The 454,813-nt window shown below is 68.8% G+C and carries 430 protein-coding genes, 4 tRNA genes, 3 pseudogenes and 3 riboswitches (1 of these 440 cut by a window edge); of the genes and pseudogenes, 200 read left to right on the plus strand and 237 right to left on the minus strand.

The features are described 5' to 3' along the window. The 3 genes from trxA (AB0B64_RS09395) to AB0B64_RS09405 all read left to right on the plus strand — a co-directional run. Positions 1-273: thioredoxin (gene trxA, locus AB0B64_RS09395; RefSeq protein WP_358176013.1), on the plus strand; the 273-nt coding region annotated here is incomplete at its 5' end. After that, positions 270-1,925 (plus strand): FAD-dependent oxidoreductase, encoded by a 1,656-nt coding sequence (locus AB0B64_RS09400; protein ID WP_358176016.1) that lies wholly within the window; start codon positions 270-272, stop codon positions 1,923-1,925. The genes trxA (AB0B64_RS09395) and AB0B64_RS09400, both read left to right, overlap by 4 nt. A gap of 5 nt (positions 1,926-1,930) precedes the next feature. Next, positions 1,931-2,380, plus strand: coding sequence for a DUF1931 family protein (locus AB0B64_RS09405; RefSeq protein WP_357939083.1), 450 nt, complete (start codon positions 1,931-1,933; stop codon positions 2,378-2,380). 101 nt (positions 2,381-2,481) lie between these two features. Here the strand turns inward: AB0B64_RS09405 and AB0B64_RS09410 are convergent, their stop codons facing one another. Next, a complete protein-coding gene (locus AB0B64_RS09410) occupies positions 2,482-3,984 on the minus strand; it encodes an alpha/beta hydrolase (RefSeq protein WP_358176019.1) in 1,503 nt (500 codons plus the stop codon). 154 nt (positions 3,985-4,138) lie between these two features. After that, positions 4,139-5,572, minus strand: a complete 1,434-nt coding sequence (locus tag AB0B64_RS09415) for an ATP-binding protein (RefSeq protein WP_358176022.1) — start codon at positions 5,570-5,572, stop codon at positions 4,139-4,141. A 137-nt stretch (positions 5,573-5,709) separates the two neighbouring features. On the opposite strand from AB0B64_RS09415, the gene AB0B64_RS09420 reads away from it, so the two are divergent. Together AB0B64_RS09420 and AB0B64_RS09425 are read left to right on the plus strand one after the other, a co-directional pair. Beyond that, positions 5,710-6,009 carry a DUF6247 family protein gene (locus AB0B64_RS09420; protein ID WP_357939077.1) on the plus strand — a complete coding sequence of 100 codons (300 nt, stop codon included), beginning with the start codon at positions 5,710-5,712 and terminating at the stop codon, positions 6,007-6,009. Further along, positions 6,006-6,263 carry a hypothetical protein gene (locus AB0B64_RS09425; RefSeq protein ID WP_357652685.1) on the plus strand — a complete coding sequence of 86 codons (258 nt, stop codon included), beginning with the start codon at positions 6,006-6,008 and terminating at the stop codon, positions 6,261-6,263. The genes AB0B64_RS09420 and AB0B64_RS09425 overlap by 4 nt, the downstream gene beginning before the upstream one ends. A gap of 335 nt (positions 6,264-6,598) precedes the next feature. Here AB0B64_RS09425 and AB0B64_RS09430 read toward each other — a convergent pair whose 3' ends face one another. Both AB0B64_RS09430 and AB0B64_RS09435 read right to left on the minus strand, forming a co-directional pair. Then, on the minus strand, positions 6,599-7,066 hold the full coding sequence (locus AB0B64_RS09430; RefSeq protein WP_357939075.1) for an NUDIX domain-containing protein: 468 nt from the start codon (positions 7,064-7,066) through the stop codon (positions 6,599-6,601). 12 nt (positions 7,067-7,078) lie between these two features. Next, positions 7,079-7,795: an XRE family transcriptional regulator gene (locus AB0B64_RS09435; protein ID WP_357939073.1), complete on the minus strand. Its 717-nt coding sequence runs from the start codon at positions 7,793-7,795 to the stop codon at positions 7,079-7,081. 199 nt (positions 7,796-7,994) lie between these two features. Here AB0B64_RS09435 and AB0B64_RS09440 point away from each other — a divergent pair, with 199 nt between their 5' ends. The 4 genes from AB0B64_RS09440 (at position 7,995) to AB0B64_RS09455 (ending at position 9,540) form a co-directional block, all read left to right on the plus strand. Beyond that, positions 7,995-8,402: a hypothetical protein gene (locus AB0B64_RS09440; protein ID WP_358176025.1), complete on the plus strand. Its 408-nt coding sequence runs from the start codon at positions 7,995-7,997 to the stop codon at positions 8,400-8,402. Between the two features lie 208 nt (positions 8,403-8,610). Next, the gene (locus AB0B64_RS09445) at positions 8,611-8,916 is read left to right on the plus strand and encodes a DUF6247 family protein (RefSeq protein ID WP_357939066.1); all 306 of its coding nucleotides are present in this window, start codon (positions 8,611-8,613) and stop codon (positions 8,914-8,916) included. A gap of 38 nt (positions 8,917-8,954) precedes the next feature. After that, positions 8,955-9,158, plus strand: coding sequence for a hypothetical protein (locus tag AB0B64_RS09450; RefSeq protein WP_225299885.1), 204 nt, complete (start codon positions 8,955-8,957; stop codon positions 9,156-9,158). Between the two features lie 109 nt (positions 9,159-9,267). Beyond that, the gene (locus AB0B64_RS09455; protein ID WP_358176028.1) at positions 9,268-9,540 is read left to right on the plus strand and encodes a transposase; all 273 of its coding nucleotides are present in this window, start codon (positions 9,268-9,270) and stop codon (positions 9,538-9,540) included. 120 nt (positions 9,541-9,660) lie between these two features. Here the strand turns inward: AB0B64_RS09455 and AB0B64_RS09460 are convergent, their stop codons facing one another. Continuing rightward, complete coding sequence (locus AB0B64_RS09460; RefSeq protein WP_357939062.1) at positions 9,661-10,848, minus strand: HAMP domain-containing sensor histidine kinase; 1,188 nt, start codon at positions 10,846-10,848, stop codon at positions 9,661-9,663. Continuing rightward, on the minus strand, positions 10,845-11,501 hold the full coding sequence (locus tag AB0B64_RS09465; protein ID WP_357939754.1) for a response regulator transcription factor: 657 nt from the start codon (positions 11,499-11,501) through the stop codon (positions 10,845-10,847). Before AB0B64_RS09465 ends, AB0B64_RS09460 begins: the two co-directional genes overlap by 4 nt. 152 nt (positions 11,502-11,653) lie before the next feature. Between AB0B64_RS09465 and AB0B64_RS09470 the strand changes: the two genes are divergently transcribed. Genes AB0B64_RS09470 through AB0B64_RS09485 form a run of 4 tightly spaced genes read left to right on the plus strand, consistent with a single transcriptional unit; the run spans position 11,654 to position 15,241 of the window. Then, positions 11,654-12,181: a hypothetical protein gene (locus AB0B64_RS09470; RefSeq protein ID WP_358176031.1), complete on the plus strand. Its 528-nt coding sequence runs from the start codon at positions 11,654-11,656 to the stop codon at positions 12,179-12,181. Then, on the plus strand, positions 12,181-13,308 hold the full coding sequence (locus AB0B64_RS09475; protein WP_358176034.1) for a peptidoglycan-binding protein: 1,128 nt from the start codon (positions 12,181-12,183) through the stop codon (positions 13,306-13,308). Before AB0B64_RS09470 ends, AB0B64_RS09475 begins: the two co-directional genes overlap by 1 nt. Before the next feature lie 26 nt (positions 13,309-13,334). Beyond that, the gene (locus tag AB0B64_RS09480) at positions 13,335-14,015 is read left to right on the plus strand and encodes an ABC transporter ATP-binding protein (protein WP_358176036.1); all 681 of its coding nucleotides are present in this window, start codon (positions 13,335-13,337) and stop codon (positions 14,013-14,015) included. Then, positions 14,015-15,241, plus strand: a complete 1,227-nt coding sequence (locus AB0B64_RS09485; protein ID WP_358176039.1) for an ABC transporter permease — start codon at positions 14,015-14,017, stop codon at positions 15,239-15,241. Before AB0B64_RS09480 ends, AB0B64_RS09485 begins: the two co-directional genes overlap by 1 nt. A gap of 128 nt (positions 15,242-15,369) precedes the next feature. Here AB0B64_RS09485 and AB0B64_RS09490 read toward each other — a convergent pair whose 3' ends face one another. Further along, the gene (locus AB0B64_RS09490; RefSeq protein ID WP_358176041.1) at positions 15,370-16,023 is read right to left on the minus strand and encodes a TetR family transcriptional regulator; all 654 of its coding nucleotides are present in this window, start codon (positions 16,021-16,023) and stop codon (positions 15,370-15,372) included. 122 nt (positions 16,024-16,145) lie between these two features. Between AB0B64_RS09490 and AB0B64_RS09495 the strand changes: the two genes are divergently transcribed. From AB0B64_RS09495 to AB0B64_RS09505, 3 genes are read left to right on the plus strand one after another with little or no spacing between them, the layout of a single operon-like run. After that, positions 16,146-16,610, plus strand: coding sequence for a 2Fe-2S iron-sulfur cluster-binding protein (locus tag AB0B64_RS09495; RefSeq protein WP_358176897.1), 465 nt, complete (start codon positions 16,146-16,148; stop codon positions 16,608-16,610). Further along, entirely contained in the window at positions 16,607-17,593 is a 987-nt protein-coding gene (locus tag AB0B64_RS09500) for a xanthine dehydrogenase family protein subunit M (RefSeq protein WP_358176043.1), read from the plus strand. Before AB0B64_RS09495 ends, AB0B64_RS09500 begins: the two co-directional genes overlap by 4 nt. Continuing rightward, positions 17,590-19,887 (plus strand): xanthine dehydrogenase family protein molybdopterin-binding subunit, encoded by a 2,298-nt coding sequence (locus AB0B64_RS09505; protein WP_358176046.1) that lies wholly within the window; start codon positions 17,590-17,592, stop codon positions 19,885-19,887. Before AB0B64_RS09500 ends, AB0B64_RS09505 begins: the two co-directional genes overlap by 4 nt. Before the next feature lie 94 nt (positions 19,888-19,981). Here AB0B64_RS09505 and AB0B64_RS09510 read toward each other — a convergent pair whose 3' ends face one another. From AB0B64_RS09510 to AB0B64_RS09520, 3 genes are read right to left on the minus strand one after another with little or no spacing between them, the layout of a single operon-like run. After that, complete coding sequence (locus tag AB0B64_RS09510; RefSeq protein WP_357939046.1) at positions 19,982-20,815, minus strand: carbohydrate ABC transporter permease; 834 nt, start codon at positions 20,813-20,815, stop codon at positions 19,982-19,984. Beyond that, positions 20,812-21,735, minus strand: a complete 924-nt coding sequence (locus tag AB0B64_RS09515; protein ID WP_358176049.1) for a sugar ABC transporter permease — start codon at positions 21,733-21,735, stop codon at positions 20,812-20,814. The genes AB0B64_RS09510 and AB0B64_RS09515 overlap by 4 nt, the downstream gene beginning before the upstream one ends. Next, entirely contained in the window at positions 21,732-23,063 is a 1,332-nt protein-coding gene (locus AB0B64_RS09520) for an extracellular solute-binding protein (RefSeq protein ID WP_357939042.1), read from the minus strand. Before AB0B64_RS09520 ends, AB0B64_RS09515 begins: the two co-directional genes overlap by 4 nt. Before the next feature lie 117 nt (positions 23,064-23,180). On the opposite strand from AB0B64_RS09520, the gene AB0B64_RS09525 reads away from it, so the two are divergent. Beyond that, positions 23,181-24,671 carry an alpha-N-arabinofuranosidase gene (locus tag AB0B64_RS09525; RefSeq protein ID WP_358176052.1) on the plus strand — a complete coding sequence of 497 codons (1,491 nt, stop codon included), beginning with the start codon at positions 23,181-23,183 and terminating at the stop codon, positions 24,669-24,671. 14 nt (positions 24,672-24,685) lie between these two features. Here the strand turns inward: AB0B64_RS09525 and AB0B64_RS09530 are convergent, their stop codons facing one another. Then, positions 24,686-25,717: a LacI family DNA-binding transcriptional regulator gene (locus tag AB0B64_RS09530; RefSeq protein WP_357657101.1), complete on the minus strand. Its 1,032-nt coding sequence runs from the start codon at positions 25,715-25,717 to the stop codon at positions 24,686-24,688. Between the two features lie 182 nt (positions 25,718-25,899). On the opposite strand from AB0B64_RS09530, the gene AB0B64_RS09535 reads away from it, so the two are divergent. The 4 genes from AB0B64_RS09535 (at position 25,900) to AB0B64_RS09550 (ending at position 30,464) form a co-directional block, all read left to right on the plus strand. Continuing rightward, positions 25,900-26,832 (plus strand): alcohol dehydrogenase catalytic domain-containing protein, encoded by a 933-nt coding sequence (locus AB0B64_RS09535; protein WP_358176055.1) that lies wholly within the window; start codon positions 25,900-25,902, stop codon positions 26,830-26,832. A gap of 227 nt (positions 26,833-27,059) precedes the next feature. Beyond that, positions 27,060-28,556, plus strand: coding sequence for a sugar ABC transporter ATP-binding protein (locus tag AB0B64_RS09540; RefSeq protein ID WP_358176058.1), 1,497 nt, complete (start codon positions 27,060-27,062; stop codon positions 28,554-28,556). Further along, positions 28,546-29,496: an ABC transporter permease gene (locus tag AB0B64_RS09545; protein WP_357939034.1), complete on the plus strand. Its 951-nt coding sequence runs from the start codon at positions 28,546-28,548 to the stop codon at positions 29,494-29,496. Before AB0B64_RS09540 ends, AB0B64_RS09545 begins: the two co-directional genes overlap by 11 nt. A 14-nt stretch (positions 29,497-29,510) precedes the next feature. Then, complete coding sequence (locus tag AB0B64_RS09550) at positions 29,511-30,464, plus strand: substrate-binding domain-containing protein (protein WP_357939032.1); 954 nt, start codon at positions 29,511-29,513, stop codon at positions 30,462-30,464. A gap of 15 nt (positions 30,465-30,479) precedes the next feature. Here the strand turns inward: AB0B64_RS09550 and AB0B64_RS09555 are convergent, their stop codons facing one another. Both AB0B64_RS09555 and AB0B64_RS09560 read right to left on the minus strand, forming a co-directional pair. Continuing rightward, positions 30,480-31,670 carry a hypothetical protein gene (locus AB0B64_RS09555; RefSeq protein WP_358176061.1) on the minus strand — a complete coding sequence of 397 codons (1,191 nt, stop codon included), beginning with the start codon at positions 31,668-31,670 and terminating at the stop codon, positions 30,480-30,482. Next, complete coding sequence (locus AB0B64_RS09560) at positions 31,667-32,176, minus strand: SigE family RNA polymerase sigma factor (RefSeq protein ID WP_357939028.1); 510 nt, start codon at positions 32,174-32,176, stop codon at positions 31,667-31,669. The genes AB0B64_RS09555 and AB0B64_RS09560 overlap by 4 nt, the downstream gene beginning before the upstream one ends. 173 nt (positions 32,177-32,349) lie before the next feature. On the opposite strand from AB0B64_RS09560, the gene AB0B64_RS09565 reads away from it, so the two are divergent. Further along, positions 32,350-33,369 carry a LacI family DNA-binding transcriptional regulator gene (locus AB0B64_RS09565; RefSeq protein WP_357939026.1) on the plus strand — a complete coding sequence of 340 codons (1,020 nt, stop codon included), beginning with the start codon at positions 32,350-32,352 and terminating at the stop codon, positions 33,367-33,369. Between the two features lies 1 nt (position 33,370). Here AB0B64_RS09565 and AB0B64_RS09570 read toward each other — a convergent pair whose 3' ends face one another. Continuing rightward, positions 33,371-33,802 carry a nuclear transport factor 2 family protein gene (locus AB0B64_RS09570; protein ID WP_357939024.1) on the minus strand — a complete coding sequence of 144 codons (432 nt, stop codon included), beginning with the start codon at positions 33,800-33,802 and terminating at the stop codon, positions 33,371-33,373. A gap of 41 nt (positions 33,803-33,843) precedes the next feature. Then, positions 33,844-34,230 carry a hypothetical protein gene (locus AB0B64_RS09575; RefSeq protein ID WP_358176064.1) on the minus strand — a complete coding sequence of 129 codons (387 nt, stop codon included), beginning with the start codon at positions 34,228-34,230 and terminating at the stop codon, positions 33,844-33,846. A 98-nt stretch (positions 34,231-34,328) separates the two neighbouring features. On the opposite strand from AB0B64_RS09575, the gene AB0B64_RS09580 reads away from it, so the two are divergent. After that, complete coding sequence (locus AB0B64_RS09580) at positions 34,329-35,291, plus strand: GlxA family transcriptional regulator (protein ID WP_357939020.1); 963 nt, start codon at positions 34,329-34,331, stop codon at positions 35,289-35,291. A gap of 6 nt (positions 35,292-35,297) precedes the next feature. Here AB0B64_RS09580 and AB0B64_RS09585 read toward each other — a convergent pair whose 3' ends face one another. Next, positions 35,298-35,951: a hypothetical protein gene (locus tag AB0B64_RS09585; protein WP_357939018.1), complete on the minus strand. Its 654-nt coding sequence runs from the start codon at positions 35,949-35,951 to the stop codon at positions 35,298-35,300. 265 nt (positions 35,952-36,216) lie between these two features. On the opposite strand from AB0B64_RS09585, the gene AB0B64_RS09590 reads away from it, so the two are divergent. Both AB0B64_RS09590 and AB0B64_RS09595 read left to right on the plus strand, forming a co-directional pair. Then, a complete protein-coding gene (locus tag AB0B64_RS09590; protein WP_357939016.1) occupies positions 36,217-36,942 on the plus strand; it encodes a ThuA domain-containing protein in 726 nt (241 codons plus the stop codon). Between the two features lie 7 nt (positions 36,943-36,949). Continuing rightward, positions 36,950-37,990, plus strand: a complete 1,041-nt coding sequence (locus AB0B64_RS09595) for a Gfo/Idh/MocA family oxidoreductase (RefSeq protein ID WP_357939014.1) — start codon at positions 36,950-36,952, stop codon at positions 37,988-37,990. A 12-nt stretch (positions 37,991-38,002) separates the two neighbouring features. Here the strand turns inward: AB0B64_RS09595 and AB0B64_RS09600 are convergent, their stop codons facing one another. Further along, positions 38,003-39,736: an IucA/IucC family protein gene (locus tag AB0B64_RS09600; RefSeq protein ID WP_357939012.1), complete on the minus strand. Its 1,734-nt coding sequence runs from the start codon at positions 39,734-39,736 to the stop codon at positions 38,003-38,005. Positions 39,737-39,789: 53 nt separating this feature from the next. Between AB0B64_RS09600 and AB0B64_RS09605 the strand changes: the two genes are divergently transcribed. From AB0B64_RS09605 to AB0B64_RS09635, 7 genes are all read left to right on the plus strand, one after another. Continuing rightward, the gene (locus AB0B64_RS09605) at positions 39,790-41,445 is read left to right on the plus strand and encodes an IucA/IucC family protein (RefSeq protein WP_358176067.1); all 1,656 of its coding nucleotides are present in this window, start codon (positions 39,790-39,792) and stop codon (positions 41,443-41,445) included. Between the two features lie 163 nt (positions 41,446-41,608). Next, complete coding sequence (locus tag AB0B64_RS09610; RefSeq protein ID WP_357939008.1) at positions 41,609-41,740, plus strand: lasso RiPP family leader peptide-containing protein; 132 nt, start codon at positions 41,609-41,611, stop codon at positions 41,738-41,740. A gap of 15 nt (positions 41,741-41,755) precedes the next feature. Continuing rightward, positions 41,756-43,588, plus strand: coding sequence for an asparagine synthase-related protein (locus tag AB0B64_RS09615; RefSeq protein ID WP_357939006.1), 1,833 nt, complete (start codon positions 41,756-41,758; stop codon positions 43,586-43,588). Beyond that, entirely contained in the window at positions 43,588-43,848 is a 261-nt protein-coding gene (locus AB0B64_RS09620) for a lasso peptide biosynthesis PqqD family chaperone (RefSeq protein WP_357939004.1), read from the plus strand. Before AB0B64_RS09615 ends, AB0B64_RS09620 begins: the two co-directional genes overlap by 1 nt. After that, on the plus strand, positions 43,845-44,270 hold the full coding sequence (locus AB0B64_RS09625) for a lasso peptide biosynthesis B2 protein (protein ID WP_358176070.1): 426 nt from the start codon (positions 43,845-43,847) through the stop codon (positions 44,268-44,270). The genes AB0B64_RS09620 and AB0B64_RS09625 overlap by 4 nt, the downstream gene beginning before the upstream one ends. Continuing rightward, on the plus strand, positions 44,267-45,214 hold the full coding sequence (locus AB0B64_RS09630) for an ABC transporter ATP-binding protein (protein ID WP_357939000.1): 948 nt from the start codon (positions 44,267-44,269) through the stop codon (positions 45,212-45,214). The genes AB0B64_RS09625 and AB0B64_RS09630 overlap by 4 nt, the downstream gene beginning before the upstream one ends. Then, the gene (locus AB0B64_RS09635) at positions 45,211-46,029 is read left to right on the plus strand and encodes an ABC transporter permease (protein ID WP_358176073.1); all 819 of its coding nucleotides are present in this window, start codon (positions 45,211-45,213) and stop codon (positions 46,027-46,029) included. Before AB0B64_RS09630 ends, AB0B64_RS09635 begins: the two co-directional genes overlap by 4 nt. Positions 46,030-46,110: 81 nt before the next feature. Here AB0B64_RS09635 and AB0B64_RS09640 read toward each other — a convergent pair whose 3' ends face one another. The 4 genes from AB0B64_RS09640 to AB0B64_RS09655 form a co-directional block, all read right to left on the minus strand. Then, positions 46,111-46,797, minus strand: a complete 687-nt coding sequence (locus tag AB0B64_RS09640) for a hypothetical protein (protein ID WP_358176076.1) — start codon at positions 46,795-46,797, stop codon at positions 46,111-46,113. A 74-nt stretch (positions 46,798-46,871) separates the two neighbouring features. Continuing rightward, entirely contained in the window at positions 46,872-48,017 is a 1,146-nt protein-coding gene (locus AB0B64_RS09645) for an esterase-like activity of phytase family protein (protein WP_358176078.1), read from the minus strand. Positions 48,018-48,126: 109 nt separating this feature from the next. After that, positions 48,127-48,891: an SDR family oxidoreductase gene (locus AB0B64_RS09650; protein ID WP_357938992.1), complete on the minus strand. Its 765-nt coding sequence runs from the start codon at positions 48,889-48,891 to the stop codon at positions 48,127-48,129. Positions 48,892-49,083: 192 nt separating this feature from the next. Further along, on the minus strand, positions 49,084-50,061 hold the full coding sequence (locus tag AB0B64_RS09655) for an endo alpha-1,4 polygalactosaminidase (protein ID WP_358176081.1): 978 nt from the start codon (positions 50,059-50,061) through the stop codon (positions 49,084-49,086). Positions 50,062-50,308: 247 nt separating this feature from the next. Here AB0B64_RS09655 and AB0B64_RS09660 point away from each other — a divergent pair, with 247 nt between their 5' ends. From AB0B64_RS09660 to AB0B64_RS09675, 4 genes are read left to right on the plus strand one after another with little or no spacing between them, the layout of a single operon-like run. After that, positions 50,309-51,598 carry an alpha-glucosidase/alpha-galactosidase gene (locus AB0B64_RS09660; RefSeq protein ID WP_358176084.1) on the plus strand — a complete coding sequence of 430 codons (1,290 nt, stop codon included), beginning with the start codon at positions 50,309-50,311 and terminating at the stop codon, positions 51,596-51,598. Further along, complete coding sequence (locus tag AB0B64_RS09665) at positions 51,595-52,881, plus strand: ABC transporter substrate-binding protein (protein ID WP_357938986.1); 1,287 nt, start codon at positions 51,595-51,597, stop codon at positions 52,879-52,881. Before AB0B64_RS09660 ends, AB0B64_RS09665 begins: the two co-directional genes overlap by 4 nt. Next, positions 52,878-53,810, plus strand: a complete 933-nt coding sequence (locus tag AB0B64_RS09670) for a sugar ABC transporter permease (RefSeq protein ID WP_358176087.1) — start codon at positions 52,878-52,880, stop codon at positions 53,808-53,810. Before AB0B64_RS09665 ends, AB0B64_RS09670 begins: the two co-directional genes overlap by 4 nt. Positions 53,811-53,821: 11 nt before the next feature. Next, positions 53,822-54,640, plus strand: coding sequence for a carbohydrate ABC transporter permease (locus AB0B64_RS09675; protein ID WP_358176090.1), 819 nt, complete (start codon positions 53,822-53,824; stop codon positions 54,638-54,640). A gap of 24 nt (positions 54,641-54,664) precedes the next feature. On the opposite strand, the gene AB0B64_RS09680 is transcribed toward AB0B64_RS09675, so the two are convergent. Next, entirely contained in the window at positions 54,665-55,507 is an 843-nt protein-coding gene (locus AB0B64_RS09680) for an SMP-30/gluconolactonase/LRE family protein (RefSeq protein ID WP_357938980.1), read from the minus strand. A gap of 129 nt (positions 55,508-55,636) precedes the next feature. Continuing rightward, the gene (locus AB0B64_RS09685; RefSeq protein ID WP_357938978.1) at positions 55,637-56,395 is read right to left on the minus strand and encodes an IclR family transcriptional regulator; all 759 of its coding nucleotides are present in this window, start codon (positions 56,393-56,395) and stop codon (positions 55,637-55,639) included. Positions 56,396-56,537: 142 nt separating this feature from the next. Here AB0B64_RS09685 and AB0B64_RS09690 point away from each other — a divergent pair, with 142 nt between their 5' ends. Then, positions 56,538-57,386 carry an alpha/beta hydrolase gene (locus AB0B64_RS09690; RefSeq protein WP_358176093.1) on the plus strand — a complete coding sequence of 283 codons (849 nt, stop codon included), beginning with the start codon at positions 56,538-56,540 and terminating at the stop codon, positions 57,384-57,386. On the opposite strand, the gene AB0B64_RS09695 is transcribed toward AB0B64_RS09690, so the two are convergent. Continuing rightward, on the minus strand, positions 57,379-58,476 hold the full coding sequence (locus AB0B64_RS09695) for a sialidase family protein (protein WP_358176096.1): 1,098 nt from the start codon (positions 58,474-58,476) through the stop codon (positions 57,379-57,381). The two genes, AB0B64_RS09690 and AB0B64_RS09695, sit on opposite strands and share 8 nt — an antisense overlap. A gap of 187 nt (positions 58,477-58,663) precedes the next feature. On the opposite strand from AB0B64_RS09695, the gene AB0B64_RS09700 reads away from it, so the two are divergent. Both AB0B64_RS09700 and AB0B64_RS09705 read left to right on the plus strand, forming a co-directional pair. Next, complete coding sequence (locus tag AB0B64_RS09700; protein ID WP_358176099.1) at positions 58,664-59,494, plus strand: sulfotransferase; 831 nt, start codon at positions 58,664-58,666, stop codon at positions 59,492-59,494. After that, positions 59,491-60,663: a glycosyltransferase family 4 protein gene (locus AB0B64_RS09705; RefSeq protein WP_358176102.1), complete on the plus strand. Its 1,173-nt coding sequence runs from the start codon at positions 59,491-59,493 to the stop codon at positions 60,661-60,663. Before AB0B64_RS09700 ends, AB0B64_RS09705 begins: the two co-directional genes overlap by 4 nt. On the opposite strand, the gene AB0B64_RS09710 is transcribed toward AB0B64_RS09705, so the two are convergent. From AB0B64_RS09710 to AB0B64_RS09720, 3 genes are all read right to left on the minus strand, one after another. Further along, positions 60,660-61,064 (minus strand): DUF1992 domain-containing protein, encoded by a 405-nt coding sequence (locus tag AB0B64_RS09710; protein ID WP_358176105.1) that lies wholly within the window; start codon positions 61,062-61,064, stop codon positions 60,660-60,662. The two genes, AB0B64_RS09705 and AB0B64_RS09710, sit on opposite strands and share 4 nt — an antisense overlap. Positions 61,065-61,079: 15 nt before the next feature. Beyond that, positions 61,080-61,961, minus strand: coding sequence for a dihydropteroate synthase (gene folP, locus AB0B64_RS09715; RefSeq protein ID WP_358176108.1), 882 nt, complete (start codon positions 61,959-61,961; stop codon positions 61,080-61,082). 243 nt (positions 61,962-62,204) lie between these two features. Next, the gene (locus AB0B64_RS09720) at positions 62,205-62,822 is read right to left on the minus strand and encodes a TetR/AcrR family transcriptional regulator (RefSeq protein ID WP_357938963.1); all 618 of its coding nucleotides are present in this window, start codon (positions 62,820-62,822) and stop codon (positions 62,205-62,207) included. 61 nt (positions 62,823-62,883) lie between these two features. On the opposite strand from AB0B64_RS09720, the gene AB0B64_RS09725 reads away from it, so the two are divergent. The 4 genes from AB0B64_RS09725 (at position 62,884) to AB0B64_RS09740 (ending at position 68,716) form a co-directional block, all read left to right on the plus strand. Beyond that, positions 62,884-65,037: a transglycosylase domain-containing protein gene (locus tag AB0B64_RS09725; protein ID WP_358176111.1), complete on the plus strand. Its 2,154-nt coding sequence runs from the start codon at positions 62,884-62,886 to the stop codon at positions 65,035-65,037. 175 nt (positions 65,038-65,212) lie between these two features. Beyond that, a complete protein-coding gene (locus AB0B64_RS09730; RefSeq protein ID WP_357938959.1) occupies positions 65,213-66,184 on the plus strand; it encodes a LacI family DNA-binding transcriptional regulator in 972 nt (323 codons plus the stop codon). After that, on the plus strand, positions 66,171-67,628 hold the full coding sequence (locus tag AB0B64_RS09735) for a protein kinase (protein WP_357938957.1): 1,458 nt from the start codon (positions 66,171-66,173) through the stop codon (positions 67,626-67,628). Before AB0B64_RS09730 ends, AB0B64_RS09735 begins: the two co-directional genes overlap by 14 nt. Positions 67,629-67,759: 131 nt before the next feature. Then, the gene (locus AB0B64_RS09740) at positions 67,760-68,716 is read left to right on the plus strand and encodes a Dyp-type peroxidase (protein ID WP_357938955.1); all 957 of its coding nucleotides are present in this window, start codon (positions 67,760-67,762) and stop codon (positions 68,714-68,716) included. Between the two features lie 49 nt (positions 68,717-68,765). Here the strand turns inward: AB0B64_RS09740 and AB0B64_RS09745 are convergent, their stop codons facing one another. The 11 genes from AB0B64_RS09745 to AB0B64_RS09795 all read right to left on the minus strand — a co-directional run bounded on the left by AB0B64_RS09745 (position 68,766) and on the right by AB0B64_RS09795 (position 81,103). Continuing rightward, on the minus strand, positions 68,766-70,052 hold the full coding sequence (locus AB0B64_RS09745) for an amidohydrolase (protein ID WP_357938953.1): 1,287 nt from the start codon (positions 70,050-70,052) through the stop codon (positions 68,766-68,768). Further along, positions 70,049-71,146 (minus strand): tartrate dehydrogenase, encoded by a 1,098-nt coding sequence (locus tag AB0B64_RS09750; RefSeq protein WP_357938951.1) that lies wholly within the window; start codon positions 71,144-71,146, stop codon positions 70,049-70,051. Before AB0B64_RS09750 ends, AB0B64_RS09745 begins: the two co-directional genes overlap by 4 nt. Continuing rightward, positions 71,143-72,672 carry an ABC transporter substrate-binding protein gene (locus AB0B64_RS09755; RefSeq protein ID WP_357938949.1) on the minus strand — a complete coding sequence of 510 codons (1,530 nt, stop codon included), beginning with the start codon at positions 72,670-72,672 and terminating at the stop codon, positions 71,143-71,145. Before AB0B64_RS09755 ends, AB0B64_RS09750 begins: the two co-directional genes overlap by 4 nt. Positions 72,673-72,799: 127 nt before the next feature. Continuing rightward, complete coding sequence (locus tag AB0B64_RS09760; RefSeq protein ID WP_358176114.1) at positions 72,800-74,287, minus strand: aldehyde dehydrogenase family protein; 1,488 nt, start codon at positions 74,285-74,287, stop codon at positions 72,800-72,802. Continuing rightward, positions 74,284-75,300: an ABC transporter ATP-binding protein gene (locus tag AB0B64_RS09765; RefSeq protein ID WP_358176117.1), complete on the minus strand. Its 1,017-nt coding sequence runs from the start codon at positions 75,298-75,300 to the stop codon at positions 74,284-74,286. The genes AB0B64_RS09760 and AB0B64_RS09765 overlap by 4 nt, the downstream gene beginning before the upstream one ends. After that, on the minus strand, positions 75,297-76,301 hold the full coding sequence (locus AB0B64_RS09770; protein WP_357938943.1) for an ABC transporter ATP-binding protein: 1,005 nt from the start codon (positions 76,299-76,301) through the stop codon (positions 75,297-75,299). Before AB0B64_RS09770 ends, AB0B64_RS09765 begins: the two co-directional genes overlap by 4 nt. Beyond that, positions 76,298-77,113 carry a GntR family transcriptional regulator gene (locus tag AB0B64_RS09775; RefSeq protein ID WP_358176120.1) on the minus strand — a complete coding sequence of 272 codons (816 nt, stop codon included), beginning with the start codon at positions 77,111-77,113 and terminating at the stop codon, positions 76,298-76,300. The genes AB0B64_RS09770 and AB0B64_RS09775 overlap by 4 nt, the downstream gene beginning before the upstream one ends. Before the next feature lie 113 nt (positions 77,114-77,226). Further along, positions 77,227-78,147 carry an ABC transporter permease gene (locus tag AB0B64_RS09780; protein WP_357938939.1) on the minus strand — a complete coding sequence of 307 codons (921 nt, stop codon included), beginning with the start codon at positions 78,145-78,147 and terminating at the stop codon, positions 77,227-77,229. Further along, positions 78,134-79,069, minus strand: a complete 936-nt coding sequence (locus AB0B64_RS09785) for an ABC transporter permease (protein ID WP_357938937.1) — start codon at positions 79,067-79,069, stop codon at positions 78,134-78,136. Before AB0B64_RS09785 ends, AB0B64_RS09780 begins: the two co-directional genes overlap by 14 nt. A gap of 47 nt (positions 79,070-79,116) precedes the next feature. After that, positions 79,117-80,391 (minus strand): FAD-binding oxidoreductase, encoded by a 1,275-nt coding sequence (locus AB0B64_RS09790; protein WP_358176123.1) that lies wholly within the window; start codon positions 80,389-80,391, stop codon positions 79,117-79,119. Between the two features lie 37 nt (positions 80,392-80,428). Further along, positions 80,429-81,103 carry a haloacid dehalogenase type II gene (locus tag AB0B64_RS09795; RefSeq protein WP_357938933.1) on the minus strand — a complete coding sequence of 225 codons (675 nt, stop codon included), beginning with the start codon at positions 81,101-81,103 and terminating at the stop codon, positions 80,429-80,431. A 455-nt stretch (positions 81,104-81,558) separates the two neighbouring features. Between AB0B64_RS09795 and AB0B64_RS09800 the strand changes: the two genes are divergently transcribed. Genes AB0B64_RS09800 through solA form a run of 6 tightly spaced genes read left to right on the plus strand, consistent with a single transcriptional unit; the run spans position 81,559 to position 87,870 of the window. Then, positions 81,559-82,851, plus strand: coding sequence for a cation diffusion facilitator family transporter (locus AB0B64_RS09800; protein ID WP_358176126.1), 1,293 nt, complete (start codon positions 81,559-81,561; stop codon positions 82,849-82,851). A 5-nt stretch (positions 82,852-82,856) separates the two neighbouring features. Continuing rightward, positions 82,857-83,399, plus strand: coding sequence for a GNAT family N-acetyltransferase (locus tag AB0B64_RS09805; RefSeq protein ID WP_357938929.1), 543 nt, complete (start codon positions 82,857-82,859; stop codon positions 83,397-83,399). A gap of 54 nt (positions 83,400-83,453) precedes the next feature. Then, positions 83,454-83,867 carry a hypothetical protein gene (locus tag AB0B64_RS09810; RefSeq protein WP_357938927.1) on the plus strand — a complete coding sequence of 138 codons (414 nt, stop codon included), beginning with the start codon at positions 83,454-83,456 and terminating at the stop codon, positions 83,865-83,867. Positions 83,868-83,925: 58 nt separating this feature from the next. Next, positions 83,926-85,188 (plus strand): aspartate aminotransferase family protein, encoded by a 1,263-nt coding sequence (locus tag AB0B64_RS09815; RefSeq protein WP_357938925.1) that lies wholly within the window; start codon positions 83,926-83,928, stop codon positions 85,186-85,188. After that, complete coding sequence (locus AB0B64_RS09820; protein ID WP_357938923.1) at positions 85,130-86,683, plus strand: NAD-dependent succinate-semialdehyde dehydrogenase; 1,554 nt, start codon at positions 85,130-85,132, stop codon at positions 86,681-86,683. Before AB0B64_RS09815 ends, AB0B64_RS09820 begins: the two co-directional genes overlap by 59 nt. Beyond that, positions 86,680-87,870, plus strand: a complete 1,191-nt coding sequence (gene solA, locus AB0B64_RS09825; RefSeq protein WP_357938921.1) for an N-methyl-L-tryptophan oxidase — start codon at positions 86,680-86,682, stop codon at positions 87,868-87,870. Before AB0B64_RS09820 ends, solA begins: the two co-directional genes overlap by 4 nt. Before the next feature lie 103 nt (positions 87,871-87,973). Here solA and AB0B64_RS09830 read toward each other — a convergent pair whose 3' ends face one another. Then, positions 87,974-89,359 (minus strand): cellulose binding domain-containing protein, encoded by a 1,386-nt coding sequence (locus AB0B64_RS09830; protein WP_357938918.1) that lies wholly within the window; start codon positions 89,357-89,359, stop codon positions 87,974-87,976. A gap of 259 nt (positions 89,360-89,618) precedes the next feature. Here AB0B64_RS09830 and AB0B64_RS09835 point away from each other — a divergent pair, with 259 nt between their 5' ends. Both AB0B64_RS09835 and AB0B64_RS09840 read left to right on the plus strand, forming a co-directional pair. Further along, on the plus strand, positions 89,619-90,680 hold the full coding sequence (locus AB0B64_RS09835) for a lytic polysaccharide monooxygenase (protein WP_357938916.1): 1,062 nt from the start codon (positions 89,619-89,621) through the stop codon (positions 90,678-90,680). 21 nt (positions 90,681-90,701) lie between these two features. Next, complete coding sequence (locus AB0B64_RS09840; protein WP_357938914.1) at positions 90,702-91,226, plus strand: hypothetical protein; 525 nt, start codon at positions 90,702-90,704, stop codon at positions 91,224-91,226. 313 nt (positions 91,227-91,539) lie between these two features. Here AB0B64_RS09840 and AB0B64_RS09845 read toward each other — a convergent pair whose 3' ends face one another. After that, on the minus strand, positions 91,540-93,120 hold the full coding sequence (locus tag AB0B64_RS09845; protein WP_358176129.1) for a cellulase family glycosylhydrolase: 1,581 nt from the start codon (positions 93,118-93,120) through the stop codon (positions 91,540-91,542). Positions 93,121-93,195: 75 nt separating this feature from the next. Further along, a complete protein-coding gene (locus tag AB0B64_RS09850) occupies positions 93,196-96,123 on the minus strand; it encodes a glycoside hydrolase family 48 protein (RefSeq protein WP_358176132.1) in 2,928 nt (975 codons plus the stop codon). Between the two features lie 272 nt (positions 96,124-96,395). Between AB0B64_RS09850 and AB0B64_RS09855 the strand changes: the two genes are divergently transcribed. Then, positions 96,396-98,744 (plus strand): glycoside hydrolase family 6 protein, encoded by a 2,349-nt coding sequence (locus tag AB0B64_RS09855; protein WP_357938908.1) that lies wholly within the window; start codon positions 96,396-96,398, stop codon positions 98,742-98,744. A 245-nt stretch (positions 98,745-98,989) separates the two neighbouring features. On the opposite strand, the gene AB0B64_RS09860 is transcribed toward AB0B64_RS09855, so the two are convergent. Further along, positions 98,990-99,619: a PRC-barrel domain-containing protein gene (locus AB0B64_RS09860; RefSeq protein WP_357939749.1), complete on the minus strand. Its 630-nt coding sequence runs from the start codon at positions 99,617-99,619 to the stop codon at positions 98,990-98,992. A gap of 306 nt (positions 99,620-99,925) precedes the next feature. On the opposite strand from AB0B64_RS09860, the gene AB0B64_RS09865 reads away from it, so the two are divergent. Continuing rightward, positions 99,926-100,330 carry an STAS domain-containing protein gene (locus AB0B64_RS09865; protein ID WP_357938906.1) on the plus strand — a complete coding sequence of 135 codons (405 nt, stop codon included), beginning with the start codon at positions 99,926-99,928 and terminating at the stop codon, positions 100,328-100,330. Between the two features lie 4 nt (positions 100,331-100,334). On the opposite strand, the gene AB0B64_RS09870 is transcribed toward AB0B64_RS09865, so the two are convergent. Then, complete coding sequence (locus AB0B64_RS09870) at positions 100,335-101,162, minus strand: hypothetical protein (RefSeq protein ID WP_357938904.1); 828 nt, start codon at positions 101,160-101,162, stop codon at positions 100,335-100,337. A 141-nt stretch (positions 101,163-101,303) separates the two neighbouring features. Beyond that, positions 101,304-101,783 carry an ATP-binding protein gene (locus AB0B64_RS09875; protein WP_358176135.1) on the minus strand — a complete coding sequence of 160 codons (480 nt, stop codon included), beginning with the start codon at positions 101,781-101,783 and terminating at the stop codon, positions 101,304-101,306. A 301-nt stretch (positions 101,784-102,084) separates the two neighbouring features. Here AB0B64_RS09875 and AB0B64_RS09880 point away from each other — a divergent pair, with 301 nt between their 5' ends. Genes AB0B64_RS09880 through AB0B64_RS09900 form a run of 5 tightly spaced genes read left to right on the plus strand, consistent with a single transcriptional unit; the run spans position 102,085 to position 109,125 of the window. Beyond that, entirely contained in the window at positions 102,085-103,134 is a 1,050-nt protein-coding gene (locus tag AB0B64_RS09880) for a polyprenyl synthetase family protein (RefSeq protein ID WP_357938900.1), read from the plus strand. An 11-nt stretch (positions 103,135-103,145) separates the two neighbouring features. Then, complete coding sequence (locus AB0B64_RS09885; RefSeq protein WP_357938898.1) at positions 103,146-104,087, plus strand: 4-hydroxy-3-methylbut-2-enyl diphosphate reductase; 942 nt, start codon at positions 103,146-103,148, stop codon at positions 104,085-104,087. Positions 104,088-104,115: 28 nt separating this feature from the next. Continuing rightward, the gene (locus tag AB0B64_RS09890; protein WP_357938896.1) at positions 104,116-105,513 is read left to right on the plus strand and encodes a family 2B encapsulin nanocompartment shell protein; all 1,398 of its coding nucleotides are present in this window, start codon (positions 104,116-104,118) and stop codon (positions 105,511-105,513) included. A gap of 43 nt (positions 105,514-105,556) precedes the next feature. Beyond that, complete coding sequence (locus AB0B64_RS09895) at positions 105,557-106,939, plus strand: family 2B encapsulin nanocompartment shell protein (protein ID WP_357938894.1); 1,383 nt, start codon at positions 105,557-105,559, stop codon at positions 106,937-106,939. Further along, positions 106,939-109,125, plus strand: a complete 2,187-nt coding sequence (locus tag AB0B64_RS09900; RefSeq protein WP_358176138.1) for a terpene synthase family protein — start codon at positions 106,939-106,941, stop codon at positions 109,123-109,125. Before AB0B64_RS09895 ends, AB0B64_RS09900 begins: the two co-directional genes overlap by 1 nt. 49 nt (positions 109,126-109,174) lie before the next feature. Here AB0B64_RS09900 and AB0B64_RS09905 read toward each other — a convergent pair whose 3' ends face one another. Further along, positions 109,175-109,510, minus strand: a complete 336-nt coding sequence (locus tag AB0B64_RS09905; RefSeq protein WP_357938890.1) for an STAS domain-containing protein — start codon at positions 109,508-109,510, stop codon at positions 109,175-109,177. 572 nt (positions 109,511-110,082) lie between these two features. Here AB0B64_RS09905 and AB0B64_RS09910 point away from each other — a divergent pair. Then, positions 110,083-111,048 (plus strand): NlpC/P60 family protein, encoded by a 966-nt coding sequence (locus AB0B64_RS09910; RefSeq protein ID WP_358176141.1) that lies wholly within the window; start codon positions 110,083-110,085, stop codon positions 111,046-111,048. Positions 111,049-111,278: 230 nt separating this feature from the next. Here the strand turns inward: AB0B64_RS09910 and AB0B64_RS09915 are convergent, their stop codons facing one another. Next, positions 111,279-111,515 carry a hypothetical protein gene (locus AB0B64_RS09915; protein WP_358176144.1) on the minus strand — a complete coding sequence of 79 codons (237 nt, stop codon included), beginning with the start codon at positions 111,513-111,515 and terminating at the stop codon, positions 111,279-111,281. Positions 111,516-111,918: 403 nt separating this feature from the next. On the opposite strand from AB0B64_RS09915, the gene AB0B64_RS09920 reads away from it, so the two are divergent. The 4 genes from AB0B64_RS09920 (at position 111,919) to AB0B64_RS09935 (ending at position 115,077) form a co-directional block, all read left to right on the plus strand. Continuing rightward, entirely contained in the window at positions 111,919-112,407 is a 489-nt protein-coding gene (locus AB0B64_RS09920) for a hypothetical protein (RefSeq protein WP_358176147.1), read from the plus strand. Between the two features lie 111 nt (positions 112,408-112,518). Beyond that, positions 112,519-113,088, plus strand: a complete 570-nt coding sequence (locus tag AB0B64_RS09925) for a class I SAM-dependent methyltransferase (protein WP_357938882.1) — start codon at positions 112,519-112,521, stop codon at positions 113,086-113,088. 133 nt (positions 113,089-113,221) lie between these two features. After that, complete coding sequence (locus tag AB0B64_RS09930; protein ID WP_358176150.1) at positions 113,222-114,562, plus strand: NERD domain-containing protein kinase family protein; 1,341 nt, start codon at positions 113,222-113,224, stop codon at positions 114,560-114,562. Continuing rightward, positions 114,559-115,077: a GNAT family protein gene (locus tag AB0B64_RS09935; RefSeq protein WP_357938878.1), complete on the plus strand. Its 519-nt coding sequence runs from the start codon at positions 114,559-114,561 to the stop codon at positions 115,075-115,077. Before AB0B64_RS09930 ends, AB0B64_RS09935 begins: the two co-directional genes overlap by 4 nt. On the opposite strand, the gene AB0B64_RS09940 is transcribed toward AB0B64_RS09935, so the two are convergent. After that, a complete protein-coding gene (locus tag AB0B64_RS09940; protein WP_358176153.1) occupies positions 115,074-117,713 on the minus strand; it encodes a BTAD domain-containing putative transcriptional regulator in 2,640 nt (879 codons plus the stop codon). The genes AB0B64_RS09935 and AB0B64_RS09940 overlap by 4 nt on opposite strands. Before the next feature lie 99 nt (positions 117,714-117,812). Between AB0B64_RS09940 and AB0B64_RS09945 the strand changes: the two genes are divergently transcribed. Then, complete coding sequence (locus tag AB0B64_RS09945) at positions 117,813-117,950, plus strand: hypothetical protein (RefSeq protein ID WP_357938874.1); 138 nt, start codon at positions 117,813-117,815, stop codon at positions 117,948-117,950. A 32-nt stretch (positions 117,951-117,982) separates the two neighbouring features. Next, positions 117,983-119,407 carry an N-acetylmuramoyl-L-alanine amidase gene (locus tag AB0B64_RS09950; RefSeq protein WP_357938872.1) on the plus strand — a complete coding sequence of 475 codons (1,425 nt, stop codon included), beginning with the start codon at positions 117,983-117,985 and terminating at the stop codon, positions 119,405-119,407. 55 nt (positions 119,408-119,462) lie between these two features. On the opposite strand, the gene AB0B64_RS09955 is transcribed toward AB0B64_RS09950, so the two are convergent. Then, entirely contained in the window at positions 119,463-120,263 is an 801-nt protein-coding gene (locus tag AB0B64_RS09955) for an FKBP-type peptidyl-prolyl cis-trans isomerase (RefSeq protein WP_358176156.1), read from the minus strand. Between the two features lie 103 nt (positions 120,264-120,366). On the opposite strand from AB0B64_RS09955, the gene AB0B64_RS09960 reads away from it, so the two are divergent. Together AB0B64_RS09960 and AB0B64_RS09965 are read left to right on the plus strand one after the other, a co-directional pair. Further along, positions 120,367-121,410 (plus strand): DUF2293 domain-containing protein, encoded by a 1,044-nt coding sequence (locus AB0B64_RS09960; RefSeq protein ID WP_357938868.1) that lies wholly within the window; start codon positions 120,367-120,369, stop codon positions 121,408-121,410. A gap of 11 nt (positions 121,411-121,421) precedes the next feature. Next, complete coding sequence (locus AB0B64_RS09965; protein WP_358176159.1) at positions 121,422-121,796, plus strand: MmcQ/YjbR family DNA-binding protein; 375 nt, start codon at positions 121,422-121,424, stop codon at positions 121,794-121,796. A 15-nt stretch (positions 121,797-121,811) separates the two neighbouring features. On the opposite strand, the gene AB0B64_RS09970 is transcribed toward AB0B64_RS09965, so the two are convergent. From AB0B64_RS09970 to AB0B64_RS09985, 4 genes are all read right to left on the minus strand, one after another. Beyond that, the gene (locus AB0B64_RS09970) at positions 121,812-122,990 is read right to left on the minus strand and encodes a serine hydrolase domain-containing protein (RefSeq protein ID WP_358176162.1); all 1,179 of its coding nucleotides are present in this window, start codon (positions 122,988-122,990) and stop codon (positions 121,812-121,814) included. Between the two features lie 161 nt (positions 122,991-123,151). Next, positions 123,152-124,345: a kynureninase gene (gene kynU / locus AB0B64_RS09975; RefSeq protein ID WP_358176165.1), complete on the minus strand. Its 1,194-nt coding sequence runs from the start codon at positions 124,343-124,345 to the stop codon at positions 123,152-123,154. A gap of 4 nt (positions 124,346-124,349) precedes the next feature. Next, entirely contained in the window at positions 124,350-125,462 is a 1,113-nt protein-coding gene (locus AB0B64_RS09980) for an ABC transporter substrate-binding protein (protein ID WP_358176167.1), read from the minus strand. 70 nt (positions 125,463-125,532) lie between these two features. Beyond that, positions 125,533-126,330 (minus strand): fumarylacetoacetate hydrolase family protein, encoded by a 798-nt coding sequence (locus tag AB0B64_RS09985; protein ID WP_357938858.1) that lies wholly within the window; start codon positions 126,328-126,330, stop codon positions 125,533-125,535. Between the two features lie 143 nt (positions 126,331-126,473). Here AB0B64_RS09985 and AB0B64_RS09990 point away from each other — a divergent pair, with 143 nt between their 5' ends. The 4 genes from AB0B64_RS09990 (at position 126,474) to AB0B64_RS10005 (ending at position 129,041) form a co-directional block, all read left to right on the plus strand. Beyond that, positions 126,474-127,181 (plus strand): dienelactone hydrolase family protein, encoded by a 708-nt coding sequence (locus AB0B64_RS09990; RefSeq protein WP_357938856.1) that lies wholly within the window; start codon positions 126,474-126,476, stop codon positions 127,179-127,181. A gap of 179 nt (positions 127,182-127,360) precedes the next feature. Then, entirely contained in the window at positions 127,361-127,780 is a 420-nt protein-coding gene (locus AB0B64_RS09995; RefSeq protein WP_358176170.1) for a VanZ family protein, read from the plus strand. A 150-nt stretch (positions 127,781-127,930) separates the two neighbouring features. Beyond that, positions 127,931-128,683 (plus strand): GntR family transcriptional regulator, encoded by a 753-nt coding sequence (locus tag AB0B64_RS10000; RefSeq protein ID WP_225293238.1) that lies wholly within the window; start codon positions 127,931-127,933, stop codon positions 128,681-128,683. Between the two features lie 118 nt (positions 128,684-128,801). Beyond that, positions 128,802-129,041 (plus strand): hypothetical protein, encoded by a 240-nt coding sequence (locus AB0B64_RS10005; protein WP_357938852.1) that lies wholly within the window; start codon positions 128,802-128,804, stop codon positions 129,039-129,041. Between the two features lie 363 nt (positions 129,042-129,404). Here the strand turns inward: AB0B64_RS10005 and AB0B64_RS10010 are convergent, their stop codons facing one another. Further along, positions 129,405-130,478, minus strand: coding sequence for an ATP synthase F0 subunit B (locus AB0B64_RS10010; protein WP_357938850.1), 1,074 nt, complete (start codon positions 130,476-130,478; stop codon positions 129,405-129,407). Between the two features lie 147 nt (positions 130,479-130,625). On the opposite strand from AB0B64_RS10010, the gene AB0B64_RS10015 reads away from it, so the two are divergent. Further along, entirely contained in the window at positions 130,626-131,147 is a 522-nt protein-coding gene (locus AB0B64_RS10015) for a gamma carbonic anhydrase family protein (protein ID WP_357938848.1), read from the plus strand. Here the strand turns inward: AB0B64_RS10015 and AB0B64_RS10020 are convergent. Beyond that, positions 131,119-132,021: a hypothetical protein gene (locus tag AB0B64_RS10020; protein WP_357938846.1), complete on the minus strand. Its 903-nt coding sequence runs from the start codon at positions 132,019-132,021 to the stop codon at positions 131,119-131,121. The two genes, AB0B64_RS10015 and AB0B64_RS10020, sit on opposite strands and share 29 nt — an antisense overlap. Before the next feature lie 62 nt (positions 132,022-132,083). Here AB0B64_RS10020 and AB0B64_RS10025 point away from each other — a divergent pair, with 62 nt between their 5' ends. After that, positions 132,084-133,697: a hypothetical protein gene (locus tag AB0B64_RS10025; RefSeq protein ID WP_358176173.1), complete on the plus strand. Its 1,614-nt coding sequence runs from the start codon at positions 132,084-132,086 to the stop codon at positions 133,695-133,697. 484 nt (positions 133,698-134,181) lie between these two features. On the opposite strand, the gene AB0B64_RS10030 is transcribed toward AB0B64_RS10025, so the two are convergent. From AB0B64_RS10030 to AB0B64_RS10060, 7 genes are all read right to left on the minus strand, one after another. Further along, positions 134,182-134,463 (minus strand): metal-sensitive transcriptional regulator, encoded by a 282-nt coding sequence (locus tag AB0B64_RS10030; RefSeq protein WP_080044376.1) that lies wholly within the window; start codon positions 134,461-134,463, stop codon positions 134,182-134,184. Positions 134,464-134,492: 29 nt separating this feature from the next. Then, positions 134,493-135,563: a glycosyltransferase gene (locus tag AB0B64_RS10035; RefSeq protein ID WP_357938842.1), complete on the minus strand. Its 1,071-nt coding sequence runs from the start codon at positions 135,561-135,563 to the stop codon at positions 134,493-134,495. Beyond that, positions 135,560-136,357, minus strand: a complete 798-nt coding sequence (locus AB0B64_RS10040) for a hypothetical protein (protein ID WP_358176176.1) — start codon at positions 136,355-136,357, stop codon at positions 135,560-135,562. The genes AB0B64_RS10035 and AB0B64_RS10040 overlap by 4 nt, the downstream gene beginning before the upstream one ends. Positions 136,358-136,505: 148 nt before the next feature. Then, positions 136,506-138,605 carry a (Fe-S)-binding protein gene (locus AB0B64_RS10045; protein ID WP_357938838.1) on the minus strand — a complete coding sequence of 700 codons (2,100 nt, stop codon included), beginning with the start codon at positions 138,603-138,605 and terminating at the stop codon, positions 136,506-136,508. A gap of 115 nt (positions 138,606-138,720) precedes the next feature. Then, the gene (locus AB0B64_RS10050; RefSeq protein WP_357938836.1) at positions 138,721-139,311 is read right to left on the minus strand and encodes a TetR family transcriptional regulator; all 591 of its coding nucleotides are present in this window, start codon (positions 139,309-139,311) and stop codon (positions 138,721-138,723) included. Then, positions 139,308-140,057 carry a class I SAM-dependent methyltransferase gene (locus AB0B64_RS10055; RefSeq protein WP_357938834.1) on the minus strand — a complete coding sequence of 250 codons (750 nt, stop codon included), beginning with the start codon at positions 140,055-140,057 and terminating at the stop codon, positions 139,308-139,310. Before AB0B64_RS10055 ends, AB0B64_RS10050 begins: the two co-directional genes overlap by 4 nt. Positions 140,058-140,068: 11 nt before the next feature. Continuing rightward, positions 140,069-140,878: a sugar phosphate isomerase/epimerase gene (locus AB0B64_RS10060; protein WP_357938832.1), complete on the minus strand. Its 810-nt coding sequence runs from the start codon at positions 140,876-140,878 to the stop codon at positions 140,069-140,071. A 55-nt stretch (positions 140,879-140,933) separates the two neighbouring features. On the opposite strand from AB0B64_RS10060, the gene AB0B64_RS10065 reads away from it, so the two are divergent. From AB0B64_RS10065 to disA, 5 genes are all read left to right on the plus strand, one after another. Next, the gene (locus AB0B64_RS10065) at positions 140,934-141,632 is read left to right on the plus strand and encodes a class I SAM-dependent methyltransferase (protein WP_358176179.1); all 699 of its coding nucleotides are present in this window, start codon (positions 140,934-140,936) and stop codon (positions 141,630-141,632) included. Positions 141,633-141,814: 182 nt separating this feature from the next. Next, on the plus strand, positions 141,815-142,189 hold the full coding sequence (locus AB0B64_RS10070) for a MerR family transcriptional regulator (protein WP_357938828.1): 375 nt from the start codon (positions 141,815-141,817) through the stop codon (positions 142,187-142,189). Next, the gene (gene trxA / locus AB0B64_RS10075) at positions 142,186-142,491 is read left to right on the plus strand and encodes a thioredoxin (RefSeq protein WP_357938826.1); all 306 of its coding nucleotides are present in this window, start codon (positions 142,186-142,188) and stop codon (positions 142,489-142,491) included. The genes AB0B64_RS10070 and trxA (AB0B64_RS10075) overlap by 4 nt, the downstream gene beginning before the upstream one ends. Before the next feature lie 118 nt (positions 142,492-142,609). Further along, on the plus strand, positions 142,610-144,028 hold the full coding sequence (gene radA / locus AB0B64_RS10080; protein WP_358176182.1) for a DNA repair protein RadA: 1,419 nt from the start codon (positions 142,610-142,612) through the stop codon (positions 144,026-144,028). 40 nt (positions 144,029-144,068) lie between these two features. Further along, positions 144,069-145,151: a DNA integrity scanning diadenylate cyclase DisA gene (disA, locus tag AB0B64_RS10085; protein ID WP_357938822.1), complete on the plus strand. Its 1,083-nt coding sequence runs from the start codon at positions 144,069-144,071 to the stop codon at positions 145,149-145,151. A 27-nt stretch (positions 145,152-145,178) separates the two neighbouring features. On the opposite strand, the gene AB0B64_RS10090 is transcribed toward disA, so the two are convergent. Next, positions 145,179-145,868 (minus strand): hypothetical protein, encoded by a 690-nt coding sequence (locus AB0B64_RS10090; RefSeq protein WP_357938820.1) that lies wholly within the window; start codon positions 145,866-145,868, stop codon positions 145,179-145,181. Between the two features lie 78 nt (positions 145,869-145,946). Between AB0B64_RS10090 and AB0B64_RS10095 the strand changes: the two genes are divergently transcribed. Further along, positions 145,947-146,822: an A/G-specific adenine glycosylase gene (locus tag AB0B64_RS10095; protein ID WP_357938818.1), complete on the plus strand. Its 876-nt coding sequence runs from the start codon at positions 145,947-145,949 to the stop codon at positions 146,820-146,822. Between the two features lie 60 nt (positions 146,823-146,882). Here AB0B64_RS10095 and AB0B64_RS10100 read toward each other — a convergent pair whose 3' ends face one another. The 5 genes and pseudogenes from AB0B64_RS10100 to AB0B64_RS10120 form a co-directional block, all read right to left on the minus strand. After that, positions 146,883-147,821 (minus strand): TIM barrel protein, encoded by a 939-nt coding sequence (locus tag AB0B64_RS10100; RefSeq protein WP_357938816.1) that lies wholly within the window; start codon positions 147,819-147,821, stop codon positions 146,883-146,885. A 316-nt stretch (positions 147,822-148,137) separates the two neighbouring features. Further along, positions 148,138-150,645 carry an ATP-dependent Clp protease ATP-binding subunit gene (locus AB0B64_RS10105; protein WP_357938814.1) on the minus strand — a complete coding sequence of 836 codons (2,508 nt, stop codon included), beginning with the start codon at positions 150,643-150,645 and terminating at the stop codon, positions 148,138-148,140. A 754-nt stretch (positions 150,646-151,399) separates the two neighbouring features. After that, positions 151,400-151,732, minus strand: a complete 333-nt coding sequence (locus AB0B64_RS10110; protein ID WP_357653944.1) for an Lsr2 family protein — start codon at positions 151,730-151,732, stop codon at positions 151,400-151,402. A gap of 510 nt (positions 151,733-152,242) precedes the next feature. Continuing rightward, a complete protein-coding gene (locus tag AB0B64_RS10115) occupies positions 152,243-152,731 on the minus strand; it encodes an RDD family protein (protein WP_357938812.1) in 489 nt (162 codons plus the stop codon). A 108-nt stretch (positions 152,732-152,839) separates the two neighbouring features. Then, positions 152,840-153,319: pseudogene (locus AB0B64_RS10120) on the minus strand (RDD family protein); the annotation flags it as partial. 36 nt (positions 153,320-153,355) lie between these two features. On the opposite strand from AB0B64_RS10120, the gene AB0B64_RS10125 reads away from it, so the two are divergent. Beyond that, positions 153,356-154,240, plus strand: coding sequence for a hypothetical protein (locus AB0B64_RS10125; protein ID WP_357939766.1), 885 nt, complete (start codon positions 153,356-153,358; stop codon positions 154,238-154,240). A 22-nt stretch (positions 154,241-154,262) separates the two neighbouring features. Here AB0B64_RS10125 and AB0B64_RS10130 read toward each other — a convergent pair whose 3' ends face one another. Next, the gene (locus tag AB0B64_RS10130; RefSeq protein ID WP_357653942.1) at positions 154,263-154,820 is read right to left on the minus strand and encodes an amino-acid N-acetyltransferase; all 558 of its coding nucleotides are present in this window, start codon (positions 154,818-154,820) and stop codon (positions 154,263-154,265) included. Between the two features lie 288 nt (positions 154,821-155,108). Next, positions 155,109-155,269, plus strand: a riboswitch (cyclic di-AMP (ydaO/yuaA leader). A gap of 5 nt (positions 155,270-155,274) precedes the next feature. Here AB0B64_RS10130 and AB0B64_RS10135 point away from each other — a divergent pair. Continuing rightward, positions 155,275-156,318: a C40 family peptidase gene (locus AB0B64_RS10135; RefSeq protein WP_358176185.1), complete on the plus strand. Its 1,044-nt coding sequence runs from the start codon at positions 155,275-155,277 to the stop codon at positions 156,316-156,318. 63 nt (positions 156,319-156,381) lie between these two features. On the opposite strand, the gene AB0B64_RS10140 is transcribed toward AB0B64_RS10135, so the two are convergent. Then, positions 156,382-156,594 carry a LuxR C-terminal-related transcriptional regulator gene (locus AB0B64_RS10140; protein ID WP_357653940.1) on the minus strand — a complete coding sequence of 71 codons (213 nt, stop codon included), beginning with the start codon at positions 156,592-156,594 and terminating at the stop codon, positions 156,382-156,384. Between the two features lie 577 nt (positions 156,595-157,171). Beyond that, positions 157,172-158,653, minus strand: a complete 1,482-nt coding sequence (gene lysX, locus AB0B64_RS10145) for a bifunctional lysylphosphatidylglycerol synthetase/lysine--tRNA ligase LysX (RefSeq protein ID WP_357938808.1) — start codon at positions 158,651-158,653, stop codon at positions 157,172-157,174. A gap of 147 nt (positions 158,654-158,800) precedes the next feature. Between lysX and AB0B64_RS10150 the strand changes: the two genes are divergently transcribed. Further along, the gene (locus tag AB0B64_RS10150; RefSeq protein ID WP_357938806.1) at positions 158,801-159,271 is read left to right on the plus strand and encodes a hypothetical protein; all 471 of its coding nucleotides are present in this window, start codon (positions 158,801-158,803) and stop codon (positions 159,269-159,271) included. Positions 159,272-159,335: 64 nt separating this feature from the next. Here AB0B64_RS10150 and AB0B64_RS10155 read toward each other — a convergent pair whose 3' ends face one another. The 4 genes from AB0B64_RS10155 to AB0B64_RS10170 all read right to left on the minus strand — a co-directional run bounded on the left by AB0B64_RS10155 (position 159,336) and on the right by AB0B64_RS10170 (position 164,478). Further along, a complete protein-coding gene (locus tag AB0B64_RS10155; RefSeq protein WP_357938804.1) occupies positions 159,336-160,118 on the minus strand; it encodes a type III pantothenate kinase in 783 nt (260 codons plus the stop codon). A 3-nt stretch (positions 160,119-160,121) separates the two neighbouring features. Beyond that, positions 160,122-162,644: an L-aspartate oxidase gene (locus tag AB0B64_RS10160; protein ID WP_358176188.1), complete on the minus strand. Its 2,523-nt coding sequence runs from the start codon at positions 162,642-162,644 to the stop codon at positions 160,122-160,124. Positions 162,645-162,760: 116 nt separating this feature from the next. Beyond that, on the minus strand, positions 162,761-163,597 hold the full coding sequence (gene panC / locus AB0B64_RS10165) for a pantoate--beta-alanine ligase (protein ID WP_357938800.1): 837 nt from the start codon (positions 163,595-163,597) through the stop codon (positions 162,761-162,763). Continuing rightward, positions 163,588-164,478: a DUF2520 domain-containing protein gene (locus AB0B64_RS10170; protein ID WP_357938799.1), complete on the minus strand. Its 891-nt coding sequence runs from the start codon at positions 164,476-164,478 to the stop codon at positions 163,588-163,590. Before AB0B64_RS10170 ends, panC begins: the two co-directional genes overlap by 10 nt. Before the next feature lie 246 nt (positions 164,479-164,724). Between AB0B64_RS10170 and AB0B64_RS10175 the strand changes: the two genes are divergently transcribed. Continuing rightward, positions 164,725-165,693 carry an SAM-dependent methyltransferase gene (locus AB0B64_RS10175; protein WP_358176191.1) on the plus strand — a complete coding sequence of 323 codons (969 nt, stop codon included), beginning with the start codon at positions 164,725-164,727 and terminating at the stop codon, positions 165,691-165,693. Positions 165,694-165,790: 97 nt separating this feature from the next. Here the strand turns inward: AB0B64_RS10175 and AB0B64_RS10180 are convergent, their stop codons facing one another. Continuing rightward, positions 165,791-166,981: a cytochrome P450 gene (locus AB0B64_RS10180; RefSeq protein WP_358176194.1), complete on the minus strand. Its 1,191-nt coding sequence runs from the start codon at positions 166,979-166,981 to the stop codon at positions 165,791-165,793. A gap of 9 nt (positions 166,982-166,990) precedes the next feature. Further along, positions 166,991-167,716 carry a TerC family protein gene (locus tag AB0B64_RS10185; protein ID WP_357938793.1) on the minus strand — a complete coding sequence of 242 codons (726 nt, stop codon included), beginning with the start codon at positions 167,714-167,716 and terminating at the stop codon, positions 166,991-166,993. A gap of 102 nt (positions 167,717-167,818) precedes the next feature. After that, a riboswitch (SAM riboswitch) is annotated at positions 167,819-167,934 on the plus strand. Between the two features lie 69 nt (positions 167,935-168,003). On the opposite strand from AB0B64_RS10185, the gene AB0B64_RS10190 reads away from it, so the two are divergent. Beyond that, a complete protein-coding gene (locus AB0B64_RS10190; protein ID WP_358176900.1) occupies positions 168,004-169,263 on the plus strand; it encodes an aminotransferase class V-fold PLP-dependent enzyme in 1,260 nt (419 codons plus the stop codon). A gap of 82 nt (positions 169,264-169,345) precedes the next feature. Here the strand turns inward: AB0B64_RS10190 and AB0B64_RS10195 are convergent, their stop codons facing one another. Beyond that, positions 169,346-169,945: a DoxX family protein gene (locus AB0B64_RS10195; protein ID WP_358176197.1), complete on the minus strand. Its 600-nt coding sequence runs from the start codon at positions 169,943-169,945 to the stop codon at positions 169,346-169,348. A 120-nt stretch (positions 169,946-170,065) separates the two neighbouring features. Between AB0B64_RS10195 and AB0B64_RS10200 the strand changes: the two genes are divergently transcribed. After that, on the plus strand, positions 170,066-171,211 hold the full coding sequence (locus AB0B64_RS10200; protein WP_357938789.1) for an NADH-quinone oxidoreductase subunit D: 1,146 nt from the start codon (positions 170,066-170,068) through the stop codon (positions 171,209-171,211). After that, positions 171,208-172,314 carry an acyltransferase gene (locus tag AB0B64_RS10205; protein ID WP_358176200.1) on the plus strand — a complete coding sequence of 369 codons (1,107 nt, stop codon included), beginning with the start codon at positions 171,208-171,210 and terminating at the stop codon, positions 172,312-172,314. The genes AB0B64_RS10200 and AB0B64_RS10205 overlap by 4 nt, the downstream gene beginning before the upstream one ends. 54 nt (positions 172,315-172,368) lie before the next feature. Here the strand turns inward: AB0B64_RS10205 and AB0B64_RS10210 are convergent, their stop codons facing one another. The 11 genes from AB0B64_RS10210 to dacB all read right to left on the minus strand — a co-directional run bounded on the left by AB0B64_RS10210 (position 172,369) and on the right by dacB (position 182,068). Beyond that, complete coding sequence (locus tag AB0B64_RS10210) at positions 172,369-172,824, minus strand: DUF3180 domain-containing protein (protein ID WP_357938786.1); 456 nt, start codon at positions 172,822-172,824, stop codon at positions 172,369-172,371. Continuing rightward, positions 172,821-173,324: a 2-amino-4-hydroxy-6-hydroxymethyldihydropteridine diphosphokinase gene (folK, locus tag AB0B64_RS10215; protein WP_357938784.1), complete on the minus strand. Its 504-nt coding sequence runs from the start codon at positions 173,322-173,324 to the stop codon at positions 172,821-172,823. The genes AB0B64_RS10210 and folK overlap by 4 nt, the downstream gene beginning before the upstream one ends. A 51-nt stretch (positions 173,325-173,375) precedes the next feature. Then, on the minus strand, positions 173,376-173,741 hold the full coding sequence (gene folB, locus AB0B64_RS10220; RefSeq protein ID WP_357938782.1) for a dihydroneopterin aldolase: 366 nt from the start codon (positions 173,739-173,741) through the stop codon (positions 173,376-173,378). Continuing rightward, the gene (locus AB0B64_RS10225; protein WP_214641971.1) at positions 173,731-174,174 is read right to left on the minus strand and encodes a nuclear transport factor 2 family protein; all 444 of its coding nucleotides are present in this window, start codon (positions 174,172-174,174) and stop codon (positions 173,731-173,733) included. The genes folB and AB0B64_RS10225 overlap by 11 nt, the downstream gene beginning before the upstream one ends. Next, on the minus strand, positions 174,171-174,977 hold the full coding sequence (gene folP / locus AB0B64_RS10230) for a dihydropteroate synthase (protein ID WP_357939745.1): 807 nt from the start codon (positions 174,975-174,977) through the stop codon (positions 174,171-174,173). The genes AB0B64_RS10225 and folP (AB0B64_RS10230) overlap by 4 nt, the downstream gene beginning before the upstream one ends. Positions 174,978-175,164: 187 nt before the next feature. Then, complete coding sequence (gene folE, locus AB0B64_RS10235; RefSeq protein ID WP_357938780.1) at positions 175,165-175,743, minus strand: GTP cyclohydrolase I FolE; 579 nt, start codon at positions 175,741-175,743, stop codon at positions 175,165-175,167. Continuing rightward, positions 175,740-177,737, minus strand: a complete 1,998-nt coding sequence (ftsH, locus tag AB0B64_RS10240; RefSeq protein WP_357938778.1) for an ATP-dependent zinc metalloprotease FtsH — start codon at positions 177,735-177,737, stop codon at positions 175,740-175,742. Before ftsH ends, folE begins: the two co-directional genes overlap by 4 nt. Before the next feature lie 225 nt (positions 177,738-177,962). Next, positions 177,963-178,514: a hypoxanthine phosphoribosyltransferase gene (gene hpt / locus AB0B64_RS10245; protein ID WP_225293318.1), complete on the minus strand. Its 552-nt coding sequence runs from the start codon at positions 178,512-178,514 to the stop codon at positions 177,963-177,965. A gap of 10 nt (positions 178,515-178,524) precedes the next feature. After that, positions 178,525-179,517, minus strand: coding sequence for a tRNA lysidine(34) synthetase TilS (gene tilS / locus AB0B64_RS10250; protein ID WP_358176203.1), 993 nt, complete (start codon positions 179,515-179,517; stop codon positions 178,525-178,527). Positions 179,518-179,523: 6 nt separating this feature from the next. After that, positions 179,524-180,600, minus strand: a complete 1,077-nt coding sequence (locus AB0B64_RS10255) for a zinc-dependent metalloprotease (protein ID WP_357938774.1) — start codon at positions 180,598-180,600, stop codon at positions 179,524-179,526. Positions 180,601-180,646: 46 nt separating this feature from the next. Continuing rightward, on the minus strand, positions 180,647-182,068 hold the full coding sequence (gene dacB / locus AB0B64_RS10260; protein ID WP_357938772.1) for a D-alanyl-D-alanine carboxypeptidase/D-alanyl-D-alanine-endopeptidase: 1,422 nt from the start codon (positions 182,066-182,068) through the stop codon (positions 180,647-180,649). Between the two features lie 72 nt (positions 182,069-182,140). On the opposite strand from dacB, the gene AB0B64_RS10265 reads away from it, so the two are divergent. Then, positions 182,141-182,632, plus strand: a complete 492-nt coding sequence (locus AB0B64_RS10265) for an inorganic diphosphatase (protein ID WP_225293326.1) — start codon at positions 182,141-182,143, stop codon at positions 182,630-182,632. Between the two features lie 5 nt (positions 182,633-182,637). Here the strand turns inward: AB0B64_RS10265 and AB0B64_RS10270 are convergent, their stop codons facing one another. The 5 genes from AB0B64_RS10270 to AB0B64_RS10290 all read right to left on the minus strand — a co-directional run bounded on the left by AB0B64_RS10270 (position 182,638) and on the right by AB0B64_RS10290 (position 188,608). Continuing rightward, a complete protein-coding gene (locus AB0B64_RS10270) occupies positions 182,638-183,759 on the minus strand; it encodes an NlpC/P60 family protein (protein WP_357938770.1) in 1,122 nt (373 codons plus the stop codon). Between the two features lie 57 nt (positions 183,760-183,816). Further along, the gene (locus AB0B64_RS10275) at positions 183,817-184,485 is read right to left on the minus strand and encodes a hypothetical protein (protein ID WP_357938768.1); all 669 of its coding nucleotides are present in this window, start codon (positions 184,483-184,485) and stop codon (positions 183,817-183,819) included. 9 nt (positions 184,486-184,494) lie between these two features. Then, positions 184,495-185,943, minus strand: a complete 1,449-nt coding sequence (locus AB0B64_RS10280; protein ID WP_358176206.1) for a hypothetical protein — start codon at positions 185,941-185,943, stop codon at positions 184,495-184,497. 168 nt (positions 185,944-186,111) lie between these two features. After that, positions 186,112-186,912: a hypothetical protein gene (locus AB0B64_RS10285; protein ID WP_358176209.1), complete on the minus strand. Its 801-nt coding sequence runs from the start codon at positions 186,910-186,912 to the stop codon at positions 186,112-186,114. A gap of 85 nt (positions 186,913-186,997) precedes the next feature. Continuing rightward, entirely contained in the window at positions 186,998-188,608 is a 1,611-nt protein-coding gene (locus AB0B64_RS10290; protein WP_357938762.1) for an ATP-binding cassette domain-containing protein, read from the minus strand. Between the two features lie 175 nt (positions 188,609-188,783). Here AB0B64_RS10290 and AB0B64_RS10295 point away from each other — a divergent pair, with 175 nt between their 5' ends. Next, positions 188,784-189,377 (plus strand): hypothetical protein, encoded by a 594-nt coding sequence (locus tag AB0B64_RS10295; RefSeq protein ID WP_358176212.1) that lies wholly within the window; start codon positions 188,784-188,786, stop codon positions 189,375-189,377. Next, positions 189,374-189,796 carry a hypothetical protein gene (locus AB0B64_RS10300; protein ID WP_358176215.1) on the plus strand — a complete coding sequence of 141 codons (423 nt, stop codon included), beginning with the start codon at positions 189,374-189,376 and terminating at the stop codon, positions 189,794-189,796. The genes AB0B64_RS10295 and AB0B64_RS10300 overlap by 4 nt, the downstream gene beginning before the upstream one ends. A gap of 105 nt (positions 189,797-189,901) precedes the next feature. Here AB0B64_RS10300 and AB0B64_RS10305 read toward each other — a convergent pair whose 3' ends face one another. Continuing rightward, positions 189,902-191,440: a serine/threonine-protein kinase gene (locus AB0B64_RS10305; RefSeq protein ID WP_358176218.1), complete on the minus strand. Its 1,539-nt coding sequence runs from the start codon at positions 191,438-191,440 to the stop codon at positions 189,902-189,904. Positions 191,441-191,614: 174 nt separating this feature from the next. Here AB0B64_RS10305 and AB0B64_RS10310 point away from each other — a divergent pair, with 174 nt between their 5' ends. Genes AB0B64_RS10310 through AB0B64_RS10320 form a run of 3 tightly spaced genes read left to right on the plus strand, consistent with a single transcriptional unit; the run spans position 191,615 to position 194,567 of the window. Further along, positions 191,615-192,784 carry a DUF4185 domain-containing protein gene (locus tag AB0B64_RS10310; RefSeq protein WP_358176221.1) on the plus strand — a complete coding sequence of 390 codons (1,170 nt, stop codon included), beginning with the start codon at positions 191,615-191,617 and terminating at the stop codon, positions 192,782-192,784. Continuing rightward, positions 192,781-193,794, plus strand: coding sequence for a DUF4432 family protein (locus AB0B64_RS10315; protein ID WP_358176224.1), 1,014 nt, complete (start codon positions 192,781-192,783; stop codon positions 193,792-193,794). The genes AB0B64_RS10310 and AB0B64_RS10315 overlap by 4 nt, the downstream gene beginning before the upstream one ends. Further along, positions 193,791-194,567, plus strand: coding sequence for an SDR family oxidoreductase (locus AB0B64_RS10320; protein WP_358176227.1), 777 nt, complete (start codon positions 193,791-193,793; stop codon positions 194,565-194,567). Before AB0B64_RS10315 ends, AB0B64_RS10320 begins: the two co-directional genes overlap by 4 nt. On the opposite strand, the gene AB0B64_RS10325 is transcribed toward AB0B64_RS10320, so the two are convergent. The 4 genes from AB0B64_RS10325 to AB0B64_RS10340 are packed head-to-tail and all read right to left on the minus strand — an operon-like array spanning position 194,564 to position 197,172. Continuing rightward, positions 194,564-194,947, minus strand: coding sequence for a DUF6069 family protein (locus AB0B64_RS10325; RefSeq protein ID WP_358176230.1), 384 nt, complete (start codon positions 194,945-194,947; stop codon positions 194,564-194,566). The genes AB0B64_RS10320 and AB0B64_RS10325 overlap by 4 nt on opposite strands. Positions 194,948-194,970: 23 nt before the next feature. Further along, complete coding sequence (locus AB0B64_RS10330; protein ID WP_358176233.1) at positions 194,971-195,645, minus strand: VC0807 family protein; 675 nt, start codon at positions 195,643-195,645, stop codon at positions 194,971-194,973. Beyond that, positions 195,642-196,253: a TetR/AcrR family transcriptional regulator gene (locus AB0B64_RS10335; RefSeq protein WP_357938745.1), complete on the minus strand. Its 612-nt coding sequence runs from the start codon at positions 196,251-196,253 to the stop codon at positions 195,642-195,644. The genes AB0B64_RS10330 and AB0B64_RS10335 overlap by 4 nt, the downstream gene beginning before the upstream one ends. Before the next feature lie 55 nt (positions 196,254-196,308). Beyond that, on the minus strand, positions 196,309-197,172 hold the full coding sequence (locus tag AB0B64_RS10340) for an oxidoreductase (protein WP_357938743.1): 864 nt from the start codon (positions 197,170-197,172) through the stop codon (positions 196,309-196,311). 110 nt (positions 197,173-197,282) lie between these two features. Between AB0B64_RS10340 and AB0B64_RS10345 the strand changes: the two genes are divergently transcribed. Then, the gene (locus AB0B64_RS10345; RefSeq protein WP_357938741.1) at positions 197,283-197,888 is read left to right on the plus strand and encodes a TetR family transcriptional regulator; all 606 of its coding nucleotides are present in this window, start codon (positions 197,283-197,285) and stop codon (positions 197,886-197,888) included. A 3-nt stretch (positions 197,889-197,891) separates the two neighbouring features. On the opposite strand, the gene AB0B64_RS10350 is transcribed toward AB0B64_RS10345, so the two are convergent. From AB0B64_RS10350 to AB0B64_RS10395, 10 genes are all read right to left on the minus strand, one after another. Then, entirely contained in the window at positions 197,892-198,839 is a 948-nt protein-coding gene (locus tag AB0B64_RS10350) for a hypothetical protein (RefSeq protein ID WP_358176236.1), read from the minus strand. Between the two features lie 171 nt (positions 198,840-199,010). Beyond that, positions 199,011-200,243 (minus strand): enolase C-terminal domain-like protein, encoded by a 1,233-nt coding sequence (locus AB0B64_RS10355; protein ID WP_357938737.1) that lies wholly within the window; start codon positions 200,241-200,243, stop codon positions 199,011-199,013. After that, positions 200,240-203,287: a hypothetical protein gene (locus AB0B64_RS10360; protein WP_357938736.1), complete on the minus strand. Its 3,048-nt coding sequence runs from the start codon at positions 203,285-203,287 to the stop codon at positions 200,240-200,242. Before AB0B64_RS10360 ends, AB0B64_RS10355 begins: the two co-directional genes overlap by 4 nt. Continuing rightward, complete coding sequence (locus AB0B64_RS10365) at positions 203,287-204,096, minus strand: carbohydrate ABC transporter permease (protein ID WP_357938734.1); 810 nt, start codon at positions 204,094-204,096, stop codon at positions 203,287-203,289. Before AB0B64_RS10365 ends, AB0B64_RS10360 begins: the two co-directional genes overlap by 1 nt. Continuing rightward, a complete protein-coding gene (locus tag AB0B64_RS10370) occupies positions 204,093-204,920 on the minus strand; it encodes a sugar ABC transporter permease (protein ID WP_358176239.1) in 828 nt (275 codons plus the stop codon). The genes AB0B64_RS10365 and AB0B64_RS10370 overlap by 4 nt, the downstream gene beginning before the upstream one ends. 14 nt (positions 204,921-204,934) lie before the next feature. After that, positions 204,935-206,182 carry an extracellular solute-binding protein gene (locus AB0B64_RS10375; protein ID WP_358176242.1) on the minus strand — a complete coding sequence of 416 codons (1,248 nt, stop codon included), beginning with the start codon at positions 206,180-206,182 and terminating at the stop codon, positions 204,935-204,937. A 17-nt stretch (positions 206,183-206,199) separates the two neighbouring features. Further along, positions 206,200-206,901, minus strand: coding sequence for an FCD domain-containing protein (locus AB0B64_RS10380; RefSeq protein ID WP_357938728.1), 702 nt, complete (start codon positions 206,899-206,901; stop codon positions 206,200-206,202). A gap of 125 nt (positions 206,902-207,026) precedes the next feature. Further along, on the minus strand, positions 207,027-208,034 hold the full coding sequence (locus AB0B64_RS10385; protein ID WP_358176245.1) for a T3SS effector HopA1 family protein: 1,008 nt from the start codon (positions 208,032-208,034) through the stop codon (positions 207,027-207,029). Between the two features lie 16 nt (positions 208,035-208,050). Then, on the minus strand, positions 208,051-209,034 hold the full coding sequence (locus AB0B64_RS10390) for a T3SS effector HopA1 family protein (RefSeq protein ID WP_358176248.1): 984 nt from the start codon (positions 209,032-209,034) through the stop codon (positions 208,051-208,053). An 11-nt stretch (positions 209,035-209,045) separates the two neighbouring features. After that, the gene (locus AB0B64_RS10395) at positions 209,046-222,053 is read right to left on the minus strand and encodes a hemopexin repeat-containing protein (RefSeq protein ID WP_358176251.1); all 13,008 of its coding nucleotides are present in this window, start codon (positions 222,051-222,053) and stop codon (positions 209,046-209,048) included. Between the two features lie 131 nt (positions 222,054-222,184). On the opposite strand from AB0B64_RS10395, the gene AB0B64_RS10400 reads away from it, so the two are divergent. The 4 genes from AB0B64_RS10400 to AB0B64_RS10415 all read left to right on the plus strand — a co-directional run bounded on the left by AB0B64_RS10400 (position 222,185) and on the right by AB0B64_RS10415 (position 225,932). Further along, positions 222,185-223,168 (plus strand): LLM class flavin-dependent oxidoreductase, encoded by a 984-nt coding sequence (locus AB0B64_RS10400; protein WP_358176255.1) that lies wholly within the window; start codon positions 222,185-222,187, stop codon positions 223,166-223,168. A gap of 229 nt (positions 223,169-223,397) precedes the next feature. Further along, positions 223,398-224,324, plus strand: a complete 927-nt coding sequence (locus tag AB0B64_RS10405) for an ATP-binding cassette domain-containing protein (protein WP_357938719.1) — start codon at positions 223,398-223,400, stop codon at positions 224,322-224,324. Then, a complete protein-coding gene (locus AB0B64_RS10410) occupies positions 224,321-225,139 on the plus strand; it encodes an ABC-2 family transporter protein (RefSeq protein WP_358176258.1) in 819 nt (272 codons plus the stop codon). The genes AB0B64_RS10405 and AB0B64_RS10410 overlap by 4 nt, the downstream gene beginning before the upstream one ends. Continuing rightward, on the plus strand, positions 225,132-225,932 hold the full coding sequence (locus AB0B64_RS10415; RefSeq protein ID WP_358176261.1) for an ABC-2 family transporter protein: 801 nt from the start codon (positions 225,132-225,134) through the stop codon (positions 225,930-225,932). Before AB0B64_RS10410 ends, AB0B64_RS10415 begins: the two co-directional genes overlap by 8 nt. A 12-nt stretch (positions 225,933-225,944) precedes the next feature. Here AB0B64_RS10415 and AB0B64_RS10420 read toward each other — a convergent pair whose 3' ends face one another. After that, positions 225,945-226,724, minus strand: coding sequence for a DeoR/GlpR family DNA-binding transcription regulator (locus tag AB0B64_RS10420; RefSeq protein ID WP_357938713.1), 780 nt, complete (start codon positions 226,722-226,724; stop codon positions 225,945-225,947). 463 nt (positions 226,725-227,187) lie between these two features. On the opposite strand from AB0B64_RS10420, the gene AB0B64_RS10425 reads away from it, so the two are divergent. The 4 genes from AB0B64_RS10425 to AB0B64_RS10440 all read left to right on the plus strand — a co-directional run bounded on the left by AB0B64_RS10425 (position 227,188) and on the right by AB0B64_RS10440 (position 230,096). Continuing rightward, on the plus strand, positions 227,188-228,186 hold the full coding sequence (locus AB0B64_RS10425; protein WP_358176264.1) for a tagatose 1,6-diphosphate aldolase: 999 nt from the start codon (positions 227,188-227,190) through the stop codon (positions 228,184-228,186). A gap of 15 nt (positions 228,187-228,201) precedes the next feature. Continuing rightward, the gene (locus AB0B64_RS10430; protein WP_358176267.1) at positions 228,202-229,239 is read left to right on the plus strand and encodes a class I mannose-6-phosphate isomerase; all 1,038 of its coding nucleotides are present in this window, start codon (positions 228,202-228,204) and stop codon (positions 229,237-229,239) included. Positions 229,240-229,344: 105 nt separating this feature from the next. Beyond that, positions 229,345-229,470: a hypothetical protein gene (locus AB0B64_RS10435; RefSeq protein WP_357938707.1), complete on the plus strand. Its 126-nt coding sequence runs from the start codon at positions 229,345-229,347 to the stop codon at positions 229,468-229,470. Positions 229,471-229,775: 305 nt separating this feature from the next. Next, entirely contained in the window at positions 229,776-230,096 is a 321-nt protein-coding gene (locus AB0B64_RS10440) for a hypothetical protein (protein WP_358176270.1), read from the plus strand. A 19-nt stretch (positions 230,097-230,115) separates the two neighbouring features. Here AB0B64_RS10440 and AB0B64_RS10445 read toward each other — a convergent pair whose 3' ends face one another. After that, positions 230,116-231,156 (minus strand): NAD(P)-dependent alcohol dehydrogenase, encoded by a 1,041-nt coding sequence (locus tag AB0B64_RS10445; protein ID WP_357938703.1) that lies wholly within the window; start codon positions 231,154-231,156, stop codon positions 230,116-230,118. 101 nt (positions 231,157-231,257) lie between these two features. On the opposite strand from AB0B64_RS10445, the gene AB0B64_RS10450 reads away from it, so the two are divergent. Beyond that, entirely contained in the window at positions 231,258-231,890 is a 633-nt protein-coding gene (locus AB0B64_RS10450; RefSeq protein WP_358176273.1) for a TetR family transcriptional regulator, read from the plus strand. A gap of 92 nt (positions 231,891-231,982) precedes the next feature. Here AB0B64_RS10450 and AB0B64_RS10455 read toward each other — a convergent pair. The 3 genes from AB0B64_RS10455 to AB0B64_RS10465 form a co-directional block, all read right to left on the minus strand. Continuing rightward, positions 231,983-232,119 (minus strand) — tRNA-OTHER (locus AB0B64_RS10455). Between the two features lie 108 nt (positions 232,120-232,227). Next, complete coding sequence (locus AB0B64_RS10460) at positions 232,228-232,959, minus strand: hypothetical protein (RefSeq protein WP_357938699.1); 732 nt, start codon at positions 232,957-232,959, stop codon at positions 232,228-232,230. A 156-nt stretch (positions 232,960-233,115) separates the two neighbouring features. Further along, positions 233,116-233,916: an SDR family oxidoreductase gene (locus AB0B64_RS10465; protein ID WP_358176276.1), complete on the minus strand. Its 801-nt coding sequence runs from the start codon at positions 233,914-233,916 to the stop codon at positions 233,116-233,118. A gap of 51 nt (positions 233,917-233,967) precedes the next feature. Here AB0B64_RS10465 and AB0B64_RS10470 point away from each other — a divergent pair, with 51 nt between their 5' ends. Further along, positions 233,968-234,558 carry a TetR family transcriptional regulator gene (locus AB0B64_RS10470; protein ID WP_357938695.1) on the plus strand — a complete coding sequence of 197 codons (591 nt, stop codon included), beginning with the start codon at positions 233,968-233,970 and terminating at the stop codon, positions 234,556-234,558. Positions 234,559-234,639: 81 nt separating this feature from the next. Beyond that, positions 234,640-235,104, plus strand: a complete 465-nt coding sequence (locus tag AB0B64_RS10475; RefSeq protein WP_357938693.1) for a hypothetical protein — start codon at positions 234,640-234,642, stop codon at positions 235,102-235,104. A gap of 497 nt (positions 235,105-235,601) precedes the next feature. On the opposite strand, the gene AB0B64_RS10480 is transcribed toward AB0B64_RS10475, so the two are convergent. From AB0B64_RS10480 to topA, 11 genes are all read right to left on the minus strand, one after another. After that, positions 235,602-236,255 carry a 4a-hydroxytetrahydrobiopterin dehydratase gene (locus AB0B64_RS10480; RefSeq protein ID WP_358176279.1) on the minus strand — a complete coding sequence of 218 codons (654 nt, stop codon included), beginning with the start codon at positions 236,253-236,255 and terminating at the stop codon, positions 235,602-235,604. A 495-nt stretch (positions 236,256-236,750) separates the two neighbouring features. Then, a tRNA-Thr gene (locus AB0B64_RS10485) sits at positions 236,751-236,824 on the minus strand. A 55-nt stretch (positions 236,825-236,879) separates the two neighbouring features. Further along, the gene (locus tag AB0B64_RS10490) at positions 236,880-238,331 is read right to left on the minus strand and encodes an alpha/beta hydrolase (protein WP_357938689.1); all 1,452 of its coding nucleotides are present in this window, start codon (positions 238,329-238,331) and stop codon (positions 236,880-236,882) included. A gap of 258 nt (positions 238,332-238,589) precedes the next feature. After that, positions 238,590-239,435, minus strand: a complete 846-nt coding sequence (gene ricT, locus AB0B64_RS10495; protein ID WP_357939743.1) for a regulatory iron-sulfur-containing complex subunit RicT — start codon at positions 239,433-239,435, stop codon at positions 238,590-238,592. A 105-nt stretch (positions 239,436-239,540) separates the two neighbouring features. Beyond that, entirely contained in the window at positions 239,541-240,596 is a 1,056-nt protein-coding gene (locus AB0B64_RS10500) for a permease-like cell division protein FtsX (protein ID WP_358176282.1), read from the minus strand. Then, complete coding sequence (locus tag AB0B64_RS10505) at positions 240,593-241,120, minus strand: SigE family RNA polymerase sigma factor (protein WP_358176285.1); 528 nt, start codon at positions 241,118-241,120, stop codon at positions 240,593-240,595. The genes AB0B64_RS10500 and AB0B64_RS10505 overlap by 4 nt, the downstream gene beginning before the upstream one ends. 291 nt (positions 241,121-241,411) lie before the next feature. Further along, positions 241,412-242,590, minus strand: a complete 1,179-nt coding sequence (locus tag AB0B64_RS10510; RefSeq protein WP_357938683.1) for a DNA polymerase III subunit delta' — start codon at positions 242,588-242,590, stop codon at positions 241,412-241,414. 9 nt (positions 242,591-242,599) lie between these two features. Continuing rightward, on the minus strand, positions 242,600-244,642 hold the full coding sequence (gene tmk / locus AB0B64_RS10515; protein ID WP_357938681.1) for a dTMP kinase: 2,043 nt from the start codon (positions 244,640-244,642) through the stop codon (positions 242,600-242,602). 161 nt (positions 244,643-244,803) lie between these two features. After that, positions 244,804-245,397: a helix-turn-helix transcriptional regulator gene (locus AB0B64_RS10520; protein ID WP_358176288.1), complete on the minus strand. Its 594-nt coding sequence runs from the start codon at positions 245,395-245,397 to the stop codon at positions 244,804-244,806. Between the two features lie 176 nt (positions 245,398-245,573). Then, a complete protein-coding gene (locus AB0B64_RS10525; protein ID WP_358176291.1) occupies positions 245,574-246,815 on the minus strand; it encodes a metallophosphoesterase in 1,242 nt (413 codons plus the stop codon). Between the two features lie 13 nt (positions 246,816-246,828). Further along, on the minus strand, positions 246,829-249,516 hold the full coding sequence (topA, locus tag AB0B64_RS10530) for a type I DNA topoisomerase (protein WP_358176293.1): 2,688 nt from the start codon (positions 249,514-249,516) through the stop codon (positions 246,829-246,831). A gap of 191 nt (positions 249,517-249,707) precedes the next feature. Between topA and AB0B64_RS10535 the strand changes: the two genes are divergently transcribed. After that, complete coding sequence (locus AB0B64_RS10535) at positions 249,708-249,893, plus strand: DUF5703 family protein (RefSeq protein ID WP_357938673.1); 186 nt, start codon at positions 249,708-249,710, stop codon at positions 249,891-249,893. Between the two features lie 98 nt (positions 249,894-249,991). Here AB0B64_RS10535 and AB0B64_RS10540 read toward each other — a convergent pair whose 3' ends face one another. From AB0B64_RS10540 to AB0B64_RS10550, 3 genes are all read right to left on the minus strand, one after another. Beyond that, on the minus strand, positions 249,992-251,968 hold the full coding sequence (locus tag AB0B64_RS10540; protein WP_358176296.1) for a chaplin family protein: 1,977 nt from the start codon (positions 251,966-251,968) through the stop codon (positions 249,992-249,994). 194 nt (positions 251,969-252,162) lie between these two features. Further along, positions 252,163-252,840 carry a hypothetical protein gene (locus AB0B64_RS10545; RefSeq protein WP_358176903.1) on the minus strand — a complete coding sequence of 226 codons (678 nt, stop codon included), beginning with the start codon at positions 252,838-252,840 and terminating at the stop codon, positions 252,163-252,165. Positions 252,841-252,963: 123 nt separating this feature from the next. Beyond that, positions 252,964-254,235, minus strand: coding sequence for a M20/M25/M40 family metallo-hydrolase (locus AB0B64_RS10550; RefSeq protein WP_358176299.1), 1,272 nt, complete (start codon positions 254,233-254,235; stop codon positions 252,964-252,966). 130 nt (positions 254,236-254,365) lie between these two features. Between AB0B64_RS10550 and AB0B64_RS10555 the strand changes: the two genes are divergently transcribed. Beyond that, a tRNA-Leu gene (locus tag AB0B64_RS10555) sits at positions 254,366-254,451 on the plus strand. Positions 254,452-254,456: 5 nt separating this feature from the next. On the opposite strand, the gene AB0B64_RS10560 is transcribed toward AB0B64_RS10555, so the two are convergent. After that, complete coding sequence (locus AB0B64_RS10560; protein ID WP_358176302.1) at positions 254,457-255,827, minus strand: recombinase family protein; 1,371 nt, start codon at positions 255,825-255,827, stop codon at positions 254,457-254,459. A gap of 257 nt (positions 255,828-256,084) precedes the next feature. On the opposite strand from AB0B64_RS10560, the gene AB0B64_RS10565 reads away from it, so the two are divergent. Together AB0B64_RS10565 and AB0B64_RS10570 are read left to right on the plus strand one after the other, a co-directional pair. Beyond that, positions 256,085-257,365, plus strand: coding sequence for a hypothetical protein (locus AB0B64_RS10565; RefSeq protein WP_358176304.1), 1,281 nt, complete (start codon positions 256,085-256,087; stop codon positions 257,363-257,365). After that, positions 257,362-258,525, plus strand: a complete 1,164-nt coding sequence (locus AB0B64_RS10570) for a hypothetical protein (protein WP_358176307.1) — start codon at positions 257,362-257,364, stop codon at positions 258,523-258,525. Before AB0B64_RS10565 ends, AB0B64_RS10570 begins: the two co-directional genes overlap by 4 nt. 144 nt (positions 258,526-258,669) lie before the next feature. Here the strand turns inward: AB0B64_RS10570 and AB0B64_RS10575 are convergent, their stop codons facing one another. The 17 genes and pseudogenes from AB0B64_RS10575 to AB0B64_RS10655 form a co-directional block, all read right to left on the minus strand. Continuing rightward, positions 258,670-259,110 (minus strand): transposase, encoded by a 441-nt coding sequence (locus AB0B64_RS10575; protein ID WP_358176310.1) that lies wholly within the window; start codon positions 259,108-259,110, stop codon positions 258,670-258,672. A gap of 183 nt (positions 259,111-259,293) precedes the next feature. Continuing rightward, positions 259,294-259,554: a hypothetical protein gene (locus AB0B64_RS10580; protein ID WP_358176313.1), complete on the minus strand. Its 261-nt coding sequence runs from the start codon at positions 259,552-259,554 to the stop codon at positions 259,294-259,296. Positions 259,555-259,786: 232 nt separating this feature from the next. Next, positions 259,787-260,566 carry an isoprenyl transferase gene (locus AB0B64_RS10585; protein WP_358176316.1) on the minus strand — a complete coding sequence of 260 codons (780 nt, stop codon included), beginning with the start codon at positions 260,564-260,566 and terminating at the stop codon, positions 259,787-259,789. A gap of 1,031 nt (positions 260,567-261,597) precedes the next feature. Beyond that, on the minus strand, positions 261,598-262,758 hold the full coding sequence (locus AB0B64_RS10590; protein ID WP_358176319.1) for a nucleotidyltransferase family protein: 1,161 nt from the start codon (positions 262,756-262,758) through the stop codon (positions 261,598-261,600). A 400-nt stretch (positions 262,759-263,158) separates the two neighbouring features. After that, entirely contained in the window at positions 263,159-264,682 is a 1,524-nt protein-coding gene (locus tag AB0B64_RS10595) for an AMP-binding protein (protein WP_358176322.1), read from the minus strand. A gap of 37 nt (positions 264,683-264,719) precedes the next feature. Further along, positions 264,720-265,895 carry an acyl-CoA dehydrogenase family protein gene (locus AB0B64_RS10600; protein WP_358176325.1) on the minus strand — a complete coding sequence of 392 codons (1,176 nt, stop codon included), beginning with the start codon at positions 265,893-265,895 and terminating at the stop codon, positions 264,720-264,722. Further along, positions 265,870-266,331, minus strand: a pseudogene (locus tag AB0B64_RS10605) (flavin reductase family protein); the annotation flags it as partial. The gene AB0B64_RS10600 and the pseudogene AB0B64_RS10605, both read right to left, overlap by 26 nt. A gap of 127 nt (positions 266,332-266,458) precedes the next feature. Continuing rightward, on the minus strand, positions 266,459-267,592 hold the full coding sequence (locus tag AB0B64_RS10610; protein WP_358176328.1) for a C39 family peptidase: 1,134 nt from the start codon (positions 267,590-267,592) through the stop codon (positions 266,459-266,461). A 27-nt stretch (positions 267,593-267,619) separates the two neighbouring features. Continuing rightward, positions 267,620-269,521 (minus strand): condensation domain-containing protein, encoded by a 1,902-nt coding sequence (locus AB0B64_RS10615; protein ID WP_358176331.1) that lies wholly within the window; start codon positions 269,519-269,521, stop codon positions 267,620-267,622. Next, entirely contained in the window at positions 269,518-270,291 is a 774-nt protein-coding gene (locus AB0B64_RS10620) for a polyphenol oxidase family protein (protein ID WP_358176334.1), read from the minus strand. The genes AB0B64_RS10615 and AB0B64_RS10620 overlap by 4 nt, the downstream gene beginning before the upstream one ends. Beyond that, positions 270,284-271,480 carry a MurT ligase domain-containing protein gene (locus AB0B64_RS10625; protein ID WP_358176337.1) on the minus strand — a complete coding sequence of 399 codons (1,197 nt, stop codon included), beginning with the start codon at positions 271,478-271,480 and terminating at the stop codon, positions 270,284-270,286. The genes AB0B64_RS10620 and AB0B64_RS10625 overlap by 8 nt, the downstream gene beginning before the upstream one ends. Before the next feature lie 78 nt (positions 271,481-271,558). After that, positions 271,559-272,455, minus strand: a complete 897-nt coding sequence (locus AB0B64_RS10630) for a phytanoyl-CoA dioxygenase family protein (RefSeq protein WP_358176340.1) — start codon at positions 272,453-272,455, stop codon at positions 271,559-271,561. Position 272,456: 1 nt separating this feature from the next. Beyond that, a complete protein-coding gene (locus tag AB0B64_RS10635; RefSeq protein WP_358176343.1) occupies positions 272,457-274,046 on the minus strand; it encodes an amino acid adenylation domain-containing protein in 1,590 nt (529 codons plus the stop codon). Then, complete coding sequence (locus AB0B64_RS10640; RefSeq protein WP_358176346.1) at positions 274,033-274,815, minus strand: ABC transporter permease; 783 nt, start codon at positions 274,813-274,815, stop codon at positions 274,033-274,035. Before AB0B64_RS10640 ends, AB0B64_RS10635 begins: the two co-directional genes overlap by 14 nt. 24 nt (positions 274,816-274,839) lie before the next feature. Beyond that, entirely contained in the window at positions 274,840-275,595 is a 756-nt protein-coding gene (locus AB0B64_RS10645; protein ID WP_358176349.1) for an ABC transporter permease, read from the minus strand. Positions 275,596-275,621: 26 nt separating this feature from the next. After that, positions 275,622-276,530 (minus strand): ABC transporter ATP-binding protein, encoded by a 909-nt coding sequence (locus tag AB0B64_RS10650; protein ID WP_358176352.1) that lies wholly within the window; start codon positions 276,528-276,530, stop codon positions 275,622-275,624. Between the two features lie 392 nt (positions 276,531-276,922). Then, the gene (locus AB0B64_RS10655; protein WP_358176354.1) at positions 276,923-277,174 is read right to left on the minus strand and encodes an acyl carrier protein; all 252 of its coding nucleotides are present in this window, start codon (positions 277,172-277,174) and stop codon (positions 276,923-276,925) included. A 2,056-nt stretch (positions 277,175-279,230) separates the two neighbouring features. Between AB0B64_RS10655 and AB0B64_RS10660 the strand changes: the two genes are divergently transcribed. The 10 genes from AB0B64_RS10660 (at position 279,231) to AB0B64_RS10705 (ending at position 286,874) form a co-directional block, all read left to right on the plus strand. Continuing rightward, a complete protein-coding gene (locus AB0B64_RS10660; RefSeq protein WP_358176357.1) occupies positions 279,231-279,941 on the plus strand; it encodes a hypothetical protein in 711 nt (236 codons plus the stop codon). Continuing rightward, positions 279,934-280,542, plus strand: coding sequence for a hypothetical protein (locus AB0B64_RS10665; protein ID WP_358176359.1), 609 nt, complete (start codon positions 279,934-279,936; stop codon positions 280,540-280,542). Before AB0B64_RS10660 ends, AB0B64_RS10665 begins: the two co-directional genes overlap by 8 nt. 1 nt (position 280,543) lies before the next feature. Further along, entirely contained in the window at positions 280,544-281,212 is a 669-nt protein-coding gene (locus tag AB0B64_RS10670) for a hypothetical protein (protein WP_358176361.1), read from the plus strand. A 48-nt stretch (positions 281,213-281,260) separates the two neighbouring features. Further along, a complete protein-coding gene (locus AB0B64_RS10675) occupies positions 281,261-281,944 on the plus strand; it encodes a hypothetical protein (RefSeq protein ID WP_358176364.1) in 684 nt (227 codons plus the stop codon). Continuing rightward, entirely contained in the window at positions 281,944-283,020 is a 1,077-nt protein-coding gene (locus AB0B64_RS10680; RefSeq protein ID WP_358176367.1) for a polyprenyl synthetase family protein, read from the plus strand. Before AB0B64_RS10675 ends, AB0B64_RS10680 begins: the two co-directional genes overlap by 1 nt. A 20-nt stretch (positions 283,021-283,040) precedes the next feature. Next, positions 283,041-283,790 carry a polyprenyl diphosphate synthase gene (gene uppS / locus AB0B64_RS10685; protein ID WP_358176370.1) on the plus strand — a complete coding sequence of 250 codons (750 nt, stop codon included), beginning with the start codon at positions 283,041-283,043 and terminating at the stop codon, positions 283,788-283,790. Between the two features lie 63 nt (positions 283,791-283,853). Next, positions 283,854-284,429, plus strand: coding sequence for an isopentenyl-diphosphate Delta-isomerase (gene idi / locus AB0B64_RS10690; protein WP_358176373.1), 576 nt, complete (start codon positions 283,854-283,856; stop codon positions 284,427-284,429). 44 nt (positions 284,430-284,473) lie between these two features. Then, a complete protein-coding gene (locus AB0B64_RS10695) occupies positions 284,474-285,202 on the plus strand; it encodes an SDR family oxidoreductase (protein ID WP_358176376.1) in 729 nt (242 codons plus the stop codon). Then, entirely contained in the window at positions 285,199-286,098 is a 900-nt protein-coding gene (locus AB0B64_RS10700; protein WP_358176379.1) for a hypothetical protein, read from the plus strand. The genes AB0B64_RS10695 and AB0B64_RS10700 overlap by 4 nt, the downstream gene beginning before the upstream one ends. Beyond that, positions 286,098-286,874 carry an undecaprenyl diphosphate synthase family protein gene (locus AB0B64_RS10705; RefSeq protein WP_358176905.1) on the plus strand — a complete coding sequence of 259 codons (777 nt, stop codon included), beginning with the start codon at positions 286,098-286,100 and terminating at the stop codon, positions 286,872-286,874. The genes AB0B64_RS10700 and AB0B64_RS10705 overlap by 1 nt, the downstream gene beginning before the upstream one ends. Before the next feature lie 145 nt (positions 286,875-287,019). Here the strand turns inward: AB0B64_RS10705 and AB0B64_RS10710 are convergent, their stop codons facing one another. Further along, positions 287,020-287,259 (minus strand): transposase, encoded by a 240-nt coding sequence (locus AB0B64_RS10710; RefSeq protein ID WP_358176382.1) that lies wholly within the window; start codon positions 287,257-287,259, stop codon positions 287,020-287,022. Between the two features lie 191 nt (positions 287,260-287,450). Further along, a complete protein-coding gene (locus tag AB0B64_RS10715; RefSeq protein ID WP_358176385.1) occupies positions 287,451-288,137 on the minus strand; it encodes a DUF2637 domain-containing protein in 687 nt (228 codons plus the stop codon). Positions 288,138-288,615: 478 nt separating this feature from the next. Between AB0B64_RS10715 and AB0B64_RS10720 the strand changes: the two genes are divergently transcribed. The 6 genes from AB0B64_RS10720 to AB0B64_RS10745 all read left to right on the plus strand — a co-directional run bounded on the left by AB0B64_RS10720 (position 288,616) and on the right by AB0B64_RS10745 (position 295,675). Beyond that, entirely contained in the window at positions 288,616-289,053 is a 438-nt protein-coding gene (locus AB0B64_RS10720) for a hypothetical protein (RefSeq protein ID WP_358176388.1), read from the plus strand. Positions 289,054-289,263: 210 nt separating this feature from the next. Continuing rightward, positions 289,264-290,568, plus strand: coding sequence for a molybdopterin-dependent oxidoreductase (locus tag AB0B64_RS10725; RefSeq protein ID WP_358176390.1), 1,305 nt, complete (start codon positions 289,264-289,266; stop codon positions 290,566-290,568). Between the two features lie 8 nt (positions 290,569-290,576). Further along, positions 290,577-291,125, plus strand: coding sequence for a hypothetical protein (locus AB0B64_RS10730; protein WP_358176393.1), 549 nt, complete (start codon positions 290,577-290,579; stop codon positions 291,123-291,125). A 7-nt stretch (positions 291,126-291,132) separates the two neighbouring features. Next, complete coding sequence (locus AB0B64_RS10735; protein WP_358176396.1) at positions 291,133-292,953, plus strand: glycoside hydrolase family 15 protein; 1,821 nt, start codon at positions 291,133-291,135, stop codon at positions 292,951-292,953. A gap of 242 nt (positions 292,954-293,195) precedes the next feature. Next, positions 293,196-294,089, plus strand: coding sequence for an ABC transporter ATP-binding protein (locus AB0B64_RS10740; RefSeq protein ID WP_358176399.1), 894 nt, complete (start codon positions 293,196-293,198; stop codon positions 294,087-294,089). Further along, positions 294,086-295,675 (plus strand): ABC transporter permease, encoded by a 1,590-nt coding sequence (locus AB0B64_RS10745; RefSeq protein ID WP_358176402.1) that lies wholly within the window; start codon positions 294,086-294,088, stop codon positions 295,673-295,675. The genes AB0B64_RS10740 and AB0B64_RS10745 overlap by 4 nt, the downstream gene beginning before the upstream one ends. 80 nt (positions 295,676-295,755) lie before the next feature. On the opposite strand, the gene AB0B64_RS10750 is transcribed toward AB0B64_RS10745, so the two are convergent. Continuing rightward, entirely contained in the window at positions 295,756-297,246 is a 1,491-nt protein-coding gene (locus tag AB0B64_RS10750) for an aromatic amino acid ammonia-lyase (protein WP_358176405.1), read from the minus strand. A gap of 62 nt (positions 297,247-297,308) precedes the next feature. On the opposite strand from AB0B64_RS10750, the gene AB0B64_RS10755 reads away from it, so the two are divergent. The 4 genes from AB0B64_RS10755 (at position 297,309) to AB0B64_RS10770 (ending at position 303,084) form a co-directional block, all read left to right on the plus strand. After that, on the plus strand, positions 297,309-298,862 hold the full coding sequence (locus tag AB0B64_RS10755; RefSeq protein WP_358176408.1) for an NAD(P)-binding domain-containing protein: 1,554 nt from the start codon (positions 297,309-297,311) through the stop codon (positions 298,860-298,862). Further along, a complete protein-coding gene (locus tag AB0B64_RS10760; RefSeq protein ID WP_358176411.1) occupies positions 298,846-300,345 on the plus strand; it encodes a fatty acid--CoA ligase family protein in 1,500 nt (499 codons plus the stop codon). The genes AB0B64_RS10755 and AB0B64_RS10760 overlap by 17 nt, the downstream gene beginning before the upstream one ends. A gap of 1 nt (position 300,346) precedes the next feature. After that, complete coding sequence (locus AB0B64_RS10765) at positions 300,347-301,969, plus strand: MFS transporter (RefSeq protein WP_358176414.1); 1,623 nt, start codon at positions 300,347-300,349, stop codon at positions 301,967-301,969. A gap of 359 nt (positions 301,970-302,328) precedes the next feature. After that, complete coding sequence (locus AB0B64_RS10770) at positions 302,329-303,084, plus strand: DinB family protein (RefSeq protein ID WP_358176416.1); 756 nt, start codon at positions 302,329-302,331, stop codon at positions 303,082-303,084. Between the two features lie 208 nt (positions 303,085-303,292). Here the strand turns inward: AB0B64_RS10770 and AB0B64_RS10775 are convergent, their stop codons facing one another. After that, positions 303,293-303,889, minus strand: a complete 597-nt coding sequence (locus AB0B64_RS10775) for a TetR/AcrR family transcriptional regulator (protein WP_358176419.1) — start codon at positions 303,887-303,889, stop codon at positions 303,293-303,295. A 91-nt stretch (positions 303,890-303,980) separates the two neighbouring features. On the opposite strand from AB0B64_RS10775, the gene AB0B64_RS10780 reads away from it, so the two are divergent. Further along, complete coding sequence (locus AB0B64_RS10780; RefSeq protein WP_357938619.1) at positions 303,981-304,415, plus strand: nuclear transport factor 2 family protein; 435 nt, start codon at positions 303,981-303,983, stop codon at positions 304,413-304,415. Positions 304,416-305,124: 709 nt separating this feature from the next. Here the strand turns inward: AB0B64_RS10780 and AB0B64_RS10785 are convergent. Beyond that, on the minus strand, positions 305,125-305,622 hold the full coding sequence (locus AB0B64_RS10785; RefSeq protein WP_358176421.1) for a ricin-type beta-trefoil lectin domain protein: 498 nt from the start codon (positions 305,620-305,622) through the stop codon (positions 305,125-305,127). Positions 305,623-305,847: 225 nt separating this feature from the next. Between AB0B64_RS10785 and AB0B64_RS10790 the strand changes: the two genes are divergently transcribed. Further along, entirely contained in the window at positions 305,848-307,038 is a 1,191-nt protein-coding gene (locus tag AB0B64_RS10790; RefSeq protein ID WP_358176424.1) for an ankyrin repeat domain-containing protein, read from the plus strand. 672 nt (positions 307,039-307,710) lie between these two features. Here the strand turns inward: AB0B64_RS10790 and AB0B64_RS10795 are convergent. Further along, on the minus strand, positions 307,711-308,766 hold the full coding sequence (locus tag AB0B64_RS10795) for a DUF6461 domain-containing protein (RefSeq protein ID WP_358176427.1): 1,056 nt from the start codon (positions 308,764-308,766) through the stop codon (positions 307,711-307,713). 610 nt (positions 308,767-309,376) lie between these two features. On the opposite strand from AB0B64_RS10795, the gene AB0B64_RS10800 reads away from it, so the two are divergent. From AB0B64_RS10800 to AB0B64_RS10810, 3 genes are all read left to right on the plus strand, one after another. Further along, positions 309,377-310,126, plus strand: coding sequence for an SDR family oxidoreductase (locus tag AB0B64_RS10800; RefSeq protein WP_358176908.1), 750 nt, complete (start codon positions 309,377-309,379; stop codon positions 310,124-310,126). Between the two features lie 192 nt (positions 310,127-310,318). Beyond that, positions 310,319-310,753, plus strand: coding sequence for an Rrf2 family transcriptional regulator (locus AB0B64_RS10805; RefSeq protein ID WP_358176430.1), 435 nt, complete (start codon positions 310,319-310,321; stop codon positions 310,751-310,753). Between the two features lie 2 nt (positions 310,754-310,755). Continuing rightward, a complete protein-coding gene (locus AB0B64_RS10810) occupies positions 310,756-310,983 on the plus strand; it encodes a nuclear transport factor 2 family protein (RefSeq protein WP_358176911.1) in 228 nt (75 codons plus the stop codon). Positions 310,984-311,262: 279 nt separating this feature from the next. On the opposite strand, the gene AB0B64_RS10815 is transcribed toward AB0B64_RS10810, so the two are convergent. The 7 genes from AB0B64_RS10815 to AB0B64_RS10845 all read right to left on the minus strand — a co-directional run bounded on the left by AB0B64_RS10815 (position 311,263) and on the right by AB0B64_RS10845 (position 317,405). Further along, the gene (locus AB0B64_RS10815; RefSeq protein WP_358176433.1) at positions 311,263-312,231 is read right to left on the minus strand and encodes a C-terminal binding protein; all 969 of its coding nucleotides are present in this window, start codon (positions 312,229-312,231) and stop codon (positions 311,263-311,265) included. Between the two features lie 17 nt (positions 312,232-312,248). Then, positions 312,249-312,908, minus strand: coding sequence for a hypothetical protein (locus tag AB0B64_RS10820; RefSeq protein ID WP_357938603.1), 660 nt, complete (start codon positions 312,906-312,908; stop codon positions 312,249-312,251). A 50-nt stretch (positions 312,909-312,958) separates the two neighbouring features. After that, positions 312,959-313,651, minus strand: coding sequence for an HAD family hydrolase (locus tag AB0B64_RS10825; protein WP_358176436.1), 693 nt, complete (start codon positions 313,649-313,651; stop codon positions 312,959-312,961). A gap of 79 nt (positions 313,652-313,730) precedes the next feature. After that, positions 313,731-314,534, minus strand: coding sequence for an amino acid ABC transporter ATP-binding protein (locus AB0B64_RS10830; RefSeq protein WP_358176439.1), 804 nt, complete (start codon positions 314,532-314,534; stop codon positions 313,731-313,733). 27 nt (positions 314,535-314,561) lie between these two features. Continuing rightward, positions 314,562-315,311: an amino acid ABC transporter permease gene (locus AB0B64_RS10835; RefSeq protein WP_358176442.1), complete on the minus strand. Its 750-nt coding sequence runs from the start codon at positions 315,309-315,311 to the stop codon at positions 314,562-314,564. Positions 315,312-315,340: 29 nt separating this feature from the next. Next, positions 315,341-316,258, minus strand: a complete 918-nt coding sequence (locus tag AB0B64_RS10840) for a transporter substrate-binding domain-containing protein (RefSeq protein WP_357938595.1) — start codon at positions 316,256-316,258, stop codon at positions 315,341-315,343. 100 nt (positions 316,259-316,358) lie between these two features. Further along, a complete protein-coding gene (locus tag AB0B64_RS10845; RefSeq protein ID WP_357938593.1) occupies positions 316,359-317,405 on the minus strand; it encodes a LacI family DNA-binding transcriptional regulator in 1,047 nt (348 codons plus the stop codon). A gap of 281 nt (positions 317,406-317,686) precedes the next feature. On the opposite strand from AB0B64_RS10845, the gene AB0B64_RS10850 reads away from it, so the two are divergent. The 4 genes from AB0B64_RS10850 (at position 317,687) to AB0B64_RS10865 (ending at position 320,621) form a co-directional block, all read left to right on the plus strand. Beyond that, on the plus strand, positions 317,687-318,073 hold the full coding sequence (locus AB0B64_RS10850; RefSeq protein ID WP_358176445.1) for a metalloregulator ArsR/SmtB family transcription factor: 387 nt from the start codon (positions 317,687-317,689) through the stop codon (positions 318,071-318,073). Then, entirely contained in the window at positions 318,070-318,822 is a 753-nt protein-coding gene (locus AB0B64_RS10855; protein WP_357938589.1) for a cation transporter, read from the plus strand. Before AB0B64_RS10850 ends, AB0B64_RS10855 begins: the two co-directional genes overlap by 4 nt. Then, positions 318,819-319,169: a DUF3703 domain-containing protein gene (locus tag AB0B64_RS10860; RefSeq protein ID WP_358176447.1), complete on the plus strand. Its 351-nt coding sequence runs from the start codon at positions 318,819-318,821 to the stop codon at positions 319,167-319,169. Before AB0B64_RS10855 ends, AB0B64_RS10860 begins: the two co-directional genes overlap by 4 nt. Before the next feature lie 417 nt (positions 319,170-319,586). Next, positions 319,587-320,621: a cation diffusion facilitator family transporter gene (locus AB0B64_RS10865; RefSeq protein WP_358176450.1), complete on the plus strand. Its 1,035-nt coding sequence runs from the start codon at positions 319,587-319,589 to the stop codon at positions 320,619-320,621. A gap of 70 nt (positions 320,622-320,691) precedes the next feature. Here the strand turns inward: AB0B64_RS10865 and AB0B64_RS10870 are convergent, their stop codons facing one another. The 6 genes from AB0B64_RS10870 to AB0B64_RS10895 form a co-directional block, all read right to left on the minus strand. After that, positions 320,692-321,111, minus strand: a complete 420-nt coding sequence (locus AB0B64_RS10870) for a hypothetical protein (protein ID WP_358176453.1) — start codon at positions 321,109-321,111, stop codon at positions 320,692-320,694. Positions 321,112-321,221: 110 nt separating this feature from the next. After that, on the minus strand, positions 321,222-321,836 hold the full coding sequence (locus tag AB0B64_RS10875; protein ID WP_357938581.1) for a vitamin K epoxide reductase family protein: 615 nt from the start codon (positions 321,834-321,836) through the stop codon (positions 321,222-321,224). Beyond that, positions 321,833-322,510, minus strand: a complete 678-nt coding sequence (locus AB0B64_RS10880; RefSeq protein ID WP_358176456.1) for a DsbA family protein — start codon at positions 322,508-322,510, stop codon at positions 321,833-321,835. Before AB0B64_RS10880 ends, AB0B64_RS10875 begins: the two co-directional genes overlap by 4 nt. Next, positions 322,507-322,683: a hypothetical protein gene (locus tag AB0B64_RS10885; protein WP_358176459.1), complete on the minus strand. Its 177-nt coding sequence runs from the start codon at positions 322,681-322,683 to the stop codon at positions 322,507-322,509. Before AB0B64_RS10885 ends, AB0B64_RS10880 begins: the two co-directional genes overlap by 4 nt. A gap of 83 nt (positions 322,684-322,766) precedes the next feature. Then, positions 322,767-323,699, minus strand: a complete 933-nt coding sequence (locus tag AB0B64_RS10890; RefSeq protein WP_358176462.1) for a M56 family metallopeptidase — start codon at positions 323,697-323,699, stop codon at positions 322,767-322,769. Beyond that, complete coding sequence (locus AB0B64_RS10895; RefSeq protein ID WP_358176464.1) at positions 323,696-324,058, minus strand: BlaI/MecI/CopY family transcriptional regulator; 363 nt, start codon at positions 324,056-324,058, stop codon at positions 323,696-323,698. The genes AB0B64_RS10890 and AB0B64_RS10895 overlap by 4 nt, the downstream gene beginning before the upstream one ends. Before the next feature lie 162 nt (positions 324,059-324,220). Here AB0B64_RS10895 and AB0B64_RS10900 point away from each other — a divergent pair, with 162 nt between their 5' ends. From AB0B64_RS10900 to AB0B64_RS10910, 3 genes are all read left to right on the plus strand, one after another. Then, positions 324,221-324,601, plus strand: a complete 381-nt coding sequence (locus AB0B64_RS10900; RefSeq protein WP_357938571.1) for a metalloregulator ArsR/SmtB family transcription factor — start codon at positions 324,221-324,223, stop codon at positions 324,599-324,601. Further along, positions 324,601-325,500: a cation diffusion facilitator family transporter gene (locus AB0B64_RS10905; RefSeq protein ID WP_357938569.1), complete on the plus strand. Its 900-nt coding sequence runs from the start codon at positions 324,601-324,603 to the stop codon at positions 325,498-325,500. Before AB0B64_RS10900 ends, AB0B64_RS10905 begins: the two co-directional genes overlap by 1 nt. A 199-nt stretch (positions 325,501-325,699) precedes the next feature. Beyond that, the gene (locus tag AB0B64_RS10910; RefSeq protein WP_358176467.1) at positions 325,700-327,244 is read left to right on the plus strand and encodes a CARDB domain-containing protein; all 1,545 of its coding nucleotides are present in this window, start codon (positions 325,700-325,702) and stop codon (positions 327,242-327,244) included. 245 nt (positions 327,245-327,489) lie between these two features. Here AB0B64_RS10910 and AB0B64_RS10915 read toward each other — a convergent pair. Continuing rightward, a pseudogene (locus AB0B64_RS10915) lies at positions 327,490-327,840 on the minus strand (permease); the annotation flags it as partial. Positions 327,841-328,129: 289 nt separating this feature from the next. Here AB0B64_RS10915 and AB0B64_RS10920 point away from each other — a divergent pair. The 3 genes from AB0B64_RS10920 (at position 328,130) to AB0B64_RS10930 (ending at position 330,389) form a co-directional block, all read left to right on the plus strand. Continuing rightward, positions 328,130-328,618: a hypothetical protein gene (locus AB0B64_RS10920; protein WP_357938566.1), complete on the plus strand. Its 489-nt coding sequence runs from the start codon at positions 328,130-328,132 to the stop codon at positions 328,616-328,618. A gap of 118 nt (positions 328,619-328,736) precedes the next feature. After that, positions 328,737-329,309: a helix-turn-helix domain-containing protein gene (locus tag AB0B64_RS10925; protein WP_358176470.1), complete on the plus strand. Its 573-nt coding sequence runs from the start codon at positions 328,737-328,739 to the stop codon at positions 329,307-329,309. 57 nt (positions 329,310-329,366) lie between these two features. After that, positions 329,367-330,389: a hypothetical protein gene (locus tag AB0B64_RS10930; RefSeq protein ID WP_357938562.1), complete on the plus strand. Its 1,023-nt coding sequence runs from the start codon at positions 329,367-329,369 to the stop codon at positions 330,387-330,389. A 58-nt stretch (positions 330,390-330,447) separates the two neighbouring features. Here the strand turns inward: AB0B64_RS10930 and AB0B64_RS10935 are convergent, their stop codons facing one another. Together AB0B64_RS10935 and AB0B64_RS10940 are read right to left on the minus strand one after the other, a co-directional pair. Next, the gene (locus tag AB0B64_RS10935) at positions 330,448-330,816 is read right to left on the minus strand and encodes a YbaB/EbfC family nucleoid-associated protein (protein ID WP_358176473.1); all 369 of its coding nucleotides are present in this window, start codon (positions 330,814-330,816) and stop codon (positions 330,448-330,450) included. Positions 330,817-330,835: 19 nt separating this feature from the next. After that, positions 330,836-331,225, minus strand: a complete 390-nt coding sequence (locus tag AB0B64_RS10940) for a YbaB/EbfC family nucleoid-associated protein (RefSeq protein WP_357938558.1) — start codon at positions 331,223-331,225, stop codon at positions 330,836-330,838. Between the two features lie 239 nt (positions 331,226-331,464). Here AB0B64_RS10940 and AB0B64_RS10945 point away from each other — a divergent pair, with 239 nt between their 5' ends. The 3 genes from AB0B64_RS10945 to AB0B64_RS10955 are packed head-to-tail and all read left to right on the plus strand — an operon-like array spanning position 331,465 to position 333,536. Continuing rightward, entirely contained in the window at positions 331,465-331,776 is a 312-nt protein-coding gene (locus tag AB0B64_RS10945) for a hypothetical protein (protein WP_357938556.1), read from the plus strand. After that, entirely contained in the window at positions 331,773-332,852 is a 1,080-nt protein-coding gene (locus AB0B64_RS10950) for a hypothetical protein (RefSeq protein WP_357938554.1), read from the plus strand. Before AB0B64_RS10945 ends, AB0B64_RS10950 begins: the two co-directional genes overlap by 4 nt. Positions 332,853-332,855: 3 nt before the next feature. Beyond that, entirely contained in the window at positions 332,856-333,536 is a 681-nt protein-coding gene (locus AB0B64_RS10955; protein WP_357938552.1) for a hypothetical protein, read from the plus strand. Between the two features lie 81 nt (positions 333,537-333,617). On the opposite strand, the gene AB0B64_RS10960 is transcribed toward AB0B64_RS10955, so the two are convergent. Together AB0B64_RS10960 and AB0B64_RS10965 are read right to left on the minus strand one after the other, a co-directional pair. Next, positions 333,618-335,045, minus strand: a complete 1,428-nt coding sequence (locus tag AB0B64_RS10960) for an MFS transporter (protein ID WP_357938550.1) — start codon at positions 335,043-335,045, stop codon at positions 333,618-333,620. Positions 335,046-335,154: 109 nt separating this feature from the next. Further along, entirely contained in the window at positions 335,155-335,751 is a 597-nt protein-coding gene (locus AB0B64_RS10965; protein ID WP_357938548.1) for a TetR/AcrR family transcriptional regulator, read from the minus strand. Positions 335,752-335,796: 45 nt separating this feature from the next. On the opposite strand from AB0B64_RS10965, the gene AB0B64_RS10970 reads away from it, so the two are divergent. Beyond that, positions 335,797-336,030 carry a hypothetical protein gene (locus AB0B64_RS10970; protein WP_358176475.1) on the plus strand — a complete coding sequence of 78 codons (234 nt, stop codon included), beginning with the start codon at positions 335,797-335,799 and terminating at the stop codon, positions 336,028-336,030. Positions 336,031-336,090: 60 nt separating this feature from the next. On the opposite strand, the gene AB0B64_RS10975 is transcribed toward AB0B64_RS10970, so the two are convergent. Next, complete coding sequence (locus tag AB0B64_RS10975; protein WP_357938544.1) at positions 336,091-336,669, minus strand: TetR/AcrR family transcriptional regulator; 579 nt, start codon at positions 336,667-336,669, stop codon at positions 336,091-336,093. Between the two features lie 112 nt (positions 336,670-336,781). Between AB0B64_RS10975 and AB0B64_RS10980 the strand changes: the two genes are divergently transcribed. Then, positions 336,782-337,264 (plus strand): DUF4396 domain-containing protein, encoded by a 483-nt coding sequence (locus tag AB0B64_RS10980; RefSeq protein WP_357938542.1) that lies wholly within the window; start codon positions 336,782-336,784, stop codon positions 337,262-337,264. Between the two features lie 40 nt (positions 337,265-337,304). Here the strand turns inward: AB0B64_RS10980 and AB0B64_RS10985 are convergent, their stop codons facing one another. The 5 genes from AB0B64_RS10985 to AB0B64_RS11005 all read right to left on the minus strand — a co-directional run bounded on the left by AB0B64_RS10985 (position 337,305) and on the right by AB0B64_RS11005 (position 344,267). Beyond that, positions 337,305-339,515 carry a heavy metal translocating P-type ATPase gene (locus AB0B64_RS10985; protein ID WP_358176478.1) on the minus strand — a complete coding sequence of 737 codons (2,211 nt, stop codon included), beginning with the start codon at positions 339,513-339,515 and terminating at the stop codon, positions 337,305-337,307. Positions 339,516-339,531: 16 nt separating this feature from the next. Continuing rightward, the gene (locus AB0B64_RS10990; RefSeq protein ID WP_358176481.1) at positions 339,532-340,458 is read right to left on the minus strand and encodes a hypothetical protein; all 927 of its coding nucleotides are present in this window, start codon (positions 340,456-340,458) and stop codon (positions 339,532-339,534) included. Between the two features lie 79 nt (positions 340,459-340,537). Further along, on the minus strand, positions 340,538-342,823 hold the full coding sequence (locus AB0B64_RS10995) for a xanthine dehydrogenase family protein molybdopterin-binding subunit (protein ID WP_358176484.1): 2,286 nt from the start codon (positions 342,821-342,823) through the stop codon (positions 340,538-340,540). Next, positions 342,820-343,779 carry a xanthine dehydrogenase family protein subunit M gene (locus AB0B64_RS11000; protein WP_357938534.1) on the minus strand — a complete coding sequence of 320 codons (960 nt, stop codon included), beginning with the start codon at positions 343,777-343,779 and terminating at the stop codon, positions 342,820-342,822. The genes AB0B64_RS10995 and AB0B64_RS11000 overlap by 4 nt, the downstream gene beginning before the upstream one ends. Continuing rightward, positions 343,776-344,267, minus strand: a complete 492-nt coding sequence (locus AB0B64_RS11005) for a 2Fe-2S iron-sulfur cluster-binding protein (protein WP_358176487.1) — start codon at positions 344,265-344,267, stop codon at positions 343,776-343,778. Before AB0B64_RS11005 ends, AB0B64_RS11000 begins: the two co-directional genes overlap by 4 nt. Positions 344,268-344,423: 156 nt before the next feature. Here AB0B64_RS11005 and cseB point away from each other — a divergent pair, with 156 nt between their 5' ends. Together cseB and AB0B64_RS11015 are read left to right on the plus strand one after the other, a co-directional pair. Further along, positions 344,424-345,122 (plus strand): two-component system response regulator CseB, encoded by a 699-nt coding sequence (gene cseB / locus AB0B64_RS11010; protein WP_358176490.1) that lies wholly within the window; start codon positions 344,424-344,426, stop codon positions 345,120-345,122. Position 345,123: 1 nt separating this feature from the next. Further along, a complete protein-coding gene (locus AB0B64_RS11015) occupies positions 345,124-346,353 on the plus strand; it encodes a HAMP domain-containing sensor histidine kinase (protein ID WP_358176493.1) in 1,230 nt (409 codons plus the stop codon). 29 nt (positions 346,354-346,382) lie between these two features. On the opposite strand, the gene AB0B64_RS11020 is transcribed toward AB0B64_RS11015, so the two are convergent. Further along, positions 346,383-346,736: a DoxX family protein gene (locus AB0B64_RS11020; RefSeq protein ID WP_357938526.1), complete on the minus strand. Its 354-nt coding sequence runs from the start codon at positions 346,734-346,736 to the stop codon at positions 346,383-346,385. Positions 346,737-346,936: 200 nt separating this feature from the next. Here AB0B64_RS11020 and sigJ point away from each other — a divergent pair, with 200 nt between their 5' ends. Further along, entirely contained in the window at positions 346,937-347,848 is a 912-nt protein-coding gene (sigJ, locus tag AB0B64_RS11025; RefSeq protein ID WP_358176496.1) for an RNA polymerase sigma factor SigJ, read from the plus strand. Between the two features lie 32 nt (positions 347,849-347,880). Next, positions 347,881-348,114 (plus strand): hypothetical protein, encoded by a 234-nt coding sequence (locus AB0B64_RS11030; RefSeq protein WP_358176499.1) that lies wholly within the window; start codon positions 347,881-347,883, stop codon positions 348,112-348,114. Positions 348,115-348,187: 73 nt separating this feature from the next. Here AB0B64_RS11030 and AB0B64_RS11035 read toward each other — a convergent pair whose 3' ends face one another. Beyond that, positions 348,188-348,808 carry a hypothetical protein gene (locus AB0B64_RS11035; RefSeq protein ID WP_358176501.1) on the minus strand — a complete coding sequence of 207 codons (621 nt, stop codon included), beginning with the start codon at positions 348,806-348,808 and terminating at the stop codon, positions 348,188-348,190. Positions 348,809-348,995: 187 nt separating this feature from the next. Further along, positions 348,996-351,827, minus strand: coding sequence for an AAA family ATPase (locus AB0B64_RS11040; RefSeq protein ID WP_358176504.1), 2,832 nt, complete (start codon positions 351,825-351,827; stop codon positions 348,996-348,998). 293 nt (positions 351,828-352,120) lie between these two features. On the opposite strand from AB0B64_RS11040, the gene AB0B64_RS11045 reads away from it, so the two are divergent. Next, positions 352,121-353,173, plus strand: a complete 1,053-nt coding sequence (locus AB0B64_RS11045) for a hypothetical protein (RefSeq protein WP_358176507.1) — start codon at positions 352,121-352,123, stop codon at positions 353,171-353,173. A gap of 9 nt (positions 353,174-353,182) precedes the next feature. Here AB0B64_RS11045 and AB0B64_RS11050 read toward each other — a convergent pair whose 3' ends face one another. Next, complete coding sequence (locus AB0B64_RS11050; protein WP_358176510.1) at positions 353,183-353,749, minus strand: nucleoside deaminase; 567 nt, start codon at positions 353,747-353,749, stop codon at positions 353,183-353,185. 110 nt (positions 353,750-353,859) lie between these two features. On the opposite strand from AB0B64_RS11050, the gene AB0B64_RS11055 reads away from it, so the two are divergent. Both AB0B64_RS11055 and AB0B64_RS11060 read left to right on the plus strand, forming a co-directional pair. Next, entirely contained in the window at positions 353,860-354,828 is a 969-nt protein-coding gene (locus AB0B64_RS11055; RefSeq protein WP_358176513.1) for an antibiotic biosynthesis monooxygenase, read from the plus strand. 124 nt (positions 354,829-354,952) lie between these two features. Then, positions 354,953-355,753 carry an IclR family transcriptional regulator C-terminal domain-containing protein gene (locus AB0B64_RS11060; protein WP_357938510.1) on the plus strand — a complete coding sequence of 267 codons (801 nt, stop codon included), beginning with the start codon at positions 354,953-354,955 and terminating at the stop codon, positions 355,751-355,753. A 13-nt stretch (positions 355,754-355,766) separates the two neighbouring features. Here AB0B64_RS11060 and AB0B64_RS11065 read toward each other — a convergent pair whose 3' ends face one another. Genes AB0B64_RS11065 through AB0B64_RS11080 form a run of 4 tightly spaced genes read right to left on the minus strand, consistent with a single transcriptional unit; the run spans position 355,767 to position 358,927 of the window. Continuing rightward, positions 355,767-356,126, minus strand: coding sequence for a hypothetical protein (locus AB0B64_RS11065; protein WP_357938508.1), 360 nt, complete (start codon positions 356,124-356,126; stop codon positions 355,767-355,769). Next, positions 356,123-356,986 carry an extradiol ring-cleavage dioxygenase gene (locus AB0B64_RS11070; RefSeq protein WP_358176516.1) on the minus strand — a complete coding sequence of 288 codons (864 nt, stop codon included), beginning with the start codon at positions 356,984-356,986 and terminating at the stop codon, positions 356,123-356,125. Before AB0B64_RS11070 ends, AB0B64_RS11065 begins: the two co-directional genes overlap by 4 nt. After that, the gene (locus AB0B64_RS11075; RefSeq protein WP_358176519.1) at positions 356,979-357,803 is read right to left on the minus strand and encodes a citryl-CoA lyase; all 825 of its coding nucleotides are present in this window, start codon (positions 357,801-357,803) and stop codon (positions 356,979-356,981) included. The genes AB0B64_RS11070 and AB0B64_RS11075 overlap by 8 nt, the downstream gene beginning before the upstream one ends. Continuing rightward, positions 357,788-358,927, minus strand: a complete 1,140-nt coding sequence (locus AB0B64_RS11080; protein WP_357938502.1) for a CoA transferase — start codon at positions 358,925-358,927, stop codon at positions 357,788-357,790. Before AB0B64_RS11080 ends, AB0B64_RS11075 begins: the two co-directional genes overlap by 16 nt. 157 nt (positions 358,928-359,084) lie before the next feature. Between AB0B64_RS11080 and AB0B64_RS11085 the strand changes: the two genes are divergently transcribed. From AB0B64_RS11085 to AB0B64_RS11115, 7 genes are all read left to right on the plus strand, one after another. After that, positions 359,085-360,521: an amidohydrolase family protein gene (locus tag AB0B64_RS11085; protein WP_358176522.1), complete on the plus strand. Its 1,437-nt coding sequence runs from the start codon at positions 359,085-359,087 to the stop codon at positions 360,519-360,521. A 198-nt stretch (positions 360,522-360,719) separates the two neighbouring features. Continuing rightward, positions 360,720-360,878 carry a hypothetical protein gene (locus AB0B64_RS11090; protein WP_357938498.1) on the plus strand — a complete coding sequence of 53 codons (159 nt, stop codon included), beginning with the start codon at positions 360,720-360,722 and terminating at the stop codon, positions 360,876-360,878. Between the two features lie 20 nt (positions 360,879-360,898). Next, on the plus strand, positions 360,899-362,962 hold the full coding sequence (locus tag AB0B64_RS11095) for a radical SAM protein (protein WP_358176524.1): 2,064 nt from the start codon (positions 360,899-360,901) through the stop codon (positions 362,960-362,962). After that, positions 362,959-363,957, plus strand: a complete 999-nt coding sequence (locus AB0B64_RS11100; RefSeq protein WP_357938494.1) for a DUF692 family multinuclear iron-containing protein — start codon at positions 362,959-362,961, stop codon at positions 363,955-363,957. The genes AB0B64_RS11095 and AB0B64_RS11100 overlap by 4 nt, the downstream gene beginning before the upstream one ends. Then, complete coding sequence (locus AB0B64_RS11105) at positions 363,957-364,721, plus strand: hypothetical protein (protein ID WP_357938492.1); 765 nt, start codon at positions 363,957-363,959, stop codon at positions 364,719-364,721. The genes AB0B64_RS11100 and AB0B64_RS11105 overlap by 1 nt, the downstream gene beginning before the upstream one ends. A gap of 39 nt (positions 364,722-364,760) precedes the next feature. Then, the gene (locus tag AB0B64_RS11110) at positions 364,761-366,695 is read left to right on the plus strand and encodes a RiPP maturation radical SAM C-methyltransferase (protein ID WP_358176527.1); all 1,935 of its coding nucleotides are present in this window, start codon (positions 364,761-364,763) and stop codon (positions 366,693-366,695) included. Then, positions 366,692-367,348 carry a DUF5825 family protein gene (locus tag AB0B64_RS11115; protein WP_358176530.1) on the plus strand — a complete coding sequence of 219 codons (657 nt, stop codon included), beginning with the start codon at positions 366,692-366,694 and terminating at the stop codon, positions 367,346-367,348. Before AB0B64_RS11110 ends, AB0B64_RS11115 begins: the two co-directional genes overlap by 4 nt. Before the next feature lie 28 nt (positions 367,349-367,376). Here the strand turns inward: AB0B64_RS11115 and AB0B64_RS11120 are convergent, their stop codons facing one another. Further along, a complete protein-coding gene (locus tag AB0B64_RS11120) occupies positions 367,377-368,162 on the minus strand; it encodes a Stf0 family sulfotransferase (protein ID WP_358176533.1) in 786 nt (261 codons plus the stop codon). A gap of 153 nt (positions 368,163-368,315) precedes the next feature. After that, on the minus strand, positions 368,316-372,017 hold the full coding sequence (locus tag AB0B64_RS11125) for a thiopeptide-type bacteriocin biosynthesis protein (protein ID WP_358176535.1): 3,702 nt from the start codon (positions 372,015-372,017) through the stop codon (positions 368,316-368,318). Positions 372,018-372,673: 656 nt separating this feature from the next. Here AB0B64_RS11125 and AB0B64_RS11130 point away from each other — a divergent pair. Next, a complete protein-coding gene (locus AB0B64_RS11130; RefSeq protein WP_358176538.1) occupies positions 372,674-373,027 on the plus strand; it encodes a helix-turn-helix domain-containing protein in 354 nt (117 codons plus the stop codon). 45 nt (positions 373,028-373,072) lie between these two features. Here AB0B64_RS11130 and AB0B64_RS11135 read toward each other — a convergent pair whose 3' ends face one another. Next, positions 373,073-373,699, minus strand: coding sequence for a TetR/AcrR family transcriptional regulator (locus AB0B64_RS11135; protein ID WP_358176541.1), 627 nt, complete (start codon positions 373,697-373,699; stop codon positions 373,073-373,075). Positions 373,700-373,783: 84 nt separating this feature from the next. On the opposite strand from AB0B64_RS11135, the gene AB0B64_RS11140 reads away from it, so the two are divergent. From AB0B64_RS11140 to hypF, 7 genes are all read left to right on the plus strand, one after another. Then, complete coding sequence (locus AB0B64_RS11140) at positions 373,784-374,758, plus strand: aldo/keto reductase (RefSeq protein WP_357938482.1); 975 nt, start codon at positions 373,784-373,786, stop codon at positions 374,756-374,758. 76 nt (positions 374,759-374,834) lie between these two features. Then, positions 374,835-376,214 (plus strand): cytochrome ubiquinol oxidase subunit I, encoded by a 1,380-nt coding sequence (locus tag AB0B64_RS11145; RefSeq protein ID WP_358176544.1) that lies wholly within the window; start codon positions 374,835-374,837, stop codon positions 376,212-376,214. A 12-nt stretch (positions 376,215-376,226) separates the two neighbouring features. Continuing rightward, positions 376,227-377,210 (plus strand): cytochrome d ubiquinol oxidase subunit II, encoded by a 984-nt coding sequence (cydB, locus tag AB0B64_RS11150; RefSeq protein ID WP_357938478.1) that lies wholly within the window; start codon positions 376,227-376,229, stop codon positions 377,208-377,210. Between the two features lie 140 nt (positions 377,211-377,350). Then, a complete protein-coding gene (locus AB0B64_RS11155) occupies positions 377,351-377,932 on the plus strand; it encodes an SIS domain-containing protein (protein ID WP_357938476.1) in 582 nt (193 codons plus the stop codon). Positions 377,933-378,093: 161 nt separating this feature from the next. Beyond that, positions 378,094-378,297, plus strand: coding sequence for a HypC/HybG/HupF family hydrogenase formation chaperone (locus AB0B64_RS11160; protein WP_357938474.1), 204 nt, complete (start codon positions 378,094-378,096; stop codon positions 378,295-378,297). Between the two features lie 65 nt (positions 378,298-378,362). Next, positions 378,363-379,007, plus strand: a complete 645-nt coding sequence (locus tag AB0B64_RS11165) for an SIS domain-containing protein (protein ID WP_357938472.1) — start codon at positions 378,363-378,365, stop codon at positions 379,005-379,007. Positions 379,008-379,022: 15 nt separating this feature from the next. Beyond that, on the plus strand, positions 379,023-381,404 hold the full coding sequence (gene hypF / locus AB0B64_RS11170) for a carbamoyltransferase HypF (RefSeq protein ID WP_358176547.1): 2,382 nt from the start codon (positions 379,023-379,025) through the stop codon (positions 381,402-381,404). A gap of 15 nt (positions 381,405-381,419) precedes the next feature. Here the strand turns inward: hypF and hypE are convergent, their stop codons facing one another. From hypE to AB0B64_RS11230, 12 genes are all read right to left on the minus strand, one after another. Then, positions 381,420-382,493, minus strand: a complete 1,074-nt coding sequence (gene hypE, locus AB0B64_RS11175) for a hydrogenase expression/formation protein HypE (RefSeq protein WP_357938468.1) — start codon at positions 382,491-382,493, stop codon at positions 381,420-381,422. Continuing rightward, positions 382,490-383,617 carry a hydrogenase formation protein HypD gene (gene hypD, locus AB0B64_RS11180; RefSeq protein WP_357938466.1) on the minus strand — a complete coding sequence of 376 codons (1,128 nt, stop codon included), beginning with the start codon at positions 383,615-383,617 and terminating at the stop codon, positions 382,490-382,492. The genes hypE and hypD overlap by 4 nt, the downstream gene beginning before the upstream one ends. 21 nt (positions 383,618-383,638) lie before the next feature. Continuing rightward, complete coding sequence (locus AB0B64_RS11185; RefSeq protein WP_357938464.1) at positions 383,639-383,911, minus strand: HypC/HybG/HupF family hydrogenase formation chaperone; 273 nt, start codon at positions 383,909-383,911, stop codon at positions 383,639-383,641. Further along, positions 383,889-384,251, minus strand: a complete 363-nt coding sequence (locus AB0B64_RS11190; RefSeq protein ID WP_357938462.1) for a hydrogenase maturation nickel metallochaperone HypA — start codon at positions 384,249-384,251, stop codon at positions 383,889-383,891. The genes AB0B64_RS11185 and AB0B64_RS11190 overlap by 23 nt, the downstream gene beginning before the upstream one ends. 166 nt (positions 384,252-384,417) lie before the next feature. Further along, positions 384,418-385,200 (minus strand): hydrogenase maturation protease, encoded by a 783-nt coding sequence (locus AB0B64_RS11195; RefSeq protein WP_357938460.1) that lies wholly within the window; start codon positions 385,198-385,200, stop codon positions 384,418-384,420. After that, positions 385,184-386,212, minus strand: a complete 1,029-nt coding sequence (locus AB0B64_RS11200) for a hypothetical protein (protein ID WP_358176550.1) — start codon at positions 386,210-386,212, stop codon at positions 385,184-385,186. Before AB0B64_RS11200 ends, AB0B64_RS11195 begins: the two co-directional genes overlap by 17 nt. A 3-nt stretch (positions 386,213-386,215) precedes the next feature. After that, a complete protein-coding gene (locus AB0B64_RS11205) occupies positions 386,216-386,911 on the minus strand; it encodes a DUF6084 family protein (RefSeq protein WP_358176553.1) in 696 nt (231 codons plus the stop codon). Beyond that, positions 386,908-387,120 (minus strand): hypothetical protein, encoded by a 213-nt coding sequence (locus tag AB0B64_RS11210; protein ID WP_358176556.1) that lies wholly within the window; start codon positions 387,118-387,120, stop codon positions 386,908-386,910. Before AB0B64_RS11210 ends, AB0B64_RS11205 begins: the two co-directional genes overlap by 4 nt. Then, entirely contained in the window at positions 387,117-387,812 is a 696-nt protein-coding gene (locus AB0B64_RS11215) for a DUF5947 family protein (protein ID WP_357938452.1), read from the minus strand. The genes AB0B64_RS11210 and AB0B64_RS11215 overlap by 4 nt, the downstream gene beginning before the upstream one ends. 11 nt (positions 387,813-387,823) lie before the next feature. After that, the gene (locus tag AB0B64_RS11220) at positions 387,824-388,339 is read right to left on the minus strand and encodes a NifU family protein (RefSeq protein WP_357938450.1); all 516 of its coding nucleotides are present in this window, start codon (positions 388,337-388,339) and stop codon (positions 387,824-387,826) included. 9 nt (positions 388,340-388,348) lie between these two features. Beyond that, a complete protein-coding gene (locus tag AB0B64_RS11225; RefSeq protein WP_358176559.1) occupies positions 388,349-390,142 on the minus strand; it encodes a nickel-dependent hydrogenase large subunit in 1,794 nt (597 codons plus the stop codon). A gap of 18 nt (positions 390,143-390,160) precedes the next feature. Next, positions 390,161-391,201 (minus strand): hydrogenase expression protein HypE, encoded by a 1,041-nt coding sequence (locus AB0B64_RS11230; protein ID WP_357938447.1) that lies wholly within the window; start codon positions 391,199-391,201, stop codon positions 390,161-390,163. 282 nt (positions 391,202-391,483) lie between these two features. Between AB0B64_RS11230 and AB0B64_RS11235 the strand changes: the two genes are divergently transcribed. Further along, on the plus strand, positions 391,484-392,389 hold the full coding sequence (locus AB0B64_RS11235; protein ID WP_357938445.1) for a hypothetical protein: 906 nt from the start codon (positions 391,484-391,486) through the stop codon (positions 392,387-392,389). Between the two features lie 40 nt (positions 392,390-392,429). On the opposite strand, the gene AB0B64_RS11240 is transcribed toward AB0B64_RS11235, so the two are convergent. Together AB0B64_RS11240 and AB0B64_RS11245 are read right to left on the minus strand one after the other, a co-directional pair. Further along, entirely contained in the window at positions 392,430-393,392 is a 963-nt protein-coding gene (locus AB0B64_RS11240) for a sulfotransferase (protein ID WP_358176562.1), read from the minus strand. 104 nt (positions 393,393-393,496) lie between these two features. Continuing rightward, positions 393,497-394,471, minus strand: a complete 975-nt coding sequence (locus tag AB0B64_RS11245; protein ID WP_358176565.1) for a Gfo/Idh/MocA family oxidoreductase — start codon at positions 394,469-394,471, stop codon at positions 393,497-393,499. A 128-nt stretch (positions 394,472-394,599) separates the two neighbouring features. On the opposite strand from AB0B64_RS11245, the gene AB0B64_RS11250 reads away from it, so the two are divergent. Then, positions 394,600-395,217, plus strand: coding sequence for a helix-turn-helix domain-containing protein (locus AB0B64_RS11250; RefSeq protein ID WP_357938440.1), 618 nt, complete (start codon positions 394,600-394,602; stop codon positions 395,215-395,217). 146 nt (positions 395,218-395,363) lie between these two features. Here the strand turns inward: AB0B64_RS11250 and AB0B64_RS11255 are convergent, their stop codons facing one another. Beyond that, positions 395,364-395,690, minus strand: coding sequence for a hypothetical protein (locus tag AB0B64_RS11255; RefSeq protein WP_358176568.1), 327 nt, complete (start codon positions 395,688-395,690; stop codon positions 395,364-395,366). 664 nt (positions 395,691-396,354) lie between these two features. Here AB0B64_RS11255 and AB0B64_RS11260 point away from each other — a divergent pair. Further along, entirely contained in the window at positions 396,355-397,920 is a 1,566-nt protein-coding gene (locus AB0B64_RS11260) for a hypothetical protein (protein ID WP_358176571.1), read from the plus strand. On the opposite strand, the gene AB0B64_RS11265 is transcribed toward AB0B64_RS11260, so the two are convergent. Then, on the minus strand, positions 397,917-399,998 hold the full coding sequence (locus AB0B64_RS11265; protein WP_358176574.1) for a tetratricopeptide repeat protein: 2,082 nt from the start codon (positions 399,996-399,998) through the stop codon (positions 397,917-397,919). The genes AB0B64_RS11260 and AB0B64_RS11265 overlap by 4 nt on opposite strands. A 138-nt stretch (positions 399,999-400,136) precedes the next feature. Here AB0B64_RS11265 and AB0B64_RS11270 point away from each other — a divergent pair, with 138 nt between their 5' ends. Continuing rightward, positions 400,137-400,505: a hypothetical protein gene (locus tag AB0B64_RS11270; protein WP_357938432.1), complete on the plus strand. Its 369-nt coding sequence runs from the start codon at positions 400,137-400,139 to the stop codon at positions 400,503-400,505. A gap of 154 nt (positions 400,506-400,659) precedes the next feature. Beyond that, on the plus strand, positions 400,660-402,474 hold the full coding sequence (gene asnB / locus AB0B64_RS11275; RefSeq protein ID WP_358176577.1) for an asparagine synthase (glutamine-hydrolyzing): 1,815 nt from the start codon (positions 400,660-400,662) through the stop codon (positions 402,472-402,474). Between the two features lie 12 nt (positions 402,475-402,486). Here the strand turns inward: asnB and AB0B64_RS11280 are convergent, their stop codons facing one another. The 11 genes from AB0B64_RS11280 to AB0B64_RS11330 all read right to left on the minus strand — a co-directional run bounded on the left by AB0B64_RS11280 (position 402,487) and on the right by AB0B64_RS11330 (position 412,500). Next, positions 402,487-404,721: a polysaccharide lyase 8 family protein gene (locus AB0B64_RS11280; RefSeq protein WP_358176580.1), complete on the minus strand. Its 2,235-nt coding sequence runs from the start codon at positions 404,719-404,721 to the stop codon at positions 402,487-402,489. A 7-nt stretch (positions 404,722-404,728) separates the two neighbouring features. Continuing rightward, a complete protein-coding gene (locus tag AB0B64_RS11285; protein WP_358176583.1) occupies positions 404,729-405,232 on the minus strand; it encodes a hypothetical protein in 504 nt (167 codons plus the stop codon). A 495-nt stretch (positions 405,233-405,727) separates the two neighbouring features. Beyond that, a complete protein-coding gene (locus tag AB0B64_RS11290; protein WP_358176585.1) occupies positions 405,728-406,465 on the minus strand; it encodes a YcnI family protein in 738 nt (245 codons plus the stop codon). A 67-nt stretch (positions 406,466-406,532) separates the two neighbouring features. Next, positions 406,533-407,111 (minus strand): MFS transporter, encoded by a 579-nt coding sequence (locus AB0B64_RS11295; protein ID WP_358176588.1) that lies wholly within the window; start codon positions 407,109-407,111, stop codon positions 406,533-406,535. A gap of 2 nt (positions 407,112-407,113) precedes the next feature. Beyond that, positions 407,114-407,635, minus strand: a complete 522-nt coding sequence (locus AB0B64_RS11300; protein ID WP_357938421.1) for a DUF305 domain-containing protein — start codon at positions 407,633-407,635, stop codon at positions 407,114-407,116. A gap of 238 nt (positions 407,636-407,873) precedes the next feature. Further along, positions 407,874-408,698 (minus strand): anti-sigma factor, encoded by an 825-nt coding sequence (locus tag AB0B64_RS11305; RefSeq protein WP_357938419.1) that lies wholly within the window; start codon positions 408,696-408,698, stop codon positions 407,874-407,876. Next, positions 408,695-409,222, minus strand: coding sequence for an ECF RNA polymerase sigma factor SigK (gene sigK, locus AB0B64_RS11310; RefSeq protein ID WP_357938417.1), 528 nt, complete (start codon positions 409,220-409,222; stop codon positions 408,695-408,697). The genes AB0B64_RS11305 and sigK overlap by 4 nt, the downstream gene beginning before the upstream one ends. 411 nt (positions 409,223-409,633) lie before the next feature. Further along, positions 409,634-410,449 carry an SAM-dependent methyltransferase gene (locus AB0B64_RS11315; RefSeq protein WP_357938415.1) on the minus strand — a complete coding sequence of 272 codons (816 nt, stop codon included), beginning with the start codon at positions 410,447-410,449 and terminating at the stop codon, positions 409,634-409,636. Between the two features lie 121 nt (positions 410,450-410,570). Then, a complete protein-coding gene (locus AB0B64_RS11320; protein ID WP_357938413.1) occupies positions 410,571-411,011 on the minus strand; it encodes a PaaI family thioesterase in 441 nt (146 codons plus the stop codon). Between the two features lie 422 nt (positions 411,012-411,433). Next, complete coding sequence (locus tag AB0B64_RS11325; RefSeq protein ID WP_357938411.1) at positions 411,434-412,156, minus strand: glycosyltransferase family 2 protein; 723 nt, start codon at positions 412,154-412,156, stop codon at positions 411,434-411,436. After that, positions 412,153-412,500: an STAS domain-containing protein gene (locus tag AB0B64_RS11330; RefSeq protein WP_214635395.1), complete on the minus strand. Its 348-nt coding sequence runs from the start codon at positions 412,498-412,500 to the stop codon at positions 412,153-412,155. Before AB0B64_RS11330 ends, AB0B64_RS11325 begins: the two co-directional genes overlap by 4 nt. A gap of 223 nt (positions 412,501-412,723) precedes the next feature. Between AB0B64_RS11330 and AB0B64_RS11335 the strand changes: the two genes are divergently transcribed. Next, a complete protein-coding gene (locus AB0B64_RS11335; protein ID WP_357938409.1) occupies positions 412,724-413,125 on the plus strand; it encodes a hypothetical protein in 402 nt (133 codons plus the stop codon). A gap of 22 nt (positions 413,126-413,147) precedes the next feature. On the opposite strand, the gene AB0B64_RS11340 is transcribed toward AB0B64_RS11335, so the two are convergent. Both AB0B64_RS11340 and AB0B64_RS11345 read right to left on the minus strand, forming a co-directional pair. Beyond that, a complete protein-coding gene (locus tag AB0B64_RS11340) occupies positions 413,148-414,260 on the minus strand; it encodes a HAMP domain-containing sensor histidine kinase (protein ID WP_357938407.1) in 1,113 nt (370 codons plus the stop codon). After that, positions 414,257-414,994, minus strand: coding sequence for a response regulator transcription factor (locus AB0B64_RS11345; protein ID WP_357938405.1), 738 nt, complete (start codon positions 414,992-414,994; stop codon positions 414,257-414,259). Before AB0B64_RS11345 ends, AB0B64_RS11340 begins: the two co-directional genes overlap by 4 nt. Before the next feature lie 94 nt (positions 414,995-415,088). Here AB0B64_RS11345 and AB0B64_RS11350 point away from each other — a divergent pair, with 94 nt between their 5' ends. The 3 genes from AB0B64_RS11350 to AB0B64_RS11360 are packed head-to-tail and all read left to right on the plus strand — an operon-like array spanning position 415,089 to position 416,186. Next, a complete protein-coding gene (locus AB0B64_RS11350; RefSeq protein ID WP_357938403.1) occupies positions 415,089-415,262 on the plus strand; it encodes a hypothetical protein in 174 nt (57 codons plus the stop codon). Then, complete coding sequence (locus tag AB0B64_RS11355; protein WP_357938401.1) at positions 415,259-415,480, plus strand: DUF6412 domain-containing protein; 222 nt, start codon at positions 415,259-415,261, stop codon at positions 415,478-415,480. The genes AB0B64_RS11350 and AB0B64_RS11355 overlap by 4 nt, the downstream gene beginning before the upstream one ends. A gap of 52 nt (positions 415,481-415,532) precedes the next feature. Continuing rightward, a complete protein-coding gene (locus tag AB0B64_RS11360; protein WP_357938399.1) occupies positions 415,533-416,186 on the plus strand; it encodes a YidC/Oxa1 family membrane protein insertase in 654 nt (217 codons plus the stop codon). Positions 416,187-416,189: 3 nt separating this feature from the next. On the opposite strand, the gene AB0B64_RS11365 is transcribed toward AB0B64_RS11360, so the two are convergent. Beyond that, entirely contained in the window at positions 416,190-416,621 is a 432-nt protein-coding gene (locus AB0B64_RS11365; protein ID WP_357938397.1) for an ATP-binding protein, read from the minus strand. Positions 416,622-416,763: 142 nt separating this feature from the next. After that, positions 416,764-418,632 carry a PAS domain S-box protein gene (locus AB0B64_RS11370; protein ID WP_357938395.1) on the minus strand — a complete coding sequence of 623 codons (1,869 nt, stop codon included), beginning with the start codon at positions 418,630-418,632 and terminating at the stop codon, positions 416,764-416,766. Positions 418,633-418,728: 96 nt separating this feature from the next. On the opposite strand from AB0B64_RS11370, the gene AB0B64_RS11375 reads away from it, so the two are divergent. Then, positions 418,729-419,295, plus strand: coding sequence for a methylated-DNA--[protein]-cysteine S-methyltransferase (locus tag AB0B64_RS11375; protein WP_357938393.1), 567 nt, complete (start codon positions 418,729-418,731; stop codon positions 419,293-419,295). 9 nt (positions 419,296-419,304) lie between these two features. Here AB0B64_RS11375 and AB0B64_RS11380 read toward each other — a convergent pair whose 3' ends face one another. From AB0B64_RS11380 to AB0B64_RS11390, 3 genes are all read right to left on the minus strand, one after another. Then, positions 419,305-420,648 carry a cytosine permease gene (locus tag AB0B64_RS11380; protein WP_357938391.1) on the minus strand — a complete coding sequence of 448 codons (1,344 nt, stop codon included), beginning with the start codon at positions 420,646-420,648 and terminating at the stop codon, positions 419,305-419,307. Beyond that, positions 420,639-420,751, minus strand: a riboswitch (TPP riboswitch). It overlaps the preceding gene by 10 nt. 25 nt (positions 420,752-420,776) lie before the next feature. Further along, a complete protein-coding gene (locus AB0B64_RS11385; protein WP_357938389.1) occupies positions 420,777-421,100 on the minus strand; it encodes a rhodanese-like domain-containing protein in 324 nt (107 codons plus the stop codon). Continuing rightward, a complete protein-coding gene (locus AB0B64_RS11390) occupies positions 421,097-421,531 on the minus strand; it encodes a helix-turn-helix domain-containing protein (RefSeq protein WP_357938387.1) in 435 nt (144 codons plus the stop codon). The genes AB0B64_RS11385 and AB0B64_RS11390 overlap by 4 nt, the downstream gene beginning before the upstream one ends. Before the next feature lie 75 nt (positions 421,532-421,606). Here AB0B64_RS11390 and AB0B64_RS11395 point away from each other — a divergent pair, with 75 nt between their 5' ends. Continuing rightward, the gene (locus AB0B64_RS11395; RefSeq protein ID WP_358176591.1) at positions 421,607-423,037 is read left to right on the plus strand and encodes an MFS transporter; all 1,431 of its coding nucleotides are present in this window, start codon (positions 421,607-421,609) and stop codon (positions 423,035-423,037) included. Positions 423,038-423,054: 17 nt separating this feature from the next. Here the strand turns inward: AB0B64_RS11395 and AB0B64_RS11400 are convergent, their stop codons facing one another. Then, entirely contained in the window at positions 423,055-423,933 is an 879-nt protein-coding gene (locus tag AB0B64_RS11400) for a DNA-formamidopyrimidine glycosylase family protein (RefSeq protein WP_358176594.1), read from the minus strand. A 43-nt stretch (positions 423,934-423,976) separates the two neighbouring features. Next, a complete protein-coding gene (locus AB0B64_RS11405; RefSeq protein ID WP_357938381.1) occupies positions 423,977-424,582 on the minus strand; it encodes a transcriptional regulator in 606 nt (201 codons plus the stop codon). A 23-nt stretch (positions 424,583-424,605) separates the two neighbouring features. On the opposite strand from AB0B64_RS11405, the gene AB0B64_RS11410 reads away from it, so the two are divergent. Further along, complete coding sequence (locus AB0B64_RS11410; protein WP_357938379.1) at positions 424,606-425,271, plus strand: GPP34 family phosphoprotein; 666 nt, start codon at positions 424,606-424,608, stop codon at positions 425,269-425,271. Positions 425,272-425,374: 103 nt separating this feature from the next. On the opposite strand, the gene AB0B64_RS11415 is transcribed toward AB0B64_RS11410, so the two are convergent. Continuing rightward, positions 425,375-426,388, minus strand: coding sequence for an LCP family protein (locus AB0B64_RS11415; RefSeq protein ID WP_358176596.1), 1,014 nt, complete (start codon positions 426,386-426,388; stop codon positions 425,375-425,377). Positions 426,389-426,882: 494 nt separating this feature from the next. On the opposite strand from AB0B64_RS11415, the gene AB0B64_RS11420 reads away from it, so the two are divergent. Together AB0B64_RS11420 and AB0B64_RS11425 are read left to right on the plus strand one after the other, a co-directional pair. Further along, positions 426,883-428,229: a hemolysin family protein gene (locus AB0B64_RS11420; protein ID WP_357938375.1), complete on the plus strand. Its 1,347-nt coding sequence runs from the start codon at positions 426,883-426,885 to the stop codon at positions 428,227-428,229. After that, a complete protein-coding gene (locus AB0B64_RS11425; protein ID WP_357938373.1) occupies positions 428,226-429,242 on the plus strand; it encodes a hemolysin family protein in 1,017 nt (338 codons plus the stop codon). The genes AB0B64_RS11420 and AB0B64_RS11425 overlap by 4 nt, the downstream gene beginning before the upstream one ends. Positions 429,243-429,720: 478 nt before the next feature. Here the strand turns inward: AB0B64_RS11425 and AB0B64_RS11430 are convergent. After that, positions 429,721-429,803 (minus strand) — tRNA-Leu (locus tag AB0B64_RS11430). Between the two features lie 199 nt (positions 429,804-430,002). Between AB0B64_RS11430 and AB0B64_RS11435 the strand changes: the two genes are divergently transcribed. The 7 genes from AB0B64_RS11435 to pknB all read left to right on the plus strand — a co-directional run bounded on the left by AB0B64_RS11435 (position 430,003) and on the right by pknB (position 438,841). Beyond that, complete coding sequence (locus tag AB0B64_RS11435) at positions 430,003-430,743, plus strand: DUF3662 and FHA domain-containing protein (RefSeq protein ID WP_214635378.1); 741 nt, start codon at positions 430,003-430,005, stop codon at positions 430,741-430,743. 17 nt (positions 430,744-430,760) lie between these two features. After that, a complete protein-coding gene (locus tag AB0B64_RS11440) occupies positions 430,761-431,231 on the plus strand; it encodes an FHA domain-containing protein (protein WP_214635377.1) in 471 nt (156 codons plus the stop codon). Next, positions 431,228-432,529: a Stp1/IreP family PP2C-type Ser/Thr phosphatase gene (locus AB0B64_RS11445; protein ID WP_358176599.1), complete on the plus strand. Its 1,302-nt coding sequence runs from the start codon at positions 431,228-431,230 to the stop codon at positions 432,527-432,529. Before AB0B64_RS11440 ends, AB0B64_RS11445 begins: the two co-directional genes overlap by 4 nt. Further along, a complete protein-coding gene (locus AB0B64_RS11450; protein WP_358176602.1) occupies positions 432,530-433,948 on the plus strand; it encodes an FtsW/RodA/SpoVE family cell cycle protein in 1,419 nt (472 codons plus the stop codon). Next, complete coding sequence (locus AB0B64_RS11455; protein ID WP_358176605.1) at positions 433,945-435,408, plus strand: penicillin-binding protein 2; 1,464 nt, start codon at positions 433,945-433,947, stop codon at positions 435,406-435,408. The genes AB0B64_RS11450 and AB0B64_RS11455 overlap by 4 nt, the downstream gene beginning before the upstream one ends. 21 nt (positions 435,409-435,429) lie before the next feature. Beyond that, positions 435,430-436,899 (plus strand): serine/threonine-protein kinase, encoded by a 1,470-nt coding sequence (locus AB0B64_RS11460; RefSeq protein WP_358176608.1) that lies wholly within the window; start codon positions 435,430-435,432, stop codon positions 436,897-436,899. Between the two features lie 82 nt (positions 436,900-436,981). Continuing rightward, entirely contained in the window at positions 436,982-438,841 is a 1,860-nt protein-coding gene (gene pknB, locus AB0B64_RS11465) for a Stk1 family PASTA domain-containing Ser/Thr kinase (RefSeq protein WP_357938363.1), read from the plus strand. A gap of 205 nt (positions 438,842-439,046) precedes the next feature. On the opposite strand, the gene AB0B64_RS11470 is transcribed toward pknB, so the two are convergent. The 3 genes from AB0B64_RS11470 to AB0B64_RS11480 are packed head-to-tail and all read right to left on the minus strand — an operon-like array spanning position 439,047 to position 440,399. Next, positions 439,047-439,619: a gamma-glutamyl-gamma-aminobutyrate hydrolase family protein gene (locus tag AB0B64_RS11470; RefSeq protein WP_357938361.1), complete on the minus strand. Its 573-nt coding sequence runs from the start codon at positions 439,617-439,619 to the stop codon at positions 439,047-439,049. Next, positions 439,616-439,774 (minus strand): hypothetical protein, encoded by a 159-nt coding sequence (locus tag AB0B64_RS11475; RefSeq protein ID WP_358176611.1) that lies wholly within the window; start codon positions 439,772-439,774, stop codon positions 439,616-439,618. Before AB0B64_RS11475 ends, AB0B64_RS11470 begins: the two co-directional genes overlap by 4 nt. Position 439,775: 1 nt before the next feature. Beyond that, a complete protein-coding gene (locus AB0B64_RS11480; RefSeq protein WP_357938357.1) occupies positions 439,776-440,399 on the minus strand; it encodes a class E sortase in 624 nt (207 codons plus the stop codon). 159 nt (positions 440,400-440,558) lie between these two features. Here AB0B64_RS11480 and AB0B64_RS11485 point away from each other — a divergent pair, with 159 nt between their 5' ends. After that, positions 440,559-440,804, plus strand: a complete 246-nt coding sequence (locus tag AB0B64_RS11485) for a cell division protein CrgA (protein WP_357938355.1) — start codon at positions 440,559-440,561, stop codon at positions 440,802-440,804. Between the two features lie 33 nt (positions 440,805-440,837). On the opposite strand, the gene AB0B64_RS11490 is transcribed toward AB0B64_RS11485, so the two are convergent. Both AB0B64_RS11490 and AB0B64_RS11495 read right to left on the minus strand, forming a co-directional pair. Beyond that, on the minus strand, positions 440,838-441,707 hold the full coding sequence (locus tag AB0B64_RS11490; RefSeq protein ID WP_358176614.1) for a rhomboid family intramembrane serine protease: 870 nt from the start codon (positions 441,705-441,707) through the stop codon (positions 440,838-440,840). Positions 441,708-441,855: 148 nt separating this feature from the next. Next, the gene (locus AB0B64_RS11495) at positions 441,856-442,392 is read right to left on the minus strand and encodes a peptidylprolyl isomerase (protein WP_358176617.1); all 537 of its coding nucleotides are present in this window, start codon (positions 442,390-442,392) and stop codon (positions 441,856-441,858) included. A 157-nt stretch (positions 442,393-442,549) separates the two neighbouring features. Between AB0B64_RS11495 and AB0B64_RS11500 the strand changes: the two genes are divergently transcribed. Both AB0B64_RS11500 and AB0B64_RS11505 read left to right on the plus strand, forming a co-directional pair. After that, on the plus strand, positions 442,550-443,092 hold the full coding sequence (locus tag AB0B64_RS11500; RefSeq protein WP_358176620.1) for a YtxH domain-containing protein: 543 nt from the start codon (positions 442,550-442,552) through the stop codon (positions 443,090-443,092). Positions 443,093-443,196: 104 nt separating this feature from the next. After that, on the plus strand, positions 443,197-444,273 hold the full coding sequence (locus AB0B64_RS11505; RefSeq protein ID WP_358176623.1) for a hypothetical protein: 1,077 nt from the start codon (positions 443,197-443,199) through the stop codon (positions 444,271-444,273). A 99-nt stretch (positions 444,274-444,372) separates the two neighbouring features. Here the strand turns inward: AB0B64_RS11505 and AB0B64_RS11510 are convergent, their stop codons facing one another. Next, complete coding sequence (locus tag AB0B64_RS11510) at positions 444,373-444,813, minus strand: hypothetical protein (RefSeq protein WP_357938345.1); 441 nt, start codon at positions 444,811-444,813, stop codon at positions 444,373-444,375. Between the two features lie 123 nt (positions 444,814-444,936). Between AB0B64_RS11510 and AB0B64_RS11515 the strand changes: the two genes are divergently transcribed. Genes AB0B64_RS11515 through AB0B64_RS11525 form a run of 3 tightly spaced genes read left to right on the plus strand, consistent with a single transcriptional unit; the run spans position 444,937 to position 447,546 of the window. Further along, positions 444,937-445,608 (plus strand): response regulator transcription factor, encoded by a 672-nt coding sequence (locus AB0B64_RS11515; protein WP_357938343.1) that lies wholly within the window; start codon positions 444,937-444,939, stop codon positions 445,606-445,608. Continuing rightward, the gene (locus tag AB0B64_RS11520) at positions 445,605-447,119 is read left to right on the plus strand and encodes an ATP-binding protein (RefSeq protein WP_357938341.1); all 1,515 of its coding nucleotides are present in this window, start codon (positions 445,605-445,607) and stop codon (positions 447,117-447,119) included. The genes AB0B64_RS11515 and AB0B64_RS11520 overlap by 4 nt, the downstream gene beginning before the upstream one ends. 37 nt (positions 447,120-447,156) lie before the next feature. Then, positions 447,157-447,546, plus strand: coding sequence for a Rieske (2Fe-2S) protein (locus AB0B64_RS11525; RefSeq protein WP_358176626.1), 390 nt, complete (start codon positions 447,157-447,159; stop codon positions 447,544-447,546). A gap of 102 nt (positions 447,547-447,648) precedes the next feature. On the opposite strand, the gene AB0B64_RS11530 is transcribed toward AB0B64_RS11525, so the two are convergent. From AB0B64_RS11530 to AB0B64_RS11545, 4 genes are all read right to left on the minus strand, one after another. Continuing rightward, complete coding sequence (locus tag AB0B64_RS11530; protein ID WP_357938338.1) at positions 447,649-448,041, minus strand: hypothetical protein; 393 nt, start codon at positions 448,039-448,041, stop codon at positions 447,649-447,651. Beyond that, entirely contained in the window at positions 448,038-448,415 is a 378-nt protein-coding gene (locus tag AB0B64_RS11535) for an SgcJ/EcaC family oxidoreductase (protein WP_357938336.1), read from the minus strand. The genes AB0B64_RS11530 and AB0B64_RS11535 overlap by 4 nt, the downstream gene beginning before the upstream one ends. Before the next feature lie 111 nt (positions 448,416-448,526). Next, complete coding sequence (locus AB0B64_RS11540; protein WP_357938334.1) at positions 448,527-449,126, minus strand: PadR family transcriptional regulator; 600 nt, start codon at positions 449,124-449,126, stop codon at positions 448,527-448,529. 72 nt (positions 449,127-449,198) lie between these two features. Beyond that, the gene (locus tag AB0B64_RS11545) at positions 449,199-450,005 is read right to left on the minus strand and encodes an MBL fold metallo-hydrolase (RefSeq protein WP_357938332.1); all 807 of its coding nucleotides are present in this window, start codon (positions 450,003-450,005) and stop codon (positions 449,199-449,201) included. A 360-nt stretch (positions 450,006-450,365) separates the two neighbouring features. On the opposite strand from AB0B64_RS11545, the gene AB0B64_RS11550 reads away from it, so the two are divergent. Continuing rightward, positions 450,366-451,211, plus strand: coding sequence for a glycerophosphodiester phosphodiesterase family protein (locus tag AB0B64_RS11550; protein WP_358176629.1), 846 nt, complete (start codon positions 450,366-450,368; stop codon positions 451,209-451,211). Positions 451,212-451,291: 80 nt separating this feature from the next. Here the strand turns inward: AB0B64_RS11550 and AB0B64_RS11555 are convergent, their stop codons facing one another. Together AB0B64_RS11555 and AB0B64_RS11560 are read right to left on the minus strand one after the other, a co-directional pair. Further along, positions 451,292-452,293, minus strand: coding sequence for a lysophospholipid acyltransferase family protein (locus AB0B64_RS11555; protein ID WP_358176632.1), 1,002 nt, complete (start codon positions 452,291-452,293; stop codon positions 451,292-451,294). Next, on the minus strand, positions 452,290-453,018 hold the full coding sequence (locus AB0B64_RS11560) for a GNAT family N-acyltransferase (protein WP_358176635.1): 729 nt from the start codon (positions 453,016-453,018) through the stop codon (positions 452,290-452,292). The genes AB0B64_RS11555 and AB0B64_RS11560 overlap by 4 nt, the downstream gene beginning before the upstream one ends. Before the next feature lie 272 nt (positions 453,019-453,290). Between AB0B64_RS11560 and AB0B64_RS11565 the strand changes: the two genes are divergently transcribed. Next, positions 453,291-453,545, plus strand: a complete 255-nt coding sequence (locus AB0B64_RS11565; RefSeq protein WP_357938325.1) for a hypothetical protein — start codon at positions 453,291-453,293, stop codon at positions 453,543-453,545. Positions 453,546-453,567: 22 nt separating this feature from the next. Here AB0B64_RS11565 and AB0B64_RS11570 read toward each other — a convergent pair whose 3' ends face one another. Beyond that, positions 453,568-454,425: a DUF72 domain-containing protein gene (locus AB0B64_RS11570; protein ID WP_358176638.1), complete on the minus strand. Its 858-nt coding sequence runs from the start codon at positions 454,423-454,425 to the stop codon at positions 453,568-453,570. 275 nt (positions 454,426-454,700) lie between these two features. Here AB0B64_RS11570 and AB0B64_RS11575 point away from each other — a divergent pair, with 275 nt between their 5' ends. Further along, positions 454,701-454,813, plus strand: partial view of a M23 family metallopeptidase gene (locus AB0B64_RS11575; protein ID WP_357938322.1) — the 5' end (the start) only. The gene runs 787 nt beyond the window's last position; the window shows 113 of its 900 coding nt (coding positions 1-113); its start codon is at positions 454,701-454,703; the stop codon falls past the right edge of the window.

Genomic DNA, 454,813 nt, shown 5'->3' on the forward strand with positions numbered 1-454,813 from the left:
CCGGTCATCGTCGACTTCTGGGCGGACTGGTGCGGGCCGTGCCGGATGGTCACGCCCGCACTCGAACAGATCTCCCAGGACCTGGCCGGCCGCGTCAAACTCGTCAAAGTCGACGTGGACCGGTCGCCCCGCCTGTCCGAGCGCTTCACGATCAAGCACATTCCGATGCTCATGATGATGGTCCGCGGCGAGGTCGTCGCCCAGCGGGCGGGGGCCTCGCCCGCCCACGAGCTGCGCCGATGGGTCGAGGACGCGGTCAGGACGCGCACATGACGCCGGTCCCCGAGACGCCGGATCTATACGGCGCCTTCCCCCGGCTGAGCGAGGCGCAGCTCGCCGAGCTCTCGCCCCACGGCGAGCGCCGGGCCGTCTCGCTCGGCGACGTCCTGTTCAGGGAGGGGGAGCCCACCACGGAGTTCATCGTCGTGCTGAGCGGCAAGGTGGCCATGGTCGAGGGGCACGGCTCCGGCCCGGACGAGAAGACGATCGCCGTCCAAGGCCCGGGCCGCTTCCTCGGCGAGCTCAGCCTGCTCACCGGCCAGGCGGCATTCCTGACCGCCGTCGTCCAGGAGCCAGGCGAGGTGCTGGCCGTCCCGGCCGAGGAGGTGCGCGCGCTCGTGGCGCACGACCAGGCGCTCGGCGACCTCATCCTGCGGGCCTACCTGACCCGGCGGTCCCTGCTGATCGGGCTGGGCACCGGCTTCCGCATCATCGGCTCCCGCTATTCGGCGGACTGCAAGCGGCTGCGCGAGTTCGCCGCCCGCAACAGGGTGCCGCACCGGTGGATCGACCTGGAGGAAGACGAGGAGGCGAACGCGCTGCTGCGCGAGCTACGCATCCCGGCCGCGGACACCCCAGTGGTGATCTGGCGCGGCGACAAGGTCCTGCGCAGCCCGACCGTCGCCGAGCTGGCGAAGGCGATCGGCCTGCCCGCCCCGGTGCCCGGCGACGGCGTCTGCGACCTGGTCATCGTGGGCGCCGGCCCGGCCGGTCTGGCCGCCGCCGTGTACGGGGCCTCGGAAGGGCTGACGACCGTCGTACTCGACGCCGTGGCCACGGGCGGGCAGGCCAGCACCTCCTCCCGCATCGAGAACTACCTCGGCTTCCCCTCCGGCATCTCGGGCGCCGAGCTCGCCGAGCGCGCCGTCATCCAGGCGCGGAAGTTCGGCGCGGCGCTGACCGTCCCGGCCGAGGCGACCGGCCTGCAGCCGGACGACTGCTTCTACAGCGTCCTCGTCGAGGACGGCAACACCATCAAGGGCCACGCCGTGATCATCGCCACCGGCGCCCGCTACCGGAAGCTCGACGTCCCCGAGCTGGAGAAGTACGAGGGATCCGGCGTCTACTACGCGGCGACGCCCTTCGAGCTGCGCATGTGCAGCGACTCGCCGGTGGTCATCGTCGGAGGCGGCAACTCCGCCGGTCAGGCGGCACTCTACCTGGCCAGGAACGCCTCGTCGGTGCGGGTGCTCGTACGCGGCGACGACGTGCGCGCCAGCATGTCCCACTACCTCGCCGACGAGCTCGACCGCACGCCCGGCATCGAGATCATGCTCAACACCGAGGTACGCCAGCTCATCGGCGACGGCACGCTGACCGGCGTCCGCGTCCACAACCGGCGCACGGGGAAGTCCCTGGAGATCGCCACCAGGGCGATGTTCGTCTTCATCGGCGCCGACCCACACACCAAGTGGCTGGAGGGCGCCGTGCCGCTCGACGACCGCGGCTTCGTCATCACGGGACAGCGCACCACCTGGAACGCACTGCTTCCCCTGGAGACCGACCACCTGGGCGTCTTCGCCGTGGGCGACGTCCGCAGCGGATCGGTCAAGCGGGTCGCCTCCGCGGTAGGGGAGGGCGCCATGGCCGTACGCCTGGTGTACGAACGGTTCACCACCACAGAAAATCGACAGAGGAGACGGTGATCCACATGCCGGTCATGGCACACTCCAGGTTCGAGCGCTTCTTCCGCGCCGCCGCAGGACTCAACGTGGACAAGAACGACCTCAAGCGCTTCAACGACTTCGTCAATAGCAAGCTGTACGACATGCTCGTCGTCGCCGAAGCCGCGGCCAAGGAGAACAGGCGCGACATCATCCAGCCATGGGACCTGCCCATCACCAAGGGCCTGCAGGAGAACATGCACGGCTTCCGCGACCTCGACGAGGAGCTGGAGCTGACGCCGATTTTGGAGCAGCTCACCGCGCTGCCGCCGCTCGACCTGTCGCTCAGCGTGGACGCCGAGGCCCGGCTGCCGGCCGTGGCGGGCGGGCTGTCCATGGCGCTCGCCCAGGCGTTCAAGATCGTCGAACCCGATCTCAAGAACCCCTCCAGCGAGCACTGGGAGCGCATGACCCGGCTGTTCGGCCTGCTCCTGTGAGCGTGACGCGGCAGGGCGAGCGACCACCGGGGACCCTACCGATCTTCAGCAGCCGGCGATGGTCGAGGGCGGCGTGGCCGTGCGCGACGGCGAGGCCCTTGCTACTCGACCAGGAACTGCTGTACACCTGATGGCGATCGGTTCAGCCCGACGGCGGGCGGGGGGATCGCGGGGCAGCGGCTTCCCGCGGCGGTGGGCACGGTCAGCGAGATCAGGTAGCGGTCCATCGCGCCTGTGACGCAGTCGCTACGGCCATAGACGCCGTGCCCCCAGCCCTCGTAGGTGAGCAGCGCCGCCTCGCGCCCTATCTGGCCCGCCACACCGGCCGCCCACAGGTAGCTGGTGGCGGGATCGTAGAGCGCGTTGGCCACCAGGATGGGCGGTGTGCCGTCAACGTTCAAGCGGTGTTGAGGGTTAGGGATCGGCGTGGGCCAGTCCAGGCATGCGGCGATCGCGTACAACGCGGCGGGGTTGTAACGCATGTCCGGCGCAAGGGCGCGCTGGCGATCCAGGCGCGCGGCGTACTCGCGGTAGTCACGGACGGGAAAGGAGAAGTCCTGGCAGAAGACCGCCCGCGGGAACGGCGACAGCTCCTCGGCCTGGCTTGCCTCGCCCGACGGCGTCTTCGCCGCAGCCGCGGTGTCCGTGGCCAGCAGGGACTCGGCCAGTTCCGTCCAGTACGGCCCGTAGAAGGCGCCGAAGGCCTGGTCGATCAAATCCCAGCTGGTGAGTGGAATATCCGGCTGTCCTGGCTGGTGTAGTTCGCCGCGGTCGGCGCGGGCCAGGAGTTTCGCCCAGAAGGCGCGCACGTCCTTGCCGTGCAGCGGGCACGTCGCGTTCTTGGCGCACCAGTCGGCGAACTCGTCGAAGGCGCTCTCCGCGTTGATGGCGGCGGTGTCGAGGTAGGCGCCGGTGCCCAGGCTGTGGTCGAAGTTGCTGTCGAGGACCAGTGCCCGCACTCTGCCGGGATATCGCTCGGCGTACTGCTGGCCGATCAGCGTTCCGTACGAGACCCCGTAGAACGTCACCCGCTCCTCATCCAGCGCGGCGCGGATGGCCTCCAGATCACGCACCACGCTCACCGTGCTGACATGGTCGAACAGCGGCCCGGTCCTGGCCTCGCAGTCCTCGCGGAGCCGCTTGTTGTAGGCGATGCGGGCCTCGAAGTCGGCCTGGCTCCTCATGAGAGTGTCCGGCATCGCGCGCAGCAGGGCGCTGGAGCACACGACGGGATGGCTGCGTCCCACCCCGCGCGGGTCGAAACCGACGATGTCAAAGCTTTTCGTGAGCTCGGCGCTCAGGAAACGATCCGAGAAGAGGGCGAAATCCACGCCCGAGACGCCCGGGCCACCGGGGTTGACCACCAGCGAGCCGATCCGCTTCGTGGCGTCGGTGGCCTTGCGCCTGGCCAATGCCAGGTCAATGGTGCCGCTCCCGGGCGTGGCCCAGTCGATGGGCACGGTCAGGGTGCCGCACTCGGCGGTGGCGTCCTGATCGCACGGCTGCCAATCGATCCCCGATGTCCGCGCGGCGGCCGGCGCGGTGGGCATCAGGAGGACCGCGAGCAAGGTCAGTGCGAGAGCCGGCAGGAGTGATCTTCGCATAGCGTCCCGTCGTCGAAGGGTTTCTGACCGACGACTGTGATCGATTCGCCATAACCAGGGCGTAACCACCTGGCTTCTATCGGCGAATCCGTACGCTGACCTGCGCGTTAGAGGCTAAAGCGCCGCACAGGACACGACCGTTGCAAGCTGGCGATCAACCGTAGAGGTCGTCAAGTGTGATCAGGCGCACGTCGCTCCCTGGTTCGGCGCCGAGGTCCCGGGTGAACCCGGCGCCCGAATAACACGTGAGCACCGTGTCGCGGGTGTCGTACCCCTTTGCCGTGAGCAGATCGCGCGCGCGCCGGAGCCGGGCCACATGCTCGGCTCCCATGACCATGTCCCACTTGACCTCGCCCAGTGAGAGAACCCGTCGCGGGCGTCCGTGATCCGCGGGCGCCAGAACAGCGACATCGACCTGGATCTGCGTGCGATTGGCGGGATCGGGTACGACTCCACTCCCCACCTCACCGGCCGCGGTATCGGCATGCAGGGCGTACTCGCGGCAGAGCATCTCGACATGGGGGCCGACGACCTGCGACAGGAAGCGTGCCCTGCTGCCCCGCCACACCGTCGCCGCGTCCCCGCGCTCCAACCGCGCCCACTCCCTGACCATGATCGCCTGATAGAACGTGATGAGCGGTTCGGCCACCCGGTAGTAGCTGCGGTTCGGCCGGAAGAGATCGCGCTCTTTGACCAGGAGATGGCTGTCTTCCAGGACGCGGAGCGGATGCGCGATCTCGTTGGACTTCCGCCCCACGTAGCCGGCGATTCCCCCTGACGTCGTGTTGCCGTCGGCGACGGCGGCAAGGACGGAGTGGTAGAGCGACGGGTCGCGGATCTCCGTCTCTTCCGCCAACAGGTAGCGGGCCTCCCTGAACAACGGGACCTCGGCGTTCAACACGGATCTGATCACCCAGTCGTCGAAATCCGCCGGCCCAGCCGGGACATCACCACGGACGAACTCCTTCCGGTAGGCCGGTGTCCCACCCACCACCGCGTGTACCTGGGCCGCCAGACGCGGGTCGCTGATCCCCCAAAAGCGGGCGGCCTGGCGGTAGTCGAAGGGCCTGATGACCATTTCCAGTCCCGCGCGTCCGCGTAGCGGAGCCGTACCGGACAACAAACCGCCCATCACCGACATCGCTGAACCGCAGAGCAGCACCCTGGCCGTGCTGGCGGCTCCGGAGCCGCCAGGACCCAACTCCCGCTGGATGATCGAGGGAAGCTCTGGGGATGCCTTGACAAGATACGGAAACTCATCAAAAACGACAGGCACCGCCCGATCGCGCACGACCCCGAAGAGGTAGGGGATGGCGTCGATCCAATCGCGGAAGGCCGGAACAGGCGCGCCGGTGAATCTGATCAGTTCGTCCGCGAAGAGGCGCAACGCCACCGCCTCCGTCACCTCGAGCGCGGGGAAGTAGATGCCGCCCATGCTGCTCGCCAAGGCCTGCAGGAGATAACTCTTCCCTTGGCGGCGGCGGCCGCTCACCACACCGAGCCGAGCTCCCGGGCCCGCTTCCGAAGCGAACGAGACCAGGCCCGCCCACTCTCGCTCACGGCCGAACACATGCTGAGGCTTCCGCATGAGTCGAAGTATAGTTGACCGAACTATAGTTGACTCAACCGTACTTCACAAAAGCTACAGCGACAGGCGCGACTGGGGGTGACTGAGCGAGAGCATGATGGGCGCGCTTTCATGCTCGGGAAGATAGGTTGGTCGGTATGACCGCTCAGCCTGTGGAGCCCGTTGCGCGTCGTGATCCAGGTGAGGATCCGGCCGCGATCTTCGAGGCGCTTCCGCCGTCGCACCGTGCCCTGTTCCGGGCGGAGTACGACGAGGCTTTGGAGGCCGCGCACGACTTGGCCCGCTTCAAGCAGGTGCAGACGCTGTTGCGTCAGTGGCGCCTGCGTGCGATCGCCTACGCCCGTCCGGGCTACGAGGAAGCCGTCCAGGACGCTCTCCAGAACCGTACAGAGATGTTCACGCGCTACACCCCGCCGGAGTGGGAAGGCCGGGTGTGAGCTACAAGTTCGACGGTTTCCACGGACGCGCCCTCTACGAGCTGAACGGTCTTCCCGAGGAGGTCCGTGACGGCCCGCTGCTGGAGCGTCTTCTTGAACTCCTCCGCGATCCGTGGGACGCGGTCGCGGAGCGTCCTGGTCAGTCCGCGGTGAGGCACGCCTTCTTCGGAGATAACGGCCAAGGCATGATGACGTTCATCCTCGATGAGGAGACCCGGGCCTTGCGCATCATCGACCTCCTCTGGGCCGGCTGACCTCGCTGGAGCCGAAGTTGATCTGTTCGCTTTGGATGCTCGTGGACGTCCTTGATCCTGCTCGTCATCAAGGGCTCATCAGCGCCATGTCGGTTCCTTGAGAGTCTCTCTATATCGGTTATAGCTATTAGCTTCTTTCGCCGACGCGCTCGGTCGCGCGGGCAGGCCGTACGAGCTGCATGTCTTTCCCGAGGGCAAGCACAGGCTCGGGCTCGCCCAGAGCGACCTGGCCGCGTCCACCTGGCCAAGCCTCTGCGCCACCTGGCTCGCCGACCAGGGCTTCGGACCGCGCCCCTAACGTCGTACGGGACACGACCGTTCCGAGCTGGCTTAGCTCAATCGACGTGGGAATGCCTCTGCTCCAGGTAGTCGTTGAGCTGCCGCCACTGAGTCGGATGAATGTCCAGCATGCGCAACTCGCCCGGCTCGACCCACCGCACGTCGCTCGCCTCATCATTGGCCTCGGGCCGGCCGCCGACCGGACGGGCGATCAGCATGACCTCGTACTCCTGGCGGACCTCCCCATCCGTGTAGGCCACGATGTGGCCGGGGTCGGAGTAGATTCCGAGGATGCCGACCGGCTCGACACGAACGCCGGTCTCCTCCTCGGTCTCCCGCACGGCGCACTGCGAGGGCGTCTCGCCGATCTCCATCTTGCCCATCGGCAACGCCCACTGACCGGTGTCCCGCCGGCACTGCATGAGGATGCGGCCCGCGTCGTCCACAGTGACCGTCCCGCAGGCCGGCACCAGGCTGTTCGCCTTCGGGGCGTTCGGGTCGTTCCAGTACTCGACTCGTCCCATGTGGGATGCCTTTCAGATCTCCGCGCCGGACCACGGAACGGCTCCGGCCCAGACTCGCTCGAACGATGACATGTAGTGGTCGGCTATCGTCCCGCCGTCGAGGCGGCGGAAGTGAAAGGTCGGGTTTGCCGACGCCGGTTCGCCGTACGCGTGCGGGTTGACCAGGATGTCATCGTCGTAGCGGAACAGCGAGGCATACAGTGTCGTGGAGTGAAGCCGTATCTCGCAGCCATCCAGGTCGGGCAGCGCCCGGTAGTACGTCAGGGATGAGCGGATCTTGGCGGCCAGCGTTCCGCCGAGTCCTTCCTCGCGATCTCGCGTCTCCACAGACTGTGCGCTGGGGTCGCCGAAGCACAACCTGACGGCAACACCACACCGCGCGATCTCAATCAGCAATCGGGCGATCTTGGGTTGTGTCTGAGCGTAGAACGTCCCTGAGAAGACCAGGACGTCCACCCGCTCCTGAGCGTCGGTGAGGAGCCGTAGCCACAGCTCACGAGGCACGCTGGCGCGGTCGGGGAAGACCTCTACGAGTTCCGACCGGTTCGCCCTGCCCCGGCGCGCCTCGCTGCTTTCCAGCACGTCAGGCCACAGGTACGTCTCGTCAGCGGTCAGCAGTTTCGCCGCCGCCCACCTGTGCCGACGGTGTGGAACCCGGCCTGTGTTGATCCAGCGTTCGACCGTCTTGGGTTCGACGCCACACGTCTCGGCCAGGCCCTCCAGGGCCACCCCGTGGCGAAGCATTGCTGTGCGTAGCCGCTCGTTCACGCATTCCATTGGACGCGAACGTCCGGGACGTTTCAAGGCCGTCTTGGGACGTTTCTCGGTGGCTCAACACGTCCCGACAACGGGCTGCGGCGAAGTTCAAAGGTCCCGTCGGCCTGGCTTCACTTGGCGTACTGGCACCGAAGTCACTGGAGGTAGGTGGATGTACCCACAGCACGCGCGGCCCGGCCCTGAGGTCATTACGTCGCTGGACGCGGCTGAGCAGTTGCAGCGGGAGTTAATCCACCTGAACGTCCCTGGCGACGTACACGACGGCTACGGGATCGCGCTCGTCTCCGTGTGGGTCGGGCTCGTCGTCTGGTGTCACCATGACGGGTTCTGGTGGCGTACGGGCTGGGAGCCGAACCGGAAGCGCGCCTTGCAGCAAGTGCTCAGCAGGTTCCCCGGATGGCAGATCATCGGCATGGCCGACGGCTGGGTCGCGATCCGCGAAAACCTCGTGCCCAGAGACAGCGGGCTGTCGAATGTCCGTTGCGGGGCGACCTTGGAGGAACTGACCGGAAACCTTCAGGCCGAGAGCAGGCTCCAGAGTCGCGTCAAGCTGCAGTAAGCCGGTGATTCGATGGCAACCCGACCTCCGGAGCGCAAGGCCTGGCTATGGGGGCACAGTCCTCACGGAAGGCGGCGGTGGCGGAATGAGCTTGCTCCTCATGAATCCCGGGAGCTGATCGACAAGGCGTCTGCCCCCTGTAGTGGAGTGACCTCTCAGATGGTGCGGATTCTGGGGCGCGAGGGGAGCCGACGGGTAACGTGGGGGGATGAGCGCGCAGCCTGTCCATGATCCTCGGTACGACCCGGAAGCGATTCTTCGGGCGCTGCCGGAGAAGTGGCGTCCGGTGTTCCTGGCCCAGTATCACGAGGCGTGGGAGGCAGCTCGTGAGCCGGGTGAATACCATCGCCTGCCCGAGGTCCTCAACCTGTGGTGGCTGAACTCGATCGCCTTCTCCGATCCCACCTACGATCAGCGTGCTGAGGAGGCGGCCCGGGGCGCAGGCGAGGTCATGGCGTTTGAGGAGGCGATTCCCGACTGGGAAGAGCGCCTGGCTCGGGCGCGGCGTACGTGAGCTTTCGCCCGGTTCTGTCTTCTTCGGCGGTGGCGAGGATGAAGGACTTCCCCGATGCTGCCCTGACGGCTCTGGTTGAGCGGACGGCCGATCTGCTGGAGGAGCCGTGGGATGCGCAGGTGCTGTATCCCGGACGTACGGATTACCGGCAGGCCACCTTTGGTGATTACGGCCTGCTTCACTTCCACGTCGATGAAAAAGCTGAGCTGATCACCATCTACGAGTTGGTCTGGGCTGGTTGATCAGCTGGATTGCCGGGCGACAAAGTGAGTGACGGCAGCAACCGTGAGATGCCCAGCAGATTCCGGACAGTCGGCTACAAGCTGACAGAAGTCTGGAAGAGGTGGGTACGTGACGAGGCGTCGTAGGCAGTTCTCGCCGGAGTTCAAGGAAGAAGCCATTCGCATGGTGCTGGAGGGTGAGCGGACGGTCGCGTCGATGGCGGCCGTGGTGAGCATGCGCCGACTCAACGAGTTGGAGGAGGCGGGGGCCGATCTGCGTGATTTGGCGCTTGTACTTGCCCGGTCGGTCACGGATACGGGAGAGCGAGTCTCGCTCGATGAGGTAATCGCCGCTTTCGGGCATACTCGCGAGTCGCTGGCCGCCCTCCCGGACGACGAGTGATGTGACAGGTGTCCGACGTCGTCTTCACGTCGCCGGCGGTCGATGATCTCCGGCGCATCGGCCCAGATGCGTGGAGCATTGCCTACTGCTCCGGGCAGTGCCCAGTGAGCGGGCACGGGTCTAGTGGTGGGCCGGGCTCTGGCGTGGCAGGGTGGCCGTCACGATCAGGCCGCCGCCTTCGCGGGGACGGGCCGAGACCTCGCCGCCGTGCGCGAGCGCGATCGAGCGCACGATGGACAACCCCAGCCCCGCGCTCTTGGCCGTGACCACGCGTTCGGGGCCGAGCCGGCGGAAGGGCTTGAACAGCGTCGGGATCTCGTACGGCGGCACGGCGGGCCCGGTGTTGCTGACCTCCACCTCGACGCGCCCGTCATACGCGATGCGGCTGGCGGCCCGCACCCAGCCGGTGCCGTCGTCGATGTTGTGCCGGATCCCGTTCTCGACCAGGTTGTGCACCAGCCGTTCGAGTAGGAGCGCGTCCCCGCTGGTCGGCGCGGGGCCGGCCGCCTCGTGCAGGGTGATCTTCGACTCCGTGGCCTCGGCGGTGGCCTGCGCGATCACGTGGCTCACCACGTCGGCCAGATCCACGGGTGACCGATCGCCGATCTCGTGCTCGGCGCGGGCCAGGAGCAGCAGCCCGGAGATGAGCCGCTCATGCCTGGCGTTGATCTCCAGCAGGCTCTCGCCGAGCTGCTTGACGTCGGCCGAGGCCGTACGGCGGTGCATGGCCAGCTCCACCAGCGCGCGGTTCAGCGTCAGCGGGGTGCGCAGCTCGTGCGAGGCGTTGGCGACGAACCTGCGCTGCCCGTCGAAGGAGTGGTCGAGCCGTTCGACCATGGTGTCGAAGGTGTCGGCCAGCTCCTTCACCTCGTCGGCCGGGCCGTTCAGCGCGATCCGCTCGTGCAGGCCGCGCTCGGCGACCGGCGCGGCCGCGATCCGCCGCGCGGTCTCGGTCACCTGGCGGAGCGGCGTGAGCACCCGTCCGGCGACCAGCCACCCCACACCCGAGGCCGCGCCGCCGACCACGACCAGCGCGATCGCGCCCTGGGTGAGCAGCGAGGTGGTCGCGGCGCCGCGTAGCAGGCTCTGCTGCTGCTTCATCCAGTTCATGGCCTTGTCGCCGTCCAGCGAGCCCGTGTTGGTGTCCAGCGAGCCGGGACCTCCGCCTCTGACGATGATGGATACCGTCTTTTGCTCGAGCTGCTGGTTGAACAGCAAGTACGTGACGCCGAGCAGCGTCAGTCCCGCGACGAAGAACAGCGTGCTGTACACAAGGGTGAGCCTGCTGCGGAGCGTGGGAGTGGTCATGGAATCTGGTACCCCACTCCCGACACGGTCTCCACGACCGGCGGCTCGCCGAGCTTGCGGCGCAGCTTGAGGATGGTCAGGCGGACCGCGCTGGTGAACGGGTCGGCGTGCTCGTCCCACGCCTTCTCCAGCAGGTGTTCGGCGGGCACCACGGCCCCGTCGGCGAGCAGCAGCTCGGCCAGCACGGCGAACTCCTTCTTCGACAGCGGCACGTACCTGCCGTTCCTGAACACCTCCCGGCGAGCGGGATCGAGGGTGATCCCCGCGCGCCGCAGCACCGGCGGCGCGGCCGGACGCGAGCGCCGCCCGAGCGCCAGGACGCGGGCCGCGAGCTCGGGGAACGCGAACGGCTTGGCCAGGTAGTCGTCGGCGCCGAGGGAGAGCCCGGTCACCCGGTCGCCGATCTCGGCGGCGGCGGTGAGCATCAGCACCCGCGCGGTCGACGCGGACTCCACCAGCTCCCGGCAGACGTCGTCACCATGGACGAGCGGCAGATCACGGTCCAGGACGACCACGTCGTAGTCGTTGACCGCGATGCGCTCCAACGCCGCCTCCCCGTCGTGCGCGGTGTCGACCGCGTGCGTCTCCTCGCGCAGCCACTCGGCTATCGCGTCGGCGAGCATGCGCTCGTCCTCGACCACCAGCACCCGCATCGCGCCCTCGTCCCCTTCGGTCATGTACTGGGGCGATCGTGCCGGTTGCGCTGTTTGTTCGGCGTTAGCACCCATGGAAACGCCGGGGAAACGGCGTGCGCTGTTGGCTTCCGTCTCGTACAGCCGATCTGCCAAAGCAGAAAGAGAAGACCATGAGACGACGAGGCATCCTGGCCGCGATCCCGCTCGCACTGACGCTGGCCCTGGCGGGCTGCGGCGCGAACGACCCGGCGGGCTCCGACGTGGCATCGGTGAGCAGCGGCAAACCTGCCGCCGCCCCCAGCGCCTCGGCCAGCGTGGACCGGGCGGGGATGGGGCTCAAGTTCGCCCAGTGCATGCGCGAGAACGGCGTCCCCATGGACGACCCCGAGCCCGGCAAGGGAGTCCTGCTCAAGATGGACAAGAGCATCTCCCCGGAGACGGCGCGGAAGGCGCAGGAGGCCTGCAAGGAGTACGCGCCGAACGGCAGTGGCCCGGGCGGGAAGGTGGACCCCAAGATGGCCGAGCAGATGCGCAAGTTCTCCCAATGCATGCGGGACAACGGCGTCGAGGCCTTCCCCGACCCTGACGGCGGCGCGCTGCGCATGACCGGTGAGGCCGGCGACGACCCGGACTTCAAGGCCGCGCAGGAGAAGTGCTCGAAGGAGTTCCTGCCCCAGATGGGCCAGGGCGGCTCCTGATGTCCACAGCCACCCTCGACGACAAGGCGGCGGCGGGCGGGGATCGCCCGCGCCGCCGCCGCGGGCGCGGCAGGCGGGTCGCGGGCCTGCTCCTCGCGCTCGCCGTCATCGGTACGGCCGGCGCGGCCGTGAACGGCATGGGCCTCCTGGGCGGCGACCGGGCGGCGGGCAAGACGGCCGGCGCCCTGCCGCCCGCCACCACCACGGTGACCAGGCAGACGCTGCTCGACACGCGAGAGGCCGACGGCGACCTCGGTTACGGACCGACCACCACGGCGGTGAGCAGGAAGCCGGGCACGGTCACCTGGCTGCCGGACAGCGGTGACACGGTCGGCAGGGGCAAGTCCCTGTACCGGCTCGACGCCAAGCCGGTGGTGCTGATGTACGGCACCACGCCCGCCTACCGCGACCTGCGGATCGGCACCGAGGGCAAGGACGTCGAGCAGCTCGAACGCAACCTCAAGGCCCTCGGCTACGACGGCTTCACCGTCGACGACGAGTACACCGACTCCACGGCCGACGCGGTCAGAGAATGGCAGGAGGACCGCAACCTCGACGAGACCGGCGTCGTCGAGCTCGGCCGGGTCGTCTTCGCCGCCGGCAAGGTACGCGTGGACAGCCTGGAGGCCCAGGCCGGCCAGCCCACCGCGCCGGGCCAGAAGGTGCTCTCCTACACCGGCACCGACAAGGTGATCACCGTCAAGCTGGAGACGGAGGACCAGCGGGTGGCGAAGAAGGGCGCCAAGGCATCGGTCACGCTGCCCGACGGCAAGACCGTGTCCGGCAAGGTCACCGAGGTCGCCACCGTCATCGAACCGGGCGACGGGCAGGGCGCGGAGCCCGAGACGCGGGTGGAGGCGCTGGTCTCCCTCGGTAAGCAGCGGGCCGCCAAGGGACTCGACCAGGCCGCGGTGGACGTGACCTTCACGGCGTCGAAGCGCAAGAACGTGCTGACCGTGCCGATCGCCGCGCTCGTGGCGCTCCAGGAAGGCGGGTACGGCGTGGAGGTCGTCGAAGGCGGCAAGTCCCGATATGTCGGTGTGAAGACAGGTCTGTTCTCTGGCGGCCGGGTCGAGATCTCCGGCGACGGCCTCACCGAGGGCATGAGCGTCGGGATGCCCCGATGATGGCCTTTTCACCGACCTCATTTCCGATGATCTCCCTGACTGACGTCACCCGCTCCTATCCCGGCGGCGTCACCGCGCTGGACAAGGTGTCCCTGGAGATCGAGCGCGGCGAGCTCGTCGCGATCGTCGGCGCGTCGGGCTCGGGCAAGTCGACGATGCTCAACGTCGTCGGCACCCTCGACCGCCCGTCCTCGGGAACCGTCCGCATCGACGGCTACGACGTGGCGAAACTGTCGGACGGCCGGCTCTCCGCACTGCGGGCCACCCGCATCGGCTTCGTCTTCCAGCACTTCCACCTCGCCGCCAAGGTCCCGGCGATCGACAACGTGGCCGACGGCCTCGTCTACACCGGCATCGGGCGCGCCGAGCGACGGCGGCGGGCCGCGACCGCGCTGGAGCGGGTCGGGCTCGGTCACCGCCTCGATCACGAGCCGCACGAGCTGTCCGGCGGCGAGCGGCAGCGCGTGGCCATCGCCAGGGCCGTGGCGGGTGATCCCCCGCTCCTCCTGGCCGACGAGCCGACCGGCGCCCTGGACTCCGTCTCGGGCGCCGGGGTGATGGACCTGCTGCACGACCTGAACGCGGCCGGCACCACCATCGTGATCATCACGCACGACCGGGAGATCGCCGCGAGCCTGCCCCGGCAGGTACGGATGCGCGACGGCCAGATCGTCGCCGACTCCGCGGCCGAAGAGAGAGTGGCCTGATGGCGGCCGTCGTCGAGCACGCGGGACTGCCGAAGCTCACCCCGGCCAGGATGCGCTCGGGCGATGTGCTGCGGGTCGGCGCCGTCGGCCTGCGGACCCGCCCGCTGCGGGCCTTCCTGTCCGCGCTCGGCATCGCCATCGGCATCGCGGCCATGATCGGCGTGGTCGGCATCTCATCCTCGTCGGGAGCCGAACTCGACCGCACGCTCTCGGCTCTCGGCACCAACCTACTCACCGTCTCCTCCGGGCAGACGCTGATGGGCGAGCCGGCCAAGATGCCGGTCGAGGCGGAGGCGATGATCGAGCGGATCGGGCCGGTCCAGGCCGTCTCGGCGGCCGGGAAGGTCAGCGCGGCCAAGGTCTACCGGTCGGAGGAGGTGCCCAAGGCGCAGACCAACGGCATCAACACCTACGCCGCCCGGCTCGACCTGCCGGCCACGGTGGGCGCGACGCTGCGCAGCGGCACCTGGCTCAACGCGGCCACCCAGCGCTACCCGGCCGCGGTGCTCGGGTCGAGCGCGGCCCAGCGGCTCGGCGTGGGCGCGGCGGGGCCGGACACGCAGGTGGTCGTGGGCGGCAAGCGGTTCACGGTCGTCGGCGTACTCGACCCGGTGCCGCTCGCCGACGAGCTGGACACCGCGGTGCTGGTCGGCTGGCCCGTCGCGGAGGCGGAGCTGGACTTCGACGGGTACCCGACGACCCTCTACACCCGCGCGGAGGAGTCGAAGCTGGAGAACGTACGCTCGGTGCTGGCGGGCACGGCCAATCCAGAGGCGCCCAACGAGGTCGACGTCTCGCGGCCGTCCGACGCGCTGGCCGCCAAGCAGGCGACCAGCCAGGCGTTCACCGGGCTGCTGCTGGGCGTCGGCGCGGTGGCGCTGCTGGTCGGTGGGGTCGGGGTGGCCAACACCATGGTCATCTCGGTGCTCGAACGGCGCTCCGAGATCGGCCTGCGCCGCTCGCTCGGCGCGACGCGCGGGCAGATCCGTACGCAGTTCCTCGCCGAGTCGCTGCTGCTCTCGGCGCTCGGCGGGGCGGGCGGGGTGCTCCTCGGCACCGGCGTCACCATGGGGTACGCGCTGTACCAGGGGTGGCCCGCGGTGATCCCCGCGTGGGCGACGGCCGGCGGGCTCGCGGCCACCCTGGCCATCGGCGCCGTCGCCGGACTGTACCCGGCGATCCGCGCCTCCCGCCTCTCCCCGACCGAGGCACTCGCCACACCCTGACCTGCCCACCCTGACCCGCGCCGCCCTGACCCGCCCAGCACCGCCAACCAGACGGCGGCCCGCTCGGCGCGGTCAACCCGGCGCGGTCAACCCGGCGCGGTCAACCCGGCGGGTCAGCGCTGTGCGGGTCAGCGCTGTGCGGGCAGTCCGGCAGCGAGGGCGGCGAGCATGCGCTTCATCGTCGGCTGGAACGGCAGGCAGCGGGCGGCGATGTCGGGGTCCTGGGCGTAGAGCTCACGCAGGGCGGGCGGCGGGTTCGACATCGGGAAGAGCGTGCCCGCCAGCGCGGCGGCCGCCCCGGCCAGCTCGACCCCCTCACCGGTGGTCAGGCCGGGGTAGGCCAGAGCGACGCGCGCTCCCAGGTCGTCGATCGCGCTGTGCACGGCCCGCTTGAAGGCACGAGCCGCCGGGACCGAGATGTTGTGCTCCAACGTGATCGAGACGTGGCCCAGCAGGTCGCAGAAGAGCGTTCGCTCGGCCAGCGTGTCGGTCAGCGCGGCAACCACGTCGTCCGGACCGGCGGCCGTGGCGAGCCGGGCGGCGACCTCGTCCGCCCAGCCGATCCACTCCTCGACGGTGAGTTCGAGGTAGATCTCCTCCCGGGTCCCGAAATATCGCACCACGTTGGACTTCGCCAGTCCGACCGCCGCCGCGACCCCGCCCAAGCTGACGTTGCGAACCCCTGATTCAGTGGCAAGCCGACGAGCGGCGGCGAGGATCTCCTCGCGCCGCTGCTGCTTGTGCTCCGGGCGCCTGGCCCGGAGAAACGCCGATCGCGTCATGGTTGAGCCAAGCATACGAGCAAGATAAGGAAACGTCGTCCTCTTGTTAAGATTACACCGTCCTGTTAACGTCGCCCTCAACTGACGCGCATCATTCGGAGGGCAATGTGGTCACGCTGCGGATGCGGGTGAACGGCGTAACCCGTTCGCTCGAGCTCGAACCATGGGTCAGCCTGCTCGACGCGCTACGCGAGCACCTCGGCCTGACCGGCACGAAGAAGGGCTGCGACCAGGGCGCCTGCGGCGCCTGCACGGTGCTGGTCGACGGCGAGCGGATCAACTCCTGCCTGGCCCTCGCGGTGCAGTACGAGGACCGCGACATCACCACCATCGAGGGGATCACGCACCCGATCCAGCGGGCGTTCATCGAGCACGACGGCTTCCAGTGCGGTTACTGCACCTCCGGCCAGATCTGCTCGGCGATCGGCATGCTGGCCGAGCACGGGGCGGGGATGCCCAGCGCGGTCACCGAGCCCGGCGCCACCGGGCTGTCGGAGGCCGAGATCAGGGAGCGCATGAGCGGCAACCTGTGCCGCTGCGGCGCGTACAACGGGATCGTCGACGCCATCAAGGAGGTCGCACGATGAAGCCGTTCGCGTACGTCAGCGCGCCCGACGTGGCGACGGCCGTCCGCGCGATCGCGACGGAGCCCAACGCGAAGTTCCTCGGCGGCGGGACGAACCTCGTCGACCTGATGCGCGAGGACATCGAGCGGCCCGACACGGTGGTCGACATTACCCGGCTGCCGCTGACCGAGATCGAGGAGCTGCCCGGCGGCGGCGTGCGCGTCGGGGCGCTGGTGCGCAACAGCCACCTGGCCGCCCACCGGCTGATCAGGACCCGCTATCCGCTGCTGTCGCAGGCGCTGCTCGCGGGCGCGTCGGCGCAGCTGCGCAACATGGCCACGGTGGGCGGCAACCTGCTGCAGCGCACCCGCTGCCCCTACTTCTACGACGGCGCGTCGGCCTGCAACAAGCGCGTGCCCGGCAGCGGCTGCGACGCGATCGGCGGCTTCAACCGCAACCACGCGATCCTCGGCACGAGCGACGACTGCATCGCCACGCACCCCTCGGACATGTGCGTCGCGCTCGCCGCGCTCGACGCCACTGTGGAGGTGGAGAGCGTACGCGGCCTGCGTCGCGTGCCGATGGCCGACTTCCACCGGCTGCCCGGCGGCACGCCGCACCTGGAGACGGCGCTGGAGCCCGACGAGCTGATCACCGCGGTCGAGGTGCCGGCGCTGACGGCGCCCTCCTGCTATCGCAAGGTGCGCGACCGGGCCTCGTACGCGTTCGCCCTGGTGTCGGTCGCCGCGGCGCTGGAGGTCACGGACGGGGTCGTGTCGGAGGTACGGCTGGCGCTCGGCGGCGTGGCGGCCAAGCCGTGGCGGGCCCACCAGGCCGAGGCGGCCCTGCTCGGCGCCCCGGCCACGGAGGAGTCGTTCCGCCGGGCGGCCGAGGCGGAGCTGGAGCCGGCGGTCGGCCGGCCGGACAACACCTTCAAGATCGAGCTGGCCCAACGGACGATCGTGGCGACGCTGCGGCGGCTCAGCGACGGGAGCCTGGCATGACCACCACCACCGAGAAGCAGAGCCCGCCGCGCGAGCGGGCCGTGGGCCGGGGCATCGACCGGGTCGACGGCCCGGAGAAGACGACGGGCAAGGCCCGGTTCGCGGCCGAGTTCCCGTACCCGGACCTCGCCTACGCCGCCCTGGTGCACGCGACGGTCGCCCGCGGCCGGATCACCGGCATCGACGTCAAGGCGGCCGAGGCGGTGACGGGCGTCCTGTCGGTGCTCACCCATCTGAACGCGCCCGTGCTGAAGCCGGCGCCCGCGCGGAGCATGCTCGACCTGAGCACGATGGTCTCCGGCACCTCGGTCAATTACCTCAACACCGACGAGGTGCATTGGGACGGCCAGCCGGTGGCGGTCGTCGTCGCGGAGAGCCTGGAGGCGGCGCGGCACGGCGCGAGCCTGGTCGAGGTGACCTACCAGGAGTTCCCGGCCGTGGTGGACTTCGCCGCGGAGGAGGCGAACGCCAAGCCGCAGCCGAACAGCATCATGGGGCCGGGCAGCGCCAAGAAGGGTGACGCGGAGGCGGCCCTGGCGGTGGCGCCGGTCTCGGTGGACCTGCGCTTCACCACCCCGCCCCACAACCACAACGCGATCGAGCCGCACGCGACCACCGCCGTGTGGGACGGCGACCGGCTGACCGTGCACGAGGGCAGCCAGGCCATCTCCTGGATGCGCAAGCACCTCGCGGTCAGGTTCGGCATCCCCGAGCGGAATGTACGCATGACCTCCCCGTACGTCGGCGGCGGCTTCGGCGGCAAGGGCTCGATCTGGCCGGGCACGATCCTGACCGCGCTGGCCGCCCGGGCGACCGGCAGAGCGGTGCGGATGATGCTGACCAGGGAGGGCGTCTACCGCACGGTCGGCGGGCGCACGCCCTCGACCCAGCGCGTCGCGCTCGGCGCCGGCCAGGACGGCAGGCTGACCGCGCTGATCCACACCAGCGTCACCAGGACCGGAAAGGCGGGCGGCAATTCCGAGTCGGTGACCGAGGCGTCCCATCATCTCTACGACGCCGAGAACATCCTCGTTCAGCAGAAACTCGTCGAGATGGACCTGCTCCCCAACACGTTCATGCGCGCGCCCGGCGTGTCCATCGGCACGTTCGCGCTGGAGGCGGCGATCGACGAGCTGGCCGGCGAGCTCGGCGTCGACCCGATCGAGCTGCGGATGCGCAACGAGCCGGAGCGCAACCCGCTCGACGGCAAGCGCTTCGCGCACCGGAAGCTGCGTGAGGCGTACGCGCTGGGCGCCGAGCGGTTCGGCTGGGCCGAGCGCACGCCGGAGCCCGGCTCGATGCGCGACGGCAGGTGGCTCGTCGGCATGGGGGTGGCCACGGCCTACCACTCGTCGGTGCAGTTCACGGCCAACGTCACCGTGCGGCTCTCGGCCGATGGCACGGTCGTGGTGCGCTGCGGCTTCCACGAGATGGGCATGGGCGGCGCGACAGTGCAGGCGCAGATCGCCGCCGACGAGCTGGGCGTGCCGTTCGAGGCGGTCCGGGTGGAGTACGGCGACTCCGACCTGCCGACCGGGCCCATGGCGGGCGGCTCCGCGCAGACCGCGAGCGTCGCGGCCAGCCTGCTGTCGGCCTGCGAGAAGCTGAAGGGGTCGGTGCTGGCTCTGGCCCGGCGCTCCGGCGACTCGCCGTTGCGCGGACAGCGGCTGGCCGCGGTCGAGGCCAGGGACGGCGGGCTCTACCGGCGCGACCGGCCGGACGCCGGCGAGAGCTACGAGGCCATCCTGTCCAGGGCGGGCCGGCCGTCCGTCGAGGCGGCGATCGGCTCCGAATCGGGCCTCGGCGCGCTGGCCGGGCAGGTCAGGTTCATGGCGAAGTTCGTCAACGACCGGCGGCGCTGGGTCAAGGCCGCGAGCGGCGCCCAGTTCTGCGAGGTACGCGTCGATCCGGACACCGGCGAGGTACGGCTGTCACGCTGGCTCGGCGTGTTCGACGTGGGCCGGGTGATCAACGCGAAGACGGCGGCCAGCCAGCTCCGTGGCGGCATCGTGATGGGGATCGGCATGGCGCTGTCGGAGGAGACGCTCGTCGACCCGCGCAACGGGCGCGTCATGAACCCGGGACTGGGCGACTACCACATCCCGGTGCACGCCGACGTCCCGCCGATCGACATCCTCTATCTGGACGAGCCGGACCCGACCATGCCCCTGGGCCTGATCGGCATCGGCGAGGTGAGCATCACGGGCGTCGCCGGGGCCATCGCCAGCGCCGTCCACCACGCCACCGGCAAGCGCGTCCGCGACCTGCCGATCACGCTCGACAAGCTGCTCTGATCAATACCCCCTCCGGGGGAGCGGAAGAAACCGGTACGTCGCGGCTGAGGTCCCTCCGGGAGCGGAAGAAGCTGCCCCGGAGGGATACCCGGTGTCACTGACCGGCCAGGCCGGTGTGGGCGACTCCTCGGATGATCTGGCGCTGGAAGAGGACGAAGACCACCAGCAGCGGCAGCCCGGCCAACACCACGCTGGCCATGATCTGCGCGTACCGGAGCCCGAACGTGCCCTGCACCACGTTGGCCAAGCCGACCGGGAGCGTCATCGTGTTGGGGTCCGTCGAGACCAAGAACGGCCAGAGGAAGTTGTTCCACGTCGTGATGAACGTGAAGATCGACACGGCCGCGAGCACCGGGCGCGACAGCGGCAGGACGATCGTGAAGAACACCCGCCAGCGCCCGGCCCCGTCCACGAAGGCCGCCTGCTCCAGCTCCAGCGGCACGTCCTGGAAGAACTTGTAGAGGATGTACACGATCAGCGGCGCCGCCACCTGCGGCAGGATGATCGACCACCAGGTGTCGACCAGCCCGAGCGAGACCATCTCGGCGAACAGCGGCGCCATGAGCACCTGCGGCGGCACCATGATCCCGGCCAGGATGACCGCCAGGAGCACCCGCTGGCCGCGGAACTGCGTGCGCGCGAACCCGTACGCGGCCATCGCCGAGAACAGCACGGTCATGAAGGTGACGACGACCGCGGTGACCGTCGAGTTGATCGCCCACTTGACGATGCCGCCGGTCGCCAGCACCAGCCGGTAGGCGTCCAGGGTGAGCTCGCTGCCGAACCACTGGAGCGGCAGCTTGGTGGTCTCGCTCTCGGGCTTCAGCGAGGTGGCGACGGCCCAGGCGAGGGGCGCGAGCCAGACGATGGCGAGCGCCGCCGCGACGACCAGCAGGATGATCTGGGAGGGGCTGAACCGCTTGGTCATGACAGGGCCTCCTCGCGCTTGCGGAGCAGCCGGAGCTGCCCCAGCGACACGATGACGATCAGGACGAAGAGGATGTAGGTGATGGCCGACGCGTAGCCGATGCGGTAGCCGGAGAAGCCGACCTCGTAGGCGTACTCGATGATCGGCCGGGTGGCCTCCTCGGGGCCGCCGTTCGTCATCAGGTAGATCTGGTCGAAGACCTTCAGTGACGCGAGGAGCTGCAGGATCACGATGAGCCCGGTCGTCCGGCCGAGCAGCGGCAGCGTGATCGAGCGCAGCTTGGTCCACGCCGTCGCGCCGTCGATCGCGGCGGCGTCGTACAGGTGCTGGGGGATCGACTGCAGGGCGGCGAGGTAGAGCAGGAAGTTGAAGCCGACCGTCCACCAGACGGTGGTCAGCACCATCGACCACATCGCCACGCCCGGGTCGCCCAGCCAGAGGACGTCGGTGCCCAGAGTGCCGTTGAGCAGGCCGTACTCGGGCGGATAGATCATCTGCAGCCAGAGCACCGCGACCACGGCCGACGGCAGCAGGAACGGCCCGAAGAACGACAGCCGCCACAGCCACTGCAGGAAGCGCAGGTTGTGCACCAGCAGGGCGAATCCCAGGCCGAGCAGCACCAGCGGGATCGTGCTCAGCACGGTGAACACCACGGTGTTCCACAGTGAGTGCCACATTCTGGGGTCGCCGAACGCCTCGGCGTAGTTGGCGAACCCGACGAATTCGTTGTTGCCGCCCGCGATGTTGACGCTCGACAGGCTCATGCGGAGGCCGAGCACGGTCGGCCACACCAGGAAGGCGGCATAGATCACCAGGAAGGGCGCGACGAACAGCAGTCCGTGCTGGGTCCAGCGGCGCCGTACCTGGACGTGGGCGACGGGAGTGGTGGTGACGGGAGCGGCGGCAGTGGCGGCCATCATCCCTCCTTGGCGGGGAAGGGGTTCGGGGCTGACATGAGCCGGCGCAGCGCCTGCTTGGCCGTCTCCAGGCCCTGCTCGGGCGTCCGCGCCCCGCTGATGACCGGCGAGAACGCGCCGCCGAACTCGATCCACAGCCGCGACGCGGACCCGGCGAACCACACCTTCGGGTCCAGGGCGACCTCGGTGATCACTGAGCGGTACTCCGACTGCGGCTGCAGCGCCAGGTAGGCGGGCTCCTCAAGCGCGGGCAGGTAGGCGGGCACGTGCCCGGCCACCGCCCAGTCGGCACTGTGCTTGACCAGGTAGGCGATGAACCGGTAGGTCGCCGCCTCGGTCTCCGGGTCCCGGTTGCGCTGGTGCGGCAGCACGAACGAGTGGCAGTCGGCCTGGGCCGCGCCGCTGCCGAAGACACTGGGGAAGCGGGCCATGCTGAACGGCGTCTTGCGTTCCTTGAGCCCGGTCGTCTCCCAGTCGCCGTTCCATAGGAAGGCCGCCAGGCCGTTGGTGAAGGCGGCCACGGACGCGCCGTAGTCGGTCTTGGGGTTGCAGAGCCCCTCCTGGCCGAGTTGGCGCATGAACCGCAGCGCGGTCAGTGCCTTGGTGTCGTCGAGGGTGATCCGGGTGCCGTCGTCCGACACCAGCGTGCCGCCGCTCTGCGCGTACAGCGACTCCCACACCCGCCACGGGCCCACCGTGCCGAGGCCGAGCGCGTCGAAGACCAGCGGCGGCTTGCCGCCGAGCGCGTCCTTGGCCTTGCGCAGCATGGCCAGCAGTTCGTCGGTCCCGGTGGTCGGCTTCAGCTTGCCGTCGTCGCCGAGCAGGCCGGCCCGGCGGGAGAGGTCGGTGTTGTAGTACTGGACCATGGGATGGGCGTCGAACGGCACAGCGTACAGCTCGCCGTTGACGTGGGCGCGTTCCCAGATGGGCGGGCTGAAGTCGGCGGCCCGCAGGCCGTTCTTGGCGAGCAGGTCGACGTTGATCGGGTCGAGTATCCGGCCGGCGCCGATCCCGGACAGGCGGGCCAGGTGGAACGTGGCCAGGTCGGGCGAGCGCCCGCCCGCTCCGGCCATCGCGACCTTCGTGTAGTACGGCTCGCCCCACGCGAGCACGTTCTCCTCGACGAAGACGTCGGGGTTGGCCTTGGCGAACGCGCCGACCATCCGGTTCATGATGATGCCGTCGCTCGCGCCGAGGAAGTGCCAGTAGCGGACCCGCCGCTGGGCCGAGCCCAGGCCGACGGGGATCGCACAGCCGGCCGCGCCGGCACCGAGAAGAGCGAGGCCGCCACCGAGGAGGTGGCGGCGGGAGACGGACGAGGGACCTTCCATGAGCGGCCTCTTTTCGGGTTACCCGAGTGTTTGCGGTAACACGTGAGCTGTCAAGAGCCTTGACCAGGTCTATGAGAGCGCTAACAATCTAGGCATCACTTCCGAGGAGTCTGCACAGTGCACGAAGCACATCTCACGATCGACCCCGCCTTCCGCGTGGCCCCGGTACGCCGCCGCACCTTCGGCACGTTCGTCGAGCACCTGGGCCGGTGCGTCTACACCGGCATCTACGAGCCGGGCCACCCGACGGCCGACGAGGACGGCTTCCGCCGGGACGTGCTCGACCTGACCCGCGAGCTGGGCGTGTCCACGGTCCGCTATCCGGGCGGCAACTTCGTCTCCGGCTACCGCTGGGAGGACGGCATCGGGCCGGTCGCCGAGCGGCCCCGGCGGCTGGACCTGGCCTGGCACAGCACCGAGACCAACGAGGTCGGGGTGGATGAGTTCGTCCGCTGGTGCCGCAAGGCCGGGGTGGAGCCGATGATGGCGCTCAACCTCGGCACGCGCGGCATCGCCGAGGCCCTTGACCTGCTCGAATACTGCAACCACCCGTCCGGCACCACACTGTCGGACCTGCGGATCGCCAACGGCGCCAAGGAGCCGCACGGCATCCGGATGTGGTGCCTGGGCAACGAGATGGACGGCACGTGGCAGACCGGCCACAAGACCGCCCGCGAGTACGGCCGGCTGGCCGCCGAGACCGCCCGCGCCATGCGCATGGTGGACGGCGATCTGGAGCTGGTCGCCTGCGGCAGCTCGGCCTCGTCGATGCCGACCTTCGGCGCGTGGGAGGCCACGGTGCTGGAGGAGACCTATGACGTGGTCGACTACGTCTCCTGCCACGCCTACTACGAGGAGAAGGACGGCGATCTGGCGAGCTTCCTGGCCTGCTCGACCGACATGGAGTACTTCATCCAGTCGGTCGTGTCCACGGCCGACAGCGTCGGAGCCCGGCTGAAGTCGCGCAAGAAGATCAACCTCTCGTTCGACGAGTGGAACGTCTGGTACCTGTCCCGCTTCCAGGCCGCCGAGCCGCCACGGGACTGGCCGGTCGCGCCGCCGCTGCTGGAGGACCACTACCACCTGGCGGACGCGGTGGCCTTCGGCGGCCTGCTGATCACCCTGCTGCGCAACAGCGACCGGGTGACCTCCGCCTCGCTGGCCCAGCTGGTCAACGTGATCGCGCCGATCATGACCTCGCCCGGCGGATCGGCGTGGAAGCAGACCACCTTCCACCCCTTCGCGCAGGCGTCCCGCCTGGCCGCCGGCGACGTGCTCCGCGTCGAGGCGACCTCTCCGAGCCACGACACCAAGGAGTACGGCGAGGTGCCGCTGCTGCACGCCGTCGCCACGCACTCCGGCGACGAGACCGTGATCTTCGCCGTCAACCGCTCGACCGACGAGCCGCTCTCCCTGGAGATCGACGCGCGGTCGCTGGGCGACGTCCGCGTCGTCGAGGCCACCACGCTGTCGGGCCCCGACGTCTACGCGCGCAACACGGCCGAGGCGCCGGACACGGTCGCCCCTCGGACCAACCCGGACGTCCAGCACGATCCCCTGCGCGTGCTGCTGCCCCCTGTCTCCTGGAACGTGATCCGCCTCGGCTGATCACTCTTGGCTGATCACCTCGTACGGCTGGCGCCCGTGCTCTCCCTGACCACGAGCTCGGGCTCCACCAGCCGCTGGGTTTCCCGCTTCGTGCCGGCCATCTGGTCGAGCAGCAGGTGGAAGGCGTTGCGACCGACCTCGCCGAAGTCCTGCCGGACCGTGGTCAGCGGAGGCCAGAAGTAGGCCGCTTCGGGGATGTCGTCGAAGCCGACCACGCTCACCTCCTCCGGCACCCGACGCCCGGCCTCGCGCATCGCCCTGAGGACGCCCAGCGCCATCTGGTCGTTGCCGGCGAAGACGGCCGTGACCGAGGGGTCGGCGGCCAGCCGCCTGCCGTGCTGGTAGCCCGAGCGGGAGCTCCAGTCGCCGCGTAACAGCTCGGGCACCGGCCGGCCCTCGGCCTCCAGGGCTCCTCGCCAGCCCTCGATCCGGCCGCTGGCGTCGATCCAGTCGACCGGCCCGCTCAGGTGCCAGACGGTCTCGTGGCCGAGACTCAGCAGGTGGCGGGTCGCCCGCGCGGCGCCCGCCCGCTGGTCGACCATGACCACCGGCACCGGGACCTCCTTGCCCGCGTCGACGGCGACCACCGGCAGATCGGGCGGCAGGTAGCGCAGCCCGTCGACCGCCGACTCGTGGGGCGCGACGATGACCACGCCGTCGACGGACTGGGACCGGAGGCGGTGCACGCCCTCCTCGATCGACTTGCGGTTGAGCAGGCTCAGGCTGGCGATGCTCACGGTGTAGCCGCTCAGCCGGGCCGCCTGCTCGATGCAGTAGAGGGTCGAGGCCGGGCCGTACAGGGTGGTATCGATGCTGACCACGCCGAGCACGCCGGAGCGGCCCGTGACCAGCTGGCGCGCAGCCGAGTTGGGCCAGTAGTCCAGCTCGCGCACGGCGGCCAGCACGCGCTCCCTGGTCTCGGCGCGGACCCGGTCGGGCGCGTTGAGCACCCGCGAGACCGTCATCGCCGAGACGCCGGCCAGCGCGGCCACATCGCCGAGCACGGCGGGCCTGGTGCGCGGTTTGCCGTCCGATCCCCCAGCCATGCGGATCACCACCTCCGCGATAACGCTAACAGGCAGGTCGCGCAGGTGTGGATCGCTGACCGCAGTGTGGACACGCGAACGGGCACTTGACACCTCCTTCCCGGCAATGGTCTGCTAGCGCTGATTCGGAATGGCATTCCGTAATACGGAATAGACGAAATACGGAAAAGAGAGGGGTGCGCGTGAAGGCCCTGGTGTTCACCGGTCCGAGCGTCGTGGAGCTGCGCGAGGTGCCCGAGCCCGTGGTCGGCGCCGGCGAGGTGCTCGTCCACGTGGCCGCGTCCGGCATCTGCGGCAGCGAGTTGCACGGCGTCAGGACACCGGGCTTCCGGGTGCCGCCCCTCATCATGGGACACGAGTTCACCGGCCACACCGACGACGGACAGGCCGTCATCGTCAACCCCATCCTGGCCTGCGGCACCTGCGACCTGTGCGCCCAAGGGCAGCCCAACATCTGCCGGAACCGGAAGATCCTCGGCATTCACCGGCCCGGCGGCTTCGCCGAACGCGTCGCCGTACCCACCGCCGCCGTCATCCCCCTGCCTGACGGCGTCGGCCGCACCGCCGCCGCCCTCGTCGAGCCCGCCGCCAACGCCGTGCACGCCTGGCGCCTGGCCGGCCACCCCGCCGGAGCCCGCGTCGGCGTCATCGGCGCCGGCGCCATCGGGCTCACCTGCCTCCACACCGCCCTCGCCGGCAAGGCCGCGTCCGTCCATGTCGCCGACCGCGCACCCGAACGCCTGGCCATCGCCGCCCGGCTCGGCGCCACCACCGGCCCCGAGCTGACCGGCGAGTACGACGTCATTTTCGACGCCGTCGGCGCCGCCGCCACGCACGAGCAGTCCCTCACCCACCTGCGCCCCGGCGGCGTGACGGTATGGCTCGGCCTGGCCGCCGACGACCCCGGCTTCGACGCCACCGACCTCGTACGCACCGAGAAACGCGTCCTCGGCTCCTTCGCCTACGGCAACGGCGACTTCACCGCCGCCATCGACCTGGTCGGCGGATGGGACCTCAGCTGGACCGACACCTACCCCCTCGACCAGGGCGCCGACATCTTCACCACTCTGATGAACGGCCACACCACCCCGGTCAAGGCCCTCCTGATCCCCTGAGAGGTGGCAACCATGTGCCCAGCCGACCCGCCGTTGTCCCGCTACCCGCCGGTGTCCCGGCTCCGGGTCGCGGTCCACGGCATGGTCAACCTCGACGGCCGCGCGTCGGCTCGTACCGAGGCTGACATGAGCGGCCACCGTGCCAGACGGGTACTTTCCTCGTAAAAACCTGCCTTTTACCTGCGCGTTCGCGGAATGGTCGGCGCGGTGGCGGACACCATCGTGGAGTGGAGCTTCTCAGGGCCGAGGGCCTGCGTAAACGCTTCCCGGGTGTGCTGGCGCTCGACGGCGTCGACCTGACCGTACGCGCCGGTGAGGTGCACGTCCTGCTGGGTGAGAACGGCGCGGGCAAGAGCACGCTCATCAAGATGCTCTCCGGCGCCTACCACCCGGACGAGGGCCGCGTGCTGCTCGACGGGCGAGTCGTGCACATCCGTACGGCCGGCGACGCGCAACGGCTCGGCATCGCCACCATCTACCAGGAGTTCAACCTGGTCCCCGAGCTCAGCGTGGCCGAGAACCTGTCGCTGGGCCGGCCACCGCGCAGTTTCGGCTTCGTCGACACCAAGAAGATGCACGAGCGGGCCGTGGAGCTGCTGGCGCGGGTGGGCGTGGACGTCGATCCGCGTACGCCGGTCGCCCGGCTGGGCATCGCGCGCATGCAGATGGTGGAGATCGCCAAGGCGCTCGCCCTGGACGCCCGCGTCCTGATCATGGACGAGCCGACGGCGGTGCTCACCACCGGCGAGGTCGAGAAGCTGTTCTCGATCGTCCGCCGGCTCCGTGAGGACGGGGTGGCGATCGTGTTCATCACCCACCACCTGGAGGAGATCGCCGAGATCGGCGACCGCGTGACCGTGCTGCGCGACGGCCGATCGGTCGGCGAGGTGCCCGCAGACACGCCCCAGGACGAGCTGGTCCGCCTCATGGTGGGCCGGCCGATCGACCAGCAGTTCCCGCGCCGGCGCGGCCAGGCGGGCGAGCCGCTGCTCAAGGTCACCGGGCTCGGCCGCAAGGGCGTCTTCGAGGACGTCTCCTTCGAGGTGCGCGCGGGTGAGGTGGTCGGTCTGGCCGGGCTGGTGGGCGCCGGCCGTACCGAGGTGGCCAGGGCGGTGTTCGGCGCCGACCGCTACGACACCGGCGAGGTCACCGTGCGCGGCCGGCGGCCCGCGCCGGGGGACGTGGTCGCGGCCATGGAGGCCGGCCTGGGGCTGGTCCCCGAGGATCGGAAGGGCCAAGGGCTGGTCCTGGGCGCGGACATCGGCGAGAACCTGGGGCTGGTCACCATGCGCGAGGCCACCCGCGCCGGATTCGTCGACCGCGGCGGGCAGCGCCGGGCCGCCGCGGAGGTCGCGGAACAGCTCGGCATCCGGATGACCGGCCTGGCCCAGGAGGTACGCACGCTCTCTGGCGGCAACCAGCAGAAGGTCGTCATCGGCAAGTGGCTGGAGGCCGACGCGGGGGTGCTGATCCTCGACGAGCCGACCCGCGGCATCGACGTGGGCGCGAAGGTGGAGATCTACCAGCTGATCAACCAGCTCACCGCGTCGGGGCACGCGGTGCTCATGATCTCCAGCGACCTGCCCGAGGTGCTCGGGATGAGCGACCGGATCCTGGTGATGGCGCGCGGGCGGCTGGTCGGCGAGCTGTCCGCGGCCGAGGCCACCCAGGACGGCGTGATGGCGCTGGCGGTCGCCGAGGTGGCGGGTCCCCGTGGTCAGTAACGTCTTCCTCCGGCGGTCCTGGCTGGCCGAGAACGGCGCGCTCGTGGCGCTGGTCGTGCTGGTCGTGGCGCTGTCGCTGCTGTCGTCCGACTTCCTCAGCGTGACGAACCTGCTCAACGTGGGCGTACAGGCGGCCGTCACCGCGATCCTCGCCTTCGGCGGGACGTTCGTCATCGTCACCGGCGGCATCGACCTGTCGGTGGGGTCCGTCGCCGCGCTCTCCGCGATCGTCCTGGCGTGGACGGCCACCGTCCCCGGCCTGCCCTGGCCGCTGGCCACCGTGGTCTCCCTGGTGGTCGGCGTCGCGTGCGGCCTGGTCAACGCCGCTCTCATCGCGTACGGCAAGCTGCCGCCGTTCATCGCCACGCTGGCCATGCTCGGCATCGCCCGCGGCCTGGCCCTGGTCATCTCCCAGGGCAGCCCCATCCCGATGCCGGACGCGGTCTCCCACCTGGGCGACACCATCGGCGGCTACCTACCGGTCCCCGTCCTCGTGATGCTGGTCATGGGCGCCCTCGCGGCCGTGATACTCAACCGCACCTATGTGGGCCGCGCGATGTACGCCATCGGCGGAAACGAGGAGGCCGCCCGGCTGTCGGGCATCAAGGTCTCCCGGCAGAAGCTCATCACGTACGCGCTGTCCGGCGCATTCGCGGCGGTCGCCGGGATCGTCCTGGCCAGCCGACTTGCCTCGGCCCAGCCGCAGGCCGCCGCCGGCTACGAGCTCGACGCCATCGCGGCCGTGGTCATCGGCGGCGCCAGCCTGTCCGGCGGCAAGGGCCGGGCGCTCGGCACGTTCGTCGGCGCGCTCATCCTGGCCGTCCTGCGCAACGGCCTGAACCTGCTCTCCGTCTCGGCCTTCTGGCAGCAGGTCGTGATCGGCGTGGTCATCGCGCTCGCGGTCCTCGTCGACACCCTGCGGCGCAGGGGGATGTCATAGGAAAGGGATAGATCATGCGGATTCCCGCGCTCGTCATAGCCGGCGCCGCTCTCGCGCTCGGCCTCACCGCCTGTGGCTCCGCCGGCCCGTCAGGCTCGAACAGCTCCGCCTCACCGGGCGGAGCCAACGTCAAGATCGGCATGACCGTGTCGACGCTGAACAACCCGTACTTCGTCCAGCTCCGCGACGGCGCGCAGGCCGAGGCCCAGAGAGTCGGCGCCACGCTCACCGTCACCGACGCCCAGAACGACGCCTCCCAGCAGGTCAACCAGGTCCAGAACTTCGCCAGCCAGGCCATGAAGGCGATCATCCTGAACCCGGTCGACTCCGACGCGGCGGCGCCCGCGGCGAAGGCGGCGCAACGCGCCAACATCCCGGTCATCGCGGCCGACCGCGGCGTCAACGGCGCCGAGGTGACGCAGACCGTAGCCTCCGACAACGTGACGGGCGGCAAACTGGCCGCCCAGGAACTGGCCGAGCTGCTCGGCCACAAGGGCCAGGTCGTCGTGCTGCAGGGCGTGGCCGGGACCTCGGCCGCGCGCGACCGCGGGCAGGGCTTCACCGAGGGGATCAAGGCGTTCCCGAACATCAAGGTCGTGGCCCAGCAGCCGGCCGACTTCGACCGGACCAAGGGCCTCGACGTCATGACGAACCTGCTCCAGTCGAACCCCGGCATCAACGGCGTGTTCGCCGAGAACGACGAGATGGCGCTGGGCGCGATCAAGGCCCTCGGCGCCAAGGCGGGCAAGGAGGTCAAGGTCGTCGGCTTCGACGGCACCCCCGACGGCCTGAAGGCGGTCAAGGCGGGCACGATGAACGCCAGCGTCGCCCAGCAGCCCGCGCTGCTCGGCCAGCAGGCGGTGGCCGCCGCGGTCAAGGCCGCCAAGGGCGAGAAGATCGAAAAGACCGTGGCCGTGCCGGTGAAGGTCGCGACCACGGAGAACGTCGACGAGTTCAAGATCGACTGACCGGCGTCCAGATGGCTAGTTTCTGGGCGTGAGGACCCAGTTCCAGGGGTCGTTGTTCCTGTCATGGCTACCGGTGAGCCGGGTCACCCGGGAGCCGTCGACGCTGACCAGCACCAGACCGTTGTCGAACTCGTTCCCGCACTTCCTCGCGCAACCGAGCGCGACCACGTTGTCGTTGTCGGCCCAGGCGAGCAGCTGGAGCACCTTCTGTTCGCCGACGACCGCTCCGGACTGGTCGGTGATGCGGGTCGGCAGGCCGTTGGGGCCGAGAACCAGTTTGCCGTTGGGCGAGACCTTCGACCAGCCCGTGTAATCGACGTACCGATCGGCCGGCGCCTCCCGCCGCTCGCCGTCGAGGTCGAGCCAGAGCTTGTCCGGCATGGTGTCGGTGGGCTCCCAGAGCATCGACCCGTCCAGGCTCCAGCCGAGGTCCTGGCGCGCGCCAATGTTGCCCGGAGACGCGTTGTCATCCAACGGCTCGCGCGCGTGGTAGTCGGCCTTACCCGTGGCGACGTCGATGACGTAATAGCCGATCCGCGTGGACTTGGGCATCGTCATCGTCCTGGCGTCCTTCCCAAAGACCTGCCACCGCTCCGGGTACTCGGAGTAGGCCGTGGCCAGGACCTTGGTGCCGTCGGGCGACCAGACCACGGACCCGACGGCGTGCTCCAGCCCGATCCAGGCCTTTACCTGCCGGGTGTTCATGTCGAGGATGCCCACCTGCTTGCCGATCAGGTCGCCTCCGACCACCGCGGCGAGCTGGAGTCCCGGCGCCACGTCCACCCAGGCCCAGGGGGTCTGCTCATAGGTGTCATCGCGCGGGTCGTAGAGCGACCAGACGCGCCGGTCCCGTACCCAGTTGCCCTCCAGCTTCTCGGTCTTGGTGACGTAGTACGCGGACAAGGCCACGTTCCCGGCCGCGACCAGCTTCCGCGGCGGCGCGTTCTCCTCGTCGCCGCGTACGTCGGTCGAGGTCACCGTCGGCCTGACCGGGACACTCACGCCGTCGGTCGCCGGGCGCACGGTCGTGTTGTCGCCCCGCAGGCCGAAGGCGAACACGGCGACGGCCACCGCCAGCCCGACCGCCAGCACCGTCGCGCCGATGGGCAGCCAGGCGCGCCTCCGTAGCGCCCGGTCCGCCAGGACGTGCGGGACCCGCGCCTCCGAGGCCCACTCCTCCAGGGTGTCGCGAAGCAGTCGGCTCATGTCGCGGCCTCCAGTTCCATGGCCAGCTCGGGGGCGATCAGCCGGAGCCGGGCAAGTGATCGGTGCGTGGTGCTTCTGACCGTGCCGACCGAGCACCCCAGCTCGCGGGCGACCTGGTGGTCGGGCAGGTCCTCGAAGTAGCGGAGCACGAGTATCGTGCGCTGCTTCGGGGTGAGCTTGGCCAGAGCGCCGCGCAGCACCATGCGCAGCTCGCTCTGGTGCGTGCGGTCCGCTCCCGGCAGGTCTGGCGGGGCCGCCTGGACGATCTCGCCGCGCCGGTTGGCCGCGCGCCACCAGCTCACCTGCTGGCGGTACATGATCTGCCTGGCGTACGCCTCGGGCGCCTCGACCCGCTGCCATTTCGCCGCCAGCTTCGTCAGTGCGGTCTGGACCAAGTCCTCGGCGCCGTGCTGGTCACCACCGGTGAGCAGGAAGCCGAGCCGCATCAGGGCGGGAGAGCGCGCAGAGACGAACTCGCGGAAGCCTTGCTCGTCCGCAGCGTCCACGATCACCTCCAAAGGGTTGATATCAGCCCTCAGACGCCGGGGAGCCTGCCGCGCTATGCCTCTGCCGAGTAACTATTTCTGACTGAACCGGATAAGCGTTTTTGACGGGGCCACTGACAATTGGAGTAGGTGACCTAGAGTTTGGGAAGATAACCGGTTCACAGGAGGGTTTCGTGAAGAGACCGACGATCGCCGACATCGCCAGCCGGGCGGGAGTCTCCAAGGTGGCGGTCTCCTACGCGCTCAACGGTCAGCCGGGGGTGTCGGAGGCCACCCGGGCGAGGATCGTCGCCATCGCCGAGGAGATCGGCTGGCGGCCCAACAGCGCCGCCCGCGCGCTGAACGGCGCCAGGGCCCACACCGTGGGGCTCGCGCTGTGCCGTCCCGCGCGCTTCCTGGGCGTCGAGCCGTTCTTCATGGAGCTCATCAGCGGCATCGAGGGCGAGCTCGCGGACCACTCGTACGCCCTGATGCTCCAGGTGGTCGCCGACCATGAGCAGGAGATAGAGGTCTACCGGCGCTGGTGGGGCGAGAGCCGCACGGACGGCGCCTTCCTCGTCGACCTGCGTTATTCCGACGCCCGGGTGCCCGCCATGGAGCAGCTGGGCATGCCGGTCGTGGTGATCGGCCATCCCGCCGAGTCGGGCCCGCTGCCGGCGGTCTGGTCCGACGATGGCGAGGCGATCCGCGAGACCATCGCCTATCTCGTCGCGCTCGGGCACCGCCGCATCGCCCGCGTCGCCGGACTGTCTGACCTGGTCCACACGGCCGTACGCGATCGGGCATTCGCGGAGTCGTGCGCGGGCGCGGCCGAGCACGTGACGGTGCACACCGACTACACGGGCGAGGAGGGCGCCAGGGCGACCAGGCGGCTGCTCAGCTCGGCGGCGCGGCCCACCGCGATCGTCTACGACAACGACATCATGGCGGTGGCGGGCCTGTCGGTCGCCCAGGAGATGCGGCTCGACGTGCCGCGTGACCTGTCGATCGTCGCCTGGGACGACTCCCCGCTCGCGCAGGTGGTCCGCCCGCCGCTCACCGCGCTGACCCGGGACATCCCGGCGTACGGAGCGCACGCCGCCCAGCGGCTGCTGGCCCTGATCGCGGGCGAGACCGTCCCCCCGTTCGAGGACCAGGCGGCCAGGCTGACTCCGCGCGGCAGCACCGGCGCCGTGCTGATCGACCAGCGTTGACTCATTGGATGGTGCGCCAGGACTGCTCCTCGACGAGTTCGCGGCTCCGCCAGCCGTCGGCGGTGCGCAGCATCCGATGGTGATACCAGCCCCCGCCCTGGATCAGCCCCTTGCTGTCGGCGGAGACCAGTTCGCGCGAGGGAGCGAGAGTGTCGGCGAACGCCGCGCTCACGCGGGCCTCGCCGGCCTCGAAGGCGATCCTCGTGGCGCCGATCAGGTGCAGCCGTCCGGGCCAGTTGGCCAGGACGTCGGCGAGCCAGATCTTGGCCTCGGCCCGCGTGCCGCGGATGCCGCCCGCCGTCTGGTAGTCGATCACCGCGTCAGGGGTGAACACCTCGTCGAGCAGGTCCCAGTCCCCCGAGTCGATGGCGTAGGCGTAGCGGGCCAGCACCTCGGCGATCTGGAGGCGGTCGGCGATCTCGCGGTCGTCCATACGGCGATCCAACCAAACGCTTGCTACAAATGCCAGCCGGTTCAGTGCGCGTGGGCGTACTCGTCGCGCCGGCGCAGCATCACCAGCAGCATGAGCGGGAACATCGCCACGTGCGCGGCCATCATCAGCCCCATCCCGTCGACGACCCCCAGCCACAGCAGCGGGAACAGCGCCACGACCGGCACGAACATGGCGGCGCACATCTCCAGCGTGCCGGCCCACCCGTGACCCCGGAAGCGCATCCAGACGGCCATGCCGACGGACATGTCGAACGCCATGAGCAGGTAGGCCAGCTCGGGATCCCGGTCGTACGACAGCCCGAGCCCGACGGCGTCGAACAGGAAGCCGAGCACGAACATCCCGACGAACATCGCGATGACCATCTCCACGTAATGCCAGGCGAATCGGCCCCATGATCTCTGTGTCATGCGCCGACTGTCCCACCCCGCGTCTCCCCGCCAAAAGGCGGGCAAATCGACAGGTCCGGAAACTTGGGGTCCCGGTCCTTCCGACGTAGGGTCTGGCCATGACCGTACGGCGGATCATCGTCATCGGATACGCGGCGGCGGAGCTGCTCGACATCGCCTGCATCACCAGCTCCCTGGTGACGGCCAACCACCACGCCCGCCGCCCCCTGTACGAAGTGCGGCTCGCCACCCTCGGCGGCAACCCCATCACCTGTGGCACCGGACTGACGCTGCAGGCCCAGGAAGTCCTCGAACGCGTCACCGGCCCCCTTGACACGGTCGTCGTCGTCGGCGGCATCGGCCACCAGGAGGCGGCGGAGAACCGGCCGATCCTGTCGCACCTGCGACGCCTCGCCCGCGAGAGCCGCCGCGTCGCGTCGGTGTGCACGGGAGCCGGCATCCTGGCCGCGACGGGCCTGCTGGACGGCCGGCGCGTGACCACGCACTGGGAGTGGGCGCGCGACCTCGCGGTCCGGCACCCCTCGGTGACCTTCGACCCCGACCCCATCTTCATCCGCGACGGCAACGTCATCACGGCGGCCGGCGTCACCAGCGCTCTCGACCTCACGCTGGCCTTCATCGAGGACGACCACGGCGCTGACCTGGCCAGGAAGGTCGCCCGCACCCTGGTGACCTACCTGCAACGGCCCGGCAACCAGGCGCAGATGAGCATCTTCACCGGCGCGCCGGCGGGCGAGGACAAGCTGGTCAGGCAGGTGACCGAGTACGTCACCAGCCACCTGGCCGCCGACCTGACCACCGCCACGCTGGCGGCCGAGGCCGGGGTGAGCGAGCGGCACCTGACCCGGCTGTTCATCAAGGACCTGGGCCAGACGCCCGGCCGGTTCGTCCGGCAGGCCCGTACGGAGGCGGCCGCCCACCTGCTGGCCTCGACCACCCTGCCCATGGCCGGCGTGGCGGCCCGCTGCGGCTTCGGCACGGCCGAGACGCTGCGGCAGGCGTTCGTGGACCGCTACGGGATCCCGCCGTCGCGCTACCGGCTGACGCAGCGATCGGCGTGAGTACTCCTACTCATCTGCCTTGAACGTGAAGCTGGTCGGCGGGCTGAAGGACGGGTCCGGCACGCCGTACACGAGCGAGATCTGCTCGTGCGCCTTGATCACGATGCTCGCCGGGTCGCCGGTGAACGGCTTGCCGTCGACCTGAGTGGTGAGCACCTTGCCGTTGCCGGTCCGCAGCGCGCCGATCTGGTTCGCCGAGAGGGTGACGCCCCACTGCTTGAAGATCTGGCCGAGGGTGTAGACCTCGCCCTTGGCGCGGGACTCGACGTGGATCACGCCGCGGCCGTCATGGGTGTGTACGGGGGTCATGTCCTCCCCCTCGATCCCGATGTTGGCCGGGACCGCCACCTCCCTGCCGTCCACGAAGAGGCTCAGATGGGCGTGGTAGTGCTCGGCGGTGCCCATCGGCCCGGCGGTGAGACCGGCGGCCTTCATCCCGGGGGCCGGGTCGTCCGGGATGGACCAGGGCGGCGTCCCGCCGTACGGCTGGGCGGGCTTGGCCGAGACGGTCTGGAAGATGCCGTACCCGGCCGCGGCCAGGGCGACCAGCGCGACGGCCGAGCCGATCCCCGCGGTCACCCACCTGCGGCGGCCCGGCTCTTCGATGACCGGCGGCTCGGCGGGGCGTTGCTGGGATTCCGGCGTCTCAATCGTGGACATGGGCGCTCCTGGGCAACATGCGGCTTTGCGACCTTCAGCTCATCATCCGCGAAAGAGGATCAGCGCAGATGACCCCGCCACCGGCCGGATGTGGCCGTGCTTTACGGCCAGCGGAGTCACCTGGCCGTTGAATCGCCACGAAAGGCACATCGGGGTCATCCTCTCCCCCGAAACCGGCTTCAACGCCCCCGATAGCGGCGAGAACCATCCAACAAAGGGTCCACGACGTTCAGAGGGCCGCAGGGCCCCTCGGGGAGGCACACGGATGCCGATCAAGGTCACCGTCTGGAGCGAGAACTACCACGAGCCACGCGAGGAGGACGTACGCCTGCGCTACCCGGAGGGCATTCACGGCGCGATCGCCGCCGGCCTGACCGAGCGGCTCGGCGACCGCGTACAGGTGCGCACCGCGATCCTGGAGGAACCGGAGCACGGGCTGTCGGAGAAGGTTCTCGCCGAGACCGACGTGCTCACCTGGTGGGGGCACATGGCCCACGAGGAGGTGTCCGACGAGGTCGTGGAGCGGGTGCATCAGCGCGTGCTCGGCGGGATGGGCCTGCTGGTGCTGCACTCGGGCCACTACTCGAAGATCTTCCGCAAACTGATGGGCACCACCTGCTCGCTCACCTGGCGCGACGCGGCCGAGCGCGAGCTGGTCTGGACAGTCGCCCCCGGCCACCCCATCGCCGAGGGCGTACCGCGGCCGCTGGTCATCGGTGAGCAGGAGACGTACGGCGAGCCGTTCGGCATCCCGGAGCCCGACGAGCTGGTCTTCGTCAGCAATTTCAGCGGCGGCGAGGTCTTCCGCAGCGGCTGCTGCTACCGCCGGGGCCTGGGCCGGGTCTTCTACTTCAGCCCCGGCGACCAGGGGCACCCGGTCTACCACCACCCCGACGTACGGCGCGTGCTGGCCAACGCGGTGCTGTGGGCCGCCCCCGCGTCCGGCGTCGGCGACCCTCTGCGGAACGCCCACACCCCCATCACCTGGTAGGAGCCGCATGACCTTCATAACCCTCGATGAGGACCGTCCGCTGCGGGCCGTGGTCGTCGGCGCCGGGTACATCGGCGGCCAATGGGCACCCGAACTGCTCGCCCATCCCGGCACCGAACTGGTCGGCTGGGTGGACGTGGCCGAGGAGCGCGCCCGCGCCTCCGCCGCCGCCCTGGGCCTGGACGGGCTGCCCGTCAGCGCCTCCCTCACCGCCGTGCTCGACGGCGAGGAGCCCGACTTCATCGTCAACTGCACCGTCCCCGGGGCTCATCGCGAGGTCACCGTCACCGCCCTGGAGCGCGGCGTGTCGGTGCTCAGCGAGAAGCCCATGTCGATCACGCTCGACGAGGCACGGAGCATGGTGAGTGCGGCGGACCGGGCGCGGCGGCTGTTCGCGGTCAACCAGAACCGCCGCTTCCTGCCGAACCTGGTGGCCTTCCGCAGGACGGTGGCCGAGCTCGGGCCGCTCGGGCTGCTGACCTCGGAGTTCTTCATGCCGTACAAGGGGCCGCCGTTCCTGGACACGCTGGAGCACCCGCTGTTACAGGACATGGCGATCCACCTGTTCGACGCGGCCCGCGCGGTGTCGGGGGCCGATCCGGTCAGCGTCTACTGCGAGTCGTTCCGGCCGGCGTGGACCTGGTATCCCGGTGCCTGCTCCGCCACGGCGATCTTCGAGATGACCGGCGGGCTCCGCTACACCTTCACGGGGAGCTGGTCCGCGCCCGGCCAGGCGACGTCCTGGACCGGCAGCTGGCGGGCCGCCGGCACGCACGGCACGGCGCGCTGGGACGGCGAACGGCGGCCGACGGTGGAAGGGGCCAATGGGCACAAGGTACGCAGACATCCACCCGAACCGGATCGGTACCCGGGGCGGGCCCGGTTCAGCGGGCTGGCGGAAGGGCTGGAGGAGTTCCTGGCCGGGCTGCGTACTGGGCGGCCGCCGCAAGGTGAGTGCCACGACAACATCCGAAGCCTGGCCATGGTGACGGCCGCCCTGGAGTCGGCCCGCACGGGGGCCCGGGTGCCGGTGGGCTTCGACGTCTGAGGGGCGCGTGGGTCAGGTCCGCGACAGCGGGTTGGGCAGCCGGGCCCAGCGGTCGCCGGTGGGGCCGCCTTCGAACTGCATCACCGTGTGCGCCTTGACAGGGAGCTCCGGGCCGAACAGCGCTGCCCGGTCAGCACGGGTGTCGGCGGTGGCGGGCAGGTCGTCGAACACCTGACCGGCCACCGCCGCCACCACCGCCCACAGCCGCTCCTCCGCCTCCCGGTCGCCCTGCCCGAGAGCCGAGACGAGACTGCTGAAGGTGGTGCCGACGAGCGAGCCGAACAGCTTGGCGTGCAGCTCGTCCGGATCGTCGGTGATGAGGCGAGCGCTGAGCGGGGGCGGCGTAAGGCCGTTGCGGCGCAGGCGCGCGGGGCTGACCCGTATGTCGGCCAGGTCCCGGTAGACCAGGCGGATCGGGCGACCGTGACGGTCCAGGACGACCAGGAGGTTCTGCCCATGCGCCTCCAGCGTCACGCCGTACGCCAGCAGCCCCAGCGCCGCCTCCAACGCCTGCCGCGCGAACTCCCCCAGCCACTCCACGGCCGCACCCAGGCGTGGACCGCCGGACGGAGACTGGACGACGCCGTGGATCAAGGGCGGGCCGCCGGACGTGGGCCGGACGATGAGGGCCGCCACGGGAAGCACCGTCTCGCCCGCGCCCGCGTACTCAGTCGGCGACTCACGCACCAGGACCGCCAGGTCGGCACTGGGCTCGCCATCCACCACCGCGCAGGCGGCGGCCAGGTTGCGGGTGATCCGCAGCGGCCCGCCCAGCCGCCGGGCCAGATGCACCAGCATGGCCGAGAGCGGCGCGCTGTCACGGATCGAGCCCGGCGAGATGTCCCGTACGTTGGACGTCAGCCGCGTGGAGAACGCCGTCTTGAAATGCGGCCCGCCGCCGACGGGCGCGAGCGTACGTACGCAGATCAGCGGCCGGGCCGCTATCCCGCCGGCCACGAAAGGCCGGAACCCCAGCTCCGGCAGCACATGCCTGCTCTGCCACGGATGGGCGGGCAGCAGCAGCCGGTCACCGTCGCGCAGCCAGTCGGGCCAGGCCCCGATGACCACGCACCGCGACGCCGGCACCGCCACCAGATCCAGATCGACGATGGGCCGGTGCTCGGGCATGTACGCCAGTTGCTCCGCCAGCGACACCCCGGGCCGGTTACGACAGGACGGATGGTACGGATGCCCGTCCACCACACTCTGCTCGAACCACTCCAGCGACCCCTCCTCCGCCCCGGTCCCCAGCCCCAGCCTGGCTCCGGCACGCGCGAGCGCCAGGGAGGCGACGCTGCGGTCCAGATCGGCGCCGAAGCGCTCCGATCCCGGCAGCCCGAGCGCGGCCAGCAGTTCGCCCGGCCGCGGGTAAGCCTGCCCGTCCAGCAGCACCGCCGAGTCCTCCCCCGCCCCCAGGTCGTACGCCATACGGCTGGGCCCGGTGAGCAGACGCCCATCGGCCAACCGGACCCGCCCGGCCGCGCTCTCACGCCAGGCTCCGCCATCGTGCCTGGCCACGCCGTCCTGCCTGACCGCGCCCTCGCGCCCGTCTGGGCCCTCCCGCCCGGCCAACCCGGGCACCGGCTCGTACAGCAGCCCCCGCCAGAGCAGGCCCAGGATGGTGGTCCGTGCCCCCGGCAGCGCCTCGGCGTAGGCGGCGGCCAGACCGGGACGGACCTGTGCCAGCTTTGCGGCAAATTCCGCTTCTGCCCGACCTTGAGGGGGATCCTCCAATTCAATACTCATAACGGGTAGTTACCCCGTGTATGACCACCGATACGAGTGGTGAGGGATCCGCGATGGCGCACCATCCCGAGGGGCCGGACCCGGCACAGGTGACCGTCGCCGACGCTCTCACGATGACGGCTCTCCTCAACTGCCTGGTCCGCGAAGTGGTCAGCCCCGAGTGCGGCCAGAACGACGGCCACCGGACCTACCGTCTGCCCACGACCGGACACCTGCTGCGCGTGCGCGCCGGACGCTACCCCGGCCACCCCGCCCTGTACACGCCCGGTGGCTGGCTCCCCCTGTCCCTGGACCGCCTGGTGGCGCTGACCGCCGAGGAGCTGACCGCGTACACCGGCGTGTCCAACGACACCCTCGCGGGCGAGATCCGCCACAGCAGGGACGTCGTCGCCACTCTGCTGTCCACCCGGCGCACCCCCACGTCGAACACCCGACCGTTCATCGAGCCCACCGAGCTGTTCCTGCGGTCCGAGCAGGCCCTGGTCGCCGGGCACCGCTACCACCCGGCTCCCAAGGCCCGTGGCGGCCTCGGTCCGGACGCCTGGCTCCCCTACGCGCCCGAGGCCCGCGCCCGCTTCCCGCTGATCCTGCTCGGGCTGGCGCCCGAGATCGTGCTGGAGGAGGGCGACGCCACCGCGCTGGACGTCCTTGGACCGCAGCCGCCCGATGGCGGCCTCCTGCTGCCCGCCCATCCCTGGCAACTGGAGCTGCTGGGCGGCCACGCCGCCCTGCGGGACGGGCGGCTGCAGAACCTGGGCGAGACCGCCGCCGTTCGGGACGGCCGACTGCGCTATCTCGGCGAAACCACCGCCATGGCCGTGCCCACCTCTTCGCTGCGCACCGTGTACCTGCCCGACGTGGACCTGTTCTGCAAGTTCAGTCTCGACGTCCGGATCACGAACGACGTCCGCCGCCTCTGGGCCCGCGACCTGCGCCAACTCACCTCGGTCGACCGCCGGCTGCGGGAGGTCTTCGACGACCTGCCCGCCCACCTGCCGAGACCGTCCGTACTCTCCGACCGGGGCTACCGCACCGTGGACCTCGGCGATGGCGACGGCGGCGAGGCGCTGGCGGTGGTCGTGCGCGACGGCCTGGGGGCGCACCTGCGGCCCGGCCTGACGGCGCTGCTGGCGGCGGGGGTCAGCGAGGGCTTTCCCGGCAACCCGCTCGACGGCCTCGACGAGGACCGGGCGCTCGCCTGGTGGCAGGGCTACCTGGAGCACGTCGTACCACCGGTCCTGCACGCGTACCTGCGTCACGGTGTGGTCCTGGAGTGCCACCTGCAGAACGTACTGATCGGCGTGGACGCCACCGGCGCCCCGGCGCAGGTGATCTTCCGTGACCACGAGGGTGTCAAGCTGGTCGCTGACCGGCACCCGGACACGACACCGGGCGTCAGCGCGGCCTACGGCTGGGAGCGGCTGGTCTACTGCCTGGTGACCAACAATCTCTGGGAGATCGTCGGCGCGATCGAGGAGCGTCACCCGGGCCTCGGCGGCGAGCTGTGGGCGCGGGCCAGAGATCTGCTCGCTGGGTACGCGGCGGACCACCTAGAGGTCCGCACCCTGCTGGCCGCCGGCCACGTGCCCGCCAAGGCCAACCTGCTGCTGCGCTGGCTCGGCGCCGACGGCGGCGAGATGCGCTGCGTGCCCGTCCCCAACCCGCTGCTCGCCCGTCCCCAACCCCCGCTGCGTGCCCGTCCCTACTGACCCCTCTGCGTGCCCGTCCCCAGCCATCTGGGGGCCAGTAGCCGGTCAGCACAGAAACCGTGACCATGGTCATCGCTATTAGTAACCGAATAGCTACTGTCAGTGACAGTGCCAGGTAGATAGACATGGGCGTGACCGACATCATCTCTGAAAGGAGAAGGTCATGTACACACCAGCCGCGTACGAGCCGCCGGCCCTGGCCGAAGTCGGCGATTTCGCCGACCTGACGCGTGGTTTCCCGTCAGGCTTCGTCCTTGATTGGGCCCCCCAGCCGTTCCAGTGGTTCTCCGGCTGACGGGCGGGAGCATCGGTGCTAGGTGAGATGTGGTTCGCCGTCCTCCCCGACGGTGAAGCCGGTCTTGCCGCGGCAGGCGTGCTGCTTCCTGGAGCCAGTCAGGTGATCGACCACGCCTCCGGGCGGCCGTGGTTGATCGGGGACTGGCCCGGCCACCAGATCCGTCTGGCGGCGGCGGGAGCGGCACGGGTGGCGGTGATCGGGCGCTGCCCGGTCACCGCCACTGACCTGGCCCTGCGGCTGGCCCGGATACCCGACGTCGAGCGGATCGAGCAGGTCGTCGCGGGGCTGACGGGCAGCTTCCACCTGGTCGCCTCGATCGACGGCAGGGTCGCGGTGCGGGGCACCGCCTCGGCCGTCCGCCGCGTGTTCCATGCCCGCGTACGCGGTGTGACCGTGGCCGCCAGCCGTTCCGACGTGCTCGCGTGGGCGACCGGCGGGCGGATCGACGAGCGGGTGCTGGCCACGCGGCTGCTGCCGAGCGGGGTGGTCGGCCCGTTGCAGGACCTCGGTGTGTGGCGCGACGTCAGCTGCCTGCCGCCCGACCGTACGCTGCTGATCGAGCCCACCGGCATGACCGGCATCCGCACCTGGTGGCACCCACCCGAACCGGCCCTGCCCCTGGCTGAGGGGGCGACGGCGCTCCGCGAGGCGCTGACCGGCGCCGTGGACGCGTGCACCGCCGACGGCGGCACCATCAGCGCCGACCTGTCCGGCGGCATCGACTCCACCAGCCTCTGCTTCCTGGCCGCCCGCGGCCGGGCAAGCCTGATCACCGTGCACTGCGAGGGCATGGACCCCGGCAACGACGACCCGGCCTGGGCTTTCCGCGCGGCCACCGGCCTGCCGGATGCGACGCACCACGTCATCGGCAGCGACGAGCTCCCGCTGTGGTTCGCCGGGCTGACCGAGCCCCAGCCGTCGATGGAGGAACCCTCCGGCTGGGTACGCGACGCGGCACGGCTGGCCGACCTGGCCTGGCGGCTGAGCACCGCCGGTTCCCGGCTGCACCTGATGGGGGTCGGCGGCGACGAGCTGTTCTCGGCACTTCCGCCCTATCTTCACGACCTGGTCAGAGACCGGCCGTTCACGGCGCCCGCGCACCTGCGCGCCCGCCGGGCCCGCTGGCGCAGCTCCTGGTGGCGGATGCTGCGGGCGCTGGCCGACCGCACCGACCACCCGGCCTGGCTGGAGCGCTGCGTCACCGACTTGAGCACCACGCCCGCGGCCGCGGACCCCTACTCGATGGCCTGGGGACCGCCGCTGCGCATGCCGCCCTGGGCCACCGCCTGCGCCGTGCACGCGGCCCGCGACGTACTGGCCGGAATCGCCGCCGCGCGCCCGGCGCCGCTGTCGCCGCTACGCGCCCAGCACCAGACCCTGCTCTACGCGCGCACCGGCGGGGCCGGGCTGCGCCAGATCGACCAGGCCACCTCCCGCCTGGGTCTCCCGTACGCCGCGCCGTACCTGGACGACGCCGTGATCGAGGCCGCCCTGTCGGTACGCCCGGAGGAGCGCGCCGGCCTCGGCCGTTACAAGCCGCTGCTGGCGGCCTCGATGGACGGCGTCGTGCCGGCCGAGATGCTCGAGCGCTCGACCAAGGGCGAGTACGGCGCCGACTTCTACGCCGGCTGGCGGCGCCATCGTGACAGCGTGCTGGAGCTGTTCGAGGCGTCGGAGCTCGGCCGGCTCGGGCTGATCGACACCGGCGCCCTGCGTGCCGCCCTGCTCGGCGTGCACCCGCGGCCGCACGTCATGGAACCCCTGTCGCAGACGCTCGCCTGCGAGATATGGCTGCGCTCACTGACCCCACACCGGATGCCGGCCATGACCACGGGAGACTCCTGATGCCCTTCAGCCTGCGCGGCGGCGTGTCCGCCGCGCACTCCATCGACGGCATGGTGCTGCTCGACGAGCACACCGGCCGCTACTGGCAGCTCAACGCCACCGCCACGCTGGTCCTGCGCGCCCTGCTCTGCGGCGCCTCTCCGGGCGAGGTGTCCAAGAGGCTGACCGGCAACCACCCGGGGCTGTCCGTCGAGCAGGCGGACCGCGACGTCGCCGACCTGCTGGCGGCCCTGCGCCGAGCCGGACTGGTGATGCCGTGAGCCACCCGATGACCTCCGAGTCACGCGCTCGGGTTTCGCCGGCCAGGACATCGGCGGCGCTCCTTGCCGTCGCCGCGGCCCGGCCACTGGCCGGGCTCAGGCCGTACCGCATCCGGCGCGTCCTGGGGGTGATCCGGCGCGGCGCCGTCGCCGCCACCGCCGCGCAGGCCCTGGCCGCCAGGGACGACGTGGTCGCCGTGAGCGCGCGCTGCGCCGGGCCCGCCTGCCTGCAGCGCTCGCTGGCGACGGCCATCCTGTGCCGGCTCCGGGGCACCTGGCCCACCTGGTGCGCGGGGGTGCGCGTGGAGCCGTTCCGCGCGCACGCCTGGGTACAGGTGAACGGGCAGCCCGTCGGCGAGCCCTACCCGGCCGGCTACTACCGGCCGATCATGACCGTCGCGGCCCCCCCGACCGCCCCATGAGGCCGGGGGCGATCCACACCCGCTCGCTGCGCAAGTCCTACCAGGGCATGCGCGCTGTGTGCGGGATCAGCCTGAACGTCGAGGCCGGGGAGATGTTCGGCTTCCTCGGGCCCAACGGGGCCGGCAAGTCCACCATGATCTCGATGCTGTCGACGCTGCTGCGGCCCAGCGGCGGCCGGGCCCTCGTCGCGGGCATAGACGTGCGCGACGACCCGAAGGAAGTACGCCGGCGCATCGGGCTGGTCTTCCAGGAGCCGACCGTCGACGCCGACCTGACCGTCCGCGAGAACCTCGCCTTCCACGCCACCCTCTACGGCCTGGGCAAGCACGACGCGCGCCGCCGCGTGGCCGAGGCCGCGGACCTCGTGGGCCTGACCGGCCGCGGCGACACGCTGGTACGCACCCTGTCCGACAGCATGAGACGCCTGCTGGAGATCGCCCGCGGGCTGCTGCACGAGCCGGGGGTGCTGTTCCTCGACGAACCCACGGTCGGCCTGGACCCGCAGGCCCGCGCGGAGATCTGGGAGCACCTGCGCGAGCTGCGCCATCGCCGGGCCATCACCGTGTTCCTGACCACCCACCACCTGGAGGAGGCCGAATACTGCGACCACATCGCCATGGTCGACCGGGGCCGGGTGGTCGCCGACGACTCACCGGCCGCACTGAAGCGACTGATCGGCACCGACCGCATCCATCTGCGCACCGGCGACGACCAGGCCGCGGCCGCCACGCTGTCCGACTATCTGGGCCTGTCCAGCGCGTGGGGACCTGACGGCCTGTACGTCCAGGTGACCGACGCGGCCACCGCCATCCCCTGGGTGTGCACCGTGCTGCGGGTGCCCGTCCACTCGATCGAGGTACGCCGTCCCAGCCTCGACGAGGTGTTCCTGCGCTACACCGGCCGGACCTTGGACGGCGCGGCACGTCCGGGGGTGTGGCCGTGACCGTGGACGCCCGTCCCTCCCTCTGGTCACGTCTCCTGCGCCGGCTCTGGTGGGAGACGCGGGCCGCCCACGTGGTTTGGCAGCGCGAACTGCTCCACTATGTCCGCAACCCCGCCCGTCTGATCATGACCCTGGTCCAGCCGGTCGTGTACCTGCTGGTCCTCGGCACCGGGCTCGGCGCCATGCTCCCGGGCGGTGACGGCTATCTCACCTACCTGTTTCCCGGCGTACTGCTGATGACCGTCCAGGCGCCCGCCATCGCCATCGGCGCCTCCGTCGCGGTCGACCGCGAGGCGGGCTTCCTCAGGGAGATGCTGGTCGCGCCCGTCCATCGGGTGAGCCTGCTGGCGGGCCGGTGCGCGGGCGCCGCCACGGTGGCCACCTGTCAGGGCGTGTTCGTCCTGGGTCTGGCGGGGGTGGCGCACATCCCGTACGCGCCTGAGCTGATGCTCGCCCTGGTCGCCGAGATGGCGCTGATCGCGTTCGCCATGACCGCGTTCGTCGCTCTGCTGGCCGTGGTCATCTCCCCGACACCGTCCTTCCACGCGGCACTGGGGTGCGTGCTGACGCCGCTGGTGTTCCTGTCGGGCGCGCTGTTCCCGATCGCGGGCCTGCCGGGCTGGTTGACCGCTCTCATGATGGCCAACCCGCTCACTTACGTGATCGACCTGCTCCGGCGGACCATCGCCCCCTACCTCGCGCGGCCGGAGCCCGCCGCCGTCCACTCACCCGTCCTCATGGAGCTCGCCGTCACCGCCGGGGTCGGCCTGCTCTCCCTCCTCCTGGCCGCCCGCCGCCTCTCCCGCCCGCACTGAGGCCGTCCAGAGACCCCAGCCCGACGGACCGTCTTCCTCCCCTCCCCGAAAGGGGGTCCCTCCAGAGAGACATTGCGGTCCCTACACCAGGCCGACCATGAACCCCTCGTCGCGGATCCCCAGGTAGGCCGCGGGACGATATTGCCGCATCGCCCGCTCGATGACCGGAATGTACTTGGGGTTGGAGCCAAGGGGCAGCCGGTAACCGTTCTTGACCGTGTGGAACTCCCACAGGTGCTCCAGTTCCGGGTGGCGAGCGCGAAACCCGGGGTCGGCCGGGAAGAGATCCAGGCGCACCATCACCTTGCGCATGATGTAGTCGGCGAGCTTGACCCGGCGCTGCTGGGTGCGCGAGATGCCCACCCCCGACAGCTCGGCCCACGGCGCCGACCACGGCCTGCCCTGGGGATCGTCCCAGCGCACGCCATAACCGTCGAAGACCAGCCGGCGAGGGCGGCTGAGCTTGCGCCACGTGATGATCGGGAGGGCCCCGATGGCCAGGAACAGCAGCCCGAACAGCACGGCGACGACAGTGGTCCCGGTGCCGCCCCTGACCTGGCCGGTGAGCGACGACACGATCGTGATGAGCCCGATGACCCCGGCCACGGAGCCGCCGATCAACGCCTTCGTCTTGGCGTCCCCGCCGACGTCGATCACCACGGGAGGCGGGGCGAAGGCGGGGGGTTGCTGCTGCGGGGGATACGGGGCGTTGAACTGCTGCTGGTGGTGGGGTGGATACGGTGGCTGTTGCGGCGGCCGGTACGTCATGAAAAGTCAGGCTAGTTCGGGCGACCAGACCCTCCGCGACGCTTCACCGTTTTGCGAAGCGAGTTCGAGCAGGTTCAGCAGCTCCGGGTGGCGAACGCCAGGAACTGCGTCGTCTCCTCGGCGGAGAAGTTGTCGTCGGACCCGATCACCAGCGTGCACTCGCCCGTGCGCAGCCGTGGTCCCCAGGCGAGGCTCTCCAGGTTCTGTACCGGCGTCCGGATGTCATCGAGGTCGGTGACCAGGCGCTTGGAGACCGCCCGGTAGGGCCCGCCGGTCGTCAGGCTGTTCCTGGCCAGCACGTTCGTGGCTCCACGCAGGTCGATCTCGTACAGCTTCACCCGGTAACCGACGCCTTCGAGCCAGGTGCGTTCCAGAGCCAGGAACCGGTGCTCGTCGATCGCCAGGAGCTCCGAGACCCCGCTGTCGGACTGCCCGGTCGGCGGGACAGGAGCGGTGGGCAGGGGGTCGACAGGGTAGACGTACTGGGCGCTGGGCTTGCTCCTGAAGCGGCTCCATACGGTGAGGCGGGCCGCCGCGCCGTGCTCGACGGTCGGCGGCTCCCCGTCCTCGAAACGCGGGCCTTCGGTGGCGGTCGTGATCGTGCGCGAGGTGATGGCCAGGCCCTCGATGCCGAAGTTGCGCCTGGGCCCGGTGTCCGTGCCGGTCATGCGCAGGTTGGCGGGCATCGACAGCTCGCCGATCTGCTGTCCCTGGACGTCGGCCCGGTGGACGTACAGGCCGGACGGCGGGATGTCCGGGTGCCCCGCGTCCGGACGGTCACCTTCGTCACCCCACAGCAGCCGGTCGGTCCACCGGTCGTAGCGGATGGTCTCCGGATCGGCGGACCCGGGCTCGCCGTACGGCGGGTAGGTGCTCCCGTCGGGGCGCAGGAAGGTGTTGACACCGGTGAGGTGCACGCCGGTGAACGCGCCGGTCCTCCAGTCGAAGGCGAGTCGCCCGGTGTAGAAGCGGGCCGGGCCGTAGCGCCCGCGGTCGTCGGAGATGAGGTACCAGGTGCCGGTGAGCGGGTCGCGATCGAGTCCGGACAGGCCACCGACCGTGGTGCCGGCGTAGGACATCTTGTACGGCAGCCGCTGTTCGCCGAGGAAACGGGTGATCTCGACGGGCTGCGGTGAGGCACTCGCCGCCGTGGCTGCGGGCACGGCGGCGAGGCCGATCGTGACCGCGACGGCCGCGGCGATGCCCACTATTCTCCGCATTCATCTCTCCCCGCTCGGCGACACCGGCGGGGATATGAGATCGCGAATTCATCGGAAAGTCCACACGAATTATTAACGGCGATTCAGCCGCGATCAGCGAGAAAAGTGCTCACATGATGGCGAGTTGCCCGCCGTCGATGACCAGCTCGGTGCCGTGGATGAAGGCCGCGTCGTCCGAGGCCAGGAAGGCGTATCCGGCCGCGACCTCCTCGGCCAGCCCGGCCCGGCCGAGCGGGATGTGGTCACGCTCGTACGCCGATACGAAATCGTCCGCCAGCCCGGCTGAGATGGTGGAATTCAATGGAGTCTTGATATATCCGGGACAAAGGGAATTGACGCGAATGCCGTGCTTTCCAAGCTCCACGGCCATGGTCTTGGAGAGCAGCAGCACGCCACCCTTGGAGGCGTTGTAATGCGCGTAGTCGGCCTCGCCGCCGAGCCCGTTCGTGGACGACATGTTGAGGATCACTCCGCCGGCGCCGCGCGCCACCAGATGCCTGGCCACGGCCTGGGCGACCAGGAACATCCCCCGCAGGTTCACCGACACGATCCGGTCCCAGTGGTCGGGCGTGATCTCCAGGAAGGGCTCGCGCCAGGCGATGCCCGCGTTGTTGATCAGGACGTCGATCCCGCCCAGTGTCGCGATCGCGCCGTCCACCAGCCGGGCGACGTCGCCCTCCGAGCTGATGTCGCCCGCCAGCCCGTGCACCTCGCCCAGCGGAGCCAGCTCGGTCACCGCCTGGTCCACCTCGGCTTCGTCGAGGCCGCCGAGGACGACCCGGGCGCCCTCCTCCAGGAACCGGCGCGCGGTGGCGGCGCCGATGCCGCTGCTGCCACCACTGATCAGCACCCGCTTCCCTGCCAGTCCACGCATGAGGCCCTCCACTGTCGCGACTCGGCTCCGAACGTAGCATTGGTTCCGCTATGCGCACGAGCATTCTGCTATTCGGAAAGGTCCGCAGGTTCCACGAGCCCCTGGCGCCTGCTCATGAACCGCAGGTAGCCCGGAACAGCGTTCTGTTTCACGGAAAGGTGGCCCCACCCCCGACGGGGCCACCTCGCCCGGCTACCTACAGGGCTTGTAGGGCAGATCCTTGAGGGAGTAGTCGGTCGCCTTCTTGATGGCGTTGACGTTGAGCGTGGCCGCCTTGCTGCAGAAGCCGGACGGCGAGGTCAGATACTCCACCTGGAACACCGGCTTGCCCGCCCGGATGAACGGCGTCAGCTCCCCGCACTCGTCGAACTCGAAGCACTGCTCGTTGACCGCGTAGTCGAAGTCGCCCACCAGGTCGGACACCTGGGAGAGGTCGTTCTTCAGCGCCACCGACAGGCCCTTGGCGTGACCCAGGGCGGCCAGGGCCCGGTTGAAGATGAGCTGGGTGGCCGGGGTGACCGTCCAGCCGGTGACCGACTTGCCCTCCTCGTGCGCGTTCACCACGTCGAACTCGACGCCGTCGAACCCGGCCTGGGCGCACTTGTCGACCCGGGCCGCCATCATCGTCAGCAGGAAGTTCCGCTGGCCCTTGTCGTTGTTGATGTTGGCCCAGCGCTCGTTCGGGAACTCCTCGCTGAACGGCTTGCCCAGCAGGGAATTGCCGTGGCTGTTGTCCCAGTCGACGAACGTCTGGTAGTCGGGCCGGTACTCCTCGATCGAGCCGGCGTCGACGTAGCAGATCGCCTTGGCACCCTTCGCGTGGATGGCCGAGACGGCGGCGGTGTTGAGCGTGGTGTTGTTGCCCACCACATCGGCGTCCGCGTAGAGGTCGATGTCGAACACCGTCGGCTTCACGCAGGCGCCCCCGGTCTGCGGGACCTGGCAGATGTCGACGTTGACGCCGCCGGTGGCGGGGTAGGCGGAGTTGCCCTGGAGCTGGTACTGCCAGCGGCTCTGCAGCGGGGGCTTCCAGATCGCCGCACGAGCGTCGGCGGTGGAAGTGGTCGTGGCGGCGGCGGCCGATTCGGCTGCGCCGAGGACCGCCACCGGCGCGATGACCAGCGCCGCGGCCACGGCGGACCGGGTGAAGAACGATCGGAGGTTGACCATACTCACACCTTCTATTCCGAATGATGGAATGCTATTCCGGCCTCAAGGAAATAGGGCAAGATCATACGTTGTCAATCTTGTCTCGATGTCGAGAATTCCTCACAAAAGGCGTGCAACGCCCACCAGGCGGTTCTCCCCAGAGCTTTCCGCATAACGGAATGCTAGTCTGCATCGTGGATGGATGGCTATACTCGCCGCACGCAGCGGGCCCTCACGCCCGCCGTGGTCCGTGGAGGGAAAGAGCCCGATGGCACGCATCGTCTTCATCGGCGCCGGCAGCGTCGAATTCACCAAAAACGTCCTCTCCGACATCCTGACCTTCCCCGAGCTGGGGGACTCGACCTTGGTCCTCCATGACATCAACCCCGAGCGGCTCGCCACCGCGGCGGCCATGGCCGAGTGGATGGTCGCCGCGCTCGGCCTCGGCGCCAAGGTGGAGGCCCATCTCGACCGCCGCGCCGCCGTGGACGGCGCCGACTACGTCATCAACGAGATCGCGGTCGGCGGGCACGCCGCGACCCGCGTCGACTTCGAGATCCCGCGCCGCTACGGCCTGCGCCAGACGATCGCCGACACCCTCGGCATCGGCGGCATCTTCCGCGCGCTCCGTACGATCCCGGTGATGGTCGGGCTGGGGAACGACCTGGCCGAGCTGGCGCCGGACGCACTGCTGCTCAACTACACCAACCCGATGGCGATGATCCCCCGGGCCGTCTACCAGGGCACCCCCTTCAAGCGGGTCGTCGGGCTCTGCCACTCGGTGCGCGACACGCAGGCGCGCCTCGCCTCGCTCGTGGGCGTACCCGAGGACGAGGTCTCCTTCGTCACGGCCGGGGCCAACCACCAGGCGTTCGTGCTGCGGTTCGAGCACGGTGGCCAGGACCTGTACCCGGCGCTCGACGACGTGATCGCCCGGGATCCCGACCTGCGCAGGACCGTGCGGGTGGAGATGTACCGCCGCTTCGGCTACTTCCCCACCGAGTCGAGCGAGCACGGCTCGGAATACCTGCCCTGGTTCCTGCACCACGACGACCAGGTGGCGCACTTCCGCATCCCGGTGGACATCTACCTGCGCTGGTCGGAGGAGAACCTCGACACCTACGCGGAGACCAAGCGGCGCCTGGCGGCCGGCGAGGGCGTGGAGATCGAGCCCGCGATGGAGCTGGCCTCCGAGGTCATCCACTCGATCGAGACCGGCACCCGCAGGGTGGTCCACGGCAACGTACGCAACGACGGGCTGATCGGTAACCTGCCGCCCGACGCCTGCGTCGAGGTGCCCTGCCTGGTCGACCGGTCGGGGATGCGCCCGACCCGGATCGGCGACCTGCCGCCCCAGCTCGCCGCGCTGAACCAGACGTTCCTGAACGTCGGCGACCTGACGGTACGGGCGGCGCTCGAAGGCCGCCGCGACCACGTCTACCACGCGGCCATGCTCGACCCGAACGCCGCCGCCACGCTCACCCTCCAGCAGATCCACGACCTCGTGGACGAGATGATCGCCGCCCACGGCGACCTCCTTCCCGAGGGCGTCCGATGAGGCGCGCCCTGGCCACCGTCACGGGCATCGCCCTGCTCGCCACCGGCTGCGGCTCGGCGGCCGGGAGTGAGCAGGCGGGCGGCCCGGTGCGGATCACCGTCTGGGACGGCCAGTCGGACGCCGCCGCCAAATCGATCGCGAAGCTGGTGGCCCAGTTCAACCAAGCCCATCCGGACATCAAGGTGAGCCTCGAGTCCGGGGCCGCGACCGCCGACGGCATGCTGCCCAAGCTCACCGCCGCGCTCACCTCCGACGCCTATCCCGACATCGCCTATCTCTACGGGTCCTGGGCGCCCAACCTGGCCAGGAACCCGAAGACGGCCGACCTCACGCAGTACGCGAAGGATCCGGCCGTCGGCTGGGCGGACTTCTGGGCCAGCGAGCGGGAGGCGGCCACCGTCGAGGGCAAGGTCATCGGCTTCCCGGCGGTGGTCGACAACATGGTGGTCCTGTACAACAAGAAGCTGCTGGCCAAGGCGGGAATCGAGGCCCCGAAGCCCGACTGGACCTGGGACGACTTCCGGGCGATCGCCAAGAAGACCACCGACGCCGGGTCCGGCACCTTCGGCACCACCTGGGCGATCAGCGGTGGCGAAGAGGCCGTCTGGGGTCTGTGGCCGCTGGTCTGGCAGGCGGGCGGCGACGTGCTCTCCCCCGATCGCAAGAAGGCCGTCTTCAACTCCGCCGCCGGGCAGCAGGCGCTCGGCCTGCTGCGTGGCATGGCCATCGACGACAAGTCGCTCTACCTGGACTCCAGCCCGGCCGAGAAGGGCCAGAAGCTTTTCGAATCGGGCCGGCTCGGCATGTTCCTGGCCGGGCCGTGGGTACTGCCCGACCTGCAGGCCGCCAAGGTCGACTACGGCGTCGCCCAGCTCCCCGGTACGAACGGCAACCACGAGACGGTCTCCGGACCCGACAACTGGGTGGTGTTCAAGCACGACGACCGGCGGGTCAAGGCCGCCGCCACGTTCCTGACCTGGCTGACCGCGGCCGAACAGCAGCTGGAGTGGATGAAGGACACCGGCTCGCTGCCCATCCGCGAGTCGATCACCAAGCTGCCCGGCTACCAGGACTACCTCACGAAATATCCAGGCATCGAGGTGATCTCCACCAACCTGACCAACGCCAAGCGGGTCAGGCCGCCGACGACCCGATATCCGCGGGTGTCGGCGTTCGTGGCCGAGGCCATCGCGCAGACCCTGCTCGGCAAGGCCGATCCCAAGACGGCCCTGGACGAGGCGGCCGCCAAGGCCGACGCGGCGCTCGCCGTACCAGGATCGTGAACAGCACCGCGCCGGCCCTGGACCGGGCCGCCGTCGGCCACCGGCAGCCACGCGACCGCCGCAGACTCGCCGAGAACGTCGCCGGCTGGACCTTCGCCGGCCCCGCCTCGCTGATCATCCTCGGCTTCTCGCTGGTCCCGATGGTGTGGGCGCTCGCGCTGTCCTTCACCGACTCCGACCTGCAGACGCCGGGGCGGAACGTGGGGCTGGCCAACTACCGGGCGCTGCTGGAGGACCCCGTCTTCTTCCAGGCGCTGCGCAACACCGGGCTGCTCGTCGTGCTCTACATCCCGGCGTCGCTGATCGCGGGCCTGCTCGTGGCGGTGCTGCTGAACAGGAAGGTACGCGGGATCGGGTTCTACCGGACCTGCTTCCTGGTGCCCTACATCGCCTCGGCGACCTCGGCCGGGCTGCTGATGGGCTACATCTTCGACCGGGACTTCGGGCTGATGAACGGGCTGTTCGTCAAGCTCGGGCTGCCGGTGCAGGGGTTGCTGAGCAGCCCTTCGCAGGCCATGTTCGTGCTCACCCTGATCTTCTTCTGGACCCGGTTCGGGTTCGCGGTGGTGATCTATCTGGCCGCGATCCAGGAGATCAACAAGGAGATCCTGGAGGCCGCCTCGATCGACGGGGCGGGCCGGTGGACCACGTTCCGGCACATCATCGTGCCGTCCGTACGGCCGATGACGCTCTTCCTCACGGTCTGGGGCGTGATCGACGCGCTGCAGTTCTTCGACCTGGTCATGACCACGACCAAGGGCGGCCCGGCCAACGCGACCGTGACGATCGTCTACTACATCTGGCAGCTCGCCTTCAACTACTTCACGGCCGGCTACGGCGCGGCCGTGGCGTACGTCCTGTTCGTCGGCACCCTTGTGCTGATCATCGGCGGCTTCCTGATCGCGCGCAGGAAGGGAGCTTTGGCGTGAAGAGGCATGGCGTGAAGAGGTTCCGCCTGCCCAGCAAGTGGCATCTGGTGCTGCTGCCGATGTCGGTGGTGACCGTGCTGCCGTTCGTCTGGATGATCCTCAGCTCGGTGATGACCCAGGGCGAGCTCAACCGGTTCCCGCCGCCGTTCTGGCCGGAGGGCATCGACCTGGGCGGCTACCGTACGGTGCTCAACGGCTCGAACTTCCCCCGCTGGTTCCTCAACAGCGTGATCGTGTCCGGCGCCATCGTGCTGGCCCAGCTGGCGCTCTGCAGCCTGGCGGGCTACGCGTTCGCCAGGATCAGGTTCACCGGCTCCAGGATCACGCTGGTCCTGGTCATCGCCACCGCGCTGATCCCCTTCCAGCTCACGGTGATCCCGACCTTCCTGATCTTCAACAAGGTCGGGCTGACCGACACGCTCGGCGCGCTCATCGTGCCGCAGCTCAGCTCGGCGGTCGGCATCTTCCTGATGACCTCGTTCTTCCAGTCCTTCCCGAGGGAGCTGGAGGAGGCCGCGCGGATCGACGGCTGCTCGCGGTACGGGGTGTTCTTCAAGGTGGTGCTACCGGTGGCGCGGCCCGCGCTGGCCGCGCTGGCGGTCATCACGTTCATCACCGCCTGGAACGACCTGTTCTGGCCGGTGGTGGCGATCAACTCGGACGCCAACTACACCGTGCAGGTGGGGTTGACGTCGTTCCAGGGCCAGCACCGGGCCGACTGGCCGGCGATCATGGCGGGCACGGTGCTGACGACGCTGCCGGTGCTGGGCGTGTTCCTGTTCGGCCAGCGCCGGTTCGTCCAGGCGCTGACCGGCGCGGTCAAGGGCTGATCGGGGCGGGGGCTGAGGTCACGGTCACGGGTTCAGGTCGCGGTAGGGGTTGGCGGGCAGGCCGGTGAACGAGGTGCGCCGCCGCCACAGCTCGCCGCCGGTCCGGCCGTCCCAGGCGGTGGTGACGTACAGGATGTCGAGGTCGGGGCCGCCGAAGGCGCAGCTCGTCACGTTGGTGGCGGGCACCTCCACCGTCAGGTCGGGCTGCCCGTCCGGCCGCAGCCGGACCACCTTCCCGCCGCCCCACAGCGCCACCCACACATGCCCCGACGCGTCTACCGTGAGGCCGTCGGGGCTCGGGAGCACGGCGAACAACCGGCGATCCGCGACCTGACCGGTCGCCGGGTCGTAGTCGAAGACGTCGACCCGGTCCGTGAGCGTGTCCACGTAGTAGAGCAGCCGCTCGTCGGGGCTCCACCCGATGCCGTTGGAGATCGTGACGCCGTCGAGGATCCGCTCGACACGGCGGTCGGGGTCGAGGCGATAGAGCGAGCCCGCGCCAGGAGTGTCGTCCTGCGCCATGGTCCCGGCGAAGAACCGGCCCGCGCGATCGCATGCGCCGTCGTTCATCCGGTTTCCGGGTGGTTCGGCCGCCGTCACGGGCGCGACGACGGTCAGCTCTCCATCGATCAGCTCTCCATCGTGTACGGCGAAACCGTCCCTGACGGCGAGCGCCAGCCCGCCGGACGCACGCGGAACCGCCACGCCCACAGGCTGCCCCACGTCGATCGACTCGTGCGAGCCGTCGGCGGGGTCGAGCCGGTGCACCAGGCCCGCGGGGATGTCCACCCAGAGCAGCGTCCCCGTCCGCTCGTCCCAGCACGGCCCCTCACCCAGCCGCGCGTGCGGTACGGGTACGACCTCCATCGTCACTCCCCTTGTTCCGTATGTCAGAACGTCATTCCAGTTAGAGTGCCAGGAGATCACCCGGAAGATCGCACTGTCAACCGATCAGCCCTGCCGCCGCGACCGCCCACCGCAGATCGTGGCCGCTGGTCAGCCCTGCTCCGCGACCGCCCGCCGCAGGGTGTGGCCCACCTCTTCCATCCGGGCCGGTGACATCCTGTCCTTGATCGCGGTCACGCTCACCGCGGCGACGGGAGCCGTCCGCCCCAGGAAGACCGGGGCGGACACGCAGCGCACGCCGGGTTCGTTCTCCTCCATGTCGAGCGCGTAGCCGCGCTGCCGGACCTGGTCCAGGTGGGTGGCCAGCTTGGCCGGGTTCGTGATCGTGTTGCGGGTCCTGGTCGCGAGCGGGCCGTAGCGGTCGGCCCATGCCTTGATCGCCTCGTCGGTCGGGTAGGTCCACGCCAGCAGCGCCTTGCCCACGCCCGTGCAGTGGGCCGCGTTGCGCCCGCCGACCACGGAGGTCATCGTGATGGACCGCACCGCCTCGACCTTGTCCAGGTAGACGACCTCGCCGCCGTCCAGCATGGCCATGTGCACGGTCTCGGCGAACTCCTCGCTCAGCCGCAGCAGCAACGGGCGCACCAGCGTGCGCAGGTCCATGGTTTCGTAGAATCTGAAGGCCGTGGCGAGCATCTCGGTGCCGAGGAAGTAGGGCCCGCTGGGTTCGGGCTGCGCGGCGAAACCGCGATGCTTGAGCGCGCCGAGCAGCCGGTGGAGCGAGCTCTTGGGCAGGCCGAGCCGGGTGGCCAGCTCGTCGAGTGTCACCCCTCGGCTGTGCTTGCCGATCTCCTGCAGGATCAGCAGGGCGCGGTCGACGCTGCCCACCGGCGACTGGGCCTCGGCCATGGATTCTCCTAGCGTATTCCGAATAATGGAATGCTATCGCGTATTGCGGAAACTTGGCTAGTCGCCACCCTCAACTCTTTACGGCATAAGCTATTGTGTGGATGATTGGTTTACAGCGTATGGAGTTAGAAGGAGATCCTTGATGACCGAGGCCAAACTGCACGACGGAAGCACGATCCACCTGGAGGTGCACGGCCGGGGCCCGACAGTGCTGCTGCCGGTCAACCCGGTGCCGATCGACGGCACCAAGGCCGACGACATGCGTAAATGGGGCGTCGACCCGGCGCTCGGCCGCAACCTCATCGACGGGCTGTCGGACGCGTTCAGGGTCGTCGCCTTCGACTACGAGGGCCACGTCCTGGCCACCCCCAAGCCGGACACGCTGACCCCGGCCAACATCGCCGCCGACCTGCTCGCCGTCGCCGACGCAGTGGACGCCGACCGGTTCGCCTACTACGGCTACTCGTGGCTCGCGCTCAGTGGGTTGCAGCTGGCGATCAGGACCGACCGGCTGTCGGCGCTCGTCATGGGCGGCTACCCGCCGCTCGACGGACCGTACGCGGAGATGCTCAGCGTGACCATGACCACCTACGAGATGTCCGGCCAGGACCCCGCCCCGAAGAAGGAGGCGGAGCCCAAGGCCGAGAACGAGTACGACTGGGACTCCGCGGAGGTCACCATGACGGAGGCCCAGACCAGGCAGTTCGTCACGCTCTACGAGGGTCTGCAGGATTTCGACGACCGGGCGGCGCAGGCGAGCCTGAGCTGCCCGCGCCTGTGCTTCGCGGGCTCGGCCGACAAGATCGAGTACGGCGAGCGGTGGGGCGGTGTGGACGTGGACATCGCCGGGCCGATGGTCAACCGGCGCGCCGAGCTCGAAGCGCTCGGCTGGGAGGTGCGCGTGCTCGACGGCCTCGACCACATACGGGCGATGCAGGTGGCCAATGTCCTGCCGATCCTGCGGCCCTGGCTGGAGAGCCGGATCAGGTGAGCTCGGCGATGGGGACGCGGCGGAAGGCGATGGTCGAGTAGGCGCTGGTGTCACCCGTCTCGTACAGCAGCCCGACCGTGTCCGCGTCCACCCTGACCAGGTCCGAGTACGCCGCGGGCAGGCCCGACACCGTGTGCACGGGCCGCCACGTGACGCCGCCGTCCGCGCTGGCCCGTACCGTCATCACCGCCCTGGCGTCCGGCGCCCCCGGGGCGGAGAACAGCAGGACGTCCGGCGCCTCGCACTGCAGCACGCTGCCCTCCACGACCGGGCAGACCAGATCGGCCTGCGGGCGGAACGGCGCTTCGAGCGTCTGCCCGCCGTCGGCCGAGTAGGCGTCGGCCCGGTTGCCGGGAGCGGTGGAGTCGGTGCGGGAGTTGACGTAGAGGCGGCCGTCCGGCAGCTCGGTGGCCGTGGACTCGTTGATGTTGAGGTAACCGTCGTTGTTGCCGTCGACGTACCCGATGCGCCACGAGGTGCCGCCGTCGTCGCTCAGCAGGCAGTGGCCGCCGTTGTACTTGCCCTCCGTGCCGTTGTCGCGACCGGTCGGGGGCACCGAGTGGTTGGCGGGGACCACGAGGCGACCCGCGTGCGGCCCCTGCCGCAGCTCGACCGCGTGGCCGGGGCCGGTGGCGTACCAGCGCCACTCGGGCCGCTTCGCGCTAGCGGTGATCTCGCGGGGCGCCGACCAGGTGACGCCGTCGTCGTCGCTCGCCTGCACGTACACGCGGCGGCCGTCGGCGGCGGCGACCTGGCCGCGCCTGATCTTGTCCTCGGTGGCGGCGGGGCCGTTGCGCACGTACACCAGGACGATCCGGCCGTCGCGGGTCACGATGGGGGCCGGGTTGCCCGTGGTGCCCTTGCGCGGTTCTGAGGCGACCACGCGCGGTCCGTCCCACGTGGCACCGCCGTCGGTCGACCTCTTGAGCACGATGTCGATGTGGCCCGAGTCGCCGGCCGAGCCGTGCCGCCCCTCGGCGAAGGCCAGGATCGTGCCGGCTCCGGTCACCACCGCCGCCGGGATGCGGAAGGTGTGGTAACCGTCGGTGCCCGCCCGATAGGGCACCGATGTGGGGTAGCCGTGCGCCATCGGGTTCCTCCTCGTCCGCCTGCGGATGCGACTTTATGGCGCGTACGCACGGTCGCCGGGTCCGCTCACCTGCCCGCCCGCAGGCGATCATCCGCTGCTGCACCAGCGTTAACTCCCTCTTCACCTGACCCGCGCTGATTGTCCGCTGCCAGCCAATTGCCAGGAACGCTGGGTAACCTCCAAGCGCATGACCTGGCAGCACAAGATCAACAAGGCGCTCGGCAAATATGCCGGCGTCCAGTTCTCGCGGGTCAGCAAGGCGGCTCCGGAGAGCCCGGCAAGGCCCCCTGCCGACCCCGCCGACAGGCTGTTGAGCGAGCCGGTGTTCATCCTGTCGCCCGTCAGATCGGGCTCCACCCTGCTGCGCGCGATGCTCGACGCCCACTCCCTGGTCCACGCTCCGCACGAGCTGCATGTGCGCCGGCTCGGGGTCGAGTTCGGGACGTCACTGGCGGAACGGTCGATGGCGGCGCTCGGCCACAACCGGGCCGACCTGGAACACCTGCTCTGGGACCGGGTGCTCCACCGCGAGCTGGTCCGCAGCGGCAAGCGGCACATCGTCGACAAGACCCCGGCCAACGCCTTCGCCCACCAGCGCATCGCCACCTGCTGGCCCGACGCGCGCTTCATCTTCCTGCTGCGCCACCCGGCCTCCATCGCCGCCTCCTGGCACGAGGCCGCCCCGGACAAGCGCGACCGCGAAGCGGCCGCGGCCGACGCGCTGCGCTACATGAAGGCGGTCCAGCGAGCGAGGAAGGCGCACACCGGCCTGACCGTGCGCTACGAGGACCTGACCGCCGACCCCGAGCGCGAGACGAGAGCCGTCTGCGAGTTCCTGGGCGTCCCCTGGGAGCGGGAGATGCTCGCGTACGGCCGGCCTGACGTGCTCACCAAGGGGCTCGGCGACTGGCGAGACAAGATCCGCTCCGGCAGCGTGCAGCCGGGCCGCGAACTTCCCACACCTGAGGAGGTGCCCGAGACGCTCCGGGCCATGTGCCGGAGCTGGGGATACTCATGAAGATCCGATATCTGCTGCTGCATGCCTATGGGCAGGGCGGGACGATCCGTACCGTCATCAACCAGGCCAACGCGATGGTCGCGCTCGGCCACGAGGTGGAGATCGCCAGTGCCGTACGACGGCGCGACAAGCCCCAGTTCCCCATCGATCCCCGCGTGACGCTGGTTCCGCTGGCCGACCAGCGCGCCGGTGTGCCGGTCGACTCGCTGGGCCGCAAGCTGTGGCGCAGGATGCGCGGCAAGATCGTGCCTTTCGGGGAGTTCGCCGCCGACTACTTCACCGAACGGGTGGAGAGGGCGGTCATCGACTATGTCTCGCGCCTCGAAGGCGGCATCCTGGTCACGACCCGGCCCGCGCTCAACCTGATCGCCGCCCGCCGTACTCCCAAGAGCGTCATCTGCGTCGCCCAGGACCACATGAACGTGGGCGCCTACCCCGAGACGATCACCCGGGACATCGCCCGCTACTACGGCCGCTTCGACGCGGTCGTCGTGCTGACCACGAAGAACCAGATCGAATACCGCATCCTCCTGCCTGACACGCCCATCGTGCGCATCCCCAACGCGCTGCACGGGTCGGGGCCGGTCTCCAAGCAGGTGAACCCGGTCGTGGTGGCGGCCGGGCGGCTGGTCAAGCAGAAGGGCTTCGACCTGCTGATCCCGGCGTTCCAGCAGGCGGCGCGGCGGCATCCGGACTGGCGGCTGCGCGTGTACGGCGGCGGCCCCAGGAAGGCCGAGCTCACCGCGCTCATCGCCGAGCTCGGCCTGCAGGACCGGGTGCAGTTGATGGGCCGTACGGACCGCCTGGAGGAGAAGCTGGCCGGGGCATCGATCTATGCGCTCTCGTCCCGCTTCGAGGGGCTGCCGATGGTGATGATCGAGGCGATGGGGCAAGGGCTGCCGATCGCCGCGTTCGACTGCCCGACCGGGCCCGCCGACGTGCTCACTTCGGGCAAGGACGGGCTGCTGGTGCCGCCTGGGGACGTCGCCGGGCTGGCCGACGCGCTCGACCAGCTGATGTCGGACAAGGCGCTGCGGATGCGGATGGGGGCGGCGGCCAGGCGGACGGCCGCCAACTACCACGCCGACTCGGTGATGCCGCTGTGGGAGGACCTGTTCGCGGAGCTGCTGAGCCGCGAGCCCATCCTCGACAGCTATTGGACCCGCTAGCGGCCCTGGCGGGCGCGCCATTCGGAGATGACGCGTTCGACGTCGTACGGCATCAGGTTGAGCGGCGGGCCCTGCAGCCCGGTCCTGATCGCCTCGCGGATGCGCGCGTTGATCTCCTCGATGACGCGCCGCGCCTCGGTCTCCGATCTGGCACCCACGGCCTCGGCGCGCGCCTCCTCCGCGTCCTTGCGCAGAGCGAGTGTCGGCGGCAGCGGCATCGACAGGCCCTCGCTGCGCACCTTCTGCTTGATCCACCACATCTCGTCGTACGGCTTGTCGAGGTCGGGAAGCGGCTTGCCGGCACCTGGCAGGTTGTCGAACTCGCCGCGCTCCGTCGCCTCACGGATCTGCCGGTCGATCCATGACTCGAAGCTCATCCCACCCGGTTTGCGCTCTGTCATCCTCGACCCCTCTCCTCACCCGAGATTATGCCGAGGCGCGATCGGGGCCCGCCAGCCGAGCATGGCTTCGGTCATCCGTACGGCCGCGACCGTCGCGGGCACGTCGTGCACGCGGAGGATCCGGGCGCCCTTCAGGACGGCGGTCACGTTCGCGGCGATCGTGCCTTCCGTCCGCTCGCGCTGCGGGCGATCGAGGGTCTCGCCGATGAAGTCCTTGTTCGACAGGGCGACCAGGGTCGGGTAGCCGATCGAGGTGATCTCGTCGAGCCTGCGCATGAGCTCCAGCGAGTGGAAGGTGTTCTTGTTCAGGTCGTGGCCGGGGTCGATGATGATCCGCTCGGCGGGGATGCCGGAGTCGAGCACGAACCGGACCCGCTCGCGCAGGAAGTCCGCGACCTCTGTCACGACGTCGCCGTACACCGGCCGGACGACCGCCTTCCCCGGGCCGGCGAGGCTGTGGGTCACGATCACGGTCGCGCCGCTCTCCGCCGCGACCGCGGCCATGCCGGGCTCGCGCAGGCCGTTGGTGTCGTTGATGACGTCGGCGCCGGCCGCCAGAGCCGCCTTCGCCACGTCGGCGCGGTGGGTGTCGACCGAGATGACGGCGTCCGTCACGTTGCGGATCTCGGCGATGACGGGGACCACCCGGTCGACCTCCTCACCGACGCTGATGCCGTCCTGATCGGCGCTGAAGGCGAACCCGCCGACGTCCACCCAGTCGGCGCCGGCCGCGACGGCGGCCCGCGCCGCCTCGACGGCCCTGTGGAGCTCGAACGTCCGGCCCTTGTCGTGGAAGGAGTTGGGCGTCCTGTTGACGATCGCCATGATGGCCACCTGGCGCGCGAAGTCGAACTCGCGGCGGCCGATGCGCCGGACGGGGAAGAGGATGTCGCTCACGTTGATGCACTCTCCAGGAGATTCGCCCAGCGATCGATGGACCCGTCGAACTGCCGGGCCACGAGCGCCGCGTCCATCACCATCTCCCCAGTATCGAGCCTCGGCTGTCACACGCCGACCTGGGTCCGGCTCACGGGGTGGCGGGCGCTTTCAGAATCTTCGAAATGCTCGACAAAGGCCCCCTGATCACACCAAACTCTCCTGGCAGGGGGCGCGCGACGAGGGGCGTCACCGCCGCTCCCATCAGGTTGGCCGAGGCCCACTCTCCCAAACGGCGGTGGCCCCCGTGGACAGCGCGGTGGCCCCCATCGCCTTGGTCACCAGCGCGTCCACCAGCCAGGCGAAGCTGTCGTCCAGCGAGACGCACAGCGCGAACACCCCGGCCGACTCCAGCGCGCAGAACCCCTGGACCGCGCTGCGGATGCCGCGGGCGGCGTGCGCCAGGGCGGCTCCGGTCAGCGAGCCGACGGCCAGGACGTCGACGGTGACGGCCGCCGCCTCGTCCGCGGCACTGCGTACTTCCTCGTCGTCGAAGCCGTCCACCGCGAAGTGCGTGGCCGCGTACAGGGCAGGATGCTCGCGCGCGTATGCTCGCTGGGCGTGGGCCAGCGCTCTTAAGGCGTCGGCTCCCGAGCGGCCGGTGGCGGCGCGGCGGCAGTGGTCGGCGAGGTCGCGATGTCCCTTGACGGACAGGGCGATGCGAAGGTCACGCAGCCCGCCGGGCAGGTGGACGTACAGGCTGGGCGCGGCCACACCCAGATGGCGGGCCAGCGCGCTGATGGACAGGGCGTCGATGCCGTGCTCATCGGCATAGGCGATCGCCCCATCTATCGTCGTCTGCCGCGTTAGTCTCTTACGCATCGTCCGCCCCGCAACCCTAACGGCTATAGGATTAATCCTAATACCAATAGGGGGGACTGACGTGATCACCAGGAGTATCGCGCGTCTTGCCGGAGCGGGAGCGGCTGCGGGTGTGCTGGTGGCCGCTATCGCCCTGCCTGCCGTGGGCGGCGCGGGGGCGCTGTTCAAGACCGCTTCCGCCGAGCTGAATCTCAAGGCGACAGATCTCCCCGAGGAGCCGCCGGCCGAGATGACCGCGATCCTCGACGCCAAGGGCAACCAGATCGCGCAGTTCTACGAGCAGTACCGCAAGGTCATCCCGTTGGCCGACATGGGCGACCTCATGAAGAAAGCGATCATCTCGATCGAGGACTACCGGTTCTACGAGCACGGCCCGATCGACATCGAGGGCACGGTCCGCGCGCTGGCGAAGAACCTGGGGACGGGCCGGGTGGCGCAGGGCGGCTCCAGCATCACCCAGCAGTACGTCAAGCAGGTGCTGCTCAACAACGCCACCACCGAAGAGGACAAGAACAAGGCGCTGGAGGCCACCTACGCGCGCAAGCTCAACGAGCTGCGTTATGCGATGGCCGTCGAGGAGAAGTACACCAAGGACCAGATCCTCGAGAAATATCTGAACATCGCCTACTTCGGCGCGAGTGCCTACGGGGTGGAGGCCGCGGCCCTGCGGTTCTTCGGCGTACACGCCTCCGAGCTCAGCCTGGCGCAGGCGGCCACTCTGGCGGGCGCGGTGCAGGACCCCAACGCGACCGACCCCAATCTCGGCAGGAAGTTCCGGGAGCGCCTGGTGACCCGCCGCGACACCGTACTCAACCGGATGGCCGAACTCGGCAAGATCACCCCGGCGGAGGCCGCGGCGGCCAAGGCCAAGAAGCTCGGCTACAAGGGCACCCCGCTGCCCGGCGGCTGCGAGTCCAGCAAATACCCATACTTCTGCGTGTACGTACGCAACGAGATCACCAAGAGCAAACTCTTCGGCAAGACGCCGAAGATCCGCGCCGCGCTGCTCAGCCGGGGCGGCCTGAAGGTCAAGACCACGCTCGACCCCAAGATGCAGGCGGCGGCCGACAAAGCCATCAAGAAGCACGTCTTCGTCACCGACAACCCGATCGCCAGCGAGGCCCTGATCCAGCCGGGCACCGGGGCGATCAAGGCGATGGCGGTCAGCAGGCCATACGGCACGTCCAAGCGGAAGCACCAACTGTCGCTCAACGTGGCGGCCGACGCGGCCCACGGCGGCGGCACCGGCTTCCAGCCCGGCTCGACCTTCAAGACGTTCACGCTGATCACCGCCCTCAAGGAGGGCATGAAGATCAACGACGGCTTCACCGTGGGCAGCACCTATACAGCCCCTTACTTCTCCTCCTTCAAGAACTGCAAGGGCGAGAACATCGGTGACCCGACACACGCCGTCAGCAACGACGAGGGCGGTGGCGGCTTCAAGTCGCTGCAGACCGGCACCTGGGGCTCGGTCAACACCTTCTTCCTGACGCTGGAGCAGCGCGTCGGCCTCTGCGACACCGTCAAGACCGCCCAGTCGCTCGGCATCAAGCGGGCCGACGGCGGCAGGCTGCAGGAGTACGAGACCTTCACGCTCGGCATCAACGAGATGGACCCGATCACGGTCGCCAACGCCTACGCCGCCATCGCGGCGCGCGGCAAGTACTGCACGCCAATGGCCATCACCCAGATCACCGACCGCGACGGCAAGGTCACCAAGTACAACCCCAACTGCCACCAGGCGGCCGGCCTCGACCCCGAGGTCGCGGACGCTGCGGCGAACGTCCTGAGCGGGGTGTTCACCAAGGGCACGATGTCAAAGGTCGGCGGCATCGGCCGGGACGCCGCGGGCAAGACCGGCACCACCGACAACCAGGCCACCGCCTGGTTCGCCGGGTTCACACCCGACCTGGCCGGCGCGGTGAGCATCGGCGACATCCGGGGCTCCCAGAAATACAAGCTCAACAACATCACCATCGGTGGCCAGTACTTCCCGGAAGTGTTCGGCGCGAGCGTGCCGGGGCCGATCTGGAAGGACACCATGCTGGCGGCGCTGAAGGACATCGAGCCCACCTCGTTCACGCCGATCAACTCCGCCCGCTTCGGCGGCTGCGGCCAGGGCTGTGCTCCCGTACGGACGCCGAGCGACGACGAGAAGAACGACACGGGCCCCAACGACGACGAACCCATCATCGACAACACGCTCCCCCACTAGCCGGTCCAGCGTCCCGCGTTCCGAGACCGACCAGCCGGTCCAGCGTTCCGAGACCCGCGAGCACGGCGTGCTCGCGGGTCTCGTGCTGACAACACTGTCAAATCGCCCTGTTAACAGCGGCGAAACATTGGTAACGTGGGAGCGCTCCCAGGATCTTTTTCCGCGAGGTGCTCCCATGTCTGAGCAGCCCACACTGGCACAGGTAGCGGCCGAAGCGGGGGTCTCGCCCGCGACCGCCTCCAGGGTCCTCACCGGCTCCGTACGGGTCAGCACCTCGACCCGCCGGCAGGTCTACGACGCGGTGTCCCGCATGGGATACGTACGTCATCGCGCGCCCAGGGGAACGGGGGCCAAAGGACCGGCCGCCGGGGTGACGGCGGTGGTCTGTGACCATCTGCCCCGATTATTCTCCGAGCCCTACTACGCCAGGCTGCTGTCGGCCGCCGGTGCCGTACTGGCCGAGCACGGCACGCAGCTCATGGTGACGACGGTGACCCCGACCGCCTCAGTGCTTCCCGAGTTAGGCGGCGCGGTGCTCCTCATCGGCGCCCGCGAACGCCATCCCCTGGCCATCAAGCTCTGCACATCGGGCGTGCCCGTGCGGAACGTCGGCCGCCCCCCGCACGACCTCAAACTCCCGTACGTGGACGTGGACAACCACGACGGCGGCCGGCAGGCCGCCGAGCACCTGCTGCTGTCGGGCCGCCGGACGATCGCCGCCATCGGCGGCCCGCCGTCCCTGCCAGGGGCGCGAGACCGGCTCGACGGGCTGGTGCGTACGCTGCGCACCGCCGGAGCGACGGAGGTGCCCGTCGCCTACGGCGACTTCACGGCCGCCTCCGGCACGCACGCCATGCAGTGGCTGCTGCGGCACGCCCCCGGGCTCGACGCGGTCTTCGCCGCCTCCGACCTGATGGCCGCCGGCGCGGTCCAGGCCCTGCGCCGCGCCGGTCGCCGGGTCCCCGCGGACGTCGCGGTGATCGGCTTCGATGACGCACCCGTCGCCCGGCGTACCGTCCCGGCGCTGACCACGATCCGGCAGCCGGTCGAGGAGCTCGCGATGGTCGCCACCCGATTACTGCTCGCCGGTACGACCGGCATCGACCCAGTCCTCCCCACGGAACTGGTCATCCGTGAGTCGGCTTGACCCGGGTGACGTCCTGGCCCGCAGATACCTGCTGCTGGATCCCCTCGCCCGCGGCGGCATGTCGATGATCTGGCGGGCCTTCGACCAGTCACTGCACCGGCTGGTCGCGGTCAAGGTGCTGACCGCCTCGCTCCAGGCCGGGCTCGGCGAGCGCGTCCGCGTACGCAGCGAGGCCCGCGCCGCCGCCCGGTTCCTCCACCCGGACGTGATCGACATCTACGACTATGGCGAAACCGTGACGGAGGACGGCGAGGTGGCGGCCTACGTGGTGATGCCGCTGCTCGACGGCTCCACCCTTGGCGAGCGCATCGCCGAGGGGCCGCTGCCCTGGACCGAGGCCGCGGCCATCGCTCTGCGGCTGGCGCGGGCGCTGCGCGACGGGCACGCCCGCGGCGTGGTCCATCGGGACGTCACCGCCGACAACGTGCTGCTCACCGCGTCCGGCCCGAAGCTGCTCGACTTCGGGATCGCGGCCGCCTCCGGTGATCCCGACGACGACCGGGGCACCCCTCCCTACGTCGCACCCGAACGGCTGGCCGGCGCCCCCACCCATCCGGCGGTCGACGTGTACGCGCTCGGGGTGCTCCTGTTCGCCATGCTCACCGGCCGTACGCCCTATCCGGAGACCACCTGGGAGCAGATCGAGGCCGCCCACCGCACCTCGCCGCCGCCCCGGGTGACCGGCGTGCCGCACGGCATCGCCTCACTGTGCCGGAACTGCCTCGCGCACGACCCCGCGCGGCGCCCCACGGCGGCGGAGATCGCGGACTCGCTGGCCGCCACACTCAGGGGGGCCGCTCTCGGCCGGCGGGTACGGCATGGCCTGGCCGTCGCCGGGACGGGTGTGATGATGCTGTCCTCGGCGCTGTGGCTCAACCGCCCGGTCGACCACCTCCCCATCTCGCCCTCGCCCCCCGCCGGCACCACGGCCACGCCCCGAGCGTCCAGCGAGACCCCTGGCGCCACCACCCCGCCGCGCGCGTCCGACACCATCCCCGGCACGCGAGCGCCCGGCGATACGGCCGTACCGCGCGCATCCGGCGATGGCGCCGTCACGGCCGGGCCGTCCGCGAGCCCTGCCGCGTTGCCGTCGGCCACCGCGGACCCGGCTCGCACCACAGGACCGGCTGTCACCGAGGGGCCGTCCACCCACACCGTCCAGCGGTCGCCCGGCCAGGAGCGTACGGCCCGGCAGGCGGTGGCCGGGTTCCACGGAACGCTGTCAGGCGCCGCGGCGTGCGGGGCCATCGATCACGACGTCACGCTGGACCTCCAGCAGGTCCTGCAGGGCGTGCTCGACACCCCCGGCCCCATCGAGCCCGGCATGGCGAAGCTGAGGCGCAAGCTGGCCGACCGCGAACGCGAAGGCCGCCTCACACCGTCCTGCCGCACGCAGCTCCAGGCCCGTCTCGACGAGATCGCCACCGCGCTGGGCCCCCAATAGGGGTACAACCGGACGCACTCGAGCAGATCGTGTGCACGGCCGCCGCCACGACGCCGGAAAGCCCTGCCCAGGTCACAGTCGTCGGTGCTGAGCAGGGCTACGATGAACGCGAACGCTTGAGGAGGAGCGGCATGGCGGAACCCACGGACGCGCTCCCCCAACAGGTGCTGAGCCCACTGACCAGAGCGGCGATCTTCATCGTGGCGACGATCGATCCGGGTGGCGGACCGGCGGTCCGAGACCTCCTCTCCGACCTGGACGCGCTGCAGCGGGCCATCGGCTTCCGGGCGCCGGACAGCACACTCAGCTGCGTCGCCGCCATCGGCTCGCACGCCTGGGACCGGCTGTTCGCCGGGCCTCGCCCCGCCGAGCTCCACCCCTTCCGCGAACTTGCCGGAAGCCGGCATCGTGCCGTGTCCACACCCGGTGACCTGCTGTTCCACATCCGGGCGCAGCGCCTCGACCTGTGCTTCGCGCTGGCATCGGAGATCATGGACCGGCTCTACGGCGCGGTGACCGTCCGCGACGAGGTGCACGGGTTCAAGTACTTCGACGTACGTGACCTGCTCGGCTTCGTCGACGGAACGGAGAACCCCATCGGTGCCGATGCGCACAAAGCGGTCCTGATCGGCGACGAGGATCCCGCGTTCGCCGGCGGGAGCTACGTCATCGTGCAGAAGTACCTGCACGACCTGCGAGCGTGGAACGCGCTGACGGTCGAGGCGCAGGAGAAAGTGATAGGCCGCAGGAAGCTGACCGACATCGAACTGGACGACGACAGCAAACCGGCCGACTCGCATGTCGCCCTGACCACGATCGTCGACGCCGACGGTACCGAGCGGCAGATCCTGCGCGACAACATGCCCTTCGGCGCCGTGGGGCGTGGCGAGTTCGGCACGTACTTCATCGGCTACGCCCGCACCCCCACGGTCACCGAGCGGATGCTCGAAAGGATGTTCCTCGGCGCCCCGCCGGCCGGCCACGACCGGATCCTCGACTTCTCGACGGCCGTGACCGGCACGCTCTTCTTCGTCCCGAGCGCCGACTTCCTCCAGGACCTGCCTGATCCGCCGAACAGCGAACCCTGACCGACGCGGGCCCCTTCCCCGCGCCTGACATCCCTTAAGGATCTTTCCCTTAATGATCCTCCAGGGATCGGATGAGCGTGGCCAGGAGGTCAGCGGCTGGGGTCAGCACGGCCTCGTCCAGGTCGAAGGTCGGCGAGTGATGCGGTCCGTATGTTCCGGCACCCATGAGCAGGTATCCGGCAAGCCCGTCACGTTCCTGGACGTGCCGCATGAACAGCGTCGCGTCGTCGCTCGCGCGCAAGGGACGCGGCGGCAGAAGACGCAGACCGCAGTTCGGGGCGAGGGTTTCGACCCTGGCGAGGATCGCGCCGTCGGTGGTCGCGCTGGTCGCCCAGCCGGTTCTGGTGATGTCCACGGTGACACCGTGCATGGCGGCCGCGCCGTGGAGGACGGCGCGGGCACGCCGCTCCAGGTCGTCGTGTTCGGCGGCGGCGTCTGCCCGGACCTCGGCGTCGAGGACGGCATGGGCGTTGACGATGTTCGCCGCACCGGGTGCGTGCAGCGCCCCGACGTTGACGCGGGTCGTCGCCGTCGCGTAGCGGGGCAGAGCGTGCAGGCCCAGAACGGCGGACGCCGCCGCCACCAACGCACTGCGGCCCTGTTCGGGCGCTCCGCTGGCGTGGGCGGCGACCCCGGTGAACTCCGCGCGCAGCTTCGAGGTCCCGTACAGCTCGGTCGCCGCCGCGACGCACCCGTCCGGGGTGCCGAAACCGAGGTGGACGGCCAGCAGGACGTCGACGTCGTCGACCAGCCCGGCGGCCACCATGGGAGCGGCGCCGCGGACACCCTCCTCGGCGGGCTGGAACAGCAGCCGTACGATGCCGGCGAACCGCCTGTCGGACAGCAGGGCCGCGGCCCGCAACGCGATGGCCACGTGCCCGTCGTGTCCGCAGGCGTGCATGGCACCGTCGATGGTCGAGTCGAAACCCTGGGCCGCCGGGTCGTGGCCGCGGTGGCGGCTCTCCTGGATCGGCAGGGCGTCCATGTCCACCCGCAGGGCGATCAGCGGACCCGGGCGGGCGCCCCGCAACTCCGCGACGAAGGCGGTGTTTCCGTCACTGAAGCGCTGCACCGATGACTCCGGCACACCCTGCGTGGTGGCCCGCTGGGCGGCGGCGTCGAGCTCGTCGCGGCTCGGCAGACCAGGGTGATCGTGTACGTCGACGAGGTCGCCGCCGCCGCGTAGCCGCCAGCCCAGATCGGAGAGGATGTTCCAGGCCAGGTCCGCGGTCTCGATCTCGAGGAAGCCGATCTCGGGCCGCCGGTGCAGATGACGCCGGACGGCGATCGCGTCCAGCGGATCCGGCCTGGCCTCGGCTCGCGGGCGCGTGTTCACCGCGTTCCCCCGGCGATGGCGTGGACGACGGCGGTCGTGAACTGCTCGGTGCTCGCCGTGCCGCCGAGATCGGGTGTGGCGGTCCCCGCACGGAGGACGTGCTCGAAGGCGGACACGAGCCTGGCCGCGGCCGCGGCTTCGCCGAGATGGTCCAGCATCATGGCCGCCGCCCAGAGAGTGCCGACCGGATTGGCGATGCCCATGCCGGCGATGTCGGGTGCCGATCCGTGCACTGGCTCGAACATCGACGGGTACGTCTTGGTGGGGTCGAGGTTGGCGCTGGGCGCGACCCCGATCGACCCGGCCAGGGCACCGGCGAGGTCGGACAGGATGTCGCCGAACAGATTGGAGGCGACGATGACGTCGACGGACTCCGGCCGCAGCACGAGGCGGGCGGCCAAGGCGTCGATGAGGACCTTCTCCAGCTCCACCCCGCTGCCGTCGGCCACCTCGGCCACCACCTCGTCCCAGAACGGCATCGTGTGAATGATGCCGTTCGACTTCGTCGCCGAGATCAGCCGGCCCGAGCGTCGCCGGGCCAGGTCGGCGGCGAAACGTGCGACCCGCTCGATGCCGGTCCGGGTGAACACCGCCTCCTGGACAGCGAACTCGCCGGGCCGGCCGCGGTTGACCCGGCCGCCGACCTCGCTGTACTCGCCTTCGACGTTCTCGCGTACGACGACCAGGTCGATCGGGACATTCGACCGCAACGGCGTGCGGATTCCGGGCAGGGATCGGACCGGCCGCAGATTGACGTACTGCACGAACTCCCGGCGGATGGGGATGAGCAGACCCCACAGGGTGATGTCATCGGGGATGTCCGGCGCTCCGACGGCGCCCAGCAGGATGGCGTCGGCGGAGGCCAGTTGTTCGAGGCCGTCGACGGGCATCATGCGCCCGTGCGCCCGGTGGTGGTCGCAGCCCCACGCGCGGTCGCGCCACTCGATGGTGAACCCGAAGGTTCCGGCCAGGTGGTCGACGCAGCGGACGGCGGCGGGAACGACCTCGGTGCCTATGCCGTCCCCCGGGACTACGTCGACGACATAGCGCCGTGTCGTCCCGGGGCCTGCGTGTTCGGGGGTGGTCGTGGTCACGACAGCTTCGTGTCCTTCGTCAGCAGGGTTCGCTCCATCGGGTCGGTCGGCAGGCCCTTGACAGCGGCCGCCACACCCATGGTCAGGCTCTCGTGGACGAGCGGGATGAACGCCACGTCGCCGGCCAGCTGGGTGGCGATCTGACCGTAGAGGGCGTGGCGCTTGGTCGTGTCGCCCGTGCTCCCGGCCTCCTTGACCAGCCCGTCGACCTTCGGGCTGCAGTATCCGGCGAGGTTGAAACTGCCCTTGCAGGTCTCGTCCGAGCGCAGCATGCTGATGGGCTCGGGCATGTCGATGAGGTGGTTGCGGGACAGCAGGGTCGCCTGGAACTTGCCGCTCATGAGGTCGTCCTCGACCGAGGCGTAGTCGCCGGTGCGGATCTTCACGGTGATGCCGGCCTCGGCCAGTTGCGCCTGGATCACCTGGGCGAGGTCGGCGAACTCGGGCCGGTCGGAGTAGGCGATGAGCTCGAAGCCGAGGGAGCCGGGGTCGATTCCGGCGGCGGCCATGGCGGCCTTGGCCGCCGCGGCGTCTCCCTGCACCGGCTTCAGTTCGGCCGGTGTCCAGGGCTCGTCGGGGGTGAACGGTCCGGCCGCCGGGGTGGCGGTGCCCTCGTAGACCCCCTTGACGATGGCGTCGAGTCCGATGGCCTTCTGGATCGCGCGGCGGGCCTCGACCTTGTCGAAGGGGGCTTTGCGGGTGTTGAGGTAGAGGCCGGTGGTGCGGGGCAGTGAAGTCTGCTGAAGGGTGATCTTGTTGTCGCCCTTCAGGGTCGTGAGGGTGGTGACGGGGAGGTTGGCGGCCACCGAGACCTCACCGGTACGCAGCTGTGTGGCGCGGGTGGGGCCGCTCTCGGCGTAGCGGATTTCGGCGCTGCCGAGGGCGACGTCCCCGCCCCAGTAGTCGGCGTTGGCGGTCAGCGCCAGCGACTGCCCCGTTCCGGTGCTGGTGATCTTGAACGGCCCGGTGCAGGTGCCGACCGGGTTGGTGGTGGTGCCGGAGAACGCCTCGGGGGCGAGGATCCCGGTGTTGGGCACGCTGACCCGTAGCGGCAGGAAGTGGTCCTCTTCCGGTGTGTCGATCCGTACGGTCCGGTCGTCGACGGCGGTGACCGCGGAGATGACGCTGGGAGAGAAGCTGCGCGGCGGTGCCGTGGCCTTCAGCAGCCGGTTGAGATCGTCGGCGACGACCTTGGCGGTGAGCGCGGTGCCGTTCTGGAACTTGGTCTCACGGATGGTGAACGTCCAGGACGTGGGCGCCGCCTGCTTCCATTCCGTCGCCAGAGCGGGCTGGGCCTGGTTGTCCTTGTCCACGACCACCAAGGTCTCCAGGCAGCCGGCGCGGGTGAGAGTGAAGGCGTCGTCGGTCTCCAGGGCGTACCCGGAGTCGGGCGCCCACAGGTCGGCGATCACCAGCTTGGAGGTGCCGCTCGTGGTGGCGTCGGGGCTTCCTGAGTCGAACGAGCAGCCGGCGAGCAGGACGAGGCCTGTCGACAATCCGGCGAGGGTATTGAAGGTGCGGGCCATGCTGGTGTTCCTCCGGAACGTCGTTGGGGGAGAGCAAGGGGAAATGGGCACCACGACATGACCCGGTGAGGGCTGTTCGTCCCGGTCGGGCTGGCAGAGCCGATGGGTATTTGTCAGTGAGGAGAACTCAGCTGATGGAGGTCAGCCGGGCCGCGATGACCTTGGGTGCGGTCATCGCCACGACGGCGCTGGTGACGCCTTCCCGGCCGATACCGCTGCGGTGGAAGCCGCCGAACGGCATGGCGTCGATGCGGAAGTCGGACGTGTCGTTGATCATTACCGCGCCGGCTCGTAGCAGGCGGGCCGTACGCAGGGCCGAGGTGGTGTCGCGGGTGAAGACCCCGGCCTGCAGACCGGTGGCCGCGCGGTTGGCCTGGGTCACGGCGTCGTCGAGATCGGCCACGGGCAGCACGCTGACCACGGGGCCGAAGATCTCGTCGGTGATGATGGGATCGTCGGGGGCGAGGTCGGTGAGGATGGTCGGCTGGTAGGTGGCTTCCTGACGGACCGCTCCCGCGCGTACGACCGCGCCGCGGGCGACGGCCTCCTCGACCCGGCGCTCCACACGTCGCGCGGCCGCCGTGTCGATCAGCGGGCCGATGTCGGTGCTCTCGTCGTGCTTGCTGCCGACGCTCAGGTGAGCGGTCGTCTGGGTCAGGTGGCTGAGCAGTTCGTCGTAGTGCTCGGCGACCACGTAGACCCGCTGCACCGACAGGCAGTTCTGCCCCGCGCACCCGAACGCCCCTTCGGCTATGGCCCGCGCGGCTGCCGCCAGGTCCACGCCATGGTCGACGATGACCGGGTTGGATCCGCCCAGCTCCATCAGCAGGGTCCGGGCGCCGGCCAGCCGGGCCACCTCGTCGGCGGTGCGGACCCCGCCGGTGAAGGAGACGACGTCGATGCCGGGATGCGACACCAGCTCCCGCCCGGCGGCCGGGCCGCCCGGCAGCACGGCGATCCGGTCACCGGGAACGCCGGCCTCAAGGAGCAACTCGGCGAGGGCGAGCGCGGACAGCGGCGTCGCCTCGTGCGGCTTGACCGCGATGACGTTGCCGGCCAGCAGTGCCGGGCCGACCTTGTGCGCCACGAGGTTCAGCGGGTCGTTGAACGGGGTGATGGCGGCGACGACCCCGAGCGGTTCCCTGCTGCTCCACCCGAGCCGGTCCGCGCCACGGGAGGTGTCCTCGAACGGCACGCTGGTGCCCTGCAGGGCGTGTCCCGCACCGGCGGAAAGCTGCAAGGTCTCCGCTGCCCTGGCCACCTCCCGGCGGGCATCTCTGATGGTCTTGCATCCCTCGGAGCTCACGATGGCGGTGAACCGCCCGGCGTGCTGCCTCAGCAGTTCGGCGGCGCGGTGCAGGGCCTCCCGGCGTTGCCACAGCGGCCAGTCGGTACGGTCGGCGGTGCCGGCCCGAAAGGTGTCCACCAGCGCGTCGACGGCCTCGCGTACCTCCGCGGCGGTGCTGTCGGCGACCTCGCCGAGGAACTCGCCGGTTTCGGGGTCGGTGATGGTGGTGTGCCGTTCCGTTTCCCGCCAGCGTCCACCGGCGTACGCGTTGCCGGGCAAGGTCCAGCGAGTGGCCGCCGTGGCGGCGCGTCCGGTCATGAGGCTCATACGGGGAGCTCCTCAACTGTCAGCCGACTCCGGGTCTCCGCCGAGCGGTGACAGCGGACCTGGTGGCCGTCTCCGATGTCGACGAGATCGGGTTGCTCGGTGCGGCATTGGTCGGTGGCCAGCGGACAGCGGGTGTTGAAGCGGCAGCCGGAAGGCGGGGAGACGGGGCTGGGTGGTTCGCCCTTCAGCTGATCCGCCGCACCGGCGTTGACGCGGTGTCCACGACCGGAATGCAGCAGTGCCAGGGTGTAGGGGTGCAGGGCGTCGGTGAAGATGCCTTCGTGCGTGGCCGTCTCCACGACCTGCCCGAGATACAGAACCGCCACCCGGTCGGCGAGGAACTTGACCACCTTCAGGTCGTGAGAGATGAACAGCATGCTCAGCCCCCGCGAGCGACGCAGATCGACCAGCAGGTTCAGGATGGTCGCCTGCACCGAGGCGTCCAGGGCCGACACCGGCTCGTCGCAGACGAGCAGCTTGGGTTCCAGCAGGAGAGCTCTGGCGATGACCACCCGCTGCAGCTGCCCACCGGAGCAGTCGCCCGGCCGGCGCTCCAGGAAACTGTCGTCCAGGCCCACCTCCGCCAGCGCGGTGGCGACTCGCCGCAGGCGCTCCGGCGGCGTACCGATGCGGTGTTGTTGCAGGGGGGCGAGCAGCGATTCCCGCAGCGTCATGCGCGGGTCCAGCGCGGAGTGCGGGTCCTGGAAGACCAGCTGCGCCGACCGGCGCAGCTGCCGCAGTCGGGCGCCGCGCAGCTTGCCGACCCTCAGCCGATCGACGTCGATCAGTCCGGCGTCGGCTGGTACGAGGCCGAGCAAGAGCCGAGCCAGGGTGCTCTTGCCCGAGCCGGACTCACCGACCAGCCCCAGCACCTCCCCCTCCCGGATGCGCAGGGACACGTCGTCGACGGAGTGCACGTGCGGCCGGCGGCCGAAACCCGTCCGCGACAACGGATAGTGCTTGCTGACATGGTCGAGGACGGCGATGTCGGAGTTCGGGGCGAGGTCGTTCATGCCGGAACCTGTCGTCGGGTGTCGATGGTGACCCAGCAGCGCGAGTTGCGATGGGTGCCGCAGCAGGTGAGGTCGGGTTCCTCGCTGTCACAGTGGGAGCTCAGTTTCGCGTCGCCGTCCGCGACGGCGCAGCGTGGGCGGAATCGGCAGCCGTTACCGGCGGCGCGTGCCGAGGTGGCGTTGCCGGGGATGACGTGCAGATGACCGGTGTCGTCGGTCTGCAGCGTGGAGCAGCGCAACAAGGCCTGGGTATATGGGTGCTCGGCGGCGGTGATGACCTCGTCGGCCGGTCCGTCCTCGACGATGCGGCCCGCGTACATGACGGCGATGCGGTCGGCGATGGAGGCGACGGTGGTGACGTCGTGGGAGATGAACAGGACCGACATTCCGGTCTCGGCCTGCAATGCGGCGATGAGACGGAGAATCTGCGCTTGGACGGTGACGTCCAGGGCGGTGGTGGGTTCGTCGGCGATGAGGACATCCGGATGGGTGGCCAGCGCCATGGCGATCATGACGCGCTGGGCCATGCCGCCGGACATCTGGTGCGGATGGTCACCGGCGCGGCGTTCGGGATCGGGGATCCCGACGTCGGCGAGCAACTCCACGACCCGGCGGCGGGCGGCCTGCCGGCTCATGCCGAGATGGCGGCGCAGTGGCTCGGCGACCTGGCTGCCGATCGTCGCGGTCGGGTCGAGCATGCGCTTGGGCTGCTGGTAGAGCATGGAGATGCGCTGGCCGCGGATGCCGTCCAACGCCCGTGAGGAGGCGGCGAGCAGGTCCAGGTCGCCCAGCCGCAGCGCCTCGGCGTGCATGTGCAACCCGGTCGGCAGCATGCGCAGCATCGAGTGGGCGGCCATGCTCTTGCCCGACCCTGATTCACCGACCAGGGCCAGCACCTCGCCGGGGTCCAGGGTCAGGCTGACGCGATCGAGGATGGGCGGGGCTTGTCCAGGCCGACCGGCGTGAACGGTCAGGTCACGGACCTCCAGGCGTGCGCTCATGGCTGCTCCCGGGGTTGCGGTGGGGCTTTGTGGTCGTCTCCGTGGCGGTAGCCGTCGGCGTGTTCGTGAAAGATCTGTTCATGCGCCAACGGATCCTGGTGGTGATGCGGCTGCGGTCGAAGGTGGTGCTTGTGCGGCTTGCCCGATGTCGCCGCCTGAAGTTCGCCGACCTCGGCGAAGTGCCGGTCCAGAAGTGCCAGGGCGGCGGACTTGTCACCGCTGGCGATGACGTGCAGCAGTTGCTCGTGCTCGGCCGGCAGCTCGGAACGATCGCTGTAGCTGTCGACGATCAACCGGAAGCACAGCTGCATCTCGTTGGAGATGAGTCCGTACAGCCGATCCAGCCGGGTGCTGCCGGCACCGCTGACCAGCCGGCGGTGAAAGGCGAGGTCCAGGGCGGCCAGTGCGCTCCTGTCCGGGCCGCCGGCGGCGTCCTTCATCCGCGCGACGATCACTTCGAGGTCGGCGACCAGGCCCGCGGAGACCCCTCGGGCGGTGACCCGGCGCAGCGCCTCCCGCTCGATCGCTTGGCGGGCGACGAAGATGTCCTCCAGGTCCTCAATGGTCAAGGTGGGGACGAAGACCCCGTGACGGGGGTAGCTGACCAGCAGACCTTCCTGTACCAGGCGCTGCATCGCCTCGCGCAACGGGCCGCGGGAGACCTCGAAGGAGGCCGCGAGCTCGACTTCGTTCATCTGGGTTCCGGGCGAGAACTCCCCGCTGAGGATGCGGTTACGCAGCAGCCCGGTGACCACCTCCGTCAGCGTGCGCTTCGAGGTCTTGGCCGCCGGGGCCGGGGTCTGAGCGCTCATGGGTGTGCTTCTCCGGGTTTGTGTGCCGTTTCCGCCACTCACAGTCCGCAGGCGCAGGAGGGCGTGAGCGTTTCCAGTCTGATCGCCGCGCGGGTGCAGCGGCGCTCCGCACGTCATGAGGGCCCGCCTGTCCGGGCCCGGCGCGTCTCCAGGCCGCGGCCGGCGAGTGTGACGCTGAGGGCGGCCAAGAAGATCGCGGCACCGGGCGCCAGGACCAGCATCGGCAGGCGGTCGAGGTACGGGGTGGCCTCGGACAGCATCGAACCCCAGTCGGAGGACGGCGGCTGGACGCCGAGTCCCAGGAAGGACAGGGCGCCGACGGTGATGAGCTTGTGGCCGAAGCGCAGTGCCGTATGGGCCAGCAACGGGGGCATGGCGTTGGGAAGCAGGTGGCGGCGGATGATGAACCACCCCGAGCAGCCCAGGGCCTGAGCCGCTTCGATGAAGTCGCGGCCGTTGAGTTCCAGGGCGACACCACGGGCCAGCCGGCAGAACGGGGTCCACCCGCCGATGGTCAGGGCGAGCAGCAGTGTCAGGTCACCGGTGCCGAGGACCGCGACGAGGAAGAGCGCGACCACCATCTCGGGGAAGGCCAGCAGGATGTCGGTGACGCGCATGACGAGGGTGTCGAGCAGGCCGCCCCGCCGTGCGGCGAGGAACCCCACGAGAGTGCCGGTGACGGCGCAGATCACCAGCGTGACCGAGGCGACGGCAAGAGAGAACCGGCCCCCGTCCAGCAGCCTGCTGAGCACGTCACGGCCCAGGTGGTCGGTGCCCAGCAGGTGGGCCGCGGAGATGCCTTCCAGACGGGCGGCGAGGTTCTGCTGAGCCGGCGGATAGGGCGACAGCCACGGTGCCAGCAGCAGGAGCAGGGCGATCACACCGAACATGATGGACCCGGCCAGCAACGCCGGTGGCCAGCTTCCGCGCCTGCGGGGGGCCGGGGCGGTGGTGGCTCCGGCCGGTGACGGCGGATGCTCAGCACCGGAATTGTCGCGACGGGTGTTGTCGCCGAAGACGTCAAGCACGGACACGGCTCGTCCTCGCAGTCGGGTTGATGACGGTGTAAAGCACATCGGTGAGGGTGGTGATGATCACGGCGAGGCCGACGACCGCCACGACCCCACCCTGGATGAGCGGGACGTCGTTGTTGATGACCGCGTCGTACATCTGCCGCCCCACCCCGGGCACAGCGAAGATCACCTCGACGACGACGGACCCGCCGAGCAGGCCGGCCAGCCAGACCGCGAACAGGGTCAGGACCGGCAGGACGGAATTGCGCAGCCCGTGACGCAGCATGGTCTGGGCGAAGCTCAGCCCGCGACCGCGGGCGGCGGTGATGTAGGGCGCCTCGATTACCTCGACCATCGACGAGCGGGCGACCTGGGTGAAGTAGCTCATCGGCCGCAGCGCCAGGGTCAGGCAGGGAAGCACCAGCGACGACGGTCCCTGCCAGCCGGAGGAGGGCAGCACGCCGAGCTGCAGGGCGAACACCAGCACCAGGACCGGGGCGAGCCAGTACTCCGGGACGGCCACGAATGCCTGCGTGATGCCGGTGATCGCCCCGTCGAGCTTGGTCCCACGCCGTATCGCGCAGAGGGCTCCCAGCGGAACCGCGACCAACAGGGCGAGCAGGAGCGCGAGAACGGCGATCGAGGCGGTGACCGACAACGCCCGCATCAGCTGAGGAAGAACCTCCGTGCCGTTGGTGAACGACCGGCCGAGATCACCCTGCAGTGCCGAGCCCAGCCAGGACAGGTACTGCTGGAGCAGCGGCCGGTCCAGCCCGTACTCGAGCCGGAGGCGGGCCAGCGTCGCCGGGTCCTGGACCAGGTCGCCCACCCGGGCGCGCAGGATCCGCGCGGCCGGATCCCCGGAGGTGACGTAGGGGATGAGGAACACCAGAAAAGAGGCGACCAGCAGGGTCGTCACGAGGACGGCGAACCGCCTCAGCATGTACAACACTCGGGATACCTCCGGGTCGTCACACGTTCTCGGATCGATCAGCGCACGGCGTCGAGTGCGCGGTAGAACGCCCCGGCGGCCGGCAGGAACCATGGCGGCCCGAAGTGACCGGGAACCGGCGGGAACGCCAGACCCTGCCACGGGTTGGCCGTGGAGTCGCCGCCGATGACCTCGGCCATGACCTTGCCCATGTGGGTGGCCATCTGGACCCCGTGGCCGCTGTAGCCGACGGAGTAGTGCATCCCGTCGCGTACGCCGGCGTGGACCATCTGATCCATCGTCATGTCGACCAGCCCGCCCCAGCAGTAGTCCAGCCGGACGTCCCGCAACTGCGGGAACACCTCGGCGATGGCCTTGCGCAGGATCTCCCCGCTTTTGAGGTCCGACTGGGCGTCCGACAGGGCGAACCGGGCCCGCCCGCCGAACAGCAACCGGTTGTCCGGTGTGGGACGGAAGTAGTACAGCAGGTTCTTGGTGTCCGACGCCATCCGCCGGTGTGGCATGAGCTGGGCGACGAGGTCGTCCGGCAGGGGTTCGGTGACGACGATGAAACTGCCCACCGGCACGATGCGGCGGCGCAGCCACGGGGTCAGTTTCCCGGTGTAGCCGCTGGTGGCGATGAGCACGTCGGAGGCGGTCAGGGCGCCACGCGTGGTCTGGACCTGGTGCCCCCGTCCGCCGCGGCGGACGCCGGTTACCGCGGCGTTCTCCGCTATCAGGGCCCCGTGACCGACCGCGGCACGGGCCAGTCCCATGACCAGCTTCCCGACGTGGGCGCCCGCCCCGTTCGGGTCGACCTGCGCACCGTAGTAGCGGTCGCTACCCAGCTCGTCCCGCATGCGGCCGCGGGGGACCAACTGAACCGTGCGGCCGACGAGTTTCTCGATCACCCGCGCCGAACGCTCCAGAGCGGCGTAGTGCGCCGGTTTGGCGGCCAGGGTGAGCTTGCCGGAGCGCTCGAAGTGGCAGTCGATCTGCTCCTCGGTGACGATCTTCTCGACGGTGTCGATCGCGTTGTCGTAGGCGGTGAACATCATGGCCGCCCGCTCGGGGCCGTAGCGCTTGACCGCGGCGGGGAGGGAGATGGCCAGGCCGGTCGTGGCCATGCCGCCGTTGCGACCGGAGGCCCCCCAGCCCACGGTGTGGGACTCCAGCACGGCGACACTGGCACCGCTGCGAGCGAGATGCAGCGCGGCGGACAGCCCGGTCAACCCGGCACCGATGACCGCGACATCGACGTTCTCAGGGAGCTCGGTGCGGCGGAAGTCGCCGGCCGGCTCGGCGGTGTCGAGCCAGTAGCTGGTCAGCTTCACGACTTCCTCCTCTTCATCGGCATCCTCCTCGCGGCCTTCACAGACCCAGCACGGCGGGGACGCCGGACAGGTCGGCGGTTTCGGCGTACTGGTAGAAGGGCGTGGAGGGGTCGTAGCCGCGGTTGACGTAGATCTTGTGCGGGATCCGCAGCTCGTGGGCGGGGATCAGGTCGTACCAGATGTGCGAGGAGACGTGGACGATCTCGTCGCGTTCGCAGCCCAGCTGGTCGAGCATGTACTCGAAGGCCTGGTAGCGCGGTTTGTACGCCCTGGCCTGCTCGGCGGTGAACACCTTGTGAAAGGGGGCGCCGAGCTGGTCGACGTTGTGCCGCACCTGCTCGTCGACGGCGTTGGAGAAGATCACCAGAGGGTAGGCGTCGGCGAGCTTGGCCAGGCTCGGGGGAACGTCCGCGTGGGGACCCCAGGTCGGTACGCAGGCCACGATGGCCTCGCCGTCGGAGGGGCGGTAGCCGATGCCCCAGCGTTCGCAGGTGCGCTTGAAGGAGTCCTTGAGCACATCGGGGTAGAGCTTGAACTCGCCGAGCACCTCGTCCATCCGGTACGCGCGGTAGTCCTTGAGGAAGACCGGCATGTCCTCCTCGGAGATCCGGTCGGCGACCAGCGGCTTGACGGTGAGGTTGAGGTCGAAGCTGGTCAGCGTCCCGTAGCAATCGAAAGTGAGGTATTTGGGGCGCACACTGGTCAGGTCCACGAGCAGTTCCTCCGGTGGTGGTATGTCCGGTGGGGGCAGGAGCGTCGGTGGTCGGTCCGGTGAGGGCCGGAGCCCGTCGGTGCGACTGGGCAGGCGGCGAAGCGGCGAGATATCACGCCCGGTGCGAGCCGTCCGAGGCGGGCAGCCAGCGTGGTGTCTGGAACGCTAAGGACCCGATTCTCTGTTGTCAACAATTTCGAGTTGCCCACGTGTAACGAGTACGTTTCCCAGCCTTTCTTTGATCTTCATAAGCCGGTTGAACGAGTATTTCCAGGTCGTGGGGCTGACTTTCGTTGCCGGTGTTTTCCTTCAGGCCACCGGAAGATTGTTGACAACAGTTGACCGCCGCTGGCCGTTGTGCACAAGATGTGGTGACGCGGCAGGCGCCACTCGGCAGCCGGCCGACTCTCTCCCGGCCCCGCGACTCCCTCCCCGCCGGCACGAACGGACTCCCCATGCGAGCTTCCACGACCCCAGACGATCACGGACACGGCCATGGCCACGGTCACGGCCACCCCCACGACGACGCGCCCGCCACCGTCAACGACCACGGGCACGACCACTCCGATCACGCCCACGATGACCACGCGGCCGATCACCACGCGACCGGTCACCACGCGGCCGAGGCGTCGGCCACCACCGGTCACGGGCATGGGCACGGTCACGGGCACGGCCATGGGCACGGCCACGACGAGGGCCACGACCACGGGAACGGCCTGTGGGCGCGGATCAAGCACACGGTGGTCCCCCACGCCCACGACGCCAACGAAGCGATCCAGACCGCCGAGGAGTCGGCCAACCACGGGATCCGCACGGCCTGGATCGGGCTGGCCGGGATGATGGCCACCGCGATCGGGCAGATGGTCATCGTCGCGATGTCCGGGTCGATCGCCCTGCTGGCCGACACCATCCACAACCTGGGACACGCGGCGACCACGATCCCGCTGATCATCGCCTTCCGGCTGGGCCGGCGCGCGGCGACGAAGAAGTACTCCTACGGTTACCGGCGCGCCGAGGACCTGGTCGGGTTGTTCATCTCCCTGGTCATCGTCGCCTCGATCGGGCTGATCATCTGGGAGTCGATCGACGCGCTGCTCAACCCGCACCCGCCGACCAACCTGTGGTGGGTCTTCGCCGCCGGGGTCGTCGGCTTCCTCGGAAACGAGGTGGTGGCCGTGTACCGCATCCGGGCCGGCCGTCGCATCGGATCCGCGGCGCTGATCGCCGAGGGCCAGCACGCCCGCGCCGACGGCTACACCTCCATCGCCGTCGTCGCCGGCGTGATCGGCGTGTGGCTCGGGTTCGACCGCGCCGACGCCATCGTCGGCCTGCTGATCGCCCTGGCGATCACCGGCATCCTGATCAACTCCCTGGTCATCATCGTCCGCCGTCTCATGGACGGTGTGGAGCCGGCGACGATCGACCGGATGCGCACCACGATCGCCGGCGTCGTCGGCGTCGAGACCGTCGGCGGCGTGCGCGCCCGCTGGTCCGGTCACCGCATGGAGGGAGACGCCGAGATCGGCGTCGACGCCCGGCTGAGCATCATCGAGGCCCACCGCGTGGCCGAGGACGTGCAGCACTCCCTGATGCACGCGGTCGGCAACCTCGACCGGGTCACCGTCCACGTCCACCCCGCCTTCGACGGCGTGGTGCCGGACGACCTCCACGAGTTGTCCGACCACCACGCCTCGAAGGAGGCCCGTGAGGCGTACCGGGCCAAGCTCGCCGCTCAGGGCGCGCGGTGACACCCGTGAACGGCTCGACGGGGTGGTCGATCCACCCGCTGAGTGAGCGCACCCTGCCCGGCGCGCAGTCGGTGATGCGGCGCAGCATCGCCGAGGACTTCGGCGACGCCTACGACCCGCTGATCCACGCCGACGTCGACGACCCGCTGACCCACTACGCCCCCGGAGCCGGCCCCTTCCTCCTGGTGGTGACCGACGACAGCACGGATGAGGTCCTGGCCACGGGCGGGATCCGCAGCGGACGGCTGAAGCCCGGCCTCACCCCGCAACACGTGGTCGACCGGTACGAGGACGGCCGGCACGGCCAGCTCGTACGCGTCTACGTCCGCAAGGAAGCCCGCCGCCGCGGCATCGCCAGAGCCCTGGTCCACGCGGTTCTCGAGCGTGCGGACCGGGAGGGGCACTACGAGGCCATCGCTCTGCACACCTACCAGCACTCCCCGGGCGCCGTCGCCTTCTGGGAGTCCTTCGGCGCCCTGCTCATCCACGACGACTCGAACGGAGCCACCGGCGCGGTCTTCTACGACCTGCCGCGCTCCTCGCGGTGACCGCCGCGCAGTCCCCATGCCATCCCCACCACACTGGCGAGACAGGAGAACACCATGTCCAAGCGTCGTGACGTCTTCATCTTCGTTGCCGAGCCCACCAAGGTCGACCAGGCCCGCAACAGCCTCATCGACTGGCTGCGCGGCCTGGAGGGCCACCCCGGATACCTCGGGGGCTCGGTTCTGCGCGAGTGCGCGGGGGAGCTCATCTCGAACACGCTGGTGATGACGCTGGAGTTCGAGAGCACCGAGGCCGCCCGAGCCCTGTGGCCGAAGATCGAGAACACGATCAACCCGCTCTACCCCGATGACAAGTCCGACAAGTCGATGGACCAGGGTGCCGCGTTCTTCACCGGCGCGGACGACGCCGTGGCGCCGGAGGACCTGAAGTTCACTCGCGGCAACGGCCTGGTGGCCCGGATGCTGCACATCCACGCCGAGGTCGTCGAGGACGTCGTGGCCGCCGCCTGACCCACGCCGTTCCCGCCACCACCGGCAGCACTCCCCCCGACGTGATGAGGAGCCTTTCTTGACCAGCACCAGCCTGTGGCATCCGCAGACCGCGATGTCCACCATCGAGGAAACCCGCACCGTCATCGCGTCGGGGCAGGGAGCCTGGGTACGTACCGAGGACGGCCAGGACCTGCTCGACCTGCCGGCCGGCCTGTGGCACGCCAACGTCGGACACGGCCGAGCCCGCATCGCCGACGCCGTTCGTGAGCAGCTGACCGACCTGGAGACCTACCACCTGTTCCAGGGCATGGCCAACCGCCCCGCCATCCGGCTCGCCGAGCGCCTCGCCGCGCTGAGTCCCATCCCCGACGCGAAGGTCTTCCTCACCAGCGGCGGCTCCGACTCCGTCGACACCGCCTGCAAGCTCGCGCGCCGGCACTGGCAGGTGGCCGGGCGGCCCGGTAAGCGGATCATCGTCTCCCGCGAGCACGCCTACCACGGCCTGCACGGGTTCGGTACCAGCATCACGGGCATCCAGAGCAACCGCGACGGGTACGGCAGCGACTCGCTGATCCCCGAGACCGCCCGCGTGCCGTGGGACGACCTGGCCGCCACCGAGGCGGAGCTCCTCCGGCTCGGCCCCGACAACATCGCCGCCCTCATCGCCGAACCGATCATCGGCACCGGAGGAGTGCTGCTGCCCGCGCCCGGCTACCTCACCGGGCTGGCCGAGCTGTGCCGCCGCCTGGACATCCTGCTCATCGCCGACGAGGTCATCACCGGCTTCGGACGGGTCGGGCAGTGGTTCGCCTGCCAGCGTTTCGGCATCGAGCCGGACCTCCTCACCATGGCCAAGGGCATCACCTCCGGCTACCTGCCGCTGGGCGGCGTGCTGGTGGCCCGGCGCGTCTGGGAGCCCTTCTTCGCCGAAACCTCCGACGCCCCGACCTTCCGCCACGGCCTGACGTACTCGGGCCACGCCGCGGCCTGCGTCGCCGCCGAGGCGAACCTGAGCATCCTTGAGGAGGAAGGTCTGCTGGAGCGCGTCCTGGACCTCGAACCCGTCCTGGCTCAGGCCCTCGCCCCGCTGGCCGACCACGGAGCCGTCGTGGACGTGCGGGCCGGGGTCGGCCTGCTCGCGGCCGTCCAGCTCGCCCCCGACGTCGACGCCCGCCCCGTGCTGCGCGCCGCGCGGGAGCAGGGCGTCCTGACCCGGCTGCTGGCCGACAACTCCCTGCACGTCAGTCCCCCGTTCGTCATCACCGCCGAGGAGATCTCCCGTGCCGCTGACGTCCTCGAGTCCGCTCTCGACCGTGCCCGTGCCCTCGAATCCGCCTGAGCCCACGCCGGCGTCGGCGGACCTCGCCCGGCATCGCGAACTCACGGAGACCGCGGCCGCGTCGCTGCCCAGTGGCTTCCTGAGCGCCGAGTGGACGGCGCCGCGCTCCGGGCGGACCTTCGCCGTCGCCGATCCCGCGCTCGGCCGGCCGGTCGCCGCCGTCGCCGACTGCGAACCGGATGACGCCCTGCTCGCGCTCACCGCGGCGAGCGAGGCGTTCCCCGCCTGGGCGGCCACCCCGACCCGGCGGCGAGCTGACATTCTGCACCGGCTCTACCAGGCGATGCTCGCCGACGAGGACCGCCTGGCGGCCCTCATCACCCTGGAGGTCGGCAAGACCCTCGCCGAGTCCCGCGGCGAGGTCCGCTACGCCGCCGAGTACATCCGCTGGTACGCCGAGGAGGCGGTCCGCAGCTCCGGCCGGAGCACCCCGACCCCCGACGGCGGCTGGCACATCGTTACCGTCCCGCGCCCGGTCGGCCCCTGCCTGCTCATCACCCCGTGGAACGTGCCGCTGGCGATGGCCACCCGCAAGGTCGCGCCCGCCCTGGCCGCCGGCTGCACGGTCGTGCTGAAACCGGCGGAGCTCACCCCGCTGACCTCGCTGGCCTTCGCGCGACTCGCCCAGGACGCGGGGGTCCCGGCAGGAGTCCTCACCGTGGTCACCACCACGGATCCAGGGGCGGTCTGCGGTGCCCTCATCGCCGACCCGCGACTGCGGAAGGTGTCCTTCACCGGGTCCACCCCCGTCGGGAAGCTGCTGCTGCGACAGGCCGGCGCGCACGTGCTGCGTACGTCGATGGAACTCGGCGGCAACGCCCCGTTCCTGGTCTTCGACGACGCCGACCTCGACCTCGCGGTCCGTGAGGCGGTCATCGCCAAGATGCGCCTGGGGGGTCAGTCGTGCGTGGCGGCCAACCGGTTCCTCGTCCAGGAACCGGTGGCCGACGAGTTCGCGGCCCGTCTTACCGAGGCCCTCACCGCGATCAGGGTCGGGCTGGGCACCTCGGACGTCGACCTCGGTCCGCTCATCGATGACCGTGCGGTGGCCAAGGCCGACCGGCTGGTCGACGACGCCATCTCTAAGGGGGCGACTGTTCTGGGGCGTTCCGGCGTACCCGACGGACCCGGCAGCTGGTTCGCCCCGGTGGTGCTCGACCATCTCAGCGCCGACGCTCTCCTGCAGCAGGAGGAGGTCTTCGCCCCGGTCGCGGGCATCCGCCGGTTCCGGACGGAGGACGAGGGGGTGGCGCTGGCCAACGACACTCCGTTCGGGCTCGCGGCATACCTGGTGGCGCGCGACAGCGACCGGATCGCGCGAGTCGCGGGCCGGTTGGACAGCGGCATGGTCGGCATCAACCGGGGACTGCTGTCCCACGTGGCCGCGCCGTTCGGCGGGATCAAGGAGTCCGGGCTCGGCCGGGAGGGCGGCGCCGAAGGGCTCACCGAGTACCAGAACCTCAAGTACCTCGCCGCTCCGGCGCTGGCCTCATGAGGACGGTCGGAACCGCTCGAAGAAGGGCGGCGGTCATCGGGGCCGGAGCGGTGGGGAGCATGGCCGCCTGGCAGCTGGCCGAGCGCGGCCTGGACGTGCATGCCTTCGATCGCTGGGGCGTCCCGCACCACCGCGGGGCCTCCGGCGGGCAGAGCCGCCGGTTCGCGGTCATCAGCATGGGAGACCCGGACCTGCCGCCGCTGGTTCTCCGGGCCGAGCGGCTGTGGCGCCGGCTGGAGGAGGCGACCGGACGACGTCTGCTTGAGCAGACCGGAGGACTGATCCTCGGTCCCGCGGACCGCACCTCCGTCCGGCAGGCCGTGGCCAGCTGCGAGAAGTGGGGGCTGGCCCACCGCATTTTCGACGCGCGGGATCTGCGGCACCGCTTCCCCCAGCACGCCGTCGACGACGAGGACATCGCCGTCCATGACTCCGCGACCGGCTTTCTCCGTCCTGAGCCGGCCATCCTCGCCGCGATCGAACAGGCCACGACGCTCGGGGCGACGGTGCACCATGACACCGAGATCCTCGACATCGACGTGAGGTCCGACACGGTCGAGCTGACCTACCGTGGCACGGGAGGAAGCGCTCGCAGCGAGACGTTCGACGCGGTGGTCCTGGCCCCCGGCGCCTGGGCGGCCACGCTGCTGCCGGATGGGCTGCGGGAGGCGATCGGGGTGACCGGGCTGACCGCCCGCCGGCTGGCGCAGACCTGGTTCGTACCGGACGACCCGTCGCTGTACAGCGCCGAACGCTTTCCGGTCTTCGAACGGGCCGGCCTGCCGGGCGGCGCCTCCGTCTACGGCTTTCCCAGCCTGGACGGCGCCACGGTCAAGATCGGCGTGAAGACCCGCCCACACCCAGAGGTGGCCGACCCGGCGCGCCTGGATCCCCACCTCACCGCCGAGCACATGGCGGAGGTCCGCGAGGTCGTCGGGCGCTGGCTGCCCCGGCTCAACCCGCGTCCTGTGCAGACCTCGGTGCACGTGGAGTCGTACACGGGGGACGGCCGGCCCGTCGTCGGGCTGCTCCCGGGCGCCGCGCACGTCGCGGTCGCCGTCGGATTCTCCGGCGGCGGATTCAAGTACGCGCCGGCGGTCGGCGAGGCTCTGGGCGATCTCCTCGCTGACGGTGTCACCGAGGCCAATATCCGGCAATTCGCACCCGGCCGCTCCGCGACGGTGTGAGCGGATCGCCACCGCGCTTGACCCTCAGTGAGGGGTACGGCCGGACCGCACCCCTCACGCGCGGCCGCCGCCCCTCACACGAAGCCGCGCCCCTCACGCACGGTCAGCTGCAGCTGTACCCCGACGGCGTCTGGGTGTTCCCGTTGGGCCGGCTCGCTTGGAAGCCGAACGTGGTGCTGCCGCCGGGCGCCAGGGTGCCGTTGTGCGACAGGTTCCTGGCCGTCACGGTCTGCCCGCTGACCGTGAGGGTCGCGTTCCAGGAGCCCGTGACGGTGTGACCGGCGGGCAGCGTGAAGGTGACCGTCCAGCCGTTCTTGGCGGCGGTGCCGGTGTTGGTCACGGTCACGGGCTGCACGACGTAGCCGTTGCTCCAGGCGTTCTGTACGGTCCCGACAGCCGAGCAGCCGCCGCCCCCGCCGCCGGTCGAGGTGGTCACGCTGACCGTGTTCGACACCGGTGACTGGTTGTTCGCGCCGTCCCGGGCCCGTACCTGGTAGCGGTAGGTCGTGGCGGCGCTCAGGCCGCTGTCGGCGTACGAGGTGGTGGTGCTGGTGCCGACCTGGGCGAAGGCGCCGGTACCTGTCGCCCGCAGGATGTCGTACCCGGCCAGCCCGCTGCCGCCTGAGTCGGTGGAGGCGGTCCACGACAAGCTTGTGCCGCTCGACGTGGTGCCCGAGGCCGTCAGGCCGGACGGCGCGGTCGGCGGCGTCGTGTCGGTGCCGCCTCCCGAGGTGGTGTACGAGAACGCGTTGACGGCCAGCCCAGTCCCGCCGACCCAGGGCTCGAACCCGGCCTGCACGCTGGTGAGGTACCACGACCGCTGGGCGTACCCGCGGCTGATCGCGTCGGCGAGGAAGGTGTCGATGGCGAAGTCCAGCGAGGACGTGGCCGAGGTGCGGACGTAGGAGATCACGTTCCAGCCGGTGTTGCCGAACCAGACCTGCCAGGTGCCGCCCGCCAGGCTCACCGTGCCGACGGGCGAGCCGACCGGCTGGATGGAGCCCTGCTTGTTGAGCCAGACCATGATCTCGGCCCCGGTGTTCTGCCCGTCGGTGCGCGGGGTCGGATCGAACCAGATGTCATAGGCCGCGTCCCAGACGCCCGCGCTCGGGTAGCTCATCCTGACGCTGGTGCGCAGGTTGCCGAAGCCGCTCGCGTCGGCCCGCATGGGCAGGCCGCTGCCGGTCGTACAGAGGGTGTAGTGGCAGCCCGCGAAGATCGACGGGTAGGAGGCGGGGGCGCCGTTGGTCGGCTTGTTGTGCGCCGCCTGGGTGATCGTGAAGCCGGCGGCGGCCTGGTCGACGTCGATGCACTGCGCCGTGTCGGCTCCCCAGATGTTGTTCTGGACGATGTACTTGTTGCCCTGGATGCTGGTGGAATCTATCTTCCCGCAGATCACCGGGGCGGCCTGGGCCGGAACGGCGAACAGTCCCGCGGCGAGGATCGAGCCGATCGCCGCGATGATCAGGTTGATGTGCACGCGCCTCATGGCATGTTGCTCCCGCTTCTCTGACAAGGAGTATTGGGAGCGCTCCCACAACGCAGCATCATGGCCGACGCGGTCTCCCGGCAAGCGCCCGCCCGTGCCACCGCCCGCAGTGAGGCGAGCGACCAGGCAAACCCTGACCGGGACGGGGTGAAAGTTTCATGCCGCGTTGTCGGCCGGGTCGGCGCGTGGTTCAATCCGTCTAGCTGCCGGGCGGGCAGGTCGTGGGCGGGATCTCTGTCGCACGAACAAGGGAATCCCCATGAGATTCATCCGGTCGGTGGCCTTCGCCGCCGCGCTGGTGGCGACATTACTCGCCTCCGCCCTGGTGGCTCCCCAGGCGCAGGCGCATGGCGTCACGATGTTTCCCGGTGCCCGTACCTACCTGTGCTGGAAGGACGGTCTGCGGGACAACGGGCAGATCATCCCCTACAACCCGGCCTGTGCGGCGGCCGTCGCGCAGAGCGGCGCCACACCGCTGTACAACTGGTTCGCCGTGCTGCGCTCCGACGCCGGCGGCCGTACCAGCGGCTTCATCCCCGACGGGCAGCTCTGCAGCGGCGGCACCGGCGGCCCGTACGACTTCACCGCCTACAACGCCGTCCGCTCCGACTGGCCGCAGACCCACCTGACCTCGGGCGCGAGCATCCAGATGTGGCACAGCAACTGGGCCCAGCACCCCGGCACGTTCGTCTACTACATCACCAAGAACGGCTGGAACCCGAACGCCCCGCTCAAGTGGTCCGACCTGGAGTCGTTCGGCAGCGTCACCAACCCGCCGGCCACCGGTGGGCCCGGCGCGCTCAACTACTACTACTGGAACGTCCAGCTCCCGTCCGGCAAGAGCGGGCGGCACATGATCTACGTCGACTGGATCCGCTCCGACAGCGCCGAGAACTTCTTCAGCTGCTCCGACGTCGTCTTCGACGGCGGCCACGGCGAGGTCACCGGCGTCGGACCCAACGGCGGCAGCACGCCCGACCCCACTGTCACACCGACTCCCCCAACACCCGGCGCCTGCTCCGCCACCTGGCACGCGACCGACAACCCCGGCTGGCCAGGACACTTCCAGGCCGACGTGACGGTCAAGAACAACGGCACCACCGCGCTGAACGGCTGGACGGTCAAGTGGACCTTCAGCGGCGGGCAGGGCCTCGACGGATCGCCATGGAACGGCGTGCTGAGCGCGCAGCCGCCCAACGTCTCGGTCAAGAACGCCACCTACAACGGGCAGCTCGCGCCGAACGCGACCACCTCGTTCGGGTTCAACGCCACGGGCACCGCCCCCAGCCCCGCACCCACGCTGACCTGCACCAGCCCGTAGGTCATGCGCATTCCGGAAGAGGTGAGGACCAGAAGGGCCGCGGCGATCGCCGTCGTGGCCCTGATCCCCGTCGCCGGTGCGGCGCTGTTCATGGGCCTGCACCAGGCGGGGCGATCGGACCTGCGCGACCAGCTCGCCGCCCAGGTCACGGACATCCTTGAGAGATCCACGCCGGCCGAGCACCACGACCACGGGCACGAGTTCGGCGAGCAGGCCGGCCGGGTCGTGTGCGCGGTCGACCCGTTCGGCTTCGACCCACCGACCGCGACCACGATGACCCAGGTGAAGTGGGTCTATGCCCGCCACATGTGCGCCATCACCGGGCCGGGCGCCGGGTGGGCCGTCTCGGTGCGCGCCTCGGGCCCGATCGCCGTCCGGCTGGGCGATCCACCTCTGGTACGGGTGCCCACGCCGGGCGCCGGTTACCCCGAGCGGGTCCGGCAGGTGATACCCCAGCGGTATCAGGAGGAGGCGTTCGGCGAGTTCGCCGACGAGGACGCGATCGAGGCGGCCCGCCAGAGGTTCGCCCTGGTGACGGCCCGATGACCTGGCGGCGCCCGATGAGCGGCGCTCGGCCGAGTGGTGCTCGAAGCGAGCGGCGCTCGACCCGAGGGGCGCCGCCTGGCATGCGGACGCGGCCGGCAGGAGGGGGAGGTCTCGCGGCCGGCCGCGGCCACGCCATCCGGGCGGGATGGTGACATGGAACGGTTGCACCAGTGACGGTTGTCGGCACCACCTCCTCATCGACCGGCCGGATCGACCGGCCGGGCTCGTCAATCTGCCGGATCGACCGATCCGGCCGCTTCGTGGCGTTGACCGGCCGGTGTGGCGCAGTCGCCGCACCGGCCGGTCTCGGGGTTCAGTTCGCGCAGGTGTAGCCGGACGGCACGGTGGTCTGGCCGTTCGGCCGGCTGGCCTGGAAGCCGAAGGCGGTGCTCGCGTTCGGCCCGAGCGCGCCGTTGTAGCTCAGATTCCTGGCCGTCACGGTCTGCCCGCTCACCGTCACCGCGGCGTTCCAGGAGCCGGTGAGCACGTGCCCGGCGGGCAGCGTGAACGTCACCGTCCAGCTGGTCTTGGCCGCGCCGCTGGTGTTGGTCACGGTCACGGGCTGAACGACGTACCCGCTGCTCCACTGGCTCTGTACGGTCGCGACGGCCGTGCAGCCCCCGCCGCCACCACCGCTGAGGGTGGTGAAGGTGACCTGGCCCGACTGCCCCGAGACGTTGCCCGCCGCGTCCCTGGCCTTCACGTAGACCTGGTAGGCGGTCGCGGGGGTCAGCCCGCTCAGCGTGATCGAGTTGGTCGCCGACTGGCCGAGCAGCGTGCTCGGCGCCCGGTAGACGTCATATCCGGTCACGCGGACGTTGTCGGTGGAGGCGGTCCAGCTCAGCGTGGCCCCCGTCGAGGTGACGCCGGAGGCGACCGGGGTGCCGGGCACACTGGGCGGGGTCGGGTCGGGGGTGCCGCCGCCGTACACCGACGCCTCGCGCGAGGTGGCGGCGATGCCGTTGGCGCCGTTGAAGAGCCGCTGGCCCCATGAGGTGAGCTGGTTGACGTCGAAGTTGGTGACCTGGTCGAGGTACTCGACGCCGCCGCCGTTGCCGCTCCACGACCAGCCCAGGTAGCCGAGGCCCCGGCTCACGGACTGGGCCATGATCGTGTCCTCGTCCGGGTCGCCGTCTGAGTGGTTGAAGCCGAACTCGCCGATCACCAGCGGCAGCCCGGCGGTCCTGAACGCCTCCAGGTAGGTGGTGATCTCTGCGGCCGTGTCGTACACGCCGTACATGTGCACCGAGAAGATCGTGTTCTTGGCGGGGTCGGCGTCGAAGACGGTCCGCGCGGTGTTGCGCATGACGTTCTGCCAGTCCTGGCCCCAGTTGGGCGCGTCCACCATGAGCGCGTGCTCGAAGCCGTTGGCGCGCAGCTTCTTGACCGCGTTGGCGGTGGCGGTGGTCCAGTCAGGGGTGACGGCGTTGTTGCCGACCGGCTCGTTGCCGATGTTGACGATGACGTAGTTCTCCTGGCCGGCCAGGGCGCTCTTGACGCTGATCCAGTAGTCGGCCGCCTGGTCGAGGGTGTAGGCGCCGCTCTGCTCGCCGTACCCGGTGGTGTCGTGGTTCTCCAGGACGCAGATCAGCCGGTTGGCCTTGCAGCGGGAGACGACGTCGGCCACGTCGGAGACGCTGTTGGCGGTCCAGCGCCCGCCGCTGAGCACGACTCGGACGGTGTTGGCGCCCAGGGACTTGATGTCGGCGAACGCCTTGGTCTGGGTGGGGTACCAGGTGTGCGCGTGGCTGGTGCCGCGCATGACGAACTCCTGGCCGTTCGCTTCGAGGATCTTCGTACCGCTCACATGAAGGCCGGCGGCGGCGTGCGCGGGGGCCGAGAGGAAGAGCAGCGGGAGTAACAGCGCGGCGAGCACCGCGAGTCGGGTTCTCATGGGCGGCCTTTCGATGGTGACCCGCCCCGCCGACGTGGCAGGACGCGGCGGGGCGGGGCGATCATGCGGGACGGATCACGGGAAGAGCCGTCCGTACTCGGCCAGGGCGACGGCTACGTCCACCTGCGCCCAGAACCGGTGATAGTTGAAGACCGGCGCCGGGCCCGTGCCCTTGAGGAAGGCGTCGACCCTCGCGTAGTCGGGGTCGTTCTTGTAGAAGGACCTGATCGACAGGAACGTCGAGCTGGAGTTGATCGGGTCGCCGTTCGGCATGGTGCCGCTCCAGCCCGGCGGGACGTAAACCGGGTCGCCGACGCGCTTGTAGTCCGTCTTGGTCTCCGGCACCGACACGCCCTTGGCGTCGCGGTACTTCCAGACGCCGTCGAGCAGCGCCTTGGCCGTGGTCCTGGCCGCCGTGTGGTTGGCCTTGGCGGCGTAGTACATCAGGGCCTTGGCGTAGGCGCCGGCGACGCCGACGTCCTGCGTGTAGTCCACGATCGACACGTGCAGGCCCGGGTTGGCGGCGGGCATGCCGCTCGTGGAGCTGAAGTCGCTCGCGGGCTGGCCGGTCCAGTGCAGCGTGGACGGGATCTGGTAGCTGCCGTCCGCGTTGACCGTGGTGTTGGCCAGCGCCCAGGTGACCCACTTGTCGAGCAGCGTCTTGGCGTTGGCGTTGCCGGTGGCGTAGTAGTACTCGGCCACCCGCTCCATCGTCCACGCCTGGAAGCCGAACCACTGGTTGGACGGCGGGTCGTGGTAGACGGGCTGCCAGTCATAGGTCATGCCGAAGAACTTGGGCAGACCGGCCGGCGGCGTCCCGTAGTGGCCTTCCCAGCTGTTGGTCGCGCCACCGGCGATGGCGCCTTCGGCCGACTGCAGCCAGGTGTAGAACTGCAGCTGCCGCGTCAGGCTGGTGCTCCAGTCGGTGGCGCCGGTCGAGCTCTTGGGCTTGAGCTCGGCGACGTTCGCCAGGGCCCAGGCGGCCAGCGGGTTCTGGTAGCCGGAGTGGTTGTGGCTGGAGCCGATCCGCCAGGCCCATCCGGCGTTCGCGTCGGTCGCGCCGCCCCAGGCGTAATACCAGGACAGCAGGTAGTTGGAGGCGTCCTTGCCGGTGCCCGCAGCGCAGGACGGGCTGGTGCAGCCGGGCTTCTTGAAGTACTTGTCGTACATCGCGTACCGCAGGTAGTCGCCCATCTTCGCGGCCTTGGCGACCGACCCCGAGATCTGCGACTCCTTGCCCTGCGCCTTGGCCCAGGTCTGCGCCCAGTACGCCGCCTGCACGGCTCGCGCGTCGGCGTCGGGGGCGTTGGTGTACTTCCACTGCTTGGCGTACGAGCTGTCCTTGACGAACAGGTCGAGATAGCCGTTGGGGCCGCCGAACTTGAACTGGTCGCAGGACGGCTGCGGGATCGTCTCGAAGACCGACTCCTCGGGGCCGCGCTGGTAGGTGTTGATGTAGGCGGGCTTGGTGGTGCCGTCGCCGCAGCGGCCGAAGCCGTAGGTGTTGTCGACGTCCAGCAGCCAGTGCATGCCGTAGATGTCGGCGGTGCCGTACGCGCTCTTCAGCTCGTTGGCGATCGGGTCGGAGCCCACGCTCACGCTGGTGTCCAGCGGTGACGGGTAGTTGTTGATCGAGGTGGACTCGGGGATGTACGTAGCCGGCTTCGACGGAGTGTAGAAGGAGTTGGTCGGCTGGTCGGCCGTGGCCGGGATGATGTACTTCTCCATCGTCGCCCAGGCGGTGTTGAACTTGGCCCAGTCACCGGTGATCTGCCCGTAGACCGCCTCCAGCCACAGGTAATAGCTGAACGCCTCCGACGTGGTCTCGTGCCCCTGGTCGGGCGCCTCGACCATGAAGGTCTCCAGCGAGTGGTACGGCACGCCCTCGGGCGAGAAGTAGCCGTTGGCCGGGTCGTGCAGCTCGTTGTAGAGCTCGGTGAACCGCCTGACGTACTCGTTGTCGCCACCCGGTAGATCGTCGTCGGCCTCGGTGGCGGTGACCGTGATCGGGCTGTAGCCACTGGCGCTCACCGTGAACGTGGCCGAGCCGGCGGTCGTGTCGGTGTCGTCGGCGGCGGCCAGGGTGACGTTCTGCGCGGTGTTCCAGTTGGCGGTGGTGAAGGTCAGGCTGGCGCCCGAGCTGACCGTGAGGTCGGCGTCACCGCTGGTCCGCGCGGTGGCGACGGTCACGTTGCCGGTGGGCGCCCTCGACAGCCGGACGCCGAACGCCGCGGTGCCCTTCTCCGGCACGGCCAGGCTCGTCGGGCTCACCACGAGCGCCGGCGTGTTGTCGGCCGTCACGGTGATCCCGACGGGCGAGGAGGTGGTGGTGGCGCCGAGGTTGTCGGTGGCCCTGGCGGTGATCGAGTAGCTGCCGGCGGGCACGTTCGGCCAGCTGTAGGCGTACGGGGCGGCGGTGTCGCTGTTCAGCAGCGTGGTGCCCTGGTAGAAGTCGACCTTGGCGATCGTGCCGTCGGAGTCCGCTGCGGTCGCGGCGATCGGCACGGTGGCGGGCGCCGCGAACGTCTGCCCGGCGCTCGGCGAGGTCAGCGCCACGGTCGGCGGCTTGTTGACGCCGGCGCCCCCGCAGGTGACGCCGTTGACGGTGAAGGCGGTGGGCTTCGGATTGCTGCCGGTGAAGGTGCCGTTGAAGCCGATGTTGGTGGAGGCGCCGGTGGCCAGGTTGCCGTTCCAGTCGAGGTTCTTGGCGGTGACGGCCTGGTTGTTCTGCGCCCAGGTGGCGCTCCAGCCCTGGCTGAGCTTCTGCGTGGTCGTAGGGAAGCTGAAGCCGAGCGTCCAGCCGTTGATCGGGTCGCCGGTGTTCTTGATGGTGACGCTGGCGGTGAAGCCGCCGCTCCAGTCATTGGTGGTGTACGTCACCTCGCAGGCGACGGCCGCGCTGGCGGGCGCGGCCGTCAGCGCGGTGGTCGCCCCGGCTATGAGGACAAGCGCAAAAGCCGGTGCGAGCCGCCTTCTCAGGCGCGCGAGCATTGTGTACGACACGAGGTCTCCATGGGAGTAGGGGGTGGGAGCGCTCCCAAAATGGATTGTGGGTGGCCATATGGAGATGTCAACGGAATGCCGTCCCGGTAACCCGCATATTTCCTCTCACCTGGCTGCGTGGCATGAAAGTTTCATGGACGTTCCGCGACATTCGGCGAGCATGCCGGGTCGCGGCGCAGCCGCTCTTCACCGCACGCTGTACACATCCGTGAGCACGGCTCAGTATGGGAGCGCTCCCACACATCAGCTCTAGCTCCTGGAGATGATTGCTCGTGAAACTCCACCGCGGCCTGCGCAGATGGGCCGTGACCGCGACCGCCGCCTGCCTGGCGACCTTAGGTCTCGTCGCCGGCCAGACCACGGCCGCACAGGCCGCGGTCGCCTGTGACGTCGCCTACACGCCCAACACGTGGACGACGAGTCCGGGGCAGGGCGGCTTCACCGCGAACATCACACTCAAGAACCTCGGTGACCCCCTCACCGCATGGACGCTGGCCTTCGACTTCCCCACCGCCGGGCAGAAGTACGTCCCCAGCGGCTGGGGCGCCAACTGGAGCCAGACCGCGACCCGCGTCACCGGGCAGAACCTGTCGTACAACGGCAACCTCGCCACCGGCGCCTCGACCAACATCGGCTTCAACGGCACGTGGAGCGGCAGCAACCCGAACCCGGCCTCCTTCAGCGTCAACAACGTGACCTGTGGCGGCGGCAATCCGACGACGCCCTCGGTCGTCACCTCCGCGAGCTCGGTGTCCGTCAACGAGGGCGGCACGGCGACCTTCACCGCCAAGCTGTCGGCCGCGCCCACCGCCAACGTGACCGTCGCCACCACCCGGACCAGCGGCGACACGGACCTGACCGTGAGCTCCGGCGGCTCGCTCACCTTCACCCCGAGCAACTGGAACACCGCCCAGACCGTGACCCTCGCGGCGGCCCAGGACTCCGACACCGCCAACGGCACGGCGGCCTTCAGCGTCGGCGGAACCGGCGTCACCGCCGCCACCGTCAACGCCACCGAGGTCGACGACGACACCACGCAGACGCAGTCGCTGGTCGTGACCCCGACCGCGGTGACCGTGCCCGAAGGCGGCAGCGCCACCTACACGGTCAAGCCGGCCATCCAGCCGTCGGCGAACCTGACCGTCACCTCCACGGCCGGCAGCGGCGACGCCGACCTCACCGTGACCTCGGGCGGCTCGCTCACCTTCACCTCCGCCAACTGGAACACCGCCCAGACCGTGACCGTGGGCGCGGCCCAGGACTCCGACAGCACCAACGGCACGCGTACCTTCACCGTCGCCTCCAGCGGTCTGACCAGCCGGACGGTCACCGCCACCGAGGCGGATGACGACGGCACGCCGACCCCCGGGCACGTCGACAACCCGTACGCGGGCGCCACCGGCTACGTCAACCCCAACTGGAAGGCCAAGGCCGCGGCCGAGCCGGGCGGTGCCGCGGTGGCCAACACCTCCACCGCCGTGTGGCTGGACCGCATCGCCGCCATCGCCGGCAGCTCGTCGGTCATGGGCCTGCGGGCGCATCTGGACGCGGCCGTCACGCAGGACGCCGCCAACGGCTCCGCGCCGCTGACCGTCCAGTTCGTCATCTATGACCTGCCCAACCGCGACTGCTCGGCGCTGGCCTCCAACGGCGAGCTGCTCGTCGCGGAGAACGGGCTCAACCGCTACAAGACCGAGTACATCGACCCGATCGCCGCCATCATGAGCGACTCGAAGTACGCGAACCTGCGGATCGTCACGATCATCGAGCCCGACTCGCTGCCCAACCTGGTCACCAACCTGAGCTTCCCCAAGTGCGCCGAGGCCAACTCCACCGGTGCCTACGTCCAGGGCGTCCAGTACGCGCTGAACAAGCTGCACGCGATGTCGAACGTCTACACCTACATCGACGCCGCCCACCACGCGTGGCTCGGCTGGGACTCGAACTTCAACCCGTCGGTCAACCTCTTCTACTCCACCGCGGCCGGCGCTGCCGCCGGAGTGGACAGCGTGGACGGATTCATCGTCAACACCGCGAACACCTCCGTCACCAAGGAGCTGTACTTCAACATCAACACCACGGTGAACGGCACCTCGGTCCGGCAGTCCAAGTGGGTCGACTGGAACTGGTACGTGGACGAGACGTCCTTCGCCCAGGCCCTGCGCACCGCGCTGATCGGCAAGGGCTTCAAGCCGGGGCTCGGCATGCTGATCGACACCTCGCGCAACGGCTGGGGCGGCAGCGCCCGCCCGAGCGGCCCGAGCACCTCGACGGACGTCAACACCTTCGTCGACCAGTCACGCATCGACCGGCGCATCCACGCCGGCAACTGGTGCAACCAGAGCGGCGCGGGCCTCGGCGCGCGGCCGACCGCCAACCCCGACTCCGGCCTGGACGCCTACGTGTGGGTCAAGCCCCCCGGCGAGTCGGACGGCGCCAGCACGGACATCCCGAACGACGAGGGCAAGAAGTTCGACCGGATGTGCGACCCCACCTACACCGGCAACGACCTCAACGGCCACAACCTGACGGGCGCGCTGCCCAACGCGCCGCTGTCCGGCCAGTGGTTCTCCGCCCAGTTCCGCCAACTGCTCCAGAACGCCTACCCGCCCGTCTCCTGACGAGCACCCGCCCGTCCGTCTCCTGACGAACGCTTACCCGTCCGTCTCCTGACGAACGCCTACCTGTCCGTCTCTTGACGGCCGCTCGTCCGCCGGTCCCCTGACGAACGCCTGCCCGTCCGTCGCCCGGCGGCCATGACGAAGGCCCAGGCCGATTCTTCGGCCTGGGCCTTCGCTCAACCACCCGCTCAACCACCCGCTCACCCTGCGGCTGTCGTCTTGGTGCGCGTTCGCCCGCGCCACCGTCAGGGGGGCGGAACGTCGTCGTCCTGCTCGTTCGCGTAGTCGCCGCTGTCGAGCGGCATGCGATCCGGCTCCCGCTCCGCCTCGAACCGCTCACCGCGGTACTGGCCGGCCACCTCCGGCCGCTTCTTCCCGCGGCGGCTGCGCAGGTAGTCGACAGGGCTCGTCGCCGTCTGGTCCCCTTCGAGCGGCACGGGCTCCTCGGCGACCTCGACCTCCACGTACTTGTAGATGTGTACCTGGGCCGTCTCCTCGCCCTCGTCACGCGTCTCGTGGCCGCCGAACCCCGTGCCCGGCTCGGCCGTCCGCTGCGACGGCACGCCCGTGGGCCGGATGCCGTAGTGCCGGTAGAGCCTGGCCTCTTCCTCCAGCGAGAGGCGGCCGTCGATGTCGATGTTGGGCGCGTCCTTGATGGTGTCCTTGTCGAAGGGAACGCGGATCTCCTCTCCCGACCGGCGGGCGTTCATCAACGGGACGAATGTCTGCCTCATCCCGAAAAGCCCTGTGCGTACGGTCACCCACTCGGGCTCCCCCGTGCTGTCGCTGAGATAGACCTGCCCCACCTTTCCGATCTCCTCGCCGTCCGCACCGATGACACGGCTGCCGAGCAGGCTGCGGATCTCTGTTTGCATGGCCACGGCGATCCCCCCGAGTCTCGTCCGTCTGCCCGGCGGGCGCACCGACCGGGCTCAAAGTGAACGAATACCCCCAAACCTCGCAAAACCACACCTTCTACGCGAGGTTTGGGTCCACCTTGGGTACTGCTTTGGACGGATAAATAGCTAAAGAGCGGGCGAATTACTGTTCGGAGAAAGGGAGGTATTCAGTCGCCAGTAAGGCGATATCCCGCCACGAAACGACTATCGTGCAGGCATGGCGAGCTATCCCCCTATGCAGCCGGGTCTGGCCGCTGCCATGCATGGCCAATGGACCACCCCATGTCCTGGCTGACCTACGCCTGCCAGCACCTGCCCGGCGCGACGGTGATCGCCGTCGGCGGCGAGCTGGACGCCACGAACGAGGGCAGGCTCGACGCCTTCATCCGGGAGTGCCGCCAGCGGCCCGGCGATCACCTCGTGTTCGACCTCGCGGAAGTGCACTTCATGGACAGCGCCGGGCTCCGGCTGCTGCTCAGCACCTATACCTTCTCCCGGCAGCACGGTGGCAGCGTCCGCCTGGCGGCACTGCAGCCCATGCCGGCCCGGATCGTCGAGGTCACCCGGATAGGCGAGCACCTGCCGGTCCACAGCACCCTCCAGGACGCTCTCACCGCCGCGCTGTCCCCGCCGGAGCCTCCCCACCGTCGTCCCCTCACGGGCAACGGCGGCTCCGGGGCGGCATGATGGGTCAGCTCTTCTTGGGCTTGGTCGCCTCCTCGTCCTTGACCAGGCTCCCGCAGGTGTAGCCCGGCTCCCGCTCGGGATCGAGGCGGATGTCCCCCAGGTTCGTCGACTCGGCCGGTCGACGGAAGGTGGTCATGTAGTCGCAGTCGTAGAAGACGTACGTGCCGTCGCTCTCGCCGAGCAGCATGAGGTCGCGCCCGTCGTACAACGGCTTGTCGTCACCGTCCTTCACCACCACCCACTGGTCCTGGAACCCCACCAGGCCCAGCAGATCGTTGGCCTGCCCGGTCGTCCGTACGTCCGCCGCGCCCATGAGCAGCCCGACGAGCAGGACCATACCCAGCCCGATGCCGGTGAGGGCGCCCACGAGCACCTTCATTCCGGCCCGGCCGACCGGCTTGCGGCGCAGCAGCCGGAACGGCACCACGAACGCCAGGACCCCGAGCACCAGGGCGCCCAGCACGTGCAGCGGCGAGATCTCCATGGTGAACAGGTAGATGGTGCTGAGATAGGTCACCCCGCACCAGGCGGCGGCGATGACCGCCGCGATCCATGGCCGCCGCCTGACGGCCTGGACGAGCCGGTTCACCGCGCCGCCCGTCACCTTGTCGAGCAGCCACCCCACCGCCACCAGGACTCCGATAACGGGCAGCAGGAGGAGCAGGAGCATGATCAGCGTGCCCATGAGCCGCCCTAGCAGGACGGACTGGTCGATCCCCGCTTGTTCGGGATTGATGTCGAAGACCCAGTACATCTGCTGAATGCCCAGGTACAGCATCGCGTACAGCCCGACGCCCACCGGGACCACCACGGAGCCGATGAGCTCCAGCATCCCCACGACACTGCCGGACGCCTCCTCCTCCGCCGGAGGGCGAGGGGGGATATCAGTTGGCTCCTGAGAGAGCTGTTGCGTAGTCACAGAGGATGACCATGCAGTGAGATGGTTGAATTTTGGTTGATATCGGATAAATAGTTACGCCCGAAAACCGTGGTGCTGCTTCTTCTCGCTCCCTGCCGCCACTCTGATCCGCCTGATCGGCGCGCGCTGCAGCGCTATGTGGGCCAGGCGCGGCAGCCACATCGTGAGCCGGACCGTGGTGCCCTTGGGGCCGGTGTGAAAGCTGGCGCCGTCGCACAGGGTGCGGATGAGATAGATGCCCCGGCCGGTGGGCGCGATGTCGGGCGGCCGCCGGCGCTCGTCGACGTACTCGTCGGGGATGCCCGAGCCCTCGTCGAGGGTCTCCGAGCGGAGCATCCGGTCGCCCGTCCACAGCGTGAAGTGCCCGCGCCCGCCGCCGTGCTCCACGGCGTTGATGATGCTCTCGTGCACGGCGAGGATGTAGTCCTCCAGCCGCGCGCCGCTCAGCCCGCAGTCCGCCGCCCGCTCCGCCACGGACTGGCGTAGCCCGGTCACTTCATCGATGGTGAAGGACTGGGCCAGCAGGGTGCGCATGACAAGCTCCTCATCTCCGCCGGGCGGAGGACCACGTCGAATGACAACCCTTCGCCCTGCCCGCCACTCCGCGCATTACACCGTCAACCGGCATTCGTCCAGGAAACAACCCCGGTTATCCCGTGGCGAGCTCCCCCTCCGTGCCGCGAACGCGGTTTCCGGGGTCGGTCAACACGCCCGACGAGGCGGGCGGATCGGGCACCTCCCGTCGCTCCAAGAGCCAGCAAAAAGGCACTTTACACTCTCCGTATTGGATGAGTAACTATTGGTGGCGGACGCTTTACAGAAGGAGCCCTGCAGCATGGCGGTCGGCGGATGGCAAGACCCCGTGGGACCTCGCATCGACAAGCGCCTCAATGGATTCCTGGACGACTGGCGCGCGCCAGTGTCCGATCCGGACGTGGCGGCGGCGTACGAGCTGCTGACGAGCTTCATCCTCAGCGGCGGCAAGCGGATCCGCCCGCAGCTGTGCTACTGGGGCTGGCGGGGAGCCGGAGGCGACGACTGCGACGAGATCATCAGTGCGGCGGCGGCGCTTGAGCTCTGCCACGCCGGGCTGCTCATCCACGACGACATCATGGACGGCAGCGACATGCGGCGGGGCCGCTCGACGATCCACCGCAGCCTGGCCGACCTGCACGAGGGGCCGGGCGCCGAGGCGTTCGGCCAGGCGGGCGGGATCCTGCTCGGCGCGCTCAGCCTGGCCTGGTCGGACGCGCTGCTGTCGTCGTGCGGCGTGGAACCGGCCCGGCTGCACGGCGCCCACCACGTGTTCGACGCCATGCGCACCGAGGTCATCAGCGGCCAATATCTCGACATCCTCGGCCAGCTCCGAGCGGGGGCCACGGTGTCGGCGGCGCTGACGGTGATCCGCTACAAGACCGCCAAGTACACCGTCGAGCGCCCCCTGCAGATCGGCGGCGCCCTGGCCGGCGCGGAACCCGACCTGCTCGACTCCTACTCGCGCTTCGGCGTGCCGATCGGCGAGGCGTTCCAGTTGCGCGACGACGTGCTCGGCACGTTCGGCTCCTCGGCCGACACCGGCAAGTCGGCACTCGACGACATGCGTGAGGGCAAGAACACCGTCCTGATCGCGCATGCCCTGAGACGGGCGACGCCCGCGCAGCTGTCCTACCTGCGCAGCTGGCACGGCAACCAGGAGCTGACGGAGGAGCGGGCGGCGGAGCTGCGCGGGATCCTGCTCGACACCGGCGCGCTGGCCGAGGTCGAGGACATGATCGACCAGCGGGTACACGAGGCCGCCAAGGCGCTGGAGGCGGCGCCCATCACTTCCGAGGCGCGCGACGCGCTGACCGTGCTGGCCGGCCAGCTCGCGCACCGGGACCGGTAGGAGCGAACATCATGGGACGAGTACTTCTGGCGGCCCCGCGCGGCTATTGCGCGGGTGTGGAACGTGCCATCGACACCGTCGAGGAGACCCTCAGACGCTACGGACCGCCCGTCTACGTGCGCAAACAGATCGTGCACAACACCTACGTGGTCGACGACCTCAGCGGCCGGGGCGCGATCTTCGTCGACGAGCTCGACGAGGTCCCTGAGGGCGCCCTGGTCGTCTTCTCGGCGCACGGCGTCTCGCCCGCGATCAAGCACGAGGCGGCCGGTCGAGGTCTGCGCACGATCGACGCGACCTGCCCGCTGGTCACCAAGGTGCACAGAGAGGCCGTACGCCTGGCCGAGTCGGGCTACGAGATCGTGCTCATCGGCCACGCGGTGCACGAGGAGGTGGAGGGCACCGTCGGCGAGGCGCCCGACCGCATCCACGTGGTCGATCCGGCCCGGCCCGACGAGCTGACAGGCGCCGGCTCGGCCAGGATGAGCTGGCTGTCGCAGACCACGCTGGCGGTCGAGGAGACCATGGACGCCGTCGCCCGGCTGCGCGAGCGCTTCCCCCAGCTCATCGACCCGCCGAGCGACGACATCTGCTACGCCAGCCAGAACCGCCAGGAGGCGATCACCAGGATCGCCGCCCAGTGCGACCTGGTCATCGTCGTCGGCTCCGCCAACTCATCCAACTCGCGGCGCCTCGTCGAGGTGGCCGTGAACGCCGGCGCGCGGGCGGCCCACCTGGTCGACCGGGCCGGCGACGCCGACGAGCGCTGGCTCGACGGCGTACGGACCGTCGGCGTGACCTCGGGCGCCTCGGTCCCAGAAGAGCTGGTCGGCCAGTTGCTGGCCTGGCTCGCCGCCCGCGGCTACGCCGACGTGGAGCCGGTGACGCTCGCCGAAGAGACCCTCAAGTTCTCCCTCCCGCCCGAACTCCGAGCCACTCAAAACCCCGGCTAGCAAACCCTCTAAAGATTGGTGGTGCACGATGACCGAAACGACCGAGTCGACCGAGGCCAACGGCCAGCAGCTCAGCCTCAGCACCGATGCCGCCAAGAACCTGGCGACGACCACGAAGACCGCCCCGCAGATGCAGGAGATCACCTCCCGCTGGCTGCTCAAGCTGTTGCCGTGGGTGCAGACCTCCGGTGGCGTCTTCCGGGTCAACCGCCGGCTGACCTACACCCTGGGCGACGGTCGCATCACGTTCACCACCAGTGGCGCGGACGTGCGCGTCATCCCGGCGGAGCTCACCGAGCTGCATCAGCTGCGCGGCTTCAGCGACGGCGAGGTCCTGCAGTCGCTCGCCGACGGGTTCAGCCAGCGCGAGTACGAGTCGGGCGAGGAGATCGTCCGTGAGGGCGCTCCCCTCGACCAGCTGGTCCTGATCGCCCATGGCCGGGTGGCCAAGACCGGCCGCGGCGCGTACGACGATGAGCAGAATCTCGGCGTGCTGGCCGACGGCGACCACTTCGGCGAGGAGTTGCTGGGCGAGCCGGGCCAGTGGGGGTTCTCGGCGACGGCCAAGACCGCCTGTACCGTGCTCACGCTCTCGCGGCAGAACCTGCAGGCGGTCCTCGACCGGTCCCCCGCGCTCCGCGCCCACCTGCGCAACACCCGGGACGCCGAAGGACGCTCACAGAACGCCTATGGCGAGGCGGCGATCGAGCTGGCCGCCGGACACACCGGCGAGCCCGCACTGCCCGGCACGTTCGTCGACTACGAACTCAGTCCCCGCGAGTACGAACTGAGCGTCGCCCAGACCGTCCTACGGGTGCACAGCAGGGTCTCCGACCTGTACAACCAGCCGATGAACCAGCTCGACCAGCAGCTCCGGCTGACCGTCGAGGCACTACGCGAACGCCAGGAACACGAGCTGATCAACAGCCGCGAGTTCGGGCTGCTGCACAACGCCGATCTCAGCCAGCGCATCCGCACCCGCGGCGGCGCTCCCACGCCCGACGACCTCGACGACCTGCTGTCCACGGTCTGGAAGGAGCCCGCCTTCTTCCTCGCGCACCCGCAGGCCATCGCGGCCATCGGCAGGGAGTGCAGCAAGCGCGGCATCTACCCGCAGGCCAGCGAGGTCAACGGGCACCGCATCCCGGCCTGGCGCGGGGTGCCGATCTTCCCGTGCAACAAGATCCCGATCACCGGCACCCGGACGACCTCCATCCTGCTCATGCGCACCGGACACGAGAACCAGGGCGTTGTCGGCCTGCACCAGACCGGCATCCCCGACGAATACCAGCCCAGCTTGTCGGTGCGTTTCATGAACATCAATGAGAAAGCCGTCATCTCCTACCTGGTCACTGCCTACTTCTCCGCGGCCGTACTCGTTCCTGACGCACTCGGCATTCTCGAAGACGTCGCACTCGGCAGCTGAGCGCGGATCGGTTCACCCGGCCCAATGATTGGCGGTGTTTCGGTTGACGGAATTGGACCAGCGGGACTCAAGGCAGAGCCTGGGCACGGAGGCGGCACGCCGGCTCGCCACCACGACCAAGACTGCCCCGCAGATGCGGGAGATCTCTTCACGCTGGCTGCTGCGGGCGCTTCCGTGGGTACAAACCGCAGCCGGCACCTACCGGGTGAACCGCCGGCTCACCTATCAGGTCGGCGGCGGCCGGGTCAGCTTCGCCCGCGCGGGCGCTGCGACGCGGGTGATCCCGCCCAGCCTGACCGAGCTGCCGCTGCTGCACGGGTTCGACGGCGACCCGCTGCTCGACACCCTGGCCGGGGAGTTCGAGCAGCGGGAATACGCGCGGGGCGAGACGATCGTGCAGGAGGGCCGCCCGGCCGACGCTCTCCTGCTCCTCGCGCACGGCAAGGCCGACAAGCTGCAGACCGGCCCGTACGGCACCAGCGTCCTGCGGGAGACGCTGGCGGACGGCGATCACACGGGCCACGACCTCCCCGAGCGGGAGGACCGGTGGCCGTACACGCTCAGGGCCGCCACCACCTGCACGGTGCTGCTCCTGCCCTGGGCGGTGTTCCGCGCGCTGACGGCGGTCTCGCCGACGCTGCGGGCGCAGATCGAGGCGCATCGGGACCGGCGGGCCCGGCCGCAGAACAAGCACGGCGAGGCGGCGATCGAGCTGGCCGCCGGACACACCGGCGAGCCCGCACTGCCCGGCACGTTCGTCGACTACGAACTCAGCCCCCGCGAGTACGAACTGAGCCTCGCCCAAACCGTCCTACGGGTGCACAGCAGGGTCTCCGACCTGTACAACCAGCCGATGAACCAGCTCGATCAGCAACTCCGGCTGAGCATCGAGGCACTACGCGAACGCCAGGAGTACGAGCTGGTCACCAACCGGGACTTCGGGCTGCTGCACAACGTCGATGCCCGGCAGCGGATCTCCACGTACGGCGGCCCGCCTACGCCCGACGATCTCGACGAACTGCTCAGCCGCAGGAAGAAGACCCGTTATTACCTGGCCCATCCCCGCGCCATCGCCGCCTTCGGCCGGCAGTGCAACGCGCGCGGGGTCTACCCCGACACCGTCCAGCTCGACGGCAGCAGGCTGACGGCCTGGCGCGGGGTGCCGATCCTGCCCTGCGACAAGATCCCGATCAGCCCGGAGGGCACCACCTCGATCTTCGCGTTCAGGACCGGCGAGGAGGACTCGGGCGTCGTCGGCCTGCATCAGACCGGCATTCCGGATGAGTACCAGCCGGGGCTCAGCGTCCGCCTGGCCGGCGTCGACGGGAAGGGGATCATGTCGTACCTGGTCAGTGCCTATTACTCGGCCGCGGTCCTGCTACCCGACGCGCTGGGCATGCTCGAGAACGTCGAGGTGATGGGCTGATGACGCGTTCCGTGGATGGGGAGTCGGCCCAGCCATTCGAGCTGCCGGACTTCTACCTTCCGTATCCGGCCCGCCTCAACCCGCACGTCGAGGAGGCGCGCGCGCAGTCCAGGCAGTGGGCGCGCGGCATGGGCATGCTGGAAGGCTCGGGCATCTGGGAGCAGGCCGACCTCGACGCCCACGACTACGCCCTGCTGTGCGGCTACACCCACCCCGACTGCGACGGCGCCGAGCTCTCGCTGATCACCGACTGGTACGTCTGGGTCTTCTTCTTCGACGACCACTTCCTGGAGGCCTTCAAGCGCGGCCACGACCGTGAGGGCGGCAAGCGCTACCTGGACCGGCTGCCCGCCTTCATGCCGATGGACCTGTCGTGCGCGACGCCGGAGCCGACCAATCCGGTCGAGGCGGGGCTGGCCGACCTGTGGGCCCGTACGGTCCCCGCCAGGTCGCTCGCCTGGCGGGAGCGCTTCGCCGAGAGCACCCGCAACCTGCTGAACGAGTCGCTCTGGGAGCTGTCCAACATCAACGCGGGCCGGGTGCCCAATCCGATCGAGTACATCGAGATGCGGCGCAAGGTCGGCGGGGCGCCATGGTCGGCCGGGCTGGTCGAGCACGCCGTGGGGGCCGAGGTCCCGGCGCGCGTCGCCGGCTCCCGGCCGATGCGGGTGCTGCGCGACGCCTTCGCCGACGCGGTGCACCTGCGGAACGACCTGTTCTCCTACCAGCGGGAGACCCAGGACGAGGGCGAGCTGAGCAACGGCGTCCTCGTGCTGGAGAAGTTCCTCGGCTGCACCACGCAGGAGGCCGCCGACGCGGTCAACGACCTGCTCACCTCGCGGCTGCAGCAGTTCGAGCACACCGTGTTCACCGAGTTGGGCCCGCTCTTCGTGGAGCAGGGCCTCGACCCGCTCTCCTGCGCGGGCGTGCTGGCCTACGTCAAGGGGCTGCAGGACTGGCAGTCGGGCGGCCACGAATGGCACATGTCCTCCAGCCGCTACATGAACGAGCGCGCGACCCGCAGAACGCTGGGCACGACCTCGATCGTCGACCTGCTCGGCGCGAAGCGGATCCGCAGCTTCACCCACGTCCCGCACACGCCCGTCGGCCCGTCGCGGATCCCCGACTTCTACATGCCGTTCGAGGTCAGCGGGTCGCCCCACCTGGAGACCGCCCGCCTGAACCTGGTCGCCTGGGCGCGCGCGATGGGGATACTCGAAGCGCAGCCGGGCGTCACCGGCTCGGCCGTCTGGGACGAGCAGAAGCTCGTCGACTACGACTTGGCGCTGTGCGCCTCCGGGCTCCATCCCGACGGGACCCTGGAGGAGCTGGACCTGGCCTCGGCCTGGCTGGCGTGGGGGACGTACGGTGACGACTACTTCCCCGTCGTCTTCGGCCGATCCCGCAACCTGGCCGCCGCCCGCGCCACCGTCGACCGGTTCGGCGCCTTCATGCCGCTCGACGGCTCGGCTCCCCCGGCGCCGATGACCGCTCTGGAGCGGGGGCTGTCCGACCTCTGGACCCGTACGGCTGGGCTGATGAGCATGACCGCACGGCGCAGGTTCCGCGCGGCCATCGAGGACATGTGCGCGTCGTGGCTCTGGGAGCTGGACAACCAGCTGCTGAACCGGGTGCCCGACCCCGTCGACTACATCGAGATGCGGCGGCTGACCTTCGGCTCCGACCTGACCATGAGCCTGTGCCGCCTGACCCGCGAGGAGGCGATCCCGGAGGAGGTCCATCGGACCGGGTCGATGATCTCGCTGAACAACGCGGCTTCTGACTACGCCACCCTGCTCAACGACGTCTTCTCGTACCAGAAGGAGATCGAGTTCGAGGGTGAGCTGCACAACGGCGTGCTGGTCGTCCAGAACTTCTTCGACTGTGACTACCCGGTGGCGCTCGGCATCGTCGCCGATCTGATGACGTCCCGGATGAAGGAGTTCGAGCATGTCTTCGCGTACGAGTTCCCGGTCATGTACGACGACCTCCGGCTGAACGGGGAGGCCCGCGCGGCCGTCGACGGCTACGTGGCGGAGCTGCGCGACTGGATGGCGGGCATCCTCAGGTGGCATCGCGACTGCCATCGCTATGACGAGGCGTCGCTACGGCGCCACCACCGGCCGCCCGAGTGGCGGCTGGGCGGGCCGACGGGCCTGGGCACCTCGGCGGCGATGATCGTCTGACCCGGCTTGGGCCGTGTGGGCGGCGTGTTTCGTGTGTGCCGTGCGGGTGTCAGTGCCATCCCAGCAGGTTCAGGAGATGTCGCTGGAACGGCGTGAGGTTACGCAGGTGTATCCAGCGCTCGGCAGGGTCGAGCATCGGCATGGCCAGCACGCGCAGGCCTGACAGATCGATGAACGTGAGCTCGCCGGTGTCGACGATGATGTGCGTCTCACCCTCGCGGGCGGCGGCCAGGGTCCGGGCGAGAGCGCAGCTGTTGGTGATGTCGATCTCGCCGCGCAGCGCCAGCGCCGGAACCTCGCACCTGGCCCGCTGGGAGATGCGCAGCTGGTCGTCCTCGTACAGCAGGCGCTCCGACGTTTCGGCCGCCTCGCCGTTCACAGTCATCGCACCCCCCAATCAGACCTCACGCATGGGGGTTGTCCTCGACACGAACCCGGTCTCACATTACACGAAGTATGTTTCACCACCTGATATGCACGAAAATATGGTCGTATTACAGCTAAGTCATGAACAATCCGGCAGCAGGATCTTCCGCCGTCCGGGACTCGCACCAGCGACTGCGCGACCCGCTGGATCCCCGAGCGGAAGGTCACGCAGTCGGTCGCGGCCGATCTAGAAGCGCTCGGCGACACAATCACCACGGCATCGGACCGCCCATTGGGTAAATTGATCAACCCGTTCAGGCGGTCGAAGAATTGTCGAGAGAACGGCATTATCAACGCGCCGAACAAATAACCCACCGACTAATTTCCACCCACCTGCGACTAGCCCTGAAGCGAGCTCTCTATTCAAATTCTTTAGCACTTGATCACCATTCGCGCCAAATGTCCGACCAGTCGTGATTTATCGACATATCGCCGTGTGGACAAACTTCAGCTTATAGCCATATGTGGGCCCCGCCTGGCTAAAGGGCGTTTTATCCCCCAAGGGGATGAGGAACGCTCCCTGGAGTGAACGTGAAACGGGCCCTGCTGCTGACGGTCCTGGCGTGCGGCTCGCTCGTGGCGCCGGACTCCGGCACCGCGACGGCCGGCGTCCGGCAGGCGTGCGAAAAGGGCACCGGGCGTTGCCCGCAGGCGGCAGGGACCGACCGCGCGGCAGCTGGAGGCGCAGCGGCCGGACGCGCGGCAACTGGCGGCGTGGCAGCTGGCGGTGCGGCGGCTGGAGGCGTCGCCGTGCGGGCCGCGCTGGGGATGCTCGGCGTCCCCTATTCGTGGGGCGGCGGCGGGCCCCAGGGCCCCGGCTACGGCATCGGACACGGCAAGAAGACCAAGGGCTTCGACTGCTCGGGGCTCACGGAGTACGCCTGGGCGAGCGCGGGCGTGTCGATCGGCACGACGACGCACGAGCAGTGGCGGTCAGGGGCCAGGGTGCCCAAGGAGCAGGTCGCGCCAGGGGACCTCGTCTTCTACGACAGCAAACCGCGACGCCAGGGACCAGAGCACGTGGGGCTGGCCGTGGACGGCACGCGGATCGTCGACGCTCCGTTCACCGGGGAGGTCGTCCGCCTCGACCCGCTGAACAAGCCGCATTTCATGGGGGTGATCCGTCCCGGAACCGTCCATCCCGAGACCGTCTACCCCGAGACCGTCCGTCCCGAGAGCGCACGTCCTGGCAGCGCACTTCCCAGCAGTGGACGTCCCAGCAGCGCGCGTCGCAGCAGTCCGCCGTCCGGCAGCGCGCGATCCACCAGCGGGCCTTCCAAGGGCGCGCCTTCCGCTAGGCGCGGGCATTCCGGCAGACACGGCGGCTCCGCCAAGGGCGGGCACTCCGGCAGGCGCGGGCACTCTGGCAGACACGGCGGCTCCGCCAGGCACGGGCACTCCGCCAAGGGCGGGCATTCCGGCAGGGGCAGGCATTCGGCCAGGCGCGGGCATTCCAGCAGCCGGCGGAAGGGGAGCACCTCGCGGCCCGGGTCGTGATCGCGATCGTGACCCGGGCCGCTCGGCGTTCCGTCTCGGTGCGCATCCGAGCGGAGTCCGTGGCCTCGCGAGTATCCACGGAGATGGTTCAGGCGGATCGCCCAAGCGTCGATCCGGCGGAAGGTGCGACCGGCAGCCCTACGGCATGTGCCCGTGGGGCCCTACGGCATGCGGGGCGGCATGTGCCCGTGGAGCCGGGAGCGGACCTTCCCGCCTATGCCGCGATGGTGTCAGCGGTTGTTGTTCAGCAGGTGAAGGTTGACGTCCTGCAGGTTCGCGGTCGTCGGAACGTTCGTGTACTTGGCCGCGTCGCTCACCCCGGTGAGGTTGTCCAGGGTGCTGAGCTGGCTCAGCAAGGACGGGGCGCCGATGTAGGGGTTCGGGCCGACGTCGGCCGAAGCCGCGGAGACGCAGAAGCCGAGAGCGGCGCCCGCGATGGCTGCACCAGCGAGAATGCGACGGATCATGTTTGTTTCCTCCGTTTGATGGGCGCGGAATTCCCGGCGCCTTAGTCGTTTTGTGCAGGGCTGTGAAGGTGCCGCCAATAACAATCGCGGCAGCCGATCGATGTCGCAACCCAAAAACGCCTGCTCGCGGTCAAGGAGGCGCCTCGTTTTCTTGGCATTCGACTTTCCGAGCACACCGGCCGGCGAACTGCATATGCGCTTGCCTCGTACACGGCTAAACGAGTTTCATTTATCCGCGCATCGAGAATGATTGGCTTATCGCGCGGGCCGGTTTAGCAAGGATCACCCCGGGCTTGGCCCCACTACACCGAACGATGTAGCGCGACCGCCGCCCGTTGGGGGACGTCCGGGACGAATCCACCGATCAAGATGGGCCGGAGTCCGCGAATCCGGAGGTCGAGCGGTGGTCGAGATAACAAATCGGGTCATACGGCCGCGCGTACGCAAGGGCGTGCTCGTCGTTCACGTCATCGCGTCGGTCGCGTTGCTCGGCGAGGTGTGGGGGCTCGTCGTGCTGAACACCGTGGCGACGGTGACGGACGATCTCGGGCTCGCCCACGCGGCCTACCGGCTGATGCCGAGCCTGGTGTTCGCGGGCGGCATCCCGCTCAGCCTCACCGCGCTGGCCACCGGGATCACGCTCGGCCTGACCAGTCACTGGGGGCTGGCCCGCCACTACTGGGTGCTGGCCAAGCTGGTGCTGCTGGTGTCGGTCATCTGCCTGGGGATGTTCCTGTTCGACCCCGAGGGGATGGCCGCCGCGACCGAGGGCGCGACGCGGCCTGCCGAGGGCCGTCAGTGGGGACAGGTCGCGGTACTGGGCGGCCAGCTGGCCATGTTGCTGACCGCCACCACGCTGTCTGTGCTCAAGCCACGGGGACGGGTGCGATAAGTCCGCGCCCACAGCGGCGGGACACGTCCGATAAGTCCGCGCCCACAGCGGCGGGACGGGTCCGATAAGTCCGCCCCAAAGCTGCGGTAGCGGGTGCGATAGGAAATGGCCATGAATGATGATCTGCCGGAACTCGTGCGGGCGGCCCATGAGCGGGCGAAAGCGGCCGGGTTCGACTACTCCTGTGACCCGGACGTCGGGCGGCTGCTCGCCGTACTGGCCGCCCAGGTGCCGGAGGGTGGCCGGATTCTGGAGATCGGCACCGGCCTGGGGGCGGGGGTCGGGTGGCTGGTCAGCGGGCTGCGGCCGCGGACCGACGTCACGGTGACGACGATCGAGAGCGACCCCGAACGGGCCGGACTCGCGGCCCAGGGCTGGCCGGAGTTCGTCGACCCGCGCGTCGGCGACGCGCTCGAGTCGCTGGCCGGGCTGGGCACCTTCGACCTGATCTTCGCCGACGCGGGTGCGGGCAAGCAGGTGGGGCTCGAACGGACGATCGCCGCGCTCAACCCCCGTGGCGTGCTGCTGGTGGACGACATGGTGCCCTACCCCGGGGTGACCTGGGAGGAGGAGTTCGTCCGCAGGCAGGAGGGTGTGCGACAGACCTTGCTGAACCACGATCGGCTGGTCGCGGTCGAGCTGGCGCACGGCTCCGGCGTCATCCTGGCGACGGCCCGCTGAACCATCCCAGAAACGGCGGTCGGCTCAGTCGCACCAGGGAGGAACTTGCGGACCTTGCGGGCGAACGGCTCAAGGTCGCCGCCCAGGTCCCACAGGTCGGCGCCGGGCAGGGTGAACGTGGGAGGATTAGCCCATGGCAGAGATCGTCGGAGGGGGACGTCCGGTCAACGACGCCGAGCGTCGGGTGATCTCATTCCTGCGCGACCACGCACCCGCCGACTGGCTGTTGCTGCACAACGTCGAGCTCCCGCGCGGCGACGACGTCTTCGAGGTGGACCTGCTCGTGCTGACCGGCCACTCGCTGGTCGTCGTCGACGTCAAGGGCACCCGTGGCCGGATCGAGGTGTCGGGCACGCGCTGGTTCCCGCCGCGCAGGGAGGCGTTCGGCTCTCCCGTGACGAAGCTGCGGGGCATCGCGAAGGCGCTGAAGGGGCTGCTGGTCTCCAAGGACACGCGGCTGGAGCGCGTCTACGTCGACAGCCTCGTGGTCCTCACCTCGCCCGACGCCGAGCTCGTCGACCCGGCCGGGCGCGACGCGGTCAACGTCACCACCCTCGACGGGCTGCTGGCCACGCTGAGCGACGTCTCGCGGGTCAGGCGCGGGTGCAGTCACCGCATCAAGCCGTACCTCACCGGGATTCTCGACTCGCTCAACCAGACCGTACGCCGGAGCACCGCGCCGCCCAGGTTCGGCAACTGGGAGGTCGAGGAGCAGCTCGGCGGCGACGCGAAGGTGACCGAATACCGGGCCTTCAACGCGACACTCCCGGGCAGCGAGACCGTGCTGCTCCGGGTCTACCAGGCCGACCCGCTGGCCGACCAGGAGTCGCGGGCGGCCGAGCGGCAGCGGATCGCCAACGCCTATCAGACGCTGGCCCGCATCCCGCCGCATCCGTGCGTGGTGCGCTCACGTGACTTCTTCGCCATCGACGACGAGAGCCGGTTCGTGCTGGTGCTCGACGACGTGCACGGTGAGGCGCTGCACCTGCGTCTGGGCACCGGCGTACGACTCGGCGTGATCCAGGACATGCTGCGCGGCCTGGCCCACGCCCACGCCCACGGCGTCATCCATCGGGCGCTGACCCCGGCCTGCGTGCTGGTGACCGACGGGCACGCGGTGCTGACGGGGTTCGACTACGCCAAGCCGGGAGCGCGCAACTACACGGTCGCCCACGAGCTGGGCAACGTGCTCGACGCCCACTACGTGGCCCCCGAGTGCCACGAGCGGCCCGAGATGATGACGGCCGCCTCCGACGTCTACGCGGCCGGGGTGATCGCCTACCAGTTGCTCACCGGCGAGCTGCCGACCAGCGCCGACACCCAGGGGCCCGAGGTTCCCGACGTGGTGCGCCGGATGCTGGACCACTCTCCCGCCAAGCGCCCGAGCGCGGCCGAGTCTCTTGAGGCGCTGGCTGGAATGCCGCAGCGATCCCGCCTCAAGCGATTTGTCCGTCGCATAGTGTCTCGACCATGACGAGTGAGCTTCATCCTGTGACCGAGGACGATCTGCCCTTTCTCAACCGGCTGTACCACGATCCGGAGAGCACGGGCCTCCATCAGTGGTACGGCTGGCAGGATCCCCACCGCCTCCGCAGGCGTTGGGAGGACAATGGGATGCTCAGTGGCGACGGCGGCACGCTGCTGATCGCCGAGGGCGACGACCGCGTGGGCTTGGTGTCCTGGAGCAAGCAGATGACCTCCAGCATCTCCTACTGCTGGGAGATGGGGCTCATCGTGGCGCCCGAGTTTCGCGGCATGGGTCACGGCACCCGGGCGCAGCGACTCCTGGTGCGCTACCTGTTCGACCATTCGACGGTCAACCGGGTCCAGGCGTCGACCGAGGTGAGCAACCTGGCCGAGCAGCGCGCCCTGGAGAAGGTCGGATTCACCAGGGAGGGCATCCTGCGCGGAGTCGGCTTCCGCGCAGGCGAGTGGCACGACGGTGTGCTGTACAGCATGATCCGCGCGGACCTGGACCCACGGGACTAGGCGGGCAGGCTGCGGCGCAGCACGGTGGCGTGGTTGAGATAGTCGAGTGCCAGCCCGGTGCGCCCGGCCGAGTGGTGCACCTCGCCCAGCATCTGCGTGCTCGACGCCTCCCCGCTCCGGTCTCCGAGTGCCTGGAAGATCTCCAGTGACCGCTCAAGCCCCGCGGAGGCCGGTGCCCACTCCCCACGGGCCGCCTGCAGCCCGGCGAGGCTCTGGAGGGCGTACGCGCCGCAGTGCCGGTCTCCGAGCGACTCGAAGATGTCGAGCGCGTGCCGGTGGAAGGACATGGCCTTGTGCAGGTTGCCCATCTGCAGGCAGACGCAGCCCTCGCGGTGGGCGTCGCCGAGCTCCTGAGCCAGCCGCATGGCCTGGCCCAGCGATTCCGATGCCAGGGCCAGGTCGCCCGACTTGAGGCAGACCCGGCCGATGGCCTGCCTGGCGAACGCCTCGCCGTGCGGGTCGTCCGCCGCCAGGAACATGGCCAGGGCGCGCTTGAAGTGCCCGAGCGACTGGGCGTGCCGGCCCCTGAACTGGCTCACCGCGCCGAGCCCGCAGATCGAGGTCGCCTCCGCCCGCAGGTCGCCGATGTCGTGGAAGAGCCGCCGGGATCGGGTGAAGTCCTCGACGGCCTCCTCGTACCGGTCCTGGTAGAGGGAGACCTGGGCCAGGCCGCGCAGCATGGCGGCCTCTCCGTAGGTGTCGCCGGACGCGCGGGCGGCATCGAGAGCGACGGTGTGGGTACGCTCCCACGTGTCGAGATGGCAGTGCAGGTCCAAGTAGGGGACCATCGCGGCGGCCAGCCCCCAGGCCGACTCGGCCAGCCCGGCCTCCGCGGCGACGCTCACGGCCCCGACCAGCGTCTCGTGCTCGGCCTCGAACCACCCCAGCGGGTCGGAGGTCAGCCGGTCGAGCGTCTGCTCGGGCAGCCGCCAGCGCGGCGCCCTGGCGGCGGTGAGGCTGAAGACGGTGGTGGGCAGCCGGGCCATGGCGTGCTCGGTGGTCGCGGTCCAGGCGGCGAGCACCCTGGTCAGGCCGGTACGGTCGGAGCCGCGTTCGAGCGCGTGGCGGCGGATCAGATCGGGCACCCGGTAACGTGGCTGGCCCACCGGGTCGGTGCCGACCAGCTCCAGCAGGTTGACGTCCACCAGCAGGTCGGTGACGTCGTCGGCGCGGTGCCTGTCGAGCGCGGCGTCGATCACCCAGCCGGGCTGGGCCACGGCGCCCAGGAGTCCGAGCGTGCCCAGCGTACGGGCGGCTTCGTCAGGTAGGTGGCGGTAACTGCGGTCGAGGCAGACCCGCACCTCTTTCAGCTCGCTCAGCCGGTCGTCGTCCAGCCGCTGTCTGAGCACCGAGAGCGACCAGCCCGGCCGGCCCGCCAGGCGCGATCCGGCGCTGCGCACGGCCACCGGCAGGCGCCCGCACGCCTCCACGATCGCCAGGGCCGCCTCGTGCTCGCGGGACACCCGATCCGTGCCGATGATCCTGCCGAGCAGCGTCAGCGCGTCGTGCGCGGACAGCTCTCCGAGGTCGACCTGGATCGAGCCGGGTAACTCCGTGATCCGGCGCCGGCTGGTCACGATGACGGCGCAGTCGTTTCCGGGCAGCAGCGGCCGTACCTGGGCGGCGTCGAGCGCGTCGTCGAGCAGTACGAGCATCGGCTGCTTGGACAGCATCGACCGGAACAGCGCCGAGCGCTCGTGGATCGTCGGCGGCGGCGTCTCCACGCCGAGCGCCCGGAGCGCCTCGGCCAGCAGGTCGGCCGGCTCCCTGCCGTCGAGTTCGAGATAGAGCTGCCCGCCGGGGAAGGCGTCGCGCAGGCCGTGGGCGGCGTGTACGGCCAGCGCCGACTTCCCGGCCCCCGGCGAACCGGAGACGACCGCGATGGAGAAGGGCTTGGCCAGCAGGGCCAGCTGGTCGGCCCGGCCGGTGAAGTCGGGCAGGTCCGGCGGCAGCTGCCGGGGCGCGACCGGTGGGGCCTCGTCGGCCAGGATCGACTCGTGGGCGCGACGCAGGTCGGCGCCCGGTTCCACGCCGAGCTCGTCCACCAGCTGGGCGCGGATCGTGGCGTAGGCCCGCAGCGCCTCGGCCTTGCGGCCGGCCCGGTTCAACGCCAGGACGAGACGGCTCCACAGGTCTTCCCGGTAGGGGTGCTCCACCAGCAGCCCGCGCAGCTGGGTGATCGCCCCGGCGTGGTCGCCGCTCTCGATCCGCTGGCCGATCAGCTCTTCGGCGGCGCGTAACCGTACCTCGTTGAGCGGTTCGAGGCGGCGGTCCCAGAGCGGGCTGCCCGGCAGGTCGGCCAGCGGCGCCCCGCGCCAGAGCGCGAGCGCGTCGGCGAAACGGGCCTGCGCGACCAGCTCCTCGAACGCCAGCAGGTCCAGCGCGCCGTCCGGTACGTCGATGGCGTAGCCGGAGCCGTCGCCGCGCAGGTACTCGGCGCCGAGGTCTGTCCGTAAGGAGCTGACATACGTGCGTAAGTTCGCCTGTGCGGAGCGTGGCGGGCGATCGTGCCAGAGCACCTCGACCAGCTGGTCGGCGCCGACGATACGGCCGCTGTCCAGCAACAACGTGGCTAGCAGGATCCTCGGCTTCTTGCCGGAGATCCGTACGGACCGTCCCGACGATCGGACTTCCAACGGCCCAAGAACATGAAAGGTGACCGACATGGTGCATCAGCTCCTCTTTAGAGGCCTGACCACCTTTTGTATCGGTTCTGGACGATTCTTGTGCGGCGAATGCCGACCCTAGTCCCACAGATCCCATCCGAAAAGGATCACAACTCCGGCAACTTCGCCTCCTACGCGGGCCCGGTGACCGCCGCGGCGGCCGGCGAGTGCGTCAAGTGGGGCGGCAAAGCCGGCGTCAGCGCATAGAACAGTCCCTCCGAGCATTGCGGGTCCTGATCATGATGAAGAAGCTCCTGTTAGCCGGTGTGCTCATCGTGGGCGCCCAGCAGGCGGTCCTGGTGGGCTCCGCCCAGGCGACCTCCGCGCAGGCGACCGCCGTCACCCTCTCGGCCGCCTTCGACAAGGCCGCCGCCACCTACGAGGTGCCGCGTGACCTGCTGGTCGCGCTCGGCTACGCAGAGACGCACCTCGACGGCCACGGCGGCGAGCCCAGCGCCAGCGGCGGCTACGGCGTGATGCACCTGGTCAGCAACCCCACCACGAAGGCGCTGGAGGACGCGGCCAAGATCACGTCCCAGACCGCGGCGAAGCTCAAGACCGACGACGCGGCCAACGTGCTCGGTGGCGCCGCCGTGCTGCGCGCCAAGGCCGACAAGCTCGGCCTGACCGCGGCCGAGCGCAAGGACCCCGCCAAGTGGTACGAGGCGGTCGCCGCGTACGGCGGCGCGGCCAACGCGAGCACCGCCCGGATCTACGCCGACGCCGTCTACGAGGTGCTGGCCAACGGCGTCAACACCGCGGGCGTGAAGGCCGCCGCGAAGGTCGTGGAGCCGGACCGCGGCAAGTACGACAACGCGGACCCGCGCACGCTCGCGGCCACCACCGACTACCCCGGTGCCCTGTGGGCCGCGGCCAGCTCGTCGAACTACGCCGTGTCCAACCGGCCCACCGACGAGAAGATCGACCGGATCATCATCCACGTGACCCAGGGCTCGTACGCGGGCACGATCTCGTGGTTCCAGAACTCCGCCGCCAAGGTGTCGGCCCACTACGTGGTGCGCTCCTCCGACGGGCAGATCACGCAGATGGTGCGGGAGAAGAACCGCGCCTTCCACGCCGGTGTCAGCTCCTACAACCACCGCTCGGTCGGCATCGAGCACGAGGGCTTCATCAACGACGCCTCGTGGTTCACCGACCAGATGTACCGCTCGTCGGCCGCGCTGACCAGGAACATCGCCGACCGGTACGGCATCCCGAAGGACCGCAGCCACATCATCGGCCACGTCGAGGTGCCCGGCTCGGACCACACCGACCCCGGTTCACACTGGGACTGGAACAAGTACATGAGCTACGTCGGCGGCGGCTCCGGCGGCGGCACCAACCCGTACACGGCGGAGAAGGTCTGCGGCACCGGCTACAAGGTGATCGACTCGCAGGCCCTCGGCACCTCGGGCACGGTCTACCTGCTCTACAACAGCACCAACGCCAACAACTGCGTCGCCACGCTGAAGAAGACCTCGCTGGGCAAGGCCAGCGCGGCCAGCGCGTTCCTGCAGGTGGCCGGCAAGACGAAGGTCAGCGACTCGGGCAGCTTCACCTACTACGCGGGTCCCGTCAGGGCGGCCGCGGAGGACAAGTGCGTGAAGTGGGGCGGCTCGGTCGGCACGGCGACCTACGAGAGCCCTTCCGAGCACTGCGGCTGATCCCCCTCGGCGGCGGTGCGACGGCCCTGACATCCCCTCCGGTGTCAGGGCCGTTTTATTTGGTTTCGAGTACGTCGAGGATGTCCACGACGTACAGGAGGGGACGGCCCGCCTCCTCGGCGGGGAAGGCGACGCGGGCGCCCACGCGCTGGCCGGCCAGACCGGCCACCCAGCCGGGCGGCGCCGCCTCCGGCCCGAGCGTGAAGGCGCTGGGGCCGCCGCGCAGGTACGACGAGTCGACGACCCGGCGGCCCGGCCACTCCACCGCGACGTACTGGACGATGACCTTCGCGCCCGCCCGCACCGGAGGGCCGGAGCCGCCGATGAGGACGCGGGGCGCGCGGTCGTTCGGTACGTCCGGCAGGGTCCGTCCGACGAGGCGGGCGTCCGGTGGGTAACCGCCCAGGATGTCGAAGACCAGCACCAGCGTCTCGGCCGGGCGGGTCCCGCCAAGCGGCGGCCCGGGGCCGTACGAGAGGGCCGCGGGACCGACGAGCATGACCCGGCTGCCCGCCGACCGGCCGATGAGCGCCTCGCGCCAGGAGTCCGGCACGTGCCGCCCGTCGAAAAGGACCCTGGCGGGCCGATGGTCGTCGTACGTGTTCGTGTACGGCAGATTGCCCGACCACCGGCGGACCTCGACGTCCGCCAGCACCACGTCACCCGGCATGGTCGGCCGCCCGCTGCCCACCGACAGCACCGTCACCCGCGGCAGGGGATCCGGCACGCCGTCCGGGATCGTGATGACCGGCCGAACGCCGAAGGCCCCCGTCACGACCGGCAGCGGGCCCTGCCCGATCGGCCCGCAGGCGGCGAGGAGCACGAACACGAGCACGCCGAGCCAGAGCAAGCGCACCGATTCCCCCCATATCCTGATCCGCCTGACTACTTACCTGGACCGGCACGAGGAATGCGTCCGACCGGGCCATCTCCCGGCAAAGGCGCGGGAGACTGGAGCGATGAGCAAGCCGAATCTGGCCCGCAGGGTCGCGGACGCCGCCGAGATCGCGCTGGCCAGCCGTAAATACGTGACGTTCATCGACGTGGTGACCGGCCTGCGCTGGGTGCAGTCGCGGCACGTCGACACCTGGCGGCAGGGCCGCGCGGCCACGCTGGCCGAGCTGGCGCCTGTCGACGACGACCGGCTGGTCATGGCCGCCGCGCTGCTGAAGGACTGGGCGACCGCCAAAGGGCTCCGGCCGGTGGAGACCCCCTACGTCTCCGGCAGCCGCGACCGCCGCGAGCTGCGCTTCACCGCCGACCACGGGCAGGAGGCGTTCCGCGTCCACTGGCTTTCCCCCGACCTCAGCGAGGCTCGGGTGCGGCAGCTCACCGAACGGCAGAGCAAGGCGCCCGACCTGGTGGTGGTGGCCCCGCTCAACGCCTGGACGTGCGCGACCTGCGGCGACACGGGCCCTTATCTGATCATGGAAGAGGACGAGCCCCACTGCCTGACCTGCGCGGACATGGACCATCTGGTCTTCCTGCCGTCGGGCAACGCGGCCCTCAGCCGCCGGGCGAAGCAGGAGAGCGGCCTGTCGGCGGTGGTCGTCCAGTACAACCGGCGGCGCAAGGTCTACCAGCGCCAAGGGCTGCTGGTCGAGGAGCAGGCGAGGGCGGCGGCGGAGGAGCGGTGCCTGGCCGACGAGGAGGTGCGGCTGCGCCGCCGCGAGCGCGACCGGGAGCGCCGGGCGGACCAGGACGTCGAATACCAGGCGCGGATGGCGGCCGAGATCGCCAGGCTCTTCCCCGGCTGCCCGCCCGCGCGGGCCCAGGAGGTGGCCGCCCACGCCGGTCAGCGCGGCAGCGGCCGGGTCGGGCGCACGGCGGCGGCCAAGGTGCTCGACGAGAACGCGATCACGCTGGCCGTGGTGGCCTCGATCCGCCACCTCGACACCGACTACGACCAGTTGCTCATGTCGGGGGTGCCGCGCATGGAGGCCCGCGAGCTGATCAGGGACCGGATCGACGCCAAGCTGGCCGAGTTCCGGCGCGTTGGGTAGCGTCCGTAGGCATGGACGACTGGCATGACGTACGGGAGCGACTGCGGGTGTTCGCGCTCGGGCTGCCGGAGACGCACGAGGACCATCCGTGGGGCGAGACAGTCGTCAAGGTGAACAAGAAGGTGTTCGTCTTCCTCGGCATGGACGAGCAGAGCGAGAAGTGGGACCCGTCCTTCACCGTGAAGCTGCTGTCCGAGGCGCGCGGCCACGCGCTGACCGTCGAGGGAGCCGCCCCCAGCGGCTACGGGCTGGGCAAGGCCGGGTGGGTGTCGGTGCCGTTCCTGGCCGAGCTGCCCGAGACCGAGGTGCTGCTCGACTGGGTCGAGGAGAGCTACCGGGCTATCGCGCCGAAGCGGGCGATCAAGGTTCTCGACGGCGAGACCTGATCACCCGCGCCTGGCTCACTTGGAGAAGGCCGCCAGGGCGATGGCGAGGGCGCGCTGGTTCTGGCCGGAGCTCTTGGCGTCGGTGGAGTTGACCGAGTAGACGAGCGTGCGGCTCAGGTCACGGGTGGCGCCGATGCCGGCCGCGCTGCCCCACCTGGCGCCGGTCTTGCCGTACGCCACGAGGCCGCCGGGCAGCTCCATCCTGGCCAGGCCCGAGGTGTAGACGGCGTCGCCCTTGCCGCCGTACGCCTTCACCGGCGGCACCGTGAACATCGGCTCCAGCTGCGCGGCGGGCACGACCTTGCCGCTGAACAGCGCCTTGACGAACTTCTCCAGGTCCGCGGTGGTGGAGATGAGGTCACCCGAGGCCCAGGTCGAGGTGACGCTGGTCGTGGTCATGTTCACCACGTAGCCCGCGCCGTACTTGATCGCGTCGGGAAAGCCCTGGGGCACGGTCTGGTAGCCCTGGTTGTGCCTGCCCCGGATGCGGACCGAGGTGCCCGGCAGGTAGCTGTCGGTCATGCCGACGGGCCGCAGGATCCTGGTCGTCACCTCGTGCTCGTACGAACGCCCGGTGATCTTCTCGATGAGCAGGCCGGCGACGAAGGTGTTGGTGTTCAGGTAGTGCTGCTGGCTGCCGGGCGTGAACTCGATCGGGTTCTCCACCGCCTTGGCGACGTACTCCTCGGGCGTCCACTTCTCGAACCGGGTGGCGTAGATGTCGGCGAAGTCATCGCTCACCTTGGGCGCGGGCAGCCCGCTGGTGTGGTTCAGCAGCTGGCCGACCTTGATCGCCGGGTAGTCGGCGGGCAGCAGGCCGGGCAGGTACTCCTGGACCGTGCCGCCGAGCGACAGCTTGCCCTCGGCGACGAGCTGGAGCACCACCGACACCGTGAAGGTCTTGGTGACGCTGCCCGCCCGGAACCGGGCCCCGGCCTTGGCGGGCCGCTTCGTCCGCAGGTCCGTCACGCCGGACACGCCCTGCCACGAGCCCGCCGAGCCGCTCACCCGTACGTCGGCCGCAGTGGCGTCGGCGGCGGGCAGGCCCTCGATGCTCTTTTGCAGCGCCGCCGCGTTGATGGGCGGCACCCCCACCTCAGCCACAGCCTGTGTACCCGTAAAGGCGTGGGCGGCCTGGGCGGTGGCGGCGACCGAGAGGGCGAGGACGAGAGCGGCGGCATAGGTGCGCTTCATGGGATATCTCCAGGTGAGAGGCGGTAATTCGACTGCCTCAATCCTGTCGATCGCGCCCTCCGGCCGGATCGCCGACGCAGGCGATCTTCCGCCTCACTCCCGAGAGGGAGGCACTCGGCCGCTCAGGTGACTCGCTCAGGTGACTAGCTCAGGTGACTCGCTCAGGTGACCGCGAGCCGCTGGGCGTACTTCTCCTCTCGCCAGAGCTCCTTCTCCAGCACCTCGGCCAGGACGTCGGCGGCGTCGTACACGTCCACGAACCGGGTGTACAACGGCGCGAAGCCGAAGCGGAGGATGTCGGGCGCGCGGAAGTCGCCGTGCACGCCCCGGTCGATGAGCGCGCGCATCACCGGATAGCCGTCGGGGTGGTAGAGGCTGACCTGGCTGCCCCGCTCGGCGGCCGCGCGCGGCGAGGCCAGCTCCAGCGAGTCGCCGACCAGGTCGATGAAGAGTGAGGTCAGCGCGACGCTCTTGGCCCGGACCTGGCGCATCGGCACCCGCTCCCACACGTCGAGCGCTGCCTCCAGCGCCGCGAACGACAGCACGTGCGGGGTGCCGACCGCGAACCTCCTGATCCCCTCGGCCGGCCGGAAGTCCCGCTCGAACGCGAACGGCTCCGCGTGGCCGTGCCAGCCGGACAGGACATTCTCGGCGTCGGCCTGGTGGCGCGGGTTCACGTAGAGGAACGCGGGCGCGCCGGGACCGGCGTTGAGGTACTTGTAGGTGCAGCCGACCGCGAAGTCGGCCATCGAGACGTCCACCTCCATGGCGCCGACGCTGTGGCACACGTCCCACACCATCAGCGCCCCGGCCGCGTGCACCCGCTCGGTCACCGCGGCCACGTCGTGGCGGGCGCCGGTGCGGTAGTCGACCTCGGACAGCAGCACCACGGCCGCGTCGTCGAACCGGCCCTCGGCGAAGTCACGGACCTCGTAGCCCAGTGTCCTGGCCAGCCCTTGGACCATGTAGTGGTCGGTGGGGAAGTTCCGTACGTCGGAGACGATCACCCGCCGGTCGGGCCGGAGCCGCGTCGCGGCCGCGACCGCCTGATAGATGGCGATCGAGGTGGTGTTGCCCACCACGACCTGGCCGGGGCCCGCGCCGATGAGCGGGGCCAGCCGGTCGCCCGTGGTGAGCGGCTGGGCGTACCATCCCGCGTGGTTCCACCCGCCGACGAGGTGCCCGCCCCACTCGTCCTCGACGGCCTGCCGGACCCGTTCGGAGGTACGGCGGGGCAGCGCGCCGAGCGAGTTGCCCACCAGGTAGACGACGCCCTCGGGCAGCACGAACTCGTCCCTGAAGTCCCGCAGCGGATCCTCGGCGTCCAGGGCGAGGCAGCGGTCGCGATCCAGCACGCGATTACTTCCTTTCTGGGGGAATCGTGGCGATTACCCGATTGATTCCATTTTCATACCTACGCACGTACCAGTTCTGCACCGGATTGTGCGTCGTGGGGTCGAGCCGGAACGTGCCGCGCGGGCTCGCCAGGTCGCCCACCCGGCCGAGCGCCGTGGACAGGTCGCCGCCCAGCGCGGCCGCCCGGTCGATGAGCCGCATGGCGTCCCAGCTCTGCAGCGCCACGGCCGACGGGTTCCGGCCCGTCTTGGCCTTCCAGGTGGCCACGAACGCGGCGTTCTCGGGCGTGGTGAGCGCCGGTGAGTAGAGTCCGACGCTGGTCATCCCCTCGGCGTCGGCCCCGATGGCTTCGAGCACGTCCTCGTCGGCGAGGTTCTGGCAGGCCAGCAGGTCGATCTTGGTGTCGTAGCCGAGCTGCTTGAAGGTCTTGGCGAACGTGACCGCCTCGCCGCCCGCGTAGAAGGCGTACAGCAGCTTGGCGTCCGGCGGGATGCGCTTGAAGTAGGGCGTCAGGTCCTCGCTCTTGCCGTACGGGGTGATGATGCGCTTGAGCGGCTTGACCCCGTAGCCCTCGGTGAAGCCGTCGAGCGTCTCGGTGCCCCCCGAGTAGTCGGAGGCCATCAGCACGACCCCCGCCTTGCCGTACCGCTCGGCGGCGTACCTGCCCGCCGCGTAGCCGTGCGCGTGGTTGGTGAACGAGACCCGGAAAACGCCGGGCCCGCCCAGTTCGTCGGCGCCGGCGTTCGCGATCACCACCGGCGTGCCGGCCGCCTCCTTGACCACCGACACAGCGACCGGCGAGGCGAGCAGACCGGTGATCACGCTCACCCGATCGCGCGCGATGAGCGACCTGGCCTGCTGCTGCCCCTTCTCCGGGTTGCCCGCGTCGTCGGCGACGACCAGCGTGGCCGGTCTGCCGCCCAGCTTGCCACCGTGCTGGTCCAGGTAGAGGCGCATGGCCGCCTCCATGTCGTCGCCGAGCACGGCGTAGACCCCGGTCTGCGAGATGATCGCGCCGACCTTGAGCGTGGGATCCGGCTCCGACTCCAGCGTGGGCGAGACACCGCAGCCCGCCGCCATCAGCACCACCGCCAGTCCGAGGAGTGGCCCGCGCACCGGCGCTCCCCTCAGGCCCCGGGCCGGGAAGGACTCGGCAGCGCCCCCGGCTTCAAGACGGCGCGCGGCTTCATGAGGAGAACACCGCGCGGACCGACCCAAGGCCGTCGACGTGCGCCTCGAAGTCGTCGCCCGGCCCGATCGGCACGATGGGCCCGAGCGAGCCGGTCAGCACCACGTCTCCGGCCCGCAGCGCGTGGTCGGTCCGGCCGACCCGGCTCGCCAGCCATACGGCCGCGTTGAGCGGATGGCCCAGGCAGGCGGCGCCGGAGCCGGCCGAGACCTCCTGGCCGCCGCGCGTCATCGTCATCGCGGCCCCCCGCAGATCCAGGCCCATCAGGGAGACCGGCGTGTTGCCCAGCACGTACGCGCCCGCGGAGGCGTTGTCGGCGATCGTGTCGGCCAGCGTGATGTCCCAGTCGGCGATGCGGGAGTCCGCGATCTCGATGGCCACCAGCGCGAAATCCACCGCCCTGATCACCTCGGCCGCCGTGAAAGGCCCGCCGACCAGGTCACGGCCGAACACCAGCGCGACCTCCGCCTCGGCCCGCGGCTGCAGAAACCGCTCCACCGGGATAGGAAGCCCATCGAGGTAGGCCATGTCCGCGAAAAGCATGCCGAAGTCTGGCTCGTCGATGCCGAACTGCTTCTGCATCAGCGGGTTGGTGACACCCACTTTCCTGCCGACCACCCGCCGCCCCGCCTCCAGCGCCCGCCGCGTGTTGATCTCCTGTACGGCGTAGCCCTCGGCGGCGGTGCTGACCATGTCTCTGACGGGAGCGCACGGCTTGCCCGAGCGCGCGGCCTCGGCCAACCGGTCGGCCGCGTGGGCACGGGCGTCTACCGCCGCTGACCATTCGTCCTGCATCAGGCTGCTCCTTGGGTAGGCCGTGGAATGTCTCTAGCATCGTCTCCTCCGGCGGCTCCAGGCGCCATGCCGTACATAGCCGATCTGTGCCACACCGGCCCGTCTTGCTGCACAACTACCCGCGGATCGCCATCCTTGACTCCATGCAGAAGCGCACAGAACGCATCACGGCCCACGACGGCTCCTTCGACGTCCACGTCTGGCTGCCCGACAGCGGCAGCGGGCCCGGCATCCTGCTCATCCAGGAGATCTACGGCGTCGGGCCGTACATCGCGAAGGTGGCGGAGGAGCTGGCCGGCCTCGGCTACGTGGTGGCCGCGCCCGACCTGTTCTGGCGGCTCCAGCCCAACTGGATCGGCGAGCACACCCCCGAGGGCACGGCCGCCTCGATCGAACTGGCCGGGCGCTTCGACGTCCCGCAGGCCGTGGCCGACTGCGCGCTCACCCTCGCCCGGCTGCGCGAACTGCCCGAGGTGAGCGGCGGCTGCGGGGCGCTCGGGTTCTGTCTGGGCGGCTCGCTCGCGTTCATGCTGGCCACCCAGACCGAGCTCGACGCCGTACTGTCCTTCTACGGCTCGGCCGTGCCCGAGGCGGCCGGGTTGATGGAGCGCATCAGCTCGCCTCTGCTGCTGGTGTTCGGCGGCAGCGATCCGTACATCCCGCGCGACCAGGTGGCCACGGTCGAACAAGCCGCGGCGGGCCGGGCCAACGTGCTCATGCACGTCGAGGAGGAGGCCGGGCACGCCTTCCACAACAGCGAGTCGCCGATGTTCCACCAGCCGGAGCCCGCCGCACGGGCCTGGCAGGTCGCGCTCGCCTTCCTCGCCGACCACTTGCCCGCGCGCTCGTAGGCACCTATCCCGAGGGACAGGTTCCCGTACCTCGGGACGGCCGCCATCATGGTCCGATGGCTCGGACGTGGGATTTGTGGGGAACCGTCATTATTGCTGGTACCTTTGCGCTGCCATTGGCCGTACTGGCAATCTTGCTCCTCGCCCGTCACCGCGCCCGAGCGGGCCATCCGGCACCCGTGCGCACCGCCCTGGCCGACATCGGAATCGCCGTCGGAACGGCCCCCTGGGTGTGGATGATCCTCACTCCGGCAAGCGGTCAGAGCGGAGTCAGTCTCGTGCCGTTCAGGGACCTCGCCGACGTGCTCAGCGCCCCTTGGGAGACCGTGTTGGTGCAGGTGGGAGGCAATCTGCTGGTTTTCGCGGCGCTCGGCGCGCTGCTGCCCGTACGCACCGCGCGGCTGGCGTCGACGGCCCGCGTCGCCGCCGTCGCGGCCGTCGCGTCGATCACCGTGGAGGCCCTCCAGTACGGCCTGCGGCTGGGCCGTCTCTCCTCCATCGACGACGTGATCGTCAACACCGTGGGAGCCGTGCTCGCCGCGCTGATTACTCGCCGCTGGTGGGCGAGCCGAGTAGTGGCCGGGACCGTTCCAAGATAACGGTCCGCTGAAACCCCACCGACTTCACCACATGGGCATGATTCGCTCAAAAGAAGCTCGCGACCATCCCCCTTATCTGTGCGATCGTGGACAAGACGGGGCAAGTTCTCTGGAGACGCCATACGGGTTGGTGACAGAGGGTGGTCGAACGTGTCTGAAGTCCCGGTATCCCACGAACCCCCGATCTATCGACGCATCGCCGACGGTCTCCGCTCCCGGATCCTGTCCGGCGAACTGCGCGACGGGGATCGGCTACCGGGCGAGAACACGCTCATGGCCGACTACGGGATCGCCCGCGCCACCGCCAGGCAGGCGCTCGCCGTACTGATCAACGAGGGGCTGGCGGTACCGAAGCGAGGCTCGGGGGTCTACGTGCGACTGTTCAAACCGATACGCCGGCACGGCTCACGCCGGCTCTCCCGTGAGCAATGGGGTCAGGGCCGCACCATCTGGGACGCCGACACCCGCGGCCGGCCCTTCACCGTGGACGAGGTGGAGGTGGCGCGCGAGCGGGCGCGCGAGGAGGTCGCGGGCGTCCTCGAAAGCGGCGAGGTGTGGGTACGGCGGCGCCGCTACTCGGTCGACGCCCGGCCCGTGCAACTGGCCACGTCGTACTTCCCCGCCGGGCTGGTCGAGGGCAGCGCCATCACCGCTCCCGACACGGGACCGGGCGGCGTGTACGCGCGGCTGCGCGATCTCGGCCTGCCACCCGCCCACTTCACCGAGGAAGTGCGCGCCAGGATGCCGGGACCGCGTGAGACCGGGCTGCTCGACCTGCCCGGCGGCACTCCGGTGATCGTGATCACCCGGACCGCCTACACCGCGAACGGCCAGCCCGTCGAGCTCAACGAGATGGTGCTGGACTCGGCGGCGTACGTACTTCAGTACGACTTCGACGCCTAGGTCAAGCAGAAATGTCAAGCGATAGGTTGACCTGTCCCTTGCGATCATTGCCTTCTCTAGAGATGTGACGCAGGCTTCAAGGAGATGGAACCTGCGCGGGTCCCGGAGGGATGATCAGATGTCCTTTGATCGGCATCTAGCCGACATCGCCCGGGAGTTCGCGCTGTGGACCATCTGGCGGAGCGACGCCGGCCGTTGGTGGGCCACGCGACATCACCCGCTCAGCGCCGCGCAGCGCGAGGCCGGGTGTGCGATGACCATCGACGCCGACGACCCGGAGAGCCTGCGCGAGCAACTCCGGGACCAGGAGAGCAGGGCCGACGAGCACGAGCCGCGAGCCGGTCCCGCGCCTCCGTGACAGCGTCGCGACGGACCGCTCCGGCGGTGCGCCGCGGACGCTCGCGAGCAGCCCGGTGCCGGGTCCAGCGACTCGGCGGCCCCGGCACCGGGCCCCCATAGGGGCCACGATCGCGGAAGCCTCCGACCCGATCGGGGGCGGGGGCTTCCGCCCGTGGGACGGGAAAAGGGCCCCGCCACATCGGGCGGGGCCCTTCGAGTTCGCCGGGCATCCGTTCTACCGCTCCCCGTGGGGACCCCAGCCACTGTCTTCCGCCCCTGGAGGGGCATCCCTCCCAAGGGACCCCGGCCAACACGGGCCGTCACACCCGATCGAGACGGTCGTGTGACGGACCGTGGTCACCGCATCAGCGCCAGCCGACGGCTACCGGCGGACGTCCGAGAGGCGGCCGATGATGTCGACGTCCGTGTCGTCGGAGACGGGCCGCTCGACCTCCGCCGTCCGCTCGGCCGGGTTGTCCTCGACGATGACCCGCACCTCATCCTGCGGCGTCGGAACGTGCTCCGGCTCGTGGACCTCCTGGAACTCCTGGACCTGGGCAACCTGGTCGACCTGCTGGGTCTCCTGATCCTCCTGCGAAGCGGCCTCCAGAGCGGCGGGCTCGGGCGCGGTGGGCGGCTCGATGATGAGCGGGCCCGCCTTGCCCTCGGTCTGCATGAGGTCGCCGAGCACGGAGCTGATCTCGGTCAGCCTCCGTACGACCTCCGTGTGCGTGTTGCTCAGGTATTCGACGCGACGCCCCGCGTGCTCGTCGAGCGAATCGGCCCGCTGCTGCGCCGACGCCAGCGTCGACTCGGCCTCGGCGCGAGCGTTCGCGAGCGTCCGCTCGGCCTCCGCGGTCGCGGACGCGACGAGCTGCTCGGCCTCCTGCTTGGCGGCCGTGAGCACGCTGTCGGCCTCGGCCCGCGCCTCGCGCAGGGTGTCCTCGGCTTCGGTACGGGCGCTGGTCAGCTTCTCCTCGGCGTCGGCGCCCGCCTGGGCCAGCATGCGCTCGGCGGCCGCCGTCGCCTCGCCCACGCGCCGCTCCGCCTCCGACTGGGCGGAGGTGAGCATGTTGTCCGACGTCTCACGTGCCGAGGAGACCAGCCGGTCGGCCTCCGACTTGGCGGCGTCACGCACGCTGATGGCCTCGGCCTCCGCGTCCTCCTTCTTGGCGGCGGCCTCCTCCTCGCCCAGCCGGAGGATCTGCGCCAGCCTGGGGCTGAGGTCCTCGTAGCTCTGCGGCGCCTCCACCATGCGCCGTCTGGCCTCCGCCAGCTCGACACGGCCCTGTTCGGCCTGGTCGATCGCCCGCGCCAGCCGCTCTTCCAGATCTCGGACTTGGTTACGGGTACGGATCATGTAGTCGTGCACCTGACGGCGGTTGTAGCCGCGCATCACGACTTCGAAGGTGTCCTCTTGCATCAGATCGGGAATGCTCTCGTGCTGGTTTGTCATGGGGGTTACCTAAGGGTTTGCGTGAGGCGGGGGAAACCGGCGGCTTGTAAGGGTCTGGCGGCGAGACGTCAGGAATCGACTTTCCTGCCATCTGCCCACGTCCGCAACCGGAACACCAGACCTGGGGCGGGAATTACGATGTGACGGGTGTACATCGCAGCATTGGACAACGGAGCAGTCCCGGACATTCATCCCGAGGCGTACATCGCGCCAGGCGCCGTCGTGGTGGGCAGGGTTCGGGTGGGCCGGGCGTCCAGCATCTGGTACGGCTCCGTTCTCCGGGGTGACGACGAGCGGATAGAGATCGGCGAGGAGTGCAACGTACAGGATCTGTGTTGCCTCCATTCTGACCCAGGCGAGCCGGCGGTCCTGGAGCACCGGGTCAGTCTCGGCCACAAGGCCATGGTGCACGGCGCCCATGTCGAGGCCGGTGCACTGATCGGCATCGGCGCGATCGTGCTCGGCGGCGCCCGCGTCGGCGCGGGCACCTTGGTCGCGGCCGGCGCACTGATCGGTCCGGGCAAGAAGATCCCGGCCGGGGTGCTGGTCGCCGGGGTGCCGGGGAAGATCGTGCGCGAGCTCACCGACGACGACCGGGCGAGCTTCGCCCGCACGCCGGACAACTACCAGGCCAAGGCGCTCAGGCACCGGACGGCGTCAGCACTTTGATCAGGACGTCGTCCGGCACCGAGGCGGTGTTGAGCGCGTCCGCGTAGTCGGGCAGCTCAGGCCGGAGGAACCGGACGAAGTCGACGGTCATCTTGACGTCGGGCGTGCCCTTGACCTGCTGGGCGTTGCCCTTGGCGGGGTCCTTCTTGAGGGTGTTGTAGCTGTTCCAGTCGGTGTAGGCGGTCATGCCCCACTGCAGCACCTCGGGCAGCTGGGCCGGCCAGCGCTGGCCGACCTTCCAGGCGCCGCCGTCCTCCTTGTACAGGGCCACCGCGGCGGTCCCGACCCTGGCCAGGACGAGCTCCACCCAGCCGGTCTTGACCTTGGCCTCCTTCGGCGCGGAACTGCCGTTCCTGGTGTACGTCATCTCCAGCTGGCCGCTCGTGTCGGCCGTGCCGGTGGTCAACGACAGCCAGTTCGCGCTCCCGTACGAATTGGGCACCCTGGCCATCAGGCCGCCGAGCGAGAACTTCCGCGTGGGCGTGGCGCCCTTCTTGCCCTCGACCTTGAGCCGCGCGTGCATGACGATGTCCCCGGCGAGCTCCTGGTAGACGAACGGGCCCCGGAAGCCGTCGAACCAAGCGGAAACCTTGGGCTCCAAGTACAGCGAGCCCTTGGTGGTCGTACTGACATCGAGTTTGGCGATCCGATCGAGGTCCTTTTCGGTGTCGCTCAGCTTGCTCCACACCGCCAGATTCTTGGCGGTGTCGAACTCGTCCGACGCCGAGCCCACCTCTCCGCCGGGCTTGGGGGGTAAGGCCTCCTTCAGGGTCAGGACGCCGGGGCCGGTGGGGGACGGCTGCACCGAGGTGGCCGTACCGCACCCGGCGAGCACACCCACGACCGACAGAACCCCTACTAGCGTTGCCCTCATAGCGGACATTCTGCCGGGTAAAGCCCGTTGTTGATTCAGATCGGACCAGTACGATGGCCGCCGTGCGGTCCTGGAATGCGTTCACCGCCGTCGAGGCGACGGTCCGCGCGATGGTCGCCGACCCGCGCTGGCCGGGCCTCCCCGTGCCCGATCGCGCCCAGGTGATAGCGGCCAGAGCCCTGGTGACGCCCGAAGGGGACCGGTGGCTGTTCGGGGCGCACGCGCGCTGGTATCTGCACGACCCAGCCGACGGCCGCTGGCACCTGTCGCCGCCGCCCAGGGACGCTCGTACGCGCGACGCCCGGCACCCCGCCGCGGTGCTGCCCGTCCGGGTGATCCCCCGAGGGCCGGACTTCGCCGCCGAGCCGGGCTCCACGCAGGCGTTCGTCGGCCCCGACGTGCCCGCCGGGCTCACCGATCAGATCCGGCAGCTGCTGCGGGCCGAGGAACGCCGGTCGGAGCGCGACTATCCGTTGAGCGCCTTCGACGCGATCTTCGCCAGAGACGTGCCGAGCACGGTCGCCGCGATCTGGGGAACGATCATGTGGTGCGCGTACGCGCCCGCCTTCGACGGCAACGAGCGGCTCATCACGGCCTTCGGCGAATACCTGCGGCGGCCGCTGCCCGGCGACGAGTGGGTGCGCTGGCTGCCCGCGCCGCCGCTGCTCGACCTCGTCACGCTCGTCTCCGAGCGGCTGCGCGCCGGGCACTCCCGCGCCGCGCTCCGGCTGGCCGCCACGATGGCCGACACGGCCCAGATCCTGCTGTCCGACCCCCGCTTCAGGCCGCGCGCGCTGGCGCTGCTCACGATGGTGGAGCCCACCCTCCGGCAGCCGCACCTCGACGACCGCGCGGCCCTGCGCGACGACCACACGGTACGGCAGGCGTGGCTCGACCGGCTGCCGGAGCGGCTGGGCCGGGCGGCGCTGGTGGAGACCGACCCCGAGACGCACTTCCGCCACATGGTCTACGACCTGCTGGAGGCGCTGGACTTCACCACCGAGCCGTCCCGGGCGGCGGCGGCCTTCCTGGCGGACCTCTCCGACTCGCGGGGGCTGCTTCCCGGGTTCCTGGACCACCGGTTGCGGCGGGCGTACGAGGAGCTCGCCCGGGCGGGGCTGACGAACACGTCGGCGGCGGAGACCACCCAGCCCGAGGGCTTCCCCACGCAGGCGCCGTTGCCCTATCCATGGCGCGCCGGGCCGCCGGAGACGGGCGCCTACGCGGCCGTACCGAGGACGGGCGCGCACGCCATACCCGAAACGGGAGCTCACGCTCTCCCCGGAACAGGCGCGCACGCCGTACCCCAGACGGGAGCCCACGCCCTGCCAGGAACGGGCGCGCACGCCATGCCAGGAACGGGCGCGCACGCCATGCCCGAGACAGGGGCCCACGCACTCCCTGGAACGGGCACACAGGGCGCGCAGGGGTCGCCGGGCTTCGGTGTGCCGCGGGCGTCTGAGGCGGAGCGGCCCGTGCGGGAGGGGCTGCGGGCGTCAGGCTCCGGTGTCGAGCCGCCCGATCGGGCGGCCGCGGCGGCCGTGCTGGGGGCCGCGTACGCCGTCGGGCTGGCGTGGGGCCGGGTCACGGGAGCACGGGTGCCGGAGCGCGGGTTCGCGGGAGCGGCGGCGCTCGTCCACCGCTTGATCCCCGAACGCGATGACTTCCCCTTCTAAACCACTAATACCGATATTTCACCCTAACCCCGCCTATATCGTTCTAAGACTTGAGGCAACGCACCATTAGCTGAATTGTGATCTCGGATTGGGGAAATGATCCCCGTGGGGCTCAGGTGGCGTTGAAAGGAATGACTCCGATGGGCCATGTCGCCGGAAGGGCCCCCGCCGTAACCTCGTAGAGGGTGTGGGCTGCGGAAGGAAGGACGACGCGGTGGGGCACGACGACCTGGACTCTCGGGTCCACGACCGTGTCGCGTTGGACGAGATTGCGCTCTACGCCGAGGTGCTCACCGCCGTCGCTATCAGCGAGCGGCGGCTGACCTTGGACGAGCTCGACGACGCGCTCGGATTGCGGACTTCGGCGAGCCGCTGAAGACCATCACTAATGACCTAGTCCCGGATCCCGTGGGGTCCGGGACGGTCGTTTTTGGGGATGGTTAACCACGGCACAACATGACTAGTCAGTTGAGCCCGCCATCTCCTACGAACGGACGAGACGCGCGATCGCCGCTGACGCCTCTTTGACCTTCGCCTCCGCCTCGGGCCCGCCGGTGTTGATGGCGTCGGCCACGCAGTGCGAGATGTGCTCCTCAAGCAGCCCGAGAGCCACCGCCTGCAACGCCCGCGTCGCCGCGGACACCTGGGTCAGCACATCGATGCAGTAGGCATCATCGTCGACCATCCGCTGCAGGCCCCTGATCTGCCCTTCGATGCGCCTGAGCCGCGTCAGATATGCCTGCTTGTCTCCGCTGTACCCATGCATGCTCCTAAGGTACCCGGAAGCGGAATCACTCAGCGGAGGTCACTGATCAGTTTCTCCCACTGTTCGCCCACTCCGGTCGCCTCGTGCCGGATGGCCGTCTCCAGCGCGCCCGCCGCGAGCGAGCGGCGCCGGCGCTCGTCGTCGATCAGCGCGAGCAGCGCGGCCGCGAACATCTCCAGCCCGCCGTCGGCCGCCGGCACCAGCACCCCGTTGTAGCCGGTGGCCACGAACTCGTTCGGCCCCCTGGCGCCGTCGAAGGCCACCACCGGCACCCCGCAGCCCATGGCCTCCAGCACGGTCATGCCGAGATCGGCGGTGCTCGAGGTGTTGGCCACGATCGACGCCTTGGCGAACTCGCCCGCCAGGTCCGGCGTGACGCCCATGAAGTAGACGTGGTTGTGCAGGTCGAGCTCGCGGACGAGAGCGCGCAGCCGCCGCTCCTCGGGGCCGCCGCCGTACAGTCGCAGCTGCCAGTCCGGCCGCTTGTCGGCGATGGTGGCGAACGCCCGGATCAGCCTGTCGTACGCCTTGACGGGCTCCCAGCTGCCGCCCGCCGCGACGATGCGGTTGTCCATCCGCGAGCGCGGCCACGGGCCGTCGGGCAGGGCGTCCGGCACGGCGTGTACGGGCGTCCCCTCGCCCAGCAGGCTGCCCCATTCCTCCTGCGCGCTCTCCGTGGCCGTGACGACCGCGTCGAGACGCGGATAGAAGCGTTTGACGGGTCCGGGTATCGCCGGGTTCGTCCACTCCCGGGCGAGCTTGAGCGTCTCCCGTGGCGCGTGTCTGGCCGCCTGGACGCTCAACCCCGGCCTGGTGGTGATGAGGACATCGGTCTTGAGGCCGCGCAGCACCCGCCAGAGCGCCACCTCGGTGCGTACCTGCCCCCTTGGCAGCAGGTGCCTGACGCCGGGCCGGACGTCGACCACGGGGCGCAGAGCCACCTTCGGGCTGACGGGGAAGAACGGCTTGTCCTTGTGCCGCCTGAGGCTGATCACCTCGACATCGTGCTGGCGGTCGGCAAGGGCGGTGGCGAGGTTGAGGGTGGAGCGCACCTCGCCGCGCATGGAGTACGCGGACGAGACGACGATGCTGACCTTCACCGGCCCACCTCGATCCGCAACTCGTCCTCGGCGGTGTAGGCGGGTCGGACGGCCACCCCGTCGACCTTGGCGGACGGGTAGTGCAGCCGGCGGCGCTTGCCGTCGATGTCATCGAGCCGGGCACCCAGGGCCATGGGCGTCGGCACCCCTTCGACCTCCAGCGACGGCTCCCAGACGCCCGAGGACTCCGGATCGGCCTCGACGACGTCGACCAGGGAGAACGCGGCGTGGAAGCGCACCCCCTGCACGGTGGCCGCCGTGCGGATGGTCGTACCGGCGGGCTGCTCGCGCTGGAGCGCCAGCCTGGCCTCGTGGCGCGAGTCGTCGTTCTCCAGGCCGGTGTAGGCGAGCAGGCCCATCACCTCGAACCGGCCCTCCCTGAACCAGATCGAGCGCACCTCCGCCGCCGGCTCGGCGTCGGCGACCTTCAGCGCCAGGAACCCGTTACGGGTGCGATAGGAGCGATAGGCGAGAGTCCGCTTGCACAGGGCGTAGGCGTCGAGGTGGTCGAGCGAGAAGCCCGGATCGATACTGCGCAGCCGCGAACGTTTGCCGTCGCGGCGCAGATAGGCGTCCCAGCGGCCGGGACTGAGCATCAGCGGCGCCAGCGACACCGCCAGGCTGGCCTCCCGCGTCCTGGCCCCCGGCGTACCGAGCAACACGTCCCGCTCGACCCCCGTCGTACGGTGCCTGAGCACGAGCTCTGTGCCTTCTCTCAGCGGCTCCTCGATCGCGAGTCGCAGGGAGAGCACGTCGGCGAGCGTGACTTCCGCGTCTGTGACGACGACGCGCATCACGAGCCCCCTCCCCGTCGAATGAAGCCATGCGTCGTTGAGGTTACCGTGATTTTCCCGTTATGTGGATGGCAGTTTTCCGCCACTTGGGCCCCCTGACGTGCGGAACTCCTCTACAAGCGCTGTAGAGGAGTCCGACATTCCCCCGTCAGGAGCCGCTTTTAACCGATTTGATCAGGAGCTGGGCCACGTCCACGACCTCGAGGGACTCCTTCGCCTCGCCGGTGTTCTTCTTCTCGTTGATGGCGTCGCCGAGCATCACCATGCAGAACGGGCAGGCGGTGGAGACGGTGTCAGGATTCGTGGTCAGCGCCTCGTCGACCCGCTCGGTGTTGATGCGCTTGCCGATGCGCTCTTCCATCCACATCCGGGCACCGCCGGCGCCGCAGCAGAAACCGCGGTCCTTGTGCCGGTGCATCTCCTGGGTCTGAACACCGGGCACCTTCGACATGATGTCGCGGGGCTGGGAGTAGACCTTGTTGTGACGGCCGAGGAAGCACGGGTCGTGGTAGGTGATCTTCTCCTCGATCGGCGTGATCGGGGTGAGCAGGCCCTCGTCGACCAGCTTGGCCAGCAGTTGCGTGTGGTGTACGACCTCGTAGGTGCCGCCGAGCTGCGGATATTCGTTGGCCAGGGTGTTGAAGCAGTGGGGGCAGGTGGCGACGATCTTCTTGACGCCCGCCTCGTTGAGCGTCTCGATGTTCTGCTGGGCGAGCATGTTGAACAGGTATTCCATGCCCAGGCGGCGGGCCGGGTCGCCGGTGCACGCCTCCATCGGGCCGAGCACGGCGAACTTCACGCCCGCGATGTGCAGCAGCTCCGCGACGGCCTTGGTGGTCTTCTTGGCCCGGTCTTCGAGGGCGCCCGCGCAGCCGACCCAGAACAGGTATTCGGCGTCCTCGGGCATCTTGTCCTCGACCAGCTCGACCTCGAAGTCCAATTCGGAGATCCAGTCGGCCCGCTTCATCTCGGACATGCCCCAGGGGTTGCCCTTGTTCTCCAGGTTCTTGACCATCACCCCCGCCTCAGACGGGAACGACGACTCCACCATCACCTGGTAGCGGCGCATGTCGAGGATGTGGTCGATGTGCTCGATGTCGACCGGGCACTGCTCGACGCAGGCGCCACAGTTCGTACAGGACCACAGGACGTCAGGGTGAATCACGCCCTCCTCGCCGACCAGCGGCTTGTTCAGCAGCGCCAGTACGTCGGTGTCGGCGTGCTCGGTGGAGGCGGCCATCAGGTAGGGGGCCACCTTGAAGGCGTGGTCGCGCTGGTCGAGGATGAGCATCTTCGGCGACAGCGGCTTGTCGGTGTTCCACGCGGGGCACTGCGACTGGCAGCGACCGCACTCGGTGCAGCTGTAGAAGTCGAGGAAGCCCTTCCAGGTGGTGTCGCCGATCTTGCCCCGGCCGAGCCGCTCCGGATCCAAGTCCTCGTCCTCGAAGTCCACGGGCTTGCCGTCGACGCGCAGCTCGGGCGCGCCGCCCAGGCCGTCGGGGCGGCGGGAGAACAGCACGTTCAGCGGCGCCGTGAAGATGTGCAGGTGCTTGCTGTGCACCACGATGACCAGGAACACCAGCATGAAGCCGATGTGCAGCAGCAGCGCGATCTCCTCCAGCACGGAGCTGGCCGGCAGGATCTTGCCCAGGGCCAGCGACGCGAAGGCGCCCGAGGAGTAGGGGAAGTTGCCATTTGCCGCCGCCGCGCCACGGGCCAGGAACAGCGTCCAGATGATGTTGAAGATCATGAACAGGACGAGCCAGGCGCCCCCGAGGTGGGAGCCGGAGAAGCGGGATTTGCGGCCGAGCGTCTTGGGAGAGTTCTTGATCCGGATGGCGGCGAAGGTGATCAGGCCGAGCAGGCAGGCCACCGCGATGAAGTCCTGCAGGAACCCGAGCACCGCCCAGGTGCCGATGAGCGGGATGTGGAAGTCGGGCTCACCGGTGATCGCGCCCTGGATGATGGCGCCGTACGCCTCGATGTAGACGGTCAGCAAGATGAAGAACGCCCACATCACGAAGAAGTGCGCGACGCCGGACGGCGTCCACTTGAGCAGCTTCTTCTGCCCGAACACCTCCACCAGCTGAGTCTTCAGCTCATCGGCCGCGTGCGTCTTCGCGTACTCGATCCGTTCGGGCGCGGGCGGACCCACTGTGGCGAGTTTGTACAGGAACAGTGTCCTGCGGCCCGCCACGGCGACCGCCAGGACGGTCATGACGAGCCCGATGATGGCCACCCAGAGCACGGGACCTCCCACTGACGATGTTGGCTGCCAGCGTACGGTTACGTCACCGGCCAGGCACTTCCGGAATCCTACTGACTAGTAACCTTATGACCGGTGGCGCGCCCAGAACAATGCTCTACCCCGTCAAGTAGCGCTGTATCGTCGGGGCCAGCAGTTCGACCAGTTCCTCGGGATCGGCGCTCGCCAGCGGCTCCAGCTTGAGCACGTAACGGCCCATGACGACGCCGAAGATCTGCCCGAAGGCGGCCTCGATCCGCAAGGGCGGCACCTCGAGCCGGTCGGCGACGCGGAAGAGCAGGGCGTTGGTGATGAATTCCCGGAACATCATCTCGGCCTGCTGGTTCGTCATCGCCGACCGGATCAGCGCGATCATCGGCTCACGCGTCTCAGGCTGAGCCGTCACCGTCAGGAGCAGCCGGACGAGCCGCTCCCCGATCTCCTCGCGCGGGCCGTCGAGCAGCAGCGGCACGACCTGTTCGGGACTGACCGGCAGCCGCATCGCCGCCGCGAACATGCCTTCCTTGGTGTCGAAATAGTGGTGCACCAGGGCGGGATCGACCTTGGCCTCCCTGGCGATGCCGCGCACGGTCGCCTTGTCGAACCCCTTCTCGGCGAAGACCCGCCGGGCCGCGGCGAGAATCTCCCCCCGCGTATCCGCCGCCCCCGGCCGCCGACCCGGTCGGCGCTTTGTAGGCTCGGTGCTCACCTGCCAACCACCAGGTAGACACGCATCGGCACGTGCATGACGCCCTCGGGGAAGACCTTGCGCAGCTCCGTCCGCTGGCGTGCGACGAGCTCGTCGGCGGCCTCCGGGGACAGCGCCGCCATGTAGGAATGCGAGCGGAGATCCAGCAGGAAGTCCTCGATGCCGATCAGCCTGGTCCAGGCGATCCAGCGCTCCTCGACCACGTCCAGGGCGGCGGCGATGGGCGGCACCGACCACTCCTCCAGCGCCTGGCCCCAGTAGGTCGGGCACGCCTCCGCCAGCCGTACCTCGTAGGCGGCCAGCCAGTCGGCCTGGGCGGCGTGGGCGAAGTTCCAGCAGCCCACGATGGCCCCCTCGGGCCGCAGCACCCGCCTGGCCTCGGCGATCGAGATCACCGGGTCGAGCCAGTGCCAGGACTGGGCGTACGTGACCAGATCGGCCACCCCGTCCGTCAGCGGCAGCGCGTTGCCGTCGGCCAGCACCGCGACCGTGCCGCCGTCCTCGACCTTCGAGTGCAGGCGGGCCAGCATCGCCGCGCCCGCGTCCACCGCGATCACCCGTGAGCCGCGGGCCCGCAGCGCGCGCGTCAGGATGCCGGTGCCGGCGCCCACGTCGACCGCCGTCGCGCCGGCGAACTCGACACCGGACACCTCCGACAGCGCGTGGTACATCTCGTCCGGGTACGTCGGCCGGGCCGCGTCGTAGGCGTCCGCGACGCTGTCGAACACCTTGCCCAGTTTCCTCATCGGTCCGACGCTCATCGGGCGGCCGCCAGGTAGAGGCGGGCGAAGGCGAGGGCCTCGGCCAGATCGTCGATCCGCTCCGTACGGCTGGCCGCCTTGCGGGTGTTGATCTCCAGCACGACCAGGCCGCCGTAGCCGGACTTGGCCAGCCGTTCCAGCATGGGCGCGCACGGCTGGTTGCCCCTGCCGGGTACGAGGTGCTCGTCCTTGTTCGTCACGCCGAGGCCGTCGGCCAGGTGCAGATGCGCGAGACGGTCGCCGAGCTTGGTGGCCATCTCCATGGCGTCGGTGCCCGAGACGGCCGTGTGCGACAGGTCGAGCGTGACGTGCGGGAAGTCGTAGTCGGTCGGGTTCCAGTCGGGCGAGTAGGGGACCACGTCGTTGCCCCTGGCCTTGAGCGGGAACATGTTCTCCACCGCGAACGTGACCCCGGTCTCCTCACGCATGCGGGCCAGCCCGGCCTCGAAGTCGCGCGCGTATTCGCGCTGCCAGCGGAACGGTGGATGCACTACGACCGTTGAGGCGCCCAATCGTTCGGCCGCCTTCTGGGCCTTGACCAGCTTGGCCCAGGGATCGCGACCCCAGACGCGCTGCGTGACGAGCAGGCAGGGGGCGTGAATGGCCAGCACGGGGAGTTCGTAATGCTCCGAGAGCCGCTCGATCACGTCGATGTCCTGGCTCACGGGATCGGCGCCGACCATGATCTCGACCCCGTCGTAACCCAGGCGCGCGGCCAGCTCGAACGCGTCGGGGGTGCGTTCTGGATATACCGAAGCGGTGGACAATGCGATCTTCGCACTGGGCACTCGGATGACGTCAGCCACGTTGCCAGCCTAAGCCGGTGACGCCGATCTGGCGCGCGAGCCCTACGGTTGGACCATGCCACGGATCGCCAAAGGCGCCATCCCCAGCCCCAACATCTGGAACTCTCCCCAGGTCTACGAGCTGGAGAATCGCGCCGTCGACCCTGACGGCGCCGCCAACGCGGCGATGCGCGCCCTGCGCTCCTGGGACGGCGCCACGGTGCTCGACATCGGCTGCGGCACCGGCTACCACCTACCGGCCTTCGCGGCCGAGGCGGCGAAGGTGATCGGCGTCGAGCCCCACGGCGACCTGGTCGCGCTCGCCCGCCGCCGCTGCGCCGCGCTCCCCTCCATCGAGATCCACGCCGCCACCGCGCAGGCCCTGCCGCTGCCCGACGCGTCCGTGGACGTCGCGGTGGCGCGGTGGGCCTACTTCTTCGGCCCCGGCTGCGAGCCCGGCTTACGGGAGCTCTCCAGGGTCGTACGGCGGGGCGGCACGGCCTTCGTCATCGACCTGGACGCCACCCGTGGGGCCTTCGGCAGGTGGTTCCAGCGCACGGTGCCCACCTACTCCGCCAGGGCGGTGGAGTCCTTCTGGGACCGCCACGGGTGGCAGCGACAGCCACTCGACCTACGGATGGCCTTCTCCCGCCGCGCCGACCTGGAGGCGGTGCTACGCATCGAGTTCACCCCCGAGGTGGCCGCCCAGGCGATCGCGGAGACACCCGGCCTCGAACTGCCCTACCCGAATGTGCTGCGCTGGCGCTCGTACTGATCGGTGCGGCCTGATTGGTGCGGCGTCCACGAACGTCCGCCGGGTCCCCGTTCCCTCCAAAAGGACACCAACCACCACGGACCGCCACAGGGACCGAGACGGTCGTGTGACGAACCCACTTGGGGGCCGCCGCACCAAGACCGCTTGACATTGACGTCAGTGTGAACGTTTACCGTGGAGGCATGCGCATCGGAGAGCTGGCCGAACGGACCGGGGTGAGCACCCGATCACTCCGCTACTACGAGGAGCACGGGCTGCTCACGGCCAGACGCGGTTCCAACGGCTACCGCGACTACGCGGAGGAGGACATCAAGCTGGTGTCCGAGATCCGGGCGCTGCTGTCCGTGGGATTCACGCTGGAGGACACGCGGCCCTTCGTCGACTGCCTGCGCTCCGGCCACAGCACTGGCGGCTCCTGCAGCGAGTCGGTCGCGGTCTACCAGCGCAAGCTGGCCCAGATCGACGACGAGATCCGCGTGCTGCTCGCCCGCCGCGCCGAGGTCGCCGCCCAGCTGGGCGCGGCGTGCCCTGGTTGCGTTCTTAGAGGAGAGAAATGATCGAGCTGACCACCGCGAACTTCGAGGAGAAGGTGCTCAAGAGCGACCAGCCGGTGCTCGTCGACTTCTGGGCCGAATGGTGCGGCCCATGCCGCATGGTCGCCCCCGTACTCGCGGAGATCGAAGCCGAACACGGTCTGACCATCGGCAAGCTCAACAGCGACGAGAACCCCGAGATCTCGGCCCGCTACGGCGTCATGGGGCTGCCCACGATGCTGCTGTTCGAGAACGGGCAGCCGGTCAAGCAGGTCGTCGGCGCCAAGCCGAAGCGCATGATCGAGGCTGAACTGGGCCTGACCTGACCATCCATATTTGACGACGAAGAATGCCGGGTCTGACCCGCACCTGGTGATGAAGAAGGCCGGCATGACCACCCGTACCTCGTGAAGATTGTCGGCGCGGCCCGCTAGCCTGCTCCGCATGGTCAAGTCTGCGCAGAAGCCCGGATACCGCTGCGCCGAGTGCGGGTGGCGCACCACGAAGTGGGTGGGCCGGTGCGGCGAGTGCCAGGCGTGGGGCACGGTCGATGAAGAGGGCGCGCGCGCCGGGGTGCACGTCGTCCAGGCCGGCGCGACGACCGCGCCGGCGATACCGATCGGCCAGGTCAAGGCCGAGATGGCGGCCGCGCGCACGACCGGGGTGAGCGAGCTCGACCGGGTGCTCGGCGGCGGGCTGGTGCCGGGGGCGGTGGTGCTGCTGGCCGGCGAGCCCGGCATCGGCAAGTCGACGCTGCTGCTCGAGGCGGCCGCCCGGATCGCCGAGCGCGACACCGTGCTGTACGTCACGGGCGAGGAGTCGGCGGCCCAGGTCCGCTTGCGGGCCGACCGCATCGGCGCCATCCGCGACCACCTCTATCTCGCGGCGGAGACCGAGCTGTCGGCACTGGTCGCGCACGTCGACAAGGTCCAGCCCAAGCTGCTGGTCGTCGACTCGGTGCAGACGGTCGGCTCCGCGCAGGCCACCGGCGTGCCGGGCGGGGTGACGCAGGTGCGGGAGGTGGCCGCCAATCTCGTACGGCTGGCCAAGGAGCGCAACATGGCCACCGTGCTCGTCGGCCACGTCACCAAGGAAGGCTCGATCGCCGGTCCGCGCACCCTTGAGCACCTGGTCGACGTCGTGCTCAACTTCGAGGGCGACCGCCACTCCCGGCTGCGGATGGTCCGCGCGATCAAGAACCGGTTCGGCCCCACCGAGGAGGTCGGCTGCTTCGACCTGCACGAGCGCGGCATCGAGGGCATCACCGACCCGAGCGGGCTGTTCGTCTCGCGGCGCAGCCAGCCGGTGCCGGGCACCTGCGTGACGGTCACGGTCGAGGGCACCCGGCCGCTGCCCGCCGAGGTGCAGGCCCTGGTCGCCCGCACCGAGGCGCAGCAGCCCAGACGCAGCTCCTCGGGGCTCGACACCTATCGGGTGCAGATGATCCTGGCCGTGCTCGAACGCCGGCTCAACGCCAAGCTGGGGGGCTGCGACGTGTTCACCGCGACCGTCGGCGGCATCAAACTGGCCGACCCGGCCATCGACCTGTCGGTGATGCTGGCAGTGGCCAGCGCGGCCGGCGACAAGCCGCTGCCGGCCGGTCTGGTGGCCATGGGCGAGGTGGGGCTGTCCGGCGAATTGCGCCCGGTGAAGGACGTCCGGCGGCGGCTGAGCGAGGCCGCCAGGCTGGGGTTCAAGCGCGGGCTGGTGCCCGCCGGCTCCCTCGACCAAGGCACCAGCCGGCGCGGTGGGCAGCGGGATGGGCAGCGGTCACTGGTGCCCGTCGGACCGGTGGCGTTCGCGGCGGGCTTCGAGGTGGTCGAGGTGGAGAACGTCTGGGACGCACTCACGCACGTCACATAGCGCGGCTAAGCTTGGCTTGACTATTCGACACGGGGGTCAGGTGCCAAACGACAGGAGTCTCGACGACCGCCGTCGCGAAGCCCTGGCCTCTGTGGCCCCGGGCACACCACTGCGCGACGGCTTGGAGCGGATCCTGCGCGGTCAGACCGGCGGCCTGATCGTGCTCGGCTACAACAAAGTGGTCGAAGAGGTGTCCAGCGGCGGATTCGAGCTCGACGTCGAGTTCTCCGCCACGCGGCTGCGCGAGCTGGCCAAGATGGACGGCGCGATCGTGGTGGGCAACGGCCAGCGAATCGTCCGCGCCGCCGTGCACCTGGTGCCCGACCCTGGCATCCCGACCGACGAGTCGGGCACCCGCCACCGCACCGCGCAGCGGGTCGCCCGCCAGACCGGCCTGCCGATCATCGCGATCAGCAAGTCGATGCGGATCATCGCCCTCTACCTCGACGGCATCCGCTACGTGCTGGAGGAGTCGGCGGCCATCCTGTCCAAGGCCAACCAGGCCCTCGCCACGCTCGAACGTTACAAGCACCGCCTCGACGAGGTCTCCGGCACGCTGTCGGCCCTCGAGATCGAAGACCTGGTGACGGTCCGTGACGTGGCCGCCGTCGCCCAGCGCCTGGAGATGGTCAGGCGCATCTCCGACGAGATCAAGGGCTATGTGGTCGAGCTCGGCACCGACGGCCGGCTCCTGTCACTGCAGCTCGACGAGCTGGTGGCGGGCGTCGACTCCGAGCGCGAGCTGGTCGTCCGCGACTACCTCCCGGCCCCCGCCGGCCGCCGGCACCGGCGCCTCGCGGAAGCCATGCACGACCTCGACCAGCTCTCGGGCGAGGAGCTGCTCGACCTCTCGACGGTCGCCCACGTGCTGGGACACAGCGGCGACGAGACGCTCGACAGCCCGGTCAGCCCGCGCGGGTTCCGCCTCCTGGCCAAGGTGCCCCGCCTGCCCGCCACCGTGGTCGATCGGCTGGTCAACCACTTCGGCGGGCTGCAGAAGCTGCTGGCGGCCAGCATCGACGACCTCCAGGCGGTGGGCGGCGTCGGCGAGTCCCGGGCACGCAGCGTCCGCGAGGGGCTTTCCCGCCTCGCGGAATCCTCCATCCTGGAGCGCTACGTCTGACAGGGTCGCCATGCTCGGTGGGCCTGTTCAGCGGAGGTGGAAGACGCCCATCTGGCTTTTGAGCTTGCCCATGCGCACCACGGCCACGTAGGTCCCCGGCAGGGCGGCCGGCGGGTCCGTACGGCAGTCGCTGCTGGAGCGGCGCCGATTCCAGTCGAGCGAGCGCACCCACGGAACACCGCGCTGCAACTGCTTGATCTCGGTCGCCTCACCGCTCACACAGTCGGAGGTCGACCAGATCCGGTCCTCCCCGGAGGTGATGCGCACCTCCATGGAGCGCGGACCCACGTCGGCCAGGCACATGACGGGGCCGGTGTTGACCAGGCTGATGAGGAAGTTGGGCTGGGCGCCCGCCGGGTAGACGTCCTGCTTGCCCTGCATGCTGAGCACCAGGTCGGCCTCAGCGCAGGGCTCGCCCGGCCGCTTGGGCCGGGTCATGGGCGTGAGCGTGACCTTGCTGGGGCTCGGTGTGGGCGACACCGACACCGTGGGGGTGGCCGTGCCCATGGTGAGGGTGCGCAGGCCGTCGAGCAGTGGATCCGTCGACGGCGACGCGCTCGTGGAGGTCTGCGCGCTGGAGGGACGCTGCGGCCCACTCCCCCCGCTGGAACACGCCCAAGCGACAACCGCCACCACGACGAGAACCGCTACCAGCACGCTCATGCGCCGTCGCCAGTAGACGTCTCCGCTGCCGTCACCCATCGTATCCGGATCCATACTCACAGCATGGTAATCCATTGGCCACGGAGGGTGACGACACGCCGCTGGTCGCCATCTCGGCATAGCCTAGGGCGCGTGGTTGAGCCGAACCTCCTACACGTCCCCGTTCTGGAGTGGTACGAGGACAACGCCCGAGACCTCCCGTGGCGTACCCCCGACGCGACACCCTGGGGTGTGCTCGTCAGCGAGATCATGCTGCAGCAGACCCCGGTCGTCCGCGTCCTGCCCATCTGGCACGAGTGGATGGACCGCTGGCCCACCCCGAAGGCCCTGGCGGCCGAGCTCCCCGGCGAGGCCGTACGCCACTGGGGCAGGCTCGGCTACCCGCGCCGGGCGTTGCGGCTGCACGCGTGCGCGAAGGCGATCACCGAGGAGCACGACGGCGAGGTGCCGTCAGACCACGCGACCCTGTTGGCACTGCCCGGCATCGGCGAGTACACCGCCGCCGCGGTCGCCAGCTTCGCGTACGGCGGGCGGCACGCGGTCCTCGACACCAACGTCCGGCGGGTGTTCGCGAGGGCGGTACGGGCCGAGGAGTACCCGCCGACGGCCACCTCCGCCGCCGAGCGCCGCCTGGCCGAGACTCTCCTGCCCGAACTCGGCGCCGCCCGCTGGGGCGTGGCCGTCATGGAGCTCGGCGCCCTGGTCTGTACGGCTCGCACGCCGCGCTGCGCCGACTGCCCGATCGCCCAGCTGTGCGCGTGGCGCCTGGCCGGCAAACCACCGCATGCCGGGCCGGCCCGCAAGGGCCAGACGTACGCGGGGACGGACCGGCAGTGCCGGGGCCGCCTGCTGGCCGTACTGCGAGCCGCCCACGGCCCGGTGCCCAAGGCGGCGCTCGACGTGGTGTGGGACGACCCGGTGCAACGGGAGCGCGCCCTGGACGGCCTGATCACGGACGGCCTCGCCGAACACCTCGACGACGGCACCTACCGCCTGCCCCACTCCTGACCGGTCGCCCCGGCCGCCTCGGACAGCTGGCCCACGAGGTCGGCGGGCACCCGGCCGGGGCTACGCGGCGAGTTGCAGGCCCAGGCCGGTCAGGCTGGTGCGGGCCCAGTCGAGCTGTTCGGCCAGCAGGGACACCAGCGCCCCCGGCCCCTTGGCGCGGCCCGGCACCGCCAGGTTGTGCGTCTCGACCTCGATGTGCGCGCTCCCGCTCACGGCCCCCGACAGCATCGCCGCCATCGTGTCGTACAGCACCGCGCCCGTGCTGGGCGTATCCCCCGTGTGGTTGTGCACGTGCCCCAGCTTGACCACCGGCGCGCCCGCTGCGGCCAGCCCTCGCAGTGCCGCGCCGGGCTCCTCGTCGCCGCAGGCCAGGTGGCAGGCGTCGAGACAGACGCCCAGGTGTTCGGAGTCGATCCCGCACACCCGCTCCAGCGCCTGCTCCGTCGTCTCCAGCACGCAGCCGGGCCAGGGCTCGAAGCCGACGCGGATGGTCTTGCCGGTGACGCTGTAGATGCCGCGCAGCTCCCTGGCCAGTCGTTCGAGCCGCCGGGTGGCGATGGCGTGCAGGTCGGCGGGCCAGTCGTGGCGCCAGCCGATCGGGATGGTGGAGATGCTGCCGAAGCGTACGTCGTCGGGCAGCAGGAACGCGAGGATCTTGGCCAGCGCCATCGTGTAGCGGTAGCGCTCCGGCTTGGCCCAGTCGGGGCCGGGCACCTCCAGGTTGCGCCCGCCGGTGCCGTTGAGGCTCACCACCTCCAGACCGCGCTCCTCCAGCGACCTGCGCAGCCGTACGAGCTCGATGCGGTCGGCGGTCAGGTGGTCGGCCACGCCGGGCGAGAGCCACAGCCCGACGCCCATGCGCTCCACCCCGATCCGCTTGCGCACCGGCACCGCGTAGCGGGTCAGGTGGGCGATCAGGTTTTCCAGGTCCTCCGCCGGGTGTACGCCTGCGTTGTAGGCGAGGTGCACCAGCGTTCCGTCTTGGTGACGCAGACGCATTTAATCCTCCACGGCTTGCATGGTCGTTCCCGTCGCCCGCTTTGGGGATCATGCGGACCTGTCGAGCATGCCTGCTGCCGGGGGGCGCACGCGTCCGCCCTGAGTTGATTCCCTAGTACTCCCCAGGGAGCAGCCCTCATCCTGAAAACGCCGCCTTGGGGACGACTTGGACGAGACTTGGCATTGCTCTACGCAGTGTAGTACTACTCCCGGTGGCGGTGTACCCAGGTTTCCAAAAATTCGGCAACGACGCAGAAACGACGTAACCCCCGTGTGATCCCTCACACGGGGGTTACTAGGTCGAACTTGGGCGCCGTCAGTTCTTGATCGGCGCCGCGATCGCCGCGGCCGAGTCGGGGACCTGGCTGGACGACGCGTCTTCACCGGTGAAGATGAACTTCGCGTTGTCGCCTTCGCCCTCGATCGTGACCTTGACGATCTGCCCCGGACGGAGCTCGCCGTACAGGATCTTCTCCGACAGCGAGTCCTCGAGCTCGCGCTGGATGGTCCGGCGCAGCGGCCGGGCACCCATGACCGGGTCGTAACCACGGTCGGCCAGCAGCTGCTTGGCCTCGGGCGAGACGTCGAGCCCCATGTCGCGGTCCTTCATCCGGGCGTCGACCTGAGCGAGCATCAGGTCCACGATCAGGATGATCTCCGCCGGCGTCAGCTGGTGGAAGACCACGATGTCGTCGACACGGTTGAGGAACTCGGGCCGGAAGTGCTGCTTGAGCTCCTCCTGGACCTTGGCCTTCATCCGCTCGTAGTTGGAGTCGGCGTCGTTGGACTTGGCGAACCCGACCCCGATGCCCTTGGAGATGTCGCGGGTGCCGAGGTTGGTGGTCATGATGATGACCGTGTTCTTGAAGTCGACCACCCGGCCCTGGGCGTCGGTCAGGCGACCGTCTTCCAGGATCTGCAGCAGCGAGTTGAAGATGTCGGGGTGGGCCTTCTCGATCTCGTCGAACAGGACCACGGAGAACGGCTTGCGCCGCACCTTCTCGGTGAGCTGGCCGCCCTCCTCGTAGCCGACGTAGCCGGGAGGCGAGCCGAACAGCCGGGAGACGGTGTGCTTCTCCATGAACTCCGACATGTCCAGGCTGATCAGAGCGTCTTCGTCACCGAAGAGGAACTCCGCCAGCGCCTTGGACAGCTCGGTCTTACCGACACCAGACGGGCCGGCGAAGATGAACGAGCCACCGGGACGGCGCGGGTCCTTCAGCCCGGCGCGGGTGCGCCGGATCGACCTGGACAGGCCCTTGATGGCGTCGTCCTGGCCGATGATCCGCTTGTGCAGCTCCTCCTCCATGCGGAGCAGGCGCTGCGACTCCTCCTCGGTCAGCTTGAAGACCGGGATGCCGGTGGCCGTCGCCAGGACCTCGGCGATGAGCTCCTCGGTGACCTCGGCCACGACGTCCATGTCGCCGGCCTTCCACTCCTTCTCGCGCCGCTCGCGCTTGAGCTGGAGCTGCTTCTCCTGGTCACGGAGCGCGGCCGCCTTCTCGAAGTCCTGCGCGTCGATCGCGGACTCCTTGTCCCTGCGGACGTTGGCGATCTTCTCGTCGTATTCGCGCAGGTCCGGCGGAGCGGTCATCCGGCGGATGCGCATCCGCGAACCGGCCTCGTCGATGAGGTCGATCGCCTTGTCGGGCAGGTAGCGGTCGCTGATGTAGCGATCGGCCAGCTGCGCGGCGGCCACCAGCGCGCCATCGGTGATGGACACCCGGTGGTGCGCCTCGTAACGGTCGCGCAGACCCTTGAGGATCTCGATCGTGTGGCTGAGCGAGGGCTCGGCCACCTGGATCGGCTGGAAGCGCCGCTCCAGAGCGGCGTCCTTCTCCAGGTATTTGCGGTATTCGTCGAGGGTCGTGGCGCCGATGGTCTGCAGCTCGCCACGCGCCAGCATCGGCTTGAGGATGCTGGCGGCGTCGATCGCGCCCTCGGCCGCGCCCGCGCCGACGAGCGTGTGCAGCTCGTCGATGAACAGGATGATGTCGCCGCGCGTGCGGATCTCCTTGAGCACCTTCTTCAGGCGCTCTTCGAAGTCGCCGCGGTAGCGCGAGCCCGCCACCAGAGCGCCGAGGTCAAGGGTGTAGAGCTGCTTGTCCTTCAGCGTCTCGGGCACCTCGCCCCTGACGATCTTCTGTGACAGGCCCTCGACGACGGCGGTCTTGCCGACGCCGGGCTCGCCGATCAGAACCGGGTTGTTCTTGGTCCTCCGGGAGAGGACCTGCATGACCCGCTCGATCTCCTTCTCACGGCCGATGACCGGATCCAGCTTGCCCTCGCGGGCGGCCTGGGTCAGGTTGCGGCCGAACTGGTCGAGCACCAGGGAGGTCGACGGGGCCGACTCCTGCGGGCCGCCCGCGGCGGCCGGCTCCTTGCCCTGGTAACCGTGGAGCAACTGGATGACCTGCTGCCTGACACGGTTGAGATCGGCTCCAAGCTTGACCAGCACCTGGGCGGCCACACCCTCACCCTCACGGATGAGCCCGAGCAGGATGTGCTCGGTGCCGATGTAGTTGTGACCCAGCTGCAAAGCCTCACGGAGCGACAGCTCAAGAACCTTCTTGGCCCGCGGGGTGAACGGAATGTGCCCCGACGGAGCCGACTGGCCCTGGCCGATGATCTCCTCGACCTGCTGACGCACTCCTTCAAGGCTGATGCCCAGGCTCTCCAGAGCCTTGGCGGCTACGCCCTCACCTTCATGGATCAAACCAAGAAGAATGTGCTCAGTGCCGATGTAGTTGTGGTTGAGCATCCTGGCCTCTTCTTGGGCCAAGACGACAACCCGCCTTGCTCGGTCGGTGAACCTCTCGAACATCTCGTCGCTCCTCACAGAGCGGTCAGTCAGGCCGGTAAATCCGGTCCCGTCATCCCGCATGCTAGCCCTGGCTCGGCGAACCGTGCCCACTGCCACTGACACGCTCTATAGCAGAGACGTTCCCCGGGAGCAGGGCGTTCACCCTCTATCCAACTACCGATCGGGGGTTACGTGTTCCCGATACGCCGCAAGCGAACGATGTTTAGGACGCTTCCGTGAAGCGCCTGGAATTGGTCGCCACGGCGCCGGCAGATCAACATGGATCGGCTTGCGGCCGGTGCCGGGGAGAGAGCCCGCCCGCGCATCGCCCATGCCTGATCCGTGAGCCATACGCAAACATCCTATGTAAGGAAGCGCGCCCGCCGCCAATCGATCGTGGTACGGCACCCGCGGGTCGCGGAATCTCGATCGTGCCACGGCACCCGGCAGGCCGCGAAATCCCGATCCCGGCACGGCACACGCGGCCACGAAATCGCCGGTCCGGTCAGCGAGGTTACCGATCCGGGCCATCGCGGTTACCGATCCAGAGCGTCGCCGCACCGGGGAGCCCACACCGGGGCTGGAACGCACCATGCCAGAAAACCGCCCGGAATCGACCGAGCGGGCAGCCCAAAATGATCACATATGGGCGATTAGAAGATCGCCGTCACGAACCGTCCAGCATTTGAGAAGCAGCTATAAATGATCATGCGCTTATGGCGTTCGCCGGGGTTCTTAGGCGAGCGGCATAAGCGCATGGTCAGGAGATGGCTCTCTAGTGAGCTTGTTCGTACTTCTCCACCACGGTAGAGGCGATTCGGCCACGCTCGCTCACCGGCAGACCGTGAGCCTTGGCCCACTGCCGGATCTCCGAGCTCTTCTCGCGGCTCATCGCACGCTGCCCGCCGCGACCGCGCCGACGCGTGGTCACGGCACCGGACCGACGAGCGTGCTGTACGAAAGGCGTGAGCGCGTCCCTCAGCTTCTTGGCGTTAAGGTCGCTCAGGTCAATCTCATAGGAGGAGCCGTCAATAGCGAAGCTGACCGTCTCATTGGCCTCGCCCCCATCGAGGTCATCGATGAGAATCTCCTGGATCTGCTTGGCCATCTACGCAATCCTTTCGCGGAGCATTGTTTCATTCGCCAGGGCAAACATATACCCGGAAAGGCGCGGAGACAATTCAGCGCTACAGAGATTCTGCTGAGCGGCGGCTCAGTTGTGGTTCTCGGCCTGATCCTGGGGGTTTGGACGGCGTCCGGCGGCCTCGGATCGGACCAACTTCACTACGCCAAAGATGAAGGCGGCGCCCACCACCACCGGTGGGATCAGCGCTGACAATACGTCGGTAAGGGCCTGCATTCGTCCTCGCCTCCACAGCGGACGGGGGTTTCGATGGGCGCTTTATCCACAAGCGGCCTGGGCATGAGCGCCCCTCATGCCTCACGAGGTGGACAACCGCCCGCACCCGACCATAGTGGTACATGGATGCCGTCCATGTGCCATGTGCGCCAACATCCGGCAACCCGGACGCCCCATAGCCTAATGCCAGTCTCTCCAGGCTCCTTACCGGATCAAGCGAAAATTTTGCGGAAAGACTTCTCGCCAGGCCCACAAGGGTCAGCGGAGATCTTTGATCACCCGCGTTCCGGCGAGCCGGTCGTGCGGCCCACGCTGCAGCGGCTTGTCGATCAAGATGAGGATCCCGACGCCGAAGACGAAGATTCCGGCCAGCACATTGAGCACCGGAATGCCCATGACCATCGCCGCTCCCGGATAGACCAGGGCTCGTTTCAGCAGAGCACCGCGCCGAAGGCCGCTCGGTTCGAGGCGAATCCTCATGATCGCCTTGCCGAACGTACGGCCGCTCATGGAATGCGCGGCCCAGTCATAGACCGTATATCCCAGCCCACCGAGCAGCCAGGCGAACACGCCGGGCAACCGGCTGTCGAACGCCTCCAGCAACCCGACAGTTCGGAAGCCACCCCACAGCGCGACGAACAGAATGTAATAGAAGACACCGAAGACGAGGGCTTCAATGAGCCGGGCGGCCAGGCGTTCCCACCATTCCGCGGGGACGGCGTCACTCCACGGCGGCAACCCGGTCATAACCCACCTCGCCCCTTCGGCGAACCGACCGCTACCCATTTTGCTGCCGCCCGCACATACAAAACAGAGGCTGACCGCTGGCCAGCCTCTGTTTCGCGTCCGCGAAGACTACTTGATCTTCACAACCACCGTGTTGCTGAACTTGTCGGCGAACGTCTGCTGCAGCGGCTTGTCCCAGAGCTGGGAGGCACCGTTCAGCGCGACGACGATCCCGCCGAGCAGCGACCCGACGAACGGGATGACGCCGAGGATGTATCCACCCCAGGTGCCACCGGCCCGCTTGAGCGCCACGTCGTTAGGCAGGCCGCCCGGAGGCAGCATGGTGCCCGTGGGCACGATCTTGATCCCCATGACCATCTTGCCGACCGTCTGGCCGCTCATCTTGGTCATGAAGAACTCGTAGGCGACGTACACCGCCGTCATCACGATGGCCACCACGATGCCGTAGAGCGTCGGGCCCATCAGGCCGGTCGTGACGCCGGTCGCGGAGTTGTAGCCGGCGAGCAGGATGGCCCCGAAAACGAGACCGATCACCCAGTTCGCGATGCCGAAGATGACACCGTCGATGATCCTCGCCACGAGCCGCTGCCACCACTCGGCGAGCGGGGCCGGGGCGCCGGGCGGTTGGACCCCGTGCGGCTGCGGCTGCCCGTAGCCGGGCTGCTGGCCGTACTGGGGCTGCTGACCGTAGCCGGGCTGGCCGTACTGCTGCTGCTGACCGTAGTCCGGCTGGCCGTACTGCTGCTGGCCGTAGCCGGGTTGCGACGGCTGCTGCTGGCCATAGCCCGGCTGGGACGGCTGCTGCTGCCCGTAACCGGGCTGCTGGCCGTAATTGGGCTGCTGGCCATAGCCGGGCTGCTGGCCCGACGGTGGCTGCTGGCCGTACTGCTGCTGGCCGTAGCCGGGTTGCGACGGCTGCTGCTGCCCGTAGCCCGGCTGGGACGGCTGCTGCTGCCCGTAACCGGGCTGCTGGCCGTATCCAGGCTGGGATTGCGGTTGCTGACCGTAACCGGGTTGCGATTGCGGCTGCTGACCGTAGTTGGGCTGGCCGTACTCGGGTTGCTGACCCGAAGCCTGCTGCTGACCGTATCCGGGTTGCTGACCGTAGCCGGGCTGCTGGCCGTAGTCCGGTTGCTGACCGTAGCCGGGCTGCTGACCGTACTGCGGCTGTTGTCCGTACTGCGGTTGCTGCGGCTGCTGGCCGTAGCCCGGCTGCTGCTGACCGTACTGCGGCTGTTGGCCGTAGCCCGGCTGCTGCTGCCCATAGTTGGGTTGCTGACCGTAGGCGTCGTCCGCCCGGTAGCCAACGACCGTCGCATCCGGGTCGGGCTCGCCATAGGGACGGCCCGTGTTGTGATGTCCGTATTCAGATCCGCCAGGCGCAGAGTTCTCGCCGGATTCGTCCTGTGGATACGGCGGCTGTCCGGTGCTCACCGTGTCACCTCGCTTCGAGTGCGCATGTGGCACGTGTCAGGACACATGCCTGTGCTGCCCAACGTATCGACATAGGTATCAACAATCACCTTTCCCATTAGTCAAGGTCCGCGTCACCCGATGTCAGGTGGAGAAGCATGCGGGTGTTCCCCAGGGTGTTGGGCTTGACGTGTTCGAGGTCGAGGAACTCGGCGACACCCTCGTCGTACGAGGCCAGCAGCTCCGCATAGACCTCGGGTGAGACCGGAGTGCCCTGTACGGGGCGGAATCCATGCCTCGCGAAAAAATCCACCTCAAAAGTCAGACAGAAAACCCGGCGCAGGCCGAGTTCCCGGGCCGTTTTGATCAAGGAAGAGACGATCCGGTGCCCGATTCCGAAGCCTCGGAACTCCGGATCAACGGCCACCGTGCGAATCTCCGCGAGATCCTCCCAAAGCACGTGCAGCGCGCCACAGCCGACCACTTGGCCGCCGCGCTCGGCGATCCAGAACTCCTGCACGTCCTCGTACAGAGTGACGGTGGCCTTCTCCAGAAGCCGGGGCCCGGCGCCCGCGTAGGTGTCGACCAGGAGACGGATCGTCCTGACATCCGGCGTGCGAGCACGCCGGACGACGACTTCCGTGTCCGGGACTGTCACTTCGGCGACCTGCTCCATGGGTCTCCAGCGTACAGATCCGATTACGGCCTCCCCGTAACTCTGACGTCTCTCCCATCTCATGACATCTCGTGGTTGATCGAGCACGATGAGGGATCCCTTGGCCCTCAGGCTTCCATGCCTTGACGAACTTGGTGCAAAAAGGACATAAAGTTTGTCCTGCACCGGCAAGCACGAGATCACCTCGTGACCCTTCGGTTGTGAAACCTCTACAGACTTGGCAGTTCTGGTTGAGCACGAACCCGGAGTGCACTAGTGTCCAGCGACGATGTCACCCACGCGAGCCAGCGTGGAGACGCGCCCAATCCCCGTAAGGGGAGCCGGGGACCCGCCGGTGGCGACCTCATCCCGACGCCACCACCCATGGGGTGAATCCGAGCGAGTCGTTCGGTAGGGCTGCTCCGGCCCGAACCCGTCAGCTAACCCGGTAGGCGCCGATGAGAGGAGCTGGTTGGTGAAGCAGACCCGCGATCGCGAGACGAAGCCGGCGGGCGCTCAGGCCCGCCCTTCTGAGCTCCGGAAGATCCCCACCCGGTTGGGTGTCATCGCGGCGACCATCGCCACCCTCCTCTTCGCCGTACCCGTCGGCTCCGCCGTCGCCGATCCCAAGCCCTCGCTGAAGGACCTGTCCAAGCAGGCCGAGGAGCTCCACACCCAGATCGAGACGCTGAGCGAGGAGTTCAACGGCCAGCGGGAGAAGCTCAAGACAGCCAAGAAGTCGGCTGAGGCGGCCAAGAAGACGCTGTCCACCAGTGAGGCCGATCTGGCCGCGAAGCGCGCCAAGGCCGCGCTGCTGGCCCAGAACGCCTACATCAACGGCGGCTTCGGCCAGGCGCTGGCATTCGGCACCTCCGACGACCCCGAGAGCTTCCTCGACCGGGCGGCCACCACCTACGCGCTGGAGCAGCAGCAGGGCTTCGAGGTCAACCAGGTGACCACGGCCAGGCAGGCCGCCGAGCAGGCAAGGGCCAGCGCCAAGACGCGCATCGACGAGGTCGAGAAGATCGTCGAGGGCCTCGGCACCAAACGCGACAAGATCACCAAGCTCGTCGCCAAGGTCGAGAGCAGTCTCTTCAAGCGGGCGATCGGCGAGGCGGGCCGTCCCGGCACCCGGGCCACGCGGGTCGACCTGCCGGTCATCGGCGCCGGCAAGGCCGCCACGGCCGCCAGGTGGGCGCTCACGCAGCAGCTCAAGCCGTACGTCTGGGGCGCCGAGGGGCCGACCTCGTACGACTGCTCCGGCCTCGTGATGGCGGCCTACCAGCGGGTGGGCATCTCACTGCCGCACTACACCGGCGACCAGTGGACGGCCGGACGGCACATCTCCAAGGAGGAGCTGCGCGCCGGCGACCTGGTCTTCTTCTATGGTGACCTGCACCACGTCGGCATCTACATCGGCGGCGGCATGATGGTCCACGCGCCGCAGACCGGCGACGTCGTACGCATCGCGTCCATCGCCCGCCGCCCGTTCGCGGGCGCCGTACGCATCGCCGACTGACCTCCGGACACCACGACAAGCACTCTGACAGCTGGGGCCCGGGCGGCTGGGCCGGTCGAACGGTCAGATGAGCTGGCGGCGGGCGGCCCAGGCCACGGCCTCGATCGCGGTGGCGACGCCGATGCGGTCGCAGATACCCCGAAGTCTCCGGCGTACCGTGCGTCCACTGATATCCAGTCGTCTGCCAACCCGATCAACCGTGACCCCCTTGGCAAGCTCCGCCAGCAACGCCAGATCCGCGTGGCTAAGCTCGACGCTCTCAGTGAGCACATACATCGGGAGCCCTCCCCCCAACAGCAGAACTCGAGACGTCTATGTCCGAGCAGAGCTGCAGCTCGTCTCGCAGACGGTAAACGCATTCTGGAAAGGTCGTCAAGCCAGCGGATACCGCCCTCTGACCATCGCCATTGACATGATCGGCTGTATGTGAAGTACTCGCCATATGTCGGCACACTTCGGGGCCCGATGAAGGATCACAGGCGCCCTTACAACGGCTCCAGCCCGCTCCCCAAGAGCGCCGCGAACCTGCTGAGCGCCGAATCCGTAAAACGCGAATATTCTTCGCATTCAATATGCGAAATATCGGAAATGTGGCTGCTTAGGGCAGTCTTTTGTACCCCCGCGCCGCCGGGTCGGCAGCGCCCGCCAAAGACCATGAACGGTTCATGCGCCAGAGGGAGAAGCCACTCGGCGCAGGCGGCCGGGAGATGCCCGCTCCCCGCGTTAAGGGACTGGCGAACGCCGCCGCCCGCGTTCTCCTACTCGCCGCAGGAGATCGGGCCGCTGTCAACCCGACAGCGGCCGGTACGGCCCGGCGTGGGAGCCGGGCCGACACTCTTCGGCGGCAGGCGGGTCAGTGGGTCGGCTTGACCAGCGGGAACAAGATCGTTTCCCGGATGCTCTTGCCGGTGAAAGCCATGATCATCCGGTCGATCCCGGCCCCCATGCCACCCGTGGGCGGCATGGCGTACTCCAGCGCCTGCAGGAAGTCCTCGTCCAGCTGCATGGCCTCCGGGTCGCCCCCGGCGGCCAGCAGCGACTGCTCCACCAGGCGCCGGCGCTGCTCGACCGGGTCGACGAGCTCGGAGTAGGCGGTGCCCAGCTCGGTGCCGAACCCGATGAGGTCCCACTTCTCGGTCAGCAGCGGGTTGTCGCGGTGCTGGCGGGTCAGCGGGGAGGTCTCCAGCGGGTAGTCCATGACGAACGTCGGCTGGATGAGCGTGTGCTCGACGAGGGCCTCGAAGATCTCCTGGACGAGCTTGCCCTGGCCCCACTTCGGGTCCCAGTGGATCTCACGCCCGTCGGCGAGTTTCCGGACCTGCTCCAGCGGGGTCTCCGTGGTGATCTCCTCGCCGAGCGCCTCGGACACCGCCCCGTACAGGGTGATGCGCGGCCACTCGGGGATGCCCAGGTCCACCTCGACGCCGTCGTGGACGACCACAGAGGTGCCCAGAGCGGCCACGACGGCCTTCTGGTACATCCGCTGGGTCAGGTCGGCCATGTCGTTGTAGTCGAGGTAGGTGCCGTACGCCTCGATCATGGTGAACTCGGGGTTGTGCGTGGAGTCCGCGCCCTCGTTGCGGAAGTTGCGGTTGATCTCGAAGACCTTCTCGATGCCGCCGACCACGAGCCGCTTCAGGTAGAGCTCGATCGCGATGCGAAGGTAGAGCTCCATGTTGTACGCGTTGATGTGGGTCTTGAACGGCCGGGCCGCCGCGCCGCCGTGGATCGGCTGCAGCATGGGCGTCTCGACCTCGAGGTAGCCCTCCTCGTGCCAGAAGTCGCGCACCGCGCGCACCGTGGCGCTGCGGACGCGGGCCATCTCCCGGGCCTCGTCGTTGACGATGAGGTCGACGTAGCGCTGGCGTACGCGGGCCTCGGGGTCGGTGAGGCCGACGTGCTTCTCCGGCAGCGGGCGCAGGCACTTGGCGGTGATCTGCCAGCGGTCGGCCAGGATCGACAGCTCGCCGCGGCGGGAGGTGATGACCTCGCCCTCCACACCCACGTGGTCGCCCAGGTCGACGTCGCGCTTCCAGGCCGCCAGCGACTCCTCGCCGACCTTGTCGAGCGAGATCATCACCTGCAGGTCGCCGCTGCCGTCGCGGAGTGTGGCGAAGCAGAGCTTGCCGCCCACGCGGTTGAGCATGACGCGGCCCGCGACGCCGACCTTGTCACCGGTCGCGGTGTCCGGGTCGAGGGCCTGGTATTTCTCCCTGACCTCCGCGTTGGTCGCCGTGCGGGGAAAGGTCACCGGGTAAGGATCGACGCCCTCACTGCGAAGGCGGTCGAGCTTCTCCCTCCGGATGCGCATCTGCTCGGGAAGTTCGTCGCTCACAGCATCAAAGAGTAGGGGATATGGCGAACTGCAAGGGCTCGTCACCTCTCTGCAGGGTGACTGCAAGAGCTCTCCCGTACCAATGACACATCGAGCTCAGGGGGGAACCGGCAAGGCGCCGGCCCAGGGGGAGCTCAAGGAGAGATCATGATGAAGAAGCTCGCGACCGGCCTCGCCGCCGTCGCCGCCACGAGCGCGCTGGCCTTAGCGCTGCCCTCGGCCGCCAGCGCCAGCACCGCGGACTCCGACTCCTGGGGCCCGGTTTACTCGCAGCACTACCAGGCCAAGGCCTCCGGCTGGGTCAGCGTGGACTGGAACGACGACGACCACGAGTCGAACACGATCACCGTCAAGGGCAAGCTCTGGGACCTGGACCACCGCAGCTACGACGAGGGCGGCAAGTGCGCGTACGTGAAGTTCCAGGCCAGCGACTTCGACGACAACTGGTCGACGGTCTACACCAAGAAGTACTGCGGCTACCCGGCCTTCAAGCGCTTCTCCTTCGACAGCGACGACGTCTCCAGCCTCCGCGTGAAGGTCTGCCAGATCGACCTCCACGGCTCCTACCCGCGCAACTGCGGCAGCTGGAGCGACCTGTACACCGGCGACTCCGAGTAACCGGCCAGGTAGCGACAGTCCACGAACGCAAGCGGCCCCCTCACCCGAGCGGGGGGCCGCTTGTTCATGTCGTGTTCCGGTTGTAGATCAGCCGCAGGCCGATGAGCGTCAGCCACGGCTCGTGCACGTCGATCGAGCGCGACTCGCCCACTACCAGCGCCGCGTGCCCGCCGGTGGCCACCACGGTCACCTCGTCGGGGTCGTCGGCCAGCTCGGCCGTCATCCGCTCCACGATGCCGTCGACCTGGCCCGCGAAGCCGTAGATGATGCCGGCTTGGAGCGCCTCGACGGTGTTCTTGGCGATGACCGAGCGCGGCCTGACCAGCTCCACCTTGTGCAGCTGGGCGCCCGCCGCCGCCAGGGCGTCGACGGAGATCTCGATGCCGGGCGCGGTGACCGCGCCGATGTACTCGCCCTTGGCCGACACCGCGTCGAACGAGGTCGCGGTGCCGAAGTCGACGATGACGCAGGGGCCGCCGTACTGGTCGATGGCCGCCAGTGCGTTGACGATGCGGTCGCTGCCGACCTCCTTGGGGTTGTCCATGCGGACGGGCACGCCGGTACGTATGCCCGGCTCCACGATCACCGCGGTCACGTCGCCGTAGTAGCGGCGGCACATCTCGCGCATCTCGTTGAGCACACTCGGCACGGTCGAGCAGATCGCGATGCCGCTGACATCGGCTCCCTTGAGCAATGGAGACTGGGCGAGCAGCCCTTGGAGCACGACCGCGATCTCGTCGGCGGTGCGGCGGGCGTCCGTGGCCAGCCGCCAGTGCTCGATGACTTCCTCGCCCTCGAACAGGCCGAGCACCGTGTGCGTGTTGCCGACGTCGATCGTTAGCAGCATCGATTACCCCCGTAGATCCAGTGCGATGTCGAGGGCCGGCGCCGAGTGCGTGAGCGCTCCCACCGCAAGGTAGTCAACGCCAGTTTCGGCCACAGCACGGGCCGATTCCAAGGTCAACCCTCCACTAGCCTCAAGCTTCGCCCGATTTCTCACGATGTGGACGGCTTGGGCGGTCTCCTCGACCGTGAAGTTGTCGAGAAGGATCTCCTCGGCGCCTTCTTCGAGCACCGGGCCGAGCTGGTCGATCCGGTCCACCTCCACCTCGATCGGCAGCTCCGGATAGCGCTCTCTCACCGCGCGGAACGCCTCGGCCACGCCGCCGGCGGCCACCACGTGGTTGTCCTTGATCAGCGCCGCGTCCGACAGGGACATCCGGTGGTTGACGCCGCCGCCACAGCGCACCGCGTACTTCTCCAGCGCCCGCAGTCCGGGCAGCGTCTTGCGGCTGTCACGCACCCTCGCCCGGGTGCCGCTGACCGCCTCGACCCACCTGCCGGTCAGTGTCGCGATGCCGGACAGGTGCGTGAGCAGGTTGAGCGCGGTGCGCTCCGCCGTCAGCAGGCCCCTGACCGGGCCCTCCACGGTCATCAGTACGTCGCCCGCCCGGACGCGCTCGCCGTCCTTGGCCCGCCGCTCCGTACGGGCCGCGCCCAGCCGGACGAACACCGCCTCGGCCACGGCCAGCCCGGCGACGATGCCGTCCTTGCGGGCCACCACGTCGGCGATCGCGCGCTGCTCCGCCGGAATGGTGGCCAGGCTCGTCACGTCGCCCGCCTCCTGCAGGTCCTCGGCGAGCGCCCGGTCGATCAAGGCGTCGATCTCCGCCGGATCCAGCCCGGCGGCGGCGAGCTCCTGCGCCAGTCGCGGCGGCGTGGTGTCGCCGTGCGGCGTGTACGTCATCTGGGGCCCCTCCTCGGTCAGGGTCACGTCCAGGTGGCCCAGCCAGTCATTGTCGTCTCGGTCGGGGAAGTCCTCTCGCCAATGCGAGCCGCGGGTCTCCAGCCGGGCCCGGGCGGCGCCGACCAGCACGGTGGCGACGGTCAGCAGGTTCGTGGCCTCCCACGACTCCGTACACGGCTGGACCTGGACCGGGGTCCAGCGGGCGTCGCGGAGCGCCCGCGCCGTCTCCGCGAGCGACTCGCGGCTGCGCAGCACGCTCGCTCCCCCGCTCATGCGGGCCTGGACCTTGGTACGGATCCGCGGGTCGGCCAAGCCCGTGGCCGCCCGGCTCGCGACCACCTCGCCCGGCGCCTCTTTCGGCTGCACCGACGCGTGGATGTCCGCGGCGATGCGTTCGGCGAAGACCAGGCCCTCCAGCAGCGAGTTGGACGCGAGCCTGTTCGCGCCGTGCACGCCCGTGCACGCGACCTCGCCGCACGCGTACAGGCCCTCGATGGAGGTACGGCCGTGCAGATCGGTCCTGACCCCGCCGCTGGCGTAGTGGGCGGCCGGGGCGACGGGGATGGGCTCGGTGGCCGGGTCGATGCCGTGCTCGCGGCAGACCGCGTAGATCGTGGGGAAGCGGGTCTTCCACCGGTCCGCGCCGAAGTGGCGGCCATCGAGGAAGACGTGGCTCTGCCCGCTCTCGCGCATCGTCCGCATGATGGCCTTGGCGACGACGTCGCGCGGGGCCAGGTCGGCCAGCTCGTGCACGCCGTTCATGAACGCGCGGCCCTCGTGGTCGACCAGGAAGGCGCCCTCACCCCTGACCGCCTCGGAGATCAGCGGCTGCTGCCCGGTCGACTCCTCGCCGAGCCACAGCACCGTGGGATGGAACTGGACGAACTCGATGTCACGCACCACGGCCCCCGCCCTGAGCGCGAGCGCGACGCCGTCGCCGGTGGAGACGACGGGGTTCGTGGTGGCCGCGTACACCTGCCCCATGCCGCCGGTGGCCAGCACGACCGCCCGCGCGTGCACCGCGCCCACGCCGTCGCGGGCGCCCTCGCCCATGACGTGCAGTGTCACGCCTCTGGCCCGGCCGCGCGCGTCCGTCAGCAGGTCGAGGACCAGCGCGTGCTCGATGACCTCCACCGCGCCCGCCCTGACCGCCTCGGCCAGCGCCCGCTGCACCTCGGCCCCGGTGGCGTCGCCGCCCGCGTGCACGATCCTGTCGCGCCGGTGGCCACCTTCCCGGGTGAGCTGGAGCTCGCCGTCGGGGGTCCGGTCGAACCGGGCGCCGCGCTCCATCAGCCGCCGCAGCGCGCCCGGCCCCTCGGTCACCAGCGTCCGTACGGCCCGCACGTCGCACAGGCCCACTCCGGCGATCAGCGTGTCGCTCAGGTGCTCGTCGGGACTGTCGCGCGGGTCGAGCACCGCCGCGATCCCGCCCTGGGCCCACCGGGTCGACCCGGACGAGAGTACGTCCTTGGTGACGACGAGGACCTTGGCCGCGGGATCCAGCTCGGCATAGCGCAGGGCCACGGTCAGCCCCGCGATGCCGGAGCCCACGACGACCACGTCCGCCTCGGCGATCCAGCCGGGATCGGGGGCCGTCAGTCGGAGGGGAATCGCCGGTGCACTCATGGAGTCTCCTCATTGAGGCGATTTCGTCAACATGACGATAACCCACGGGCGAAGGTGGTGCCTCCGGGGGGTGGCTCAGTCCTCCAGGTACGCGTAGAGCTGTGGCGATGCCTCTGTCAGGCCGGATCGAGCGACAGGACGGCGTTGTCGATCAGCCGGGTGGTGCCGACCTTGGCGGCCACCGCCAGCACCGCCTCGCCCCGGTAAGACTCGCTCACCTCGGCGAACGTGGCCGGATCGACGAGCACCAGATAGTCGAGCGCGAGTTGGGGAGCCGCGCCCTCGAGCACGGCCAGCGCCGCCGCCCGGATCCTGGCCGGGACGGACTCCGCCGCGCCCGCCCGCAGGGCCCTGGAGAGCGTCAGGGCGACCTGCCGCTCGTCGGCGGACAGGTAGCGGTTGCGGCTCGACAGCGCCAGGCCGTCGGGCTCGCGGACGGTCGGCGCGCCGACGATGTCGATCGGCAGGTCGAGGTCGGCGACCATCCTGCGGATCATGGCGAGTTGCTGGGCGTCCTTCTGCCCGAAGACCGCCACGTCGGGCTGGACGAGGTTGAACAGCTTGAGCACCACCGTGAGCACACCGTCGAAATGGCCGGGCCGGACGGCGCCCTCGACGATCGTGCCCATCTCGCCCGACTGGACGCTGACCTGGCGGCCGGCGGGGTACATGTCGTCGACCGACGGGGCGAAGACGACGTCCACGCCTTCGGCCCGGCACGCCTCCAGGTCCGCGTCGAACGTCCGCGGATAGCGGGAAAAATCCTCGTTTGGCGAAAATTGCAGAGGATTGACGAAGATGCTGACCACGACGTGGTCGGCGCGTACGCGGGCCTCGCGGATCAGGGAGCGGTGACCCTCATGCAGCGCACCCATGGTGGGCACCAGCGCGACGCTCCCCTCGCCGCGCGCTTTGACCAGGTCGGTACGGTTCTTGGCGACGATCAGGTCCATATGTTGCCTCCGAGCGCGTCGAGCAGGCGCTCGGCCTCTTCGGGCTTCAGCAGCCCCGCGGCGAGCGCGCGGTCCGCCGTGAGCCTAGCGAGGGCGATGTAGGCGTCGGCCGCCTCGGGTGCCGCCAGGATCAGCGCGTCGACATGCTTGCGTACGGTGCCCGCGTCGCCCCGCACCACGGGACCGGTCAGCCCGGCGATGCCGAGCCGCAGCACGTTGTCGAGCGCCGCGCCGAGCAGCGGGCCGAGCATGATGCCCGGATGCTCCACGCCGATGCCCCGCAGGAGCTCCTGCGACTCGGCGATGAGCGTGACCATGTGGTTGGCCGCCCCGGCCAGGGCCGCGTGGTAGAGGGCACGGTCGGAGTCGGCGATCCAGACCGGCTCGCCGCCCATCTCGATGACCAGCGCCTCGGCGATGGGCCTGAGCGTGTCGGGCGCCGTCACGCCGAACGAGATGCCGGTGATGCGGTTGAGGTCGTCGTCCCGCCCGGTGAACGTCATCACCGGGTGGAGCGCGAGCGGCAGCGCGCCCGCCCTGGCGGCCGGCTCCAGCACCGACAGCCCATACGCGCCGCTGGTGTGCACGAGCAGCTTGCCCTGGAGGTCCGCGCCGGTCGACGCGAGACCGTTGACCAGATCGGGCAGCGCGTCGTCGGGCACGGTGAGCAGGATCAGCCCAGCCGTCTTGACGACCTCCTCGGGCCGCGTCGGCCGTACGCCGAGTCGCTCCGCCGCCCACCGGTGCGAGGCGTCGGAGACCCCGCTGGCGGCGACCACGTGGTGCCCGGCCTGCGCCAGTGCGGCACCGAGCACCGAACCCACCTTGCCCGCGCCCAGCACGCCCACGGCCAGCCGCGCCGGCCGATCCCCTGCGTCCATGACGTCCACCCCTGTCGACCCTGATGGCACTGCCGCCCAGAGTAACGGCCGCTCGCGACTACGTACGTGACCAGGCTTTTGCCGCATGTTGAGTTACCCACAAAAGGGACAAGGGCATACAAAACCTGCACCCCCTGTCGGAAGAGATGAGGAGAGGGGTTCATCTCGTGGTGGCGGGCGCCGAGTTGACGACCCGACGCCCGCGTTGATCTACGGGGGGGCTTACTTCGTGAGATAGTCCAGGGCATGTGGCTCACGTGGCGCGCCGCGATGCAGTACGCGCTGTACGGCGAGGACGGTTTCTACCTCCGTGAGCGCCCTTCGGGCCACTTCCGTACGTCGGTCAGCGCCTCGGCCGCCTTCGCCGACGCGGTTCTGGCCCTGCTCACCCAGGTCGACGCCGACCTCGGCGCCCCGGAGAGCATCGACCTGGTCGACATCGGCGCCGGAGAGGGCGCCCTGGTGGCCCGCGTGCTCGACGCCGCCGAGCCCGGGCTGCGCGCCAGGCTCAACATCACCGCCGTCGACCTCTCGCCCAGACCCGACGACCTGCCCAAGAGCATCGACTGGCGCCCTCGGATCCCCTCCGTCATCACCGGGCTGGCGATCGCCAACGAGTGGCTGGACAACGTCCCGCTCGACGTGGCCGAGCAGACGGCCGACGGGCCGCGGCTGGTCCTGGTCGACACCGAGACGGGTGAGGAACGGCTGGGCGACCCGGTGCCCGACTCCGACCGCGCCTGGCTCGACCGGTGGTGGCCGTCGCTGGGCCGCATCGGCTCGCGCGGGGAGATCGGGTGCCCGCGCGACGCCGCGTGGGCGGCCGTGGTGACCCGGCTCAGGAGGGGTCGCGCGGTGGCCATTGATTATGCACACCCTGTGGATAACCGTCCGTGCCATGGCACACTCACCGGCTACCGAGATGGTGCGGTCGTCGCGCCCATCCCCGACGGCACCTGCGACATCACCGCTCACGTGGCGCTCGACGCGTGCGCGGAGGCCGGTCGGCGGGCCGGTGCGATATCCACAGGCTTGTCCACACAGCGCGATGCGCTAAGGGCTCTGGGGGTCACCGGCACGCGTCCGCCCATCGATCTCGCGCATGCCGATCCGACGGCTTATCTCCGAGCCCTGGCCCGCGCCTCGGAGGAGGGCGAGCTGATCGACCCGAGAGGGCTCGGCGGCTTCGGCTGGCTCGTCCAGGAACGCCGGTGACCCGTCGGCGAAGGACCTCAGCCACGACGGACCGGCTACTTCCGCTCCCCCGGAGGGGGTTCCTGCCTAGGGATCCCAGCCACGACGGACGGCCGCGCTAACCCGTCGTCAGGTCGAGGGACTTCAGGCCGCGGATGACGTAGCCCGGCTTCCATTCCGGCTCGCTGGCGAGTTCCAGCTTCGGCGCCCGCTCCAGCAGGGCGCCGAACGACTCGATCAGCTCGATGCGGGCCAGCGGCGCGCCCAGGCAGAAGTGGATCCCCGCCCCGAAGGAGATGTGCGGGTTGTCCGGCCGTCCCACGTCGAGCCGGTCAGGGTCGGCGAACACCGTCTCGTCGCGGTTGGCGGAGCCGAACAGCAGCGCGACCTCGGCCCCGCGCGGGATCTCGACCCCGTGCACCGCGATGTCCTCCAGGACCCACCGCTCGAACATCTGCAGCGGCGTGTCCCAGCGCATCAGCTCCTCGACGGCCGTGGGCAGCAGGCTCCGGTCCTCGCGCAGGCGTACCAGCTCGGCGGGGTTCCTGAACAGGGACCACCAGCCGTTGCCCGTCACGTTCACGGTCGCCTCGTGTCCGGCGTTGAGCAGCAGCACGCACGTACCGACCAGCTCGTCCTCGGTGAGCTCCTCGATCGCCGCGAGCGCGCTGATCAGGTCGTCGCCCGGTCGTACGGCACGCTCGCGGGCCAGGTCCGCGAGGTAGGCGGCGAACTCCGCCGCCGCCTTGGCGGCCAGGTGCTGCGACTCCATGCTCGGGTTCAGCTCGTACATCCGGCAGATGTCGGCCGACCAGGGGCGCAGCAGGTGCCGGTCCGCCTCGGGTACGCCGAGCATCTCCGCGATGACGGTCACCGGCAGCGGCTCGGCCACCTCGGCGATCAGGTCGCCGCCGCCCTTCTCGACGAACGCCCCGACCAGCCCCTCGGCGATGGCCCTGACCCGGGGGCGCAGCGACTCGACCATGCGCGGGGTGAACGCCTTGGAGACCAGCCGGCGCAGCCTGGTGTGCACCGGCGGCTCGACGTCGAGCATGCCGGCCCTGGTCACCCGCCAGAACGGCTCCTGGAACGCCGGCTCCTCCGGCCTGCCGAACTCCTCGTGCGTGGCCACGTGGAGGTAGGAACGGCCCAGCCGGCGGTCTCTGAGCAGCGCGTTCACGTCCGCGTGCCGGGAGATCAGCCACTGCCCCGTCGGCTCGAAGTAGCTGACGGGGGCGTCACGCCTCAGCTCCGCGTACGCGCCGTAGGGGTAGGCAACAAAATCCGGATTCCAGGGATCGAAGCGCACTTTTTCATCTTATGAGGAGGCTTGCTTGGCGTGCCTGCTCCGCATCCGGATGTTGAGCAGCTCCACGATCACCGAGAACGCCATCGCGAAGTAGATGTAGCCCTTGGAGATGTGCTGGCCGAGCCCCTCGGCGATGAGCACCACCCCGATCAGCACCAGGAACGCCAGAGCCAGCATCTTGATGCTCGGATGCTTGTCCACGAACCTGCTGATCGGCCCGGACGCGAACAGCATGACCAGCACCGCCACGATCACCGCGGCGATCATCACGCCGAGCTCGTCCACCATGCCCACGGCGGTGATCACCGAGTCGAGCGAGAACACCACGTCCAGCACCATGATCTGCACGATCACCGAGGCGAACGAGGTGACGGCCCGTCCCTTGCCGCCCTCCTCCTTCAGTTCCATGCTGTGCCCGATCTCGGTGACGCTCTTGGCCAGCAGGAACAGGCCGCCCAGCAGCAGGATCAGGTCGCGCCCCGATATCCCGTGGCCGAAGACCTCGAACAATGGCGTGGTCAGCCGGACCACCCACGACAGCGCCAGCAGCAGGAGCAGCCGGCTGATCAGCGCCGCGGCCAGGCCCATGACGCGGGCCCGGTCGCGCTGCTCCGGCGGCAGCTTCCCGGCCAGGATGGAGATGAAGATGATGTTGTCGATACCGAGAACGATCTCTAGTGCGACCAGGGTGAAAAACCCGATCCAGATCTGAGGGTCGGCCACCCAGTCCAGCATTAGGTACTCCTCACAGCAGGGGTTTCAGTTACCAACGAGGCAGGGGCCGCATAAGTTCGCGGTTGCGATTCATGGCCGGGTGTCGGTTATAGTGCGGATGTAGGTCATGAGTGCCAGCGCACAGCCCCGGCTTGCTGGCCGGCAACCCTCGCGTCCGCGGCGGGGTGCCCCGGGTGAAGACCTGGTCCGCCACGAGGTGTGGTGGGCAAGCGCGGGCTCGCTGGGTGTTCCGGGGGTCCGATGGCCCCAGGAGGTTCGCCGTGTCCACGTTGACGATCTTCAGCTCCCTGCCCGCTCAGGCCACCGACGCGCCGGCTGCCGAGCGCGCCCGTCTGATCCCCGCCGTACTGGGCGCCGATCTGGAAGTGCCGGTCAAGGGCGGCAGGCTGGTGACGTACGCCAACCTCGACTACGCGGCGAGCGCCCCCTGTCTGGAGCCGGTCAGTGCCGCCGTCACCGCCGCGCTCCCGGCCTACTCCAGCGTGCACCGCGGCGCGGGCTACGCCTCCCAGCTCACCACCGCCCGCTACGAGCAGGCCCGCCACACGGTCAGGGCCTTCGTCGGCGCCCGCCCCGACGACGCCGTGATCTTCACCCGCAACACCACCGACGCGACGAACCTGCTGGCCCGCTGCCTGCCCGAGGGCACGACCGCGGTCGTGTTCGACACCGAGCACCACGCCTCCCTGCTGCCCTGGAAGCGGTCCGTACGGCTGGCGCCGCCCGCCTTCCCCGGCGAGGCCGTCCGCGCCGCCGACGAGGCGCTGGCCGGGATCGACGGCCCCAAGCTGCTCGTGGTCACCGCCGCCTCGAACGTCACCGGCGAGCTCTGGCCCATCGCCGCCCTGGCGCACATCGCGCACCGCCACGGAGCCCGCATCCTGGTGGACGCCGCCCAGCTGGTGCCGCACCGGCGGCTCAACCTGACCGCGCTCGACCTCGACTACGTCGCCTTCTCCGGGCACAAGCTCTACGCGCCCTTCGGGGCCGGGGTGCTGGTCGGCCGGCGTGACTGGCTCTCCTCCGGCGAGCCGTACCTCAAGGGCGGCGGCGCCGTACGCTCCGTCGACGAGGACATCGAGTGGCACGAGGACGCCGAACCGCGTCACGAGGCGGGCACCCCGAACGTCCTGGGCGCCATCGCCGTGGCCGCCGCCTGCGACGCGCTCAGCGCGACCGGCTGGACCGAGCTGGTGCGCGAGGAGGAGCGGCTCATCGCCCGGCTCCGGTCCGGCCTGGCCGCGATCGAGGGCGTGCGCGAGCTGTCGCTCTGGGGGCCGGACCAGCCGCGCGTGGGCATCGTCTCGTTCGTCGTGGACGGGCACTCGGCGCGCGAGGTGGCCGAGGTGCTGTCGGGCGAGTACGGCATCGGCGTGCGTGACGGCAAGTTCTGCGCGCACCCGTTCGTCCGGCACCTGCTCGGCACCGCCGATGGCGGCTGCGAGGACGACACGGCCTCCGCGGTCCGCGCCTCGATCGGCATCGGCACCACGGAGGAGCACGTGGACCGCCTCGTAGACGCCCTCCGCGACCTCGCCGCCCGCTGAGGTCACGGACGCGGCACGACAGCCGCCGCGTCGCCGCCCGCTGAGGTCGCGCGATGGCGAACCTTCGCGCGGCGGGCTGAGGTCAGGCGCTCGGCGAACGTCCGCGTGACGGCTCGTCGGCGACGACGTCATCGACGTTCCGCATGTCACCGCCCCGGGCGGTCGGTGGCACCGGCCTGGGGGCGGTGTCCGCCTCCGATGGGGCCTCCGGCCTGATGGAGGTGGCCGGCGCGTGGCCGGCGAGATCCTGCTCGGCCGCGCGACGCTCGGCGCGCCGCCGGTAGCTGTTGTGCAGGATGCCGTCGATGCCGAGCCGGCCGCCGCCCACAGCCACGAGCAGCAGGCAGGCCACGGCCAGCCCGCCGGCGAGCTCCCAGCCGCCGTTCTGGATCAGGACGCCGTGGGCGCCGTGGACGAAGATGATCGCGCCCAGCATGTCGACCACCAGCCCGAGGGCCGCCAGCCGGACCAGCAGGCCGATGATGAGCAGGACCCCGCCGACGGTCTCGACGAGAATGGCGAACCCGGCCGAGAGCCACGGCAGCGGTATTCCCATCTGGTTGAAGGCGGCGGCCGTGACCGGTACCCCGATCTGCATCTTCTGCCACCCGTGGGTCACGAAGATCACGCCGATCGCCACCCGCGAGATCAGAGCGGCAAGATCGAAAAGAATTCTTTGCACGGTTTTCTCCCCCCGTTCCCGATGTTCCTCCCCGGTCCAGTGGGCGGAATGCGCCGATATAGGGTTCCTTGACCTCTTCCTGTGCTGGATCACCACGACTGCCGGTGGCAGCATTGCCATATGACGGAACGCGTGGTCGGGATCGGCGTCGGGGCGAAAGAGCTGGCCACCGAGGACATGATCCTCAACATCGGCCCACAGCACCCGTCGACGCACGGGGTGCTCAGGCTGCGGCTCACCCTCGACGGCGAGCGCATCGCCACGGCCGAGCCGATCATCGGTTATATGCACCGGGGCGCGGAGAAGCTGTTCGAGGTCCGCGACTACCGGCAGATCATCATGCTGGCCAACAGGCACGACTGGCTGGCCGGGTTCGCCAACGAACTGGGCGTGGTGCTGGCCGCCGAGCGCATGCTGGGCATGGAGGTGCCGGTACGGGCCGTGTGGGCGCGTACGCTGCTGGCCGAGCTCAACCGGGTGCTGAGCCACCTGATGTTCCTCGGCTCGTACCCGCTGGAGCTGGGCGCGATCACCCCCATCTTCTACGCCTTCAACGAGCGCGAGCGCATCCAGGCCGTGATGGAGGAGATCTCCGGCGGCCGGATGCACTACATGTTCAACCGGGTCGGCGGGCTGAAGGAGGACCTGCCGTACGGCTGGCTGGACCGGGTGTCGGAGACCGTCGCCGAGACCCGGCGCCGGGTGCCCGACATCGAGAATCTCATCCTGAACAACGAGATCTTCCTGGCCCGTACCAAGGGTGTCGGCGTCCTGACCCGCGAGCAGATCCTGCAGTACGGCGTGAGCGGCCCCATCGCCCGCGCCTCCGGCGTCGACCTCGACCTGCGGCGCGACCAGCCGTACCTGGCCTATCCCGAGTTGCCGGTGAAGGTGGTCACGCGCGGCGCGGGCGACTGCCACGCCCGCTTCGAGATCCTGCTCGACCAGCTCAGAGTCTCGCTGGACCTGGCCGACGCGTGCGTCGACCGGCTGCGCTCGCTGCCGCCGGGCCCCATCAACCAGCGGCTGCCCAAGGTGCTCAAGGTGCCGGAGGGCCACACGTACGCCTGGACCGAGAACCCGCTCGGCATCAACGGCTACTACCTCGTGTCCAAGGGGGACAAGACTCCATGGCGGCTCAAGCTGCGCTCCGCGTCTTACAGCAACATCCAGGTGCTCCGGGAGATGCTGCCCGGGCATCTGGTGGCCGACATGGTGGCGATCCTCGGCTCGATGTTCTTCGTCGTGGGTGACATCGACAAGTGACCGACGTCGCGACTCCGCAGCGGGACAAATATGTCGACTGGCTGCGCGCTCTCAGTCTGATCGTGGTGGTGGTGTGGCACTGGGCGTTCACCATCCTGCAGTGGAAGCCCGAGGGCCCCGAACCGACCAGCCCGCTCGGCTTCACCTCGGGGCTGTGGATACTCACCTGGCTGCTTCAGGTGCTGCCGCTCTTCTTCTACGTCGGCGGCCACGTACACCTGCTGTCGTGGAGCCGCGCCCAGGCCCGCGGCATCGGCATCGGCCGGTTCGTCTGGCGGCGCATCCGCGCGCTGGCCGCCCCCGCGCTCGTGCTGTCGGGCGTGTGGCTCACCATCGGCGCGGTCGTGACCTGGGTGTTCCACGTCGAGTGGATGTGGCGGGTGGTGCTGCTCGTGCTCAGCCCGCTCTGGTTCCTCGGCGTCTACCTGGTGCTGATCGCGCTGCTGCCCGTGGCGTTGTGGCTGCACCGCCACTACGACGTGCTGGCGCTCATCTGGCTGGGCGGCGCCGCCCTGGTGATCGACGTGGTCCGCTTCCGGTACGGCGTCGAGTGGGTCGGCTGGCTGAACATGATCATCGTCTGGGGGCTGGCCCACCAGGCCGGCTTCTTCTACGACCGGATCGTCATCCTGCCCAGGCGCTATGACGTGGGGGTCCTCTGGACCGGGCTGTTCGCCCTGTTCGGCCTGGTCTACTCGGGCATCTACCCGGGCTCGATGGTCGGGGTGCCGGGTGACAAGTGGTCGAACATGGCGCCGCCCACCTTCGTCATCGTGGCGCTGCTGCTCTTCCAGATCGGCCTGGTGGAGGTGTTGCGGCCGTCGATGGAGCGCGTCCTGGAGAAGCCCGGGTGGCGCCGGGTCAACGGCACCATCAACCGCTACGCCCTGCCGCTGTTCCTCTTCCACACCACAGGGATGGCGATCGCGCTGGGTCTGCTGTGGTGGTTCTTCGGCACGCTCGGCGGCGAGGTGCCACCGGACCTCAGATGGTGGCTGGAACGCCCGCTCGCCATCCTGGGCCCGCTGATCTGCACCCTCCCGGTCATCTACCTCTTCGGCCGCAAGCGGACTCCTGCCGAACAAGTGCCGGACAAGAGTTGACCATGGCCGCTAGCTTGAGCCCATGACGTCCGACGTCGAGCACGCTGTCACGCTCTACCTGGGCCGCTGATCCTCCGGGTCCTTCGGGATGCGGCAGGCGTGTTCCAGGAAGAGGGCGGCGCAGATCAGCACCACGAACGCCAGCAGCGAGCCCACCGCGATGAAGAACTCGAACCGCGGCGTCTCCCTGGTGAACAGCTGGACCGTGTGCAGGACGAACCCACCGAAGACACCCGCGAACACCGCACCCACATAGGCCGACGCCTTGCCCAAGGCCGCCAGCCGGGCCACCGCCAGCGGCTCGACCGGCTTGGTGTCAGGTTTGCGGTCGATCCGGGCCTTCGTCACCCATCCGCTGTAGGCCTCTCCGAGGGCCAGCAGCAGGACGGTGGGGATGGCGGTCCACGGCACGATGGGCAGGTCGGCGTAGAACTCCCTGACCACCATCCAGGCGACCAGCGCCACGACGACGATGATGCCGACCAGCAGGCCGGGGCGAGTGGGCCTCAATCCGGGCTCTGCAGCTTGAGGTCAGCACGCAGCCGTACGCCGCTCTGGTCGAGGTCCGTGAGCAGGTCGGCGACCTGGCCCTGGCCGGGCAGCACGCCGTCGGGGTCCACATCCGCCCACGGGACGAGGACGAAGGCCCGCTCGTGCGCGAGCGGGTGCGGCAGCGTCAGGTCGGGGTCGTCGGAGACCGTGTCACCCACGACGATCAGGTCGATGTCGAGCGTGCGCGGGCCCCAGCGTTCCTTGCGCTCCCGCCCGAAGGCATTCTCGACGCCCTGCGCCCGCTCCAGCAGCGCCTGCGGTTGGAGCGAGGTCTCGGCGATGACGATCGCGTTGAGGTAGGGGCGCTGCCCGGCGGGACCGCCGACCGGGTCGGTCTCATAGACGGGCGAGCTCGCGACGAACTCCAGCCCCGGTGCGTCGAAAAGGGTGTCGATGGCGTCCTGCAAGGTCTGGAAGCGCCGTCCGAGATTGCTACCGAGAGACAGTACGACGTTCACGTGCTACTCCTCTCGCTCACCTACTGCTCACCACGTTCTGCTCACCAAAGTTCATTCGCGACTCCGATGGATGGTGACGACCACGTCGTCGAACGGCAGCGGGATCGGTGCCGCGGGCTTGTGCACACTCACCTCGACCGACTCCACCAGGCCGGCGGCCAGGCACACGTCGGCGAGGCGCTGCGCGAGCGTCTCGATCAGCTCGACCGGCTCGCCTTCCACCACGGCGACCAGCGCCTGGGCGAGCTCACCATAGTGGACCGTCTTGCCGAGGTCGTCGGAGGCGGCGGCGGGGGCGGTGTCGAGGAACAGCGTCGCGTCGACCACGAACTCCTGCCCGAGCTCACGCTCGGCCGCCAGCACGCCGTGCCGGCCCCGGGCCCGCAGGCCCTTCAGCGCGATGCGATCAGACCTCAAGCTCGCCTTCCTCCTCGTCGTCGTCACCCTGGAGCACCGGCGAACCGTGATGCATCCACAGCCGCCAGCCCTGCGCCGTGCGTACGTAGACGTTACTGGCCACCACCTTGCCGGCGGCGAAGCTGGACTCGCCCTCCTCGCCGGCGGTGAGGATGTTCTCGACGCAGGTGAGCACGGCCACATCGCCCAGCACGGTGGTGTTGACGTCGGTCAGCACGAACTGGATGTAGGTGGTGTTGGCCATGATGAGCGCCCAGGAGCGCAGCACCTCGGACCGCCCCGAGAGCAGGGTCCAGCCCGGATGTACGCAGCTGACCTGCTCGTCGGCGGAGTCCTCGGCCCAGATCTCGGTCATCTTGTCGAGGTTGGCGTCCTCGATCGCGAGATAGAAGTCCTGGTTGACCGTCTCGATCGCGGCGGTGTCGACACTCATGTGTTGGCTCCGGGTCTCTTCCATGCGGCGGCCACGCGCACGGCATCGGCATTGGGACCTACTTCGTGCACTCGTACGCACCAGGCACCGGCGTGCGCGGCCAGCGCCGTCACGGCCACCGTGGCGTCGTCACTGCCGCTGAACGGGCGCGGCGTGCCGTCGGCGTCGGCGAGCAGCCGCCCCAGGAACCGCTTGCGCGAGGCCCCGATCAGCAGCGGATAGCCGAGCTCGGCCAGCTCCCCCATCCCGGCGAGCAACTCCCAGTTGTGCGCGGGGTTCTTGGCGAAGCCCAGCCCGGGGTCGAGCACGATCTGCTCCTCGGACACGCCCTCGGCCAGCACCAGGTCGACCCGCTTGGCGAGCTCCTCGCGCACCTCGGTCACGACGTCGTCGTAGACGGCCCGGCGGTCCATGTCATGGCTGTGGCCGCGCCAGTGCATGACCACATAGTCGACGCCGGTGGCGGCCACCACGCGCGGCATCTCGGGATCGGCCAGGCCGCCGCTCACGTCGTTGACCAGCCTCGCCCCCGCCTCCACCGCCGCCTTGGCGACCTCGGCCCGCATGGTGTCGACGCTGACCGCCACTCCCTCGGCGCTGAGCGCCCTGATCACTGGCACGACGCGGGCCAGCTCCTCGTCGAGCGGCACTCTGGCGGCGCCGGGGCGGGTGGACTCGCCACCCACGTCGACGATGTCGGCCCCCTCACCGACCAGCTCCAGCCCGTGCCGGATAGCGGCCGCCTCGTCGAACCACAGGCCCCCGTCGGAGAACGAGTCCGGCGTGACGTTGACCACGCCCATGACGAGGCACCGCGCCTCTGCTCCGACAACCATGCCCCAAGCCTAGGCGGTCGTGGTTGATGGGGTCTGTGGAGGGTGCCCACACACAAATAACAATCCGATCAGTGCCAAAGGCTCGCTGACTGGTGCTTATCAGGGCAGCTGCCTATCGGTGCCGGGTCAGCGCCCCAGGCCGACCGGCTGGTGCTTATCGGTGCAGGATCAGCGCCATCGCCTCGGCGCGGGTCTTGTCGCTCGTACGGAAATCGCCACGCACCGCCGAGGTCACCGTCTTCGCGCCCGGCTTGCGGACCCCGCGCATGGTCATGCAGAGGTGCTCACACTCCACCACCACGATCACCCCGCGCGGCTCCAGCACGCGCATCAGCGCGTCGGCGATCTGCGAGGTCATCCGCTCCTGCACCTGCGGGCGGCGGGCGAAGACGTCCACCAGGCGGGCCAGCTTGGACAGCCCGGTCACCTGGCCACGCTCGTTGGGGATGTAGCCCACGTGGGCCACCCCGTGGAAGGGCACCAGGTGGTGCTCGCAGGTGGAGTAGACCTCGATGTCCCTGACGAGCACCATCTCGTCGTGGTCGACGTCGAAGACCTTGTTGAGCACGCCCTCCGGCGTCTGTCCGAGGCCGGAGAACTGCTCGGCGTAGGCCCGGGCCACCCGAGAGGGCGTGTCGAGCAGGCCGTCACGGTCGGGATCCTCGCCGATGGCGTAAAGGATCTCGCGGACGGCCTTCTCGATCCGGCCCAGGTCTACGTCTTGCGAACTCACGCACTGTCTCCAGAGGGCAGCGCGTCCTGGTGACTGGCGGCGGCGAGCGAGCCGTTGGCCGACTGCTCCTTCGGGGTCAGGATCGGCGGGCGGTCCGAGGGGAGCCGCTTGCCGTAGCCCGCGTAGGACGGGCGGTGCTCCTTGACCACGACCGGGGCGAAGACCTCCAGCACCTGGTCGCGGGAGAGCGTCTCCTTCTCCATGAGCTGCAGCACCAGGTTGTCGAGCACGTCGCGGTATTCGACCAGGATGTCCCACGCCTGGTCGTGCGCCGTCTCGATCATCCGGCGGACTTCCTCGTCGATCGTCGAAGCGATCTTCTCGGAGTAGTCGCGCTCGTGACCCATCTCGCGGCCCAGGAAGACCTCGGCCTGGCCGGAGCCGAACTTACGGGCGCCGAGCTGCTCGCTCATGCCGTATTCGGTCACCATGCGGCGGGCGACCGCCGTGGCCTTCTCGATGTCGTTGGAGGCGCCGGTGGTGGGCTCGTGGAAGACGAGCTCCTCCGCCGCACGACCGCCGATGAGCATCGCGAGCTGGTCCATCATCTCGGACCTGGTGGCCAGGAACTTGTCCTCCATCGGCAGCGTCATGGTGTAACCCAGGGCGCGGCCACGGGACAGGATCGTGATCTTGTGGACCGGGTCGGAGTTGGGCAGCGCGTGCGCCACCAACGCGTGACCGCCCTCGTGGTAGGCGATCATCTTCTTTTCCTTGTCGGACATGACCCGCGACTTGCGCTCGGGTCCTGCCATGACGCGGTCGATCGACTCCTCGAGGATGTCCATCGAGATCAGCTTCTTGTCGGCGCGCGCGGTGAGCAGCGCCGCCTCGTTGATCACGTTGGCCAGGTCGGCACCGGTGAACCCGGGCGTGCGACGGGCGATGACGTCGAGGTCGACCGCCGGCTCGAACGGCTTGCCGCGACCGTGGACCCTGAGGATGCCCTTGCGGCCCTCCAGGTCGGGGCGGTCGACGGTGACCTGCCGGTCGAATCGGCCCGGACGCAGCAGCGCCGGGTCGAGGATGTCGGGCCGGTTGGTCGCGGCGATGAGGATCACGCCGCCCTTGACGTCGAAGCCGTCCATCTCGACGAGCAGCTGGTTGAGCGTCTGCTCGCGCTCGTCGTGACCGCCGCCCAGGCCCGCGCCGCGGTGCCGGCCGACGGCGTCGATCTCGTCGATGAAGATGATCGCCGGCGCGTTGGCCTTGGCCTGCTCGAACAGGTCGCGGACCCGCGAGGCGCCGACGCCGACGAACATCTCGACGAAGTCGGAGCCGGAGATCGAGTAGAACGGCACGCCGGCCTCACCCGCGACCGCGCGGGCGAGCAGCGTCTTGCCGGTGCCGGGCGGGCCGTACAGCAGCACGCCCTTGGGGATCTTCGCCCCGATCGCCTGGAACTTGGCCGGGGCCTGCAGGAACTCCTTGATCTCCTGGAGCTCCTCGATGGCCTCGTCGGCGCCCGCGACGTCGGAGAAGGTGGTCTTGGGGGTGTCCTTGGTGATCAGCTTCGCCTTGGACTTGCCGAAGCTCATGACCCGTGAGCCGCCGCCCTGCATCTGGTTCATGATGAACAGGAAGATGAGGACGATGAAGACGATCGGCAGGAAGCTCACCAGGATACTGACCAGGAAGTTCTCCTGGGGCACCTCGGTGGTGAAGCTCTTGGTCGTGCCCGCCTGAACCTGCGCCTGCAGCTCTTCGGTCAGCTTCGGCCCGTAGCCGGCGACCCAGTCAGACTGGATCATGTTGGTCGCCGTGTCACCCGGCCTGACCGTGATCGGCTTGATCAGCGTCAGCTCGATGCGCTGATCCTTGTCGACAATCTTGGCGTTGCTTACATTGCCGGTGCGAATCTGCTGGAGGACTGTGGACGTGTCGGCCTGCTTGAAATTGCCGCCGCCGCTCCAGAGCTGGGTGACGAGCAGGAGCAGCACGACGATGCCCAGGATCCACAGCAGTGGCCCACGTGTAAATCGCTTGAGATCCATCCGATGCGGAACCCCTTGCGGGCCCGTCCCTTCCTGACCATGGCCTGGAACCCCGGGAATTCCCGGGGCCGCGGCATCCGACGCCGCGACTTCTGACTACCCGAAGGGGACGCTTGGTCACCCTCCCGGAGTCAGAAGGTACACCGGGGAAGCGCGCGGAGGGACCGCCCGCTACACCGGTCTTGCCCTACCAACGTACGTCAGGTGGCGCGGTGTTCCCGGCGGCTACTTGTAAACATGGGGAGCCAAGGTGCCGATGAAGGGGAGATTGCGGTAACGCTCCGCGTAGTCGAGGCCATAACCAATGACGAACTCGTTGGGGATGTCGAAGCCGACGTACTTGACGTCGATCGGCACCTTTACCGCGTCGGGCTTGCGCAAAGCGGCGCAGATCTCCAGCGAGGCCGGGTTGCGCGACTTGAGGTTTTCCAGCAGCCAGTGAAGGGTCAGCCCCGAGTCGATGATGTCCTCGACGATCAGCACGTGGCGGCCCATGATGTCGGTGTCGAGGTCCTTCAGCACCCGCACGACACCGGACGATTTGGTGCCCGCACCGTAGGACGACACGGCCATCCAGTCCATCTGGACGGGCACGTGCAACGCCCTGGCCAGGTCGGCCATCACCATGACCGCGCCCTTCAACACGCCCACGAGCAGGAGCTCCGTGCCCGCGTAGTCGGCGTCGATCCGCCCGGCAAGCTCTTTCACCTTGGCCTGGAGCTCGTCCTGAGGAATCAGGACTTTCTCGAGGTCCTTGCCCATATCGGCAGCGTCCACCTGTGGTTCCTTACGGGATGGGACTGATGGCGAGTATCAGGGTGTCATACCGCCGCACAGCGGCCAGACCCCCGGGTAGATCCACGGCCTTCTGCCCGCGCCACGCCGTGATGAGCCGGTCGACGGCACGCACGTGGGTCGCGGAGAGGGCTCCGGAGGGCGTTCCCGCCGCGATGGCCGCCCGCCGCAGGACCCGCCGCCTGACGGCGCCTGGGAGGCGTTCCAGTTCGGGTACGGACAGCGTCACCGAACCGGCGATATCGCTTAGAGCGCAATTCTGATATGCCGTGTCGGCCCATTCGTCAAGGGCGTCGGCGTCGTCCCGGGCGAGATCGGCGGTCCTGGCGAGCGCGTCGGCCACGCCGGGCCCCAGCTCCGACTCCAGCAGCGGGAGCACCCTGGTCCTTACCCGTACGCGGGTGTAGCGGGGATCCTCGTTGTGCGGATCGTCCCAAGGGCTGAGGCCGAGCGCCGCGCACGCGGCGACGGTGGTGGCACGGGAGAGGGACAGCAGCGGCCTGCGGTAGCGGCCGGTCACCGGGGCCATGCCGGACAGCGATCTGAGCCCGCTCCCCCTGGCCAGGCCGAGCAGCACGGTCTCGGCCTGGTCATCCCTGGTGTGGCCGAGCAGCACGGTCGCGGCCTGGAGCCGGTCGGCCGCCTCGGCGAGCGCGGCATAGCGGGCGTCTCTGGCCGCCGCCTCCGGGCCGCCGGACGTGCCGACGTCGACGGTGAGGATCTCGGCCTGGTCGAGGCCCAAGGCCGGGGCCAGCGCGGCCACCGTCTCGGCGCGGGCGGCGGAACCCTCCTGGAGCTGGTGGTCCACCGTCAGCAACCCGGCCTTCAGGCCCGCGCGCGGCGCGACGAAGCCGAGCGCGGCGGCGAGTGCGAGGGAGTCGGCTCCCCCGCTGCACGCCGCCAGCACGAGCACGCCGTCACCGACGTCGGCCAGCGCCTCACGGACGGCCCTTCGGACGTCCGCGACGGCCGGGTGCGGGCCCATGACGAGTCAGGCGGGCAGGGCGTTGCTGCCGATGACGCGGCGTACCCAGGCGCTGGGGTCGGTGATCTCGGGTGTCGTCGGCAGGGTCTCGGGCGAGGTCCAGACGCGGTTGAAGCCGTCCATGCCGACCTGGTCCACCACCGCGCGGACGAAGGCCGAGCCCTCGGCGTACTGCTTCATCTTGACCTCGATGCCCAGCAGCCGCCGGACCGTACGGTCGAGGCGAGAGCCGCCCTCGCGGCGATGGGCGAACTTGGCGCGGATGTCGGCCACCGACGGCACCACCGAAGGACCGACGGCGTCCATGACGTAGTCGCCGTGCCCTTCGACCAGCGTCATCACGGCCGTGAGCCGGTCGAGGATCTCCTTCTGGCCGGGCGACTGGATGGCGTCGATGAGGTTGCCCTCGCCGCCGCGCACCACGTCGGCCACCGTGTCGGCGGCGCTGCGCAGCCGCTCCAGCAGCGTGCCCAGGTCGAGGTCGGAGGCCAGCAGGAACTCGGTCATCTGCGAACGGATGTATTCGCGCAGCCACGGCACCCCGGTGAACTGCACGCGGTGCGTCTCCTCATGCAGGCACACCCAGAGGCGGAAGTCGTGCGGGTCGACGTTCATCTCGCGCTCGGCGTGCACGATGTTGGGCGCGACCAGGGTCAGACGCCCGGCCGGCTCGCGGCCCGTCGGGTCCGGCGGCAGGAACAGCTCATACTGGCCGAGCACCCGCGAGGCGAGGAAGGCGAGCACCGCGCCCACCTCGACGCCGGTGATGCGGGAGCCCACGGCCGTGACGATCGCCGGCGGCGGGTTGGCCCCGGCGCCGACCCGCTCGGTGAGCGGTTCGAGCACCACACGGAAGCCCTCGACGTTGGCCTTGATCCAGCCGGGACGGTCGACGATGGTCGCCGCCTGCGGCGCGGTCTCAGTGTGAATCTTGGTGAACTCGCGTACGTGCCCCTCGGCCTCACGCGACAGCGCACGGAGCTCGGTGACGGCCTGCCTGGCCTCCTCCCGGCTCACCTGAGGACCGGGGCGCACCAGGCGCGTGCCGGTCGTGACGGCCAGATCCCAGTCGATCACCTGCATACCGTCCACCGTACGTGGTTCTCTTCTCGCCCGCGAAGACCTGCCCTCATGACCTTGCGACGATGGCCGCGAGTCTGTCCAGTACTGGCTCGGCGGTGCTCGGGACGCGGTCGGCCAGGAAGGCGAAAGTGACCAGGCGCCCTTCCTTGGTGGTGGCCATGCCGGCCAGCGTGTTGACGTTGTTGAGGGTGCCGGTCTTGGCGCGTACGAGGCCGACCTGGCCCTTGCTGTCGCCGCCGGTGAAGCGTCTGCCGTTGCCCAGGGTGCCGGAGAATCCGGCGATCGGCATGCCGGAGGCGATCGGGTGCAGGTCGGGGTGGGACGCGGCGGAGGCGACCGCGATGACCCGGGCCATCGCGTCGGCGCTGATGCGGTTGCGCGCGGACAGGCCGCTGCCGTCGAAGACCTGTACGCCCTTGGCCGCGCCGAGCCGTTGCAGCACCCCGACCACCGCCTTGGTCGCGCCCTCGAAGGACGCCGGCTGCCCTTCCTTGATGGCGATGTGCCTGGCCAGCGCCTCGGCCAGGTCGTTGTCGCTGAACGTCAGCGTGTGCTCGACCAGCGCGTAGAGCGGTGCCGAGTCGACCCGGCCGAGCTCGGCGGCCCCGGCGGGTGCCTTGCCCGGTCGTACGGACTTGGCGACGCCCACGCCGTACTTGGTCAGGAGGCGGGCGAACGCGGCGGCGGCGTACTGCGGCGGGTTGGACACGCGCGGCTGCCTCGCGGCGGGGTCGCGCCGCCCCTCGTCGATCGCCAGCGCGTAGACCGGCGCCACCTCGCCGTCGGGCACGTAGCCCGGCTTCCATCCGGGTGCCAGCGTGGAACCGGTGAACAGGGAGGCGTCGTACGAGAGCGTGACCTTGGTGACGCCCTTGGCCTTGAGCGCGGCGGCGGTGCGCGAGGCGAGCGTGGCGAGGGACGCCTGCTTGGGATAGGACAGGGACTTGGCCGACGGCCCGGCGAGCGTCGGATCTCCGCCGCCCACCAGCACGATCGAGTTGGCCGACTGGCCCTGCGTCACCCGGGTGGACAGACGGGTGTCGGGGCCGAGCGCGGCCAGCGCGGCCGTGCAGGTGACCAACTTTGTGGTGGAGGCGGGAGTGATGCCGACGTCGGGGTTGGCGGCGAATACCTGCTCGCCGGTGGCGGCGTCGAGGACCACCGCGCCCACCCGAGCGCCCAGCGCTTCGTCACCCAGGGCGCGGGTGAGCTGCTGGGTCAAAGTACGCTTAGTAGTGAGAGGTCCGTCTCCGGCCCTCACCTGGAGTTGGGCCAGCACCGGCCCCGCGGTGACCACGGAGACGGGGGGAGACCCTTGAGGAGACGGTGTCGGCTCGGTCGGTGACGATCCCCTCGTCAGCGCGCCCAGGCTGAAGTCATTGGTCATCGCATAGAGGCCGATGACGATGGTCAGCACCTGGAGCATGGCGAGAGTGGTCAGCATCACCCACCGCTCGTGCCGCGCCACGTCGCCTGACCTCTCTCCTGGTGTTCGCCTACGAGACATTAACGCCCACTCGGCGTGAGCGGAGGAACCGCGGTGGAGTTCGACGTTGTCGTTGAGATTCCCAAGGGACAACGGAACAAGTATGAAGTGGACCACGAAACCGGTCGCATCAGGCTTGACCGGCTGCTGTTCACCTCTACGCAGTACCCCGCCGACTACGGCTTCATCGAGCACACCCTCGGTGAGGACGGCGACCCGCTCGACGCGCTGGTGCTGCTCCAGGAGCCGACCTTCCCGGGCTGTTACATCAGTTGCCGCGCGGTGGGGATGTTCCGGATGACGGATGAGAAGGGCGGCGACGACAAGGTTCTGTGCGTCCCGGCCACCGACCCGCGGATGGAGCACATTCGCGACATTCACCACGTGCCGGAGTTCGACCGGCTGGAGATCCAGCACTTCTTCGAGGTCTACAAGGACCTGGAGCCCGGCAAGTCCGTCGAGGGCGCCAACTGGGTGGGCCGGATGGAAGCCGAGGTCGAGATCAAGCGCTCCTTCCAGCGCGCCAAAGACGAAGGCCATAGCTGAGTAGGTCACTGAGGACGGGTGGCACCCACCAGGTCCCCTCGCCACATGGAGGCGACCCGCACTACGTCGCCGGTCTGTGGCGCGTGCACCATCAGCCCGTCGCCCACGTACATGCCGACGTGGTGGATCGTGCTCGGGTCGCTGGTGACGTAGCCGAAGAACAGCAGGTCGCCGCGGCGCAACTGGTCGAGCGGCACGTGCGGGCCCGAGGTCCACTGCGTGCCGGTCCAGTGGTCGATGCCGACGCCCGCCTGCTCCCAGGCTCGCATGGTCAGGCCCGAGCAGTCGAAGCTGTCCGGGCCATCGGCCGCCCACACGTACGGCTTGCCGAGCTGGGTCAGCGCCCAGTTGGCCGCGACGTCGCCCATGAGCGAGCCGGACGCGTGCAGCCCGCCGCTGAGGCGCGCCTGCGCCAGCGCCGCCTCCCGCCGCCTGGCCAGCAGGTTAGCGTGGGTGCGCGCGGCGTCGACCCGCCGCTGCCACGCGGCGCGCTCGGCCTCCAGCCCTCTGGTCTCACGCTTCTGCGCGGCGACGGCCGCCTCCGCGGCGACCTTCGCCTGCCTGGCGCGCTCGGACACGGCCTGGTGCTCGGCGTACGCGTCGGCCGCCGCGCTCCGCAGGATGGCGGAGACCTCCTGGGCGTCGCGCATCCGGTCGAGCACCGCGCCCTGCTCGCCGCTGAGCTGCTCCAGGACGCTCGCCCGGTGCAGGAAGCCGTCTGTGTCGCCGATGTCGGTCATCATGCCGAGCATCGGCGTGATCATGTCGAGCCCGCTGTAGCCCTGCGCCGCGAGCAGCGCGACGGGCGCGCGGGCCTTCTCCACCTCGGCGTCGGCCAGCGCCAGCCGGGCCTGGGCCTGGTCGCGGGCCCGCCTGGCGCGTTCGAGGTGGACGAGCTCCCCGTTGTACGCCTCCACCAGCCGCTCCGCCCCGGCCGCCAGGTCGTCGAGCCGTGACTGGGCCTCGGCGAGCCGCGCGCTCGCGGTGCCCAGTTGCCGCGTACGGTCCCGTACGGCGTGGCGGGCCTGCGTCACCTTCCGGCGGGACGGCCCGGGGGCCGCGTCGGCCGGCGGGCACAGGGTGACGACCAGGCAGACTGCCATGAGTCCGGCTCTGAGGGCGTGCATAGTGCACACAGTTCCCGCCCGTCACTCTGTGTAATCCTGGTCACTTTCGTAACATCGTCAACGCAGGCGGAACAGGCGCTCTATCCACGGCCGGACACCGACCGGGATCGGGCTCGTACCCCGGGGATAGGTGAAGACCGGCGTCTGCGTGCCGTAAGCGGCGTGCAGCTCGGCCGCCCGGCACCAGTCGGCGCCCGCCCGAGCCGCGGCCCAGGCGGCCGCGATGGCCGGGCGGGACTCCGGATGGCGGTCGAAGGTCTGGTAGAGGGTCATCGTGGCGGCGGCGGCCACCGACCCGTCGCCGGGGTAGGCGGTGCCCGCCAGGTAGGGGGCGGCGACCCGGCCGCCGTGGCAGGTGCCGAGCGCCCAGGTCCAGTTGGCGAGTACGAGGCCGAGCACGGGCTCCGGCACCGCGGCGGCGGCCGCGTACAGGCGCTCCTGGCGCTGCCCGGTCAGGCGGCGTGAGGACCAGAGCCAGCCGAGCTCGGCGGGCGGGCCGCCGGGCGGCTCGCTCCCCGAGAGCCAGGACAGGACGGCGAGGCCGCGGGCGGTGCGCAGGCGGCACAGTTCGAGGACGTCCCGGAGCATGCGGGGGCCCTGATCGAGCCAGGTGGGCCAGGCGACGTGATGGCTCCTGGCCATCAGCTCGGCCCGCTCCTCGCTGACCGGCAGGGGGCAGACCCGGCAGCCCAGTTGAGGGTCCTCGCGCAGTTGGTACGCCTCCATGCAGGGGCCTCAGCCGGCCGGGACGGTGGCGGGCGGCGTCGCGGTCGGCGTCTGTGCCGGCGTCTGGCCGGGTGTCTGGGCCGGTGTCTGTGCCGGTGTGACGATCGGCGGGGCGACCGGTGTCTGGGTCGGCGTCGCGGCGGGCGTCGGGAGGTCGTTGGGGCGGGGTGTGCGGGAGTGCTTGTGCGGGTGTCTGCCGGGCTGCTTATCCGGCTCCCTGCCCGGGTGCGCGTCCGGCTCTCCGGGCTCGGCGGACTGGTGGTCGGGGGTGGGGGTGACCTGGTCGGACTGGGGCCCGGGCGCCTCGGGGGCCTTGGACGAGGCGGAGCTCGCCGGGGCGCCGATGGTGGGCACAGTGCCCGTTGACGGCGTCGCCGTCGGGGGCAGGGAACCCAGTGGGACGGTCGCCGTGCTGTCCAGGATGGGCTCGACGCTGATCCGCGGGTCCTGGGGCTCGGGCTGCCAGGGCAGCCTGATGCCCGGCGGCTCGCCGGGCGCGGGGAAGGCGGCTGACGCGATGCCCGGCACTCCACCCTCGATCCGGCCGAACTGCTGGAAGATCATCATTATCGCCACCACGGTCGCGGCCGCCGCCATCGCGCCAGCCAGCGCCTGAGGCCACCTCCGAGCGTTCTTGCGCGGGGCAACGGGAAACCCGGCGGCGTCCAGCGCCCCCGAGCGCCGGGCCACGTAGCGGCGGTAGGGCTGGAGTTCGGGGTCGGCGAAGCAGCTCATCACCCTGACCGCGAGCGACTCCGGCAGCGGGATCCGGGGCAGCAGCTCGAAGACCTTGGCCGCCGACACCTGGCGCGTGCGGTGGGGGGAGCAGGTCAGGCAGCCCGCGAGGTGCCCGACCAGCCGCGCGCGCGTCTCTGGCGTCAGCCTGCCGGAGAAGCCCTTGAGGATGCCGGCCCGTGACGCGCAGTCGTAGGGGCTCTTCCTGGCCAGGAGCTCCGCCGTGATCGCGTCGCGCAGTCGTTCGCGCGCCTCCTCCTGGGCCGCCTCGACGTGACGCGCCGCGACCCCCAGCACCGCGGCGAGCTCCGGGGTGGGCAGCTCATGCCTGGCCGACAGCTCCAGCACCTCACGGTCGTCGTGGGACAGGCTCTGGATCGCGTTCCAGGCCACGACGCGCAGGTCGGCGTCGGCCGGATTGTCGGGGGGCGGAGCCTGCGCCAGGGCCTCGTCGGCGTTCGGCGGCTCGGCCATCCGCCGTCGCAGGCATTCGGCGCGGGCCAGGGCGTACAGCCATGGGCGCAGGCGGCCGGGATCGGCCAGGGAACCGGCGTGGGCCTCCGCCGCGATCATCGTGTCGCGGAGCGCCACCTGGGCGCCGTCGGAGCTGAGGAGAAGGGACCAGCAGTATCTGTGGATGCCCTCGGCGTAGGCGTCGTAGAGCGCGGCGAGGGCACCCGGGTCACGGGCGCGGAGTGACTCGACCAGGGCGCGGTCATTCATATGACTGAAGGTAATGGATTAGTAACTAGTAGTTCCACTCCTTCTGTGGGAATGAAGCTCTTGCCGACGACACTCCGCCTAAGGAATTTGTTGCGCTCGGCCTGGTTTGCAGCTAATGGCCACTCTGTCCGATTTATCGGCTTATTTGATTGATATTTGATGAGCAATTCACTGCTGGTGGTCGGTCATGGCCTGACTGCCGCGGTCTATCGCGAACGGCTCGGTGGTCGGCTTGATCGTGTGCAGCGGCACCGCGCCACCGAGCGCCAGGTCCTCGAAGGGGCGGCCGGTCGAACCCCAGGTCCGGGCGGTCACATCGGTCTTGGCCACCACGCTGCCCGCGGGCAGGCCGCTCACGGTCAGGATGAAGCGCGGCGGGCTGCCCGCCTTCACGTCGTCGACGAACGTACTGCCGCCGCCGAGGAGTTTGCCCGCCTTGTCGCGCAGCAACACGTTCACCACCAGGCTGCTGGCGGGCAGCTGATAGGGATTGTCGACATAGCCGGTAATAAGATAAGAACGGTCCTTTTGCCGGAGCGTCTGCACCCGCGAAACGGGAAACTCCTTGAACGCCGACGCGATGCGAGCGGCGGGCCGCCACTGGGCGGGGCGATAGTCGATGGTCACCTTGGCCGGCTTCTGGGGCGCGTTGACCTGGCCGGTGAAGGCCAGCGAGCCGCCCGGCGGCACGGCGTCGAGCGACTGGTCCATCCGGACCACCTCGGTGCCGGCGGCGTCACGCCCGACGATCGTCGCCACCACATGCTCGCCGAAGTGCCACGGGTTGGCGTTGGTGAGGATTCCTGCCCAGTTCACGGCGTAGCCGTCGGACGACTTGACGACGTTCGACACCTGCTCCTTGAGGACGAGGGGCTTGAGCTGCTGTTTGGACGGTTCCTCGCTGGAGCACCCGGCTAGGCAGATCGCCCCGAGTGCGAGGAGGCTGACGGTTCGGCTACGCGGGATCACTTTGCCGTGATAGCCGGTCTATGGGCACGGCAGGGGCGGGACACGCGCCTGCCGTACCAACTCTTTATGGAGCTCTTTAACGCGTTCAGCGGGGACGGACGACCCTGGCCTCATCCCAGACCGGTTCGGAAGCCTCGTAAACGGTGCCATCCGCGCCGAACACCAGGAAGCGATCGAAATCCGCCGCGAACCAGCGGTCGTGCGTGACCGCCACCACCGTACCCGCGAACGCGTCCAGACCCGCTTGGAGCGCTTCGGCACTGGCCAGGTCGAGGTTGTCGGTCGGCTCGTCGAGCAGCAGCAGCGTCGCGCCGGACAGCTCCAGCAGCAGGATCTGCAGCCGCGCCTGCTGACCGCCCGATAGCGTGTCGAACCGCTGCTCCGCGATCTGCCCGGCCAGCTCGTAGCGGGCCAGGACCTTCATGGCCTCGTTCTTCAGCCTGGCGTGCTCGGTCATGACGATCTCCACCGGCGAGCGACCCAGCAGGTCGGGCCGGGCGTGCGTCTGGGCGAAGTGACCCGGGACCACGCGGGCGCCGAGTCTGGCGACGCCGGAGTGGCCGATCTGCTCGCCCGCGAGCAGCCGCAGGAAGTGGGACTTGCCCGAGCCGTTGGAGCCGAGCACCGCGATGCGCTCGGCGTACCAGACCTCCAGGTCGAACGGCCGCATCAGGCCGGTCAGCTCCAGGCCCTCGCAGATGACCGCGCGCTTGCCCGTGCGACCGCCTTTGAGGCGCATTTTGATGTTCTGGTCGGCGGGAGCCTCCTCGGGCGGCCCCGCCTCCTCGAACCTGCGCAGCCGGGTCTGAGCCGCGTGGTAGGCGGGGGCCATGCCGTCGTTGTACCTGGCCTTGTTCTTCAGCATGATGACCAGGGCCTTGAGCTTGGCGTGCTCCTCGTCCCAGCGCCTGCGCAGCTCGTCGAGGCGCTCGTTGCGGGCCTTGCGGGCCTCCGCGTACGTGGCGAAACCACCACCATGGATCCAGATATTTCCGGACTCGACGGTGACGATCCGGTCGGCCGCGTTGGCCAGCAACTGCCGGTCGTGGCTGACCAGCAGGACCGTCTTGGGGGTCTCCCTGAGCGCCTGCTCCAGCCACTCCTTGCCGGGCACGTCGAGGTAGTTGTCGGGCTCGTCGAGCAGCAGCGTCTGGTCCGGTCCGCGGAGCAGCGCTTCGAGCACGAGCCGCTTCTGCTCGCCGCCGGACAAAGTCGCCACATCCCGATATTTCACGTTGTCGTACGGCACGCCGAGCGCGGCCACCGTACACGTGTCCCAGAGCACCTCGATGTCGTAGCCACCGGCGTCGGTGTAGTCGGTGATGGCCTGCGCGTAGCGCATCTGCGCCTTCTCGTCGTCGCGCTCCATCATCACCAGCTCGGCCCGCTCCAGCCGCGCGGCCGCCTCCCGCACGGCCGGCGGAGCGACGCTCAGCAGCAGATCGTGCACCGTGCTCCCGTCACGCACACTGCCGATGAACTGCCGCATCACCCCCAGCCCACCGGAGCTGGCCACACTCCCCGCCACCGGCTGCAGGTCCCCGGCGACGAGCCGCATCAGCGTGGTCTTGCCCGCCCCGTTGGGCCCGACCAACGCGGCCTTGACGCCTTCGCCGATCCGGAAGGACACGTCGTTGAGCAACGGCCGCCCGTCGGGCAGTACGTATGTCAGATGTCCTACTTCGACGTGCGCCACGGCGATTCCCTTCGCAATTCCCCCGCGCAGGGTATCTACCGAGAACTCCGCACAGCACCTCCTTTTACTCCCCCGGCCTGGCGGCGCTTCGCGCGGTTCTTCGGACGTGACGGTATGAGCCGCGTCGATCACATAGAGTGTTTGACTTGCTATAGATGCATAGTAGTATGCATCTATGAGGCCAATCTCGCCCTTGCTGTTGCCTCTCCTTCGCTCCAACGCTGTCGGCGAGCTGCTCGCCTGGTTGTACCTCCACCCGGAGAAGGAGTACTCAACCACCGATCTCGCCGCATGGACCGGAACGTCGCAGTCGACGGTGAGCCGAGAAGCGGACCGGTTCGCCGCAGCCGGCCTGACCCGGGAAAGGCGGCATGGCAACCTTCGCCTGATCCGCGCCAACATGGACACGATCATCGCGAAACCCCTCACCGATCTGCTGATCGTGACCTTCGGTCCGGCCGCCGTACTGCCCCCACTGCTCCGGCCCATCTCCGGTATCGACGAGGCGTACATCTACGGCTCCTGGGCCGCGCGACACGCGAACCAGCCGGGACCACCGCCCCAAGACGTCGATGTCCTCATCGTGGGGTCAGCCGATGAGGACGAGCTCTATGACGCGGCGAGGACAGCCGAGCGGGCCCTCGGTCGCGAGGTGAACATCACCCGGATCTCATCGACGTCATGGACCAGCGACAGGCCCGAACCGTTCATGGCATCCCTGCGAGGCAAGCCCCTTCATCCCCTGATCCAGAAAGAGGACAGCCCATGAGATGGATGCAAGGCCGCGACCAGATCGACATGATGCTGTCGTCAGGGCAGTTGGAACGCGTACCGGCGAGCCGGGAACATGCCGAAACCCTAATCGCCCAAGCCAGGCGACATGTCGAACTCGCGCGCAGCGGTTGCCGGACAGATCCTACGGGCGCCTATCAACTTCTCTATGACGCCTCTAGGAAAGCCCTCGCATCCATCTTGGAGAATCAAGGGCTGCGAGCCACCAGCAGGGGTGGCCACATCGCAGTGCTTGATGCGGTCACAGCCCAACTAGACCCGCCTCTCGGGCAGTCACTCCGCCCCTTCGACCGGATGCGCCGCCGACGCAACGGCGCCGAATACCCGCTGCCCGATAGCCCGGAAATCTCTGCCGACGATGTCAACCGAGACTTGCCGAAGGCTGAGGAGTTCTGACACTAGCCACCAAGGTGCTGGACCAGATGCAGCCGTACTAAAACGATCGCCGGCCCTAATCTCCATGAGAAGCCCGTGCCGACATCGGTGTGGGGGTCAGGTCGGCTAATGCTTGTTGCCGTGGGTCTTGCCGAGCTTGGCCGCCTGCTTGGCTGCCTTCTTCGCCGCCTTCTGAGCTGCTTTCTTGGCTGCTTTCTTGGCCTTCTTCAGCGCGGTGGCGGTCTTGCTGGAGGAGGAGGCCGGGGCCGGGTTGGGGCGGATGTCGGCTCGTTCGCGGCCGTCGGATGTCTCCGTGAGTCGCTGGCGAGACACAGCGTGGACCTGCGGGATGCTGGTCAGGTCGAATGCCAGGGCGGGTGCGACATCGGGTGCGATGTCGGCTGGTGTGCTTTGAGCCGGGCTGCTGGGAACGGTGTTCCACCAGGAGCCGGTGGCTATCACACTGACGATCAAGGCGGCGATCAAGGCCGTCTCGCGCCAGTGCTCGGTGATCAGCCGCCGCACCGCCTCTGACCGCCGCAGCGCCGCCGAGCGCCGCGCTGCTTCCGACTGTCGGACCACGCCTGACCGCCGCATCATGCCGGACCGCCACATCACGCCAGACTGGGGCATCGCCACCCACCCTGGCGTCGAGCCTGACAGTGACATCGTCCCTAACCGTGGCATCGTCGCTGACCGTGGCATCGCTCCCGACCAGCGCACCAGCCCTCGCGCCCTCTTCGACGAGCGCGGGCGCGGGTGCAATCTCGGGTGCGGATGGTGGGGCTCATCCGGCGCGTTCGCAGCGCGGCCCCCCGAGTACGACAGCGCCGCGAGGGCCGGCTCGCTTCGGGTGGCCACTCGCCGGAGTTGGTCGTGGGCGCGGGCCACGTCGCTGCGCTGGTCGGGGTCCTTGTCCAGCAGGCCGGCGATGGCCGGAGCGAGAGGGCCCGCCAGGTTGAACGGATAGGCGGTGCTGGTCAGTATCGCGGTCAGCGTGGCCGTCTCGGTGCTGCGGCCGAAGGGTGAGTGGCCCTCCACAGCCGTGTACAAGGTGGCGCCCAGCGACCACAGGTCGGCCTGTGGTGTGGACGGGGCGCCGCCGGCCCGTTCGGGAGCGATGTAGGCGGGGGTGCCGACGACCATGCTCGTCCGGGCGACCCGGGACTCGTCGTCCACGGTGGTGGCCAGGCCGAAGTCGGTCAGGACCGCGTGCCCGTCGTCGGTGAGCAGGATGTTGGCGGGCTTGATGTCGCGATGCAGCACCCCGGCGGCGTGCGCGGCGCGCAGGGCGTCCAGGAGTTCCAGGCCGATGCGGGTGACGGCGGCCACGGGCAGCGGGCCCTGCTCGGCGATCACCTGGGCGAGGCTGCGGGCGGGGACGAGCTGCATGACGATCCACGGGCGCTCGTCGACCAGCACCACGTCGTAGATGGCCGCAATGTGCGGATGGCTCAGCCGGGCGGCGATGCGGGCCTCCCGCATCGTCCGGCCGATCAGCTCCTCGTGCTGCGGGCCGACGATGGTGACCTCTTTGACCGCGACCTGGCGATCCAGGAGCTCGTCGTGAGCCCGCCAGACCCTGCCCATGCCGCCCCGGCCCAGCTCGGACAGCAACCGGTAGCGCCCGGCCAGCAGCCATCCCTCGTAGCGCGCAAAGGACATGGGGGCGGGTTACCCGATCATCCTCACGTCATGCCCGAAAAAAGCCACAAGATGGCTACGAAACCCCGGAAACCCCGCCTTCCACAACATTTGGATCATTGCCCCGTGAGGCCCTAGACACAAAGTGATCAAATGACTAGAACTGTAGGGAACCCCCCTCCCTTAGGACGTGTGATGACGCGATTCCGGTCCGCCCTCATCCCCCTCGCCATCGGATTGCTGAGCCTCGCGGCTGTGCCGCAGCAAGCGCTGGCCGCACCGCCCAAGCCGGTGCCGTCCATCTCCGCCACCACGACGCAGCAGGCCACCACCCGTGCGACATGCGGGCCGACGGTGCGGGGCGCGTCCGTGGACGCGAGGCTGACCAGCCTGTTCACCGCGTACGGCAACGACAACAGCCGCCTGGACGACTGGACCGGCGCCGACGGCACCTACTCGCTGAAGCTGCCCAGCGGGAAAGAGGTGTGGGTCTTCTCCGACACCTTCCTGGGCAAGATCAACCCTGACGGCAGCCGCCCGCCGGTGGTCGAGGAGGGCGGCACGACCGTCTTCCTGAACAACTCCTTCGCCGTGGAGCGCGACGGCAGGCTCTCCACGATCCACGCCGGCACCACCGAGAAGCCGACCGCGGTGATGCCCCCGCGCGACCAGAACCACTGGTACTGGGCCGGCGACGCCACCCTGGCGGGCGGCATCGTGGAGGTGACCTACCAGGAGTACGAGCGTTACGGCACCGGCGCGTGGGACTGGCGCTGGCACCGGAACGTGCTGGCCAGGTTCGCGCAGAGCCGGCTCGACCGGCCGATCAGCGTGACCGACCTGCCGTCGTCGGCCGGCGTGTCCTGGGCCTCCGGGATCCTCAAGGACGGCGGCTACACCTACGTTTACGGGGTGGAGGATCTCGGCTCGCCCAAGTACATGCACATCGCCAGGGTGTCCGGCCAGAGCCTGCTCGGGCAGTGGGAGTACCTCAAGGCCGACGGCACCTGGTCCACCAACGAGGCCGACTCGGCCCGGATCATGAGCGGCGTGGCCAACGAGTACAGCGTCACCAAGGTGGGCAACGGCTACGTGCTGATCACCCATGACACGACCGAGGTCCTGAGCTCGCACATCGTGGCCTACACCTCGTGCTCGCCGTTCGGCCCGTTCACCGGCAAGCAGGCCGTCTACACCACCCCCGAGACGAACGGGAACATCTTCACCTACAACGCCCACGCCCACCCCGACGTGGCGGGCAACGGACTCGTCGTCTCCTACAACGTCAACAGCTTCGTCAACACCGACCACTACCGGGACTCCTCGATCTACCGGCCGCGCTTCATCGATGTGACTTTCGGGTGAGTACACGGAACTGGGCGGCTCGCCTGCGGCACGTCGTGATCGACGGGCTGCGGGCGGTCGTGCTGGAGAACGAACGGCTCCGCGTGACCGTCGTGCCCGACAAGGGCGGCGATGTCATCGAATTTCTGCACAAGCCAACCGACACTGACTTCGTCTGGCTCTCGCCGCAGGGGCTGCGCGACCCGCACGACCACCTCCAGGGCGCCGCCGACGACGTCGCCCAGTTCATCGACCACTACGAGGGCGGCTGGCAGGAGATCTTCCCCAACGGCGGCGCGCCCAGCGAATACCGCGGCGCCCGGCTGGCGCAGCACGGGGAGGTCGCCGGGCTGCCGTGGCAGGCCGAGGTCGTGGCCGACTCCGAGCAGGAGGTCGCGGTACGGCTCAGCGTGCGCACCCGGCGCCTGCCGTACCGGATCGAGAAGACGTTCCGGCTGGCGGCGGGTACGGCCGCGCTGGAGATCGAGGGGCGCGCGACCAACGAGTCCGGCGTCGAGCTGCACGCCATGTGGGGGCAGCACATCGTGTACGGCCGCCCGTTCCTCAAACCGGGTGCCCGCGTACGGCTGCCGGCGGGCGTGACGGTCATCCCGCACGAGAGCGCCATCGACGCCCACGGCCGCCGGGTCAAGGCGGGCGGGCCGTGGGAGTGGCCCGTGGTGCCCGCCGACGGTGGCGGCGAGACGGATCTGAGCGTGGTGCCGGAGCCCGGGTCGCCGAGCGAGATCGTCTACCTAACCGGATTTACCGAGGGCTGGTACGAAATTTCCGGGGATGTAGGTATTCGTGTGGAGTGGGATGCGACGCTCCTGCCGTACCTGTGGATGTGGCAGGAGGTCGGTGCGACCACCGACTATCCCTGGTGGGGGCGGGCTTACACGGTCGGGCTCGAACCGTTCTCCAGCATGCCCACCAACGGGCTGGCCGAGGCGGTGGCGAACGGCACGGCGCTCACCCTGGGCCCACACGAGACGAAGGTGCTGAGGTTGCGCGCGGAGGTGTTGGCGTGAGTGAGTTCGATGGGAAAGTCGCTCTGGTGACGGGCGGTTCGATGGGCATCGGGCGGGCGGTGGTCGACCGGCTGGCCGACGGCGGGGCGTCCGTGGTGTTCTGCGGGGCCGACAAGGGGGCGGAGCTCGACAGCGAGCACGTGACCGGGCGGGTCGCGGACGTACGGCGGGCGGGCGACATGCGCGACCTGGTCGACCTGGCCGTGGCCAGGTACGGCGGGCTCGACATCGTGGTGACGTGCGCGGGTGTGCAGCGCTACGGCACGGTCGAGGACACGCCGGAGGACGTCTGGGACGAGGTGCTCGACATCAACCTCAAGGGCGTCTATCTGGCCTGCAAGGCCGCCATCCCCAGGATGCGGGCGCGCGGCGGCGGCTCGATCGTGGTGATGTCGTCGGTGCAGGCGTTCGCCTCGCAGGCGCAGGTGGCCGCCTACACCGCCAGCAAGGCCGCGCTGAACGGCCTGACCAGGGCGATGGCGCTCGACCACGCGGCCGACGGCATCCGGGTGAACGTGGTCTGCCCCGGCTCGGTCGACACACCGATGCTGCGCTGGGCCGCCGACCTGTGGCGTGGTGGGCTGTCCCAGGAGGAGCAGGTGGCGCAGTGGGGCCGGGCGCACCCCCTCGGCCGGGTGGGCAGGCCGGAGGAGGTGGCTGAGCTGGTGGCGTTCCTGGCGGGGCCGCGGTCGTCGTTCATCACCGGGGCCGAGCATCGGGTGGATGGTGGGCTGCTCGCCCGCAACCCGGCTGTGCTGCCTGAGCAGGCCTAGCGCGTGCGCCGGCGCGGCAGGAGGACGATGAGGACGGCCGCAGTCACCACGTGCAGCGCGGCCAGTGATGCCTTGGCCGCACCGGTGGTGCCCATCGTGAGTGGGCCGGCCAGGGACATGATGAGGAACACGGCGGCGATCCACGTCCAGATGGCGCGCGGCCGTTCCGTCACGCGTTCGAGCACGGCCAGGAGGCCCCAGCCGGCCAGGCCGGCGACCAGGGCGGCGACGATCACAGAGGCCGCGGTCACCTCTCCGGAGGTCGAGGCCAGCTCGACGCCGGCGAGGACGTGGACGACCGCCCAGACGGCCAGGGCGGCGGCGGCCGCGCCGAGCACGGCCAGGATGCGGGGGACGGCCAGGGAGCGGGGGGCGGTCACGCGGGGGTCTCCTTGGGCGGGAATCACGCGAGGGTCTCCTTGAGCGGTAAGTACAGCGCGGACCAGCGGTTGTACAGGCCGGTGGGGACGAGGTAGCACGCCATCACGACCTGCATCAGCACCATGAAGACGCCGTACTGCAGACCACCCAGGCCGGGGACGACGTCGGGCGGCAGGGTGTAGGCCATGGTCACGCGGACGGCGGCGTCGGCCAGCAGGCCGATGCCCCAGATGACCGTCGCCACCCGCCAGATCCTGCGGAAGGCGGGCAGCCGCTCCCACAGGACGTCCCAGGATTCGCGGCCCGAGCCGTCTCCCCCCTTGAGGGGACCGATGCGGCCTTCCAGGACGAAGCGGGTGAAGGCGAAGGCCAGCGGCTGCCGGCCTCGGACGCTGGCCAGGAACCACAGGCCCGAGATGGCGGTGATCCAGCCGTCCTTGGCCAGCAGGAAGCGGGGGTCGTGGACGAGCAGGGAGACGGCCGCGCTGCCGACCATCATGGCCGTCATGAACAGGCCGAGCCCGTCGGGCCGGCGGCGGCGCACCAGGCTGGCGACCACGCTCAGACCGGGGAGCAGGGAGCTGATCAGCAGCGCGGAGTGATAGCTCACGTCCATCGCGCGCAGTACGTAATAGAGGCCGATGGGCAGGGCCATGTCGACGAGGACGAGCAGCAACGTCTTGGCGCGAGAGCTCACGGCGTGGCCCGGGTCGCCAGGCGGAAGAGCTCGACCAGCTCGTCCGCGTACACGTCGAGGTCCGCGCCGGGGTCGCCCTCCAGCAGGAACGGCAGGCCGTCCATGGCCCGCTGGATGGCCATCGCCATCACGCGGGTGTTGAACCGGCGGAACTCGCCCGTCTCCTGCCCCCAGAACAGCAACCGCTCGATGTGCCCCAGCGAGGCCGGGTCCATGGCCGCCTCCTGCGCGGTGGTCCCCTTCTCCGGCCGGAAGTTCAGGAAGATCTCGGTGGCCGCGCGCATCTCACGGCGGTGGTCCCGAATGAACCCGATCAGCGAGCGGATGTAAGTGTCCAGCGCGGCGCCGGGACTGGTCTGGGCGCTGACCCGCTCGGTCATGAACGTGGCGATCCCCTCGTAGATCGTGACAATCGCCTGGCCCATCAGGTCGTCCTTGCCATCGAAGTGGTACGAGATCAGCCGCGTACTGCTGAGCCCGGCCCGCTCCGCGATGCGGGCGAAGGACGCCTGGTGGTAGCCCAGGTCGGCGATCGTCTCGATCGTGGCCGTCACGATCTGCGCCCGACGGGCAGAGGTCGTGACGGAGTCTTCCTTCCTTACTTGCATGAGTAATTTTTAACTCACGCGAGTAATTCTGGCAAGTCCTCCTCCTCCAATAGCGTCAGCCTCCGATGGCGTCGAGCTCCTCGATCGCGTCGGCCGGGAGGACCAGGCTCGCCGCGGCGATGTTCTCGCGGAGGTGGGCCACGGACGAGGTCCCGGGGATGAGGACCATCGTGGGCGAGCGCCGCAGCAGCCAGGCCAGGGCGACCTGCTGCGGGGAGGCGTCCAGGCGGGCGGCCACGTTTGTGAGCGCTTCGGACTGGAGCGGGGTGAAGCCGCCCAGAGGGAAGAACGCGGCGTAGGCGATGTTCTCGGTCGCGCATCGGTCGACGAGAGCGTCGTCCTGCCGGTTGGCGAGGTTGTAGAGATTCTGCACGGTGACGACGGGTGCGATGGCCTGCGCCTCGGTGAGCTGGGCCCCGGAGGCGGCGCTGAGACCGAGGTGGCGAATCAGGCCCTCCCGCTGCAGCTCGGCCAGGGCGCCGAACGGCTCCGCGAGCGACTCCTCGCCGGCGCCTCCTTCGGCCAGGCGCAGGTTGACGACGTCGAGGGCGTCCAGGGCGAGGCGCTGGAGGTTCTCGTGGACCTGGGCCTTGAGGTCCTCGGGCTCCAGTGCGTGATTCCAGCTGCCGTCCGGGCCACGGCGAGCGCCGACCTTGGTGACGATGCGCAGGTCCGCCGGGTAGGGGTGCAGGGCCTCCTTGATGATCTCGTTGACGACGAAGGGCCCGTAGAAGTCGCTGGTGTCGATGTGGGTGATGCCCAGCTCGACGGCCTCGCGCAGCACCGCGATGGCCGCGTCGCGGTCCTTGGGCGGCCCGAAGACGCCGGGCCCGGCCAGCTGCATGGCGCCGTAGCCCATGCGGGTGATGGTGAGGTCGTCCGCGAGTGTGAGAGTCCCACCGGGAAGGCTGCCTGCCATGTCCGTACCTTTCATCTGAAATCCATCTCCAACGGTGCGGTTGCTTTTGATGCTAGCGGCGGAAAACTCCAACCGCAACGTTGCAGATGGGGTGGCGCTAGGATGTCGCCATGGCGTGGGACACCGAGGGGACGCGGCGGCGGCTCAAGGAAGCGGCGACGGTCGAGTTCGCCGAGCGCGGACCGGACGGCACGACCATGGCCCGCATCGCCGAGCGGGCCGGGATCAACAAGGAACGCCTGTACAAGTACTTCGGCGACAAGCAGGCCCTGTTCGAGACGGTGCTCACCGACGAGCTCAAGAAACTCGCCGAGACGGTGGGGCCACCCCCGGGTGACTTCGAGAACATCGGTGAGTTCGTCGGGCGCAACTTCGACTACCACGTGGCGCATCCCCATCTCGTCCGCCTGCTGCTCTGGGAGGGCCTGGCCGGTGGCCCCGTGGCCGACGAGGCGCAGCGCACCGCCTTCTACCGGGGCAAGACGCGGGCCTACGCGGCCGCCCAGCGCGCCGGGATCCTCGACGACGACGTCGACCCCGATCATCTGGCGTTCATGGTCATCGCGCTGTCCGCATGGTGGGTCTCGGCGCCCCAGCTCGCCCGCATGCTCACCGGTGCCGACGACGACGATGCGACGGAGCACGCCCGGCGCCGCGCAAGCGTGGTGCGCGCGGCACAACGCCTCGCCCGACCGCCAGGCGTCGACAGGCGGTAGCGGTCAGCGGGTCTCCTGGAAGACCTTGGACGCGCGCGCCAGGCGGCTGCCGAGGTTGGCGCGGAGGGCGGCGAAGCGGTCCGGATTGCCGACGACGATCTTCCGCTGAAGGGCGGAATCGGCGGCGAACCAGGCCGCCACCAGCCCCGACTCCCACTTGCACCTGGTGTCGGCCGTGGCGGTGCGCTTCTCCTCGGCGGTGACCGTGGGCTGGTCCAGGTTCCAGCGGGCGTCGGCGATGGCGGCCTCGGCGGTGGGGTAGGCGTATCCGCCCTTGACCATGCAGGCCCGCCAGCGGGTGGCCGCCTGGACGACGGCCGGATCGGTGGCGGCCTTCTCCAGGGTCTCGGCGTCCTGGACGGCGAGCCAGGGCCAGTCGGCCGGCTCGGCGCCTCGGGTCAGGACGGCTGCGGCGCGGCTTATGCAGCCGGAGTCGGCGGTGTCGCCGTACAAGTGGGTTCTGGCGGTTTTGGAGAGGTTAGCCGCCCACTGGAGTGGTCTGCCGTGTGAGTCCGAGCGGGACAGGTGGTAGCCGGTGAGCGCGGCCTGTGCCGGGTCGGCGACGCCGTAGCGGCGGGCGTTGCCCGGATCGCCGGCCTTCACGGCGGCCACCGCGACCATGGGCGGGGCCGCCGAGACGCCGTGGCGGCGCATGCACCGCGCGACCAGCTTGGCCTGGGCGTTGGCCAGCAGGACGCGCTGCTCCGGGGTGGGCTTGTAGGCGTCGAACGGAAGCACGAGATCGGCCACCGACGCCACAGACACAGACGCAGAGTCCGGGCGCGGCGCGGCCGCGCAGGCCGTGACGACCAGCAGCAACGACGCCCCGGCCCAGAGAGCGGCGGCGGGTGGGGATGGCAGCGCTCTCCAGCGGCCGGTCTCCGGTCGCCCCAGAGCGCTGCCGCGGCCGGTCTCCGGTCGGCCGCTCCGGAACCCGGCTTCGCCGTCCATGGTCAGCGACACCAGATGTCGACGGAGCTCGGGACGACCACGGTGCAGAGGGCCGCCACGACGCTGCTGATGAGCCGCACGTTGCCTCCTTGCTCGCGTGAGTACCCCCACCCTGATTCAGGGCCCGGGGGCAGCAGAAGCAGACTCACGCGAACAAGGACGATTCTTTTCCTATGTGCTCACTTCCAGGGATACGGTCGGGTCGGCGAAGCGTTCGTTCGGCACCTGGGCGTACCAGCCGGGGCGTCCCGGGTCCCGGTCGTAGGGGTATCCGCCCAGCTCCTGGTAGAGCTCGGCGTAGCGGGCGACCCGGTCCTTGTCGAGCCGGACGCCCAGCCCCGGCCCGGTCGGCACCGCTATGGCCCCGTCGGCGTAGGACAGCTTGCCGCCCTCGATCACGTCGTCGCGCAGCTGGTGGTAGTGGGCGTCGGCCGCGTACGTGAGGTTGGGCAGGACCGCGCCGAGATGCAGCATGGTCGCCAGCTGGATGCCCAGCTCCCCGGAGGAGTGCACGGCCACCCCGAGCTGGAAGGTCTCGCACACTCCTGCCGCCTTGACGCACGGCCGGATCCCGCCCCAGAACGTGGTGTCCAGCAGCACCACGTCGGCCGCCCGGCGCAGCACGTTGGAGGCGAGCTGCTCGAAGTTGACCACGACGGTGTTGGTCGCCAGCGGCACCCGGACCTGCTCGCGGATGGCCCTGAGCCCTTCCATCCCCCAGACCGGGTCCTCCAGGTATTCGTTGTTCAGTTCCTCGATGGCCCGCCCGAACCGCAGGCCCTCGGCCACCGACAGCACCGCGTTCGGGTCGTAGCGGAGCCGGTCGTCGGGGAAGGCCGCCGCCAGCGCCCGGTAGCACTCCAGCTCGAAGTCGGGCGGGAACACCCCGCCCTTGAGCTTGTGCACGGTGAACCCGTGGGCCGCCTTGAGCTGCCTGGTGTGCTCGACGAGCTGGTCCGGCGTGCGCACCTCGGCGTACCCCTCCGCCGCGTAGCGGAAGAACAGGTAGGAGGCGAACGGCACGGTGTCGCGCAGCCGCCCGCCGAGCAGGTCGCTGGCGGGTACGCCGAGATGCTGCCCGATCAGGTCGATGCAGGCGAACTCGATGGCCGCCAGGAGCTGGGTGCGGTTGTTGTAGAGCGACGCGGTCGGGTTGGCGATCTTGAACCGCAGCGCCTCCAGCTGGAACGGATCATGCCCCTGCAAGTACGGCATGAGCGCCCGGAACGCCGCCTCGGCGCTCTCCCCGCCCCCGCCCATCTCCCCCAGGCCGATCAGCCCGTTGTCGGCCTCGACCTCGACGATCGTGCGGACGAACCGGCCCCAGTGGGCGCCGTTGCTGTGCCGGAGTGGCGCCTCCAGCGGAACGGCGACCGTGGTGGCCCGGATGTCAACGATCTTCACTCGCACGTCCCCCAAATAGCGGCCACACCGCACGCGGGCAGCCGTACCTTGACCGATTCAGCTGAGACCTCCAGGGGCCGCAGCTCCCGCTCCAGACCGGCGCTCACCAGAGCGCGCCGCAGCCTCGGCAGCCGGACCGTCGCCTCGACCGGCTCGGCGGCCAGCGACTGCAGCCGGACCACGATCTCGTTGTCGCCGTTCTGCCCGAGCGAGGTGACCAGCACGTCGGGGTGGTCGACCGAGACGAACGACTTGACCGCGTCGGGCGCGCTGGTGAGCAGCGCGCCGACGAACTGGTCCGTCAGCCCGGCCGCCGCCCGCGCGCCCAGCCGTCTGCCCTCGATCCCCGGGGCCGACATGATCGAGTAGCGGAACGTGGTCTCTCCCTGCTGCTGGGCGGGGAAGTTCGTGTCCCAGATGTTGTTCAGTGCCCAGGAGTAGACCGTGCCCGGCTCCTCGTCCAGCGTCGGCGGGAACGGCGCGTACGGCATGTGGATGGTGCCCAGCTGCACCAGCGGCGCCTCCAGCGTGGCCCAGGCGACGGTCAGCTCGGGGTCCTCGAAGGCGATCCAGTGCCTGATCGGCAGCATGTACTCGGCGGAGCCCGGCACCCGCGGCACGTCCGGGCCGCCGACGCCGCCGGTCAGCTCCCAGGCCGTCGCGGGGCCCGAGGCGAACGGGAAGGCCAGGAAGACCGCCTCCTTGGCGGGCGTGCCCTGCTTGGCCAGCTGGTAGGTCAGGTCGAGCCGGGCGACGCCGTTGTGCAGCTCGATCGTGGTGCGCAGCCAGTCGACGCCCTTGCCCTGCAGCTCGACGACCAGCTTCTCGCCCACGGCGGTCCGCTGCGCCTTGACGATGGTGGCGTTCCTGCCGATCGCCCGGTCGCCGAGCAGGGTGCGGTCGTGCGCCCCGACGTGCCCGGACAGGTGGTTGAAGTGCGGGGCGGTGGCGTAGCGGTCGTAGACGTACTGGCCGAACCCGGCGGCTGCGCTGTCGTTGACCAGCTCCCGCCCGGCCGCCTTGTCGAAGATCGAGCGGATGACGCCTTCGCGGACGTCGTACCCAACCCGGTAGAACTCGTTCTCGATCACTCCGCCCAGGTCGAGCTCGACCGGCTCGGCCGCCCGGACCTCACCTCTGACGACGTCGATCCGCGCGTAGCCGTAGCCGGGGACCTCCGGCACCACGGCGTGGAGGTGCCGCCCGATCGGCCTGGTCGGCCAGTCGGCCGGATCCACGAGCTCCTCGTGGTGCGGGATCGTCTCGCCGGTGCGCGCGTCCACGAGGGCGATCGGGACGTCCGCCGGGACCACGTCCCGGGGGAGGAACGCGCGGACCACGTCGGTCCTGCTCGCCGTCCCGGGATTGAAGACGGCGAAGGACGCGAGCGCCGACGCATCGGCCACACCGTCGTCGGAGAGCGCGCCGCCCCCCGAAAGCACACCGCCGTCGGAGAGCGCCGCGCCGAACCGGCGGGCGGCGGCGTGCAGCAGGTCGGCGGCGTCGTCCTGCGCGTCGTAGGCGCCCGACGACTTGCGGGTCCACTGCAGGCCGCCCGAGTCGCCCGCCTCCTCGGCGTCCTCCCAGGGGTTGGCCGCGCCCCAGGTGTGCTCGTTGAACAGCGCCACCTTGTCGTAGGCCTCATCGATCTGCTCGGTGGCGTCGGCACCGGCGATCGTGTGCAGCGTCTCGGCGATGCGCAGCGCGGACTGCGCCCGCCGTACGTATCCGAGGGGCCGCGCGCCGGAGCCGAGCCCGTCGGCCCACCAGTCGGTCCAGTCGCCCTCGTGTACGGCCAGCCGGTCGTGGTAGCGCTCTTCCACGTGCTCGAAGAAGTCGCTGTTGACCGCGGACCGCAGCCGGGGGAAGGCCCACTGCTCGTTCCACCTGCGCGCGATGGAGGCGGGCACGATCGAGGGTCCCGCGTTGTCGGCGTGCGCGCCCTGGACCCGCAGGTGCAGCACGTCCAGCTCGTACGGCTCGCGCGGCGCGTCAGGACCCTGCCAGCCGAACGTACCGGGACCGTAGGGGTAGCCGCGCGAGGCCAGCGCCGACAGGTAGCGCGGCAGCAGGTCGTCGGCCAGCTCGTAGGAGTCGGTGAGCCCGACCGTGTTGCCCTCCATGTACGCCATGCCGTGGGGCGTGTCGGTGAACCAGACGATCACCTCCTTGCCGCTCGGCGCCCGCCACCGGAACGGCCGGGTCAGCTTGTCGCCCCCGTGCAGGTACGGCACGGACCGCCCGGCCCAGTTGTGCGCCGCGGCGAGGTAGCGCACCCCGGCGGCGTTCAGCGCGTCGATCACGCCGACGACCGCGCCGGGCACGTCGGTGTGCATGGCCGACTTGGTGGCGAAGCCGTACTTCTCCTGGAGCCGCGTGGTGAAGCGGAGCTGCCGGTAGAGCTCCTCGGTCGAGCAGGCTTCGGTGTGCAGCTGGAACGGCAGCGCGGTCACCTCGATGACGCCGGCGCGGGCCAGCGCGGCGAACTTGGCGACCTGGTCGGCGGGCCGGGCGTCGAGCCACTTCAGCGCCGGCATCGACGACTCGACCGACCACCTGAACCTGGCGTCGTCCGGCCAGGAGGCGGTCTCCTCGGCCAGCCGGAGTGCCGCGTCGAGGTAGTCGAGGTGGTGGCGGAGCACCGTGCCCTGCGGGTCGGTGTAGCCGATGTCGAGGTGGGAGTGGTGGACGACGAACACGCTCCACTTGCGCTGGGGGGTGATCGTGATCTCCGCGGAGCCGATGAGCCCGGCGTCGTCGCGCGACTCCAGGGTCAGCACGCGGGGGGCGGTCACCTCGGGCACGAGCAGTGTGACGTCGGTGCCGGAGGCGCTGTCCTCGCCCACCAGCACGTGCGTCAACGGCACGGTGCTCGTCACCCTGACCGCCTGCCGGCCGTCGTGGGTGAACAGCGGCAGCACCGCGACACGCACCTCCACTCCGCGCACGCCGATCACCGCGGTCGAGGTGTCGTTGCGCAGCGCCTGCCTGATCCCGTCGTAGTCCGGCGAGCCGAGGCTCCGCTGCAGCAACCGGCTGGTCATCAAACACTCCCTAGAGACAGGCCACGGGCGAACAACCGCTGGGTGGCGAGGAACAGCAGGACCGTCGGCAGCGAGACCATGAGCCCCGCCGCGAGGCCCACGGGCACCGGGGTGCCCGCGTAGACGTCGGTCATCAGTCCGGCCAGCGCGGTCATCACCGGCCGTACGTCCTCGGTCTGCGTGAGTGTCAGGCCGAAGATGAGGTCGTTCCAGATGAAGGTGAACTCGAGGATGAACACGGCCGCCAGCGCGCTGACGGACAGCGGCAGGTAGATGCGCCAGAAGATCCGCCAGGTGGTGGCCCCGTCCATGCGGGCCGCCTCGAAGATCGAGAACGCCACTCCACTGTAGAAGTTACGCAGCACGAAAGCGGCCAACGGCACGTTGATCGCCGTGTAGACCAGGAGCAGGCCGCCCCTGGTGTCGTACAGGCCGAGGTCGCTGTAACCCACGAACAGCGGCACCAGCAGCATCTGCGACGGGAAGATCGTGCCGCCGAAGATGAGCAGGAACCACCAGAAACCGTGCCGCAGCCGGAGCACCACGATCGTGTAGCCGGCCAGCGCCCCGATGAGCACGCCGAGCGTGGGCGAGACGATGCTGTAGAGCGCGGTGCTGGCCAGGCTGTCCGACAGGTTCGCGCTGTCGACGGCCCGGGCGATGTTGTCGAACAGCGCGAAGCTGCCGGACGGCTGCCACGCCTTCGACGGGTCGTACGACGCCGCGGGCCGCGCGGCGTTGACGAGCAGCAGGTAGGTCGGGCCCAGCCAGATCAGGCCGAGCACGATGAGTACGGCACGCCGGATCATCGCACCTGCCTCCTGAGGTAGAGGTAGGACGCCAGCCCCGTGACCACGGTGAGCATCACCGCGACCGAGGCGCCGTAGCCGTAGTCGCTGGCCACGAACGTGTCCTTGTACATGGTCACCGCGAGTGTCTCGGAGTTGCGCCCAGGACCACCCTGCGTCAGCACCCAGACGATGTCGAACGTCTTCAGGCTCGCCACCAGCGCCAGCCCCACCACGACCGCGGTGAGGGGCGCCATCAACGGCCAGATGACATGCCGGAACAGCGTCCATCCCGAGGCCCCGTCGATCCGCGCGGCCTCGATCGGCGCCTTGGGGATGGACTGCAGCCCCACCACGAACAACAGCGTGTTGACGCCGAGCTGCTGCCAGGTCCAGACCAGCAGCATGGCGATCGTGTTGTGCGGCGCCTTCTGCAGGAACGCGGTGTCGACGCCGAGCAGGATGTTCGCGATGCCGTCGTGCGAGAGGATCGGGCTCCAGACCATGGCCAGCCCGGCGCCGCTGAGCGCGTAGGGCAGCATGAACGGCACCCGGTACCAGACGCCGCCCTTGAGGTCGTACGACAGCACCGCCACCAGCAGGCCGAGCCCGACCGGCAGCGCCATCGTGCCGACCACCCAGATGAGCGTGTTGCCCAGGGCGGTGAGCAGCGCCGGGTCGTCGAGCAGCTTGCCGAAGTTACGCAGGCCGACCCACTCGGGCGGCGCGAGCCCGTCGTATTTGGTGAAGCTCAGGTACGCCGTCCACAGGAAGGGCACGTAGAGCAGCCCGGCGACCAGCAGCGCGGCAGGAGCGACGTACCCGTGCCTGAATCGGCCGAGCATTGGGGCACGCCCGCTCACTGGTGCGTACTCCAGTAGTCGTCGGCGGCCTTCTGGATGGTCTCCAGCACTTCCTTGTACGTGCCAGGGTCGGTCACGAACTTGCTGAAGCCGTCGAGCGCGGCCGTCAGGATCGGCGGCGGCGTGGCCTCGAAGTAGCGGTTGACCAGGCGATACTTGCCGCCGCCCGCGTCCTTGGTGACCTGGCCGAGCGCCTCGTCCTTGATCGTCACCTTGGGGTTGGCGCTGACGTCGCCGCGGGTCGTGGCCCACTTGTCCTGGGCGGGCTGCGTGGTCCACCACTTGAGGTACTTCTGGCCGGCCTCGGGGTCGGCCGCCTTGGTCAGCGAGCAGAGCGGGCCGCTCTCGAAGATCATCGAGGTCTTGGGGAGCGAGGCGTTCACGTTCGGGATGGCGAAGAAGCCGTAGTCGGTGCCGGCTTTCAGGTCGCGCTGGGTCATGCTGGTGTTGAACCAGGTGCCGAAGGAGACCATCGCCGCCTTGCCGTTCTTCAGCACATCGCCCGGGTCGGTTTTATCACCGGGATTGATGAAATATCCGGCGTCGATGAGCTGCTTCCACTTCTCCATCACCTGGACCACGCCGGGGTCGGTGTACTTGGCCTTGCCCGTGGAGAGGCGGTCGTACAGGTCGGGGTCCATGCCCGCCATGAGCTGCTCGAACCAGACGAAGGAGAACAGCACGCTGGTGTGGTAGAAGGCTTTGACGTTGTTCTTCTTGAGGGTTTCGGCCACCTTGACCAGCTCGTCCCACGTGGTGGGGGGCTGCAGGCCGTACTTGTCGAAGACCTTCTTGTTGTAGAACATGCCCCAGTAGGCGACGTTCATCGGCACGCAGTACTGCTTGCCGTCCACCGTGTAATAGGGGGCCAGGTCCTGCGACAGGTCGCCGGCCTTGATCGCCTCCTGCCAGATGGCGGAGGTGTCGGCCACCTGCTTCTGCTTGACGATCTCTTCCAGCATCCCGCCGGTCTGCCAGGTGAAGAGGTCGGGTTTGACGTTCGTACGGAACGACGCCTTGATGAACGCCTGATACTGGGCCGAATCGGTGTAGCCGACCGGCTTCATGCCTAAGCTGATCTGCTGCTTCGACAGAGCGCCCATCTCGTCGAAGTATTTGCTCCAGGCGCCCTTGTCGTTGTACAGCGACAGTTCGGACTTCTTCTGCGGCGCCTCGGTATTGCCGCCACAGGCGGCGAGAAAGAGAGCTGCCACGCCGAGCGTGACAACGCGTGACCGGATCATGCCCCGGCCTCCTTGTTTCATTTGGGGGGGTCTTGCAACCTCTGCTCTATTACGGTCTTGACGTCCACCAGGTGAGCCCGCATGCGCTCCTCGGCCGCCGCGGCGTCACGCGCCTCGATGGCCTCCAGAATCGCCAGATGCTCGTCGTAGTCACGGCGCCGGTCGTCGAAGAGCTGCAGGATCTCCCGCTGCTCGGGACCGTGGACGGTCAGCAGCGAGTCGACCACCTCGTGCAGCACGCTGTTGCCCGCCAGCCGGGCCGTCGCCCGGTGGAAGGTCATGTTGGTGTCGTGCAGCTCGGCGTCCTGGCCGCGCAGGTGCCTGGCGGCGGCCTCGAGCACGCGCTGGAGCGCGACCAGCTCCTCGCCGGTCGCGCGTGCCGCGGCCATCGCGGCCAGCGGCGGCTCGATGACGATGCGCGCGCCGAGCAACTCGAGCAGCTGGGCGGCGTGCATCTCCCGCATGTTGGGGTTGGGGAGCACGAGCCGCTCGATGTCGGCTCCGACGTAGATGCCGGACCCGTGCCGCATCTCGATGGCCCCGGTGGCCTCGAGTCTGCGCAGCGCCTCACGCAGGGTCGGGGTGGTGACGGCGAAGCGCTGGGAGAGCTCCCGCGTCGAGGGCAGCCTGTCGCCCGGCCGGTGCCCACCTGTGCGGATGAGCTCCAGCATGCGCTCGGTCAGAGCGTCGGAAAGGCTTGGCCGCGTTACCTCGGACATATCAAGTCATCTAATCACTTTTCCTCATGGCCGTCTATGAGGAGATTAGCTTTGAGTAAAGAACCTCAGTGCTCAGGCCAGGTCGCCGCCTGGCGGGGTGCTCGCGCAGGCGGCGACCAGCGGCCTCAGGGCGTCTTGACATGCCGGTGCGGCTTCACGGGATCTATGCGCTCACTCCGGAACGCGTGGTCCACCAGTGTGGCGAACGCGGCCTCATTGGGCACCGCGTCGTTGTTCTTTATGACGTCATCGATGACGTTCGCCCGGGTCTCGGTGAAGCTGTTGTCTAATTTCTGGACGTAGTACTTCGGCTCCTCCGCCCAGGCGACTCCGGGGGTGAGGAAGGAGTAGAAGGGGGCGAACTCCGAGTCCCGCTCCGCTTCGGGGACCGCCGTCTCGATGGCCGAGACGAGCTGCTTGCCGACGTCGTCGTCGGCGGCATTCGGGTCCTTGAGCGCGTAATAGACGACCAGTTTGTCGTATTTGACGGATTTTTGGGTGTCCGCCTTGCTGGACAGGAACACCTTGAACGACCTGAAGAACGGACCGACGTTGCCGTCCTTGAACAACGGGACGAGACCGCGCACCGCCTTCAGCGCGGCCGCCTGGTTCTTCACGTTGACGATGAGGCGCCGGGCGCGGTTCGCCAGGGTTTGCGCTTTCTGCGCGCTGGGCAGCGGGTGGGCCTCGTTGGTCAGGTGGAAGTAGTCGCCGGCCCGTAGTCCCCTCCAGTTGTCCGACGCGCTCTGAGCCTCCACCTTGTAGTCGCCCTGCGTCTGGCCATTGAGCAGATTTTGGAACTCCGAGTTGCCGATGGGCGTGTTCAGGTAGCCGGGCGGACCGTCACCCATGAAGGAGTACACGCGCTTGGTCCGCGAGGTGGGGCGTCTGCGGCCGGCGCTGTTGTAGTACTCCCGGTAGGCCTTGGCGAGGAAGTTCCGGTTGATGACGGCGTCACTCGGGCGGCGGGCCGGGGCCGAGGCCGGCCTCGCCGGCTGGGAGACGACACTCGAGCCCGCCCCGCGCTTGGTCTTGCTCACCGACTTGACGACGCCGTGTGAGGCACCGGAAACGCCCGGAGTGGTGGAACGCTTGTTCTTCTTCTTCTTTTTCTTGAGCGTGTTCTTCGGCATCGACCGTCTCCGGGGGTCAGGGCGTCTTGGCGAGGTGGGTGTGCGGCGCGGCCGGGTTCACGCCCTTGGCCGTGAAGGCCGCGTTCACCAGGTCGATGAACGCCTCCGCGCTGCCCACCTTGTCGTTGTGCTCTATGACGTCCGCGATGATGTCGCGGCGGTTGCTGGTGAAGCTGCCTGCCTGCCTGTCCAGGAAGTACTTCGGCTCCTCCGCGAAGGCGACCCCCGGAGTGCGCGTCTTGTAGAAGGGCGCGAACGCGCTGTCCAGTTCGTCCGGCTTCACCGTGTCGGTGATGGTTTCGGCGATGCGGTCCCCGACCAGGTCCGACCCGTTCTTGTCCGCGTCGGAGGTCGCGTAGTAGATGACGAGCTTGTCGTATTTCACCTTCTTCTTCGCGGCCGCCGTCCCCGATAGGTAGATCTTGAACTTCCTGAAGTACGGCGAGACGTCTTTGTCCTTGAAGAGCGGTGTCAGGGCCTTGGCCACCTTGAGCCCGGCTGCCTGCGTCTTCACATTGACGATGATGCGCCGCGCCCGGCCCTCCAGCGGCATCTCTTTGTAGGCCTTGTTGCTGACGTGGAAATAGTCGCCTACTGCCAGCGCCTCATCCAGGAGCTTCCCGTTCTGGCTGGACACCCTGTAGTCGGGATTGTCGGCGGTGAAGCCGCGGGACTCGGCGTCCGTGACCGCGTGCTCCAGGTAGCCGGTCTCGCCTTTGCCCATGAAGGAGTACAGGCGTTTGCGCAGCTTGGCCGTCTTCGTATGGACCCCGTTGACGTAGTACCTCTGGTAGGCGTTCTCCAGGAAGGCCCGGTCCGACGGCGGGTTCACCGGCGGCTTGGGCTGTGGGGCGAGGGGCTCCAGGTCGACCAGCGAGTCCGACCGTTTGAGTTTGGTCAGGACGACGGTCCCGGCCAGCTCTTTCGCGGTGGTGGGCTCCGGGGACTGACGGGTCTTCTTCCTGGTCGTGGCCTTCTTGAGCTTGCTCAATAGCGACATGTCCGGCTCCCCTACTGAACACTCGCCCGGTACGTGAGCACCAGGCCGAGGTTGGTGAGAGCCGCCTTGTCACCCTCCAGGACCAGCACCCACGGGTTCCCGCCGACGCTGAGACCGGGGGTGCGCAGGAGCTTGCCGTCGTTGAGCGCGAGCCTCTTGTCGCCATTGAGCAGGAAGCGCACCGAACCGCGCCCGGCCAGCTCGTACCTGGGGTAGACGCCGGTGATCTGCCGCCCGCTGATGGCGGGGAACAGCTCCGGCGTGAACGGCAGGACGAGCTGGTCGTCCTCGCCCTCCTGGAACTGGGCCCACTCGTCGGGGAACTCGCCGGCCACGTCGAAGTAGCGGGCCGACGCGTACGGCTTGAGCATGCCCTTGACCGCGTTGGCGAAGACCTCCCCGCCCTGGTCCGCGCTGTACTTGACGGTGACGACCACGTCGCTCAGACCGGCCGGAGCCGGGCCCGACAGCTGCAGCCGCCACCGCGAGACCGCCCCCGTGCCCTCGAACGGCAGGTAACGGTCGTCGTCCAGGCGCAGCTCGAACAGCCCGTTGTTCTCCTTGTACTCCTCGATGTCCGACAGCGCGATCTGCTGGCCGGAGCGCCAGTCCGGGCGCAGCGTGTCGGGTGGCGCGCCCTTCGGGTCGAGCAGGAACTTGACCGCCTTCGGGTCGGCCGCCAGGACGGTCTTGCTGTCGAGCTGCGTCAGCGTCGCGTAGACGCCGAGCGGCCCGTCCGCGCCCAGGAAGGAGACCGACAGCGTCCGGATCCGGCGCCGGAAGTGCCCGGGGAAGTCCCGGTCGAACAGCGCCTCGGTCAGCGCGAACTCGCAGCGCCCCTCGCCGCGCAGGGCCAGCAGGGCGAGCGGGTCCAGGCCCAGCAGCGAGACCTTCTTGGTGATCTCCATTCCACGGCTGTCCGTGTCGACGTACGCCTTGCCCAGCCGTTCCAGGTCGAAGCCGAGGCTGTCGCCGGCGAGCAGGCCGTTGCGCCGGCTCTCCCAGTACATCGGCTGGATGTAGCCGCCGTCGCCGTTGTTCTCGCCCCGCTCGAACTGGTAGGCCCGCTCGGCGGACCGCGCCATCTCGTACGCCAGGTTGTAGGTCTGGAAGTACAGCCCGGACATCCGCCCGGCCATCCAGTGGTAGAGCTCGGCGCCCGCGAACTTGTCCTTCATGAACGCGGCCACCGCCTCCTGGTTGGCGATGTCCTGTGCGACGACGGCGAGCTCGCGCTGGGCGATCGTCAGCTGGTGCTGGGCGCTGGTCAGCTGGTGGCCGAGCTGGGTCACGTCGCTCTTGGCCATGTTGAGCTGGAGATCCCAGTCCTGCGCCGTGCGCTGCTGCTCCGACCGCACACCGATCAGCTCGCCGAGTGTGCTGTATCCCTCGGCCAGTGTGGAGGAGACGTCGGCCACCTTGTCGAGGGCGTTGCCGACCTGCTCGCCGCCGAAGCCCGTACCGAAGATGAACGGGCCGAGCAGTGCCTGCGGCACGCCCAGGGCGATCGAGGCGGCGATCTTCAGGCCGCCCGCGACGAAGTGCGCGTCGGAGCCGCTCTTCATCCGGGCCAGCTGCTCGACCTGGAGCGCGGAGAGCCCGTCGGCGATCAGCTTCTCGTAGTGCTGGACCCGCGCCGTCGCGCCGTCCCTGCTGGCCTCCAGCTCGGCCAGGTTCTCCTCGGCGACCTTGATCTGCGCCTCCTTGATGCCGCGCGTCAGGGCGAGGATCGTGCCCTCCTGCCGGTTCTGCAGCAGGGCGAGCTCCTCCACGTCGCGCCGCTCCAGCACGTTGAGCAGGTCGTTGCCGAACTGCCGTACCTTGTCGGCAAGGTCCTGGGCCTTCCTGAACACGAAGGCGAACCGGTAGTAGGGCACCGGAGCCGCCATCCCCTGCGTGAGCTGGTCGAGCGAGGCACCAGATGCGGCGCCGCGGACCAGCGCCATGACATCGGCGGGCGGCTCGAACAGCGGCAGCGGCCGGCTGACGCCCATGATGTCGAGCGACTGCCGGATCTTCCGCAGCCGGTCCTCGACGCGGGTCCAGTACTCGAAGAAGACGCTGTTCTCGGGCACGTAGAAGTACGGGCTCGCGACGCTCCTGTGCACCTCCCCGGGCCCCTCCAGCAGCGCTCCCCCGCCGGTCAGCGCCTTCAGCTCGTCGTCCAGCTCGTCCAGCTCCTCCAGGGGGAGGTGGCGGAGGTCCTCGTAGGTCAGCGCGGCCGGCAGCGGGCGCGGGCCGAGGACGTCCGGCCGCTCCCCCAGCAGGTCGTAGGCGAAGATGTAGAGCATCCTGGCCTCGTCGACGCTCTCGGCCGTGTACTGGCGGAAGAGCAGGTCACCCCAGTCGAGCAGGTTGTCGATGTAGGCCATCACCACGGCCCGGCGGTAGGCGGACGGGCGCAGCTCGGCGATCGCGTGCGGGTCGAACGGGTCGTCCATGTACGCCTTGATCAACTTCCCACGGTCGCCCATGAGGTCGTACTGCCGCCGGAGCCAGGCGATCATGGCGATCCGCTCCCGCAGGCCGGACGTCCCCGGCAGGGCCTTCAGCGCCTTGTCGATGTCCTTCAGCCTGGTGTCCGCGAGGCCGGCCAGGAAGTCCTTGTCCTCCTGCGAGAGCTCGCCGGCCTGCTCGAACGCCGGGGCCAGCGCCGCCAGCCGGTCGAGGATCGGTTCGAGTGCGGTCGCGACGGCCGAGCCGTCGAGGCCCAGCCCGGCCAGGTCGGCGCGGCAGCTGTCGACCAGCGCCCGCAGGTCGACCGCCAGGAACGGCAGGAACCGCCAGTACCTCACCCGCTCCGTCGGGTCGAAGACGTACTCGTACCAGATTCGCGCGTCCTCGAAGCGCTGGGCGTTGTTCAGCGCCTGCGCGATGAGCAGCGGGGCGTGGAAGAAGATCTCCCAGTAGTAGATGCCGTTGGCGCTCTGGAAGTCGAGGTGCGAGCTGGACGGTGTCCCGGCCACCTGCGGCCGCACCTTGATCGTGGTCGCGTCGGAGTCCTCGACGCTGAAGGCGGGCAGTTCGTCCGTCTCCTGGGTCTCGGGGGCCAGCAGCGCCGCGACGCCGCCGGTCAGCAGCTCCTTGTTCAGCCGGTAGGCCGTGCTCGACGTCAGCCGGACGATCTCGTGCGGCAGCCCGGCGAACTCGTACGGCCGCTGGGCCGTCGGCTCCGACGAATAGACGACGTAGTCGGCGCCGAGGAACAGGTAGAGCTTGGCGCCGTCGAGCACGCCGGTGAACTCGGTCTGGAAGCCCGCGGGCAGACCGCCCCAGTTGCCGGCGACCGGCCGGTACGCCAGCTGTCCCGTCGGCTCCTGCCCCGCCTCCAGAAGCGCGTACTCGCTCGTGCCGAGCACGTAGCGCTGCCGGTTGCGCTGGATCACGGCCTTGACCTGGCTCTTCAGCTGCTTGGGGTAACCGTCGTCGACGTAGTCAGGGACGGTTCCGTCCTTGGCGAGCGTGTAGCGGACCAGCTCCAAGCCGCTGGTCAGGTAGAGCTTGCCGTCGTCCACGTACGCGGCGTCGACGGACTCGGTCGTGCCTATGGCCGTGGGTATGCGGCCCAGCTCCCTGGTCGGGTAGGTCCGGCCGTCCGGGGCGAGGTAAGTGCCCGCCGTGTTGTCGAAGAAGTAGCCGCGCTCCTCGTAGGAGAACGCCGCGCCGACAGGGCCGCTCTGGGGCAGGCCCTCGGTGTTCTCGCTCAGCGGCTGCGGGGCGTCGGCGGTGTCCGCGCCGCTGAAGCGGATGTACGTCTCACCCGTGAAGACATAGAGGTGGTCGCGGTGGACGAAGGCCGAGTCCGCCACGGCGTCCTTGGGCAGTTCCCAGCGAGTGTTGATCCGCTTCACGTCGCGCAGGTTCGAGGAGTCGACATACACGTTCTCCGCGAAGGAGAGGAAGTACTCCACACCGTCGAGCGTGAACGCGGCGTCCACCTTCGCCCAGCGCGGCAGGTTGTCGGGGTTGGTGTCGAGCTGCTTCGGGTATCCGGTGTCGGGCGCCCCGAACGGTGCGCCCGAATAGCGGTAATACTCGGCGCCGGAGAAGACGTAGATGTGTCCGCCGCGCACGAGGACGGCGTCGACGACGCCGGACCTGAGCAGGCCGGTGCCGACGATCCCCCACCGCTCCTTGATGGGGGCCAGTTTCTCGGTGCCGAGCTTGAAGCGCTTGCCCGCGTTGTCGAAGAAGCATCGCCGGCCATCGGGCAGCTCGAACGCGGCGTCGATCCGCTTCCATTTCGGCAGCCCGTCCGGGTTGCTCCCCAGCGGGAGAAGTGGCTCCGCCCCGCTCGGCGCGGTCACCGGCCGGCACAGGAAGCTGCCGCCCTTGTGGTCGACGCTCAGCCACGGCCGGTCCAGGGTCCCGGCCGGCATGTTGAACCGGACGGCCCCGGGCTCGTCCACGGGGCTGCTGTCGGGCTCGGCGAAGATCTTGTCCAGCCGGATGGCGCGCGGGGGCTCCGCCACGCCTTCCGCGTTGACCGCGTACAGCTCGGGCGTGAGCGCGAACGCCGACCTGACCCCGGCGGCGTCGGAGCAGGTGACGATGATCGAGTCGTGCAGGCCGTCCGGCCCGCCGGGGACGGTCCTCGACGCCTGCACGTACAGCCGGACGCCGGTGATCTGCTTCGCCTGGGCGCCGTCGGCGGCCAGCAACTGCGCGGCACCCCATTCCCCGTTCAGGTTGAGGAAGGAGTAGTAGATCTTGACGCGGTACATAGGCGGCGGGGTCTTGACGTTCTGGGTGTCGCCGGTCTTCGTGGCGTCGATGGTCGTGTCGGACGTGACCACGACCGGGACCGTCTCCACGACCGTCCAGAACACGAACACGCGGCCGAAGGCGTGCACGGGGTAGACCCGGTCGGCGTCGATCTGGACGTCCACCTTGAGCCACGGCTCCCAGGTGGCGGAGAGGTTCACGCCGTCCCTGAACTCCGCGCCCCGGTAGTAGTAGCGGCGCGGCTCGGTCCGCGTCCGGCCGAACAGGACCAGACGCCGGGTGCCCTCGTCGGCCCCGTCCTCGGGGTAGACGTACCCGCCGGCGATGGCCAGCCTGGACACCTCTGTGTACTCGTCCAGATATCTCTTGTAGACCCGTTGTACGGTCTCCGGTGTGATCTCGCCCTGCAGCAGGTCGCTCTCCAGCGCCTTGAACGCGGGCGTCTTGTCGGAGCGCAGCTCGGGGCGCAGGTAGTTCTCGGGATAGAGGAAGACCTTCCTGTTGGCCTCCCAGAGCCGGTAGTTCTTCAGCCAGCCCCACCAGGTCTTCAGCCGCCGCCTGACCTCGTCCTCGTCGCGGCCCGGCGGGAGTGTGACCTCCTCCAGGTCGAGGAGGTAGCGGTGCACGAAGAGCTGGGTGGCCGCGATGGCCTCCCGGACGCGCGAGGTCCGGCCGGCGCCGCCCATGTCCGCGTCGATCAGGAACTTCTCGTACAGGTCGCGGGTGGATCTGAAGCCGTCCAGCCGGATGATCGCCGACGGGGCGAGGGCGTCGCGCTTGAGCAGGTTCAGCTCGTCGTGGAGCCGGCCCGACAGGGTGACCCAGTCCGCCGGGCCGCATGTCCGTTCGAGCAGGCCGGACAGGGCGGTGTTGGCGGCCTCGGGGGCCGGGGTCGCGCCGAAGACGCGGGACCAGACGTCGGTGTAGATCGTCGACGGCCCCGCGTCGAACTTGTCGGCGACCGCGAACACGTCGACCAGCTTCAGCACGAACTCGATCTCGAAGCGGTCCTCCTCCGGCGTGTCGGGCGTCAGCAGGGCGGCGTTGCGCTTGGCCCACCGCAGCTCGTCGGCGTCCCAGCCGAACAGGTCCGCCAGGTACCGGTACGGATCCTCGACGGCCGCCGGACCGTTCAGCAGGAACGCGGCCAGGCCGTCGGGACGCGACCGGGCCAGTTCGACGAACCTGACGATGGTGTGCAGATCGCTCAGCCGGTAGTCGGCGCTGTCCGACCAGCGGTGCTTGATCGGCTGCGGGAAGGTACGGTCCACGGCGTCGTAGGCGCCCGAGTAGCGGACGTACTCGTCGTCCCTGAGCAGGTACGTCCGGCCCTCGAAGACGAAGGCGCCGTCGGGCCCCGCCTCCTCGAAGGCGGCGGGCAGGTCGCCCCAGTCGTCCTTGACGGTCCGGGGATAGCCGGTGGCGACGTATTCGAGGTCGTTGGGCTGGTATCTGATGTACTGCCCCTGCTTGAAGGCGTACAGCTCGCCGGTCGGCGCGGCGAAGGCGGCCTCGATGCCCGGTCCCTCGGCGAACGCGTTGCGCACTTTGCCCCACAGGCTGTTGACCGGCTGGTCCGGCTCGGCCCGGTCGGCACGCAGGTATCGGGTGCCCTTGAACAGGTACGTCCCGCCGTCGAGCCCCCGGAAGGCCGCGTCGAGCCCGTCGGCGAACGCGTCGGGCAGGTTCGGCAGGTCCAGATCCTGGCTGAGCGAGCCGTCGATCGTGCGCGGGTAGCCGTCGTCGACGGTGTCGTACTCGGTGCCGGTGTACCGGACGTACTGGTCGCCGGAGAACAGGAACGTGTGCGGGCCCCCGACCAGCGCCGCGTCGACCTTCTGCCGCTCCACGAGGGTGTTGCGCACGCCGCCGAGCAGCCCGAGGTCGTAGTCGGCCTCGGCCGTCACGGACACGACGTGGCAGGCGCCGCCCACGAACAGGTACAGGTTGCGCCGGTTGACGAGCACCGCGTCCAGCGGCCGGTCCGTCACCGCGTCCTCGAACGCCTCGGGCAGGCGGGCGAACGCCTCCTCCTGGCGCAGGTTCCCGATGATCTTCTTCGGGTAGCCGGGGTCCACGTAGCGGTAATCCGCGTTGGTGTAGCGGACGTACTGGTCGCCGGAGAACAGGAACGTGGTCTGGCCCCCGTACACACAGGCGGCGTCGACCGTGGTGAACGGGTGGAGCGCCCGGCCCCACCGCTCGCGGATCGGGGCGAGCGGCGAGAAGGCGCGGTCGGCGTAGCGGGCGTAGCTCTCCCTGAAGAAGAAGTACGTCGCGCCGTCGGTCGCGGTGAACGCGGTCCTGAGGGCGTCGCCCGGCTCCAGGCCGCGGCCGAAGTCCCGCCAGATCCGCTCGGTCGGCCGCGGGTAGGACCACCGCCCGGTCGCCTCGTCGAACTGGACGCACCGCTCCCCGTACAGCAGGAGCATGGTGCCGCCCTCGAACAGCACCGCGTCGGGTACCGCGGCGCGCTCTTCGCCGGGGACCTCCCAGAAGCCGGCGTCCGTGACCATGGGGTAGCCGTCGTCGGGCTGCCGGTAATCCTCCCCCGAATAGACCAGGTAGCGCAGCATGCCGTCGTCGTCCGGGTGCTCGAAGACGTAGGTCTTGCCGTCGCGCACGTACGCGAGCGCCACGCCGGTCAGCCCGGCCCAGTGGTCGGCGATGGGCAGCGGGTCCCCATCGATCGTGTCGCTGGTGCCGGTGTAGGTGACGAACTGGTCCCCGCTGAACAGGTAGGTCTTCCCGTCCTGTCCGGTGAACGCCGCATCCACCGCGTTGTCCTGATAAATCGTGTTACGGGGTCGGCCCCACTCCTCTGTGAGCGGGTACGCCCGGTTCAGCCGGGTGTTGAAGCAGTTCGGGCCCTTGAACAGGTACGTGGTGCCGTCGGCGCCCTCCAGGACGGCGTCCAGGCCGGTCCTGAACTCCTCCGGCACCGGGCGCAGCGTCCGCGGCCGGACCGGCGTCGCCCTGACAGTCGTCCCCTCGATCGCGGACAGCCGCCGCCAGCCGTCCGGCCCCTCGACCAGCACCGCGCCGTCCTCGACGAAGGCGCAGCTCACCGGCGCGAGATCGTCGTAGCTCCGGTACAGCTCGCTGGAGACGACGTGGCACCGCGCCCCCCTGAACAGGTAGACGTTGCGCCGATCGGCGAAGGCCGCGTCCACGCCGTCGAGCGTGACGCTCAGGTTGCCCAGCCGCGGCTCCCGGTGCAGGTCCGCGAGGGCGCGCGGGTAACCCTCCTGCACGGTCGTGTAGTCATAGCCCTCGTAACGCACGTACTGGTTCCCGGAGAACAGGTACGTGTACGTACGCGTGACCTCGACGCCCTCGACCAGCTCCGTCGCGTCCATGACCAGCGTGGCGTCGACCCGCCCGGTCCTGGCCAGGTTGCTGATCACGTTGCCCCAGAACGCCGGGACACTCGCGGGATAACGGTCGTCGATCCTGGTGTAGTCGCGGGTGGAGTAGCGGGCGTACTGGTCGCCCGAGAACACGTACGTCCGGCCGTCCTTGCCGATGAAGGCGGCGTCGACCCTGCTGAAGGGGATGCTGTCCCAGTGCTCGCGCAGCGTGCGGGGCTCGGACCACCAGCGGTGCCGGTGGTCGAACACCACGAAACGCTCGCCGGAGAAGAGGTACGTCTGGCCGTCCCCGGCGCTGAAGACCGCGTCGATCGTGGTGAAGGCGGGGTCGTCCGCCAGCGCGGCGGGCAGGTTCCACCAGTTGTCGGCGACCGGTTTGGGGTAGCCGACGTCCGGCGTGGTGTAGTCCCTGGTCGAATAGCGGACGTAGAAGTGGCCCGCGTCGGCCTGCACCCGGATCCGCTTGGCCTCGCGGACGAGCGTGACGTCGATCCGCTGCTCGGTGACGACGTGCCAGTCCGTGGCCGTATCGCTGCCGCTTCCGCCGATGATCACGTTGTCGGCGAAGGTCAGTCCGTGCTCCATGAACCGCCGCCGCAGCGCGGGCGACAGGCGACCGGCTTTCAGCTCGTTCTCCTGCTCCAGCGGCACGTCGAAGAGCTCGCCGCCCGAGCCGAACAGGTACGTCTTGCCGTCCATCACGAACGAGGCGCCCACCGCGCGCAGCCCGCCCCAGTCGGGGGCGATCGCGCGCGGGTAACCGAGGTCCACGACGGAGTAGTCGGCGCCGGAGTATCTGAGATATCTCCCGCCGCTGAACAGGTAGGTCTTCCCGTCCAGCCCGGTGAACGCGGCGTCGACCGTACCGCTGGGCAGCACGGGGGCCTGCACGCCCCAGCGCTCGGCCGTCGGGACCGCGGCGCCGTCGCCCTTGGCCGTCCGGCCGTCCTTGAACAGGTGGACGGCCCCGTCCCAGTCGGCGAAGGCCGCCTCGATACCCGACTCGAACTGCCCGGGGATGCCGGGATAGTCCGACTCGATGCGCCGTGGGTAGCCGTCGTCCACACGTAAGCCGTCGTTCTCGATGCTGCCGGAGTAGCGGATCACCTGGTTACCGGCGAAGAGGTGGACGCCGGTCGCGTCGGCGTAGGCCGCGTCCACGCGTTCGGCGCCGTCGAAGACGTTGCGGACCCGGCCCCACCGGTTGGCGATCGCCTCCTCCGTGCCCCCTACCGCGAGGTAACGCTGTCCCGTGAAGAGGTGGATCCCGCCGTCGCGGTCCTGGAAGGAGGCGTCGACCGACTTCCTGAACGCCTTGGGCAGCGGCGTGTCGTGGCCCTCCCCCTGCCACCACTCGTCGATGCCGCGCGGGTAGCCCTCGTCGACCACCGTGTAGTCAGGGGTGGTGTAGCGGATGTACTGATCGCCGGAGAAGAGGTAGGTCTTGCCGTCTTCATCTACGAACGCGCTGTCGATCCGCTGGGGGTCGTCGAAGTTGTTCCTGACCTTGCCCCAGACCTGCTCCTTCGCCGCCCAGCGGGTGCCGCCACGCTCCCTGACGAAGGCGCGTGAGGCGCCGTCGCCGCCGTGGCCGATGATCCACTCGGTGCCGTCGGGGTGCGCGAACGCGGCGTCCACGCCGGTCAGCCCGGTGAACCGGGTCGACAGCTCGATGAGCTGTTTCGGCCGCGGGTCGGCCAGCGCGTACGTGGCCTTCGCGTAAGTCCAGTAGCCGCCCTCCCCGAACAGGTAGATGTTGCCGTCGGAGCTGTCCAGCACGGCGTCGAACCGGTCGAGTCCCGGCGGCAGCGCCAGCGGCTCGGGGTATTTGCCGACCAGGTCCTGGTCCTGGAAGGACACGGCGACCTCGGTGGGGTCCAGGCCGAGCTTGGCCGCGAGCAGCGCGAAGCGCCGGATCCGCCGGTATGCCTGCCGGAAGTGCGGATCCGGCGGCACGGCCGTGACCTCGACGGTCTCCTCGGCCGCTATGAGGGCCGGCGCGGCCAGCACGTCGAGCGCCTCCTGGACGCCGCCGGTCACCGAGACGCAGATCGCCTCGACGGTCGCCGCGGGCAGGCCGAACGCGTCGGCGAGCACCGACCATAACGCCGCCTGCTGCTGCTCGGCCAGCCGCTCCAGCGTGTCCGTGATCTCGTCGACCGCCGCGCTGAGCTCCTTGGCCACGGGGTGCAGCAGGAAGAACAGCTCCTTGGCGTAGTCCTCCACGCCGGGCACCGTGAAGTCGAGCGCGTTGGTCGCGACGCGGAAGTAGTCGAGCCGGTCCTCGGGCACGGCCAGCGCCTCGTCGAGATGCCCGGCCGCGACGAGCACGTTCACCAGGTCGGCCCGCTCCCCGTCGTCGAAGCCGAGCTCGGTGACCGCCTGGAGGTCGAGCCGGTACGGCTGCTCGTCCTTCAGGATCTCCGCGATCCGGCCGGCGACGATCACCTGCTCGGCGGGCCGGAACCCGTCCCCCAGGTCCACCTCAACGCTCTCGTCGAGCACCCGGCCCTCCTGGAGGTAGGGGCCTTCGAGGGCGTCGATCACCCGCTGAGCGATCGCGTCGTCGGCGACGTCCACGAAGTCGTCGGGCGTGAAGGCGTACGTCTCCTTCTGGAAGGCCGCGATCTGCTCCTTCATCGCGTCGAGGATGGCCCGTCGGCGCGGATAGAACTCCAGCGCCAGCCCGAAGTCGTCCAGCCGCAGCCCGGCGAGCGCGACCTTGTCGAGATAGCCGCCGTCCTCGTCGAGGTAGCCGTTGAAGCGCAGACTGGCCAACAGCGCCGCCTCGTCCACCCGCAGCTCGGCGAAGATCTCGGGATCGAGCGTGAGCCGCTCCCGCCGGAACCGCTCGACCCGGTCGAGCAGCTCGGCCAGTACGCCCGGCGCGACGTCGTCGAGATCCGCGTTGACCATGAACCGCCCGGCGTTCGCCTCGTCCGCGAAGAAGCCGGGGTCGAGGACGTCGCCCTCGCTGTCGAGGTAGCCGTTGAAGACGAGGTTGTCGTACAGCTCGGCCTGCTGCTCCTCCCTCAGATTGCCGAGGGAGGCCAGGTCGGAGGGGAAGAAGGACGCGGTGCCGTTGCCGAGGCTGTTGATCAGTTTGAACAGCGGCTCGGCGAACGAGCTGTAGTCCCTCGCCAGCCGCAGCTCCGCCACCGTCTTCGGCAGCCCGTCGGCGACGAGCGCGCCGTCACTCTGGAGGCGGCCGGCGAAGACCAGGTTGGCGAAGATCTTCGCCGTCAGCCGCTCGTCCAGCCCCAGGTCGACGAAGTCCTCCTTGACGATCACCCCGAGGTCGGTGACGGCGTCGTAGGCGGCCTGCCGCGCCTTGGTCCGGTCGAGGCGGAGCAGGCGCTCGTCCCGGTCGGAGACCACGCCGTCGTCGTACGCGGTCAGGACGTCGTGGATCACCTGGGCCGCCCGTTCGCCGAACCGGCGCGACACGAACAGCTCGGGGGTCACCGCGACCGACTCGAACCGCTGGTTGATCCCGTCGAGCACGGCCACCTGGTCGTCGTCGGCCGGCGCCCCGCCGCCGAGGATGTCGGCCAGCTCCTGGGCGCTGAACCCACCGGCCTGCATCCAGCGCCCGACGGCGAGCAGCGTCTGCGCCAGCCACAGGCTCGACGCCACGTCCGAGCCCTCGAGGATCCGGTAGCAGTCGCGGGTCCGCGGCTCCGTACCGCCGAGGATCGGGAAGGTCGTGTACCGCTGCAGCGACGGATCGCTCTCCAGGACCTCCAGCAGGTCGAACAGCTCGCCGACGGACAGGCCGAGCGCCGCGACGAGCCGCCCGGCCCGTTGCAGCAGCGCGATCGCGGACAGCCCGATCTCCCCCCGGTCGAACGGGCTCGGCTCCAGCGCGGCGTACCTGTCGCGGTAGCGCAGGACGATGTCGACGATGTCGTTCTCGGCCGTCTCGATGGAACGTGCCAAACGGCGACGGTACTCCTTGTTGTGTGTTGCCAGGATGTCCCCGGACATCTCGGGCAGGTCCTCGAGTTCGGCCGGTTCGATCGGCACGGCCAGGCCGCACACCCCGTCGACCGTCAGCTCGTAGCCCTTCTGGAGGAACACGACCACGGCGATGGTACGCAGCGCGGCCGCGTCCAGCTGGTTGTCGCAACAGGTGGTGAGCACGCGGTCGAGGTCGGTCATGCTCAGACCGGTCTTGCGGGCCAGCCGGACGAACCTGTTGACCCGCTCGAACCACGCGAACCCGGCACCGACCAGTCGCCGGCCGTCTATGGCCGTAGGGGCCTCATTTCCCCCATTGACGAAGAACTTGGCGGGCGGCCGTTGCGGATCATCGCCCTCGTAGACCAGCTCGCGTACCTCGACCGTGGTCAGCCCGGTCGCCCGCCTGAACCGCTCGACGTCCTCCAGCGCGCTGAGCGGCTCCTCCGCGCCGAGCCCGTAGTCGGCTCTGAGCTGCTCTTCCGAGGTAACCGGGACGGTCACGACCTGGACGTCCTCGGCCGAGAGCGCGAGAGACAGCCGCGCGACCACGTCGGGATCCACATCGGGAGCGAAGAGCCGGTAGAACTCCTCGGGCGCGACCTTGAGCTGGCGCAGGTACATCTTGAACTGCTCGGCCAGCAGGGAGAACGGCATCCCGAACGGGTGGCGGGCCGCGCGCAGCGTCTCGTACGGGTCGCTCCCGACGACCGTCTCCAGCACCTCGTTGACGATGTCGAGGTAGGGCGACTCGGTGAACGTGTGCTCGGCGTCGAGCGGGATCCTGGCCAGATCGGGCCGCCGGGCCAGCAGGTCGGGGTCCCGGAAGACGCCTTCCAGGAGCCTGAGGAGGTCTACGAGATAGGCGGCCGGTGAGTAGACCGACCGGGCCTCGTCGCCCTCGTAGAAGTCGAGTTCACCGAAGAGCTGCTCATAGCTGGGTAACGCGTCGTCCCTGCGCAATGTGATCCCCCCTGTTTGGATCCCCGTGTGTGCCGCCCCATGCTCGCCTAGCCATGGGGGGAGGAATACTGGCCGCCGAGGTAACTGTTCGGTGCCGAAATAACCCAGACTCGTCTGCGGTTGCACCATTCATGGCTTTCCCGCTCTCCATCCTTGACCTTGCACATATCGGCGACGGAGAGACGGCTGGCGACAGCTTCCGCGCCAGCGTGACCATGGCCCAGCGCGCGGAGGAGTGGGGCTACCAGCGGATCTGGTACGCGGAGCACCACAACATGCCCTCCATCGCCTCATCCGCGACCAGCGTCCTCATAGCCCACGTAGCCTCACAGACCCAAACGATCCGCCTCGGGGCCGGCGGCATCATGCTGCCCAACCACGCCCCGCTGACCATCGCCGAACAGTTCGGCACGCTCGAAACCCTCCACCCCGGGCGCATCGACCTCGGCCTCGGCCGGGCGCCGGGCAGCGACCAGCAGACCATGCGCGCCCTGCGCCGCAACCCGGCCTCCGCCGACGACTTCCCGCAGGACGTACTGGAGCTCCAGGGCTACCTGACGGGCGAATCCCGCATCCCGGGCATCGACGCGACCCCGGGCAAGGGCACTGACGTGCCGCTCTACATCCTCGGCTCGTCCCTGTTCGGCGCCAAGCTCGCCGCCATGCTCGGCCTCCCGTACGCCTTCGCCTCCCACTTCGCCCCGACCGCGCTGGAGGACGCCGTCACGCTCTACCGGCGCGAGTTCCAGCCGTCCAGGCAGCTGGCGGAGCCGTACGTCATCGCCGGGGTCAACGTCATCGCGGCGGACACCACGGAAGAGGCGGAGGCGCAGTTCCTGGAGGCCAAGCGCAGCCGGGTGACCCGGTTCCTCGGCCGTGGCCAAACGTTCACCCCGGAGGAGGCCGACGTCATCCTCGCCTCACCGGCCGGGCAGCAGCTCCTGCAGATGGCCAAGTACTCCGGCGTCGGAACCGCCGCCGAGGTGCGGGACTACCTCGACCGCTTCGCCAAGCAGGCCCAGGCCGACGAGCTGATCGTCGTCTCCATGGCCCCCGACCGGAAGGCCTGGCTGCGCTCCCTCGAATTGCTAGCGCCGGGAACAATCGGCGGCTGACCATAGTTACATAACTCGTGGCCGGTGTGCCCAGTGTCCCCGGGCCTCACCTATTGCCTTCGCGGAATACCGTTCGGCTGGAGCCGCGTTGCGCCTTTCGCCGAGAGGCGACACGCACACCGGTACGCACTCGTAAGGCCGAGGCCCCGCCAGAACATTGGCGGGGCCTCAGCTGTTTCTGGGCCGGAAATTAGTTGCCACGCCGCATCCTTCACTGAAGGATGTCTTCATGATCAAGGTCGAGTCACTGACGAAGGTCTTCCGCCGGCCTCGAACCTTCTCCGGCCCCATGGGCACCCTGCGTACCCTCCTCACCCGCCAGTACGACGAGCGGATCGCCGTCGACGACGTCAGCTTCGAGATCCCCGAAGGCGAGGTCGTCGGCTACCTCGGCCCCAACGGCGCGGGCAAATCCACCACCGTGAAAATGCTGACCGGCATCCTCACCCCCACCAGCGGCCTGATCGAGGTGGCCGGACGGGTGCCGTGGCGGGACCGGAAGGCCAACGCCAGGTCCGTCGGCGTGGTGTTCGGCCAGCGCAGCCAGCTCTGGTGGGACCTGCCGCTGATCGAGTCGTTACGCCTGGTCGGCGACCTGTACGACGTACCCGCCGACCGTTTCACCACCTCGCTGCGCCGCATGCGCGATTTGCTCGGCCTCGACGACTTCCTGGACACCCCCGTCCGTCAGCTCAGCCTCGGCCAGCGAATGCGCGGCGACCTGGCGGCCGCCATGCTCTACGAACCGCCCATCCTGTACCTGGACGAACCGACCGTCGGCCTCGACGTCCTGGCCAAGCAGGCGGTACGCGAGTTCATCTCCGACACGAACCAGGCCGGTCGCACCACGGTCGTCCTGACCACCCACGACCTGGCCGACGTCGAGGCGCTGTGCAAGCGCATCATCGTGATCGACAAGGGCCGGGTGCTCTATGACGGCGGCATCGACGCGCTCGTCACCGCCTACGCCCCGCCCCGGCGGCTGGCGATCCACCTGGCCGACGGCCAGACCCGCACCTTCGACATCGCCGGCGGCGCCTCCGTCCCCGAGTTGATCGGCCAGGTCGCCGCCGAACAGACCATCCGCGACCTGTCCATCCAGGAGCCCGACCTGGAGGGCGTGATCAAGCAGCTGTACATCGAGGGCGCGCGATGATCCGCCCCCTGATCGGCCCTTTGATCAGCCCTTTGATCGGCCCTTTGCTCGGCATGGCCCGCATCGGCCTGCGCTTCCAGCTCGCGTACCGCAGCGACGTGATCATGACCGTGCTGACGCTGATCGCGCAGGTCTTCCTGCTGCGCATGGTCTGGACCTCGGTATATGGCGCGCAGCAGCAGGCCCAGGGCATGACGCTCCCGCAGCTCCTGGCCTACCTGAGCCTGGCCAACCTCCAGGCGTTCGCCACCACGCCGGTCATCTCGTACATCGCCCTGTTCAGGATCCGTACCGGCATGGTGTTCTTCGACCTGTCCCGGCCGACCGGCTACCTGCCGCAGCTGGCCGCCTTCCAGGCCGGACACACCTCCGGCGGCCTCCTCCTGCTGGCCCCCGCCATACCGGTGGTCCTGCTGGTCGGCTCGATCACCCCCACCGGCCAGCCGCTCGCCTACGCCGGGACGCTGCTGCTCGGCTACGCCATCTCGGTGCAGCTGTCGCTGCTCATCTGCCTGATCGGCTTCTGGACGCTTGAGACCAGCGCGATCGCGCTGCTGTACCGGCTGACCAGCCAGTTCTTCGCCGGGACCCTGGTCCCGCTGTCGTTCTTCCCCGGCGCGCTGGGCACCCTGGCCGAGGCGCTGCCGTTCAAGTACCTGGGCTATGTCCCCGCGGCCGTCTACGTGGGCCACCTGTCGGGCGCGTCTGTCCTGCACGCGCTGGCCGCCGAGGTCGCGTGGGTCGCCGGGCTCACGGTCCTGCTCTGGGCGGTATGGCAGCGGGCCCACCGCAGGGTGGTGATCAACGGTGGCTGAGCTCACCCGCACCCTGCGCCTGTACTGGCGACTCCAGCGTGCCACCATGCGCGGCGCCCTGCAGTATCGGCTCAACGCGCTGATCGGCATCGCGACCGGAGCGGTCTACCAGGGCAGCGGCTTCGCCTTCGTCTGGGTCGTCATGCACACCTTCCCCTCCATGGCCGGCTGGACCTTGCGGGAGATCGCCTTCCTGTACGGCCTGCGCCTGACCGCCCACGCGCTCTGCATGCTGCCGCTGAGCAGCCTCATCTTCATGGAATGGCTGGTCCGGGAGGGCGAACTGGACCGCGTCCTGCTCCGCCCGCTCAACCTACTCCTCCAGATCATGACCAAACGCATGGGTGTCGGCCAGGTGGGCGACCTGCTGACCGGCCTGGTCCTGTTGCTGGTGGCGGCCCCCGCCTGGAGTCCGTCCATGGCAGCTCTCTGCCTGCTGGCCGTCATGGGCGGCGCGCTGGTGGAGGCCTCGGTCCACCTGTCGCTGGCGTCCCTGTCGATGCGCATGCTGGACACCGCCGCTCTGCGCGGGTTCCTGGATGACGTGTTCAGCAAGTTCGGCTCGTACCCGATGAGTGTGTTCGGCGGGGTTACGCAGTGGTTGCTGACGTTCGTGCTGCCGGTCGCTTTTGTGGCCTACGTACCGGCGAGCGTACTGCTGGGCAAGGCAGCGTCGCTGAACGTACCCGCCTTCGTGGCGTACGGCAGCCCGTTCCTGGGCATCGCCCTGTTCGCCCTCGCCTACCGCTTCTGGTGTCACCAACTCCGGCACTACCAGAGCGTGGGCAGCTAGGACGTCGGGGCCTCATCCCACGGTGACCAGCTCCACCTCGGCGTCCTTCAATGCCACGGCGAGGTCCTCGGGCGGCGGCGCGTCGGTGACCAGGACCGATACCCGGTCAAGGCCGCAGATGTGCACGAAAGCGCTCCTGCCGAACTTCGACGCGTCGGCCACCACGACGACCCGCGTGCCCGCGTCGATCATCTGGCGCATCATCTGGGCCTCTTGCAGGTTGCTGGTGGACAGCCCACCACTGGCCGAGATGCCGCCGACGCCGATCACCGCGGTGTCGGCGCTGATGCCCTGGGTGTCGGCGAAAGTCACCGGCCCAATGGTGACATTCGACGAGATACGGCAGCTGCCGCCGATGACATAGAGGTCGCGCACGGCGTCCTGCGGGATCTCGGGGGGCAGGCGCAGATTGTTCGTCACCACCGTGAGGTCACGCTTGCCGGCCAGCGCCCGGACCACCGCGAGCGTGGTCGTGCCGCCGTTGACGATCAGAGTCTCGCCGTTGGAGATGAGCTGCGCCGCCGCGATGCCGATGGCCTGCTTGGCCTGGTGGTGCACGGCCGCGCGGCGGTCAAAGGGGATGTCGGCCGTGGCCAGTTCGTCCGTGCGCATCGCGCCACCGTGGGTGCGGGCGATCAGCTGCCGCTCCGCGAGGTGGTCGAGGTCACGACGCACGGTGTCCATTGACACGGCGAAACGTTCTGCCAGCTCGGCGACGGTGGCGTGACCGCGTTCGCGGACGTGCCTCACGAGTTCGGCGCGACGCTTCGCGGGCAGTGCCGTGTCCTGCATGATTCACTCCTGCGATGCGGCTAATTGCGGCTAGTTTCAGGTTCCTGCGATTTCTTGCAACCTAACCATTGACCCATTCGCAATAACAAGCATACTGTGGAAGATGTAGGCAAGTCTGCCTGAGCGAATACGGCAGGAACCCGCAACCTTGTCATCCCCCGGACCACTGTGTTCAGACTCCTGCGTCTTAGGAGAAGCGATGACAGCCAGCAGGCCTCGGCCCTTCATGCGGCGCGCCGCACTGCGACTTGGCGGCGCAGCGGCCACGGCGCCGCTGCCGGCCTGCTGTGGTTCCCGTCAGGCGGGCCGACGCCGTACCTGGCCCATCCGGGCCCACCACGATCGGGCTCGACGACACGTTCGTCGCCGGGGTGCTGCTCTCCGACTGCCCGCACGATGAGCGGGGGAGCCGGAGCAGGCCACCGCTTGAGCCCTACGTTCAAGTAGCACCTGGAGACACCCAGTGAACTCGATCATTGATCCTGGCAAGATCCGTGGTCTGCAGCGCGTCACCAGCGCCGATGGTTATTTCCTCATCTGCGCTCTCGACCACCTATCCGACTTCGCCGAACTGCTCGCGCCCGATCCGGCGAGCGTCACCTTCGCCGATGTCGTCGCCGCGAAGGACGCGGTCGTCCGCGCCGTGGCCCCGTCGATCTCGGCCGTGCTGCTCGACCCGTTGTACGCCCTCGGCCACCTCGTGGCCTCCGGCGCGGTGCCCGGCACCGTCGGGCTGATGTCGAGCATCGAGGACGAGGACTACCGGCACGCGGACGGACCGCGCCGTACCCGGCTGCGCGCGAACTGGAGCGCCACCCAGATCAAGATGGCCGGCGCCGACATGTGCAAGTTGCTGTGGTTCTACCGCCCCGACGGCGGTCGAGTCGTCGCCGAGCAGCAGCGGCAGCTCGTGGCCGGCCTCGTCGCCGAATGCGCCGAGCTCAGCCTGCCCCTGGTGGTCGAGCCGATCTGGTACCCGCTGCCGGGCGAGGACCCGACCACCGCCGAGTGGAAGGCCGCCCGGGCGCGCGGCATCATCGCCTCCGCCGCGACCGCCAACAAGCTCGGCGTCGACATGCTCAAAGTGGAGTTCCCCGGCTACATCGACACGGAAGAAGGACGCGAGCAGGCAGCCGCCGCCTGCGCGGAGCTGGACTCCATGGTGAGCGTACCGTGGGTCATCCTGTCCGCCGGGGTGGAATATGCCGACTTCAAGACGCAGGTCGAGATCGCCTGCCAGGCCGGCGCCGCCGGCTACCTCGCCGGCCGGTCGATCTGGCGCGACGCCGTGTCCACCCACGACCCCGCCGCCCGCGAGGAAGCCACCGCGGCGGCCAGGGCGCGACTCGAGGAGCTCAACGAGGTGACGCGGCGGTATGGGCGCCCCTTCACACCGGCCCGGCCACTCGACGTAGTGGTCAAGGAACTACCCAGCGAATGGTACCGATCATGGAACAGCTGACCTCGGAGCACATGCATGCCCAGCTTCCTTCTCCCCGCGAACACTCCGCGCTCGTTCTACCGGGGTGCCGGGCGCATCGGCCGGTTCCGCGGGATTCCGTCCGCCGATGATCCCTACTACCCGGAGGATTGGGTCGCCTCGACCACCAGCCGGCACGGAGCGGCGCCCGCGGGACTGACCACGCTGCCCGACGGCCGGACACTAGCCGAGGCCATCGCCGGCGATCCCGTGTGGTGGCTGGGCGAACAACACGTCGCGGAACACGGCGCCGACCCCGCGATCCTGGTGAAATTGCTGGACGCGGGGGAACGGCTACCGCTGCACGTGCACCCCGATCGGCGATTCGCCGCCGACCAGCTGGCCTCGCCGTACGGGAAGACCGAGGCATGGGTGATCGTCTCGGCCGAGCCGGAGGCGGCGGTGCATCTCGGCTTCGCCAGGGACGTCGAGCCGGACGAACTCGCCCGTTGGGTCGCGGACCAGCGAATCGATCAAATGCTCGACGCCACGAACCGCGTGCCGGTGCGGGCCGGCGACGCCATCGTGTGCCCCGCGGGTCTGCCGCACGCCATCGGAGCCGGGACCCTCATGGTGGAGGTACAGGAGCCGACCGACTTCTCCGTGCTGCTCGAATGGGAGGGCTTCGCCGTCGACGGCCCCGCCGTCGGGCACCTGGGGCTCGGGTACGACCAGGCGCTCGGCTGCGTCGACAGGAGCGGCTGGGGCGCGGACCGGCTGAACCAGCTACGCCGCGCCCGCCAACCGGCGGATGACGTCCGGCCCGGGGTCCGCCGCCTCTTCGCCGAGTTCGCCGACGAGTTCTTCGCCGCCGAGAGGCTGCGTCCCGATCCCGTCAGCGTGCTGGAGCCGGCGTACTCGATCATCGCGGTCACCGATGGCGCCGGGATCCTCACGAGCGAACATGCCCCGCCGGTCCCGGTCAAGGCCGGAGACACGCTGCTCCTCCCGTACGCGGCCGGGTGGTGCACTCTGCGCGGGGACGCCGCGGCGGTGCGCTGCAAACCAGCCCTGAAGTCCGCTGAAGGCTTGTAGGTATATTCCGGCCATGGCCGAAGGGGAATCGAACCGTTCCTGCTCATCGGTGGCACCGCGGACGACTTCTGGGACAGCACTCTGGCGCGAGAGCTGACCCCGTACGTGCTCGAGGTCAGCGGCGCCGACCACGGCATGATGCTGCCCGGCCCGCTGCACAAGTCCGCCGAGGTCCTTGGTCAGGTGACGACGGCAGTCGAAACCTTCCTGGACGACGTCATCTGGCCTTGACGGACGTCCCAGAGCCAGAAACCGCCATTTCAGTGCGAGTCGGTGTACGCAATGATTCTCAAATGCCCCCTAGATCGGTTTTACCACTTCTATTACTCCTCGGCCTCCTCTCCGCCTGTGGAACGCCCGAGCCGGTCCAAGGACGCTGGTGGACATGGGCGTCCTCCGAAAAGGAGAGCACTAACCCTGTATCGGGCCCGACCGGGAAGTTCTGCGACCGGAATCAGCCAAAGGACATCTGGTTCCTCGCCGGGACCTTCGGCGGCACCGCGCAGCGGACCTGCCGGGTCCCTGCGGGGCGGCCCATGCTGGCCCCGCTGGTGAATCTGGCTTCCACCAGGGCCGGATGCAAGAAGTTCATGGCCGCCGCCAAAGGCAAGGCCACCCTTGACGGCAAGCCGGTCACCCCGGAACGGATGGAAGACGCCGTCGTTCACGTGACCAGCGTGGCGGACAATCCTGCGACCGGCATGGGGGGTACGACCACGTTCTACGCTTGTGGCATCTGGGCGCGCTTCCAGCCACTACCGCCCGGCCATCACACACTGAGCATTCGCGGGTCCTCCGGCGCTTTCCACACGGCCGTCGATTACACACTCACTGTCGAGACCGCGCAGCAAGCATGAACACATCCTGCTCGTTCGTTCAGGACAGGTCAGACATGTCGAGCACGAACCGGTAGCGGACGTCGTTGCGCTGGAGACGGCTGAGGGCTTCGTTCACGCGCGCCGAGGGAAGCAGCTCGATGTCGGCGGTGATACCGCGCTCGGCGCAGAACGCCAGTATGGCGGCGGTCGCGGGCCGCCCGCCGCTGCCCGCGGAGCTGAGCCTCTTCCGTCCGACGAGCAGATCGGTGGTCTGCACGGTGACCGGTCCGAGGTGTCCGAGGTGGCTGAGTGTCCCGTCCAAGGCAACCAGCCGCAGGTACGGGCCGAGGTCGTGGGGGGCGGAAATGGTGTCGATGACGACGTCGAACCGGTCCCGGTTCGCGGCCATCTGTCCCGTATCCGTGGAGTCGATGAGGTCGTGGGCGCCCAGGCGACGGGCGTCGTCGATTTTGTCCGCCGACCGGCTGATGACCGTGGTGTCGGCGCCGAGCGCCACGGCGAGTTTGACCGCGAGATGGCCCAGGCCACCAAGCCCCGCCACGGCGACGCGGGTACCCGGTCCCACGCCGAGTGTGCGCAGCGGCTCCCAGACGGTGACCCCGGCGCAGAGCAGAGGGGCCGCGGCGGCGGGGTCGAGGCCGGCGGGGAGGGGGTAGGCGAAATGATCGCGGACGACGTATTCGCGGGAGTAGCCGCCCAGTGTGGTCGACCCGTCGCGGCGGTCGGTGCCGCCGTAGGTCAGGGTCGGGAACTCGTGGCAGAAGTTCTCCTGGCCGGCCCGGCACATGGCGCACACACCACATGAGTCGACGATGTTCCCGACCGCGACCGGGTCGCCGACGCCGAACCGGGTGGCCTCGGGCCCAATCTCGGTCACCACTCCCGTGAACTCGTGGCCCGGCACAAGGGGCACGCTCGTGTCACCAGGATGAGCGCTGACGGCATGCAGATCGGAGTGGCAGACACCGCAGTAGTCCACGCGTACCGCGATGTCGTCGGGCCGCAGGTCGCGCCGTTCAAGTGAGACCCGCCGCAGTGTCGCGGAACCCTCCGTCTGCCATCCCACCGTGCTCCTCATGTACGCCGACTCCTTCGCAAACAGACTGTTCGGTCTATCGCAGACTAACCGGCCACCGCCCGCAAAACAAACCGACTGTTCTGTTTGATAGAATGGACGGTATGGCCGATCAGCCCATGACCTCCCGTGGCGCGGCGACCCGCAGTCGCATGCTCGAGGTGGCGACTCAGGAGTTCGCCGAATATGGGATCGCCGGGGCGCGCATCGAGCGGATCGTGGCCGCCGCCCGCACCAACAAGGCGCAGCTCTACGCCTACTTCGGCAGCAAGGAAGGGCTGTTCGACGCCATCTTCGCCGATTCGCTGGAGCGGATCGTGAACGTCGTCCCGATCGACGCCACCGACCTCGCGGACTGGGCCGTACGCCTCTACGACGAATATCTCCGCCGCCCCGACCTCATCCGGCTGGCCACCTGGGCCCGTCTGGAACGACGTCCCGCCGGCCACCTCGTCGAGGAGGCCGACCGTCTCGACGACCACAAGCTACGCGCCATCGCCGAGGCGCAGGCCGCGGGCATCGTGAGACCGGGTGACCCCTTCGACGTGATGGCCCTGGTCATCGCGATGTCCATGGCGTGGTCGCCCGTCAGCAACGTCTACGCCGCGACGGCCGAGGAGCCGCCGGAGCTGCATGAGCAGCGCCGTACCCTGCTCCGCGAGACCGTCAGGCGCGCCGTGACGACCGTGCCCTTGAATGGCAGCGGCCCCCCGGACTACCCAAGCCGGGGGGCCTGATGTGTGCCGCCACATGTGGCGCCAGCGGCGTTTAAGAGAACGGATCAGTCCTGACGACGTGCGCTCTGCCATTGAGCCACCGGGGCACGAAGAGCCCCGAGCCGGATTCGAACCGGCATCTCAACAATCACAGTCCATCCTCGGTTGATCTGGCGCTCGACGGCGATGCTGAGGCTAGAGCGAGAATCTGAGTTTGATCGGCTGCCTCTACCATTTGGGCTACCGAGGCGCGTACCCCGGGGAGGACTCGAACCTCCACTTGAGCCGTTCGTCAGCTTCAGCTTGAGCTTCAGCTTTGCGCTTGCGCGCACCCCGCGCTCAACGGGGAGTCTTTGGGTCAGGCGAACAGATACCCGAACACGGCGTCGCCGACCTCCTGCTCATCGACGGCGGTCGCGTTGGCCTCTTCGCGGGCGTACTTGACGGCGTCCTGCAGCTTCTGCACGCGGGACAGCAGCTCGTTCACGCGCTTGGCCGGCAGGGCCCCGGAGAAGGCGGTCTTCGTCCAGTAGCCGACCACGATGTCCTCGGTGAACACCTGCACCTGGGCGGGGTGCTTGTCCGTCGCCTCGGCGAGCACGTGGTTGCGCGGAACCTTCTTGGTGCGGGTCGTCTTGACCGGTTCGGTACGCCATGTCTCGGCGTTGTCGTCGAACGACCACGTCTCGGCCGGGTCGAGCGTCGGCAACTTCGACACGAACGTGTGCAGGTCGACGAGCTGCTTCTCCAGGAACAGCAGGTACGTGACCGGGGCGCCGGAAATGAGAGTCTCGCCGTCGACCACGACGTCCGCCTTGGCGGTGGCGTTGGTCCAGTCCTTGGTCGCGGTCACGTCGAACAGCCGCGTCAGCGCCTTCGCGACGTCGGCGATGATCGCCTCGGTCTTCACCTGGACGCGCGTCGACTCGGGCGGCAACTGCTCGCCCTCGTCGTCGATCGGCTGATAGGTGCGCGACAGGCCCGACAGGAGCGGCGCCTTCTGAATGGCGTGATAGGCGTCGGACACCGCGCGCTGCGTACTGGCCTTCACGCCCTTCTCTACGGCGAGGATCTGGTTCAGCTTCGCCACGGAGGGTTTCCGTTCGTTGGGGGTCGGCGGGATAGGGCAGAGCGTACAGCGATGGCGCTATGCGTACGCAACTCATATAGCTCGGTGCCCGAATAGCAAGGCCACCCCGGCTTCCTGCCGCAAATCAGGCCCTTCAGCAGTCTTGGCAGCACCGCCCTACGACAACGCCTCATCCCGTACAGCTGAGGTGGCGAGCGCTACCCGAGCCCCGAGGTGGAGCCCACCGCTGGCGTCCACCACCTGCCCGGTCACCCAGCGGGCATCGTCGGAGGCGATGAGGGCCACCACGTCGGCCACGTCCTCGGCCCGGCCGACCCGCCCCAGCGCAGCCTGCCCCGCGAGGAAGGCCGCCGCCTCAGGGGGGAACAGCGACGTGTTCGCCTCGGTCATGGTCGCACCCGGCGCGACGACGTTCACGGTGATGCCGCGCTCGCCCAGCGCCAGGGCGAGGGTACGGCTCATGGTCTCTATCGCGCCCTTGGTCATGGCGAAGGAGGTCTGCGCGGGATTGGCGATCCGGGTGACGGCCGAGGAGACGCTGATGATGCGTCCGCCATCGGCCAGCAGCGGGAGCGCGCGCTGGATGATGAAGTACGGCGCCTTGACGTTCACCGCGAAGAGCCGATCGAACTGCTCGGCCGTGTCGGTCTCGATCGGACCGGCCGGGGCGGCCGCGGCGTTGTTGACCAGGATGTCCAGGCGCCGTCCGGCCAGCCCGGCCACCAACTCGGCGAACAACGCGTCGACGGCCCCCGCGTCCTCCAGGTCCGCGCCGATCGGGAACGCACGCCCGCCGGCCCGTTCGATCCGCTCGACCGTCTCCTGCGCCGCTGCCGCGTCCTTTCCGTAGTGAACGGCGACGAGGGCCCCGTCGGCGGCGAGACGTTCGGCGACCGCCCGCCCGATCCCGCGTGAGGCCCCGGTCACCAGTGCCGTCTTCTCTGCCAGCCGTCCCATTGCGTACCCCGCAAACTTGTTAGTAACTATCAGCATGGTAGGTTCTATCAGGTGACAGGAGAGACGGCAAGCCTGCGTGAGCGCCGCCGGGCAGAGACCCGGCGCACGCTCCAGGCGCACGCAGTACGCCTGTTCATGGCACGGGGCTATGACGCGACCACGATCAACGACGTCGCGCAGGCGGCCGGGGTATCCGCGATGACCCTGTACCGGCACTTCGCCACCAAAGAGGACCTGGTGCTCTACGACGAGTTCGACCAGGAGACCGCGGCGGCGCTGGCGGGACAGCAGCAGGAGGAGCCACTACGTCAGCGGATCGGCCGGGCCCTGGTGCAGACCGCCGCCATGGCCGTCAACTCCGACCGGGACCTCCTGCTCGCCCGCCTCAACCTGATGATCTCCACACCCGCCCTGCAGGCCCGTCATCTGGACAGCCAGTACGCCACGGAGATCGCCGTTGTCGACGCACTCTGCGCCGGCACCACCGACCCCGAGCTGGAATTCCGCATCCGCAGCACGACTGCCGCATGTCTGGCGGTCATCCATGTCGCGCTTATCCGCTGGGCGGAAGGAGACGGCCGGCAGGACCTCCCCACCCTCATGCGCCAGGCCCTGACCTCAGCCTTCGACACGGCATTCTGAAGGCGCAGATCCGTCCGTCACCAGATGAATGCGAGGATTATCCTCGGGGCCTTTTGCAGGAGGCTGTAGTGAGATGTCGGGATGGACGAAGTGGATCGCGACGCGGTAGCCGCACTGCGGACCTGTTTCGAAGCTCTCGGGGCCGACGACCCTGAAGGCCGGGCGGTCTCGGAGATCACCGAAAACATCCCTCAACTCGCTCGCTTCCTGGCGTTGAGAAGCGTCTGGCCAGAACTGATCGACGTCTGGGCCGCTCCTGGTTCGTTGGAGACGATCCCGGCGGCGAACCGCCTGCTCTCCAATGGCGCATACCGCGACGACCTTGCACAGCTCGTACGCAGCACGACCTATGACGCGATCTTTGGCCTGCTGTACCGCCTCACCACCCACGGCCGGGACGACGAAGCGCCGGACGACTCCCCCGGCTGGCGGCTGATGGAGACCACAGCAACGGGCGAACTAACCGGCCGCGCTGTTCAATCGCTCCACGAAAGCCTGCTCAGCATGGACCCGTCGGGTCGCGATGGTCAGGACCTCTTCGATTGACGCGCTCCCCGGCCTGTGCCACCGCACCCGATGGCCCCGGCTCCTACACGAGCGCTTCGTTGAACGCCACCTGGAGAGGACGAACGAGAGCCGGGCCTTCAAAGCGGCGGCGACCCCACGTAGTGGATCGCCTTTTGCGCGATGTCAAGCGTTACTCGGCGAGCCCAGTCGAATACTCTGTTCTGCTCAGGGTTCTGTGCAGTGGCGTACGAATATGGACAGTCGCCCTCCGCCGGACGCCGACTTCGACGCGGGCCCGCCCTTGCATTATTCGCAAGTAATCCAGGATTGGTGCGCCCGAAAATGATGGCAGCACGCGGTCCGGATGAGGATGAGAAATCCGCGCAAGCCGTACCTTGAGCTTCTTATGAGCGTTGCGCATCTGTTGCCGCCGGACGCGAGCGTGACGAGCCGCGACCGGCGGAGAGCTTCAGTGCGGAGCCGGATACGACCGACCACATGACGCCCTTGTTCTGCTGCGGGGCCGCAGACAGCTATCAGCCACGGGACTGCCAGGTACACAGGCACGCCCGGTTGCCTTCCGGGTCGGCGAGCACCCAGAAGCTCGGCGCCTCCGCGTCGCTGACCAGTGTGCCGCCGGCGGCGAGCGCCGCGTCTATGCGTGGCTGGACCTGCGCGGGATCCACCCATATGTCGAGATGCCAGCGCTGGCGGGGTTCCTCGCTGCCGGACGTCTGGAACCACACGGTCGGCAGAACGTCGGCCGGGTCGCGGAGTTCGTCGCCGATGTCGGGGCCGGACAGATGCTCCATCGCCAGCACCGCGGCCCAGAACGGCGGAATCGACTCTCCGGCCGGGGTGTCGAGGGCGAGTTCGAGCCGGGAGACGTTCGAGGACTCCAGCCGCGCCCCGGCGTCGGCGGCGATGGAGGAGATGACGCGAGCCAGCCGGACATCGCGGTTGGTGACCGCGCCCTCGTCGTGGCTGGTCAATCGGACGTCTACGTGGGTGTAGCGCAGGTCGAGGTCGGGATGATGGCTCATCTGCTCGGCTGCCGCGCCGATGGCGTTGACGACTGAGAGCCCGGCCGCGAAGTTCTTGGTGAGGATGCGGGTCTGCAGGCCGCCGAGCAGGTATGCCCACCCGTCCAGCCCTTCGTCTGCGATCTGCTGTCCGGTCAGCTTGCTCATAAGGCATCCTTGCATGTCAGGTTTTGACGACGAATCGGCCATTCGGCCCGTTCTTCAAGGCGTTCGCCGGCATCTTGACAACTCCATTGAGAATCGTCACAGCCTCGACCGGAGACATCGTGCCCCGCGCAAGTGCCACGTGAGCGCCCACTCGCAGACGGGAGCCGGTCACGACGCCGCACAGGTGTTGCCACGGCACTCGCTGACGGCGCTGGGCTGAGCCTGGTGAACCTGACGCTGGCGTCGTGGGAGGCGACCCCTGACCTACGTGAACTCGCCGCATCTCCTGACCTGCCGCACTCCGACGACACAGTCCGTAACCGGCGGATGGCAGCCAACACGAATGCTCTTCGCGTTTCAGGGAGGTCCACTCACGGAAGGCAGAGAGAGCAGCTCAACGACAGCCTAGATTGTCGGGCTCGATAGCTGTATTTCGCTGCCGTACGCCCATGTAAAAGGCCCCTCGCGATCACCGCGAGGGGCCCTCTAGCTGGGAGCCGCCTTCGGGATTCGAACCCGAGACCCCTTCATTACGAGTGAAGTGCTCTGGCCGACTGAGCTAAGGCGGCGTGCCGTACAGCGTGAACGAGTCTACAGGAGCCCAAGGGGTTCTTGCTCCCCCGATCAGCCGATGCCCGGACAGACTGTTCCGTCCTCTGGTGGTGTGCCCGTCAGCAGGTAGCGGTCCACCGTGTCGTCCACGCATGTCGAGCCGTTGAAGTACGCCGTGTGACCGTCACCGTCATAGCCGAGGAACACACCCGAGTTCAGTTCGCTCGCCAGGGCCTGCGCCCACGCGTACGGGGTGGCTGGGTCGCGTTCGGTGCCGATGACCAGGATCGGGGCGGCGCCGTTGGCGGTGAGTGGGCGGTTTGTGAGTGTCGGCTTGGCGGGCCAGAAGGCGCAGGGGAGCGAGCTCCACATGAGGTAGGAGCCGAACCTGGGTGCCTGGCGTTCCGCCTCCGTCGCCGCGGCCGCATAGGCGGAGACGTCCTTGGGGTAGAAGCCGTCTACGCAGTTGATGGCCATGTTGGCCTCGGTCTGGTTGGAGTAGGCGCCGTTGGCGTGTCTGTCGATCAGTTGGTCGGCGTTGCGGAGGAGCAATCTGCCGTCGCCGTTCAGGGCCTGGCGGAACGTTTCGGTTAGTTCAGGCCAGGAGCCACGGTCGTAGAGCGGCGTCAGGGCGCCGAGGGTGGCGAGTGACTCGCCGGCCTGCCGCCCGTCGGCCGGCAATGGACGGGCGTCTGTACGGTGCAGTAGCTCGGTCAACTCGGCCAGAGCGCCGTCGACGGTACGGCTGCGGAACGGACAGTCGCCCTCGGCCAAGCAGGACTCCAGGTAGGCGCGGAGGGCGCGTTCGAACCCCATGGCCTGGTCGGCGTTGAGCTTCAGCCGGGAGATGGCCGGGTCGAGAGCGCCGTCGAGCACGAGGGCTCGGACCTTGCCGGGGAACATATCCGCATAAACAGCGCCCAGGAAGGTGCCGTAGGACTTGCCGAGATAGGTCAGTTTCTGGTCGCCAAGTGCCTGGCGCAGCCCGTCCATGTCCCGCGCGGCGTCAACGGTGCCCACATGCGGTAGCAAACGGCCTGACCCGGCCTGGCAGCCCTTCGCGAACTCGCGTGAGCCCTGCTCGAGCGCGGCCCGTTCCTGCGGCGTGTCGGGGGTGGTGTCCAGGGCGATGAACGCGTCGAGCCGCGAGTCACTCAGACACTCGACGGGCGACGACTCACCCACACCGCGTGGATCGAACCCTACGATGTCGAACCGTTCGCGCACCTCCTCGCTCACGATCGATCGGGCGGCTCGCGCATACGTGACCCCGGAACTTCCTGGACCGCCTGGGTTGACCACGAGAGACCCGATTCGGTCGCCGGTGGCCGGCAGCCGGACCACACTGATCTTGATGTGCTCGCCGTTCGGCTGACCGTAGTCGAGCGGCACCGACAGCTTCGCGCAGTCGAACCCGTCACCACAGTCGGACCAGCTCAGCCCATCCGCCGGTGCCTCTGTCCCGGCACAGGCGGAGGCGAACAACACAGTCGCGGCGACGACGGTCAGTGTCCGAACCCACACGCTCCGAATCTTACGCGTGCCCCGTCTCCCTCCCGCCTGCGGATGGCATCAACCCGCGCCGCATACGGGCCAGGCGCCGCACTGCATACGGGCCAGGCGTGCCTCGCCGACCCTGTGCCCGAAAACGTGCCCCAGCCAAGGAGTACAGCCGAGGAGCACAAAGGCGCGGCGGGCGGGCGCGGAGTTCACGAGCACCGCCCGTGAACTTCCCCGCCTCATGCCCGCTGGCTATCCGCCGCTACCTGTCGCTCCCCGCCGCTATCCGTCAGGAGACGGCGCGCCGCCCTCCTCGCCGTACATCTTGTCGTGCTGCTGCCGTGGCGAGCACACCGAGGCGGAAGGGCACGCACAGCGCCGTCCACCATCGTCCAGACGCACCGTCACCGTGTCCGCCGGAACGTTATGCCCCAGGACACTCCCCTCTCCCTGCGGCGTGCTCACCCGGCTGCCCGTACGCGGCATCCGGTTGCGGGTCTCGACATAGAGCGGATGCTCGTACTTGAGACAGCACATCAGCCGCCCGCATGCCCCGGCGATGCGCAAGGGATTGACCGGGAGGTCCTGGTCCTTGGCCATGCGTACGGAGACCGGCTCGAAGTCCTTGAGGAACGTGGCGCAGCACAGGTCGCGACCGCATGGGCCGATGCCGCCCTGTAACCGCGCCTCGTCACGCGGGCCGATCTGCCGCAGCTCCACCCGGGCCCGCAGGTTGCGGGCCAGGTCTCGGACCAGCGCGCGGAAGTCGACCCGATGCGGGGCGGAGAAGTAGACCGTGTAGACGTTGTCCTGGTCGAGGTAGTCGACGCCCACCACCTTCATCGGCAACTCGTGCCGTTTGATCAACCGCTTGGACACGCTGCGGGCCTCGGCCCTGCGGCGCTTGTTGGTCTCGTCGCGGGAGAGGTGTTCCTCTCCCGCTATGCCCGCGCACACCGGCATTCCGTCGATGTCTTCACTCGAATATTGCGGCGCCCACACGCACTCCGCCACCTCAGGACCCGAGTCGGTCGGGACCAGTACCTTGTCGCCCACCTTGGGAGTGTGGCCACCGGGATCGAGGTAGTAGAGCCGCCCGTAGCGGGTGAAGCTCACGGCCATGATCATTCCCATGGGCTCGTGCTCGCCTCCTGACGGCCTCGGGGGTTCTTACGGCCTTCGGTTGCCACATTACGTGTGTCGGCGCGCGCAGCGTGAGAGTCTCTATCCCGGCTAGGAGCCGCAGACCTTGCTCGCCGGCAGCAAGAGGCCATAGCGCTGATAGAGGGTGAGCCGCTCAGTCACGCACTTGCTGTTGATGACCGAGGCGACGCCGGGTAGGTGTTGCAGCTGAGCGATCACCTCGCCCGAGTCGGCATCCGGGCGCAGCTGAAGGCGGAACGACTTCGGCATGTCCGATGGCTTGGTGGCCTTAAGGAGGGCCTTGTTACTCACATAGGCGCGCTTGAAATTCTCGTAGGCCTCCTGCTGGCTCTCCAAGTGTGACGACTGGACGCCGGGTGTCTTCGCGATCTCCCGGGCGAGGTCACCCTGCTGTGCAGGCGTGATGGCCTTGCCGTATTTGGTGAACTTGGGGGCATCTTTCGTCCAGCCGGGCGCGGCAACGGCTCCGCACGACGCTTGGCCCGACCCCTCCGTGCAGAGAAAGACTGAGATATCTGCATTGTTGTTCTCCCGCTCTGACGCGAGCAGGTTGTCCGTCTCCGGCTCAGAGGTGCCGGACACGCCTCCTATGGACTTCAACTTGGCCTGCAGCGCCTTCACATCGGCTCCCGGCCTCAGCTGGACGTGGAACGAGGGCGGCATGTCGGCCGCGTCGACCGCGTCGAGCAGCGTCTTGTTGCCGGCGAAGTCTCGGCGGAAGCTCTCATAGGCTCTCGCCGAATCCTCGTAGATCAGCTCCAACACCCCCGGTGCCGCTTGCAGAGCCTGCTGGATCCTCCCGGCGTGCTGCGCGGTGACGCTGCCCCCAGGGCAGTCCGGGCTTTTCACCGATTTGGAGCACAGGAAGACGAACAGCTCCGTCTCGCCTTTCTGATCGGCAGGCGGGTTGGCCACCGCCGCCCGCTGTTCGTCACCGGGAGAGACGAGCACGGCGGCGGTCACGGCCCCCGCGAGCACCACCGCCCCCACCGCCGCCAGCAACCGGAAGTCGACCCGCACCCGAGGCCGCCCCGACGGCTGCAGGGGGCTCAGCGTGCTGGGGTCAACGGTCGCCCCCGCCTCGGCCAGCGCCTCGCGCAGGCGGTCTTCCATCGGACTGTTCATGAATCCTCCCCAAGTGCGCGGCCGAGGGCGGCGAGCCCACGCGCGATCGTGGACCTGGCGGTGCTCCCGCTGATCCCCATGGTCTCGGCGATCTCCTGATCGGACAGGTCGAGGTAGTAGCGCAGCGTCAGCGCCTCGCGCTGCCGGCCCGGCAGCCCTCGCAGGGCGCGCAGCACCTCGCGACGCTCCTCGCTCACCATGGCCGCGCTCTCCGCTGACCAGACAGGCGGTTCGTACGGCACGGCGCGGCGGAAGACCGTCGCCCGCCTCCGCATCACCGACCGGCAGCCGTTGAACACCGCCGATCGCACATAGGACAGCGCCTTGTCCGGATCTCGCAACCTCCCCCGACCCGCGTGGGTCCGGGCGAACGCCTCCTGGACGACGTCTTCGGCGGTCGCCTGATCACCGACCATGACCAGCGCCAGCCGGACGAGACCCACATGATGCTCGGCGAAGACCGCCGCGACATCGACGCGTTTCTGTATCAGAGCCCCTCCAGGGGACAGCTGCTCGACTTTCACATAACAGAGACGCCCAGCAACCCCATCTGCTGCTCTGGCCACACGACGAACTTCCGCCGCTCTACAGCGCGCTTTTCCGGCCGACAGGGCCGGGCGCGATCGCCGCCGTGGGACCTCCTTCGTCGGCCCCGCCGACCCGGTGAACCCCATCCCTTACGGGACTGGCCACCGTCCAGGGACACACTCCTGCGGTTCTACGGGGCTGAATGCCGTGACGTGCGTCTGCCTGCTTCGTCGTCCGCTTGCCCGAGCCGACTGGTCGCCCATAAGCCGGACCAAGCCGACAGCCCGCTACGCGGCGGACCGGAGGGAGAGCATCATCGCCTCGACCGCGATCTGCGGGTTGACGTTGGCGTCGAGGCGTTCGCGACACCGCATGATCGCATCGATCCGCCGCAACGTCTCCTCCGGAGTCGACAGCTTGGCCAGCTGGTCGAGCTCGAAGCGGATGTCGTCGTTGGCCAGCTCCACCCCGGCGGCGAACTGCATGGCCAGGACGTCCCGATAGAACGACACCAGCTCCAGCAGCGCCGCGTCGAGCGAGTCGCGTTTGATGCGCGTGGCCCGCGACTTCTGCCGGTCCTCCAGCTCCTTCAACGCTCCCGCGCCGCCCCGCACCAACCCACGATTGAGGCCCTTGCCCGTGGAGCCCTCGCCGTAGATCTTGCGCAGTTCGGTGGTCTCGGTCTCGTTGAGCGCGGCCGTCGCCGCCGCGGCCTCTTCTTCGGCCGTTTTGACCAGGCGTTCGGCGGCCGAGACGCAATCGCCGACCCCGGACAGCGAGCGAGGGATGGCCAGGACGGCCTCCCGGCGCCGACGTACGTTCTCGTCCAGGGCCAGCGCCCTGGCCCGGCTGATGTGCCCCTGAGAGGCGCGGGCGGCGAAGCGGGCGGTCTCCCAGGGCACGCTGTCGCGGGTGGCCAGCACGTGGGCGACCGCCTCCGTGGCGGGGGTGGCCAGGGTGATCACCCGGCAGCGCGATCGGATGGTGATCATCATGTCGTCGGCGGCGGGCGCGCACAGCAGCCAGACCGTACGTGGAGGCGGCTCCTCGATGGCCTTGAGCAGGGCGTTCGCAGCCGACTCCGTGGCCCGGTCGGCGTCCTCGAACAGGATGACCCGCCAGCGGCCCTGCGTGGGCGCGCCCGCCGCCCTCAGGATGAGCTCGCGCGTCTGCTTGACGCTGTAGGACAGGCCCTGGGGGCGTACCGTCTCGAGGTCGGGGTGTGAACCGATCAGCACCTGGTGGCACTGGTCGCAGTGACCGCAGCCGCCGTCCAGGCAGAGCAGCGCCGCCGCGAACGCCCGCGCGGTCTCCTCCCGGCCCGACCCGGGCGGGCCGGTGAACAGCCAGGCATGCGTCATGCCCGCGCCGCGACCACCCCGCACGGCGTCGCCTGCCGCCACGGCCGCGCGGGACAGCACGGCCACCGCCTGGTCCTGACCGACGAGGTCATCGAAGACGCTCACCCGACAAGGCTAGTCGCGGATGGCGGGCATCGTGCCCGTGATGTCCTCGGACTCCTGGGGGACCGGATCGGGCAGGAGCTCGTGCACCCGGTCCTGGATCAGCCGGGTGATCTGCTCGGGCGGCAGCATCCCGTCGACCACCAGGTAGCGGTCGGGATCGGCGGCGGCCAGCGCCCGGAACTCCTTGCGCACCCGCTCGTGGAACTCCAGCGGCTCGGCCTCGATCCGGTCCGCCGCGCCGCCCAGTCTGGTCAGCCCCACCTGGGGCGGCGTGTCGATCAGCACCGTGAGATGCGGGACCAGTCCACCCGTGGCCCAGGCGTTGACCTTGGAGACGTCCTCGGGGTCGAGCGCCCGTCCCGCTCCCTGGTAGGCCAGCGACGAGTCCACGTAGCGGTCGGAGATCACCAGCGAGCCCCGGTAGAGGGCCGGTCTGATGACCTTCTCGACGTGTTCGGCCCGGTCGGCGGCGTACAGCAGCGCTTCGGCGCGCGCCGAGAGCCCGCGTTCGGCCGCGTCGAGGAGGATCGCGCGCAGCCGCATGCCGACCTTGGTCGAGCCGGGCTCACGGGTCTGTACGACGTCGAAGCCCTGATCGCGCAGCCAGATGGCGAGCAGTCGCGACTGGGTCGTCTTACCCGACCCCTCACCACCCTCGAACGCCACGAACAGCCCCGGCACCTGCTCCGCCGTCTCCGACTTCGGCCGCTCGCCGCGCACCGCCGCGATCAGGTCCTCGGAGAGCGAGACGCCCTTCCTGTCGTCCATGTGGCGCAGCGCCAGCAGGCCGACGACCGTCGCGAGCACGCCACCGACCACCAGCACCAGATTGGTGCCGTCGAACCGGTAGACCACGTCGCCCAGACTCAGCGGGTGCGCGCCGACGAGCGCGGCCAGCGGGTTGGCCACCGCCACCACGAACAGCAGCGTGACCCGCGCGGTCGACTGCAGGAACGAGAACGTCCGCCCCCGCATCGAGTCCTCGACCTCGAGGCCGATGAGCGTGTAGCCGATGATCCACGCGATGCCCGCGCACGCCCCGAGCAGCACGGTCAGCATGACCACGATCACCAGGTTGTGGATGATCGCGATCGCGACCAGCACCACGCCCGCCACGGTGATCGCCAGACCGAACAACCGGCGCCGCGACAGCTCGCGCAGCAGCCGCAGGCCGAAGAACATGCCCAGCGCCATGCCGACGAAGACCGCGGCGAACACCACGCCGTAGGCCGCGTCGCCACCGCCGAGCGCGCCCACGTAGATCTTCGCGACGCCCACGACCGCGCCGCCCGCCGCGAACGCCCCCAGCATGCCGATGATCAGACCGCGCACCAGCCGGTTGGCGCCCACGAACCGCCAGCCCTCGACGATCTGCTTGAGCACCGACGGGGTGGAGATGGCGCCGTCACGCTTGGGGATGCCGCGCAGCGTGAAGATCAGGAACGCGGACACCAGGTACGCGCAGGCGTTGACGATCAGTGCCGGCCCGGTGGGGTCCATGCCGGACAGGAACGGCACGGCGCTCTTCAGTACGTCGCCCACCAAGGACAGCGCCGTGAACAGGATCGCGGCGACCGGCGCGCTGCCGTAGGTGACCAGCAGGTTGAGCTGGTTGGCCGATTCGAGCTGCTCCTTCGGCACCAGGTTGGGGACCGTGGCGTCCTTGGCCGGGACCCAGAACAGGTTGACGCACTCGACCAGGATCGTCGCGACGATGATCCATTGATAGCTGCCGACCAGCGGAATCGACAGCACCACGGCGAACCGGGCCAGGTCGGAGGTGAACATCGTCACCCGCCGGTCGAAGCGGTCGGCGAACGCTCCCGCGAGGGGTCCGAGCAGGACGGCGGGCAGCATCTTCGCGATGAAGACACCACCGACGGCCAGCGACTGCGTGCGGTAGTCGCCCTGGGTCAGATTTCCTGCCAGGGCGGTCAGTGCCAGGATGTTCAGCCAGTCGCCGAGGCTGCACACCGACATCGCCGTCCAAAGCCGGCGGAAAGATGCGTTAGCCAGCACATGTGTCGGTTGGCGTCGGCCACGGGCGGTCATAATGTCAGCGTATCCAGGTGCTCGCCGGAAATGGGAAGACAGGAGACGAGCCGGATATACCCGGCTGCTCGTCGCTGAGAGTATTACGTATACGGGCCGTCGCGCATGATACACAGCTCGAATAGGCCCCCGAAAACACCAGACAGATCCCTCTTGTCTCGCTAGTCCCTTTTGTACGGCCGGGCGAGCTCCACCAACGGCTGCCAGCCGGCCCGTACGGGCCCAGGCAGCACCAGCTCGTCCCAGAGCTCCACCAGCAGCAGCCCGTCGAGATGCTCGAGCAGCTCCCGCTGACTCCCTTCCCGCAACAGCATGACGTAGGCGTCCCGGCGATCCCCGCGATCGGCCAGGTCATAGACCCTGTCGCCAAGGCGGACGGTAGCCAGGGCCCGCAACGCCGGCAGGCGCGGCAACCGATTGGGCACGTGGAACGGCCGGCCATCGGCCCCCTGACAGGTGGTGAATTCGACCTTGGCCTCCAGCACCAGCCGGAACCCGGCGGCGTCGAGGATGCGCCCGGCCGTTTCGAGCGTGGGCGACTTCCGGCCGTGCTCGTAGGCCGACAGCGTCGTCCGCGACGTGCCGCTCATGCCGGCCAGCGCCTTCTGGTTCATGTTGGCCGCGTGTCTGGCCTGTTTGAGCAGCAGGCCGCCGCGCTCCGCCCAGAACGTGACGTCGGGCGTCGGCCCCTCGGGCATCGCGCCCTGCTCAGGCAGCAGGTCGCCGAACGCCCCCTCCACCGGGGAAGAGATCATCCCACCTCCAATGTATCCGCTTGGATACTATCCCCTTGGCGGCTTGAGTGACCAGCGGATCGCGGAAAGTCAGCAGCCCACTTCAAACACCGCGGAACTCGGGAGCACGGTGGAAGCAGCGCGGGTCTCGGGCGCCGCGCCCGCAAAGTCGCCCGCAAGCTCGGGCCGCCACAAAGTCAGGCGCGCAGCTCAAGCAGCGTGATCTCGGGCGGCGCGCCCACCCGGACCGGCGGCCCCCAGAACCCGGCGCCGCGCGTGACGTACACCTGCACCCCGTCAACCGTCGCCAGGCCCGATACGACCGGCTGCTGCAGCGGCACCACGAGGTTGAACGGCGCCAGCTGCCCGCCATGCGTGTGCCCCGACAGTTGCAGGTCCACGCCATAACGCGCGGCCTGCGAGACCTGAACCGGCTGGTGGGCCAGCAGGACCGTGGAGCGGCTCGTATCGCGACCGCCGAGCGCCCTGTCGAAGTCGGGCCCGTCGTTCGCGGTGGCGCCGTTGAGGTCGTTCACCCCGGCCAGGTCGAGCACGCCGCCCTGGTGCCGGATCTCCACCCGTTCGTTCCGCAGCGAGCGAACGCCGAGCCGGTCCAGCTCCTCGATCCACTCACCAGGGCCGTTTCTGGTGTAGTACTCGTGATTACCTGTCACGAAATAGGCGCCATAGCGGGATTCGAGGCTCTGCAGCGGCCTGGCCAGCGGGCCCAGCTCGGCGACCGAGCCGTCGACCAGGTCGCCGACGATCGCCACCACGTCGGCCCGCAGACCGTTGATCATCCGCACGATGCGCTCGGTGTGCGCCTTGCCCGTGAGCGGTCCCAGGTGGATGTCGCTGACCACGGCGAACCGCAGGCCGCTCAGCCTGGAGTCGAGCCCCGCCAGCGTGACCTTGACCGGTTCGATCACCGGATCACCCAGCGCGGCGCTGATGCCGTACCCGACCGTGCCGAGCGCGCCCACACCCGCGACGGCGGCGGTGGTCCGTCCGAGGAAGAGCCGCCTGCTCATCGCGTCGCCGCCGGGCGACGACTCCACCCCTGAAACCTGCCCAAAACCCGAAATATCCGAAGTGTCCGATGCGGGCACCGTAACCGGCCGCACCACCTCAACCGGCGACACGGCCACCCGCCCCCGGACCAGCGCTAACCACGCCACCAACCGAGGAATCTCCAGCAGGACCAGAGCGATCACCAGATAGAACATGATCGCGATCCAGAGATAGCCCGGCCACGCCAGCCACTGGAACATCTCCAGCCGCATCCCCGCGAACGTCACGACGACCAGCGCAAGGAGCCCCACCAACCCCCAGGTCAGGCCGGTGCGCACCCGCCCACGCCGAGTGGTCGAGCGCACCATCCGATGCCACAGATAGAGATGCGCCACGAACACCAGGCCCACGAAGACCAAGACCACCACGCGGCAATGCTACTTACGACTTGGCCGCCGGCTTCTTCGCGGGTGCCTTCTTGGCCGGCGCCTTCCGGGTCGTCGTCTTCTTCGGCGCCGGGGCCCGCTCACGCCGCTCGGCCAGCAGCTCCGCCGCCCGCTCGATCGTGATCTCCTCGACCGTGTCGCCCTTGCGCAGCGACGCGTTCGTCTCGCCATCGGTCACGTAGGGACCGAATCGCCCCTCCTTGACCACGACGGGCTTCTTGGAGTTGGGGTCCTCACCCAGCTCCCGCAGCGGCGGCGCGGCCGCCGCCCGGCCCCTGCCCCGCGGCTTGGGCTGGGAGAACAGCTCCTTGGCCTGCTCGATCGTGACCGTGAACAGGTCTTCCTCCGCGGCCAGCGACCGCGTTTCGGTGGCCTTCTTCAGGTAGGGGCCGAACTTCCCGTTGTACGCGACGACCTCCTCGCCCTCCAGCTCGCCGACGACCCGGGGGATCGACAGCAGCTTGAGCGCGTCCTCGAGCGTCACGGTGTCGAGCGACATCGACTTGAACAGCGAGCTCGTCCGCGGCTTCGCCGCGTCGGCCTTCTTGGTGCGCCGCTTCGGGGTCTCCTCCTCCTGCGTGGGCAGGATCTCGGTGACGTACGGGCCGAATCGCCCGTCCTTGGCGACGATCATGTGCCCGGTCACCGGGTCGGTCCCCATCTCGCGGTCGCCGGTGGGCCGCGAGAAGAGCTCCTCCGCCTTCTCGGCGGTCAGTTCGTCGGGCGTCATGTCCTCGGGCACGTTCACCCGAGCGCCGCCCCTGTCAAGGTATGGGCCATATCGCCCGACCCTGATGACGATGTCGGTGCCCTTGATCGGGAAGGAGCTGATCTCCTTGGCGTCGATGTCGCCGAGGTCGGTGACCATCTCCTTCAGGCCCTCGTCGCCGTCCTCGCCGTAGTAGAAGCGCTGCAGCTCCGGCACCCGCTCCGCCCGGTCGTTGGCGATGTCGTCGAGCACCTTCTCCATCTCGGCGGTGAAGTCGTAGTCGACCAGGTTGCCGAAATGCTGCTCCAGCAGGTTGACCACGGCGAACGCCAGGAAGGACGGCACCAGCGCGGTGCCCTTCTTGAACACGTAGCCACGGTCGAGGATCGTGCCGATGATCGAGGCGTACGTCGAAGGACGCCCGATCTCCCGATCCTCCATCTCCTTGACCAGCGAAGCCTCGGTGTAGCGGGCGGGCGGCTTGGTCGAGTGACCGGCCACGTCGAGCCGCGAGACGCTCAGCGCGTCGCCCTCGGTCAGGTTCGGCAGCCGCTTCTCGGAGTCGTCGCGGTCGGTCGAGGGATCGTCGGCGCCCTCGACGTACGCCTTGAGGAAGCCGTAGAACGTGATCGTCCGGCCCGAGGCGCTGAACTCGACGTCCTCGCCGGTGGCCGACGCGCCGCGCACCTTGACCGTGACGGACTCGCCGACCGCGTCCTTCATCTGGGACGAGACGGTCCGCTGCCAGATCAGCTCGTACAGGCGGAACTGGTCACCGTTCAGACCGGTCTCACCGGGAGTGCGAAACTCCTCCCCGGAAGGCCGGATCGCCTCGTGCGCCTCCTGTGCGCTCTTGACCTTGCTGGTGTAAACACGCGGCTTGTCGGGAACGTACGCAGAGCCGTACAGCTTGATCGCCTGGGAGCGCGCGGCCGCCACCGCCGTCTCCGACAGCGTGATGCTGTCGGTACGCATGTAGGTGATGAAGCCGTTTTCGTAGAGCCGCTGCGCCACCTGCATCGTGTACTTGGCGGAGAAGCCCAGTTTGCGGCTCGCCTCCTGCTGCAAAGTGGTCGTCCGGAAGGGAGCGTACGGCTTACGGGTGTACGGCTTGCGCTCGACGGACTTGACCGCGAACGACGAACCCTGGAGCCGGCCGGCCAGCTCACCGGCGGCGGCCTCCGACAGGTGGAGCACGTCGTTCGTCTTCAGCAGGCCGGTGGGGGCGAAGTCGCGCCCCTGGGCGACCCGCTTGCCATCGACCGAGGTCAGCGTCGCGGTGAAGTCACGCGGACGCTCCTCGGCCTTGCCCGTGTCGAACAGCGCCTGCAGGTCCCAGTAATGGGCGGACGTGAACGCCATGCGCTCCCGCTCGCGCTCCACCACCAGCCTGGTCGCCACCGACTGCACCCGGCCCGCCGACAGCCGCGGCTTGACCTTCTTCCACAGGACCGGGCTGACCTCGTAGCCATAGAGCCGGTCGAGGATGCGCCTGGTCTCCTGGGCGTCGACGAGGCGCAGGTTCAGGTCGCGCGGATTGGCCACCGCGTCCCGGATGGCCTGTGGGGTGATCTCGTGGAAGACCATGCGGTGCACCGGCACCTTGGGCTTGAGCACCTCGCGCAGGTGCCATGCGATGGCCTCGCCCTCGCGGTCCTCGTCAGTGGCCAGGTAGAGTTCGTCGGCATCCTTCAGCAGCTGCTTCAGCTTGCTGACCTGCGACCTCTTGTCGGGGTTGACGACGTACAGCGGCTCGAACTCATGCTCGACATTGACCCCGAGGCGCGCCCATGGCTCCCCCTTGTACTTCTCGGGGATGTCATCGGCTCGCTCCGGCAGATCGCGGATGTGGCCAATGCTGGACTCGACCATGTAGCCGGCACCGAGGTAGTCCCTGATCGTCTTCGCCTTGGCGGGCGACTCGACGATCACCAGACGGCGGGTTCCACCGGTGCTGCCGTTGTTGGCTGGCACGCTGCTTCCTACCTCACTGTTCGCTTGCAATTCCCCCTGCCGGGAGCCGGCACTGATCTGAAAGGTAACCCGACTCGCGGAATTTTCCTTCCCCCGGGACTACCCACTAGCTTCCGGACGCACCCACAAGCACGCAGAATAAGCCCCATCGAGCGGCATCGCGCCCTGACTCACCCTGGAGACTAATCGTTGTGCTCGACTACTCCTACATGGATATCTTCATTCCGCGCGATCTGTCCCGCGAAGCAGCACGTCAGCTGCTCACCGAACACGCGGAGTACGGTAAGTGGGAGCTCTCGCGCGTGCGCCTGCATCCTGACGGAAGCCGTCATGTACGGTTGCGCCGCAAGGTCATGCGCGTCCGTAGCACCCTGTGATCAGACATGGCTTTGCCCGCCCCGGGCCGCGCCCCCGGAACGGGCAAAGCGTCTTTCGCTACGCGCTCACCGGCTGTGAGCGGTAGACGTTCTTGTCCTTACTTCCGGCCGAGCCGGAAGCGGCGGGTGGCCGCGAACAGCGTGGCCGAGGCGGCGAACATCGCGCCCAGGACCAGCGCGAACAGCGAGCCGGTGGTCATCCCGGTGACGCCTGCGGGCTGAGCCGCGCTCATCAGCCCCAGGTCGCCGGTGGGCAGGCTGCTGGTCGCGAGCTTCACCGCACCACCGACAGGGGTGCCGGCGATCAGCGCGGTGGCCGGGGCCAGCGGCGACTGCGTGTCCTCGGCGCGGGCGGCGTGGGTGACCGGAGCCTTGCCGTTCTTGATGTGCTTGGCCGGGGTGACGTGCCTGACGGGGGTGACGGGCCGGCCGGGCAGACCGGGCAGCTCGGGCAGGCCGAACAGCTCGTGCAGGTCACCGACCAGGGGCATGTCGCCGACGACCGGCAGCTCGGGCGAGCCGCCGCCACGCATCGGAGTGATGTTCCCCACGCCCCGCAGGCTGCCCAGGACCGGGACCGGGGGAAGCGCGGGAAGCACGCCAGCGGGCTTGGAGTCGGCGGCCTGGTGGGAGCTGTAGTGTCCGTAGGGGTGGTAGCCCTCGTGTCCCGGCTTGCCGACACTCGAGCCACCGAGGCACCCGGCCGCGGCGTCGCCGAGCACCGCCACGGCGTTGCCGCAGACGTTGACCGGCGCGGTGATCGGCGCGATCACCTGGTTGCCGCCGAGCACGGAGCCCTTGCCGGACGTGGTGTTGCCACCCGCGCCCGAACCACCGTTCTTGACCACCGATGCGCCGCCCTTGCAGCGGGCCCCGGACAGCCCGAGCACGGCCACGGCGTTGCCGCAGACGTTGACCGGCGCGGTGATCGGCGCGACCACCTGGTTGCCGCCGAGCACAGAGCCCTTACCCGAGGTGTGGTTGCCCCCGGCGCCGCCCCTGCCACCGTTCTTGACCGAGGCGCCGCCCTTGCAGCCGGCGAACGCCTTGCCGATCACGGCCACCGCGTTGCCGCAGATGTTGACCGGCGCGGTGATCGGCGCGATCACCTGGTTGCCGCCGAGCACGGAGCCCTTGCCGGACGTGGTGTTGCCGCCGGGGCCGCCCTTGCCGGTGTTCTTGACCGAGGCGCCGCCCTTGCAGCCGGCGTGCGCGTTGCCGACGGCGTTGCCGCAGGCCACGATGGGCAGGTTGATCGGTGCGATGACCTGGTTGCCGCTGCCGACCCCGAAGCGCCCGTCGGTGTCGTTGCCCGTCGAGTCGTGACCGCCCCGGTAGTGGGTGTGCCCGCCGTTCTTGACCGTGGCGCCGCCCTTGCAGCCCGCGAACGCCTTGCCGATCACGGCCACCGCGTTGCCGCAGATGTTGATCGGGGCGCTGACCGGCGCGATGATCTGGTTGCCGCCGAGCACGGAGCCCTGGCCAGAGGTGTGGTTGCCCCCGGCCCCGCCCTTGCCGGCGTTCTTGACCGTGGCGCCGCCCTTGCAGCCCGCGTCGGACTTGCCGATCAGGGACAGGGCGTTGCCGCAGGCGTTGATCGGCGCGTTGATCGGCGCGTTGACCTGGTTGCCGCCGAGGATGCTTCCCTTGCCGGAGGTCTTGTTGGAGCTGCCGGCCTTGCCGGTGTTCTTGACCGAGGCGCCGCCCTTGCAGCCCGCCTCCGACTTGCCGAGCACGGCCAGGGCGTTGCCACAGGCGTTGATCGGCGCGTTGATCGGCGCGTTGACCTGGTTGCCACCGAGGACGCTCCCATCGCCGGAAGTCCTGTCGGAGGTGCCGCCCTTGCCGGTGTTGACGACGGTGGCGCCGCCCTGGGAACTCGCCTCGGACTTGCCCAGCACGGCGGCGGAGTTACCGCTGATGTCGATCGGCAGCGAGACAGGCAGGTTGACCTGGTTGCCACCGCCGACGGAAGAGTCGCCGGAGGTGTCGGCCAGCGCGGTGCCGCTGCCGAAGGACATGACGGCTACAGCTAGAAGAGCCGCGGGGGCCGAAGCCTTCGCCCACGTACGCATGATGAATGCTCCTACTTGGTTCATAGGGGGATACCTGACGGTTCGCGGGCAGCCGAGGGCATGCGAGGTCGCAGTGCGCCGCGCACAGCGGAGACCTCGGGGAATCGCGAACCAAGATGACTGACATGTCACCCGCTGGCGGAGGGGATCTAGCCGCGCTCCGCCGCCGTACTCATCGGAACCTGTGGCGGGGGTCAGTCAGGTGAGAAAGAAGGGTCATCCGCCGCTGTGCGGACGACCGGAGGAAGCACGGACGCCAAGGGGGCGCGCCGAGCCTCGATACGCGGGTCGAAGAAGGACCGCGCGATATCTCCCATGCTTGGCCCGAACGGGCCGCTGCCACCGCCGTTGGGCACCAGACCATTGGTGTCCAGGATGTCGGTCGCAGGAGAAGCAGGCGGCAGACCGGGATCGGACTGGCTGTTGAGCCCGTCGACCGTCCGCCCCGCCATCGCCTCGGCATTGTCCGACGCCGAGACCTTTCCAATCGCCTCGGCGTTGTCCCACGCCGAGACCTTTCCGATCATCTCGACGTTGTCCGACGCCGAGACCCTTCCGTCAGCCGTGGGGAAACCGTCCGTGATGGACCCGGCGACGGTGTGAGAGGTGCCGGCTGCTGTGGCCGTCCCTGTCGCCGCGGTGGAATCCGCGGCCGCCGGAGCGGCGAAGAGCAGTCCGAAGAGAACGGCGAGCAGCCATCCCGCGGCCAGCAGAACGCCGGCCGCGACTACTCGTGCGATGACCTGGCGGGCGCCGGCCGCGAACCGCGCCATCCGGGCGGCCCGATCGGCGATCGCATCCTCCGCGAAGATGATCACGGGCACGCGCCGGGAAGCGAGGGCGGGCATTGCCCGCCACCACCGCACCGGCATGCGTGCCACGTGAACCCTCCTTCAGAAGCACCAGGACCGACCTCACAATGTGAGGCCGGTCCGTGGACTCACCCCTCAACGATCCGTAACCGTAGCATCACTCAAGGTTGCCGCAAGGGTTTTTCAGCAGTGATCCAGGAAGCGGTCAAGCACCCGCACCCCAAACCTGAGCGAATCCACCGGCACCCGCTCGTCGACCCCATGGAACATCCCAGAGAAGTCCAGGTCCGCAGGCAATTTGAGCGGCGCGAACCCGTAGCCCCGGATTCCGAGCCTGCTGAACGACTTGAGGTCCGTCCCTCCGGACATCGTGTACGGCACGGCGCGCCCGGCCGGGTCCTCGGCCAGCAGCGCCTCCACCATGGCCGTCACCAGCGGCCCCTCGAAGCCGAACTCCAGCGCCACCTGGTGCTGCACGAACTCCCTCGTGACGTTGGGCCCGAGCAACTCGTCGACCGTGGCGAAGAACTCCTCCTCGAACCCCGGCAGGAACCGCCCGTCGATGGTCGCCGAGGCCGTCTGCGGCACCACGTTCGCCTTGTAACCGGCCTCCAGCATGGTCGGATTGACCGTGTTACGCAGCCCCGCGCCCAGCATCCTGGCCACCGGCCCCAGCTTGGCGATCGCGGCCTCGGCGTCGCCGCCGCCTATTTCCTCCAGGAACCTGGTCATGGTCGGCGTCAGCCGTACCGGCCACTCATACCGCCCCACGCGCGCCACGGCGTCGGCGAGCTCGGTCACGGCATTGTCCAGGTTGAGCATCGACCCGTGCCCGGCCCGGCCGTTCGCGGTCAGCCGCATCCACGCCATGCCCTTCTCCGCGGCCTCGATCAGGTAGAGCCGGTGATCCGCCCCGATCGACACGCTGAACCCGCCGACCTCCCCGATCGCCTCCGTGACCCCATCGAACAGCTCCGGGTGCTCCTCGACCAGGAACTTCGCCCCGTACTCCCCGCCCGCCTCCTCATCGGCGGTGAACATGAGCACCACGTCACGCTCGGGCCGGCGCCCCTCCCTGAGCCGCTGCCGCACGACCGCCAGGATCATCGCGTCCATGTCCTTCATGTCCACGGCCCCGCGCCCCCAGACGCACCCGTCGGCCACTTCCGCCGAGAGCGGATGATGCCGCCAGTCGCCCGCGTCGAACGGCACGACATCGAGATGCCCGTGCAACAGCAGCGCGTCACGGCCCGGATCGGTGCCCTCGATACGCGCGACGACGTTCGCCCGCCGATCGTCGCTCTCCAGGATCGTCACCTCGAGCCCTACCTCGGCGAGCTTCTCCGCGACGTACTCGGCCGCCGCCCTCTCCCCGGGCCCCGCGTTGTCGCCGGCGTTGGTCGAATCGATACGGATCAGATCACGGCACAGCTCGACGACCTCGTCCTCGGCCATGAAGGCTCCTTACGATCGGGTACGCATTGCCGTCTCATCCTCCCTCCGGAATCCTGGTATGACGCACCCCTCAGAGTTTGCTAACCTTACGGAGCCGACGCGGGATGACGGTCCCACGTGCAGGCACCAAGTCCGGGTGGCGGAATAGGCAGACGCGCTAGCTTGAGGTGCTAGTGCCCTTTGCGGGGCATGGGGGTTCAAGTCCCCCCTCGGACACGTCATTACCCCATGAAGAGCTCGCTCTCCGGAGCGGGCTCTTCAGTGTCGAGCTTGGTCACTACGCGACTCTCTGCATCACAGACAATGATGAGGCCGTTGGCCCTCAACATGGCGGTGAGCGCTTCTGGACCACGCTCGCCCCACTCTCCGCCGCTGAAATGCGCCGCAAGCTCTGCCAGCAGCCGATCCTCGCGCAGATACAGAGGCTTCGGGCTGGCCTCCACCTGAGGCATCGCGCTGGTGCGCCCATGACGGCACCGGTATCCGGGACGTCCGTTCACCCAGTGCGAGTCCATCCGACGCCCGCAGGGCCGGCATCGCAGCAGGCCTGTGAACAGATAGACGCGCGTACTGCCGTCCTGTGTCGGACGAGCGGCTCGGATCGCCTGCGCGGCGACGAAATCCTCGTCGCTGATCAGCGCCGGATGACTCCGTTTCGTTGAGATCACCCACTCTTGCGGCGCGTTCCAGCCCCGCGCCACGAGGTCGGCGGCGCTGGCGCTCTGCCGGTTCCAGACTTGGCGGCCGGTGTAGCGCGGGTTGCCGAGGACCGCCGCGACCGTGCGTAACGTCCACGCCTCTCCCGATCGGTGTGGGTTGCGCTCCCGATCCACACCCGATGGGCACGGTATGTCTCGTTCGTTGAGCATCCGGGCGATCCTGGCCACGCTCATCCCGGCCAGCCGCTGCTCGAACATCCACCGGACATGCGGTGCAGTGGCCGGATCCGGATCAAGCCGATGCAGGCGGCGCCCCCACTGGGCGTGCGCCCGATTCGGATGGGGACCCGCATCGACCAAACGGTACCCGTACGGGGGACGACCGCCCAGGAATCGACCCTGATCGGCAACCTGGTTCCGCATCGCCGCCAGCACGCGATACCGGGCCCGCAACACCTCCCGTTGCGACTGCCCACCCAGCAACAGCATCAGCGCCTGATGAACCGGGCTGCCCGGATCCACCGACCCACCCGCCTCCGGCAGCCAGATCTGCACACCGTATGTCTGCAGAAGCGGCAGGAGGTGCGTGAACTGATCCCCCGAGAACGCCCTCTCATACTCCCCGACCACGATCGCATCGAAGTCCCGATCCGGATCGGCCAGCGCAGCCAGCAGCGCGGTGGCCTGCGGCCGCCCGGTCCATGGCAGCCGCCGCGAGCATCCGATATCGACGAACTCCGCCACGATCACACCCCGGTCCGCAATCAAGGTCTGCGCCACCTCGCGCTGCCACCCACAGGAGGAGACAGGGTCCTGAAAATCCTCGGTGGACGTACGCGCGTAGAAGGCGAACCGCAACGGCCTGTCCTGTGCGGTGACAGATCGCGGGCGGATGGCCTTGTGCCGCACCCAGTCGTCAAACAAACGGGACATGCCTAGTGGACGCACGATCCGGACATTTATATGACCACGGTCAACTCCTCCACATCCTCCACGACGAACACCGCGCCATCCTTGGCTACGGGCGCCGGTAAGCCGCAAGGCAGCCACCGTCGACACGTAGAGTCCTCATCTTCGCGGCTCACCGCCGTACACGGCGCGACTACTGGGACCAGCTTGGCCGAAACGATCAACCTCGTCGGGGCGATTAGGTCGACTAGAGTAACCGAGGTTGATGCCGAGGGGGCGAGATGGACCCGTTTGACGAAGGGCTTCGCTGTCAGGATGTTCATGCTGGTCTGCGCAATGTCGACCCGAATTCCGGCACATTGACGCCTTTGGCCGAGACTCAGTTGATAGGCATGGCCGCCAGCCTGGCCGCACTCATCCGCGGTCAAGACGTCATCGACGACGCACAGGCGCTCCGGGCCGTAGCCGCCGAGCAGCTGGACGTCAACCAGTTCGCCTTCGACGCTGTCGTCAAGGCGCTCGCCGACGTCGAGTTCGTACAGGGGGTGCAGACTTCAGGCGGCAGGATCGTCCGGTTCACCGAGAACGTCCCCTACTACGACGACCTGTACGCCGATCTCGGCCGCGCCTGGCGAGCCCGCCAACCGACTGAACTCGAACAGCAGATGGTGATCCTGGTCGATCACCTCGCGGACACCCCGGTGCCGGTTGAGGAGCTTGCCGCCCGTATCGACCTGGATACCGCAGCCGTTCCTCAGCTCCTCGAAGTCGGTGGCAGGGCGGACCTTGTCAAGACGATCCCCCTGTTGGACGGGGACGTGGTGTACTCGCCCTTCTTCGGGTTCGAGAATCCAGACGTCGTCGGCGATCTGGTTCGAGAACACGGCCCAGCTCAGTTGGCCGACGCATTCGCTGCCTTGCGCGGCGAACAGGGAATGCCCGTCACAGCGGCTCAGCCCGTCTTGCAGGACGCCATCGCCCGCGGGCTTCTCCTCGCTCCCGCCGTAGAGCTGCCGAACAATACGGTGCAACCGTTCGCCGCTCTGCCCTACACCCTCAACCGGGAGCTACTGCGCGGCCGGAAGCCGGTGCTGGAGAAGGCGCTGGCGGTGCTGGCGTGTCTGCGATGCGGACAGCACTTCGGTGGGGCGACCAGCTTGCCCGCCAACGCGCTGGTCTATGTGATCGACAAGCTCTTGGACCCGCACCGAGGCATCCTCCAGCCTCATTCGTCCCACGCCAGGCAGTACCGACTCATGCACTCGGCTGGCATCATCGCCTTCGCCCCGGACTCGGTGCCTGGAGGAAGTTGGGTGCGGCCTCGGTTCATCGATACTGAAGACAATCGCGAGGCCCTGCGCATCGCACGCGACTTGATCACCCACGGCGAGCCCGTCGCGGGTCGAGTCGGCGACGAGCAGGCCCGAGCCGCCTTGTTGCTCGGCCAGCCCTTCTCCGCCCCCATGCAGACAACGGCCCGACTTCGCAATAGGGCGACTGTGTCGCCTCAGCAGTGGCAGACCGTAGTGGACGCGGCGTTGGGACTGGGACGGATTCGATGAGTGAACAAGACCTCGGCCTCAAGGTAGCCTCGCGCCGGCTGCTTTGGAGGATGGGCTACACCACTCGCCTCGACGTGCAGCTTCGCGGCGCATGGGGCCCAGCGGCACGGCCGGACATGTCGAAGGCGCGAGGAAAACGTTCCTCGCAACCCGAATCGTTCACCGACCTCGATGTGTTGGGCCTCGGTCTTACCGGCGGGGCTCGGCTACACAGCACGATCGTGGACTGCAAGACCACCGCAGGTGGTTCCACGGGCCGCATGTTCTGGGTGCGTGGGGTGGGCGACTTCTTCGCAGCTGACGACGCCTATATGGTGCGCGATTCCGTCGTCACCGACGCCGCGCGACAACTCGCCACCCGGCTGGGCATCACCACACTGACCAGTGCGGAGCTCAGTCGCCTGGAGGAGCTCCACTCATGCGACATCCCTCTAGACGCTGCACCCATCTCCCACCTGTTCGAGGTGTCCAGCGCGGCGAATGTGCTCGCCGCCTTCACCGGCTTGGACAAGAAGCTCAAACCTCTGCTCGACTATCGGGAGTTCGGCTACTGGCTCTACGACGAGCACCGCAACCTGGTGCAACTGGTCGAGCATCTCCGCGCGTGTACTGACCTACTCGATCCGCGCAATCCCCGCCACCTCGCTTTGGTACTCGATCTGACTTGGCTTTACCTGGTAAGCCTCTGTCACGCCATCCACGCCATCCGATCCGCTCACGTGTCCGATCCCGACCGCGGATTGCAGGAATACCTATTCGGCGGCATCGTCGGCCTGCGTGAGAAGGAACAGCTGTCCGGGCTCCTCACGAGTCTCCGCGAAGGCGGAGCGTTGCCCCCCGAGGTCCGGGTCGACCCACTACCGGCGTACTACCCCAAGCTCCGTGAGCTGATTACCAGGGTCATGCGTCGACCTGACCGAGTGCTACCAGCCCTTCGGCTGCTCGAAGTGCTGACCACGGTGACCGCGCTGGCTCAGCGTGTCGAACCAGCCGATCTCGGTTCACTGCACGAGGACCTGGCCGCGAAACAAGCCGCCGACGTCATCCAGTTCCTGGTGAGCACCACCGGCTTGGACGACGGCTTCCGAGCGCGCGCACGGTCGCTCCTTTTCGGTGAACCCGTGCAGAGCGCTCCTGAGCAAACCACGATCCTTACGTGACGTGAATCTACGAACTCCCAGCAGTTCACATCGCCGACTCCAGCGAACCCGCCTCAGGCTCGACTACCCCGACCTACCCCGCAAACGCGTCTCACCCGGCGACTGAGTCCCTTCACGAATTGATGTTGGTGGTGATCGTTGAGGTCATTCTGGGGTCTCGACCGCCAGCCGTCGGCAGAGGTGTTGGAACGGGCTGATCGGACGTGGCGGCCGGTCGGGGCTGGTGCCGGGGGTGTAGCAGTCGGCGAGGTGGGTGACGTTGGTGCCGGCTGCGGTCAGGACGTGCTGGACGTGGGTTTTGGCGAGGCCTTTGTAGCGGCAGCCGCGTAAGCCGTGGGCGCCGGTGGTCTCGGAGACGGTTGCCTCGTAGCCGACGCGTAGGGCGTAGCGGACTTTCCAGGGTTCGGTGCGCTGGTCAGCGCGGTTGCGGGTTTGGATCTGCTGGGGCAGCAGGGTGAGATGGCGGCCCTTGCCGCTGGCGTCGCCGGTGCAGGAGGCGCGGTCGGGGCAGGCCACGCGGGGGAACAGCACCGAAAGGCGGGGCTTGCCGTCACCATGGGTGAGTTGCCAGGGTGGGCTGGTCACCCCACCCGAGCCCCACCGCGGCCGACCACCCAGCGACGGCGCAGCACCTGGATCTCGTGACGCAGCACCAGCAATTCGATGTCCTTTGGACAGATCAGCTCGAACCAGCACCGCAAGCAAGCCAAGCAGACATCTCATTAACCGGTCGAGCAGCGACAACACCTCGAGATGGTCCCACCCACGCTACTGATTGTGCAGCAAAGCCCAATTCACGACACAAAACCGAGTTTCCGAGCGGGACACGTTGGCAATCGCGAAACCGAGAACACCGATCCACAGGCCGACCGACGGAAACGAGAGAAGATTCACGCAAAAGGCGATCAGGGCAGCGAAGAACCGGAATATATTCGAGCCCAGAATCAGGGTCCAGCCGTGACTACCGTCAAACCACAAGCCAGCCAATGGCATGAGTGTCAAGCTGATCAAGCCACTGATCACACTCACGTGGGAGACTTGGAGTCCAGACCCTGCCGCTTCAAGGATCAGCCAACCGATCCGATCGCATAAAGACGGTCCGCCAGTGTGCCAAATAAACTGTCCGATATGGCGATGCGATACATCGATTCATCCGGTCCACACCTGAAGCGCTAGGAGCGCCCAAGGCGATCGATGCGCGTTTTACGGAGTCTCCGGTCGCAGAATCAGGACCAGGGCAATCCATCGGCGCTGAAGAATGTCATTTACCATATCGGCGATGTCGGCCCGAGAACGAACGAAGCGCGCGCAGGAAATCAATCTCACGGAAATCTGGCCAGTAGCACTCGCAGAAATGCACTTCGGCGTAGGCGGACTGCCAGAGCAGGAATCCTGAGAGTCGCTGCTCACCCGAGGTTCGTATAATCAGGTCCACGTCGGAATTGCCGCGAGAATAGACGTGGCGGGAGATATCATCTGAGTTGAAGTTCTCGACTATCTCCTCCAGATTTCCACCTTGGGCAAGATGTTCGGCGAGGGCGCTTCTCACCGCATCGGTAATCTCTCGCCGGCCGCCATAGCCAACCGCGATATCTACCCTGGTTCCGCCATTCCGGCCTACGGTGGACGATGCCGCTTCTTTGATCCTGGTCGCTGCCGAATCGGGAAGGAGATCCAGCGATCCGATAAGCCCTACCTCCCACTTGTTCTGCGGCTCTGCCAGACCTTCCACCACTTCCTCGATGATCCCGATAAGAGGTTTGACTTCCGATTCCGGCCGGTGTAGATTGTCGTCGGAAAGCATAAAGAGGGTAACGTGTTCTATGCCTGCCGCGTCACACCAGCGTAGGAAGGTCTGCACCTTCTCGCCGCCGACCCGATAACCCTCGATGGGATCACCATAGCCAAGCGACTTGGCCCATCTGCGATTTCCATCGAGCATGATGCCAACATTTCGAGGGAGCGCGGCATCCGCGAGGCTGGCCTTCAGTCGCCTTACGTAAAGCGAGTCAAGTGCTTTTCTGGTTGCTCCGATCAGCATCCTGTCCCCTCTCAAGAACGTGATGGTTGCCGCTTCTGTCGGATTGTAGACCCTGATTGAGTCCACTAGACCTGGACCACTCAGCCTACGGTTGCGTTCGCTGGCCACCTACACGGGCGGAGATTTCCGCCCGATCATCCCTTTTTGCGTTCTGCGGTACACCCCCGCTGGGCGTGTGTGCTCGGGAGTTGATCCCTGGCTCGCGGAATGGCGCCGCGCACGGTCTACGCCGTTGCAACTCCGCCATGCGAACCGAGGCGGGGTCCCTCGGACCATCACCCCCAGAAGGCTTGCGTACAGCGTCGAATAGGGGCTGATCAGGCCGAACGCGACCGGCCTGCTTGGGTCCTGCGAGCGGCCAGAGGCGGGCTCGGGCAGCGCCCCGGAGTCGCTCGGCGATCGCTGCGCGAGTCGGGATCGCTGGCGACTGGGCGCACGCCGCCACCTCGCGGCCCCGTCCAAGCCCAGCGACCTCACCTGGGGACGTTCTCCTTCCAGCATGCGATCACCGAGCGCGTCTTCTGGCTTGGAGACCCTCACCTGGTGCGACATCAAGAAAGATCGCGCTCACCCGTTGCCGCCATGGCCGCGCGTGCACCCTCAACCCACGGGTTCAACCAGCCCAATGGCGACGGCGGCCGAGGAGAGTACCCAGGGACGGGTAAAGGGGGCTCTGTAGGGGACCCGCGGAAATGGACTGGTCGCAAGGACTGGCACCGCGCTCCGAGTCGACGAGCAACCGCCCGGGCGGACGCGGCCGGAGCCACTCCGAGCGTGAAGGCACCAATGGCTCGCCCGGGTGGCGCGAATTGAATCAGGGTCACGGTCAGTCGCGAGCAGGCGGAGCGCCGTGGTGGACGAGCACGGCATGGTCGGCCCGCGCCTGCGCAAGAACCCATTTCCGAGCAGGACGCAGCACCGGCGGCCTTGATTCTGTATTCGCGCCGGCTGATGGGCCGGTCGATCACCGATCACCGACCACCGGCGCGCTAAGTTGGCCGTCGGCGCGCAGTCCGCGCCAGACACCGGAGTCAAATCCGCGGCACCGTACCACGAACATCTCCCCTGTTCACATGTTGCTGACCGAACATGCGCGCCAATGGACCCTGATCCCAGAGTGCGGTCTTACCGTCGACCGCACCGTACTCATCGATGAATGAGCAGTCCTCAGGTTTGATCTCAGCGACTACCTGAGGGGGAACCGCTTCAGGGTAGACCAGAGATGTGTAGTGCAGCGCGTAATACAAGCTATTCAGCATATTACAGGTACGAGCACGGGCAACGATGCCATCCCAGCCACCGCGCCGCATGACCTCCTTGCAGCTTTCTGCGATATCGAGCAGCTTCCGGAGCTGCAGACTGTTGTGCGACTCTATGTAATATCGGGCGGTGGCCTCCTTATGAAAATGCATGCACAGGTCGAGGAACTGATCATCCACTGCGAGTGCATAGGATGGCTGCCCATATAGACGCATCTCTATGCGTCTGCTCAGGAGGTCCGCCGTACTTACGCTGCCACCGCCCCCTAGGCGCCGCTGGAAGATATCGTGGCACAGATCGACCTGAAAGCCGCCTTCAACCTCCAACGACGTCGCAGGCTTCATGTACGGCGGCGCGTTGTTGAGATGCATCGACCAGAAAATCTCTGTCGAACGCTTGAACGGCTTGATCCCCTTCCCGTCAGGCGTGACGCGGCCCTGTTGATATCCCTGCGAGCGGAGCACTTCGCCAACCTTCTCGAGGTCGCGCTTATCAACGAGAATGTCGAGATCCCCGATCCATCGCAAGCCGTAGTCCTTATAATACGCATCAACCAGGACTGGGCCCTTGCGGACGCAGTAAGGAACTCCGGCCGCGTTCAGCCTCGCTATCACCCCCCCAAACTCATCTGCACATAGAGCATTCCGACGCACATTTCCCGCATATATCGCAGCATATACATGAAAATAGGGGATCGCCGAAATGCCTTCTTCGTTGTAGAACAGCCGATGGGATATGATATTATGCGATACTAGAGGAAGGACCTTATTTCTTCCCGACTGGTCAAAGAAGTATCCCCAGTCGATGGTCGCATCGTTGTCACGGATGATATCTCTGCAGCGCTCGATAGTACCGGCCTCGAACTTGAGGCGCGACAATGCGAGAATGAGTTCGATTTCGGGTCGGACAGTTTCCTTGTTCTCGTCCAACATGACAGCCTCCAATTAGCTGGCGATGAGTACTGAGGCGCCGGGCCTGGCGTTTGCACACCGCGGTTAAACGCGACCAGCCACCGCAGTCTATAAAGCCCATATTCAAAATAAGGCAAGTGCCTTAAACTCGGCAAGTTTACTAGGTCGAGATGCTCAGGTGTCATTGGAACCGTAGCGAAAAAGTCAACACCCGAAGTGCTCGCCATTGACTGGTTCTCGGCGAGAGCGTCGTCGAAGTTATCGCCCCACGCTGCGGTTCAAGCGGCGACGCCCAAGACGACCAGTCGCTGGGTGCAGCCGATCGCGATGTATTGCGACGACTAACGGCTGAAGAAAACCGTCCCAAGCGTTCAGCAGCTCCATCGCCAGGACTGGCCCTCGGCACCGAACCTCCGTGAATTCAGCCACTCGCTCTCTCCAGAAGGAGCCGAGCCGCTTGACCCGTAAGAGACTTGCGATCGATCTTCCGGTTTGCGTTCAGAGGGAGCTCGCCAATATGCCAGAAATGGCTGGGTATCAGCCCAACGGGCAGTACGACACGCACATGCTCACGAATATCCTGGACACTGATCGGCTCGCCGGTGAAGAACACCCCCAATTCTGTTGTCCCGTCCCGGTCTATCCCCACCGATACCGCCTGCTCTATCCCTGGACACGAGCGGACCGCGAAATCGATCTCCGCCAGCTCCACCCGCCAGCCTCGCACCTGGACCTGGTCATCGACTCGTCCGAGGTACGCAAGACCGTCACCAGACAGCCGGCGGACCTTGTCTCCTGTCCGATACCACCTCCTCCCGGAACGCCCGAAAAAGCGATGTTCGTTGTCGGCGGTTTTGAGATAGCCAGGGGTCAGCTGTGGTCCGGCTATGCACAGCTCACCCTCCTCGGTCGATTCATCACCGGTTTCGGTCAGAAGAAGGTACTCATGCTCCGGATGCAGCGTTCCGATGGGCACGACACCGTTCACGCTTCTCTCTACCGACCTGGGACGGGACCACTCGTGTGCCGACACCGAGATGGTGAGTTCGGTCGGACCGTACAGGTTCACGATCCTGGACTGCGCAGCGGCAGCCTCCCAGTCAGCGGCGTCGGCGCAGGCGAACGCCTCTCCGACGAAAAAGCTCCAACGCAGAGTCGGCATCCGGCCAGCTCCCAGACCGCCCGCCCCCCGGATGGTCCGGATGCTGCTCGGAGTGGAGAACCACACCGTGATTCCGTGTCTGGCCATGAACTCAGGCATGTTGCGGTAGGCGAAGTGGGATACCGGTACCAGCGTTGCGCCGGCCCGCCAGGCACAGAACAGGTCGAATATGGCGCAGTCAAAACTCAGCTCGAAGGTCTGAGAGAAGACGTCGTCCTGGTCGAAGTCGTACCTGGAGTCGATGACCGCGAAGTATGCCTGCACGTTGCCATGGGTTATGGGCACTCCCTTCGGCCGACCGGTGGATCCGGACGTGAACAAGATATAGGCGACCTCGTCGAGGCGCGGCCGATAAGGCGTCGGCAGGGCGGCGCCGTCTGCCTTGGAGTCGATGCGGACGGCGGCTTCGACAGTTGTTGCAGGTAACTGAGGCAGCAGCCTCCAGCCTTCGGCGTCCACCAGCACGACCTTGGTCCCGGCCGCTTCCATCATCTGCGCGAGCCGAGACGGAGGAAGGCTGGTAGGAAGCGGCACCACTGCGCTCCCCGAATACAATGCCGCTAGCATACCGATGTAGGAGTCGATGCTCCTCCCGGTGAGCAGGCCGACCGGCCGCGACCTCGCAGGCGAATCTCGGGACACAGCTCCTGCCAGATCGAGAGCCCTTCGGTGCATCTCCGAGTAGGTGATCTTCTCGTTGCCCATGTGGACGGCGGCGCCATCGGGAGAAGCCGCGAGGCCCTGCAGAAATCGCGCGTGCAGCCCCTGGTCGATCCGTTCCATGACGCTACCTCCTACAGGCCGAAAATAGGCGCAACCTTCATGGCAGCAGAGTGCACACTCTGTCCAGCAGCATCAGCGAACCAGTAGCGGACAGGAGTCGGTCGTTGGAGTTGTTGAGCCGAGCAGAGCGCAGGTCACGGAAGTGCCGCTCCAGTGGAATGAGGGCCTCTCGCGAATAGCCCAAAGCCAACCCGGCCAGTTGCAGCAGCCTGTCGATGGCCTGAAAGACAAGCTCGCTCGCGGCGATCTTGAGCGTGTTCAGATGGATCTGGGTGGCGGGCCTCCCAAGCGAGCTTCCCTGCGCACGCGCCGACTCCACCTCCGTCACTGTATGCAGGAGGTAACTGTTGATCAACTCGAGATCTATCCTAGATCGAGCCAGCCGCTCCGCCACGAGATCCGAGGATATGTCCAGGGATTTGGGCCTGGTCGAAGACCGGGCAAGATGCAGTAGCTCCATCAATGCCCCCTGCGCAGCGCCCAGCCAGCAGGCGGCAAACCCCAGGATGCCGACTGGTATGGCACTTTCCATCGCCACTCCGCGGAAGCCGCCAGGCACACCGACTATCTGGGACGAGGGAACGTCCCCTCGGATCTTTAGCCCGATGCTCTCGGTTCCGCGCATGCCCATGGTGTTCCAGTCACCGGTCACGCCGATCTCCAACTGGGAACGGTGCGCGTATACCAGGCTGATCTCATCGTTGGCCGCGTCTTCCGACGCCCGCATCGTTATGAGGAAGCCACCCGCGTGGCCTCCTCCGGTAACCACAGGGGCGTTTCTGTCGATGGTCAGCATCGTCCCGTCGCCGGTCAACGGCGAGTCGACGCTGAACAGCCGCCCTCCTTTCTCCGGCTCGGTGGTCACTGAGGCCAAGTACAGGCTCCCTTCGGCGATGGCGGGCAGTAATTCGTCACGGAGCCTCTCGGAAGCGTGGATAACGATCGCATCAGTCTGCTGACAATGCATCGCCCAGATCATCGCTGTTGAGAGGCAGGCCGGTGCCAGAATTTTGGCGACCGAGACAAAGTCGGCGAGATTTCCTCCTAACCCTCCATACGCTGCGGGAACGAGCATGCCCATCAGGCCGGCTTCGCCAAGGGCCCTCAGACTCTCCGTCGGAAACCGGGCATCTCTGTCTGCCTCGGCCGCGTATCTAGCGACAACCGGAAGAACGCTCTTCGCCAGCTCACTTGCTGCGTTGACAGACGTCATTGGCATTTCCATTCCATGCTGATTCACGGTGATCACGAACTACAGGACCACGCACATAGGATCGTCGCAAGACGATCAGCGAGTGGCCCTCTCGCAGGGCTCTCAGACGGATGACATGGGGGATCACGATGTTGTGGTCGCCGACCGGCTGCTCCCATTCGAGGGAGCACTCCCGCCATGCGAGAGCCCGCTCCAGGACTGGTATTCCGCCTTCGGACAGCGACTAAGTCACATCTCGGAACTTGTCGTTACTTTTCATGGCGAGCCGCGCGGCGACAGACTCCTGTTCTGCGTGCAGGAGGCTGATGGAGAATAGACGGGATGAGCGGATGCTCGGCCAACTGGCGCTGCGGTGGTCCACGCAGAACAAGACGAACAGCGGATCGAGGGAGACCGAGCAGAAGGACTTGACCACCAGGCTGAGAGGCGTACGGGTTGTCGAATATAGGGCAGTGACGCCGCGACACCGGTGGCAAACCGTCCCGGTACGTCTCGGCGGTGTCTATTCTGCGTCGGAAGCCGATCCTGAAGACGCTGCCGCTTGGTGGCAGGCTCCCGTCGGCTCACCAATTGGGGGAACAATCTGGCGGGGTGGGTGGCAGGGCGTGGCTGATGGGTCGGATCACATAGACGATCCCTCCGCTGCTCTTGCTGCGGAGCCAGACTTTTTCGAATGCGCCCCTCGGGTAGACACGGCGTACTTGTTCGTTGTCCGGCGCTGCTGGGTCGTTCGCGATCACGTCTCCCTGCGCCGTGAATCCTGCGACGACCATCAGGTGCCCGTTCGTGTCGTAGCCCGATCCTTCCAGCTCGCTGCTGTAGAACGCCGTCGAGACGACCAAGGGGATGCCTGCCGCGATCAGGGATTCTGCCTCGGTGAGCGATCGCAGCCTGGTCACGAATCCATCTAGGCCGTACCGACCGGCATAGGCGATGTTGAACGGCCAGTTCCCCACTCCGCCGGATCCATGATCGTAAGTGTGCCGGGCCGCATAGTCGACCTCGGGATTGGGGTCGGGCCGGCGCACCCAGGCGGTGTCCTCCGTGCTGGGCCACGCGCCCCAGTAGCCGAGGACCATGGTCGTGCTGGCGGGACTGCACCATCGCCGACCGCCGCCTACCCATTTGGGGTAGTGGTCGTCATGCAGGTGCTGGGAACGTCTTGGAACCTGTAACTCGATGCCCCATGCCGCACCGCCGCGGCTGGTCTCGACAGTCTCCCGTTCGAGTATCGCCGAAGCCATCGTGCCCACGGAGCGCACTGTGGGCACGTACCTGCTCCCCTTTCTGCGGTATAGCACGACACGGAGTTGATACGAGCGAAAGAACACGCCGGCGGCGGCTTTCAACGTATCGACCGCGACAGAGCCCTGCATATCGCTCTGGCCGGGCACTGACGCCCTCTTGATGTCGTCGTCCCCATATGCCCACTGGCCCAGCACATACCAGCGGGTCATCGGATCGGTGCCGCGAATGTCGATCTCTATCCACGTGCCAGGCGGGGTGTCGGCGATCCAAGAGGCAATCAACTCGGTGGCGCCGAAACCGATCGGCGTCTTCTCACTGGTCCACCGGGCGAACTCCCAGCTGCCATCCTCGGTCTCGCCCATGGCGCTCGCGAAGACCAGGCCATCGCTGATCGCCACACCCTCCGGCTGACCGCCGGTGAAAGGCGCGCGGTGAAAAACAATATCCACGTGACTCTTCCGATTGCTGTATTCGGCCTAGCAGCTGCGTAGCCGAGTGGCGATGGACCGCAAACTCGCAGGCCCGATGAAGTCCTCTCTAGTCAGCCCTGTGTAGCCCTGCTCGTGGACGGCTTCGACGAACGCGGCAACCCGTCCGATGCGTCCGCCCGCGCCGACGTAGCTGTGTGCCATGCTGGGCTCATCGGACAGGTCATGCGTCCGCCGCAGTGCGGTCAGCAGTGCCTTCTCCGCGCCGTTCGACGCGCGGCGGTCGGGCACGTCGCGGCCACTGCCCTCCCGGACCACAGGTCTGGCCCGCCATTCGCTGGCCGCCGTGGTGTTCACCGGCGGGGAATCACAGACGACGTAGCGGTCCGGGCAGATCAGGCCGGGTCTGTACGCCAGCACGCCAAGGAGATGGTCGTGCATATCAAAAGGTGTCAGTTCTGCGGCGGTGGACGAAACGTAGGCGGTCAGCTTCTCATCGTGTTCGACGAATGCCGCGTCCACCAGGGGATGATCGAGCAGGTTGCGAGTCAGGTCGGGGAGGTCGACCCAGCACCCATCGCTCTGGACCCAGCCTGCTGGCCAATCGATCGGATGCACTCCCGCTAACGCGCCGAGTTCTGTGAGCGTGGGACTCGCCCCCCGGACGATATGGTCCAGGGCGGTGATCATCCCGTGGAAAATCAGGTCGACGCTCGTTGCGTCGAACACCACCTGGTCCACGTCGAGCGTGAGCACGAGTTCGTCGTCCACGATCCGAGCCATGAACTCACACGCTTCTGGCAGTCCAGCGGAGTTGACGGTTCGTTCCATCCTGATGTCGTTGACTTCGACGGGTTCGCCGAGCGTCCGCTCGGGAATCGCGCCGCCGAATCCTCTCAGAAAATTGATGTCGAACAGAAACCTGGAGTAGACCCCTCTTTCGAAGGACCGACGAACAACCATTTCCCGATAAATTTCGTCGGGATATCGGGATCTGGCATATGCTCTCATCGTGGCGCCCTGCACCTGTGCCAGCCAGTCCGTGAACAGCGGGTCACCTTCGGCCTCCAATAACAGGAACCCCGCCTGGTACAAGGGACCGGCGCAGGTTTGCGACGCTGGAGTGGTCCTGTTGGACATGTACGACTTCATCGGGCAGACGGCCTGACCCCATCGCACCGTGATGAAGGCGCTGAGAAGACCCGCCAGCATCGTCTGCCTCTTGACCTCCAGTCTGCGACAAGCCTGGTCCAGCAACTCCAGAAGGGCCGCGGAGCCGATGGTCACCATGAGGTATCTATCGCCGCCAGCGTGCTGCAGCAGACGGGAAAACAAACGCTGCGGTGCTTTGTCCAGCAGGTTGCCGATGTAGTTCAAGGACCGTTCGCCGGTTTTCTCACCTACCACTGAGGATTCCCAGTCGGCCTGATCCAGCGGCTGGTACGCAGGTCCTGTCACGGGCTCACCATCCGGGTTGAGCAACGCGGCCAGGTCTCCTCCCAACACGGTGACTCCGGTACCGTCTGTGAGGATGTGGTGCAGCGTGAGAAATATGGTTCGGCCCCCGACCACATGAGCCTTCCACAGGTGAGCTTCGTTCAGCGATGGCGGTTCCCACCGGAGCCGGTCCCGGAATCGGCGGAGACTGTCTTCGTCCTCCTGTTCCGGTACCTGCGTCACAGGTATGTCATCGCTCGTAGGCGGCTCACTGACCAGTTGCTCCGCCTCACCTGACTCTCTCAGTCGGATGCGCGTCCGCAGAATCTCGTGACGAGAGGCCAGGTTCGCCAGCGCCGCCCGGATCTCCGTCATCGAACGCGGCTCATCGAGCTGATACGCAAGGACCAGAGCCGGCCATGGATCGTCCTGCGTGCTCCACGACGAGAAGAAGAACAGAGCCTGCTGGCTCCAGGCCAGCGGGCCGCGGCGAACGATTCGGGTGGCAGTCATAGGTGTCGTTCCTTCGAGGTGGGCTCCATCCACACGTAACCCGCGCAGTCGCCGGTCGCCCCTTCACGACGATGGGAGAAGAGCTCGGGTGACTCCGCGTTGCAACGGCGATCGTGCCGCACATCGGATATCCCGGCAGCACGCAGTTGTCCCTCGATACCCGAACGCAGGTCGATCGACGGAGTCCCATGTCGTGAGACCGCGCTCGTACAGGGAACGAGGGCGGCCATCTCATCCCTCATCTGAAGCGGAACCTCATAACATCGCCTGCAAATGGTCGGCCCGACGACTGCCGTCATGCTAGCTGGATCGGCGCCATGGGCGATCATGACCTCCAGGAGATGAGGGACCACCATCGCCGCCGTGCCGAGCCTGCCAGCGTGCGCCGCCCCCACCACACCCCTCCTGGCATCGGCGAGCAAGACCGCCGCGCAGTCTGCCACCAAGACGACGAGCGCGAGCCCAGTCTCGGTCGTGCATGTGGCGTCCAGGGGCGGCGCGTCTTCACCGAACGGTCGCGTAACGTATCTCGCCGACCCGCCATGCACCTGCTTCATATAGACCACGCGATCCGGATCCAGCCCGAGTGATTCCGCCGCCCGCCTTCGGCTCGCGTTCGCCCCGTCCTTGCCGAGCCTGCGTATCTCCACTGGCGGAAGGCTCACGCCCGCGTATCGGTCGGTGAACGCCATACGTATATTTCCGATGCTCAGAATCTCTCCTCGGCCGAGCAGAGCCGTGTCAGACCCGGTGACGCCTGCGTCACCCATGAATCACCTCCGGACGGAGTTCCTTGACGAGATCGAGGAATCCCGTGTAGTTCGCCACGATGTCCAGACGTGTGGTGGGGACAAGAGCAGAGGCCTCGTGCAGCGATGAGACGATGGTGAAGGTCACCCCGGCGATGTCGAGGCGGAGAGCCAGGTCCAGACGCCTGTCTCCCGCCACGAATACCCTGCGACCGGTCAGCGCCCGGAAATCCACGTCCCAGATCCATGACGTATCCCTGCCGTCCAGCGTGCGAGCGTTGAGAATGATCAGTACGGAGCTGGATTCGTCGAGCACAGGGAACACTTCCGCCCAGCTGGCCGGGTTCTTCGCCAGGAGGAGCCGGACCTCGCGATCTCGAATCGGGACGACCTGATATCTCCCTGCCACGGACTGCACTCTTTTCACGTACTCGACAGCCACCTCGGGCGGCACGCCGAGGGTGGCGCAGGTTGTCATGGCCATCGCGGCGTTCGACACATTGATCCGCCCGGGCAAGGCCACGTCGATCGTTACGTTCTTGCGCATGAGTGGTGCCACGAGCTGGTCGCCCCCCAGGCACCAGTCGGGCTCCGGCCGACGCAGACCACAGTTGCCACAGCACCACATGCCGCGTGCAGCATGCCGTAGGTTGCCTTCGCACGACGGGCACCAGTACGAGTCGCCGGACCACACGCTTTCGGCCGCTACCCAGGTCACTTCAGGTGCGGCTGACGCTGCCCAGTAGACGAGAGGGTCATTGCAGTTGGCCACTACGATGACCCCCTTGAGGTCCATGAGCGTGTCACGCCACTGCTTGGCGATCAGGAAGGGCTCCGGATTGCGATCGAGTTGGTCCCGGCTGAGATTGAGCAGCACGACGACCCGAGGTTTCGTGTCCGCGCATAACCGGGCCAGGTATCGCTCATCGACTTCTAGTACGCCGAATTGGGCCGAGCTCGCCGTGGCCAGCGCGCTCACGATCCCCGCCGGCATGTTCGCGCCACTTCCGTTGCTGACAGCGTCGCCGACGGCGGTCATGATTTCGGTGACGAACCGGGTGGTCGTCGTCTTTCCGTTGGTGCCGCTGATCAATATCACCTCCAAAGGCTCGCTGAGTTCGCGGAGCACATTGGGCGCGAGTTTCAGTGCGACGCGCCCCAGGACGGTGCCCGCACCAGTCCAGGCCATCTTCTGGTAGATGAAAGTCACCAGTCTGCCGATCAACAGTGCCGAGCGGGTAAGGATTTTCAGGCGGCGAGCCCTTTCTGCCATTCCGCGCTGAACCTGTTACCGCAAGTAGTGCTGGCTACGGTCCAGACGGCCGTGTTGCTTCAGCAGCGACCTCAAAGGAATCCGGTCGTCCCAGAGTCCAGTCTCACTCGAAACTCCGTGAAAATTTGCCGCATCCTCACCATCGCCCACGAGTTGGCGCTGCAGAGGAGACAGATCGTGCCAATATCCGGCCAGCGAATTCTCGTCCACATCGTCCCTGGAGCGGATCCATCGGTACGTGTAAGCGATGAAGATCATCTTCCGGGTGAGCGACGAGCGGTTCACCGAGCGGGCATGCCAGAGCCGGCGGTCGAAGATGAATGCGTCTCCCGCGCGTAGCGACAGCTCGACCGTGCCCGGCGGTCGCTCGTATTCATTGCCCGAGCCGGGTGCGGTCCTCGCCAGCGTGTTGCTCAGGTGGCTGCCCGGCAGGACGAGCGTGGCGCCGCTGCCCTTTTCCGACAGGTCGGTCAGCGCATATCCCACCTTCATTGAGAGCCGAGGACGCGGATCATCCGGAATGTCGACATTCTGTCGGTAACCGTCCTGATGCCATTCCCAGATCAGCTCATCCGGATCACCCGTTGGCGTGGTCACATCGATATGGCTGTGATAGACGAAGATGTTCCAGCTAAGGTGACCCCACATGTGTGGAAAAACGGTCTCCAGATCAACAAGAGTGGCAATCTCCGGCCGCTGATAGACCGCGCCCAGCGTATGGAGCGGGCCATCTGGCTCTGCGAGACCGCGCGCCTGGTGATCAGCATGAACCTCATCGACAACGCGATTCAGATCACTCACCTGATCGGCAGAGAGGGCGTTCGGGACGATTAGATAGCCCTGCTCATCGAAGGTCTTACGATCGACGTCGCTTATCGGTGTAAACTTCGCCGGTTCCGGCACAGCACTCATATCATCCTCCGTTTGTCAGGCGTTGATAGTCGATCTTTCCGCTGCTGTTCATCGGCATGTGGTTCAGTGGGATCCATCGGCGCGGGATTGCCACGCCGGGGAGTGACCCGAGGAGGAATTCGCGTAGTTCGACCTCATCAACCTCGTTACGAGTGACGTAGTGGACGGTCAGCTCGGGGCGGCAGGCTTCCGCCGAAGCCGTGACGGCGCACAGGTCTACGTGTGGATGTCTCATGAGCACCGCCTCGATCTCGCCCGGTTCAACACGGACGCCGGCCACCTTGATCTGCCTGTCAGTGCGTCCGAGACAATAGGCAATGCCGTTGGAGAACCTGACCAGATCCCCCGTCCGATAGAGCCGACGCGTCGGCGATCGCTCGTCCAGGTCGTCGCGGAAGAAGCGGGCCCGTGTCAGCTCCGGATCATCGAGATAACCCGCCGAGACAGGCAGGCCGCCCACCCATAACTCCCCCACCTCCTCAGGCTCCGCGGCTCGCCACCCATCTGCCTCCGGAACCAAGGCGTAAAGCACTGAGTTGGCGATCGGGGTCCCGATGGGCATATTCGAATCGTTCGTATCTGATGCGCTCACCAGGTGTAAGGCCACGTCATCGGAGACCTCGGTGGCTCCGTAGGCGTTGAGCAATTCCGCCTGTGGAAAAGCCGAGCAGATCCGGGCCGCGAGCGGTGGATGCAGCTTCTCCCCCGTGGAGATCACCGTGCGCAGGCGGGGAAGCTCTGCCGAGGAGCGGCTCCGCTGATTCGTCATCCACCCTAGGATCGTCGGTACGAGCTCGAGCGTCGTCACACCGGTCCGTTGCAGCGCGTCCAGTAGCTGGCGGGGGAATCGCAGGGCCCGATCGTCGACCACGGCGACCGACCCGCCCACCATCAGTGCAGCCACCATCTGCCAAATGGCGATGATATGGCCGGGTGAAGCGGTGAATCCGACCGTGTCCGTCTTCTTGAGACGCAGATCGGCGACCATGGACCACAGGTGATTGAGCATGCTCTGGTGCTCGACGACCGTGCCTTTCGGTCGGCCGGTGCTTCCAGAGGTATGAATGATGTAAGCCGCATCGACGCCTGCCATGCGATACGGAACCCACGGTGCGTGAGGCTCAGGCAGGCCTTTCTTCCCATCCACGATTTCGGCCCGGCCTTCCGGGCCTTCTCCGGTCCGGAGCAGGCACGCGACCTTGGCGCTCTCCAAGACCTCCGCGATGCGGGCAGCTGGCCAGCCGGCATCGATGGGTACATACACCCCTCCGATGCTCTCGATGGCCAGAAAGCTCGCGATCATCTCGCTGCCGCGCCAACCGAGAAGCCCGACCCGGGAGCCAGGTCCACACCCTTCTCGCAGGAGGAGCGCCCGGATCCTGCCTATCTTGTGGACGAGCTCCTCATAAGTAGTGATGTTCCGATCGTCTAGGACCGCAACACCGTCCGCGTCGAGGGTGGCGTGAGTGAGGACGTGCTCGCAGACGCTCCGCACAAGATCCACCTCGCGCGAGCGCCGCAAGGCGCGACGCACCGCGAGTTCTCTGCCGCCGGGACGCATGCGCAGGCCGGGGAGATCATGCTTCGTCAAGGGACAGCCTCCCTCGCCTGCCGGCCCATTCGAACAGCCGCAGCAGTACCGCGGCGACGAGCGTGTGGCCCACGCCGACCAGGAACTCCTGCCATACATACGTCAAGATCACGCTGCTCTCAGCGCCTGCCGAGCAGGCGCGTGCGGCCTCCGTCGAGTGAGTGAGCGGCAGCACATCGCCGACCGCGGCCAACCAGGCGGGAAGCCGCTCATGCGGGAGTACTGTCCCGGTCAAAAGGATCATTACGGTGTAGCCGACATTTGCCACGACCGCCGTGTTGCGCAGCCGCAGCCCGATGGAGCCGATCGCGATTCCGAACGCCGTCGCTGAGAAGCCGCCAGCGAGCAGTGCCAGAAACAGTTCAGGCCACTTCGTGGCCGGCATCTCGATGCCGACGAACAGCATGGCGGCGAACAGTGTGAACAGCATGACGCCAAGCGCGTTGACCACGTACGGCAGAGCACGTCCGCCCCAAAGAAGGATGCGACTGCGCGGGCTGAGCAGCACTGCGCTCAGAGTTCCGTACTGGCGTTCATTAGCGATCGCCATGGTGCCACCCATAACACAGGCACCCGTAGCCGACAGGAGCACATTTCCGAGGACGTAGAAGTTGTCATCGGCGGTTCCTATCTCGCGCCCGAGGTAGACAAAGAACAGCAACTGGAAAACAGGGGCGACCAGGAGCGAACCCACGAACACGGCCGGTGTGGTCCAGTTGAACAAGGCCCTGTAGGCCAGAAAGCCGCCGACACCGGCGAGACGCAGCATTCGCAAAGCAACTACTTTCTGTCGTCAGGTGAGTGCAAGTGTGGCCTTTTTCCGGGCCAGCCGTTCGACTCTTCTGATGGCCAGCACTGAAAGACAGAAATAGGCGGCACCCACGCCCAGTGCGGCCACGATCGGCCAGAATGCCGAGCCGTACTCGACCGAGTCATGAACGGCCTTTGCCGCCCACGTGGTAGGAAGTGCCCAGGAGATCGGCTGCAGCCAATCGGGTAGCGTGGTGATCGGGACCAGCATTCCCGAGAGCAGCCAGATGGGATGGTCCAGCGCGTTCATCAACGCATTGGCGTTGTTCAGGAAGATGAACGTCGAGGCGAGGAGCATGCCCATCATCCCCATGGACAGGACACACACCAGGACTGAGCAGATGAACGTCAGCGGCGCGGGAAACGTCAGCGGAACGTCAAAGGCGACCGCCGACCAGATCACGGTGGCGACCATGGCGTACGTCCCGACGATCGCGGTTGTCAGCGTAATGGGAAAGAGAATCAAGGAGAACGGCGTAGGCGTCACGACCAGGGACTCAAGAAGCCCTCCCAGTCTCAGGTTCCGCATGGCACTCCCCGAACCGAAGAGCACGGAAGTCCAGATGCCCATCAAACCGGCGCCAACGCTGATCTGGAGGAGATGGCCTGCGGGCTCGTCTCCGCGATAGAGGAGCAGCGCGATCGAGCCATAGACGAGAGGCGTCATCACATTGAAGACGATCGACAACACAGATCGGGACATGTGGCTTGCATAGATACGGACGCCTGCGGCGATCACCCGTAACACATGTGTCGTCCTGTTCCTCAAGGCGCGTCCACCGTTTCCTGGTCGGCGCCACCGATGATCGCCACGTATGCGTCTTCCAGGGTCGGCTCGCGCATGGCAAGCCGTACGATCTGAGTGCCCTTGAGACCATTCAGGATGACGTTGTTGATGTCGATCCCGCTTCTGGCCCGCACGGAGACCGAAAAGATCGTGTCACCGTGCATCTCTGGCTGTACCGCCCGCACATCGGGAACTTCATTGAGGGCATCGAGATGCGTCTGCATCATTCCTCGTGCCTCAATCTCTATGAGCGAGTCGGCAGATACGGACGCCTTGAGCTTCTCCGGTCTGTCCAAGGCCCGGATCCTACCTCTGACGATCATGGCGATGCGGTCGCTCAACTCTTCCGCCTCGGCCATGTAGTGCGTGGTCAGAACGATGGTTGTGCCCTGAGACGAAAGATCCGCGATGGTTCTTCGCAGCTCACGTGCCGAGATGGGGTCCAATCCCAGTGACGGTTCGTCGAGAAAGAGCATCTCGGGCTGATGCAAGAGCCCGCGTGCGATATGCAGACGCTGTCGCATGCCACGCGAGTATGCTCCGACGCGCTCACGCTCTCGCCCCGCGAGGCCAACCAGTTCAAGGAGTTCCTGTATCCTCGCGCGCTGCCTGCGGGGTTCAACCGCATAGAGCTCGGCGAAATAACGTAGGTTGTCCAAAGCAGACAAACGGTCGTACAGCCCTTTGTCCCCACCGGTGACGTAACCAATCCGCCGCCGTACGTCTGCGAGATGCTCGGTGACATCGAATCCGAGGACGCGCGCGGTACCGCTCGTGGGCAGGAGCAGCGTGGAGAGTATTTTGATGATGGTCGTCTTGCCGGCGCCGTTGGGGCCCAAGAGCCCGAACAGTTCACCGCGACCGACTTCCAAAGTTACGTCCTTCACGGCTTCGATCGTTCTCGTCCGAGGCCGTAACCAACCAGTGCGGGACCGATAAACCCGGCTTAGAGAGTCTAGCTCGATCGCCGCGCCGATTCCGACACCACTAGCCATAATTACTCCACTGTTCGGACCTGCCGGTAAGCGCGCCGGAACCGTTGATATACCGCTGATGTGCCCCAAGCCGCAAAAGCCTGAATTGGGAACCAGCTGTACGGGCTTTCACCCTCCTAGCCGACGGGACTCAAGGCAGCACCGCACGACGAGTACACAAAGAGCTGCTTGGCCCACCGGCACGGATTCGGTTCGGGAGTGAGCAACTGGGCATGGACAGGAGATACGCGTCAGGAGAGCCTACTTGAACGCGCAAGCCGGGACGCCCGTTACCTATACGCCCATCAGCCGGTTTGCATGTGTTCCGCAATGACCGCCCACAGGTCTGAGGGGGTCGCAAAAATTTCCACGGACAATGCATCATCCGGGATGGCGAGCTCGTAGTGGGACTCCAACTCGACCAGCATCGAGACCGTCTGCAGAGAGTCGAGGCCAAGGTTTGACAATCGCGCGTCAGGTTCGAGCGGATTGCTGTCGGAAAGGAGGGGAAGGTTTCGCCTTAGAATGCTTTCGAATCCTTGATCCCATTCCTTCATCACCCTACGACCTCTCAAAGTGCCATCAGCCGAATTGATGGAGACGAGCGACCTCTGACACGGTCTGCTTCCGTGGACGGTCGCCAGGAGTATGTGCAACAGACTCTCGAAGGAGACCAGCCACCAGCTCTCTTCCCCCGTCCCTCAGTGCATAAACTGCCAACCAGCGATAAACATGAGAGCTGCTGATTGACTTTCACTTATTCAGGACGGTAAGGAGCATAGACGTGAGTCCGGATTTCGGTCAAGCCTAACCTTGATCTCTCTCACGCGTAGGCCTTGTTGGTTGACCCCATGGCCGACACGGGTGTTCGACAGTCGCCTCGGTGCTGTTGCCTGCGCTGGTCCTGGTCGAACACGAGGGTAGGGCGGAGTTACGGGAGGACAATCGGACCGGCAGCAGACTGAGCCCCAGATCTCCACAGCCCCGAAGCTTCATGCGGAAAGAGGTTGTGGCAAGCTTCAGGAAACGATGCTCATCTCTGTCCAGGGGCCGCTGGCGGCGCGGACGAGTATCGAGGCGATGGGCAGGCAGGACCGATACCTGGAGGAATGTCCTCTGCCGGATGCGCACGACGGATGGGTAGATATCGGCCCCAGGCGACGCTCGAGCGAGGCCAGAGGGCGGGTATCTACCAGCAACGCGATCCGCCGAGGCTGGCTCAGGCATAGATTCGCCTGGTTGAGCGTCTCAACGCAATCTGACGTGTCCTTCGACCAAGCTCGAGCTGCCGGCCGTGATGACCGCGGCCAGATGTCGATGCCGGTCCTGGGCAGTTGGACAATGCGCAGCCAGTCGCGTGCTCGGCGGCGAAGTCGACGAGTCGGTCGTCCAGGTGCACGTTCACATTGACCCAGCACCCCACCAGTGGTGCGCCCAACTGCTGGTGAGTGGTCCCCATATGATCCCGGCAACCGGTCCAGGAGGACGACTTGCGCTCCCCCCTTGCGCCACTGGTGGACGTGCAGGCCGTAGAGCTCGGCGGGACGGTAGGCCACGGCGGCGGCCATGTTGATCCGGCCGGAGCCCCTTGCCGCGCACCGTCACCACCGGCCGGACGCCGCGCCGTGCCCAGGTGTATCCCATCGGCATCCCGCTCGAACCGACGCCGGGAGAGCGCCTGCACCGACCGGCCATGCCGGTGCAGCTTGTCCACCCCTCGACGGTGTAACCGATGGGGGAACAGTCGCCCGTTCTCCGGGGGCTGTACCCATCCCTTTGCCCGTACCGCATAGCCCCGGCGCACCGCACAAAGCGCTAAACGTCTCGACACAGCCGCCTGGCCCACGACTGCAGAGGATGGCAGTGACCGCTCGAAGCCACGATCTACGTCGCCGTGATCGACCACATGTCTCGTCGCCTGACCGAGGAAATACCTCCTTAACCGCAACCATTGGCAGCAGTGTGCAGTCCATGGCGTACTGATGAGCTCGACCAGGTGCATCAGGGTTGGTTGGGCATGGGGGCGAGGCACGGAAAGGCGGCATCAAGGCTCCGGGTTAGAGGGTTGACTGCTGTCTTACCGAGAGCCACCGCTCTGTGCGCACGCAGGGACCAGCGCCACCAGGGCGGGAAAAGCTTCGCTGAACTCTTGACATGTCATCTCATATCAAATTTCTCGACTATAGTGTATGTGATCTAGATCACAACGAAATCCCGCATTTCCTTGCTACACTCCTCACGCATGATCATCAGACGCAAGAACATTTGACCCTGGGTGGAGGATTGATATGCACCCGTACGGGATACACCAACTTCGCCAGATTGACCTGGTGCGGGTCCAAACCTCCTCGCCGTGACGACGGGCCGAAAGGAAAGCAGATAGGTGGACGAGATCCCCTGCTGCGCCTGTCATTCTCAGGTGGTCGACTTCTTTCGGGCCTGATCGCATCAACAGGAAAGAGCGGCCCGGACCGCTCGAAGTGGCCCTGATTGCAGCGCGCTTCTCCCGCCTGAGGATTTCTGCCGTAGCAACGGCTGGGCCCTTCAATGGGCTGATCACGTGCTGTCCATATTTTATCGGGGGCTCATCCAGGACAGATCCACCCGATCACGATGACTCGAGAGGCGTTGAGGATGAACAGGCAGAATGATGACTGGATCGAAAGATACGGGAGGATCGACTGGAGGGATGCCCGCTCCGCACACCGGCAATGTCGAGCTCTCGCCCGACATATCGGCGAGAACAAGGCCCTGTTGTCCCAACTGGTGAATGACCTGGAAGTGGATGAGGCCAGGTTCGCCAGATGTGAAATGCATCCGCTGATGTACCGGCTAGTGCTGCACGAGGACCTTGGGCAAGAATACCAAGTGAGGCTGCACGTGGTTGCCGAGGAAGCCCGTGACATCGTGCCCCACGATCACAAGTACACGTTCAGCGCCTATATTCTTGCGGGCGGATATCTCCACATATGGAACCGAAGACTGGGCGCCCACGAAGGTGACTTCACGTCACATGACATCACCCCAGGTATCGTCGCGATCGAGCGGCGCGGCGCAGCGTACACGTTCCGGAACTCTTTGATCCACCAGACGATCATGACCCCCGGTACGGTGTCGATCTTCATTAGGGGGCCCAAATCCCAGAGCCACTGGCACGCCGCAAAGGACATGTACCACCTACTAGCCGATGGGTATGAGGTGCCGAAGACGGGCGGGAAGAATCACAAGGGCGGTCGTCGGCTAACGATCGAGGAGTACCGTCGGGTCAGAGAACAACTCGTCTCTCAGGGCCTGATTGAGAGCAGGAGGATTCTCGATGCGTGAGTCTGCGATCATTTCTCGTTCCGTGACACAACTGCTGGAGCAGAGCACGGCTGCAACCGATGTGCCGGACCCGAGCGTATTCGTTGATCAACACTGGTTGCGTCCCGTACGCGTGGCTGCAGCCACGCTCATCGGGCAGGCGCAGGACGCCGAGTTTGCGTCGCGCTCGTTCCGGGGCAATGGCCAAGAGGTGCTGCTCTTGGCGCGGGACGATGCCAGCGATGTTTTCATCTATCTGCGTCGCCACATCGCCGGCGAGACCCAACCGATCACTGCGGCGGAGAAGACGGTAGTGATGACGCTAAATGGATCGGTCTCGATGGAGGCGTTCCGTGACTCCGCCGATGTCGAGGCCGATGAGCCATGGTACGTCCGGGATTTCGATTCCGAAAGTATCTACGCCTGCCACCCCGGCACCGTTCACCGTCTGGACCTTTCGGCCGATGGCGTCCAGCTCGTTCTCAGCCGCGAGGCCCTGAGCGTCATAGAAGGGGCGAAGCCTCTCTTGGAATCTGAATACGAGGCAGCGATATCGGCTGCGCGTACGCAACTCCTTGAGATCTCCCAGCAGCCACTGCGGCTCATGGATGCGACCAGCTGACATGACATCCAGCGATTGGCTCGACGAATTAGAGCCCCTTGACTGGAAGGATCTACGCGGAGCACACCGTCGCACCAGAGCGATTCTGAGCCGGCTCGCTGCCGACAAGGATCTCTTGACACAGCGCGTCCGGAGCATAGAGTTGGACGCCGACCGGCTGAAGGCCAGCGAGGTTCACCCGCTCATCAACCGGCTCATTCTCCACCAGAGCGACCCCCAGGGCTTTCACATTCGGCTGCATATGTCGCCGGGCTCACGCGACCTCGTGCCTCACGACCACAAATATTCGTTCAGTGCGTATGTCCTCCGCGGCGGCTACATCCATGTCTGGCGGCGACGAAGCGACGACGGTGATGGGGAATTTCTTTCACATCAGGTATCCGCGGCCATAGCGTCCGTCGAACGAGAGGGCTCATGCTACACGTTTGGACATCCGCTCATTCACCAGACAGCGATGCTGCCCGGCACGGTGTCGCTGTTCATCCGCGGTCCACGAGAGAAGGTCCGGTCGCATGCGGCTCTCGACCTCCTTCCGCAAGCAGACTCTTGGGGTGCGCCCGCCGAGGCAGGAAAACCCAAACACGCCAATGGTCAGCGCCCCATCACGTTGGAGGAGCTCCGGCAGATGAGGTCGCAACTAGAAGAGCTCGCTGTCATTCACGCTGCCTGACGGTGTCAGCCGATGCACTGTTTGCCCGAGGGGAGGGTGCTGTCGTCTATGTCGTTCGATGCCTCACCGATCGATTGGGATGACCCGCGGTCCGCGTACCGCAAGAGTCGCTCGCTACTCACTCGGCTCGGCAACTCTCCTGACACCCTGGGAGCCCTTGTCCGGGGCATCGGGGAGAATGAGACGCTCCTCGCCGATTGCGATCGGCATCCGGTGATGGACCGGTTGACGCTGTATCGAGACGATGCGCGGGGCATCTACCTCCGATTGCACGTGTCACAAGGCATGAACGAAATCATGCCGCACGACCACAAGTACGGCTTCACAACCATGATATTGCGAGGTTCCTACACCCATGTGTGGCGACGGCGCACGGGGGCCTTAAACGGAGAATTCACCAGCGCCGAGATCGAGCCTGGGCTCGTCACCGTCGAGCGTCCCGGCTCATGCTATTGCCTTCAGCACACTCAGGTGCACCAGACCATCATGGAGCGCGACACGGTCACCCTCTTCCTCCGCGGGCCGCGGCGGCAGGAGCGATCGTACGCCGCCGTGGACATGCTCCAGACCTACATGGAGACATATGCCGCGCAGGCGCCTGAGGAGATCCGTGACGGTGTTTTCAATGGTAGCCATACGTTCCAGTCCCACACTGAGATGAACCGGCGGATGAGTTTCGAAGAGTATTTCGGGCTATCCGCGAGACTTACGGCAATGGGAGTGATCCGCTGATGGTGAGTGAGCTGGACTCTCGGTTCACAATCGCGGAGGCGAAGGTGCGAGAGCACGCCTCCTGGTTCGACAAGGCCTTTGTGTCCTACTTCGACTCCCTGCAGGCGACCCAAGAACTGCCAAGATCTTTCTCTTACCCGCAAGAGTGTCTGGCGGCGCTGCGCGAGCTGGCACTTGCCGGCGGCAAACGACAGCGGGTTGCATTCTTTCTTGAGGCTTCGAGGCTCGTTGACGGGGTGATACCCGGCGACGCCGAGCGAGTGGCGCTGAGCATTGAACTTCTGCAGGCACACCTGCTCATCCACGATGACATCATCGACAACTCGCCCACCCGCCGGGGCGTTCAGTCAACGCTCTACCGGTTCCTCACGAGAATGGGCGGTGACCACGCCCGCGCGCTTGGCCTGGCTCTGCTCACAGGCGACATCGCATCGTCACTGGCCATGGACATCCTCACGGGCCTTCCTCGCAGTGAGGATCTCGTAGGAGCCCAGCTACGGGCACACATTCTTACTTGTTTCGGCCAGGCAGCCGACCTCGAACGAGACGAGCGACCGCGAACGTCTGATGCGCTGGATGAAGTGTCCGACTTCAAGGCCACACGGTCGTCGGCCTTCGCACCGATCGAGCTCGGACTCCTTCTCGCAGGGGCCGATTCCAACGATTTTGGGGCCACCGTCCTCAAGTACAGTCGGCTGTTCGGCATTTCCGGGCAGATGCGCGATGATTACCTCAGCCTCTTCGGTACGGCGTCTGTGACGGGAAAGAGCAATGACGCTGACATCCGCGACGGGCGCTTGACATACGTCCTGGCCCTGACCCTGGAACGGGCCGACGCTCGGCAGAGAGCCTTGCTCGAATACACGCTCGGCCGCCAGGATGCGACTTCCGAGGATATCGCTCGCCTACGCGAGGTCGTCACGGAGACCGGGGCTGCGGACACGATCGCCCGTCAGTCCATCGAATACGCAGAGTTGGCCGCAGCCGAAGCGTCGACTTGGCGCGGCCGATGGGATGACGACGCGGTGGCATTCTTCGAGGTAGTGCCCATCTGGGGCGCCCGTCGCATGCTATGAAGTACCTTCTCTCAAGCTCCATGTTACGGCTCATCGTTCCGTCCCGCCCTCAACACGTTGCGCTCATCATGGACGGCAACCGCCGGTGGGCCCGGCGGCGAGGATTGACCCCGTCCCAAGGACACGACGCTGGGTTCGCCAAGGTGGTCGAGGTTGCTGACTGGGCGGAACGCCTTGGGATTCAGGAGATCACGCTGTGGATGTTGTCCACTGAGAACATGCAGCGTGAGGCAGAGGAACTCAATGCATTGATGCCGATCATCTGCCGGGCAGTGAAGAGTCTGGTCGATTCTGGGCGCTTCACCGTACGCCACATCGGCAATCCTGCAATTCTGCCTGCAGCCGTTGTCGAGATGCTGTCATCGCTTCCATATCGCGTCAACGGGGCCCTCTCGGTCAATGTCGCGATCGGCTATGGAGGACCTGACGAGATCGTTCGTGCGGCATGTCGATATCTAGCCGAGGGCCAGAAACTCGGGTGGACGGTCGATGACGCTGTCGCGGGTATCTCCGAGGACGCATTAGAGGCCGTGATGGGAAACCATCCCTCGCCGCCGGATCTCATCATCCGAACATCGGGGGAGCGGCGGTTGTCCGGGTTCCTGCTGTGGAGTTCAGCTGAAGCAGCTTTACACATCGCCCGCCGGCATTGGCCTGATTTCCGTCAGCGTGATCTCATACGCGGTCTCCTCTCGTACGGGAGGCGGCGGGCCTCTCGACGAAGCCGCCCTGGGACGGTGGTCGGCGCCCTCGTGGATCCAAATGCTTGATCCCCATTCTCCGGCGACGGGCGGGAGATCGGTGTGATCGTTCTTCCACAAAGGAGCAATCCGATGATCATCGAGCCTCAGACCGATACCGGCATGTCCGGCTCAACCATCTACGTTGACCTGGTTGACACTCACGGCCACAGCATCGGCACAATGGAGAAGCTCGCTGCGCACCGTGATCCGGGGATCCGGCACCGCGCCTTCTCAATCTTCTTGGTCGGCGATGACGGCCGCTTACTCATGCAACGTCGAGCGAGCACCAAATATCACTCCCCTGGTGTCTGGACCAACACGTGCTGCGGCCACCCCGAGCCAGGCGCAGATCCTCTCGAGGCCGCAAACCGTCGAACCTTCGAAGAGTTCGGCCTTCATACCCGCGACCTCGAGCTCGCCGGCATCGTCGAGTATCGTCATAAAGATCCTTTCACTGGTCTTATCGAACATGAGTACAACCACACTTATGTCGGGCAAGTTGAGGGCCTGCCCTCGCCCAACCCGCAGGAGATCGAGGCTTGGGTGTATCTGACCCCATCGGAGGTGCGCGATCTGCGGAACGCGGATAGCCTCAGCGTCTGGTTCGACAGCGTCTACGAGGTGGCCCGTCCAGCCCTCGCGCGAATCGCCGATGCGAAGTGGTGACAGAAGCGAGTCCAGCGCACAGTGACGGACCTGGATACACACTGGTGATCGGTGGGACTGGCACCATCGGCGCCGCCTGTGCGCAGGCTCTCGTGGAGCGGGAACATTCGGTTGTCGTTGCTTCCAGGAGCTTCAAGGACGTCAAGTCTTCTCCTGAAGAAGCGGACCTCGAAGCTCGCTTGGCGGTTGACATCACCGATCCGGTATCGGTGAGTGCGCTCGCTCAGCACATCACGACGCATTTTCTCCCACTCGATGTGGTGATCCTCACCGCTGGTGGCGCTGAGGCCGAGCCACTCCACTGCGGAGCTGATCATGCTGCCGAGCGGTTGGCCAGGATCACTCGTATGACCGCTGTCCATGTCGGAGGCACTGTGCTCGTCGGCTCGGCGTTCCTGCCCTTGCTCGCGCTGCGACGCGGAATCTTCATCGTCATCACATCACGAGCTGCTTCGCGGCATGACCCACGAGTGCTCTCTTACGCCGCGGCCAAGGCAGCACAAGAGCACGCCGTGGCCACCTTTGCCGGAGAGTGGGCGCAGCACGGGATCGACGTGTTCTGCGTCGCGCCCGGCAAGGTCAGCGGCCCACTCTTGCGAGCCCTGGCACCTGATGCGGGCGGCACGGCCCTTCGCCCAGCCGATGTGGCAGATGCCGTCTGCGATCTCATCGCTACAAGGCCCGGAACAGGTACGAAGATTACCTTGCGAGCACGGCATCTACCGGAGCGCGAACAGCTCTTGGCGGACCGTTGCGAAGGAGGTCGAGGATGATGTTGTCCCACATCTCGGATCAGAGTGCGCACGAGGGTTCGGGGTCGCCCTACGGACTCGACATCGGACTCCTTGGCGTGGATGGAGTCGGCAAGTCGACCCTTACCGCGACCCTGGTGGCTCGTCTCGAGAAAGAGGGGTACGAGGTCCACGTCGTATCATGGCGAAAATGGCTGCAAACTGCACCGCCGGGACTTGCCAGGGACATTCTTCTACCCATGCATGGTGCAGCTGTCCGCGCTCTGTTCGCGGACGCAAGAACGGCTGACGGCCTGGCTGGCACCGATCTCCTGCCTCCGGATATCGGACTGATAGATAACGCAATCCTTGCGGATCTCATTGCTCAAAATCTTCATTTCAACGATGGCACCGGCGTTCTCGCCGCCATGCAATTAGAGGCAGCCGCGAGCGTGCTTCTACGCAAGCTTGTCGTGGAGCCGGCGCTGCAGCGCGGTTGTGTGGTCATCCAGGAGTCCTACAGCTATAAACAGCTGGTCAAGCAGGCCGAGGTCGCAGCCCATCACCTGAGGATGCCTCGTGCTGCAATCGTCCAGCTCCACATCACGCTCGCCGACATGATGTTCAACCTGTGCAGGCCTTCACTCGGAGTGTTCCTAACAGGTGACCTTCGGTTCGCCTATGAGTGCCGGATCAAAGACACCCGTGGTCTCGGCCCGATCGAACACCTGGGTGACCCGTCCCTCTGCGCATACGAGAACTACGAGATGCTTCAGCGGGCTGCGCAGCAGCATTACGCGACGTTTGCGAGACGGTGCGGCTGGCCCACACTCAACATGCACGCGACAAGCCTTGATGCGGCGGTGAACGAAGGCGTCGAGCTGGTGCTGGCCGAGATCACGAAGTTAAGCAGCACTCCATTGGATCATGGCGCATGATGCGACTAGCCCGCACGCTGTCCGGTCCATGGCAACAGATTGGCTCACGTCTGTTCCAGCGCCCGTTTCCCCCAGAGGTCGCGCCTCGCCATGTAGGAGTCGTTCTCGATGATCTGTCCGACGAGGGCGTGGCAAGCAACATCTGGCCCCATCGACGACGGGGATCGAAAAGGGACGGCCTGCTGACCCTTGTTGAATGCTGCCAGCGAGCCGGCGTTGAATACGTGACCTTTTGGCGTTCGTCCACGCCGGCTGGAAGCGACTTGCCACGCCGCTGGGCCACTGACCATCTTTGCCGCGAGGTATTCGCGGCATTGCAGGCCCGGCTTGCGATCGACGTTCACACGGTCGGTGCTGCAGATGAGCGGCAGATTCTCGCAGCGGACGGCCTCGGGCCAAGGACCGCCGCCAGCCAGAAGGGGGGATCCAGCAGGCTCAGGGTAACTTTCGCGGCAGGTGACTCTGGAAAGAAGGAGGTGGCAGACGCGCTCCGTCGATGGCTGGCGGTACACCGTAACTATCGAGGGGCACTCGACCAACTTGCCTCTCACCTCACTGCGCGAGCGCTCCTCGAGCACTCCGAAGTAGCTGACTTGCCGCCGCTCGACCTCATCATCCGCACGTCGGGACAGCGGCGAGCGCCTGGCTTCCTCCTTCTGCACAGTGCGTACGCCGAACTGTATTTCACCGGTGTGCATTGGTCTCGACTTCGCGTACGTGATGTCTGGAAGGCCCTGTCCTCATATGCTGCCCGGCAACGTCGCTTTGGACGGTAGCGACCAAGGGTGTGTCCACAGCAATGACGATGCCCAGGTGGACGGTGTACCGCTCGAATATTGAGTTACGTGCGTTGTGTCAACGGCCAAGTACGTGCGGGTCTGGCCCACTTTTCGGAATTGATGTTGGTGGTGATCGTTGAGGTCATTCTGGGGTCTCGACCGCCAGCCGTCGGCAGAGGTGTTGGAACGGGCTGATCGGACGTGGCGGCCGGTCGGGGCTGGTGCCGGGGGTGTAGCAGTCGGCGAGGTGGGTGACGTTGGTGCCGGCTGCGGTCAGGACGTGCTGGACGTGGGTTTTGGCGAGGCCTTTGTAGCGGCAGCCGCGTAAGCCGTGGGCGCGGGTGGTCTTAGATCGCCTACCGCAAAGCCCTTTCGGGACCACTCCGGCAGGCGCGCTCGACCGTCGATCAACCTGCAGGCCGCGCCCTGGACTCGAACATCGCCGCCGATTTAGGTCCTGTCGAGCTCCATCCCATATCCCGGGTCAGGCCTGCTACAGCCACGACGGACCTGACACAAGGCATCCGAGGAGGAACCCGGCCTACCGTATGCCGATCATCGAAGTCTCCTGCGTCATCCCAGATCCCCGGCCAAACCAGCGTTCTTGATCCAGCGTCCCCAACGAGGACTGCGCGAGAACTGCGTAGCGATGACCTTCCCAGACGGAAGAGCTCCATCCGGGCGCCGGTTCTCCTGCGCCCAACGCCAGGCAGAGCGATGAAGATTCACGATCTCGATGTCAGCGCGCCCGGCTCGGTACACACGCAGAGCCAGATCACCACAGATCTCGTCTCCGGCCTCGGGGACGTCCGATCCTCCGGCCGCAAGCGTCTCCTCGCAGTCCTGCCCACGGCTCGAGGTTACGGAAAGCCGCCGGACCTGAGACATCAACAGCTCATAACTGCCGATCAGAGCGACACTCGGCCAGGCAGCGATGACCCGGCCGATCACGCTGGGCTCGGCCACCGCGATGTTCGCACCCAGGCTGGCCAGGCTGCCAACCACGAGAAGGGTCCAGGCCAGTACGCCACCGCGGGAACCGTACCGGTTGGCCAGCAGGATGGACATCGAGGCGACGACGATAGCGCCATCCACGGCGAGCGGGATGAGCACCGCCGCGAAGCGGTCTTCACCATGACGCAGGCACAGGTCATGCATGTGACGGAACGAGACGACGGCCGCGATCCCGGCCAGCAGCACCACCCCGCCGATGGTCGTGCGCTGGATGTTGCGCACCGCAAGAAGGTCCGGCTCCACCATTCACCCCTGTCCCAACAGGAACTTGGTGGTGAGAGTGAAGCGGTGTGCAATTGGTTCGGCTCCCCCCTCGGACACGTAAGTTCTACATAGCTGGGTATTTCCAGGCATGACGGTACGTCACCCTGGCCCAGCCTTCGGCTGAAGCCCGGGTCAGGGCTTGCCGACCTTCCTCCTTCCAGCAGGCCGGAGACACCGGAGCACCGTGTCTTGTCCGCTACAAGTCAGCCGGCGGAATCCAGGATGACCTTCACCTCCCCTCGCACACCTCCCCTCGCACACCTCCCCTCGCACACCTCCCCTCGCGTGTCCGCCCACAGGGCGCGAGTCTCGGGAACGTAGACCAAGGCGATGCGGTCGGCACGCAGACGGCCGATGATGTCCGCGACACCGAGCGGCAGAGCGCTGGTCGGCGAGATCAGGTGCGGCCAGCAGCACGTACAAGGCCGGCCTCGTGCACGCGGGCGGTGCGGTGAACAACATGCTTCCGGCCTATGTGGCGGTGGCGTTGCTCGCCGGTATCGGGATGGGCGGTTCGCGCGGGGCGGTGGCCGGTCTGCTGGTCCTGGCGCAGATCGCCGTCCTGGCCGTGAGTACCTTCGATGCCGACCGGATGGTCCCGGGCCCCGCTGACCGGCGCGTGGGTGAGCGGCTCCGCGCGTGGCTGGGTGAGTTCGACGGGCCGGTGGCGGTTTTCTCCGATCCGAGACCGAACGTGGTGGCCGGGATCCCGCCCTTGGCCCACCGAGCCGCCGGCGCCGACGTCCTGCGGGCACCGACCGCGCCGCCTGGGCGGAGCTCGAACGTAGCATCGCCCGCGCGGTGGCCGAACGGCGGTTCGCCGCGATCGTGGTCGGACGGCCGGCCGATCTCCGGGGATTTCCCCCGACCTGACGCGGTACTACCGCCGCTGCCCTGAGAGGCTCCTGGCGGACGTCCAGAAAGGGTGTTCCGGCCGATCGGCGGGGCCCTCCGCCGCCTTCGACCCTGTGGCTCCCCCTGGGGCGAGGGTTCCTGCGCGGAGATCGCGCGACGGCTCGGGTGACCGCGGCGGCCGACGTCAGTCGGCCTAGTTATGTGATCCCGAATAGGGGTATTTCCGGCATAACACTTGTTTCGGGGTGATTCGGTGTCAGATCGGAAAAGCGTCACCGCTTGGCTGCGAGAACATCCCCCACCGGGCCCCTTCCGGCCGGAGTTCTGGCGCAGCCCGCTGCGCGGCCCGTGGCTGACCTCGGTTTTCGGCTTCGTCCTGCTGTTCGGGATCCCGATCATCGCGATCACCGGACTGGTGTCCTACGCCGCCTACGATCCGCAGCTGCCCATCAACGACACGACCCCCGAAAAGGGATGGCTGGGCTTCTACCTGTTCGACTGGCCAACACACCCGGCCTGGCTGTACCGGGTCACGCAGGGAGTGCACGTCGTCCTCGGGCTGACCTTGACCTCGGTGCTGCTGGCCAAGCTGTGGTCGGTGATACCGAAGCTGTTCACCTGGCCACCGGCCCGCTCCCCCGCCGAAGCCGTGGAGCGTGCCAGCCTGCTGCTCCTGGTCGGCGGCGCGGTGTTCGAGTTCGTCACCGGCATCCTGAACATCCAGCTCTTCTACGTCTTCCCCTTCTCCTTCTACCCGGCCCACCTGTACGGGGCGTGGATCTTCCTCGCGGCCTTCGTCGTCCACGTCGCCTTCAAGCTGCCGAAGATGATCCGATCGCTGCGCTCGCGGAGCCTGCTCCATGAGCTGCGGACCGGACTGGAAGAGACCCGGCCGGAGCCACCCGATCCCGATGGCCTGGTTCCCCCGTCTCCGGCGGAGCCCACCATGTCCCGGCGAGGCGTGCTCGCCTTCGTCGGCGGCGCCTCGCTGCTCACCCTCGGCCTGTCCGTCGGCCAGACAATAGACGGACCGCTGCGCCGCACCGCGCTACTGGCCCCGCACGGACGGGTCTACGGCCCCGGCGCCAACGACTTTCAGGTGAACAAGTCCGCCACCGCCATGGGTGTCCATCTGGCGGACACCGGCCCGGCATGGAGGCTGGAGCTGGCCGGACCGCATTCGGCGCGCCTGAGCCGCGCCGAACTGCTGGCGATGCCGCTGCACACCTACGCGCTGCCGATCGCGTGCGTGGAGGGATGGTCCACCGAAGAGTCGTGGACGGGCGTACGGCTGGCCGATCTGGCCCGGCTGGCAGGGGTGGTGCCCGGCACGGCGGAGGTGCTCGTCGAATCCCTGCAACGCGGCGGCTCCTTCAGCCGGGCGTCGCTGAGCGCGGGTCAGGTGGCCGACCCCCGCTCCCTGCTCGCCTTGCGGGTCAACGGCGCCGATCTGTCCCTCGACCACGGCTATCCCGCCAGGATCATCGTCCCGAACGCCCCAGGCGTCCACAACACGAAATGGGTCCGCGAACTCAGCTTCCATCCGACGGTGAAATGAGTGACGACATGCCTTCCCGGATCCGCAGGAGGATGGCCAGCCGCTATGGGGCCGACCCGTTGCACCTGCTGGCGCTGCTCGCCTGCTTCGCCCTGGCCGGATACGCCGCGAGTCGCGTCGTCGCCGCGGGCATCTGGATCGGCTTCCTGGTGTGGTTCGTCGGCGCCGCGATCATCCACGACCTCCTGCTGTACCCGCTGTACGCCCTCGCCGACGTCGCCGCGCAACGGCGGCCGTGGCGTCGCCGCCGGCGACCTTCCGGCACCCCCACCTGGCCGCCACCGATCAATTACCTGCGCATACCGGGCGCGCTGTCCGGTCTGCTGTTCCTCATCTGGTTCCCCCTCATCCTCCGACTGGCCGAGGGCAACTACCACCGGTCAACGGCGCTGGACACGAGCCCGTACCTCGGCCGCTGGCTGCTGGTCACCGGCGTGCTCTTCGCCGGATCCGCACTCGCCTACGCCATCCGGCTGCGCCGACACAAGGCCGCGGCTGAGCCGCGACGGCCCCGCCTTCGCGCACCGCAAGCCCCGCGATCCTCGCCGAGTGGATGAGGCGCCCTTGAGCACCAGGCCGATCAGCGACCACGCCCTGCTGGGGGACTGCCGATCCGCGGCCCTGGTCACCTCCGACGGCTCGGTGGACTGGCTCTGCATGCCGCGTTTCGACAGCCCATCGATCTTCGCCCGGCTGCTCGACGAGAACGCCGGGCACTGGTCCATCCGGCCCACCCGGCCCACGGAGATCACCCGCAGGTATCTGGACGACACCCTGGTGCTGGAGACCACCTTCCGTGGCCCCGACGGAACCGTGGTACTCGTGGACGCCCTCGCACTGGGCCACGGAGAACGCGGCCACTCGATGGGCGCGTCCTCACCCGGTGTTCTCCTGCGCCAGGTGACCTGCGTCGAGGGACGCGTGCCGGTAGAGGTGGTGTACGCGCCGAGGCCCGAGTTCGGGCTGGTCAAGCCACTGATAGAGCCGATCCGCGGCGGCCTGATCGCGCACGGCGGCGCCCACGTCCTCACCCTTTCGACACCCATCGACCTGCGGGTGAGCGGTGCGGTCGCCGACACCACCCACACCCTGCGAGCGGGAGAACGCCTGGGGCTGGCCCTGCGGGCCGGCTGGGCGTGGGGTCCCGAACAACCGCCGCTGAATCCCCGGTACATCCGCCGCCGCCTCAGGGACACCGTCACCGGCTGGCGCTCCTGGTCCCGGTTGCACGCGCGCTACCAAGGCCCCTGGCAAGACCAGGTCGGCCAGAGCGGCCGGGTGCTGCGAGCGCTGACGTTCGCCCCCACCGGGGCCATCGTCGCCGCGGCCACGACCTCCCTGCCCGAGAGCGTCGGCGGAGAGCGGAACTGGGACTACCGCTACACCTGGATCCGCGACACCAGCTTCACCCTGCAGGCACTGGCCACGGCGGCGTGCGAGATGGAGGAGACCGCATTCTTCGCCTTCCTCGCCCGCGCCTCGGCCAGCCAACTCGACCACGACGTCGACCTGCAGATCATGTACGGCGTCGGCGGCGAGCGGGACCTGAGCGAGCGACCCCTGACCCACCTGAGCGGCTGGCGGGGCAGCGCCCCGGTACGCGTCGGCAACGACGCCTGGCAGCAGCGCCAGATCGACATCTACGGGGAACTGCTCGACGCGGCCCACCAGATCTACCAGGACGCGGGCCCGATCGACACACTCACCCGCTCCTTCCTGACCGGCGTGGCCGACGCGGCCGCCCACCACTGGCGCGAGCCGGACCAGGGCATCTGGGAGATACGAGGCCCCAGCCGGCACTTCCTGCACTCAAAGCTCATGTGCTGGGTGGGCCTGGACCGGGCGATCGCCCTGGCACCTTTGCTGGACGCCACCAGCCGCGTCCCCGGCTGGACCCGCGACCGCGAGCAGATCCGCGCCGCGATCCTGACCCACGGATGGAACCAGCAGGTGGGCGCCTTCACCCAGACGTTCGCCGCAGCCGATCTGGACGCGTCCGTGCTGATGATGCCCATGGTCGGATTCCTGCCCGGCGACGACCCGCGCGTCCGAGCCACCATAGATGCCGTGGCCGCGCGCCTGACCGATGCCCGCGGCCTGGTGCACCGATACCACGCCGCCGACGGACTCCCGGGAGAGGAGGGCACGTTTCTGCTGTGCACCTTCTGGCTCGCCCACGCTCTGGCACTCGCAGGCGAGAGCGCCCCGGCCAAGCAGGCGTTCCAGACCGCGGCCTCATACGCCAACGACGTCGGCCTGCTGGCCGAGGAGGTCGACTCCGCCACAGGCGAACCCATCGGGAACTTCCCGCAAGCCTTCAGCCATATCGGCCTGGTCAACGCCGCCCGCGCCATCCGCGACACGACACAGCCGCCGGCTGGGTGACCACCCTCCATAACAAGGACCCGGTGAGCTCGTCCAGTGCCACCCTGGCTTCCTGCGGCTATCCAGTGGCCCTGCGCCGAGCTGATCGTTCAGCCGCGGGATCCGGGTCGAGGCCCCCGATGGCGCAATGGATTCGTTGAGGTATGTCTGGTGTGGAGGGGTCGGTGCTGTTAACGTCGATCCTGGAGCGCCGGGAAGTCTGGTCGGCAACGTCATATCGGACCGGCTTCAGGGAGGCGCCCATGCCGGGCAATCCTGCCATTCTCATCAGTGGGCTGACCAAGTCCTTCGGGCGCGTGCGCGCCCTGGACGGGCTCGATCTCACCGTGGACACCGGCGAGGTCCACGGCTTCCTCGGCCCGAACGGCGCGGGCAAGACCACCACCTTGCGTATCCTGCTCGGCCTGCTGCGGGCCGGCTCCGGCCACGCCGAACTCCTCGGTGGCCACCCGTGGCGCGACGCGGTCGAGCTGCACCGGCGCCTGGCCTACGTACCCGGCGACGTCGTGCTCTGGCCGACGCTGTCCGGCGGCGAGGCCATCGACCTGCTCGGGCGCCTACGCGGCGGGCTCGACCAGCGGCGCAAGAAGGCGCTGCTGGAGCTCTTCGACCTCGACCCGACCAAGAAGGGCCGCGCCTACTCCAAAGGCAACCGGCAGAAGGTGGCCCTCGTCGCGGCCCTGGCCTCCGATGTGGAACTGCTGCTGCTGGACGAGCCGACCGCCGGGCTCGACCCGCTGATGGAGGCCGCCTTCCGCGAGTGCATCACCGAGGAACGCGGCAACGGCCGTACGGTGCTGCTGTCCAGCCACATCCTGTCCGAGGTGGAGGCCCTGTGCGACCGGGTCACCATCGTCCGCGACGGCCGAGCCGTCGAGAGCGGCACCCTGGCGCAGTTACGCCACCTGACCCGCAGCTCCGTCACCGCCGAGCTGGACCGGATCCCCGACGGCCTGGCCGAGCTGGCGGGCGTGCACGAGCTGGCCGTCAGCGGCGCGCGCGTGCGCTTCGAGGTCGAGGCCGACCGGCTCGGCGGCGCGCTGCGACTGCTGACCGACGCGGGCGTACGTAGCCTGACCTGCCAGCCGCCTACGCTGGAAGAGTTGTTCCTGCGGCACTATCAGAGCGCGTCATGACGGGCACGTTCAAGCTGGTACGGCTGGCGTTGCGCCGTGACCGCCTCATGCTGCCGGTCTGGATCGTGATGATCACGGGTGTCGTCGCGGCCACCGCCGCGGCGATCGGCGAGCTCTACCCCGGCATGGCACAACGCCTCGCCCTGGGCGTCACCATCGGCTCGACCCCCGCGCTGCAGGCGCTCACCGGCCCGGTCTTCGACCCGACATCGGTGGGCGGACTGACCGCCTGGCGAGCGACCACCCTGGCCACCGGCCTGGCCGGCTTGATGAGCATCATGGTGGTGACCAGGCACACCCGCGCGGAGGAGGAAACCGGCCGCGCCGAGCTGATCGGGGCCTGCGCGGTCGGCCGCCACGCGATCCCGGCGGCCGTGGTGATCGTGGCAGGTGGCGCCAACCTCCTTATCGCGCTCCTGCTCACTGTGGCTCTGACCGGCCAAGGACTTCCCGGCTCCGGCGCGCTCGGGTTCGGGCTCGCGGTGGGCGGCACCGGGTGGGTGTTCACCGGCATCGCTGTGGTGGCCGCGCAGGTGACCGAGCATGCCCGCACCGCCAACGGGCTGGCCGTCTCGGTACTCGGCCTGGCCTATCTGCTGCGGGCTTCGGGTGACGCCGCCGGTGTCGAGGCGCTGGCGTGGCTGTCGCCGTTGGGCTGGGCTCAGCGTGTACGTGCCTTCGCCGGCGAACGCTGGTGGGTGGTCGGTCTGCTGGCGCTGGCCGGACTCGTCCTGGTCGGGCTGGCCGCGCTGCTGTCCAGGCGGCGAGATGTGGGCGCCGGACTGCTGCCGCCCCGGCTGGGCCCATCGGACGCGGCGCCAAGCCTGGCCGGTGCGCTCGCGCTGGCGTGGCGGTTGCAGCGGGGCGGGCTGCTGGGCTGGGTGATCGGCTTCGCGATCGGCGGGGCCATGTTCGGCTCGCTGGCCCAGAGCGTGGGCGACATCGTCAACGACAACCCTCAGCTCGCCGCGATCCTGGAGCGGATAGGCGGCGCGGGGGCGCTGGCGGACACCTTCCTGGCCGCCGTGATGGGGCTGCTCGGCCTGGCCGTGGGCGGTTTCGCCGTACAGGCCACGCTGCGGTTGCAGGGTGAAGAGGCCGGCGCCCGCGCCGAGCCCGTGCTGGCAGCGGCCGTACCCCGCCGGCGGTGGACGCTCAGCCACCTGGTCATCGCACTGGGCGGCACCCCGGTCATCATCACGGCCGGCGGCCTGGCGGCCGGGCTGGCTCACGGCGTGCGAACGGGCGAGGTCGGCGAGCAGGTCCCCCGGCTGCTCGGGGCGGCCTGGGTACAGGTGCCCGCAGCATGGGTACTGGCCGGGATCGCGATGCTGCTGTTCGGCCTGCTGCCCCGGCTGACCGCCCTGGCCTGGGCGGCTCTGGTGGCCTTCGCCCTGCTCGGCCAGCTCGGCGAGCTGCTCCAGCTCGATGACTGGATCAGGAACCTGTCGCCCTTCGCCCACCTCCCCCAGGTGCCCGGGGGCGAGGTGAGCGCCGCGCCGCTGCTCTGGTTGACCGCCGTCGCGTTGGCGCTCGTTCTGGCCGGTGTCACCGCCTTTCAGCGGCGCGACCTGGCCGGCAACTGACTCGTGGGAGATGTCCGGCAAATGCGAGACGAGGCGCCGTCCGCCATCCCCGGGGCTCTGCCGCACAGGATGGCGGGACTTCAGGGGAGTATCGCGGTGAGCAACCCGCCGGCCTTGCGGACATCGGCGTCCAGCGGGCGGTCGGGATCGACGGGAGGGATCGCCTCGACCAGGGCGTCGAGGAGTGCCGCGCAGCCTGGGGCCGTGGGGCGGCGGGCGCCGACGTACGCTGCCTGCCGCAGTCCCACCGCCAGCGAGCCGCAGAGCAGGTGCAACAGGGCGGCCATGTCATAGGCGCGAAGGGCGGCCTGGGTACCGAACGGCACGACATCCTGGTTGTGCAGGTTGGTCGGCAGGCTCTGCATGCCGGCCGGAACGGCAGCGCGGCGGATCTCGGCGACGAACGCGGTCGTGGCGAGCTGTACGCCTTGCATACCGTGTTGGCGGCCGGGCCCGGCGGCGAGCATCGGGGGGAGCCCGCCATTGCGGGCCGGGTCGACGAGGAGGTCGAGCTGCCGCTCGGCGAGGTTGCCGAGCTGAGCGGTGACCATCGCCAGGACATCGGCGGCGAACGCGGCCGGCTGCCCGAAGAAGTTACCGCCGTGCACCACCAGGTCGTCGTCGGGGAAGAACAGCGGGTTGTCGCTGACGCTGGACAGGTCGGCCTCGACGACACCGTCGACGTACCGCAGGGCGTCCTCGGCGGCGCCCAGCAGTTGCGGGGAGCAGCGGATGCTGTACGGCTCCTGCAGCGCACGTGTGCGGGTCGGGCTGATCCCGGAAAGGGTCTTGCGCATGCCGTCGGCGACGTCGATCGCGCCGGGATGGCCATAGGCGTCGAGCAGACGCGGGTTGAGGAAGCCCGGGTCGCAGCCGAGCAGATCGACCAGCAGACAGGTGAGCGCCTGTATCGCGCGGTGGGAGGACCGGATGCTGTCCAGGGCCAGGGCGGTCGCGGCGGTGGTGAGGGAGGTGCCGTTGACGAGCGCGAGGGCATCCCGGCCGTCGAGCGTCAACGGGGTCAGCCCAGCATGGCGCAGCGCCTCGGCGGCGGGCATCCGCCGGCCGTCGACACACGCCTGTCCCCGGCCACGCAATGCCTGGGCGGCATAGGCGAGCGGGATCAGGTCTCCGCTCGCGCCGACCGAACCGTAGCGTGGGATCACCGGAATGAACGTCGTGGCGAACATCGCGGCCAGCCCGTCGACCACGTGAGCCGACACCCCGGACAGTCCCTGGGCGAGAGACCACACGCGCACGAGAATCGCGGCGCGGCTCACGTCATGGGCCAGATCCGGCCCCTGCCCGGCACCGAGGTGGGCCAGGGTGTTGTCACACTGGTCCGCCTCCTCGTCCCGGCCGGCGAACCCGACCAGGGCGCCGAAGCCGGTGGTCGCGCCGTAGACCGGGCGTTCCTCCTCCTTCAGCACGCCGCGCAGGTGGTCACGGCCGCGCTCGACGCGGCCGCGGACGGCCTCGTCGACCACGACGGACACCGGTATCGCGGCGCGGTGCAGGTCGGCGGAGCGCAGCGGGGCGCTGAGGTTGATGGAGCCTTCGACGGCGGGCATGCCTGGACCATAGGCGGTGAATTCTCAGAATCCTCTGAGAATCCGTCCGTAGCTTCCGGATCATGGCTCATGACTATTTGATCATCGGGGCCGGACCGGCCGGGCTGCAGCTCGCCGCGCTGCTGGAACTGGGCGGTCACGACTATGTCGTCCTGGAACGCGGAGCCGGGCCGGGTACCTTCTTCACCCGGTTCCCACGGCACCGCCAGCTGATCTCCATCAACAAGGTGCACACCGGGTACGAGGACCCGGAGTTGCGGCTGCGGATGGACTGGAACTCGTTGCTCAGCGACGATCCGGAGCTGCTGTTCACCCGGTACAGCGAGCTGTACTTCCCGCAGGCCGACGATCTCGTGCGCTACCTGTCCGACTTCGCGTCGGCGACCGGCGTCCGGGTGCACTACGACACCCACGTCTCCCGGATCAGCCGGGACGACGATGGGTTCACCGCCGTCGACCTCGGTGGACGTTCATGGCGGGGCCGGCGGCTGGTCGTGGCCACCGGCGTCTCCCAGCCGTACATCCCGCCGATCCCCGGCATCGAGGCCACAGAACGCTACGACACGTTCGAGACCGACCCGGCGTCCTTCGTCGACCAGCGGGTCCTGGTGATCGGCAAGGGCAACTCGGGGTTCGAGACCGCCGAGGCACTCATGGCCAAGGCCGCGGTCATCCACGTCGCCGGGCCGCACTCCATCAAGATGGCCTGGCAGTCGCACTTCGTCGGGCACCTACGCGCGGTCAACAACAACTTCCTCGACAGTTACCAGCTGAAGTCCCAGAACACGGTCCTCGACGGCACGGTGGAAAGCATCGAACGCCGTGATGACGGTCGCTACCGGGTGATGTTCCGCTACGCCCGTACCGTGGAAGCGCTGCGCGAGCTTTTCTACGACCGGGTGATCGTTTGCACCGGTTTCCGGTTCGACGCCTCGGCGTTCGACGACAGTTGCCGGCCGGCGCTGGTCATCAACGACCGTTTCCCCGAGCAGACGTCAGCGTATGAGTCGACCACCGTGCCCGGTCTGTACTTCGCCGGCACGCTCACCCAGCAGCGCGATTTCAAGAAGTCCACGAGCGGGTTCATCCACGGCTTCCGCTATGGGGTGCGTGCGCTCCACCGGATCCTGGCCACCCGCTACCACGGTGGGACCTGGCCTGCCAGGAAGGTCGAGCCGACCCCGGAGGCGATCAGCGACGCGATCATCGCCCGGGTCAACCGCTCTTCCGCGCTGTGGCAGCAGTTCGGCGTGCTCGGAGACGTGGTCACCGTTGACGGCGACACCGCGCTGTACCAGGAGGAGGTCCCGGTGGCGTACGCCGCCGACGGCGGCCTCGGCCGTGCCCGGCACAGGTTCGTCGTCACCCTGGAGTACGGAAAGGATCACGACGCCGTCGACCCGTTCGACATCTCGATCCGGAGGGTCGTCGAGAACGACGTCGCCAACGCTCACGACGCGAACTACCTGCACCCGGTGGTGCGGCACTACCGAGAGGGGACGCCGACCGGCGTCCACCACCTCGCGGAGAACCTGGAGAACCAGTGGAACCTGCCGGAGGTGCACCAGCAGCCCCTGGCCGTCTTCGTCAAGGAGTGCCTTGCCGACGCCGGCTGAACCCTACCCGCGTTCCATTCTGGACCTCCTTGGCGCGGCTGGGGACCGATCCGTCTTCGAGCATGGTGCCCGTACCGTCACCGGCGCGCAGATGCTCGACCTCGTCCGGCGGATGGCCACCGGACTGCGCGCGGCGGCCATCGGGCCAGGGGACGGCCTCGCCATGCTGCTGGGCGTCACTGCCGAAGCGTTCGCCGCGATGATCGCCGGCTACGTCGTGGGGGCTCGGGTCGTCGGGGTGCGGCCCGGGCTGTCCGACGGCCAACTGCGCCACGTGCTCCACCAGGACGTCGCCGCGGTCGTGACCGACGCGGCCACCGGGCCGGAGCACGCTCCGCGCACCCTGACCGTCTCCGAGCTGCTGGCCGCACCCGACGAGGACGGTCCGCTGCACCTGTCCGGCCACCCGCACGACGTCGCCCGGCTCGTCTACACCAGCGGCAGCACCGGCACACCAAAGGCATGCGCACAGACCTACGCCGCGCTGAACGCGGCGTGGACGGCCCGCCCGGCGGCGTGGCCGCCGGCGATCCGAGAACTGGCGTCCCGCCTGCGGCGCTACCTCGTGTTCGGGTCGCTGAGCAGCCAAGTGATGATGGAGTACGGTGTCCTCAGCCTTGCCGCGGGCGGGACCATGGTCGTCGCCGACCCGCCCGTGTTTCCCGACGCGATCACCAGACATCGGGCGTCCGCCAGCGTCATCACCGTGCCCCGCCTGTACAAACTCGTCGCCGCGCAGCGTAGCGCCCCGGCCGACCTGAGCAGCCTGCGGGCGCTCATGGTGTCCGGGTCGCCGCTGGAGGCGTCCCGGCTCCGCGAAGCACTCGATGTGCTCGGCCCGATCGTGTTCCAGGGCTACGGGCAGAGCGAGACCGGCACGATCTCCATGGCCAGGCCGTCAGATGTCGCCCCTTCGGTCGGGTTCCCGCCCGACGTCATCGACGTCGTGATCCGGGACGCGGACGGCAGGCCCGTCCCGCCCGGTGTCGACGGCGAGCTGTACGTCCGCACGCCCTCCCAGGCCACCGGGTACTGGGCCGAACCGACGCAGACCGCGGAGGTGTTCATCGACGGGTGGGTGCGCACCCGGGACCTGGGCCACTTCGACCAGGACGGGCGACTGTACCTGGTCGGGCGGACGCGGGACGTCATCATCGTCAACGCGAACCTCTACTACGCCGGTCCGATCGAGCGGGTACTGGCCGCTTCCCCTGACATCGCGGAGGCGTACGTGATCGGCGCCCCGGACGAGGACACCGGCGAGGCGGTGCACGCATTCGTGGTACCAGTGGCGGGCCGGGCCTTCGACCTCGCCTCGCTGCGGACACTGGTCAGCGAGCGACTCGGTGACGCATGCGTACCGGCGACCATCACCGTCATCGACGAGGCGCCGACGGCGCCGAACGGCAAACCGGACAAGCGCCTCCTGATGGCCGCGATCCCCCGGACCGAGCCCTGCCGGAAACCGCCAGAAGGGTACTGACGTGAGATCTGCCTCGTACGAACATCCTCTGGCGTTCTGGTCCGGCGTAACGATCACCACGGTCGGCGTGCTGTTACAGCTGCCGAGCTACTTCATGGCCCATGACATGCACTATCACCTTGCCGGCATGCCCGTGACGACCGAGATGGCCGTCGGCATGGTCCTGCTGTTCATCGGCGTCGGCATCACCACCTACAGCCTGTTCCCGAAGTCCCGAGGCAGTCGGCCCGAGCTGAGCAAGGTGAGCATCACCCCTCTCGACGACGCGCCGATCAGGCCCGCCCACATCGGGCTGCTCCTGGTCATGGCGGCCGCCATCACGATCGACGTGATGAAACCGACCGCCTTCGCGTTCCTCGCGCCCGGCGCCGCGGCGGAGTACGGGCTGCGCGGACCGCTGAACCCGACGGCGGACGCGCTGCCGATCGGCCTCTACCCGCTGGCCGGCATCTCCGGAACCATGATCGGCTCGTTCATCTGGGGATGGCTGGGCGATCGCATCGGCCGACGGGCGTCCATCCTGCTGGCGGCGATCATCTTCATCGCGACGTCGACGTGCGGCACCATGCCCGAGTTCTGGATGAACCTGATCACATGCTTCGTCATGGGTCTCGGCGTCGGCGGCATGCTGCCCCTCACCTTCGTGCTGCTCTCGGAGACGGTACCGAGGAGACATCGCGGCTGGATGATCGTGCTCATCGGCAGCGACATCGCCGGCGCCTACATCATCGTGAGCTGGCTGGCCTCCACCTGGGCCGCGCCGGACCAGCTCGGCTGGCGCCTGCTGTGGCTGATCGGCCTTCCCACCGGTCTCATCCTGCTGCTGCTGAACCGCTGGATCCCGGAGTCGCCGCGCTTCCTGATCAAGCAGGGCCGCGATGAGGAGGCCCAGTCCGTCATGCGCAAATACGGCGCCACCATCGTCGAGACGCCGTCCGAGCTCGCCGTCGAGCAGGACCTGGGACGCGGCTCCCGGCTGGCGTTCAGCAAGCCGTTCCTCGGCCTGACCGTCGTCGTCGTCCTGCTGGCCCTGAGCATCGGCACCACCCAGTACGGCTTCCAGCAGTGGATGCCGTCCAACCTCCAGCGGCTCGGCTTCTCCGAGGTGAACGCGAGCGAGATCCTCCGTAACGCCGCGATCATCGGGTTCCCGTTCAGCCTGCCGATCGCGCTGCTGTACGGATTCTGGAGCAGCAAGAAGACCATCATCCTCGTGACCGCGGTGATGGGCGGCTCCCTCGCCACCTTCGCGTTGCTGGGCGATCAGGTGGCCGCCAACCGCACTCTGCTGTACGTCCTGCTCGTCGTGCCGGTATGGGGAATCAGCATCCTGAACGCCGTGCTCGCCGCCTACACCGCGGAGATCTATCCGACCGTGATCCGCGCCCGCACCAGCGGTCTGTCCGCTGGCGCGACCAAGGCCGGTGGCGTGCTGATCCTGGCCCTGGTGGTCACCGCCGTCGCGATCCCTTCCGTACGAGTGACCGCCGCTGTCGGCGTCATCCCGATGGCCCTGGCCATGATCGCCCTCATCGCCTTCGGCCCGGAAACCCGGCACAAGCAACTCGAACGCATCACGGCCGAGGAGCTCATGCCGTCCTCCCGACGATCCGCCGAATTGTAGGCAGCTCCGGGCTGGGCGATCTTGTTCGCCGGGCACGAAGCGTCATCCCCCGCACCGCAGCCTCAGACCGAACGGTAACCTCTGTGATCTACAAATGAAGGGACCGATCTACGGCTCTACGGCCGCGTTCTTGATCCAGCGTCCCCAACGAGGACTGCGCGAGCGATGACCTTCCCGGACGGGAGAGCCCCATCTGGACGTCGGTTCTCTTGCGCCCAGCGCCAGGCAGCCGCACCCGGCGCACGCCAGCCACCCGCGCTCGTCCTCTCACAGCCCGGCGCCGTACCCCGACGAACGACAGAACCCTCACGCTGTGCTGCGCACTGGCGCAGGCGGGACGGATGCGGGAAACTGCCTCGATGCCTGCTGACTACGCCCAGAGTGACCAGTTCCGTGGTGCCCGCATCCACCTATGCGATCTTGCCGGCCTTGAGATTCGCGATTGCGAGGTCAGCGGCCTGAAGATCGTGGACTGCTATGGGGGCGACGTCTACCTCGGTGGCGACTTCAAGCGTCTTGTTGTCAACGACGTCGACGTGACCGCCTATGTCGAGGCTGAGCTCGACCGGCAGCATCCCACGCGGGTGCTGGCGCGTGACGCCGCGTCCTGCGTCGACTACCGGGCTGCTTGGGATGCCATCGAGACGCAATGGGAGGCGACGCTCGACCGCGCCAGGCTTCTGCCCGAGGCCAAGCTGCACGAGCAGGTCAACGGCGAGTGGTCGTTCGTCCAGACCCAACGGCACCTGCTGATGGCCGGCGATGCCTGGCTCGGTAATGCCGTGCTCGAGGAGGATGCGCCGTACCACCCGTTGGGCCTTCCTCATGGCGGGATGCCGCCCGACGCAGCGGCGAAGCTCGGGCTCACCCTCGAAGCCACCCCGACGCTCGACGAGATACTCGTGCCGCGGCTCGCCCGCATGGCCACGATGCGGCGTGTCGTCGACGGGCTCACCGAGGCCGAGCTCGATCGGGTGTGTGGTCGCAAGCCGGCGGACCCATATCCCGACCAGGAGTACGTCGTGCGCCGCTGCCTCAAGGTGGTGCTCAAGGAAGAGGCCGAGCATCACCGTTATGCGGTACGCGACCTCGCCGTACTCGAGGCCGGTGCCTGAACCGGAGCAAGGTCGCGGGTCCCGCGGGCTGCCTCCGCCGACCGATTGCGTCGCACGGCTCACGACCGCGTCACGGACGCTTCGCGCCGGGGCGGTACCGGAGTCGCCGAGGAGTTGGACGGCGCCGTGGGTGATGCGGGTGCCGGGGCCGATCAGTATGACGGCGGGGATTTGTACGGTGTCGCGTTGTTTGCTTTCGCTTCGAGGCTCACCCAGAGTTCCGGCCACAGCCAGGCCGCATTTCTCCGGAGCGGAGTGCCAGTAGCCGGTCGACCAGCACAGCCGGGGTGCTCGGTTCGGCGCCGAACAGCAGGGCGGTGTAGAGCGGGGCGATGACGATCTCCATGATCTCGTGCAGGGTCGGCGGGTCCTCTCCACGCGCCTTCGCCTGGTCCAGCATCTCCTGCACCTCCTCGTAGCGGCGGGACAGGGCGGGCGGCAGTTCCATACCGGGCTGGCCCAGCCGGGCCGCGACGAGGGTGCGCAACAGCAGCTTTCCGTCGGGCCCACCGACGTCCTCAGCCGCGCGCCGGACGTAGTCCTCCAAGTCCGTGCGCAGGTCGCCGGTGTCGCGCACGCGTGAACGCGTGGTCAGCCTCTCGGTGACCGCGTCCAGCAGGAGTCCGTCGAGTGAACCCCAGCGGCGGTAGAGCGAACCCAGGGCCACGCCGGAGCGCTCGGCGATCTGGGCGAGGGTGAGCTGGGCCAGCGGTTGCTCCAGTGCCAGCTCGTCAATGGCACGCAGGACGTCGGCACGTACGCGGGCGGTGCGTCCACCGGGGCGCGCGGAGCTCTGATGCGGCATGTCGCCATCTTAACGAGAAGAAGTTGACGTTTAGGCGATCCCCGACCTATCTTAAAAGAGAAGTTCTTCTCTTTAGTAGCTGGAGTGCACCATGACCGTTCGCGACGCCGCTCAGCAAGCCTTCAAGAACCACCTCGAGTACCTGTCCTCCGGCCGGATCCCAGACTGGGTGGAGCTCTTCACCGACGACGGGGTCCTGGAGTTCCCCTACGGCCCCGCCGACTTCCCCAAGGAGGTACGCGGCAAGGCCGCGCTCTTCGACTACATGAAGAACTTCCCGGAGCACTTCAAGGTGGACTTCGTTGACCTGCGTTTCCACGAGACCGTTGACCCGTCGCTGGTCATCGCCGAGTTCAAGAGCGTGGGCACTGCCATCAGCACCGGTAAGCCGTACCACCAGACCTACATCTCGGTCGTCGAAACGATCGACGGCAAGATCAGCCGCTACGTCGACTTCTGGAACCCGCTGGTCGCCGCCGAATCCCTGAACGCGACCGACGGCCTCTACGCGGCCTTCGACAAGTAGGCCCGGTGGTAAGCATCGCGTCACACGGCCCAAACGAGCGGCTTCGCCGCAGGTCACGGTGCGCAACTCCGTCTACCCGCTGAGAGGTCCAGGCCGCCGCCCGCGACCGCCAGGACTTCGCCGACGTCGACCACGCCGGCGAAGACGTCCCGCAGGACGTCCGGGACGTCCTGCGGGACGTCCCCGGGCCCGCGGGGCGGAACTGGGACGAGTCCGATCTGCGCCTGTGGCGGGAGGACGGAGAGTGGAGCCTGCAGGGCCCGGACGGGGTGATCGAGGTGGACGGGTTTCGGCTTCGTCGGCGGCATCACGGCCCGTGAGGTGGACTCCGGTACGCCGGTCCCGGGGTACGGCAGGCAGACGGCAGGGCGGGGCGACAGGCCCGGGGCGACATGGGCGGGTACCTGGTGGACCTCGCCGAGCAGCGACGCGGCAATCCGAGTGACGACATGCTGTCCGCCTTCGTCAACGAGCTGGACCCGGCCATGCGGCTCACCCGCGCGAAGTAGCGCTGAGTAGCCGCGATCACGCGGCGGGCCGCCCGCTCCCGGCTCGGAGCGGGCGACGGTGCGGCTAGGCGCAGTTGAAGCCGACGACCTCGCTCGGAGTCCTGCTGGCGTAGCCGGCGCCCTTGTTGGGGCCGGCCAAAGGCGAGCCCAAAGTCATGCAGCGGTCGTACTGACTACCTAGGCGACGGAGAGTCGAGAGGTCATCCGCAGGGGGCGGTGGTGACGCCGGAGGTGTTCGGGTCCGCGGTCAGGCACCGACTGTGCCCATTGCTCCGGGTCCAGATCTTTCCCTGCGGCACGCCGTCGAACTCCATGAACCACTGCTGCCCCGGGGTGCTGTTGCCGCACGGGGCGGTGGTGACGGCGGAGGTGTTCGGGTCCGCGGTCAGACACTGACTGTGCCCACTGCTCCGGGTCCAGATCTTTCCCTGCGGCACGCCGTCGAACTCCATGAACCAGTACTGCCCCGGGGTGCTGTTGCCGCACGGGGCGGTGGCGATGGCGGAGGTGTTCGCGGTCAGGCACTCGCTGTGCCCACTGCTCCGGGTCCAGATCTTTCCATGCGGCACGCCGTCCAACTCCATGAACCACTGCTGCTCCGGCGTTTGGGCCGCGGCAAGCGATGGGTTGACGAGAGCCAACCCGACCGTCGCCACGGTGACGGCCAGGGTCAGACCGGCCAGCGAAAGTTTGATCACGAGGATTCCCCTTTTCGGGTCTCGGAAGTGTCGACTTCTCAGATCTATCACTCTCTGTAGTTAATCAGCGACATATAGTTAGATTGCGTTGCCGAGCCTCGCTGGTGGACCGCTTCCAGCGGCTTAAAGCCTGTACGGAGTTGAGATCACAGGGATGGTCACAGTGCTGAGCCGAGATCGAGGATCAAGCTGAACAGTGGGGCATACGGGCTCTAGCATCCGATCATGGATGATCCGGCCGCTGCTGTGCTCGACGCCGTAGCCAGAGGCGACTCAGCCGCTCTCATCAGACTGTTCGCGCAGAACGTCGATCCCGCCGTAAGCGGCGAATTCCACCTGGTGGCGTATGACGCGGCGGACACCGGCCAGATCGATCTGGTGCGGCCATTCCTGGATGCGGGCCTGCCCGTGGACGCCGAGGTCAGTTCATCGGGGTGGACGCCGCTCATGTGCGCGGTCGGTGCCCGCAGCCTTCCGCTGGTGGAATTCCTGATCAGCGCGGGTGCGGACGTCAACAGGACCGGGCGCGGGGCAGAGGCGGCCACGGTCCTGACCCTGGCCCTGGAACTTGCGGAGTCGCAGGCGATCGTATCGGCGCTGCTGCGCGCGGGCGCCGACCCGAACCTGTCCCGGCCGGACGGCTGGACGCCACTGATGCTGGCCGCCTTGGAGGGGGATGTCGAGGTCATCCAAGCCCTGGTGGCGGCCGGCGCGGACGTGCTCGCGTCCAAGGACGATGGGAAGGTCACGGCGGCCGGTGTCGCCGACAGGGAAGGACACAGCGATGCCGTACGCGTGCTGCGCGAGCTGGGCGCGGCCGACCCGGTCGACCTGTGCGCCGCACGGCTGACCCGCTTGGTATCGGAGATATCCGCCTGGCTCGCCGAGCACGCGCGTCCCGACCACGCATCACTGGTCAAGGCCCGAGGCGCCGCGGACCCAGCGGCGGTGGCCGAACTCCAGGCGGCGATCGGAGAGCCGCTGCCCGCCGACTTCCTGGCGTACCTGCGGCTGTTCGGCGGCCACGGTGGACTGCCCTACTACGAGTACGAGGGGATGTCGGTCGAGCAGATGCTGAGCCGGTGGCGGAGCCTCAAAGAGCTGCACGATCAAGGGATTTTTGACGACCTGGAACCCCGCGAACTCGACCCGATCGAGGGCTATGTGCGGTACGTGTGGTGGCACCCGGGCTGGATACCGTTCGCCGAGGACAGCGGTGGCAACTTGTTCTGCATCGATCTCGCGCCCGATGACATCGGACGCCGTGGCCAGGTGATCCAGTGGGAGATCCACGGCGGCCCGTTCGGCCCGCAGGCCCAGTCATTCCAGGACCACCTGCGCGGACACCATGACGTGCTGGTCAGCCGGCGGCACACCCATGATGAGGAGGGACGGCTGGAACGGCCCTGGCCCTAAGGTCAGCATTCATGCAGACGTCGTCTCCCCAGGGCTAGGGCCCTGTTGGCCCCGCACTCCGGGGTCAGCTTGCATCGATCATCCCCGGTCCAGGTCTCGGCGAGATCCTTACACCTGGACGAAGGGTCGTGCCGCTGATCGATCCGGGTCAGGGTAGAGCTGTCTCGATAGTGGCGGCTGTAGTCGGCGTGGCGTTGGTGGCGGGAGTTGTCTAGGTGCTGGGCCCGGGGGCGCACTGGGTGCTGGAGCACGTCGATGGGGTGGCGGTCGGTGGATCGGCGGGGTTGACCGGCAAGGACCTGGCGGCCGCCCTGGACGCGGTCCGCGGCCGGGTGCTGGCCCTGGCTACCGGTCTGGCCGCGCTGGTCCGCGATCTACTACACCGCGCGCAACGCCAACACCGCCCGGCGCACCTTCCAGCTCGGCGAGCGCGGCCATGTGACCGACCGCTACGGCAAGGCCGTCGAGCAGCTCGGCCAGGACAATCCTGACCCCGAGTTGCGGCAGACGATCGTGGATGTGATCTGCGCGTACCTAAGAATGCCCTACTCCCTGCCCTCAGAGGCGACCGGTCCAGTTGAACCCGCCGTGCCACGCGCCGCCCTCGGCGGCCCCACTCGGGTCCGTACAATGAGCCCCAAGGTAGCTCTGAGTGACGAAGCGATCCCAGCCCTACTTCTGAAGCTGTTCCAGCACTGCCATGAGCGCGCCCACCCGGCGGCCGCCCCGGTCGCCCAGTCGAAGCATGCCGATCCGCCAGATCGCATCCCGGGCCGCGGCCAGGGCGTCCTCATCGACCGCGGCCTCAAGGATGCTCAACGCCTGGTATCGCACGCGCCAGCGTTCCACGGTCTCAGCGGGAGCATCGGCCGGCGGCCTCTGGGCCAGCAGTTCCTGGCTGAGAAGACGTACTTCGGCGCGGAGCTCGGCGAGAACAGCCGGGCTCGGCGCCCCCGCCAGAGCGGCCAGAACACGGTCGGCCACCGGCACGTGCAGGCCGCTCAGCTCGCACGCGGTCTCCGCCACCAGCGCGGCGATCTCACGCGCGCGACCGGGGCCGGGAGCGGCGATGAGGTCGGCCACGCGTGGGTCGCCGGCGAGATAAGCGAGATGGTCGCGCTCGTCCTGGCCGGACAGAACCGCTCCGGCCGGTTCCGCGTACGCGTCCAGAACGGCGCTCTGGTGCTCCGCGGCCAGCCACTCCGCCTCCAGACGCCCGCCGGCGAGCATCTCGCCCAAGGTCAGGGCCGCGCTGCGGAGATCGTCCTGTTCCGCCAGCTCGGGCCAGGCCGACAGCACGTCGGGCAGGTCTTCGAGGTCTTCCAGCTCTTCGGGGTCGAACAGATCCGCCGTGACGAGGACGCGACCGTGCTCGGCATAGGCGAGTTGCCCGTCCCCGTTGGCGTTCCAGAACACGCTGAGCGCCCGCCCTTGCCGCGCCAACCGGGCCAGAACCTCTGGACGCGTCCCTTGAAAGCCATTGGGCTCGACCAGGACGGTCCAGGATCCCAGGCTTCCGGCCATCGCCGCGCCGGCCCGAGCGGGAATCGCGTCGTAGGCCGCCTCTACGGTCTGCGCGAAAGTGCGCCTGCCCGAGCCGTCCTCCTGCCCTCCCGCCGCGACGAGCGCCTCAGTGGCCGGCATGCACTCGATCCACGTGACGCACAACGGCACGTCCAGGTTCTCCTCCAGCAGCTTGCGATAGTGCGTCAGCGCATCGGAGTCCAATGTCGTCTCCCGGCAAAGAGAAAGGGCCCGGCCCACCGGAAAAGCCGGAAGCCGGGCCACACCTTATGCGACACGGTTACGCCCGAACCACCAGCCCATTCAGGATCCCGCGGTGGAGTTGTCGGTAGCCAGAATCGCGCGAGCCGAATAGTTGGTGCCCGCCAGTGACGCTCCTTGGCGAGTGGCGGAGAAGGGGAACTCATCGCACGATCGGGTGATCGTGTTTCCCTGGGGGTCCTTAAGGTTCTGGGTGTGAGCGACTGCAAGCGGACGGGTTTGTGATGGAGTCCAACCCGCTGCGTGGCATCACCTCGACACCACCTACGTCGCCAGCGTGATCCGTGGACGTGACCTCGCCGAGAAAGTGACAGCGGCCGACGGGGTGCGGTCCCTGGTTCCTCCGGCGGCTGTGGTGCTCGCAGGGTTCGGCGATGCGCGGGCGGACGTCGAGCAGGCTCATGTTCTGGGAGCCGCGCCCTGCCCCTGACCAGGGCGGATAGTTTGACATACTTGTCGAAACAATTATTGTTACAACGGCTGTCACCGTGTCGCGGTGCTGGCCATGCCGCAAAAAACCAGTTACTTCCACATCGACAACAGGAGTGCAGTCATGGGTCAACTTGAGGGCAAGACAGCTGTCATCACCGGCGCCACCACCGGTATCGGCCTGGCCGCCGCCCGGCGCTTCGCCGTGGAGGGAGCCCACGTATTCATCACCGGCCGCCGCCAGGACGTCCTGGACTCCGCGGTCGCCGAGCTCGGCTCCAACATCACTGGCGTGCGTGCCGACGTGTCAGATCTGGCCGACCTCGACCGACTGTACGCAGCGGTCGCCGAGCGCGGCCGCCCGGTGGACGTGCTGTTCGCCAATGCCGGTGGCGGTGAGTTCGCTCGCCTGGAGCAGATCACCGAGCAGCACTTCGACACCACCTTTGGCAGCAACGTGCGCGGCATGCTGTTCACCGTGCAAAAGGCCCTGCCGCTGCTGGCCGACGGAGCCTCGGTGATCCTGACCGGCTCCACCGCAGCCACCAAGGGCGAAGAGGCGTTCGGCGTCTACGCGGCATCGAAGGCCGCCGTCCGCTCCTTCGCGCGCACCTGGGCGAACGAGCTCAGGGACCGCGGCATCAGGGTCAACACCCTCGTGCCCGGCCCGATCGAGACTCCCGGTATCACCGGTCTGGCCGCCAACGAGGAGAAGGCGCAGCAGCTCAAGGCCCACCTCGCCAGCACCGTGCCGCTGGGCCGGATGGGCCGCCCCGAGGAGTCCGCCGCGGCCGCACTGTTCCTGGCCTCCGACCAGAGCACCTTCACCACCGGCAGCGAACTGTACGTCGACGGCGGCCTCAACCAGCTCTGACATCGAGGGGCGGCAGGAGGTGGCGGCCTGGCTGAACGCGGTGATCTACCAGTCACTGCTGGGGCTGCTGACCTCACCGGCCTGCGCATCGGCGAAGCGATCGCGCTGGACGCGGCCGCCGAAGGAACAGGGATGGAGGCTTGACGCCGATAGTAGCAATAATTAATGTTACGACGCCGAGGAGGTGGCGGAGTGGGCGCCAACAGCAGACTTACCATCGCGGTCCATGCGCTGACCTGGATGGAGGTGCACCGACGCCAGGGGAACGAGATCTCCACGTCGGAGCAGATCGCGGGAAGCGTCAACACCAATCCCGTGGTCATTCGCCGACTCCTGGGAGAGCTGCAGAAGGCTGGCCTCGTGGAATCCCGCCGTGGCGCGGGAGCCGGTTGGACGTTGACCCGCGAACTGGAGTCGATCACACTGCTCGACGTCTATCGGGCGGTGGAGCCTGGCGTTCTGTTCGCGATGCACCGGTCGACGCCGAATCTGGAGTGTCCGGTGGGTGTAGGCATCCAACCGGCCATGCAGGAGATCTACGACCACATTGAGGAGACCCTGCGAGCCGAACTCGCCCGCACCACCCTCGTCGAGGTAATGCGGGAAGTACTGTCCGGCGCCGACTGAGGCTGTTCGTCGCGAACAGGGCCGAGATGTCGATCGACAAGATCCTCATCGCCGGCTCCGACGCCGTCGTCCTGGCCCATTTGGGGCAGACGGTCGCGAGCAACGGCCGCCAGTTCCGCATGCCCGTCGCCTTCCACTTCACCGTGACGGACGGCCTGATCACGCGCATGCACTTGTACGAGGACACCTTCCTCGTCGTGAAGTCACTGGGCATTCTCGACTCACAGTGACGGCTTCGGGGTACACCGCCCGCTTCTCGCGTTCGGCCAGGGCCCGGTAGATGCTGCGCCCACCAAGGCGGTCCACAGCACCCGGTCGGTACGGATGCCGGCCGCCCTGGCCGCGTCCACGTTGCCGCCGATGGCGTACAGGGCACGGCCGTTTGGGTTATGAGGGACTCATTGAGCACTTCCAGGGGCAGCCGATCGCACCCTGGAAGGTCACGAAAGCGCCCGCGAGAACGACACGACCATCGGCGGCGCCACCGTCACCCGCCAGGTCTCCATGAGTCAGTCGGTGTCGAGCGGCTGGTTCACCGCGTTGCGCGGGCGTAGCCCGCTCAGCGCGGCACGGACCTCGGTGAACACCCCATGGGTGAGGTCCGCCAGCGACTCCTCGGAGTAGAAGCCCGCGTGCGGGGTCACGATCACGTTCGGCAGACCAAGAAGCTCCTCGTGGACCTGCGGAGGTTCGGCCGCCAGGACGTCGAGGGCCGCGCCCGCGATCCGGCCGGCCCGCAGTGCCGCCACCAGTGCCTCCTGGTCGACGAGGCCGCCCCGTGCGGTGTTGACCAGGTAAGCAGTGGGTTTCATCGCCGCCAGCCGCGCGGCGGAGATGACGTGCGTGGTGGCGGGCGTCAGTGGGGCGTGCAGGCTGAGCACGTCGGCTTCGGCCACCAGCCGCTCGAGCGGCACCAACTCGGCGGCCCCCGCGCGAGAATCTCCAGGGTCGATCACCGGATCGGTCGCCAGGACGCGGAACCCGAGCGCGGCGGCTCGGACAGCGACCGCATGGCCGGCATGGCCCATACCGAGCAGGCCGAGGACCTGCCCCCGGGTACGCCGGAGCGTACCGGCCTGGCGGTAGTCCCATCCGCCACCCCGTACATGATCGTGATATCTGACGATGCCCCGGGTCGAAGCCAGGATCAGCGCCACGGCGTGGTCGGCCAACTCCTCCACACAGTAGGACGGCACCCGCGACACATAGATTCCGGCCGCCGTCGCGGCGGGCACGTCGATGTTGTCGACGCCCACGCCGTACTCGCAGATCAGCCGGCACCGCTCCAGCCCCGCCACCAGCGCGGCGGGCACCGGAACGGTGTCGGTGACGATCACGTCAGCCGAGCGGCACAGCTCGAAGGCGTCGTGACGCCCGGAGGCGTCGATCAGCTCGGCCTCCGGGCCCACCAGGGCGGGATCCAGCCCCTGCGGCTCCGGGTGGTCGAGCACCACCACCCTTTTCAGCGTTGCCATCATTGTCCCTTCCGGAAAACTCAGAGGATCTCGTGCTTGCGGAAGGCGTCGACGATTCCCATACCGGTCCGCAAGTCGTGACGCATGGCGTCTTCGCGTGCCAGCTTGTCCCGGACCGCCGAGACGATCGGCTCGATCGCCTCGGCGGGCACCACCACGATCCCGTCGGCGTCGGCGACCACCAGGTCGCCCTGACGCACGGTGACCCCGCCGCACTCGACATCCGTGCCCAGGCTGTCGACGTCGAGCCGTCCCAGGCTGTCGAGCGGGTTGAAACCGGCCACGAAGGACGGGAAGTTCATCTCGGTCAGGGCGTGCGAATCGCGTGCGTAACAGTCGCCGACCAGTCCCACCGCGCCCTTCCTGGCAGCGGCCGTGGCCAGCAGTTCACCCCAGAACCCGGCCTTTCGAGCGTGCGACACGACCAGCAGGTCACCTGGGCGCAGCCCGTCCACCGCGGCCAGCTCGTTCGTGTAGTAGTTCGCGGTGTCGGCGGGCTTGGCTTCGACCTCCACCACGTGCATGGTGGCGGCGAAGCCGGCCACCCGGAAGTCCGGGGACACGGGCCGGATGTGCGGCGCCATCACCGCACAGGGGAGCCCCGCCTGGTCGAGGCAGTCCGCGACGGGGGCGGAGCGCAGCTCGGCCAGCGCCGCCAGGAACGCGCTATCTCTGGTCATGGGCAGTTCTTCTCCTTGCGTCGGGGGGTGGGGGCGTCGGGATCCAGGTCTCATCGCAGCGGGTCGATGCCGGGCGCCGCTCCCATGTCCAGGGCGCGCCCTACGACGTCCGCCAGATCCTTGGCATCCGGAACGGCGATCGTGGCGAGCGAGGGGTCATGGCCACTGCGGTCCCGGTCGATCCACACGCGCGGCAGTCCGAGCCGGGCGGCGGACACGATGTCGGCCATCCAGCTGTTGCCGACGTGCACCCAGTTCGACGGCCCCGCGCCGGTACGGGCGGCGAACTCGCGGAAGTGGTTCAGCACCGGCTTGTAGGAACGGACCTGCTCCGCGGTGACCACCTCGTCCAGCGGTTGACCGAGCGTACGGGCCGAGTGGGCGAACAGGTCGTCGTCGCAGTTGGTCAGTACGGCCGGCCGCCATCCGGCCGAGCGCAGCCCGGCCAGGGCATCGGAGGCGTCCGGGAAGGCCGGCAACCGATCCCAACCGTCCGCGAGCAGGTCGTGCTGCTCGGCCGTCAAGGGGATCAGCTCCCGGGCGGCGGCCTGTTGCAGCGTTTGTGAGAGCACCTGCCGGTAGGACAGATGCGGCTGCCGGGCGGCGATCGGCGGTTCCAGGTAGGCGAGCGCGTCGACGAGCGCGTCGGTGCGCTCGCCGGCGAGCGGCTGGACGATCTCGGCCAGTCCTGCCTTCCAGTTCATCAGCGTGCCGTAGCAGTCGAAAGTAACCCAGCGATCCATCTCATCTCCTTTTTGGTTCCCGCTCGGGACGTGCTCGGCCGCGTGGCTGTCAGGCGGGTGTCGTCGCGGCCACGAAGCGTCAGTGAACGGTGTGCGGCTCGGTTTCCATGCCCGTGATGAAGGCGCGTGTACGCGGGTGCCGCGGGTTGCCGATCACCTCCTGGGCGTCCCCCTCCTCGACGATGACGCCGTCGTCGAAGAACGCCACGCGATCGGCGACGTCCCTGGCGAAGCCCAGTTCGTGGGTGACCACCACCATGGTCATGCCGTCCGCCGCCAGCTCCTTGATGACGCCCAGAACCTCGCGGGTGGATTCGGGATCGAGTGCGGAGGTGGGTTCGTCGAAGAGCAGCGCGACGGGATTCAGCGCGAGGGCCCTGGCGATGGCGACGCGCTGCTGCTCCCCGCCCGACATGGTGTCCGGGGTCCGCAGCGCCTTGTCCGCGAGGCCGACCCTGTGCAGCATCCGCAGCGCCTGGTCGACCGCTTCGGGCTCGGGCACCTCGGCACCGTGCACCAGCGGCAACACCACGTTCTCGGCGGCCGTCAGGTGGGGGAAGACCTGGAAGTTCTGGAAGACCATGCCGACCCGGCGGCGCAACCGTACGAGATTCTGGCCCCGAACGGCCGCACCATCGGCGAAAATCGTCTCGCCCTCGATCTCGATCGTGCCGCTCGTCGGGCGTTCCAGGAGATTGACGCAGCGAAGTACGGTGCTCTTGCCTCCCCCGCTGCGGCCCAGGACGCTCATGACCTCGCCATGGCGGATGTCCAGGGCAACGCCCTTGAGCACTTCGTGGCCGCCGAAGCTCTTGCGCAGACCGCGCAGCCGGATCGCCGGCGATTCGCTCTCCACCACCGGTCGGGAAGGGGACGTGCTCATCACAGCTTCTTTCGTGTGGATTCGGTGTCAGGACCGGCTGGACGCGTACAGGGCCGTGCCGTCCTGTTGCGCCTGCCGGATCAGGCCACACACCCGGCGGCGGTTGGGCGACAGCGCGTCACCGGCGTGCATCCGGCGCTCAAGCCGCAGCATGAGGCGTGACAGCGGAGCGCACAGGGCGAGGTAGATCAGACCGATCACGATGTAGACCTGCAGGGCGCGGAAGGTGTCCGACGCGATGAGCGTGCCCTGTGTCATCAGCTCGCCACCACCGATCGCGACCATGAGCGAGGTGCCCTTGAGCAGGTCGACCATCATCGTGCTGGTGCCGGGGACCGCGATCCGCGCGGCCTGGGGCAGTATCACGTGCCGCAACGTCCGGCCGGATGACAACCCCAGCGCGTAGGCGGCCTCACGCTGGGCCTTGGGTACGCCACGCAGGCCGGCTCGGAAGATCTCGGAGAGGTAGGCGCCGTAGAACAGGGCCAGCCCCAGGCTCCCCGCCTGGAAGGCGCTGAGGTTGACGCCGACCGAGGCCAGGCCGAAGTACAGGATGTAGAGTTCGGTGATCAGCGGGAGGTTTTTGAACGTCTCGGTGTAGATCTGCGCTGCCGCGCTGACCGGTCTGAACTTCGCCAGCCGGGCCAGCGCCGTCACCAGGCCGATGACGGCCGCCGCCACGAAGCTGACCACGGTGTAGCTGAGAGTGCTGAGAAACGCGGCCCACAGATCCGGCACGTAGTCAGCCCATGGCACGCCCTGGAACAGGTCGTTCATGCGTCATCCTCCTTACGAGCGCCCTCTGATCAGGGAATGCTCGGAGCTTTCCAATCCGCGGGCCGATCCGTCGCGCGCCGCTGGGCGCTGAACTCCCGGTAGGGCTTGAGCATCGTCTCCGGATCGCCGCCGTACTTACGGACGATCTGGCCGGCCTCTCCCGACGCGTAGAACTCGCGGATGATCTTGCTGAGCTTGCCCTCCAACGCGCTCTCGGCCTTGTTGAGGTACCACCCCGTCATGAGCGGGAGGAATGCCGAGTACTGGGGCTGGGCGGCGAGTTGTGCCGCGTCCGGTGGGGTGAGCGGCACGACATCGTAAGTGGACTTCGGGTCCCGCTGCCGGGAGTAGGAGACAGTGAGCGGGTCGAGGAAGGCTACGTCGATGCGGCCGGCGTTCAAATCTTGCAGCGTGTCCTGATAAGTCGGGTATGTGTGGACTTTCGCGCCCGGCACCTTCTGCAGGGCCGGAACGTAGACGAAGCCCTGACCAGTGCCCAACTGCTTGCCCTTCAGCCCGTCGACGGTCGTGACCTTCAGGCCTTGCCGCTCAGCGAGCACGACCGGCGAGTAGAAGGGCGGGTCGGTGAAGATCCCTTCCTGCGCCCGCTCGGCTTTCCAGAAGATGTCGCCGATCCCGATGTCATAGCGGTGGGCCTGGACGCCGGCCATCAGGCCGGTGAAGTTGACGGTGTACGGCTTCACTTCCAGGCCGAGCTTGTCCGCTGCCTTGTTGAACAGCTCACCGTCGAGGCCGATGAGCTTGCCGTTCTGTACGCCGATGTAGGGCATCGTGGGGACGATCGCCACCTTGACCACGCGGGCGCCGGAACCTTCTTCGGCGGCGGAGCCGGTGGTCCCGCAGGCGACGAGCAGGGTCGCGAGCGAGACGCCCGACATGATGGCAAGGCTCCGTCGCATCTGGCCGATCGTGGTCCGGGCGCGCATGTCGTCTCCTTCTAGCAGCGAGGCTTCTAGAACGTTAAAGCTTCGATGTCCAGGATGCTAACTGTTGCTACTAGAACGTTCAAGGGGGTGCTCGCGATTATCAGGCAGACGCGCGGAGAACCAGCTGATTGCTCAGGACCACGTGGGGCTCGCTGATGGGCCGCCCGGCCAGGCGGTCGAGCAGCAAACCAGCGGCCTTCCGGCCCATCTCGTACGCGGGAACACGGACCGTGGTCAGTGGTGGATCGACGAAGCGGGAGAATTCGAAGTCGTCGAACCCGCAGATGGCGACGTCATCCGGAACCCGGCGCCCGAGTTCCCTGGCCGTGTGAATGGCTCCGATGGCCAGCACATCGCTGGCGCACATGATGGCCGATGGCGGATCGGCCAGCTCCAGCAGCCGGCGGGCCATCCGCTCGCCGCCATCCGCCTGCCAGGTCGCCTCGAAGAGCTCCAGGTGCGGCGACACGCCGCGCCCGGCGGCGGCCAAGGCGTCCCGGTAACCGAGGTGACGCTGCTCCACCACCGCCCACGGCAGCTTCGCCGCGATGAACGCGATCCGCTGGTGCCCCGCGGCCAGCAGATGCTCGGTAAGCCTGCGCGCGCATTGACGCTCGTCGGTCCGTACCGAGAGCAGCGCCGTATCGTGGACGACCTCATCGAACAAGACGAACGGCACGCCCGTCCCGGCCAGCTGCCCGATGTAGTCCTGCCGCAGCCCTGGTTCGCCGGACATCAGCACGACCGCGCCGTCCACCCGGCCCGCGTGCAGCGGACGCACCAGCGAACGTTCGGCCGCAAGGGGGCGCTCGGCGCGCAGCAGCAGCTCATAGCCCTCGTCGCGGGCGATGTCCCCCACCCCCGCGACGAGCAGACTGGTCAGCGGGTCGGCCATGAAGCTCGGAGCCTCATCGAGAAGCAGAAAGCCGAACGTCCGCGTGCTCGACGAGCGCAGCCCACGAGCCGCGGCGTTGGGGTGGTAGGCCAAGTCCTTCATCGCCTGCTCCACCCGCGCCCGCGTCTCGGGGGTCATCTGGCTGGACCTGTTGTGCAGCACGTTGGAGACGGTCTGCATGGAGACGTTGGCCAGCTTGGCCACGTCGCGCACCGTCGGCCGACGGTTGCCCGGATTAGATGACTGAGCCATGGTTACTTGAACGTTACAGATTCCGTAGCACGCGGACAAATCGCTGAGCCTGGATGAGCGCTTCGGGACGGCGGCAGGAAGCCCAGACGGGGATGAGCGCTTGAGCGCATGCCTGCCTCCACACGCCAAGACCTGGCCGACCGCCTGCAAGAATTCACCCTCGCCGCGACACACCACTGGCCCTCCACCGGTCCGTTATTGGTACATCGCCCTGCCAGGCGATCTTGACGCGCAGACCAGCCCCTTGCGCTGACATGCCCGCATCGGGCTATCATCGCCATATGACGATTGATTCTGAAGGTGGCCGGTGCGTCAGCGCTGACATCGCCACCGGCATCTCTCCGGCGGCGGCGCTGTTCCACTCTCTGGCCGATGAGACCCGGCTGCGCATCGTGCAGCGGCTCGCGCGCGGCGAGGCCCGCGTCGTGGATCTGACCAGCCAGCTCGGGCTGGCCCAGTCCACGGTGTCCAAGCACCTGGCCTGCCTGCGCGACTGCGGCCTGGTCGACTACCGGGCCGAAGGACGGCAGTCGTTCTACAGCTTGACCCGGCCCGAGCTGATGGACCTGCTGGCCTCGGCCGAGCACCTGCTGGGCGCCACCGGCCACGCTGTGGCGCTGTGCCCGGTCTATGGTGTCGAGAGCGGCGACGGGGTAGCGCTGTCATGAGCGCCGTGAACCTGCCCGGCATCGGCATGCCCCCGGCTCCCGACCCAGCCCGGCGCGCCATGCTGCGGCGCCGAATCCGGCTGCTGGTGGCAGCGACCATCACCTACAACGTGATCGAAGCCATCGTGGCGATCACCGCGGGCACCATCGCCTCCTCCGCCGCGCTCATCGGGTTCGGCCTGGACTCGATCGTGGAGGTCGCCTCGGCTGCCGCGGTGGCCTGGCAGTTCTCCGTCGCCGACCACGAGCGGCGGGAGAAGGTGGCTCTGCGCGTCATCGCGATCTCGTTCTTCGCGCTGGCCGCGTACGTGAGCTTCGACGCCGTACGGGCGCTGCTCGGCGTCGGCGAGGCCGAGCACTCCACGCCCGGCCTCATCTTGGCCGCGCTCTCTCTGGCGGTCATGCCGTTCCTGTCGTACGCCCAGCGCCGCGCCGGCCGCGAGCTCGGCTCGGCCTCGGCCGTTGCCGACTCCAAGCAGACCCTGCTGTGCACCTACCTGTCCGCGGTGTTGCTCGTGGGGCTGGCGCTCAACAGTCTGTTCGGCTGGTCCTGGGCCGACCCGATCGCCGCCCTGGTCATCGCCGCGGTCGCGGTCAAAGAGGGCCGCGAGGCCTGGCGCGGCGACGCCTGCTGCGCCATCCCCGCCGCCACGGCACTCACCCCGGCCGCCGGCGCCGCCGAGCCCGCCGCCGGACCCGACGGCTGCGCCAGTGGCTGCTGCTCGTCCGCACAGGAGGAATCCCGATGATCGGCCGTCCGATGCCCAGCCGCGTGCGGGCCGCCTACCGCGCCGAGATGCGCGCCGCCCGCACCACCACCGGCCCCGAGGCCAGGTGGCGGCACCTGGAACGGGCGCACATCATCTCCCAGCCCTGGCCCTGGCCGCACACGGCCAACCACATCGCCATGTTCGCCCTGGCCGTCCGCCTGCGCGACCGGCGCGAAGCCCTCGGGCAGGTCGTGCGCATCATCGTGGCCGCGCCAGGCTCGGCGCTGAGCCGCTACCCCGAGGGCAACACCGGGCGCGCCATGGTGGGACTGACCCAGCCCATGCCGATGCCCGCCGACCTGGCCGAGCTGCTCCAGACCGCCTGAACCGGCCGGAGAGGCCGATCACGGACACGACGCGGGCACTTCGCCTCCACTGTGGCGGCCGCCCGGCCGGACCGACCCGGCTTCTCCCTCGGCTCCCGTATGTCACGACGCGCCGTGCGGGAGTCATCGGCTCGTAGCAGCACGCCGGTGACCATACCGAGCAGGATCGGCACGCTCCGGTGGCGGGGTCGTCGTACGCGGGCAACGGTCAGCCGCGGCCATGATCCGACCGGCTTTCACCGAGAGTAGTCGACACACCACAAAGCGCTTGAACATCTGATGTGATGTTCATATGTAGAAGCGAGAGAGTTTGGCGCCCTGACGCATTGACGGCGGGTCCCTGGCATCGCAATCATGTGCATATATGAACACTTGGGCAGATGTCGATGTGACGACGTTCTACAAGGAGCTCAGCGCATGTCTGATCAACACACGCACGACCGAACCCACGGCCATGGGCATGGGCATGGGCATGGGGTCAGCGCGCAAGCGGACCGGCGCTATCTGAGCGGTGCGCTCGCCCTGATCGTCGGTTTCATGGCCGTCGAGGTGGTGATCGGCCTGATCGCCGGCTCCCTGGCGCTGATCTCCGATGCCGGTCACATGCTCACCGACGCGATGGCGCTCATGTTCGCGCTGATCGCGATGCGGATCGCGGCCCGCCCGCCCCGCGGCGGCTTCACCTACGGCCTCAAGCGCGCCGAGATCGTCTCCGCCCAGGTCAACGGCATCACCCTGCTGCTGCTCGCGGCCTACTTCACCTTCGAGGGCATCCGCCGCCTGATCGAGCCGGGCCAGGTCGAGGGCCTGTTCGTGGTGGTCACCGGGCTGGCCGGCATCGCCGTCAACGTAGCAGCCACCTGGCTGCTGTCCAAGGCCAATCGCTCCAGCCTCAATGTCGAGGGCGCCTTCCAGCACATCCTCAACGACCTGTACGCCTTCATCGCCACCACCCTCGCCGGGCTCGTCGTCTGGCTGACCGGCTGGACCCGCGCCGACGCCATCGCCGCCCTGGTGGTCGCCGTCCTGATGCTCAAGGCCGGCTGGGGGCTGGTCCGCGACTCAGGACGGGTGTTCATGGAGGCCGCACCGCCCGAACTCGACCCGGCCGAGGTCGGCCGCCAGATCGTCGCCCTGGACGCCGTGGTCGAGGTGCACGATCTGCACATCTGGGAGGTCACCTCCGGATACCTCTCCCTGTCGGCCCACGTGCTGGTGACCCCGGGAGCCGACTGTCACGCCGCCCGCATGGCCGTCGAGGGCTACCTCAATGACGAGCACGGCATCGAGCACACGACCCTGCAGATCGACCACGCCACCTCCGACACCCACGCCTTCGACGACGGAGCCCTGCGCCGCCTCGTCCAGCACTGCGCCGACCCGCACGGCCCCACCCACCACAGGCTGAGGCCCGGACCAGTGGCGAACGCGGACGGCCACGCCGGCCACTGAAGTACCGGGCACGGCCGGGCGGCGACGCGATCCCGGCCGTGCCCGACAGCCGCCTGGCCGGAAAGGGAGATCACGTGCCGGAAGCGCGGCTGGAGCCGCTGCCGTCACTGCTCTGGAGCTCGCCGCCCAGTTTCTTGCGCAAGGTCTCCAGGACGGGAGGCGGGGCTGTGACGACCCACTGGCGTCCGACGAGATGGGTGCCTTTGTACATCAGCGCATAATCCAGCCAGTCTTTCCGCCCCTTTTCCGTCGTGAAGCTGGTGACCGCGTAGTTTCCGTCGGCCGTCTTGCAGATCCCCTGGCGAAGCTCGGCGGCCTTGGTCCGCATCTCGGGCTTGCAGCCGAGCTTCGCGGCGAGGTCCTCGGCGCTCAGCACCGCATTCTGGTAGAGAGGGTTCGCCGCAACCTTGGGCTGGTCGTTAGAACCGCACCCGGCGACGAGAACGAGCGCGGCCAGAGTGGTGATAGCGCATTTCAACGGAGCAGACATGGCGTAGCCTCCCAAACTGCGATCGATGGGAGATACGTCAAGGGACGGGCGCCAGTTCGGCGCCTGAGCAACTTTTTCTACAAGCTATAGAAGTTCAGGCGTGCGCCCTGTCAAAGGCTGCCTGCCCACTGTGTCCAGTACGTCCAGAACCGCTGGAGAATGAGCCCAGCGATGACGAGCCCCCAAGCCATCACCACGACCGTGTGATAGCGCGCGGCCACCGCCGCGAGGTTGCGTACGGCGGAGGGGAGCCGGATCCGGCCCGCCTCGACGTTGGCCAGGCTCACGTACCAGAAGACGACGACTGTGGCCACCCAGACGAGCATGCAGTACGGACACAGCGCGCCGATCCGGTACAGCGATTGGAAGATCAGCCAGTGCACGAAGACGACGCCCGCTCCGGAGCCGAGGTGCAGGCCGTGCCAGAACCACGCGCGAAAGCGGGCACCGGCCAGGAGAGCCATGCCGACGGCGAGCACCAAGGGGAAGGCGGCGATGCCGATCAACGGGTTGGGGAAGCCGAAGACCGAGGCCTGCTCGGTTCTCATCACCGAGCCGCAGCTGATGATCGGATTGATGCTGCAGGCAGGGACATGGTCGGCGTTCGCCGCCAGTTTGAGCCGCTCGACGATGAGCAGGAACGCCGCGCCGAATCCCAGTACCCCGCCCAGGACGAGAACGTACGGCAGCGAGCGCGTGACGATCGAGCCGGGGACCGCCGTCATGACGTCAGAGCCGCGTCGATCTTGGCCTTGAGGTTGTCGTAGCTGGGCTCGACATCCAGCAGCGCGCCGTTGAAGAAGATCGTCGGCGTGCCCTGCACGCCGAGCGCGAGTCCGTCACCCTGGTCCTTCTTCACCCGTTCTGCGGTCTTCGCGGCATCGAGGTCGCGCTTGAAGACAGTCATGTCGAGGCCGGCCTGTTTCGCCAGATCGAGGAAGAAGGCCTCCTTCGATGCGCTTGCCTCACCCCACTGCGCCTGGGTTTGGAACAGCTTGGCGTACATCACCTCGAGCTTGCCCTGCTGGGCCGCGGCCTCGGCGACGCGTGCCGCCAGTTCGCCATTGCGGTGGCCGGGCATCGGGAAGTAGCGGACGACCAGGTTGATCCGCCCGGCGTACTCGGCACGGATGCGTTCCATGTGCGGAAAGACCGCGCCGCAGGCCTCGCACTCGAAGTCGAGGAACTCGACCAGCGTGACCTTGCCGTCGGGGGCCGTTGCGAGCCGGTGGCTGTCTTCTCGTACCAGGAACCGCTCCGGGACGGTATCCGTACCGGATGCGGACGCCGGCGCGTTGGCGGGCTCGGGGCCGAACATCGCGACCGCTCCCACGATCAGCGCCACGATCAAAGCCGTGACCGCGCCCATGCCGAGGGTTACCTTCAGGTTCGTCGTCATCTTCCGCTCTTCGGGACGGTGGGGGTTTCCGCGGCGCCGCGGGCCGCGAGCATGCCCGCTCCGGTCAGCGAGAGGCCGATCATGATGGCCCGGCGCCGCAGCTCCTCTCTCCGTTGGCGGGCCCGCAACACGGAGAGCCGCTCCTTGATCGAGCCCTGCGGCTTCTCGCCCATCCGACCTCCTCCGACCGCTAGCTTCTACGCCTTGTAGAACTTCTACCGTACGTCGAATATAGAGGTCATAAGGCGAGACGCGGTCAGAGCGTGATGCACACCAGCGGCGCGACCAGCACGGCCACCGGGCCACTGAGCAGGAGGCCGGCGGTCGAGTACGCCGCTGCGGGCACCCAGCGAGGCTGCGCGCGTTCGCCGAGCAGTCGGTTCAGGCGCTCGACGACTCCCGCGTCGGCCAGGGAGAGCGCGGCGAGACCCGGGCCGGATTCGGCGGTCGCCATGCGGACAAGAGCGCGCGCCAGAGGCAGCGCGCCGTGCGCCCGGCACGCGTGATCGTCGGCGATCATCTCCACCAGCACCGCGACCGCGTGCCGCGCCGTCCGGGCGGAGGCCAGCCATGGGAACGCGTGCGCCAGCGCGACGAAAGGCAGCAGCGCCAGGTCGTGGTGGCCCCGGGCGTGGGCCCGCTCATGCCCGAGAACGGCCTGCAACTCCTTCGGAGCCAGCAGCTCCAGAGTGCCCCGGCTCAGCACGATCCGCCGGTCTCTGCCCGGTACGCAGTAGGCGACATGTTCGGAGACAGGCAGCACATAGACGTCATGCGCCGGTGAATGATCAGCGACCACGTCGACCAGCAGGCGCTGCCGGCGTCGCTCCCGGATCGTCTTGGTGGCGACGCGCACCGTGTGGATGACGAGCCAGCCCATCAGGCCCGCCGACCAGGCCAGGGCCAGCAGATGCACCGGCCCGAGCCCGTCAAGGCCATGCCCGCTGACGATCTGGCTCACCAGGGTGTGCGCTCCGTGCGGAAACACCGCGGCCAGCGGCGCGACGGCGCCCACCAATCCGAGACCGACCGCGCTCAGACCGGCGGCCAGCCCGATCGCCTGCCACAGCGCCAGCGCCGCGCGGGGGCAGCGGTGCGTCCACGCCGCCCCGGCCAGCCTGCGCGCGGCCCGGTCGCCGAGCGCCACCGGTAGCAGCGCGATCCCGGCCATGACCAGCCAGGCGATCATCGCGCCGATCCGCCCCGCTCGCCCAGGGCCGCGCGCAAGGCGGCGGCCACCTCCGGCGTCACCGTTCCGACGAAGCGTTGCACGGCTGCCGCGACGTCGCCGGCCTCGTTCAGGGCGGCGCGCATGGCCTCGGCGACGAAGGCGTCCTTGTCCGCGGTGGCCCTGTACAGGTGTGCTCGTCCGATGCGCTCGCGGGAGACCATGCCCTTGTTCGAGAGCCGCATCAAGACGGTCAACACCGTCGTGGTGGCGGGCCGGGACGGCAGCTCCGCGGCGAGGCCGTGGGCGAACATGCCCTCGGGATGCTCCCACAGGGCTTCCATGACCGATCGCTCCAGGTTGCCGAGCTGCACCGTCACCCCTCCTGCCCGCGTTCTACTCAAAGTAGAAGACTACCGGCACTGCCCTTAACGGCCGCGCTGTGCGACATATGCCGGCAAAGACCGCGCGCTTGACATGCCGTCCAGGCGACGCTCTATCTTGCTCATATGAATGCTTCTTCAGATGAGGGTGTGTTGGCGATGGACGGTTGTGCCGCCAAAGTGGTCGACGCCGATCGCGTAGCCGCGGTCTGCGAGCGGATGCCGGCCGCCGAGGATCTCACCGACACCGCCGACATCTTCGGGCTGCTGTCGGACCCGAACCGGCTGCGGCTCCTGGTCGCCTTGCTGGACGGCGAACTGTGCGTGTGCGACCTGGCCGCCGTGACCGGCCAGAGCGAGTCCGCCGTCTCCCACGCCCTGCGACTGCTGCGCGCCCACCGCATCGTCGCCGCGCGCCGCTCCGGCCGGATGGCCTACTACCGTCTGGAAGACCCGCACGTACGCATGCTGCTCGACCTGGCGCTCGCCCACACCGAGCACACCGACGCCATCCATCCCGAACGTGGCGGGAACACTTGATGGGCGTGGGACACGGGCACGGGCACGCGGGCGGCCGCCATCGCTGGCGGCTGGCGGTCTCCTTCGCGCTGATCGGCGCGTACTTCGTGGTCGAGCTCGCCTTCGGGCTGATCTCGGGCTCGCTGGCGCTGATGTCGGACGCCGGGCACATGGCGGCCGACGTCGTCACCCTCGGCGCGGCCCTGGTCGCCACCAGGATCGCCACCCGCCCCGACACCACCGGCCGCCGCAGCTACGGCTCCTACCGGGCCGAGGTGTTCGCCTCCCTGCTGGCTGTGATCATGATGCTGGGCGTCGCCCTGTACGTGGTCGCCGAAGCCATCGGCCGCATCGGCGGACCCGCCGAAGTCTCCACCGGTCCGATGCTCGTCGTGGGCGCGATCGGACTTGCGGTGAACCTGATCGCACTGCTCCTGTTGCGCTCCGGAGCAAGTGAGAGTCTCAACGTCAAGGGCGCCTACCTGGAGGTCGTCGCCGACACCGCCGGCTCGGTCGGCGTCATCATCGCGGGCTGGCTCGTCGCGACGACCGGCCAGGCGTTCTGGGACACCGTCGTCGCCCTGGCCATCGGCGTCTTCGTGGCCGTACGCGCTGTCTCGCTCGGCCGTCAGGTCTTCGCCGTCCTCGGTCAGCACGTCCCCGAAGGTCTCGACGCCGCCGCCGTGGCGGCCGACCTGGCCGCCATTCGCGGCGTACGCGATATCCACGACCTGCACCTGTGGACCCTCACCTCCGGTATGAACGTCGCCACCGCCCATCTCGTCACCGTGGACCAGGAGAACAACCACGCCGTCCTGGACCAGGCCCGCGACCTGCTACGACAGCGCCACGGCGTCGCCCATGCCACTCTGCAGGTCGAACCCGTGGACCACACCGGCTGCGACGACCTGGGCTGGTGACCCGCCCAGCCTCTCTTGGCGCACGGGGGCGATGCCGAGGGTCGTATACGCGCTGAACAAGATCACCCCAACTGTTGGTGCGACCGTACGTGTCGCGTGCCGCCGCGTGCCCTCGTCGGGTGAGGCTACCGTCCGGCGCCGGTGCCGTTTTCCGGTCCGGTGGATGAAGGCAGTGCTCTGCGACGAGAGGAACATCACGATGAGGCGCATCCGAGGGATGTGTTACCCGGTCGCCGCCCTCGCGGCGGCGGCCCTTCCGCTGACGCTGTTCGGCGCGGTCCCGGCTGAGGCCGCACCTGCCGTCACCGCCCCGGCGGTTTCGCGGGTCGCGCCGGATCCCGCCTCATGCCCCGACCAGGTGTCGCTGGTCAACGGCGGTTTCGAGCAGCCGGTCGTCAGCCGCGGGACGTGGGCCTCGTTCCCCGATGCCTCGCAGACCGGCGTGCCGAACCATGTGCCCGGCTGGCTCACCACCGCCACCGACCACATGATCGAGCTGTGGGCCAGCCCGCCGAACCCGGCCAACACCCCGCCCAAGGAGGGCAGACAACTCGCCGAGCTGAACGCCAACCAGGTCTCGACGCTGTACCAGGACCACGCGACCACCCCGGGGGCGAAGCTGTACTGGCGGCTGTCCCACCGCGGCCGGCTGGGGGTCGACTCGATGGCCTTGGACATCGGCGCTCCGGCGTCCCCGGTGCAACAGAGGGTCATGTCGGACGGCACCGGGAGCTGGGGCACCTACTCCGGCATCTACATCGTGCCCGCGGGCCAGACGACCACCAGGTTCGCCTTCCGTTCCGTCTCGGCGGCCGGAGGGAACGCCACCTTCGGCAACCTGCTCGACGACATCTCCTTCGCCACCGCGCCGTGCGTCGTCGTCAGCAAATCCGCGAGCCCGCAGGGGCCGGTCGACGTCGGTGATGTGATCACCTACCGGCTCACCGCGGTGAACAGGGGCGGCGCCCCGGCGGAGAACGTGCGCCTCACCGACACCGTCCCGGCGGGGACCACTTACGTGCCCGGCTCGCTCCAGGTGGTCGACGGCCCGGGCAGCGGGGACAAGACCGATCAGGCGGGCGACGACCAGGGCGAGTTCAACGCCGCGGCCGGCAAGGTCTCCTTCACCCTGGGCAACGGCGCCACCGCCGCGGCCGGCGGCTCGCTGCCCAACGCCTCGAGCCTGCCCGGCGGCACCACCGTGCAGTTCAAGGTCAAGGTCGGCCGGGACGCCGCGGGCGGAGAGGTGACCAACCAGGGGACGGTCGGCTACGAGAACCGGCTCGGTCCGGAGCCGGAGCTGCTGACCTCTACCAGCGGCGACGCCGTTACCAAGGTCAACCCGGCCGTGGACCTGAGCGTGGTCAAGTCCGCCGATTCGACCAAGGTGACCGTGGGCCAGACCGTCACCTACCGCGTCACCGTACGCAACGCCGGCCCGAACGACGCGACGGGGGTCACGGTCAAGGACATGCTGCCGTCCAACCTCACCTTCGTGTCCGCCATGGCCTCCAACGGGACGTACGCGCCGGCCAGCGGGATGTGGACGGTCGGCACGCTGGCCAGTGGCGCCTCGGCCACATTGACCATCCACGCCAAGGCCACAGCGATCGGAGAGACGACCAACGCGGCCACCGCCGACGGCAAGGAACTGGATCTCGATCCCGCCAACGACTCCGACAGCGTCAAGGTCTGCGTCGACCCTGAACCCTTCTGCCCGTACTGCGTCAAGGCGAAGAGCTAGCGACAGGACGCCGGCCGACGCATCCGACCGGAAAGCGTCCCTGCCACCGATCGCCTCGTGGCAGGGACGCGGTCGCCCAGGCCGGGCATCGGTGACTCTGGCGTTCCCGAGGTCGCTCCTGCGGGGCCGCCGGTTCATTCGTACGGCTCGGCCGGTTGGTCGATCTTCGTGACGTCGGTGGCGGTCATGGCGGGGATCACGTACCCGTTGGGGATCTTGCCCTTCCACGGGATCCAGCTGCCGGTGACCGGCACCCCCGCCACAGTCGTCAGCCAGGGCTTGGGCACCAGCACGTTCAGCGTCGCAGCGGCCAGCGCGCCAACGACCAGGAAGCCGCCGGCGTGCAACAGATCGTGGCACATCGCGTCCACGAACGCGCTCCACCGGCCCTGCCCCGGCGAGCTCGTACGGCGAGGCGTCCGCAACCACTCCCCGCGCCCGAACCGCGCCCACATCCAGCCCACCAGCACCGCCACCGCCAGCGAGGCGCCGAACCGGGCCAGCACCATCTCAGGATCGCCGGGAAAGGCCACCGCGGTCGCCACCATCACCACCGGGTTGATGGCGGGTGAGGCCAGCAGGAACCGCCCCGCCACCAACAGCCCGACCAAGACGATGAACGCCCACGGAAGCGGAGAGTCCGCCGACTGTCCACGCCCCTAGGTATCGGGCGGAAGCTCGTCCTCCTGGCCCGGCCAGTTCGTTGCGGTTGGCTGCGTCATGGATCATTCCGACCGGTATCTAGGCAAGTCTGCCGCAGCACAGTAACTGCTTGCGCGACGTTTGTCGCTGAAGCGCCGGATGAGGCTGAGGAGCCGGCCGCCCCAAGCCATGAAGGAACGGCGTGGAACGCCTAAAGGGCAAGACTGCCTTTCAGGGGGATCCATGCGCATCTCAAGACCGCGTCTCTTCACCGTCGCCGCGATCGTCTCACTCACCGCCATGCTCGGCATCCCGACCCCGGCCTCCGCCGACGCCGCCACCGACTCCAGGATTCTGTCGCTCACGTCGAGCTCGCTCTTCGCGCGAGGGGCGTTCGGCAGCCCGTGGAAGGTCGGGGACTGCCATCTGGAGTTTCCCAGTTACGTCTATATCGAGAGCGGCACTACTCGCGTGCACGTGCACGCCGTGAGCGACACCGACTTCACCAAGCACGCCGACGTCTGGCACAGCCAGCTCGTCTTCATGGACGCCCAGCAGCGCGTGGTGGCCAGCGTGGGCAGCACGGGCTCGAGCCCTCTGGACTCGCCCGACATGGTGCCCGCCGAAGGCGACGAGGGACCGAGCATCGTCTACGAATGGGACCACGTCGTGGTGGTGCCGAACGGCATCCCGTCCAGGGCTGTGTTCGTCAGATGGCTCTCAGCCTGCTGAGCACCTCGCACTTTGAGTTGTTCTTCGTGCGTTGCACAACCGGGACTTCACCCATTGCCATGCCCGGCACCAATCTCCTACGCTACTCCGTAATAATGGAATAACGTAGGAGAGCCCGATGAGCGAGGACAGACTCGCCGCACTCGAACGCCGGATCGCCCACCTGGAGAGTCGGCTCGACACCGCCGACCCACCGCGACGCTCGCCGGAGTCGCCGTCACTCAGCGCGGCGGCCACCGGCATGCTTCGCCAGGCGAAGAAAGAGGACAAGCTCGGGACAGTGGGCTACATCGGAGCCTCACGGCTGGCCGCCGGCGAGACTCTCTGGGACAGGCAGCTCTCCCTCGCCGATCTGCTGTCGGCCGATTGGGCGCCGGTGGCCCACATCCTGGAGACCCTTGGCAGTCAGCCGCGGCTGGCGCTGCTCGCGGCGCTCCTACGACAGGGGCGGCGGACCAGCACCGACCTCCAAGACTCCCTTGCCGGAGACGGTGAGCAGACCACCAGTGGCCAGCTCTATCACCACCTCCGCGCGCTGCAGAGCGCCAGGCTGATCACGCAACGACGGCGCGGCGAGTACGAGCTGGCGCCTCAGGCCATGCCTCAGGTCGTCAGCATCCTCGCCGCCGCGTTCGACCTGGCCAACGACCCCCCGCTCTTCCCACCTATCGATCTCCCCAGCATGGAATGACCCGGGTTGGCCTGACGGTCGCGGGGTGCTCTCAGCGTCGATCGTTACCCTGCGCTCATGTCGTTCATCTATCGATCATCCGGCGCGATCGCGCTCGCTGCCGCCACCGCACTGGCCACCACCACGACCTCGATCGCGCAGGCGCAAGCGGCGCCCACGGCCGCGGCCGACCGGGTCCTGCGCGTCTACAACAACAACATCGAGAACCTGGTGCGAAACAACGCCGACGGCTCCTGCACCCGGATCTCCGGGCCGGATCACCTCACGTCGATGCTGGTCGACGACAACGGCAAGACGGGCACCTCCGGCGTGCAGGCTCCCGATCTCCTGATCGTGCAGCAGGTACGCGGCACCGGACAGGCCACGGCCTACGCCGACCAGCTCTCGGCCAAGTTCGGATATCCGGCGGGCACCTACAAGGCGATCGTGGCCTGGGACGACCCCGAGGCGTGGGGCTCCACGCACAAGTGCGCTCAGCAGGCGCTGGGCGACCTGAAGAAGAAGCAGACCAACGGCATCGTCTACAACACCAGAACGCTGAGCCTGGCGGCGGGCGACATTTCCGCGTATTGGAGTGCGGGCTGGTTAAAGCCCGGGACATCGTACGGCGGCGGAGCCGGGTGCACGCTGTACAAGCCGCCGAGCAACGACGACGGCAGCACCAACGCCTACAAATGGAAGCGTACGAGCGCCATCGCGGCGAAGTTCACGATCAAGGAAACGGGCACCACGGTTTTCGCCGCGACCATGCACCTCCCGGAACAGAACGGAGCGAACGCCTGCGCGGGCGCCGGCGACACGGGCATCGCCAACTCCGGTATCCACGTCGGCGCGGACGCCACCAGCTTGATGAACGCCTCGACGATCCGGGTGATCGGGATCGACGCGAATCGTACGAACATCGCCTCCACGACGCTCAGCGGCTTCGGCATGACCGGCTATGGGGCAAAGGTGACGTCCGGCTCCAGGAAGATCGACTATCTGTTCGTCAAGGGCGCTGTGCAGCCGTCGAGCATCGATCACACGGTGAGCAGCACGAAGTCGAACCATATGGCGCTGTACGGATTCATCACCTACTGAACCGGCCGCCAGTGGCCTGACCCCGCTCGGGTCGAGGTCACGCCGCCGGCGTCGTAGGTCAGCGCCAGTCGCCGATGACGCGCCGGAGGTCGGCGGCGGCCCGCTCCAGGTCGTACCCGGGAAGGGTGTCGCGCAGGAGGGCGTCGGCCTGGCGTTGGGCGTCGGCGCCCGCCAGGTCGAGGGTCGCCATGACCTCCTCTGCCAGGTCCTCGCTGCCCATGCGCAGAGCGCGGGGGCCGAAGGAGACGTTCAGCACGCGGCCTTCGGGGTTCACGGATGCCTCGACGTGGCCCGACCGGCTCTTGGCCGTGCCGACGATCTTGTCGAGGTCCTCCTGGGCCGCCTCCAGGGCGGTCAGCATCCGCGCGCCCTCGCGGGCAGGCCCGTCCACGTCCCGGACGCCGAAGTCGTTCTCCGGAAAGTACACGCTGCGCCTCCTGGATGAGCTAGATGAGATCGCGGATGGCCTGCTCGCCCCGTGCGCGGACGAAGGTCGCGTCGAGCGGTTCCGGCAAGGCGTCGGCTCGTCTCGACGCCTTGTCCACGACCTCCTGCGCCTGCCGTGCGGCGTCGTTCTGGGCCGCCTGGAGCACCTCGGTCACCTCGCGGCCGAGCTCCCGCTCGTTCTTTCGCAGCGCCCGCGGGTTGATGCTCAGCCGTGTCACCCGGCCCTGGCCGTCAGCGGTGGCCCACACCAGACCGTCGGCGCTCTCCGCCTGACCCTCGAGCCGTCCGATGGCCGTCTGCGCGGCGTACAGGCCACGAATGACCTCCCGGCAACGGTCCACGTACTCGGCCAGGAACGCCGCGTCCTGCTCTGGGGTGGGTACAGACACGTCGACTCCGTGCGGGTTCGGTGAAGGGGGCCCGCCGCAATGGCGCAAAGCGCGGGCACTCGGTTATCGCTTTCCTAACTGGTCGTGACCGACGTCGGAGAATGTTAGGAGATCGCTCTTCCGTTTTTCTTCCGCTCTTCTTCCGTACCGATGGACGATGAAAACTGTCGGCGCCGCATTTGCCGGTCCATCGCAGGAAGCTGCGTATTTGGCGAAATGTCGAGGTATGGTCATCCGGCATGACGGGATTGGAGATCAGCCTGGGGGCTGTGGGACAGGATGCCTCTCGGCTCAGAACCCACGCAGAAGAGCACAATTCGGCGCTCAACCCTCTCGTGCAGCGGGGGGACGGCGTCTCGTCCTGGGGGGACGACGGCATGTTCGGCATGTTCGCCGGCATTTACGCCGATGCCCGCGAGACCTCGATGGCCGCGCTCACCGCCCTGTCCACGGCGCTCGGCGAAACCGGCGACGGGCTCCACCGCGTGGTCAGGAACAACTCCGAAGCCGAGGCCGCGAACGCGCGGAACGCCGGTGACATATGGCGGTGATGCTCGACCCGGCCGCCGCCGGGATGATGCAGATGATCGGCCACTGGCCGAACATCAACGAAGACGAGATGCGGGCCGAGGCCAACGCCATGCGCGGCACCGCCGCGACCGCGCTCACATCGGCGACACAGGCGGAGACGGCGGTCCGCGGCGCCCAGCAGAACTACCACGGCGGCTCCGCCGAAGCCATGCAGACCCAGTGGAACAGGCTCGGCGTCAACGGCGGATCCCTCGGGCAGGCCAGTCAGGCCTTATCCGTGGCGCCCGCGGCCCTGGACGGCGCCGCCTCCGTGGTGTCGGCGGTGAAGGTCGTCTCGGGCATGCAGGCGGCGGCCACGGCGGTCACCGTGGCGAAGCTGCTGGCGGTCGGGGGCGTGACCGGAGTCTCGTTGGCCTTGGTACGGATGAGACTGGCCCGGGCCCAGCTCAGGAGAGCCCAGGCCGAGGGCATGGAGATCACGGGCAAGCGAGTAGGGGAGGTGGTCATCAGGAGGCTGAAGGAGCCGATGCGCCGCATCCTGGACGATCTCCCGCGCCGCGGCGGCGGGCCCGGCGGGCGCATGGCCTTGGCCGGCCCGCGCGGCGGAGTGCCCCTGCGGCCCGCCGGCATGAGGGCGTCGTCCGGCCCCCGCTCGGCCGAGAACGGCATCGCCCGGATGTCTCCCCGCAACAACAATCGAGGGAACGGGGGCAACCGAGGTAGAGGCCGCGGCTTTCTCGGCAGAGGAAGAAGCAACAAGAGCTACCGCGTGGAGAGAGACGGAAGAATCCATGAGGAGACCCCGACCAGTGCCAGGGGCATGACAGAGGCGGAGGCGAGGAAGGCCCTGTCCGAGATGAAGAGAAGCCTCAAGGTCAGAAAGCAAGAAGAGGAGGTCAAGGGTTATGAGGTCGGGCACGCGCAGCGAATCGAAAGGGAAGAAAAAAATCTCAAGCAATTTGAGGAGAGCATCCAACGGCGGGAGTTCCACCAGGATTCCGGGAGCGGACCCAGCGCCGGGGGGAGCCCGGATGCCAGCGAGTTCGAGAGAACTATGGGCCGGAAGCCGTACTGGAACGGCGAATACTGGGAGTAGTCGATGCAGACGCAAACAGGCGACGATCTGATCGAGCGTATTCGTACGCATCCGGCCGACGACGAGATCATGGGCGAGGCCGCCAATGACCTGCTGAGCGAGCTGTACGCGGGATACCCCGTCGAGAACCTCGCAAGGCTCCTTCGCAGCGGCGAAGAGGTGGTCGTCGGCGTGGCCTCCTGGCTGCTCTCCGAGCTGGCCGAGCTCGCGGCCCCGATGATGGACGAGCTCCCGGCCCTGCTGTCCAGCCCGGTCCGCAACACCCGGTACAACGCGATCACCGTCGCGCTGGCGAACGCCGACGGGCGGCACGGGCCCATCCTCGCGCAGGTCATCAACCTGAGCCTCGACCCCGATCGCGCCATCCGCTGGAAGATCCTCGAGTTCCTGACCGAGGCCTCGATCGAGCAGCTTGAGGCAGGGGCGTCATGTCTGCCCCCGGGCCAGCTCAAGGAGCTGGTGGAGTGGCTGATCCTCCAGGACGAGGAGGAGTCTGACCGGACCGGCATCGTCATCCGGATGGAAGAAGGCGACCCGCTGACCCGGCTGTTCGCCGGGGCGGCCGCCGCGAGCCTGTCCCACAAGGAGGACACGTACCTCCTGGCGCACGCGGCCATGGCCAGGGATGAGGCGATCCGCTCGTTCGCCCAGACTCGGCTGGAGCGGCTCCGCGAGGACGATTAGCGCCCCTCGGGGTTCATCACGCCCGCGAGCTGGGTGCCGGCCTCGACGGCCTGGCCGCCCGGCCCACGCGCGTCGTACCCGTCAGTGGCCGTGTCCGTGCCCATGGCCGACGAACGCCGCCGCGGGCTTGCCCGGTGGCACCAGCCACAGCGTGACGGCTGCCGCGACACCCGCGGCGACGGCGCACAGGGTGAGCCCGGAGACGAAGCCGCCGATGCCCGCCGCCGAGCCGGGTACGAGGCTGGACGCGGCGACCGTGGAGATGACGGCCACGCCGATCGAGCCGCCGAGTTCGTGGAAGGTGTTGATGACGCCGGAGGCGACACCGTTCTCGCCGGGCGGGATGTTCGCCATGGTCGTGGTGGTGGCCGTCACGAACGCCGGCCCGATCCCCAGGGCGGCCAGCACGAAGCCGGGCAGCAACGTGGTGTACGCGCTCGCATCGGGCGAGATGCGGGTCATCAGCGCCGCCCCGGCCGCTGTCACCACGAAGGACGCCACCGCCACCGGCCGGCCGCCGATCCGGCCGATGAGATGGCCGCCGAGCTGCGCGCCGATCGTGATCGCGATGGCCACGGGCAGGAACAGCAGCCCGGTCTCCAGCGCGCTGAACCGCAGCACGTTCTGGAGGTAGAGCGAGCTGAGGAAGAACAACCCCAGCATCAGCCCGGTGGCCATCAGCATGACGAACGTCCCCGAGATCACCGGCCGTCTGGCCAGGGTCTCGGCGCGCATGAGCGGTGCGCGTACCGACCGCTCGACGACCACGAACAGCGCGTACAGCAGCACGGCCCCCACCAGCGGCAGCACCGTGCCCGCCGCGCCCCAGCCGGCGTCGCCCGCCGTCACCAGCCCGTAGATCAGCAGGGCCGTCGCCAGCGTGACGACCAGGGCGCCGGGTACGTCGACCCGTTCGCTCCGGCCGGGCGTGGGCGGTACGACGGCGGGCACGGTGGCGAGCACCACCAGCCCGATCGGGACGTTGACGATGAACACCCAGGTCCAGCCCGGCCCGGCGGTCAGCACGCCGCCGAGCAGCACGCCCAGGGCCGCCCCCGTACCACCGATGGCCGCCCAGACGCCGAGCGCCCGGCCGCGTCGTTCGCCCTGGTAGGTGGTGGTGATAACGGCCAGGGCCGCCGGGGAGAGCAGCGCCGCTCCGACCCCCTGGAACGCGCGCCCGGCGATGAGCATCGCGCCGCTCCCGGCCAGCCCGCACGCCAGCGAGGCCGCCGTGAACAGTCCCAGCCCCATCACGAGCGTGCGACGGGCGCCCCACGCGTCGGCGAGCCGCCCGCCGAGCACCATGAGGCCGCCGAAGCAGAGCGTGTACGTGGTCACCACCCAGGTCAGCGACTCACGGTCGAGCGCGAGGTCCGTACCGATGGTGGGCAGCGCCACCTGCACCACCGTGATGTCGACGATCAACATGAACTGGGCCAGGCACAGCAGCACGAGCAGGCCCCACCCGCTCGTGCGTGTCTGGGCGGAAGGCATGCCATGACTCATCCGAAGTCTCCTTAACTCGAACACCGATGTTCAAGTTAGCAGCCGTGAACCATACACGGGTAGGGTTCATTCGGGATGAGCTTCTGGGGGGAGCCCGCGGAGGCCGTGGTCAGGCCGGCTTGGAGAGCAGCGCCAGCATCGTCTTGATCAGCACCGGCTCGACCTCCTCGGCCGCCAGCCGTCCGGTCTCACGCTCCTGCGCCGCGCTGTGGATGATCGAGAAGAACGTCGTCACCAGCCAGGCCAGCGGCAGGTCCGTACGGAAGTCGCCCGCACGCTGACCGCGCGCGATGAGCCGCTCCACCCGCTGCAGCGGCCGGTCATGGTGCTTCCTGATCTGTTCCGTGGCCAGCGTCCGGTCGGCGGCCAGGAACAGGCGGCGGTGCCGGTCGAGGATCTCCCAGGACGACCGCAGAAGCTTGGCCATGGCCTCGGGCGCGGGTGCCGTGTCGATCGAATCGTCCGCCAGCACCGCCTCCGCCACGCCGACCGCGTGGTCGAGCACCGCGTCCACCAGCGCCTCCCGCGACGGGAAGTGGCCGTAAAGGGTGACTCTGCCCACCCCGGCGGCCTTGGCGATGTCGGCCACGCTGGCCGTGGGGTCGGCGCTGAGCAGCCGGGTCCCCGCTTGGAGGATCGCGGCGATGTTGCGCTCGGCGTCCGCACGCCGGGCGGGTACCGGCTGCCGTGCCGCGGTCTTCACCATACGACCAGCCTACGACCCGCCGTTCCGCGCTCCTCACGGTTCGGCTTGCCCACCGGCCCCGGCCACGGCCCGCACGCAGGCGGCGAAAGGCCCAAGAGCGTCAAAGCAGACTGGTCCGAGACGGACGGCACCATCAACCTCGACTGGGCGATCCCGCAGTGGGCGGGACTGGGTTCGGACGCCGTCCTGGGGATCATCCTGGTGATGGCCCTGGCGAAAGCCGTCCTGATCACCGGCCATCTCCGGCGCCGCCGCCGGTCCTCCGCGGGCTCTCACTGAGTCCCGCTGAAGCCCGCCGGAGCCGGCCGAGGCCCGCTGAACGCAGGTAGGGAGATCAGCTCAGCGCGGTCGCAGCCCGGCCAGGGTAAGGGAGACGAGGCGCTTGACCGCGGCCTCCGAGGGCAGGTCGACGGCCGCCTGCAGCGCGTGCGTGCAGAAGGCGGCGAGCTCGTCCGCCGCCACGTCCTCACGTACGTCACCGGCCCGCGCGGCATCCGTCAGCGCGTCGCGCAGCATGTCATGCAGCCGCCGCTGGGCGCGGCCGGCGTCCTCGGACCGGTGCAGGAGCATGACGAGATCAGGGCTGAAGCCATGCCGCGCCATCCGCCGATGCATCAGGGCGTACGTCTCCAGCATGGCTTCGAGCCGCACCCGGGCGTCGCTCTCGCGCTCCACCGCCTGGGCGAGGTGCTCCAGATGCCCGGCGACCATACGGCCGTGCCAGGCCAGCAGGATGGTCTGGACGTCGGGAAAGTACTTGTAGAGCGTCGCGCGGCCGATACCGGTTTTCTCGGCGATCTGCGACATCGTCACCGCCAGGAGCCCACGCTCCCGCACCAGCTCGACAGTGGCGTCCAGGATCGCGTCATGCACGGTACGGCGGTGCGTCTCGATCGTCTCGTTCCACAGCTTCGGCACCCGGCCAGTTTACGAATCGGCGAGCTGGATACACGCCGCCGTACGCGACAAATGCGACGAGATACCCCCTGTGAGTATGCTCACGGCTTGACGCCAGCTAAGGAGCAGCATCATGGACCACAGCGATCAACCGGCCACCGGCCACCACGCCCCTCCCACGGCCACGTGGACGGTGGCTGCGCAGGCGACCCTGCACTGCCTGACCGGATGCGCCATCGGCGAGGTGCTGGGCATGGTCATCGGCACCGCCGCCGGCCTGTCCAACTTCACCACCGTGGTGCTGTCGGTGGTGTTGGCCTTCGTGTTCGGCTACGGGCTGACCATGCGTGGCGTGCTGCGGGCCGGACTCGGCTTTCGCGACGCGTTGAAGGTGGCGCTGGCCGCGGACACCGTCTCCATCGCGGTGATGGAGATCATGGACAACGCGGTGGTCGTGGTCGTGCCCGGTGCCATGGACGCGGGTCTGACCAGCTGGCTGTTCTGGGCGTCGCTGGCCGGGTCGTTGGTCGTGGCCTTCGTGGTGACGACGCCGGTGAACAAGTGGCTGATCTCCCGGGGCAAGGGCCATGCGGTGGTGCACCAGTATCACCACTGAGTGGCCGAAGGCGATGAGCGCCTTCGGCCACGCGAATGGATTACTTGAAGCGGCGCAGGCGCAGGCTGTTGCTCACTACGAACACGCTGGAGAACGCCATCGCGGCCCCCGCGATCATCGGGTTGAGCAGGCCGAGCGCGGCCAGTGGCAGGGCGGCCACGTTGTAGGCGAAGGCCCAGAACAGGTTGCCCTTGATGGTCGACAGCGTGCGGCGGGACAGGCGCAGCGCGTCGGCCGCCACCCGCAGATCGCCCCTGACCAGGGTCAGGTCGGAGGCCTCGATGGCGGCGTCGGTGCCGGTGCCCATCGCCAGGCCCAGGTCGGCCTGGGCGAGGGCGGCGGCGTCGTTGACCCCGTCACCCACCATGGCCACGACCTTGCCCTCGGCCTGCAGCTTCTTGACGGCGTCGACCTTGTCGGCGGGCAGCACCTCGGCTATCACGTCGTCGATGCCCACCTCGGCCGCCACCGTACGGGCCACGGCCTCGTTGTCGCCGGTCAGCAGCACCGGTGTCAGGCCGAGTGCCCGCAGGTCGGCGATGGCCTGCTTGCTGGTCGGCTTGACCACGTCGGCCACCACCAGCACGGCGCGGGCCTGGCCGTCCCAGCCGACCGCGACCGCGGTGCGGCCCTTGGCCTGCTCGTCGGCGAGCTCGCGTTCCAGGTCGACGGGCAGGTGCTGGGACCACTCCGCCAGCAGCCGGGGACGGCCGACCAGCACCGCGTGGCCGTCGACGATGCCCTGTACGCCGAGCCCTTCGACGTTGGCGAAGTCCTCCACCGTGGCGTCGGATCGGGCCTCGCGGGCGATGGCCTGGGCGATCGGGTGCTCGGAGGCGTGCTCCAGCGCGCCCGCCAGCCTGAGGACCTCTTCGCGGTTCTCCCCCTCGGCGAGGTGGACGGCGACCAGGGTCATCTTGCCCTCGGTGACCGTGCCGGTCTTGTCCAGCACGATCGTGTCGACCTTGCGGGTCGACTCCAGCACTTCCGGGCCCTTGATCAGGATGCCCAGCTGTGCGCCCCGCCCGGTGCCGACCAGCAGCGCGGTCGGCGTGGCCAGGCCCAGCGCGCAGGGGCAGGCGATGATCAGTACGGCGACCGCCGCGGTGAACGCCGCCGCCGCGCCGTTGCCCGTGCCGAGCCAGTATCCGAGCGTCCCGACCGCCAACGCGATCACGATCGGTACGAAGATCCCGGAGATGCGGTCGGCCAGCCGCTGCACCTGCGCCTTGCCGGTCTGCGCCTCCTCGACCAGCCTGGCCATCTGCGCCAGCTGGGTGTCCGCGCCCACTCGAGTGGCCTTGACGATCAGGCGGCCGCCCGCGTTCACCGTCGCACCGGTGACCGCGTCGCCGGGCTTCACCTCGACGGGCACGGATTCGCCGGTCAGCATCGAGGCGTCCACGGCGGAGCTGCCCTCGGTGATCACGCCGTCCGTGGCGATCTTCTCGCCCGGCCGTACGACGAAGGTGTCACCGACCTGCAGTTGCTCGGTGGGTATGCGGCGGCCGTCGGCCAGTTCGACCTCTTTGGCGCCCAGTTCCAGCAGCGCCTTCAGTGCCGCGCCGGCGCGGCGTTTGGCGCGGGCCTCGAAGTAGCGACCGGCCAGGATGAACGCGGTCACCGCCGCCGCCGTCTCGAGGTAGATGTTGCCCGAACCGTCGGAGCGCTCAATGGTGAACGTGAAAGGATGCGTCATGCCGGGCGTGCCCGCGGTGCCGAAGAACAGGGCCCACAGCGACCATCCGAGCGCGGCCAGCGTGCCCAGCGAGATCAGCGTGTCCATGGTCGCGGCGCCGTGCCGGAGGTTGGTCCAGGCGGCCTTGTGGAAGGGCCAGCCCGCGTACACCACCACCGGCGCGGCCAGCACCAGCGACAGCCACTGCCAGTTGGTGAACTGCAGCGCCGGGACCATCGCCATCGCCACCACCGGCACGCTCAGCACCAACGAGGTGCGCAGGCGCTGACGCAGCGGCCGCAGCTCGTCCTCCGGCTCCTCCTGCCGCTGCGCCTCCGTCTTGGGCGGGGCGGGCAGCGCAGCCGTGTAGCCGACCTTCTCCACCTCAGTGATCAACTGCTGCGGATCAATGCCCTCGGGGAAGGTGACCTTCGCCTTCTCCGTCGCGTAGTTGACGGTCGCGGTCACGCCTTCGAGCTTGTTCAGCTTGCGTTCGATGCGGTTGGCGCAGGATGCGCACGTCATGCCGCCGATGGTGAGTTCGACAGCTCTGCCTTCAGTGAGGGAAGACATCACTCCCCCTTTCTACTCAGTGCGTGTGGTCGCCGTGGGACGGGCTGACGCTCGGCTCCGCCGCGGGCTTGGGCTGTCCGGCCCCTGCTCGGGCGGTGAAATCGGCGGTGCGTACCTTGCCGGCGTGCTGGAAGTCCAGGAACAGCCGGTAGTCGCCGCCGCTGGGCACTTCGGCGTAGAAGGTGATCTCGGGCCCGGCCTTGTCGCTTTCCTCTGGATGTACGTGCAGATAGGCCAAATCCCCCGCCCGCAGCGCCACCAGGTGGCCGTACGCCCCCAGGTATGGCTGCAGATCCGTCACCGGCTTGCCGTCCTTGCTCACGCTCAGCGTGAGCTTGCTCGCCTGGCCGGGAACCAGGTCACCCGTGAGGGTAACCGTGTAACCGTCCACCTCCGCCGTACGGCTGACCGCAGGCAGTGCCCGCGGCGCGTAGTCGCCCGCGACCGGCACATCCGTACCAAGGGTCAGACCGCTCCCACCCGCGGGAGCGAAGTCGGCGAAGGCCCGGTAGGTGCCAGGAGCGTCCAGCGTCAGCTTCACCGACCACACCCCGTCGCCGGCCTGTTCGGGGTGCAGGTGCTGGAACGTCGCCAGGTCACGCGAGACCACGATGAAATGGAGCTTCTTGTCGTGCTGAACCTGATAGTCGGTCACCGGCTTGCCATCGGGCCCTGTCACAGTGAACCGGAAATCGGTGGGCTCGCCGGTCTTGACGGTGGTCAACGGATTGAGGGTGTAGCCGTTCTGGGACACCTGCAGCCCCCCGGGGGTATCGTCCTGCGGTTTTGCGCCGACCTGAGTGGGAGTGGTGTGGGCGCTCCCATGGCTCGGGGGCGCCGGTGCGGGGGTGCCTTCCCCGACCGCGTTTCCGACGCCCAGGGCGCCGCCGAAGACGACGGCCAGCCCCACAGCGTAGGCACCTAGTTTGCTCGCGGTGTTCATGTCATACCGCCTCCTCGGCCGTCAGGATCGCTTTCGACTCCTTCAACATACTATACCCCCCTACCGTATTCCAATCTGGCTACACGAGTTTGTCCGGAGTGATGGGGAGGGAGCGGACGCGTTCGCCGGTCGCGTGGTAGACGGCGTTCGCGATGGCGGCCGCCACGCCCACGATGCCGAGCTCGCCGATGCCCTTGGCGCCCAGCGGGGTCTGCGGGTCGGGCTGGTCGACGAAGTGGATGTCGATGTCGGGCACGTCGGCGTGCGTGGGCACGTGGTACTCGGCCAGGCCGCGGTTGACGATGAGGCCGGTGCGCTCGTCGAGCAGCGTCTCCTCGGTCAATGCCATGCCGATGCCCATGATGATGCCGCCGCGCATCTGGCTGGTGGCCTGCTTGGGGTTGACGATCCTGCCGCCGTCGAAGGCGCCGACCCAGCGCGTTACGCGCGCCTCGCCGGTCTCCTCGTCGACCCGCACCTCGCAGAAGTGCGCACCGTAGGAGTAGGTGCCCCGCTTGATGGTCTGGTACGGCACCGCCGACTTCCCCGCCACCTCCACGGCCTCCTGCCCTGCCCTGGCCAGAATGCGCTCATAGCTCTCACCCCCACGGGGCCCGAACAGGCCACCGTCGCGGGTGTCCACCTCCTCGAACGACCGTCCCGCCAGCGGTGAGTCGGTGTCGCGCACCAGCTTCAGCAGCTCGCGGACGAGGTTGTCGCGGGCGGACCAGACGGCCGAGGCGAGCGTCGTGGTCGCGGCCGAGGCACCGGGGATGCGGGTCCTGGCCACGTTGGAATCGCCCTGCTCGAAGCGGATCCGGTCGAGAGGCAGCCCAAGACGGTCGGCCGTGGCCTGGCTCTGCGCGGTCGAGGTGCCGGCGCCCAGTTCGTTGGTGCTGCTGCGGATGGTGACGGTGCCGTCGGCGGACAGGCGCAGCTTGACTCCGGCGATGAGCACGGCGTCGGGGTTGATCGCCGCGGCCATCCCATGCCCGATGAGCCAGCGGCCGTCCCGCGTCGCGCGGGGCGCGGGTGGGCGCTGTGACCAGCCGAACGCCTCGGCGCCCAGGGCGTACGCCTCACGCAAGTGGCGGCTGGTGAAGCTGATTCCGCTCATCGGGTCCCGCTCAGGTTCGTTGCGCAGGCGCAGCTCAAGCGGGTCGAGGCCGAGCCGCCAGGCCAGCTCGTCCATGGCGGATTCCAGCGCGAAGGATCCGGGGGCCACGCCCGGACCACGGAAGAAGGCGTTCTGGATGCGGTCCAGGCGAACCACCTGCTGGACGACATGGACATTCGGGCAGGCGTACAGATGGCGGGAGGCGACCACGGCGGCCTCGGCGAACTCGTCGGTCGTGCACGGGGCCAGGGCGTCGTGTTCGAGCGCGGTGAGCCGTCCCGTGGCGTCGGCGCCGAGCGCGACGCGGCTGCGGGTCGGGGCCCGGCCGCCGGTCATGGCGAACACGTCGGCCCGCGAGAGCACGAGCTTGACGGGACGGCCGGAGAGCTTGGCCGCCGCCACCGTGAGCCAGACGTGCGGCCAGGCCGGAGTCTTGCCGCCGAAGCCGCCGCCGATGAACGGCGCCAGCACGCGGACGTTCTCCTCGGCGAGTGAGAACTTCTTGGCCAGCATCTCCTTGACGCCATAGGGGTACTGCGCGGTGTCGTAGACCGTGAGGCGGTCGCCCTCCCAGTTGGCCACGGTGGCGTGCGGTTCCATGGCGTTGTGGTGTTCTAGCGGCGTGGTGTACTCGGCCTCGACCGTGGCCGCCGCCGCGCCGAGCGCCGTACGGACATCGCCGCGCCTGGTCACGGGCTCCTCCAGCACGGCGTGCGCGGGAGTGTACGGTTTCCCGTCGGCCATCGACAGCCTGGCGGGCCACGGCTCGTAGTCGGCGTGGATCAGCGACGCCGCGTACCGGGCCTGTTCCAGGGACTCGGCCACGACGACCGCGATGGGCTGGCCGTACCAGAAGATCTCGTCGGTGTTGAGCACCGGCAGGCTCATCGCGGCGGCGCCGAGCGGGCCCTTCATGGTGGCGTACGCGGGGGTGCGCTTCATCGCGGGCGCGTTGTCGTGGGTCATCACGAGCAGCACACCGGGCGCCCGCGGAACGTGGACGGCGGTGATCCGGCCTCTGGTGATGGTGCTGCCCACCACGACCGCGTGGGCGAGGCCGGGGAGGTGCCGCTCGGCCGTGTAGCGGACGGCGCCGGTGGCCTTGGCGCGGCCGTCCAGCCGGTCGGCGGGCCTGCCGAGCTCGGCGCGGTGGTGGGCCAGGGGATCGGGCCTGCCGTCGGGCAGGAGTCTGGCCAGCCTGGTCAGCGCCTTGCTGGCGAGGGTGAAGCCGCGTGCGGCGAGATTCATGATCTGACTCCTTGCAACGCTCGCCGGATCAGTCGCCGGGCCAGCTCGGCCTTGAACGCGTTGTGCGCGCGTGGGCGGGAGCCGGCCAGCGCCTGTTCGGCCGCCTGGTGGATGAGCTCGTCGTCGAGAGTGGTGCCGGTCAGGAGCTGTTCGGCTTCGTACGCGCGCCACGGTTTGGCGGCGACCCCGCCCAGCGCGATGCGTACGGTGGTGGCGCGGCCCGCTTCCATGCGGACGACGGCGGCCACGCTGACCAGCGCGAAGGCGTAACTGGCCCGATCACGCACCTTGAGGTACACCGAGCGGCCCGGCTGAGCCGGCGGCAGGTCGATGGAGGTCACCAACTCCCCCGGCGCGAGCGCCGTCTCCAGGTGCGGCGTGTCTCCGGGCAGGCGGTGGAAGTCCACCAGCGGTACGGGATCGCGGCCCGCGATGTTGACCACGGCGTCCAGGGCGGCCAGCGCCACGCACATGTCCGACGGATGTACGGCGACGCAGCTCTCGCTCGTGCCGAGGATGGCGTGCGTGCGGTTGAACCCGTCGAGAGCGTCGCAGCCGGCGCCAGGATCACGTTTGCCGCAGGCCGAGTGCCGGTCGTAGAAGTAGCCGCAGCGGGTGCGCTGCATCAGGTTGCCGCCCACGGTGGCGCGGTTGCGCAGCTGGGGAGAGGCGCCGTTCAGGATGGCCTGGGCCAGCACCGGGTAGCGATCACGTATCCGCTCGTCGGCGGCCACCCGCGTGTTGCGGACCAGGGCCCCGATCCGCAGGCCGCCTGCGTGCTCCTCGATGTCGGCCAGCGGTAGCCGGGTGATGTCCACGAGCTCGTGCGGCGTCTCGATGCCCTGGCGCATCAGGTCGACGAGATTGGTGCCGCCTGCCAGGTACTTCGCCCCTTTTGCGGCGAGTTCAACGGCCGAGGAGGTGTCGGTAGCCGGTACGTAGGAGAACGGGTTCACCGGGCGACCTCCCGCACCGCCGCGAGGATCCCGTTGTACGCGCCGCACCGGCACAGGTTGCCTGCCAGCCGTTCCCTGATCTCGGTGTCCGTCAGACCGGGCTCGCCTATGGCGCTGGGCACCCCCGCCTCGTACTCGGCGAGCATGGCCACGGCCGAGCAGACCTGGCCCGGGGTGCAGTAGCCGCACTGCAGGCCGTCGTTGCGGACGAACGCCTCCTGCATCGCCCGGCCGACCTCTGACGACGCCAGCCCTTCGATGGTCGTGACCTCCGCGTCCGCGCATTGCGCGGCGAGCACGAGGCAGGAGTTGACCCGCTCACCGTTCAGCAGCACCGTGCAGGCGCCGCAGGCCCCTTGGTCGCAGCCCTTCTTGGTACCGGTCAGGCCGAGGTGCTCGCGCAGGCAGTCGAGCAGGCTGACCCGGGCGTCCAGCTCCAGCTCATGCTTGCGGCCGTTCACCGACAGCCGCACTTGAATGGATGGCATCCGCATTCCTCGCTATCTCGTACATCTATGTACGGGTTGTAGAGTGCGGACTATACCCCTCCTCCGTATGAGGGTTGATTCGTGGCTGATACACGGCTGAGGCGTCGCGGATGTCGGCGGCTTGTATCGTCTGTTGCCTCAGGCCTTTGGGGAGAAATGTCGCTTTCGGTGTCGGCTCCGGTAACCGTGCTGCTCGTCGAGGACGACGAAGTGATCCGCAAGACCGTCGGGATGGTGCTGGAGCGCTACGGCTATCGCGTGAGCACGGCGGGCGACGGCCTGACCGGCCTCGAACTGTTCAGGGAGGAGCGGCATGACGTGCTCCTCCTGGACGTGATGCTGCCAGGGCTGGACGGCATCGGGCTGTGCCGGCAGGTCAGGGAGTGGAGCCTGGTGCCGATCCTGATGATGTCCGCGCGGGGCGACGCTCTCGACGTGGTGTCGGGGCTGGAGGCGGGGGCCGACGACTACGTGGTCAAGCCGGTCGACACCTCCGTGCTGGTGGCCAGGATCCGTTCGCTGCTGCGCCGGGCCTCCTTCGCTCCGGGTCCCGAACACCTCCAGGAGGCCACCGGCCTGGTCTTCGGGGACCTGGCCATCGATCCGCAGGGATTGGAAGTGCGCCGCGCCGGGGAGTTGGTCGAGCTGGCTCCCACCGAGTTGCGGCTGCTGCTGGAGTTCGCCGCGAATCCGGGGATCGTGCTGGACCGGCAGACACTGCTGCGCAACGTCTGGGACTACGGCTGGGACGGGGACAGCCGCGTCGTCGACCTGTGCGTGCAGCGGCTGCGTAGGAAGATCGGCGCCGACCGGATCGAGACGGTGCGCGGCTTCGGTTACAAGCTGCGGCGCTGACGTGGGAAAGGCCGCACGCGGACTGCTGAACTGGCGGTCATTGCGCTGGAAGATCGCCGCGCTGGTGGCCGTGACGTCCTGCGCGGTCGCGCTGGCCGTCGGGGTGCTGGTCCACCGGAGCGCCTTCGACCGGTCCATGAGCCTGGGCAGGGACCGGGCTTTCAGCGCGCTGCTGGCCGAGGTGGACACCTACCGGCGTACGGGCGAGGCGCCGCAACCCGCTCAGGTCCCGCCCGCGCTGCTCCAACAGGCCAGGAGCACCGGCGAGTTCAGCACCTGGTACGACGACCGCCGGCCGGACATTCCCTGGATGTGGGCGGCGCAGCAGATCGACGGCCAGGTGCTGGCCGTGCAGATCGACATGGGCTCGGAGATACGCGGCCTGTGGGCCCTGGACCGGAACATCGTGAAGGCGTCGCTGGTCGCGCTCGCGATCGTCGTACCTCTGGCCGTGCTGGCCGCCGAGACGTCCAACCGGCGGCTGAGGCGCGTGGCCCGCACCGCGCGGCGGATCGCGGACGGCGACCTGGAGGCCAGGAGCATGATGGGCGGCCGGGGCGGCGACGAGATCACCGACATCTCGGCCACCATCGATTCGATGGCCGACAGTCTGCGGGACCGGCTGTTGAGCGAGCAGCGCTTCACCGCCGATGTGGCTCACGAGCTACGTACCCCGCTGATGGGGCTGGTCGTCTCGGCCGAACTGCTCCCGGAGAGCGAGGCCACCGACCTGGTACGTGACCGGGTACGGGTGCTACGGGCGCTGGTGGAGGACCTGCTGGAGATCTCCCGGCTGGACGCGGGCGCGGAGTGGGCCGATCGCCGTCCGGTGCCGCTGGGCCGGGTCGTCGAGGAGTGCGTGGCCCGGACGAAGCTTGCGGTTCGGCTCACGGTGACCGGTGAGCCGGTGGTCGACACCGATCCGCGGCGCATCGACCGGATCATCACGAACCTGGTCATCAACGCCCACCGCCACGGGCGCGCTCCGGTCGAGGTCGCCGTGAACGACACGACGATCGTCGTACGCGACCACGGCCCCGGATTCCCGGACAGGTTGCTGGCGGAGGGGCCGCAGCGTTTCCGTACGGGCGGGGCCGAGCGTGGCCACGGCCATGGCCTGGGCCTGGCCATCGCCGCCGGACAGGCACGGGTGATCGGCGCCGATCTCGCCTTCGCCAACGCCCCGGACGGCGGCGCGACGGCCACGCTTCGCCTTCATTACCCGGTGTAGTTCGAGTTTCCCTTCTCGATCTCTACGGATCACGACCAGTGGTAGGCCAGGTTCACGGCTAGTGCGGCCACCGCGGTGAAGAAGAATCCGCCCCAGTTCACGAGCTTGCGGGAACCCACTCGCAGGTGCGCGAGGAGCGCGCCGACGAAGTACAGCACGAGGCTGTAGGCGGCGAGTGTGCCCAGCATCGGCACGGCGAACCCGCCCAGCAGCCCCAAAGAGCCCGCCGCCAGCATCATGCCCAGCACCGGTACCCACGACCGTGGCAGGCGCTTCATGTCCGCCTGGGCCTTGGGAAATTCGTGGCCGATCAGGTAGACGACGGCGGCGCTGCCGAACAAGAGCGCGGCGAAGATGGTGACCGCGACATAAGCGGTGAACATAAGCTTTCCTTTGCGGTTGTCAGCTGCGAGAACTTCCGTCGAGGAAGCCGGCCCGGGCATTGTTGATCACTGCGATCCGGGTCCCAGCAGTCCGACGAAACAACCGCGGAAAACGTCAGGCGACGCGCCGACCTCACAGTCCCGTGGGCTGTCTCGTCGAACGGGTGAGGGCAGCCGCGAGCAAGGGAGCCATCGTCACCATGACCACCCCATCCGATCCGGGACTGAGCGCGATCATGAGTGAGCGGCGTCAGCTGATCAATCTCGCCTATCGCCTCCTGGGCTCCCTGGCCGACGCGGAGGATGTCGTACAGGAGACCTACGCCCGCTGGTACGCCATGACCCGGCAGCAGCAGGACGCCATCGAAGTCCCAGGCGCCTGGCTGACCACGGTCGCCAGCCGCATCTGCCTGGACCTGCTCGGCTCGGCACGGACCCGGCGCGAGAGCTACGTCGGCGAATGGATCCCCGAGCCGCTGCCCGACCCCACGGAGTGGATCACCGGGCGGCCGGTCGACCCGGTGGACCGCGTCACCCTCGACGAGTCGATCACCATGGCCTTCCTGGTCGTGCTCGATTCGATGACCCCGGCCGAGCGCGTCGCGCTCGTCCTGCACGACGTCTTCCGCTACTCCTTCGCCGAGGTGGCCGAGATCGTCGGCCGTACGCCGGGGGCCTGCCGCCAGCTGGCCTCCTCGGCCCGCCGCCGTCTTGCTGCCTCGCAGGCGCCGACAACTCCGGCGGCGCGGCAGTCTGGCATCGTCAGGGACTTCAAACAGGCATGGGAGGCCAAGGACATCGACGCCCTCATCGGCCTCCTCGACCCTGACGCCACGGCGATCATCGACGGCGGCGGCCTGGTCAGCGCCGGACTCCACCCGATCGAAGGCAGCGAGCGGATCGCCCGCTACATCCTCGCCCTCGCCGGCCGGGCCCCCGACCTGACCATCCTGGAGCGTACGGTCAACGGTCAGCCCGGTCTGGTGGCTCAGCAGAACGACGTCACTGTGACGGTGACGGCGTTCGAGGTCGAAGACGGCCGGATCAGGCGCATCTGGGCGGTACGCAACCCCGAGAAGCTCCGGCCATGGACGGCGGCCACCTCGCGGTAGCGTGACGCGGCGATCCGGGGTTACCTGGACGGGTGATCGCGCGGGAGGCAGGCAGCATGGTGTGGGAGTACAAGATGAAGCGACTCGGCGACAAGGTCAGTCGCAGCGAGTTGCAGCGGCAGTGCGACGAACTCGGCGCGGAGGGGTGGGAACTGGTGGGGTTCACCCCGGTTGTGGAGTTGAAGGATGAGTCGGTGTCGTTCGATCGGCATTCCCCAGGGTGCTTGATGGTCTTCAAGAGGTCGTGGGTGCGGGAACCGGGCTGACCTGGCTGGGGCGCGGCGTGACGCCCGGAGGGGTGGCGCGAGTGTGTCGTCGCGCCATCCCAAGAGGTTCCGGTCAGGGATCGTTCGGCTTGGGGTTGTGCGGGCTACCGCCGCCACCTCCACCGCTGCTGCCGTTGTTGCCGGCGAACTGGATGGGCTGGTAGTTGGGCAGGACCACGGTGTTGGCCGAGGCGTCGGAGCCGTCGGTGCTGAGCGTCTTGTACACGGTCCAGATGAACTTGGCGAAGCCGAGGACCTGACCCCAGTCGATGCCGTTGTTCCAGTGCACGATCGACACCGCGTACGTCTGCTCGGCGATGTCCGGTGAGACCTGCCCGGACCAGTTCTCCGTACGCTTGGAGTAGCCCAAGGCGGTGCCGTTGACACCCCAGCAGTCGCCGCCGACCTCGCCGATGACCATGCCGTCGACGTTGAGGAGCAGGGCCTTGGCGCACAGGCGGACGCCGGTGAGGTAGACGCCCGACTCGACCGTCGAGACGCCGTAGACGTTGCCGCTGGCGTAGACCTTGACCGTGGTGTCGATGGTCTTGTTCTGGTTGTTGGCGTGCCAGGAGTGGAGTGACGCCTCGGCGACCAGTCTGTCGGCGCTGGCCGGCGGTGACGCGACTACGAAGCCGGTCAGGGCGATGAGGGCGGTGAGTAATGCGGTGATCAGTCTTCTGGGGGTGCCCATGGAGGCCTTTCCGTTCGTGGTGCTCGGGTGATCCGTCCGAATTCTCACCACGTGGCCATTCACCGGCGAAGAGCCACCGACCCGTAATCGGGAAGGTCCGTCATTTCACGGATGCCGCCCTGTCAGGGGGTACGTCGTTCAACGGATCCCGCGGCCGGGCCCGCCCATCCACCATGTCCAGGTGACCTCACGCCTGACCCGACGACCGGCGGACCAGGGCCGCGCGGGTGTTGACGCCGAGCTTGCGGAAGACCCGGGCCAGGTGCGTCTCGACCGTGCGCGGGCTCAGGTACAGCCGCTCGCCGATCTGCCGGTTCGTCAGGCCCTCGCCGACCAGTTCGACGATCTCGCGTTCGCGCTCCGACAGCCGCCCGCCCGCCCCATGGGCCGCGGTGCCGCGCTGCCTGCGCCCGGCCTGCGCCGCCGGCCACGGCGCACCGACCCGCGCGAACAGGGCCTTGGCCTGGCCGAGCTGCTCCTGCGCCGTGCGGACGTCGCCCGCGTCCGCTCTCACCTCCGCCAGCAGCATCCGGGCGAAGCCTTCGCCGACGGGCAGTCTGGCCGTGACGAGACACGCCACGGCCTCGCGAGCCGCCGCGTCCGCCTCGTGCGGGCGGTCCGCGGCCATCGCCAGCGTCGCGCGGGCCGCCTCGACGTCGGCGGACCGGGCGGGCGGCGCTCCCGACGCCACGACCGCGACGGCCCGCTCGTACCACTGCCCGGCCGCCGTCAAGTCGCCGCAGGCCGCCTCCGCCCGCGCGCGACGGGCGAAGACACTCGCCGCGCCGGGCCCCAGCCCCGACGGATCGCCACCGACGCGGGCGGCCAGGAACCGCCGGCAGTCCTCCGTACGGCCGACCGACAGCAGCACCTCCGACACCACGTCGTCGGCGATGGTCCGCCACCACGCCGAGCGCATTCCCGGACCGTGCAGCACCTCCTCCACCAGCGGCACGGCGGCCTCGGGACCCGCCTGCCACAGCAGCGGCCGGGACTTGACCACGTGCGCGAACGCGAGCATCTCGGCGCTGCCGAGATGACGCGCGATCTCCTCCGCCTCCTCGGCGTCGGCCAGCGCCGCCTCGATCTCGCCCAGCGCGGAACGGACCATGGCCCGTGCCGCGTGCAACAGGGGGACGACGTTGTCGCGACCGTGGTCACGGGCGACCTGCAACCCGCGGGCCAGGTGCCGCAGCGCGTCGTCGTGGTGGTCGACCATGAACTCGCCCCACGCCAGAGGTGCCACGAAGCCGAGGTCGTCGCACAGCTCGCGATCGGTCAGGGCGTCCATGAGCGCCTTGGCGCGGGCGAGCAGGCGATATCCGTCGGCGAAGTGACAGCGGTACAGCTCGGCGACCGCGAGCAGCGTGACGGCCGAGGCCGATGTCCCCGGCCGGGGAGACCTCCGCACGGTCGCCCGCTCCCCCTGGGGGCTCTCCTGGTCCAGCTGGTCCAGGGCCTGTGAGGCGTTGTCCGCGGCCGAGTCCCACTGGCCCTGCAAGAGGTCGATCGCCGCCAGCTCCACCAGGAGGGGCGGCCTGCCCGCGGAATCGTCCACCCTGGCCAGCTCGCCGGTCAGCAGCGCCCTGGCCTCTTCCAGCCGTCCCAGCGACCGTTGCATCGCGGACAGCAGCCCCACCGCCCGGTCCCTGCTGCCGTCGCCTTCCCGTACGAGCTCGTCCAGCAGCCCCCGGGCCTCCTCCAACCGTCCGGACACGGCGAGCGCCGCGGCGAGCGACATCCGCAGCTCCGGCGTCGCGTCAGCGGGCGACGCCTCCAGCGCGGCGCGGAACCATCGCGCCGCCGTCGCGGGCGCGTTGACCGACACAGCTCCCGCCGCCGAGACGAGCAGCGCGGCCCCGTCCGCGTCGCCCACGCCTATCGCGTGCTCCATGTGCACCGCGCGGCGGACGTCCGAGGCGCCCCGCGAGAGCAGGTGCTCCGCCGCCCGGCGATGCGCCGATCTCCTCCAGGAGGGCCCGGCCAGCTGGTACGCGGCCGCGCGAACCAGCGGATGCCTGAACACCAGCGCCCGCCCGGCCGTGCCGAGCACCCTTCGGCGCACCAGTTCGTCCAGCGCCGGCTCGACGGTACGAGGATCCAGCCCGGACACGGCCGCCACGAACGCCACATCCACGTCGTCACCGGCGACGGCTGCCGCCTGGGCCACCAGTTGCCGGTCCGGGTCCAGCCCGGCGAGCTCGGCCACGATCAACCGGTCAAGGACATCGGTCCCGGTGACCTCCGTGAGAGCACCGGTGACCTCCGCGAGGTCGGCGGCCGGGGTGTCCGGCAGCGTGGCCAGGATCTCCAGGAACAGCGGGTTGCCGCCGCTGCGCTCGTACAGCCGCCGCCTTCCCGGACGGGACAGTTGCCGCCTCCCCGGACGGGACGGCTGCCCAGCGAGCATGGTGTCGGCCTCGGCGGCCGACAGCGGGCCGAGCGGCAGGTTGACGACGTTCGCCGAGGTCAGCGACCGGGCCAGCCCTCTGGGCAGCTCGCCGGTACGGCAGGCGAGCACGATCACGGCGCTCGTGTTCGGCGGATGTCTGATGTGATAGTCGATCACCTCCACCGAGGCGTCGTCGGCCCACTGCACGTCGTCCATCAGGACCACCAGCGTGCTCGACTCGCCCATTCGCTCCACTCCCTGACGCATCTCGCGGAAGCGGCGGTGACGGTCCAGACCGGCCAGGTCACCCGTCCCGCTCTCCCGCGACAGCAGCGCGCGCAACCCATCGAGGTGTCCGGCGAGGTCGGGATGCTGGTGGGCGTCGGCGAGCGCGTCTTGCACGATCCCGTACGGCGCGCTGCGCTCGAACTCGGTGGCCCGTCCGGCGATGGCCGTAACGCCACGTTCGCGGGCGAGGTCGGCGAACGCGCCCAGCATCCGGGTCTTGCCGATGCCCGGCTCACCGGTCAGCAACACGAAGACCCACTGCCTCCGCGCGTCCAGGAGACCCGACAGGTGGGCCAGTTCTGCGGTTCTGCCGACCAGTGGACGCGGGCTCTCGAACACCTGCTGCCTCCCACGGACACGCCGCTCTCGGCCGGGAGGATCGCCCGGACATGATCCATGTCTATCCCACGTAAATCCCCGCCAAAGCAGCGGACGGCATCTGCCTCAAGGCCGTGTGGCCTTCTGGTGCGAGCCGTGGCAATTGACGCTCCACATAATGTCGAACATAAGTTCGCATTAGGTCTTCCCGAGACGACCCGCGCGGATTACGATCTTGGTGCTGGTCGATCCAGACCGGCTTTCCATGCTGATGAGGCCGTCATGGACGCGCCACAACGGAACGGGGATGATCGATGATCCGACGCAAGCTGCTCGCGCTAGGTGTCGGCGTAGGGCTGCTGGGCGCCACCGCCGTCGCCACGCCCGCTCAGGCCGCGGACGTGGTGTCGGCCCCGCTGGCCAGCATGGCGGGTGGGCAGCAGGTCGCGACGTTCTGGCTCGCCGATGGGGGCGCCAACCTCAAGAGCGCCACGCCCTACGCCCCACCGGCCGAGATCCACGGGGAACGCACGTCCGACGCCGTCGTTCCGTCCGGTAAGCCCGGTCTGGTGGTGCCGGTGCCTCCGGAGGCGGAAGGGCAGCTGCCTCAGACCTCGGGGAAGGTGTTCTTCGTCGGCGCCGACGGTCAGCCGCATTGGTGTTCGGGCACCGCCGTCCAGTCGGCGTACCGCAACCTCGTCGCCACCGACGCGCACTGCGTGTACGACATGGAGGGCGCCTCGGCCACGGTCGACAAGTGGGCCTTCGTGCCCGGCTACTCCGAGGGCGCCACCCCGTTCGGTCTGTACGTCGGAAAGCAGGCGTTCACCCACTACGACTTCACGACGTACAGGGATCAGGACCGCGACTTCGCCTTCGTGAACGTCTACTACGGCGTCGTCCCCTCCGCCTCAGGAGCGCTGACCAGTAATGGGAGGCTGGCGGACATCGTCGGCGCGCAGGGCCTCGCCTTCAATCAGACGATCGACCAGACGACGACGACGGCCGTCGACGTCTTCGGCTATCCAGCCGGTCCCCACCCCGACGGGACTCGGCCCTACACCGGCGCGACCCTCGAGCGATCCACCGGGCAGACCTTTGTCATGAAGCTCTCCGATCCGCCCGCCGACCAGCCCGTCGGCGTCGACTCGCCGTTCACCGGCGAAGGCTCCCTCGGCTCCTCCTGGCTGCAGAGCTACCGCGACGACCAGGGCCTCGGCTATCTCAACGGCATCACGACCGGCGTCTCCGACACCGACGGCGACGGCCGTTACGACACGGGAGTCTCCCCGTACTTCGACAGTGGGCTGTTCACGATCTATCGCGCCGCGGCCGCGACCTGGAGCGGCCGTATCACCATCACCTGAACAACCCGGTCAGTACGGGTGCCGGTCGGGCTTGTTCATCCACGCCGCACAGGCCTTGGCGCCGAGTTCGGGCTGAGCCTGCTGGATCAGGATCCTTCGCTCGTCGAGAGGCCGGGTGAAGTCCTGGTACTGGAACTCGTCGTCGAAGCCGATCTTCTTCGTCGCCGCCAGGTCGAAGGCGAAGTAGACCCTGTCGATACGTGACCAGTAGATGGCGCTCATGCACATCGGGCAAGGGGCGCCACTGCTGTAGAGCGTGTATCCCATGAGCATCCGGGCCCGCTCCGGCATGAGATCCGGGGATCCCTTAGGGCGTGGCACGAGCTCCAGTGTCGATTCGTTCTGTTGGCTCTCCGGTATGGAGGGGGCTCGGGAATTCAAGATCTGAATGGCCTTGCGGATGGTCTCCACTTCGGCATGGGCCGTGGGGTCGCCGGTGAGAAGGACGCGATTCTGCCCTCGGGCGATGATTTCTCCATCGTTGGTGAGGACCGCACCGAAAGGGCCGCCCCAACCGTTCTCTACGGACTCGATAGCGAGCCGTACCGCTTCCGCCATGAAATCCTTGGAGTCCATTCCGAACCCTCCGATCCGTAAAAGGCGGTTGAAGTTTCGGCCCTTCGCCGATCTGGTCAACCGCCGCATCCTGCTCCTTACCCGGGCGTTGCTGCACTACACTCGGCCTTATGAAGCCTGGTGGTGGCCACAGTCCCGACGGTCAGGGCGCGACCGTGGTTATTTCCTCGACAGTTCGCCAAGGCCGCGACAATGATTATGAGCGGTGGCAGGAAAAGACGACTGAGATCGCCCGTGGTTTCCCCGGGTTCGAGGGCACCGAGCTTTATCCGCCGATCGCCGGCGAGCAGAATTCATGGGTCGTCGTATTTCGCTTCTCCAGCATCGGGCAATTGACCGCGTGGCTTGATTCCGAGGTGCGGCGGAAACTGCTCGACGAGGTTCGCCCGATGCTGGAGGAGCCCGCGTCGCAGGAGGTTCTCGCCGGGGGGACGGCGGTCCGGGAAGCCGTCACGGCGGTGATCTCGCACAATGTGCGGCCGGGACGCGAGGCCGACTTCGCGCGCTGGCAGGAGAAGGTCCGTAAAGCGCAGGAGAGGTTCGCGGGCTTCATGGGCACCGAGGAGTTCGAGCCCGTGAGTGGTGTTCAGGATCGCTGGGTCGTGCTGCTGCGCTACGACACGCGTGAGCATCTGGACGAATGGCTCGGGTCCGACAGCCGCGCGAAACTGCTGGAGGAGGGTCGTGACTACTTCGTCGACTACGACGTGCGGAAGGTCCAGTCGGCGTTCAGCGGCTGGTTCCAGTTCGGCCGCGAAGCGGGAGACGGCGCCCCGCCGAGCTGGAAACAGGCCATGACCGTGCTGCTCGTTCTCTATCCCACGGTGATGATCCTCAACCTGACAGCGGTCCGTGGGTTCGCGATGGCGCACCTGCCTGGATATCTCGCCATGTTCCTCAGCAACGTGTTGAGTGTCACTGTCCTGACGTGGCTGGCCATGCCGCTGGTGAACAGGGTCTTCGCGGGATGGCTCGTACCCGGCCGGACGACTTCCGCCCGCGCGAACGTGGTGGGCGTCGTCGTGATCGCGCTCTGCTACGCGGTCTCCATCGCCGTCTTCGGGGTGATCGGCGGTTAGAACCAGTCTGCTCGGACAACTGTCCGACTGGCGGTCGCCCGCTGATATAATCAGGCGATTCGCCGCAGGTGCCACGGCCGGGACGCCGCCGCCATGCGGACAACCGAGCAGAGGAAGACCTCCCATGGCGCGCGCCGAGACCGGACCCGATTTCATCGAGGCGCTGGCCCGTGGCCTCGATGTCATCAGAGTGTTCCAGCCGGGACGGGCGAGCATGTCGCTGACCGAGGTGGCCACCGCGGCCGGGCTGGCCCGTCCGACGGCCCGGCGCATCCTGCTGACCCTGCAGGAGCTGGGATACGCGCGGGCCGAACAGGGTGGCTTCGCACTCACTCCGCGCGTGCTCGAGCTCGGCATGTCGTACGTGCGCTCGATGGGTCTGTGGGAGGTCGCCCGGCCGCATCTGGAGCGGCTGGTCGAGCAGACCAACGAGTCCTCCTCGATCGCCCAACTCGACGGGTCGGACATCGTGTACGTCGCCCGGGTGGCCGTGCCGAAGATCGTCGCCCTTCGGGTGCAGATCGGGACGCGGTTCCCGGCCCTGCAGACCTCGCTCGGCAAGGTGCTGCTCGCCGCGCTGCCGCCCGCTGAGGTGGGCCGGGTCCTGGCCGAGCCGAGCCGCTCGGGCATCCAGCCGCGCTGGGAGCCGGACGCGGAGGAGCGCGACGCGGCGCTGCGGGTGGTGCGGGCCAAGGGCTGGGCGCTCACGGACGAGGAGCTCTCGCTGGGCATCCGATCGGTGGCCGCGCCCCTGCGCAACGGGCTCGGCGAGGTCATCGCGTCCGTCAACGTCAACGTGCACGCCGCCGAGACCTCCGTACGGAAGCTGACCCAGGAATACCTGCCGCTGCTGCTCACCACGGCCGGCGCGATCAGCGCCGACTGGGCGCAGTATGAGACGGTGCCCGAGGTCACCGCCTCATGATCACCCCAGCGGCTCAGGTGGCGATGTCGGGATAGGGCATGGCGAAGTGCGCGAGCCGCTGGGCGTACTCGAGCTGGAATCCCAGAGGCTCGTGGTCCCGCTCGAACATCGCGATGAACAGCGTGAGCGTGAGGAAGGGATGCGCCCCCAGCCCGAACAGCGCCGGATAGTCGTGCGTGGCCAGCGCCTCGCGCTCGACGTCGTCGAACCGCAGCCAGGTGGAGGACTCGCCGTCGTGGCAGTTGAGGATGCGGTTGGCGTAGTCGGTCTCCCACATCGCCACCGTGCCGCGCGGGTCCTCGCGGTAGCGCTCGACGAGCTCGGGATCGCGGTCGACGGTGAACAGGAACTTGTCGAGCAGGTACTTGCTCATGAGCCGCCTCCGGTGGGATACCAGGTGAAGTAGGCCTCCATGGTGTGGAACAGGTCGTACGTGTCGACGTAGTCGGCCTTCCTGCCCTCGCCCGCGACGCCCATCATCAACATGAAGTCCATGAACCCGTGGGTGGCGTTGCCCGGCGTCCACAGGCTGTCCAGCGTGACCTCGGCCAGGCAGCCCTCGATGTCCCCGGACGCGATCCAGCCGACGGCCTTCTGGTCGAACTCCGGGTCCGGCCCGTGCGGGCCGAACTGGCGGGGCCCGCCGAGCTCGAGCGACAGGTGCCCGGTGCCGATGACCGCGACCCTCTTGTCGGCCGGCCACGCTTCGACCAGTTGCCGGATCGTCCTCCCGAGCTGGACGAACCTGGCCGGGCGCGGTAACGGCGGCGCGAAGATGTTGGTGTAGATCGGCACGATCGGCAGGTCGTTCTGCGGCCGGAGCGTGATGATCGGGCACGTGATGGAGTGGTCGATCCGCAGCTCGTTGGAGAAGGCCAGGTCGAACCCGGCGTCCATGCCTTGCCGCAGCACGTACGCCGACAGGTCCTCCTGGCCCTTGAACAGCATCCTCGGCAGGCCGAACTCGCGCTCCTCGTTGTAGAAGTTCGCGTCGTAGAAGGGGGCCTTGCCGACCAGGAACTGCGGCATGTTGTCCAGCCACAGCTGGTGGAAGTGGTCCGAGCCGACCATCACCAGCACGTCCGGGCGGGCCCGGGTCAGCGTCTCCCGGAACGCCTCCACCTTGCGTACCCACTCGTCCGCGAACGGCGGGCGGTCCTCCCCGGTGGCGGTGCTGGCCCGGTAGAAGAAGGGATGGTGGGTGGACGCGATCACCGCGACCAGTTCAGCCATGCGAACCTCCTGGGGGATGTGGCTCGGGTGAGACGGACCGGTGGTTCAGGTCGACCGACAGGAAGATCTCGTTGGCCACCGGGCGGCGCAGCTCCTCGGCCAGCTGCCCGATCAGCCCCGCCGTCCTCGCCAGCAACGCGAACCCGCGCAGCAGCTCCATTGGCAACCCCAGATCGGCGAGCGCCGCGCCGCAGACCCCGGCCCCGTTGAGCGGCAACGTACGGCCCAGCACCCGCGGATGAACGCGGCCGATCGCGGCGAACAGCGACAGGTGCGGCCCGAGGAGCCCCTCCTCTTCGGCGATCTGGAACAGCCGCGGCGTCCGGGGATCGACCTCCTTGTGCACGTGGTGGCCGAGGCCGGGGATGCGCCGCGCCGCCGTACGCTGGGCCGACACGACGTCCAGGGCGACGGCGTCCCACCCGGCGTCGTCGTCCGGCGGCGGGCCGTCGAGCGAGGTCAGCACGTCGTGCAGGAACCGGCCGCTGTCCTCGGTGACCCCGAGAAAGCGGGACCCGCCGCCGAGCAGCCCGGCCGCCAGCGCGCCCTGTACGGAGTCGGGCGCGGACAGGTACGTCAGCCGGGTCACGATCGCCGTGGGCGTGAACCCGTGGTCGGCCAGCGCGGCGAGCACGGCTTCGAACACGCGGGTCTCGCCCGGCGTCGGCCGCCGCTGGGTGGCCAGCCAGAAGGCCAGCTCGCCGAAGCCGACCTTGCCCATGACCTCATCGGCCAGGTCGTGGCCGAGGAGCGTGATCGACGTGGGCGTCGACGCGCCGAGCGCCGTAGGGTAACCGCCGTTCACGGAGTCAGCCATGCGCGCAGCTCCTCGCCGTGTTCGTCGAGGTCGGGCGGTGGTAGCCGGTAGCTCACCGGAGTCTCGGAGAACCTGATCGGATGCCGTGTCGTCGGCATCGCGCGCTCGCCCTCCCCGGCGGCCACGACCGGGTCGAGCCCGAAGCGCTCGGCCATCGCGAAGCCCCCGTCGATCGTGTTGATCGGCCCGCTCGGCACCCCCGCCTCGACGAGGAGCTGGAACCACTCCACGGCGCCCCGCTTGACCAGCCGCTCGACGAGGATGGGCCGCAGCTCCTCGCGGTGCGCCACTCGGTCGACGTTGCGCGCGAACCGTGGGTCGCTGGGGACGTCCGGGATGCCGAGGACCTCACAGAGCCGGCGGAACGACCCGTCGTTGGGCGCGGCGATGATCAGGTCGTTGTCCGCGGTCGGCAGCGGCTCGTACGGGAACACGCTCGGGTGCGCGTTGCCCATCCGGTACGGCACCGTGCCGCCCGCCACGTACGCCGAGCTGTGGTTGACCAGCCCGGTGAGCGCCGACGACAGCAGGTTGACCTCGACCAGCTGCCCCTGCCCCGCAGCGTCGCGGTGCCGCAGCGCGGCCAGGATGCCGATGACGGCGTGGTTGCCCGCCATGACGTCGAAGACCGAGATTCCGGCCCGGTACGGCGGCCCGTCCGCGTCGCCGGTGAGGCTCATCAGGCCGGAGATGGCCTGGACCATCAGGTCGTAGCCCGGCACGTCGCGCCCGGCGCCCGAGCCGAACCCGGTGATCGAGGCGTACACGACGCCCGGGTTGGCGGCCCGTACGGACGCGAAGTCGAGGCCGAACTTGGCCAGCCCGCCCGGCTTGAAGTTCTCGATCAGCACGTCGGCGCGGCGGGCCAGCTCCCTGGCCACCGCCGCGTCGGCCGGGTCGCGCAGGTCCAGCGCGATCGACCGTTTGCCGCGGTTGACGCCGAGATAGTACGTCGACACGCCCTCGCGCACCGGCGGCATCCACGTACGCGTGTCGTCTCCCTGCGGGCCCTCGACCTTGACCACGTCGGCGCCCATGTCCGCGAGCAGCATCGTGGCGTACGGGCCGGCCAGGATCCGGGAGAAGTCGGCCACCAGAACACCTGACAGCGGCCCATCACTCATTGACTCACCCTCCGTCGTCCGTTCAACGGACATTGGTCCGTTGCACTCTAACCGGGAAATCCTCTGCTTGACATCCTCTGCCGCGCTTCTAGAGTTGCGCTGACCGTACAGCGGACACTCGTTCGGCAACGCGGCGCGAGGCGGTAAGGAGAGGGCGATGGAGTCGATGGACGGACGGCCCGTGGTGCTGCGCGGCGGCACCGTGCTCCCGATGGACGAAGGGCGGCAGGTGCTCCCCCGCACGGACGTCCTCGTCGCCGGCGACCGGATCGCGGCCGTGGGGCCCGATCTGCAGATGCCGGACAATGCCGTCGAGATCGACGCGAGCGACGGCATCGTCATGCCCGGGATGATCGACACCCATCGGCACATGTGGCAGACCGCCATGCGCGGCTACGGCGCGGACTGGACCCTGACGCAGTACTTCGTCTGGTACTACCTGGAGCACGGGAAACTGTTCCGGCCCGAGGACGTGCACGCGGGCAACCTGCTGGCCGCGCTCGAAGCCGTCGACGCCGGGGTCACGACCGTCGTCGACTGGTCGCACGGTCTCCAGACGGTCGACCACGCCGACGCGGCCGTGGACGCGCTCCAGTCGGCGCCCGGCCGGTACGTCCTCGCGTACGGCAACATCCAGCAGCCACCTGCGGCGTGGACGGGCGCGCCGGAGTTCCGCGACTTCGTGCGGCGCCGGATCACCGGGGACGACCTGCTCGGCTTCCAGCTCGCCTTCGACGTCCTGGGCGACCCCGCCTTCCCCGAGCGGCCGGCCTTCGAGGTCGCCCGCGAACTCGGCGTCCCGGTCACCACCCATGCCGGAGTGTGGGGCGCCACCGGCGACGACGGCATCCGGCTCATGCACGACCACGGCTTCATGACGCCCGAGACCGTGTACGTGCACGCCGCGTCGCTGTCGGCCGACTCCTACCACCGCATCGCCGCCACCGGCGGCTCCATCTCGGTCTCCACCGAGAGCGAGCAGAGCGCGGGCCAGGGCTACCCGCCCACCTGGGCCATCCGCGCCCATGGCATTCCCGTGTCACTGTCGATGGACACCAGCGTCTGGTGGAGCGGCGACCTGTTCTCCGCCATGCGCGCCACCCTCGGCGCCGACCGCTCTCGCCAGCATCTGGAGGCGCACGCCAGGGGCGACACGGTCACGCACTGCAGTCTGCGCGCCGACCAGGTCGTGGAGTGGGCCACCCGCGGCGGCGCCCGCGCCCTCGGCCGCGACGATCTCGGCGTCATCGCCGCCGGGAAGAAGGCCGACCTGGTTCTCATCAAGAACGAGGCTTCGCCGGTGTCGTTCCCGTTGCTCAACCCGTACGGGCACGTCGCGTTCCAGGCTCAGCGCGGGGACGTGCACACGGTTCTGGTCAACGGCCGGGTGGTGAAGCACGAGCACCGCCTGGTCGGCGTCGACCTCGCCGCGGCCCGCGGCGCCGCCGATCGGACGATCGAGTATCTGCGCTCGACGATGGGCGAAGAGGCATGGCAGAAGGGGATGAACCCCGACATTCCCGAGACGACCATCCTCGATAATCCGTATACCTATACCGACTACCACAGCGCCTCGACCCACACCGCCGGGTGACGAATACTATTCATTCTGGAATCGGCCCGCCCGATTTAATGTCCGGCCGGAATAGATGCATCCCCTTGGCTGCTTTCGACGGCTATTGACGTGCGGAATGACGTGACTATCGTTGAACAGGTTAAGAAGGGTGCGGTCCATGCGCTGACTGCCGCCGGGACCGCCAGACTGCCTGGCAGATTCCCACGAGGAGGCACCGTGGTCGCGGTGAAACCCGAAATGGTCATCGACGACGAATTCACCGAGCTGGACCAGCTTGAGGTGATCGAATCCAGCGAGCTCAAGCTCAGCGGGTCGTACCACTCCTACACCTACAAGGCGGCGGAGGACACCGGCGACCTACCCGCCAAGGGCTGACGAGGCTGTCGGCCGGTCCGGTGGAATCGCGCGACGCCGACGTTCTGCTCCTGTTTCCGCCGCAGACCGAAGCCAGGTTCTTTCCCTATTTGAGCCTGCCTTATCTCACCGGTCATCTACGGCGGCACGGGCGGCGGGTCCACCAGGCCGATCTGAACATCGCCCTCTTGCACGACCTGCTGGCGCATCCGGAACTGCTGGGCGACGTGGTGCGCGAGCAGCCGGACGACGGGGCGGGCACCTGGTACCGAGGGGCGATGGCCGACGTCGTGGCCCGATACGTCGACGAGCTCCGTGCGCATGTCCTGCGGAAGGAGCCGGCCGGAGAGCTGGGCCCCGCTCGTGCGGTCAGGCTCGCCCATCACGCGATCGAGCTGCTGGTGCGCGATACGTTCCTGGTCCGGACGTGGCAGGATCTGGCCCAGCTCGACGACGCGGTGCGGCGGTCCGCCCGGTTGCCGCCCGCCGCGTCGGGGATACCGCTTGAGCGGCTGCATCTCATGGTCGAGGCGCTGCTGGCCCGGCACCGGCCGCGCGTGGTCGGCCTGTCCGTGGCGTTCTTCAGCCAGCTCGCCCCCGCGCTGCTCATCGCCGCCTGGATCAGGCGGCTGCGGCCGGACGCCAAGATCTGCCTCGGTGGCCAGCAGGTGATGCTCCGGCACGAGGAGCTGGCGCGGTTGCCCGGCGTACGGGCCGCGGTGGACGCGCTGTGCTGGACCGCCGGCGAGCAGCCCCTCGAACGCTGGCTAGACGCCCTGGACGGGAACATCCCGGCGGACGCGGTCCCCGGCATGACCTGGCTGCCGCGCACCGCGCCCGCCTATCGCTCTGAGGAGCCGGTCACGCTGCGCTTCCACGACCTCGGGCCGCCCGACTTCGCCGGGCTGCCGGTCCGGTCGTACCTCAACGAGACCATGGAGGTCGCGATCATCTCGTGCGTCGGCTGCTACTGGGGGCGGTGCGCGTTCTGCTCGTACGGCAATCGGTCCCTCGCGCCGGGCGCCTACCAGCAGGGTACGGTGCGCCAGATCGCCGACGCCGTGGAGAGCGTGGTCCGCGACACGGGCGCGGCCTTCGTGTCGATCTCCGATGAGAACACCAACCTGCGGCTGATCGTGAAGGCGATGCGCGAGGTGCGCGAGCGCGGCGTCAATGTGGGGTTCGGCGTACGCAGCAGGCTGGACGCCACCCTGGCCGACCCCGAGTTCTGCCGGAGCCTCGCCCAGGTGGGGTGCGAGCTGATGTCGGTCGGCTACGAGGGGACCTCCCAGCGGCTGCTCGACCTGATGGACAGAGGCGTGCGGGCGGCCGACTACCAGCGGATCGTCGAAAATGTCGCGGCGGCGGGCATCGTCCTGCGGTTCTCGGTGATGGGGTACGTCTTCGACGAGACGCCCGCCGAGTTCGAGGAGTCCCTGCGCTTCCTCGCGGCGAACCAGGAGCGCATCGGCATCGACGCGCTGGAGCTCATGGTGTCCGAGCCCGGCAGCAGGCTGGCGGGGGACCCGGACGGCTTCGGCCTTTCGTTGGACACCTCGGGTGCGCTCGCCGGCAATCCGGAGCTGAGCTACCTTTCCGGGCGGGTCGGGCATCCCCTGACGGTGCCCGGCGGGCCCACTCGGGCGGAGGCGCTCGATCGCCTGGTCCGCGTCTTTCACACGGTCAAGCCGGGCAAGGTGAGCGCGATCCTGCCCCGCCGCACCGGGGCCCGAGCCACCGTCGCAGCCGTCAGGCCGTATCCATGGGTACGGACGGTGCCGGCGGAGGTCGACGCGGCCGGGTTCACGGGGGCGAAGCGCGAAGCGGACACGTACCGCCGGATTCTGGTGGCCGATCTGGTCTGGGAGCGGTTCTACGCGCTGCCGCGGCGCGACGTCGAGCAGCGCGCCGACGGCGTGCTCGTGGCGCGCACCTCCCAGGGAGGGCGGTTGCTGGCCCGCCTGGTCGAGGCGACGGCAGGCACAGAACACACGGATGAGGAACACGCGGACACAGAACGCGCGAGCGCGGAACGCGCGGATGAGGAGCATCGGGAGACGCCGCCGGTGGTCGCGGGCGGCGAGCCCGTCAGGAGGCCGACATGACGACCGACATCACGACCGGGACCATGCGGGCCGGCGAGACCGGCCCAGCCAGGCTGGGGTTCGGTCTCCTCATGGACATGCCGTGGGGCGGCGGGTCGCTCGGCCGGCGGGGCGTCGGGTTCGTGGAGACGGACGACGGCGGGGACATCACGCCACGGGTGCGCGCCTTCGCCGAGCGCCATGGCGACGACTTCGCGTACGCCGCCTTCGCCTACCAGCCCCGCTCACGCGCGACCCCGCGAGCGGCCGACTACGTCCGCACCTACGACCGCTTCTTCCAGGCGCTGCCCGCCGGGCTCGGCCGGGCCTTTCATCAGACCGAGTTCAACATGGGCACACCCGAGCGCTACGACCGGCGACCCGCGGCCGAGTTCACCAACGAACTCGCGGCTCGCTACGGTTTCCGCTGGGTGGTCGAGGACCTTGGCATCTGGAACCTCCGGGGCTATCCGCTGCCGTACCCGCTGCCGCCGCCGCTGACCGAGCCGGGCCTGGAGATCGCCACGCGGAACGTGGCCGAGACGGCCCGCCTCCTGGAGCTGCCGCTGCACGTCGAGTTCCCCGGGTTCACCGAAGGCGGGTCGTTCGTTCTCGGGCACCTCGACGCTTTCGGGTACTTCAGGCGGCTCGCCGACGACGCCGACGTGCACGTCACGCTGGACGTGGGCCACCTGCTCAGCTACCAGTGGCTGCGCGGGCGTACCGGCCGCCACATGGTCGACGACATCGAGGCGCTGCCGCTCGAACGCTGCCGCGAGCTGCACCTGTCCGGCTGCCAGATCGTGAAGGGCAAGTTCCGCGACCTGCATCACGGGGTGCTGCTGGACGAGCAGCTCGAACTCACCGAGTACCTGCTGCCGCGCTGCCCCAACCTGCTCGGCGTGACCTACGAGGACCCGATGTTCCGCGACGACGGGCGGCTGGTCGAGAAGTCGCGGCGGAACTACGGCCGCCTGAAGGCGCTGGTAGGCGCATGGCGCGACGGGACGACGTGATGAGCACTTCGGTGGCGCGGTCCCTCGACGGTGAGCAGCTCGCCGACCTGATCATGCGGCTGCTGCTCGACAGCGGGCTGCGGGAGCGGCTCGCCGCCGACGGCGCCGCGGCCGTGGCGGCGGACGCGGGCGAGCTGGAGTGCCTGGAGACCATCGACCTTGACGAGCTCGACGCCGCCGCCCGCCGGTTCCGCTCGACCATCTGGCGGCTCGGTGCGGGTGGCAGCCTGGCGTCGGCGTTCCCGCGCAGCGTGTCCGCCTTGGTCGCGGCTGGCATCGGCGAGGCGGAGTTGCTCGACGGCTTTCTCGGGTCGCCGCGTTTCAGCAGGTTCCGGCTGGTCCCGTACTCGGGGGCCGGAGTGTCGGTGGAGGAGGCGTTCGCCGCGTTCCTGCTCGACCTGACAGAGGAGCGGGTCGCTGACGCCGCGATCCTGCGGGAGACCGTGGACCACGAGTTGATGATCGCCCTGTTCGCGGCGCTGGCGTGCGAGCAGCCGCTGTCGTTCGTCATCGAGAGCGAGGGGATCGTCGAGACCGGCCGCGGTCACGCCGCCCTGCGCCGGTACGCGCCGGCCTCCCTCACTTCCTGGGGCGAGGCCACGCCGGGCACCGGCCAAGCAAGCGTGCCGTACGCGTACTTCGCCACGCCCGCCGGGGTCACTCGCGGAGTGATCTCCGAGCGTGTGGCCACGGCGTTCGCGGCCGAGCCGACGGCCGAGAGCGACGCGGCACGTCGCGCGCTGTCCCGGCGCGGCCTGTGGTGACCCGGTAAGACGTACGACCTGGAGATGAGGGACAAACCCATGCACATCGTGTTGGTGGACATGCCGTGGTCGTCGATCGACGCGCCGTCGCTCTCGCTCGGCGTGCTCAAACGCCGGGTCCTCGACGTGTTCCCGGACGCCGAGGTCGACGTCGTCCATGCCAAGCTCGACTACATCGACTGGGTGGACGAGCACGTGGGCTTCACGTTCGAGGAGTACGACACCTTCGTGAGCTCCTACTTCTCCGGTCACAGCGAGTGGATCTTCTCGGCGGCGCTGAACGAGCGGCCTCGGTGGAAGGTGGCGGAGTTCGCCGAGTTCCTCGGGGGCAGCGTGCCGGAGCCGATGCTCGCCAAGGCGACGCAACTCCACGAACTGGCGCCGCTGTTCATCGAGGAGACCGCCGCCCGGATCGCGGCCATGACGCCGGACGTGGTCGGCTTCACCGCCACCTTCGCGCAGAACGCCGCGGCCCTCGCGGCGGCACGCGCGGTCAAGAGGCAGGCGCCGGATGCCATCACGGTGTTCGGAGGCGCGAACTGCGAGGGTCCGCAGGGCGCGGCGATGCACCGCAATTTCCCGTTCATCGATTTCGTCGTACGCGGCGAGGGCGAGCTGGCCTTCCCGCAACTGCTCTCCGCGATCGGCGCCGACGGCGGGGACGGGGGCGATGTCAGCGAGATCGCCGGACTGTGCTGGCGCGGGCCGAGCGGCGAGTCCGTCGTGAACGCGGTGGAGGCCCGGCCGCTACCGCCCGACGCGCTGGTCCCGCCCGACTTCGGCGACTACTTCGAACAGCACGCGAGGTCCCTCGCGGGCACCTGGGTGGAACCGCGGCTCACCGTCGAAGGCTCGCGCGGCTGCTGGTGGGGCGAGAAGCACCACTGTACGTTCTGCGGGCTGAACGGCTCGCTCATGCAGTTCCGCAGCAAGGACCCCGGCCGGTTCGTGGCGGAGATCCTCAGCCTGGTCGAACGGCATCGGGTCCTCGACGTGTGGGTGACCGACAACATCCTCGACATGGCCTACCTGACGTCGATGGCGCCGCGCCTTCAGGAGTCCGGCTACGACCTGCGGATCGGGTACGAGATCAAGTCGAACCTGCGCCGGGACCAGCTGGAGATCCTGCGCGCGGCCGGCATCGACTACATGCAGCCCGGAATCGAGAACCTCAGCAGCCGGGTGCTCACCCTGATGGACAAGGGAGTGACTGGCTGCCTGAACGTACGGCTGCTGCGTGACGCGGAGACCGTCGGCATCAACCTGAACTGGAACTACCTCTACGGCTTCCCGGAGGAGTCCGAGGCCGACTACGACAGCGTGATCGACCAGGTGCCCGCCCTGGTCCACCTCATGCCGCCGTCGAACGCCACCCGGCTGAAGGTCGAGCGCTTCAGCCCGTACTTCGACCGGCCCGAGCTGGGTTTCGGGGAGCTCCGCCCGGCCGCGCAGTATCGGCATATTTACGATCTGCCCGAAGCCGAGCTCGCCGACCTCGTCTATGTCTTCGACTCCCCGCGCCGCGGCATCGACGCGGACTGCCTCGACCGCCTGCGCGCGGCCGTCGCCGCCTGGACGGACGCCTACCCGCGCAGCCGCCTGACCCACTGCGACCTGGGCGACCACATCGTGTTCGTCGACACCCGGCCCGGCTTCTCCTGGCACCTGCTCGACCTCACCGAACCGCTGGAGCTGACGGTGTTCCGCCTGCTCGACACGCCGCACAGCCCGGCGGCGCTCGTACGCAAGGCCGCGGCCCGGCACGAGGACGTGACCGATGACCGGATCGACGTGCTGCTCGCGCGCTGGCGCGAACTCGGCCTGATCTTCTGCGACGCCGGCCAGGCGGTCCACGTCGCCCCGGCCGTCGCCAACCAGGACCTGATGCGGCTCGACGGCGAGAATCTCAGTCGCGGCGAACCGCTCGTACCGGCACTCTCGAAGGCTGCGGTACCAGTGGGGACACCCCGATGAGCACCGTCGCCGGGCTTCCGGCTCACGTACCGATGACGCTGTGGAAGGATCGCGACCCGGCGGCCATGCGGGTCCGGGGGATGTACGCGGGCCGCGTGAACGTCACCGGCGACCCCCTCGCGACCGTGTCCCGGCTGGCGGCGGACGGCGTCCAGCTCGCCCAGCTGGACGACATGGTCGATCTGGACGACCCGGGCGGCGCGGCGGCGGTGGCCGCCCTCGCCGTCATCCGCGAGCTGACCAGCCACGGGATCGCGGTCGACTGGACCCTCCGCATGTCGGTCGGCCCGGCCGGCTGGCGGCCGCTCAGTCACCTGCACCCTCCGGCGGCCGTGTACGCGGGGTCCGCCGGGGACGGCATCGCGGCCGAGTGGCGCGACACCTTCCACATCGCGAAGTGCGGCTACCGGCTCGGTCCCGGCTTCATCGAGATCCGCGACCGCCGGACGGGCTCGTTCAGACGCCTCGTCATTCGCAACCCGAACCGCGAGGAGGCGATCGCGCCGCTGCTGCGGGGCGTGCGGGCGGCGAGCCTGGCGCCGACGGTGACGGAGCGGTATCTGCGGGCGGACCTGCTGCATCAGGTGGGGCGGTACGTGTGGTGGACGCCGTACCGGATCAGACGCTGGCCGCTCAGCTCGACGATCCCCTAACGGCTGCTAACGGCGCCTTTAGCGGCCCTTAGCGGTTGGCGCTCACCCATGCTTCGCTTCCGTCCTGGGCGCTGTCCCGCTGGAACATCTCCAGCCATCGTTCGGTGACCGCACCCGCCTGGCGCTTGATGCCGGGCTCGGGGAGGGATTCGGGCGGGTCGACGCCCAGGTGCCGCAGGCAGCCGCGGACGGTTTCCGGGTGGTCGGCGAGCATGTCCTCGTAGTAGACGACGTGGGGGACGCGTTCGCGGCGGTCGAAATACTGCTGCCACGCCCTCGTCTCGTCGTCGAGGTGCTGCAGGTGGCGGCGGATCTCGGCGTAGTCGTAGTGGGGCTCGGACTGCGCCCGGCTGGTCGACAGGTAGATCCCGTCCACGATCCAGACGCCGGTCTGCTTCGCCAGGACGTACGAGATGGCCTGCCGGATCCGGTCCCTGCGCCGCAGCCAGATGTATCGGGGTGACATGAGAAGCTCGTCCAGGTCGACTTCGAGCCCTTGCAGGTGCTCGCCATGCACCTTGATGCCGAAAACCCCGTTCGGGCTGGTCCGGCAGGTCATTAATCGGCCGATATAGTCCTTAACCCGGCCTTCCGGATCGGCGGTGTCGAATCCCCAGCGCTCGAAATAGTCGAGAACATGGGTGTCCGCCAGATATCCGTCGGCGAAACCGGCCCGCCCGGTGTGCCAGAGCGTACGGACGAGCATATTGCTGCCGGAACGCGGCGCCGCGGCCAGGACATAGCGGGTCGGCGGCAGCCCGGCGAACGGCGGGAAGTCGAATTCCGGGCTGTTGGTCCGGAAAAAAGGGGCCACAGTCCATACCTACCACTGCGCCAGGCGATCAGTCAGGACACGAGGCGTTGGGCGATATCAGCCACGACCACGCCCCGATGCACTGCGGTCTGGGGGGAGTCGTCGCGGGCAGCGTCACTCGTGGCACCAGATGGGGTGTCGTCGCGGGCGGCGTCAGTCGCCGGTGCCGGGTGGGGTGCCGTCGCGGGCGGCGAAGGTCAGCGCGACGGCGCGGGCCAGCTTGCGGCACCGGCGTTCAGCGTCGCGGTCGATCCCGAGCGCCCGTATGTGGTGCATGTGGAGCAACGACGCCACCACCGACGATTCGGTCAGACGTGGAGCACCGAGTGGCAGGCGGTCCAGGTAGGCGTCCACGGCTCGCCGCCGATGCTCCCATGCCCTGACGATCCGCCAGCCGCCCGGGAGAGCCGCGAGCGTCGCCCGGTCCCCGCCCGGGAGAGCCGCAGGCGCTGCCCGATCCCCGCCCGGGAGAGCCGCAGGCGCTGCCCAGCCCCCGCTCGGGTCCGCCAGGCCGACCGCTTGGCGGACGACCTCGCGGTCATTCGGGGCAGCATGCCCGGTCAGAGGGTGCTCGATCTGCCAACGCGCCCCCGCCGCCTGGCCTCTCATCAGGGCGGCCGTCAGATCGACCAGGCTCGCCGCGGTGAGCGCGTGCGGGTGTACGTGGCGCGTCGCCGACAGGGCCGCGAGCTGGGCGACCACCGCAACAGAGTCAGCCGCGAAGACGGCCTCCGCGCCGGCCAGGACCTCTCCCGCCCCATACCGTGCGGTTTCCGGGTGGTACGTATCCAGGACCAGGTCACCCACGAGGCCGCGACCGCGCAACTCGGCGGCCCACGCCCCGACCCGGGCGGCGGACGGACCGTAGTCGTGCTCACCGGCCAGGTGCAGGCGCAACCGCAAGTGCGGACGAGGGTCGCGGTAACGCACAAACCACCACATCGGCGGCTCATCCCAGGTCTCAAGCAGGTCGGGCAGGTGCTTGGTGAGGATCGTGTCGACAACACCGGGATCCCCGTACAGCTTGGCGTACAGGACACGCGCCCCAGGCAGAACCCCGTCCTCCCGCCCGACCAGCGGCAGCGGCCCCGGCACCGTCACGGCGGCGGGAGCACGGGCGGGCGGCGCGGTGGCGGCCATCGAGATGACGACCTCATGCGCGCGGCGGCCGAACCAGCCGTGGTCCGCCGGTCCCGTCGCCTCCGACACGACGACGGCCTCGCCGGCGCCGGCCAGGTGGGCGCGGAGCAGCGCCAGGCTCATGGGCTCGTCCAGATCCAGGCGCAGCCGGCGATCCGCCGTACCCACGGACACGACGGCGGGCAGCCGCAGGCGGGCGCGCAGTGCTGTCATGGCCCGCACCCACTCCGGCCACGGGGTGTCCGGCCCGGGCAGGACGTCGGTGGAGATGCGCCATCGGGCGGGCGCGAGCACGCTGCGGCCGTAGCGGATTCGCGGCAGGAACGGCAGACACGCCGCCGCCCCCCAGGAGAAGGGTGACACCACAGCTGCCCGAGCACGCGGGATCTCGAACAGCAGGCGCGCGATCGGTGGCATCGCATGCCGCGCCACCGCACTGCTCAGCACCGGCTCCACCACCTGCCGCCGCGACGGCGACAGCAGGTACATGCGGTCGTTGTCCGCCGTGACCGCCAGATCCCGCCAGGGGATCCGCCCGTGGGGGCCGGCACGGTGCTCGGCCAGGGTGATCAGCTCCGGCAACAGGGGTGGGGTACGGGCGACGTCCTGGGCGCGCGGATGCCGGGCCGGAAACGACAACTGCACCGGCACGGCACCGTCCACCGCAACGGGCAACCGACTGTAGACACCGACCATCGGCCTCCGGTCACTGTCCTGCCGATCACTGGCCTGCCGGTCACTGTCCTGTTGGTCGCGGTCGCGATCACGCGGGAGGCCGTCACGCGGGTCGCCGTCCTGTCCGTCGCCGTCCTGCAAGAGATCGGTGAAGCGGCCCGCCAGGCCGGCCGCGGTGCCGTCGACGGCGAGGACCGTCAGGGTGAAGGCTCCGGCGGTCAGCGCGTCGGCGGTGGGCGCGCAGACTTCGGCGACCAGCTCCATGTACGGGAGCGGTCGCGCCCCGTCCATCCCGTCCGCCGCCAGAGCCTCGATCGCGGCGTCGTCCAGTACGATCTCCCGCTCGCCGTCCAGGGCCGCCTGCTGCGCCAGGGCCAGCAGGCGCTGATCCCTGCGCGACAGAGGCGCGGGGACGGCCGGCCCGTCGTAATGGCCAGGAAACCCCAACCCCGCCGTGGGATCGGCGAGCTGCTCGATCGGTACGACGCCGCCGACCCCGTACCGGTCCAGGAACATGACGTGGTACTCCCGCCAGGCCGGATGCCCGGACGGGTCCGGCGTCAGCCGCCATAACGCCCCGGCGGCGGACTCGGCCTCGGCAGCCACCTCCCGAGGAAGTACCGCGGTGCCGCCCAGCCGCAGGTCAACCGCGAGCGGTTGAGCGACCTCGACCGGCACCACGTCCCGCATCCGCTCCCCGACCGCTCGCCTGGCCCGTACGGCGGCCTCGCCGGTCGCGCCGGTCGCGCGGTCGGCCGCCCGCAGCCCCACGTGGATCGCCCGCAGTTCCCGAACCAGCCCGGCAACCTCCAACCCCCGGCCCAGCGAGCTAACCTCGGATTCCCGGCCCAGCAGGGCGGCCTCTTGTACCTGATCCTGCGAGACGGCCTCTCGTAGCCGGCCTTGCGGAACGGCCTCTACCTGGTCCTGCGGGACCTCTTGCGCCTGATCCTGCGGGACCTCTTGTGCCTGGTCCTGCGGGACGGTCTCTTGTGCCTGGTCCTGCGGGTCGGCCTTTCGTACCTGGCCCTGCGGGGTGGCGTCGCCGGGCCAGTCCGCCGCCGTGTCTCGCAACCGGTCGAGCACGTACGCGAGCCCGTCGACGCTGGTCGAAGGAGGACGCAGGCTGGTGATCAGCACCCCGCACGTGACCAGCTCCGCAACCATCGCCTCGATCGCCGGGACCCTGGCAGCGGGGAACGTGACGGCCAGCCCGTCGACCAGGTCACCGGCCCGAACGGGTGCCTGGGCCAGCTCCATGACCGTGCGGACGGCAGCGCTGCGCCGTACCGACACCTCCGTCAGTTCGCTTCGAGCCGGATCGCCCGCGTGCGGTTGCCAGGGCACCACGAGGCGCTCCCCCCGTACGAACGCGAGATCGTTGACCATGACCGGGAGGCGATGCCGCAGCTCCGGGTCCGATTCCAGCCGGGCGATCACCGCGGCCAGCCACACCCCGTCCGCGGTCGTCCGCGTACGCGGGGCTCCGGCCAGGTACTCCGGCGCCGCGCCGAAGCGGAGCGGGGCCACGCCCGCGAACGTCCCGAACGGCGTGGCTCGGCCGCGCATCCGCACCAGATACCGGGCCAGTGACAGCGCCATACGCCGGAGGCGACCGGGCCGGGGCCGACGGCCCGCGCAGACTGCCTCGATCTGGGCCGCCAGAACCGGACTGGCCAGCGAGACAGCCGCTGCCACAGATTCCCGCGCCCAGACCTGGACGAGCCACTCACACCACCGCTCAACGGCGGCCTCGTCATCCAGTTCGCGCGACAGCGGGACATGCGGGACATCCGGCTCGGGACGCGGCGCGACATACGGCTGAGGGAGCGGCGGGACATCCGGCTCGGGACGCGGCGCGACATACGGCTGAGGGAGCGGCGGGACATCCGGCTCGGGACGCGGCGCGACATACGGCTGAGGGGGCGGCGGGACATCCGGCTCGGGCCATGGAGGGAGATCCAATTCAGTCCCGTGCGCGGTGGCGCGGATCAGCGCCGTGTCAAAGTGCCGGTACGGCTGCGAACGCTGCACGCTCACGCTGAGGCCTCCCACATTGCGCGCCTGACCCGGCGGCGGTGGCCGTCCAGCTGCCGCCGGGACGGCTCGGCGGGCCCGTCACCCCCGAGTGTCGCACGCGCGTGGCGCCCGTTCCGTACCGCGAAGACGATCAACCACGAGCTCAGGGCCTGCTCCACCGGCTGCCGAAAATCTGTAGTGGCTGCGGTAGACATTCGCGATGACGGAAGCTAGAGTTTCTGACATCGCAAGGAACGGATCCAACCGGGCAGAACACGAAGACCCCAGCACCACGACGAACTGCCCGGATGAGTTTGACGAAATACCAGGTGATGGCAGCAGGTCGGACTGACGGGGCCAGCGCAGTGGCAAGGGGCCCTGGCCGTGGACGTGCTGCCACACGAGAAGTAGGAAAAGAAGTTCGAGTAAGAGAAGGGAGTGTTGAACGCCATCGGGATCGCCCGCTGCCGGCTGATCACTCGCCGCTCGGGTACCGGAGTTCCACAGATGGGAAGGTGGTACACGGTCACGCATCCGCGATCCCCGCGTCATGGCCGTCCACTACGGCTGATGCGGACGACAGTAGACCGGCCAGATGGCCGGTAGATGGTGTTGAACCTCTTCGGGGCCCCGGCGCAATGCGCGCCGGGGCCCCCTGACGCATGCGGAAGGCATTTATGGATCAAACATCTCCAGCGCGTAGCGACCCCACACTCGCACCCAGCAAAGCCAATGACCGGTTCGACGATGAGGACTACCCCGCCTACAGCATGGGCGCGGCCGCGGAGATGCTCGGCGTCACCGCCGCCTTCCTACGCGCGTTGGGCGCCGCCAAACTGATCGAGCCGCAACGCTCCAGCGGTGGCCACCGTCGCTACTCCCGCTACCAACTACGTCTGGCGGCCAGGGCCCGCGAGCTCGTCGACCAGGGCACCGCCCTCGAAGCCGCCTGCCGCATCGTCATCTTGGAAGACCAGCTCGCCGAAGCGCTGCGGATGAACCGTGCCCGGGAGCGTTCGGACGAAGGCTGACGCCTGACGACGGTGATCATGCCTTAGGGGCTTCGTCAGGGGGTCTCACCGGTCGCGCAGGCGCAAGAGGTAGCCGGTGATGTGGTCGTGGGCGGCGGTGACGGCGCGGGTGGCCAGGTTGTCGATTTCCTGCGGTGGCCGGGCGTCTCTTGGGACCAGCGTGGCGTAGCCGTGCGCCATGGACAGATGAACGTAGACGAAGTCCGTCGTCTCGGCCCAGGAGACGTCGTCGGGCAGGGCGGCCGAGGTCAGGGCCATGAGGGTGTCCATGAGGCGGCGGCCCTGCTCCTGGACGGTCTGCTTGTAGGGGGCGCCGAAGTCGTACGAGTAGACGAGGTCGACGCCGGCGCGATGGTCCAGGGCATAGCGGGTGTACGCGCCCGCGGTGGCGGCGAGCCGGTCGACCGGATCGGGCCCCGCCTGCTCGGCCGCCTGGGCCAGGAGGTCGGCGATGTCGGCGACGATGGCGGCCGCGCAGGCGGCCAGCAGAGCCTCGCGATCGGGAAAGTGGCGGTAGGGCGCCGCCGACGACACACCCGCGCGGGCGGCGACCTTGGACACGGAGAAACCCGCCACGCCGATCTCGGCCAGGAGTGCGATGCCCTCGCGGATCAAACCGGCGCGCAGGTCGCCGTGGTGGTAACCGCGTTGCGGTGTCGTTGGACTGCTCACGGCGAACGATTGTCCCCTCTTCCAGATGTTAGAGTACTCTTACTTTATGTAAGAGCCTTCTAACATTCGGAACAGAGGCGCATCATGCAGCAGCGAAATCTCGGACAACAGGGCCTGACGGTGTCGGCTCTGGGATACGGCGCGATGGGGATCTCCCTGGCGTACGGACCCTCGAACAAGGAGGAGGGGGCCGCGACGATCCGCCGGGCCCACGAGCTGGGAGTGACGTTCTTCGACACGGCCGAGCTCTACGGACAGGGCGAGAACGAGCGGATCGTCGGGGCCGCGCTCGCACCGGTGCGGGACGAGGTGGTCATCGCGACGAAGTTCGGGTTCGACTTCACCGGCACCCGGGAGGGCGGCGTCGACAGCCGTCCCGAGCACATCCGCGAGGTCGTCGACAACAGCCTGCGCTACCTCGGTGTCGACGTCATCGACGTGCTCTACCAGCACCGCGTCGACCCCAGTGTGCCGATCGAGGAGGTGGCCGGGACGGTCAAGGAGTTCGTCGAGGCCGGGAAGGTCCGCTACTTCGGCCTGAGCGAGGCGGGCGCCAACACCATCCGCCGCGCGCACGCCGTACATCCCGTGTCGGTTCTGCAGACCGAGTACAGCCTGTTCGAGCGCGAGGTGGAATCCCTCTTCCCCGTCCTGCGCGAGCTCGGGATCGGGTTCGTCCCCTACTCGCCGCTCGGCCGGGGCTTCCTCACCGGCCAGGCCAAGCCCGGCGCCGAGTACGACGCCACCGACATGCGAGTCTGGGACGCCCGCTTCCAGCCCGGCAACTACGAGAAGAACGTGGCGGCCACCGACCAGCTCGCCGACCTGGCCGCCACCAAGGGCGCCACGGTCGCCCAGCTCGCCCTGGCCTGGCTCCTCGCCCAGGGCGACGACATCGTCCCCATCCCGGGCACCCGCGACCCCAAGCGCCTGGCGGAGAACGTCGCCGCCGCCGACCTCACCCTCGACGACACCGATCTGAAGCGCATCGCCGACATCCTCCCGACCGGCGGCTTCGGCGCCCGCTATCCCGAGCAGCACCTCCCCACCTGGGACTGACCCCGCGCGAGTACGCTACTTCCGGCCCAGTGTGTCATGACGCACTGGGCATGGTCGGATACGTACAGTAGTGGCCATGAATGCCGTGGATCTCGCACGCTGGCAGTTCGGGGTCACTACGGTGTACCACTTCCTGTTCGTGCCCGTCACGATAGGGATGTCACTGCTGGTGGCGATCCTGAACACGGCCTGGGTGTGGACCGGCAAGGTGGCCTACCTTCGCGCCACCAAGTTCTTCGGGACGCTTTTCCTCATCAACTTCGCCATGGGCGTGGTGACGGGGATTGTGCAGGAATTCCAGTTCGGGATGAACTGGAGTAGCTACTCCAGGTTCGTCGGCGACATCTTCGGGGTGCCACTCGCGATGGAGGCGCTGCTGGCGTTCTTCCTGGAGTCGACATTCCTGGGGCTGTGGCTCTTCGGCTGGGAGCGATTGCCGCAGAAGGTGCATCTCGCGTGCATCTGGATTGTCGCGTTCGGCACAATGATGTCCGCCTACTTCATTCTGGCCGCAAACTCGTTCATGCAGTGGCCGGTGGGCTTCCGGCTCGACGGGCGGGCTGAGCTGGTCGACTTCGGGGCCGTGTTGAGCAACAAGGTGCTGCTGGCCACCTTTCCGCACACGATCTTCGGGTGCTGGCTGGCCGGTGGCGTGATCTTCATGGCGGTTTCCGCCTGGCATCTGGCTAGAAAGCGGGATGTTGACGTCTTTCGTCCGTCGCTTCGGCTGGGCATCGCGGCGGTACTGCTGGGCGCGCTCGGCACCCTCGTCTCCGGGGACCTGCTCGGCAAGATCATGACGCAGACCCAGCCGATGAAGATGGCCGCCGCCGAGGCGCTCTACGAGACACGGCAGCCCGCGCCGTTCTCCCTGTTCACCATCGGGACGCTGGACGGCACCAAGCCGATCTACCAGCTGGAGATCCCGGGCCTGCTGTCCCAGCTGGCCACCGGCTCGCTCAGCGGCAAGGTCGAGGGGGTCAACAACATCCAGGCGGACTACGAGCGCAGGTTCGGACCGGGCGACTACCGTCCCTACATCCCGGTCGCCTACTGGGGTTTCCGGCTGATGATCGGCTTCGGCATGCTCGCCGCGCTGGTGGCGCTCCTCCTGCTCTGGATGACTCGTGGACGACGGATCCACGGCAAGGACTGGGCCTGGAAGGCCGCCGTCTGGTCGGTCGTACTGCCCTTCCTCGCGAACAGTTTCGGGTGGATCTTCACCGAGATGGCCAGGCAGCCGTGGATCGTCTTCAGCCAGATGAAGACCGCGCGTGGCGTCTCACCGAGCGTCGGCGCGGGGACCGTACTCACCTCGCTGATCGTCTTCACCGCCCTGTACGGCGCGCTGGCCCTGGTGGAGGTCGGTCTCATGATCAAGTACGGCAGAGCGGCCCCGCCGCCCGCCGACGGTGCCGAGCCGCAGGACGGCGGCGAGACGTCCTTCGCCTACTAGGGGGATCGGGTAGTGGAGCTCACCGAGATCTGGTTCGTGGCGATCACCATCCTGTGGGTCGGGTACTTCGTCCTGGAGGGGTTTGACTTCGGCGTCGGCATGCTGCTGCACGTCATGGCGCGGAACGACGCCGAACGCGAGGCGATGCTCGACACGATCGGCCCCGTCTGGGACGGCAACGAGGTGTGGCTGATCACCGCGGGCGCCGCCACGTTCGCCGCCTTCCCCGAGTGGTACGCCTCGCTGTTCAGCGGGTTCTACGTCCCGCTGCTGCTCATCCTGCTGGCGCTGATCGTGCGCGGAGTGGCCATCGAGTATCGCGGCAAGCGGAGCTCCGTAACGTGGCGGCGGTGGTGCGACGCGGGCATCGCGATCGGCTCGTTCGTGCCCGCGCTGCTGTGGGGGGTCGCGTTCGCGAACATCGTGCGGGGCGTGCGGCTCAACTCCCATCACGACTACGTCGGTACGGTCGGGGATCTGCTCAACCCGTACGCGCTGCTCGGCGGGCTGACCACGCTGTTTCTGTTCGTCACGCACGGCGCCGTTTTCGTGGCGTTGAAGACCAGCGGCGAGATCAGCCGGCGCGCGACCACGCTGGCGCTGCAGAGCGGCGGCGTCGCGGCCCTGCTCGCGGTGATCTTCCTGGTCTGGACGCAGTTCCACGGCGGCGGGCCCGGCACGGTGATCCTGGCCGCCCTCGCCGCTCTTTCCTTCGTGGCCGCGCTCGGGGCCGTCGCCAAGGGCCGTCAGGGGTGGGCGTTCCTGCTGTCCGCGGTCGCCGTCGGCGTGACCGTGATCTGCCTGTTCGCGGTCCTGTATCCCAACGTTCTGCCTTCGACGGTCAACCCGGCCTACAGCCTGACCCTCCAGAACGCGGCCTCGACGCCGAAGACGCTCGGCATCATGACCAGGATCGCGGCGATTTTCCTGCCGCTGGTGGTGCTCTACCAGAGCTGGACTTATTGGGTTTTCCGCCACCGAATCAGCGCCGGTTGAGGTCTTTTCTCTGCGCCAGTACCACCGTTTGCATACATTGTCGCCGCTAAAAGGAAACGAAACTCCAACCTCCTGTAAAACGCGATTGCCAGCCTTTCTTTCGGGGCACTGAGAATCGAGAGCCGAGGAAAGGATCATCCATGACACTCGCTCTCGGCACGTCTCTCCAGGAACGGGACGAAGCCGGCCTCGCGCTGGCGGAGGATGCCGAGCGGATCGCCCGCGCGTGTCATGCCGTGGCCCTGTGCTTCCATCAGGGCGGTCGGTTGCTGAGCTTCGGCACCGGTCAGTCGGCGGCCGACGCGGCGCATCTCGCGGTGGAGTTCGTTCATCCGGTGATCGTGGGGAAGCGCGCCCTGCCGGCCTTCTCGCTGGCCAATGATGCGTCGGCGATGAGCGGGCTCGCCCGCGCGGGAGTGTTCGCGACCCAGCTGCGGCTGCTCGGGCGCGCCGGGGACGTCGCGGTGGGCATCACGGTCGACGACGACTGTGACGAGGTGGCGGCGGGGCTCGCCGTGGCGCGTGAGATGGGCATGACGACGCTGGCGCTGACGAAGGCGGGCGGGCTCGACAGCGCGGTGGTGGATCACCTTCTCACGGCACGCAGCCGTGATCCGCAGGTCGCCCGCGAGCTCCATATGACGACATATCACGTGCTGTGGGAGTTGGTGCATGTGTTCTTGAACGACCCTCTGCTCGCGGCGACGGAGGTCTCCCGATGACCTCGCCGGGAGATCCGGACCAGTCGAGTCCGGTGACTTCGCCGCAAGGTTCGGACTCGTCGAGTCCGGTGAATTCGCGGGGAGGTTCGGACCCGTCGAGTCCGGTGAATTCGCCGGGAGGTTCGGGCCGGTCGAGTCCGGATTGTCCCGGCGAGGTGTGTGTGACCTGCTCGGACACGGCCGTACCCGTCCGGATCGTTGCCCTGCTGCCCGGCCACCTCGCACTGGTCGACACCGCCGTCGGTGCGGAGGAGATCAGCGTGCGGCTGGTCGACGCGCGGGCCGGTGACGTGGTCCTGGTGCACGCGAAAGAAGCCATCGCGGTGCTGGAGAGAACAGTGCCGGAGAGAACGGTGCCAGAGTGAGCGGTTCCGGGAAGAGCGGTTCCGGGAAGAGCGGTGCCGGAGTGCGCGGTGCTGGGGAGAGGGCCGTGAGTGACGCGCTCTATCCCTTCCTGTCCTCTGCGGCGGGCGATGTCGAAGCGCTGCTGGCCACGGTGACCCGGTCCACGGCGGAGAAGGCCAGGGAGATCGTCGCGCTGCGGCGGGAAGTGCTCACCCTGCTCGGCCCCCGGATCGCCGCGTGCGCCGGGGCGCTCGCCGCGGCATTCTCCGGCGGCGGTCGACTCTTCACCTTCGGGAACGGGGGCAGCAGCACCGACGCGCAGGCCGTGGCCCACCTGTTCCTCGCTCCCGGCCACGGACACAGAGGGCTGCCGGCGATGTCGCTGACGGCCGATGTCGCGCTGCTGACCGCGCTCACCAACGACATCGGCTTCGACGCGGTCTTCGCCCGGCAGCTCGCCGCCCTGGGCACCGGTACGGACATCGCGATGGGCATCTCGACGAGCGGCGGCTCGCTGAACGTGGTCCGCGGGCTCCAGGAGGCCAAACGCCTCGGCATGGTGACCGTCGGGCTCGCCGGCTCGGGAGGCGGCCAACTGGCCGAGTGCGGTGCCGTAGATCATTTGCTGGTCATCCCATCCTCATCCGTACATCGGATCCAGGAGGCGCAGGCCACCGTGTGCCATGTGCTGTGGGAGTCGGTTCGGCGGGCACTGGACGAGGCGGACTGACCGTTGGACCCGATCGTGCGCTCCCGGATCCGGGTCGAGGGCATCGTCCAGGGCGTGGGTTTCCGGCCGTTCGTCCACGGCCTGGCCGTCCAGTACGGCCTGTCGGGCACGGTCGGCAACGACGGTTTCGGGGTGTTCATCGAGGTCGAAGGCCCAGCGGGGGCGGTAAACTCACTGGTCGAGGCGGTCCGATGGAACGCGCCCGCGCTGGCGGTCGTGGACCGGGTGAGCGTGGAATCGGTGCCGCCCACAGGCGCCCGCGGCTTTCGCATCGTCCCAAGCAAAACGGGCAGACCTAGCGAGACGGGCAGACCAAGCGAGACGGTCGAACCGAGCGAGACGGGTAGACGAGGCGGGACGTGCGTACCGAGCGAGATGAGCGTCCGCAACGAGACCGGCGGACCAGGCGTGATCGGCGGCATCCCACGCGCGCATGTGTCACCGGACGCGGCGACCTGTGACGACTGCCTGGCCGAGCTGTTCGACCCGGCCGACCGCCGCTACCGCTACCCCTTCGTCAACTGCACCAACTGCGGCCCCAGGTTCACGATCATCACGGCCATTCCGTACGACCGCGCCGCGACCACCATGCGGACCTTCGCCATGTGTACGGCATGCGCGGCGGAGTATCGCGACCCCCGCGATCGTCGCTTCCACGCCCAGCCGGTGTGCTGCCCCGCCTGCGGTCCCACGCTCGTCCTGCACACCTCCGACGGCACGATGGTCGCGGGCGATCCGGTGTCCGAGGCGGCGGCGCTGCTCCGCGGTGGTTCCATCCTGGCGGTGAAGGGACTCGGCGGCCATCATCTCGCTGTGGACGCCACCGACGAGGACGCTGTGGCGGCGCTGCGGGTCCGTAAACACCGTGGGGACAAGGCGTTCGCCGTGATGGCGCCGGACCTGGCCGCCGTACGCGAGCTGTGTGTGCTGGACGGCGAGGCGAGCGGGGTGGTCGCCGCCCTCACCGGCGCGCGTCGCCCGATCGTGCTGCTGCCACGACGCCCCGGCTCGCCCATCGCCAGCTCAGTGGCGCCCGGCAACCGGGACATCGGCGTGCTCCTGCCGTACACGCCCCTGCACCACTTGCTGGCCCGCGAACTGGGCCGCCCCTTCGTACTGACCAGCGGGAATCTGTCGGGCGAGCCCATCGCGCACCGCGACGAGGACGCGCGGCGGCTGGCCGCCGACGCCTTTCTCACCCACGATCGGCCGATTCACGCGGGCCTTGACGACTCGGTGGTCCGGGTCTTCCGCGACACGGAGGTTCCGGTACGGCGAGCCCGTGGGCACGCTCCCGCGCCGCTCGCGCTGCCCTGGACGTTCCCCCGCCCGGTCCTCGCCTGCGGAGCGCAGCTCAAGAGCACCTTCTGCCTGGCGACGGGCAACCACGCGTTCGTCTCCCAGCACCTGGGCGACCTGGAGAACTACGCGACGATGCAGGCCTTCGCCGGCGGCGTCGCCCACTTCCGGCGGTTGTTCGGGATCGAGCCGGAGGTGGTGGCGCACGACCTCCACCCGGAATACCTGTCCACCAAGTACGCCCTCACCCTCGACGGCGTCCAGCCACTCGGCGTACAGCACCACCACGCCCACATCGCCTCCTGCCTGGCCGACAACGGCGAGAGCGGCCCGGTCGTCGGCGTGGCCCTCGACGGCACGGGGTACGGCACGGACGGCACGATCTGGGGCGGCGAGCTGCTCGTGGCCGACCTGGCGGGCTTCGAGCGGGCCGGGCACCTGGAGCCGGTGCCGATGCCCGGCGGCCTGACGGCGATCCGGCAGCCCTGGCGGATGGCCGCGGCCTTCCTGCACAGCGCGTACGGCCCAGGGTCCTTCGACGACCTCGACGTGGTCCGCCGCAATCAGGACCGGTGGCCGGCCGTGGCGGCGCTCGTGACGAACGGCCCGGCGCAACGGGTGACGTCGAGCGCCGGGCGGCTGTTCGACGCGGTGTCCGCGCTCCTGGGGATCCGCGACACGGTCACCTACGACGGACAGGCGGCGGTGGAGCTGGAGCAGCGGGCGGACCCGGGCATCCGCGGCGGCTATCCGGTCACCGTCACCGGAACGGTCATCCGCAGCACCGACCTGATCCGCGCGGTCGTCGGCGACCTTCGCCGGGGCGAGGCGTCAGAGGTGATCGCGGCGCGCTTCCACCACGGGCTGGCCGAGGCGGTGGTGACGGCCACGACGCGGGTCGCGGCCGCCAACGGGCTGGAGGTGGCGGCGCTGTCCGGCGGGGTGTTCTGCAACACCCTCATCCTCGGCGCCGTGGTCGACGGGCTGCGCCGCCACGGCCTGCGCGTCCTGCTGCACCGGCGCGTCCCCTGCAACGACGGCGGCATCAGCCTCGGGCAGGCCGTGGTGGCGGGGGCTCAGGACCGAGCGACCCGTTGAACGGGTCGCCGGGCGTCAGCAGATGCGCGGCAGCGGGTCGCCGACCAGCAGGTCCACGATGCGGGTGCCGCCGAAGGCGGTCCTCAGCAGCACCAGGCCGGGCGGGTCCTCCCCGACCCACCCGATGATCGCGGCCCCGGCGCCGACCGGATGGCCGCGCATGATGTCCACCGCCCGCTCGGCGTGCTCACCGTCGACAACGGCGACCAGCCGCCCTTCGCAGGCGACGTACAACGGGTCGATCCCGAGGAGCTCGCACATCCCGGTAACGGCTGGCTGGACCGGTACGGACTCCTCGTCCATCACCACGGAGACACCCGAGGCGCTCGCCACCTCGTTCAGCACCGTGGCCACCCCGCCGCGGGTGGCGTCCCGCAATGTCCGCACCTGGGTGGGGAGGGCGTCCAGCAGCTCGGCCACCAGGCCGTTCAACGGGGCGGTGTCCGAGACCGTGTCCGCCTCGATGCCGAGCTCGCCGCGCGCCAGCATGATGGCGACGCCGTGCTCACCGATCGGCCCGGACACGATGACCGCGTCACCGGGCCGGGCCGCGGAGATGGACGGCGTGACCGGACGCTCGACGACACCGACCCCGGCGGTGGTGATGTAACAGCCGTCGGCCTTGCCCCGCTGGACCACCTTGGTGTCGCCGGTGACGATCGTGACGCCCGCCGCCTCCGCCGCGGCCGCCATCGAGGCGACGATCCGCCGCAGGTCGCCGACCGGGAACCCCTCTTCGAGGATGAACCCGGCGGACAGGTACAGCGGACGGGCCCCGCACACCGCGAGGTCGTTCACAGTGCCGTTGACCGCCAGGTCACCGATGTCGCCGCCAGGGAAGAACAGCGGGGAGACCACGAACGCGTCAGTGGTGAACACCGCGCGGGAGCCACCCAGCGCCAGCGTGGCCCCGTCCTCCAGCGGGGCGAGCAGCGGATTGCGGAACGCCTCCAGGAAGACCGCGTCGATCAGCGTCCGGGTCGCCTTGCCGCCGGAGCCGTGCGCCAGGGTGATGCGTTCCTCCCGGACCACCGCGCGGCGGCGCCGTACGCGCTCGATCCGGTCGAGGACCTGCTTCTCGGTGGTCATGCCCGGGTCGCCTCCCGCACTCGTTCCCGGCTGAACCGGCCGAAGTTGTAGTACGCCGCGCACGCTCCCTCCGACGAGACCATGCAGGTCCCGATCGGCGTCTCCGGGGTGCACGCGGTGCCGAACACCTTGCACTCCCACGGCTTGAGCACTCCCTTGAGAACCTCGCCGCACTGGCAGGCCATGGGATCGGCGATGCGGGTACCGGGGATGTCGAAGATCCGCTCCGCGTCGAAGGCGGCGTACTCCTCGGCCATCCCCAGCGCCGAGTGCGAGATGAAGCCGAGCCCACGCCACTCGAAGTGCGGGCGCACGCGCATCACCGTCCCGATCACCTCCATGGCGATCCGGTTGCCCTCCCACGGGACCACCCGCGCGTACTGGTTCTCCACCTCGCCACGGCCCTCGGCCAGCTGGCCGAGCAGCAGGTCGACCGCGTGGAGGATGTCGAGCGGCTCGAACCCGGCGACCACGAACGGCTGCCGGTAGTCGCGCGCGATGAACTCGTACGGCCGGCAGCCGATGATCGTCGAGACGTGGCCGGGCCCGATGAAACCGTCGAGCCGCAGGTCGGGCGAGTCGAGGATCGCCTTGACGGCCGGGATGATCAGGACGTGGTTGCAGAAGACGGAGAAGTTGTCGATGCCCTCCTCGGCCGCCCGCAGCACGGTCACCGCCGTCGACGGCGCCGTGGTCTCGAAGCCGATCGCCATGAACACGACCCGCCGGTCCGGATTGTCCCGGGCGATCTTGAGCGCGTCGAGCGGCGAGTAGACCATCCGGATGTCGGCGCCCTGGGCCTTGGCGTCGAGGAACGTGGCCGCTCCCCCGGGCACCCGCATCATGTCGCCGAACGACGTCATGATCACATCGGGCTGCCGGGCGATGTGGACGGCGTCGTCCACCCGGCCCATGGGGATGACGCAGACGGGACAGCCCGGCCCGTGCACGAGCGTCACGGCCTCCGGCAGATAGTCCTCGATGCCGTGCTTGTAGATGGTGTGGGTGTGTCCGCCGCACACCTCCATGAACTTGTACCGGCGTCCCGGCTCGCACCGGGCGGCTATCCGCGCGGCCAGCGCCCGGGCCGCGTCGGCGTCGCGGAACTCATCGACGAAGCGCATCGCGCTCCTTGCAGAGGAGGGTCATGAGATGTCCGATTCCTTGAGCGCGTCGATCTCGTCGGTGTACGCCTGCCCGAGGCCGTGCAGCATGTCCATCACGGCCTTGGCCTCGGCCTCGGAGATCTTCGACAGGGCGAATCCCACGTGGACGAGCACCCAGTCGCCGGGCTTGAGGTGGTCGTCGGCGAGCAGCCCCATGTTGATGCGGCGGCGTACCCCGCTGACGTCCACCATGGCGAGGTCGGTGTGCTCCTCGACGTCCCCCACCAGCTCACCGGGGATCCCGAGGCACATCGGCTTCCTCCTTGAACTGGACCGATTCCAGGACCAGCTCGTCGCCGCCGCTGACGTCCACGTCGTCGTCGCCGCACCGCGCGCAGACCGCGAGCACGTCGACGGACTCCGACTGGTGACCGCAGGCCCCGCAGTCCACGGTGACGGGCGTGACGACGAGGTCGAGCGCCGCCCCTTCGGCGGCGCTGCCCTCGGCGGCGAGCGCGAAGGCATGGTCGAACGCCTCGCCCACGACGGCGTGGCGGGCGCCGATCCGGACCCGCAGCCCGGTGACCCGCCGGCCCTCCGCCTGCTGCCGGACCAGGTCGACCAGGCCCTCGCACATTCCTAGCTCATGCATGAAGTGCCTACATCCTTCTCATGTTCAGGTAGCGCTTGATCTCCGGCCATTGCGCGGCGATCATCGCGACGGCCGCGCACAGCGTCACCAGAGCCACCACAGGCCCCTTCCTCATCCGTTTCCACCTCCTCGCTTTTCGGTAACCCCGGTCCATCGATGGCTTCGATCAAGTCTCGACAAGGGATCGGACCGTCTTGAGTGCCGGACCGAGGGCCGCGCGTACCGGCTCGCTCAGCTCGACCAGCACGTCTTCGTCCGGCTCCCCGGTCATCACGGTCTCCGGTTCGCAGGCGACGACGAGCACCCGGCGCGGTATCCGGCCCAGCTCGGCGGCCAGCCGGAGCACGCGTACCGGATCCATGCCGTGGGTCTCCATGGGTACGCCCGCCTCCGGCTCGGCCGGTTCGAGTACGGTCAGCGTCCCGGGAGCCTCCCCACGGGGCGCGGCGTCCACGAAGATCACCGTGTCGTAGTCGCGTTGCAGGGCGTAGGCCAGGTCCATGCCGCGGATCCCGAAGTCCACGACGTCCACTCCGGGCGGCAGGTCCTCGGCCGCCAGCAGCCGCGCCACCTCGACGCCGAAGCCGTCGTCGCCCAGGAAGATGTTGCCGATGCCCGCGACCAGGACGCGGGCGGGCCGGCTCTCCGCCACGATCGGCTCGACCTCCTCGGCGGAGTAGAAGAACCGGTGTCCGGGCAGTTTCGCCTCTCCCAGGTCGCGGCCGGGGTCCTCCTCAAGGGTGACGGCCAGGTGGAGGGCGCCCGCCTCGTCCTGTTCGACGCTCTCGACGACGGCCACCCGGCCGCCGAGGGCGAGGTCGAAGACGTCCGCCCGCGATCGTGGGCGCAGCCGCACCCGGCTGCCCGCGCCGAGTGTCACGCCGTCCACGATCACCGTGTCCGGGCCCCGTCGTTCCATCCGGGCCCAGAAGTCATCCGTCGCGGTCATGTACCGGCTCCTGTTCGATCAGCGGACGGATCTCGCGTACCGTGCCGTGCAACCGCATGAGCCGCTCGGGTGTGAGCGAGGCGCATCGGTCGAGGATCTCCCTGGCCCGGGGATCGCCGTCGCGGATCTCCCGCCGCTCCTCCTCGGTCAGGGCGAGCACGCTCAGGGTGAGCAACTGGTCGATCTCAGTGGCGTCGAAGAGGTCACCCGGGCTCTCCGGCGCGATCCGGGGGTAGTCGTACAGGATGATCGGCGCCGAGAGCATGGTGTGCCGCTCGCCCTCCTCGCCCACCAGGACCGGCCAGGCGCCGGCGTTGTCGCAGCCTTCCGCGAGCGGCCGCAGTTCCTCCGGCGGGTCGGTCAGGGAGACGAAACGGCCGCGCGGCGCGTGCAGGACCGTGTGCGCGGAGAGGAACGCCTGTTTCAGCCCTTCGGTACGACTGCCGCCCGCCCAGCCGGTCGTGTTGGCGACCTCGACGGTGATCCGGAAGAGGCCGGGCGCCGGGCGTTCCGCGCTGATCTCGACCCGCCCGCGCAGCGCCCGCCAGCTGCGCGAAAGCGCTCCGACCCCCCGCCCGTCCGGGCCGATCAGCCATTCGACGTCCCCGCCCTCGGGTATGTCGATGTCCACCACGGCGGCCCGCTGGACGAGACCCGCGAGGTCGAGCCCGAGCGCGGCGACCTCCCGCTCGGTCGCCTCGTCCCTGGCCACGTGACGCTCGCCCCCGGCCGTCAGCTCCGCGACCGGTACGAGCTCCTCGCCGGTGCCGCGCGCGACCTGGCGGGCGACGGAGTGCAGGAAGCAGACCCGGACGTCGATCGTGTCGGCCGGGTCCGCCTCGATCAGCACCTGGGTGCGCATCAGCGAGGAGTCGCCCGTCTCGGCGCACCGCTCCGGGTAGACGCCGCCCAGGGTCCAGCGCTGCGCGTTCTTGAGCGCCGAGGGGCGGTAGGGCCACAGCAGGTAGCCCTCGTACAGGACCGCGCGCGCGACCTTTGTCACCTGGTCCATCGATCAGCCACCGTCCTGCTCTTTTCCCTGACGCTCGCGTACCAGCAGCGCCGACACGACGTCGTCCCAGGTCGCCAGCGTGTGCCGGACCTTGTAGTCGTACAGCTGGTCGAAGGCGTCGCGGTCCAGCCGGAGCCAGGCGCTGCGCGGGAAGTAGTGCTCCATGACGTCCTTCCAGACCTGGACCGGCATCCGGAACGCGACGTCGGTGTCCCACGGGATCCGGGCCGCCCGCAGCAGGCCGGCGTCAAGGTAGAAGATCGTCCCGCTGAACAGGAAGGTCAGCGGGACCTCACCGTCCGGCAGGCAGTGGAAGTACTTGGCGACCGCCACCTCGAAGTCGTAGGTGCAGGCCACGTCGATGCTCGCCACCGTGTGCCCGTCGAAGCCGGGTACCTGCGTCACCACCCGCGCCCACAGCAGGCTCCTCGACGTCCGGCCCCAATCCTCGGGCGCGCCGAACAGGTCGGTGAGCCGCCGCCGGGTGGGCGGGTCGTACTGGCGCCGGGCGGCGTCGATGCGGATGTGGGTGTCCAGCGCGACGCTGCGGATCGGCGACGGGCCGGCGCCGTCGATCCGCAGCGTGAACCGCACCGTCGGCACCGCGGCGAACTCCACCGCCTCGGCGCTCTCGATCACGAACCTGAGCGCCGGCGGCGGCGCGTCCTCCCGCGTGGCGAAGGCGGAGTCCGGCCTCATGCCGGGGACAGGTTGGGCATGGCCGGGTCGATCGGGTCATGGTCCTTCGGGTTGATCCCGGTGGAACGCGCCGCCGTCGAGCGGCCGTCGGGAAGATGACCCGGTTGCTGCTCGTAGTTGCCGACCGAGTTGCCCTCATGGACGCCCTTCAGATGCGCGGTCATGTCGGGCCGCGCATCGGGGCGGCCCACCTTGATGGAGCCGGTCATCGTGGAACTCCTTTCGACACGCCCACGGGCATGGGCATGGGCTTGGCTCGGCGCCGCAGTTCGGCGAAGAAGGCGCCGACCTCGTTCCAGACGTCCTGGCCGCCGGCCAGGCCCTTCCAGTGAGACCTGAGCACGGCGACGAGGGCGAAGCAGTCGTCGATCGGCACCAGCCAGTGGTCTCGCGCGTCGCGCGTCCGGTTGACCAGCAGCGCCTCCACGTCGGGGGCCAGCCGCCGCAGCACGGGGTTGGCCTCCTCCACCGCGGCCCAGGCGGCCGGCTCGACCGCGGCCTCGACCGCGCCGGCCGGGCCGGGGTATCGGATCACGGTCCGGCCCTCGGCCGAGTCGTGACAGGCGAAGGCCATCTGTACGGGAATGTCCAGGGACGCCCAGGTGGCGTCGTCGAGAACGAAGTCCGGCAGATACCACCGGCGGTCGGGCACCAGGCGGTAGCGGTCCCCTTCGGCCGGTGGATGCTCGAAGAGCAGCGCGCACGGGCGGCAGGCACAGCGCGGTTCGCGGACCGCCGGTTCGAGCAGGTGCCGGTGGTCGGCGGGGATGGGCGCGGCACACAGCTCACACCGGCAGGGGTTGCCGCCGTGGTCGGCCGCATCCTGGTCAGCCGCCGGCTGGTCAGCCGCGCGTCGCTCGGCCGTCCGGTCGATGAGGCCGCGCAGACCCCCTCGTGCCATGCCGCGCTCCCTCACGACGTCCGCGCGCCGGGGTTGCGGCGCAAGGCGTCGATGGAGATCAAGACGGGTGGCGGGCCGATCTCCTCGATCTCCACCCGGTCGAGCTCCGGGGCCGCGTTGCGGATCGCCTCCTCCAGCAGAGCCGCCCGATCGGCAGTGCCGCAGCCGCCGCGACCGCGCAGGAGCCGTACGCTCGCCACGCCGTCCGCCACGGCCACCGTCTCCACGGCCGCGCCGCCGAGCCGGGGCCGTACACCGCTCACGGCCTTCTCCACCCGGGCGGACACGTCCAGCGGGTGCAGGTCGTGCAGCACCAGCAGGTAGGAGACCAGTTCGTCCTGCGCGAGCGCCGGCCCGAGCCGTTCCCCGCCGATCGCGACGATCCGGGCGAGCGCCTCGCCGTACAGGTCGAGCAGCGCCTGGAGCACCTCGATGGTGGACTCCGGGTCGGGCAGCGACTCGACGCCGTCCAGCAGGGCGTCCACCCGGGCCAGCCGGTCGGCCACCTCACGGTCGGTCAGTGACATCGTCCGCCCCTAACCGGAGACGCTCGTGCCCAGCGTCGGGGAGTGCACCTGCTTGAGCACCTTCCCGTCGCCGAGGTACATGTGGACGCCGCACGGCAGGCAGGGGTCGAAGCTGCGGACCGTACGCATGATGTCGATGCCCTTGAAGTTCTCCGGGCCGTTCTCCTCGAAGATGTGCATGCCCTGGACCGCGTCCTCGTACGGACCGGGAGTGCCGTAGACGTCCCGCGGGCTGGCGTTCCACGGCGTGGGCGGGTACGGGTGGTAGTTGGCGATCTTGCCGTCGCGGATCACCATGTGGTGGGACAGAACCCCGCGTACCGCCTCGTGGAACCCGCAGCCGATGGCGTCATCGGGCACGTCGAAGTCGGCGAAGACCCGCGTCCGGCCGGCGCGTACCTCGGCCATCGCCTGGTCCAGGAAGTGGAAGGCCATCGCGGCGGAGTAGGCGACGAAGTAGATGCGGGCCCGGTTGCGCTCGATCGTGTTTGACCATTTGGGGATCTTCCACTCGAACCGCATCTCCGGCAGGACCGCGCTCTTGGGCAGGTTGATCTCCACGCTGCTGCCGGTCGCCCGGACGCCTCCGGTGTCGACGATGCCGGCCAGCGCCGTCGTCCAGAGCCGCGCGAGGGCCCCGCCCCCGGTGTCGAGCGCGAGGTGATCGCCCGTGCGGTCGTCGTACCAGCGGGGGCTCATCACCCAGCTGTAGTTGCCGCCCGCCAGGTCGCGCTTCTGCGGCTTCGGCAGTGTGGTCTGGTTCCACGGATGACGCCGGTCCACCGGGTTGCCCAGCGGGTCGTGGGTGACGAAGACCTCCTCGTTCACCCAGTCGTCGTAGAACGAGCTGCCCAGCAGGATCCGCATGCCGAGGTTGATGTCCACCAGGCTCGTGGTGCGCAGCTCGCCGTCCAGGACGATGCCCGGAGTGACGAACATGCCCCGGCCCCACTCGCCCATGTTCCGGTAGTCGTAGTCGACCACGGCCGGGTCCTGGAACGAACCCCAGCAGCCCAGCATCGTCCGCCGCTTGCCGACCTCCTCGTACCCCGGCAGCGCCTCGTAGAAGAAGTCGAACAGGTCGTCGTTGAGCGGGACGACCTTCTTCACGAAGTCGAGCACCCTGAGCAGCCGGGACAGGTAGTCGGTGAACAGCTGGGGCGTCGCCACCGTGCCCACGCCACCCGGGTAGATCGTCGAGGGGTGTACGTGCCGCCCCTCCATCAGGCAGAACATCTCCCGGGTGACCCGGCTGACCTGCAGCGCCTCGCGGTACATCGCGCCGGTGAACGGGTTGAACGCCCGCATGATGTCGGCGATCGTCCGGTACCCGTGGATGTCGCCGTGCGGTGCCTCGGTGGTCTCCGCCCTGCGCAGCAGGGTGGGGTTGGTCTCCTTGACGATCTGCTCGCAGTAGTCGACGAAGACCAGGTTGTCCTGGAACAGGGTGTGGTCGAACATGTACTCGGCCGCCTCGCCGAGATTGATGATCCATTCGCCCAGCGGCGGCGTCTTGACGCCGTAGGCCATGTTCTGGGCGTAGACCGAGCAGGTCGCGTGGTTGTCGCCGCAGATGCCGCAGATGCGGCTGGTGATGAAGTGCGAGTCCCGCGGGTCCTTTCCGCGCATGAACACGCTGTAGCCCCGGAACAACGAGGAGGTGCTCTTGCACTCGACGACTTCCTTGTTGTTGAAGTCGATCTTCGTGTAGATCCCCAGGTTGCCGATGATGCGGGTGATCGGGTCCCAGGACATCTCGACCAGTTGCCGAGTCTCCTGAGCCTCCTTGGATCGGATGGTCACCGCGACGTTCCCTCTCCCCTAGCTATGGTCCGGTTGGTAGCCGCTGGTCAGCTCAGGCCGGTTGTGGCGCCACTTCGGCTCCTTGTTGACCGTCCTGTTGGTGATGCCGCGCAGCTTGCGGATGAACGACCCGTACGCTCCGGTGGCGGTGGAGGAGACCAGCGCGCCGGGTGGCTGGTCCATGAACGGCATGAACTTGTCCGGGAAGCCGGGCATCGTGCAGCCGATGCAGATGCCGCCCACATTGGGGCAGCCGCCGATCCCGCCCATCCAGCCGCGCTTGGGGACGTTGCAGTTGACCACCGGCCCCCAGCAGCCGACCTTGACCTGGCATTTGGGGGAGTTGTAGTCCTTGGCGAAGTCGCCCTGCTCGTAGTAGCCGGCACGGTCGCACCCCTCGTGCACCGTCTTGCCGAACAACCAGGTCGGTCGCAACTCCTTGTCCAGGGGGATCATGGGAGCCAGCCCAGCGGCCTGGTACAGCAGCCAGGTCAGGGTCTCCATGAAGTTGTCGGGCTGCACCGGGCAGCCCGGCACGTTGATGATGGGCAGCCCGCCGGCCGAGCGGAAGTCGTGGCCCAGGTAGTCGCCGAGCCCCATGCTGCCCGTCGGGTTGCCCGCCATGGCGTGGATGCCGCCGTACGTCGCGCACGTGCCTATCGCGACCACCGCCCACGCCTGCGGCGCGAGCCGGTCGATCCACTGGTTGACGGTGATCGGCTGTCCGGTGACCGGGTCGTTCCCCATCGACGTCCAGTAACCGTCGCCGTTGATCTGCTCGTTGGGGATCGACCCCTCGACCACGAAGACGAACGGGCGTAGCTGGCCCTCCGCGGCCTGGTGGAAGGGGGCCATGAAGTCCTTGCCCACCTCCGCCGCCAGCACCTTGTTGTGCAGATGCACCTTCGGCAATCCGGGCACCAGGCCGAGCAGCACCGCTTCGAGGCTCGGATTGGAGGCCGCCGTCACCGAGACCGTGTCGCCGTCGCAGCTCATGCCCTCCGAGGTCCACAGCACGTGAACCTCGTCCACAGCGGTTTTCGTCGTGGTTTCGCTCATGTACCCGGCCCTCGTCTCGGCAGCTGGGGGAATGCCGTAGGTATCGCCCCTAATGACAACGAGTAAGCATTCGATGCACATAGTGACCACGTCGATGGAGGAATGCGGACGACCAGGTCACTTCCCTTACCGATTCCTGCATGTTCGGGGAGGCGGTCCACATGATGCGCCCTGCGTGGACCAGGGCGTGTATTATCCATACTATTTAGGTAGGAATAAGGGAATGCAAAGGGTCGGTGAGCAGCGGTGTCGCACTCCACGTCGTGGCCTAGCCTCGAGTCCATGTCGAACCCCACGGACGTTCCCGCTGCCCTGCTCCCCGACCCTGACCGCGCGACCGTCGCGATCGCGCCACCGATCGCGGGCGAAGGGCACTGGGCGGGGGGTCCCAGCGCGGTCGCGGCGGACGGGCTGATCTACCTCGCCTACCGGCTGCGCCGCCCCGTGGGGGAGGGACGCGGGTACGCGGTGGTGGTGGCCCGTTCGGTGGACGGCGAACGGTTCGAGACCCTGACGACGATCACCCGCGAGGAGATGGCCGCCGAGTCCCTGGAGCGGCCCACCCTGGTACGCACCGAGGACGGGCGCTGGCGGCTGTACCTGAGCTGCGCCACCCCGGGCACCAAGCACTGGCGGGTGGAGGTGCTGGAGAGCGACGACCCCGCCGGGTTCGACCCGCGCTCGCGCGAGACCGTCCTGCCCGGCGACCCCAAGACCGGCGTGAAGGATTCGGTGATCGTCCGGCGCGACGGGAAGTGGCACCTGTGGGCCTCCTGCCATCCGCTGGCCGACTCCGACGAGGCCGACCAGATGGTGACCGACTACGCCACCAGCGCCGACGGCCTGGAGTGGACGTGGCACGGCACGGCGCTGAGCGGGCGGCCGGGGCTGTGGGACGGGCGGGGCGTACGGATCAGCTCGGTACGTTTCGACGGTGACCGGGTGCTGGCCTTCTACGACGGGCGGGCCAGCGCGGCCGAGAACTACGAGGAGCGCACCGGGATCGCCGTAGGGACCGACCCCGGCGAGCTGACCCCGGTGGGGACCGCCCCGGCGGCCATGTCGCCGCACGCGGGCGGCGGCCTGCGTTACCTCGACATCGTCGACCTGCCGGACGGGCGGATCCGGCTGTACTACGAGTACACCCGCGCCGACGGAGCCCACGAGCTGCGCACCGAGCTGCGCTGATCGTCAGGGTGGCCGGTCTTTCTGGGGCTGCCGCTGATCGTCAGGACGGGTGCGGGCGCCCGTTCCTGGACTGCCGCTGGCCGGGCGGCCGGCTGCCGACCAGGCCGCCCGAACGCTCCCTGGGCCTGAGCCAGTCGCTGAAGTCCTCGCCGGTGACCTGCTGAAGGAGCCGGATGTCGTCGGTGAAGTACGGAATGAGCTGGCGCCGCTGCTCCCAGGTCAGAGGGCGGCGCGGGGCGGCCCGCCGCTGGAGCAGCTGCTCGACGGGATCGGCCAGAGCCCCGGGCAGGAGCCGCCGGACCGAGGACAGCACCGCGTGCCGGGGGCTCGCGTCGGGATGCGCCGTCACGTTCTCCCTCGGCATCTCGGTCAGCAGCCCCCGCTCCACCCCGAGGAAGCCGCAGATCCGGTCGAGCGTGTCGGCCGGCCGGTCGACGAGGTCCCGGTAGCGGAAGAGCAGCACCTGCTCGCGCGGGAACAGCTCGTACAGGGCGGCCAGTTGCTCGCCGTACCGGCCGAGCCCCACGTAGTGCCAGAAGTGCGCCCACCCGGCCGCGATCCGTTTACTCTCCGCCTCGCAGGCGCGCACCACGTCGCCGATCGGTTCGAGCCCGGCCGACCACAGGTGGGTCCAGTTGGAGTGGGCGCGCTCGACCGGGTCCCGCACGATCACGATGAGCCTGGCGTGCGGGATGGCCGCCTTGATGCGCCGCTGCGCGTCCCGGTCGTACAGGTAGAAGGGCGTGCACTCGCCGGCCAGCGTCCCCGCGGGCGCCGCGGCGAACAGCGCCTCGTAGTCCTCGCGGCGCCAGACGTGCTCCCGGTACGTCTCCACGTCGCCGGGCCCGCCCTTGGCCGGTGGCGGGCCGTCGGTGAGGAAGTACTTGGGCTCCTTCACCTGTGGCAGGAAGAGCTGCGGATGCCGCTGGAGAGCGGCGTGCAGGGCCGTCGTTCCCGCCTTCGGAACCCCTACGACCAGGAAGTTCGGCATATCCACGGTCATCCCTCCAAATCCCGGCGCCTAACATCCAATTTCCTACCAGTTATATAGGATGTTCAAGTAGGTAATTGGACAGGGGATGCTCACCGTGTGAGGGCCGGGGCCGTCTACTGGATGCCGCGGAGGGGAAGTCCCGCCTTGCGATAGATGTCGTCGATGACCGTCATGTTGGCGACGGAGTCCGCAGGCGGGGTCAGCGGCGGGGTGCCCTGCTCCACCGCCGCCACGAAGGCGCGTAGTTGGCAGGTGTACGTCGCGTCGCCCGCGACGCGCTCGCGGCGCCGCCGGCCGTCAACGGTCACGGTCATCCGGTGGAAGAGCTGCGGGGCGATGAAGTTCGTGATGCGCAGCGACCCGCGTTCGCCGTCGACCCGCGCGGCGATCTTGAGCAGGTTTCCCGACCACATGGAGGCGTGGATCCGCCCGGTCGCGCCGGTGGGGAAGCGCAGGTCGGCGGCCATCGCCCGGTCGACGCCCGGCGATCGCAGCAGGGCCGCCGCGCTCACGACCGAGGGCTCGCCCGGCCCGAGCGTACGCAGGCAGTGCACCGCGTAGCAGCCCGCGTCCATGAGCGCGCCGCCGCCGAGCTCCAGCGAGTAGCGGATGTCGGAGAAATTGGGGAGCGGAAAGCACATCCATGTCTCGACATGCCGGACCTCGCCGAGTTCGGTGGCGACGATCTCGAGAGCCCGTTCCATCAGCGGGTGATACCGGTAGTGGAACGCCTCCATGACCACCACGCCGGACTTCGCGGCGGCGTCCGCGACGGACCGCGCCTCGGCGGCGTTGGAGGTGAACGGCTTCTCGGCCAGCACGTGCTTGCCCGCCTCGATCGCCTTGAGCGTCCACTCGGCGTGCAGGGCGTTCGGCAGCGGGTTGTAGATCGCGTCCAGGGAGGGGTCGGCGATCACTTGCTCGTAGGAGTCGTGGACGAGCCGGATGCCGTGCTTGGCCGCGAACTTCTCGGCACGCGACCGATCCCGGGCGGCCACCGCCGCCACCTCGACCTCGGGCACGGCGCGGGCGGGCTTGACGAGCGCCATGGGGGTGATGCGAGCTGCGCCGAGCGTCCCGATTCGCATGATCGCATGATGCCAGACCGGCGTGCCGCGTGTCGCTTTGCCCGGGCTTGACAGCTGATCTGTTGGAGTGGACGGGGGTTACCTCGCGTATGGAGGAGCGGATCGCGGGCGTTCAGGAAAGGAGCCGCGTGGAAAGGATCATCTCGGCCGCGACGCGGTTGTTCGCGGCCCTCGGATACGACGCGACGACGATGGGGCAGATCGCCGAAGCCGCCGACCTGAACATCGAGACCGTCATGGAGCTCGCCGGTTCGAAGCGGGAGCTCTATCTGGCGGTGATGGGGCGCGGCTACACCGCGCAGAAGGCCCTGCTGGAGCACGCCCTCGCCCGTTTGGACGAGTCGGGAGCGCCGCAACTGGCGGCGAGTGTCCACGCCCTGGTCGACGACTACCTGAACTTCTGCCTCGACAACCCCGACGTCTCCGCGCTGCTGATGCACCGCTGGCTGGGCGACGCCGCCGATCTGCAGAACCTGGAGCAGATCTACAACGAGCCGTTGGTCCATGCGGTCTACAGCAAGTTCAACAGCGCCGCCGCGGCGGGCCTCATGGACTCCGAGGCCGACGTGGAGCTCTGTGTGCGAGCGATCGCCTGGTCCGTCATCATTTTCGTGCGCTACGCCACGATGAGCACGCCCCTTTCCAGCTTCTCCGAAGGCGAAAGGAGCGTGGACCGCTTCCGCGTCCACCTGCACCGGATCACCACCCGGATGCTCGGCCTGGCGCCTCCGAGCGCGACTTCCTGACTCCCCGCAGGGGCCTGGTTCCGGCCGACGCGAGATTCCGGAATTCACCACCAAGCACGCCGAAGAATGCGCCTTTTACATGGGGGATCGCTCCGCGCGATGATGCCGCGCGGAGCGTCCGTTGTGCGTGGGTCGGTGCTGGTGGGTCAGTGGTCGTCGTCCCACCACCCATTGTCGTGGTGATCCCACCAGTGGTCATGGCCGTGACCGTGACCGCCCATGCCGCCACCGCCGCCGCCGCTCTTGCACCACTGCTTGGACCAGTGGCCGTGGCTCCAGCAGAACTTGCACCAGTTGTGGTGACTGTCCCACATCCACTTGCACTTCTTGGCCACGCTCTGCGGCGTGGTGCCCGCGAGCTGGGCGGTGGGCGGGCAGGCGCTCGCGGCGCTGGCGGCCTGCGTGGTGGCCGTTCCGGTGACGATTACGGTGGACGCCGCCAGGGCGGCGCTGAGAAGCAGACGCTTGAGCACCAGAGATCACTCCCTGAATGACGATCGTTCCCCCGATGATGATGGGGATCGGATGAGAGCGCCGGATTCGGTTTCCCGGGATACGCCGATACGGCATGAACATATCCCACCATAATCCCGGCGAGCGGCCCGGTCTCCCGGCGACAGGCAAAGCCTCATTTCACAACATGGGGCCACATAATGCGAATGCATCGGATATGTCGGGAAATGCGGCATCGCGCGAGGAGGGGCGCCCCAAAGCATCATGCCGGGAATTCATCGTCTTCACCGGAGAGGCGATCGGCGCTTCCCCCGGCTCTTCAACGACACACCAGGAAAATGGTAAATGACGGAAAAGGTGATTGCCTGGCGCTCGCCCACGTGCGGCTCTCCCAGACCGGCGGCCCACGCCGCCGTCGCTGTGGCGGCCGGCGCGGCCCGGTATTGGCGCGCCGAACAGGCCGCATCGACGGCGGCGCGGGCCGCCGCCGCATCCATCGACAAGGCCTCCCGGGGAATGGGCGGCCGCGTACCATGTACGACGGGTTCGCGGCATATGGTGGGCTTTTACTGCGGAATCGGGCCGGTCGGAGTGGTGGTGAGCGGCGAGGGTTGGCTTCGTGTACCGATCGGCGCCGGGTCTCGCCGTTGGCGCACGGTCGGCACCAGCCGGAACATCCTCGCGGTGGCGCGTACGGTCACCTCGGCGAGCCGGCTGCTGGACGTGCTGCCGCTGTTCCGTTCGGATCCTCGCGTCCAGGTGCTGTTCACGGTCGCCGCGGGTTCGGCGTTCGACGACGGGATCGGCGACTATCTGCGGGACGTCGAGGCACGTGTCGTCTCCTGGGCGCAGGCCGTGGACACTCCCTTCGACCTGGCCGTCTCCGCCAGCGCCAACGGCGACCTGCACCGGCTGAAGGCCCCGCTGCTGCTGGTTCCGCACGGCGCCGGGCACAACCGGCTGCTTCCCGCCGCGGGCGGCGTCTCGGGTCTCGCCCGGCGTCAGCTGGTGCACGACGGCCGGCTCGTACCGGCGGCCATCGCCCTGCCGCACCACGAGCAGCTGACCCGGTTGGCGGGCGAATGCCCGGAGGCGGTGCCTCTGGCCGTGGTGACCGGCGATCCGTGCTTCGACCGGATCCTGGCGAACGCCGCGCGGCGCGACCGCTACCGGCGCGCCCTCGGCACCGGCGACCGCAAGCTGGTGCTGATCAGCTCCACCTGGGGCGAACACTCCCTGCTCGGCGCCAACGACGACCTGGTCGCGCGGCTGACGGCCGAGTTGCCGGTGGACGAGTACCAGGTGGTCCTGGCCGCGCATCCGAACGTCTGGTACGGCCACGGCGGCCTGCAGGTCCGGCTGTGGCTGGGGGACGCCCTCGACGCCGGCCTGGTGCTGCTGCCTCCCCGGCAGGGCTGGCAGGCGGCGCTCCTGGCGGCGGACGTGGTCGTGGGCGACCACGGGTCGGTCACCTTCTACGGCGCCGCGCTGGGCCGCCCCACCCTCCTGGCCTCGTCCGGTCGGGAGGCCGAGGAGCTCGATCCGGCCTCCCCCACGGCCGCGCTGTCCCGGGCGCTGCCCCGCCTCGACCCGCGGCGGGACCTGCTGGGGCAGATCGAGCGGATCATGGACACGTACCGGCCGGGTGCCTATGACGAGGTCACCGGGCGGACGCTGGGCGAGTCCGGCCGGGCGGGCACGTTGTTACGGCACGTCGCGTACCGGCTGATGGACCTCGAACCCGGACCCGAGCCCGCCGCCACCGCGCTGCCCGATCCCTTGGGGGAGCGTGGCGAGGTGCTCTCGTTCCTGGTCGAAGCCGAGGTCCAGGACGGCACCGTGTCCCTGCGCCGCTTCCCTGTGGCCGGCGCGGGGCAGCGCTTCCCCGTGACCGGTGAGGGGGAGCGCGTACGAGACCCGCATCTCGTCGTGGACGCCGAGGAGCCGGACCGGCGGCGGTTGGAGACCGCGGCCATCATCGTCCGCGGGGACCCGGCCGACGGCTGGGCGGCGGAGACTCTGCGGCGCTATCCCGGCTGTCTCATGGCGGCCGAGGTGGTCGGTGCGCGGCGGGTCCGTCTGACGCTACGGGACGGGCGGCGTTTCGACGTCACCGCGTCCGCCGGAGCGCGCGGCGACCTCGACCCCCGGTGCCTGCCGTCCGCGGTGTACGGCTGGCTGGTCAACGGCGACGGCCCCTTGACCACCGTCCGGGTCGGCGACCGGGAAGCGGCCATCGACCTCGCTTAGTCGCCACTCAGGCGGGCGCGGAGTTCCTCGGCCTTGGGCAGGTTGCCGGAGGCGAGGCAGACCGCGATGGCCTGCCGCAGATAGCCCCCGGCGTCCCTGGGGTCGAGGTCGGCCAGCAGCTCCAGGGCACGCGTCTCCTTGGCCGGAATGCGGCGCTCGCGCATGATATCCGCGGCGATCCGTGCCGAGTGCAGCGCCTGCGCGGAGTGGCCGAGCTCGCGGTGGGCCTCGCCCAGGACGAGGTGGATCTTCCCCTGGCTGAGCCGGTCACCGGCCGAGATCATGAGAGCCAGAGCCCGGTCGAAGGCGGCGATCGCCGCTTCGTGCCGGCCCGCGCGGCTGTGGACCAGGCCGAGATGGTAGCTCTGCAGGCCGATCCCCCGCGTGTTGCCCAGCCCATCGTGGATGGCCAGCGCGGCGGCGAAGTGGGCGACGGCATCCTCCATCAGTCCCCGGGCCTGGCCGAGGGACTCCAAGGCGGAAGCTTGGGCCAGGGCGGCCTGCCCGAGCGACTCCAGGACGACCGCCTCCATCCTCGGGTCAGCCGCCTCGCGGGCCGCCTGATGCGCGTGGACCAGCTCGGCCTGGGCCTGGTCGGTTTCGCCGAGCTCCAGGTGGGCGCGGGCCACCTGGTTCCGCATCCTGGCCTCCACGGCACGGTCGCCGACGCGGAGCGCCGCGGCCACGCCCAGCCGGTTGGTCTCGATCCAGTCCGCGTAGTGCTTGCGCTCGTGATAGAGCGGCCACAGGGCCTCGGCCAGCTGCCAGACCAGCTCGTCCCATTCACCTGCCGCCGCCGCGCGCAGTAGCGCGAGCACGTTGGGGCGCTCCTTCTCCAGCCAGTCGAGGGCCGCTCCAGGTGTGGCGAACGGCAGGCCGACGGCCGACAACCGCTCCCGATGGTCGGCCAGGCGCAGCCGGGGACCCATGGCGGCGTCGGCGGCGGCCACCTGCCCGAGGTACCACTCCGCCACCCGCCGCAGCGCCGCCTCCCGCGCCTCGGGCGGGTCCACGCGCCGCGCGCACCGGGCCGCGTGCAGCCGGACCAGGTCATGGAAGCGGTACGTGTCGCCGTCGAGCTCCTCGACGAGACTCGCATCGAGAAGCAGGTCCAGCGCGTGGTCCGGCTCGCTCTCCAGGACGGCCCGCGCCACCCCGGCCGAGAAGCCGGGGCCGGGCAGCGTGCCCAGCAGGCGGTAGAGCCGGGCCGCCTGCTCCGGCAGCCCGGTGTACGCGGAGTCGAAAACCGCTTCGACGATCGCTCTTCCCTCCGTCATCAGGTGGTCCAGCCGTCGTTCGGCGTCCCGCAGCTCGCCGACCAGCCGCTCGACCGTCCATGTCGGCCGTTGGACCAGCCGCGCCCCGGCCACCCGCAGGGCGATCGGCAGGCCGCCGCACAGCCGTACGAGCTCGCTCACCCGCTCCCGCTCGGCGGCGACCCGGTCCTCGCCGAGCATGCCCGAGAGGAGTCGTACCCCCTCCTCGTCCTGGAGCGGCGCGACTCTGACCGGCCGCGCGCCCGCGACGAGCAGCTCGCCGAGCTGGTGGTGGCTGGTCACGACGACCGCGCTCGCGGCGGAGGCGGGGAACAGCGGCGTCACCTCGGCGGCGTGCTCGGCGTCGTCCAGCAGCACGAGCAGCCGCAGGTCGGCCGTCATGGAGCGGAACATGGCCGCCCGTTCCGGCAGCTCCGCCGGGATCCACTCCTCATGGACGCCGAACGCGCGCAGGAACCCGCCGAGGACGTCGCTGACCTCGGTGCCGCCCCGGTGCCGCAGCGCGCCGAAGTCGGCGTACAGCTGGCCGTCGCTGAACCGCTCGTGGACCTGGTGCGCCCAGCGGCGGCTGACCGCGCTCTTGCCGACTCCCTTGAGGCCGCTGACCACCGCGATCGCGGGTCCCTCCTCAAGGAGAAGGAGGCGGTCGAGCAGCGCCAGCTCAGTGGTCCGGTTGACGAAGCCGGGCGGCGCGGCGGGCAGCTGCCGGGGGATCCGTACGGGCGGCGGAGGCGTGGCGCCTATGGTCACGGACCCTATGTCCCTGGCCTGCACCACCCCGCCGGACACCTGTCCGGACACCTCGTTGCGTATATCAGCGTCGTTCGCCTGCCCAGCGCTCTCCGGCCCAGCCACGGTTCAGTAGTGTTCCCGTCGCACTGGATCGTGGCAAGCGGAGCGCTAGTCTGGGAGAACGTCCTTGACGAAAAGAGCTGCGCGATGGATCCGAGCGTCATTCCCGCTCTGGCGGCGGTCATATCGGCGATTGTCGGCGGCGCCGCGGGCGAAGCCGGCAAGAATGCCTGGACCTCTTTGACGGGCCTCGTACGCCGCCGTTTCGGCGACGACGCCGTAGCCGCCATCGAAACAGCGCAAACCCCGGAGGAAACCGCCAAAAGCCTGGTCGAACGCGCCCAGGAAGACGCTGAATTCGGGCAGAACCTGACGTCGTGGACCACGGAGACGGCCAGACTCGTCCAGACCAAGCACGACGTGTCCAACACGATCAGCGGCGACGCCCGGATCACCGGCCCGGTGCTCCAAGCGGGCGACATTTTCGGGTCGATCAATTTCGGCAAATCCAGTTAGGCTGAAAGGTTCGCCCGATACCGCCATTCCAGCGGTTGAGCGCCTGATTTGTACGAGTCCTTCCGTTCCCGTTCATAGACCAACCGCCTACGCGCGGATACGTTGCACGTATCCCGATATGACGACACCCCCAAACCCTTGGGAGGACTCTCGCATGTGCGGAATCGCCGGATGGGTGGACTTCAGCCGCGACCTGGCCAGTGAACACGGCACCGCCCAGGCCATGACCGAGACCATGAGCTGCCGCGGCCCGGACGATCGGGGCTTGTGGCTCTCACCGCACGCCATACTCGGCAACCGGCGGCTCGCGGTCATCGACGTCGAGGGCGGCCACATGCCCATGACGGCCGAGGGCCCGGTCGTCATCACCTACAGCGGGGAGATCTACAACTTCGTCGAGCTGCGGGCCGAACTGGCGGCCAAGGGGCACCGCTTCCGCACCAGGAGCGACACCGAGGTCGTGCTCCACGGCTATCTGGAATGGGGCGCGGGTGTCGCCGACCGGCTCAACGGCATGTACGCCTTCGCCATCTGGGACGACCGCGCCCAGGAGCTCCTGCTGGTGCGCGACCGCCTGGGCGTCAAGCCGCTCTACTACTACCCGCTGCGCGACGGCGTGCTGTTCGGCTCCGAGCCGAAGGCGATCCTCGCCAACCCCCTGGTCGAGCCGGTGGTGGACACCGACGGCCTGCGCGAACTGCTCACCTTGGGCAGAAGCCCGGAGCGGGCCGTCTTCAAGGGCATGCGCGAGCTGCGCCCCGGCCACCTGCTGCGGGTACGCCGGGAAGGGCTGGCCATCCGCCGCTACTGGGCGCTGGAGCCGCGCGAGCACACCGACGACCTCGACGTCACCATCAGCACGATCCGCGCCCTGCTCGAGGACATCGTGGGCCGCCAGCTCGTCTCGGACGTGCCCCTGTGCAGCCTGCTGTCGGGCGGCCTGGACTCCAGCACCATCACCGCGCTCGCCAAGAAGCACGGGCAGATCCGGTCCTTCGCCGTGGACTTCGCCGGATACGCCGAGCAGTTCCAGCCCGACGAGCTGCGCGGTGATCCGGACGCGCCGTTCGTACAGGAGCTCGCGCGCTACGTCGACTCCGACCACACCGACATCATGCTCGACACCGCGGAGCTGACCGACCCGCGCCTGCGCTCGTCGGTGGTGCGCGCCTTCGACATCCCGAACTTCCTCGGTGACATGAACGGCTCCCTGTACATGCTGTTCAGGGCGATCCGCGAGCACTCCACCGTGGCCCTGTCCGGAGAGTCGGCCGATGAGCTGTTCGGTGGGTACGCGTGGTTCCACATGCCACAGGCGGTCGAGGCCGACACCTTCCCGTGGCTCGCGATGGTCATGCGTGACCACGATCCGGCCGATCTGCTCGACAGGGCGCTGTTCGACCGGCTCGACCTGCCGTCCTACACCGCGGACACTTACCGGAGCGCGCTGGCCGAGGTGCCGTACCTGCCTGGCCAGAACGCCCTCGAACGGCGGATGCGGGAGGTCTGCTACCTGCACCTGACCCGGTTCCTGCCGGTCCTGCTGGACCGCAAGGACCGGTTGAGCATGGCCGTCGGCCTGGAGGTCCGGGTGCCGTTCTGCGACCACCGGCTGGTCGAGTACGTCTTCAACACGCCGTGGGCGATGAAGACCTTCGACGGCCGGGAGAAGAGCCTGCTCCGCGCCGCCGCCGGCGACCTGGTGCCCGAGTCGATCCTGCGGCGGGTCAAGAGCCCCTACCCGGCGACTCAGGACGTCGCCTACGAGCAGGCGCTCCGCGACACGTTGAGCGACCTCGTCCGCGCCGGGAAGGCGCCGGTCCTGCCGCTGCTCGACGCGGCGGCCGTCAGGGAGCTCACCGCGGCCCCGGTCGGCAAGACGACCACGACGATGTCGAGGATGAGCCTGGAGCTGGCCCTGGACCTGAACGTCTGGCTCGAGTCCTACGGCGTCCGCCTGGACCTGTAGGCGAGGTCGCCCCTAGCCCAGCCGTACGGTGATCGTCTTCGAGCTGCCGCCCCGGTCCGACAGCCGCCCCCACCGGAGGGTGAGCCGCGCGCCCGTCGTGGCACTCACCAGGAGCGGATCGCCGCGCAGCACCCGGGTCACCGGCCGGTCCCAGGTCACGGTCAGCTCGCTCAGGTCGCGCCGGGGATCCGACACCGTCAGCGTGGCCGTGCCGTCGCCGCACTCCTTGACGAGGACCGCGCACGGAGCGGAGGCGGTCAGGCCACCGACCGCTCCGGCGTTCCAGAAGTTGACGGCGGTCAGGCCGAGCGATGGCACCTGGACACCCTGCTGGCGCGCGGTGTTGGCCAGGACGCGTAACCAGGTCGGGTCGGTGGCGCGGGCGCGGGTCCGCGCCGGGGTCGCGCCCGGGAGGAGCACGTAGAAGTAACCGGCCGCGTCCGGGTCGATCCCGTGGTCGAGCCAGAGGGTCACATAGCTCCGGGTCACCGAGCCGGCGGCGCGGTTCTCGCGCAGCGTGCGCAGGAGGCCGTGGAAGACGTAGCCGCCGTGGCCCGCCAGGTGCGCCCAGCCCGCCTTCTGGTCGAGGGTGAGGAGCGCGCCGGTCCGGCGGTTGTCCACGATGGTCTCGACCGGCACACCGTCCCGCCCGGTGATCCCGGCCCCCAGGCAGATCACGGCGTCATCGAGGAAGAACCACGACTTGAACGCCTCCATCGTGCTCTGGAGGCCGTTCAGGTGCTGGCCGACCGTCGCGTACCTGCCGTCCGTGGCGCCGCCAACCCAGCGGCCCGGCGGGCAGGTGTCGCCCCACGCCGCGCCGGCGCCGTCGGCCAGCCGCTTGGTGGAGACGGTCGTGCCCGGCAGGCGGTAGGGGTCGACGGTGGCCCAGAAGGAGTCGGAGTACTGGTCGCCGTGGCCCTTCGCCCACCAGTAGAGCATTCCCGAGCCGGTGTGCCAGCCGCGTAGGTTCTCGCCGTTGCCGTGCTCGTAGTGGCCGATCCGGTAGGAGGCCATGCTGAGCCCCGCGCACCAGCCCGGCCCCCGGTGGACGGCGCGGGCGCTCATCGGCAGCAATCTGTGCCCGGCCGGTTCCGGCGCGGCGGGGATCGTCTCGTCGTCCAGGATCGCGGCCAGGCGGGCGTGGAACCCCAGGTCGGCCTCTTCGAGCATCGGCTGGACCGTGTCACGTACCGCCCAGCCCTTGACCATGCCCTGCCAGCGGGTCCGGGCCGCGACGGGCGCCGCGTCCCCGAGCAGCAGGATCGCCGAGGCGATCAGCCGCCCCCTCCTGTGGTCGCCGTACGGATCCCGGCCGATCCCCCGCCCGCTGACCAGGTCCATGCAGAAGCCGTCGTGGATGAACGGCGCGAACGACCGCTCGACCATGTCGAAGAGGTTCGGGGCGGCGATCTCCCACGGAGTGCCGCGCAGCACCGCGAACAGCGTCGCGAGGCCGGACAGCATCACCATTCCGTATCCGCCCTGGTATGGGATGGAGGTGTGCTGGATGAACGAGCCGTCCCGGTAGAAGCCGTCGCCCTCGGTGACGTACGGGAAGACCGGCTCCAGCGCCGAGACGGCCAGCGCGGCCTTGTCCGCGTCGGCTCTGAGGATGGCCCGCAGCAGCGTCACCGTGCACAGGTCCACCCGGTTGGCTCCGGTGCTGTTGCCGCTGTAGTCGTCCAGGCGCCATTCGGGTACGAAGTGGTCCACAGCCTCGCTCAGCGCCCGGCTCTGCTGGTCCGTCAGGTGCGGGCCGATCAGCAGGGCCACGTCGAGGAGCCGCTTCGGGGTGCCGATCTGCCAGGGCCACCAGTTGCCGACCGGGCGGGCGCCCGCCGCGTACACCTGCCGCCGGTAGTGGTCGAGACCGGTGGCGACGGCCGCGGCCAGGCTCGCGTCGCCGGTCAGGCCGGTCCCGGGTAAGGCGTACGCACGGGCCATGGCCTGCAGCCGCACCGGGGTCTGGACGAAGGACGGGAACGCCAGGCCGGGCCAGAGCGACGTGCCGGTCGGCGCCATGGTGTCCCGGTAGCCGGCCGCCGTGCTGCCCAGTTGTACGAGCCTGGTCCGGTACGGCTCCGCGGTCGCGTCGAACCCCCCGCCCGCCGTCACGTCCCGCCACCGGCGGCGCAGGAGGGCGAAGTCCGCCGAGTGGGCCGATCCCCGCGCGTCGTGGACCAGCCCGCCGGCCACGGCGGCACCGCCGAGCCGGAGGAACAACCGCCTGGAGTACTCGTTCACGCAGGGATCAGTGGCCGGAGACGATCTGGATGAGCTGGGTGGCGGCGGAGAAGTCGGCGGTCAGCCGGTTCTTGGTCACCGCGAACTCGCGCAGCCGCTCCGGAGAGATCAGCCGCACACCGGGGACGTCGCCCATGAGCGCGGCGTACACGCGCGCGATGGCGCGGGCCGAGGTCTTGCCGCCCGCCGGGATGTCGGCCGCCAGAATGTCCGCCCGGTTGCCCAGAGCGGCCGACGGGAACGTTGCCGCCGGGCCCGCCCTGAACATCGGCGAGTCCGGCGGCATGCCCGCCATCATGTCCGCAGCGCCCTCCTGGTCCTCCAGCCGGGCCAGGCGGCCGTGCTCGGCGGCCGGCATGCCGAAGTAGAGCTCGTCGGCCACGCCCAGCGGCCCCACGGCGTCCACCACCTGCTCGCCGTGCTGGTAGACGGCGACCTGCACGCCACGTTCGGCTCCGGACTTGACCATCCGGTCGATGGCCTGCTGGACCTGCTGCTGGATGTCGCTCATCACCGCGCCCCTCCGCCTGCTGCTACCGCTGTCGCGGGTGTAGACAGGCTATGAACCGTTGCTAGCGCTCGCTACGCCAACCTGTGGTTGCCAGAAGAACTGTGATCGAAGCTTCCGACCGACCGCTACCGAAAGTAATCGTATGGTAATGTTCAGCAACGGCCGGGTGCCTGACTGGCGCTCGGTCCCCGCCCCCATTGGTGTTCGCACCAACGGGACAGCGTCCGGCGGGGCGGTGGCCCAAGAGCCGCACCCCATTTGGGAATGCGGAATCAGGCCCCGACAACGCGGCTCTCAACCACGGTCCGCCCGGCTCGCCGGACGGACGCGGCATCGGCTTCCACCGGATCGCCTCCCGACCTCGGCCGGAAAGCGACGAGGCTACGCTGATGTCCGTTTTACTCAGGTAAACACAGAGAGTTGAAGACGCTAACGGCCGGAAACTCATCGGGAAGGGCGTGACAGCGGCTTGTCATGCGGCCGGGGAGCGGCGCGTCAGGCGGCCGGGGAGCGCCGTCTGAGGCTCACCAGCCCCAAACCGCCGCCCAGGAGCCCGACGATGATGCCCGCCACGCCCATGACCCGGGCCGCGCCGTCGGACGTCGGCGACGATGAGGCGGACTGCTTCATCATGGCGACCGTCTGCTGCGCGGCGGGCGGAGCCGCCGTGGTCATGGCCATCCCGGCGTGCTCCCCGCCGGACGCCGCCGCCACCAGCTTCAGCGTGGGCAGCGGGTGCTCCGCCTCCGTGCCGTCGCTCTTGGGCGCGTCCGCCCACTTGACGACCTCGCCGCCGGTGTAGGTCTGCTCGGTCGGGAAAGCGATCTCGTCCACGTCCTTGGGCAGGGGCCCGACCGACACCTCGAACTCCTGGAACTGTCCCGGCTCGATCTTGCCACCCGTCCACGTGACCTTCAGGACGGATTCGGTGACCTTGTCCCCGTCGTCGGCGACCACGGGCTCGGGCAGCTTGCCCTCGGTCAGCTCGGCCTTCCAGCCGGGAACCGGCTTGACCGAGACGAAGGGCAGGGGATGGTCGGTGGGGAAGGTGACGACGAGTTTGGTGGTCGAGGCGTCGTCACGCTCGTTGGGCACCCGGAAGGCGAGCTTGGTCCAGCCGCCCTTCTCCGCGGTCCCGGGGTTGATCGTGACATGGGCGAGGGCGGGGATCGCGAGGCCCACCGTGAGGGCCAGGGCTGCCGCGGCTACGGTGCCGATTCGGCGGTAAAGCATGGGAGTCTCCACTTCGTTTTCGGAAATGCCGGACACGACGCGCTCGACTGCTCGCGTCGTTGAGGGGTCAGGCAGAACGAAGTGGGGGGCCGCGCCGTACGACCGCGTACCGCAACATGCGCTCGCGCGGCCGGTCGGGAACGAGATCCGCGGCCACGGGGGCGGCGGGCGGCCAGAGAGGGCCGACGACAGGCGTGAGGATCCGTACGGCGCGCGAGGCGAGACGGCGCAGCAACGACCAGAGGGCGGCCTCACCGCCGGCCAGCCACCACGCGGTCAGCAGCGTGGCGACGGCGTGACACAGGAACATGCCGGGCCAGGTGCTCTGGCCATGGACATCCGCCAGGTGCGGGGACTCGCCCGTCGAGGCGAACAGCACGTGCAGGCCCACCTGCCCCGTGCCGAGCAGCCCGATGATCAGCGGCTGGGATCGCTCCCTGTCGGCCATAGCGGTGGCCGCGACCAGCACGACGGCGCCCGCACCCGCGACCATGCCAGGCCCTGGGGCGTTGCCGCCCGCCAGCCAGTGCCCGATGGCGGACAGGGCCACGCAGACGACCGTGAACGAGGCCGACCGCGCAAGACGCATCGGCAGCCTGGCGCGCGTCGCACCCACCTGCCGCCGCGAGTCCTGTGTACGGGTCACGATCAGGCCTGGTGCTCCTTGATCTCCGCGATCTGGGCCGTCTGCTCGGAGACGAGCCGGGTCGCCATCTCAATCGTGGGACCGTGCTTCCCGCCGCTCTGGGCGGACGTGGCCATCATGACGCCGTGGTCGAGGTGCTGCGAGATCAGCGACAGCCAGAGCTTGTCGAAGGCCTTACCGGACTTCGGGGTCAGCTGGGCGACCTGGTCGGCGACGCCCTTGGTGTCCTCGGCCGGTACGGCCACCTGCCAGGACTTCAGCCACGACGACATCTTCTCGATGTCGGCCTTCTCGTTGGTCTCCAGCTTCTGGCTCAGTTCGCGTACGTACGGCGTGTCCGTGCGCTTCGCGACCAGCTCGGCCAGCTGGATGGTCTGCCGGTGATGAGTGATCATCTCCTGGCTGAAGGTGACGTCCTGCTGGTCGTAGGCGGCCATGGCGGCGGGCGCTCCCGCCGCCGACGCGGCACACCCACCGGCCAGTGTCGCGCAGAGCAGGGCGCCGACGATCGTGGTCCAACGCATGCTTCCCCTTGGGGGGTGTGGGGATGGGTCACGTGGAGATACGCGGTGCGCCGGATAACCGTTCAACAACGGGCCGGTCGGCGCGTCACTCACGAGATGGCCTCGAGTGACGCGCTCGCCGCCGCTGCCGTACCAGGTATTCGCGGCCGACCCCCGGATGGATGGGCAACCGTGGATGAGTGGCGATCGGGGTCAGGTGGTGGGCACCGTGCGGTGACCGTGTCGCGCGGTGACGGGGTCAGGTGGCGGGCAGGTTGACCAGGAACAGCGGCCGGGTGGTCGGCTGTGCGGAGCCGCCGGCCGGTTCGACGGTGACGCCGAGCTTGGCCACCCCGGGTCCCGGCGCGGCGATCACCGGCTGCGTGCGGCCTGCGGCGTCGGCGCTGAGCAGCCCGGCCGACCTGATCCGCCCAGGGGCCAGCTGCCAGAGCTGATAGACCTGGCCTTCCGGCAGATCGGCCAGCCCGGCGGCCAGGAACACCATCTTGCCCCGCGAGCGCGACACGACCACCGTGCCACGACCGCCCTGCTTGGCCGCGGCCGTGGCGATGCGGGAGTCCGGCGCGGTCAGCACCGCGGCGACCTCCTGGTTCATCCGCCGTACCTGGTCCAGCTCGTCACGGGCCTGCAAGGCGCCGACACCGAACACGACGGCCGCCGCCAGGCAGGCCGCGACGCCCACGGCCGCCACCAGCGGCCGCCACCGCAGCCGCGGCCGAGACCGTTGGGCCCGCCCCTGTGGGCGCCGCCCAGCCCGATGCTCGGGGCGCCGCGGTGTCCCCCAGCTGTCTTCCTGGGCGGGTACGGCGACGGTCGGCGGGACCTGCCGGACCTGGTCGATCTGGGCGAATACCCGCTCCTTGAGGCCGGGCGGCGGCTCGACGGCCACGGCGGAACCCAGCCGGGCCGCGGTCTCGGCGAACGCGGCGACCTCCAGCGCACACTCGGCGCACCCGGTCAGATGGTCCTCGAAGTGGCGCCGCTCCAGCTCGTCGTCGACGGCGTCCAGCGCGTACGCGCCGACCAGCGTGTGCGGATCGGGCCCGCCGGTCATGCCTCTCATCGCTCCACCCCCAGGCAGTCGCGCAGCCGGATCAGCCCGTCGCGCATCCTGGTCTTCACCGTCGCGAGCGGGACTTTGACCAGCTCAGCGACCTCACGATAGGAATATCCGCCGTAATAGGCGATGGTGACCGACTCTCGCTGCAACGCGGTCAGGCCCTGCAGGCAGCGGCGCAGGCGCTCGCGTTCGAGCCGGGTTTCGACGGATTCGGCGACCTCGTCGAAGGGCCGGTGCACGTCCATCCGGGCCGCTCGCTCCTCGCGATCCATACTCGCCTGAGCCGAACGGACCCGGTCGATCGCCCGGCGATGCGCGATCGTCAGCACCCAGGCCATCCCCGAGCCCCGGCCCGACTGGAAGCGCGCGGCGTTGCGCCACACCTCCACCAGGACCTCCTGAGCCACCTCCTCGCTCTGGGCCCGATCCCGGAGCACCCGCAGCACAAGCCCGAACACGCGCGGCGCCACGACCTCGTACAGCCGCTCGAACGCCGCCCTGTCCCCCCGCGCGACGTCCTCCAGCAACTCCTCGACCCCAGGGACCCGCTCGCCTCCCCAGCCCGGCTCACGTCCCGCTTCGACGCGGCCCGAGGCACGTCCTGCCTCGCCACGGCCCGAGGTACGCCCCGGCGCGCTGCGGCCCGGCGACGCACGCCGGGCGTCAAAACCGCCCGACCCACGTCCCGCCTCACCAGGACCCGACGACCCATACCGGGCCTCGAAATCCCCCGACCCACGGCCCTCGCCGCGACTCGATGGCCCATACCGGGCTTCGAAACCCCCCGACGCACGTCCCGGTTCGATACGGCCCGACGTGGGTCCCGGTTCAATGCGGCCCGGTTCGCGTCCCGCTTCCATGCACCCTCCCGCCGTGACCGACGTGGCGCCGGTCACAGGTGGTTCGGATCAGAGAGCGCGATGGATGTCCTGGAGCTCCTACGGCTTTCGCGCGACCCCGCACACCGCGCTCACCAGCTTGGACGGCTCGTCCCACGCGTCACTGCGCCGCCGCCACTGGGGAGTGGGTACGACGCCGGGCTCGACAAGCTCAAGCCCCTCGAAGAACGTACCCATCTGGGCGGGACTGCGCAGGTGATAGGAGTTGGCGGCCGCCTTGTTGTAGGCGCTGACGGCCTCCATCAGGGCCGGGTTGGTGTTGGTGCCGTCGCTGAGCACGAGGTAGCTGCCCGGCGATAACGCGGCCATCAGCCGGTCGACGATCCCCCACGGGTCGTCCTCGTCGGGCACCTGCCCGGCGATGCTCAACATCACCAGGGCGATGGGCTGACTGAAGTCGAGAGTCTTGGCCGCGCCTTGGAGGATGACATCGGGGTTGCGTACGTCGGCGTCGATGTAGGCGGTGACGCCCGGCTCGGTGCTGGTCAGCAGGGCACGGGCGTGGACCAGCACGATGGGATCGTTGTCGACGTAGACGACCCGGGTCTCGGGGGCGGTGCGCTGAGCGACCTCGTGGATGTTGTTGGCCGTCGGCAAGCCGGTCCCGATGTCCAGAAATTGCCGGACTCCGGCCTCTTCCACCAGGTACGTGACCGCGCGGATGAGGAACTCCCGCTGCAGCCGAGCAACCTCGGCGAAGTCAGGAAATGTCCGAAGCAGCAGCTCACCGGCCTCGCGGTCGGGCGCGAAGTGATCTTTGCCGCCCAGCAGATAGTTCCACACGCGGGCTGAATGGGGGATGGTCGTGTCAATGCGTTCCCATGCGGACTGGCCGGTGGGGATGTCATCGCTCATGACACTCCATTCCTGAGGTTGACCGCGGCCCCCGGCCACGCTCGTCCAAGAGCCACTTTAGTGGTCTCTACGGGCATAACGCGTACGAGATATCAGTCGGCGACCGAGTGCCACATTCTCCTCAATCCCGGCGGGTCTGGAGGTGGGCGGTCGCGGTCGCCACGGCCACGGTCTTGCCATCGGGCGCGATGAGCTCGCCGGCCAGGAAGCACACCTCCCTGCCGCGCCGCACCACCCGCCCCCGGCCGGTGAGCCGCCCCGGCCGCGCCGGGCGGAGGTATTGGACGTGCAGGTCGAGGGTGACCGCGAACTGGTCTTCCGGCAGCGTCGCGACCAGCGCCGGCCCCAGTGTGTCGTCGAGCATCGCGGCGAGGAAACCGCCCTGGATCACCCCGACGGGATTGACGAACCGCTCGCTCGCCTCGAACGCCACCTCGATGGTGCCCCGCTCGGGATCCACCTCGATCAGCTGCCAGCCCAGGGTCTCGGCCGCGGCCGGCGGCGGGACCCGCCCGGCCAGCACATCCCAGAATGGCCCGCGCCGCCGCGGTTCGGTGTCCATGAACACAGTGAACAGACCCGCACCGACAGTTCCGCCACTGTTCCGCCACGGCCCCGCGGTCGGCAGCTCGAACAAGCCATCCGACAGCTCCAACAGACCGTCCGGCAGCTCGCACGAACCATCCGGCAGCTCGCACGAACCATCCGGCAGCTCGCACGAACCGTCCGACAGCTCGAACAGGCCGTCCGGCAGCTGAACAAGCCGTCCGGCAGCTCGAAGGCAGCGCACATCACGCCGTCAGCGGCCACCAGCACGTCGCCGGTCACGGCGCTGCCGTCGATCACGGTGCTGCCGTCGGCGAAGCCGGCGCAGCGCAAGCCCGATGCCCCCCAACCACCGATGCCCACAAACCGGGAAAACCGCCCATTTCCCGGCCGATCAGGAAAGTTGGGGAAGTTTGCCAGGTAAAGGAGCGGAGGGGGCTAGCGCTTTGGGCGGATTTTGTCGAGGTTTTGGGTGATTAGCGGCTCCCGAGTGGCGAGCGCGCGTGCCACATCCCGTAGCTGCTTGGCCCGATGCACCTGGGCCCGCCAGTCCGTGCCGGAGGCCCGATGGGCCATCTCCACCTCGACCTCCTCCACCCGATAGCCCTTGCGCAGCAGGTCGATCGTCAGCGCCGTCTCCACGCCGAACCCGTGCGCCAGCGGCCGGGCGGCCTCGAAGGCGTCTCTGGTGATGCAGCGCTGGCCGTTGAGCGGCTGAGCGGGCTCGAAGCCGGTGGCCCTGCGGATGCCGTCCCTGGACAGGCGGACGACCAGGCCGTGGCCGCCCAGCTTGACGCGGGTGGCGAAGACCGCGATGGTCATGTCGGCCGTGCCGGCGCGCACCGGTTCGATCAGCGGGGAAGCGGCCCGGGCGGTGTCGCCCAGGTCGGCGTCCAGGAAGAGTAAGTGGTGCGGCGTCTCACCGTCGAGCAGGCGCACGGCTTCGGCGCCCGACTCCATGGCCGCCGCCTTGCCGCGGTTGCGGCTGTGCCGGACCACCCTGGCCCCCGCCGCCCGCGCCACCCGGCCGGTCTGGTCGGTCGAGCCGTCGTCGACGACCACGACCAGATCGACGCCGGGCAGCGCGAGGGCCGCGGTGACCGTGGCACCGATGCGGTCGGCCTCGTCCTTGGCCGGGACGATAACTGCCGTATCCTTCATGACCCCTCGGAGATGAGGAACTCCTGCGGCACCTCGTCATGCACGGTGAAGACCGAATCGAGACCGGTGACCTGCAGAATCTTGCGTACGGCCGGCCGTGGGGCGGCGACGTCGAGCGCCCCGCCCTGCTCCTTGACGCGTTTCAGCGCGGACAGCAAGACGTTCATCCCCGTGGAGTCGCAGAAATCCACGCCGGACATGTCGATGACCACGCGGCTGGGCCCGTCCTGCAGTAGCCGAGCGAACTCCGCCTGCAGGTGGGGTGCCGTATAGAGGTCGATTTCACCGGTGATGGCGACTAGCGCATGGCCGGCATGTGATCGAGTCGAGACCTTGAGCTCCACATGGGCAGGCTAGCGGCGCGGAGGCTTCCGGTCACGTTGTCACGCCGATAGGGCAACCTCAGGATTTTGTCCTCCGTTTGGACTCCATGAAAACAGAGAGTACGCGAAGCTTGACTGTGTGACACCGGCATGGCCGGAGAGGGGGGCGGCCCGGCACCTCGCTTCTGGTCACTACTTCACTTGAGAAGGAGGGGCCGGGCGAGACCCACGGGCCCGAGCATTCATGAGAACAGAGAAACCCGAAGACCCGCACCGACGACGGCTCCGCGAACGGCTGGAAGCCATCCTCATCCGCACAGAGAAGGCCACCTCGTGGCATGACAGAGTGGGGCGCCTGCGTAGTCTGATCAATCACGAAGGCTTCGTCCCCGTACACACGAAACTCGCCGGCGAGGACCTCGACTTCCTCGCCGACGCCCGCGACGACCTGCTCAGATTCTCCGAGCTCGGGCTGCGGCTGTTCGACCTCCACCAGCCGCGCGACGCGGGCGGCATCACGAGCGACGCCGAGCACCCCATCCTGCGGTGCCGGAGTTGCATGTGGCGCTGGCCGTGCCCGACGTTCCGCGCGATGTCGGAGTCGTTCGGCGCCGGTCACGACAGCGCACTTCCGGAGTCCGGTTGAAGTCCCAAACCTGACGGGCGCGCTATCCCGAGACCAGCGGCAGCCGGATCTCGAAGCGGCAGCCCGGCCCGTCGTTGACCACACCGATCACCCCGTCGTGCGCCTCCACGATGCCCTGCGCGATCGCCAGGCCGAGCCCGGCCCCGCCGTCTTTGGTCGGGGTCCGGGCCGCCTCGCCCCTGAAGGCCACCTCGAACACCCGGTGCAGGTCCTCGTCGGGGATCCCTCCGCAGCAGTCGCTGACCGACAGGCACGCCATGCCCGAGTCGACGGCCGCCCGCAACACGACCGTGCGGTCCGACGGCGTGTGCCGGATCGCGTTCACGACGAGGTTGCCCAGCGCCCGGCTCAGGGCGTTCGGGTCCGCCCGCACGGGGACCGCCTCGGCCGCCTCGGCGGTCAGTCGCACCCCCTTGGCGCGGGCCAGCGGCTCGGCCCCGGCGAGCGTGTCGGCGACCAGGTCGGCGAGCCCGATCCGGGCAGGGGTGAGCCGCAGCGCTCCGGCGTGGATCCGCGACAGCTCGAACAGGTCGTCGACCATCGCCGAAAGCCGCTCCACCTCCAGCTTGATCTGGCCGTGATAGCGCGCGACGGTCCTGCGGTCGGACACCACGCCGTCTTCGAGCGCCTCGGCCATCGCCCGCAGCCCGGCGAGCGGAGTGCGCAGGTCGTGGCTCACCCAGGCGACGAGCTCGCGCCGAGCCCCTTCCAGGGCGCGCTCCCGTTCGTACGCCTCCTCCAGCGTGTTCGCGATCGTCTGCAGCTCCGACGGCAGCCCCTTGGGCGCGGTGAACGGCAGATCGCGTACGGCCGCCACCAACCGCCTGCTCTCCCCCACGACCCGTCTGGCCAGCACGAACGCCACCCCCAGCCCGACCAGCCCGCCGACGGCCACCACGCTGAGCACGATGTCCCTGACCGCGCCCTCGATGATCATCTTGAGCGTGATCGCCACCACGCCGGCGAGCGTCGCCACGATCGCGACCACCATGACGACGGCCAGCATGACCCCGATCGAGCGAGTACGCAGCCGCCACATGACGGACACGCCCAGGATCCCCACCAGCAGCCCCAGCCCCGCCGTGACCGCCACGATCATCCCCAGATCGCTCATCACCGCGGGATGGGGAGTCACGACGCACCGTCGAGTGGGTCGCCAGCGATATGTGGGTCACCGGCGGGTTCGAGCGGTTCGTACCGGTATCCCACGCCCCAGACCGTGACGATCCGCCGCGGCGCGGTCGGATCCGGCTCGATCTTCTCCCGTAGCCGCCGGACGTGCACGGTCACCGTGGAGGAGTCCCCGAACGACCATCCCCACACCTGGTTGAGCAGCGCCGACCGGCTGAACGCCTGCCGAGGGTTGCGCACGAGGTAGGCCAGCAGGTCGAACTCGCGGGCGGTGAGCAGCACCTCGGCCCCGCCCAGCCGTACCTCGTGGGCCCCGACGTCGACCACCAGGTCGCCGTCACGCAGCACGCCCGTGCCGCCCGTGACCGAGGCGCCGCGGGCGCGGCGCAGCACCGACTGGACGCGCAGCGCCAGCTCACGCGGGCTGAAGGGCTTGGTCACATAGTCGTCGGCGCCGGTTTCGAGCCCGACCACCCGGTCGATCTCCTCACCGAGCGCGGTCAGCATGATCACCGGCACCGGCCAGCGCTCCCTGAGCTTCCTGCACACCTGCAGCCCGTCGATCTTCGGCAGCATCAGGTCGAGCACCATCAGATCCGGCGGGCTGGCCAGCGCCCGCCGCAGCGCCTCGGCGCCGTCGCCCACGCACTCGACCTCGTGCCCGTCGCGCTCCAGATATCGCGCCACGACTTCGGCCACGGTCGGGTCGTCGTCGACCACCAGGATGCGCGTGTTCACCCTTTCACCGTACGGCGGGAGCGTGCCGAATCGACACTTACGTCATTGCTTCGTAAGCCTCGCGGATCATGCTCGCAGGACGTACGGTGGGCGCATGAGTCGCGTCGTCATGCTCGTGCTGGGGGCCCTCCTGGGCCTCTTCGTGCTGTTCAATTTCGTGATCCCCATGATCATGGGCCTGGTCAAGGTCGCCCTCATCATCGGTGTGGTCGCCCTTCTGGTGTTCATCGCCGTCACCTTGGTCGGGAAGTCGTCCTCGTCACGGTGACGCTTTTCCTGTTCGACCCCTGGCTCATCGGCGTGACCATGGTGGCGATCCTGCTGCTCGCCACCTGGGCCGCCCGGCTGCTGCCCGCCATCGGCGGCGACGCGCCCGGGTTCCCGCTGATGTACGCCCGGCGCACGGCCTTCCAGCGCCAGCGCCATCCCGCGGCGGCAGGCCGGCCACGGCCACGAGCCCCGTCATCGCGCCCCGCTTCCGGCTAAGCGGGGCTCTCTTCAGTGAGCCCTGATCCATCTCTCTTTGATTGAAGGGCTCATGTTCGACTCTTTCGTGTCATTTCTGCTGGCCGTGGCCGGCGACAACGCCGCCGTGGCCATCGTGCTGTTCACCGTGGCCGTACGCCTCCTGCTGCTGCCGCTCAGCATCCGCCAGGCCCGCGCCGCACAGGTCCAGAAGCGCTTGGCGCCCAAGCTGGCCGAGCTGCGGAAGCGGTGGTCGCGCAACCCCGAGCGGCTGGCCAAGGAGACCACCAAGCTGTACGCGAAGGAAGGCACCTCACCTTTCGCCACGATCCTCCCGGGATTGGGGCAGCTTCCGTTCATCTGGGTGATGTATCGGGTCGCCACGCACCCGACCGCTTTCCTGGGCCATGACCTGCTGGGCGCCCCTTTGGGGCAGCATGTGGCGGGAATCGTCACCAATTACGGTCTGGTTAGTGTGCCATTTTCGGTCTTCGCCGTGGTCATCGCGCTGATCGCGGTCGTGGCGTGGATTTCAGCCCGCAAAGTCAGTGCCACACTGCCCGACGAGCAGCCCGCGCTGATCCGCAGGATCATGCCGCTGATGCCGTTCGGCACGGTGCTGGCCGCCGCGGTGCTACCGCTGGGCGCGGCGCTCTACCTGTTGATCTCCACGGCGTGGACCGTGGGAGAGCGCGCGATCCTGGCCGGCCGGCCGCTGAGCGCGTAGCCGCTATCCGGCCTCTCGCAGTGCGTGGACCTGCCCGTTCATCAATCCGTTGGGGGCGTGCAAGATCGCCCACACCGTCGTGATGTCACCGTCGTGGCGGACTCCCCAGCTCTCCGCGACGTACTCGACGATGCCGAGTCCCCTGCCCCCGAGCGACGACAGAGTCGGCCGGCCGGCACGGGGCTCGGTGGCCGCGCCGCCATCGCTCACAGCGACCTCGATGTGTTCGTCGCTCCGCAGCCAGGCCACCCTGACCATGCCCGACGGCAGCGGATGCGCATGCCGTAGCGCGTTGCTCAGCAGCTCGCTCACCACGAGGACGGCATCGTCGATCGCGGTGGCGAAAACACCGCGATCCTGCAGGTCAGTGCTCAGACGCTGGCGGGCGACGGCGACACTGGACGGCGCGTACGGCAGTAGCACCACGCTTGACACACCCACCTCCCCGCTCCCAGTGCCCCCCACGGGAACACTCCCCGGTACGACCGAAATGCCCCGTTACTCGATCCCAGAAACCGCATCTCGATCACAGCTTGTACACATCGGACGATAGATCAGCGTAACCGTTACCACCTCGTTACCGCATCGGTGTGTCGGATCGGATAGGGGAAGCGTTGCCCAACACGAGCCGCATTCGAGTGCCTCCACCGGGTCGCGGATGGGCACTCACATCGCCGCCCTGAGCCCTGGCCAGACTGCGGACAATGTAGAGCCCGAGGCCGACTCCGCCGAACCTGCGGCGGTCACCGCTGTCGACCTGGACGAACCGCTCGAAGACCCGCTCCCGGTCCGGCGCGGCGATGCCGACGCCCTCATCGTCCACGACCACGACCACGGCGTCGTCCTCGGGCCAGGCGCCCACGCTGATCAGGCCGCCCGTCGGCGAATACTTGAAGGCGTTCTCCAGCAGCTGGCCGAGGATGATGTCGGTGGCGAGCGCGTCGCCTCTGACGTACGGCAGCGCGTCGGGGATGGCCACCTCCACCCGGTGCCTGTCGGACAGCACGGGCAGCCCGAGCGTGGCCGCGTGGATCCGCTCGGCCAGATCGAACGCCTCGATGCGCACCGGCGGCTCGTCGGCGCCCGCCCTGGCGCCGAGCAGCAGGTGGTCCATGAGCTGGCCGAGCGACCTGGCCCGCTCGGCGATCGTGTGGACGGCGGAGCGCCGCTCGGTGTCGTTCAGCTTGTCCCAGCGCGCGTCGAGCGTGCTGGCGAACCCGCGCACGATCGTGATGGGCGTGCGCAGCTCGTGGCTGGTCGTGGCCAGGAACAGGTCCTTGGCCTCCTCCAGCTCCTTGGCCGTGGTCACGTCGCGGAAGTCGACGACCACCTCTCCGGTCTCCACGATCTGGGCGCTGACCACGTCCAGCCAGCGCCCGCTCTCCAGCTGGTAGGTGAGCTTCTCTCCCGGGCTGGGCAGCGGGAAGGGCAGCGGCCCGCCGATGACGGCCTCTCCCGGCGTCGCGGTGAGCTCGGCGGCGGCCGGGTTCCACTGGCTGACCCGCCCGGCGCGGTCGAGCACGGCGATGCCGTCGGCGCTGGCGTCGAACACCGCCCGCTCGTGCGCCCGCTGGCGTACGGCCTCCTGATAGGCCACCGCGTTGCCGACCGCGATGCCGGCGTGCCCGGCCAGCAGCTCCAGGAGCTCGAGCTCCAGATGGCCGGGCTTGTGCTCGGCGAACAGCGCGTACAGCGCCCCGTAGGGACGGCCACCGACCGCCGCCAGGCCGAGCGCGATCGTGTGCAGCCCGTCGAGCTCGGCCCACACCAGGTCGCCAAGCCCCTGCGACTCCAGCATCACCGTCTTCCCGGTACGTAAGAGCTTGCCGACCAGGCTGGTACGCAGCTCGGCCGTCACGTCCTTGAGCGAGTCGGGCAACTGGTGCGCGCTCACCAGCCGCAGCCGCTCGCCCTCGATGAGCACGAAGCCGCCCGCGTCGGCGCCGGTCAGCTCGGTCAGGCTGGCCGCGATGCGGTCGAGCACCGTGGACAGCTCCAGCTCGGCGTTGATGTCGCCGACCACGTCGGTGAGCCGGCGCACCAGCCGGGCCCGCCGCGCCATGCGGTTCCTGGCGGCCTCGTCAGCCTCGGTCAGATGGTGCACGAAGACGTAGCCCGCCACGGCGCTGCCCGTGAGCAGCGCGCTCGTGTCGACCCTCAGGTCGAGCACGGTGCCGTCCCTGCGCAACCGCTTGGTGCGCAGCGACACCTGGCCGCCCGTACGCACCCGTTCGAGCACCGCGTTGTGCTCCGCTGTCAGCTCCCCCGGCACGATCGGCGCCCTGCGGCCCAGCATCTCCTCGGCCGACCAGCCGAAGAGCCGCTCCGCCGCCCGGTTCCAGACGAGTACGGTCTGGTCCCTGTCGAGCGCGACCACGGCGTTGGGCGAGCTGGCGAGCACCGCGCGAGCGATCTCATCGTCACTGCCTGCTCTGTCGTCACCCACACCTCCATAGTGCCTGTGGCGTGCGGCGTTCGTCGGGCGATCCGTCCGATACGCTGCGGGCACGGCCTTTCAGGGCGGCGGAAGAGGGTGGCGGGTATGTCCAGTGGAGACCTCGATGCCCTGCTGCGGGTGACTTCCGCCACCTATCGCGGCGAGGTGCCGCCCGATGTGGCGTTCGGCACCTATGACGGCGCGGTCGGCCGGCTGGTGCTGGCGGTGAGCGGCAAGGGCATCGTGGCGTGCAGCTTCGAGTCGGAGGACACCGTCTTCGAGTTGGTCGTCCGGCATGTGGGCGCGTTCGTCGGGCCCGACCCCGGGCGGCTCGATCCGGTGCGCAGGGAGCTCGACGCCTACTTCTCCGGGCGCCTGCGGGCCTTCGCCACGCCGGTGGACCTGTCCATCGCCACGACGTTCGCCCGCACGGTGCTGCAGAAGACCATGGCCGTGCCCTACGGGGAGACGGCGACCCTCGACGAGATCGGCGAGAGCATCGGCCGCCCGCGCGCGCTGCGCGCGGTCGGCAACGCGCTCAACGCCAACCCCGTCTGTGTGGTCGTGCCGTGCCACCGGATCGTGCCGGGCGACGGCGAACTCGGCGACTACGCGGGCGGCCAGGCCGCCAAGCGTCATCTCCTCAACATCGAGAAACGCTCGCGGGCCTGAGGTACGTACTCAACGACGCGTGATCGACGCGCGCCTGGTCGCCCAGCCGATCGCCAGCGTCACCAGAGCCGCCACGAGAGCCGCGCCCAGGGCCCCGTTCATCCACGGCTGCCTGGTGAACCCGATGGCCTCGCGTACGGCCGCCCAGAGGCCGTCCCACTGCGCGACCGTGGGCGTGGAGGTGGTCAGCCAGTAGGCCACGAAACCGAGCGCCCAGGGCACCAGCATGGACCAGCGAGCGGGCGCGTCCTCGTCGGTGTTCCACCCCGAGGATCCGCCGAGCAGGAAGTAGTCGACCGCCAGCACCGCGAACATCGGCACGAACACCGCACCGATCACGCCCAGGAACGCCCCGTACGAGTTCACGTCGACCACCAGCGCGATGGCGGTGGTCAGCACGCCGATGGCGATCGAGAAGACCCGCCGGTCGACGCGCGGCATGAGGTTCTGCAGGGACATGGTCGTGGAGTAGACGTTCGCGAACGACTGGTCGGCCTCCCGCAGCACCAGGATCGCGAAGAACAGCGCGCCCAGCGGCACCGCGACGAACGCCCCGAACACGGCCGTGCCGTCGGCGGCCACCGCGGCGGACCCGGCGATGGCCACCGCGTAGACGCCCAGCCCCAGGCAGGCGACCTGGGCCAGCGTGTAGCCGCCGACCACGCCCGCGAAGGCCGCCTGGCTCGACCTGGAGTGCCGGGCGAAGTCGGCGGCGATCGGCACCCACGAGACCGACAGCGCGATGACGTAGTCGACCGCGGGCGCGAAAGCCGTCCACGACCCGCCGCCCTGCGGGGGAGCCTTCGACAGGAACGCCACCGCGAACCAGACCAGCGAGATGATCACCCCGATGGTGACGTAACGCCGCAGCAGCCGGACCGACCCGAGCGGCCAGATGGTCAGCGACGTGGTCAACGCCCCCGCCACCACCACCCACACCTGGTACGGCACCACGTCGCCGAAGATGGCCATCGCACCCTTGGCGATCACCCACAGCTCGAAGGCGCCCCACCCGATCATCTGGACGATGTTGAGCACGGTCGGGATGTAGGACAGCCGCGCCCCGAACAACCCGCGCAGCAGCACCATCGCCGGCCGCCCGGTCTGCGTGCCCGGGATGGCCGACAGCCCCACCATGGCCGTGCCGACCAGACTGCCGACGAGCGCGGCGAGCAGGGCGGCGGTCAGGCTGAGCGGGCTGCCGCCGAGCGGGTCGAGCAGGAACAGCGCGCCGCTGAACCCCAGCAGGCTCACCGCCAGGTTCGCCCACAGGGCCCCCTGGTCGAGCAGCCCGAGCGTCTTGGGGGGCGTCCCTTCGAGGGTCAGCGGGACTTCGTCGACGACATGCGTCATCTCACACTCCCTACGCCGGCATTACCCGGACAGGTTCATGCGGTCGGCGACAGATCAGTCGCCCTCTCAGCCCGGTGCACCCCGAGCTCCCGCGGTTTGTGTAGTTGTCGAGCGGATTATGCCATCCGTCAGGCGACGAACGGCGGGCGCCCCGTCTCACTGACCATCGGGCGGCGCGCGCCCGCCCAGGACTGCATGCCGCCGTCGACGTTGACCGCCTCGCGCCCGAGCTGGTTGAGCCAGGCCGCGACCTGGAACGACCGGCCGCCGACCCGGCAGACCACGTAGACGGTCCGGTCGCCCGGCACCTCCTCGACCCGCCCCTGGATCTGCGTCATCGGGATGTGCACCGCCTCGGGGGCGTGCCCGGCCACCCATTCGTCCTGTTCGCGCACGTCGAGCAGGTAGGCGTCAGCGGGAACGTCGCTTGCCGGAATCTCTGGAACCGTCATGCCTCCATCATCTCGCGTCGCTCATCGTAGGCAGCACGCGCCGTGGCGATCTCCTGCCGGTGCTCCTCGGTCCAGGTGACCAGGCTCTTGATCGTCTGGTGCAGCGTCCGGCCGAGCGGCGTGAGCGCGTAGTCGACCCTCGGGGGCACGACGGGGTGGACCGTACGGCTGACCAGGCCGTCGCGCTCCAGGTGGCGCAGGGTCACGCTGAGCATCCGCTGGCTGACCCCGTCGATCTCGCGGCGCAACTGGGTGAAGCGCAGGCTCTGGCAGTCGAGCAGCGCGATGACCAGCAGCGACCACTTGTCGGCGACCCGGTCGAGTATCTGCCGGACCTCGCAGTCCTCCCTGGTGTCCCACTGCCACACGTCGTAGTCGTCGTCCACGGTGCTCTCGCAGTAACCGGGTGACTTAGAAGTGCCGTCTTCCATGACATTTCATACTGCCGGATGATTTGGATGGTTACCAGAGATAACCGAATGCCGATAAGTAACCAGGAGTTGACCATGTCCAAACGCGCTTGGGGCATGTTGATCGTGCTGTGCGGGGCCATCTTCATCGAGGGCACCGACGTGGCCATGCTGAACGTGGCCCTGCCGTCGATCAGGGCGGATCTGGGGCTGTCCACGGGCATGCTGAGCGGGGTGGTGAGCGCCTACGTCCTGGGCTGCGGCGGTTTCATCCTGCTCGGCGGCCGGGCGGCCGACCTGCTGGGCAGGCGCAGGATGTTCCTGCTCTGGCTCGGCGTGTTCGTGGTGTTCTCCGGGCTGGGCGGGTTCGCGACCGAGGGGTGGGTGCTGCTGGTCGCCAGGTTCCTCACCGGGGTCGCGGCCGCCTTCATGATGCCCGCCGGGCTGTCGCTGATCACCACGAGCTTCCCCGAGGGCAGGCAGCGCAACCGCGCGCTGCTGGTGTACGCGGGGACGGGGGCCGCCGGGTTCGCGCTCGGGCTGGTGATCGGTGGTCTGCTGAGCTCGATCGGCTGGCGCTGGGTCTTCTTCGCGCCCGTCCTCTTCTCGCTGGCGATCCTGATCGCCGCCGTCCCGCTGCTGAAGGAGCAGCGGACGCCCCGGCCCGCCGGCGGCGTCGACCTGGCCGGGGCCGCGACCATCACCGGCGCGATGACGCTGCTGGTCTATGGCCTGGTACGGCTGGAGCACCCCACCGACGGCCCGGCCTGGACCGTCGGCGCGTTCGCGGGCGGCGTGGCGCTGCTGGCGGCGTTCGTGGTGATCGAGCGGCGGTCGGCCACTCCGCTCGTCCGCCTGGGCATCCTGCGCTCCGCGCCACTGGTGCGCGCCAACCTGACGGCGCTGCTGCTCACCGCGTCGTTCTTCGGCTTCCAGTTCCTCGTCACGCTGTACCTGCAGGAGTTGCGCGGCTGGTCCACCGTCCAGACCGGCCTGGCCCTGCTCGCCGCCGCCGCCGACGTGGCGCTCGCGCCCACGCTGACCCCCTGGCTGGTGCAGAGGTACGGCAACGCCCGGGTGATCTTCGGCGGCCTGCTGTCCGGGCTCGCGGCTTACGGCCTGTTCGTGGGGGTCGGGATGGACTGGTCGTACGCGGCCATGCTGCCGTCGATGCTGCTGATCGGGCTGATGTTCGCCTTCGTGTACGGCCCGCTCACGATCGTCGCCACGGAGGGCATCGCGGAGGACGAGCAGGGCTTGGCCGGTGGGCTGCTGAACTCGGCCTTCCAGTTCGGCGCGGCGCTCGGGCTGTCCATGGTCACGGCGGTCAGCGTGGCGGCACTCGGCGACGCGACCTCCGCAGAGGCCGGACTGGCGGCCATCAGGACGGCACTGCTGGTGCCGCTGGCCGCCACGGCAGTCGCCGCGCTCATCATGGCCACCGGCCTACGCCGACGCCCGCCCACCCCCACGCAGGGGACCGACAGGTCCGGAGAGCCCGAGAAACCCATCATCGTCAGAGCATGACCATAGGCGCGGAGGCGTTACTTCAGCAGGCGGGACAGGCGGCGGTCGGCCAGCGGCTTGCCGCCCGTCTGGCAGGTGGGGCAGTACTGCAGCGAGGAGTCCGCGAAGGACACCTCGCGAATGGTGTCACCGCAGACGTCGCACGGCTGACCGGCGCGGTTGTGGACACGGAGGCCGGACTTCTTCTCCGCCTTGAGGTCCTTCGCGGCCAGGCCGTGCGCCCGCTCCACCGCCTCGCGCAGCGTGGTGACGATGGCCTCGTGCAGGTCGGCGATCTGGGCGTCGGTGAGGGTCGAGGCGATCTTGAACGGTGACATCTTGGCCGCGTGCAGCACCTCGTCGGAGTAGGCGTTGCCGATGCCCGCGATCACCTTCTGGTCGCGCAGCAGGCCCTTCACCTGGGTACGGCTGCCGTTCAGGATGGCTTTGAGCGTGGCCACGGTGAAGGCGTCGTCGAGGGGGTCGGGGCCGAGGGCGGCGACACCCGGCACGTCATCAGGATTTTTCGTGACATAGACGGCTAGGCGCTTCTGAGTCCCCGCCTCGGTCAGCTCGAACCCGGGCGCCAGGCCCTCGTCGTCGGGCGCCAGGCGCACCCGTACCGCCAGCGGGCCCTTGCCCGGACGGACCGGCTTCGCGCCCGAGAGGTCCTCGCGCCAGCGCAGCCACCCCGCGCGGGCCAGGTGGATGACCAGGTGCAGGCCGTCGCAGTCGAAGTCGAGGAACTTGCCGTGCCTGGCCACGCCCGTGATGGTCAGCCCGCCGAGCGCGGTGACCGGCGGGTCGAACGTCTTGAGCGCCGAGAAGGCGACCACGTCGACGCCCAGGAGCGTGCGACCGACCGCCCGCTCGCGCAGGAAACCGGCGAGCGATTCCACTTCGGGGAGTTCAGGCATGCCACCAGGGTACGACGCACCGTCATCCACAGCCTGTGGATAACTATGGGACGTCCCAGAACGCCAGCTCGTGCGCCATCCCCTCGCGGAACAACGCCTCCGCCCGCGCGGGCTCGGGATCGGCCTGGTCGATCATCTCGGCGATCCGCACAGTCAGCGCCGCAAATCCCGGATCGGCGTACGTCTCCACCCATCTCCGATAGCGCGGCTCGGCGGGCAAGTCCTCCGCCAAGAGCCGACCAAGCTGCGAATATCCCCACATGCACGGATAAAGCGCGGCCAGCCCTTCGCCATAATCGGCGGCCGACTCCAGCAGGAACGTCGTGTAGGCCGCGCACGCCGGCCCCTTCCGTGCGCCTTCCAAGGTCGCCCCGAACGAGGCCGACAGCTCCCGATGCAGCCTCAGCTCGTCATGGAAGGTCGTGTGCGCCAGGTCGACGAGATCGCCCAGATGCGCGGCCGGCGCCTGCCAGGCCAACCGCGAGAACACCCGCACATAGTCCAGCAGGAACAGATAATCCTGCTCCAGCCACGACCGGAACACCGGCTCCGCCAGATCGCCGCGCCCGATGCCGACGACCGTGGGATGCGCGAGCTGCGCGTCGAGGAGGGGGCGCCCGGCCGCGTGCAACTTCTCGGAGATACCCATGAGCGGCAGGTTAGTGTCAGGGAATGAGTGTGACGATCGCGGAAGAACTCCTCTTGCTCGCGTACAGCGAGAAGGAGGGCAAGCAACTCATCAGCGCCAGTCAACTGGATCCGGCGCTCGGCGGCGCGATCCTCGCCGAGCTGGCGATCAACGAGCGGGTGGCCCTGACCGGCAAGAAGGTGTCCCTCGAGGACGCCACGCCGCTGGGCGACGACGAACTCGACGCCGCGCTGGCCCGCATCGCGGAGGAGCGCAAGGAGCGCAAGCCCGACTGGTGGGTCCAGCGGTTCCACTCCACCAAGCTGCGCCGGCGCCTGCTCGTCCGGCTCGCCGAGACGGGCGTGCTGGCCGAGGAGCGCGGCAAGGTGCTCGGTATCTTCCCCACCACCCGCTGGCCGGAGGCCGACGGCAGCGTCGAGGCGGAGGTCAGGCAGCGCGTGAGCGGCGTCCTGGCGGGCGCCGAGCCCGACGGGCGTACGGCGGTGCTCATCGCCGTCATGCACGCCGCCAAGCTCGACCGCAAGGCGTTCCCCGGCGCGAACAAGGCCCGCATCAAGGAGATCTCCGAGGGCGACTGGGCGGGCGACGCGGTGGCCAAGACGATCGCCGCGATCAACTCGGTCATGGTGATCGCCGCCACCACCGCCGCCATCGGCGCCAGCACCGGCGCCACCACCGCAGGAAGCTAGCTACAGCAGGGGTCGACGGCCCGTCGTGGCAGGACTCTCCCCCGAAGGGATTCCACCTTCGGAGGAGAAGAAGGACAGCAAGAAGACCAGAAAGAAGACGGGATCAGCCGGCGTCGAGGATCTCCTTCGGCACCGGCTTGTCCTCCTTGATCGCGTTGAACAGGGCGGTGGCCTTCTCCCTGTCCCACTTGACCGCGCTGCCGCCGCCGGCGATCTCGTTGCCGCCGAACGGCACGACCGTGGTCACCGGGCTGTCGCCCATGGCCAGGCCCAGCGAGAGCATGTCGAACGCGCCCGTGCTCGAATCGACCGCCACCGCGTCGGTGGCGCTCATGGCCAGCGGGATCGAGGTGAACGGATTGATCAGCGTGCCGGGGCTGGCCGCCTTCTTCACGACCGCGCCGAGGAACTGGCGCTGGCGCTTGGTCCGCTCGAAGTCGGGCAGCGCGCCGCCCTTGCGGGTACGGACGTAGCCGAGCGCCTGGGCGCCGGTCAGCGTCTGGACGCCCTTCTTGAGCTTCAGCCCGGCCTTGGGGTCGTCGACCGCGGCGCGGACGTTGATCTCGACGCCGCCGACCGCGTCGACGATGTCCACGAACCCGGCGAAACCAATCTCCATGTAGTTGTCGATGCGCACCCCGGTGACGGACTCGATCGTCTGGGCGAGCAGCTTGGGGCCGCCGATGGCGTACGCGGCGTTGAGCTTGTTGCGGCCCTTGCCGGGGATGGTGACCGCCGAGTCGCGCGGCAGGCTGATGAGAGTCGGTTTGTCGCTGCCCGCCGGGATGTGCAGCAGCATCATCGAGTCGGTGCGCTGGCCGGCCGCCTTGCCGGTGGCGAGCTTCTTGCGGTCGGCCGCCGACAGGCCCTTGCGGCTGTCGGAGCCGACGAGCAGCCAATTGGTGCCCGGGGTGTCGGCGGGGTGGCCCTCGCCGTCGAGCACGCCGGGGATCCCGGTCAGCCGAGAGTCGATCCAGAAGAACAGCCCCACTGCCACCACGATCAGCAGTGCGACCACGGCGGCGACGATCTTCAGGATGGTCCGGCCCTTGATCCGCCTACGCGGCGGCTTCGGCCCCGACGGGGCCGGCTCCGCCTTGGGCGTGAACGGCTTCATCGGGCTGCCGCCTGAGCGCTCGCGGCCGTACACGCGCGAACCACCGGCGCGCGGCGCGTCGGAGGGCGACTGGTTCGTCGGCGGCGCCTGTTGAGCCGGCGGAGGGACCTGCTGCGTCGACGGAATCCGATGCGCGGGGGCACCACCCGACCGCGGCCCGTCGCCGTTCCGACCCGGCAGCGGGCGACCATCGCCCGGCGAGCGCATGGCTCTCGTCCGGTCTTCCTCAGACACTTGGCCTCTTTCCCCTTCGGTTGTCATAGACGCTACGTCCAACCCCCCACCAGTGAAGACGTCTCGCCAAGGTTTTCCCACGGAAAAGTACGCAGAACTAGCGGAGCGTCACGTCGGAAACATTGCTGCCATCTGCATCGTTACGGTTTATGGACTTCCGCCATCGAAAGGATGATCGTGTCCGCCCCGGACCCTTGGAATATTCGCCCGTGCGGACGCACGGGATCCCCTGATCGCTCACCTCTTCGGAGCTCGTCCCGGTGAGCGCGTACCTCGGGCTCATCGCCCTCTTCCTGCTCACCGCCGCGACAGGTTACTTCGTCGCGCAGGAGTTCGCCTTCGTGGCCGCTGACCGGGGCCTCCTGCGCGAGCAGGCCGCCGCCGGCGACCAGGCCGCGGAGAAGGCCCTCCAGGTGACCTCCCGCCTGTCGTTCATGCTCTCCGGCGCGCAGCTCGGCATCACCGTCACCGCGCTGCTGGTCGGCTTCCTGGCCGAGCCCGCCATAGCGACGATCGTTCGTCCGTGGTTGACGGACACCGGCATGCCCGACGGCCTCATCACCGGCCTGTCCGTGGCCATCGGTGTGTTCGTCGCGACCATCGTCCAGATGGTCCTCGGCGAGTTGGCGCCCAAGAATCTCGGCATCGCCAGGCCGGAGGCCGTCGCCAAGTTCCTCGCCGGATCGACGCTGGTCTACCTGGCCGTGGTCGGCCCGGTGGTCCGCCTGTTCGATTCGGCGGCCACGGGACTGCTCAGGCGCATCGGCATCGAGCCCGTCGAGGAGGTGGAGCACGGCGCGACCCCCGAGGAGCTCTCGCGGATCATCGCCGAGTCCACCCTGGCGGGCGAGCTGCCGCCGCGGCTGTCGGAGCTGCTGGAGCGGGCGCTGGAGTTCGGCGACCGCAACGCGGAGGAGATCATGGTCCCGCGCCCGCGCGTGGTCGTGCTCCGCGACTCCCAGCCGATCTCCGACCTCGTGGAGGTCATACGCGAGTGCGGCCACTCCCGCTACCCGGTGCTCGGCGCCGACGGCGACGTGGTGGGTGTGACGGGCGTACGCGAGCTGATCACCTCCGGTCTCGAAGACGGCTCGATCATCGGCATCACCCGCCCCGCGGTGCTGGTGCCCGACTCGCTGCCGCTGCCGGCCGTACTGAACCAGATGCGCTCGGCCAAGGACGACTTGGTATGTGTGATCGACGAGTACGGCGACCTCGCCGGCGTCATCACCGTCGAGGACCTGGCGGAGGAGCTGGTCGGCGAGCTCATCGACGAGAACGACCCGGAGCCGGACGGCGCGGTCGCGCAGCCGGACGGTATCTGGGAGGTGCCGGGCCGCTTCAGGCTCGACGAGGTCGAGCGGGCCACCGGCGTCTCACTGCCCGAGAGCGACGACTACGACACGCTCGCCGGGCTGGTCCTCGCCAGGCTGGGGCGTATGCCGGAGCCCGGTGACACCGTGACCGTGCCCGTCATCCCGGAGACGGACCCGTTCGCCGAGGACGAACAGGAGCACCAGGCCGAACTCACCGTCCTGTCCCTCAACCGCCGCGTCCCCGAATGGGTACGGCTGGCACCGGTCCAGCACGCGGAGGCCGTCCGATGACGATGATCCTGATCAGCCTGGCCCTACTACTGCTGAACGCGCTGTTCGTGGCGGCCGAGTTCGCCTTCGTCTCCGCCAAGCGGCACCGCCTGGAGGAGATGGCCGCCAACGGCAACCGCCTGGTGCGGATCACCGCGAAGTCGGCGGTGGGCGGCGGCCGGCGACTGTCCCTGATGCTGGCCGGCGCCCAGCTCGGCATCACGCTCTGCACGCTGGGCCTGGGCCAGGTCACCGAGCCCGCGATCGAGCACTACCTGGAGCCGGTCTTCGCCGCAGTAGGCGTGCCCGAGTCGATGCGGATGCCGATCGCGCTGACCATCGCGCTGGCATTGGTGACGTTCCTGCACATGGTGGTGGGCGAGATGGCCCCCAAGTCCTGGGCGCTGACCCACCCCGAGCGGGCCGCCCTGCTGCTGACGCTGCCCTTCCGCGGCTTCACGTCGCTGATGAGCCCGCTTCTGTCGGCGCTCAACGGCCTGACCAACGTGATCCTGCGCCTGTTCGGCGTGGTCCCACGTGACGAACTGGCCACCACCAGAACCCCGCGCCAGCTCGCCATGCTTGTGGGCGAGTCGGGCCGGATGGGCCTCCTGGACAGAGAAGAGCATGACCTGCTCACCAGAGCCCTCCGCCTCCAGGCAGAAGGCATCGAGCGCCTCATGGTCCCCATCGACCAGGTGGTCACCGTGCCGGCGTCGGCCAACGCCACGCGCATCAAGCAGGCGGCGGCGGAGAGCGGCCACCTACGCCTCCTGGTGGGCGCTCCAGGGGACGTACAGGGCGTGCTGCATGCCCGAGACGCCCTGATCAATCCCAACCGCGCAGCGGGCGACCTGGCCCGCCCGGTCCCCCGCCTGCCCTGCGTCACCCAGGTCCCCGAGGCGGTGACCGCACTCCAGGAGGCCCACGCCCACCTGGCGCTGGTCACGGGCCAGGGCGGCACGGTCATCGGAATGGTCAGCCTGACCGACCTGGTGGGCGAACTCCTCGACACCCGAGCAATGGCCGCCTAACCCCACAAGTGTGGGCAACAACACACGCCCGGCCGGAAAGCCATCCGAAAGCGATCTGCAACCGGCCGGGCCTACCGTTCCCAACGCGGGCCCACAAGGTTCCCAAAAACAGGAGTCCCCGCCCCTTGCGATCCGGCCCCTCTTTCGCCACTGTGGGTCTGCCGCGTACACAAGGATTCAAGCCAGCAACTGGCCGATGAGAGCACTACAGGCATTAACGCAAGGAACCGCCCGAAGAGCACCACCAGCGGGTTAAGCAAGAAACCGGCCGGTGAACAACCACCAGCGGGTTAAGGCAAGGAACCGGCCGGTGAGCAACCACCAGCGGGTTAAGGCGAGGAACCGGCCGGTGAACAACCACCAGCGGGTTTCCTGCTGGGGGTCCGGGGGTCGCCCCCCGGTGTAAACGACGAGGGGACCCGAGGGAAGCAAGCCCCCCCGGAGGGGGGCTGGCGACCATAGGGTCCCCGTCAACGAGTGGGCGAGGAGGGATTTGAACCCTCACGTCCTTTCGGACACACGGACCTGAACCGTGCGCGTCTGCCGTTCCGCCACCCGCCCTTGTGGGTGCGGAGAAACAGTAGCACGGAACAGCCGCTGGTACTGAACCCGGATACGATCGCATAAGACACGGGAGCGGAGGAGCTGGGCGCGACAGCCGACGAGCGCCGGGACCACCCGCGACGTGGGAGGAGCGGAGGCCAGGCGCGGTGCGCGTTTGGTGGCCGCGATCATATGCACGGAGGAAGGGAGGTACCCGGTGGGAGTCCTTCAGCGCTTCGAGCGAAGGCTCGAAGGCTTGGTTGAGGGGGCCTTTGCGCGGGCGTTCAAATCTGACCTTCAGCCGGTCGAGGTCGCCAGCGCGGTTCAGCGGGAGATGGATGAGCGTGCGGCGATCGTCGCTCAAGGTCGGACGCTCGTGCCCAACGACTTCGTGGTTGAACTGTCCACGACCGACAGCGAGCGGCTTGAGGTCTATGCCGACAGCATCAGCCACGAGCTGGCCAACCTCGCCAGGGAGTACGCCAAAGAACAGGGCTACTCCTTCGTGGGACCGGTCCGGGTTCGTTTCGAAACCGCCGCCGACCTGGCAGTGGGGTTGTTCCGCATCAGGTCGGGAGTCATCCGCGGCGCGACGGTGGAGCAGGACGAAATTCGCCAGCCGGCGAGTGATCTGCCACCATCCAGGCCCAACGCGTTCAACGGGCGGCCCCGGCTGCTCGTGTCCACTCAGGACGATCCGCAGGGCGACCGCTCCTACGAGCTCACCACTCCGGTGACCTTGCTGGGCAGGGGCACCGACTGCGATCTTCGTCTCGTCGACCCCGGCGTCTCTCGCCACCACGCGGAGTTGCGCGTCGAGGGTCAGCTAGTCGCCCTAGTCGATCTCGGATCGACGAACGGCACGTTCGTCAATGGCCAGCCGGTACGCAGAGTCGAGCTCCAGAACGGCACGCGAGTGACCCTGGGGCGTACGACACTGGTGTTCCGGCGCGATTAGGGGTAGACAGACGGTCCATGTCCGAGCTCACGCTGCTGCTGATCCGGCTCGCCTTCCTGGCTGTGCTGTGGTTCTTCGTCATTGCCGCAGTCGGCGTGATCCGGACAGACTTGTTCGGATCACGTACGGCCCCCGCGGGCCCACGCAAGGGCATCAAGCCCACCAAACCGGCGGCCAAGCCGAAGAATAAGAAGGGCGAGCCACGCCAGCTCGTTGTGACGGGTGGCCCGCTGCAAGGCACCACCATTAATCTCACGGAGACGCCCATCACCATTGGCCGGGCGAACGACGCCACGCTGGTAGTCACCGACGACTACGCTTCCAGCCGGCATGCCCGGCTCTTCCCTCAGGACGGTCAGTGGATCGTGGAAGATCTCGGTTCGACCAACGGCACATATCTCGACCGCTCAAAAGTCACCCGCCCGACCCCGGTGCCGCTCGGTGTTCCGATCCGCGTCGGCAAGACAGTCATTGAATTGCGCAAATGACCATCGCACTCCGCTACGCCGCCCGCTCGGACGTCGGCCTCCTCCGCGAAGGAAACGAGGACTCGGCGTACGCAAGCGGCCGTCTGCTAGCCGTCGCAGACGGTATGGGCGGACACGCACACGGTGAGGTGGCGAGTTCTGTCGCCATCGCCGCAATGGCCTCTCTCGACGAGGCCCAACAGGGTGGTGACCTGCTCAACGCCATCGAGGCAGCGGTACGCGACGCCAACCGCAAGCTGCACGAGATGGTGGGCCGGGATCCCAGCCTCAAGGGCATGGGCACCACGCTGACCGCCATGCTCTGGAACGGCACCTCGGTGGCCCTGGTGCATGTCGGCGACTCGCGCGCCTACCTGCTCAGACGCGGGGAGCTCTACCAGATCACCCACGACCACACGCTGGTGCAGCAGTTGGTCGATGACGGGCGCATCACGCCTGAGGAGGCCGCGACGCACCCGCAGCGCTCGATCCTGCTGCGGGCACTCGACGGGAGCGGCGAGGTCGATCCCGACCTCACGTTGCGCGAGGCGCAGGTGGGCGACCGTTATCTCCTCTGCTCCGACGGCCTGTCCGGAGTGGTGAGCGCGGAGACCCTGCATGCCACGCTGACCAACATCGACGACCCGGAAGAGGTCGTGCGTCAGCTGATCGACCTGGCCAACCGGGGTGGTGGGCCCGACAACATCACCTGCGTCCTGGCCGACGTGCTGGAGCTCGCCGAGGGGCAGCAGGCGCCCACCACCGAGTCGGCGACCGTCGGGGCGGCGGGCATGACGCGCCTGCGGCTCGAAGCGCACGACACCTCGCCGGGCCGGCCGGGCGCGGTGACCGCGCCCCAGCCGGTGCTCACCGACGACGACTTCGACGAGCCGGGCCCGCAGGCGGCCCGGCGGCCGGTCAAGCGGCGCCGGGCGTGGCCCATGCTGGTCTCGGTCCTGGGTGTGGCCGTCGTCGCCATTGGCGCCGGCGGCTATTTCGGCTGGCAGTGGACCCAGGACCAGTTCTTCGTCGGGGCCAAGGGCGACGAGGTGGTCGTGTTCCGGGGCATCCGCCAGGAGGTGGGGCCGTTCGAGTTCTTCTCGGTCGCCCAGCACACCGGCAAGCCGCTCTCCCAGCTCTCCGAGCCCGACCAGGCACTGATCAAGGGCGGCATCGAGGTCAAGACCCTGGCGGAAGGCATGACGAGGATCAACGGTTTCAAGGCCACCGCGGAGCCGACTGACCAGAAGGCCGCCACCCCGACCGCGACCGCCTCGCCCTCCGCGAGCGCGACGAAGACGAAGGCGAAACCGCAGTAGATGAGTGAAGTGGCGGAAGCCCCCGTCCTCATGCCGGCCAAGCGGCGTGGGGCCCAGCTGGCCATGCTCGCGTTCGCGGTCGTGATCGTCATGGGCGCCTATGCCAATGTCGGGCTGGCTCTCGACGGCGCGATCCCCTCGGGCATGCTGACGTACGGCCTGGGGCTGGGCGGGTTCATGCTGGCCGCCTACCTCGTCCTGGCCAAGTTCGCGCCCTGGGCCGATCCCCTGATCCTGCCGCTGGTGACCCTGATCAACGGCCTCGGCCTGGTCACGATCTACCGCCTCGAGGCCTCCGGGATGCGCGGCGCGTCCACCGCCAACCAGATCATGTGGACCGGTCTCGGCGTCGTCATGTTCTCGATCACGCTGATCGTGCTGCGCGACCACCGCGTGCTCCAACGGCTGACCTACACCGCGGGCGCCGTCGGCCTGGTCCTGCTCGCCATCCCCGCGATGCTGCCCGGCAGCCTCAGCGAGGTGCAGGGCGCCAAGATCTGGATCCGCATCGGCGGCTTCTCCATCCAGCCCGGCGAGTTCGCCAAGCTGGCGCTGGTCGTCTTCTTCGCCGGTTACCTGGTGGCCAAGCGCGACGTGCTGGCCCTGGCCGGGCGGCGGCTGCTCTTCATCGACCTGCCCAGGGCCAGGGACCTCGGCCCGATCCTCGTCACCTGGGGTTTCAGCCTGCTGGTGCTGGTCTTCGAGAAGGACCTCGGCACCTCGCTGCTGATATTCGGCACGTTCATCGCGATGCTCTACATCGCGACCCAGCGCACGTCGTGGGTGCTGATCGGCATCCTGCTCTTCGTCGGCGGCGCCTTCCTCGCCGGGCAGGTCTTCGACCACGTGGGCGCCCGATTCGACGTCTGGCTCGACCCCGCCAACAAGGTCTACTACGGCAACGCCGACATCTGCCAGCAGGATCCTCCGGGCGACCCGATGTGCGGCAAGAGCTACCAGACCATGCAGGGCCTGTTCGGGTTCGGCGCGGGCGGCATCCTGGGCACCGGCTTCGGCCAGGGACACCCCTACCTGATCCCGCTGGCGTTCTCCGACTTCATCTTCGCGGCGACCGGCGAGGAGCTGGGCCTGACCGGGCTGATGGCGCTGCTCATGATGTACGCCCTGCTGGTCCAGCGCGGCCTGCGCACCTCGCTCGCGGCCCGCGACCCGTTCTCCAAGCTCCTGGCGGGCGGCCTGTCGTTCATCCTGGCCTGGCAGGTCTTCATCATCGTCGGCGGCGTGACGAACCTCATCCCCCTGACCGGCCTGGTCACCCCGTTCATGTCCCAGGGTGGCTCAGCATTGCTCGCTAACTGGATCCTTATCGCACTATTGGTACGCATGTCAGACTCGGCACGGCGACCTCCGCCCCAGGCGATCCAGAACGAGGGAATGACGCAGGTGTTCCAGCGATGAACGGCACTCTGAAGCGTGCGGCCGTGGCCTGCCTGGCCATGTTCGCACTTCTGATGATCAACGTGAACTACGTGCAGGCCGTAAAAGCGGAGCAATACAGCGCAGACTCCCGTAACCAGCGCAACTACTACGCGCGCTACGCCGTGGAGCGGGGTCGCATCACCGCCGGTGGCAAGGTAATCCTGGCGCAGTCGGTGGAGAAGAAGGACGGCGACTTCCGCTTCCTCAGGGAATACCCCGACGGCAAGCTCTACGCGCACGTCACCGGCTTCTTCTCGCCGGAGAGCGAGTCCAACATCGAGCGCTCCGAGAACAAATGGCTCGACGGCTCCAGCCCCGACCTGCTGCTGCGCCGGAGCATCGACCTGTTCACCGGTGAGCCCACCAGGGGCGCCAACGTCGACGTGACGATCAACCCCAAGGCCCAGCGGGCGGCCTACGACGCGCTGCGCGAGAGCGGCAAGCGGGGCGCGGTCGTCGCGCTCGACCCGAAGACCGGGGCGATCCTGGCGATGGTGTCGCTGCCCACCTACGACCCGGCCGAGCTGTCGGGCACCAACAAGGGCGAGGTGTTCCCCCTCTACGACAAGTTGGCCAAGGACAAGGGCCAGCCGCTGCTCAACCGCAACATCGACCGCACCTACCCGCCCGGCTCCACGTTCAAGGTGGTGACCGCGGCGGCCTACCTCGAAGACGATTCCAGCCGCGGCCCCCAGACGGTCGTGGACGCCCCACAGCGCCTCCCGCTGCCCGGCACCAACATCAGCCTGCCCAACTACGGCGGCGCGGCCTGCGGAGCCGGCAAGGTCCCGCTGGTCTACGCACTGGAGAAGTCCTGCAACACGCCGTTCGGCCAGATCGGCATGGACCTCGGCTACGACAAGATGCAGCAGCAGGCGGAGAAGTTCGGCATGGGGACCCAGATCGGCATTCCGATGTCGGTGGCCCAGAGCTCCTTCGGCCCCAAGGAGGACAAGGCGGCCATCGCCATGTCCTCCATCGGCCAGCGCAGCAACCAGATGACGCCGCTGCAGATGGCCATGATCGCCGCGGGCATCGCCAACGACGGCAAGGTCATGAAGCCGTACCTGGTCAACAAGATCACTGACTCCAAGGGCGACTCGGTCGAGGACGCCAAGCCCGAGGAACTGTCGGAGGCGGTCAGCTCCGAGACGGCGGGCAAGCTGCGCGAGATGATGGTCAGCGTCGTCAACAACGGCACCGCCAACCTGGCGCAGATCCCCGGCGTCGACGTGGCGGGCAAGACCGGCACCGCTGAGACGTCCAACGGCCAGCCGCCGCACGCCTGGTTCATCAGCTTCGCGCCGGCCAACGACCCGAAGGTCGCGGTCGCGATCATCGTCGAGTCGGGCGCGGCCAACGTCGGCGCCGAGGCGACGGGCGGCCACACCGCCGCGCCGATCGGCAAAGCCGTGATGGAGGCGGTGCTGAACAAGTGATGACCGCTACTCTGCTGGATCATGCGGCTCGGTAACCGCTACCTCTTGCTCTCCCGCATCGCCTCGGGCGGTATGGGGGATGTCTGGCGTGCTCGTGACGAGCTGCTCGGACGTGAGGTCGCGGTCAAGGTGCTGCGCAGCCACATCCAGGACGACCAGTCCTTCCGCGGCCGCTTCCGCAACGAGGCCAGGATCACGGCCGCCCTGGCCGACCCCGGCATCGCGCAGATCTTCGACTACGGCGAGCAGCGCGACCTGGCCTACCTGGTGATGGAGCTGGTGCACGGCGAGCCGCTGTCCGCCATCCTGACCCGCAACGGCTCGCTCATGCCCGAAGTGGCGCTCGACGTCGTGCACCAGACGGCCAAGGCGCTGCACGCCGCCCACTCGGCGGGGGTCATCCACCGCGACATCAAGCCCGGCAACCTGCTCGTCACGCCCGAGGGCACCATCAAGGTGACCGACTTCGGCATCGCCCGCGCCATGGAGTCGGCTCCGGTGACGCTGACGGGCACCGTGCTCGGTACGGCCCAATATGTCAGCCCGGAGCAGGCGCAGGGGCTGCCTCTCACCCCGTCGACCGACCTCTACTCGCTGGGCGTGGTGGCCTACGAGTGCCTGTCGGGGCGCACGCCGTTCCAGGCCGAAGGGCCGGTGGCGATCGCGCTCATGCACCTCAACGACCCGCCGCCACCGCTCGGCGTCGACGTGCCCGCCGCGGTGCGCGAGCTGGTCATGGTGCTGCTGTCCAAGGATCCGCGGCAGCGGCCCGCGTCGGCCATGGAGGTCGCCGACCGCTCCCAGCGGCTGCGCCAGTCGCTGGCCGCCAACAAGTCGGGTGCCGAGCTCAGCATGCTCACCGATCCGGCGGGCTTCCGCGTACGCCAGCAGGAGGAAGGCGTCCGGGGCCGGCAGCGGCAAGAGGGCTTCCAGGAGTGGCGGCAGCACGAGGGCCTTCGGGGGCGGCCGGATGAGGGGTCTGTCACCGACGACCTCGCCACGCCGACGGCCACGACGCTGCGCTCGCCGTCCCCCGGCTCGATCACCGGGCGGCCCGGTGCGGCGCCCGCTCCACCCCGCCGCCGCAGGGGCAGGCTGACGCTGGCGCTGTTCGCCAGCGCGGGCTGCGCCGCCGCCGTCGGGCTCAGCGCCTTCACTTTCATGGACCGCGACGCGGTGTCCGGCCCGCCCAGCATCGCCGACCCGTCGGAGTCGGTGAGCGTGACCCCGGTATGGAAGCCGTCCAAGACCAAGACTCACACTCGACGACCTCCCGTCGTTACGGTGAAGTCGAAGAGGCCGGTACCCTCACGGTCGGCTACGGTAAGCGTGACGGCAATTCCAACCAGGAAGCCAACCCCCAAGTCCACCCCGACAACCCGTACCCCGACTCCCACACCGACGCCCAGGCCCACCACTACACCGACAACTCCGACACCAAGTGCTTCGCCTGACCCGGGTGTCACAAACCCGCCGAAGGAGGAGACGTGATGCGCCACGGGGTCGATGATGGACACCGGCGGCCCGCGAGCAGGCCGGTACCCAAGATGAACGGTAAGGGACAGTGCAGGAAATGACTCAGCCTCGGCGACTCGGAGGTCGTTACGAGCTCGACGGCGTCGTCGGGCGCGGCGGCATGGCCGAGGTCTATCGCGCCCGAGACATCCGGCTGGACCGCGTAGTCGCGATCAAGACCCTCCGCTCTGACTTGGCGCGCGATCACACCTTCCAGGCGCGTTTCCGCCGTGAGGCGCAGTCCGCGGCTTCGCTGAACCACCCGGCGGTCGTCGCGGTCTACGACACCGGCGAAGACGTCAGCGAGGGCGCCCCGGTGCCCTACATCGTGATGGAGTACGTCGACGGCAGGACGCTGCGCGACCTGCTGCGGGCCGACCGGCGGTTGTTGCCGGAGCGAGCGGCCGAGCTGGTCGACGGCATCCTGCGGGCGCTGGACTACAGCCACCGCGGCGGCATCGTCCACCGCGACATCAAACCGGCCAACGTCATGATCACCCGCAACGGCGACGTCAAGGTGATGGACTTCGGCATCGCCCGCGCGATGGCCGACTCGGCCGCGACGATGACGCAGACGGCGCAGGTGATAGGGACCGCCCAATACCTGTCGCCCGAGCAGGCGCGCGGTGAGCGGGTCGACGCCCGCAGCGACATCTACTCCACCGGGTGCGTGTTCTACGAGCTGCTCACCGGCCAGCCGCCGTTCACCGGCGACTCCCCGGTGGCGATCGCCTACCAGCACGTACGCGAGGAGCCCATCCCGCCGTCGCAGATCGATCCCGAGATCCCCGCGTGGTGCGACGCGATCGTGCTGAAGGCCATGGCCAAGGACCCGGCGCATCGCTACCAGAACGCGGGCGAGATGCGGGCCGACATCCAGCGGGCGATGTCCGGCATGCCGGTCGACGCCCAGACGATGGCGATGACCAGCAACTACGGCGCGGGCACCCGCATGATGACGGCGACCCAGGCCGCCACCGGCCCGGCCACTCAGGGCACCCGCGCGGTGCCCCCCTACGAGTACGACGAGGGCGGGCACGGCGGCCGGGGCGGCCGACGGCGCGCCAACAGCGGCGGCGGCAACACCGCGCTCAAGACCGCGGCCTGGATCGTCATCCCGCTCCTGATCATCGGCGCGTTCATCGGCATCGGTTACGTGGTGTTCAGCAGCGGCGGCGACAAACCCACGGGCGAGATCAAGGTCCCCTCGCTCGCCGCGCAGCGACTGCAGGCCGCCACGACCCAGCTCGAAACTCTGGGGCTGAAGGCCGAGGTGGTGAAGGAGGCCAGCGCCGAGTACGACAAGGACACCGTGATCAGGACCGAGCCCGGCGCAGGCACCAACGTGGCGAAGGACTCCACGGTCAAGCTGGTCGTGTCCAAGGGCCCGCCGAAGGTGAAGGTTCCCGACGGGCTGATCGGCGCCACGACCGCGGAGGCCAACGACATCCTCGAGAAGGTCGGGCTGACCGGCACGGTCAAGACCAAGGTCTCCAGCAAGCCGCAGGGCAAGGTCATCGAGACCGATCCCAAGGCCGGCGAGGAGGTCGAGAAGGACGGCACCGTCACGCTTTACGTGCCCAAGGAGCAGACCGCCATCCCGAGCGTGATCGGCCTGACCCAGGCGGACGCCACCAAGACGCTCAGAGGGGCGGGCTTCAAGGTCAAGGCGGTCCCGCAGGCAAGTGACGACCAGCCTCAGGGCACGGTCATCCAGCAGAACCCCGAAGCGGGCACACCGCAGAACCCCAACACCACCGTGACGATCGTGGTCTCCACGGGTCCGGAGCAGCAGCCGACGGAGCAGCCACAGCCGACGGACCAACCGACGGACCAGCCACAGCCGACCGACTCGCCCACGGACGACACGCAGCCGACCGACGACTCACCGATCGACGACGACAGCATCCAAGGCTGACCCGCGAGGCGTTGAGCAGAGCTTGGCGACGGAGCCGCCCTCCCACACCGGGAGGGCGGCTCCGGCACGTCAGGCACGTAAAAGAGGGCCGCCTTCCCACACCGGGGGGCGGCCCTGGCACGTCGGACACGTAAAAGAGCGTCCCCGCCGCTCGGGGGCGACGGCGGGGACGCTCATCTGTCTGTCGTCCGGCGGCGGTCGAGTGTTACACGATCCCGCGCAGCCAGTTGCCGAGCAGCCGGTGCCCGTGCTCCGACAGCACGGACTCGGGATGGAACTGGATGCCCTCGATGGGCGCCGTGCGGTGCCGCAGCCCCATGATGACGCCGTCCTCGGTATGGGCGGTCACGTCGAGCTCGGCGGGTACCGTGTCGGGCCGTACGGCCAGCGAGTGGTAGCGGGTCATCCGCACCGGCGAGGGGATCCCGGCGAACACCCCGAGCCCGTCGTGCGACACCGCGCTGGTCCGCCCGTGTACGAGCTCAGGCGCCCGCGACACGGTGGCACCGTAGGCCAGGCCGATCGCCTGGTGCCCGAGGCAGACGCCGAGCAGCGGCAGGCCGCGCAGGGCCGCGTGGCGCACCAGGGGGACGCTCACGCCCGCCGCCTCCGGTGTGCCGGGCCCCGGGCTCACCAGGACGCCGTCGAAGCCGTCGGCGTCGCTCACGCGCACGTCGTCGCGCGGGCGCACGTCACACGCGGCGCCCAGCTCACGCAGATATTGGACGATGGTGTGGACGAAGCTGTCGTGGTTGTCCACGACCAGCACGCGGGTCATTTCCGTACGGTCACCTCGTCGAGCGTCACCGCGGGTTCGAGAAGCGGGAACACGGCATACCAGAGTACGACGCCCGCCACGGCGACCAGCACGGTGGCCGCCAGCAGCTTGGTGCCCGTGCCGCCGGGCAGCCTGTCCCAGAGCCATCCGTACATGTCATTCCATCCTGAGCTCGGTCTTCTTCAGCACGCCGAACACGATGAGCCGCTGGGCGGCGGAGTATTCGGGGTGGCAGGTCGACAGCGTGATGTAGGCCCTGATGGGCTTGGTGTCGGGCTTGCCGGGCACCGAGGCGATCACGTCGACCTCGTCGGGGTACACGACGTCCTGCGAGGTCACCCGGTAGGTGTAGCGGGCCTCGGGGGCGTCGACGATGATCTCGTCGCCGCGCTGGAGCTCGTCGATCCGGTTGAACGGCGCCAGGTACGTGGTCCGGTGACCCGATACGACGAAATTTCCGATCTGTCCGGGGAGGGCGGTGCCGGGGTAGTGGCCCGGGCCCTTCTTCAGGTGCTCCGCGTCCACGCCCTCGACCACGGCGTAGTGGTAGTCGCGCCCGAGCCTCGGGATGCGCAGCATGGCCACGGCCCGGCCCAGCTCGATCTTCCGGAGCTTGGCCGGCTCCGGGCGCGCGTGTTCCTCCACCAGCTCCTGCTGCAGTTGCAACTGCATGCGCTGGGTATAGACGCCCGTCCCCCACAGCAGGTAGGCGCAGAACAACAACAGGATCAGGCCCGCGGTGATGCTCGATTCCCCCGCGGCCCGCAGCACGGCCCTCACTCACTCAGCGTAAGCGCGGCCCATCCGGAGGCCGGGGATCGCCATCTCGTGCGCGTGGCGACTATCCTGGGCACGCTTCCACTACGCTCAAAGCAATTACGCTCAAAACTAATAGCCTGTGGACAACCCGGATGCCCAGGCGCCCAGCAGGAGTTTCCAGTGCCCAAGTCCAAGGCTCGCAAGAAGGCGGTCTACACGCCGCCGCAGAAGTCCCAGCAGGTCACGGTCAGCCCGCGCTGGCTGGCTCCCACGATGGTGGTGTCGTGGATCCTCGGCATCCTGTGGATCGCCGTCTACTACGTGGCGCCCAGCGCACCCTTCATCGGCGATCTCCACAACTGGAATCTGCTGATCGGGTTCGTCTTCATCATCTTCGGGGTCGTGCTCTCCACCCGCTGGCGTTAGTTTTTTCCACAGTTTTTCCACACCCTGGGGAAGTCAGCCCACGCCGCCCAGGAGGGCCGAGGATCTGACGGCCACGAGCACGACCAGGATGGCCAGCGCTCCCACGACCGTCAGCACTTGCCAGAGGGTCCTGTTGCTCTTGGGAGCGTAGGCCAGGGCCCCGGCAAGGGCCGATCCCGTGATCAGGCCGCCGATGTGGCCGGTCCAGCTGATGCCGGAGACCAGGAAGGTTATCGCCAGGTTGATCGCGATCAGCACGGCGATGCCGCGTACGTCCATGTTCAGCTTGCGCCCCACCACGAACACGGCGCCGAACAGCCCGAAGATGGCTCCTGACGCCCCGACCGTGTACTGGCCGAGCGGGTCGAGCCAGTAGCCGAGCACCGAGCCGCCCAGCGCGCTGACCAGGTAGACGGCCAGGTAGCGAGTGTGCCCGAAGGCCCGCTCCAGGTAGGGGCCGATGACGTAGAGCGCCCAGCAGTTGAACAGGATGTGGAACGGCCCGTCGTGCACGAACGCCGACGTGAGCAGCCGATAGTACTCATGCCCGGCGACGACGTTGTACGGGCGCATGGCCAGTTGTTCGGTGACCGCGTTGCCCGTCAGATATTGGGCGCCGAAGACGAGCACGTTGAGCGCCAGGGTCACCCAGGTGACGTATGGCGTGGTGACCACGGCGCCGCCGAACGCCGACCGCGCCTGGCGTACCCCTCGATTGCCCTCGCTCACGCACTCGGGGCACTGGAAGCCCACGGCGGCGTCGCGCATGCAGTCGGGGCAGATGGGACGCTCGCAACGCTGGCAGCGGACCCAAGTCTCTTTGTTGGGGTGCCGGTAGCACGTCGGCACGGTCTCCGCAGGCTGCTCGGGCTGCGGGGGCGGGCTGGGCGGCTGGCTGGTCATGACCGCAGCCTATGGCCTGCGCGGCATCACCGCGCTGGCGTGTTCAGCCCGCCCCGTGCGCCTTGGGCGGCCTTGGACGGTTCGCCGGGGTCAGCCCAGGATGTGTGCCTAGGTCAATCCTGGGTGGTACCTGGTCAGCCCACGTAGGTCAGCCCTGGACGCGGTCGATCGTGACCGACTCCAGGACCACCGCGTCGACCGGCTTGTCGCGCTGGCCGGTCGGCGTCTTGGCGATCGCGTCGACGACGTCCTGGCCCTCGATCACCTCGCCGAAGATGGTGTGCTTGCCGTTGAGGTGCGGCGTGGGCACGACCGTGACGAAGAACTGCGAGCCGTTGGTGCCCTTGCCGAACCGGATGCCGGCGTTGGCCATGGCCAGGAGGTAAGGGCGGTTGAAGTAGAGATCCGGGTGGATCTCGTCGTCGAAGTCGTAGCCCGGGCCGCCGATGCCCTCGCCCAGCGGGTCACCACCCTGGATCATGAAGCCGGGGATCACCCGGTGGAAGATCGTGCCGTCGTAGTAACGGCCGGTGCTCGTCTCCCCGGTGCCCGGGTGGGTCCACTCACGGCCGCCTTCGGCGAGCTCGACGAAGTTGCGGACCGTCTTGGGAGCCTTGTTGGGGAAGAGTTCTATCTTGATATTTCCGCGATTTGTCTGCAGGTTTGCGATCAGCTTCTCGGCCACGAGACAGCTGCCCCCCTCTATGTACAAGGTTGGTTTTGTGGATTTTGATGACCACGGTCGTTAGGCCGCAAAAGCCATCCTGCCACGGACGCCATGATTGAGCCGCTTCGCTACGGGAAGGTCAGGCTCGGGGCCCCATCAAGCAGGGGAGGTTGTTGTGTCCCTGACACTGAAAAATCGCCGCGTGGTCATCGTAGTCCCAACCACGTGGATGGGCCGTATGAAGGCCCGGGCCATGAGAACTGGCCGGCAAATGACGCCGATGGCGGATCAGGCCAAGGTGATGGCGGATCAAGCCAAGGTGATGGCGGATCAGGCCAAGGTGGTCGCCGCGCATCGCATCGAGGACGCCCGCTACTGGGCGGCCCCGAGGCTGGAAGAGGCCGCGCATCGGGTCGAGGATGAGCTCGCCCCCAAGGTCAGCGCCATGCTGATCAACGCCGCCGAGCGGATCGACCCGACCCCGCGAAGGTCGCGGGGGATGCCAGTGATGATCCTTCTGACCGGTATCGCTGTGGGCGCGCTCGGTTATCTGTTCTACCGGCGTAACGTCCGGCAGTGGACCGAGCACATGAAGGACTCGGCCTCGGACGCGTCGCAGTGGGCCGGCGACAAGGCGGACAAGACCGCGGACACCACCGAGAGGATGGCGTCCGAGATGTCCGACAAGGCGGATGAGGCATCGCGCAAGATGACGTGATCCGCGCGAAAGCGCGCCCCCCACTCGATCGAGCGGGGGGCGCGCTTCGCGTTTCCGCCCATAGGCGTTGACGTCTACACCAAGCGCTTGCTACAACCGGCGGCATGGCGCTGTCCCCGCTCGACGACTACCCCATCCACCAGGCGGCTCAGGTCATGCGGCACGTGGCGACCTCGGACCGCAATTTCTACGACCGCTACTACTTCAACTGCCACCCCGGCACCGACGAGCTCATGCTGATCGTCGGCGCCGGCCAGTACCCCAACCTGGGCGTCACCGACGCCTTCGCCTGCGTCCGCTACGGGAACCTGCACCGGGTCGTCCGCGCCTCACGCGAGCTCGGCACCGACCGGATGAACACCGAGATCGGCCCGTTCCAGGTGAAGGTCATCGAAGGGCTCAAACGGCTCCAGATCATCCTGGAGCCCAACGAGCATGGCCTGTCCTTCGACCTCACCTGGGAGGGCACGATCCCGGCGACGCTCGAGCCACGGCACTTCGTCCGCTGGCAGGAGCGGGTCATCTTCGACTCCGTACGGCTGGCGCAGACCGGGGTCTGGTCCGGCCACATCCGCATCGGGGACGACGAGATATCCGTCACCCCTGACCGATGGCAGGGCACCCGCGACCGGTCCTGGGGTATCAGGCCCGTCGGCGAGCCCGAGCCGCCGGGCATCCAGGCGAAGAACGCGGGGAGCTTCTACTGGCTGTACACGCCCATGCGGTTCGACGACCACGCGATCCTCTGCATCATCCAGGAGGACGAGAAGGGCCGCCGCGTCCTGGAGGAGGCCACCAGGGTCTGGTCCGACGGACGCGAGGAGGAGTATCTGGGCCGGCCCGAGTACCACCCCGTCTACGCGCCCGGGACCCGGGACGTCGTCGAGGCCACGATCACCTTCTCACCTCCCGGCGGCAAGGCGTTCGACGTGCGTTGCACCCCTGTGCTGCCGGTCCACCTCATGGTCGGCACCGGTTACGGCCTGGAGCCGGACTGGAAGCACGGGATGTACCAGGGCGCGGAGCCGGTCGTGCAAGGCGTGACGTACACGCTGCCCGACGACGCGTCCAAAATGTGGGGGATGGTCGACGCCGTGGGGCGCTTCGAGTACGACGGGCTCGTGGGTCACGGCCTGTTCGAGTACTGGGCCTTGGGGCCGCACCCGTCGCTCCCGGAGTGAGTGAACGCCCCCGTGGACGCGCACCCGTCAGGTTCGAGTGAGCGCGCCCGCCGTACACCCCCGGTGCTACGGCGGGCGCGGCCCTCACTTAATCGGCCCTCACTTAATCGGCTCGCACTTGACGGCGACCGTCTTGGCGATCTTGGTCGGTAGGCTGCCGTCCTCCGTCGGCCGGGCGATGCCTGTCTTCCCGGCGTCGTCGGCCGGCTCGCCGCCTTCGGCGGTGAACCCCTCAGCGGGCTTGGCCGGGAGCGCCTTCGTGACCGCCCCCTCCGGGAGCGACTCGATCTCGATCGTCTGGTCGTCCCGGAGGCGCAGGGCCACACCGCCCTCAGGCGCCTTCTCGCCCGGCTTGGCGGCGAGGTCCCCAAGGGTGCGCGCCCGCTCGGCGAACGCGATGGTCTTGCCGTCGCTCGTCGTACACGTCACCTTGACACCCGGGACGGCCGACGGAGCCTCGTCGGCCATCGCGGATCCGCCCAGGCCCGTGAGCACGAGCACGCCCACCGCGCCGAGGACCGCGAGACGTCGCTTGAACATGGAATCTCCTTGCTGGAAACGATCGGACGCCCCGAGCCTGGCCCGCCGTACCTGAAGTGATCCTGAAGGCGCCCTAAATGATCTTCAGGTTGGCTTTAGGTTGGGTGCGGGACCCTGTTCGGTGTGCGAGTGCTACTGGTGGAGGACGAGCAGCGGCTGGCCGATCTGGTCAAGGGCGGCCTGGCGGGTGAGGGGTTCGCCGTCGACGTGGCCTATGACGGGCGCGACGGGCTCTGGATGGCCTCGGAGAACACGTACGACGTGATCGTGCTCGACGTGATGCTGCCCAGGCTGAACGGCTACACCGTGTGCTCCCGGCTGCGCGAGGCCGGCAACTGGACGCCGATCATGATGCTCACCGCCAAGGACGGCATCTACGACGAGGCCGAGGCGCTCGACACGGGCGCCGACGACTATCTGGCCAAGCCGTTCTCGTACGTGGTGCTGCTGGCCAGGCTGCGCGCTCTCGTACGGAGGGGCGGGCACGAGCGGCCGGTGACGATCACGGTCGGGGACCTGGTCGTGGACCCGGCCGGGCTGCGCTGCCGCCGGGGGGAGGTGCAGATCGCGCTGACGCCGAAGGAGTTCGCGGTGCTCCACGGGCTGGCGCGGCGGGCCGGCGAGGTGGTCTCCAAGAGCGAGCTGCTGGCGCAGGCCTGGGACTTCTCCTACGACGGCGATCCGAACATCGTTGAGGTGTACATCAGCGCGCTGCGCCGCAAGATCGACCAACCGTTCGGCAGGACGACCTTGGTGACGGTGCGCGGCGCCGGGTACCGGCTGGAGGCGGCATGACCTGGTGGCGCGGACACCTGACCTTGGGACGGCTGCCCGTGGGGATGGCGTCCGTACGGCTGCGCGCGACCGCGGCGGCGACACTGGTGGTGGCCGTGGCGCTGGGGCTGGCGGCGGTCGTGCTGGTGCTGGCGCTGCGGGGCAGCCTGCAGAGCAGCGCGGGCGCGGAGGCGGCCAGGAAGGCCGTGGCCGCGGCTCCGTACGCGGAGACCGTCGACCTGACCACCCTGCTCAGCCGGCCCACGACTGCCCAGACGCCCGCCTCCGGCGCGCCGGCCGCAACTGGACGGGCGCGCACCTCCAGCAGCCCGTCGGCGGGAGAGCCGCCCACAGCAGGAAAGGCGCGCCCCTCCAGTGACGCACCGACCATCAGCGGGCTGACACGTACCTCCAGTGACGCGCCCACGACGGGGCCGACCGCGGGCGCACGGGCGCGCCTCGCCGATGACCTAGTGGGCGGGTTGGTGGTTCAGCCGGCGCTCGCGCTGCGGATCGCCGATCCAGACGTCATGCTCACGACAGTGGGGGCCCCGGCGGCGACGAGCTGGGCGCAGGGCAGTGAGTTCGCGGTCGCGCGCATGCCCGTGTCGACGGCCGGCGGATCGGCGGAGATCTGGGCCAGGGCCTCGCTCGTCAGTGCCGACGAGGCGCTGGAGACGCTCAACCGCGCCCTCCTGCCGGGCGTGCCCGCGCTGCTGCTCGTGGTGGCGGGCATGACCTGGTTCTCGGTCGGCCGCACGCTCGCCCCGGTCGCGGCCATCAGGGCCAAGGTGGCCGACATCACGGCCCGCGACCTGCACCAGCGGGTGCCCGTGCCCAGCTCGGGCGACGAGATCGCCGCCCTGGCGACGACCGTGAACGGCACGCTCGACCGGCTGGAGACGGCCGTCGAGACGCACAAACGGTTCGTCGCGGACGCTGCGCACGAGCTGCGCAGCCCCATCGCCACCCTGCGGGCCCGGCTGGAGCTGGCCGAGCCGAGCGAGCTGACCGCCGAGGCGCTCGCCGACGTGGAGCGCCTCCAGTCGCTGGCCGCCGACCTGCTCCTGCTGGCCAAGCTCGACGCGGGTGAGCCGCTGCGTACGAGCGACCTCGACCTCGGCCAGGTGGCGGCGGAGGAGTCGCTGCGCATCAAGCGGCGGCCCGAGCTGCGGATGGAGCTGGACGTCGAGCCCGACGTCGTCTTCCAGGGCTCGCGGGCGCACCTGGCCCGCCTGGTGACCAACCTGGTCGACAACGCGGTACGGCACGCCACGGCGGTCGTACGGGTGCGAGTACGCCAGGAGGGCGGTCAGGCCGTGCTTCAGGTGCTCGACGACGGGCCGGGGATTCCGGTGGGGCAGCGTGAGGCGGTGTTCGACCGGTTCACCAGGCTGGACGAGGCGCGGGCCAGGGATGTCGGCGGGGCCGGGCTCGGGTTGCCGATCGCGCGGGACATCGCGCTGCTGCACGGCGGCACGCTGCTGGCCGAAGAAGGTGGATTTATCGCGAGATTTCCCCTGAACCACTAGCCACTTCTCATCGTGTGGTTAGTTGAAGGAGGCAATCATGCTCACACGCCGTGCACTGATCACCCGAGGTGGCGCCGCAGCGGGCGCAGCAGGAGCCGTTTTCCTGTGGGCGCGACCCGCCGAGGCCGAAGAGGAGGCCGCCGGTCCGGTCCTGGCCAGCGCCAAGAGCATCCCGGTCGGCAAAGGCAAGATCGTTAGTGGCAAGTACGTGATCACCCACCCGAAGAAGGGCGTCTTCAAGTGCTTCAGCGCCATCTGCACCCATCAGGGCTGCACGGTGGCGAGCGCAAGCGGGGGCAAGATCCACTGTCCGTGCCACGGCAGCCAGTTCAGCGCCCTGACGGGTGCGGTGGTGCAAGGTCCGGCCAAGCGTCCGCTCGCCAAGAAGAAGATCAAGCTGGTGAAGGGCAAGATCAGGCTGGCGTGATCGGCAGCGAGTACATCGTGGCGCGCTGACAGATCTCGAACCCGGCTCGGATGTAGACGCCGGCGGCTCCCGTGGGGTGGTCGGCGTCTACGCTCAGCGAGCTTAAGTGAGGTGCACGGAGCACCCCAAGTCCCCTCCTATCTGAGCAAGCCCCTCGGCGAACCCCTCGCGTGTGGCCTCGTCGAAGCCCATGAAGAACCGGTTCGCCAGCGGTACGGCCCACCGCATCCGCTCGGCGATGTTGTACACCCGATGGACGATGAGCGTGCCCTGGGGGTGCCCGGTCAGCGACCATTCGGCCCGGTACCACCAGCCGCCTTGGTAGGCGATCGAACGGTCGGTGACCTCGACGGTCATGGTGTGACCCGGGTGGTATTCGACGGTGAACCGGCCCCCGCGGTCGATCAGCGGGTCGCGGTTGATCAGCGCCTCGCGTACCCGCTCAGGTGGCGCCTCGACCACCCCGGACACCTCGACGAGCAGGGACTTCCTCATGGCGTGCGCACCCGGGTGTTCTGGAACGAGGCGAAGCGCCAGCCGCCGGGCGTGCTGACGGCGGTGAAGGTGACGATCGAGTCGCGGCTCGGGTCGGGCCGCCCGTCGACGGTCGAGCCGCCACCGGAGATCACCAGCGCGACGCCGTCGCCCAGCGGCTTGACGATGGGCTCGCCGCCGCCTCCGGTCAGCTTGATCGGGCTCTGGAAGAGCTGCCGGTGGGCGACCTCGATGGCCTCCCGGCCCTGAAGGTGCAGGCCGAAGAAGGTGATGTAGTCGGCGTCCTCGGTGAACAGCGCGGCGTAGGCCGCCGCGTCGCCGGAGTTCCAGGCCGCGGTGAGCCTGGCGAGGAGGTCTCTGATCTCAGTGGACATGGCACTGCTCCTGTTGTCGCGGCGCCTATCCTGAGACTGCGAGTCCTGGACAGGGCAGGCGCCTTGTTCGGATTTCCGGCCGCTGGGGTGTTGGCGCACCCCGGCGGCCACTCAACTTTCCAGCACTTGCACCATCAGCGACTGCTTGACCGTGCCCGACCAGTCGAGCTCGCCCTTGTCCAGCCGGTCGAGCACGCTGCGCAACCAGGCCAGCTCGGCCGTGTAGAGGGCCTGCTCGCACTCCATCTCGAGCATGAGGATCTCCGGCAGGCCGCTCTCCGCCATCGCCCGCCGGTGCGCCTCGATGCCGCTGATCGTCCCCTCGATGGAGGCCGTACGCGTGCGCAGCGCCCGCTTGGCGTCGGGCACCTGCAACGCGCCGATCAGGGAGACGGCGGCCACCAGCGTGCGCCGGTCGGCATCCGGCTGCTCCAGCATCCTGCGCAGCCTCGTCGCCAGCTCTTGGCGGCCCTCCTCGGTGATCTCGTAGACCGTCCGCTCGGGCCGGCGGCCTTCGCGGTCGGTCTTCGTCGGCACGATCAGCTCGTCCTTCGCCAGCCGTTCGACCGCGTGGTAGAGGCTGCGCGGCAGGCCGGTCACGTAGTCCTTGTGCGTGTCGACGATGAAGCGGTGCAGCTCGTAGGGGTGGCTGGCACGTACCGAGAGCATGGCGAGCACGGTCAGCCCGACCAGGTCGTGGCGTCGTGCCATGATGCCTCCTTCTATATTGCAATACGCACTATAGAAAACGACAGTACGGCTGTCCAGCCTCGTGCGCGACGGTCAGGCCAGTTGGCTGTCGAGCTGCAGGAAGGCCCGTTCGATGGCCTGCCTGGCGACGTCCTCGGGGTAGGGGAACTGGGTGATCAGGTCACGCAGGCCCTCCACGTGCGCCCGCGCGGCGAGCTCCGCCACGGCGACCAGTTCGGCCTGCTGGGCGATGGCGAAGGCGCGATCGACCACCGCGCCGTGTCCCGGCACGATCACCCGCTCGGGCAGCTCGGTCAGCATCGCGGCCACCGTGGCGGGCCAGTCGAGCGGGTAGGAGTCGCCGAAGGCCGGCGGGGCACCCTCTTCGATCAGGTCACCGGCGAACACCACCCCGGCATCGGGTACGTGCGCCACGATGTCGTTGCTGCTGTGGCCGAGGCCGAAGTGATTCAGGTGCACGAGCCGGCCGCCGATGTCGAGCGTGGCCGTCGAGGTGAACGTGTGGTCGGGCGCCACGATCTCCACCTCTTCCAGCTCCGCCCGCCGGTCTTCGGGCAGGCGCTCGATCCACTTGGCCCGCTGCTGCTCGCCGTACAGCTCGATCTCCTCGGCGCACCTGGAGTGACCCCAGATCTCGCCCGGCAGGAACAGCGCGTTGCCGAAGTAGTGGTCGAAGTGAGAGTGGGTGTTGACGACCGTCCACGGGCTGGTGGTGACCCGTTTGATCGCCTCGATCAGGTCGGCGGCCTCCTGGTGGGACACGCGGGTGTCGAGCACCAGGCAGTGGCCATCACCGACGATCAGGCCGACGTTCATGTCGAAGGACTCATGGCGCCGGACATAGACCCGGTCGCCGATTTCCCGCCACTGCTCGTTCATCGCTCGATCCTGAATCTCCCGTGGGACCCTGCCAGAACTCTACTTACGATCGCAACAGGCCATATGCGTTTCAGGTCGTGATCTACACCGAAGATCCGCACTGGCCCAGGGGATAGGACGGCCGCGCGTGGCGGGCCGTCGAACGGGGAACGCTTTGTTACGACACGTGCTCGACCGATGACATAGGGCAATCAGCCGGAGCGTCAGGAACGCGTCGTGGGCGGGAGCGGCTGACCGGACAGCCGGTGTCCTCAATGCTCATCTCCCTGGCATCGGCGGGTTGCTCTCCCCTCAACTCCGCGTCACACGTGGTTGTCAAGTTCGGTTTGCCGGCTGCCTTCCCAAGCCAGAGGAGCCCCCATGTTCCCCCGACTCGGAGCCATCATCGCCACGTCCCTCGCCGCCCTCGCCACCGTAGCCCCCACAGCGACCGCCACCCCGTCATCGGCGATCTACTTCCAAGCCCCCCAGGTCGTCGCGCATCGCGGAGCCTCCGCGGACGCGCCCGAGAACACCATCACCGCGTTCCAGCTGGCCGACAAGCTGGGCGCGGACGCGTTCGAGCTCGACGTGCAGGAGACCAAGGACCACAAGCTCGTCCTGATGCACGACACGACGCTGTCCCGCACCACGGACGTCGAGAGGGTCTTCCCCGGCCGGGCGCCCTGGCGGGTCGGCGACTTCACGCTCGCGGAGATCAAGCGGCTGGACGCGGGCTCGTGGTTCGCCGTCAAGTACGACGGCGAGCCCGTACCGACCCTCGGAGAGACCCTGAGCGAGATGGACGGCAGCGGCCTCAGCCTGCTCCTGGAGATCAAGGCACCGGAGCTCTACCCGGGCATCGAAAAGCGGGTCGCCGACGAGTTGCGGAAGAACGCCTCATGGCTGAGCTCCGGCCGGCTGGTCGTGCAGTCGTTCAGCTGGGCCTCGATGCGTACGTTCCACCGCGCCATGCCCCAGGTGCCCATCGGCCTGCTCGGCACGCCGGCCATGGCGGACCTGCCGAGGGTGGCGGCGTACGCGACCCACATCAACCCGCCGTACGGCAACATCACCGAGCAGTACGTGCGGCGCGTCCACAGCCTGGGGATGGCGGTCTTCGCCTGGACGGTGGACGACCCCGACGTCATGCGTCGGCTGATCGGCTATGAGGTGGACGGCATCATCACCAACAAGCCGGACACCCTCGCGTCCCTGGCTCGCTAGGACGCTCCGGGTTGCCCGTCGTCCTGTGACGACGGGCAACTCTGGGGTTGGTGTCCATTTCACGGCGGTATCGGGCCATGTCATGGCGATAGTGGTGCCATCTCACGGCGCCGCCCAGGAACACGCGCGTCGGTGCGTTTCTCGTGCCGCACAACGACTTCCCCGTGCTGCTCGACGACGCCGGCGCGTACCTGGGCCTCGGCGATCCTGGCCAGCGTGGCGCGCGCCTCGTGCCGCCGCTGCCCGGTGGGCGCGAGCCGTACGGGAGCGAAGAGGGTGACCTCGGCGACCAGGTGGCGGGTCGCGGTCACCCGCAGGAGGGAGGCGAGAAGCGAGTCGTCTCCGACAAAGCAGCCGCGGGTCGACGTCGAGTCCCCCTCGCGGTAGCGCAGTGTGGCCGGGCGTACGGCGGCGCCCGCGTCGATCGCCGCCTGGAACACGGCCGGCCGGAACTCCCCCATCCCACGTCCGCACCACGTCGTGCCCTCGGGGAACGCGATCACGGTGTCGCCTGCTTTGAGGGCGTTCGCGACCGTGGCGACGGCCGAGGGCAGGGCGGAGAGTCGTTCCCTGTCGATGAACAGCGCGCCCGAACCCGCGGCCAGCGTACGGATGAGCGGCCATTCACCGATCTCCCGCTTCGCCAGCGGCCGTGACGGCACCGTGGCCGCCATGACCAGCGGGTCGAGCCAGGAGACATGGTTGGCCACGAGAAGCGCGCCTCCCGCTGCCGGAACGGTAGGCGCGGTCGGCGCGCTTCGTGCGTTTGGTGCGGTCGGCGCGGGCTGTGGTTCGGTATAGAAGGCGACGCCGACCGTGGTTCTGACTCTGATGCCAAGGACGCGCAACAGCAGCCGCGCCCACGTCTTCGTGATCTCCGCCCGCCAGGCCGTACCGGCTCGGCGAGTCGCCAGGGCGATCGTGAGGCCCGCGAGCAGCGCGAGAACGGCCGCGAGAAGCCGCGCCACGCGGCGGAGGGGACCGGCGAGCGCGGCCGGGGGCTCCACACAGGCGTCGGGAGTGCACGGGCCCATGCGGAGCCATGGGTTGATCTCCACCGGGCCGGCCGCGGTGACGGTCACTGCGGTTCTCCCAGGAAGTGCCGCAAGTAGCGGGCGTTGACGTTGGCCATCGAGAGCAGGACGAAGAAGTCGGCGGTGCCGAAGTCACGGTCGTGCGCGGGCGCCCCGCACACCCAGGAGCCCAGCCGCAGGTAGCCGCGGAGCAGCGCAGGCGGTACGAACCGGTCGGAACGGGCGGCGCCCTTGATCCGCCACGGGTCGCGCGGCGTTACACGGTACTCCGCCGGGCCGAGCGGCACCCGCTCGACGACACCGGCCGCGACCGCGCCCCCGTCGTCGAGGGGTACCGAGCAGCAACCCGCCAGCCACTTGTGGCCGCCGTTCACCATGTAGCGCGCGATGCCCGCCCACATCAGGCTGACCACCGTGCCGGCGCGGTGATCGGGATGTACGCAGGTGCGGCCCGCCTCGACCAGGTCCTTCCTGAGGACGGCCAGGTTGCGGAGATCGAATTCGGCGTCGGAGTACAGCCGGTCCGTACGTCCCGGAGGGAGCAACCGGTAGGTGCCGACCACTTTGTCGTCGTAGCGGACCAGGAGGTGGTCGCAGTACGCGTCGAACCTGTCCGCGTCGAGACCGGAGATCGGGCTGTCGAGCCGCGCCCCCATCTCCTCGACGAAGACCTCGTGGCGAAGCCGTTGCGCGGCCTGTACGTCGGCAGCGCTCGTGGCCATGCCGACTGTGTAGCGGCCGGTTGTGGGGCGGCCGGTGAGAGAGATCGTCATGGGCGGGCGTCCTTCCCTGAAAGCGTCTCGCGACCATGTCGACATGCCGAAATGACGGACACGTCTCCCATCGGGGGCAGCGAGGCGTCCGCGTGGTGAACCTCGTAGACGACCACGGCCGAGGGGTCAGGACTCCGGCGGTCGAGAGCGGGGAATCGGCAGGTCGGCCGCCCACTGTGCTGCCCCGTCAAAAGGCAAAGCTTACGTGCGAGCTGGGCGAATCCCCCGTGTGGACTCCGTGGGAGGCGGCGGCCGCATCCTAAGATCAATCCGTGCTAGAAACGGTGATTTCTCTCATCTTCGCCGGACTCTTTCTCAGCTTCCTCATCTATTGGGTCATGCAGCTGGTCAAGGTCATGCGGCAGCGGCGCATACACAAGTACACAGACCCGATGAGGGCCATGGACATCACTGGTCGCGTGCGCCAGCTCAAGGTGCGCGGCGACGAGGACGAAGCGGTACGTCTCGTTCAGGACGAGCTTGCGATGCCCATGGCCAAGGCTCGTTCGTGGGTGAAATCCATATAGGGCAGGGGCGCGTGGCCTTCGCTCAGAACAGGGTCAGTGGCTCGCTCGGCATGGGCTCGGGGAGCGGCTCGACCTCGGGCACCCGGGCCCGTACCTCGTCGTGAAAGCGGCGGGCGAGAGTCAGCGCGTCGGCGTTGTCGGGGGTGTGGACGAACACCGTCGGCGAGCGGCCTTCCCGCAGCCATTCGGTGACCGTGGCGACCCACTCCTGCCAGCCCTCGACCGTACGTTCCGTGGCGTCCCGGCCGAGGTAACGCACGATCGGACGGTCGGTGAGAGCCGTCGACCGGCGCGGCACGCGCGGCTTCTTCGTCCACGCGTCTCGTTCGGCGTCGCTGGTCGGAGGGCTCTGGAAAAGGGTGGTGGTGTCGAACGGGACCCATTCGGCACCGGCGCGGGCGAGCACGCCTTCGAGCAGCCGTACTGACCGCGCGTCGTCGAAGAACGCCCGGTGACGCACTTCGACGGCGTATCTGTACGAAGGAGGCAGGCTGTGGAGAAAGCCCGCCAGCGCGCCGAGGTCGGTGGGCGCGAATGACCCCGGCAATTGGACCCAGAGGGCGTGGGCCCGCGATTCGAGCGGCTCGATCGCCGACAGAAACGCGCGCAACTCCTCGTCGGCGCCCGCACCGGTGAGACGGCGCTCGTGCGTGATCGACTTGGGCAGCTTGACCACGAAGCGGAAGTCGGGGTCGGTCTGCCGGGCCCACGACTCCACGGTGTTCCGCGCCGGTGTCGCGTAGAACGTCGTGTTGCCCTCCACCGCGTTGCACCAGGTGGCATAGGCCCGCAGGCGTTCGCCGGGAGGAAGCGGATGAGGCAGGAAGCGTCCCTGCCAGGGCACGTGCGTCCACATCGCGCATCCCACATGAAGCCGCATGGCGTTGACGCTACCGGCCGGAGATGCCGTCGTCTCCCGGGGTTCGACTCACCGCTCTCGCACTAAGGCCGCTCACAGGTCGCGTCCTGGTTGAACGCACGACCATAAGGGGAACAGCCGCAAAATTTCATGTCACAGAGATTGATGAAGAGAACTTTCAGAGTTATCTTCATGATCGACCCTCCCGACGCAGCTCTGTCACCACGAGGCTCACCGACATCAGGACCTGGGCGCCTAACCGTATCCCCCCATACGACTCGTTCAGAGAGGCAAGCATGCCCACAACTGGCAAGCCGACCTGGCCCAAGACCCTCAGAACCACGATCACCGCCCTGACGCTCACTCTCGCGACGGCGCTGATCCCCCAAGCCGCCTCAGCGCAGGACAG

The sequence above is a fragment of the Nonomuraea sp. NPDC049129 genome, from assembly GCF_040648495.1.
In the GTDB taxonomy this organism is placed as follows: Bacteria; Actinomycetota; Actinomycetes; order Streptosporangiales; family Streptosporangiaceae; genus Nonomuraea.

Coding starts and splice junctions, on each gene's coding strand:
- AB0B64_RS09400 (WP_358176016.1), top strand. CDS start 270: ATGACGCCGGTCCCCGAGACGCCGGATCTATACGGCGCCTTCCCCCGG.
- AB0B64_RS09405 (WP_357939083.1), top strand. CDS start 1,931: ATGCCGGTCATGGCACACTCCAGGTTCGAGCGCTTCTTCCGCGCCGCC.
- AB0B64_RS09410 (WP_358176019.1), bottom strand. CDS start 3,984: ATGCGAAGATCACTCCTGCCGGCTCTCGCACTGACCTTGCTCGCGGTC.
- AB0B64_RS09415 (WP_358176022.1), bottom strand. CDS start 5,572: ATGCGGAAGCCTCAGCATGTGTTCGGCCGTGAGCGAGAGTGGGCGGGC.
- AB0B64_RS09420 (WP_357939077.1), top strand. CDS start 5,710: ATGACCGCTCAGCCTGTGGAGCCCGTTGCGCGTCGTGATCCAGGTGAG.
- AB0B64_RS09430 (WP_357939075.1), bottom strand. CDS start 7,066: ATGGGACGAGTCGAGTACTGGAACGACCCGAACGCCCCGAAGGCGAAC.
- AB0B64_RS09440 (WP_358176025.1), top strand. CDS start 7,995: ATGTACCCACAGCACGCGCGGCCCGGCCCTGAGGTCATTACGTCGCTG.
- AB0B64_RS09445 (WP_357939066.1), top strand. CDS start 8,611: ATGAGCGCGCAGCCTGTCCATGATCCTCGGTACGACCCGGAAGCGATT.
- AB0B64_RS09450 (WP_225299885.1), top strand. CDS start 8,955: ATGAAGGACTTCCCCGATGCTGCCCTGACGGCTCTGGTTGAGCGGACG.
- AB0B64_RS09460 (WP_357939062.1), bottom strand. CDS start 10,848: ATGACCACTCCCACGCTCCGCAGCAGGCTCACCCTTGTGTACAGCACG.
- AB0B64_RS09465 (WP_357939754.1), bottom strand. CDS start 11,501: ATGCGGGTGCTGGTGGTCGAGGACGAGCGCATGCTCGCCGACGCGATA.
- AB0B64_RS09470 (WP_358176031.1), top strand. CDS start 11,654: ATGAGACGACGAGGCATCCTGGCCGCGATCCCGCTCGCACTGACGCTG.
- AB0B64_RS09475 (WP_358176034.1), top strand. CDS start 12,181: ATGTCCACAGCCACCCTCGACGACAAGGCGGCGGCGGGCGGGGATCGC.
- AB0B64_RS09480 (WP_358176036.1), top strand. CDS start 13,335: ATGATCTCCCTGACTGACGTCACCCGCTCCTATCCCGGCGGCGTCACC.
- AB0B64_RS09485 (WP_358176039.1), top strand. CDS start 14,015: ATGGCGGCCGTCGTCGAGCACGCGGGACTGCCGAAGCTCACCCCGGCC.
- AB0B64_RS09490 (WP_358176041.1), bottom strand. CDS start 16,023: ATGACGCGATCGGCGTTTCTCCGGGCCAGGCGCCCGGAGCACAAGCAG.
- AB0B64_RS09495 (WP_358176897.1), top strand. CDS start 16,146: ATGCGGGTGAACGGCGTAACCCGTTCGCTCGAGCTCGAACCATGGGTC.
- AB0B64_RS09500 (WP_358176043.1), top strand. CDS start 16,607: ATGAAGCCGTTCGCGTACGTCAGCGCGCCCGACGTGGCGACGGCCGTC.
- AB0B64_RS09505 (WP_358176046.1), top strand. CDS start 17,590: ATGACCACCACCACCGAGAAGCAGAGCCCGCCGCGCGAGCGGGCCGTG.
- AB0B64_RS09510 (WP_357939046.1), bottom strand. CDS start 20,815: ATGACCAAGCGGTTCAGCCCCTCCCAGATCATCCTGCTGGTCGTCGCG.
- AB0B64_RS09515 (WP_358176049.1), bottom strand. CDS start 21,735: ATGATGGCCGCCACTGCCGCCGCTCCCGTCACCACCACTCCCGTCGCC.
- AB0B64_RS09520 (WP_357939042.1), bottom strand. CDS start 23,063: ATGGAAGGTCCCTCGTCCGTCTCCCGCCGCCACCTCCTCGGTGGCGGC.
- AB0B64_RS09530 (WP_357657101.1), bottom strand. CDS start 25,717: ATGGCTGGGGGATCGGACGGCAAACCGCGCACCAGGCCCGCCGTGCTC.
- AB0B64_RS09550 (WP_357939032.1), top strand. CDS start 29,511: ATGCGGATTCCCGCGCTCGTCATAGCCGGCGCCGCTCTCGCGCTCGGC.
- AB0B64_RS09555 (WP_358176061.1), bottom strand. CDS start 31,670: ATGAGCCGACTGCTTCGCGACACCCTGGAGGAGTGGGCCTCGGAGGCG.
- AB0B64_RS09570 (WP_357939024.1), bottom strand. CDS start 33,802: ATGGACGACCGCGAGATCGCCGACCGCCTCCAGATCGCCGAGGTGCTG.
- AB0B64_RS09575 (WP_358176064.1), bottom strand. CDS start 34,230: ATGACACAGAGATCATGGGGCCGATTCGCCTGGCATTACGTGGAGATG.
- AB0B64_RS09580 (WP_357939020.1), top strand. CDS start 34,329: ATGACCGTACGGCGGATCATCGTCATCGGATACGCGGCGGCGGAGCTG.
- AB0B64_RS09585 (WP_357939018.1), bottom strand. CDS start 35,951: ATGTCCACGATTGAGACGCCGGAATCCCAGCAACGCCCCGCCGAGCCG.
- AB0B64_RS09590 (WP_357939016.1), top strand. CDS start 36,217: ATGCCGATCAAGGTCACCGTCTGGAGCGAGAACTACCACGAGCCACGC.
- AB0B64_RS09595 (WP_357939014.1), top strand. CDS start 36,950: ATGACCTTCATAACCCTCGATGAGGACCGTCCGCTGCGGGCCGTGGTC.
- AB0B64_RS09600 (WP_357939012.1), bottom strand. CDS start 39,736: ATGAGTATTGAATTGGAGGATCCCCCTCAAGGTCGGGCAGAAGCGGAA.
- AB0B64_RS09605 (WP_358176067.1), top strand. CDS start 39,790: ATGGCGCACCATCCCGAGGGGCCGGACCCGGCACAGGTGACCGTCGCC.
- AB0B64_RS09610 (WP_357939008.1), top strand. CDS start 41,609: ATGTACACACCAGCCGCGTACGAGCCGCCGGCCCTGGCCGAAGTCGGC.
- AB0B64_RS09620 (WP_357939004.1), top strand. CDS start 43,588: ATGCCCTTCAGCCTGCGCGGCGGCGTGTCCGCCGCGCACTCCATCGAC.
- AB0B64_RS09630 (WP_357939000.1), top strand. CDS start 44,267: ATGAGGCCGGGGGCGATCCACACCCGCTCGCTGCGCAAGTCCTACCAG.
- AB0B64_RS09640 (WP_358176076.1), bottom strand. CDS start 46,797: ATGACGTACCGGCCGCCGCAACAGCCACCGTATCCACCCCACCACCAG.
- AB0B64_RS09645 (WP_358176078.1), bottom strand. CDS start 48,017: ATGCGGAGAATAGTGGGCATCGCCGCGGCCGTCGCGGTCACGATCGGC.
- AB0B64_RS09650 (WP_357938992.1), bottom strand. CDS start 48,891: ATGCGTGGACTGGCAGGGAAGCGGGTGCTGATCAGTGGTGGCAGCAGC.
- AB0B64_RS09655 (WP_358176081.1), bottom strand. CDS start 50,061: ATGGTCAACCTCCGATCGTTCTTCACCCGGTCCGCCGTGGCCGCGGCG.
- AB0B64_RS09660 (WP_358176084.1), top strand. CDS start 50,309: ATGGCACGCATCGTCTTCATCGGCGCCGGCAGCGTCGAATTCACCAAA.
- AB0B64_RS09665 (WP_357938986.1), top strand. CDS start 51,595: ATGAGGCGCGCCCTGGCCACCGTCACGGGCATCGCCCTGCTCGCCACC.
- AB0B64_RS09680 (WP_357938980.1), bottom strand. CDS start 55,507: ATGGAGGTCGTACCCGTACCGCACGCGCGGCTGGGTGAGGGGCCGTGC.
- AB0B64_RS09685 (WP_357938978.1), bottom strand. CDS start 56,395: ATGGCCGAGGCCCAGTCGCCGGTGGGCAGCGTCGACCGCGCCCTGCTG.
- AB0B64_RS09690 (WP_358176093.1), top strand. CDS start 56,538: ATGACCGAGGCCAAACTGCACGACGGAAGCACGATCCACCTGGAGGTG.
- AB0B64_RS09695 (WP_358176096.1), bottom strand. CDS start 58,476: ATGGCGCACGGCTACCCCACATCGGTGCCCTATCGGGCGGGCACCGAC.
- AB0B64_RS09700 (WP_358176099.1), top strand. CDS start 58,664: ATGACCTGGCAGCACAAGATCAACAAGGCGCTCGGCAAATATGCCGGC.
- AB0B64_RS09705 (WP_358176102.1), top strand. CDS start 59,491: ATGAAGATCCGATATCTGCTGCTGCATGCCTATGGGCAGGGCGGGACG.
- AB0B64_RS09710 (WP_358176105.1), bottom strand. CDS start 61,064: ATGACAGAGCGCAAACCGGGTGGGATGAGCTTCGAGTCATGGATCGAC.
- AB0B64_RS09720 (WP_357938963.1), bottom strand. CDS start 62,822: ATGCGTAAGAGACTAACGCGGCAGACGACGATAGATGGGGCGATCGCC.
- AB0B64_RS09730 (WP_357938959.1), top strand. CDS start 65,213: ATGTCTGAGCAGCCCACACTGGCACAGGTAGCGGCCGAAGCGGGGGTC.
- AB0B64_RS09740 (WP_357938955.1), top strand. CDS start 67,760: ATGGCGGAACCCACGGACGCGCTCCCCCAACAGGTGCTGAGCCCACTG.
- AB0B64_RS09755 (WP_357938949.1), bottom strand. CDS start 72,672: ATGGCCCGCACCTTCAATACCCTCGCCGGATTGTCGACAGGCCTCGTC.
- AB0B64_RS09760 (WP_358176114.1), bottom strand. CDS start 74,287: ATGAGCCTCATGACCGGACGCGCCGCCACGGCGGCCACTCGCTGGACC.
- AB0B64_RS09765 (WP_358176117.1), bottom strand. CDS start 75,300: ATGAACGACCTCGCCCCGAACTCCGACATCGCCGTCCTCGACCATGTC.
- AB0B64_RS09770 (WP_357938943.1), bottom strand. CDS start 76,301: ATGAGCGCACGCCTGGAGGTCCGTGACCTGACCGTTCACGCCGGTCGG.
- AB0B64_RS09775 (WP_358176120.1), bottom strand. CDS start 77,113: ATGAGCGCTCAGACCCCGGCCCCGGCGGCCAAGACCTCGAAGCGCACG.
- AB0B64_RS09785 (WP_357938937.1), bottom strand. CDS start 79,069: ATGCTGAGGCGGTTCGCCGTCCTCGTGACGACCCTGCTGGTCGCCTCT.
- AB0B64_RS09800 (WP_358176126.1), top strand. CDS start 81,559: ATGCGAGCTTCCACGACCCCAGACGATCACGGACACGGCCATGGCCAC.
- AB0B64_RS09810 (WP_357938927.1), top strand. CDS start 83,454: ATGTCCAAGCGTCGTGACGTCTTCATCTTCGTTGCCGAGCCCACCAAG.
- solA (WP_357938921.1), top strand. CDS start 86,680: ATGAGGACGGTCGGAACCGCTCGAAGAAGGGCGGCGGTCATCGGGGCC.
- AB0B64_RS09830 (WP_357938918.1), bottom strand. CDS start 89,359: ATGAGGCGCGTGCACATCAACCTGATCATCGCGGCGATCGGCTCGATC.
- AB0B64_RS09835 (WP_357938916.1), top strand. CDS start 89,619: ATGAGATTCATCCGGTCGGTGGCCTTCGCCGCCGCGCTGGTGGCGACA.
- AB0B64_RS09845 (WP_358176129.1), bottom strand. CDS start 93,120: ATGAGAACCCGACTCGCGGTGCTCGCCGCGCTGTTACTCCCGCTGCTC.
- AB0B64_RS09860 (WP_357939749.1), bottom strand. CDS start 99,619: ATGCAAACAGAGATCCGCAGCCTGCTCGGCAGCCGTGTCATCGGTGCG.
- AB0B64_RS09865 (WP_357938906.1), top strand. CDS start 99,926: ATGTCCTGGCTGACCTACGCCTGCCAGCACCTGCCCGGCGCGACGGTG.
- AB0B64_RS09870 (WP_357938904.1), bottom strand. CDS start 101,162: ATGCTGGAGCTCATCGGCTCCGTGGTGGTCCCGGTGGGCGTCGGGCTG.
- AB0B64_RS09875 (WP_358176135.1), bottom strand. CDS start 101,783: ATGCGCACCCTGCTGGCCCAGTCCTTCACCATCGATGAAGTGACCGGG.
- AB0B64_RS09880 (WP_357938900.1), top strand. CDS start 102,085: ATGGCGGTCGGCGGATGGCAAGACCCCGTGGGACCTCGCATCGACAAG.
- AB0B64_RS09885 (WP_357938898.1), top strand. CDS start 103,146: ATGGGACGAGTACTTCTGGCGGCCCCGCGCGGCTATTGCGCGGGTGTG.
- AB0B64_RS09890 (WP_357938896.1), top strand. CDS start 104,116: ATGACCGAAACGACCGAGTCGACCGAGGCCAACGGCCAGCAGCTCAGC.
- AB0B64_RS09900 (WP_358176138.1), top strand. CDS start 106,939: ATGACGCGTTCCGTGGATGGGGAGTCGGCCCAGCCATTCGAGCTGCCG.
- AB0B64_RS09905 (WP_357938890.1), bottom strand. CDS start 109,510: ATGACTGTGAACGGCGAGGCGGCCGAAACGTCGGAGCGCCTGCTGTAC.
- AB0B64_RS09915 (WP_358176144.1), bottom strand. CDS start 111,515: ATGATCCGTCGCATTCTCGCTGGTGCAGCCATCGCGGGCGCCGCTCTC.
- AB0B64_RS09925 (WP_357938882.1), top strand. CDS start 112,519: ATGAATGATGATCTGCCGGAACTCGTGCGGGCGGCCCATGAGCGGGCG.
- AB0B64_RS09930 (WP_358176150.1), top strand. CDS start 113,222: ATGGCAGAGATCGTCGGAGGGGGACGTCCGGTCAACGACGCCGAGCGT.
- AB0B64_RS09935 (WP_357938878.1), top strand. CDS start 114,559: ATGACGAGTGAGCTTCATCCTGTGACCGAGGACGATCTGCCCTTTCTC.
- AB0B64_RS09945 (WP_357938874.1), top strand. CDS start 117,813: ATGCCGACCCTAGTCCCACAGATCCCATCCGAAAAGGATCACAACTCC.
- AB0B64_RS09950 (WP_357938872.1), top strand. CDS start 117,983: ATGATGAAGAAGCTCCTGTTAGCCGGTGTGCTCATCGTGGGCGCCCAG.
- AB0B64_RS09960 (WP_357938868.1), top strand. CDS start 120,367: ATGAGCAAGCCGAATCTGGCCCGCAGGGTCGCGGACGCCGCCGAGATC.
- AB0B64_RS09965 (WP_358176159.1), top strand. CDS start 121,422: ATGGACGACTGGCATGACGTACGGGAGCGACTGCGGGTGTTCGCGCTC.
- AB0B64_RS09970 (WP_358176162.1), bottom strand. CDS start 122,990: ATGAAGCGCACCTATGCCGCCGCTCTCGTCCTCGCCCTCTCGGTCGCC.
- AB0B64_RS09985 (WP_357938858.1), bottom strand. CDS start 126,330: ATGCAGGACGAATGGTCAGCGGCGGTAGACGCCCGTGCCCACGCGGCC.
- AB0B64_RS09990 (WP_357938856.1), top strand. CDS start 126,474: ATGCAGAAGCGCACAGAACGCATCACGGCCCACGACGGCTCCTTCGAC.
- AB0B64_RS10005 (WP_357938852.1), top strand. CDS start 128,802: ATGTCCTTTGATCGGCATCTAGCCGACATCGCCCGGGAGTTCGCGCTG.
- AB0B64_RS10010 (WP_357938850.1), bottom strand. CDS start 130,478: ATGACAAACCAGCACGAGAGCATTCCCGATCTGATGCAAGAGGACACC.
- AB0B64_RS10020 (WP_357938846.1), bottom strand. CDS start 132,021: ATGAGGGCAACGCTAGTAGGGGTTCTGTCGGTCGTGGGTGTGCTCGCC.
- AB0B64_RS10030 (WP_080044376.1), bottom strand. CDS start 134,463: ATGCATGGGTACAGCGGAGACAAGCAGGCATATCTGACGCGGCTCAGG.
- AB0B64_RS10040 (WP_358176176.1), bottom strand. CDS start 136,357: ATGCGCGTCGTCGTCACAGACGCGGAAGTCACGCTCGCCGACGTGCTC.
- AB0B64_RS10055 (WP_357938834.1), bottom strand. CDS start 140,057: ATGAGGAAACTGGGCAAGGTGTTCGACAGCGTCGCGGACGCCTACGAC.
- AB0B64_RS10065 (WP_358176179.1), top strand. CDS start 140,934: ATGCCACGGATCGCCAAAGGCGCCATCCCCAGCCCCAACATCTGGAAC.
- AB0B64_RS10070 (WP_357938828.1), top strand. CDS start 141,815: ATGCGCATCGGAGAGCTGGCCGAACGGACCGGGGTGAGCACCCGATCA.
- trxA (WP_357938826.1), top strand. CDS start 142,186: ATGATCGAGCTGACCACCGCGAACTTCGAGGAGAAGGTGCTCAAGAGC.
- radA (WP_358176182.1), top strand. CDS start 142,610: ATGGTCAAGTCTGCGCAGAAGCCCGGATACCGCTGCGCCGAGTGCGGG.
- AB0B64_RS10090 (WP_357938820.1), bottom strand. CDS start 145,868: ATGGATCCGGATACGATGGGTGACGGCAGCGGAGACGTCTACTGGCGA.
- AB0B64_RS10100 (WP_357938816.1), bottom strand. CDS start 147,821: ATGCGTCTGCGTCACCAAGACGGAACGCTGGTGCACCTCGCCTACAAC.
- AB0B64_RS10105 (WP_357938814.1), bottom strand. CDS start 150,645: ATGTTCGAGAGGTTCACCGACCGAGCAAGGCGGGTTGTCGTCTTGGCC.
- AB0B64_RS10110 (WP_357653944.1), bottom strand. CDS start 151,732: ATGGCCAAGCAGATCCAGGAGATTCTCATCGATGACCTCGATGGGGGC.
- AB0B64_RS10115 (WP_357938812.1), bottom strand. CDS start 152,731: ATGACCGGGTTGCCGCCGTGGAGTGACGCCGTCCCCGCGGAATGGTGG.
- AB0B64_RS10130 (WP_357653942.1), bottom strand. CDS start 154,820: ATGGAGCAGGTCGCCGAAGTGACAGTCCCGGACACGGAAGTCGTCGTC.
- AB0B64_RS10140 (WP_357653940.1), bottom strand. CDS start 156,594: ATGTATGTGCTCACTGAGAGCGTCGAGCTTAGCCACGCGGATCTGGCG.
- AB0B64_RS10150 (WP_357938806.1), top strand. CDS start 158,801: ATGATGAAGAAGCTCGCGACCGGCCTCGCCGCCGTCGCCGCCACGAGC.
- AB0B64_RS10155 (WP_357938804.1), bottom strand. CDS start 160,118: ATGCTGCTAACGATCGACGTCGGCAACACGCACACGGTGCTCGGCCTG.
- AB0B64_RS10160 (WP_358176188.1), bottom strand. CDS start 162,644: ATGAGTGCACCGGCGATTCCCCTCCGACTGACGGCCCCCGATCCCGGC.
- panC (WP_357938800.1), bottom strand. CDS start 163,597: ATGGACCTGATCGTCGCCAAGAACCGTACCGACCTGGTCAAAGCGCGC.
- AB0B64_RS10170 (WP_357938799.1), bottom strand. CDS start 164,478: ATGGACGCAGGGGATCGGCCGGCGCGGCTGGCCGTGGGCGTGCTGGGC.
- AB0B64_RS10175 (WP_358176191.1), top strand. CDS start 164,725: ATGTGGCTCACGTGGCGCGCCGCGATGCAGTACGCGCTGTACGGCGAG.
- AB0B64_RS10185 (WP_357938793.1), bottom strand. CDS start 167,716: ATGCTGGACTGGGTGGCCGACCCTCAGATCTGGATCGGGTTTTTCACC.
- AB0B64_RS10200 (WP_357938789.1), top strand. CDS start 170,066: ATGACGGAACGCGTGGTCGGGATCGGCGTCGGGGCGAAAGAGCTGGCC.
- AB0B64_RS10225 (WP_214641971.1), bottom strand. CDS start 174,174: ATGAGTGTCGACACCGCCGCGATCGAGACGGTCAACCAGGACTTCTAT.
- folP (WP_357939745.1), bottom strand. CDS start 174,977: ATGGGCGTGGTCAACGTCACGCCGGACTCGTTCTCCGACGGGGGCCTG.
- ftsH (WP_357938778.1), bottom strand. CDS start 177,737: ATGGATCTCAAGCGATTTACACGTGGGCCACTGCTGTGGATCCTGGGC.
- tilS (WP_358176203.1), bottom strand. CDS start 179,517: ATGGGCCCGCACCCGGCCGTCGCGGACGTCCGAAGGGCCGTCCGTGAG.
- AB0B64_RS10255 (WP_357938774.1), bottom strand. CDS start 180,600: ATGCAGGTGATCGACTGGGATCTGGCCGTCACGACCGGCACGCGCCTG.
- AB0B64_RS10270 (WP_357938770.1), bottom strand. CDS start 183,759: ATGCACGCCCTCAGAGCCGGACTCATGGCAGTCTGCCTGGTCGTCACC.
- AB0B64_RS10275 (WP_357938768.1), bottom strand. CDS start 184,485: ATGGAGGCGTACCAACTGCGCGAGGACCCTCAACTGGGCTGCCGGGTC.
- AB0B64_RS10280 (WP_358176206.1), bottom strand. CDS start 185,943: ATGAATGACCGCGCCCTGGTCGAGTCACTCCGCGCCCGTGACCCGGGT.
- AB0B64_RS10295 (WP_358176212.1), top strand. CDS start 188,784: ATGAGGCCAATCTCGCCCTTGCTGTTGCCTCTCCTTCGCTCCAACGCT.
- AB0B64_RS10300 (WP_358176215.1), top strand. CDS start 189,374: ATGAGATGGATGCAAGGCCGCGACCAGATCGACATGATGCTGTCGTCA.
- AB0B64_RS10305 (WP_358176218.1), bottom strand. CDS start 191,440: ATGTCCTTTGCGCGCTACGAGGGATGGCTGCTGGCCGGGCGCTACCGG.
- AB0B64_RS10310 (WP_358176221.1), top strand. CDS start 191,615: ATGACGCGATTCCGGTCCGCCCTCATCCCCCTCGCCATCGGATTGCTG.
- AB0B64_RS10335 (WP_357938745.1), bottom strand. CDS start 196,253: ATGCAAGTAAGGAAGGAAGACTCCGTCACGACCTCTGCCCGTCGGGCG.
- AB0B64_RS10340 (WP_357938743.1), bottom strand. CDS start 197,172: ATGGCAGGCAGCCTTCCCGGTGGGACTCTCACACTCGCGGACGACCTC.
- AB0B64_RS10345 (WP_357938741.1), top strand. CDS start 197,283: ATGGCGTGGGACACCGAGGGGACGCGGCGGCGGCTCAAGGAAGCGGCG.
- AB0B64_RS10350 (WP_358176236.1), bottom strand. CDS start 198,839: ATGGACGGCGAAGCCGGGTTCCGGAGCGGCCGACCGGAGACCGGCCGC.
- AB0B64_RS10360 (WP_357938736.1), bottom strand. CDS start 203,287: ATGACCAGCCGGTTGCTGCAGCGGAGCCTCGGCTCGCCGGACTACGAC.
- AB0B64_RS10365 (WP_357938734.1), bottom strand. CDS start 204,096: ATGATCCGGCGTGCCGTACTCATCGTGCTCGGCCTGATCTGGCTGGGC.
- AB0B64_RS10370 (WP_358176239.1), bottom strand. CDS start 204,920: ATGCTCGGCCGATTCAGGCACGGGTACGTCGCTCCTGCCGCGCTGCTG.
- AB0B64_RS10375 (WP_358176242.1), bottom strand. CDS start 206,182: ATGATCCGGTCACGCGTTGTCACGCTCGGCGTGGCAGCTCTCTTTCTC.
- AB0B64_RS10380 (WP_357938728.1), bottom strand. CDS start 206,901: ATGTCCGAGGTAACGCGGCCAAGCCTTTCCGACGCTCTGACCGAGCGC.
- AB0B64_RS10385 (WP_358176245.1), bottom strand. CDS start 208,034: ATGCCGAAGAACACGCTCAAGAAAAAGAAGAAGAAGAACAAGCGTTCC.
- AB0B64_RS10390 (WP_358176248.1), bottom strand. CDS start 209,034: ATGTCGCTATTGAGCAAGCTCAAGAAGGCCACGACCAGGAAGAAGACC.
- AB0B64_RS10400 (WP_358176255.1), top strand. CDS start 222,185: ATGGCTTTCCCGCTCTCCATCCTTGACCTTGCACATATCGGCGACGGA.
- AB0B64_RS10405 (WP_357938719.1), top strand. CDS start 223,398: ATGATCAAGGTCGAGTCACTGACGAAGGTCTTCCGCCGGCCTCGAACC.
- AB0B64_RS10410 (WP_358176258.1), top strand. CDS start 224,321: ATGATCCGCCCCCTGATCGGCCCTTTGATCAGCCCTTTGATCGGCCCT.
- AB0B64_RS10420 (WP_357938713.1), bottom strand. CDS start 226,724: ATGCAGGACACGGCACTGCCCGCGAAGCGTCGCGCCGAACTCGTGAGG.
- AB0B64_RS10430 (WP_358176267.1), top strand. CDS start 228,202: ATGCCCAGCTTCCTTCTCCCCGCGAACACTCCGCGCTCGTTCTACCGG.
- AB0B64_RS10440 (WP_358176270.1), top strand. CDS start 229,776: ATGCTGGCCCCGCTGGTGAATCTGGCTTCCACCAGGGCCGGATGCAAG.
- AB0B64_RS10445 (WP_357938703.1), bottom strand. CDS start 231,156: ATGAGGAGCACGGTGGGATGGCAGACGGAGGGTTCCGCGACACTGCGG.
- AB0B64_RS10450 (WP_358176273.1), top strand. CDS start 231,258: ATGGCCGATCAGCCCATGACCTCCCGTGGCGCGGCGACCCGCAGTCGC.
- AB0B64_RS10465 (WP_358176276.1), bottom strand. CDS start 233,916: ATGGGACGGCTGGCAGAGAAGACGGCACTGGTGACCGGGGCCTCACGC.
- AB0B64_RS10475 (WP_357938693.1), top strand. CDS start 234,640: ATGGACGAAGTGGATCGCGACGCGGTAGCCGCACTGCGGACCTGTTTC.
- AB0B64_RS10480 (WP_358176279.1), bottom strand. CDS start 236,255: ATGAGCAAGCTGACCGGACAGCAGATCGCAGACGAAGGGCTGGACGGG.
- ricT (WP_357939743.1), bottom strand. CDS start 239,435: ATGATCATGGCCGTGAGCTTCACCCGCTACGGGCGGCTCTACTACCTC.
- AB0B64_RS10500 (WP_358176282.1), bottom strand. CDS start 240,596: ATGAACAGTCCGATGGAAGACCGCCTGCGCGAGGCGCTGGCCGAGGCG.
- tmk (WP_357938681.1), bottom strand. CDS start 244,642: ATGACCGCCCGTGGCCGACGCCAACCGACACATGTGCTGGCTAACGCA.
- AB0B64_RS10520 (WP_358176288.1), bottom strand. CDS start 245,397: ATGATCTCTTCCCCGGTGGAGGGGGCGTTCGGCGACCTGCTGCCTGAG.
- AB0B64_RS10540 (WP_358176296.1), bottom strand. CDS start 251,968: ATGCGTACGTGGGCGAAGGCTTCGGCCCCCGCGGCTCTTCTAGCTGTA.
- AB0B64_RS10545 (WP_358176903.1), bottom strand. CDS start 252,840: ATGCCGGTGCGGTGGTGGCGGGCAATGCCCGCCCTCGCTTCCCGGCGC.
- AB0B64_RS10550 (WP_358176299.1), bottom strand. CDS start 254,235: ATGGCCGAGGACGAGGTCGTCGAGCTGTGCCGTGATCTGATCCGTATC.
- AB0B64_RS10560 (WP_358176302.1), bottom strand. CDS start 255,827: ATGTCCCGTTTGTTTGACGACTGGGTGCGGCACAAGGCCATCCGCCCG.
- AB0B64_RS10565 (WP_358176304.1), top strand. CDS start 256,085: ATGGACCCGTTTGACGAAGGGCTTCGCTGTCAGGATGTTCATGCTGGT.
- AB0B64_RS10570 (WP_358176307.1), top strand. CDS start 257,362: ATGAGTGAACAAGACCTCGGCCTCAAGGTAGCCTCGCGCCGGCTGCTT.
- AB0B64_RS10585 (WP_358176316.1), bottom strand. CDS start 260,566: ATGCTGATCGGAGCAACCAGAAAAGCACTTGACTCGCTTTACGTAAGG.
- AB0B64_RS10590 (WP_358176319.1), bottom strand. CDS start 262,758: ATGTTGGACGAGAACAAGGAAACTGTCCGACCCGAAATCGAACTCATT.
- AB0B64_RS10595 (WP_358176322.1), bottom strand. CDS start 264,682: ATGGAACGGATCGACCAGGGGCTGCACGCGCGATTTCTGCAGGGCCTC.
- AB0B64_RS10600 (WP_358176325.1), bottom strand. CDS start 265,895: ATGACGTCTGTCAACGCAGCAAGTGAGCTGGCGAAGAGCGTTCTTCCG.
- AB0B64_RS10615 (WP_358176331.1), bottom strand. CDS start 269,521: ATGACTGCCACCCGAATCGTTCGCCGCGGCCCGCTGGCCTGGAGCCAG.
- AB0B64_RS10620 (WP_358176334.1), bottom strand. CDS start 270,291: ATGGGTGACGCAGGCGTCACCGGGTCTGACACGGCTCTGCTCGGCCGA.
- AB0B64_RS10630 (WP_358176340.1), bottom strand. CDS start 272,455: ATGAGTGCTGTGCCGGAACCGGCGAAGTTTACACCGATAAGCGACGTC.
- AB0B64_RS10640 (WP_358176346.1), bottom strand. CDS start 274,815: ATGCTGCGTCTCGCCGGTGTCGGCGGCTTTCTGGCCTACAGGGCCTTG.
- AB0B64_RS10655 (WP_358176354.1), bottom strand. CDS start 277,174: ATGAAGGAATGGGATCAAGGATTCGAAAGCATTCTAAGGCGAAACCTT.
- AB0B64_RS10660 (WP_358176357.1), top strand. CDS start 279,231: ATGACTCGAGAGGCGTTGAGGATGAACAGGCAGAATGATGACTGGATC.
- AB0B64_RS10665 (WP_358176359.1), top strand. CDS start 279,934: ATGCGTGAGTCTGCGATCATTTCTCGTTCCGTGACACAACTGCTGGAG.
- AB0B64_RS10670 (WP_358176361.1), top strand. CDS start 280,544: ATGACATCCAGCGATTGGCTCGACGAATTAGAGCCCCTTGACTGGAAG.
- AB0B64_RS10675 (WP_358176364.1), top strand. CDS start 281,261: ATGTCGTTCGATGCCTCACCGATCGATTGGGATGACCCGCGGTCCGCG.
- AB0B64_RS10680 (WP_358176367.1), top strand. CDS start 281,944: ATGGTGAGTGAGCTGGACTCTCGGTTCACAATCGCGGAGGCGAAGGTG.
- uppS (WP_358176370.1), top strand. CDS start 283,041: ATGTTACGGCTCATCGTTCCGTCCCGCCCTCAACACGTTGCGCTCATC.
- idi (WP_358176373.1), top strand. CDS start 283,854: ATGATCATCGAGCCTCAGACCGATACCGGCATGTCCGGCTCAACCATC.
- AB0B64_RS10700 (WP_358176379.1), top strand. CDS start 285,199: ATGATGTTGTCCCACATCTCGGATCAGAGTGCGCACGAGGGTTCGGGG.
- AB0B64_RS10705 (WP_358176905.1), top strand. CDS start 286,098: ATGCGACTAGCCCGCACGCTGTCCGGTCCATGGCAACAGATTGGCTCA.
- AB0B64_RS10715 (WP_358176385.1), bottom strand. CDS start 288,137: ATGGTGGAGCCGGACCTTCTTGCGGTGCGCAACATCCAGCGCACGACC.
- AB0B64_RS10720 (WP_358176388.1), top strand. CDS start 288,616: ATGCTTCCGGCCTATGTGGCGGTGGCGTTGCTCGCCGGTATCGGGATG.
- AB0B64_RS10730 (WP_358176393.1), top strand. CDS start 290,577: ATGCCTTCCCGGATCCGCAGGAGGATGGCCAGCCGCTATGGGGCCGAC.
- AB0B64_RS10740 (WP_358176399.1), top strand. CDS start 293,196: ATGCCGGGCAATCCTGCCATTCTCATCAGTGGGCTGACCAAGTCCTTC.
- AB0B64_RS10745 (WP_358176402.1), top strand. CDS start 294,086: ATGACGGGCACGTTCAAGCTGGTACGGCTGGCGTTGCGCCGTGACCGC.
- AB0B64_RS10750 (WP_358176405.1), bottom strand. CDS start 297,246: ATGCCCGCCGTCGAAGGCTCCATCAACCTCAGCGCCCCGCTGCGCTCC.
- AB0B64_RS10755 (WP_358176408.1), top strand. CDS start 297,309: ATGGCTCATGACTATTTGATCATCGGGGCCGGACCGGCCGGGCTGCAG.
- AB0B64_RS10770 (WP_358176416.1), top strand. CDS start 302,329: ATGCCTGCTGACTACGCCCAGAGTGACCAGTTCCGTGGTGCCCGCATC.
- AB0B64_RS10775 (WP_358176419.1), bottom strand. CDS start 303,889: ATGCCGCATCAGAGCTCCGCGCGCCCCGGTGGACGCACCGCCCGCGTA.
- AB0B64_RS10780 (WP_357938619.1), top strand. CDS start 303,981: ATGACCGTTCGCGACGCCGCTCAGCAAGCCTTCAAGAACCACCTCGAG.
- AB0B64_RS10790 (WP_358176424.1), top strand. CDS start 305,848: ATGGATGATCCGGCCGCTGCTGTGCTCGACGCCGTAGCCAGAGGCGAC.
- AB0B64_RS10800 (WP_358176908.1), top strand. CDS start 309,377: ATGGGTCAACTTGAGGGCAAGACAGCTGTCATCACCGGCGCCACCACC.
- AB0B64_RS10815 (WP_358176433.1), bottom strand. CDS start 312,231: ATGATGGCAACGCTGAAAAGGGTGGTGGTGCTCGACCACCCGGAGCCG.
- AB0B64_RS10820 (WP_357938603.1), bottom strand. CDS start 312,908: ATGACCAGAGATAGCGCGTTCCTGGCGGCGCTGGCCGAGCTGCGCTCC.
- AB0B64_RS10825 (WP_358176436.1), bottom strand. CDS start 313,651: ATGGATCGCTGGGTTACTTTCGACTGCTACGGCACGCTGATGAACTGG.
- AB0B64_RS10830 (WP_358176439.1), bottom strand. CDS start 314,534: ATGAGCACGTCCCCTTCCCGACCGGTGGTGGAGAGCGAATCGCCGGCG.
- AB0B64_RS10835 (WP_358176442.1), bottom strand. CDS start 315,311: ATGAACGACCTGTTCCAGGGCGTGCCATGGGCTGACTACGTGCCGGAT.
- AB0B64_RS10840 (WP_357938595.1), bottom strand. CDS start 316,258: ATGCGCGCCCGGACCACGATCGGCCAGATGCGACGGAGCCTTGCCATC.
- AB0B64_RS10845 (WP_357938593.1), bottom strand. CDS start 317,405: ATGGCTCAGTCATCTAATCCGGGCAACCGTCGGCCGACGGTGCGCGAC.
- AB0B64_RS10850 (WP_358176445.1), top strand. CDS start 317,687: ATGACGATTGATTCTGAAGGTGGCCGGTGCGTCAGCGCTGACATCGCC.
- AB0B64_RS10855 (WP_357938589.1), top strand. CDS start 318,070: ATGAGCGCCGTGAACCTGCCCGGCATCGGCATGCCCCCGGCTCCCGAC.
- AB0B64_RS10860 (WP_358176447.1), top strand. CDS start 318,819: ATGATCGGCCGTCCGATGCCCAGCCGCGTGCGGGCCGCCTACCGCGCC.
- AB0B64_RS10865 (WP_358176450.1), top strand. CDS start 319,587: ATGTCTGATCAACACACGCACGACCGAACCCACGGCCATGGGCATGGG.
- AB0B64_RS10870 (WP_358176453.1), bottom strand. CDS start 321,111: ATGTCTGCTCCGTTGAAATGCGCTATCACCACTCTGGCCGCGCTCGTT.
- AB0B64_RS10875 (WP_357938581.1), bottom strand. CDS start 321,836: ATGACGGCGGTCCCCGGCTCGATCGTCACGCGCTCGCTGCCGTACGTT.
- AB0B64_RS10880 (WP_358176456.1), bottom strand. CDS start 322,510: ATGACGACGAACCTGAAGGTAACCCTCGGCATGGGCGCGGTCACGGCT.
- AB0B64_RS10885 (WP_358176459.1), bottom strand. CDS start 322,683: ATGGGCGAGAAGCCGCAGGGCTCGATCAAGGAGCGGCTCTCCGTGTTG.
- AB0B64_RS10890 (WP_358176462.1), bottom strand. CDS start 323,699: ATGATCGCCTGGCTGGTCATGGCCGGGATCGCGCTGCTACCGGTGGCG.
- AB0B64_RS10900 (WP_357938571.1), top strand. CDS start 324,221: ATGGACGGTTGTGCCGCCAAAGTGGTCGACGCCGATCGCGTAGCCGCG.
- AB0B64_RS10905 (WP_357938569.1), top strand. CDS start 324,601: ATGGGCGTGGGACACGGGCACGGGCACGCGGGCGGCCGCCATCGCTGG.
- AB0B64_RS10910 (WP_358176467.1), top strand. CDS start 325,700: ATGAGGCGCATCCGAGGGATGTGTTACCCGGTCGCCGCCCTCGCGGCG.
- AB0B64_RS10920 (WP_357938566.1), top strand. CDS start 328,130: ATGCGCATCTCAAGACCGCGTCTCTTCACCGTCGCCGCGATCGTCTCA.
- AB0B64_RS10925 (WP_358176470.1), top strand. CDS start 328,737: ATGAGCGAGGACAGACTCGCCGCACTCGAACGCCGGATCGCCCACCTG.
- AB0B64_RS10930 (WP_357938562.1), top strand. CDS start 329,367: ATGTCGTTCATCTATCGATCATCCGGCGCGATCGCGCTCGCTGCCGCC.
- AB0B64_RS10945 (WP_357938556.1), top strand. CDS start 331,465: ATGACGGGATTGGAGATCAGCCTGGGGGCTGTGGGACAGGATGCCTCT.
- AB0B64_RS10955 (WP_357938552.1), top strand. CDS start 332,856: ATGCAGACGCAAACAGGCGACGATCTGATCGAGCGTATTCGTACGCAT.
- AB0B64_RS10960 (WP_357938550.1), bottom strand. CDS start 335,045: ATGAGTCATGGCATGCCTTCCGCCCAGACACGCACGAGCGGGTGGGGC.
- AB0B64_RS10965 (WP_357938548.1), bottom strand. CDS start 335,751: ATGGTGAAGACCGCGGCACGGCAGCCGGTACCCGCCCGGCGTGCGGAC.
- AB0B64_RS10980 (WP_357938542.1), top strand. CDS start 336,782: ATGGACCACAGCGATCAACCGGCCACCGGCCACCACGCCCCTCCCACG.
- AB0B64_RS10985 (WP_358176478.1), bottom strand. CDS start 339,515: ATGTCTTCCCTCACTGAAGGCAGAGCTGTCGAACTCACCATCGGCGGC.
- AB0B64_RS10990 (WP_358176481.1), bottom strand. CDS start 340,458: ATGAACACCGCGAGCAAACTAGGTGCCTACGCTGTGGGGCTGGCCGTC.
- AB0B64_RS10995 (WP_358176484.1), bottom strand. CDS start 342,823: ATGAATCTCGCCGCACGCGGCTTCACCCTCGCCAGCAAGGCGCTGACC.
- AB0B64_RS11005 (WP_358176487.1), bottom strand. CDS start 344,267: ATGCCATCCATTCAAGTGCGGCTGTCGGTGAACGGCCGCAAGCATGAG.
- cseB (WP_358176490.1), top strand. CDS start 344,424: ATGTCGCTTTCGGTGTCGGCTCCGGTAACCGTGCTGCTCGTCGAGGAC.
- AB0B64_RS11020 (WP_357938526.1), bottom strand. CDS start 346,736: ATGTTCACCGCTTATGTCGCGGTCACCATCTTCGCCGCGCTCTTGTTC.
- sigJ (WP_358176496.1), top strand. CDS start 346,937: ATGACCACCCCATCCGATCCGGGACTGAGCGCGATCATGAGTGAGCGG.
- AB0B64_RS11035 (WP_358176501.1), bottom strand. CDS start 348,808: ATGGGCACCCCCAGAAGACTGATCACCGCATTACTCACCGCCCTCATC.
- AB0B64_RS11045 (WP_358176507.1), top strand. CDS start 352,121: ATGATCCGACGCAAGCTGCTCGCGCTAGGTGTCGGCGTAGGGCTGCTG.
- AB0B64_RS11050 (WP_358176510.1), bottom strand. CDS start 353,749: ATGGACTCCAAGGATTTCATGGCGGAAGCGGTACGGCTCGCTATCGAG.
- AB0B64_RS11055 (WP_358176513.1), top strand. CDS start 353,860: ATGAAGCCTGGTGGTGGCCACAGTCCCGACGGTCAGGGCGCGACCGTG.
- AB0B64_RS11060 (WP_357938510.1), top strand. CDS start 354,953: ATGGCGCGCGCCGAGACCGGACCCGATTTCATCGAGGCGCTGGCCCGT.
- AB0B64_RS11065 (WP_357938508.1), bottom strand. CDS start 356,126: ATGAGCAAGTACCTGCTCGACAAGTTCCTGTTCACCGTCGACCGCGAT.
- AB0B64_RS11070 (WP_358176516.1), bottom strand. CDS start 356,986: ATGGCTGAACTGGTCGCGGTGATCGCGTCCACCCACCATCCCTTCTTC.
- AB0B64_RS11075 (WP_358176519.1), bottom strand. CDS start 357,803: ATGGCTGACTCCGTGAACGGCGGTTACCCTACGGCGCTCGGCGCGTCG.
- AB0B64_RS11080 (WP_357938502.1), bottom strand. CDS start 358,927: ATGAGTGATGGGCCGCTGTCAGGTGTTCTGGTGGCCGACTTCTCCCGG.
- AB0B64_RS11085 (WP_358176522.1), top strand. CDS start 359,085: ATGGAGTCGATGGACGGACGGCCCGTGGTGCTGCGCGGCGGCACCGTG.
- AB0B64_RS11100 (WP_357938494.1), top strand. CDS start 362,959: ATGACGACCGACATCACGACCGGGACCATGCGGGCCGGCGAGACCGGC.
- AB0B64_RS11105 (WP_357938492.1), top strand. CDS start 363,957: ATGAGCACTTCGGTGGCGCGGTCCCTCGACGGTGAGCAGCTCGCCGAC.
- AB0B64_RS11110 (WP_358176527.1), top strand. CDS start 364,761: ATGCACATCGTGTTGGTGGACATGCCGTGGTCGTCGATCGACGCGCCG.
- AB0B64_RS11115 (WP_358176530.1), top strand. CDS start 366,692: ATGAGCACCGTCGCCGGGCTTCCGGCTCACGTACCGATGACGCTGTGG.
- AB0B64_RS11130 (WP_358176538.1), top strand. CDS start 372,674: ATGGATCAAACATCTCCAGCGCGTAGCGACCCCACACTCGCACCCAGC.
- AB0B64_RS11140 (WP_357938482.1), top strand. CDS start 373,784: ATGCAGCAGCGAAATCTCGGACAACAGGGCCTGACGGTGTCGGCTCTG.
- AB0B64_RS11145 (WP_358176544.1), top strand. CDS start 374,835: ATGAATGCCGTGGATCTCGCACGCTGGCAGTTCGGGGTCACTACGGTG.
- AB0B64_RS11155 (WP_357938476.1), top strand. CDS start 377,351: ATGACACTCGCTCTCGGCACGTCTCTCCAGGAACGGGACGAAGCCGGC.
- hypE (WP_357938468.1), bottom strand. CDS start 382,493: ATGACCACCGAGAAGCAGGTCCTCGACCGGATCGAGCGCGTACGGCGC.
- hypD (WP_357938466.1), bottom strand. CDS start 383,617: ATGCGCTTCGTCGATGAGTTCCGCGACGCCGACGCGGCCCGGGCGCTG.
- AB0B64_RS11185 (WP_357938464.1), bottom strand. CDS start 383,911: ATGTGCCTCGGGATCCCCGGTGAGCTGGTGGGGGACGTCGAGGAGCAC.
- AB0B64_RS11190 (WP_357938462.1), bottom strand. CDS start 384,251: ATGCATGAGCTAGGAATGTGCGAGGGCCTGGTCGACCTGGTCCGGCAG.
- AB0B64_RS11195 (WP_357938460.1), bottom strand. CDS start 385,200: ATGACCGCGACGGATGACTTCTGGGCCCGGATGGAACGACGGGGCCCG.
- AB0B64_RS11200 (WP_358176550.1), bottom strand. CDS start 386,212: ATGGACCAGGTGACAAAGGTCGCGCGCGCGGTCCTGTACGAGGGCTAC.
- AB0B64_RS11205 (WP_358176553.1), bottom strand. CDS start 386,911: ATGAGGCCGGACTCCGCCTTCGCCACGCGGGAGGACGCGCCGCCGCCG.
- AB0B64_RS11210 (WP_358176556.1), bottom strand. CDS start 387,120: ATGACCGGCTCCATCAAGGTGGGCCGCCCCGATGCGCGGCCCGACATG.
- AB0B64_RS11215 (WP_357938452.1), bottom strand. CDS start 387,812: ATGGCACGAGGGGGTCTGCGCGGCCTCATCGACCGGACGGCCGAGCGA.
- AB0B64_RS11220 (WP_357938450.1), bottom strand. CDS start 388,339: ATGTCACTGACCGACCGTGAGGTGGCCGACCGGCTGGCCCGGGTGGAC.
- AB0B64_RS11230 (WP_357938447.1), bottom strand. CDS start 391,201: ATGAGCGAAACCACGACGAAAACCGCTGTGGACGAGGTTCACGTGCTG.
- AB0B64_RS11235 (WP_357938445.1), top strand. CDS start 391,484: ATGTCGAACCCCACGGACGTTCCCGCTGCCCTGCTCCCCGACCCTGAC.
- AB0B64_RS11240 (WP_358176562.1), bottom strand. CDS start 393,392: ATGACCGTGGATATGCCGAACTTCCTGGTCGTAGGGGTTCCGAAGGCG.
- AB0B64_RS11245 (WP_358176565.1), bottom strand. CDS start 394,471: ATGCGAATCGGGACGCTCGGCGCAGCTCGCATCACCCCCATGGCGCTC.
- AB0B64_RS11270 (WP_357938432.1), top strand. CDS start 400,137: ATGGATCCGAGCGTCATTCCCGCTCTGGCGGCGGTCATATCGGCGATT.
- asnB (WP_358176577.1), top strand. CDS start 400,660: ATGTGCGGAATCGCCGGATGGGTGGACTTCAGCCGCGACCTGGCCAGT.
- AB0B64_RS11285 (WP_358176583.1), bottom strand. CDS start 405,232: ATGAGCGACATCCAGCAGCAGGTCCAGCAGGCCATCGACCGGATGGTC.
- AB0B64_RS11290 (WP_358176585.1), bottom strand. CDS start 406,465: ATGCTTTACCGCCGAATCGGCACCGTAGCCGCGGCAGCCCTGGCCCTC.
- AB0B64_RS11300 (WP_357938421.1), bottom strand. CDS start 407,635: ATGCGTTGGACCACGATCGTCGGCGCCCTGCTCTGCGCGACACTGGCC.
- AB0B64_RS11305 (WP_357938419.1), bottom strand. CDS start 408,698: ATGAGAGGCATGACCGGCGGGCCCGATCCGCACACGCTGGTCGGCGCG.
- AB0B64_RS11315 (WP_357938415.1), bottom strand. CDS start 410,449: ATGAGCGATGACATCCCCACCGGCCAGTCCGCATGGGAACGCATTGAC.
- AB0B64_RS11320 (WP_357938413.1), bottom strand. CDS start 411,011: ATGGACACCGAACCGCGGCGGCGCGGGCCATTCTGGGATGTGCTGGCC.
- AB0B64_RS11325 (WP_357938411.1), bottom strand. CDS start 412,156: ATGAAGGATACGGCAGTTATCGTCCCGGCCAAGGACGAGGCCGACCGC.
- AB0B64_RS11335 (WP_357938409.1), top strand. CDS start 412,724: ATGAGAACAGAGAAACCCGAAGACCCGCACCGACGACGGCTCCGCGAA.
- AB0B64_RS11350 (WP_357938403.1), top strand. CDS start 415,089: ATGAGTCGCGTCGTCATGCTCGTGCTGGGGGCCCTCCTGGGCCTCTTC.
- AB0B64_RS11360 (WP_357938399.1), top strand. CDS start 415,533: ATGTTCGACTCTTTCGTGTCATTTCTGCTGGCCGTGGCCGGCGACAAC.
- AB0B64_RS11375 (WP_357938393.1), top strand. CDS start 418,729: ATGTCCAGTGGAGACCTCGATGCCCTGCTGCGGGTGACTTCCGCCACC.
- AB0B64_RS11380 (WP_357938391.1), bottom strand. CDS start 420,648: ATGACGCATGTCGTCGACGAAGTCCCGCTGACCCTCGAAGGGACGCCC.
- AB0B64_RS11385 (WP_357938389.1), bottom strand. CDS start 421,100: ATGACGGTTCCAGAGATTCCGGCAAGCGACGTTCCCGCTGACGCCTAC.
- AB0B64_RS11390 (WP_357938387.1), bottom strand. CDS start 421,531: ATGGAAGACGGCACTTCTAAGTCACCCGGTTACTGCGAGAGCACCGTG.
- AB0B64_RS11395 (WP_358176591.1), top strand. CDS start 421,607: ATGTCCAAACGCGCTTGGGGCATGTTGATCGTGCTGTGCGGGGCCATC.
- AB0B64_RS11400 (WP_358176594.1), bottom strand. CDS start 423,933: ATGCCTGAACTCCCCGAAGTGGAATCGCTCGCCGGTTTCCTGCGCGAG.
- AB0B64_RS11405 (WP_357938381.1), bottom strand. CDS start 424,582: ATGGGTATCTCCGAGAAGTTGCACGCGGCCGGGCGCCCCCTCCTCGAC.
- AB0B64_RS11410 (WP_357938379.1), top strand. CDS start 424,606: ATGAGTGTGACGATCGCGGAAGAACTCCTCTTGCTCGCGTACAGCGAG.
- AB0B64_RS11415 (WP_358176596.1), bottom strand. CDS start 426,388: ATGAAGCCGTTCACGCCCAAGGCGGAGCCGGCCCCGTCGGGGCCGAAG.
- AB0B64_RS11425 (WP_357938373.1), top strand. CDS start 428,226: ATGACGATGATCCTGATCAGCCTGGCCCTACTACTGCTGAACGCGCTG.
- AB0B64_RS11440 (WP_214635377.1), top strand. CDS start 430,761: ATGTCCGAGCTCACGCTGCTGCTGATCCGGCTCGCCTTCCTGGCTGTG.
- AB0B64_RS11445 (WP_358176599.1), top strand. CDS start 431,228: ATGACCATCGCACTCCGCTACGCCGCCCGCTCGGACGTCGGCCTCCTC.
- AB0B64_RS11450 (WP_358176602.1), top strand. CDS start 432,530: ATGAGTGAAGTGGCGGAAGCCCCCGTCCTCATGCCGGCCAAGCGGCGT.
- AB0B64_RS11455 (WP_358176605.1), top strand. CDS start 433,945: ATGAACGGCACTCTGAAGCGTGCGGCCGTGGCCTGCCTGGCCATGTTC.
- AB0B64_RS11460 (WP_358176608.1), top strand. CDS start 435,430: ATGCGGCTCGGTAACCGCTACCTCTTGCTCTCCCGCATCGCCTCGGGC.
- pknB (WP_357938363.1), top strand. CDS start 436,982: ATGACTCAGCCTCGGCGACTCGGAGGTCGTTACGAGCTCGACGGCGTC.
- AB0B64_RS11470 (WP_357938361.1), bottom strand. CDS start 439,619: ATGACCCGCGTGCTGGTCGTGGACAACCACGACAGCTTCGTCCACACC.
- AB0B64_RS11475 (WP_358176611.1), bottom strand. CDS start 439,774: ATGTACGGATGGCTCTGGGACAGGCTGCCCGGCGGCACGGGCACCAAG.
- AB0B64_RS11490 (WP_358176614.1), bottom strand. CDS start 441,707: ATGACCAGCCAGCCGCCCAGCCCGCCCCCGCAGCCCGAGCAGCCTGCG.
- AB0B64_RS11505 (WP_358176623.1), top strand. CDS start 443,197: ATGGCGCTGTCCCCGCTCGACGACTACCCCATCCACCAGGCGGCTCAG.
- AB0B64_RS11510 (WP_357938345.1), bottom strand. CDS start 444,813: ATGTTCAAGCGACGTCTCGCGGTCCTCGGCGCGGTGGGCGTGCTCGTG.
- AB0B64_RS11520 (WP_357938341.1), top strand. CDS start 445,605: ATGACCTGGTGGCGCGGACACCTGACCTTGGGACGGCTGCCCGTGGGG.
- AB0B64_RS11525 (WP_358176626.1), top strand. CDS start 447,157: ATGCTCACACGCCGTGCACTGATCACCCGAGGTGGCGCCGCAGCGGGC.
- AB0B64_RS11530 (WP_357938338.1), bottom strand. CDS start 448,041: ATGAGGAAGTCCCTGCTCGTCGAGGTGTCCGGGGTGGTCGAGGCGCCA.
- AB0B64_RS11535 (WP_357938336.1), bottom strand. CDS start 448,415: ATGTCCACTGAGATCAGAGACCTCCTCGCCAGGCTCACCGCGGCCTGG.
- AB0B64_RS11540 (WP_357938334.1), bottom strand. CDS start 449,126: ATGGCACGACGCCACGACCTGGTCGGGCTGACCGTGCTCGCCATGCTC.
- AB0B64_RS11545 (WP_357938332.1), bottom strand. CDS start 450,005: ATGAACGAGCAGTGGCGGGAAATCGGCGACCGGGTCTATGTCCGGCGC.
- AB0B64_RS11550 (WP_358176629.1), top strand. CDS start 450,366: ATGTTCCCCCGACTCGGAGCCATCATCGCCACGTCCCTCGCCGCCCTC.
- AB0B64_RS11560 (WP_358176635.1), bottom strand. CDS start 453,018: ATGACGATCTCTCTCACCGGCCGCCCCACAACCGGCCGCTACACAGTC.
- AB0B64_RS11570 (WP_358176638.1), bottom strand. CDS start 454,425: ATGCGGCTTCATGTGGGATGCGCGATGTGGACGCACGTGCCCTGGCAG.